Annotated in this window: 372 protein-coding genes and 2 pseudogenes; 209 read left to right on the top strand and 165 right to left on the bottom strand. The window is 66.6% G+C overall.

What is annotated here, in order from left to right; all coding sequences use genetic code 11:
- Nucleotides 1–505: 505 nt before the first annotated feature.
- Nucleotides 506–943 carry an ATPase gene (locus CFB47_RS37475; RefSeq protein ID WP_256946848.1) on the top strand — a complete coding sequence of 146 codons (438 nt, stop codon included), beginning with the start codon at nt 506–508 and terminating at the stop codon, nt 941–943.
- A gap of 172 nt (nt 944–1115) precedes the next feature.
- Here the strand turns inward: CFB47_RS37475 and CFB47_RS37470 are convergent, their stop codons facing one another.
- The 11 genes from CFB47_RS37470 to CFB47_RS37420 form a co-directional block, all read right to left on the bottom strand.
- Nucleotides 1116–1802 carry a DUF429 domain-containing protein gene (locus tag CFB47_RS37470; protein WP_089459726.1) on the bottom strand — a complete coding sequence of 229 codons (687 nt, stop codon included), beginning with the start codon at nt 1800–1802 and terminating at the stop codon, nt 1116–1118.
- 9 nt (nt 1803–1811) lie between these two features.
- Complete coding sequence (locus CFB47_RS37465) at nt 1812–2336, bottom strand: HD domain-containing protein (RefSeq protein ID WP_043185438.1); 525 nt, start codon at nt 2334–2336, stop codon at nt 1812–1814.
- A 121-nt stretch (nt 2337–2457) separates the two neighbouring features.
- A complete protein-coding gene (locus CFB47_RS37460) occupies nt 2458–5928 on the bottom strand; it encodes a YhaN family protein (protein ID WP_089464262.1) in 3471 nt (1156 codons plus the stop codon).
- A 3-nt stretch (nt 5929–5931) separates the two neighbouring features.
- Entirely contained in the window at nt 5932–7182 is a 1251-nt protein-coding gene (locus CFB47_RS37455) for a DNA repair exonuclease (RefSeq protein ID WP_089444641.1), read from the bottom strand.
- 64 nt (nt 7183–7246) lie between these two features.
- On the bottom strand, nt 7247–7789 hold the full coding sequence (locus CFB47_RS37450) for a CbrC family protein (RefSeq protein ID WP_089459724.1): 543 nt from the start codon (nt 7787–7789) through the stop codon (nt 7247–7249).
- Between the two features lie 78 nt (nt 7790–7867).
- Nucleotides 7868–8455, bottom strand: coding sequence for a hypothetical protein (locus CFB47_RS37445; protein WP_105749957.1), 588 nt, complete (start codon nt 8453–8455; stop codon nt 7868–7870).
- Between the two features lie 144 nt (nt 8456–8599).
- On the bottom strand, nt 8600–9370 hold the full coding sequence (locus tag CFB47_RS37440; protein ID WP_089464260.1) for a hypothetical protein: 771 nt from the start codon (nt 9368–9370) through the stop codon (nt 8600–8602).
- A 361-nt stretch (nt 9371–9731) separates the two neighbouring features.
- On the bottom strand, nt 9732–10274 hold the full coding sequence (locus CFB47_RS37435) for a hypothetical protein (protein WP_089464259.1): 543 nt from the start codon (nt 10272–10274) through the stop codon (nt 9732–9734).
- Between the two features lie 162 nt (nt 10275–10436).
- Entirely contained in the window at nt 10437–10922 is a 486-nt protein-coding gene (locus CFB47_RS37430; RefSeq protein ID WP_256946847.1) for a hypothetical protein, read from the bottom strand.
- Between the two features lie 77 nt (nt 10923–10999).
- Nucleotides 11000–12985 carry a gamma-glutamyltransferase family protein gene (locus CFB47_RS37425; RefSeq protein ID WP_089464258.1) on the bottom strand — a complete coding sequence of 662 codons (1986 nt, stop codon included), beginning with the start codon at nt 12983–12985 and terminating at the stop codon, nt 11000–11002.
- A gap of 223 nt (nt 12986–13208) precedes the next feature.
- Nucleotides 13209–14165 carry a LysR family transcriptional regulator gene (locus CFB47_RS37420; protein WP_089464257.1) on the bottom strand — a complete coding sequence of 319 codons (957 nt, stop codon included), beginning with the start codon at nt 14163–14165 and terminating at the stop codon, nt 13209–13211.
- A gap of 102 nt (nt 14166–14267) precedes the next feature.
- Between CFB47_RS37420 and CFB47_RS37415 the strand changes: the two genes are divergently transcribed.
- From CFB47_RS37415 to CFB47_RS37400, 4 genes are all read left to right on the top strand, one after another.
- Nucleotides 14268–15392, top strand: a complete 1125-nt coding sequence (locus CFB47_RS37415; RefSeq protein WP_089464256.1) for an aryl-sulfate sulfotransferase — start codon at nt 14268–14270, stop codon at nt 15390–15392.
- Between the two features lie 58 nt (nt 15393–15450).
- The gene (locus tag CFB47_RS37410) at nt 15451–16806 is read left to right on the top strand and encodes a uracil-xanthine permease family protein (protein ID WP_089464255.1); all 1356 of its coding nucleotides are present in this window, start codon (nt 15451–15453) and stop codon (nt 16804–16806) included.
- Nucleotides 16807–17091: 285 nt separating this feature from the next.
- Complete coding sequence (locus CFB47_RS37405; RefSeq protein ID WP_089459716.1) at nt 17092–17604, top strand: DUF2165 family protein; 513 nt, start codon at nt 17092–17094, stop codon at nt 17602–17604.
- Nucleotides 17605–17685: 81 nt separating this feature from the next.
- A complete protein-coding gene (locus CFB47_RS37400) occupies nt 17686–18624 on the top strand; it encodes a tyrosine-type recombinase/integrase (RefSeq protein WP_089459715.1) in 939 nt (312 codons plus the stop codon).
- 41 nt (nt 18625–18665) lie between these two features.
- Here CFB47_RS37400 and CFB47_RS37395 read toward each other — a convergent pair whose 3' ends face one another.
- From CFB47_RS37395 to CFB47_RS37380, 4 genes are all read right to left on the bottom strand, one after another.
- A complete protein-coding gene (locus CFB47_RS37395; RefSeq protein WP_089444625.1) occupies nt 18666–19145 on the bottom strand; it encodes an RES family NAD+ phosphorylase in 480 nt (159 codons plus the stop codon).
- A complete protein-coding gene (locus CFB47_RS37390; RefSeq protein ID WP_089464254.1) occupies nt 19142–19597 on the bottom strand; it encodes an antitoxin Xre/MbcA/ParS toxin-binding domain-containing protein in 456 nt (151 codons plus the stop codon). Before CFB47_RS37390 ends, CFB47_RS37395 begins: the two co-directional genes overlap by 4 nt.
- A 362-nt stretch (nt 19598–19959) precedes the next feature.
- Complete coding sequence (locus CFB47_RS37385; protein WP_089464253.1) at nt 19960–20163, bottom strand: DUF1289 domain-containing protein; 204 nt, start codon at nt 20161–20163, stop codon at nt 19960–19962.
- Between the two features lie 392 nt (nt 20164–20555).
- Entirely contained in the window at nt 20556–21197 is a 642-nt protein-coding gene (locus tag CFB47_RS37380) for an HD domain-containing protein (protein ID WP_011349307.1), read from the bottom strand.
- Between the two features lie 214 nt (nt 21198–21411).
- Between CFB47_RS37380 and CFB47_RS37375 the strand changes: the two genes are divergently transcribed.
- From CFB47_RS37375 to CFB47_RS37360, 4 genes are all read left to right on the top strand, one after another.
- Nucleotides 21412–22377 carry a GlxA family transcriptional regulator gene (locus CFB47_RS37375; protein ID WP_043185412.1) on the top strand — a complete coding sequence of 322 codons (966 nt, stop codon included), beginning with the start codon at nt 21412–21414 and terminating at the stop codon, nt 22375–22377.
- Between the two features lie 319 nt (nt 22378–22696).
- Nucleotides 22697–23008, top strand: coding sequence for a DUF4148 domain-containing protein (locus CFB47_RS37370; RefSeq protein WP_219846206.1), 312 nt, complete (start codon nt 22697–22699; stop codon nt 23006–23008).
- Between the two features lie 323 nt (nt 23009–23331).
- Entirely contained in the window at nt 23332–24045 is a 714-nt protein-coding gene (locus CFB47_RS37365) for a dienelactone hydrolase family protein (protein ID WP_089459711.1), read from the top strand.
- Nucleotides 24046–24645: 600 nt separating this feature from the next.
- Entirely contained in the window at nt 24646–25488 is an 843-nt protein-coding gene (locus tag CFB47_RS37360) for a hypothetical protein (RefSeq protein WP_089464251.1), read from the top strand.
- Between the two features lie 113 nt (nt 25489–25601).
- On the opposite strand, the gene CFB47_RS37355 is transcribed toward CFB47_RS37360, so the two are convergent.
- The 4 genes from CFB47_RS37355 to CFB47_RS37335 all read right to left on the bottom strand — a co-directional run bounded on the left by CFB47_RS37355 (nt 25602) and on the right by CFB47_RS37335 (nt 31430).
- Nucleotides 25602–26945, bottom strand: a complete 1344-nt coding sequence (locus CFB47_RS37355) for a hypothetical protein (RefSeq protein ID WP_089464250.1) — start codon at nt 26943–26945, stop codon at nt 25602–25604.
- 101 nt (nt 26946–27046) lie between these two features.
- Nucleotides 27047–28327 (bottom strand): hypothetical protein, encoded by a 1281-nt coding sequence (locus CFB47_RS37350; protein ID WP_089444617.1) that lies wholly within the window; start codon nt 28325–28327, stop codon nt 27047–27049.
- Between the two features lie 563 nt (nt 28328–28890).
- Nucleotides 28891–29832: a LysR family transcriptional regulator gene (locus CFB47_RS37345; RefSeq protein ID WP_089464249.1), complete on the bottom strand. Its 942-nt coding sequence runs from the start codon at nt 29830–29832 to the stop codon at nt 28891–28893.
- 299 nt (nt 29833–30131) lie between these two features.
- Nucleotides 30132–31430 carry an adenylosuccinate synthase gene (locus CFB47_RS37335; RefSeq protein ID WP_089459706.1) on the bottom strand — a complete coding sequence of 433 codons (1299 nt, stop codon included), beginning with the start codon at nt 31428–31430 and terminating at the stop codon, nt 30132–30134.
- A gap of 139 nt (nt 31431–31569) precedes the next feature.
- On the opposite strand from CFB47_RS37335, the gene gcvA reads away from it, so the two are divergent.
- Nucleotides 31570–32475: a transcriptional regulator GcvA gene (gene gcvA, locus CFB47_RS37330; RefSeq protein WP_089444614.1), complete on the top strand. Its 906-nt coding sequence runs from the start codon at nt 31570–31572 to the stop codon at nt 32473–32475.
- 177 nt (nt 32476–32652) lie between these two features.
- On the opposite strand, the gene CFB47_RS37325 is transcribed toward gcvA, so the two are convergent.
- A complete protein-coding gene (locus tag CFB47_RS37325) occupies nt 32653–32961 on the bottom strand; it encodes a hypothetical protein (RefSeq protein WP_046547226.1) in 309 nt (102 codons plus the stop codon).
- A 2606-nt stretch (nt 32962–35567) separates the two neighbouring features.
- Here CFB47_RS37325 and CFB47_RS37320 point away from each other — a divergent pair.
- Nucleotides 35568–36884 (top strand): replication initiation protein, encoded by a 1317-nt coding sequence (locus CFB47_RS37320; RefSeq protein ID WP_089464247.1) that lies wholly within the window; start codon nt 35568–35570, stop codon nt 36882–36884.
- 94 nt (nt 36885–36978) lie between these two features.
- On the opposite strand, the gene CFB47_RS37315 is transcribed toward CFB47_RS37320, so the two are convergent.
- The 4 genes from CFB47_RS37315 to CFB47_RS37300 all read right to left on the bottom strand — a co-directional run bounded on the left by CFB47_RS37315 (nt 36979) and on the right by CFB47_RS37300 (nt 42143).
- Nucleotides 36979–38010 carry a ParB/RepB/Spo0J family partition protein gene (locus CFB47_RS37315; RefSeq protein ID WP_089464246.1) on the bottom strand — a complete coding sequence of 344 codons (1032 nt, stop codon included), beginning with the start codon at nt 38008–38010 and terminating at the stop codon, nt 36979–36981.
- Nucleotides 38003–38698 (bottom strand): ParA family protein, encoded by a 696-nt coding sequence (locus tag CFB47_RS37310; RefSeq protein WP_011350423.1) that lies wholly within the window; start codon nt 38696–38698, stop codon nt 38003–38005. Before CFB47_RS37310 ends, CFB47_RS37315 begins: the two co-directional genes overlap by 8 nt.
- 1645 nt (nt 38699–40343) lie before the next feature.
- Nucleotides 40344–41009 (bottom strand): AraC family transcriptional regulator, encoded by a 666-nt coding sequence (locus CFB47_RS37305; protein ID WP_256946855.1) that lies wholly within the window; start codon nt 41007–41009, stop codon nt 40344–40346.
- 9 nt (nt 41010–41018) lie between these two features.
- Nucleotides 41019–42143, bottom strand: a complete 1125-nt coding sequence (locus tag CFB47_RS37300; RefSeq protein WP_089459705.1) for an MBL fold metallo-hydrolase — start codon at nt 42141–42143, stop codon at nt 41019–41021.
- A gap of 83 nt (nt 42144–42226) precedes the next feature.
- Between CFB47_RS37300 and CFB47_RS37295 the strand changes: the two genes are divergently transcribed.
- The gene (locus CFB47_RS37295; protein ID WP_089459704.1) at nt 42227–42880 is read left to right on the top strand and encodes a TetR/AcrR family transcriptional regulator; all 654 of its coding nucleotides are present in this window, start codon (nt 42227–42229) and stop codon (nt 42878–42880) included.
- Nucleotides 42881–43078: 198 nt separating this feature from the next.
- Nucleotides 43079–43570 carry a flavodoxin family protein gene (locus CFB47_RS37290; protein WP_089459703.1) on the top strand — a complete coding sequence of 164 codons (492 nt, stop codon included), beginning with the start codon at nt 43079–43081 and terminating at the stop codon, nt 43568–43570.
- Nucleotides 43571–43682: 112 nt separating this feature from the next.
- Here the strand turns inward: CFB47_RS37290 and CFB47_RS37285 are convergent, their stop codons facing one another.
- On the bottom strand, nt 43683–44267 hold the full coding sequence (locus tag CFB47_RS37285; protein WP_089464245.1) for a DUF2889 domain-containing protein: 585 nt from the start codon (nt 44265–44267) through the stop codon (nt 43683–43685).
- Nucleotides 44268–44995: 728 nt separating this feature from the next.
- On the opposite strand from CFB47_RS37285, the gene CFB47_RS37280 reads away from it, so the two are divergent.
- Nucleotides 44996–45661, top strand: a complete 666-nt coding sequence (locus tag CFB47_RS37280; protein ID WP_089464244.1) for a ProQ/FinO family protein — start codon at nt 44996–44998, stop codon at nt 45659–45661.
- A 503-nt stretch (nt 45662–46164) separates the two neighbouring features.
- Nucleotides 46165–47226, top strand: coding sequence for a DMT family transporter (locus tag CFB47_RS37275; protein WP_089464243.1), 1062 nt, complete (start codon nt 46165–46167; stop codon nt 47224–47226).
- Between the two features lie 205 nt (nt 47227–47431).
- Here CFB47_RS37275 and CFB47_RS37270 read toward each other — a convergent pair whose 3' ends face one another.
- From CFB47_RS37270 to CFB47_RS37245, 6 genes are all read right to left on the bottom strand, one after another.
- Nucleotides 47432–47857, bottom strand: a complete 426-nt coding sequence (locus CFB47_RS37270) for a molybdopterin-binding protein (RefSeq protein ID WP_089464242.1) — start codon at nt 47855–47857, stop codon at nt 47432–47434.
- A 188-nt stretch (nt 47858–48045) separates the two neighbouring features.
- Nucleotides 48046–49545, bottom strand: a complete 1500-nt coding sequence (locus CFB47_RS37265; protein ID WP_089464241.1) for an efflux transporter outer membrane subunit — start codon at nt 49543–49545, stop codon at nt 48046–48048.
- Complete coding sequence (locus CFB47_RS37260) at nt 49542–50516, bottom strand: HlyD family secretion protein (RefSeq protein ID WP_089464240.1); 975 nt, start codon at nt 50514–50516, stop codon at nt 49542–49544. Before CFB47_RS37260 ends, CFB47_RS37265 begins: the two co-directional genes overlap by 4 nt.
- Nucleotide 50517: 1 nt before the next feature.
- Nucleotides 50518–50730, bottom strand: coding sequence for a DUF1656 domain-containing protein (locus CFB47_RS37255; protein ID WP_011350409.1), 213 nt, complete (start codon nt 50728–50730; stop codon nt 50518–50520).
- Between the two features lie 34 nt (nt 50731–50764).
- Nucleotides 50765–52897, bottom strand: coding sequence for an FUSC family protein (locus CFB47_RS37250; RefSeq protein WP_089444602.1), 2133 nt, complete (start codon nt 52895–52897; stop codon nt 50765–50767).
- A complete protein-coding gene (locus CFB47_RS37245) occupies nt 52894–53373 on the bottom strand; it encodes a MarR family winged helix-turn-helix transcriptional regulator (protein WP_089444601.1) in 480 nt (159 codons plus the stop codon). The genes CFB47_RS37250 and CFB47_RS37245 overlap by 4 nt, the downstream gene beginning before the upstream one ends.
- A gap of 313 nt (nt 53374–53686) precedes the next feature.
- On the opposite strand from CFB47_RS37245, the gene CFB47_RS37240 reads away from it, so the two are divergent.
- The 3 genes from CFB47_RS37240 to CFB47_RS37230 all read left to right on the top strand — a co-directional run bounded on the left by CFB47_RS37240 (nt 53687) and on the right by CFB47_RS37230 (nt 55566).
- Nucleotides 53687–54547, top strand: a complete 861-nt coding sequence (locus tag CFB47_RS37240) for a MaoC family dehydratase N-terminal domain-containing protein (RefSeq protein ID WP_179259046.1) — start codon at nt 53687–53689, stop codon at nt 54545–54547.
- A gap of 211 nt (nt 54548–54758) precedes the next feature.
- Nucleotides 54759–55046, top strand: coding sequence for a DUF1330 domain-containing protein (locus CFB47_RS37235; RefSeq protein ID WP_039369252.1), 288 nt, complete (start codon nt 54759–54761; stop codon nt 55044–55046).
- 58 nt (nt 55047–55104) lie between these two features.
- Nucleotides 55105–55566 carry a hypothetical protein gene (locus tag CFB47_RS37230; protein WP_143330920.1) on the top strand — a complete coding sequence of 154 codons (462 nt, stop codon included), beginning with the start codon at nt 55105–55107 and terminating at the stop codon, nt 55564–55566.
- Nucleotides 55567–55713: 147 nt separating this feature from the next.
- On the opposite strand, the gene CFB47_RS37225 is transcribed toward CFB47_RS37230, so the two are convergent.
- The gene (locus CFB47_RS37225; RefSeq protein ID WP_089464238.1) at nt 55714–57414 is read right to left on the bottom strand and encodes a dihydroxyacetone kinase family protein; all 1701 of its coding nucleotides are present in this window, start codon (nt 57412–57414) and stop codon (nt 55714–55716) included.
- A 620-nt stretch (nt 57415–58034) separates the two neighbouring features.
- Here CFB47_RS37225 and CFB47_RS37220 point away from each other — a divergent pair.
- Nucleotides 58035–60308: a LamG-like jellyroll fold domain-containing protein gene (locus CFB47_RS37220; RefSeq protein ID WP_089464237.1), complete on the top strand. Its 2274-nt coding sequence runs from the start codon at nt 58035–58037 to the stop codon at nt 60306–60308.
- 146 nt (nt 60309–60454) lie between these two features.
- The gene (locus tag CFB47_RS37215; RefSeq protein WP_256946846.1) at nt 60455–62701 is read left to right on the top strand and encodes a dockerin; all 2247 of its coding nucleotides are present in this window, start codon (nt 60455–60457) and stop codon (nt 62699–62701) included.
- 251 nt (nt 62702–62952) lie between these two features.
- Here the strand turns inward: CFB47_RS37215 and CFB47_RS37210 are convergent, their stop codons facing one another.
- On the bottom strand, nt 62953–64053 hold the full coding sequence (locus CFB47_RS37210; protein ID WP_089464235.1) for a sigma-54-dependent Fis family transcriptional regulator: 1101 nt from the start codon (nt 64051–64053) through the stop codon (nt 62953–62955).
- Entirely contained in the window at nt 64050–65396 is a 1347-nt protein-coding gene (locus tag CFB47_RS37205) for an acyl-CoA dehydrogenase family protein (protein ID WP_256946845.1), read from the bottom strand. Before CFB47_RS37205 ends, CFB47_RS37210 begins: the two co-directional genes overlap by 4 nt.
- Before the next feature lie 501 nt (nt 65397–65897).
- Here CFB47_RS37205 and msuE point away from each other — a divergent pair.
- The 4 genes from msuE to CFB47_RS37185 all read left to right on the top strand — a co-directional run bounded on the left by msuE (nt 65898) and on the right by CFB47_RS37185 (nt 70583).
- Complete coding sequence (gene msuE, locus CFB47_RS37200) at nt 65898–66458, top strand: FMN reductase (RefSeq protein ID WP_089444633.1); 561 nt, start codon at nt 65898–65900, stop codon at nt 66456–66458.
- A gap of 36 nt (nt 66459–66494) precedes the next feature.
- Nucleotides 66495–67598: a dimethylsulfone monooxygenase SfnG gene (gene sfnG / locus CFB47_RS37195; protein ID WP_089464234.1), complete on the top strand. Its 1104-nt coding sequence runs from the start codon at nt 66495–66497 to the stop codon at nt 67596–67598.
- Nucleotides 67599–67772: 174 nt separating this feature from the next.
- The gene (locus CFB47_RS37190; RefSeq protein WP_089464338.1) at nt 67773–69008 is read left to right on the top strand and encodes an SfnB family sulfur acquisition oxidoreductase; all 1236 of its coding nucleotides are present in this window, start codon (nt 67773–67775) and stop codon (nt 69006–69008) included.
- Between the two features lie 126 nt (nt 69009–69134).
- Nucleotides 69135–70583: an APC family permease gene (locus tag CFB47_RS37185; protein ID WP_089464233.1), complete on the top strand. Its 1449-nt coding sequence runs from the start codon at nt 69135–69137 to the stop codon at nt 70581–70583.
- A 99-nt stretch (nt 70584–70682) separates the two neighbouring features.
- Here CFB47_RS37185 and CFB47_RS37180 read toward each other — a convergent pair whose 3' ends face one another.
- The gene (locus tag CFB47_RS37180) at nt 70683–72026 is read right to left on the bottom strand and encodes a PLP-dependent aminotransferase family protein (protein WP_089464232.1); all 1344 of its coding nucleotides are present in this window, start codon (nt 72024–72026) and stop codon (nt 70683–70685) included.
- A gap of 289 nt (nt 72027–72315) precedes the next feature.
- Here CFB47_RS37180 and CFB47_RS37175 point away from each other — a divergent pair, with 289 nt between their 5' ends.
- Nucleotides 72316–73098: a sulfite exporter TauE/SafE family protein gene (locus tag CFB47_RS37175; protein ID WP_089464231.1), complete on the top strand. Its 783-nt coding sequence runs from the start codon at nt 72316–72318 to the stop codon at nt 73096–73098.
- 58 nt (nt 73099–73156) lie between these two features.
- Here the strand turns inward: CFB47_RS37175 and CFB47_RS37170 are convergent, their stop codons facing one another.
- Nucleotides 73157–73804, bottom strand: a complete 648-nt coding sequence (locus tag CFB47_RS37170) for a LysE family translocator (protein WP_089459662.1) — start codon at nt 73802–73804, stop codon at nt 73157–73159.
- A 110-nt stretch (nt 73805–73914) separates the two neighbouring features.
- Here CFB47_RS37170 and CFB47_RS37165 point away from each other — a divergent pair, with 110 nt between their 5' ends.
- A complete protein-coding gene (locus tag CFB47_RS37165; protein WP_089464230.1) occupies nt 73915–74766 on the top strand; it encodes a LysR substrate-binding domain-containing protein in 852 nt (283 codons plus the stop codon).
- A 22-nt stretch (nt 74767–74788) separates the two neighbouring features.
- On the opposite strand, the gene CFB47_RS37160 is transcribed toward CFB47_RS37165, so the two are convergent.
- On the bottom strand, nt 74789–75685 hold the full coding sequence (locus CFB47_RS37160; RefSeq protein ID WP_089464229.1) for a LysR substrate-binding domain-containing protein: 897 nt from the start codon (nt 75683–75685) through the stop codon (nt 74789–74791).
- Nucleotides 75686–75838: 153 nt separating this feature from the next.
- Between CFB47_RS37160 and CFB47_RS37155 the strand changes: the two genes are divergently transcribed.
- Nucleotides 75839–78892 (top strand): FAD-binding and (Fe-S)-binding domain-containing protein, encoded by a 3054-nt coding sequence (locus tag CFB47_RS37155; RefSeq protein ID WP_089464228.1) that lies wholly within the window; start codon nt 75839–75841, stop codon nt 78890–78892.
- Between the two features lie 93 nt (nt 78893–78985).
- Here CFB47_RS37155 and CFB47_RS37150 read toward each other — a convergent pair whose 3' ends face one another.
- From CFB47_RS37150 to CFB47_RS37140, 3 genes are all read right to left on the bottom strand, one after another.
- Nucleotides 78986–79288 carry a DNA-binding protein gene (locus tag CFB47_RS37150; protein ID WP_089444588.1) on the bottom strand — a complete coding sequence of 101 codons (303 nt, stop codon included), beginning with the start codon at nt 79286–79288 and terminating at the stop codon, nt 78986–78988.
- A gap of 87 nt (nt 79289–79375) precedes the next feature.
- A complete protein-coding gene (locus CFB47_RS37145; protein ID WP_089444587.1) occupies nt 79376–80530 on the bottom strand; it encodes a branched-chain amino acid ABC transporter substrate-binding protein in 1155 nt (384 codons plus the stop codon).
- 640 nt (nt 80531–81170) lie between these two features.
- Nucleotides 81171–82070, bottom strand: a complete 900-nt coding sequence (locus tag CFB47_RS37140) for a DMT family transporter (RefSeq protein WP_089464227.1) — start codon at nt 82068–82070, stop codon at nt 81171–81173.
- Between the two features lie 57 nt (nt 82071–82127).
- Here CFB47_RS37140 and CFB47_RS37135 point away from each other — a divergent pair, with 57 nt between their 5' ends.
- The 4 genes from CFB47_RS37135 to CFB47_RS37120 all read left to right on the top strand — a co-directional run bounded on the left by CFB47_RS37135 (nt 82128) and on the right by CFB47_RS37120 (nt 85263).
- Nucleotides 82128–83114, top strand: a complete 987-nt coding sequence (locus CFB47_RS37135; RefSeq protein ID WP_089444585.1) for a LysR substrate-binding domain-containing protein — start codon at nt 82128–82130, stop codon at nt 83112–83114.
- Nucleotides 83115–83299: 185 nt separating this feature from the next.
- Entirely contained in the window at nt 83300–83968 is a 669-nt protein-coding gene (locus tag CFB47_RS37130; protein ID WP_089444584.1) for a nitroreductase, read from the top strand.
- A gap of 184 nt (nt 83969–84152) precedes the next feature.
- A complete protein-coding gene (locus tag CFB47_RS37125) occupies nt 84153–84536 on the top strand; it encodes a sodium:proline symporter (protein WP_256946854.1) in 384 nt (127 codons plus the stop codon).
- A 214-nt stretch (nt 84537–84750) separates the two neighbouring features.
- Nucleotides 84751–85263, top strand: a complete 513-nt coding sequence (locus tag CFB47_RS37120; RefSeq protein WP_089464337.1) for a hypothetical protein — start codon at nt 84751–84753, stop codon at nt 85261–85263.
- A gap of 40 nt (nt 85264–85303) precedes the next feature.
- Here the strand turns inward: CFB47_RS37120 and CFB47_RS37115 are convergent, their stop codons facing one another.
- The 3 genes from CFB47_RS37115 to CFB47_RS37105 form a co-directional block, all read right to left on the bottom strand.
- Nucleotides 85304–85948 (bottom strand): glutathione S-transferase family protein, encoded by a 645-nt coding sequence (locus CFB47_RS37115; protein WP_089464226.1) that lies wholly within the window; start codon nt 85946–85948, stop codon nt 85304–85306.
- Between the two features lie 120 nt (nt 85949–86068).
- On the bottom strand, nt 86069–87241 hold the full coding sequence (locus CFB47_RS37110) for a porin (protein ID WP_039364476.1): 1173 nt from the start codon (nt 87239–87241) through the stop codon (nt 86069–86071).
- Between the two features lie 152 nt (nt 87242–87393).
- Nucleotides 87394–88227: a helix-turn-helix transcriptional regulator gene (locus tag CFB47_RS37105; protein WP_089464225.1), complete on the bottom strand. Its 834-nt coding sequence runs from the start codon at nt 88225–88227 to the stop codon at nt 87394–87396.
- Nucleotides 88228–88469: 242 nt separating this feature from the next.
- Between CFB47_RS37105 and CFB47_RS37100 the strand changes: the two genes are divergently transcribed.
- The 9 genes from CFB47_RS37100 (at nt 88470) to CFB47_RS37060 (ending at nt 99015) form a co-directional block, all read left to right on the top strand.
- On the top strand, nt 88470–89591 hold the full coding sequence (locus CFB47_RS37100; RefSeq protein ID WP_089464224.1) for a polyamine ABC transporter substrate-binding protein: 1122 nt from the start codon (nt 88470–88472) through the stop codon (nt 89589–89591).
- 11 nt (nt 89592–89602) lie between these two features.
- On the top strand, nt 89603–90739 hold the full coding sequence (locus tag CFB47_RS37095) for an ABC transporter ATP-binding protein (RefSeq protein WP_089464223.1): 1137 nt from the start codon (nt 89603–89605) through the stop codon (nt 90737–90739).
- A 10-nt stretch (nt 90740–90749) separates the two neighbouring features.
- A complete protein-coding gene (locus CFB47_RS37090) occupies nt 90750–91718 on the top strand; it encodes an ABC transporter permease subunit (protein ID WP_089464222.1) in 969 nt (322 codons plus the stop codon).
- A complete protein-coding gene (locus tag CFB47_RS37085) occupies nt 91715–92656 on the top strand; it encodes an ABC transporter permease subunit (protein ID WP_089464221.1) in 942 nt (313 codons plus the stop codon). The genes CFB47_RS37090 and CFB47_RS37085 overlap by 4 nt, the downstream gene beginning before the upstream one ends.
- Nucleotides 92657–92687: 31 nt before the next feature.
- Nucleotides 92688–94268, top strand: a complete 1581-nt coding sequence (locus tag CFB47_RS37080) for a DUF3138 family protein (protein WP_089464220.1) — start codon at nt 92688–92690, stop codon at nt 94266–94268.
- Between the two features lie 26 nt (nt 94269–94294).
- Nucleotides 94295–95587 (top strand): FAD-binding oxidoreductase, encoded by a 1293-nt coding sequence (locus tag CFB47_RS37075; protein ID WP_089464219.1) that lies wholly within the window; start codon nt 94295–94297, stop codon nt 95585–95587.
- Between the two features lie 70 nt (nt 95588–95657).
- Nucleotides 95658–96038, top strand: a complete 381-nt coding sequence (locus CFB47_RS37070; RefSeq protein WP_089464218.1) for a cupin domain-containing protein — start codon at nt 95658–95660, stop codon at nt 96036–96038.
- Nucleotides 96039–96083: 45 nt separating this feature from the next.
- Entirely contained in the window at nt 96084–97499 is a 1416-nt protein-coding gene (locus CFB47_RS37065; RefSeq protein ID WP_089459646.1) for an amidase family protein, read from the top strand.
- A gap of 25 nt (nt 97500–97524) precedes the next feature.
- Nucleotides 97525–99015, top strand: a complete 1491-nt coding sequence (locus tag CFB47_RS37060) for an aldehyde dehydrogenase (protein ID WP_089464217.1) — start codon at nt 97525–97527, stop codon at nt 99013–99015.
- A 63-nt stretch (nt 99016–99078) separates the two neighbouring features.
- Here CFB47_RS37060 and CFB47_RS37055 read toward each other — a convergent pair whose 3' ends face one another.
- The gene (locus CFB47_RS37055; RefSeq protein ID WP_089464216.1) at nt 99079–100932 is read right to left on the bottom strand and encodes an ABC transporter ATP-binding protein; all 1854 of its coding nucleotides are present in this window, start codon (nt 100930–100932) and stop codon (nt 99079–99081) included.
- A gap of 289 nt (nt 100933–101221) precedes the next feature.
- Between CFB47_RS37055 and CFB47_RS37050 the strand changes: the two genes are divergently transcribed.
- The 3 genes from CFB47_RS37050 to CFB47_RS37040 all read left to right on the top strand — a co-directional run bounded on the left by CFB47_RS37050 (nt 101222) and on the right by CFB47_RS37040 (nt 103546).
- Nucleotides 101222–101788 carry a TetR/AcrR family transcriptional regulator gene (locus CFB47_RS37050; protein WP_089464215.1) on the top strand — a complete coding sequence of 189 codons (567 nt, stop codon included), beginning with the start codon at nt 101222–101224 and terminating at the stop codon, nt 101786–101788.
- Between the two features lie 226 nt (nt 101789–102014).
- On the top strand, nt 102015–102440 hold the full coding sequence (locus CFB47_RS37045) for an organic hydroperoxide resistance protein (RefSeq protein WP_046547194.1): 426 nt from the start codon (nt 102015–102017) through the stop codon (nt 102438–102440).
- 65 nt (nt 102441–102505) lie between these two features.
- On the top strand, nt 102506–103546 hold the full coding sequence (locus CFB47_RS37040; RefSeq protein WP_089459642.1) for an alpha/beta hydrolase: 1041 nt from the start codon (nt 102506–102508) through the stop codon (nt 103544–103546).
- Nucleotides 103547–103647: 101 nt separating this feature from the next.
- On the opposite strand, the gene CFB47_RS37035 is transcribed toward CFB47_RS37040, so the two are convergent.
- Together CFB47_RS37035 and CFB47_RS37030 are read right to left on the bottom strand one after the other, a co-directional pair.
- Entirely contained in the window at nt 103648–105363 is a 1716-nt protein-coding gene (locus tag CFB47_RS37035) for an ATP-binding protein (protein WP_089464214.1), read from the bottom strand.
- 90 nt (nt 105364–105453) lie between these two features.
- Nucleotides 105454–106083 carry a response regulator transcription factor gene (locus CFB47_RS37030; protein ID WP_089459640.1) on the bottom strand — a complete coding sequence of 210 codons (630 nt, stop codon included), beginning with the start codon at nt 106081–106083 and terminating at the stop codon, nt 105454–105456.
- A 417-nt stretch (nt 106084–106500) separates the two neighbouring features.
- Here CFB47_RS37030 and CFB47_RS37025 point away from each other — a divergent pair, with 417 nt between their 5' ends.
- From CFB47_RS37025 to CFB47_RS37000, 6 genes are all read left to right on the top strand, one after another.
- A complete protein-coding gene (locus tag CFB47_RS37025) occupies nt 106501–106824 on the top strand; it encodes a flagellar transcriptional regulator FlhD (RefSeq protein WP_039355302.1) in 324 nt (107 codons plus the stop codon).
- Between the two features lie 47 nt (nt 106825–106871).
- Nucleotides 106872–107474, top strand: a complete 603-nt coding sequence (locus tag CFB47_RS37020) for a FlhC family transcriptional regulator (RefSeq protein WP_089464336.1) — start codon at nt 106872–106874, stop codon at nt 107472–107474.
- Nucleotides 107475–107609: 135 nt separating this feature from the next.
- Nucleotides 107610–109562: a HAMP domain-containing sensor histidine kinase gene (locus CFB47_RS37015; RefSeq protein WP_256946843.1), complete on the top strand. Its 1953-nt coding sequence runs from the start codon at nt 107610–107612 to the stop codon at nt 109560–109562.
- 184 nt (nt 109563–109746) lie between these two features.
- Nucleotides 109747–110118 carry a CidA/LrgA family protein gene (locus CFB47_RS37010; protein WP_089464212.1) on the top strand — a complete coding sequence of 124 codons (372 nt, stop codon included), beginning with the start codon at nt 109747–109749 and terminating at the stop codon, nt 110116–110118.
- Entirely contained in the window at nt 110115–110849 is a 735-nt protein-coding gene (locus CFB47_RS37005; protein WP_089444531.1) for an LrgB family protein, read from the top strand. The genes CFB47_RS37010 and CFB47_RS37005 overlap by 4 nt, the downstream gene beginning before the upstream one ends.
- A 225-nt stretch (nt 110850–111074) precedes the next feature.
- On the top strand, nt 111075–111380 hold the full coding sequence (locus CFB47_RS37000) for a hypothetical protein (RefSeq protein WP_069249854.1): 306 nt from the start codon (nt 111075–111077) through the stop codon (nt 111378–111380).
- 91 nt (nt 111381–111471) lie between these two features.
- Here the strand turns inward: CFB47_RS37000 and wrbA are convergent, their stop codons facing one another.
- Nucleotides 111472–112074 carry an NAD(P)H:quinone oxidoreductase gene (gene wrbA, locus CFB47_RS36995; RefSeq protein WP_039355294.1) on the bottom strand — a complete coding sequence of 201 codons (603 nt, stop codon included), beginning with the start codon at nt 112072–112074 and terminating at the stop codon, nt 111472–111474.
- A gap of 61 nt (nt 112075–112135) precedes the next feature.
- Nucleotides 112136–112861 carry a pirin family protein gene (locus CFB47_RS36990; RefSeq protein WP_089444529.1) on the bottom strand — a complete coding sequence of 242 codons (726 nt, stop codon included), beginning with the start codon at nt 112859–112861 and terminating at the stop codon, nt 112136–112138.
- 128 nt (nt 112862–112989) lie between these two features.
- On the opposite strand from CFB47_RS36990, the gene CFB47_RS36985 reads away from it, so the two are divergent.
- The 7 genes from CFB47_RS36985 to CFB47_RS36955 all read left to right on the top strand — a co-directional run bounded on the left by CFB47_RS36985 (nt 112990) and on the right by CFB47_RS36955 (nt 120990).
- The gene (locus CFB47_RS36985; RefSeq protein WP_089444528.1) at nt 112990–113907 is read left to right on the top strand and encodes a LysR family transcriptional regulator; all 918 of its coding nucleotides are present in this window, start codon (nt 112990–112992) and stop codon (nt 113905–113907) included.
- Between the two features lie 94 nt (nt 113908–114001).
- Nucleotides 114002–115123, top strand: coding sequence for a Fic family protein (locus CFB47_RS36980; protein WP_218829438.1), 1122 nt, complete (start codon nt 114002–114004; stop codon nt 115121–115123).
- A 250-nt stretch (nt 115124–115373) separates the two neighbouring features.
- Nucleotides 115374–115571 carry a DUF3311 domain-containing protein gene (locus CFB47_RS36975; protein ID WP_085040323.1) on the top strand — a complete coding sequence of 66 codons (198 nt, stop codon included), beginning with the start codon at nt 115374–115376 and terminating at the stop codon, nt 115569–115571.
- A gap of 84 nt (nt 115572–115655) precedes the next feature.
- On the top strand, nt 115656–117050 hold the full coding sequence (locus tag CFB47_RS36970) for a sodium:solute symporter (protein WP_089464211.1): 1395 nt from the start codon (nt 115656–115658) through the stop codon (nt 117048–117050).
- A 36-nt stretch (nt 117051–117086) separates the two neighbouring features.
- Nucleotides 117087–118754, top strand: a complete 1668-nt coding sequence (locus tag CFB47_RS36965) for an amidohydrolase (RefSeq protein ID WP_089464210.1) — start codon at nt 117087–117089, stop codon at nt 118752–118754.
- The gene (locus tag CFB47_RS36960; protein ID WP_089464209.1) at nt 118751–119788 is read left to right on the top strand and encodes a GTP-binding protein; all 1038 of its coding nucleotides are present in this window, start codon (nt 118751–118753) and stop codon (nt 119786–119788) included. The genes CFB47_RS36965 and CFB47_RS36960 overlap by 4 nt, the downstream gene beginning before the upstream one ends.
- Nucleotides 119789–119919: 131 nt before the next feature.
- Nucleotides 119920–120990, top strand: coding sequence for a lysozyme inhibitor LprI family protein (locus tag CFB47_RS36955; RefSeq protein ID WP_256946842.1), 1071 nt, complete (start codon nt 119920–119922; stop codon nt 120988–120990).
- A gap of 37 nt (nt 120991–121027) precedes the next feature.
- On the opposite strand, the gene CFB47_RS36950 is transcribed toward CFB47_RS36955, so the two are convergent.
- Entirely contained in the window at nt 121028–122113 is a 1086-nt protein-coding gene (locus CFB47_RS36950; RefSeq protein ID WP_089464208.1) for a LacI family DNA-binding transcriptional regulator, read from the bottom strand.
- A 241-nt stretch (nt 122114–122354) separates the two neighbouring features.
- Between CFB47_RS36950 and rbsK the strand changes: the two genes are divergently transcribed.
- Genes rbsK through CFB47_RS36935 form a run of 3 tightly spaced genes read left to right on the top strand, consistent with a single transcriptional unit; the run spans nt 122355 to nt 125650 of the window.
- Nucleotides 122355–123281, top strand: a complete 927-nt coding sequence (rbsK, locus tag CFB47_RS36945; RefSeq protein WP_089464207.1) for a ribokinase — start codon at nt 122355–122357, stop codon at nt 123279–123281.
- A 60-nt stretch (nt 123282–123341) separates the two neighbouring features.
- Nucleotides 123342–124661 (top strand): MFS transporter, encoded by a 1320-nt coding sequence (locus CFB47_RS36940; RefSeq protein ID WP_089459631.1) that lies wholly within the window; start codon nt 123342–123344, stop codon nt 124659–124661.
- Nucleotides 124662–124705: 44 nt separating this feature from the next.
- Nucleotides 124706–125650: a dihydrodipicolinate synthase family protein gene (locus tag CFB47_RS36935; RefSeq protein WP_089464206.1), complete on the top strand. Its 945-nt coding sequence runs from the start codon at nt 124706–124708 to the stop codon at nt 125648–125650.
- A 184-nt stretch (nt 125651–125834) separates the two neighbouring features.
- On the opposite strand, the gene fliD is transcribed toward CFB47_RS36935, so the two are convergent.
- Nucleotides 125835–127337, bottom strand: a complete 1503-nt coding sequence (gene fliD / locus CFB47_RS36930; protein WP_089464205.1) for a flagellar filament capping protein FliD — start codon at nt 127335–127337, stop codon at nt 125835–125837.
- Between the two features lie 1020 nt (nt 127338–128357).
- Here fliD and CFB47_RS36925 point away from each other — a divergent pair.
- The 4 genes from CFB47_RS36925 to CFB47_RS36910 all read left to right on the top strand — a co-directional run bounded on the left by CFB47_RS36925 (nt 128358) and on the right by CFB47_RS36910 (nt 131675).
- Nucleotides 128358–128771 carry a DoxX family protein gene (locus CFB47_RS36925; RefSeq protein ID WP_089444519.1) on the top strand — a complete coding sequence of 138 codons (414 nt, stop codon included), beginning with the start codon at nt 128358–128360 and terminating at the stop codon, nt 128769–128771.
- 351 nt (nt 128772–129122) lie between these two features.
- A complete protein-coding gene (locus CFB47_RS36920) occupies nt 129123–130088 on the top strand; it encodes an SDR family oxidoreductase (RefSeq protein WP_089464204.1) in 966 nt (321 codons plus the stop codon).
- A gap of 292 nt (nt 130089–130380) precedes the next feature.
- Nucleotides 130381–130785 (top strand): extradiol dioxygenase, encoded by a 405-nt coding sequence (locus CFB47_RS36915; RefSeq protein WP_089464203.1) that lies wholly within the window; start codon nt 130381–130383, stop codon nt 130783–130785.
- A 179-nt stretch (nt 130786–130964) separates the two neighbouring features.
- Nucleotides 130965–131675, top strand: a complete 711-nt coding sequence (locus CFB47_RS36910) for an SDR family oxidoreductase (RefSeq protein WP_089464202.1) — start codon at nt 130965–130967, stop codon at nt 131673–131675.
- 317 nt (nt 131676–131992) lie between these two features.
- Here the strand turns inward: CFB47_RS36910 and CFB47_RS40945 are convergent, their stop codons facing one another.
- On the bottom strand, nt 131993–132172 hold the full coding sequence (locus tag CFB47_RS40945; protein WP_143330919.1) for a hypothetical protein: 180 nt from the start codon (nt 132170–132172) through the stop codon (nt 131993–131995).
- Between the two features lie 72 nt (nt 132173–132244).
- Between CFB47_RS40945 and CFB47_RS36905 the strand changes: the two genes are divergently transcribed.
- From CFB47_RS36905 to CFB47_RS36890, 4 genes and pseudogenes are all read left to right on the top strand, one after another.
- Entirely contained in the window at nt 132245–133291 is a 1047-nt protein-coding gene (locus tag CFB47_RS36905) for a polysaccharide deacetylase family protein (protein WP_089464201.1), read from the top strand.
- Nucleotides 133292–133380: 89 nt separating this feature from the next.
- Nucleotides 133381–133776, top strand: a pseudogene (locus CFB47_RS41415) (LysR substrate-binding domain-containing protein); the annotation flags it as partial.
- A 72-nt stretch (nt 133777–133848) separates the two neighbouring features.
- Nucleotides 133849–134409, top strand: coding sequence for an ester cyclase (locus tag CFB47_RS36895; protein ID WP_089464199.1), 561 nt, complete (start codon nt 133849–133851; stop codon nt 134407–134409).
- A 121-nt stretch (nt 134410–134530) separates the two neighbouring features.
- Nucleotides 134531–135454: a LysR family transcriptional regulator gene (locus CFB47_RS36890; RefSeq protein WP_089459622.1), complete on the top strand. Its 924-nt coding sequence runs from the start codon at nt 134531–134533 to the stop codon at nt 135452–135454.
- Between the two features lie 273 nt (nt 135455–135727).
- On the opposite strand, the gene CFB47_RS36885 is transcribed toward CFB47_RS36890, so the two are convergent.
- Complete coding sequence (locus CFB47_RS36885) at nt 135728–136000, bottom strand: hypothetical protein (protein ID WP_089464198.1); 273 nt, start codon at nt 135998–136000, stop codon at nt 135728–135730.
- Between the two features lie 669 nt (nt 136001–136669).
- On the opposite strand from CFB47_RS36885, the gene CFB47_RS36880 reads away from it, so the two are divergent.
- From CFB47_RS36880 to CFB47_RS36855, 5 genes are all read left to right on the top strand, one after another.
- Complete coding sequence (locus CFB47_RS36880; protein WP_089464197.1) at nt 136670–137242, top strand: Osa protein; 573 nt, start codon at nt 136670–136672, stop codon at nt 137240–137242.
- Nucleotides 137243–137495: 253 nt separating this feature from the next.
- Nucleotides 137496–138845 (top strand): reverse transcriptase family protein, encoded by a 1350-nt coding sequence (locus CFB47_RS36875; RefSeq protein ID WP_089464196.1) that lies wholly within the window; start codon nt 137496–137498, stop codon nt 138843–138845.
- A gap of 314 nt (nt 138846–139159) precedes the next feature.
- A complete protein-coding gene (locus CFB47_RS36865; protein WP_039355204.1) occupies nt 139160–139489 on the top strand; it encodes an H-NS family nucleoid-associated regulatory protein in 330 nt (109 codons plus the stop codon).
- 298 nt (nt 139490–139787) lie between these two features.
- On the top strand, nt 139788–141035 hold the full coding sequence (locus CFB47_RS36860; protein WP_089464195.1) for an MFS transporter: 1248 nt from the start codon (nt 139788–139790) through the stop codon (nt 141033–141035).
- A 44-nt stretch (nt 141036–141079) separates the two neighbouring features.
- On the top strand, nt 141080–141631 hold the full coding sequence (locus CFB47_RS36855; RefSeq protein WP_179259045.1) for a DNA-binding protein: 552 nt from the start codon (nt 141080–141082) through the stop codon (nt 141629–141631).
- Nucleotides 141632–141740: 109 nt separating this feature from the next.
- Here the strand turns inward: CFB47_RS36855 and CFB47_RS36850 are convergent, their stop codons facing one another.
- Both CFB47_RS36850 and CFB47_RS36845 read right to left on the bottom strand, forming a co-directional pair.
- Nucleotides 141741–142850 (bottom strand): polyamine ABC transporter substrate-binding protein, encoded by a 1110-nt coding sequence (locus CFB47_RS36850; RefSeq protein ID WP_089444573.1) that lies wholly within the window; start codon nt 142848–142850, stop codon nt 141741–141743.
- A gap of 242 nt (nt 142851–143092) precedes the next feature.
- Complete coding sequence (locus tag CFB47_RS36845) at nt 143093–143314, bottom strand: hypothetical protein (RefSeq protein WP_089459616.1); 222 nt, start codon at nt 143312–143314, stop codon at nt 143093–143095.
- 307 nt (nt 143315–143621) lie between these two features.
- Between CFB47_RS36845 and CFB47_RS36840 the strand changes: the two genes are divergently transcribed.
- The 9 genes from CFB47_RS36840 to CFB47_RS36800 all read left to right on the top strand — a co-directional run bounded on the left by CFB47_RS36840 (nt 143622) and on the right by CFB47_RS36800 (nt 153150).
- Complete coding sequence (locus tag CFB47_RS36840; protein WP_089464193.1) at nt 143622–143873, top strand: UTRA domain-containing protein; 252 nt, start codon at nt 143622–143624, stop codon at nt 143871–143873.
- 222 nt (nt 143874–144095) lie between these two features.
- Nucleotides 144096–144899, top strand: coding sequence for a transporter substrate-binding domain-containing protein (locus CFB47_RS36835; RefSeq protein WP_089464192.1), 804 nt, complete (start codon nt 144096–144098; stop codon nt 144897–144899).
- A 4-nt stretch (nt 144900–144903) separates the two neighbouring features.
- A complete protein-coding gene (locus tag CFB47_RS36830) occupies nt 144904–145638 on the top strand; it encodes an ABC transporter permease (protein ID WP_089464191.1) in 735 nt (244 codons plus the stop codon).
- Nucleotides 145635–146402 (top strand): ABC transporter permease, encoded by a 768-nt coding sequence (locus CFB47_RS36825; protein WP_089464190.1) that lies wholly within the window; start codon nt 145635–145637, stop codon nt 146400–146402. Before CFB47_RS36830 ends, CFB47_RS36825 begins: the two co-directional genes overlap by 4 nt.
- A gap of 26 nt (nt 146403–146428) precedes the next feature.
- Complete coding sequence (locus CFB47_RS36820; protein ID WP_089464333.1) at nt 146429–147811, top strand: LLM class flavin-dependent oxidoreductase; 1383 nt, start codon at nt 146429–146431, stop codon at nt 147809–147811.
- A gap of 102 nt (nt 147812–147913) precedes the next feature.
- Nucleotides 147914–149527 (top strand): sugar ABC transporter ATP-binding protein, encoded by a 1614-nt coding sequence (locus CFB47_RS36815; protein WP_089464189.1) that lies wholly within the window; start codon nt 147914–147916, stop codon nt 149525–149527.
- Nucleotides 149524–150582: an ABC transporter permease gene (locus tag CFB47_RS36810; protein ID WP_089464188.1), complete on the top strand. Its 1059-nt coding sequence runs from the start codon at nt 149524–149526 to the stop codon at nt 150580–150582. The genes CFB47_RS36815 and CFB47_RS36810 overlap by 4 nt, the downstream gene beginning before the upstream one ends.
- A 167-nt stretch (nt 150583–150749) precedes the next feature.
- Nucleotides 150750–151820, top strand: coding sequence for a substrate-binding domain-containing protein (locus tag CFB47_RS36805; protein WP_089464187.1), 1071 nt, complete (start codon nt 150750–150752; stop codon nt 151818–151820).
- Between the two features lie 514 nt (nt 151821–152334).
- A complete protein-coding gene (locus tag CFB47_RS36800; RefSeq protein WP_143330918.1) occupies nt 152335–153150 on the top strand; it encodes a hypothetical protein in 816 nt (271 codons plus the stop codon).
- On the opposite strand, the gene CFB47_RS40940 is transcribed toward CFB47_RS36800, so the two are convergent.
- Nucleotides 153143–153439: a hypothetical protein gene (locus CFB47_RS40940; protein ID WP_143330917.1), complete on the bottom strand. Its 297-nt coding sequence runs from the start codon at nt 153437–153439 to the stop codon at nt 153143–153145. The two genes, CFB47_RS36800 and CFB47_RS40940, sit on opposite strands and share 8 nt — an antisense overlap.
- A gap of 59 nt (nt 153440–153498) precedes the next feature.
- On the bottom strand, nt 153499–154479 hold the full coding sequence (locus CFB47_RS36795; protein ID WP_089464186.1) for a helix-turn-helix domain-containing GNAT family N-acetyltransferase: 981 nt from the start codon (nt 154477–154479) through the stop codon (nt 153499–153501).
- 267 nt (nt 154480–154746) lie between these two features.
- Here CFB47_RS36795 and CFB47_RS36790 point away from each other — a divergent pair, with 267 nt between their 5' ends.
- Nucleotides 154747–155121, top strand: coding sequence for a sugar ABC transporter ATPase (locus CFB47_RS36790; protein WP_089459607.1), 375 nt, complete (start codon nt 154747–154749; stop codon nt 155119–155121).
- Nucleotides 155122–155165: 44 nt separating this feature from the next.
- Here CFB47_RS36790 and CFB47_RS36785 read toward each other — a convergent pair whose 3' ends face one another.
- The gene (locus tag CFB47_RS36785; RefSeq protein WP_179259044.1) at nt 155166–157601 is read right to left on the bottom strand and encodes a PEP-utilizing enzyme; all 2436 of its coding nucleotides are present in this window, start codon (nt 157599–157601) and stop codon (nt 155166–155168) included.
- A 359-nt stretch (nt 157602–157960) separates the two neighbouring features.
- Between CFB47_RS36785 and CFB47_RS36780 the strand changes: the two genes are divergently transcribed.
- The gene (locus CFB47_RS36780; RefSeq protein ID WP_089464185.1) at nt 157961–158359 is read left to right on the top strand and encodes a surface-adhesin E family protein; all 399 of its coding nucleotides are present in this window, start codon (nt 157961–157963) and stop codon (nt 158357–158359) included.
- Between the two features lie 162 nt (nt 158360–158521).
- Here the strand turns inward: CFB47_RS36780 and CFB47_RS36775 are convergent, their stop codons facing one another.
- From CFB47_RS36775 to CFB47_RS36745, 5 genes are all read right to left on the bottom strand, one after another.
- A complete protein-coding gene (locus tag CFB47_RS36775) occupies nt 158522–159697 on the bottom strand; it encodes an ABC transporter ATP-binding protein (RefSeq protein WP_089464184.1) in 1176 nt (391 codons plus the stop codon).
- A complete protein-coding gene (locus tag CFB47_RS36770; protein ID WP_089464183.1) occupies nt 159694–160347 on the bottom strand; it encodes an ABC transporter permease in 654 nt (217 codons plus the stop codon). Before CFB47_RS36770 ends, CFB47_RS36775 begins: the two co-directional genes overlap by 4 nt.
- A 10-nt stretch (nt 160348–160357) precedes the next feature.
- Entirely contained in the window at nt 160358–161269 is a 912-nt protein-coding gene (locus tag CFB47_RS36765; protein ID WP_089459603.1) for a glycine betaine ABC transporter substrate-binding protein, read from the bottom strand.
- Entirely contained in the window at nt 161266–161982 is a 717-nt protein-coding gene (locus tag CFB47_RS36760; protein ID WP_089459602.1) for an ABC transporter permease, read from the bottom strand. The genes CFB47_RS36765 and CFB47_RS36760 overlap by 4 nt, the downstream gene beginning before the upstream one ends.
- A gap of 638 nt (nt 161983–162620) precedes the next feature.
- Nucleotides 162621–163715, bottom strand: coding sequence for an AraC family transcriptional regulator (locus CFB47_RS36745; RefSeq protein ID WP_089464182.1), 1095 nt, complete (start codon nt 163713–163715; stop codon nt 162621–162623).
- Between the two features lie 251 nt (nt 163716–163966).
- Here CFB47_RS36745 and CFB47_RS36740 point away from each other — a divergent pair, with 251 nt between their 5' ends.
- Genes CFB47_RS36740 through CFB47_RS36730 form a run of 3 tightly spaced genes read left to right on the top strand, consistent with a single transcriptional unit; the run spans nt 163967 to nt 168268 of the window.
- Entirely contained in the window at nt 163967–165358 is a 1392-nt protein-coding gene (locus CFB47_RS36740; RefSeq protein ID WP_089464181.1) for an APC family permease, read from the top strand.
- Nucleotides 165359–165415: 57 nt separating this feature from the next.
- Nucleotides 165416–166813 (top strand): aspartate aminotransferase family protein, encoded by a 1398-nt coding sequence (locus CFB47_RS36735; RefSeq protein ID WP_089464331.1) that lies wholly within the window; start codon nt 165416–165418, stop codon nt 166811–166813.
- Nucleotides 166814–166843: 30 nt separating this feature from the next.
- Entirely contained in the window at nt 166844–168268 is a 1425-nt protein-coding gene (locus tag CFB47_RS36730; protein WP_089464180.1) for an aldehyde dehydrogenase family protein, read from the top strand.
- A 178-nt stretch (nt 168269–168446) separates the two neighbouring features.
- Here CFB47_RS36730 and CFB47_RS36725 read toward each other — a convergent pair whose 3' ends face one another.
- Nucleotides 168447–169301: a FadR/GntR family transcriptional regulator gene (locus CFB47_RS36725; RefSeq protein WP_089459598.1), complete on the bottom strand. Its 855-nt coding sequence runs from the start codon at nt 169299–169301 to the stop codon at nt 168447–168449.
- Between the two features lie 228 nt (nt 169302–169529).
- Between CFB47_RS36725 and CFB47_RS36720 the strand changes: the two genes are divergently transcribed.
- The 10 genes from CFB47_RS36720 (at nt 169530) to CFB47_RS36675 (ending at nt 181825) form a co-directional block, all read left to right on the top strand.
- A complete protein-coding gene (locus CFB47_RS36720; RefSeq protein WP_089464179.1) occupies nt 169530–170738 on the top strand; it encodes an ABC transporter substrate-binding protein in 1209 nt (402 codons plus the stop codon).
- Between the two features lie 69 nt (nt 170739–170807).
- Nucleotides 170808–171668, top strand: coding sequence for a branched-chain amino acid ABC transporter permease (locus CFB47_RS36715; RefSeq protein ID WP_039355129.1), 861 nt, complete (start codon nt 170808–170810; stop codon nt 171666–171668).
- A complete protein-coding gene (locus CFB47_RS36710; protein WP_089464178.1) occupies nt 171665–172708 on the top strand; it encodes a branched-chain amino acid ABC transporter permease in 1044 nt (347 codons plus the stop codon). Before CFB47_RS36715 ends, CFB47_RS36710 begins: the two co-directional genes overlap by 4 nt.
- Nucleotides 172705–173472 (top strand): ABC transporter ATP-binding protein, encoded by a 768-nt coding sequence (locus CFB47_RS36705; protein ID WP_089459594.1) that lies wholly within the window; start codon nt 172705–172707, stop codon nt 173470–173472. Before CFB47_RS36710 ends, CFB47_RS36705 begins: the two co-directional genes overlap by 4 nt.
- Nucleotides 173469–174170, top strand: coding sequence for an ABC transporter ATP-binding protein (locus CFB47_RS36700; RefSeq protein WP_089464177.1), 702 nt, complete (start codon nt 173469–173471; stop codon nt 174168–174170). Before CFB47_RS36705 ends, CFB47_RS36700 begins: the two co-directional genes overlap by 4 nt.
- A 34-nt stretch (nt 174171–174204) precedes the next feature.
- The gene (locus CFB47_RS36695) at nt 174205–175494 is read left to right on the top strand and encodes a Zn-dependent hydrolase (RefSeq protein WP_089464176.1); all 1290 of its coding nucleotides are present in this window, start codon (nt 174205–174207) and stop codon (nt 175492–175494) included.
- Entirely contained in the window at nt 175491–176996 is a 1506-nt protein-coding gene (locus CFB47_RS36690) for a M81 family metallopeptidase (RefSeq protein WP_089464175.1), read from the top strand. Before CFB47_RS36695 ends, CFB47_RS36690 begins: the two co-directional genes overlap by 4 nt.
- Before the next feature lie 128 nt (nt 176997–177124).
- Entirely contained in the window at nt 177125–178312 is a 1188-nt protein-coding gene (locus CFB47_RS36685) for a beta-propeller fold lactonase family protein (RefSeq protein WP_089464330.1), read from the top strand.
- A 450-nt stretch (nt 178313–178762) separates the two neighbouring features.
- Nucleotides 178763–181447 carry a glycoside hydrolase domain-containing protein gene (locus CFB47_RS36680; protein WP_089464174.1) on the top strand — a complete coding sequence of 895 codons (2685 nt, stop codon included), beginning with the start codon at nt 178763–178765 and terminating at the stop codon, nt 181445–181447.
- Nucleotides 181448–181525: 78 nt separating this feature from the next.
- On the top strand, nt 181526–181825 hold the full coding sequence (locus CFB47_RS36675; protein WP_306426910.1) for a hypothetical protein: 300 nt from the start codon (nt 181526–181528) through the stop codon (nt 181823–181825).
- A gap of 129 nt (nt 181826–181954) precedes the next feature.
- Here the strand turns inward: CFB47_RS36675 and CFB47_RS41945 are convergent, their stop codons facing one another.
- Nucleotides 181955–182089, bottom strand: coding sequence for a hypothetical protein (locus CFB47_RS41945; RefSeq protein WP_006767081.1), 135 nt, complete (start codon nt 182087–182089; stop codon nt 181955–181957).
- 410 nt (nt 182090–182499) lie between these two features.
- Between CFB47_RS41945 and CFB47_RS36660 the strand changes: the two genes are divergently transcribed.
- Nucleotides 182500–182982 carry a hypothetical protein gene (locus CFB47_RS36660; RefSeq protein ID WP_089464172.1) on the top strand — a complete coding sequence of 161 codons (483 nt, stop codon included), beginning with the start codon at nt 182500–182502 and terminating at the stop codon, nt 182980–182982.
- Between the two features lie 70 nt (nt 182983–183052).
- Nucleotides 183053–183865 (top strand): alpha/beta fold hydrolase, encoded by an 813-nt coding sequence (locus tag CFB47_RS36655; RefSeq protein WP_089459587.1) that lies wholly within the window; start codon nt 183053–183055, stop codon nt 183863–183865.
- A 90-nt stretch (nt 183866–183955) separates the two neighbouring features.
- Here the strand turns inward: CFB47_RS36655 and CFB47_RS36650 are convergent, their stop codons facing one another.
- From CFB47_RS36650 to CFB47_RS36640, 3 genes are read right to left on the bottom strand one after another with little or no spacing between them, the layout of a single operon-like run.
- Nucleotides 183956–185944, bottom strand: a complete 1989-nt coding sequence (locus tag CFB47_RS36650) for a DUF4034 domain-containing protein (protein WP_256946841.1) — start codon at nt 185942–185944, stop codon at nt 183956–183958.
- 14 nt (nt 185945–185958) lie between these two features.
- Nucleotides 185959–186741, bottom strand: a complete 783-nt coding sequence (locus CFB47_RS36645; RefSeq protein ID WP_089459585.1) for a DUF1266 domain-containing protein — start codon at nt 186739–186741, stop codon at nt 185959–185961.
- Nucleotides 186735–188027 carry a hypothetical protein gene (locus tag CFB47_RS36640; protein WP_089464170.1) on the bottom strand — a complete coding sequence of 431 codons (1293 nt, stop codon included), beginning with the start codon at nt 188025–188027 and terminating at the stop codon, nt 186735–186737. Before CFB47_RS36640 ends, CFB47_RS36645 begins: the two co-directional genes overlap by 7 nt.
- 141 nt (nt 188028–188168) lie before the next feature.
- On the opposite strand from CFB47_RS36640, the gene CFB47_RS40935 reads away from it, so the two are divergent.
- Nucleotides 188169–188486: a hypothetical protein gene (locus CFB47_RS40935; protein ID WP_143329568.1), complete on the top strand. Its 318-nt coding sequence runs from the start codon at nt 188169–188171 to the stop codon at nt 188484–188486.
- Between the two features lie 153 nt (nt 188487–188639).
- Nucleotides 188640–189809: a class C beta-lactamase gene (gene ampC, locus CFB47_RS36635; RefSeq protein WP_089464169.1), complete on the top strand. Its 1170-nt coding sequence runs from the start codon at nt 188640–188642 to the stop codon at nt 189807–189809.
- Nucleotides 189810–189836: 27 nt separating this feature from the next.
- Here the strand turns inward: ampC and CFB47_RS36630 are convergent, their stop codons facing one another.
- Both CFB47_RS36630 and CFB47_RS36625 read right to left on the bottom strand, forming a co-directional pair.
- Complete coding sequence (locus CFB47_RS36630; RefSeq protein ID WP_373453174.1) at nt 189837–190208, bottom strand: cupin domain-containing protein; 372 nt, start codon at nt 190206–190208, stop codon at nt 189837–189839.
- 77 nt (nt 190209–190285) lie between these two features.
- Entirely contained in the window at nt 190286–191404 is a 1119-nt protein-coding gene (locus CFB47_RS36625; RefSeq protein ID WP_089464168.1) for a polyamine ABC transporter substrate-binding protein, read from the bottom strand.
- A 271-nt stretch (nt 191405–191675) separates the two neighbouring features.
- Here CFB47_RS36625 and CFB47_RS36620 point away from each other — a divergent pair, with 271 nt between their 5' ends.
- Both CFB47_RS36620 and CFB47_RS36615 read left to right on the top strand, forming a co-directional pair.
- Complete coding sequence (locus CFB47_RS36620) at nt 191676–192533, top strand: helix-turn-helix transcriptional regulator (protein WP_089464167.1); 858 nt, start codon at nt 191676–191678, stop codon at nt 192531–192533.
- A gap of 43 nt (nt 192534–192576) precedes the next feature.
- The gene (locus CFB47_RS36615; protein WP_089464166.1) at nt 192577–193239 is read left to right on the top strand and encodes an ankyrin repeat domain-containing protein; all 663 of its coding nucleotides are present in this window, start codon (nt 192577–192579) and stop codon (nt 193237–193239) included.
- 25 nt (nt 193240–193264) lie between these two features.
- On the opposite strand, the gene shc is transcribed toward CFB47_RS36615, so the two are convergent.
- The gene (shc, locus tag CFB47_RS36610) at nt 193265–195319 is read right to left on the bottom strand and encodes a squalene--hopene cyclase (RefSeq protein ID WP_089464165.1); all 2055 of its coding nucleotides are present in this window, start codon (nt 195317–195319) and stop codon (nt 193265–193267) included.
- Between the two features lie 52 nt (nt 195320–195371).
- Between shc and CFB47_RS36605 the strand changes: the two genes are divergently transcribed.
- From CFB47_RS36605 to CFB47_RS36585, 4 genes are all read left to right on the top strand, one after another.
- Entirely contained in the window at nt 195372–196073 is a 702-nt protein-coding gene (locus CFB47_RS36605; protein WP_089459577.1) for a TetR/AcrR family transcriptional regulator, read from the top strand.
- Between the two features lie 289 nt (nt 196074–196362).
- Nucleotides 196363–196773, top strand: a complete 411-nt coding sequence (locus tag CFB47_RS36595; RefSeq protein WP_089464163.1) for a VOC family protein — start codon at nt 196363–196365, stop codon at nt 196771–196773.
- Nucleotides 196774–197046: 273 nt separating this feature from the next.
- Entirely contained in the window at nt 197047–198612 is a 1566-nt protein-coding gene (locus CFB47_RS36590; protein WP_089464162.1) for a methyl-accepting chemotaxis protein, read from the top strand.
- Nucleotides 198613–199089: 477 nt separating this feature from the next.
- Complete coding sequence (locus CFB47_RS36585) at nt 199090–199620, top strand: OsmC family protein (RefSeq protein WP_089459574.1); 531 nt, start codon at nt 199090–199092, stop codon at nt 199618–199620.
- A 195-nt stretch (nt 199621–199815) separates the two neighbouring features.
- On the opposite strand, the gene CFB47_RS36580 is transcribed toward CFB47_RS36585, so the two are convergent.
- Genes CFB47_RS36580 through CFB47_RS36570 form a run of 3 tightly spaced genes read right to left on the bottom strand, consistent with a single transcriptional unit; the run spans nt 199816 to nt 202491 of the window.
- The gene (locus tag CFB47_RS36580; RefSeq protein ID WP_089459573.1) at nt 199816–200637 is read right to left on the bottom strand and encodes an ABC transporter ATP-binding protein; all 822 of its coding nucleotides are present in this window, start codon (nt 200635–200637) and stop codon (nt 199816–199818) included.
- Nucleotides 200634–201488: an ABC transporter permease gene (locus CFB47_RS36575; RefSeq protein WP_179259043.1), complete on the bottom strand. Its 855-nt coding sequence runs from the start codon at nt 201486–201488 to the stop codon at nt 200634–200636. The genes CFB47_RS36580 and CFB47_RS36575 overlap by 4 nt, the downstream gene beginning before the upstream one ends.
- A 10-nt stretch (nt 201489–201498) precedes the next feature.
- Entirely contained in the window at nt 201499–202491 is a 993-nt protein-coding gene (locus tag CFB47_RS36570) for an aliphatic sulfonate ABC transporter substrate-binding protein (protein WP_089464161.1), read from the bottom strand.
- Nucleotides 202492–202838: 347 nt separating this feature from the next.
- Here CFB47_RS36570 and CFB47_RS36565 point away from each other — a divergent pair, with 347 nt between their 5' ends.
- Nucleotides 202839–204269, top strand: coding sequence for an MFS transporter (locus CFB47_RS36565; protein WP_089464160.1), 1431 nt, complete (start codon nt 202839–202841; stop codon nt 204267–204269).
- A 77-nt stretch (nt 204270–204346) separates the two neighbouring features.
- Here CFB47_RS36565 and CFB47_RS36560 read toward each other — a convergent pair whose 3' ends face one another.
- The 3 genes from CFB47_RS36560 to CFB47_RS36550 all read right to left on the bottom strand — a co-directional run bounded on the left by CFB47_RS36560 (nt 204347) and on the right by CFB47_RS36550 (nt 207733).
- Nucleotides 204347–204925, bottom strand: coding sequence for an AAA family ATPase (locus CFB47_RS36560; protein ID WP_256946840.1), 579 nt, complete (start codon nt 204923–204925; stop codon nt 204347–204349).
- A 139-nt stretch (nt 204926–205064) separates the two neighbouring features.
- The gene (locus CFB47_RS36555) at nt 205065–206459 is read right to left on the bottom strand and encodes an LLM class flavin-dependent oxidoreductase (protein WP_089444469.1); all 1395 of its coding nucleotides are present in this window, start codon (nt 206457–206459) and stop codon (nt 205065–205067) included.
- The gene (locus CFB47_RS36550; RefSeq protein WP_089464159.1) at nt 206456–207733 is read right to left on the bottom strand and encodes an acyl-CoA dehydrogenase family protein; all 1278 of its coding nucleotides are present in this window, start codon (nt 207731–207733) and stop codon (nt 206456–206458) included. The genes CFB47_RS36555 and CFB47_RS36550 overlap by 4 nt, the downstream gene beginning before the upstream one ends.
- A gap of 581 nt (nt 207734–208314) precedes the next feature.
- On the opposite strand from CFB47_RS36550, the gene CFB47_RS36540 reads away from it, so the two are divergent.
- Nucleotides 208315–209553 (top strand): SfnB family sulfur acquisition oxidoreductase, encoded by a 1239-nt coding sequence (locus CFB47_RS36540; protein ID WP_089464326.1) that lies wholly within the window; start codon nt 208315–208317, stop codon nt 209551–209553.
- Between the two features lie 205 nt (nt 209554–209758).
- Here the strand turns inward: CFB47_RS36540 and CFB47_RS36535 are convergent, their stop codons facing one another.
- The 3 genes from CFB47_RS36535 to CFB47_RS36520 form a co-directional block, all read right to left on the bottom strand.
- Nucleotides 209759–210166 (bottom strand): DUF3224 domain-containing protein, encoded by a 408-nt coding sequence (locus CFB47_RS36535; protein WP_089464158.1) that lies wholly within the window; start codon nt 210164–210166, stop codon nt 209759–209761.
- Nucleotides 210167–210539: 373 nt separating this feature from the next.
- Nucleotides 210540–211247 carry an Imm50 family immunity protein gene (locus tag CFB47_RS36525; RefSeq protein WP_089464157.1) on the bottom strand — a complete coding sequence of 236 codons (708 nt, stop codon included), beginning with the start codon at nt 211245–211247 and terminating at the stop codon, nt 210540–210542.
- Between the two features lie 323 nt (nt 211248–211570).
- The gene (locus CFB47_RS36520; RefSeq protein WP_089464156.1) at nt 211571–212551 is read right to left on the bottom strand and encodes a YafY family protein; all 981 of its coding nucleotides are present in this window, start codon (nt 212549–212551) and stop codon (nt 211571–211573) included.
- Nucleotides 212552–212674: 123 nt separating this feature from the next.
- Between CFB47_RS36520 and CFB47_RS36515 the strand changes: the two genes are divergently transcribed.
- Nucleotides 212675–213337, top strand: a complete 663-nt coding sequence (locus tag CFB47_RS36515) for a glutathione S-transferase family protein (protein WP_089464155.1) — start codon at nt 212675–212677, stop codon at nt 213335–213337.
- A gap of 74 nt (nt 213338–213411) precedes the next feature.
- Here the strand turns inward: CFB47_RS36515 and CFB47_RS36510 are convergent, their stop codons facing one another.
- Nucleotides 213412–214242, bottom strand: coding sequence for an alpha/beta fold hydrolase (locus CFB47_RS36510; protein ID WP_089464154.1), 831 nt, complete (start codon nt 214240–214242; stop codon nt 213412–213414).
- Nucleotides 214243–214410: 168 nt separating this feature from the next.
- On the opposite strand from CFB47_RS36510, the gene CFB47_RS36505 reads away from it, so the two are divergent.
- From CFB47_RS36505 to CFB47_RS36490, 4 genes are all read left to right on the top strand, one after another.
- Nucleotides 214411–214860, top strand: coding sequence for a MerR family transcriptional regulator (locus CFB47_RS36505; protein WP_089459564.1), 450 nt, complete (start codon nt 214411–214413; stop codon nt 214858–214860).
- A gap of 176 nt (nt 214861–215036) precedes the next feature.
- Nucleotides 215037–215954 carry an acetoacetate decarboxylase gene (locus tag CFB47_RS36500; protein WP_089444461.1) on the top strand — a complete coding sequence of 306 codons (918 nt, stop codon included), beginning with the start codon at nt 215037–215039 and terminating at the stop codon, nt 215952–215954.
- A 43-nt stretch (nt 215955–215997) separates the two neighbouring features.
- Nucleotides 215998–217242: a trans-acting enoyl reductase family protein gene (locus CFB47_RS36495; protein ID WP_089464153.1), complete on the top strand. Its 1245-nt coding sequence runs from the start codon at nt 215998–216000 to the stop codon at nt 217240–217242.
- Nucleotides 217243–217380: 138 nt separating this feature from the next.
- Nucleotides 217381–217866: a MerR family transcriptional regulator gene (locus CFB47_RS36490; RefSeq protein ID WP_179259050.1), complete on the top strand. Its 486-nt coding sequence runs from the start codon at nt 217381–217383 to the stop codon at nt 217864–217866.
- 23 nt (nt 217867–217889) lie between these two features.
- On the opposite strand, the gene CFB47_RS36485 is transcribed toward CFB47_RS36490, so the two are convergent.
- Both CFB47_RS36485 and CFB47_RS36480 read right to left on the bottom strand, forming a co-directional pair.
- Nucleotides 217890–218573, bottom strand: coding sequence for a type 1 glutamine amidotransferase domain-containing protein (locus tag CFB47_RS36485; protein ID WP_089444565.1), 684 nt, complete (start codon nt 218571–218573; stop codon nt 217890–217892).
- Between the two features lie 131 nt (nt 218574–218704).
- Nucleotides 218705–219358: a TetR/AcrR family transcriptional regulator gene (locus CFB47_RS36480; RefSeq protein ID WP_089464152.1), complete on the bottom strand. Its 654-nt coding sequence runs from the start codon at nt 219356–219358 to the stop codon at nt 218705–218707.
- Nucleotides 219359–219457: 99 nt separating this feature from the next.
- On the opposite strand from CFB47_RS36480, the gene CFB47_RS36475 reads away from it, so the two are divergent.
- Nucleotides 219458–220933: a coniferyl aldehyde dehydrogenase gene (locus CFB47_RS36475; RefSeq protein WP_089464151.1), complete on the top strand. Its 1476-nt coding sequence runs from the start codon at nt 219458–219460 to the stop codon at nt 220931–220933.
- Between the two features lie 81 nt (nt 220934–221014).
- On the opposite strand, the gene CFB47_RS36470 is transcribed toward CFB47_RS36475, so the two are convergent.
- Nucleotides 221015–221632 (bottom strand): LysE family translocator, encoded by a 618-nt coding sequence (locus tag CFB47_RS36470; protein ID WP_089464324.1) that lies wholly within the window; start codon nt 221630–221632, stop codon nt 221015–221017.
- A 67-nt stretch (nt 221633–221699) separates the two neighbouring features.
- Here CFB47_RS36470 and CFB47_RS36465 point away from each other — a divergent pair, with 67 nt between their 5' ends.
- A complete protein-coding gene (locus CFB47_RS36465) occupies nt 221700–222623 on the top strand; it encodes a LysR family transcriptional regulator (protein ID WP_089464150.1) in 924 nt (307 codons plus the stop codon).
- Between the two features lie 87 nt (nt 222624–222710).
- On the opposite strand, the gene CFB47_RS36460 is transcribed toward CFB47_RS36465, so the two are convergent.
- Nucleotides 222711–223898, bottom strand: coding sequence for a hypothetical protein (locus CFB47_RS36460; protein WP_143330916.1), 1188 nt, complete (start codon nt 223896–223898; stop codon nt 222711–222713).
- 121 nt (nt 223899–224019) lie between these two features.
- Between CFB47_RS36460 and CFB47_RS36455 the strand changes: the two genes are divergently transcribed.
- Nucleotides 224020–224910: a putative type VI secretion system effector gene (locus CFB47_RS36455; RefSeq protein WP_143330915.1), complete on the top strand. Its 891-nt coding sequence runs from the start codon at nt 224020–224022 to the stop codon at nt 224908–224910.
- 29 nt (nt 224911–224939) lie between these two features.
- Here the strand turns inward: CFB47_RS36455 and CFB47_RS36450 are convergent, their stop codons facing one another.
- Entirely contained in the window at nt 224940–225821 is an 882-nt protein-coding gene (locus tag CFB47_RS36450; protein ID WP_089464148.1) for a LysR family transcriptional regulator, read from the bottom strand.
- Nucleotides 225822–225917: 96 nt separating this feature from the next.
- On the opposite strand from CFB47_RS36450, the gene CFB47_RS36445 reads away from it, so the two are divergent.
- On the top strand, nt 225918–227324 hold the full coding sequence (locus tag CFB47_RS36445) for an MFS transporter (RefSeq protein WP_089464147.1): 1407 nt from the start codon (nt 225918–225920) through the stop codon (nt 227322–227324).
- Between the two features lie 74 nt (nt 227325–227398).
- On the opposite strand, the gene CFB47_RS36440 is transcribed toward CFB47_RS36445, so the two are convergent.
- Nucleotides 227399–229897, bottom strand: coding sequence for a xanthine dehydrogenase family protein molybdopterin-binding subunit (locus CFB47_RS36440; RefSeq protein ID WP_089464146.1), 2499 nt, complete (start codon nt 229895–229897; stop codon nt 227399–227401).
- A gap of 21 nt (nt 229898–229918) precedes the next feature.
- Nucleotides 229919–230377: a (2Fe-2S)-binding protein gene (locus tag CFB47_RS36435; protein WP_089459550.1), complete on the bottom strand. Its 459-nt coding sequence runs from the start codon at nt 230375–230377 to the stop codon at nt 229919–229921.
- Nucleotides 230378–231102: 725 nt separating this feature from the next.
- Here CFB47_RS36435 and CFB47_RS36430 point away from each other — a divergent pair.
- From CFB47_RS36430 to CFB47_RS36415, 4 genes are all read left to right on the top strand, one after another.
- Nucleotides 231103–243825, top strand: coding sequence for an autotransporter-associated beta strand repeat-containing protein (locus tag CFB47_RS36430; RefSeq protein ID WP_089464145.1), 12723 nt, complete (start codon nt 231103–231105; stop codon nt 243823–243825).
- Nucleotides 243826–243904: 79 nt separating this feature from the next.
- Nucleotides 243905–247522, top strand: a complete 3618-nt coding sequence (locus tag CFB47_RS42100) for a hypothetical protein (RefSeq protein WP_218829437.1) — start codon at nt 243905–243907, stop codon at nt 247520–247522.
- Nucleotides 247523–247930: 408 nt separating this feature from the next.
- Nucleotides 247931–248470 carry a hypothetical protein gene (locus tag CFB47_RS40930; protein ID WP_143330914.1) on the top strand — a complete coding sequence of 180 codons (540 nt, stop codon included), beginning with the start codon at nt 247931–247933 and terminating at the stop codon, nt 248468–248470.
- A 345-nt stretch (nt 248471–248815) separates the two neighbouring features.
- Nucleotides 248816–249982 carry a porin gene (locus CFB47_RS36415; protein WP_089429852.1) on the top strand — a complete coding sequence of 389 codons (1167 nt, stop codon included), beginning with the start codon at nt 248816–248818 and terminating at the stop codon, nt 249980–249982.
- A gap of 254 nt (nt 249983–250236) precedes the next feature.
- Here CFB47_RS36415 and CFB47_RS36410 read toward each other — a convergent pair whose 3' ends face one another.
- Nucleotides 250237–250776: a cytochrome b gene (locus CFB47_RS36410; RefSeq protein ID WP_089464143.1), complete on the bottom strand. Its 540-nt coding sequence runs from the start codon at nt 250774–250776 to the stop codon at nt 250237–250239.
- A 356-nt stretch (nt 250777–251132) separates the two neighbouring features.
- Nucleotides 251133–252053 carry a LysR family transcriptional regulator gene (locus tag CFB47_RS36405; protein WP_089464142.1) on the bottom strand — a complete coding sequence of 307 codons (921 nt, stop codon included), beginning with the start codon at nt 252051–252053 and terminating at the stop codon, nt 251133–251135.
- Nucleotides 252054–252157: 104 nt separating this feature from the next.
- Between CFB47_RS36405 and CFB47_RS36400 the strand changes: the two genes are divergently transcribed.
- From CFB47_RS36400 to CFB47_RS36375, 6 genes are all read left to right on the top strand, one after another.
- Nucleotides 252158–253108 carry a ketopantoate reductase family protein gene (locus CFB47_RS36400; RefSeq protein WP_089459545.1) on the top strand — a complete coding sequence of 317 codons (951 nt, stop codon included), beginning with the start codon at nt 252158–252160 and terminating at the stop codon, nt 253106–253108.
- Nucleotides 253105–253497 (top strand): VOC family protein, encoded by a 393-nt coding sequence (locus tag CFB47_RS36395; RefSeq protein WP_089459544.1) that lies wholly within the window; start codon nt 253105–253107, stop codon nt 253495–253497. Before CFB47_RS36400 ends, CFB47_RS36395 begins: the two co-directional genes overlap by 4 nt.
- A gap of 1 nt (nt 253498) precedes the next feature.
- Nucleotides 253499–253960, top strand: coding sequence for a MaoC family dehydratase (locus CFB47_RS36390; protein ID WP_039347828.1), 462 nt, complete (start codon nt 253499–253501; stop codon nt 253958–253960).
- On the top strand, nt 253957–255171 hold the full coding sequence (locus tag CFB47_RS36385) for a CaiB/BaiF CoA-transferase family protein (protein ID WP_089464141.1): 1215 nt from the start codon (nt 253957–253959) through the stop codon (nt 255169–255171). Before CFB47_RS36390 ends, CFB47_RS36385 begins: the two co-directional genes overlap by 4 nt.
- Nucleotides 255172–255178: 7 nt before the next feature.
- Entirely contained in the window at nt 255179–256018 is an 840-nt protein-coding gene (gene aroE, locus CFB47_RS36380; protein WP_089464140.1) for a shikimate dehydrogenase, read from the top strand.
- A gap of 190 nt (nt 256019–256208) precedes the next feature.
- Nucleotides 256209–256541: a cupin domain-containing protein gene (locus CFB47_RS36375; protein WP_089464139.1), complete on the top strand. Its 333-nt coding sequence runs from the start codon at nt 256209–256211 to the stop codon at nt 256539–256541.
- Between the two features lie 161 nt (nt 256542–256702).
- Here the strand turns inward: CFB47_RS36375 and CFB47_RS36370 are convergent, their stop codons facing one another.
- Nucleotides 256703–257002: an H-NS family nucleoid-associated regulatory protein gene (locus tag CFB47_RS36370; RefSeq protein WP_011350136.1), complete on the bottom strand. Its 300-nt coding sequence runs from the start codon at nt 257000–257002 to the stop codon at nt 256703–256705.
- A 281-nt stretch (nt 257003–257283) separates the two neighbouring features.
- Here CFB47_RS36370 and CFB47_RS36365 point away from each other — a divergent pair, with 281 nt between their 5' ends.
- Together CFB47_RS36365 and CFB47_RS36360 are read left to right on the top strand one after the other, a co-directional pair.
- Nucleotides 257284–257772 (top strand): RidA family protein, encoded by a 489-nt coding sequence (locus tag CFB47_RS36365; RefSeq protein ID WP_089459540.1) that lies wholly within the window; start codon nt 257284–257286, stop codon nt 257770–257772.
- 731 nt (nt 257773–258503) lie between these two features.
- Nucleotides 258504–258755: a hypothetical protein gene (locus tag CFB47_RS36360; RefSeq protein ID WP_089464138.1), complete on the top strand. Its 252-nt coding sequence runs from the start codon at nt 258504–258506 to the stop codon at nt 258753–258755.
- Nucleotides 258756–258818: 63 nt separating this feature from the next.
- Here the strand turns inward: CFB47_RS36360 and CFB47_RS36355 are convergent, their stop codons facing one another.
- The gene (locus CFB47_RS36355) at nt 258819–259931 is read right to left on the bottom strand and encodes a histidinol-phosphate transaminase (protein WP_089464137.1); all 1113 of its coding nucleotides are present in this window, start codon (nt 259929–259931) and stop codon (nt 258819–258821) included.
- Nucleotides 259932–260341: 410 nt separating this feature from the next.
- Here CFB47_RS36355 and CFB47_RS36350 point away from each other — a divergent pair, with 410 nt between their 5' ends.
- Together CFB47_RS36350 and CFB47_RS36345 are read left to right on the top strand one after the other, a co-directional pair.
- The gene (locus tag CFB47_RS36350; protein WP_256946839.1) at nt 260342–261427 is read left to right on the top strand and encodes a helix-turn-helix transcriptional regulator; all 1086 of its coding nucleotides are present in this window, start codon (nt 260342–260344) and stop codon (nt 261425–261427) included.
- A 190-nt stretch (nt 261428–261617) separates the two neighbouring features.
- Nucleotides 261618–262424 (top strand): alpha/beta fold hydrolase, encoded by an 807-nt coding sequence (locus tag CFB47_RS36345; RefSeq protein WP_089464135.1) that lies wholly within the window; start codon nt 261618–261620, stop codon nt 262422–262424.
- A 132-nt stretch (nt 262425–262556) separates the two neighbouring features.
- Here CFB47_RS36345 and CFB47_RS36340 read toward each other — a convergent pair whose 3' ends face one another.
- From CFB47_RS36340 to CFB47_RS36325, 4 genes are all read right to left on the bottom strand, one after another.
- Nucleotides 262557–263135, bottom strand: a complete 579-nt coding sequence (locus CFB47_RS36340; RefSeq protein WP_089464134.1) for a DUF4337 domain-containing protein — start codon at nt 263133–263135, stop codon at nt 262557–262559.
- Between the two features lie 344 nt (nt 263136–263479).
- Nucleotides 263480–263830: a VOC family protein gene (locus CFB47_RS36335; RefSeq protein ID WP_089464133.1), complete on the bottom strand. Its 351-nt coding sequence runs from the start codon at nt 263828–263830 to the stop codon at nt 263480–263482.
- 332 nt (nt 263831–264162) lie between these two features.
- On the bottom strand, nt 264163–265353 hold the full coding sequence (locus CFB47_RS36330; protein ID WP_089464132.1) for an MFS transporter: 1191 nt from the start codon (nt 265351–265353) through the stop codon (nt 264163–264165).
- Nucleotides 265350–265883 carry a MarR family winged helix-turn-helix transcriptional regulator gene (locus tag CFB47_RS36325; protein ID WP_089464322.1) on the bottom strand — a complete coding sequence of 178 codons (534 nt, stop codon included), beginning with the start codon at nt 265881–265883 and terminating at the stop codon, nt 265350–265352. The genes CFB47_RS36330 and CFB47_RS36325 overlap by 4 nt, the downstream gene beginning before the upstream one ends.
- Before the next feature lie 871 nt (nt 265884–266754).
- On the opposite strand from CFB47_RS36325, the gene CFB47_RS36320 reads away from it, so the two are divergent.
- From CFB47_RS36320 to CFB47_RS36305, 4 genes are all read left to right on the top strand, one after another.
- Complete coding sequence (locus tag CFB47_RS36320) at nt 266755–267741, top strand: TRAP transporter substrate-binding protein (RefSeq protein ID WP_089464131.1); 987 nt, start codon at nt 266755–266757, stop codon at nt 267739–267741.
- Nucleotides 267738–268310, top strand: a complete 573-nt coding sequence (locus CFB47_RS36315) for a TRAP transporter small permease (protein ID WP_089464130.1) — start codon at nt 267738–267740, stop codon at nt 268308–268310. The genes CFB47_RS36320 and CFB47_RS36315 overlap by 4 nt, the downstream gene beginning before the upstream one ends.
- Before the next feature lie 4 nt (nt 268311–268314).
- Entirely contained in the window at nt 268315–269667 is a 1353-nt protein-coding gene (locus CFB47_RS36310) for a TRAP transporter large permease (RefSeq protein WP_059241306.1), read from the top strand.
- A gap of 724 nt (nt 269668–270391) precedes the next feature.
- Entirely contained in the window at nt 270392–271612 is a 1221-nt protein-coding gene (locus CFB47_RS36305; protein WP_089464129.1) for a hypothetical protein, read from the top strand.
- Nucleotides 271613–271784: 172 nt separating this feature from the next.
- Here the strand turns inward: CFB47_RS36305 and CFB47_RS36300 are convergent, their stop codons facing one another.
- From CFB47_RS36300 to CFB47_RS36190, 23 genes are all read right to left on the bottom strand, one after another.
- Nucleotides 271785–272039: a hypothetical protein gene (locus CFB47_RS36300; RefSeq protein ID WP_089464128.1), complete on the bottom strand. Its 255-nt coding sequence runs from the start codon at nt 272037–272039 to the stop codon at nt 271785–271787.
- Nucleotides 272040–272071: 32 nt separating this feature from the next.
- Nucleotides 272072–273490, bottom strand: a complete 1419-nt coding sequence (locus tag CFB47_RS36295; protein WP_089464127.1) for an FAD-binding oxidoreductase — start codon at nt 273488–273490, stop codon at nt 272072–272074.
- Nucleotides 273491–273492: 2 nt separating this feature from the next.
- A complete protein-coding gene (locus CFB47_RS36290; protein ID WP_089448834.1) occupies nt 273493–274035 on the bottom strand; it encodes a permease in 543 nt (180 codons plus the stop codon).
- A 61-nt stretch (nt 274036–274096) separates the two neighbouring features.
- Nucleotides 274097–275176, bottom strand: coding sequence for an ABC transporter permease (locus CFB47_RS36285; RefSeq protein ID WP_089464126.1), 1080 nt, complete (start codon nt 275174–275176; stop codon nt 274097–274099).
- The gene (locus CFB47_RS36280) at nt 275169–276182 is read right to left on the bottom strand and encodes an ATP-binding cassette domain-containing protein (RefSeq protein ID WP_089464125.1); all 1014 of its coding nucleotides are present in this window, start codon (nt 276180–276182) and stop codon (nt 275169–275171) included. Before CFB47_RS36280 ends, CFB47_RS36285 begins: the two co-directional genes overlap by 8 nt.
- Nucleotides 276183–276195: 13 nt before the next feature.
- A complete protein-coding gene (locus tag CFB47_RS36275; protein ID WP_089464124.1) occupies nt 276196–277269 on the bottom strand; it encodes a TauD/TfdA family dioxygenase in 1074 nt (357 codons plus the stop codon).
- 3 nt (nt 277270–277272) lie between these two features.
- Nucleotides 277273–277935 carry a class I SAM-dependent methyltransferase gene (locus tag CFB47_RS36270; protein WP_039347774.1) on the bottom strand — a complete coding sequence of 221 codons (663 nt, stop codon included), beginning with the start codon at nt 277933–277935 and terminating at the stop codon, nt 277273–277275.
- A gap of 40 nt (nt 277936–277975) precedes the next feature.
- Nucleotides 277976–279214, bottom strand: a complete 1239-nt coding sequence (locus CFB47_RS36265) for a citrate/2-methylcitrate synthase (protein WP_089464123.1) — start codon at nt 279212–279214, stop codon at nt 277976–277978.
- A 1-nt stretch (nt 279215) separates the two neighbouring features.
- Entirely contained in the window at nt 279216–281066 is a 1851-nt protein-coding gene (locus CFB47_RS36260; protein ID WP_179243790.1) for an acyl-CoA dehydrogenase, read from the bottom strand.
- The gene (locus CFB47_RS36255; RefSeq protein ID WP_089464122.1) at nt 281066–282157 is read right to left on the bottom strand and encodes a hypothetical protein; all 1092 of its coding nucleotides are present in this window, start codon (nt 282155–282157) and stop codon (nt 281066–281068) included. Before CFB47_RS36255 ends, CFB47_RS36260 begins: the two co-directional genes overlap by 1 nt.
- Nucleotides 282154–283728, bottom strand: a complete 1575-nt coding sequence (locus CFB47_RS36250) for an acyl-CoA ligase (AMP-forming), exosortase A system-associated (RefSeq protein ID WP_089464121.1) — start codon at nt 283726–283728, stop codon at nt 282154–282156. Before CFB47_RS36250 ends, CFB47_RS36255 begins: the two co-directional genes overlap by 4 nt.
- Nucleotides 283729–283752: 24 nt before the next feature.
- Nucleotides 283753–284928 (bottom strand): PLP-dependent decarboxylase, encoded by a 1176-nt coding sequence (locus CFB47_RS36245; protein WP_089464120.1) that lies wholly within the window; start codon nt 284926–284928, stop codon nt 283753–283755.
- A complete protein-coding gene (locus CFB47_RS36240; protein ID WP_089444421.1) occupies nt 284918–285901 on the bottom strand; it encodes a ketoacyl-ACP synthase III family protein in 984 nt (327 codons plus the stop codon). The genes CFB47_RS36245 and CFB47_RS36240 overlap by 11 nt, the downstream gene beginning before the upstream one ends.
- 3 nt (nt 285902–285904) lie before the next feature.
- A complete protein-coding gene (locus tag CFB47_RS36235; protein ID WP_069249716.1) occupies nt 285905–286888 on the bottom strand; it encodes a ferritin-like domain-containing protein in 984 nt (327 codons plus the stop codon).
- Between the two features lies 1 nt (nt 286889).
- Entirely contained in the window at nt 286890–287513 is a 624-nt protein-coding gene (locus CFB47_RS36230) for a hypothetical protein (protein ID WP_089464119.1), read from the bottom strand.
- Nucleotide 287514: 1 nt separating this feature from the next.
- Nucleotides 287515–288399: a hypothetical protein gene (locus CFB47_RS36225; protein WP_089464118.1), complete on the bottom strand. Its 885-nt coding sequence runs from the start codon at nt 288397–288399 to the stop codon at nt 287515–287517.
- A gap of 7 nt (nt 288400–288406) precedes the next feature.
- Nucleotides 288407–288661 (bottom strand): acyl carrier protein, encoded by a 255-nt coding sequence (locus CFB47_RS36220; protein ID WP_011350104.1) that lies wholly within the window; start codon nt 288659–288661, stop codon nt 288407–288409.
- A 58-nt stretch (nt 288662–288719) separates the two neighbouring features.
- Nucleotides 288720–289835 (bottom strand): hypothetical protein, encoded by a 1116-nt coding sequence (locus tag CFB47_RS36215; RefSeq protein ID WP_089464117.1) that lies wholly within the window; start codon nt 289833–289835, stop codon nt 288720–288722.
- Nucleotides 289836–289850: 15 nt separating this feature from the next.
- Entirely contained in the window at nt 289851–291170 is a 1320-nt protein-coding gene (locus CFB47_RS36210) for a hypothetical protein (RefSeq protein ID WP_089464116.1), read from the bottom strand.
- Nucleotides 291160–291900, bottom strand: coding sequence for an outer membrane lipoprotein-sorting protein (locus tag CFB47_RS36205; protein ID WP_089444416.1), 741 nt, complete (start codon nt 291898–291900; stop codon nt 291160–291162). The genes CFB47_RS36210 and CFB47_RS36205 overlap by 11 nt, the downstream gene beginning before the upstream one ends.
- Nucleotides 291897–293114: an ABC transporter permease gene (locus CFB47_RS36200; protein ID WP_089464115.1), complete on the bottom strand. Its 1218-nt coding sequence runs from the start codon at nt 293112–293114 to the stop codon at nt 291897–291899. The genes CFB47_RS36205 and CFB47_RS36200 overlap by 4 nt, the downstream gene beginning before the upstream one ends.
- Nucleotides 293086–293796 (bottom strand): ABC transporter ATP-binding protein, encoded by a 711-nt coding sequence (locus CFB47_RS36195; protein WP_089459516.1) that lies wholly within the window; start codon nt 293794–293796, stop codon nt 293086–293088. Before CFB47_RS36195 ends, CFB47_RS36200 begins: the two co-directional genes overlap by 29 nt.
- Nucleotides 293793–295562 carry a fatty acyl-AMP ligase gene (locus CFB47_RS36190; protein WP_256946838.1) on the bottom strand — a complete coding sequence of 590 codons (1770 nt, stop codon included), beginning with the start codon at nt 295560–295562 and terminating at the stop codon, nt 293793–293795. Before CFB47_RS36190 ends, CFB47_RS36195 begins: the two co-directional genes overlap by 4 nt.
- Nucleotides 295563–295978: 416 nt before the next feature.
- Here CFB47_RS36190 and CFB47_RS36180 point away from each other — a divergent pair, with 416 nt between their 5' ends.
- From CFB47_RS36180 to CFB47_RS36165, 4 genes are all read left to right on the top strand, one after another.
- Entirely contained in the window at nt 295979–296926 is a 948-nt protein-coding gene (locus CFB47_RS36180; RefSeq protein ID WP_089459514.1) for a fatty acid desaturase, read from the top strand.
- 37 nt (nt 296927–296963) lie between these two features.
- A complete protein-coding gene (locus CFB47_RS36175) occupies nt 296964–297836 on the top strand; it encodes a ferritin (protein ID WP_089464113.1) in 873 nt (290 codons plus the stop codon).
- A 614-nt stretch (nt 297837–298450) separates the two neighbouring features.
- The gene (locus tag CFB47_RS36170) at nt 298451–299443 is read left to right on the top strand and encodes a LysR substrate-binding domain-containing protein (RefSeq protein WP_089464112.1); all 993 of its coding nucleotides are present in this window, start codon (nt 298451–298453) and stop codon (nt 299441–299443) included.
- Nucleotides 299444–299638: 195 nt separating this feature from the next.
- The gene (locus tag CFB47_RS36165; RefSeq protein WP_089464320.1) at nt 299639–300463 is read left to right on the top strand and encodes an alpha/beta fold hydrolase; all 825 of its coding nucleotides are present in this window, start codon (nt 299639–299641) and stop codon (nt 300461–300463) included.
- Nucleotides 300464–300622: 159 nt separating this feature from the next.
- On the opposite strand, the gene CFB47_RS36160 is transcribed toward CFB47_RS36165, so the two are convergent.
- Complete coding sequence (locus CFB47_RS36160; protein ID WP_089464111.1) at nt 300623–301669, bottom strand: DNA topoisomerase IB; 1047 nt, start codon at nt 301667–301669, stop codon at nt 300623–300625.
- A 665-nt stretch (nt 301670–302334) separates the two neighbouring features.
- On the opposite strand from CFB47_RS36160, the gene CFB47_RS36155 reads away from it, so the two are divergent.
- From CFB47_RS36155 to yjfF, 4 genes are all read left to right on the top strand, one after another.
- Nucleotides 302335–303297, top strand: coding sequence for an ABC transporter substrate-binding protein (locus CFB47_RS36155; protein WP_089429808.1), 963 nt, complete (start codon nt 302335–302337; stop codon nt 303295–303297).
- A 73-nt stretch (nt 303298–303370) separates the two neighbouring features.
- Nucleotides 303371–304885 carry a sugar ABC transporter ATP-binding protein gene (locus CFB47_RS36150; RefSeq protein ID WP_089464110.1) on the top strand — a complete coding sequence of 505 codons (1515 nt, stop codon included), beginning with the start codon at nt 303371–303373 and terminating at the stop codon, nt 304883–304885.
- Nucleotides 304882–305922 (top strand): ABC transporter permease, encoded by a 1041-nt coding sequence (locus tag CFB47_RS36145; RefSeq protein WP_089464109.1) that lies wholly within the window; start codon nt 304882–304884, stop codon nt 305920–305922. Before CFB47_RS36150 ends, CFB47_RS36145 begins: the two co-directional genes overlap by 4 nt.
- Nucleotides 305919–307007 (top strand): galactofuranose ABC transporter, permease protein YjfF, encoded by a 1089-nt coding sequence (gene yjfF / locus CFB47_RS36140; RefSeq protein ID WP_089444403.1) that lies wholly within the window; start codon nt 305919–305921, stop codon nt 307005–307007. Before CFB47_RS36145 ends, yjfF begins: the two co-directional genes overlap by 4 nt.
- Before the next feature lie 139 nt (nt 307008–307146).
- Here yjfF and CFB47_RS36135 read toward each other — a convergent pair whose 3' ends face one another.
- Together CFB47_RS36135 and CFB47_RS36130 are read right to left on the bottom strand one after the other, a co-directional pair.
- On the bottom strand, nt 307147–309492 hold the full coding sequence (locus tag CFB47_RS36135; RefSeq protein WP_089464108.1) for a sensor histidine kinase: 2346 nt from the start codon (nt 309490–309492) through the stop codon (nt 307147–307149).
- Complete coding sequence (locus CFB47_RS36130; RefSeq protein ID WP_089459506.1) at nt 309485–310321, bottom strand: response regulator; 837 nt, start codon at nt 310319–310321, stop codon at nt 309485–309487. The genes CFB47_RS36135 and CFB47_RS36130 overlap by 8 nt, the downstream gene beginning before the upstream one ends.
- Nucleotides 310322–311763: 1442 nt before the next feature.
- Here CFB47_RS36130 and CFB47_RS40925 point away from each other — a divergent pair.
- Nucleotides 311764–316404: a YadA-like family protein gene (locus tag CFB47_RS40925; protein ID WP_105749955.1), complete on the top strand. Its 4641-nt coding sequence runs from the start codon at nt 311764–311766 to the stop codon at nt 316402–316404.
- Nucleotides 316405–316529: 125 nt separating this feature from the next.
- Entirely contained in the window at nt 316530–317192 is a 663-nt protein-coding gene (locus CFB47_RS36105) for an OmpA family protein (protein ID WP_089464107.1), read from the top strand.
- Between the two features lie 548 nt (nt 317193–317740).
- On the opposite strand, the gene CFB47_RS36100 is transcribed toward CFB47_RS36105, so the two are convergent.
- On the bottom strand, nt 317741–318700 hold the full coding sequence (locus CFB47_RS36100) for an aromatic alcohol reductase (protein ID WP_089464106.1): 960 nt from the start codon (nt 318698–318700) through the stop codon (nt 317741–317743).
- A 93-nt stretch (nt 318701–318793) separates the two neighbouring features.
- Here CFB47_RS36100 and CFB47_RS36095 point away from each other — a divergent pair, with 93 nt between their 5' ends.
- Nucleotides 318794–319207 carry a helix-turn-helix domain-containing protein gene (locus CFB47_RS36095; RefSeq protein WP_089464318.1) on the top strand — a complete coding sequence of 138 codons (414 nt, stop codon included), beginning with the start codon at nt 318794–318796 and terminating at the stop codon, nt 319205–319207.
- 105 nt (nt 319208–319312) lie between these two features.
- Here the strand turns inward: CFB47_RS36095 and CFB47_RS36090 are convergent, their stop codons facing one another.
- Nucleotides 319313–319711, bottom strand: a complete 399-nt coding sequence (locus CFB47_RS36090; RefSeq protein ID WP_047853709.1) for a nuclear transport factor 2 family protein — start codon at nt 319709–319711, stop codon at nt 319313–319315.
- 81 nt (nt 319712–319792) lie between these two features.
- On the opposite strand from CFB47_RS36090, the gene CFB47_RS36085 reads away from it, so the two are divergent.
- Complete coding sequence (locus CFB47_RS36085; protein ID WP_089464105.1) at nt 319793–320734, top strand: LysR substrate-binding domain-containing protein; 942 nt, start codon at nt 319793–319795, stop codon at nt 320732–320734.
- Nucleotides 320735–320961: 227 nt separating this feature from the next.
- Nucleotides 320962–321303, top strand: a complete 342-nt coding sequence (locus CFB47_RS36080; protein WP_089444397.1) for a hypothetical protein — start codon at nt 320962–320964, stop codon at nt 321301–321303.
- 248 nt (nt 321304–321551) lie between these two features.
- Here the strand turns inward: CFB47_RS36080 and CFB47_RS36075 are convergent, their stop codons facing one another.
- The gene (locus CFB47_RS36075; protein ID WP_069250279.1) at nt 321552–321740 is read right to left on the bottom strand and encodes a hypothetical protein; all 189 of its coding nucleotides are present in this window, start codon (nt 321738–321740) and stop codon (nt 321552–321554) included.
- A 123-nt stretch (nt 321741–321863) separates the two neighbouring features.
- Between CFB47_RS36075 and CFB47_RS36070 the strand changes: the two genes are divergently transcribed.
- The 12 genes from CFB47_RS36070 to CFB47_RS36015 all read left to right on the top strand — a co-directional run bounded on the left by CFB47_RS36070 (nt 321864) and on the right by CFB47_RS36015 (nt 332785).
- Nucleotides 321864–322079 (top strand): DUF3820 family protein, encoded by a 216-nt coding sequence (locus tag CFB47_RS36070; protein WP_089444396.1) that lies wholly within the window; start codon nt 321864–321866, stop codon nt 322077–322079.
- A gap of 208 nt (nt 322080–322287) precedes the next feature.
- Nucleotides 322288–322797 carry a DUF1269 domain-containing protein gene (locus tag CFB47_RS36065; RefSeq protein ID WP_089429798.1) on the top strand — a complete coding sequence of 170 codons (510 nt, stop codon included), beginning with the start codon at nt 322288–322290 and terminating at the stop codon, nt 322795–322797.
- A gap of 218 nt (nt 322798–323015) precedes the next feature.
- A complete protein-coding gene (locus CFB47_RS36060) occupies nt 323016–323531 on the top strand; it encodes a hypothetical protein (protein WP_089444395.1) in 516 nt (171 codons plus the stop codon).
- Nucleotides 323532–323635: 104 nt separating this feature from the next.
- Nucleotides 323636–324784: a c-type cytochrome gene (locus CFB47_RS36055; protein ID WP_089464104.1), complete on the top strand. Its 1149-nt coding sequence runs from the start codon at nt 323636–323638 to the stop codon at nt 324782–324784.
- 31 nt (nt 324785–324815) lie between these two features.
- Entirely contained in the window at nt 324816–326576 is a 1761-nt protein-coding gene (gene ctaD / locus CFB47_RS36050) for a cytochrome c oxidase subunit I (RefSeq protein ID WP_089464103.1), read from the top strand.
- Nucleotides 326573–327184 (top strand): cytochrome c oxidase subunit 3, encoded by a 612-nt coding sequence (locus CFB47_RS36045; protein WP_089464102.1) that lies wholly within the window; start codon nt 326573–326575, stop codon nt 327182–327184. Before ctaD ends, CFB47_RS36045 begins: the two co-directional genes overlap by 4 nt.
- Entirely contained in the window at nt 327181–327900 is a 720-nt protein-coding gene (locus CFB47_RS36040; RefSeq protein ID WP_089464101.1) for a heme-copper oxidase subunit III family protein, read from the top strand. Before CFB47_RS36045 ends, CFB47_RS36040 begins: the two co-directional genes overlap by 4 nt.
- Nucleotides 327901–327907: 7 nt before the next feature.
- Nucleotides 327908–328249 carry a cytochrome C oxidase subunit IV family protein gene (locus tag CFB47_RS36035; RefSeq protein ID WP_089464100.1) on the top strand — a complete coding sequence of 114 codons (342 nt, stop codon included), beginning with the start codon at nt 327908–327910 and terminating at the stop codon, nt 328247–328249.
- A 140-nt stretch (nt 328250–328389) separates the two neighbouring features.
- Nucleotides 328390–328710: a high-potential iron-sulfur protein gene (locus CFB47_RS36030; RefSeq protein ID WP_089444389.1), complete on the top strand. Its 321-nt coding sequence runs from the start codon at nt 328390–328392 to the stop codon at nt 328708–328710.
- A 245-nt stretch (nt 328711–328955) separates the two neighbouring features.
- On the top strand, nt 328956–329870 hold the full coding sequence (locus CFB47_RS36025; protein WP_089459495.1) for a LysR substrate-binding domain-containing protein: 915 nt from the start codon (nt 328956–328958) through the stop codon (nt 329868–329870).
- Nucleotides 329871–330053: 183 nt separating this feature from the next.
- Nucleotides 330054–331328, top strand: a complete 1275-nt coding sequence (locus CFB47_RS36020) for a dicarboxylate/amino acid:cation symporter (RefSeq protein WP_089464317.1) — start codon at nt 330054–330056, stop codon at nt 331326–331328.
- Nucleotides 331325–332785, top strand: coding sequence for an amino acid racemase (locus CFB47_RS36015; RefSeq protein WP_089464099.1), 1461 nt, complete (start codon nt 331325–331327; stop codon nt 332783–332785). The genes CFB47_RS36020 and CFB47_RS36015 overlap by 4 nt, the downstream gene beginning before the upstream one ends.
- Nucleotides 332786–333201: 416 nt before the next feature.
- Here CFB47_RS36015 and CFB47_RS36010 read toward each other — a convergent pair whose 3' ends face one another.
- Nucleotides 333202–334380: a chromate transporter gene (locus CFB47_RS36010; protein ID WP_089464098.1), complete on the bottom strand. Its 1179-nt coding sequence runs from the start codon at nt 334378–334380 to the stop codon at nt 333202–333204.
- Nucleotides 334377–335354, bottom strand: a complete 978-nt coding sequence (locus CFB47_RS36005; RefSeq protein ID WP_179259042.1) for a chromate resistance protein ChrB domain-containing protein — start codon at nt 335352–335354, stop codon at nt 334377–334379. Before CFB47_RS36005 ends, CFB47_RS36010 begins: the two co-directional genes overlap by 4 nt.
- Before the next feature lie 373 nt (nt 335355–335727).
- Between CFB47_RS36005 and uvrA the strand changes: the two genes are divergently transcribed.
- The 3 genes from uvrA to CFB47_RS41935 all read left to right on the top strand — a co-directional run bounded on the left by uvrA (nt 335728) and on the right by CFB47_RS41935 (nt 342555).
- Entirely contained in the window at nt 335728–341622 is a 5895-nt protein-coding gene (uvrA, locus tag CFB47_RS36000; RefSeq protein WP_089464096.1) for an excinuclease ABC subunit UvrA, read from the top strand.
- Nucleotides 341623–341919: 297 nt separating this feature from the next.
- On the top strand, nt 341920–342207 hold the full coding sequence (locus CFB47_RS35995) for a DUF1330 domain-containing protein (RefSeq protein ID WP_089464095.1): 288 nt from the start codon (nt 341920–341922) through the stop codon (nt 342205–342207).
- A 15-nt stretch (nt 342208–342222) separates the two neighbouring features.
- Nucleotides 342223–342555 (top strand): hypothetical protein, encoded by a 333-nt coding sequence (locus CFB47_RS41935; RefSeq protein WP_256946835.1) that lies wholly within the window; start codon nt 342223–342225, stop codon nt 342553–342555.
- Between the two features lie 50 nt (nt 342556–342605).
- Here the strand turns inward: CFB47_RS41935 and CFB47_RS35990 are convergent, their stop codons facing one another.
- The 5 genes and pseudogenes from CFB47_RS35990 to CFB47_RS35970 form a co-directional block, all read right to left on the bottom strand.
- A complete protein-coding gene (locus tag CFB47_RS35990) occupies nt 342606–343457 on the bottom strand; it encodes a CoA ester lyase (protein ID WP_089464094.1) in 852 nt (283 codons plus the stop codon).
- A gap of 3 nt (nt 343458–343460) precedes the next feature.
- Nucleotides 343461–344660, bottom strand: a complete 1200-nt coding sequence (locus CFB47_RS35985; RefSeq protein WP_089464093.1) for a CaiB/BaiF CoA-transferase family protein — start codon at nt 344658–344660, stop codon at nt 343461–343463.
- A gap of 10 nt (nt 344661–344670) precedes the next feature.
- Nucleotides 344671–345528 (bottom strand): MaoC family dehydratase N-terminal domain-containing protein, encoded by an 858-nt coding sequence (locus tag CFB47_RS35980; protein ID WP_089464092.1) that lies wholly within the window; start codon nt 345526–345528, stop codon nt 344671–344673.
- Between the two features lie 76 nt (nt 345529–345604).
- Nucleotides 345605–345811 (bottom strand): annotated as a pseudogene (locus CFB47_RS35975) (FAD-binding protein); the annotation flags it as partial.
- Between the two features lie 39 nt (nt 345812–345850).
- Nucleotides 345851–347023 carry an acyl-CoA dehydrogenase family protein gene (locus tag CFB47_RS35970; protein WP_089464316.1) on the bottom strand — a complete coding sequence of 391 codons (1173 nt, stop codon included), beginning with the start codon at nt 347021–347023 and terminating at the stop codon, nt 345851–345853.
- A 112-nt stretch (nt 347024–347135) separates the two neighbouring features.
- Here CFB47_RS35970 and CFB47_RS35965 point away from each other — a divergent pair, with 112 nt between their 5' ends.
- The gene (locus CFB47_RS35965) at nt 347136–348065 is read left to right on the top strand and encodes a LysR family transcriptional regulator (protein WP_089464090.1); all 930 of its coding nucleotides are present in this window, start codon (nt 347136–347138) and stop codon (nt 348063–348065) included.
- Nucleotides 348066–348227: 162 nt separating this feature from the next.
- Here the strand turns inward: CFB47_RS35965 and CFB47_RS35960 are convergent, their stop codons facing one another.
- On the bottom strand, nt 348228–349019 hold the full coding sequence (locus CFB47_RS35960) for an MHYT domain-containing protein (protein WP_089444375.1): 792 nt from the start codon (nt 349017–349019) through the stop codon (nt 348228–348230).
- A 363-nt stretch (nt 349020–349382) separates the two neighbouring features.
- On the opposite strand from CFB47_RS35960, the gene CFB47_RS35955 reads away from it, so the two are divergent.
- The gene (locus CFB47_RS35955; RefSeq protein WP_089429778.1) at nt 349383–350027 is read left to right on the top strand and encodes a carbonic anhydrase; all 645 of its coding nucleotides are present in this window, start codon (nt 349383–349385) and stop codon (nt 350025–350027) included.
- 227 nt (nt 350028–350254) lie between these two features.
- Here the strand turns inward: CFB47_RS35955 and CFB47_RS35950 are convergent, their stop codons facing one another.
- Nucleotides 350255–350989, bottom strand: coding sequence for an ABC transporter substrate-binding protein (locus CFB47_RS35950; protein ID WP_089444374.1), 735 nt, complete (start codon nt 350987–350989; stop codon nt 350255–350257).
- A gap of 379 nt (nt 350990–351368) precedes the next feature.
- On the opposite strand from CFB47_RS35950, the gene CFB47_RS35945 reads away from it, so the two are divergent.
- Entirely contained in the window at nt 351369–352814 is a 1446-nt protein-coding gene (locus CFB47_RS35945) for a DEAD/DEAH box helicase (RefSeq protein ID WP_179259041.1), read from the top strand.
- Nucleotides 352815–352968: 154 nt separating this feature from the next.
- On the opposite strand, the gene CFB47_RS35940 is transcribed toward CFB47_RS35945, so the two are convergent.
- Nucleotides 352969–353409: a hypothetical protein gene (locus CFB47_RS35940; protein ID WP_256946834.1), complete on the bottom strand. Its 441-nt coding sequence runs from the start codon at nt 353407–353409 to the stop codon at nt 352969–352971.
- Nucleotides 353410–353520: 111 nt separating this feature from the next.
- Between CFB47_RS35940 and CFB47_RS35935 the strand changes: the two genes are divergently transcribed.
- The 3 genes from CFB47_RS35935 to CFB47_RS35925 all read left to right on the top strand — a co-directional run bounded on the left by CFB47_RS35935 (nt 353521) and on the right by CFB47_RS35925 (nt 355261).
- Nucleotides 353521–353904 carry an ATP-dependent protease gene (locus CFB47_RS35935; RefSeq protein ID WP_089464088.1) on the top strand — a complete coding sequence of 128 codons (384 nt, stop codon included), beginning with the start codon at nt 353521–353523 and terminating at the stop codon, nt 353902–353904.
- A gap of 126 nt (nt 353905–354030) precedes the next feature.
- On the top strand, nt 354031–354444 hold the full coding sequence (locus CFB47_RS35930; RefSeq protein WP_089464087.1) for a hypothetical protein: 414 nt from the start codon (nt 354031–354033) through the stop codon (nt 354442–354444).
- A 217-nt stretch (nt 354445–354661) separates the two neighbouring features.
- Nucleotides 354662–355261: a DJ-1/PfpI family protein gene (locus tag CFB47_RS35925; RefSeq protein ID WP_089459483.1), complete on the top strand. Its 600-nt coding sequence runs from the start codon at nt 354662–354664 to the stop codon at nt 355259–355261.
- On the opposite strand, the gene CFB47_RS40915 is transcribed toward CFB47_RS35925, so the two are convergent.
- The 3 genes from CFB47_RS40915 to CFB47_RS35915 all read right to left on the bottom strand — a co-directional run bounded on the left by CFB47_RS40915 (nt 355242) and on the right by CFB47_RS35915 (nt 357509).
- On the bottom strand, nt 355242–355670 hold the full coding sequence (locus CFB47_RS40915) for a hypothetical protein (RefSeq protein WP_143330913.1): 429 nt from the start codon (nt 355668–355670) through the stop codon (nt 355242–355244). The two genes, CFB47_RS35925 and CFB47_RS40915, sit on opposite strands and share 20 nt — an antisense overlap.
- Nucleotides 355671–355856: 186 nt before the next feature.
- Entirely contained in the window at nt 355857–356864 is a 1008-nt protein-coding gene (gene pstS, locus CFB47_RS35920) for a phosphate ABC transporter substrate-binding protein PstS (protein WP_089464086.1), read from the bottom strand.
- A 429-nt stretch (nt 356865–357293) separates the two neighbouring features.
- Nucleotides 357294–357509: a hypothetical protein gene (locus tag CFB47_RS35915; protein ID WP_089444558.1), complete on the bottom strand. Its 216-nt coding sequence runs from the start codon at nt 357507–357509 to the stop codon at nt 357294–357296.
- Nucleotides 357510–357710: 201 nt separating this feature from the next.
- Here CFB47_RS35915 and CFB47_RS35910 point away from each other — a divergent pair, with 201 nt between their 5' ends.
- Entirely contained in the window at nt 357711–358025 is a 315-nt protein-coding gene (locus CFB47_RS35910) for a hypothetical protein (RefSeq protein WP_089444362.1), read from the top strand.
- Between the two features lie 386 nt (nt 358026–358411).
- Here the strand turns inward: CFB47_RS35910 and CFB47_RS35905 are convergent, their stop codons facing one another.
- The 3 genes from CFB47_RS35905 to CFB47_RS35895 form a co-directional block, all read right to left on the bottom strand.
- Complete coding sequence (locus CFB47_RS35905) at nt 358412–358816, bottom strand: hypothetical protein (RefSeq protein WP_089459480.1); 405 nt, start codon at nt 358814–358816, stop codon at nt 358412–358414.
- Nucleotides 358817–358956: 140 nt separating this feature from the next.
- Nucleotides 358957–360198, bottom strand: coding sequence for a dicarboxylate/amino acid:cation symporter (locus CFB47_RS35900; protein ID WP_089464085.1), 1242 nt, complete (start codon nt 360196–360198; stop codon nt 358957–358959).
- Nucleotides 360182–360844, bottom strand: a complete 663-nt coding sequence (locus tag CFB47_RS35895) for a GntR family transcriptional regulator (RefSeq protein WP_089444359.1) — start codon at nt 360842–360844, stop codon at nt 360182–360184. Before CFB47_RS35895 ends, CFB47_RS35900 begins: the two co-directional genes overlap by 17 nt.
- Before the next feature lie 150 nt (nt 360845–360994).
- Between CFB47_RS35895 and CFB47_RS35890 the strand changes: the two genes are divergently transcribed.
- Nucleotides 360995–361459 (top strand): GNAT family N-acetyltransferase, encoded by a 465-nt coding sequence (locus CFB47_RS35890; protein WP_089464084.1) that lies wholly within the window; start codon nt 360995–360997, stop codon nt 361457–361459.
- A gap of 130 nt (nt 361460–361589) precedes the next feature.
- Here CFB47_RS35890 and CFB47_RS35885 read toward each other — a convergent pair whose 3' ends face one another.
- Nucleotides 361590–363497 (bottom strand): DUF3857 and transglutaminase domain-containing protein, encoded by a 1908-nt coding sequence (locus CFB47_RS35885; RefSeq protein ID WP_089464083.1) that lies wholly within the window; start codon nt 363495–363497, stop codon nt 361590–361592.
- A 356-nt stretch (nt 363498–363853) separates the two neighbouring features.
- Between CFB47_RS35885 and CFB47_RS35880 the strand changes: the two genes are divergently transcribed.
- Complete coding sequence (locus CFB47_RS35880) at nt 363854–364180, top strand: EthD family reductase (protein ID WP_089444557.1); 327 nt, start codon at nt 363854–363856, stop codon at nt 364178–364180.
- A gap of 305 nt (nt 364181–364485) precedes the next feature.
- Nucleotides 364486–365034 (top strand): glutathione peroxidase, encoded by a 549-nt coding sequence (locus CFB47_RS35875; protein ID WP_089464314.1) that lies wholly within the window; start codon nt 364486–364488, stop codon nt 365032–365034.
- Between the two features lie 242 nt (nt 365035–365276).
- On the opposite strand, the gene CFB47_RS35870 is transcribed toward CFB47_RS35875, so the two are convergent.
- Complete coding sequence (locus tag CFB47_RS35870) at nt 365277–366113, bottom strand: alpha/beta hydrolase (RefSeq protein ID WP_089464082.1); 837 nt, start codon at nt 366111–366113, stop codon at nt 365277–365279.
- A 206-nt stretch (nt 366114–366319) separates the two neighbouring features.
- On the opposite strand from CFB47_RS35870, the gene CFB47_RS35865 reads away from it, so the two are divergent.
- A complete protein-coding gene (locus CFB47_RS35865) occupies nt 366320–367303 on the top strand; it encodes an AraC family transcriptional regulator (RefSeq protein WP_089464081.1) in 984 nt (327 codons plus the stop codon).
- 165 nt (nt 367304–367468) lie between these two features.
- A complete protein-coding gene (locus tag CFB47_RS35860; RefSeq protein ID WP_089464080.1) occupies nt 367469–368416 on the top strand; it encodes a GlxA family transcriptional regulator in 948 nt (315 codons plus the stop codon).
- Nucleotides 368417–368516: 100 nt separating this feature from the next.
- Here CFB47_RS35860 and CFB47_RS35855 read toward each other — a convergent pair whose 3' ends face one another.
- The 6 genes from CFB47_RS35855 to CFB47_RS35830 form a co-directional block, all read right to left on the bottom strand.
- Nucleotides 368517–368999 (bottom strand): SgcJ/EcaC family oxidoreductase, encoded by a 483-nt coding sequence (locus tag CFB47_RS35855; protein ID WP_089464079.1) that lies wholly within the window; start codon nt 368997–368999, stop codon nt 368517–368519.
- 125 nt (nt 369000–369124) lie between these two features.
- Complete coding sequence (locus CFB47_RS35850) at nt 369125–369979, bottom strand: DJ-1/PfpI family protein (protein ID WP_089464078.1); 855 nt, start codon at nt 369977–369979, stop codon at nt 369125–369127.
- Between the two features lie 152 nt (nt 369980–370131).
- Nucleotides 370132–370878: an SDR family oxidoreductase gene (locus tag CFB47_RS35845; protein ID WP_089464077.1), complete on the bottom strand. Its 747-nt coding sequence runs from the start codon at nt 370876–370878 to the stop codon at nt 370132–370134.
- A 215-nt stretch (nt 370879–371093) separates the two neighbouring features.
- On the bottom strand, nt 371094–371939 hold the full coding sequence (locus CFB47_RS35840; protein WP_089464076.1) for an MBL fold metallo-hydrolase: 846 nt from the start codon (nt 371937–371939) through the stop codon (nt 371094–371096).
- A gap of 18 nt (nt 371940–371957) precedes the next feature.
- Nucleotides 371958–372284 carry a hypothetical protein gene (locus tag CFB47_RS35835; protein WP_089464075.1) on the bottom strand — a complete coding sequence of 109 codons (327 nt, stop codon included), beginning with the start codon at nt 372282–372284 and terminating at the stop codon, nt 371958–371960.
- A 6-nt stretch (nt 372285–372290) separates the two neighbouring features.
- The gene (locus CFB47_RS35830; RefSeq protein ID WP_089464074.1) at nt 372291–372833 is read right to left on the bottom strand and encodes a sugar ABC transporter; all 543 of its coding nucleotides are present in this window, start codon (nt 372831–372833) and stop codon (nt 372291–372293) included.
- 166 nt (nt 372834–372999) lie between these two features.
- Here CFB47_RS35830 and CFB47_RS35825 point away from each other — a divergent pair, with 166 nt between their 5' ends.
- Nucleotides 373000–373905, top strand: a complete 906-nt coding sequence (locus tag CFB47_RS35825; protein WP_089464073.1) for a LysR substrate-binding domain-containing protein — start codon at nt 373000–373002, stop codon at nt 373903–373905.
- Nucleotides 373906–374031: 126 nt separating this feature from the next.
- Here CFB47_RS35825 and CFB47_RS35820 read toward each other — a convergent pair whose 3' ends face one another.
- Together CFB47_RS35820 and CFB47_RS35815 are read right to left on the bottom strand one after the other, a co-directional pair.
- The gene (locus tag CFB47_RS35820) at nt 374032–375156 is read right to left on the bottom strand and encodes a succinylglutamate desuccinylase/aspartoacylase family protein (protein WP_089464072.1); all 1125 of its coding nucleotides are present in this window, start codon (nt 375154–375156) and stop codon (nt 374032–374034) included.
- A 45-nt stretch (nt 375157–375201) separates the two neighbouring features.
- Nucleotides 375202–376392 (bottom strand): succinylglutamate desuccinylase/aspartoacylase family protein, encoded by a 1191-nt coding sequence (locus CFB47_RS35815; protein WP_179259040.1) that lies wholly within the window; start codon nt 376390–376392, stop codon nt 375202–375204.
- A gap of 276 nt (nt 376393–376668) precedes the next feature.
- Between CFB47_RS35815 and CFB47_RS35810 the strand changes: the two genes are divergently transcribed.
- The 5 genes from CFB47_RS35810 to pntB all read left to right on the top strand — a co-directional run bounded on the left by CFB47_RS35810 (nt 376669) and on the right by pntB (nt 383389).
- Nucleotides 376669–377793, top strand: coding sequence for an aminotransferase (locus CFB47_RS35810; RefSeq protein WP_089464070.1), 1125 nt, complete (start codon nt 376669–376671; stop codon nt 377791–377793).
- A gap of 166 nt (nt 377794–377959) precedes the next feature.
- Nucleotides 377960–378784: an ABC transporter substrate-binding protein gene (locus CFB47_RS35805; protein WP_373453173.1), complete on the top strand. Its 825-nt coding sequence runs from the start codon at nt 377960–377962 to the stop codon at nt 378782–378784.
- A gap of 52 nt (nt 378785–378836) precedes the next feature.
- Entirely contained in the window at nt 378837–379544 is a 708-nt protein-coding gene (locus CFB47_RS35800) for a transcriptional regulator (RefSeq protein ID WP_089444341.1), read from the top strand.
- Between the two features lie 826 nt (nt 379545–380370).
- The gene (locus tag CFB47_RS35795; RefSeq protein ID WP_089444339.1) at nt 380371–381963 is read left to right on the top strand and encodes a Re/Si-specific NAD(P)(+) transhydrogenase subunit alpha; all 1593 of its coding nucleotides are present in this window, start codon (nt 380371–380373) and stop codon (nt 381961–381963) included.
- 13 nt (nt 381964–381976) lie between these two features.
- Nucleotides 381977–383389, top strand: a complete 1413-nt coding sequence (pntB, locus tag CFB47_RS35790) for a Re/Si-specific NAD(P)(+) transhydrogenase subunit beta (protein WP_089459460.1) — start codon at nt 381977–381979, stop codon at nt 383387–383389.
- A 233-nt stretch (nt 383390–383622) separates the two neighbouring features.
- Here pntB and CFB47_RS35785 read toward each other — a convergent pair whose 3' ends face one another.
- Nucleotides 383623–384246, bottom strand: a complete 624-nt coding sequence (locus tag CFB47_RS35785) for an ATP-binding cassette domain-containing protein (protein ID WP_089464068.1) — start codon at nt 384244–384246, stop codon at nt 383623–383625.
- A gap of 172 nt (nt 384247–384418) precedes the next feature.
- Nucleotides 384419–384910, bottom strand: coding sequence for a hypothetical protein (locus CFB47_RS35780; protein WP_089444336.1), 492 nt, complete (start codon nt 384908–384910; stop codon nt 384419–384421).
- Nucleotides 384911–385296: 386 nt separating this feature from the next.
- On the opposite strand from CFB47_RS35780, the gene CFB47_RS35775 reads away from it, so the two are divergent.
- The 4 genes from CFB47_RS35775 to CFB47_RS35760 all read left to right on the top strand — a co-directional run bounded on the left by CFB47_RS35775 (nt 385297) and on the right by CFB47_RS35760 (nt 389690).
- Nucleotides 385297–385734 carry a tol-pal system YbgF family protein gene (locus CFB47_RS35775; protein ID WP_089464067.1) on the top strand — a complete coding sequence of 146 codons (438 nt, stop codon included), beginning with the start codon at nt 385297–385299 and terminating at the stop codon, nt 385732–385734.
- Between the two features lie 98 nt (nt 385735–385832).
- Nucleotides 385833–386282, top strand: coding sequence for a GNAT family N-acetyltransferase (locus CFB47_RS35770; protein ID WP_089464066.1), 450 nt, complete (start codon nt 385833–385835; stop codon nt 386280–386282).
- Between the two features lie 136 nt (nt 386283–386418).
- Nucleotides 386419–387840, top strand: a complete 1422-nt coding sequence (locus tag CFB47_RS35765; protein ID WP_089464065.1) for an HD domain-containing phosphohydrolase — start codon at nt 386419–386421, stop codon at nt 387838–387840.
- A gap of 80 nt (nt 387841–387920) precedes the next feature.
- Nucleotides 387921–389690 carry a histidine kinase gene (locus tag CFB47_RS35760; protein ID WP_089464064.1) on the top strand — a complete coding sequence of 590 codons (1770 nt, stop codon included), beginning with the start codon at nt 387921–387923 and terminating at the stop codon, nt 389688–389690.
- Nucleotides 389691–389736: 46 nt separating this feature from the next.
- On the opposite strand, the gene CFB47_RS35755 is transcribed toward CFB47_RS35760, so the two are convergent.
- The 3 genes from CFB47_RS35755 to CFB47_RS35745 all read right to left on the bottom strand — a co-directional run bounded on the left by CFB47_RS35755 (nt 389737) and on the right by CFB47_RS35745 (nt 394023).
- The gene (locus CFB47_RS35755) at nt 389737–390840 is read right to left on the bottom strand and encodes an alpha/beta fold hydrolase (protein ID WP_089464063.1); all 1104 of its coding nucleotides are present in this window, start codon (nt 390838–390840) and stop codon (nt 389737–389739) included.
- Between the two features lie 257 nt (nt 390841–391097).
- Complete coding sequence (locus tag CFB47_RS35750) at nt 391098–392816, bottom strand: cobalamin biosynthesis protein CobT (protein ID WP_089464062.1); 1719 nt, start codon at nt 392814–392816, stop codon at nt 391098–391100.
- A gap of 4 nt (nt 392817–392820) precedes the next feature.
- Nucleotides 392821–394023: an AAA family ATPase gene (locus tag CFB47_RS35745; protein ID WP_089464061.1), complete on the bottom strand. Its 1203-nt coding sequence runs from the start codon at nt 394021–394023 to the stop codon at nt 392821–392823.
- Nucleotides 394024–394522: 499 nt separating this feature from the next.
- Between CFB47_RS35745 and CFB47_RS35740 the strand changes: the two genes are divergently transcribed.
- Nucleotides 394523–395047: a GNAT family N-acetyltransferase gene (locus tag CFB47_RS35740; RefSeq protein ID WP_089464313.1), complete on the top strand. Its 525-nt coding sequence runs from the start codon at nt 394523–394525 to the stop codon at nt 395045–395047.
- Nucleotides 395048–395117: 70 nt separating this feature from the next.
- Here the strand turns inward: CFB47_RS35740 and CFB47_RS35735 are convergent, their stop codons facing one another.
- Nucleotides 395118–396341, bottom strand: a complete 1224-nt coding sequence (locus CFB47_RS35735) for an acetyl-CoA carboxylase biotin carboxylase subunit family protein (protein ID WP_089464060.1) — start codon at nt 396339–396341, stop codon at nt 395118–395120.
- Nucleotides 396342–396390: 49 nt separating this feature from the next.
- Complete coding sequence (locus CFB47_RS35730; RefSeq protein ID WP_089464059.1) at nt 396391–397335, bottom strand: hypothetical protein; 945 nt, start codon at nt 397333–397335, stop codon at nt 396391–396393.
- A gap of 167 nt (nt 397336–397502) precedes the next feature.
- Between CFB47_RS35730 and CFB47_RS35725 the strand changes: the two genes are divergently transcribed.
- On the top strand, nt 397503–398378 hold the full coding sequence (locus CFB47_RS35725; RefSeq protein WP_089444328.1) for a LysR family transcriptional regulator: 876 nt from the start codon (nt 397503–397505) through the stop codon (nt 398376–398378).
- A gap of 48 nt (nt 398379–398426) precedes the next feature.
- Here CFB47_RS35725 and CFB47_RS35720 read toward each other — a convergent pair whose 3' ends face one another.
- Complete coding sequence (locus CFB47_RS35720; protein WP_089464058.1) at nt 398427–399695, bottom strand: ATP-grasp domain-containing protein; 1269 nt, start codon at nt 399693–399695, stop codon at nt 398427–398429.
- A 44-nt stretch (nt 399696–399739) separates the two neighbouring features.
- The gene (locus tag CFB47_RS35715) at nt 399740–401173 is read right to left on the bottom strand and encodes an MFS transporter (protein ID WP_089464057.1); all 1434 of its coding nucleotides are present in this window, start codon (nt 401171–401173) and stop codon (nt 399740–399742) included.
- 435 nt (nt 401174–401608) lie between these two features.
- Here CFB47_RS35715 and CFB47_RS35705 point away from each other — a divergent pair, with 435 nt between their 5' ends.
- Entirely contained in the window at nt 401609–402727 is a 1119-nt protein-coding gene (locus CFB47_RS35705; protein ID WP_089444325.1) for a TauD/TfdA family dioxygenase, read from the top strand.
- A 99-nt stretch (nt 402728–402826) separates the two neighbouring features.
- The gene (locus CFB47_RS35700; RefSeq protein WP_089464056.1) at nt 402827–403765 is read left to right on the top strand and encodes an ABC transporter substrate-binding protein; all 939 of its coding nucleotides are present in this window, start codon (nt 402827–402829) and stop codon (nt 403763–403765) included.
- Nucleotides 403766–403793: 28 nt separating this feature from the next.
- On the opposite strand, the gene CFB47_RS35695 is transcribed toward CFB47_RS35700, so the two are convergent.
- From CFB47_RS35695 to CFB47_RS35670, 6 genes are all read right to left on the bottom strand, one after another.
- On the bottom strand, nt 403794–404684 hold the full coding sequence (locus CFB47_RS35695) for an AidA/PixA family protein (protein WP_089464055.1): 891 nt from the start codon (nt 404682–404684) through the stop codon (nt 403794–403796).
- Between the two features lie 65 nt (nt 404685–404749).
- A complete protein-coding gene (locus tag CFB47_RS35690; protein ID WP_011349899.1) occupies nt 404750–405253 on the bottom strand; it encodes an inclusion body family protein in 504 nt (167 codons plus the stop codon).
- A 303-nt stretch (nt 405254–405556) separates the two neighbouring features.
- On the bottom strand, nt 405557–405940 hold the full coding sequence (locus tag CFB47_RS35685; protein ID WP_089464054.1) for a GtrA family protein: 384 nt from the start codon (nt 405938–405940) through the stop codon (nt 405557–405559).
- Between the two features lie 15 nt (nt 405941–405955).
- Complete coding sequence (locus CFB47_RS35680) at nt 405956–406999, bottom strand: glycosyltransferase family 2 protein (RefSeq protein WP_089464053.1); 1044 nt, start codon at nt 406997–406999, stop codon at nt 405956–405958.
- Nucleotides 407000–407023: 24 nt separating this feature from the next.
- Nucleotides 407024–408403, bottom strand: coding sequence for a glycosyltransferase family 87 protein (locus CFB47_RS35675; protein ID WP_089464052.1), 1380 nt, complete (start codon nt 408401–408403; stop codon nt 407024–407026).
- Nucleotides 408400–409641 (bottom strand): glycosyltransferase family 87 protein, encoded by a 1242-nt coding sequence (locus CFB47_RS35670; RefSeq protein WP_089464051.1) that lies wholly within the window; start codon nt 409639–409641, stop codon nt 408400–408402. The genes CFB47_RS35675 and CFB47_RS35670 overlap by 4 nt, the downstream gene beginning before the upstream one ends.
- Before the next feature lie 203 nt (nt 409642–409844).
- Here CFB47_RS35670 and CFB47_RS40905 point away from each other — a divergent pair, with 203 nt between their 5' ends.
- The 20 genes from CFB47_RS40905 (at nt 409845) to hflK (ending at nt 430900) form a co-directional block, all read left to right on the top strand.
- Nucleotides 409845–410141, top strand: a complete 297-nt coding sequence (locus tag CFB47_RS40905) for a hypothetical protein (RefSeq protein ID WP_143330911.1) — start codon at nt 409845–409847, stop codon at nt 410139–410141.
- Between the two features lie 553 nt (nt 410142–410694).
- Nucleotides 410695–410886 (top strand): Flp family type IVb pilin, encoded by a 192-nt coding sequence (locus CFB47_RS35665; RefSeq protein ID WP_089459441.1) that lies wholly within the window; start codon nt 410695–410697, stop codon nt 410884–410886.
- Nucleotides 410887–411026: 140 nt separating this feature from the next.
- Nucleotides 411027–411209: a Flp family type IVb pilin gene (locus tag CFB47_RS35660; protein ID WP_089444318.1), complete on the top strand. Its 183-nt coding sequence runs from the start codon at nt 411027–411029 to the stop codon at nt 411207–411209.
- Between the two features lie 91 nt (nt 411210–411300).
- Nucleotides 411301–411507 carry a Flp family type IVb pilin gene (locus CFB47_RS35655; RefSeq protein ID WP_089444317.1) on the top strand — a complete coding sequence of 69 codons (207 nt, stop codon included), beginning with the start codon at nt 411301–411303 and terminating at the stop codon, nt 411505–411507.
- 28 nt (nt 411508–411535) lie between these two features.
- Entirely contained in the window at nt 411536–412075 is a 540-nt protein-coding gene (locus tag CFB47_RS35650; protein WP_089444316.1) for a prepilin peptidase, read from the top strand.
- A 32-nt stretch (nt 412076–412107) separates the two neighbouring features.
- Nucleotides 412108–413508, top strand: coding sequence for an ATPase (locus CFB47_RS35645; RefSeq protein WP_089464050.1), 1401 nt, complete (start codon nt 412108–412110; stop codon nt 413506–413508).
- A 35-nt stretch (nt 413509–413543) separates the two neighbouring features.
- Nucleotides 413544–414383, top strand: coding sequence for a Flp pilus assembly protein CpaB (cpaB, locus tag CFB47_RS35640; protein ID WP_089444314.1), 840 nt, complete (start codon nt 413544–413546; stop codon nt 414381–414383).
- Between the two features lie 104 nt (nt 414384–414487).
- Nucleotides 414488–416419, top strand: coding sequence for a type II and III secretion system protein family protein (locus tag CFB47_RS35635; protein ID WP_089464049.1), 1932 nt, complete (start codon nt 414488–414490; stop codon nt 416417–416419).
- Between the two features lie 21 nt (nt 416420–416440).
- On the top strand, nt 416441–416737 hold the full coding sequence (locus tag CFB47_RS35630) for a hypothetical protein (protein ID WP_089444312.1): 297 nt from the start codon (nt 416441–416443) through the stop codon (nt 416735–416737).
- A 25-nt stretch (nt 416738–416762) separates the two neighbouring features.
- Nucleotides 416763–418034 (top strand): pilus assembly protein TadG-related protein, encoded by a 1272-nt coding sequence (locus CFB47_RS35625; RefSeq protein WP_089464048.1) that lies wholly within the window; start codon nt 416763–416765, stop codon nt 418032–418034.
- Nucleotides 418035–418047: 13 nt separating this feature from the next.
- Nucleotides 418048–418581, top strand: a complete 534-nt coding sequence (locus CFB47_RS35620; RefSeq protein ID WP_089444310.1) for a TadE/TadG family type IV pilus assembly protein — start codon at nt 418048–418050, stop codon at nt 418579–418581.
- Nucleotides 418578–419021, top strand: a complete 444-nt coding sequence (locus CFB47_RS35615; protein ID WP_089464047.1) for a TadE/TadG family type IV pilus assembly protein — start codon at nt 418578–418580, stop codon at nt 419019–419021. The genes CFB47_RS35620 and CFB47_RS35615 overlap by 4 nt, the downstream gene beginning before the upstream one ends.
- 22 nt (nt 419022–419043) lie before the next feature.
- Nucleotides 419044–420252: an AAA family ATPase gene (locus CFB47_RS35610; RefSeq protein WP_089464046.1), complete on the top strand. Its 1209-nt coding sequence runs from the start codon at nt 419044–419046 to the stop codon at nt 420250–420252.
- 18 nt (nt 420253–420270) lie between these two features.
- A complete protein-coding gene (locus tag CFB47_RS35605) occupies nt 420271–421641 on the top strand; it encodes a CpaF family protein (RefSeq protein WP_089464045.1) in 1371 nt (456 codons plus the stop codon).
- Nucleotides 421642–421671: 30 nt separating this feature from the next.
- Nucleotides 421672–422649 carry a type II secretion system F family protein gene (locus CFB47_RS35600; protein ID WP_089444306.1) on the top strand — a complete coding sequence of 326 codons (978 nt, stop codon included), beginning with the start codon at nt 421672–421674 and terminating at the stop codon, nt 422647–422649.
- 36 nt (nt 422650–422685) lie between these two features.
- Nucleotides 422686–423654, top strand: coding sequence for a type II secretion system F family protein (locus CFB47_RS35595; protein ID WP_089464044.1), 969 nt, complete (start codon nt 422686–422688; stop codon nt 423652–423654).
- 850 nt (nt 423655–424504) lie between these two features.
- Entirely contained in the window at nt 424505–427240 is a 2736-nt protein-coding gene (locus CFB47_RS35590; RefSeq protein ID WP_089464043.1) for a xanthine dehydrogenase family protein molybdopterin-binding subunit, read from the top strand.
- The gene (locus CFB47_RS35585; protein ID WP_089464042.1) at nt 427237–427755 is read left to right on the top strand and encodes a (2Fe-2S)-binding protein; all 519 of its coding nucleotides are present in this window, start codon (nt 427237–427239) and stop codon (nt 427753–427755) included. The genes CFB47_RS35590 and CFB47_RS35585 overlap by 4 nt, the downstream gene beginning before the upstream one ends.
- A complete protein-coding gene (locus CFB47_RS35580) occupies nt 427752–428726 on the top strand; it encodes a hypothetical protein (RefSeq protein WP_089464041.1) in 975 nt (324 codons plus the stop codon). Before CFB47_RS35585 ends, CFB47_RS35580 begins: the two co-directional genes overlap by 4 nt.
- 278 nt (nt 428727–429004) lie before the next feature.
- Nucleotides 429005–430900, top strand: coding sequence for a protease modulator HflK (hflK, locus tag CFB47_RS35575; RefSeq protein WP_089464040.1), 1896 nt, complete (start codon nt 429005–429007; stop codon nt 430898–430900).
- Nucleotides 430901–430989 lie beyond the last annotated feature (89 nt).

Here is a 430989-nt window from a genome sequence, read left to right as displayed (position 1 = left end):
CTTTCATCAAGCGCCCACACTTATCGGCTGTTAATTTTTAAAGAGCATTCTGCGAGGAACTTCGTGTTTCCCGGCAGCGCTGCGTTTTCAGCAGCAGAGAAGCGAGATTATGAACCGTGTTTCGCAGCTCGTCAACAACTTTTTACACTACATCGTTGCGACCGCGGGGCTCATCTTCCAGGCCAGTGGCGCGCTCCAGACTCCAGCACACCACCCGCCCTGCTTCCCTTCTCCCGCGCCGCGTTTCCGTTAGCGCGAAAGAGGCGTGATTCTAAGCACCCACCCCCGTCTACGCAAGCCCTTTGTGAAAATATTTTGAAAAAGCCCCCGTGCGCTGACGCGCACGGGGGCGTGGGGTTCGACGGAGCAGGCATCACAACACGGGGCACCCTCTATTGTTGTGACGTATACCGCTCGTCCCTCTATATAGGTGGTGGCGGAACGGACAGGGAATCGGGTGCCGTCGAGTATCATGCCGCGACCGAACCACGCACTCATATCCACGATGGACAGCACCTCTCAATCCGGCGACGCCGATCTTCGCGACGAATATGCAGCGCTGCGCAAGCGCGCCCTCATCCTGGAAGAACAGGCTCCACCGCTTCTGCAGCGCATCTCGGATGTATTGCCGCGGATCAGCGGTGAATCCGAGCTGGCGGACGAGCATCGTGAGCGACTCGTCGGTGCGCGCAACGCAGCGATGGTCTCGATCGAAAACTATCAGCAGGCGATTCCTTTCCTGCAGACGGCCGATTCGATCATCGAGCAACTGGACAAGACGCCCGAACGCGACGAAGACATCGAGTGGCGTGAGTCGCTGCTGCAGCGGCTCGACGAACTGATCGACGTCGCAGTCGTGATGATCGACGATGCCGAAGGCTATTTCGAACAGGCGGACGCCTGCGATCTGTCCTGCGTACCGAAAGCCATCCTCGAGGATTGAGCGACGCCGCTCTGGATCGCATAGCGCACCGGCATGATGTCGTGTGCGCAAGCCATCCCGATGTTTGCCGGCCTGCAGTCCCCGCCCGAAGCCTTCGCCGTCGCGCGGGCCGCCACCCTCCCGCAAAAGCTCACCTTTTCGCTACACCCATCGCCCAGGCCGCGCGACACGACTACAGTGTGTCGAGAACGATCGTCTCGCTCACGATCGGCACGCGGATATATCCGCCCTCCGCATCGCCATACGCGTGCGCATTCCCGTCGATGACGCATTGCGCCGTCAACGCGCAAAGGGTCGCGTCTCGCGCATCGACGGACCTCAGCGTCGACACGTCGACGCCCAGTCGTTCCAGCAATTGCCGGCGCTGGTTGCGTTTCTGCTTCGCCGATGCGACGGCCCTCCCCAGCATCGCGCAAGTGATCGCATAAGGATAGGTTTCGAAGCTCGCGCGCCCGCCCGCATAGCGGGCACTGGTCAGCAGCGGATACGCATCCGCGAGCGCGCGGTAGACACGCTCTCCCATGAACATCCAGTCGAAGAAGCCTGACGTGCTTGCAATCGCCTGCTCCCGCGACGGCGTCGGAAAGCACGAGATCCGTTCGCGCGCGAGCGCCTGTTCGGCCGCGCGGCGCCCGCTCCCCGTCCACCACAGGCTCGGGGCGTCGACACCCACGGCCACGACGTCATGGGCGACGCACAGCGCAGGCACCGCCTCGGGCGCGATCCGTTCCTCGCGGTAGACGACTGTCCGTCCGCGAAGGATCACGAGATCGCACTGCTTCTTTTCGCCACCCACATCGACACCCGCCACGGTTGGCGATTGCCACGTGGCGGATTCGAAGGTTCGAGCGGATCGCATGCGGGCGCCTCAGTCGGCCGGCCGTGCGTCGTAGGCAGTGTCGAAGATCGCCTCGAGACCGGGATGCACACCGCGCATCGGATCGACGACCGACTTCGCCCAGTCGAAATACGCCTGCTTGCGCTCGAGCGGCCAGTCCGCGGGGGGATGCCGCGCGATGTCGCGCAGGTTGCAGATCTTGTCGGCCAGCTTCACGAGCTTCGCGCGTCGGCTGATGGTCGCCGCATGCTCGACCTGCAGGCGCTTGCGCTCCTCCTTCGGCAACGACTTGTCGTCGGTGACTTCCATCACGATGTCCGCCACGTCCTTGCCGAACAGTCGCAGCAGTTCCTGCTCGGTCGTCTCCGTATCCTCAACCGTGTCGTGCAGCACGGCCGCGACGATCACACGTTCGTCCTCGACGCCGGCCTCGTTGGCCAGCACATCGGCGAGCGCGATCGGATGATTGATGTACGGCGACGCTTCTTCGTCCTTGCGCCGCTGATTGCGATGCTTGTCCGCCGCGAACGCGATGGCGGCTACCAGCTTTTTCATATTCCCCCCTCGTGTGGCCTGACCCGCGACCGGCAGAACCGGCCGCGTGCATTTCGGAACCGCACATACTACCTGTTCGCGATGACCCTCTCCGCGCGCCGGCATTCACGCCCACCCTGCGTCACGCGCCCACCGGTGCGCGCTGGAGCTCGACCACGTTGACCCGCGCGCCGAATACCTCTCTCACGAGCGGCAGCAAGTGGTCGTGGTGCGTCAGGAACAGCACCTGGGTTCGCGTCGACAGATCGCGCAGCGCATCGAGGCCGGCCTTCGCGCGCGCATCGTCGAAGTTGATGAACAAGTCGTCGGCCACGAACGGCAATGCGGTCCGGCTGCCGAGCTGCAGTTCCAGCGCCGCGATCCGCAGCGCGAGGAACAACTGGTCGCGCGTCCCTTCGCTCAACCCGGCGACCTCGACCGATGCCCCCTTCGTCCGTCGTGCATACAGCGCGGGCGGCGTCCGTTCGGTATCGACGGTCAGCCGCGCGAATTCGCCCAGCGTGAGCCCCGCGAAAATCTCGCCCGCGCGCCTGAGCATCGGCCCCTGCTTCTGGTCGCGATAGCGATCCGTCGCCCACTTCAGCAGCCGGCTCGCCGTGGCTGCCTCCAGATACTGTTCGGCTGCTTCGCCCATCGCCGCCAGCGCTTCCTGTCGCTTCGATTCGGCAACGGCCGCGTTCGCCTGGCCGTCGATCGCACCGAACGCCTGCTCGGCCACGACCTGCTGCTGGGCAAGCTCGTTCAGACGCTTGCCGACGTCGCCGAGCGACTGCTTCACCGCTTCGAGGTGCGCCGGTACGTCGGCGATGTCCTGCTCCGCGACTTCCGCTTCGACGGCGGACCGGGACAGGCCGTCACCATCGCGCACCAGTGCCTCGTGCGCGGCATCGACTGCCTGTCGAAGCTGGCGCTGACGATCCGAGCGTTCGGCCAGCGGCAGCGCCGCGTCGATCGACGCGACGCCGGCCAGTTGCAGCAGCGGCTGGATACGCGCATCGGCACCGGCCACCGCGGCGGCCGCGTCCGCGACCTTGTCGTCGGCCTGCCGAACGGCGTCGTCGGCACGACCGATCGCGCGCGCGACTTCCCGGGCGGCCGCGAGGCGCATCGTCAGCCGGCGCGCGACGTCCAGCCAGTCTCCGCTCGTCAACCATTCCGGCGCGAGCGCTTCGGCAAGCCGCCTTGCGCCCGCCTCGAGCGCGGCCAACTCGGCGCGGATCGCGGCGATCCGGTTGCGCGGCGCATCGGCATCGGCCAGTTCGGCCGTCACCGCATTGGCAAGCACGAGCGCACCTTCCGCCGCGGCCAGCGTCGCCGCGCTGGTGGACAACTTCGCGGCGGCCAGCGCGTCGCGCCATTGCACCTGCCACGCATCGTAGGCCGCCTGTGCATGGCCGACGCGCGATTGCGCCGTCGCGCATCCGCGTTCGGCTTCACGCGCGCGATCCTCGAGGCTGTCCTGCTGCGCGAGCGCCTTCTCGGCCGACTGCACGAAGGTCTCGGCAATCGCGACGAGCGCCGCCAAACCGTCCGACTCACCGCCTCGCGACACGGTACGCAGTGCCGTGCGCAGCGTGGTTTCGGCACCCGCCCGCGCGGCGCGAATCGTGTCGAATTCGCGGCGCAGCCGGTCGAGGTCAGCCTGCGCGGCGAACACCGTGTCGCGCTTCGCCAGCCAGTCGCCCATCGCCGCCAGCGGCATGCCGGGCACCGCGGCCGTCGTCGCAAGCGCGGCCCATGCGTCGCGATGTTCGGCGCGCTCACGCTCGCGCTCGTCCAGTGCGGCCTGCCTGCGCGTCACGCCGGCACGTGCGGATTCGACTTGCTGACGCAGCGACTGCAACGTCGCCGCCGCCTGCGTCGCGCCGAGCTGTGCGTCGACGAGTTCGTCCGCCAGGCGGATCGCGTCGTCGACCGCAGGCGCGCCCGTTGCGAGATCGACCGCGCCGCTGCGGATATCGCCCCACGCGCCGTCGCGTCGCGCGCGCGCCGCCAGCACGTCGGCGGTCGTGACGACCTTGTGGTTCTCCGCGAAGTGCTTTTCCTGCAGTTCGAGCCGCTCGAGCTCCTCGAGTGCGCCGTCCCGCGCGTCGCGTGCAGCAGCGACCGCGCTCGCGCATGCGCTGTCTTCCTTCAGCAGCGTGCCGAGGCGCGCCGCCGACGGCACGTCGAGCGCACGCAGCGTATCGACCGGCATGCGCCACTGGCCGAGCGCATCGAGTGCGCCGGACAACGTGCGTTCGGCGGCGGCGATTTCCTGTTCGAGCGCCTGCTCGCGCTGGCTGCTGTTGCGAAAGCCCTGCGCATCGGCCAGCGCCGCACGCAACGCCTCCGGCACGTCGACGGTCGACAGGCGCGCCTGTTGTTCCTGCACCTGCGCAAGCTCGCGCGTGCGTTCGTCGAGCGATTCGCGCGCGCCGGCAAGCGCCTGGTGCAGCGCACCGTGTTCGCGCAACAGGTTTGCAACGGTCTTCAGCGACAACGCGGTCGGCAGCGACGCACGCAGCGACGCTTCGTCGGTCGGCCAGCCGAGCTGGGCGGCCGCTGCAAACGCAGCGGACAGGTGCCGTTCGACATCCGCGCCGAGCAGCAGCAGATCCTGCGCGTGATTCATGCACGCGCCGCGCAGCCGGTCGAGCGCTTCGATGTCGGCTTCGAGCGCCAGCGTGTCGGCGTCGGCGTCGATCGCATCGCGCGCCTGCCGTTTTGCAAGCAGGTCGGCACGCCGTTCCTCGAGCACCTTCTGTTCGGCCGCGAGATCGCCCTGCGCCTTCAGCAGATCCGCATACGCGCTGGGCGGCAACTCGACGACCGGGCCCAGTTCCGCCAGCGCGGCGTCCTTGGCCGTCAGTTCCTTCAGGTACGGTGCCAGCCGTCGCACGCGTTCGAGCTTCGAGCGCAGCGCTTCGAGCCGACGCTGTTCGGCGCGTGCCTGCTCGATCTGCTGTTCGACCGCTTCGCGCGCGTCCTTGCGTTCGACCCAGTCGCGCGTGCGCACCTGGACCGTCTTCAGTTCGGTCACGGCTTCGTTGAACGCCGATTCGGCGAGTGCAAACGCGCTGCCGCTGCGGCGCGGCGCCCAGAGTTCGACCGAACGCGCTTCGAGCTCCTCACGCACCGGCCCGAGACTGCCGACACCGGCAGCCGATTCGAACAGCACCTGGCCGAGTTTGTCGGATGCGTCGAGAATGCTCCGGCCGCCATCGACCAGACGCCCGTGATCGAGCCCGAACATCTGCTCGAAGAATTCGCGCGTGGCGCCGTCAAGGACGGCGGCCAGATAGTCGTCGGGCAGTTTGTCGTCAGCGGGTGTGCGCAACGGACTGCGCCCGCGCGCGCGGTGGAACGCGAGTTCGCCCGCGCCGCTCTCCAGCACGCCGCCGATCCGCAGTTCGGGCGTGCTGTGCAGGAAATCGAGCGGTGTCTGCAGCTTCATCCCGAACAGCAACTCCGACACGGCCGTGCGGATCGTCGACTTGCCGGCCTCGTTCGGCCCCACGATCACGTGGAAATCCTCGCCGGCCGACGGGAAACGCAGCGTCTCGTCGGTGAACTTGCCGTACTTGATCAGATCGAGCTGGTTGATCCGCATCGCTTATTCCCCCCTCGCCAGCCGCGCGAGCAACGCGGGCCCGACCTGCTCGACGAGTGCGGTCAGCTCGCCCGCGCGCGCCATCGTCAACAACGGCACCTCTTCCTTCACGTCGCTGCGCACCTTGCCGACGAACGGCTTCAGGTCGCGCTCGAGCAGTTCGAGGAAATCCGGGTCGCGCGCGGCGTCGGCCAGGATCTGCTTCAGGTCCTCCAGCGCTTCGAGCGGCTCACTTTCGCCCGGCTGATGATCGGCCGCGGACGTCGCGAGCCGAACCTTCTCGAGCCACAGCCGCTCGTTGCCGATGATGCCGATCTGGTTCAGCACCTCCGCGCGCAACTGCGGCGCGCGGCCGAAAAAGAGGCCATGCGCGGGCGTGCGCCCCGTGACCGTCACGCGCACCGCGCGCGGCACATGGCCGTCGACGGTCAGCAGCGCTTCCAGTGACTGGCCGATTTTTCTCGAGAGGTCGGCGACGGTAAGGCAATCGGACGCGTCGACCGACACGGCTTCCCAGCGCAGCACGTCGAGATACAGGCGCTCGACCTGCGTGCGGCCCTGCTCGACCGTCACGAGCACCGCGCCGCGGCGGCCCGTCTCGCGGATATGGCGCCCCTGCAGGTTGCCGGGAAACACCACCGTGGACGGCCCCGACCATTGCTGGAATTCGTGCACGTGGCCAAGCGCCCAGTAGTCGTAGCCTTTCGCGTGAAGTTCGGCCAGCGTGCACGGCGCATAGTTCGCGTGCGCCGCATAACCTTCGAGCGCCGTGTGCAGCACGCCGATGTTGTAGTAACCGGGCACCGGGTCCGGATAGCCGATCGCGAGATTGTCGACGACAGCCTTGTCCTTGAAGCTCTGCCCGTGCAGCGCGACGTCGAATTCAGGCAGCGTGTGGGTTTCCGCCTTGCGGTGGCCGAACACGGTGACGTTGTCGGGCAGCGTCAGCTTCTTCGTCATCTCGCTTTCGGCATCGTGGTTGCCGCCGAGGACGAACGCGCGGATACCGGCCTTGCGCAGGCGCCCCATCTGCTGACCGAAGAAGATGCCGGTGTTGTGGTCCTTCCAGTCGCCGTCGTACAGGTCGCCGGCGATCACGAGGAACGCGACGTCCTCTTCGATCGCACGATCCACGAGCTGCCGCAGCGCCTCGCGCGACGCGTTGCGCAACTGCGCGGCCGGCGCGTCGGGATACGCGCTCAGGCCGTGCAACGGGCTGTCAAGGTGTATGTCTGCCGCGTGGATGAACTTCACGAAGATTCCTTTGTTTCATGACGATGGAGCCCTCGATCGACGTGCGGTGCCGCCAGCCGGGCCATCAATCGCAATCCTGGTAGCCGCCGAGTTCGCCGCAATGGATGCAGCGAAACAGATACGCGGTCGGCGAGCCGTCCTTGTCGAGTGCGGCGAAGAAGCGCTCCCACTCGCCGCCCTCGTCGAGTCCGGTTGATTCCCGAATCGACGCAACGGCCTGCGGGCCGAGCGCCGTCAGTTCGCCTGCACCTGCCCGGCCAATGAACTGCGCGCCATCGCCGCAATGCGTCCACCACCGTTCCTGCTGCCAGCCCTGGAAGCCCGGCGTGCGGCAGGCGATTTCGTCGACGACCGCGTCAGGTACATCATCCCATTCGCCGCCGCCGATGCCGTGCGTGTCGGTAAAGACCGCATCGAGCCGCGCGTGTGCCGAACCGTCGGCGACGCACCACGGGCAGATGCATTGCTCGTACTCGTCGACCGCATACACGGGGCCCGCGTACACGTAACCACGTGCCTCGCCGCAACACACGCAGCGCGCGTCCGAGCGGATCACGCTGCCCGTTGCCAGCGGGTCGGGATGGTACCTGAAAGCGGGTAACGACATGAGGCTCTCCGTCGATCCGGATGGTGGGGGCGCACGCGATGCGAATTCGAACAGCCATTGTGCCGCAGCCCGGCCGCGTTACTGCGGAATCTCGGTCTCGACAAACGTGCCGTCCACGAAACGATAGACGCGATGCGTTGCATCGCCGTGAGAAAGAAATTCCCACCGGATGTCGATGCCGACCGGGTCGTCGCGCCACGCGATCGCCAGGTAGGGCGATTGCGCGCCACCGTCGGTGTCGAGCGAAACGGTGTCGAGGCAGCTTTGAACCGGTAGCGAGAAACGCGGCAAGGCATGGGCGCCGTGCAGTTCCAGCACGTACAGCACCCCTTCTTCGCCCGCGCCGCAATATCCTGTCGGGCGGCTGCTCGACGAGCGGTTGATGACGACCAGCAGATAGTCCTTGCCGTCGATCCGCTTCGGACGGTCCGACGGAAACGCAACACTCGATGCATCGCGCAATGCATGGCGAAGCGCGGCCGGCACGATCAGTGCCGATTTCCGGTGGCGGGCTGCGTCGACCTCGAACAACCCCGGGCGCACCCATTCGATCTCGTGACCATTGGCGAGCCGCACCGATTCGGGCGCCGGCGTTTCGGCGACGGCAACGGAGGCATTCGAGGCCAGCAGCACCAGCGCCGCGAGCTTCAACACAATCGATTTCATCGGGATGATCCGTGTCCGCATCAATCGCACAGGATGGTCGTGAAGTTCATCGCATGCGCCTGCATGCCGTTCGGACAGCCCCGATCCAAGATCAGCCGCGCGCGTCGTTCGTCACGACGCACGCGGCTGATCCACGAGGTGCCGTCACTCGCCGCGCGGCACCGGCGGCGGTGCATAGCCGTTGTCATTGCCGGGGAACGGATTCGCGTTGCGGCGCAGCGCTTCCTCGTCGTTCTCCTTCTGCGCGAACACCGCGACACCGATCACGCCGACGTTCGCGGCATCGCCATACTTCGAATTCGCGACATAGCTGTCGGGCACCGCCGCGAAGCGGAACGCGGCGACTTCGTCGCGGCTCTTGCGGAAACCCTCGATCGTCAGCGTGCGGCCCGGATACAGCACGTAACCGCCGTTCGTATAGCTGCCGGGCCGCCCCGACAGCACGTCGAGCCCGTCGACGCTCGACACGATCTCGAACGTACGGCGCCCCTGGTTGCGCAGCACGATCATGTAGCGCGAACCTTCGACGCCTGCCATGTGCCAGCGGCCGCCGCTGCGCGCCAGACGCAACGGCGTGCCTTTTTCGTCCGTGAACGACAGCGCGATGTCGCCGTTGGCGAGCGCGACGCGGGTCGGCAACCGGCGAACCTGGGACGCGGGAGGATGTCCGGGCAACGCGTCGTTGTAGTAGACCGACGCAAGATCCGTCGGCTTCGCCGGATCCGCGCGTTCGAAATCGACCTGACGGGTTTCGGATCGCACCGACTCGCCCCATGCCGTGCCGAGCCCGCGGCGTTCGCTGGCGTCCGGTGCGGCGGCGGATGCGCTGGTACTGCCGGACGGCGGGGGCGACCCTGCGCAGCCGGCCAGCCAGAGCGCGCAGGCGAGCGCGAGAAAACGGAACAGGATGGTCATGACGTGATGCCTCGGAATGTTATCGGGCCGCGCCGGGCTGGCCGGAACGGCGTTTTGGTGTCGTCTGTCGTCACGATGTCGATCGGACATGCTGGCCCGTGTCGGCCGGCGCCGCGATCGCGGCAGCCCGGCAATCGGGAGCCTCGCTATTTAAGCATGGCCGGCGGGCGATGGGCAGGGGGTGCACACGCCGCCCGTTGCCGGTCCGTGCCGGCAGGCGGGCAGGCCCGTCGCGTCGCCGGATGAGTGGCGAACGCCGACGCACCCCGGTATCGAGGATGGGATGAACGGCGCGCCGCGCGCCAATAAAAAGGCCCGGCCCGCATCGAAGCGGGCCGGGCCGTGTCGGGAAGCGTGACGCTTACAGCGCGCCGCCTTGCGCCGACGCCGAACCCTTCACGCCGACCGATGCGCCACCCTGCACCGAGTTCGTCGCGCCGTCGAGCGCCTCGCCGGCCTTCGCCTTCGCGCCGCCTGCGACGTCACCTGCTGTCGACATCGCACCTTGCGCATGGCTCTTTGCCGTGCCCGCGACGTGCTTCACGTGCGATTTCGTCGAGTGGACAGCCGATGCGGCGGCATCCTTCGCGGTGCCCGCTGCCGAACCGACCGCATGCGTCGCACCGCCAACCGCGTCGCCGGCTGCCGAGCCCACGCCGCCGACCGTCTTGCCGACGCCGCCAAGCGCGCCGCCAACGGCGTTGCCCGCGCCCGAACCCGAGCCCGCCGCATTCGCGCCGGCGCCAGCCTGCACGCCCACGCCGCCACCGAGCAGCGGCGTCTGAACCTGCGCGCCGACGCCTGCGGAACCCTGGGCGCCGGTCTGGGCCGTCTGTGCGAACGCAGCCGAAGTCGCCATCGCCGTCAGTGCAGCACCCACCAGAATCGTACGAATCTTGTTCATGGTCATTCTCCCCAAAGACGTTGTTGCTGCGGGCCGCCTTCGTGCGGCTTGTCGCATGCCTTGCCGCGACGTGCGGCAGGTGGAGCTAATGTAGCGGCGCCGACGCGCAAAACGACTGATTTGCGGGGACTGTTACTTCCGTTGCAAATGCTGACGATTGCCTCACATAGTTTGACAATCGGGGGCTTGCGGCGAAATTGAGCAGTGGATCAAGCGAACCTGAAGGCGTGTCGCGTGGCGCATGCCGCAACCGATCGGGAAACCAGGCAGGCGAAACGGATAGCAGGGAAACCGGCCGCTTAGATAAGCATTCCAAAGAACGTGTGTCGCCCAGCCATCGGTGCGGCCCGACAACCAGTTCCTCGCGATGAGTTCGATATCGTCGGATACACATGCCGCCACACCGGCGTTCCCCGCTGCGCCGAGCGCGAGCTTGAACGCCTTTTCCCTCGGCGCGCTCACCGCCAGCCGGTCGACCGCCGTGCCTGGATCGGCATCGACTTCATCGAACGACGCCATCCACAGCGCGTCGAACGGCTCGGCATCGCGGCTGTCCAGCACGCGATCGCAATCCAGGTCGCCGAGGAAATCGAAAAAGCCCGGCGTCGACAGGATGGCGTCCATTTCAAGCAGATGCGTGTTCGTCATTGCGACGCCTTCGCGATGCGCGGCCCCGACCGCCCGCTGCTGCATGCAGGCAGTTCGGGGCCGCGCGTCCTGCCCGGTTACGGCCGGAACGTATCGCCGAGCACGACGCCTTCACGCCGCGGATCGGTGCCGCCCTGCAATGCGGGCGACTGGCCGACCGTCACACGCATCACGGTATTGACGCCGCTCGCCTGCGCGGAGGTCGAAACCTTGTGCCCGAGTGCGAGCAGCCCCGTGATCAGCGGATCGTTCGCCCCGTTGTTCGCCGTATTGACGTTCGGGTGCTCGCCGCCGATCGTGGTCGTCGGGCTGTTGCTCGCACCGAAGTCGACGAGCCCCGCCGACTGCTGCGCATCGAGCCCCCAGTCGAGCGCGCCGACGAGCGTCTTGACCACATATTGCGGAATCGTGCCGCCGCCCGGCGAACCGGTCGCCATCACGAAATCGCCACGCGAACCGTCCGCGGCCTGCCCGAACACGATCGTCGGCGCCATCGAACTGCGCGGCCGCTTGCCCGGCTGCAGGCGGTTGGCCACCGGATTGCCCGCGCTATCGACCGGATTCGCGGAAAAATCGGTCAGCTGGTTGTTCAGCAGGAAGCCGTTGGTCATGTGGAACGAACCCATGCTCGACTCGACCGTCGTCGTCGCGCTCAGCACGTTACCGTCGCCGTCGACGATCGTGAACTGGTTCGTACCGTGCTCGATCAGCGTCGTGTCGACACCAAGCGGCACCGCGCCCAGATTGCCGGGCTGTGCGGTGCCCATGCTCTTGGCCGGATCGATCAGCGCCGCGCGCGATTTCAGGTACGGCTTGTTCAGCAGCGTGTTCCACGTGCCGCCCGGCAGCGGCACGAAATCGGTATCGGCCACGTACTTGTCGCGGTCGGCATACGCAAGCCGTTCCGCCTCGGTGATGAGGTGCACGCCCGCAACGGTCGGCTTGCCGCCTTCGAGATCGATCGCCGTGGGCTTCAGCGACTTCAGATCGTAATTCTCGAGAATGCCGAGCGCCGACGCGACCGCGATGCCGCCCGACGACGGCGGCGGCATCCCGCACACCCAGTAGCTGCGATAGGTCGTGCACACCGGATCGCGGCGCTTCGCCTGGTACGCGGCGAGGTCGGCGACGGTCGTCTTGCCCGGCGTGAGCGTCGACCCGTCCGCGCCCTTCGTCGTCGCGATCTTCGCAACGATGTCCTGCGCGATCTGCCCCGTGTACAGCGCGTTCGCACCCGACTGCGCCATCAGCGTCAGCGTGCGCGCATACGCGGGATTCTTCAGCACGGTGCCGAGCGTCTTCGGCGAGCCGTCGGCGTTCAGGAAATACGCGGCGGCCTCGGGGTCGCGCTTCAGGTTCGCGGCGTTCGCCGCGATCGCGTCGGCGAGCCGGCCACCGATCGGGAAGCCGTTGGTCGCAAGCGTGATCGCATCGCCGAACAGGCTCTGCCACGGCAAGCGGCCGTGATCCTGCTGCAGTGCCTCGATCAGCCTCGGCACGCCGATCGTGCCGATCGAGCGGCCGCTCGCCCGTGCGTTCGGCAGCGGTGCGGAGTGGTCGGTCGCGTCATCGACGTAGCGCAGATAGTTCTCCGTCGCGGCCGCCGGCGCGGTTTCCCGGCCGTCGTACGCCTGCAGCGTCTTGCCGCGCGCATCGTAGTAGAGCAGCACGCCGCCGGACCCGAGGCCCGTCGCTTCGGGCACGGTCAGGCCGAGCACGGCCTGCACGGCGACTGCCGCGTCGGCGGCCGTGCCGCCCTTCTTCAGCACCGCGCAGCCGGCCGCGCTCGCGTACGCGTTCGACGTGGCCACCAGATAGGTCTTCGCATAAACCGGCTTCATCCCGGTGCGATAGCCCGACGACGCTTCCGGCAGCGACGGGTCGCCCGGCTGGTTCGAGCCCACCACGACCGTCGCGCCGCTGTTGTCGACCGCGAGGCAGCTCGCATCGGTGGAAGGTGTCGGCGTGCGGCCTGCTTCGTTCTCGACGTCGCCGCCGCATGCCGTCAACAGGGCGGCCGCGAGCAACGCGGACGCATACGGAAAAATCGCTGTTCTGTTCATTGTCTGCCGATGTTCTCGTAGGTCGTTGCGATGGACATCACGCTGCCTGCGACCCCCTCGGTGCGCCGGCAACGCGTTCGATAGTCCCACGAACAGAATTTTTTCCGCAATAAGGGATTGGCGTCGCGCGGCCGGATGTTGTGTGCGCAACGTCACCGATTACGCACGCGGGTTCGCGTGCTGCACTGCATCGCAGTGCGATGCGCCCGCGCGGCCGATGGCGTTACTTTGCTGCCCGACGGCGCTTGCCGGCTGCGCCACCGTCGCGCGCGAAGCCGCTCTCCATCGCTTCGATCGCCTCGGAGAAGAACTCGAGAAACATCGTCATCGCAACGGTCGCGCTCATGTCGGCCCGCTGATAGATACAGCTGAACGAGCGCGCCCCCGCATCGGCAAGCGGCGTCCACGCGAGCCGGCCGGCGGCCACGTCGTCCGCGACGTTCTCGGCGATCAGGAAGCCGACACCCGCGCCTTCGGCCGCGAGGCGCCGCACCATCGGCACCGAGCCCGTCTCGATCAGCGGCCGCACGTTGCGCGGCTGCCGCGCATCGATCTGGTCGAACATTGCGCGCAGTTCCGTGTCGGGCGTCATCAGGATGAGCGGATGCGCGAAACAGTCGCGCAGCCGCACCTTGCCGCCGGCCGCCGCAAGTGGGTGGCCGGGCGCCGTGACGACACCCAGCGGCTGAGCGAATGCGCGCACCTCGACGACGCCCGCCGCCGTGCGCCGGCGCAGCGCATAGCCAATATCGGCCTCGCCTGTCTCGACCCAGCGCACGATGCTCTCGCCGTTTCCCGAACGCACGCTGTACGTGACGCCCGGATAGCGCCGCATCGCAGCGAGGATCGCGTCGGGCACGAGCCTTTCCGCGGTGGATGCGGGCACTGCCAGGTTCACGTGCCCGCGACGCAGCGCACGCAGGTCCTCGACTTGCGTGAGCGCGTTGTCGAAGTCGCGCTGGCCGCGCCGCACGGCCGCGATCACGATCTCGCCGGCGAGCGTCAACTGCATGCCGCGCGGCAGCCGGTCGAACAGCGGCACGCCGACCTGGTCCTCGAGATTGCGGATCTGCTGGTGCACCGCCGCAGCGGTCAGGTGCAGCGCGTCGGCCGCCTTGCGAATCGAGCCGCGCCTCGCGACCTCGTCGAAACAGCGGAATGTCTGCGATATCGAACGCATGAAAGGTCCGTTAGATTTTTCCGAACAGGCCGTCAAGAATAATCCAGTTTTACTGACTGTCCGGATCGTCTAGATTCCGCTGCATCCCCGCATCCTATTCGAATGGAGACTGCAGTGACAACCGTCGACCAGATTACCCAGCGCCGCCGCGGCGTCGGCCTCATCGCCCACGATCCCGCCCTGTCCGCGGGCGGCTATACGCTCATCGCGCCGCAGACGGCCGACGGGAACGTCTATCTCGTCGGCATCGACGGCGAAGTCGTGCATCAGTGGAAGATGCCCGTGCGCCCCGGCCGCCATGCGGTGATCCTCCCGAACGGCAACCTCGGCTACAACGGCAACCATCCGCAATCCGAATCGCGCTATGCGCCGTGGTCGATGTGGCATGGCGGCGACTTCTACGAAGTCACGCCGCAAGGCGAAACCGTCTGGCGCTACGAGGATCCCGCGCACCACCACGATGCGCAGTGGCTGCCGAACGGCAATCTGCTCTACGCCGCGTGCGAGCCGGTCGACGCCGCGTTCGCGAGGCGCGTGCCGGGCGGCACGCCGCACGGCGACGACGAGGTGATGTATGCGGACGTGATCCGCGAAGTGAACCGGGCCGGGCAGATCGTCTGGGAATGGCATGCGCGCGACCATCTGCGGCCCGAGGATTTCCCGATCGCGGCCGGTTTCGGGCGCTATCACTGGCCGCTCGTCAACGGCCTCGCGGTCGATGCGAACGGCCGCGTGCTGATGAGCCTGCGCACGACCTCGGGCATCATCGGCGTGAATCGCTCGACCGGCCGCGTCGACCTGCGGATCGGGCCCGACGTCGTTTCCCACCAGCATGCGCCGGTGCCGCTTCCGAACGGCAACATCCTCGCGTTCGACAACGGCAATTTCCGCCACGGCGCGCACGTCGTGTTCTCGCGCGTCGTCGAGATCGATCCGGCGACGCAGCGCGTCGTGTGGTCGTATGCGGATGATGTCGTGAACCTGTTCTACACGCCGTTCATGGGCAACGCGCAACGCTTGCCGAACGGCAACACGCACATCACCGAATCGTCGACGGGCCGGCTGTTCGAAGTGACGCCCGCCGGCGAGGTCGTCTGGGAATACGTGATTCCATGGTTCGCCGAATACCCGGATGAAGCCGCGCGCAAGACCGGCCCCGGGCAGCTCAACAGCGTATTCCAGACGTTCCGCTACAGCGCCGCGCAACTGCCCTGGCTGCGGGCCTGACCGTTCGTTCACCGTCGGTTTCCGGCGCTCGTCGCCGTTCGCTTCGAAGGGGCCTGCCGTGTCGCACGATCCGATCTCAACACCCGTCGACGCACGGCTGCCCGCCTGGCAGCTCGCGCTGTTCGGGCTGCAGCATGTGCTGTCGATGGCCGCGTCCCCGATCACGGCCGTGTTCCTGATTGCAAAAGTGCTCGCGCTGCCGGCGGACCTGACGGTCCAGCTGATCGGCGCGACGTTCTTCGCGTGCGGGATCGGCACGCTGGTCCAATCGCTCGGCGCCGGGCCGATCGGCGCACGCATGCCGTTCGTGATGGTGCCCGGCGGTGCGCCGACGATGCTGTTCGCCGGGATCGCCGCGCAATCGGGCCTGCCGACGGCGGCCGGCTCGGCGTTGCTGGCCAGCGCGTTCTACTGGGTGCTGTTGCCCGTCTTCACGCGCTGCCTGCGGCTCTTTCCGCGCGTCGTCGTCGGCGCGATGCTGCTGCTCGTGTCGGTCAACCTGATCCGGATCTACGCGGCGATCGTCGTCGGACAGCCCGGTTCGGCCGACTTTGCCCAGCCGCGCGCGCTCGGCCTCGCGCTGGCCACGATCGTCGCTACCGTCGTCGTGGCCGGTACGTTTCGCGGCACGCTCGGGCGTCTCGCGGTGCTGATCGGCCTGATGGCCGGTGCGACGCTCGGCTGGGCGCTCGATGCGATGCCGGCGCTCGCCGACGTGTGGCGCGGCCCGCTGTTCACCCATCCGGTCTGGCTGCCGTTCGGGATGCCGCGCTTCGACCTGCTGGCCGCGCTGCCGCTGCTGATCTTCACCGCGATCTCGATGGCCGAGGCCACCGCGCAGACGGTCGCCGTCGGTGAAACGTGCGGCAAGGCGATCTCGCTGTCGCGCGACGTGCCGAAGACGATACGCGGCGATGCGCTGGCGTCGCTCGCCGGCGCGCTGTTCGGCACGCCGCTGATCGTGACCAGCGCCGAGAATATCGGTGTCGTGCAGACGACCGGCGTGCGCTCACGCTACGTGACGGCTGCCGCCGGCGCGATCCTGATCGTCATCGCGCTGTTCGCGCCGCTCGCGCGGCTCGCGTATGCGATTCCGGCCGCCGTGGTCGGCGGCACCGCGCTGGTGGTGTTCGCGATGATCGGCGTGATGGGCATCCGGCTGCTCGCCAGCGTCGACCTGCACGCGCGCGCCAACCAGTACACGCTCGCGGCCGCGCTCGTCGTCGGCCTCGCGCCGATCCTGGTGCCGAACCTGTATCGCCATTTCGGCGCACCGGTGCAGATCGTGCTCGGCAACGGCATGGCGGCCGGCACGCTCGCGGCCATTGCAACGCAACTGGCGTTCGCTGCGCTGGCGCGACTGAGCGGACAGGCGGGAACGGCAGCGGCAACCGCGCCTTCGCGCGACGCCTGACGGCGCCGGCCGGCAGCGCGACACGCGCGCGGGCCCCGCTTGACGGCTCCCGTCGTTCGACCGACAATCGCCGCTCCCTCCTGGCGCGGGCACTCGATCCAGCCGGCGCGTGCGTCTCCTCGACGCCGCCCCGGCTTCAGGTTTTCCAGTCCCGATCTCCGCGCCGCCGTGCCACGCACGCAAACCGCCGGCCCCGCCGGACACGCCCACGCAGGTATCGCCCCGAACGCCGGCTGATCGCCGCGCGGTCGCGCTTTCGCCTGCCCATTCATTTCGGAGTCCATTATGATGGTTCGTCTCTCCAAGTCAGCCATGGTGCTTGCCATGGCCTTTTTCGCCTCGCTCGTCGCGTTCGGCAACCTCACCGACTACGCGACGAATTTCGCGTTCGTGCATCACGTGTTCCTGATGGACACGACGTTCCCCGGCAACGGGATCATGTATCGCGCAATCGGCACGACATGGGTTCATCATGCCGGCTATATCGGCATCATCTCGATGGAAACGCTGACGGCCGTGCTGTGCTGGATCGGCGGTGTCCGCCTGCTGCACGCGCGACGCGCCGGCGATACGGCATTCCGCGCGGCCAAGGCGTATGCGATTGCCGGCCTGACGCTCGGCTTCCTCACGTGGCAAGTCGCCTTCATGTCGGTCGGCGGCGAGTGGTTCGGCATGTGGATGTCGAAACAATGGAACGGCGTGCCGGATGCGTTCCGCTTCTTCATCACGCTGCTGCTCGTGCTGGTCTACCTGACGATGAACAACGACGGCATCGACGACACGCGTACCGCGCACTGACACGTCGCTTGCATCGGGCCGGGCGGCCAATAGGACATCGGGACGATTGCCGGCGTGACCGCGTCCGGCTATAAATCGTGCATGGATACGAATCGCTGGATTCAGGACCCCGTTGGCGCCTTCCGCACGTGGCAGGAAACCGCCGCGACCGGCGCCGATCGCCGGCCGTTCGCGCCGCGATCGGTCGTGCAGCATGTCGCGATGTTCGAACGGTTCCTGCGTTATCTGATCGCACGACGCGTGTCGCTGGCCACGTTCGGCCCCGACCACGTCGCGGCCTTCCTGGCGGAACTCGAGCGCACCTGCGCGCCCGGCACGTCGACCCGCGTGCGCTACGCGAAGCTGATCGACCGGCTGGGCCGGCACCTGGTCGAAATCGGCGTGCGCACGATCCATCCGGCCGGCCGGACGACGCGCGATCTCGCCTGGCCGGAAGGCGAACCGGAGCCGTGCTATCTGCCGCCCGATGCCGACGCGGCGCTGCAGCGCCACGTGCAGCCGCAAGCAAACGACACGCTGACCGACTGCAGGAATCGCGCGATCGTCGCACTGCTGCTTGCGAGCGGCATCACGTCGGCCGAGATACGGGCGGCGACCTGCGACGCGCCCGATCTCGACGCGCAGCCGCCTGCGCTCGCCGTGCCGCGCGATCGGGCGCGGCCGGCGCGTCGAATCACGCTCGCCGAATTTGCGCTGGCGCCGCTCGCCGCATGGCGGACGCGCTCGGCAGACACGCCTCCCTCCGCGTTGCTGTTTCCCGCGCCCCGCGGCGGCGGCGCGATGAACGACATGTTCCTGCTGCTCGTGGTGCGCGACGCGCTGACCGCGATCGGTTTCCACGCGGCGGACATGAGCCCGCGCGTGCTGCGCAATACGTATGCGCGCCGCCAGTTGCTTGCGGGCCACGCGCATGCCGACGTCAGTGCGATGCTCGGTCTCGTCAGCACGCGGACGGTCACGCGTATCCGGCAAACGCTGCCGCCCGATGCGGCCGCGGATCGCGCCGCGCACGAGCGCTGAACCCGCCCGCGCTCGGCGCGGGCCGCGTGACGTTCGGCGCCCTATTCGCCCGGCGGCGACTGGATCAGCCGCAGAATCCGCGTGTCGTACGGCGAATGCATGACTTCGGCGATACGGACCTCGGAAGCGGCCGGATGGAGCGGATTCAGCAGGAAGTTGTGCGCGTGCGGCACGACGACGCTCGGCACGCGCAGCAGCGCGCTCGGCTGCGTGTGCAGCCATTCGGTGCCGGCGCTGCGTGTCCAGTCGACGTTGGTTCGCCAGTCGTCCGGCGCGTCGCCCTCCGCGATTTCGGCGATATCGACCGAATCGGCCACCTCGATGCGAAGCAACTGGTATCCGCTCGGCAATTGCGCGACCGTGGCGATTTCGAAATGAACGAGCGTCTCGAGCAGGGCGAGCGCCGGATGCTCGGCGAGATACACGACGGGCTGCCCGGCAAAATGCCAGCGCCCGCCGGCGCGCAACCCGCCGATCCCTTTCAGGTCGGCGAAATTGCTGATCCGCCACAGCGTCGTCAAGCGAAGTACCCCTCGTCGATCTGCGTGAGGGCTTCCTCGACGAGCCGCGCGCCATGCTCGGTGCTCGCCATGTCGAGCGACGTGCGGCCACCGAAGCGCTGAAGCCCGTTGCGCAGCCACGCCATCGCCTTCTGCTGGTCGCCGAACGTGGCGGTCGCCTGCGCGACGATGCGCGCGAGACGGATCGCCTTGTCTGATTCCTCCTGCGACAGGCGTTCGTGCGCCTGACGACGATGGCTCAGCGTGCGACGCGGAATGATGAAGGCCAGCTCGTCGGATTTCAGCCCGCGCTCGGACAGACGGTCGATCACCGAGACGTCGATGCGGGCGCTCGCCAGCTCGGCAAGATCGGCCCCCGATCGGACAGGGATCGCCAGCAGCTGTTCGAGAATCGTGAATTCGGCCTGACGCGGATGCGCGACGCCCGAAGGATGGAAAGCAATGGTGCTCATGACCTCTCCCGGCAATTTGCCCAATCATTATAGGCGTTTTGCCGACAACCTGTGGGCGCGGATGAGGGGCGTGCCTGCGGTGCTCGTCGGGTGCCTGCGAGGCGAGGACGAAGTGCCCCATCCATATGGAAAGCAAGCTTCTGTGGCCGCGAATCGAAGATTCGCCCGGGGGATGGGGTGCAACTATTCAGTATATAAAGTCCCGACAAACGCCGTACGTTTGTCACGTAACAACTTTTTAACTGATTTCGTTTTCTCCAATTTGGCCGGCTCATCCTTCCCGGCAAGGTCGATCGGTTCGATCAGGACAAATGGACGTTCTTCAAGCGTGCCGCATCACCCGGAACGCCGCCCCCGGCGATTCACCGTCCATCGCGACGGAACCGCATCGCCGTGCACTCGTGCCGGATACGCTCCCATATCGCGCGTTTCTCGTCGTCGGTCATGAACACCCATTGCGAGACCTCGTCGGCCGTTCGGCCGCATCCCTTGCAGACATCGTCGAACAACGTCGAGCACACACCGACACAGGGGCTGTCGGGTAAGTCATGAAGTGTGGAATTCATCGGAACGTTCGTATCGGTTGAAAATCCGGCAGCGTTACGAATTACGCTCCCATACACGGGTACCTTTCGGTCCGCGACACGGCCGATGCCACAACACGAACCCGCCCCGCTTGCCTCGACGCCGCCGACAGCCGAACCTGTGTCGTCGCGATGCCCGCGCCATGAGGATCACTGCGCGATCGCGCCAGACGTCCTGCACCGGTGCGGGGCCACCCGCGCCGGCTGTCCGAATGATGGCGTTATCGCCGGACGATGCCGCGTTCACGTGTGCCCGGGTTCGATCGTGCGGTTGCCATATACAGTCGCACGACTTGGCCATTCAGGAGCCCCGATTCACTTTTCGCGCACGACCGCCACTCAATATCCGGGATCGTGCGCCATACCGCGAGCAATCAGCCGGCCCACGCGGACGACCGGATCACGCTGCAGAAATTGCCTGCGTGGAAATGCGGATCCTTGTCGGCGAGCACGTCGGCCTTCACGTTGCCGAACGTCGTGTCAGGCTTGTGCTTGATCCCGTCGTAGAACGCCTGAATGATGTCTTCCTTGAAGTGCGGCGTACGCGGATGCGCACGAACGACGGCCTCGCGCTCCACATCGCTGTATTCCGGATACGTCAGGCCCAGCACATCCATCTCGACGCCCGCGGTAACGAGCGCGATCACCGGATGCATGTGCTGCGGGATGCCCGGCGTGGTATGCAGCGCGATCGAGGTCCACACGACGTCGATATCCTGCTGCGAAATGCCCTTGCCCTTCAGGAAATCGCGTGCGGCGTTGGCGCCGTCCACCTCGAAACGCTCGCATGCGCTGCTGTGTTTGTGCGTGAGCCCCATGTCGTGGAACATGCAGCCGCAGTAGAGCAGCTCGGGATCGTATTTCAGCCCGCGCCGCTGGCCCGCAAGCGCCGCGAAATAGAACACTCGGCTGGAATGATGGAACAGCAACGGAGACGCGGTATCGCGAACGAGCTCGGTGATTTCGCGCGTCAATTGGCTATCGGGAATGGTGATGCCTGCAACGTTCTCAGTCATGATCGACCTCCATTGAAAACACCCTCGATTCTCCGGCGTCCGACAGCTGTCTCCAATAGACGTGTTACGTCAAATCCTGCCATTTTGCGCGACGAACGGACACGGTGCCCGCGCAGGAGGAAGAACGCCGGAAACAGGTCCGTCTGCGAGCATCGCGCGCCGCTGGCGCCTCTATACTGCTACCCGTCACGTTCGACACGACACACCATCGATCATGCCGAAGGTCGTAGGAATTTTCGCCGTTCCGGGCGTTCAACTGCTCGATGTCTCCGCACCGCTCGACGTCTTCGCGCAAGCGAACGCCGAATGCGGGAAGCCGTTCTATACGTTGCGGATCATCGCCAGCGAGTCCGGTCCGATCCGCAGTTCGTCCGGTGCGCAGTTGCTGCCCGACTGGATCGTTCCCGACATTCCTGAACGCATCGACACGCTGCTGGTCGCCGGCGCGCCGAGCGCCGGCCGGATCGCACTGCGCACCGACGTCCTCGCGTGGCTGCGGGCGGCGGCCGTGCAGAGCAAGCGCTACGGCTCGATCTGCACCGGCGCGTTCATCCTCGCGGCCACCGGCCTGCTGAAAGGCCGCCACCTGACCACGCACTGGGCTGCGGCCGATGCGCTTGCCGAAGCGTATCCGTCGCTCGCCGTCGACGCGGACGCACTGTACGTGCGCGACGGCAAGCTGCGCACCGGCGCGGGCGTCACGGCCGGGCTCGATCTCGCACTCGCGCTGGTCGAGGAAGATCTCGGCCGCGAGATCGCGCGGCGCGTCGCCGCTCAACTGGTCATGTTCTTCAAGCGCCCCGGCGGACAACTCCAGTTCAGCCGCAAGGGCGAGGCACGCCCCGCCGGACGTTCGGTACTGCAGGAGGTTCAGCGCTGGATCGCGGCGAATCCGGAACTCGAGCATTCGGTAGCGGAAATGGCGAAGCATGCGGGCATGAGCCCGCGCCACTTCGCACGCCTGTTCCGCGCGGAAGTCGGCATGACGCCGGCCGCATGGGTCGAGGCGACCCGCATTTCGGCCGCCCGCCATTTGCTCGAGAACGGTCACGACACGCCGAAACAGGTCGCCGCGAAATGCGGCTTCGCGAATGTCGATACGCTCAGGCGGTCGTTCACCCGGCACGTCGGCATCACCCCCGCCGAATACCGGAAACGGCAGGCAGTCCTGGTCGAGTGACGCGGCCGTGTGCCACAAATACGGCACGAGCGATAGAAACAGCCTCACGCAAATACTTCGGAATGCGATTTAACTGATCATTTTGTGGCCCCGACCGATCGACGGCATCGCCCCACACATGGCTCCGTCCGCAGTTCCTATCAGGCGCCGGACAGCCTCGCAATCATCAGACGAGATGCCCGCCACCCCGGATCGTTTACCCAGTTGCAATAATTATTCGCTGGAACGCGTATTTCCGACCGGTAACGCGATCGCTACGATGCAATCAACCGCTGAACGCAACAAGCGAAGCGCGAAATCAATGAAACCGGAGGTCATCATGAAGTCGTTCATCTACGCTGTCGTCGCCGCAACCGCCCTGTCCGCCTCGTACGGCGCGTTGGCACAATCGAATCCGTCGGGCCAGCTGACGCGTGCCCAGGTCCGCGCGGAACTCGTCCAGCTCGAACAGGCCGGCTACAAGCCCGAAGTCTCCGATCAGTATTACCCGCGCGCGCTGCAGACCGCCCAGGCCCGCGTGACGAACGCCGATGAAACCGGCTACGGCGCACAAGCCGCCGCTGGCGTACGCGCCGGCCGCGCGATCGCAGTCAAGCAGGATGGCCGCGACTCCGTGTATTTCGGCCAGTAAGCCGGACACGCGACCGCGTATTCCGATACGCGCGCAGCAAACGAAACACCCCGCTCCCGTTCGTCGGGGCGGGGTGTTTCGTTTTCCGGTCGGCCGCTCCCGAAGCGGATTGCGCGCCCCGATCGATGCAATCTTGCGAGTCGCGTGCCGCGCGGCTTCGTTCACGACGGCAGCCGGTGTTTGCGCATAGAATGGCCGCGTGGTCGGCGCCGGCCGAAACGAACGCGAGCGGAACCACGACGCCCGGCTTGCCCGATCGTCGCCGCGCCCGCAGGCCGGCCCCGATGCCGCACTCATCGCATTTTTCGAAAAGGAGCGGTTTCATGTCTCAAACATCCGGTTCCATGATCACGTTTCGACGCCCGGACGGCCAGGAACTGCAGGGCTATCTCGCCACGCCGGCGAAGACCGAAGGCGCACCCGCGGTCGTCGTCATTCAGGAATGGTGGGGGCTGAACGACCAGATCCGCGGCGTCGCGGATCGCCTCGCGCGCTGCGGCTACTTCGCGCTCGTGCCCGACCTGTATCGCGGCAAGTCGACGGTCGAGGAAGAGGAAGCGCACCACCTGATGACCGGGCTCGATTTCGGTGACGCGGCCTCGCAGGACATTCCGGGCGCCGTGACGCATCTCAAGACGCTTGCCTCTCGTGTCGCGGTGACGGGTTACTGCATGGGCGGCGCACTCACGCTGCTGTCGCTGCAGTTCGCCGATGCGGACGCGGGCGTCACGTGGTACGGCCTCCCGCCGCTCGACTACCTGGATCCGGCGAAGCTCAAGGTGCCGCTGATGGGTCACTGGGGCACGCAGGACGCGTTCTTCGCGATCGACCAGGTCGATGCGCTCGAGAAGAAGCTGACCGATGCGAAGGTCAATGTCGAATTCCATCGCTATCTCGCGCATCACGCATTCGCGAACGAAACGGCTGTCGGCCCCGGCCGCATCGCCGGCACGCAGTTCGATCCGGTGTGGTCGCAAATGGCGTGGGATCGCACGCTGACGTTCTTCGGCCGCACGCTTTGGGAACAGCAGGGGTAACGTAACGCCGCCTCCCACGCGAGCGGCTACGTAGACTGCGGAAAAAGGAAACGGAAACGCCACGGATTTTCATTCGTGGCGTTTTCGTTTTCGCGTCGGGCAACCGCCGCGACCAGGGGCAACGGCTTCCCCCTGCACGTTGTCTTGCTTACCCGTTCGTCGCCGTTGCCGACGCAGGCGCCGGAGCAGCCGGCTGCATCGTGATGCCCGCCCTCCCCGAGCAACGCTTCACGGCTGCACCGGATACCGACGTGCAAACGCCTGCACGACCGATTCATGTCCATCGCAAAGCCGCGAGCCGTGGGGGGTGCTGAAAGCATGCAAAAGTATCGTCGACACGCGCCCCGGGTCATCCAGGCTGCGATCGATCTCTCGGGAGACATACGAAGCGCGCTCTTCCGGTATCGCAACGCACCGTTGCGGACGCCCGACTACAAGAGCGCTGAACGGGCGGCCACGATGAAAATTACGCTTGCCATATTCATACTCCCACTCACAGGCACGCTATGATGTGATCCTAATCAATACGCCGCGCATTCGCCCAAGCGCCCCATCGCCGCATTTTCCGACGCGCCTCCTCATCCCGAGAGAACGAGAAAAATGGACCACGCACAGTACTTCAACCAAAGCTCGATTCAAGCCGCGAATCTTCGCCTGCACTATCTGTCGCAGTTGCTGCGTGAGCAGACTGGCTCGGTTGTCCAATACGGCATCCTTCGCGGGTATCCCGTCGGTGTCAGCCAATGGGCGGAGGTTGCGGTGGGCGGCTACCTGCTCGGCACCTACGAGATCGCCATTTGCGCGATTCTCGAAGCACTCGGATCTCCCGAAAAGGTGCTGGTCGACCTGGGGGCGGCCGACGGGATTTTCGGCATCGGCCTGGTCAGAAACAACGTCTTCGCGCGCAGCCTGTGTTTCGAGATGGACGAACAGCGCCGCCAGGCCATCCAGCATCGGGCAGCGGAAATGGGGCTGGCGGACCGGGTCGCCGTCTACGGCCAGGCCGATCGCAACCTGCCGGCGATCCTGGCGGAACACGGCGGCACGCCGGCCGAGCGGGTCATCCTGTGCGATATCGAGGGCGCGGAGTTCGAGCTGTTCGACGATGCGCTGCTGGAAAAGCTCTCCGGCAGCCACGTCATCATCGAAATTCACGATTTCCTGCTTTCCGACCCGGAGCAAGCCGCACGGGCGTTCGATGCGTTGTGCCAGCGCGCCGGCGAGCATTTCCACGTGTACGAGATTCGCGACGGGTTGCGCGACATTCGCAACATCCCGTTGCTTCGCCACTGGTCGGACTGGGACGCGTGGCTGATGTGCGTCGAGGCGCGTTACCGGATGATGCGATGGCTCTGGCTCGAGCCGAAAAGCCAGCCGCGACGCTCCAGCCACGACGTCGATCAACTGATCCTCGACTACCAGCGCCGGATTTTCGCCGTCTAACGCACGCGAACCGACGCGCCATTCAAGCGCGTCGGATACCGGTGTGCAACGCGGCCGCCACTCCCGCGGCGCCGGAACCGCGGGAAGCGTGGGCAGGCAGTGCGTCCCGCACCTCAACCACGATTACGACGGTCGATATCCGACGCATCCGATCGCATCACGACTGCGCGGAAGCGATCCGGATAGCCCATGTAGTGAATCATGAAACTGTCCGCATCATAGAGAGACGGATGCGAGTTCAACGAGACGCAGTCCGACAGCGGAATCGTTGCGTTTCCACCCGCGGCCTCCCACGTGGACACAAATGCCATCTGGTCTCCACCCGACGAGTAGACGCCAAGTTTATCGGGCACGGCATCGATGGTCGCTTGAACCCGTTCGAGATACGCGCGACATTCGGGTGTGTTGGAGAAAACCATGAAGCCGCTGTTTAGCCGATGGTTGGAAATGTCCCGCACCAGCGTGAAAGATTGCTTGCTTGTGACTTCGTGAATCGGGTGTTGAGGAGTATGAATCAGAATATCCGCATCGATCCACCCCACCTGCTGGTGGGCATCGAAATGATGAAGCAGCAATGCAGCCTTGTTCCAGTTGCCCGTTACGTTGCGATCCAGATGAGCCGGCGTATCCCGGTAGATGTAGTGCGTGTAGCCGTGACGCCGGCAGTAGGCGGTGATGTTGCGCTCGGAAATGACGGCGTACAGCGAAATGTTCGGCGTATAGCTCGTGATCAACGCGAACGGCTGGCCCGGGTTGACGACTTCGAACGGCGCGCCGGAAACCGGTGTCATGTCGACGTCGTCGTACAGCCGGCCGCCACGTGCCTGGACCGTATTGAGGTAGTCGACAAGGCGGCTCGTGACTCGATCGTCGTGGACGTTCTTGTGTACGCTCGGATTGAGCGACAGCACGAAGGCCGAGTGTTCGGGCAGATGGTGGCCGAAGGGGATGAAGAGCAGGCTGCTCCATGCGGCGCCATCGAGAGGCTGGTCGTATGGTGTTGCCGGAATACCCTCCAGCTCGAAGTGGTTCCAGCGGCTTGCACCATATTCCGCTTCATGGTCGCGCAGCACGTCGAGAACACCGTCGAGCCACTGCAGTGCAGCGGGACCTGCTCGAAGCATGAAGAAGCACCCGTCCGGGCGATTGTGGACCGCACATTGGGCAATCCAGTACGTCGCGTCACCGATCACGCGATCCGCGGCAAGCGGCTCGTACATGACCGCCGAATCGTCGGCAAAGATCAGCAGCGTATCGGCTCGCGCCGCGACCACCGCCTTTCTCGCCAGGCTGTACTTGTATAAAAGACGGATGCGATCGCTATTGCCCGGACTGCCGATCGCATGCGCCGTGTGCGTATATCCATGCCGTGCGCAGTAAGCGCGATGATTGTCGAGTACGGCATCGGCCGGGTGAGCCAACAGAATCGAATGAAAGGAAATGTGATCGCAACTCATGCGGTAGATCCGGAACTTGTACGACGGGGCAGGTTTGGTGTCTTCATCGCGTCATCCCAGCCGCCCCGACACCTGATGTGCCAATGCCCTTCGTTGCGACATCATGCGTTCGCCTCCCGCATCACGATATCCCATGCGGCATGACACGCCTGCCCGGGCAGCGAGCGCGCACTCAGCGCCACCCGATCGTTCTGCTTCACGTCGAACTTGAAACTGTGAGGCAGTGCCAGCGGCTGCATTTCGCCGTTGTGTTCGATCCAGGCGCACATGGCCGACGGCTGTCCGGTCAGGTGCGACAGGCTGACGTCGATTTCCGCCCGCTCGCACGTCACCGCGAACTCGACCCGGTGGGGCGCCCACGCATTGAGTGAGCAGCCGTGCGGATTCCGGAACGAGACGCCTGCGGCAAGACGCGGCAGGTTCGGCAGCACGTCCTCGTGCGCGGCGACGAGCGCCAGCCCGATCGCGGCGAAACGCTCGACGTGCGGCGCATCGAGCGCGGCCGGTTGTTCCCGGGCGTCGGCTTCGAGCGCCAGCGCAAACGCCTGCCCGAGTTCCATCGCGCGCTGCGCATCGCGGCTCAGATAGCGCCAGCGGTTCAGGTAACGGATGTCTCCGGTCATGTGCAGGCCGCGAATGCGCGCGCCGCGATGCTCGAGCACGACCTGTCCCGTATCGAGATCGTGCCGCTCGTGAAGCCCCCACTTCGTGACGAAGTTGTGCTCGCAACCCACGAGCCGAACATGACCGAGCCCGCCCCATAAATGCAGGAACGTCGTATCGAGCCCGTAGATCGCGGCAAAGTCCTGGCCAATCTTTCCCGCCTGTTCGTGAACGTGCTGCGCGAACCGCGCCCAGGCCACGCGGCCGCCCACGACGAGCCCCGCCTGCAGCGGATGCTTCAGCCGGTCGAGTACGTCCTGAATGCATTGGCGCTTCAACGCCTCCTTCCGCTCGCCGACGATCGGGCTCGTCACGAATTCGCAGAAGTGTGCGTCGGGCGCGACATGCAGGTGATCGTCGTCGGGGACGACGTCGAAGATGTCGAAGTGCGGCCCGGGAAACCAGATGTCGGCGTCGTAGAGTGCGAGCGTGCGCAGCTCGGGGCTCGTGTCGAAGACCGCGGCCGCCGAGATGTAGCGGTCGTAGGGCAACGCGCCCGCCCCGACCCCGGTGTAGACCTCGATACCGTTGTCCAGCAGCCGTTGCTGCTTGTCCGCGGACAGGCCGTAGCCGATGACGCCGATACGGCCCCGGTAGTCGGTCGCGCGCAGCGAAACGATGAACGGGATGACCATCTCGTACCAGGCCTGCCTGTTGTCGTCGATCGCCAGGGCGACGAGGTGGCGACGATGCGGCTCACGGTTGTCTGGTGTGCTCATAGGTGTGATCTGGCATCGAGAGCCATGGGTGCCGCGGGCTCCGCGAGGGGTTTTTCGTCGCGAGAAGCGGTGATTTGATTCACGTCGGCGAGCAATTTGCCGGCTGCCCCTCGATAGAATCCTCGGAGGAAATGATTCGAAACCCCGCCCTACGCGCATTTCGGTTGGCGCAGCTTGGTTGATTGTAATGGAGTTCAAATGCACCCGGTGGGGTCGGTGGAACCGACCCCGAACCCGAGTGAGTCGCGGTTGGAACGGGAGATTTCCTGCCTGGTTGAATGGTCAGGCGAGGCGGATTCCGTTGCCTGACGGGCAAATTCGGCGGGCGTCATCCGCTGCAATGCGGCAGTGGAGACGATTCTCGTTTTTGAAGTCCACGACGAGTGGCCGTTTCCGACGACAGCTGGCGGCGTTATCGGGAACGCGTTCGGCACGCCGGTCACCCGGGCGTCATTGCCCGGGTCGACCTCGAGGATGCAGCCGATATCCGCGAAAAATACAGGACTACGTATTATTTACGTGATTGATGCGCGACGTCGTACTCACACACCGAAGGTTCGACTTCAGGACTTGCAGGAAGCATGCAGTGCGGCCTCGTCGGTGGCCAGCATTTCGGGCACGCATTCGCGCAGGAAATCGACGAACGTACGGATCTTCGCGTCGAGATACTGCCGCGATGCGTACAGCGTGTAGACCGTCAGCTTCTGCAGCCGGTAGTCGGGCAGCACGCGCACCAGCGAGCCGCTCGCCAGCGCGGGCAATGCCGACGACATCGGCAGCGAACCGATGCCAAGGCCGGCGCGCAGCGCCGCGCCGAGTGCATCGGCGATGTTCACCTGGAAATCCGGCAACGGCAGGTCGAATGTCTCGGGGCCGTCAGGACCGTCGAGGTGCCAGCGGTCGCGCGGAAACACGGGCGTGACGATCTGCAGGCACGCATGGCCGTCGAGCTCGCTCACCGTGCGCGGCGTACCGCGCTCCTTCAGATACGCGGGCGACGCACACAGCACGCTGTGCACCTCGCCGAGCCGCTGCGACACAAGCCCCGAATCGGGCAACTCCGTCGCGCTCAACTGCAGCGACACGTCGTAACCTTCGTCGATGATGTCGGGCACGTGCTGCGATAGCGTCAGCTCGACCGCGACCGATGGATAGCGCTGCCGGTAGCGCACCACCGCGGGCACCACGTAGGCCTGGCCGAAGCTCGTCGTCGCATGGACATGCAGCCGCCCGGACGGCTTTGCCTGTGCGTCGGCCGCCTCGGCTTCCGCTTCGTCGATATAACCGAGGATGCGCTGGCAGCGGTCGAGATAGCGCTGCCCGGCGTCGGTCAGCGCGATGCGGCGCGTGCTGCGGTTGAGCAGGCGCGTGCGCAGGTGCGTTTCGAGCTGCGCGACCGACCGCGATGCGTAAGCCGTCGTGATGTCCAGGCGCTGGGCTGCGCTCGTGAAGCTGCCCTCTTCCGCCACCCGGACGAAAATGCGCATCATCTGTAACGTGTCCATCGACCTGTCCCCGGGATTGAGATCACGTCGCGCCACCGCGCGACCATGGTGCCGGCAGCGCCGGCGCAGGCCGGTCTGGCGCGAATTGTGCGGAACAGTACAGCAGCAGTGCAGACGTGTCCAGTTCGCCGTATGCGGCGTGATCCGGACGCCGAATCGTGTCGCCGAGCCGCCGCGCGCGCGGTGTCCGGACCGCGCGCATACGCGCTCCGGCGCACCGGCGCACGACCGGCATCGGATCGGCAAAAACTACCCGCCAACCCCGATGCCGCCACGCGATTCACGGCATGTACGACGTATCAGGCCGCGGCGGCCGCATCGAACGGATGACGCAACACGATCGTGTCGTCGCGCTCCGCGCCGGTCGTGATCATCGATACCGGTGCGCCGGCGACCGCTTCGACGCGCGCAATGAAATCCTGCGCGGCGCGCGGGAGCGCCGCACGTTCACGTACCCCCTTCACGGTGCCGCGCCAGCCGTCGAACCGCTCGTACACGGGTTTCGCTCGCGACTGGGCATCGAGGCTCGCCGGCAGGTGATCGACCCGCACGCCATCGAGTTCGTAGCCGACGCACAGCTCGATCGACTCGAAACCGTCGAGCACGTCGAGCTTGGTGAGCGCCAGCGAATCGATGCCGGAGATCCTGACGGCCTGACGCAATTGCGCGGCGTCGAGCCATCCGCAGCGGCGCGGCCGGCCGGTATTCACGCCGAACTCCTGCCCGCGCGCACGCAGCGTTTCGCCGGTCGCGTCGGACAGCTCGGTGAGGAACGGGCCGCCGCCGACCCGCGTCGCATACGCCTTCGTGACGCCCAGCACGTGGCCGAGCTTCGACGCACCAAGCCCGGTACCGGCCGCCGCCGCCGAGGCAACGGTGCCGGACGACGTCACGAACGGGTACGTGCCCCAGTCGATGTCCAGCATCACGGCTTGGGACCCTTCGAACAGGATGCGCTCGCCGCGGTCGGTCGCGTCGTTGAGATCGGCCCAGACGGGGCGCACGAACGGCAGGATCCGCGGCGCAAGGTCGACCAGCGTCGCCAGCATCGCGTCACGGGAATACTCGTCGAGCCCCAGGCCACGGAACCACGCGTTGTGATGGTCGACGAGCACATCCAGTTTGGCGGCGAGTTGGCCTGGTTCCGCGAGATCGCCGACCCGCAGCCCGCGACGCCCGACCTTGTCCTCGTAGGCCGGGCCGATCCCGCGCAGCGTGGTGCCGATCGGCTCGCGGCGCAGACGCTCCTGAGCCTGGTCGATCGCGCGGTGGATCGGCAGCACCAGCGTTGCGTTCTCGGCGATCGACAGGTTGTCCGGCGTCACCGACAGCCCGAGCTCGGCCATCCGCCCGATTTCCGCGAGCAGCGCTTCCGGATCGAGCGCCACGCCGTTGCCGATCACGCCGCGCTTGCCGCGTACGACACCGCTCGGCAGCAGCGCAAGCTTGTACGTCTTGCCGCCCACGACCAGCGTATGACCCGCGTTGTGGCCGCCGTTGTAGCGTGCGACGAGATCGGCCTGTGCCGCCAGCCAGTCCACGACGCGCCCCTTACCTTCGTCGCCCCATTGGGCGCCCACGACCACCACGTTCGGCATGCTCCGCTCTCCATGTGAGAAATTCAGACAATCGTTCGGCCGAGCCGGCCGTTTGTGTGCCATATTGGCGGAGCTTGAGCACCCGATCAAACGATTAAACCTGAACCATTGTGTGAGTAAATATCACACGAAAGATGCAATGGCCCGACGACTCCCTCCGCTGAATTCGCTGCGCGCGTTCGAAGCCGCCGCGCGTCTCGGCAGCTTCACGCTGGCCGCGGACGAACTGTGCGTGACCCACGGCGCGATCAGCCGGCACGTACAACAGCTGGAAGCCTGGCTCGGGCGGCCGCTGTTCGAGCGCCATAACCGGCGGGTCGAGCTGACCGACTCGGGTCGCGCGTATCTCGCCGAGGTCGGCGCGTCGTTCGACCGGATCGCGCTCGCCACCGCGCAGCATTTCGGGCACGCGCAGCAGCGCGTGTTGCGCGTAAGCGCGCCTGCGACGTTTTCGTTGCGCTGGCTGGTGCCGAAGCTGTCGTCGTTCCAGGTCGCCCATCCGGCCATCGAGGTGCGGCTGTCGACGTCGAACGAGCCGATCGACAAACTGCGCGATAAGGTCGACCTGATCGTTCGCGGCGGCCCGCAGGCCATCGACGGTTACGTTGCCGAGGAATTCCTGTCCGAAGTCCGGCTGCCGGTGTGTGCGCCGAAGCTGCTAGAGGGCCGGCCGTTGCATACGCCTGCCGATCTGGCGGCCTTCACGCTGCTGCACGCTGCCACCTATCCCGGCATGTGGCCTGAATGGCTCGCGGCAGCCGGACAGCCGAATCTCGTGCCGCGCCACTCGCTCACGCTCGAGCATTTCTACCTGACGCTGCAAGGCGCACTCGACGGGCTCGGCGTCGCGATGGGTCCGATCGCGCTCGTCGCAGACGACATCGCAGAGGGGCGGCTGGTACAGCCGTTCAGCGAACCGGCACTCCCGCCGTGGCGCTACTTCACGTACGTGGCCTCGGCACGCGCGAACGACGATGCGGTGCGGGCATTCAAGGACTGGTTGAAGGTGGCGGGAAATACGGCCGCGCCGGGCGTGCGGAATTGACTGCGTCGGTGTGCGGAGCGCGCGCCAAGACAGAAAGGAATGCGAAACAAATAACGCAGGCGCCTGCGTCGCGTTTGCCTTCGTCGATGCCGGGAATGCTGTATTCGATGTGCGCCGCGGAGCCGCGACGCACGCGGCAAGCCGCGGATCGAACCGTGGCTTGCCGCCGGACGGCGCTTACTGGCTAGCGCCGGCGGCTTTCTTCTCCGCGTTCTGCAAGTTCTGCGGATAGTTCGGATCATTGGCCGCGGGCTTGTAACCGGCGTCTTCGAGTTTCTTCAGCTCGGCGTTGTTCTTCGCACGCGCTGCCTTGTGCTCTGCCTTGCGTTGAGCCCGGGCCGCCTTGCGTGCCTGGCTCTTCGCTGCCTTCGCGTCCTGTGCCGCGGGTGCGCTGGCGTCGGTCTGCGCGAACGCAGGAACTGCCGAGCCGAACAGGAACGCGGCTGCGGTAGCAGCCAGCGTGAGTTTTCTGATCTGGATTTGCATCGCTGAACTCTCTTTTCTGGTTTATCACGGATTGAAAGACCATCGAGATACCGCCCCTGCCCCGATCGGTTGTCATGCCGCGTTCGGGACCTGTGCATCATAACCGCGCCGCGAAAAATGTGGCGCCAACGTGAGAACGGAGTTGGGGATACACGTATGGGAGAAAACGTGGATACCGGTCGACGGTCACGGACAGGACGAACTGTGTCGCATGGAGCGATGCGTGTGCCGATCGTGCTGCTGCGGCGACAGTAAGCGGTCGATGTACCCAGGATTCAGCGTGGAGGATGGTCCATGTACGCGCGGTACCGTGCGAGGCGAGATATCCACGACTGTTTCATAGGTGGTGTTGCCGGCATGCTCGCGCCTGATGTGACTGTTATCAGGCCAGTCGCGATCACAGCATCAGCAGGCGAACTGTGTGCTGTGTTGCCAATCGATGCGGCTCAAGCGGCGGTTCCTCCCATAAACGGCCACGATTCGGTTTTGCAGCGATCAAGGTATGCACGATTGCATCTCCACGGCGCACAGCATTCGCGATCCGGCAACCAATCGCCGCACTGTGATGCCGAGCGTTACCTGAGCCGGTACAACGCGTCACCGCGTGGTCCTGTGGTCCGTATGACGAATGGTGTGAACTCATTTCGTGCGGTGAAGGCAACGGCGGGATTCGCTTCACGGCTGCGCCGACAGTGCGGCACCCACGTCGCTGCGCTCGTCTGGTGACCGTGGCACGTTGGGTTGCGATGTCGCGGCAACGCTTGTGAGCCGTCCGATTCTGCTCAGGAACGCATCGCGCACGTTGCGCGAGTCACAGGCTTTTCATTCCGCAGCTTGGGTTGCCCGGCGTCCCAGACGGGTGACGATGCCTGCACAGCATGTCGATTCCTGTGGCCTTGCCTGATTGGTGAGCTTTTACAGGATTCAAAACTGTCGGAAGGTGAGCATGTTCGGGATCATCGCTCGAATTCGATTGCGGTGAGCTTCTTGGTTGCCCACATCTTCACGTTGGTTCGCGGCGTGCCCTGGATCGACCCAGGAGCCGGCGACGCGTGCCGACAGTGCGATCCACCCGGTTCATCTGCGGGAAGCCGTTCCAGGCCTCTCCTCGTGGCCGTGGCGCACAGCATCGAAATTCGGTTGATGGCGCCAAAGGTAGAAAGTTGGAAGACCACCGAGGCAGACAAGCGAACGACACCTGTTTCCTCCGTACACGGTCCACAGGCTAAATTTGACGAGAGACGCGCGCGGGCGAACGGAAAAACTTGTCCATGGACAGCGAAGCATGAGTGCAAAAAACCCTTCGGCTGCCGTCCCGGATGATTTCAAACTGCTGTGAACGAAACCAGCGAGATTGGTGTTTCCGGATCGCTGATCTGCTTTTCGGGTCTACAACGGACGCAGTGGCGGTCACGGAGCCGCTTTTTGGATCCCATAAATGGGAACCTGTACGTGGAAACGGGGCGTTTCCACCGTTTTTCTCCCATAAGTTTCTACGTTTCAGGCTCATGTGAGTGTGTACTCACCTCTTTTGGAAGCCTTGTCGGGCCTGAAGCCTGTGTTGAACAGGGTGCCAAGTCATTGTTTCCAGGCGCGAATCGAGGGGTTGAGATGCCAGGGACACCATAGACGGCTCCCATTGGTAGCGGTTTATGGGGTTCGTCTTTCTGTGGAAGCACACGTGTGTTTACATCTTTTGTAAACCACGTTTACTTCTTTAACTACTTTTAGACGGCTCACAGCCTTATCTGACAAGGGTTTGAGGGGTGTTCGGTACCCATTTATGGGAGCACAGGTGTAAGGGCTTGGGAGTTAAGGTCTGTGGATTTGGGGATTCGGGTACCGCGTTGTGGGGAATTGGGGTTGTGGATATGGGGCAAGCGTACCCGGTTATGGGAAATCGGCCTGGAAACGCATTGGGTAGTCGTCTATGGGGATGCCGGAGGGTAGCCTTTTATGGGGCGCCTTTTGGGATCAGTGAACGCCGGGTCGCACAGTGATTTTTCTCAGGTAGCCGGTTATGGGGCACCTCAAAGGTAGCCAGTTATGGGTCACATTTGGGGCGGCTCGATTGCCTTTCTCCAGGATTTCCTGCGGCGCGCTCCCACGGACAGGATCGATGGGACAGACAGGTAACCTTTTATGGGGAAAACAATGGGTTGCCGTTTATGGGAGCGATGGTTGCCTTCAGGGCTGAAATCAGCGCAGCCATCGAAGCCGGAGCCTGTCGAAAGGTACCCTCCTGTGGGAATCGGTGAAGGTAGCAAGTTATGGGAAGAAACCTGGTCGGTGCTGCGGAGCACCACGAATTCACCCAACGATCCCGATTCTCCACATTTGCTTCCCATGGATGGTTACCTTGCCAAGGGCAAATCTCATGCCGGGTTTCCACGTCCGGGCATGAAAGGTAGCGGCTTGTGGGAAGCATTATTGTCGAAAGGTAGCTGGATATGGGGTCCCGCACAAATCTTCTGATTGAGAATTTTCCTTTTATATCGGGAGGTTAGCGGAGACAGTGCAAGTAAAGCCGGAACAAGGACGTTGCTCCTCGGCGGGAAAAGGTATAAAGTCCGCTCTCAACAAGGTCACCTTATCCGGACATTACGATGCCGCGCAAGCCCGCAAGCAAAGGCTCAGACAAACAGGTTTCACTGTTTCAGACACCCGAGCCTCCCGACTTGCTGCGCAAGGCGGTCCAGGCGATTCATATCGCGCCCAAGTCCGGAAAGATCGGCCTGCAGCAGCGCAAGATGTTCAGCTCGCTGATCAAGAACGCGCTTCGACAGGAAGCGTTCGAGCCGGGCCGGACGAGCTTCTCGATTTCGCTTGCGTCGCTTTCGCACGAGAGCGGGTTGAACAGCAACAATACGAAGTACGTGAAGGACACGGTCAACTCGCTGATCAGTACCGTCGTCAACTGGGACTATCTGGCCGCGGATCGGTCGACCGTCTGGAAAGCGTCGGGCCTGCTCGCCGGCGCGGAGCTCGAGCAATCGGTGCTGAAGTACAGCTTCTCCGACCAGATTCGCAGCGAGTTGCTCAACCCCGAGATCTACGCACTGATCGATATGCGGATCGCCCGCGAGTTCCGGCGGTCGCACTCGCTCGCGTTGTGGGAAAACACGGTGCGCTACGAGGGGATCGGCATCACCGCGAAGATCCCGCTGCCGAAATTTCGTGACCTCATTCTCGGCCAGGACAAGGCGTCGCAGTCGTACAAGGAATACAAGCTGTTCAAGAGCAAGGTCCTGGTGCCGTGCATTCAGGAGGTGAACGAAGTTTCGGATCACACGCTCGAGTTGATCGAACACAAGTCCGGCCGGAGCGTGGAGGCGGTTCAGTTCAAGGTGACGCGCAAGCAGAGCACCGATACGGTGGAGGATGGCGACGTCAAGAATGAAGCGCTGGTCGAGGAGGTCGCGAAGTTCGGCATCCCGCGCTCGGAAGCGCGCCGGCTGATCACGCAATATGGCGTGCAGCGCATCAAGGCGGCGATTGCCTATACGCTCAATCGGACTACGAAGAAGAATGCGGCCCCGATCGACAACGTGGCCGCGTATTTCCGCAAGGCGCTGACGCACGGCTACACGCTGTCCGACGGGCAAGGAACGGAAGCGGCGGCGCCGGCGAAGGAATCCGCGCAGAGCAAGCAGGAACAGATTCGCGACAAATATCTGGCGGCGAAGGTCGAGGAAGCCGGCGCGTATTTCCGCGAACTGGAGATCGACGACCAGACCAAGCTGATCGAGCGTTACAACGAGACGGTGGCGGGCTCGAAGGACCTGACGCTGTCGCCGAAGAAGAAGGCGAGCAAGCTCGCGCAGACCAGCTTCTTCCGATGGCTCGCGCTGGATACGTGGGGCGAACCGACCTCGGACGACTTGCTGGAATTCCTGCTGAAAAGCAGTCTCGCCGGCAACTGAACCAGGCCTCGCAGCCGGATGTGCGTCGCGCGCCGGGCGTTGTCGTCCGGCTTCGCGGTGCAACGCGGATGCGAGGCCTTCTGCCTTTCGCGCGTTACTGTTGAGTGGTCGTTGCCAGTTCGGCGACGTACGCGTCGATGACGGTCTTGAGCTTGTCGGCGAGCGCTTCCTGATGCGATGCGTCGACGCCCTTGAGTTGCAGATCCAGACGCCCGTCCGGATAGGTTTTCAACTGGCCGATCGCTCGCGATTCGAGCGCGAAGTCATGGCGAACGCTGTAACGCGTACGTCCCGCTTTCTTGCTGCCGTCGCTTTGCGCACGCAGGAAATTCTCCAGATCACGAACCGATTTTTTCCGGTCGATCACGGCCGTTAGCAGCCGGTCGGCAGTCGACTCGCCCAGGCGTTCGAAGATCAGCTTCAGGAAGTACGCCGCCTGCAGGCCGACCACGTCGTTCGCGCTCGCCATCCGTTCCAGGAGTGTGTTCGGGAGTGCGTTGAGCGACAGCGTCTTGCTGATCGATGCCTTGTCCTTGCCGATCTTTTCCGCCAGCGTGTTCTGGTCGGAAAAGACTTTCTCGTCGAGGAGACGCTTCCACGCGACCGCATCGTCGAAGATCGTCTGGCGTTCGTGGTCGTGGTTCGCGCGATACGCGATCGTGTAGAGCTGCTCAGGCGTGTGATCCGTGCGGAACGTGGCGTTGATGGTTTCATCGCCGTTGATGCTCGTCGCGCGGAGCCGGCGTTGCCCGTCGATCACCACGAGCTTGCCGGGAAACTCCGGGAGCCGCGTAACCTTGATCGGCTCGATCTGCCCTTCCCGTTTCAGCGTCAGGGCGAGCTCGTGCAGGCTCGACTCCGAGTAGAACACGCGCGGGTTGAACGGGTTCGGAATGCAATCCTTGACCAATACCTTCTGAGGCGCGCCAAGATCCGGTGCGCTGGCCGGCGTGGCCGCGGCCGGCCCGACGGCGGGCGCCGTTTCGCCGACGACGTTCGGTGCGGCTGCCGGTTCGGGCAGCCGCGTTTCGAGTGCCGCATTCTCCTGCGCGAGTCCGCGCAACAGGCCGGCTGCGAGATGCAGGTTGCCGGTCGGCTTCTTGTCTTTCGATGTGTCCTTAGCCATGGGCGGCTCCGGTAGCGCGCGTCGACGCGATGTATTGGGCCATTTCCGTGACCAGCTTTTCGATTTCCGCACGGGCTTCTTTCAGGCCCTTCAGATATCGATTGTGGTGATGGATCGTGGTGCCGAGCGCAAACGTCTGACGGTAGACCTCGCGCTGCGCGATCTGGCTGTCGAGCAGATGCTCCCCTATTTCTTCAGCCCTTAGAATTTTTAAAATTTCTTCACGCATTTTAGTTTTTCCATTAACGCTATTCAGCATTAATGCGGAAGAAAGATTTGGGTTACGGACGGATCGCATCGACTCGATCATGCGGATCATCGCGACCGTGCTGTAGAGATCGGCCGGCGACGGTGACAGCGGCACGAGGCAAAAGTCGGCGACTTCGAGTACGGAGGCGATTCGCGGGTCTTCGAGGTTGCCGGGGCAGTCGACCACGATCACGTCGAAGTTCGCGTCCTGCTTCTTGATCTCGCCGCCGATGCCGCGACCGGCAGGGGCCAGAGAGAGAACCGTCATCGGCAGCGTGTTCTCGCCGCTCGTCACCCACCGGACCGACGTGCCTTGAGGGTCGGCATCGATCAGCGCGACCTTGTTGCCGCCCGCTTCGAATGCAGCGGCGATATTGACGGAGATGGTTGTCTTTCCAGTCCCACCTTTTTGATTACTGACGGCGATCTTGAAAGCCATTAAATTTCTCCACGGAGTTTTGCGTAATATATGCAGTTATTGTCCAAATGTCCAGAAAAGCCTTCGACACGATGTATGTCTTAAGGATCGATGCAGTTGTCACGTGACAAGTGGGCCGAACGGCTAATGAGTCAGTCGTGATTGACGGTCGAGTAAAAATAAAATTGACGACCGAAATTGAAAAGTACGTACGGGGACTGAGAAGAAATTCGACGAATCTCAATCTCAATGTCGATGGCTGCGTTGGCAAATGGAGATTGGAGCGCTTGAGATCGTAGTGTTCGCGGTAAAAAAATCACCACGATTTCCGTTAGTTGGTTCACGTCCGTCGCAAGGGAAACTTGGTTGTCACGTGACAAGTAGCAGGGATTTGCTCCTTCTCGACATAATCCGGCGCCAGGTCATCTCTCCTTCGATTGCACCTAAGGCTATGGGGAGATCATTCGACGCTCGAAATCTGGATTTTGGTTTGGACATGGGTGCTTCTGGCCAGATGAGTTGTCACGTGACAATCGGTTCGGAGCGGCAGGTCGCGTCGATGCCGAATCGGCTCCAGGACGACTTGTCATCGGACTTCATAGTGCATGAGCGTATGGATCGCCAAAGAAGAGATTCGTATCGTGGTCCGGTCGCGATATGCGATTTCCTGGGGGAACTGGCTGGGGCGTTGTCACGTGACAACTGAAGTGTTGTATCGGGGAGATTGCGTGCTGAAGCGACGGGTTGCGCCGTATATCTGGCGTGGCGCCTATGTCGAAGAGTCTCAGTCATCAATAGGTCCGCAGATATGGGGGGCTACATCGCTGACTATTTGCGATCACGTGCGAGAAGGAAGGCGCCGGTCAGCTTGCTGCGTTGTGCGCACGAGTGAGTATAACGGGCTTCGTTGATATGACCCCATTTAATCGGAGTGGTCTGGCCTCCATTGCGAGTGTGCTGTACGGAAGGGGAGGGGCTAGGGCTTGCCGCGAGGATCCTAGGGTTGCGTGACCAGTACAGCCGAGAGCTTCTGCGCTGCAGCTATGCAAATGAGGCTGCGATTTGCAGCGAACTCGAGGGTTGATGGCCACATAGCAACTCAAACGGGCCGGATCGTGAAACATTTTCAAGAAATTCGGTGTTCACGGAAATCCTTATCTGGCAATGGGTTGCGCTATATTCTTCATGTTGTTTCACGCAAAATCACCGAGATCAGCCCCGTAAATAGGGGCGCATGGCCATTTCGGATTGTTCGAGCCAGAGGCGATGTGAATATGGGTCATTTTGTATTTTATGATACGTAAAATGTTGTATTTGAAACATCTTCGGTCGATATTGATGCCGAGACAAATCGAACTGAGGCGAATCAGATGCATCTGAGCAGGGCATCGAGCGCCTTCCTAGGCGCCTGCGCGGATCTAGCTGCGAGAGTTGTCACGTGACAACGCACTCTCTCACCGCGCAAATCGAGGGTTCGCAGCGTGGCGCGAGACTCTCGATATGAGACGACTTGCCTCTAGCCAATGAACACACGTGATTGCGGATACAGGTCCGACGCCGCGAAGCGCCCACGAACCGTTCGATACTTAGCTTGAAGTCGCGGCGGGCCGTCGAGCAATCAATCCGGAGTTGGCAACAAGCGCGCATCTCGCTGCGATCGTCTGGCTCAAGCGGGTCGCCCTTCACGCGTGAAGGGCCGACACAAGCATTCTGCGGATACCTGCGCCGCAAGATCGTCGACCCACTCGTCGTAATGGGTCCGCAACCACTGGTTTGCCCGCGACACGCGGTTGCCCTGACTGCCGGTGGACGCTATCTGACGCAGACGGGCACCCTGGTCGCTCGTCAACAGACGGTAATAGATTTCCCGCTCGACGTACGGAGCGAGAACTGCGATGGCGTTCGAGTCATCCAGCAACGCCAGCAAGCGGTTCACCGCGTCGTAGAGCAGTTCGTTCATATCGCCGACGACGAGGCCGCGGCCTGCCGGGGTTTCCTCGTGATCCGCTGCGACCAGCGCCATCAGTTCAGCCGTGACGCGAAAATCAAGCTTGAGCCCGATTCCGAGAAATAGCCTTTCGCGGCTGGCTTCGATGACCTGTGTCGAACCGGGCAAGTCGAGGGACGTGATCAGAAAGCGGTTGGCGTCGCAGAGATACACGTCGCCGCTCTGAGTGGGCCGCATCGTGCCCTGGACGACGAGACCGAAGCTCGGCTCGACCATGCAGTTCATCGGCTGCGTTGTCGCCTCCCGTCGATGTGCGGGTACGCCGGCAACGCGCCTGCCGGAGTCGCGGCCTTGCCGCGCTCCGAGGAAAAAATGGCCGACGATCGGCGGGTTCTACTTCGTGGCCTGCGACGCGCAAAGCGTCCAGCGGCGCGATTTCGTCGCAACCGACGTCACGCGCTCGTCGACCGTGCGCCACCACCGCTCGCCGCGATGCGGTTCGTCGAGTGCGAGGCGCTCGCCCATCCTGGGCGTCGACAGATCGACGCCTCGCACGATCGCCAGTGCCGTGACGCGCTCGAACGGCTCCTGCCAGCGATGCATCGCGAGATCGAACGTGCCGTTGTGAATCGGGACCAGCCAGCGTCCGCGCAAATCGATGTGCGCCTGCACGGTCTCTTCCGGCTGCATGTGCACATACGGCCATTGCGCGTCGTATGCGCCTGTTTCGATCAGCGTGACATCGAACGGCCCGAGGCGCTCGCCGATCGTCCGGAAACCGTCGAAGTAACCGGTGTCGCCGCTGAAGAACACGCGCAAGTCGTCGTCGACGATCACCCAGGACGCCCACAGCGTGCTGTTGCCGTCGAACAGGCTGCGTCCGGAAAAGTGCTGGGCAGGGGTCGCGGTCAACGTCAGGCCGGCTACGTCGACGCTTTGCCACCAGTCGAGCTGGCGAACTTTCTTCGCGTCGATGCCCCATTCGATCAGGCGGTCGCCGACCCCCAGCGTCGTCACGAACACGCCGGTGGTGGCCGCAAGCGCGAGCACCGTGTCACGGTCGAGATGATCGTAGTGATCGTGCGACAGGATCACGCCGCGCAGCGGCGGGAGATCTTCAAGCGCGATCGGCGGCGCATGAAAGCGCTTCGGGCCGACGCGCCGAAACGGCGACGCGCGCTCGGCAAACACGGGATCGGTCAGCCAGAATTCGCCGCGCAGCTTGAGCAGCAGCGTCGAATGGCCAAGCCGGTACAGGCTGCGATCGGGGGCCGCGTCGAGCGCCGCGCGCGTCAACGAATCGACGGGTAACAGCCCTGTGGGCACGGTATTGCGCGGCTTGTTGAACAACATGTTCCAGGCGATCCCGAGCGTTTTGCCCAACCCCTCGACCGGACGGGGCGCGACATTGCTGAAGCGCTCGCCATTGTGCTGCGGCGAGCCGCCGGACAGCGCGCGGCCGCGCCGGGCGGCCGCCAAACCCAGAATGCGATGAATCAAAACGAGAGGCGATGCCATGTCGGTTCGTCCGGAAGATAAAGTACACTAAACAGTGTAGTTTATTTCTGGGATAAGTAAACTACCCGGTGTAAAATTTCTGAATGGATCCCAGTACTCCCCCTCAGCGCCTGACCGATCGAAAGCGCGCGGCCATCGTCGATGCGGCCATCGAGGAATTTCTCGCGTCCGGTTACGACGCGACCAGCATGGACCGCATCGCTGCGCGTGCGGACGTGTCGAAGCGCACGGTCTATAACCACTTCCCGGGCAAGGAAGCGCTGTTCGCCGCCATCCTGCAAAAATTGTGGGATGCGACGCGGACAGGCAGTGCGCCAATCTATCGTGCCGATGTGCCGCTGCGCGAGCAATTGCTCGCATTGCTGGATCGCAAAATGCGCCTGCTCAGCGACGAGGCATTTCTGTCGCTCGCACGCGTCGCGATCGGCGCGGCGATCCATTCGCCGGAACGTGCGCGTGACATGGTCGAGCGCCTCGGCGAACGCGAGGAAGACATGACGGTCTGGGTGCGGACGGCCGCGGCGGCCGGACGCCTGTCCGTCACCGATCCCGTATTTGCCGCGCATCAGTTGCACGGTGTCGTGAAAGCATTCGCGTTCTGGCCACAGATAACGATGGGCCAGCCGCCGCTCGCGGAGCCGGAGCAACAAAAAGTCGTTGAATCCGCCGCCGACATGTTTCTCGCGTACTACGCGCAGCCGGAACATGCCGACGCATCGCGCGGCGTAACGGACTGACCGTATGTGTATCCGGTCGAACTTGCGTGAATCGAACCTGGCGCAACGCGCATGATCGATGCGTGCCTCGCACCGGCGAACGGGCAAGTCGGCAGATCCTCGGCTGCGAACACTGGGTTGCCTCATCGGACCTCTGGCCATTCCGCGGAAATCGGCGACGCCGTCAACGCACCTGAAACCGAACGTGAGTCACGACGAATGAAGACGCTGTTGATCGTCTATCACACGATGACCGGAGGCACGCAACAGATGGCCGAAGCGGCCGCCGGCGCTGCGCGCGAGCAAACCGGCGTCGACGTGAGGCTGCTGCGCGCCGATGCGACGAGCGCGGACGACGTACTGGCCGCCGACGCCTATCTGTTCGCAACGCCGGAGAATCTCGCGGCAATGTCCGGGCTGATGAAGGATTTCTTCGACCGCTGTTACTACGCGGCGCTCGATCGCGTGAACGGCCGCCCGTATGCGGTGATGATCTGCGCGGGAAGCGATGGGCAGAACGCGCTGCGCCAGATCGACCGGATCGCGACCGGATGGCGGTTGAAGAACGTGGCGCCGGGCCTGATCGTCTGTACCCACGCGCAGACGCCGGAGCGCATCCTCGCGGCGAAGACGATCGACGGCGATGATCTCGCGCGCTGCGCGGAATTGGGCGCTGGGCTTGCAGCGGGGCTCTCACTGGGCGTTTTTTGATCGCCGGCGCTGCAACTGCGATGGCCGGTCGACGCACGATCATGCATGCGACGTGCGCGTCCTCGAGCGGCAACGACCGTATGGTGCGCGGGACTGGCCGAATGCCCGGCCCTTAGCTGCCCTTTGCCGCCTCGGAAGGCCGGTGATATTCGGGCCAAAGACGTTTCACGAGATCGCGCGATGCGCCATAGGCATGGCAGCTGTCGATCTTGAGCGGTTTTCCGTCGCTGTCGCGCGCCTCGAGTGACGACTTCCGCATGCCGACCATCGTCTGATAGGCCGTGGTGGCGATCGGGCCGAGCAACTCCTTCAGGTGCGTGCACGTATCGCAGGACGGCAGGCGCTTGCGAATCTCGCTGTTCCAGCCCGCGCCGATGCTCAATCCGACGAGCGCCTGCAGCGAGTCGCCGCCGCCCGGGCACTGCGCATACGGATGCGACCGGAGGAACGTGGACACGGCGCGCACGACCATGTCGGCGTCGAAGACCAGCGTCACGCCGAGGTCGTGGATCGGCGACAGCGCAGCCACCGTCCGCGTGCCGCCCGGCGGCGTGAAATCAAAGGTTTTGCGGTCCGCGAGGCAGGCCGTTACTTCGAACCGGCCGTCGCTGCGCCGATAGCCGCGCATGTCGATTTGCCGATGGTGAATCTCCTCGCGCGTGACGCCTTCGTGCGGGATGTCGTTTGGGGGAACCATGTCTATGCTCCGTTTCGTGCAACCGGTTCGTTCTTTTGCAGGCAAGCGGGATGTCGGTGGGTCGCTGGTCGGTCGCGGGGAAACGGGCCGCCGCACGCCGCCGACGACATCGATCCGGCCATATTACGCACTTTTCGGCCTCTTCGTGCGCCACGGGATGGGTGCGGACGCAACGAGTCGTGTGCGGGCACCGATGCTGTCGAACGGGTACGGCACTTGCGCCGCTCCATCGCCGTGATCGTCGATTCGCACGCAGCCGACGCCGCTGCCCGGGATGCAAAATCGCAGCCGGGGCCGAGACGCACCGGTGCGGCGGGATCGCGTTCGACGTCCCGAGGCGGAATGCCCCGTATCGGGCGTCGATCGGTGCCGCCGGAGCAATCGCAGCACGGAAAACGGCCCCGATTCCAGCCAACGAGCGCGAACGGCGTGACTTCCGGAAACGTATCCATATAATGCGCAACACGACCGCACGGACGCATTTCCGGTACCCCGAATCGGGCCAACGCAGACCAGTGAGTCAACCGGCCGCCGCGCGTACCGGTATACTTCCACTCCTGCCTTGTCCGGCATCGTGGCCGGGTGCCTGAAAACAGAGTGGCGTGCGCGATGCGGCCCCGTAGTGTTCCGCATCGGCGGCAGACGGGTCGCACGCATGGCGGCGAAGCTTGTGCGCCGCGCGGCATGGCCGCACGAACCACACCTTATATTCCTGGTGGATTGAATTTATGGGTTTTGAACAACTTGCCGAATTGCGGGCGCAGCTCGCAGCGAAGGCCAAGCAGGAGCGCAACGCGAAGCGGCCGGCAGCGCCGGCGGACACCGGCGCGAAGCCGAAGTCCGGCGACCAGCCGCAGCGTGGCGCCAAGCCGGCTGCGGCCGGCGGCAAAGCGGCGCACCGCGCGAAGCCGGCTTCGGCGAAGCCGGCGGCGCCGGTCGATCCGGTCATCGTTGCGATCGGCAAACTGCAGCGTAAGTTTCCACGTGCGTTCCCGAAGAATCCGGCCCCCAAAGTGCCGCTCAAGGTCGGTATCTGGGACGACCTCGCCCGTGAAGCACAGGCCGTCGGGCTCAACGAAGCCGAACTGCGTGAAGCGATGTCGACGTGGTGCCGTGGCAACCGTTACTGGTCGTGCCTCGTCGAAGACGCGGTGCGGGTCGATCTGCAGGGTAACGAAGCAGGGCGCGTCACGCATGACGACGCAGCGCGGGCCCGCCGCCTGAAGGCTCGTCGCCCCGGCAACAAGGGCGCGGGGCAATCGGCCAAGGGCGCGCCCCAGCAGCCGAAGGCCGAACAGCCGGCCGAGGCCGCCGCAGAGCCGCAATCGGCAAACGTGGAAGTGCAAGCCGACGCAGCGCCGCAGGTCGAGCAGCAAACGGCCGGAAACGCGTAATCCGCACCGCGCCGCTGCATACCGCACGGCGCTTTCCCGCAGGCACATCGCCTGCGGTGGATGACCCGACAGACTGACCTGCCTCGACCGAGGCAGGTCAGGACTGCTCCCTCCGGTGCGCCACGTGCCGGGCTCTCATCTATCCCACCTCGAACAGACCACGCGACCGCACGAAGAAAGTTCGCCGATCGGTGCTGCACGTGCGTTGTTTCGACGTTGTCGTTTGCGCATGAACGGTACGCATGCCGCGAATGTGGCAACGCTTCGTTCGATTAATTCGTTTTCCTAAAGTAACGGCATACGGAAACCGGCGACTGGCGCATGGACGATCGCACTCGGTCACCGTGACATGATGACGCGCGATAATCACGTCGGGGCCGTCAGGTCGCGCAGCAAGCTGGCCGGCTGCCATGCAGCTTTCATTGCGAAAGGGGGCGAAAAGCCCACCGCGAGCCAACCTGCTGCGACGGCCAGCGCCTTTCAACGTCAATTCGAACCGGATCATGCACTCGAGACATTCCGCGATTCTCGTCGCACTCACCGCTGCCGCGCTGTTCGGCGCCGCAACACCGCTCGCCAAGGCGCTGATCGGCGCGATGTCGCCATTCATGGTCGCGGGCCTGTTCTATCTCGGCAGCGGCGTCGGGCTCGGTATCGGGATCCTGCTTCGCCGGCTGCACAACCGGCATGCGACGACCGCCGACGCGGCGCCGCTGCAGCGTGCAGACCTGCCTTGGCTGGCCGGCGCGATTGCGGCGGGCGGAGTGGCCGGCCCGGCGTTGCTGATGCTCGGGCTGTCGAGCACGCCAGCAGCGACGAGCGCGTTGCTGCTCAATCTCGAGGGCGTGCTGACGGCCGTCATCGCTTGGGTCGTGTTTCGCGAGAACGTGGATTCGCAGGTGTTCCTCGGGATGGTCGCGATCGTCGCCGGCGGCACGCTGCTGTCGTGGACGCCGGGCCATGCAGGCATGCCGGTCGGCGCGTTGCTGATCGTCGGCGCCTGCCTGTGCTGGGCGGTCGACAACAACCTGACCCGCAAGGTGGCCGCAAACGATGCGATGGTCATCGCGTGTGCGAAGGGGCTGATCGCCGGCCCCGTGAACATCGGCATCGCGCTGGCGACCGGCGCGACGCTGCCTGCTGTCCCGGTCACGGCTGCCGCGATGCTGACGGGGCTCGGCGGCTACGGAATCAGCCTCGTGCTGTTCGTCGTCGCACTGCGTCATCTCGGCAGCGCGCGGACGGGCGCATATTTCTCGATCGCGCCGCTGTTCGGCGTCGTGCTGTCGCTGCTGATCTGGCCCGCGCTGCCGCCCGCGACGTTCTGGATCGCTGCCGTGCTGATGGCGCTCGGCATCTGGCTGCACGTTCGCGAACGGCATGAACACACGCACACGCACGAGCCACTCGAGCACACGCATCGGCATCGGCACGACGAACATCATCAGCATGCGCACGATTTTGCGTACGACGGCAACGAACCGCACGCGCATCCGCACATGCATCTGCCGATCACGCACAGCCATGCGCATTTTCCGGACATTCATCACCGGCACCGGCATTGAGCGCGTCATGAACAGCAGGCGATACGGTGCGCAAGGTAACCGTTTATGGGGCGTGCGGCGCATCGCGCGCGCATCTGTTTGCAGCGCCCCGTTGCCGAGCGTGATCGATCGCGGTGGTCATCGTACGCATCCGACCGGTAGCCGCACGGCGTGATTCGTGTGAATGCGCGGTGCCAGCCGGATCGCCATCGCGATCGTCACGCGTTCACTCGACGCCGACGATCACGCTCGATGCCTTGAAGATCGCGGACGCAGCCGTGCCGCTCGCGAGGCCGAGGCGATCGACGCTGTCGTTGGTGACGATCGCGACGATTTCGGCGCCGCCCGCGGCCTGGATCACGACTTCCGAATTGACCGCGCCTTTCGCAACCGACGATACGGTGCCCGCGACGCAGTTGCGGGCCGACACTTTGCTGTTGTCGACGTCGACCATCACGATCACCGACGACGCCTTCACGAGCGCGAATGCCTTCGAGCCGGCCGCGAGGCCCAGCGAAGCCGCACTGCCGTGGGTGATCACGGCGACGATGTCGAGGCCGTCCTGCGTGCGGAGCGTGATTTCGTCGTTGACGGCACCGGTCTTGACGGCGCCGACTTCGCCGGCGAAATGGTTGCGGGCGCTGGTTCGCATGATGGATCTCCGGGTGGATGCTGTGGGGGTTCAGCGGCGAAAGACGAATGGAAATGCATCGGCCAGTTTACCGTCAACGTGGGTGTTCGTCGTCCTTCCGGCGCGATGGCGCGAATCAGGAAAGCCCGCCGCCGCCGAGCGTTTCCCCAAGTGCGCGTGATGTACTGAAGATAACAGCGCTGCCGTAATTACTCGCTGGTCGCGGGCGTCGGGGTGGTGCGCGTGGCGGCGGGACGGGCGTCCGGTGCGGCCGTCGTACCGTCGTCATCCCACCCCCCGCCGAGCGCGAGGAAGAGCCGAACCTGGTCGGTCGCGACCTGGCCTTCGGCTGCCGCCACCTGCGCCTGCGCGCTCGTCAGCGTGCGCGTCGCGTCGAGATCGGAGATGAACGACTCGCGGCCGGCCAGATAGAGGCGATGCGTTTCGTCGGCGGAATTGCGAGCCGATTCATACGCCGTACGCAGCGCTTCCGTGCGCTGCACGTCGGCCGCATAGGTCGCGAGGCTCGACTGCGTTTCGCGCAGCGCGTTCAGCACGACGCCGTCGAAGTGCGCGAGCGCGCCACCTGTTGCGGCTTCGGCCTCCCGTACGCGCGCACGCTGGCCGTTGACCGGAAACGACCAGCTGATCAGCGGGCCGAACGACCAGCGATTCGTCGTGGACGAGAACAGGTCGGCGGCGACACCGACCGAGCCGGCCGACGCACCGATGCTGATCGACGGGTATAGCGCAGCGGTCGCCACGCCGATCCGCGCGGTCGCGGCCGCGAGTTGCCGCTCGGCTGCGCGCACGTCGGGGCGGCGGCGCAGCAGCGCGGCGCCGTCGCCGATCGGAATCGGCTGGCGCAGCCTAGGCAGGCGCTCGCATTCGGCAACGGCCTTAGGCAGGTCGGCAGGCGAGCGCGCGAGCAGCGCGGCGAGCTGGTATTGCGCAACCTTGCGGCGGCCTTCGAAGCGCGGGATATCGGCGGCGAGGGTGCGCACCTGCGTCACGCCGCGCGTCACGTCGGTCTGGTTGCCGCGCCCGGCATCGCGCAGCCGCTGCGATAGCGCGACGCGCTGCTTCTGCAGCGCGAGCGACTGCTTCGCGACAGCCAGCTCGTCGCCGGCCGAGCATGACTCGACGTACGCACGCACGACGTCGGCGACGACCGTGATGCGCGCCAGGTCGCCGGCGGCCCTGACGGCTTCGCTGTCCGCGCGCGCGGCTTCGACGCCGCGCCGCAGCTTGCCGAACAGGTCGATCTCGTACGACACGTTGATGCCGACCGCGCCTTCGTTGACGACCGGCAGCTTGTTCTCGAGCAGGTATTGCTCGGCCGACTCCTGGGCGCGCTGCACGGCGGCTTCCGCGCGGCCCGAGAAGCCGCCCTGCTGGCTTGCGACTTCCAGCGCCGCGCGCGAGCGCGCGAGGTTGGCCGCGGCGACGCGCAGGTCGGTGTTCGACTTCAGTGCATCGCGCACGAGCCCGTTGAGGACGGGGTCGTCGTAGAGCTGCCACCAGTTGCCGGGCACGGCGTCGCGCGACACGAGCGTGCCGTTCGCATCGTCGAGCGCATGGTTCGCGAGCGGCGCATTCACGTACGCCTGCTGCGGCAGCGTGTAATCGGGGCCGACTGACTTGCACGCGCCGAGTGCGAGCGCAAGCGGCGCGAGCGTCGCGGCGAGGCGCAGACCGTGCCGCTTCATTGCGATGCTCCTGCCGCGCTGGCGGCCGTGCCGGAAGCCGCCGATACCGGCGCGACGACCGACGACGCGCCGGCCACCGGCTTCGCCTGGTCGTTGCGGCGCGTGTCGGCTTCGCGCATCGAGACGGTCGCGGTACGGCCCGCGATCATCCGGAAATCGTCGGGCACTTCGTCGAGCACGACGCGCACCGGCACGCGCTGCGCGAGCCGCACCCAGCTGAATGCCGGGTTCACGTTCGGCAGCAGGTTCGCGCCCTGCGTGCGGTCGCGATCCTCGATCGCGGCGACGATGCTCTGCACGTGGCCGCGCAGCGCACGCGGCTCGCCCATCACGATGATGTCGACCTGCTGGCCGATGTGGATGCCGCGCAGCTTGGTTTCCTCGAAGTAGCCGTCGACGCGGAACGAATTGCGGTCGACGACCGACAGCACCGCGCGGCCGGCCGGCACGTATTCGCCGACACGCGGCGCGCGGTCGTTCAGGTAGCCGTCTACGGGACTGACGATCGTCGTGCGCTGCAGGTTCAGCTTCGCGGTGTCGAGCGACACCTGCGCATCGGCGACGGCGGCGTCGCCCTGTTCGACGCGCGTGCGGCTTTCCTCGACCTGCTCGCTCGCGACCAGGTTGCCGAGCTGCAGGTTGCGGGCGTACTCGCGCTTCGCCTGCGCGAGCGTCGCGCGGCGCTGCGCGAGCGTGGCTTCGGCGAGCCGCTCCGCGAGCGTGTAGCGGGCCTGGTCGATCACGAACAGCACCTGGCCGCGCTTGACCTCCTGGTTGTCGGCGACCTGCACCGACGTGATGAGGCCCGCCACGTCCGGCGCGACCTGGATCACGTCGGCGCGCACGTGACCGTCGCGGGTCCACGGCGAGAACATGTAGTAGTTGACGATGCGCCACAGCACGACGGCAGCCACGACGACGACGATCAGGGTGAGCAGGATTTGCCCTGCCGAGAGCCAGGTTTTTTTCACGTTAGGTAGCCACGAGATGGTGGGAAACGATCACGACGGCGGCAAACACGAACACGTAGATGCCGAGGTCGAAGATCGAACGGTGCCAGACGAGGCGGTAGAAGCCGACGCGCTCGAGCACGGCGCGCACGACGATGTTGATCAGGTAGGCGATCAGCATCAGCACGAGCGGGGCCGGCACGAATACGCCGAAGATATCGATTTCGCCGATCATGGTCGCGGTCGGAAGGACGGATGGGAAAGCGGGATCATGCGCGTGCTCCGTCCGGCGCCTGCGGCGGCTGCCCGGCCGCGGCCGGATACAGCGACAGGCGCAGGCCGACGAGCGCGTGCAGCGTGTCGCGCAGCCGGCGATGCGTGGCGGGCGTGGCCGGTGCGGCGGGTGCCGCGCCGTCTTCGGCCGGCGCGGCGGCCGGCAGGTTGCGGCCCGCGACGCGTTGCAGGGCGTCGTCGATCGTCGCAAGCAGCGCGGGCGGCGCCGGCTGGCGCGCGTTCGCGGCGGCGCAGCGTTCGTAGTGATCGGTGACGCCGGCCAGCACGCGGTCGATCGCGTCGGGTACGTCGCCGGACAGCCGGCGGCGCGAGCGGCGCAGGTCGAGCGCATTGAGCGCGATGCGCAGGTCGCGGAAGCTCTCGATCGACGGGTGGCGGTGGTCGTCGGATGCGCCGAGGCGCGGCAGCAGCTGCGTGACGCGGTCGAGCATCCGCGACGCGTGGTTGCGCTGGTCGTCGAGCGGCTGCGTCGACGCGGAGCGCGCGACGTCTTCCCAGCCCGAGCGCAGCAGGCGCCGCACCGCGAGTTCCGCCCCGAACGGCCGCGTCGCACGCGTCCATACATACGCAAAGAGCAGCCCGGCGACACCCGCGAGGTTGCTGTTCAGGAACACGAAGAAATCCGCGTCGTACGCACCCTGGATGCTGATGAAGGTGGCCGTGTTCACGGCGACGAGCATCGTCACCATATTGAACTGCGGGCGCGGCAGCAGCGTGCCGATCAGGATGAACGGGCCCGCGAACATCACGACGAGCATCGCGAAATCGTGCACGTGCGGCAGCACGACGAACAGGTACAGGCCCGCGAACACGACGCTCGCGGTCGTCGCGAGGAAGAACTTGAACACCAGCGGCGCGGGCTCGTCGAGCGCGGCGAAGAAACTGCACGACACGGCCACGAGCGTGACGGCGGCGGCGCCGTCGTGCCAGCCGGACGCGATCCACAGCCAGCTCGCGAACACGATCGCGGCGACGACGGTCAGCGTCGAGAACAGCATCATCCCGCGATCGAAGAAGCGCTCGGTGCCGCCAAGCCGCCAGTGCCGGTAGCGCGGCTGCCAGACGCCCGCTTCATTGCCGATCAGCGCGCGCAGCGAACGGCAGTCCTGCCAGATGTCGATGACCTGGCGCAGCCGCCACAGCGCGTTCGACAGCAGGGCGCCGTCCCAGCTCGCCAGCGCGTCGTCGGCCGGCTGCAGTGCGGCGATGCGCTCGCGCAGGCGTTGCGCGACCGGGTCGTCGGCCATGTCGCCATCGGCGCCGGCCTTGACGGCCGGCAGCGGCGCGTCGAACCATTTCGCGGCATCGGCAAGCAATTCGTCGAGCCCGGCCGGCCGGATGTGCAGGTCGCGCATCAGCGCGATCAACGGATCGGCGAGCGACGACATCAGCGGCAGGAACAACTGCATCCGGCCAGCGAGCGCCTGCGCCCGCGCGAGGATGCGCGGGTGCGCATGGTCGTAGCTCAGCTGGCTCAGCAGGAATTCGAGGCCCGTGATGGTCGCCGCGAGGCGTTGCCGGCACGCGGACAGCGCCTTGCCGGCGATGTGCCCGGACAGCGTCTCGCGGCCGTAGAACGCGGCATCCTTGAACCACGCGTCGGTGCGCTCGATCAGCGTCGGCGCGAGCCGGTTCGGGAAGATCGCGCTGCCCACCACGCTCGCGCACACGATGCCGAGCACGATCTCCTCGGTACGTGCGATCGCGACGTCGAACACGGTGGACGGATCGGTCACGGTCGGCAGCGCGACCAGCGGCATCGTGTAGCCGGCGAGCATGAACACGTAGCTGCGCGCGGTGCGATCGGAGATCGCGAGGTAGAGCAGCGTGCCGCACCAGGTGGCGACGATGATCGCGAACAGCAGCGGTGTCTCGACGAACGGCGGCACGAAGAAGATCGCGGCGGCCGCGCCGAGCGCGGTGCCGAGTGCGCGATACAGCGCCTTCGAGCGCGTCGCGCCGACGAACGGGTTCGACACGATGTAGACGCTCGCCATCGCCCAGTACGGGCGCGGCAACTGGAAATACAGGCCGAGATACAGCGCGAGCATCGACGCGGCGAACGTCTTGCCCGAGAACAGCCAGTCGCGAAGGCTCGGGTAGGTCATGACGTGGCGTCGCCGGTATGGGAGGGGCGCGCGGCGGGCGTGTGCGATTCGGACGCATTGAACGCGTCGAGCACGCGCAGCGTCGCCTCGAGATCGGCGCGCGTGACACCCTTGAGCACCTGTGCGCGCAGCACGCGCAGGTCTTCCTCCATCTTCGCGGTGACCGCACGGCCGGCAGCCGTCAGCGAGATCGTTTTTGCGCGGCGGTCGTGCGGATCCTCGTCGCGGCGCGCGAGGCCGGCCGCGCACAGCTGGTCGAGCAGGCGCACGAGCGATGGCCCTTCGATGCCGACGTATTCGGCGAGCGTGCCCTGGCGCACGCCTTCTCCGAGGCGCCCGGCGATCAGCAGCGGCGTCGCGCAGGCCTCGGACACGTTGTACGTGGTCAGCACGCCGTCACTGGTGCGGCGCCACTTGCGCGCGGACAGCACGAGAAGGCTGCTGACGGCGAGGCGGAGGTCGTGCAGATTGGTCATGGGCGAGATGATAGGGGCAAATTAATTCGATAGCAAACTATCGTTTTTGTCACCCGGATGACACGTCGCACGCGGCCCGGCAGGCATCGTCTGATGCAATTTAGGCGGCGTGCCGGGGATGGTCAAGCTGTAAGGTTTTACCGGAACGGGTGGCGCGTTGGCGGCTGCGATCGAATGGTCAGATGAAAGTCGTCCGGCCGGGCCGCTCGGCAGGTCAGGCCGGTTCGAAGCCGGGGTTCGGGAAATCCGGCTTCGCGAAACGGCGCGCGGCGTGCATATTGAGGCCGTTGCAAGCCACCCGGAGATTCCGCACGTGTCCCTTTCATCCTCGCAGCCCCTTGGCCAGGCGTCGCTCGACGCCTGGCTGGGCAAGACCGAAACGCTCGGCGACGACATCACCGCGTTCCCGCTGAACGCGCTCGCCGCCACGCTCGACCGCCCGCCGCCCGGCGATGTCGTGCCGCCGATGTGGCACTGGCTCTATTTCCTGCCCGTCGCACCGTTGGCCGAAGTCGGCCCCGACGGCCACCCGAAGCGCGGCGGCTTCCTGCCGCCCGTGCCGTTGCCGCGCCGCATGTGGGCCGGCGGCCGCCTGACCTTCCATGCGCCGCTGCGCACGGGGCGGCGCGCGACGCGCGAATCGACGATCGAGAACATCGAGGACAAGACGGGCCGCAGCGGCCGGCTCGTCTTCGTGACGGTGCAGCACCGGATCGAGTGTGACGGCGCGTTGTGCGTCGAGGAGGAGCACGACATCGTCTATCGCGATGCGCCGCAGCCGGGCGCGCCGGCGCCGAAGCCGGTCGCTGCGCCGGCGGGCGAGACGTGGTCGCGCACGGTCACGGCCGACGCGGTGATGCTGTTTCGCTATTCGGCGCTGACTTTCAACGGTCATCGCATCCACTACGACCGCAGCTACGTGACGCAGGAGGAGGGCTATCCGGGGCTCGTCGTGCATGGCCCGCTGATCGCGACGCTGCTCGTCGATCTCGTGCACCGCGAACGGCCCGGTGCGACGCTCGCGAGCTTCGCGTTCCGCGCGGTGCGCCCGACGTTCGACGGGGAGCCGTTCACGCTGTGCGGCAAGCCGTCGGATGATGGCCGGACGATCGAGCTGTGGGCGAAGGATCGCGACGGCTGGCTGGCGATGCAGGCCACGGCGACGCTTGCGTGACGGGCCCCGTTCCGGTTATCCGCATGCGACAGGAGTCGTACGCGGGTGACCGGTGTCGCACGCAGCAAGCCGGCCGGATGCGCGCTCGGCCAGCCCCGACGCTCGTCGGCAATCCCCTGTAAGCTGCGGGCAGGTCGCGTGCCGTTCGCCGGACGAGGCGATGCGCGGCCGGCCCTTTCCCTTTCCACGCAGCGCATCAGGAGCACGCATCTTGGCTACCTACATCGTGTTTACACGTGAAAGCATGCAGGACCAGCAGGAATTCGACCTCTACCAGAGCAAGGTCGGCGCCACGCTCGCCGGGCATCCGGTGAAGGTGCTCGCAGCCTACGGGCCGCAGGAAACGCTTGAGGGCGAAGGCCCGGAAGGCGTCGTGATCGTCGAGTTTCCGTCAAAGGAAGCCGCGCACGCGTGGTATCACGGTCCCGAATACCAGGCCGTCGCCCAGCACCGCTTCAAGGGCGCGCGCTATCGCGCCGTGCTGGTCGAAGGCGTCTGAGCGACGTGCATCGGGTGTGTCCGGCGGCGCGCCGCGACGCCGGACCCCCGGCCCGACGATGAAACCTTCGACTCCCGCCACCGCGCCCGTTCGCCCGCCGATGGGTCGCGCCACGACCGTGCTGCTCGCGATCAGCATGCTGTTCTATCTGGTCGCCATGTTCACCGCGCCGTTCCGCACCGGCACGCCCGCCCCGCATCCATGGGCCGACGGCTGGCAGGTGTTGCTGACGGGCTGGATGGGCTTGCTCGACGGCATCTATGCATGGCTCGCGAATCCGTTCGTCTTTGCCGCCTGGCTGCTGACGGTGAAGCGCTACCGCGCGCAGGCGATCGTGCTGGCCGGTCTGGCGTTGCTGTTCGGGATGAGTTTCCTGTCGCAGCACCAGATTGCCGTCGACGAAGCAGGGACCGTCGAGCCCGTGCATCTCGACGCGATCGGCTATTGGTGCTGGCTCGCGAGTTTCGCCGTGGCGGCGGTTGGTGCGGCGTTGTTGCCCGGGCGGACGAAAACGGGCTGATCGATTGCGGACGGTTCGATGCGAATGTCGGCGGAGGCGAAGCCGACCGGCATCGCAATGATCCACGGCATCGGCACGTCGCGCGCCATGGCGTCGTGCGTGCCGCTGCATTGAAGGCGCACTGTCGCGCCTTCAACCTTCACCCTTTTACGCGATGTGCGCCTGCAACGCACGCAGCCAATACGACACCGCCACCGCGCCGCCGTCCGGTGTGCCGATCGCGCGTTCGCCGAGATAGCTCGCGCGTCCGGCGCGCGGCGTCATGCGGGCGGTTTCCTGCGCGCCGTGCTCGGCGGCTTCGACCGCCGCGGCCCACGCGCTCGCGGGATCGCGATCGTTGTCGAGCGCACGCTCGAATGCCGCGACGGCCGGGACCAGCGCATCGAGCATCGTGCGGTCGCCGGCGTGCGCGCCGCCCAGTTCGCTGATCGAATCCACCGCGCCGCGGAACGCCGCGGCCCAGTCGCGCGCCGACGGCTCGGCGCTATCGGCCAGGCGGCGCGACGCGCGCAGCAGTGCGGTTGCATAGAACGGCCCCGAACTGCCGGCGATCGCGCGGCGCAATGCGGCGCCGAGCGCCGCGAGTGCGCCGGCCGGCGTGCCGTACGCGGCTTCCGGCAGCGCGAGGATCGCCTGCGCTGCGCGCAGCATGCTCGCGCCGAGATCGCCGTCGCCGGCCGCCGCATCGAGGTCCGTCAGCGTCTGCTCGTGATCGATCAGCGTCTGCGCGACCGCGTGCAGTGCCGGTTGCAGGCGCGCGGCCCATGCGCGGCCGGCCGCATCGAGCGGCGGCAACGGCGCCTCCTGCGCGGCGGCCGAGGCCACGCGGATCTGCGTATTCACCGCGCCGCCGCCCGGCCATGCGCGCGCCTGCGTCGGCGCGTCGAGCAGCACCGCGCGTTCGTCGTTCAGCCGCAGCACCGAGATCGAGCAGCCGGGCATGTTCAGCGCCGACAGGAACGTGCCGGCCCACGCGCGTGCGACGACGATGCCGCGCCGGTGCAGGTGGTCGTGCGCGGCGCGCAGCACGATTGCGAGTTCCATGTCCGGCGTCGCGCCGAGGCCGTTGACGAACAGCGCGACGCGTTCGCCGCGGTCGAGCACGAGATCGGCGACGATGCTCGACAGCAGCGTGTCGACCAGCGCATCGGCCGGCAGCGGCGCGCGGCGTTCGACGCCTTTCTCGCCATGGATGCCGAGACCGAGTTCGATCTCGTGATCGCCGAGGCTGAAGCCCGACTTGTCGGCGCCCGGGATCGTGCAGCCGTCGAGCGCGACGCCCATCGTGCCGAGTTCGGCCGCCGCGTCGCGCGCGATCGCCGCGACGCGGGCGAGCGGCAGCCCGCGCGCGGCGGCCGCGCCGGCGAGCTTGTGGATCAGCACGGTGCCGGCGATCCCGCGCCGCTGGCCGCGCTCGACGCGGCCGCGCAGCGATACGTCGTCGGCGACGATGACCGTCTCGACCGGAATGCCTTCGGCGCGCGCGAGTTCGGCGGCGAGCCCGAAATTGAGCCGGTCGCCGGTGTAGTTCTTCACGATCAGCAACGCGCCGTTCGGGCCGGCGGTGGCGCGGATCGCGGCGAGCACGGCGTCGGTGGACGGCGACGTGAACACTTCGCCGCAGACGGCCGCGCTCAGCATCCCTTCGCCGACATAGCCGCCGTGTGCGGGCTCGTGGCCGCTGCCGCCGCCGGAGAGGACGGCGACGGGGCGCTGCGCGGGTTCGGGCAGCGGCTGGCGGACGAGCACGTGCTCGTCGCCGAGGATCGCGACATGCGGCGACTGCCGCGCGATGCCTTCCAGCATTTCTCGCACGACATCGGACGGGCGGTTGACAAGCTTTTTCATGGCGACGGGTTCCGGACGGTGAACGAGGCCTGGCCGGGCCCGCACGGGCGCCGGACGGCCTTTCGTGTTGCGCAGGATCGTGCGGGCGCTGTCGCCGGGGGCAGGCGGTCATGGAATGGATGACCTTCCGCACGGGCGAAGCGACGCGCACGCTTCGCGCCACGATACATCAGGTTCGGACGTTGATGTATGGAGTGCGGCGCACGCCCCCACATGTTGTGAGATGCGCGACCTTTGGCCGTGCATTCCGAGCGAGGCAAGAGATGCAAGTTCGGCCGCAGCCGTCAACGCCGAACTTCTATCGGCAGGTGGGTCGTCGGATTCGAGGTGGCGTGCTTCGCTGTGAGCGCGCTACGGACAACAGATCATGCCCAGGCTCGACTTTGTTTTGTTCTACGGCGGTGGCCGGCCGCTTCGCGCATTCCTCAATCCGTGCGTCACATATGTGACAGCTGCGTGTCATGAGTGAATATGTTTTTTTTCGCTTGATTACCTCCCTGTCGCACTGGATAGAATGCTACGCGTTCCTGATGAATACGGAACGGTTCGTACATTTTTTTTGCTTCGACCATAGCTAAAAAACTGGGGATCCCAATATGCGAGACAACGGAGCATCGACGATGCCATCCGAGGAAATCGTCCCACTCGGCGACATCGAGAATATTGCACGACGCCATTTCGTGATGGGGCTTGGTGCCGCGCTTCTGGCCGGATGCGGCGGTGACGGAAGCGACGTGGTGACAGGCGGTGAGCGACCATCGACGAACGGCATCGGTCAGGCGTCCCGAGGTGCTCCGGCTCCGGACGGTATCGACGCAGGCGCGACGTCGGCAGGCACTGCCCAAACCCGCACCTTCACGCATCCCGGCTTGCTGCATACCGACGCGGATTTCGAACGCATGCGCGCTAAAGTCGGCGCCCACGCTTCCCCGTGGATCGACAGCTGGAACGTGCTCGTCGCCAACGGTCACACGCGCCTGACGAACAAGCCGAACCCGCAGGTCGGCATCTATCGCGGCAATGATCCCACGCATGGTCAGAACTACGGCGCGCTCTACAACGACATCGCCGCCGCCTATGGCGACGCGCTGCGCTGGAAGGTGTCGGACGACAAACGCTATGCCGACAAAGCCGTGGAGTATCTGGACCAGTGGGCCTCGACACTGACGACGCTTGGCGGCAGCGACGTGGCGCTCGCCGCCGGCATCTACGGCTACGAATTCGCCAACGCAGCTGAAATCATGCGCGGCTACAGCGGCTGGAGTGCGGCCGGGCTTGCCGCGTTTCAGGCAATGATGCGCAATGTCTTCTACCCGGTCAGTCACGCTTTCCTGACCCGTGTCGACACCGCGATGGACACGCACTACTGGGCCAACTGGGGCCTGGCCAACATCGCGTGCATCCTGGCCATCGGCGTGCTGTGCGACGATGCCGGGCTCGTCAACGAGGCCGTCACCCATTTCAAGACCGGCGGCAGTAACGGCTGCATCCGGCAAGCCGTGTACTACCTGCACCCCGGCAACCTCGGGCAATGGCAGGAAGCCGGCCGGGACCAGGGCCACAGCACACTCGGCATTGCATTGACGGGCGCCATTTGCGAGATGGCGTGGAATCAGGGCATCGACCTGTACGGCTACGACAACAATCGCTTTCTGGCGGGCGCGGAATACGTGGCCAAGGCCAACCTGAAGCAGGCGGACGGCGCGTTCTACACGGTGCCTTTCGTCACGTACCAGAACAGCGCCGGCGTCACCCAGACGCAGTTCGCCGCCGGTGGGCGAGGCGACGCCCTGGGGCGGCCCTGCTGGGCATTGGTGGCCAACCATTACATCAACCGCAAAGGTCTGGCGGCGCCCTATACCAAGCGCGCTGCCGAACTGGTGGCACCGGAAGGTGGCGGCGGCAACTATGGCCCGAACAGTGGCGGCTTCGATCAGCTTGGCTACGGCACGCTCACTTGCACGCTCGACCCCGGCACCCCCGCCGCAACGCCGACCGGCCTGACCGGGTACGCGAGCGCGGGCAAGGCGGTGCTGTCGTGGTGGGGCAGCAGCAACGCCGTCAGCTACAACGTGAAGCGCGCCACCATTGCCGGCGGGCCATACAAAACCATCCAGAGCGGGATCACCGATCTGCTGACCTATACGGATCTGCCAGCCGCTGCCGGCACGTATTTTTACGTCGTGACAGCGCAAACGATTGCGGGCGAATCGGCGCTCTCCAACGAAGTGAAAGTGGTCACGGCGCAGCAGCTGCTCGCGCACCTCACGTTTGATGAAGGCAGCGGCACCACGGCCGCCGATAGCTCGGGCAACAGGCGCAATGGCACGCTCAACGGCGCAACGTGGGCAGCGGGGCACAACGGCAACGCGGTCTCGCTCAACGGCTCGGGCGCGTATGTCGCGTTGCCCGACGATTTGCTGGTCGACGTGTCGGACTTCACCATCGCCAGCTGGGTGTTCTGGAACGGCGCGCAAACGTGGGCACGCCTGTTCGACTTCGGCACGGGCTTCCACCGCTACATGATGTTCACGCCGCGCGCGCAGTTGCGCAACGGCTGGGCCGGCATGCGCTTCGCGATGACAGCCAACGGCCCCGGTGACGGCCCGCCGGAGCAGATCATCGATGCCCCCACCGAGCTGCCGAGCAAGCGATGGGTGCATGTGGCCGTCACGCTATCGGGTTCGACCGGCACGATCTACGTGGACGGCACGCCCGTCAGCACCAACACGGCGATGTTCCAGGCGCCGTTCCGCCTTGGCCCTACCACGCAGAACTGGCTGGGCAAATCGCAATACAGTGCCGACGCCACGTTCCACGGCCTGATCGACGATTTCCGCATCTATCGCGGTGCGCTCAGCGCTGCGCAGATTGCGTCGCTCATGACGAGTTGATCACGCAGGGCCCGACGGCGGGCCTTGCGATGGACCTCTTTCCTTAAGGACTTCTGATGACTTCGTTTTCTCAACGATGGATTGCCGCTGCGGCGATGGCGTGTGCGTTATGGGGCTGTGGTGACGGATCCGATAGCACGACAGGCGTGACCCATGCGGGCGCCAATGCAGCCGCCAATCGTAGCCAGATCGGCGGAACTGGCAGCGGCAGCAACCTGCCGGCGGCCAGCTGGACCAGCGTCAAGTGGGGCGGTGGCGGCTACGTCACCGGGCTGATCTACCATCCCGTCAACGCGAGCCTGCTGTACGCACGCACCGACGTCGGCGGCGCGTACCGCTGGAACGCGACCAGTTCGACGTGGACGCCCATCACCGACGGCATCGGTTTCGGTGCAGGCGAGGGCGATTTCCACGGCGTCGAAAGCCTCGCGCTCGACCCGAACAACGATCAGCTCGTCTACATGATGACCGGCATTACCGTGACGCAGGGTCACAACGGCCGCATCTACATCTCGAGCAACCGCGGCGACACCTGGACGCACTACGACCTGCCGTTCCCGGTGGGCGGCAACGACAACGGCCGCGCCACGGGCGAGCGCCTGCAGGTCGACCCGAACAATCCGTCGACGCTGTTCTACGGATCGCGCACGGCCGGCCTGTGGAAGAGTGCCGATTCGGGCCGCACCTGGACGCAGGTCACCGGTCTGTCCTCCGCCACGATCAGCGGCGGCAGTTCCCCGATCGGCGTCGAACAGGTGATCTTCGATACGTCGGGCAAGGGCAGCGGCCAGCCGACCTGGATCATGTGGGCCACCGTCGCCCCGGATTACGCCAACGCGGCGGGCCTGACGTCGACCTTGTACAAGTCCACCAACGGCGGCTTTTCGTGGACGCCGGTGCCCGTCCCGCCGACGGTGTCCGGCTATTACATCCCGCACGTCGTGCGCACGTCCGACGGAAACTTCTACGTGGTGTTCAACGCGGGCGTCGGCCAGGGCATCGGCGGACCGAGCTATCTGTACAAGTTCGGCGGAAGTAACGACAGCAACTGGACGCTGCTCAACCGCTCCAGCAGCAACGGCTTTGGCGGCCTGTCCGTCTCCGGTCTGGGCGCGTCCGCCCGAATCGCATTGGGCATGACCGGCTGGAGCGACACCAGCAAGACCATCCAGCTATCCGACGACGACGGCAGTACGTGGCGCGAAATCGAGGCCGGCATGCCGCATATCGGCACTGCCTCGGGTGGCTGCGCCGGCTGGGTCGAGAGCGTCGCCATCGACCCGGCCAATCGCGATCACGTCATGCACGTTCACGGCGGCGGCATCTGCGAAACCATGAACGCCTCGTCGCTCGCGCCGACCTGGAGCCCCAAGGTCGACAACCTCGAGGAAACCGTGACGCTGGCGCTCGTCACGGCGCCGCCCGGCGCGTCGTACAACTTCATCAACAGCGCCGGCGACATCGGCACGTGGGTCAATACGGATCTCTCGACGAGGCCGACGAAAGGCCCGTTGAACACGTGGAGCAGCGGCAATTCGGCCGACATGTCGTGGTCCGATCCGACGTACATCGCCGCCGCGGGCGTCGACAACGCCAACGGCCATGCGACCAAGGGCTTCTGGTCCGGCGACAGCGGCAATAGCTGGTCGACGTTCGCGTCGCTGCCCAACGGCGCAGCGGCAAGCCAGAGCAACGTGGGCAACCTGGTGGTCCCGTCCCGCAACAACGTGACCTGGGCACCGCCGGACTCGGTGCCGTCGTACACGACAAACAATGGCGCCAGCTGGACGGCGACCAACCTGCCGGCGTTCGGTGCCACCTGGAACGGCTTCCCGCGCGCCTACCGCCTGGCCGCGGACCGCAAGAACCCGAACAAGGTCTATGCGTACGACTCCGGCGGCGCACCGTGGAGCTGGCAGCGCGGCAAGATCTACGTCTCGAACGACGGCGGCCACACGTTCGCGCTGAGCCAGGGTTCGGTGAACGCGAACCTGGCCTGGAATGCGTGGGGGGATTCGTCGATGGTGGTCAATCCGAACGCGGAGGGTGATCTCTGGCTGGCCGACGGCACGGCCGTGTACCACTCGGTGGACTCGGGGGCGACCTGGACGAAGCTCGGTGTCTTTGCGTCGACCAACGATACACCGGGCGCCACCGTGATCGCGTTGGGCAAGGCGCCGGCCGGTTCGCCGTACTCGGCCGCGGTCTATGTGGAAGGCACATTGAACGGTGTCTGGGGCATTTACCATTCCGACGACGGGGGTGCAACGTGGGCGCGCTTCAACGATGACGCGCACCAATTCGGCGGCTCTGGCGTGATGGCCGGCGACTGGAACACGTACGGCAGGATTTACGTCAACGGCGCCGCTCGCGGTCTGATCTATAGCAATTGAGGTTGAGCGGCCGTAAGGGGGCCGTTCTCGACGTCTACATCACGGCGCGCTGACCAATGAGCATGGGTGTCCACCGATTGGTGAGGTGGGCACCTGTGGACGACAAAGACGCTGCGTTGATCGTTTGCCGCTACGGTACGATCGCCTGCTCAAGCTCTGGCTCGCGCCACGATACATCAGGTTTGAACGTTGATGCACGATACGCGACGCGATCCCACCGGAGCCGGGCAGCGGTGCGCCCCCATACGCGGCTACTTCACCGCCGCAATTTCCTTCGCGCGAATCAGCCGCGCCCGCAGCACATTGCGGCTGATGCCGAGCAGCCGTGCGGCCTGGATCTGGTTGCGGTGGCTGAATTCGAATGCGACGCGCATCACGGTGTCCTCGATGCGCTCGAACAGGTTGCCGTGATCCTCGTCGAACAGGTCGCGCAGCGCGCGTTCGAGTGCGGCCTGCGCGCCGGCGGCCGGGTCGGGTTCCGGCGCTGGCGTACTCGAGGCGGCCGTCGGCACACCCGACGACGCGATATGCAGATCGGCCTCCTGCAGCGAATCGCTCCGGCTCACGAGCAACGCGTGATGGATCACGTTCTCGAGTTCGCGGATGTTGCCCGGCCAGCTGTGTGCCTCGAGCCGGCGCTCGGCGCGCGGGTCGATGCTGCGCGGCCCGTAGCCGAGGCGGCTGCGGTAGTCGTCGAAGAAGTGGCGTGCGAGCGGCAGGATGTCGCCCGGGCGTTCGCGCAGCGTCGGCACCGCGAGCTGTACGACGTTGAGGCGGTAGAACAGGTCGCCGCGAAACTGTCCGTTCGCGACGGCCTGCTGCAGATCCACGTTGGTCGCGGCAACCACGCGCACGTCGATCGGCACGCCGGTGCGCGAACCGAGCCGCACGACTTCGCGCTCCTGCAGCACGCGCAGCAGCTTGACCTGCATCGACAGCGGCAGGTCGCCGATCTCGTCGAGAAACAGCGTGCCGCCGTTCGCGGCTTCGAACCAGCCGGGCTTCGCGCTGAACGCGCCGGTAAACGCGCCTTTCTCGTGACCGAACAGTTCGCTCTCGACGAGTGTTTCGGAGAAGGCGCCGCAGTTCACCGCGATGAATGGCCCGCTGCTGCGGCGGCTGAGGCCATGCACGTGGCGCGCGATCAGTTCCTTGCCGGTGCCGGTCTCGCCGACGATCAGCACGTTCGCATCGCTCGGCGCGACCAGGCGAATCCGGTCGAGCAACGCGACCGAGCGCGGGTCGACGAACACCTGCGCGCGGGCACGAATGGATGTCGCGAGCGCGGGCCGGTCGGGCAGCGTGAGGACGGGCGCGGCGTCTGGCCACGCATCGGAAGGGGTGTGATTCACGAGTAGAAGCCCGGCGTCGGATAGGTTCGCTTGAGCGCCCATTCGCCGATCTCGCGAATCTTGTACGCGAGCGGGTCGTGGAGCGTGTGGGTGCGCAGGTTGCGCCAGTGCCGGTCGAGCCGCAGCGCGCCGTGCGTCGCGCGTGCGCCGGCGACGTCGAACATCCGCGTACAGAGGTCTAGCCCGGTGCGCGCGGCCGACACCTTCGCGGCGGCCGTGGCGAGTGCGACCTGGCCGCGCTCCGCCTGGGTGAGCGCCGCATCGCGCGACCATGCGGCGTCGAGCCGGTCCGCTGCGCGATCGGCGAGCACGCGCGCGGCTTCGAGCCCGACCCAGAATTCGCCGTACTGGCCGAGGATGTACGGATCGTCGCCGGTGCTCGCGACCTGCGCGCCGGGCCACGGCCGCGCCTCGTGCAGCGTGTAGTGCCGCGCGTCGTTGAACGCGGCTTCGGCGATGCCGAGATACACGTTCGTCAGCACGAGCTGCGCGACGAGCGGGCGCAGGCACGCGAACGGCGTCGACAGCGGGCCGGGGTCCGTCAGCAATTCGTGATCCTCGACGCGCACCTTCTCGAACGTGACCGTGCCGCTGTCGGTCTGGCGCTGGCCGATGTTGTTCCAGTCGTCGGCGATCGAGATGCCGCTGCGCTGCGTCGGCACGGCCGCGATCAGGAATGCGCGCGTCTGCGCATCGTGCGCGGACGCGATCAGCATCTGCGAATCGAGCGCCCCCGAGCAAAAGCTCTTCTGGCCGCTGAATTCATGCCATGCGCCGCGCGAGCGGCTGATCGTGCGCGCGTCGAGCGGATTCAGCGCATTGCCCCAGAACCACCGCTGGCGCGCGGTGCGTTCGAACCACGATTCCCACTGTGCGGGCGCGCCGAACAGACGCACGGTCGCGAGCATCAAGTGGTGGAAACCGAACACGTGCGCGAGAGAGCTGTCGGCGGCCGCGAGCACGCGGACGACGTCGAGCGTCGTGCGCCAGCTCGCGCCGAGGCCGCCGTAGGCGGACGGGATGCTCAGCGCGAGCAGGCCGCTGTCGCGCAACTGATCGCGCTCGGCCTTCGGCGTGCCGCCCTGCAGGTCGCGCTCGGCCGCGGTGCATGCAAAGCCGGCCGCCAGGCGCTCGGCGATTTGCAGCGCATCAGGGGGCGCGGGTTCGTCGCGGGGCGGCGCGACGACGCGCAGGCCTTCCGCGCGGGGCGATACGGAAATGGGTGTCATGGCGATGAATGTGTCGGGTGGCTGCACGAAATCGGTCAGGCCGCGGCGGGCGTTGCTGGCCGGGTGCTGCGTGATCAGCAGAGTGTTCAACGTTTCGTGCAACGCGGGAAACATCGATTTCTGATAACCAATGCCGGATTGCTGCGCTGGACGCAGTCGCGCACGGCACGGTCGCGCGGCACGGCGATCGGCAGCACGCAAAGCGACGATGCGGCAGCCATGCCGGCGCTACTGCAACGGTGGGATGCGTCGCGCCGGCGCGTGAACGGGAAAAGCGGGCGCCAATGCGTGCCGATGGACGTCGTGAGCCTGCCGGAATCCGTGTCGAAGCGGAAAAACCCGCCTGCCGCACATCGCGCTGCTGATCACGCAGCAGCGGATCAGCAGCGTTGTTTCCCCGAGTTCATCGCACTGTGGAATATGGTTGTGACGCCATGGCTGGCACGCTTATCGGCGTGCGCGAACAACGGCGGCGCCGCGACTGGCGGTCGATCGCGATGCATTTCGTCATGCAGACGATCGGTTTCCGTCTCGATCGTTGAAATGGCACGCTCCTTGCTGACCCATGACGTGACGGGTGCGTCGGCACCCGACTCGACAATGGGAATGCAACCGATGAGCAATGCAATCAACGTGGTCGCGATATCGGGCGGCCTCCAACGGCCGTCGCGCACGCTGGCGCTGACCGACGCGATCGTCGCGGCGCTCGGCGCCGCACTGCCGATCGAAACACGGCTGATCGAACTCGGCGAGATCGGCAGTCGGCTGGCCGGCGCGCTGACGCGCGCGCAGGTGCCGGCCGACCTCGATGCGCAGATCCGCGCGATCGAGACGGCCGATGCGCTCGTCGTCGCGAGCCCCGTGTATCGCGCGTCGTACACGGGCCTCTTCAAGCACCTGTTCGACCTCGTGCATCACGAAGCGCTGATCGACGTGCCCGTGCTGCTCGCCGCCACCGGCGGCAGCGAGCGTCATGCGCTCGTGATCGATCATCAGCTCCGCCCGCTGTTCAGCTTCTTCCAGGCCCGCACGCTGCCGATCGGCGTGTATGCGTCCGAAGGCGATTTCGACCAGTACCAGATCACGAACCCGGCGCTGCGCGCGCGTATCGCGCTCGCCGTCGATCGCGCGGTGCCGCAATTGCGCCCGCATGCGCTTTCCGTCGCGGCCGCGTAGGCCGCCTGCGTTTTCTTTTCCGATCAGGACACACTCATGAGCCATACCGACTCTTCCGCCGACGGCGTCAAGTTCGCCTACTGGGTGCCGAACGTCAGCGGCGGCCTCGTCGTCAGCACGATCGAGCAGCGCACCGACTGGAGCCTCGAATACAACCAGCAGCTCGCGCGCACGGCCGAGGCGGCCGGCTTCGACTACGCGCTGAGCCAGATTCGCTTCACGGCCGGCTACGGCGCCGAATACCAGCACGAGTCGGTGTCGTTCAGCCAGGCGCTGCTGCATGCGACGACGAAGCTCAAGGTGCTCGCCGCGATCCTGCCGGGGCCGTGGCATCCGGCCGTGGTCGCGAAGCAGCTCGCGACGATCGACCACATCTCGAACGGGCGCATCGCGATCAACGTCGTGAGCGGCTGGTTCAAGGGCGAATTCACCGCGATCGGCGAGCCGTGGCTCGAGCACGACGAACGCTACCGGCGCTCGAAGGAATTCATCCAGGCGCTGAAGGGCATCTGGACACAGGACAACTTCACGTTCAAGGGTGATTTCTACCGTTTCAACGACTACACGCTGAGCCCGAAGCCGGTGCAGATGCCGCATCCGGAGATCTTCCAGGGCGGCAGCTCGCGGGCGGCGCGCGACAACGCGGCGAGCGTGTCGGACTGGTACTTCACGAACGGCAATACGCCGGAGAACCTGAAGGCGCAGATCGACGACATCCGCGCGAAGGCGGCGGCGAACAACCATCGCGTGCGCATCGGCGTCAACGCGTTCGTGATCGCGCGCGATACCGAGGAAGAGGCGAAGGCCGTGCTCGACGACATCATTCGGCACGCGCACGTCGAGGCCGTGCACGCGTTCGGCGATGCGGTGAAGCAGGCCGGCAAGGCATCGCCCGAAGGCGAGGGCAACTGGGCGAAGTCGACGTTCGAGGATCTCGTGCAGTACAACGACGGCTTCCGCACGAACCTGATCGGCACGCCGCAGCAGGTCGCCGAACGCATCGTCGCGCTCAAGGCGATCGGCGTCGACCTCGTACTCGCGGGGTTCCTGCATTTCATCGAGGAAGTCGAGTACTTCGGCCAGCGCGTGCTGCCGCTCGTGCGCGAGCTCGAGGCGCAGCAGCAGGCGGTTGCCGCGTGACGCGGAGGCCGGTGCGCGGCGCGCATTCACGCGTGCCGCGCGCAGGCCGACCGACCGGATGACGAAGGCCGCTCTTGCGGGTCATCCAGGTTCAACGTTTCGGATATCGAAACAGGAGGCTGGCGGACGCTTCGCGGCACCGCCGGCCGGTTCATGCGCTTTACCGGAATCTACATGTCTACGGAATTCATCGAAGAAAACGTGCAACCCCAAGCGGGCACCCCACACGCTTCCGTTCCCGTCATCGGCTCGGATGCCGAGGCACTCGACGTCGCGCACCAGGTCGCGGCACGACTGGCCGAGCACGCCGCGTTGCGCGACCGCGAGCGGAAGCTGCCGTTCGACGAGATCGAGCTGTTCTCGTCGAGCGGCCTGTGGGGCATTACCGTGCCGCGCGAATACGGCGGCGCGGAGGTGTCGACCGTGACGCTCGCGGAGGTAATCGCGATCGTTTCGCAGGCGGACCCGTCGCTCGGCCAGATCCCGCAGAACCATTACTGCCTGATCGAGGACATCCGCCTCGAAGGCAGCGATGCGCAGAAGCGCTTCTTCTTCGATCTCGTGTTGAAGGGCACGCGCTATGGGAATGCATTCTCGGAAGCGGGCGGCAAGAACGTGCTCGATATCCAGACGCGTGTGCGCCGCGACGGCGACGCGTTCGTGCTGAACGGCCGCAAGTTCTATTCGACCGGCACGCTGTTCGCGCACTGGATTCCGGTGCTCGCGCTCGACGAGTCGGACCAGGCCGTGCTCGCGTTCGTGAAGCAGGGGGCGCCAGGGCTGACCGTCGTGGACGACTGGAGCGGCTTCGGGCAGCGCACGACCGCGAGCGGCACGGTGATCGTCGAGAACGTGCGCGTGAGCCCGTTCGAAATTTTCCACACGCAGCGTTCGTACGACCGCCCGACCTTCGCGGGCCCGTTCGCGCAGATCACGACCGCTGCGATCGACCTCGGCATTGCGCGCGCCGCGCTGCAGGACACGATCGCGTTCGTGCAGCAGCATGCGCGCCCGTGGATCGACAGCGGCGTCGAACGCGCGAGCGAGGATCCGCTGACGGTCGCGCAGATCGGCGACATCGCGTATCGCGTGCATGCGGCCGAAGCGCTGCTCGCGCGCTCGGGGCGCTTCGTCGATGCGGCCAAACGCGAGCCGAGCGAGGAAACGGTCGCACAGGCCGCGATCGCGGTGGGCGAGGCGAAGATCGCGACGACCGAGGTGTCGCTGCTCGCGGCGAGCAAGCTGTTCGAGCTCGGCGGCAGCAAGTCGACGCTCGCGAAATACAACTTCGACCGCCACTGGCGCAACGCGCGCGTGCATACGCTGCACGACCCGGTGCGCTGGAAGTATCACGCGATCGGCAACTACTACCTCAATGGCGTGAAGCCCGCGCGCCATTCGTGGAATTAGCCGGGTCGTGCCGGCGTATTTCCCGCGACGAAACATGGGCAAGGAAACCCGGTGGCCGCATTGGCAGCCTTCACTGCTGCGCAGGCGGCCTACACGGCTTCGCTTCATTCCTGACGATATAAATCGATGAGTCATCCAGCAAGCACCGCGCAGGCATTGCCTGCGCACGATACCGTGCCGCCGGCAGGCGGCCTGCGGCGCAACTATCTCAGCCTGCCCGAGCTGATCGCGCAGTCGATCGGCCTCGTCGGCGTGTCGGGCGGGATCGGCGTGCTGATCCCCGCCGTCTTCGCGACGGCCGGCAACGGCACGTGGCTGGCCTACCTGTTCGCGATCGTCGCGCTGCTGTTCGCGTCGTGGAGCATCTCGGTGTTCGCGCGCGACTCGGCGTCGCCGGGCGCGCTGTATGCATATGTGTCGGCCGGCATCGGGCCGGTCTGGGGCGCGATCTGCGGCTGGTCGCTGCTGATCGCCTATGCGGTGGCCGCCGCGGGCATCCTGCAGGGGACGATCAACACGTTTCTGGTGCTGGGCCGCGAGACCGGGCTGCTCGGCAGCGCGACGCCGCTCGGCGCGGTGCTCGGGCTCACGGTCGTCACCGCGTTCGCCGCGTGGTACATCGCGTTTCGCGACATCCGGCTGTCCACGCGCTTCACGCTGTTCGTCGAACTCGCGACGCTGCTGCTGATCGCCGTCGTCGTGGTCGGGACGATCGCGTTCGGCGGGCATCCGGTCGATCGCGCGCAATTGATGCTGGAAGGCGTGAAGCCGACACAGTTGCAGCTCGGGATGGTGCTCGCGTTCTTCAGCTTCACGGGGTTCGAGAGTGCGACCGTGCTCGGCGCGGAAGCTCGTGACCCGTTCCGCGCGATTCCGCGTGCGGTGCTGATCAGCGTCGTCGGGCCGGCGATCCTGTTCGTGATCGGCGCGTACGGGATGGTGAGCGCGTTCCACGGGCAGACGCCGCCGCTCGATCAGGTCGACGGCCCGCTCGCGGTGCTCGCGCATCGGCTCGGGGCCGGCTGGGTCGGCGTGCTGATCGACGCGGGTGTGGCGCTGAGTTTCTTCGCGGCGTTCTTCTCGTCGATCAATGCGGCGGCGCGGATCGTCTATACGTTCGGGCGGCAGGGCGTGCTGCATGCGTCGACGGGCCAGGCGCACGAGCGGAATGCGACGCCGCACGTCGCGGTCGCGCTGATCGCGGTGCTGGCGCTGGTGACCGCGCTGGTGTTCACCGCACGCGGCACCGCGCTGCTCGATTCGTATGGCTATCTCAGTTCGATCGCGACGTACGGCTGGCTGCTTGCGTACGTGCTGGTGGCGATCGGCGCGCCGCTTTATCTGCGCCGGCAGCGCCGGCTGCGTGCACGACATGTGGCGATCAGCGTCGTGGCGGTCGTGCTGCTCGCGATTCCGCTGGCCGGCAGCGTGTATCCGGTGCCGGCGGGCGTCTATGCGTGGCTGCCTTATGTGTTCGTCGCCTTGCTGGTGATCGGGCTCGGGTGGTTCCTGGTATTGCGCGTCCGGTTCCCGGAGCGGCTGCGCGAGCTGGAGGCCGAGCTGCTGACGAAGTGACGGCGTGGCGCTGCTGGCGGGTGGTCGGCGGTGACGGCTTGATATTGATCCGGATACCGAATCAGGGGGGCGGTGCATACCGACGCATCCGCGCGCTGCTTACTCGGTCGCGTCGAAATCGTCCTCCCGGCCGTTCAGCATCGCGGTCAGCGTGCGCAGGCCGGCATCGAGCTGATCCATGCTCGGCGCGGCCAGCGCGAGCCGGACTGCGTTCGGCGCATGGCCGGACGACACGGCGAAGGTGGTCGACGGCGTCAGCCCGATGTCGCGCCGGGCCGCGGCTGCGACGAGGGCTTGCGAACGCCAGTGCGCCGGCAACGTCAGCCACAGGTGATAGCACTTGCCGTTGGTCCGGACATCGAAACCCGCGAGGCGCTCGATCGCCAGCGCCTGACGCGCGCTGGCGTCGATGCGTTTCAATCTCGCGAGTTCGGCCACGGTGCCGTCGCGCATCAATCGCTGCGCGGCTGCAAACGCGAACCCGGAAGCGGTCCATCCCCCCGAGCGTACCGACGCCATCACGCTTTCGCGCAGCCGCGGCGGCGGCACGATGAAGCCGAGGGTCAGGCCTGGCGTGACCCGCTTGGACAGGCTGTCGATCACGATGCAGGCATCTGGAGCGAGTGCGGCCAGCGGCGGCTCGTCGCCGAGAAAACCGTAAACGTTGTCTTCGATGACCGGTATGTCGAGCTTGTCGACGACACGCAGCAGGTCGGCGCGGCGAGCGGCGCTCATCGTCGTGCCCAGCGGATTCTGGATGGCCGGCTGAACGTAGATCGCCGACAGCCTGGCCTCGCGGTGAGCCTTTTGCACGGCGTCGGGCCGAACGCCGTCTTCGTCCATCGCCAGCGGCACCAGCGAGATCCCCAGCTTGGCCGCGATGCCCTTGATGAACGGGTAGGTCAGTGCCTCCACGCCACAGCGCCCGCCGGTCGGCACGACGGCGGCAACGGCCGCGGCGATGCTTTGCCGCCCGTTGCCGGTAAACACGAGCTGGTCGGGCGATGGGGCCCATTCATGCTGCGCCAGATACGCGGCGGTAACGCTTCGGATGGCCGGGGTCCCGGTACTCGTCGCCTCGCGTAACGCGGCGTCGAGCTCCGCAGGTCGGTGCAATCCGCGCAGGCTTCTGGTGATCAACGCGGTCTGGGCCGGGACGGTCGGGTAGTTGAACTCGAGATCGATCCGAACGCCGCGAGGCTCGCCCGGCGCAGCGGCCCCGCGTCGCGTCTCGCCCGACACGAAAGTGCCCCGACCGACTTCACCGACCACGAGGCCGCGGCGCAGCAATTCCGCATAAACCCGTCCCGCCGTCGATGCGGCGATGCCATGCTGGTCAGCGAAATGACGCTGCGGAGGCAGGCGGTCGCCCGGCCTGAGCGTGCCGTCGGCAATCTGGGCGGCGATCGCGTCCGCCAACTGCAGATATTCGGAATTCGACATGGATTGCACCGATAACAATGATTATTGCACCGAGGTCAATGTTTTAATTGCACTGAGTCTAATGGCGGTGCATTCTGCTTTCATCAAGTCGATTGTACCGGGGCTGAAATGCTTGTGCGGCCCATGCGGCCGGCGGTGCGTTGGGGTACCGCATTGCCCCGGTACCTCATTGGAGAAGCAGCATGGGTGCAATGCGTTCAACCCGGATCCACCGTGCGGCGATGCCGCCCGTGCGACCCGCTCCGTGGCAGTCCGCCACGCCGCGATTCGAACCGGCACGGAGGTCGTGATGGCGACCCCTACTGCGATGGGCCTGCAATTGACGCTGGCCACGATCCTGATCGCGTTTGCCGGTGTGTTCGTGATCGCGTTCATGCGCGGTGCGTTCGGTGGCGGATTCGCGATCATCGGCATTCCGCTGCTGTCACTCGTGATGGACCCGGTGACGGCCGGCGGCTTGCTCGCCCCGTTGTTCATCGCGATGGATCTGTTCGCGCTGCGGTACTGGAAGCCGTCGACATGGTCGAAGCCCGACCTCGTGCTGCTCCTGCCGGGGCTGGTGGTCGGTATCGGGTTCGGTTACCTGGCTTTCCGCTTCCTCGACCATCGTGCCATCGAGCTGTTGATGGCGGTGGTCACGCTGGTCTTCGTCGGGCTGTGGGTGAGGGGTGGCGCGAAACCGACGGTTCGTCCGCGTTCGTCGCCGAAGGCCGTCTCGGCCGGCCTTGCATCGGGCGTCACGACGATGGTCGCGCACTCGGGCGGTCCGCCGCTCGCGATGTATCTGCTGCCGCTCGGCCTCAGCAAGGAGATGTACGCGGGAACGACGAGCCTGTTCTTCACCGTGGGCAATGCGATCAAGGCGGTGCCGTGGCTGCTGATCGTGCGGCCGACCGCGAATGTCTGGGCGTTGATGGCGGTGTGCCTGCTTGCCATTCCGGCCGGCGTGGTGTGCGGCTGGCGGCTTCACGGCAGGCTGGATCAGCGCCTGATCTACCGGAGTTGCTACGGATTGCTCGCGGTGACCGCGTTGAAACTGCTCTGGGACGGCGTTTCCGGCTATCTCGCGTAAAACCGGCGCGCGGCTGTCCTGGTTCCGATGGCATCCGCTCGATGGCGTGATTGGCGCACTATGCCATGCCCGCCATCTTCGACGCATCGACCACCATCTGCACGCCGAGCCCGCCAAGAATGAGCCCCATCGCCCAGCGCTGCGCGAGCAGCAGCGTCGGGCGCCCGTGCAGGAACGTCGCGATGCGGCTCGAACAGATCGCCACCAGCCCGTTCGCGCAAGCGAACGCGGTGATCAGCAGCGAACCGAGAAACAGCGATTGCCCGAGTACGCTGCCGTTCCCGTAGTCGATGAACTGCGGCAGCAGCGAAATGAACAGCATCGCGAGCTTCGGGTTCAGCACGCTGGTCGTCGCGCCCATCGCGAGCAACCGAAGCGGGCGCTCGCTGGGCAACGCCTGCACCTCGAACGGCGAGCGGCCGCCGGGCCGGACGGCCTGCCATGCGAGATACAGCAGGTACGCCGCACCGACCACGGCCAGAACACTGCCCGCGTAGGGCACGCTCATGAACAGCGTCGTGATCCCGAACGCCGCACCGAACATGTAGAACAGGTAGCCGATCATCACGCCGCCGAGCGAGATGAGCCCCGCAGTGCGACCTTGCGCGATCGAGCGCGACATCACGTAGACCATGTTCGGCCCGGGCGTGACCGCGAGCATGCCGCCGATGACGAGAAATCCGTAGAGCGATCCGGACGTATGCATGTCTGATGATTCCTGCAACGAGTAAGGGCTGACGGGATGCATTGTCCGACCGTGGAGGAGAACAGTAAAACGGGATAAACTGAATCGATTAATCAGGTTTTCTGAATGCGATGAAAAAGCTCGACCTCGATGTGCTCGCGATGGTGGTGGCCGTCGCGGAATCCGGATCGTTCGCGCAGGGCGCGCAGGCCGTGCATCGGTCGCCGTCGGCGGTGAGCATGCAGATCAAGGCGCTGGAAGACGCGCTCGGCAAGCCGCTGTTCATCCGCGACACGCGCAACGTGACGCCGACCGACGACGGCACGATGCTCGCCGAATACGGCCGCCGGATGCTGGCGATGCGCGACGAGGCCTGGGCGTCGGTCGTGCGCCCGGAGGTCCGCGGCCGCGTGACGATCGGCGTGCCCGACGATTACATTTCGTCGCTGCTGCCGCAGGTGCTCGGCAAGTTCGCCGCGATGCATCCGCGCGTGGAAATACGCGTGATCGGCCAGCCGAGCAGCGCGCTCGTGCCGATGCTGAAGGACAACACGGTCGACCTCGCGTGCCTCACGCGGATCAAGGGGGTGACCGGCGAGCTGATCCGGCTCGAGCCGCTCGTCTGGGCCGGGTCGCCGAAGCGCAACGTGTGGGAAGAGCGGCCGCTGCCGGTGGCCTTTTTCACGCACGGCGGCAGCACGGCGCGCGATCACGCGGTCAAGGCGCTGAACCGGCGGAAGATCCCGTACCGGATGTCGTACGAGAGCCCGAGCCACCTCGGCCTGCTCAGCATGGTGGAGGCCGGGCTCGCGGTCGCGCCGCTGGCGCGCTGCTGCATTCCCGATCATCTCGTGCAGCTGTCGGAAAGCCACGGGCTGCCGCCGCTCGGCGAAATGGAGGTCGTGCTCGCGCGCAGCCCGCAGTCCGCGCGCCCGCCGTGCGACTACCTTGCCGAGCAGATTCTCGGCGAATGGCGCACCTGAGCGGCCCGCCGCCGGCCGCGTTTCAGCACGACTTCAGCAGCCATTCGCGGAACGCGACGAGCGACGGCAGCGTCTCGTTCCCCGGCGGGTAGACGAGGTAGTAGCTGCGCTGGCTGGTGATCGCGTCGCCGATCGACACGAGCTCGTGGCGGCTCAGCTCGTCTTCCACCAGCACCTTCGGCACCAGCCCGATCCCCATCCCGGCCCGCACCGCCTGGATCAGGTGCGACGTGAGCTCGAAGCTCGGGCCGATGCGCATCTGCCGATGGTCGAGCCGATAGTGCGAAAACCACTCCGCCCACGCCTGCTGGTTGCTCGTCACGCCGAGCAGCGTCTGCTTCGCGGCCCACGCTGGCGTGCGTGCGTCGGCCTTGCGTCGGCTTGCGCTGCCCGGGTCCGGCGGCGCGATCGCGATCAGGAACTCGTTGTACAGCCGGTGCGCGTGCAGGCCCGGCCAATCGCCCGCGCCGACGGTAATGGCCGCATCGAGGTCGTCGTTGAGGAAATCGATCGCGCCGATCCGCGAATGGACGTGCACGGTCACGCCCGGATGCGCGGCGTAGAAATCGTGCAGGTGCGGCAGCAGCCATTTCGAGCCGAACGTGGGCAGCGTCGCGAGCCGCAGCGTACCGGCGCCCGCCTGGTGCGACATCGCCTGCAGCGTCGCGCCGCGGATGCGCCCCAGTGCGCCGCTCAACTCGGTGAAGTAGCGGCGCCCGACTTCGGTCAGCTTGACCGAGCGGCCCTCGCGCCGGAACAGCGGCACGCCGAGCTGATCCTCCAGCGTCTGGACCTGCCGGCTGATCGCGCTCTGGCTCAGCGACAGCTCCTCGGCCGCGCGCGTGTAGCTTTCATGCCGCGCGGCGGCCTCGAACACCAGCAGCAGCGACATCGACGGGGTGAGGCGACGGTAATTCATGAGTTTTATGCAATATTCGCCGGAGCAGAATTCGTTTGTTTCTCGTGCAGTATCCAAAGATACTGGAATTCCCGGCCGCGTGGAAACTTGCTAAAAAATCATGTTTCAACCGCGCGAACCGGCCGGTTCCACCCACACTGCCGCTTTTAGCCCATGTCGATCGCCTCGTTGCCCCGTCCCGCCAGCCCGCCCGCGCATGCGTACCGTGACTTTCTCGCCGCGCTGCGGGCCGCCGGATTCGCCGGGGAAATCCGCGCGGACCATGCGAACCGGACGGTGCAGGCCACCGACAACTCGATCTACCAGCGCCTGCCGCAAGCGGTGATCTGCCCCGCGTATGCGGACGACGTCCGGCTGCTGGCGCGCCTGCTCGCCGAGCCCGCGCATCGCGACGTCGCGGTGGCCGCGCGCGGCGGCGGCACGGGCACCAACGGGCAGTCGCTGACCGACGGCGTGGTGGTCGACCTGTCGCGCAACATGAACCGGATCCTCGAAATCGACGTCGAGCAGCGCTGGGTGCGCGTGCAGGCGGGCGTCGTCAAGGATCAGCTCAATGCGGCGCTGAAGCCGCACGGGCTGTTCTTCGCGCCGGAACTGTCGACGTCGAACCGCGCGACCGTCGGCGGAATGATCAACACCGACGCGAGCGGGCAGGGCAGCTGCACGTACGGCAAGACGCGCGACCACGTGCTCGAGCTCGATTTCGTGCTGATGGGCGGCGAGCAGCTGCACAGCGAAGCACTCGCGGACGACGAGCTCGAGCGCCGTTGCGCGCGCGAGGATCGCATCGGCAAGGTCTACCGCGCCGCGCGGCGCATCAGCGACGACAAGGCGGCGCTGATCGAGGCGAAGTTTCCGAAGCTCAACCGCTGCCTGACCGGCTACGACCTCGCGCACCTGCGCGAACCCGACGGCCGCTTCAACCTGAACAGCGTGCTGTGCGGCGCGGAAGGCTCGCTCGGCTTCGTCGTCGAAGCGAAGCTCAACGTGCTGCCGATCCCGAAGTATTCGGTGCTGGTCAACGTGCGCTACGCGGGCTTCATGGACGCGCTGCGCGACGCCCGCGCGCTGCTCGCGCACCAGCCGCTGTCGATCGAGACGGTCGACTCGAAGGTGCTGATGCTGGCGATGAAGGATTTCGTGTGGAGCAGCGTGGCCGAGTATTTCCCGCAGGACGACGCTCGGCCGACGCTCGGCATCAACCTGATCGAATTCAGCGGCGACGATGCGCGGGACGTCGATGCGCGCGTGAGCGCGTTCGTCGATCATCTGCGTAGCGACAAGAGCGTGGAGCGCCTGGGCCACACGCTCGCGGCGGGCGACGACGCGGTGAAGCGCGTGTATGCGATGCGCAAGCGCGCGGTCGGCCTGCTCGGCAACGTGCAGGGCGAGGCGCGCCCGCAGCCGTTCGTCGAGGACACGGCGGTGCCGCCCGAGAACCTTCCCGCGTACATCGCCGAATTCCGCGCGCTGCTCGACGGCCACGGGCTGCAATACGGGATGTTCGGGCACGTCGATGCGGGCGTGCTGCACGTGCGGCCGGCGCTCGACATGAAGGACCCGAAGCAGGCGGCGCTGGTGCGGCCGGTGTCGGATGCGGTGGCCGAGCTCACGCAGCGCCACGGCGGCCTGTTGTGGGGCGAGCACGGCAAGGGCGTGCGCTCCGAATATGCGCCGGCGTTCTTCGGCGAGCTGTATCCGTCGCTGCAGCAATTGAAGGCCGCGTTCGATCCGCACAACCAGTTCAACCCCGGCAAGATCGCGACGCCGCCGGACCACACGATGCGGCTGCTGAAGATCGACGAAGTGCCGACGCGCGGCGACCACGATCGGCAGATCGACGAGCGCGTGTGGCAGCGCTACGGCACCGCGATGCACTGCAACGGCAACGGCGCGTGCTACAACTTCGACCCGGACGACGCGATGTGCCCGTCGTGGAAGGCGACGCGCGAACGCGTGCAGTCGCCGAAGGGGCGTGCGTCGCTGATGCGCGAATGGTTGCGCCTGCAAGGGCAGGCCGGCGTCGACGTCGTCGCGGCGGCCCGTGCGCGGCAGCCGTTCCTGGGCAGCCTCGCCACGCGCTGGCGCAACAGCCGCGCGGCGCGCAACGGCGAAGCCGATTTCTCGCACGAGGTGTACGACGCGATGGCCGGGTGCCTCGCGTGCAAGTCGTGTGCGGGGCAGTGCCCGGTGAAGGTGAACGTGCCGGAGTTTCGCTCGCGTTTTCTCGAGCTGTATCACCAGCGTTACCTGCGGCCGCTGCGCGACTACCTGATCGGCTCGCTCGAATTCACGACGCCGTGGATGGCGCGGGTGCCCGCGCTGTACAACGGGCTGATGCGCTCAGGATGGGTGCGCACGGTGCTGGAGCGGCACGTCGGCATGGTCGACAGCCCGCTGCTGAGCCGCTTCGACCTCGCGGCCGTGATCCGTCAATGGCAGGTGAAGCCGGCCGATCCGCAGGCGCTCGCCGCGCTGAGCGACGCGCAGCGCGCACGCAGCGTCGTCATCGTGCAGGACACGTTCACGCGCTATTTCGATACCGAGCAACTGGCGACGCTGATCGAGCTGGCGGCGCGCATGGGCTTTCAGGTGTGGCTCGCACCGCTCGCGCCGAACGGCAAGGCGCTGCACGTGCAGGGCTTCCTGCGCGCGTTCGAGCAGGCGGCGATCCGCAATGCGACGCAGCTGGCCGCGCTGGCGCGCTCAGGTGTCCCGCTGGTCGGCCTCGATCCGGCGATGACGCTCACGTATCGGCAGGAGTACCTGAAGGTGACGGGGCTCACCGATGTGCCGAAGGTGGCGCTGCCGCAGGAATGGCTGCTGCAGGTGCTGCCGGAAGCCGGTGCCGGTGCCGGCGGCGTGCCTGCGTCGTACCGGTTGCTGCCGCACTGCACCGAGAAGACCAATGCGCCCGACAGCGGCAAGCAATGGGTCCAGGTGTTCGCGCGGCGCGGGCTGCGGTTGAAGGTCCAGGCCACCGGATGCTGCGGGATGTCGGGTACCTACGGACACGAGGCGCGCAATCTCGCGACGTCGAAGACGATCTATGCGCAGTCGTGGGCGGCGCACGTGGACGGGCCGGAGGATGAAGGCGAGGCGCTGGCGACCGGCTATTCGTGCCGCAGCCAGGTGAAGCGGATGTCGTCGAAGCAGGTGCGGCACCCGTTGCAGGCGCTGCTCGATCACGTGCGGGCGGTGGTTTGACGGTCGGGCGTCGCGTGTCGCGTTGCCCGTGAGATGACATTCGATTCGGCGTCGAGCGGCAAGCGTCGTGCCGTCGTCGACGCATGCCTGGGCTCAGGCGTCGGCTTTCGCCGTCTTTCCGGAACGCGGTTTGTCCACCGCCGGAAACGCACCGCCGCCGCGCGGCCGTTTCGGTTCGATCCGCATCTGCCGGATCACGCGCCGGAAATCGATCTCGTGCGCGGCCATCGTGCCGATCAGTTTCGCGATGACCGCGAGGTGGGAAGGAACCGTACCCTTGCTCGAATAGTTCGTGATCGAGCTTTCGTTCATCCGGATCAGGCGGGCGAACTCGCGCGCCGTCAGCTGTGCCTTCTTCAACTCCTGTTGAAATTCCGCATACGCCATTGCGCACATGATGCTTCGTCTCCGTGAATCAGAATTCGGCCCGCACGGCGCCGGCGCTGACGAGTGGCGTTCCCGTCGCACCGGCGCCGCGACGGGTTACATCTTCACCTGGTCGAGGAAGGTCTTCTTGCCGCTCTTGTAGCCGTAGATCGAGATGATCCCGTGCGTCAGGTCGCCCTTCGAATCGAACGTCGTCGTGCCGATCACGCCTTCGTACTTCGTCGCCGGCATCGCCGCGAGGATCTTCGCCGGATCGGTCGAGTTCGCGCGCTTCATCGCGTCGACCGCGATGTAGACCGCGTCATACGCGAACGGCGCATCGAACTTGATGCCCTGGTTGAAGCGCTTCTGGTACTTCGCGAGGAAGTCCGCGCCGCCCGGCATCTTCTCGAGCGCGGCGCCGGCCTGCGAGCACAGCACGTTGTCGGCTGCCGGGCCGGCCAGTTCGGCCAGCGAGTCGGTGCACACGCCGTCGCCGGACAGGATCTTCGCGCGCAGGCCGAGCTGCTTCGCCTGCTTCGCGAGCGGGCCGCCGGTGGCGTCCATGCCGCCGTACATGATCGCGTCCGGGTTCTCGCCCTTGACCTTCGTCAGGATCGCGCGGAAGTCGACCGCCTTGTCGTTGGTCGCGTCGTGCGACAGCACCTTCAGGCCGAGCGCCTTCGCCTTCTTCTCGAACTCGTTCGCGAGGCCCTGGCCGTACGCGGTCGAATCGTCGATCACCGCGACGCTCTTCACGCCCTTCGCCTGCGCATAGCTCGCGAGCGCCGGGCCCTGCTGCGCGTCGGTCGCGACCACGCGGTAGGTCGTCTTGAAGCCTTGCTGCGTGTAGGTCGGGTTGGTGGCCGACGGCGAGATCTGCACGATGCCCGCGTCGCTGTAGATCTTCGACGCCGGGATCGACGTGCCCGAGTTCAGGTGGCCGATGACGGCGACGACCTTGTCGTCGACGAGCTTCTGCGCGACCTGGGTAGCCTGGCGCGGATCGGCCGCGTCATCCTGTGCATCGAGTTGCAGCGTGATCTTCTTGCCGCCGATCGTGAGGCCCTTCGCATTGATTTCCTCGACCGCGAGGCGCGCACCGTTCTCGTTGTCCTTGCCGAGGTGCGAGATGCCGCCCGTCGTCGGTTCGACGCTGCCGATCTTCACGACCTGGTCGGCCATCGCGGTCGACGCGGCCGCGAATGCGGCGGCAGCCAGTGCGACGGTGATCAGGGGTTTGCAGCGCATGCCGACAGTGCTTCGTTCCATCTGCCATCTCCGATTTGAATGTCTTTCTATTGGCGTCTCGACCGGCCGACGGCGAGGCCGGGGCGATCGGACGAGTCTCCATACCCATCATGGGCTTCACTGCATCGCGTCCTGCCCCGCGACGTGCCGCCCGGGTGAACGGGCGAATCGGGGCCTGAAACGGTGCAATTCGTATGAATATATATGAAGCCGATTTTGCGCGCTGCAGCGAATCATGTAGCGGGGCGGGCGCTGTGCGACCAGCGCCCGAAATTCGACGGCGCCGGATGCCGGAAATCGTGCGCCGCGGCAGGCCACAGGCTGCGATTCGCTGTCGACGGGCTTACGAACGCATCCATTATTCGGCCGGCGGGTGGAACGAAGCCATGGACACTGATGCACGGTCAATCCGGAACTGTTCGGTCGATTTGTCTGCACAGTTTGGACGATTTCGATTGCGCATCCGGTTGCGGGGCCATGCTTCATCGCGATCGATATCCTCGTTTTAATGCAACTAACGGTCGAGCCCGGCAGCGTCGACGACCGGGCGCGGGTAGGCGACCCACGCGATGCATTCCGCTTTGCAGATGCCGGGGTTCGTCCCGACCGGCTCGCTTGCGGATCGTCGGGGCGATCGGGCCGGCCCGATTCGGCTGCGAGCCTAAGAACGTCCGCGCAACGCCACGAAGATCACGCCGGCAATCGCCAGCAGGCCGCCGCACACCGTCTCGATGCCGGGTCGCTCGCCCGTCAGCACCATCGACAAGACCGTCGCGACCGCGGGCGTCAGGTAGAGGAAGTTGGCGGCGCGCGCCGCGCCGAAGTAGCCGAGTGCGAAGGTCCAGGTCGCGTAACCCAGTGCGGCGGGGAAGATGCCGAGCATCAGCACGGCCAGCGCGGTGTCGCGCGACCCGCTGCCCAGCGCCACGAGCGCGCCCGGCAGCCACGGCGTGAGCAGCAGCGCGCCGGCGAGCAGCGTGTACGCGGTGCAGGCCAGCGCGCCGTACACCGGAATCAGCCGCCGCTGCAGCACGAAATAGCTGGCCGAACACAGGGCCGCGCCGAGGATCAGCGTGCTGCCGGCGCCGAGGACGAGGCCGCCCGGCTGCCCGCGCGCGATCACCGCGATGCCGGCGAGGCTGACCAGCGAGCCGAGCCAGCCCCAGCGGTTGAAGCGCTCGCCCAGAAACACCGAGGCCAGCAGCGCCGTGAAGATCGGCAGCGTGTTCACGATGAAGCTCGCCGCGCCGGCCGAGACGGTTTGCTCGCCGGTATTGAGCAGCGCGTTGTAGAGCGCGATGCCGAGAAAGCCGCACAGCAGGAAGCGCAGCGCGTCGCCCCGGGTCGGCACGCGCGGCCGCCGCACGGCGAGCCACGCGACGATCAGCACGGCCGCCGTGGCGAAGCGCGCCGCCGCGAGTTGCAGCGGTGTCAGGCCATGCAGGCCGATCCGGATGAACGGGAAAGCGGACGCCCACGAGACGATCGTGAAGGCGACCGCGCCTGCCGCGATCAGCGGCTGCCGCGCAGCGCGCGACGACGGGGTGGAGAGCGTGTTCATGCGGCAATGATGCGGTGTGGCAAGATGCTAAGCTAGCGCACAGATCAGCACGCAGATATGACCACGATTCACAGCTCGAGCCGGCGGCCGGCCGGCGCTTCAACCCGCGCAAAGCGCGCGCCGGCGGCGTCGCCCGCCGCAGCGCCGGCGCCGGGTGCGCGGCCGCCGCTCGCGAGTCTCGAGACGGTGTGCACGGTCGCGCGCGAGGGGTCGTTCCTGGCCGCGGCCGATGTCTCCGGCGTGACGCACGGCGCGATCAGCCGGCGGGTGGCCGCTGTCGAAAACTGGCTCGGCCTGCGGTTGTTCGAACGCCATGCGCGCGGCGTGCGCCTGACGCCGGACGGCCAGCGCTTCGTCGGCCGGATCGAGCAGGCGTTCGCGATCATCGACAGTGCCGCCGATCAGTGGCGCTCGCCGCGTACGCCGCGACTGGTCAGGATGAGCGTGGTGCCGGCCTTCGCGCAGCTCTGGCTGCTCGAGCGCCAGCATGCGCTCGAGAGCGAGGCGCCCGCATTGCGGATCGAACTGGGCATCGATCTGCGCAACGTGGATATCGCCGGCGGCGAAGCGGATCTATCGATCCGGTACGGGCGCGGCAACTGGCGTCAGCTCGACACCCGCGCGTTCATGCCGGAACGGCTCTATCCGGTCGCGCATCCGCGGCTTGCCGCGCAACTGGCGAAGGCGCGCCGCCGGCGCGGCGATGCCGCGCTGCTCGACATGCCGTTGCTGCACGATTCCGACGTGACCGGCTGGCGCACGTGGTTCGATGCATTGGGCGTGCCGTTCAAGCCGCGCGCGCAGGATCGCCGCTTCGAGGATTACAACCTCGTGCTGGCCGCCGCCGAGGCCGGGCTCGGCGTGGCACTGGCGCGGGTACCGCTCGCCGACGCCTATCTGAAGCGCAGCGAACTCGTGCGCGTGAGCCCGCACGAAGTCGATTCGGTGCTCAGGTATTACTTCGTGCATGCGAAGGGGGAGAATCGGCCTGAGGTGCTGGCGTTGATGGAGCGGATGCGGGCGGCGGTGGGGGCAGGCGGCTAGCGCTGGCCGGTGTATCGTGTCGACCCGCCACGGTCGCTGGCGGGAGCGAAAAAGCGTTGTGCGATACGCGGCACTAGGCTCGGGCCGCCGGATCGACGACAATGCGACCGCGAAAAACGATGAGGTGGAGAGATGAACGAGATTCGAAAAGGGATGCATCCGTGCGGATGCGAGCGAGGTCAACAATGAACAAGCCGGACAAGTCGTCGAAAGCGCGTGCCGCGCTCGACCAGCTGTTTTCGGGCATGGCGCCCGCGGATGCGACGCGCGCGTCGCGTCCGGGCAATCCGTTCGAAGCGAGCGCCGACGACGCATCCGCCGGCACGGGCGGGCGCGGCGGTATCGAAGTCACGCTGTCGACCCGGATCCAGTTGCGCGGCTATCCGAATGCGAACGCATTCATGAAGCGCATGGCCGAAGCGTGGGGGCTGGAGTGGGGGATGTACGACAGCGTCAAGGCCATCGCGACGCTGCCCGTCGGATGGCGAGCGCGCCGGCTGCCGGAAGTCACGCAGATCGTCGACGGACACGACGTGCTGCGCGCGGAGAGCAGCCTGCAGGGCGGCGAAATGTCGTATCTGAAAGTGCATCCGCGGTACTACATCGACGCGCGCAAGGGGTTCGGCTGGGGCAAGTCGTCGAAGGCGTCCGACGATCCGGATCTCGACGGCCCCGACTGGAACTGCTTCGTGATCGATCGCGAAAAGTCCATCGAAGTGCACGAACTGACGACCTCGTCGCTGAAAGCCGACATGGACAACGCGCGGGCGACGTTGCTGAAATGGCTGGACGAAAACTATCCGAAACATCGCGATCCTTTCGCTTACTGGTCGGATTGCGAAGGGGCGTCGTAATTTTGCGTGGTTGCCCGGTTCCGGTTCACGGGCACGCGATGCGCGGCCGGCGCCGGAGCGGGCGCGGTGCAAGTCGCGGCGATGCATCGGCTGGTTGCGACGGGAGCGTCAATTGAAGCGAGCCGGTGTCGTCCCGGTTCTCTGAGCAGCGTTCGGTGCGGCGGCCGGTTCGACCGTCGTCGAGCTGCTGCTCTGGCCGATCGTCGGCGACGACGCGATCGGGAACCTGTTGCGCGACACGCGCCTCACGGCGGCCATCGTGATGGGGCGCGGCGTGCTCGGCGCGTCCGCCGGCTTCGATCCACTGGTCATGACGGTGGCGACCGTCGTGCATCTCGCGCTGTCGCTGGTCTATGCGGCTGTGCTGGCGAAGGTGATTCGCAACCTGTCGCTCGCGGCCGCGCTCTTCGTGGGCGGCGCGTTCGGCCTCATCGTGTACGGCGTCAACCTGTACGCGTTCACCGCGATCTTCCCGTGGTTCATCCCGGTTCGTGGCGCGATCACACTCGTGGCCCATCTGGTATTCGGGATCACGGCAGCGGCTGCCTACCGCTTCGCCAGGCGCTAGGCCTGGCGCCAATCGACGGTGCCTGCGTCGATCATTCGCACCAGACCCCTGGAATAAGCCGGCGCGCTGCATCGTTTAGCCGTCAGGAGACCCTGCACGATGCGGCGGCGCGTGAGCACCGCATGATGAATCGTGCGCGAGCAATTCGATCTGCCGGGCGCCGTCAGCCGCGTCCGCGATCGAATGGTCGGGGACAATGTGGCAGGAGCCGATCATGGGCAACTGGTTTCGATCCGGGATAGGGTTCGTCTGTCTCGGCTGTTCCGCGGCGGTCTTTGCGCAAACCTCCGACGATCTGGCGGACGAGACGACGAACTGCCGGGCGGTCGTCGCGCAAGCGAACATCGACGGCACCGAGCAGCAAATCGTTGGGCGTGCGTGCCTGCAGGACGACGGCACATGGCAGTTCGTGCAGAGCGCCGATGGTAGTGTTTTATGGTATCCGGCAGCGGACTATCCGTATGCCGACCTGGGGTACTGGGGGCCGCCGCTTTTCATCGGCGCGGGTGTGGGCTTCGTGTTCGTCGATCGCTTCCACCGCTTCCATCATTTCCACCACTTCGATCACGTCGTCCACTTCAACGGGGTGGATCATCGCCGCGTCGGCGCGCCGATCGGCGCCGGTTTTCACCACGGTGCGTTTCCGGCCGGTGCCGTCGGCCACGGATTCGGCGGTATGCATCCGTTCGGCGGCATGAGCGGATTCGGTGGAATGCGGCGACATTAGGCGGCGTCTCCGGCCGGACTCGCCGCCGCCGGTACACCTGCTAATCGAGCCGCCCGCGCAGATCGTCGAACGGAATCATCACGTGCGTGCGATACGCGGGCCGCGCTTTCAGCCGCTCGTACCACGCTTGCACGTTCGGGATGTCCGGCCGTGCGATGTCGAGTTCGAAGTAGCGGTACAGATGCGTGCCGGCCGCGATGTCGGCGAGCGTGAGCGCGTCGCCCGCGAGAAACGGCTGCCCGGCCAGCGCTGCATCGAGCGCCTGGAAGTGCTGCGCGCACTGCGCGATGCTTTGCTCGACGCGTGCCGTGTCGCGCTGCTCGGGCGGCGTGCGGAAGTGGCCCCGGAACACGCCGTTCAGGAACGTCGGCTGCAACGTGGTTTGCGACCAGTCCATCCAGCGGTCGGCGCGCGACTGTTCGGCGGGGTCGTCGTGCCAGAAGCCGGGGCGTCCGTAACGCGCGGCAAGGTAGCGCAGGATGCTGTGCGATTCCCACACGACCGTGCCGCCATCGTCGATCACGGGGATGCGCCCGTGCGGGTTCATCGCCAAAAAATCGGGCGTGTCGAGCACACCGAACTGCCCGCCGGCCGGCACGTGCCGATGCGCAAGCGCGAGCTCGTCGACGAGCCACAGCACCTTCTGGACGTTGAATGCATTGCGGCGCCCCCATACGGTCAGCATGCCGGCCTCCTTGTGTCGTGCGGAACGGGATCGCGACAGTGTAAACGCCGCAGGCGCGCACCGCGGTGCGCGCCTGCCGGCTGTCGCCGATGTCGTCGTCGTTGCCGTGCGGCGACGCGATCAGAACTTGTGGCGAATCCCGACGATCGCGAGTTCCTGCGTATCGGTGCCGGAGTTCACGCCGTACGAGCCGACCGATGCGGCGGCCTTCACGACCGCGCCGTTCGCGTTGAGCGTGTTGCCGCTCGCCTTCTGGTAGCCGAACAGCGCATACAGGTCGGTGCGCTTCGACAGCGCGTAGTCCGCACCGAGGTTGACCTGGTTGTAGTGCGCGGAACTCGGCCCCGTCAGCGACGTGTAGTTGTAGCCGACGCCCGCGCGCAGCGCCGGCGAGAACTGCCAGTTGAAGAACGCCGAGCCGTTGTTGAACTTCGCGTTCTGGCTGAACGCCGACAGCGTGTCCGCGCCGTACTGCGTATTCGAATACGCGAGGCCGAAGGTGGCAGGCCCGGCCACGTACTGGCCTGCCACGCGCACGATCTGGATCGACTTCGCGCTCGAGAAGCCCTGGTTGATCACGGTGTTGAACAGCGTGTCCGAGCTGCTCGACCACGTGCGCACGCCGTTCGCGACGGTGGAGCCGCCGTTCGCGTAGAAGAAGCCGGCGCCGAGCGACAGCGGGCCGTTCGCGTAGCTTGCGCCGAAGCTGTACGTGCGGCCGCTGCCGGTGGCGCCCGCGACGCCGCCGAAGCCGTACAGGCCTTCGAACTGGAAGCCCGAGATCAGCGGGCTCGTGTATTTCACCGAGTTGCTGACGCGCAGGCTGTTGTCGTAGTTGTCGAGGTCGCCCGGCGTCGCGAACACGCCGCCGAAGTAGTTGTCCTGCGTGAGGCCCTGCACGAGATCGACGACCGGATCGTACTGGCGCCCGAGCGTCACGGTGCCGTACGTGCTGCTCGCGAGGCCGACGACGGCCTTGCGGCCGAACTCGCGCCCGCCCTGGCCGAGCGCGCCCGTGCCGATGTTGAAGCCGTTCTCGAGCTGGAACAGCGCGGCCAGGCCGCCGCCGAGATCTTCGGTGCCGCGCAGCCCCCAGCGGCTGCCCGACAGGTTGCCGCTGCTGAACTTGACGAGGCTCGACGCGTTGCTGCCGTTCGCGTTCTGCGCGTTGTGCACGTACGCGATGCCGGCATCGGCGATGCCGTACAGCGTGACGCTGCTTTGCGCGTGCGCGCCGGCGGCATAGAGCGCGGCCGGCAGTGCGAGCAGTGCGAATGAACGGATCTGTTTCATTGTTGGATTCCCCCGTGGGTCGATTGGTCTGACGAGTCGGTGAACGATATGGACGGCGCATCGTCGAGGGAACCAATAAATTGTCGGATCGTTATGAGGCGGCGCGGAGATGGGTGTGCGCGCAACCTGCCGGCGGCCGGCACGCAGCGAGGCTATGCGGCGTGCCGCCGCGATGCGTTTCTCAGCACGAGCGTCATCAGTTGCCGGCGCGAATCGACGCCGAGCTTCGCGAACGCGCGCTTCGCGTAGGTATCGACGGTGGAGGTCTTGAGCCCCATCGATTGCGCGATAGCCGCCGACGTCATGCCCTGGATGAACGACGCGCACACGTGCATCTCGCGCGCGGTCAACCGTTCCTGCCATTCCGGCAGCCATTGCGCGACGAGGTCGAGATCGAGTTCGTCGCGTGGCGCGTCGTCGGCGGAGATCGCGCCGAGCAGGCGCTTGTGCGCGGACGCCAGCGGCAGCACGACCTGCGAAAGCTGCTTCAGCAGGCTCAGTTCCTTCAGCGCAAACGGCGGCAGCCGCCGCGAGCGCGCGATCGAGATCGAGTAGCGCGTGCCGCCCGTCACGCCGGCGATCACGCATTCGTCGTGAATGTCGCCGGCATCGAAGAACAGATGCCGCAGCTCGCTCGCCACGCGCTGCGCCGAGACTTGCAGCAACTGCACGTCGTTTTCGGTTTCGATCGCCGCGTACGTTGCATCGTCGCTCGCGTAGCTGCGGTAGTAGTGGCGCATCACCTGCGCGACCAGCTCGGGCTCGCGGCCGAAGCTGCCGATCCAGCCGACGCTGCGCCGGCCGGACGACGCACCGCGCTCGTAGTCGAGATGCACGGCGTCGAAATCGACGTAGCGCACGAGCGTGTCGTAGACGGCGCGCATGAACTGCGGCGTGCCGACGGCTTGTGCGATGTCGCCCAGCGTGTCGGTCACGAACGCGACGTGGCTCAGCGGGAGATCGGGGGCGGGCAGCGCAGCGCTCATGGCGTCGTGTATCGAAGATTTTCAGGTGGCGCTACAGGTATCACGAATATTTTCGACTGCCTACGCGGGAATCTACCCAAACGGCGGGAATCGACGTCGCCGTTTGTCCCGGTTTCCGGGACTGACGCCGCCGGCCGCGATCTCTACATTGGCCCTTGTGCTGAACACCGCTCGACGGCGTTGACGCGAGTCCGGACCCGGACCGGGCGCAACGGCCGATCCCCATCACAAGGAGAATCCCCATGCGTATCCGTATCCGTCGTCAACCGGCGTTGCGCGCCGCGCGCGTCACGTCGGCGGTGCTGGCCGTCGCGGCCAGCCTGTCCGCCCATGCCGGCGATGCCAACCTGAACGTCTACAACTGGTCCGAATACATCGCGAAGGACACGGTGCCGGTGTTCGAGAAGCAGTCGGGCATCAAGGTGCGCTACGACAGCTACGACAGCGACGATACGCTGCAGACCAAGCTGCTCGCGGGCAGCTCGGGCTACGACATCGTCGTGCCGACGTCGAACTATCTCGCGCAGCAGATCCAGGCCGGTGTGTACCAGAAGCTCGACAAGTCGAAGCTGCCGAATCTCGCGAACCTCGACCCGGTGCTGATGAAGATGGTCGCGAAGGCCGACCCGGGCAATCAGTACGGCGTGCCGTGGGCATGGGGCACGACGGGGATCGGCTACAACGTCGAGGCGGTCAGGAAGCGGCTCGGCGACAACGCACCGACCGACAGCTGGGCGCTGCTGTTCGACCCGGCGAATGCGGCGAAGCTGAAGGGCTGCGGCATCTCGCTGCTCGACGCACCGGACGCCGCGTTCGCGGCGGCGCTGCAGTACATGGGCAAGGATCCGGAGAGCAAGAACCCGGCCGACTATCAAGCTGCCTACGACGTGCTGAAGAAGATCCGCCCGTACGTCACGCAGTTCAGCTCGGCCGGCTATGCGGACGACCTGGCGAACAACGATGTGTGCGTCGTGCTCGGCTGGTCGGGCGACGTCGGCATCGCGCGGCGGCGCACGCTGGACGCGAAGCGCGCGTACGAGATCCGCTATGTGAATCCGAAGGAAGGCGGCCTGCTGTGGTTCGACGTGATGGCGATCCCGAAGGATGCGCCGCATCCGGAAGCGGCGTTGAAGTGGATCAACTACATCGAGGATCCGAAGACCAACGCGGCGATCACGAACGAGATCTTCTACCCGAGCGCCAACAAGGCGGCGCGCCCGTTCGTGACGCCGGCGATCGTGCAGGACCCGGGCATCTACCTGTCCGACGCGACGATCGCGAAGGCGTCGCTCGCAATGCCGCGCAGCGCCGACATCGCGCGGATGCAGAACCGTCTGTGGCTGCAGCTGAAGTCGGGCGGTTGAGGGCGACGACGATGATCCATACGCTCCCTGCATCGGTTGCGGCCGCCGTCCGCCACGATGCGGACGCCTTCGTGCGCATCGAAAACGTCGTGAAGAAATTCGGCGACAGCACCGCCGTCGACAACGTGAACCTGACGATCGCGAAGAACGAGCTGTTCGCGCTGCTCGGCAGCTCGGGCTGCGGCAAGTCGACGTTGCTGCGCATGCTCGCCGGGCTCGAGACGGCCACCTCGGGCAAGATCTTCGTCGACGGCGAGGACCTCGCATCGCTGCCACCGTACCGCCGCCCGGTGAACATGATGTTCCAGTCGTACGCGCTGTTCCCGCACATGACGGTCGAATCGAACGTCGCGTTCGGCCTGAAGCAGGAAGGCACGCCGAAGAACGAGATCAAGGAGCGCGTGGCCGATGCGCTCGCGCTCGTGCAGATGAGCAAGTACGCGCAGCGCAAGCCGCACCAGCTCTCCGGCGGCCAGCAACAGCGCGTCGCGCTCGCGCGCTCGCTGGTCAAGCGCCCGAAGCTGCTCTTGCTCGACGAGCCGATGTCCGCGCTCGACAAGAAGATCCGCCAGAAGACCCAGCTCGAACTCGTGAACATCATCGAGAAGGTCGACGTGACCTGCGTGATGGTCACGCACGACCAGGAAGAGGCGATGACGATGGCCAGCCGCCTCGCGGTGATGAGCGAAGGCAAGATCGTGCAGATCGGCGCGCCGGGCGAGGTGTACGAATTCCCGAACAGCCGCTTCTCGGCCGAATTCATCGGCTCGACCAACCTGTTCGAAGGGCGCGTGGTGGAAGACGAGCCCGATCACATCTTCGTCGAGAGCGACGACCTCGAAGCGCGCATGTACGTGAGCCACGGCATCACGGGCCCGCTCGGCATGCCGGTGGGCATCTCGGTGCGCCCCGAACGCATCCACGTGTCGCGCGAGAAACCCGGCTCGAAACACAACTGGGCGCGCGGCGTCGTGACCGACATCGCGTACATGGGCAGCTACTCGCTGTACCACGTGCGCCTGCCGAGCGGCAAGACGGTGGTGTCGAACCTGTCGAGCTCGCACCTGATGAACGACAACGCACCGGCGTGGAACGACGACGTGTTCGTGTCGTGGTCGCCGGCCAGCGGCGTCGTGCTGACGCAGTGAGGACGCCACAATGAGAACCTCTGCATCTACTCCGTCCGCGCCGGTATCGACCGGCGCCGGCCGCTCGCGGCCGGGTCGCTTCGCGATGCTGTCGCGCTTCCTGCCGTCGGGCCGCAGCGTCGCGATCGGCGTGCCGTTCGTGTGGCTGGCCGTGTTCTTCGCGCTGCCGTTCGTGCTGGTGCTGAAGATCAGCTTCGCCGACCAGATGCTCGGCATCCCGCCGTACACCGCGCTCGCGCGGCTGGAGGCCGGCACCGTGCAGGTCGTGCTGTCGCTGAAGCATTACGCGCTGCTGCTGCAGGACGACCTGTACCTGAACACCTACGTCAGCTCGTTGAAGATGGCCGCGGCATCGACGCTGATGTGCCTGCTGGGCGGCTACCCGATCGCGTACTTCATCGCGCGCTCGGCGCCGGCCCGCCGCAACCTGTTGATGATGGCCGTGATGCTGCCGTTCTGGACGTCGTTCCTGATCCGCGTGTACGCGTGGGTCGGGATCATGAAGGACGACGGGCTGCTGAACCACGTGCTGGCGGCGCTAGGCATGATCGCGACACCGCTGCGCCTGTATCACACCGACGCGGGCGTCTACATCGGGATGGTCTATTCGTACCTGCCGTTCATGGTGATGCCGCTGTATGCGCACCTCGTGAAGATGGATCTCACGTTGCTCGAAGCCGCAAACGATCTCGGTGCGACACCGTGGTCCGCGTTCTGGCGCATCACGCTGCCGCTGTCGCGCAACGGCATCGTCGCGGGCAGCCTGCTCGTGTTCATCCCGGCGGTCGGCGAGTACGTGATCCCCGAGCTGCTCGGCGGCGCGAACACGCTGATGCTCGGCCGCGTGATGTGGGACGAGTTCTTCAACAACATGGACTGGCCGATGGCGTCCGCGGTGACGGTGACGATGGTGCTGCTGCTGCTCGTGCCGATGGCGCTGCTCCACTACAGCCAGACCGAAGCGGAGGCACGGCGATGACCCGCGCGAATCGCATCCTGTCCGCGTGCGTGCTGGGCGCGGGCTTCCTGTTCCTGTACATCCCGATCGTCAGTCTGGTCGTCTACTCGTTCAACGCGTCGAAGCTGGTCACGGTGTGGTCGGGCTTCTCGCTGAAGTGGTACGGCGCGCTGCTGCACGACGACGAACTGCTCACGGCCGCATGGCTGTCGCTGAAGATCGCGTTGCTGACAGCCACCGCGTCGGTCGCGATCGGCACCTGGGCCGGCTTCGTGCTCGCCCGCATGGGGCGCTTTCGCGGCTTCACGCTGTATGCCGCGATGATCAACGCGCCGCTCGTGATTCCGGAAGTGATCCAGGGCATCTCGCTGCTGCTGCTGTTCGTCGCGATGCAGCAGGCCTTCGGCTGGCCGGCTGGACGCGGCTGGCTGACGATCTGGATCGGCCACGTGATGCTGTGCCTGTCGTTCGTCGCGGTGATCGTGCAGTCGCGGGTGAAGGAGCTCGATCGTTCGATCGAGGAGGCCGCGCTCGATCTCGGCGCGCGGCCGTGGAAGGTGTTCTTCGTGATCACGCTGCCGCTGATCGCGCAGGCGCTGGTGTCCGGCTGGCTGCTGGCGTTCACGGTGTCGATCGACGACGTGATCCTGTCCGCGTTCCTGTCGGGCCCCGGGTCGACCACGCTGCCGCTCGTCGTGTTTTCCCGCGTGCGGATGGGGCTCAACCCGGAGATGAATGCGCTCGCCACGGTGTTCATCACGGCGGTGACGATCGGGGTCGTCGTCGTGAACCGCGCGATGCTGGCCCGCGAGCGGCGGCACGCGCGCGACACGCGGATGTGGCACGCGGCAGCCGCGTCCGAGGCATCCGGCACGCCCGTGTCGCCGTCCGCCGCGCCGCCCGCTCGCGCGCCTGCCGCGCCGTCGCTGCACGACCGCATCCCGCATCCCACGAAGTGACGAACAGAGACGAACGACCAGGAGACATTCCATGAAAAAGAAGATGCTCTGCGCGCTGATCGCAGGAGCGTTGCCGGGGCTGGCCGCGGCGAACCCGAGCGCCGACCAGATCCGGACGCTGCAGCAGCAGATCGCGGTGCTGCAACGGCAGATGAGCGCGCTGCAATCGCAGCTCGGCGCGAAGCCTTCGGCCGGACTGGCTGCGGCAAACGCGTCGAACACGCCCAACGCGGCCACCGCCGCGGCGGCTGACCCGTCCGCGCCCGGCTACGGGCAGGCGCCGGCCGTGCTGACCAACGACGATGTGTCGGACATCCGGCAACAAGTCGCGAACCAGCAACTGAAGGTCGATTCGCTGACCGACGCCGCGCGCACGGGCCCGATCGCCGGGCTGTCGGTGACGGGTTACCTCGACCCGACCTACGTGGTCAACCGGGGCGCCGGCACGTCGTCGTTCCAGTTCGCGAACCACGAGAACGCGTACACCTACTACAACAGCACGTTCGGTGACGTATTCCTCGACATCAAGAAGACGTTCGGTGTCGGCCCGACCGCGCCGTCCGCGGAAATCACGCTGATGCCGAACCGCGGCGCGGGCCTGTCGATGATGACGGGCAGCGGCTCGAGCGGCCTGGACATCATCAACACGGCCGTCCTGACCGTGCCGTTGTCGGGCACGACGGCGCTTATCGGCGGGCTCGTGACGGGCTTCGGCGGCTACGAGTACCAGCAGTCGAGCCAGATGCTCACGCTCACACACAACCTGCTGTACGACTTCTCCGATCCGGGCTCGTCGATCGGCGCGGGCATCAACTACCAGAGCGCAGACGGCCACTGGGCGTGGAAGTTCTTTGTCGGCAACGAGCAGTTCCGCAGCGCGGGGGCGGTCACGCAGACCGGTGTCAACGCGCTTGGCGACCCGATCACGACGAGCAACAAGGTGCCGACCTTCACCGCACGCGTCGATTACCTGCGCGGCAGCGCGCTCGACGTCGGCGGCTCGATCAGCATCGGCCGCCAGACGCTGCCGAGCGCGGTCGACCCGGCGACCGGCAACGTGCGCTACGGCGTGGGCGGCAACGCGCCGAGCGCATATGGCGCGTTCTTCTTCGGCGAGGCCGACGCGACCTACACGCTCGCCGATGCGCAGTACAACGCCGAGTTCGACTACGGCCAGCAGCAGCACGGCGCGTTCAACGGCGGGCTCGCGCAGTGGTTCGGGCTGTCGCTGCTCGCGCACCGCAAGTTCAATGCGCCGGTGGTCGGCCGCATGGGTGCGACGCTGCGCTACGATCTGCTCGTGAACCGGAAGAACGGCGGCGGCGGCTCGTCGATCGGCCTGAACGGCAACGGGATGGATCCGTACAACGGCTTCGGCATCGATGCGGATTGCCTCGCACTGTCGAAGGCGAACGGCGGCGTCGGGTTCGAGTGCAAGGGCACGACGCGGCAGGCCGCCGCATTCGACCTGCTGTTCTACCCGACCCAGCAAGTGACGGTGAAGGTCGAATACCGGCACGACTGGGCGAGCAACAAGGTGTTCCTGCGCCACGACGGGTCGTACGAGAAGTCGAACGACCTGCTCGCCACCCAACTCATCTACGCGTTCTGACGCGACGCCGTTCACGAGTCTTGCACATGCTCAAGTTCGAAAACCAGCAACATGTTCAGTCCTACTATGCGGCGACGGCGAACAACCGTGCGCGGCATCCGTCGCTCGACGGGGCCGAGACGGCCGACGTCTGCGTGATCGGGGGCGGGCTCACGGGCCTGTCCGCGGCACTCGAACTCGCCGAGCGCGGCCATTCGGTCGTGCTCGTCGAGGCATCGAAGATCGGCTGGGGCGCGAGCGGGCGCAATGGCGGTCAGCTGATCGCCGGCTACGCGTGCGATATCGACACGTTCTCGGCCTACCTGCCGGACGACGACGTGCGGCGCGTCTGGGCGATGGGGCTGGAGTCGGTCGAGATCGTCCGGCGGCGGGTCGAGCGGTACGGCATCGATTGCGACCTGACCTTCGGCTACCTGACCGCCGCGAACAAGCCGCGCCATCTCGATGCGCTGCGCGCGTGGCGCGATACCGCGGCGAGCCGCTTCGGCTATCGCGGCTACGAAGTCGTCGAGCGCGCCGACATGCATCGTTTCGTCGCGTCGGATCGTTACGTCGGCGGCCTCCGCTACGAAGGCAGCGGCCACCTGCATCCGCTGAACTACACGCTCGGCCTGGCACGTGCGGCGCGCGAAGCCGGCGTGACGATCCACGAGGACACGCCCGCGCTCGCGCTCGATCGCGCCGCGCCGCATCACCGCGTCAGGTGCGCGCGCGGGCATGTGGATGCCCGTCATGTCGTGCTGGCCTGCAACGCGTACCTGGGGCAGCTGGCGCCGGCGCTCGCGCGCAAGATCATGCCGATCGCGACGTACCTGATCTCGACGGAGCCGCTCGGCGACGTGCGCGCGGCCGAGACGATGCCGGCCGATGCGGCGATCTGCGACACGAATTCGGCACTCGACTATTTCCGGCTGACGCGCGACCGCCGGCTGCTGTGGGGCGGCAAGGCCAGCAGCTCGACGAACACGCCGCGCGACCTCGCGGCCGCGATGCGGCGCGACATGCTGAAGACGTTCCCGCAGCTGGCCGATGTGCGGATCGACTACGCGTGGGGCGGGCTGATCGACGCGACGATGAATCGCGCGCCACATTTCGGCCGGCTCGAGCCGACCGTGTATTTCGCGCAGGGCTTTTCCGGGCACGGCGTCAACGTGACGGGCCTGGCGGGGCGGCTGATCGCGGAAGCGATCGATGCGCAGGCCGCGCGCTTCGACCTGTTCGGCCGGATCCGCCATCGCGACTTTCCGGGTGGGCGGGCGCTGCGCACGCCGATGCTGGCGCTCGCGATGACCTGGCACCGGATGATGGACCTGCTCTGACCGGCGCGGGCGGCTCGTCCGTCCGCACGGCACCCAAACGTCTCGAATCACTCATGCCCTGGAGGCACTCATGACCAACATCACGAATCTCGTCGACCTGATGCGGGCACCGGCGAAGCTCACGCAGAGCCGCGTGCCGAGCGGGCTGCTGCTCGACGGCAATCCGCAGCAGACGCTGGCGCATCACTACATCAGCCCGTGCGGGCAGTTCAGCTGCGGGATCTGGGCATGCACGCCCGGCCGCTGGACGATCGAGTACGACGAGTCCGAGTATTGCGAGATGCTGAGCGGCGTCGCGATCGTCCGCGATGCGGACGGCTGCGAGCGCGTGCTGCGCGCCGGCGATCGCTTCGTGATCCCGCCGGGCTTTCGCGGCACGTGGGAAGTCGTTGAAACGTGCCGCAAGATCTATGCGTCGCACGCACCGCAAGCCGGACAGCCGCTCGCGTGACGCGACCGGTTCAGGACAACCATCGAGATCAAGGAGGAGCAACCCATGACCCAGGAATTGTGGCGTCTCAGCGCGGCCGAGATGGCCGAGCGCGTCGCGCGTCGCGACGTGTCGGCCACCGAACTCACGCGCAGCTGCCTGCAGCGGCTTGAAGCGGTGAACCCCGTCATCAACGCGATCGTCGACGTGATGGCCGACAGCGCGTTGCAGGCCGCGTCCGATGCCGATGCCGCGATCGCGCGCGGCGCACCGGTCGGCGCGCTGCACGGCGTGCCGGTGACGGTGAAGATCAACGTCGACACGGCCGGACATGCGACGACCAATGGCGTGCGCGCGTTTTCGGACGTGATCGCGCACGAGGACAGCCCGGTGACCGCGAACCTGCGCAAGGCCGGCGCGATCGTGATCGGGCGCAGCAATGCGCCGGCGTTTTCGTACCGCTGGTTCACCGACAACGACCTGCACGGCCGCACGTCGAATCCGTGGAATGCGTCGCTGACGCCGGGCGGCTCCAGCGGTGGTGCCGCCGCGGCCGTGGCCGCCGGCGTCGGCGCGATCGCGCACGGCAACGACCTGGGCGGCTCGATCCGCTACCCGGCCTATGCGTGCGGCGTCGCCGGGCTGCGACCCAGCACCGGGCGCGTGCCGGCGTACAACCCGACCCAGTCGAAGGACCGCACGCTCGCGGTGCAGCTCGCGTCCGTGCAGGGGCCGCTCGCGCGCACGGTCGGCGACCTGCGGCTCGCGCTCGACGCGATGGCGGCAGGCGACGCGCGCGACGCATGGTGGATGCCGGTCGCGCCGAATGCGCACGAAGCCGCGTTCCCCGCGCGCGTGGCCGTGTGCCCGGCGCTGCCGGGCGTGCCGTCCGATCCGGTGGTGGTCGACGCGATCCGGCAGGCCGCGCGCTGGCTCGAGGAAGCCGGCTGCGTCGTCGAGGAAGCGGCGCCGCCGCGGTTCGCCGAGGCGTGCGAACTGTGGCTGGACCTGGTGACCAACGAAGCGCGCGGCGGCCTCGGCGACGTGATCATGCAGCACGGCGACGCGGCGATCCGTAGCGCGTTCGCGAGCCAGCGCCGCCTCGCGACGCCGCTGGATCTCGAGGGCTACATGAACGGCCTCGCGCGGCGCACCGCGCTGCTGCGCGACTGGCAGCAGTTCTTCGCGCGCTATCCGCTGCTGCTGATGCCGGTGTCGTGCGCACAGCCATTCGCGATCGACGCCGATCAGCACGGCGACGACGCGATGCGCGCGATCATCGAGCGGCAGGGGCCGTTGCTCGCGACCGCGCTACTCGGGCTGCCCGGGCTGTCGGTGCCGACCGGCATCCGTGATGGCGTGCCGGCCGGCGTGCAGCTCGTCGCGGGACGCTTCCAGGAGGCGCTGTGTCTCGCCGCGGGCGAAGCGATCGAGGCGCGCGCGGGCATCTTCACGCCGATCGATCCGGTCACCGGGTCGTGATCCGCGACTTTTCACGAGGAAACGCATGAATCAACCGACATTCGAAGACTGGCGGGCCCGCGCGGCCGCGTTGCGGATCGAAGGCCGCGCGTTCATCGACGGCGACGCGCGCCACGCGCACACGGGCGCGACCTTCGCCTGCGTGAGCCCGATCGACGGTGGCGTGCTCGCGCACGTGGCCGATTGCGGTACCGACGACGTCGACCTCGCGGTGGCGGCCGCGCGCCGCGCGTTCGACGCCCAAAGCTGGGCCGGCATGAACCCGCGCGCCCGCAAGGCGGTGCTGCAGCGCTGGGCCGCGCTGATGCGCGAGCATCTCGACGAGCTCGCGCTGCTCGAGACGCTCGACACCGGCAAGCCGATCGCCGATACCACGGCGATCGACGTGCCGGCCGCCGCGCATTGCGTCGACTGGTATGCGGAAGCGATCGACAAGGTCGGCGGCGAAGTCGCGCCGGTCGACCCTCATCTGGTCGGGCTCGTCACGCGCGAGCCGATCGGCGTCGTCGCGGCCGTCGTGCCGTGGAATTTTCCGCTGCTGATGGCCGCGTGGAAATTCGCGCCGGCGCTCGCGGCCGGCAACAGTGTCGTGCTCAAGCCGTCCGAGAAATCGCCGCTCACCGCGATCCGCGTTGCGCAGCTCGCGTGCGAGGCAGGCATTCCGGCTGGCGTGTTCAGCGTCGTGCCGGGCGGCGCGGAGCCGGGGAGGGCGCTCGCGCTGCATCGTGATGTGGACTGCATTGCGTTTACCGGGTCGACGCGCACGGGGCAGCAGATCATGGCGTGCGCCGCGCAGTCGAACCTGAAGCGCGTATGGCTCGAGCTCGGTGGCAAGTCGCCGAACATCGTGCTGCGCGATTGCCCCGATCTCGACCGCGCCGCGCAGGCGGCCGCCGACGCGATCTTCTTCAACATGGGCGAAGTGTGCACGGCCGGCTCGCGCCTGCTCGTGCATCGCGACATCAAGGACGCATTCGTCGCGAGGCTGGTCGAGGCGTCGCGACGGTTCGCGCCCGGGCATCCGCTCGATCCGTCGGTGACGATGGGGGCGATCGTCGATCACATGCAGCTCGATCGCGTGATGGGGTATATCGGTGCCGGGCGCGACGAAGGCAAGCTTGTCATGGGCGGCGCGCGCGTGAAGGAGGACACGGGCGGGTTCTATGTCGAGCCGACGGTGTTCGAGGTGAAGCCGGATGCGAAGATCGCGCGCGAGGAGATTTTCGGGCCGGTGTTGTCGGTGATCGTGTTCGACGATGTCGACGAGGCCGTGCGGATCGCCAACGATACCGACTACGGGCTGGCCGCGGCGGTCTGGTCGGCCGATATCTCGACCGCGCATGCGGTGGCGAGGCGGCTGCGTGCGGGCACCGTGTGGGTCAACTGCTACGGCGACGGCAGCGATGATATGAACTTCCCGTTCGGCGGCTACAAGCTGTCGGGCAACGGTCGGGACAAATCGTTGCATGCGCTCGACAAGTACACCGAGCTGAAGTCGACGGTCGTGCGGTTGTAATGTCATGGGCGACGCGCGGCCTGGGCAACGAGGCCGCGCGTCTTGCGTATCTGGACGGGCAGCTTACTGCTCCACGCCTTCCACATCCGCCGTCTCACCGAGGAACCCGCCGCTCTGGTGCGTCCACAGCGCCGCATAAATGCCACCGGCCTGCAGCAACTGCTGGTGCGTGCCTTCCTCGACGATGCGCCCTTCATCGAGCACGATCAGCCGGTCCATCGCCGCGATGGTCGACAGCCGGTGCGCGATCGCGATCACCGTCTTGCCGTGCATCAGGTCGTCGAGGCTGCGCTGGATCGCGACTTCGACTTCGGAATCGAGCGCGCTGGTCGCCTCGTCGAGCACGAGGATCGGTGCGTCCTTGAGCATCACGCGCGCGATCGCGACGCGCTGCCGCTGGCCGCCCGACAGCTTTACGCCGCGCTCGCCGACCTCGACGTCGTAGCCGCTTCGGCCATGGCGATCGCGCAGCCGGTCGATGAACTCGGACGCTTCCGCGCGCACGGCTGCATCGTGCATCTCGCGCTCGGTCGCGTCGGGGCGCCCGTACAGCAGGTTCTCGCGCATCGTCCGGTGCAGCAGCGACGTATCCTGCGTGACCATCCCGATCGCGCCGCGCAGGCTGTCCTGCGTCACGTGCGCGATGTCCTGCCCGTCGATCCGGATCGCGCCGCCGCCCACGTCGTAGAAGCGCAGCAGCAGGTTCACGAGCGTCGACTTGCCGGCGCCCGAGCGGCCGATCAGGCCGATCCGCTCGCCGGGCCGGATCGTCAGGTTCAGCCCGTCGAACACCGCGCGATCGTTGTCCTCGTGCGCGAACTGCACGTTGTCGAACACGATCTCGCCGCGCTGCACCGTGAGTGGCTTCGCGTCGGGCGCGTCGACCACGCTGTGCACCTTCGTCAGCGTGTTGATGCCGTCCTGGATCGTGCCGACGTTCTCGAACAGCTCGGTCATTTCCCACATGATCCAGTGCGAATAGCTCGACAGGCGCAGCGCCATCGCGATCACCGCCGCGACGACGCCCGCGCTCGCCTCGCCATGCATCCACAGGACCAGTGCGAGGCCGGTCGAGCCAACCAGCAGCAGCGTCGACAGCAGATGGTTGACGACCTCGAACGCGCTGACGAGCCGCATCTGCGCGTCGCCGGTCGACTTGAACGCTTCCATCGCGCGGCGCGCGTGGTCGGCTTCGCGCCGCGTGTGCGAGAACAGCTTGACGGTCGTGATGTTCGAATACGCGTCGGTGATGCGGCCCGTCATCAGCGCGCGCGCATCGGCCTGGCGGCTGCCGACGGCACCGAGGCGCGGCACGAAATACGCGCACGCGAGGCCGTAGCCGAGCGCCCACAGCCCGAGCGGGATCATCAGCCGCCAGTCGAAGCTGGCCGCGAGCGCGAGGATGCCGATCAGGTACGCGGCGACGCCGATCACGACGTCGACCGACATGAACAGCGCATCGCGCACCGCGAGCGCGGTCTGCATGATCTTGGTCGTCACGCGGCCGGCGAACTCGTTCGCGTAGAACGACAGGCTCTGGTCGAGCATCAGCCGGTGAAAGAGCCAGCGCAGCCGCATCGGGAAGTTGATCGCGAGCACCTGGTGCTTGACCATCGTATGCAGCGCGATCAGCAGCGCGCTGCCGGCGAGGATCGCCGCGAACCCGGCGAGCGTGCCGAAGTGCCGGCCGCCGAAATCGGCCGGCGTCGAGGACGCGAGCCAGTCGACCACGCGGCCCATCATCGCGAACAGCGCGGCTTCGTACGCGGCCAGCGCGGCCGACGTCAGCGCGATCAGCAGGATCCAGCTGCGCGCGCCTTTCGTGCACGCCCAGACGAACGAGAAGAAACCCCGCGGCGGCGTGACGGGATCTTCGAGCGGGAAAGTCGGCAGGCGCCGTTCAAACCACGAAAACATCGACTTGTTCTCCTTGTGCGGCCCGACGCAGCGAGCGGGCCGATGATGCCGGGGCCGGATGCGATGCGGTCGTCATGTGCCGGCACATTCGTCCAGCCGATGGACATTGCGCCGCGATTCGCGTGGCCCGGCGTGAAGTGTCGCATCGATTCGATCGTGCTGCAGGCCGGTTGTAAGCCGCCCGGCCAGGCGAACGGTGTCGTCCTTGCGCGTCGGGCTCGCAGGCATCGTCATCGCGCCCCTAAAAAACTCCTTGACTATCTATCTATGAGTAGATAAAGTTCGATCCATGGAAACGAAACCGACCGTCCGCGAACAGATTCTCGACCACGCGATCACGTTGATGATGCAGCGCGGTTACAACGGCTTCAGCTATCGGGACCTGTCCGACCTGGTGGGCGTGAAGACGTCGAGCATCCACTACTACTTCCCGTCGAAGGACGATCTCGTGCTGGAAGCGGTGGCGGCCTACAGCAACGAAGTCCTCTCGGCCGTGCGGGCGATCGATCCGGCGCTGCCGGCCGACGTGAAGCTGAGCCTGTACACGAAGATGTTCGGCCGCACGCTGGGCGACGGCAACCTGATCTGCCTGTGCGGGATGCTCGCGTCCGACATCGAAACGTTGCCGGAGAACGTGCGGCAGGCGGTGCAGGCGTTCTTCACGGCCAACGAGCGCTGGCTCGCGGAATTGCTGGTGCAAGGCGCGAAGGAAGGCACGCTGCAGTTCAGCGGCGAGCCCGACACAGCGGCGCGCACGTTGTACGCGGCGTTCCAGGGCAGCGTGCTGGCGAGTCGGTTGTTTCATACGCGGGCGCGTCTCGAGGATGTCGAGGCCGTCTGGAAAGCGCGGCCCTGACCGGCGGCGCGCGAGCGGTAGGGCGGTTCGCCGCCTTTTTATTGAATCTCGTTATCTATCATGTAGTAGATAGATGACTGGCGCAGAGGAATCGATCCTCTGCATTTTTTGGGGACGTTTATCTATCTATGAGTAGATAAACAAATGCGAAGCCGGCGAAGAAGCCGCCGGCACGCGGTCCCGGTTCGAAGGCTGTTTCACTCACTGATTGAAAAAGGAATCTGTCATGTCGATCGAAAAAGTGCTGTACCGCGCCCATGCAAAAGCCACCGGCGGCCGTGACGGCCGTGCGACGGTGCCCGAAAGCGGCCTCGACCTGAAGCTGACCACGCCGCGCGAGCTCGGCGGCGCGGGCGGCGCAGGCGCGAACCCCGAGCAACTGTTCGCCGCCGGCTACAGCGCGTGCTTCATCGGCGCGATGAAGTTCGTCGCCGCGCGCGACAAGATCGCGATCCCCGCAGACGCCGCGATCGAAGGCAGCGTCGGCATCGGCGCGATCCCGAACGGTTTCGGCATCGAAGTCGAACTGAAGATTTCGCTGCCGGGCCTCGATCGCGACGTCGCGCAGACGCTGATCGATCGCGCGCACGTCGTCTGCCCGTACTCGAACGCGACGCGCGGCAACATCGACGTCACGCTCACGCTCGTCTGATCGTACGCATTGCGAAACATTCACCGTCACATCGTCATTCACGGATTGAGCCAAGGAGTTACACCATGAAGATCGTCAAGCCGCTGCTGATCGCCGCCGCCGTTGCCGCTGCACTGTCCGTCACGACTACCACGTTCGCCGCGGGCGCCGGCGCCGACGCCGTCGGTCCCGACGCGACGACGAGCGCATTCCTCGCCGTGCTGAACGGCCAGAAGGGCCCGGGCCTCGAAACGCTGAGCCCCGCGAAGGCGCGCCAGGTGCTGGTCGATGCGCAGAACGGCACGAAGGTCGACCTGTCGGGCATCGACGTGTCGAACCGCACGATCGAACAGGACGGCTTGTCCGTGCCGGTCACGATCGTCCGCCCGCAGGGCGCGACGGGCACGCCGCCGGTATTCGTGTTCATCCACGGTGGCGGCTGGGTGCTCGGCGATTTCCCGACGCACGAACGCCTCGTGCGCGACCTCGTCGTGCAATCGGGCGCCGTCGCGGTGTTCGTGAACTACACGCCGTCGCCGGAAGCGCATTACCCGGTCGCGATCAACCAGGCGTATGCGGCGACGAAGTGGGTGGCCGCGCACGGCGCGGAGATCGGCGTCGACGGCAGCCGCCTTGCGGTGGTCGGCAACAGCGTCGGCGGGAACATGGCGGCCGTGGTGGCGCTGATGGCGAAGGACAAGGGCGGCCCCGCGATCCGCTTCCAGGGGCTGATGTGGCCGGTGACGGACCACAACTTCAACACGGGTTCGTACAACGCGTATCAGCAAGGGCACTTCCTGACGCGACCGATGATGAAGTGGTTCTGGGACGCCTATACGAAGAACGAAGCGCAACGCAACGAGATCTACGCGTCGCCGCTGCGCGCGAGCACCGCGCAGCTGAAGGGCCTGCCGCCCGCGCTGATCCAGGTCGCGCAGTTCGACGTGCTGCGTGACGAAGGCGAAGCATACGGCCGCAAGCTCGACGCAGCGGGTGTCGATGCGACGACCACGCGCTACGACGGCACCATCCACGATTTCGGCCTGCTGAACGCGCTGGCCACGGATGCGCCGACGAAGGCCGCGACGAAGGCGATGGCGAACGAGATCGCGACGCGGTTGAAGTAAGCGAGGATCCGCACGCGCGCCGCGCCTGACGCGGTGCGCGTGCGAAGACTCGGCGGCGGGCAGATGCCCGCCGTTTTTGCATGCCGCCGGTGCACCGGCGACTATCCGGCGTTGGCCCCGCGCTGCTGCCCGGGCGCCTGCGCATGCAGCAGGCGCGCCATCGCCGCGCGCAGCTTGTCGCTCGGCACCGGCTTGTGCAGCAGCACGAACCCGCCATGCTTCAGCCGGCCGGGCCGTCGCGCGGTCGTGTCGCCCGTGATCAGCATCGCGGGAATCGCCGCGTTGTACTCGTCGCGAATGCGCGCGATCGCCGCGATGCCGTTCTGGTCGCCGTGCAGGTGCAGGTCGCAGATCAGCAGGGTCGGCCGCACCTCATATGATGCCAGGCACGCGATCGCGTCATCGACCGACGCGGCCGTGACGACCTGGTAGCCCCAGCGCTCGAGCAGCATCGACATGCCGGCGCGGATTGCGCTTTCGTCGTCGATCACGACCACGAGGTGCGCGGCGGCGGCCGCCTCGTCGACGGCGATCTCGTCGGCGGCGGCGCCCGGCTGCACCGCCGTGTCCAGCCGCACCAGCTGCAGTTCGAAGCACGAGCCCCGCCCGGGTTCGGAGCGCAGCGTCAGCGGGCAGTCGAGCAGCCCCGCGAGGCGCCGCACGATCGCCAGCCCGAGGCCGACGCCTCGTTCGGGCTCGTCGCCGCGCCGGCGCAACTGGTAGTAGTCGTCGAATACGCGCGCCTGCTGGTCGGCCGGAATGCCGCGCCCGGTGTCGAGGAATTGCAGGCGAACGTGCTGGCGTGTGCGCCGGCAGCCGACGACGATGCGTCCGGTGTCGGTGTAGCGCACCGCGTTCGACAGCAGGTTGCGTGCGATGCGCTCGATCAGCACCGGGTCGGAATCGACCACGGCCGTGCTGCGCACGTATGACAGCGACAAGCCTTTCCCGTGCGCGTCGGCGGCGACTTCGCGGCACACGCGCTCCAGCACCGCGCCGATCGCGAACGGCCGGCGATGGACGGGCACGACGCCCGCATCGAGCCGCGAGATGTCGAGGATCGCGGTGAACAGCGCGTCCATCGCGTTGACGGACTGGTCGATGCGATCGACGAGCAGCGTGCCGTCGGCCGGCATCGGCACGTGCCGTAACGCGCCGACGAACAGGCTCAACGCGTGGACGGGCTGGCGCAGGTCGTGGCTCGCGGCCGCGAGAAAGCTCGACTTGACGTGCACGGCCTCCGTCGCGAGATCCTTTTGCCGGCGGAAGTTCTCGGCCAGCTGCGCGGCGCGCTGGCGTTCGCGTTCGGCGATCCGCTGCGCGCGGATCAGTTGCAACTGCATCTCGATCTGGTCGCGGAATTCCTCGACGAGCCGGATGTAGCGCTCCGAATACGCATTCTCCTTGCAGTCGAGCAGGCAGATCGTGCCGAACGGCGTGTTGTCGGGCCAGCGGATCGGCAGGCCGAGATACGAGACCATGTTGACGCGCAGGTCCGGATTGTTGCGCCACTGCGCGGATTGCCGCGCATCCGGCACGACCAGCGTATCGCCGCTCGCGATGACCGCTTCGCAGTAAAGCCCCGAGCCGTGCAGTTCGGCCGATTCGCCCGGATAGAACGGATTGCCGGTGTTGCGGCTGGCGACCAGCACCTGGATGTCGCGGCCGACGTTGCGCATGATCAGCCCCGCCGGCACGCCGACGATTTCCGCCATCAGGTCGACGAGGCGCTGCCAGCGCGCGATCACGTCGGCGGCGAGGTCGAACGGGACTTCATGGTCGGCCGGCGCGTCGGGCGGCTCGTCGACATGCGTCATGCGCACGCTCCTCGAACGGGCGGAGACAATGAGGAAAATTTAGGCGTTCCACGCCGGCATGGCAATGTCGCGACGCAAGCCGGCGTCGGATCAGATGAGGCCGGCCTTCCTGCCGGCTGCCGCTGCCTGGGTGCGGTTGATGACGTTCAGCGCCTTGAAGATCGCGGTGATGTGCGCCTTGATGGTCTTTTCGGACAGGCCCAGCTTGTCGGCGATGACCTTGTTCGGTACGCCTTCCGCGAGATAGCGCAGCACTTCGATCTGTCGTTGCGTCAGCATCGAACCGCGTGCTGCAGCGGCGCCGTCCTGATGCTGCAGCGCGGGGTCGTCGAGCACGAGCGGCGGGACGTAGCGTTCGCCGTTGAGGGCGATCCGGATCGCGGACAGCAGCGTGCGCGGGCTGGCGGACTTCGGCACGTAACCCATCGCGCCCTGCGCGAACGCGCTGCGCACGGCGCCGGGATCCTCGGACGACGACAGCACGATGACCGGCAGCCCCGGGCGCATCGTCGCGAAGACGGCGAGCGCGTCGAGGCCGTCCATGCCCTGCAGCTTCAGGTCGAGCACGATGGCGTCGAGGTCGGTGTGATCGTCGAGCAGCCGCACTGCATCATCGGCGCTGCTCGCCTGGACGACGACCGTGTCGTCGTCACTCTGGCGCAGCAGCATCTCCACGCCATCCCGCAGGATCGCGTGATCGTCGACGATCAGAATTTTCATGAGGATGCTTGAATAAGTGAGTCCGGAGTCGGACCGATACGAACGAACCGGATTGTACAAGACGAAAGTCTTAATACTAAAGTCGCTTTTGTCCTGCATCTGTCTTGCGTCTAACGTCGCATTTACATTCAGCGGAATATCGCCGAGACTCAATCACGACAGTTCGCAATGCAGGTGAATGCGGGCGCGCCATTCGATGCGTCGCCGGCTTCGCGGCGATGTGAGCGACGTAGCAGGCAGCCGCTTCAGGATTGATTGACGGCGCGCTGCACGCACGCAATGTGCGTCGTTCGGCGGCGGTGAATTTCTGTTATTCGCGTCGAACACAAAAAAATAACGGTTCGTCATAACTGGCTTATCGGCACGCATTTTGACGATGAATCATTGATCCTGATCGCGCATGAATCGAGGTGAACGATGAAGGTTGCCAACGACAGCGATGCAATGTGGGAACTGAACATGTCGTATCTCTGGCTTGCGCAGCGACTGCTGCAGTCGGATCGCGCAACCGGCATGTTTCGCCTGGGTGTGACCGCCGATGTCGCCGCCGCGCTGGCCGCGCTGTCAATGAAGCACATGAACGAGCTCGCGTCCGCGGGGCAGTTGATCTGCGCATTGCGGCCGGGCCGGTACGGTGTGCTGTCGGCACTGACCCGCGCGACGCCGCCGGTCGATCTCGTGCGCGTGCATACCGCGATGGTGCTGGCCGGCCTTGCGCTACCCGACGAGGAAACATCGTGAACGGCCGGGCCGGGCGGCACGGCCTCGCGGACGACGCGCAACTGACGATGCACGCGGCGGCGCTGATCCGGCTCGGCGCGCGGCTGCAGATGCTGGAAGTGGAGTGCGGATTGCCGCGCGACCGTCTCGTGCGCCTGTATCGCGAAGTGCGCGGCGTGGCCGCGCCGAAGGGGTTGCTGCCGTCGTCGATCGACTGGTACATGACGTGGTTCGCGAACCTTCATGCATCGCTGTTCCACAGCATCTATCGCTTCCTGCGCAACCAGGCGGGCTGCTCGCGACTCGAGGCGCTCGTCAAGGCCTACACGCTGTACGCCGAACAGGGCGATGCCGCAAGTTGCGGATTGCCGCTGGACCTGACACGGGCGTGGATGCTGGTGCGCTTCGTCGACGCCGGCGTGCTCGACATCGCCCGATGCCGGGATTGCGGCGCGGCGTTCATCACCTACCGCCACGCGCTGCGCCGGCATCCCGTGTGCGTCGCCTGCCGGCTGCCGGCGCGTGCGGGCAAGCGCGCGGCCGGGACGTCCCCGCGGGTGGCGCCCGGCACGCGTCATGCGCGACGGCACGACGTACAGGCGGCCGTCGCGTCCTGTCGCGGCAGCGGCAGCGCCGCCGGCGATTCATCGGGAGAATGGTGTGCAAGCTAGCGGGGCGACGGCGGCCGCGGCAGGACCCACGCGGTCCGCGGCGCATGACGCCGGTCGGCACCTCGCGTCGGCCGGCGCGGCGCGTTCGCCCGATGGAGAAGGCTGCGCGCATCCGGTGCGCATCGAGCCGGCATCGTGAACCTCCGCGGTCTGTCCATCCGGCAGCGAATGCGTGCCGGCTTCGTGCTCGTCGTGATGCTGACGGCAGTCGCGTGCGGCACGAATCTGTGGGAAAGCTATCGGCAGTATCGGCAGGGGATGCTCGACCTGCGCGATTTCGCGCTGATCGAGTGCATGATGATCGCGTCGAACCGGATCGCGGCCGAACGCTGGCCGGCCAACCGGTTGCTGGCGCTGCGGCGGCACGATTCGGCCACGCAAGCGCAGGCCGTGCGCGATGCGCGCGCACACACGGATCAGGCGCTCGATGCGCTGCGAGACGACCTCACGCGGGCGGCGGCGCTCGGGGCATCCGAGCGCGGGGCCGCGCTGCACGCGCTCGCGTCGATACGCGCCGGGCTGGCCGGCGCGCGCGGCGAAGTCGATGCGCTCGCCGCGCGGCCCGCGGCGGCGCGTGCGACGTGGCAGGTGCAGGCCGCGCAGGACCGCATGTTCGCGGCCGCCGACGATCTGGCGGCGCTGACCGGCGGCGTGATGGCGGGGACGGCGATGCGTCATCCGCACACGGCCGGCGCGCTGGTCCTCGCGCGCCTGCTGGGCGACTTGCGCGAATACACCGGCCGGCTGGGCGCGCTGTTCGTCGCGCCGCTCGTGAGGAACGAGGCGCTCGACAACGATCGGCTGGCGCGCATCCTCCAGATGCGCGGGCGCATCGTGCAGTTGCGCGCACTGATCGCCGGCGCGATTGCACCGGCGCTCGACGACGCGACGCTGTCGAACGACCTGGCGCGGCTGAACGACACAATGGACGGCAGCTTCCTGCCGCTCGTTGCCGCGACGCTTCGCGCGGGGCGCACGGGCACCTATGCGATGAACGCCGAGGATTTCGCGTCGCGGATCATGCACGACCTCGACGCGTCGGCGCACTTGCGCGACCACGTGCTCGACCTCACGCGGGCGCGCGCGGTGGCGCTGCGCGATGCGGCGCGCGTGCGGATGATGCTGTCCGGCGCCGAGGCGGCGTGTTGCGTCGCGATCCTGTTCCTGCTCGTGCGCGGCACGCAGCGGACGCTGTCGAAGCCGCTCGATGCGCTGAGCCGGCGCATCGTCGCGTTGAGCGAGGGCGACGTATCGCCGATCGTCCGGGTTCCGGGCACGAGCCCCGAGATCGCGCACGTGAACGACGCACTGGACGCGCTGCGCGGCGCCTACGTTCATCGCACGCTGCTCGAGCGGCAGCGCAACGACATGCTGACGCTGTTCTCGCACGACATGCGTGCGCCGCTCACCTCGGTCATCGTGCTCGTGGACGCGCCTGCCGCCTGCCCGCCCGACTGCGCGCTGCGCGGGCGTCTTCACGAGATCGGCGGGCTGGCGCGTCATACGCTCGCGATGGCGGACGGTTTCGCGCAGGTGTCGCGGGCGGAGGCGGGCGAGTACGCGTCGGAGCTCGTCAACGTGGCCGACCTGATGAATCAGGCTCGCGACGAAATCTGGCCGCGTGCGCGGGACAAGCACATCGCGATCGACGACGTCCCGTCGTGCGACGACGCACTCGTGCATGGCGATCCGGCGCTGCTGTCGCGTGCGCTGGTCAATCTGCTGCGGAACGCGGTCGAATACAGCGCCGCGCATACCCGCATCGCGTGCAGCGTCGAGCTGGCGGACGACGGTGCTTCGGTGTGCTGCGTGATTCGCGACAACGGCTACGGGATCGCGGCCGAGGATCAGGCGCGCCTGTTCGAGCGTTACCGGCGCTTTCGCCTGCCGGGACAGCCCGACACGAAGGGTGTCGGGCTCGGCATGGCGTTCGCGAAGGCGGTCGTGGACCGGCACCGCGGCGAGATCCACGTGCGCAGCGCCCCGTGGCAGGGTACGACCGTGACGCTCACGCTGCCCTTGGCCGGCATATCCGGCAATGCGCACGAGCCGGGCAGGGCGATGCCGGCCGAACCGGTGCCGGGATGACGCGTGGCGGCGGGAGGCCGCACGCCGTGCAGCCGGTGGTGTCATCCCGCAGCCGCACGCGGCGATGTCCGATCGCGCGTGAAGTTGGTACGATCGCGCGTATCGTTCACGCCGGCGCCGCAACCCGCCGGCCATCGGTCGCGCGGCCGTCCGGCAGCGCGGCCCCGTTCGGGAGAAGCGGTTCATGCTGCAGGCATTCGCGGTCTTGCTGACCTTCCAGTGTCTCGGGGAAGGCGTGTCCTACCTGTTCGGCCTGCCGGTGCCGGGCCCGGTGATCGGCATGCTGCTGCTGTTCGGCTTCGTGATGCTGCGCCCGCAGGTGGCCGACGCGATCGAGCCGACCGCGCTCGAGCTGCTGCGCCATCTGTCGCTGCTGTTCGTGCCGGCCGGCGTCGGCATCATGGTGTCGGCCGACCGCGTGCGCGGCGATGCGGTCGCGGTCGTCGTCGCGCTGGCGGTGAGCACCACGCTCGCGATCGCGGTGACCGCGCTCGTCACACGTGCGCTGCTGCGGCGCCAGCGGCGCGCGGACGGCGCGGCGGAGGGCACGCGATGACGGCCTTCCCGACACTCGGCGCGATCTGGGTCTATCTCGCCGCGACCCCGCTGCTGGGCCTGACCATCACGCTGATCGCCTATCTGTTCGCGCAGGCCGTCTATGCGCGGGCGCGCTTCAACCCGCTCGCGAACCCGGTGCTGATCGCGGTCGCGTTGATCGTCGTGCTGCTGACGATCACCCACACGCCGTATCCGACGTATTTCGAAGGCGCGCAGTTCGTCCACTTCCTGCTCGGCCCCGCGACCGTCGCGCTCGCGCTGCCGCTGTACCGCCAGTGGTCGAAGCTGCGCCGCGCCGCGGTGCCGCTGCTGGTCGGCCTGCTCGCGGGTTCGCTGACCGCGATCGTGTCGGCGGTGGGCATCGCGGCGCTGTTCGGCGCGTCGCACCAGACGATCGCGTCGCTGGCACCGAAATCGGCGACGACGCCGATCGCGATGGCCGTCGCGGCCGAAATCGGCGGGATTCCGTCGCTCACCGCCGTGCTCGTGATCTCGACCGGGATTTTCGGGGCGGTGTGCGCACGCGGGATCCTCAATGCGTTGCGGGTCGACGAACCGGCCGTGCGCGGCTTCGCGCTCGGCGTCGCGTCGCACGGGATCGGCACCGCGCGCGCGTTCCAGGTCAGCGAAGAGGCCGGCGCGTTCGCCGGGCTCGGGATGGGGCTGAACGGCGTGCTGACCGCCTTCGTCGTGCCGATCCTGCTGCCGGTGCTGTCGCGCTGGATCTGAGCGCCGGCCGGGCCGGGTTATCGGTTTCCCTGATGGCGCCGGCGCGGCGCCGAAACGGCGGCTCTCGCGGTGCGCATGTATCGTGGCCGTTATCAGGAGAATTCAGGAACGCACACGGACAACGGAATACTGATCGGCTAACGTTGCAACGGCGCCGATGTCGCAAGCGGTCGTGTGCGCGCCGGTGTTCGACCCACTTTCAACAATCGACAAGGAGATCCGGCCATGAAGCAGTCTCGCGTGGTATCGGTGGCAGTAGCAGTAACGGCGTCGTTCGGTCTGCTGTTGACCGCCGCGCCGGCGGCATACGCGCAGGATCCGGCGTCCGCGCCGACGCAGAAGCAGCTCGACAAGGCGCAGAAGAAGGCGGCCCGCAAGGCCGCCCGGGCGCGGCATGCGTCGGACCTGAAGGCGATCGGCACGGGCAGCGGCTACCGGTTGACCAACGACCAGAGCAACTATCCGCAGAACGCCGCGCAGAAGGCGCCCGCGACGAAGGCGGCGCCGGCCGCCCCGGCATCGGGCCAGTAACGGCCGTAACCTCGGCACAGCGCGAACGGCGCCGGATCGACCGGCGCCGTTCGCGCATGTGCGGGGCGGCCCGAACGGCCGGGCCGTCGCGTTACGACGCGAGCTTGCTCGCGATTTCCGCGACGTGCTTGCCCTGGTAGCGCGCGATGTCGAGCTCGTTCGCGCTCGGCTGGCGGCTGCCGTCCGCGCCCGCGAGCGTGGTCGCGCCATACGGCGTGCCGCCGGTGATTTCGTTCATGTTGACGAGGCCGCTGCAGGCGTACGGCACACCGACGATCACCATCCCGTGGTGCAGCAGCGTGGTGTGGAACGACGTGATCGTCGTTTCCTGGCCGCCGTGCTGCGTGCCGGTCGACGCGAACACGCTGCCGATCTTGCCGACGAGCGCACCCTTCATCCACAGGCCGCCGGTCTGGTCGAGGAACGTGCGCATCTGGCCGGCCATGTTGCCGAAGCGGGTCGGCGTGCCGAAGATGATCGCATCGTAGTCGGCGAGTTCGTCCACCGTCGCGACCGGCGCGGCCTGGTCGACCTTCACGCCGATCGCGCGAGCCTGGTCGACGGGAATCGTTTCCGGCACGCGCTTGAGCGTGACCTCGACGCCGGCCACCGATTTCGCGCCTTCCGCGATGTGCTGCGCCATCGTTTCGACGTGCCCGTAGGACGAGTAGTAAAGAACGAGTACCTTGGCCATGTTGCGAATCTCCGATTAAAAGGGCCCCGCGTTCAGCGGGGCCCGGTTTCCCGAACGGGCGTCATGCCCACTCGGCCGTTACTTCGACCGGACGCAGGTCGAACACCAGCACTTCGGCATCCTTCCCGTCGGCGAACGTCAGCGCCTGTTCGTCGCGGATGCGCACGCCGTCGCCTTCGCCGAGCGTCACGCCGTTGACCGTCACGCTGCCGCGTGCCACGTGCACGTAGGCAAAGCGGTTCGGCGCCAGTTCCAGCGTCGCGCGTTCATCGCCGTCGAACAAGCCGGCGTAGATCCGCGTGTCCTGCCGGATCTTCAGCGAACCGGCGTCGCCGTTCGGCGAGACGACGAGCGCGAGCTTGCCGCGCTTGTCGTCGGCCGTGACGTTCGTCTGCTGATAACGCGGCTCGGCACCCTTTTCGGCCGGCCCGACCCAGATCTGCAGGAAGTGGACCGGCAGTTCCGGCGAGTGGTTGAACTCGCTGTGGCGCACGCCGGTGCCCGCGCTCATCAGCTGCACGTCGCCCGGCACGATCACCGAACCGGTGCCCATCGAGTCCTTGTGTTCCAGCGCGCCGTCGAGCACGTACGACAGGATTTCCATGTCGCGGTGCGGGTGCGTGCCGAAGCCGCGGCCCGGGGCGACGCGGTCGTCGTTGATCACCAGCAGGTCGGAGAAGCCGACTTGCTTCGGATCGTAGTAGTTCGCGAACGAAAACGTATGACGGGAGCTGAGCCAGCCATGCTCCGCACGGCCACGTTGGTTTGCTGCACGGATTTCGATCATGATTTTTGTTCCTCAAGACGCCGGACCTCGGAAGTGGGCCCGGCCGTTCGTTGAGATGAATCTTAGGTCAATCGATTTGACAAATAAATGGCTGTAGCGATAATGACTGTCGCTATGGAGTGGACAATATGGAAATCAACGATCTCAGGATCTTCGTCGCGACGGTCGATGCGGGCAGCTTCACGGCGGCGGCCGACCAGCTGATGCTGTCCAAGCAATTCGTCAGCCGGCGCACGATGGCGCTGGAGGCGTCGCTCGGCGTGCGGCTGCTGCACCGGAACACGCGCAACCTCGCGGTGACCGAATCGGGGCAGGAGTTCTATGCGCGCGCGCAGCGGATCCTCGCGGAGATCGCCGACGCCGAGCAGGCGATGTCGGTGCGCAGCACCGAGCTGCACGGGTCGCTGAAAATCAGCGCGCCGCTGTCGTTCGGGATCACGCACGTGTCGCCGCTGATCGCCGAATTCCTGTCCGCGCACCCGGCCGTGCGGCTGAACCTCGACCTGACCGACCGGCGCGTCGACCTGATCGGCGAGGGCTTCGATCTCGTGCTGCGGATCGGCTCGCTCGAGGATTCGACGCTGATCGCGCGCCCGCTCGGCGCGTGGCGGATGATCGCGTGCGCGAGCCCCGCCTACCTGAAGCGGCAGGGCACGCCGCAAACGCCGGCCGATCTCGCCGGCCATACGTGCGTGCTGTACGGGCGCGAGCGGCGCATCGGCTGGGAATTCCGCGTCGACGGCGCGGCGCGTACGTTCGACGTGCAGGGGCCGCTGGTCGCGAACAACGGCGAGGTGGTGCGCGACGCGGCGATCGCAGGGCTCGGCATCGCGCTGCTGCCGGATTTCATCGTCGGCGGGGCGCTCGACAGCGGCGCGCTGGTGCCGGTGCTCGACGCGTATGCGCCGTCGCCGATCACGCTCAATGCGGTGTTTCCGCAGCATCGGGAAGGGTTCGTCACGCTGCGCACGTTCATCGGGTTTCTCGCGGAACGGCTCGGCGACGCGGCGCCGGCCGCGAAGGGCGGGGCGGGGCGGGCGCGGTAGCGGGCCGGTTTGCGGGGAATGGGGGTGCTATTCTCCGCATGATTTGCGGAGAATGTGGCGCTCTGCGGCGAATCGGTGGGATAATCTCCGCATCATGAGCGGAGATTACACCTACATCTGGGAGTCGGCCGACTGGCCCGCGTGGCGCTTCGACCTCCCTGCACTGGCGACGCCACTCGCCGACGTCAGCCGTGCGCAAGGCATGCTGGCCGGGCGGCTGGCGGATGTCGGCCTGGCGCTGCGCGACGAGGCCAGCCTCGCCGCGTTGACGGAGGACGTCGTCAAGACCAGCGCGATCGAGGGCGAAAGCCTGAACGTGGCGTCAGTCCGGTCGTCGATCGCGCGCCGGCTCGGGGTCGACATCGGCGCGCTGGCGCTGGTCGATCGTCACGTCGAGGGCGTGGTCGACATGGTGCTGGACGCGACCGCCCACGCGGCGGCACCGGTCACGGACGCCCGTCTGTTCGGGTGGCATGCGGCGCTGTTTCCGACCGGCTATTCGGGGATGTCGCGGATCACGGTCGGCGGCTGGCGCACCGATGCCACCGGGCCGATGCAGGTCGTGTCCGGGCCGATCGGCCGGCAGCGCGTGCATTTCGAGGCGCCGCCCGCCGCGCGCCTCGCCGGCGAGATCGCGCGCTTTCTCGCGTGGCTCAATGCCGCGCCGGTCGAGCCGTTGCTGATCCGCGCCGGCCTCGCTCACCTGTGGTTCGTCACGCTCCATCCGTTCGACGACGGCAACGGCCGGATCGCGCGTGCGCTCGGGGATCTGGTCCTCGCGCGCGCCGACCGCAGTCCGCAACGCTTCTACAGCCTGTCGGCGCAAATCCAGCGCGAGCGCAATGCGTATTACGACGTGCTGGAGCGGACGCAGCGCGGCTCGCTCGACGTCACCGAATGGCTCGCGTGGTTCCTGACCGCGCTCGGCCGCGCCATCGATCACGCGCACACGACGCTCGACGCGGTGCTGGTCAAGGCGCGTTTCTGGCAGCGCTGCGCGGGCTTCGCGATGAACGAACGCCAGGTGAAGGTGATGAATCGCCTGCTCGACGGCTTCGAGGGGAAGCTGACGTCGACCAAGTGGGCGGCGCTGGCGAAGTGCTCGCAAGACACCGCGCTGCGGGACATCACCGAACTCGTCGAGCATGGCGTGCTGCGCCGCTCGTCGTCCGGCGGCCGGAGCACGAGTTACGAGCTGATGCCGTTTGGCGGTTGACGCCGGCCTCGGTCATGACCGGTGGGCGCTGGCCGCGACGGAGCGGCGTCGGGTTGCCGCTTCGATCGTTGCCGCGCTGACCGGGCCGCGTCGGGCAATGGACCACTGGCCCAAGCGATTGCCCGCGTCTGGCACTATCCCGCGCCTTTTTGTCTTCGAATACTGGATTCGACGCCGGATGCCGTGCAGGCGACATCCGCCGCCTCCGCGTACGCCCCTTCCGTACGAACCCGCTTTCGAGGAGACACGCATGCTCAGGTATCTGATCGGCATCGGTATTCCGTATCTCGGCGTGATCGGCGTGCTGCCGTGGGCAGCCGCGCAGGACCGCTACGTGCTGGGCGTGCCGTTCATCTTCATGTGGATCTTCGCGTGGTTCGTGCTGACGTCCGGCTGCCTGTTCGCGTGCTGGATGCTGTTCGACCGCCGCGCGAGCGGCGCCGCCTAGCGCACGCATCCGCTTCTTGCGGAGCGCCGGCCGCCCGCGCTTTCCGGTGAACCCTACGCATTCCTTTCCTTCGCAGAGGTGCGCATGTCCACGGTCGTCTTCGCCGCGCTGATCGCGCTGTCGCTCTATCTCGCCATCCGATCCGGCCGCGGCCGCGGCAAGCAGAGCGTGCATGACTTCTTCGTCGCGTCGCGCCAGTTCGGCACGGCGCTCGTGTTCTTCCTGACCGCCGGCGAGATCTACAGCATCGGCACGATGGTCGGCTTCCCCGGCGGCATCTACGCGAAAGGGCCGACCTACGGCGTGTGGTTCCTCGGCTACATCCTGCTCGCCTACCCGATCGGCTATTTCGTCGGCCCGAAGATCTGGGAGGCCGGCAAGCGTCACAACGCGATCACGCTGCCCGACTTGTTCAAGGGCCACTACCGCAGCCGCGGGCTCGAGCTTGCCGTTGCGTGCGCATCGATCCTGTTCCTGATCCCGTGGGGGCAGCTGCAGTTCACCGGGCTCGTCGCGGCGCTCAAGGGGCTCGGCTGGCACGTCGAGCCGCTGTACCTGATCCTCGTATGCGCGGCGCTCGCGTTCACCTATATCGCGATCTCCGGCGTGCGCGCGTCGGCGTATATCGCAATCCTGAAGGACATCCTGATGCTGCTCGCGATCGTCGTGACGGGCGTGGCCGTCGCATGGCAGGTGGGCGGCGTGCATCCGGTGTTCGACGCTGCGAGCCGGCAGGTCAGCAACACGATGAGCGGATCGCAGCTGCGCTTCTCGATGAGCACGATGCTGTTCCAGTCGCTCGGCTTCTACCTGATGCCGTTCGCCGCGCAGAATTTCTTCACCGCGCGCGGGCCGGACGCGATCCGGCGCACGCAGGTCGTGATGCCGCTGTACATGCTGATGTATCCGTTCCTCGTGATCGCGTCGTACTACGCGATCACCGCGAACCTGACGCTCGCGTCGCCGAATGACGCGTTCTTCGCCGCCGTCACGCACCTGCTGCCGGGCTGGCTGATCGGCCTCGTCGCGGCCGGCGCCGCGCTGTCGGGGCTGCTCGTGCTGGCCGGCATCTGCCTCGCGATCGGGCCGATCGTCACGCGCAACCTGATGCCGAACCTGCCGGAATCGCGCCAGAAGCGTGCGGCGAAATACGTGATCGTCGGCTACCTGCTGCTGTCGATCGCGACCACGATGCTCACGCCGAACCTGATGCTCACGCTGATCAACACCACGTACTACGGCGTCACGCAGTTCCTGCCGGGCGTGCTGATCCTGCTCGCGGGGCGCCGCGTGCGGCCGGTCGCGGTCGGGGCCGGGATGATCTGCGGCCAGGTGCTCGCGATGATCTTCTACGTGCTCCATGTCGACTTCGGCGGCATCAACCTCGGCCTCGTGTGCCTCGTCGTCAACGTGCTCGTCGTCGCGGCCGTGCATGCGATGCTGCATGGCCGTCCCGTGAAGCAATACGCCGTTTCCTGACCCATCGGCGGTCCGCCGCAAGGAGAGCAGTGACACATGCCAGCATCCGCAACCCCGGCCGCAGCCGTGACGGTGTTCACCGCGCGCCGCATCCTGACGATGAATCCGGCGCAGCCGTCGGCCACGCACGTCGCCGTGCGTGACGGCCGCATCCTCGCGGTCGGTGACGCCGCCGACGCGGCCACGTGGCACGCGCGGTTCGGCGCGTGCACGACCGACGACACGCTGCGCGACAAGGTGCTGATGCCGGGGCTCGTCGAAGGGCATTGCCACCTGATGGAAGGCGCGATGTGGGACGCCGTGTACGTCGGCTACTACGACCGGCGCGGCCCCGACGGCACGCTGTGGCCGGGGCTGCGCTCGCTCGACGCGGTGCTCGCACGGCTCGCGGAAGCCGAGCGCGCGATGACCGACGACGGGCCGCTGCTCGCGTGGGGCTTCGATCCGATCTTCTTCGGCACCGCGCGGCTGACCGCGCACGAACTCGACCGCGTATCGGCGCAGCGGCCGATCGCGATCCTGCATGCGAGCGTGCACCTGATGAACGTGAACGGCGCGATGCTCGCGCGCGCGGGCATCGACGAGGACACCGACATCGACGGCGTGACGCGCGATGCCGACGGCCGTCCGACCGGCGAGCTGCAGGAGTTCGCGGCGATGCTGCCGGTGTATCAGACGATCGGCGGCAAGCTCGCGATTTCCGCCAGCGAGAAGCCGCACGCCGTCTGGAATTTCGGGCGCGTCGCGCAGCTTGCGGGCGTGACGACGGCCACCGATCTCGTCAACGACCTGTCGGCCGACGGCAACCGCACGTTGCGCGAGGTCACCGCCGATCCCGATTATCCGGTGCGGATCGTGCCGGCGTTCGCGCCGCAGCGCAATCCGGCGCGCTCGGCCGACAGCGTGATGGCGGAGATCGAGCGCAATACCGACAAGCTGCATTTCGGGCCGGTGAAGTTCATCGTCGACGGCTCGATCCAGGGCTTCACCGCGCGCGTGCGTTGGCCCGGTTACGCGGGCGGCCAGCCGAACGGGTTGTGGCTGATTCCGCCCGCCCAGCTCGTCGACGTGTTCGAGCCGTTTCATCGCGCGGGGCTGCAACTGCACGTGCATACCAACGGCGACGAAGCGACCGACGTCGTGCTCGACGCGATGGCGACGCTGCTCGCGCGCCATCCGCGTCCCGATCATCGTCATACGCTGCAGCATTGCCAGATGGCCGATGCCGCGCAGTTGAAGCGCGTACGCGCGCTCGGGATGTGCGTGAACTTCTTCGCGAATCATCTGTACTACTGGGGAGACGCGCATTACGGCCAGACCATCGGCCCCGATCGCGCGAACCGGATGGATGCGGCCGGCTCCGCGCAGCGGCTCGGCATTCCGTTCGCCTTGCATTCGGATGCGCCGATCACGCCGCTCAATCCGCTGTTCACCGCATGGTGCGCGGTGCAGCGCGAGACGGCGTCCGGGCGCGTGCTCGGTGAAGGCGAGCGGATTTCAGTCGACGACGCGCTGCATGCGATCACGCTCGGCGCGGCCTATACGTTGCGGATGGACCATCTCGTCGGCAGCATCGAGATCGGCAAGTTCGCGGATTTCGCGGTGCTCGACGATGATCCCTCGGTCTGTGCGCCCGCACGCTTGAAGGCGCTCGCCGTGTGGGGCACCGTGCTCGGCGGGCGCGTGTTCCGGTCGCCGCGATGAGTGCGCCAGGCGACGCCGTCGTGCCCGTTGCGGCTGCGCCCGCGCCGATCGACCTCGCGGTGATCGGCGGCTATCTCGGCGCGGGCAAGACGACGGTCGTCAACGCGATCCTGCAGGCGCCGCATGGCCGGTGCGTCGTGGTGCTCGTCAACGATTTCGGCGCGGTGAACATCGATGCGCGCCTCGTTCGGGCGCGCGGCGACGACGTGATCGAACTCGACAACGGCTGCATCTGCTGCACGATCGGCGGCGCGCTCGTCGATGCGCTGACGCGCGTCGCGACGCGCGACGCGCGGCCCGACCTGCTGCTCGTCGAAGCGAGCGGCGTGGCCGATCCCGCGAAGATCGCGCAGATCGGGCTGCTGAACGGTGCGTTCCGGCTGACGTCGGTGCTCGTCGTCGCCGATGCGCTCGCGTGGCGCGACACGCTCGCCGATCCGCTCGTCGGCGCGATGGCGCAGCGCCAGCTCGACGGTGCGGGCGCGATCGCCGTGACCAAGCTCGACTGCGTTGCGCCGGAACGGCGCGACGCGGTACTCGACGACGTGCGCGCATGTGCGCCGACCGACATCGTCGTCGCCGCGCGCCATGGCGAGATTCCGCTCGCGCTGCTGTTCGACGCGGCCGTGCCCGATCGTGGCGCGATGCCGGCGGGTTTCGCGCGTTCGCACCGGGCGATCCGACATGACGCGATGCCGGCGTTCGCGAGCGTTACCGTTGCCGCGCCGGACGTGCTCGAAAAGGCGCGGCTGCGTGCGTGGCTGAAGGCGTTGCCGCGCACGATCCTGCGCGCGAAGGGCATCGTGCGCGTGGTCGATGCGCAGGGCACGGTCGCCACGCGCGTGTGCCAGGTCGCCGCGCGGCGCATCCGGTTCTCGTCGATGGAAGACGAAGGGCCGGCCGCGCACGAAGAAGATGGCGTGATGGTGTTCATCGGGTTCATCGATGCCGCAGTGGAAGCCGCATTGCGCGCCGGCATCGTGCAATGCGGCGCGGCCACGGGAACGGTTGCGCTGACATCGACCATCGATTGATCGGCGCCGCGCATTCGGGTTAGGCTTCGGCGAGCAACGGCATGCGCCGCATGCCGGGCCGGACGTTTTTACCTCGAATGCCGCGTGCAGGTAGCTTCTACAGGCGCGCGATCCTGCGACGAGCCAAGCCGATGACCCTCCACAATCAAAAGAATGCGCGCGGGCAAGCCGCGATTTCCGCCCGTGCCGTGCGGCACACGCACCTGCGATCCGTCGCGGCCGCCGCGTTGCTGACCCTGCTGCCGCTTGCCGCGCATGCCGCCGGCTTCGACTGCGCGAGGGCCGCTTCGTCCACCGAGAAGGCAATCTGCGCGGATGCCGCGCTGTCGAAGCTCGACGGCGACCTGGCGACGGCGTGGAAGCAGGCGCTCGCAAAAGGCGGCGATACGGCCGCGCTGAAAGCCGCGCAGCTGAAGTGGCTCAAGCAGCGCGACCGGTGCGGCGGCGACGCGCAGTGCCTCGGCGATCGCTACCGCGAACGGCTCGCGAGCTTGAACGGCAAGCCGCTGGCCGCCGACCGCTGGCAGCAGACGTGGTACATGACGAGCGACAACCCGTCGTTCGGCGGCGTGCTGACGTTCACCGGCACGGCGCCGCGCCTGCATTTCGAGCTGAGCGGCAACAACGGCGCGAATACGGGCGGGCTCGACGGCGACATCGTGCTGCACGGCGACAGCGGCACCTATCGCAACGACAAATGCCGGCTCGATTTCGAACGGAAGGGCGGGCGCATCGGCGTCACGCAACACGGCGCGGATGTCGATTGCGGTGCGGGCTCGGGTGTTGTCTATGGCGGCCAGTATGTGACCGCTTCGCAGTTCCAGGCCAAACCGGCGGCCGACCTGCTGAGCCTCAAGGTCGTCGACGACGCGACGCAGAACGCGGCCGCGCACAAGCTGCTCGGCGCCGACTACCAGACGCTCGTCGACAACGTCAATTACAGCGCCGACGAGAGGGATCTCGACGGGCTGAGCGCGCATGTGGCGTCGTACTGGGTGCGCGGCATCGCGACGACGAATGCCGCGATCGTGATGCGCCGTGGTAACGACCTGTGGATCGGCCTGCTCGTGTTCGACGCGAAGAACAACGTCCGGATGCGCTATTACACGAACGTGCCGGCGTGGAAGAAAAACGTGCCGAAGACCATCCAGGCGTGGCATGACAATCTCGACAAGACGCTGCCGGTCGACGTGATGCAGTGACGGGCGGGACGGGCAGCCGAAGCTGCCCGGCGCGTATTTATTTTTTACGTCCTGCCCGAACCTGCGCCGGCGGCGCAGCCGATTCCCGCGTGCGCAACTCCGGCAGCACCGCGTGCCCCGGCCCCGGTGCGCCGTTCTCGAGCGCGTCGAGCAACGCCTGCGCGGCCTGGCGCCCGATCGCATGGGTGTCGACCCACATCGTCGTCAGCGGCGGCTGGATCTCGCGCGCGAGCGCGATGTCGTCGAAGCCGGTGATCGACAATTGCGCGGGCACGTCGATGCCGAGCGCCTGCGCCTCGAGCAACGCGCCCAGCGCGAGCGCGTCGTTGCCGCAGATCACGGCGGTCGGGCGGGTGGCCGCGTCGCTGTCGGCGATCGCGCGCAGGCTCGCCCGCCCGAACGCGATCGTGGCCGCGCCTTCGTGCTGATGGACGGGCCGCACCGCGAGCCCGCGCGCGGCCAGCGTGTCGTGAATGCCGCGCAGGCGCGCCTGCACACGGTCGTTGTCGGCGGACGGCTGCATGATGATCGCGAAATCGCGGTGGCCGAGGTCGAGCAGGTGGGTGGTGAGCTGCGCGAACGCCGCGCGGTTGTCGAAACCGATGCAGCAGTGCGGGCTGTCGTCGCGATACGCATAAGTGACGACGTACGGCACGCGGTGCATCGCAAGCAGTTCGAACAATTCCGGCGGATACGCTTCGCCGACGAGCGACACGGCTTCCACGCCGCGCGACAGCATCGCGCGCACCTGGTCCAGCGCCTGCGCGGGATCGTAGTTCGAGCAGCCGAGGAACAGCGTGATGCCATGCTCGGCCATGACCGTCTGCATGCCCGCGACCTGCGAGGCGAACACCTGGTCGTCGAGCGTCGGAATGATCGCGCCCGTGATGTGGGTGCGCGTGGACGCGAGCGCGCGGCCCGCCGCATTCGGAATCCAGTTCAGCGCGCGCGCCGCGTCGCGCACGCGCTGCTGCACGTCGGCCGACACCTTGCCGGGATCGTTGTACACGCGCGAAACGGTCGCGGTCGACACGCCGGCCAGCTTCGCGACATCGCCGAGCACCGAGCGGCCGCTGCCGCGGCGCGCGCGGGGCGCGCCGGCGCGGGACGGAGGCGAGCTCATCGGCCGGCTCCCGGCGTGGCGGCGGTGCCGGCGCGGTGCGTTGTCGAATGCGTCATTGTTTACCCTCGGTTCGTGGTGGCGCCGCTTGCATTCTCGCTCGACCCTGTGAGAATGTAAGCGCTATCTTGACGTGCTTCCGTATTATGTCAGACGCATATTCTATCCATATCGTGAAATTTTCATCGACGACGGCCATTCCGGCCTTTTTGTCCGTCGCAAATGTAAGCGGTTACATTCGGAAATGAGAGACACCCCTTCCCCGCGCATCGCCGTCGTCGGCAGCGTCAACATCGACCTCGTCACACGTGCGCCGCGCCTGCCGGTGCCGGGCGAGACGCTGCTCGGCACCGATTTCCAGACCGTCCATGGCGGCAAGGGCGCGAACCAGGCGGTCGCGGCTGCGCGCCTGGGCGCGTCGGTCGCGATGATCGGCTGCGTCGGCGACGACGCGTTCGGCGCGCGCCTGCACGACGCGCTGTCGGCAGAGGGCATCGACGTGACGCACCTCGACCGGATCGCCGGCACCGCGACCGGGGTGGCCACGATCACGGTCGACGAAGGCGGCGCGAACAGCATCGTCGTCGTGCCCGGCGCGAATGCGCGCCTCGATGCCGGCCGGATCGATGCGGCGAGCGAAACGATCGCCGGGGCGGCGATGCTCGTGAGCCAGCTCGAAGTGCCGGTCGCCACCGTGGCGCGCGCCATTGCCTGCGCGTCGGCACACCGCACGCCGGTGCTGCTCAATCCCGCGCCCGCGCAGCGGCTGTTCGACGCGCTGCTCGCACGGGTCGACTACCTCGTCGTCAACGAAACCGAAGCCGAGTCGCTGACCGGCATCGCCGTCGGCGACGATGCGTCCGCCGTGCGCGCCGCCGATGCGCTGCGCGCGAAGGGCGTGGGCAACGTGCTGGTCACGCTCGGCGCGCGCGGCGTGTGCTGGCGCGGCGGTGCAGGCAACGGCCGCCTGCGGGCGATGTCGGTGGTCGCCGTCGATACGACCGCGGCCGGCGACACCTTCGTCGGCGGGTTCGCGGCCGCTCGCGCGGGCGGCGCGGCGATGGACGACGCGATCGGCTTCGGCCAGCGCGCCGCCGCGATCAGCGTGACGCGCCACGGCGCGCAGACCTCGATTCCGACGCGCGACGAAGTGGCATGCCTGGAACCTTGAATTCCGCATCAGACGGACAGGCCGGAACCGGCCGATATCACTGACATGGAGACAACCGCAATGAACGAAACCCCGACCGTTCCGCCCGCCCCGCCGCGTATCCGGCGCGGGCAACGCATCGCGCTCGCGCTGTTGATGGTGAGCGGCATCGTCAACTACCTCGATCGCGGCACGCTGGCCGTTGCAAGCTCGGCGATCCGCGCTGATCTCGGGCTGTCGCTCGCGCAGATGGGGCTGCTGCTGTCGGCCTTCTCGTGGAGCTACGCGCTGTGCCAGTTCCCGGTCGGCGGGCTGGTCGACCGCATCGGGCCGCGCCGGCTGCTCGGGATCGGCCTGATCGTGTGGTCGATCGCGCAAGCGGCGGGCGGCATCGTATCGACCTTCGGCTGGTTCATCGTCGCGCGCATCGTGCTCGGTATCGGCGAGGCGCCGCAGTTCCCGTCGGCCGCGCGGGTGGTGAGCAACTGGTTCCCGCTGCGCGCACGCGGCACGCCGACCGGCATCTTCAACGCCGCGTCGCCGCTCGGCACCGCGCTCGCGCCGTTGCTGCTGTCGATTCTCGTCGCGTCGTTCGACTGGCGCTGGGCGTTCATTGCGACGGGCGCAGCCGGTCTCGTCGTCGCCGTCGTCTGGTTCGCGCTGTATCGCGATCCGGTGCGCGCGCAACTGACCGCCACCGAGCGCAACTACCTCGACGCCGACGCGCAAAGCACGGTCGCGGCGCCGAAACTGACGTTCGCCGAATGGCGCGGCCTGTTCTCGCACGGCACGACCTGGGGGATGCTGATCGGCTATTTCGGTTCCGTGTACCTGAACTGGGTGTACCTGACCTGGCTGCCGGGCTATCTGACGATGGAGCGGCACATGAGCCTGATCCGCACCGGCTTTGCCGCGTCGGTGCCGTTCCTGTGCGGGTTCGTCGGCTCGCTGCTGGCCGGCTGGTTGTCGGACCTGGTCACGCGCCGCAGCCGTTCGCCGGTCGTGAGCCGGCGCAATGCGGTGGTGGTCGCGATGCTCGGGATGGTCGCGTTCACGATTCCCGCCGCGCTCGTGCAGAGCAACACGGTGGCGCTCGCCTGCATTTCGGTCGTGATCTTTCTCGCCAACGCGGCGTCGGCCTGTTCGTGGGCGCTCGCGACGGCGGCCGCGCCGCCGAGCCGCATCGCGTCGCTCGGCGCGATCCAGAATTTCGGCGGTTTCATCGGCGGCGCGCTCGCGCCGATCCTGACGGGCATCATCGCGCAGAAGTGGTCGTTCGTGCCGGCGCTGCTGGCGGCGGCGGCGATCGCGTTCGCGGGCGCGATGGCGTACCTGCTGCTGGTGCGCAAGCCGATTCCCGAGCAGGCCGCGAACGCCGCGCCCGGGCCGTTGCCGGCCTGAGCACGCGACATGCGCCACGCTTTCACTGAAGCAAGGAGAAACAGATGCAACACCCGCAGCAATCGAACGTGACCATCGAGGGCATCGTCCCGGTGATGCTGACGCCGTTCGACGACGCCGGCGCGATCGACTACGCCGGGCTCGAGCGGCTCATCGAGTGGTACCTGGCGCACGGCGCCGATGCGTTGTTCGCGGTCGCGCAGTCGAGCGAGATGCAGTTCCTGAGCCTGGCCGAACGCGCGGCACTCGCGCGCTTCGTGGTCGAGCGGGTGGCCGGGCGCGTGCCGGTCGTCGCGTCCGGGCACATCAGCGACGATCTCGACGCGCAGGCCGAGGAGCTGTGCGCGGCGGCCGAATCGGGCGCGCAGGGCGTCGTGCTCGTGACCAACCGGCTCGATCCGCAGCGCAAGGGCAGCGCGGCGCTGCTCGACCACCTGCACCGGCTGCTCGCGCGCTTGCCGTCGGATCTGCCGCTCGGGCTGTACGAGTGCCCGGCGCCTTACCGGCGGCTGCTGTCGGATGACGAACTGCGTGCGTGCATCGACACGGGCCGCTTCGTGATGCTCAAGGATGTGAGCTGCGACCTGGAGACGGTGAAGCGGCGCGTCGCGCTTGCCGAGGGCTCGCCGCTGAAGATCCTCAACGCGAACGCCGCGATTGCGTGGGACGCGATGAAGGCGGGGTCCGCCGGCTTCAACGGCGTGTTCACCAACTTCCATCCGGACCTGTACCGATGGTTGCGCACGCAAGGGGCGTCGAATCCGGCGCTGGCCGACGAGCTGTCGACGTTCCTCGTCGTGTCGGCGGTGTCGGAGGCGCTGGGGTACCCGGCGCTCGCGAAGCTCTATCACCAGCGAATCGGCACCTTCGCGTCGATCCGTTGCCGCGTGATCGACTACGACGTGCGTGAGCGGTTCTGGGCGCTCGATGCGGTGCTCGACAAGATCGTGGCCGGGACCGAGCATTTCCGGCGGAGGATCGCCGCGTAATCGTGCGCGCGCGGGCGGCCGAGGTTGACGGTGCGAGATGGGGAACCGAGCCCGGCGCATGCTCGCGCACTGCCGGGCGTGCGTGAGTGAGGCTTCCACGCGGGACACCGTGCGCGGCGGCGCGAGCCGGTCGATCCATTGACCGGCGGCCGCCGCCACGATCGTCGATCGGCCCGGATGCGCGTCACTTGTTCGCCAGCGTGCCGCTGCTGTTGGCGCCACCGAACAGCCGCGTCAGGTACTGCGTGTTCGAGTTCATCTTGGCCATCAGCGCGTTGAGTGCCGTGAACTGCGCCTGGTACTGCTTGGTCAGTTGCGCGGCGTAGTCGGCCAGATTCGTCTGTTGCTGCGTGACGCGCTTCAGGTCGGCGCCCAGCGCGTTCGTGCGCAGGTCGATCATCCCGCCCGGCTTCGTGAAGGTCGCGATCTGGTCGGTCAGTTGCTTGCCGACCCCGTTCGTCGCGTTGAACAGGTGCGCGACCCCCGACGGGTTGTTGTTCAGCGCACTGTCGAGCTTCGCGCTGTCGGCCCTCAGCGTGCCGTCCTTCTCGAGTGAGACGCCGATTGCCGCCAGGTTCGTGTGCCCGTCGCCGTTCTTGTTGGGAACGCCGCGCGCGATGGTCGACGCGAGCGCGTTGCGGATCGTGTGCAGCGTCGAATCGCCGATCAGCGCGCCCTGCGCGCTCGCGCCTGGCGTGTAGCTCGACAGCGCGCCCATCGTCTTGACGACGGCGTTGTACTGGTTCACGAAATTCGTGATCGTGGCTGCCTGCGACTTCGTGTCGGGGCTGACCGTCAGCGTCTGCGTATCGGTTGCGCTGACCGCGGCCGCCGACAAGTTCAGCGTGACGCCGTTCAGCACGCCCGACACCGTGTTGCTCGCGCTGGTCGACGCGATGCCGCTGACCGTGAACTTCGCATCCTGCGCGACGGCGCTTTGCCGCCAAGCGGCCGCGCCGTTCGCCGAGTCGATCTTCGACGGGCCGCCCGTCGTATCGGCCGTCGACGTGACGCCGAGGTTCGACAGGCCGTTGTCGTTGGCCACGTTGCCGACCGCGACGCTGATCGTGCTCGCCGAGCCCGTTTTCGACGACGCGAGCACGAGGTGTGCGCCGTCGGTGCCGTTGATGACCGTCGCGCTGATTCCCGGGTTTTTCGCTGCGGAGTTGATCGCGGCCGCGATGCCTGACAGCGTGTTGTTCGTGCCGTTGACGTCGACTTTGAACGACTGGTTGCCGAACGACAGCGTTAGGGTGCCGGTGCCGAGCGCCTTCTTCCCGTCGACGCCCGACGAAGCCAGCGACTGCGCGGTCGCGATCTGCGTGACGCCGATCGTGTAGGTGCCGGCAACCGCGCCTGCACTCGGCGTCGCGGTCAGGCCCTTGCCGCTCGCGACCGCGGTGAACGTCGACTGCAGCGCGCCATTCGCCAGCGTGGCGAGGCTCGCTTCGAGCGCGCCCAACGCGGACGACAGCGCGCCGAATGCGGAAATCTGCGTGGTGCCGGTCTGCTGCGACGCGGCGAGCGCCGCGGCCCGGCCGGCCGTCTTCGCGTTCACCATCGTCGTGACGAGCAAGCCGACATCCATCGACCCATTGCCGGTCGAGCCGTTGATGATCGATTGCGCCGCCTGTTGCAACAGGCTGTTCGGGTTCGCGCTGCTGTTCACGGACATGTTCGTTGCCATGGGGGTCTCTGGTTGAAAAGCGTTCCCGTGACGAGCGGCTGTCGACGGCCTGCGTCGATGCGCGTGCGGGCCGCGCCCGGAGTGACGCGTTCCGGGCGTCAGGGGAATGTCGGGAAAACGTAAGGACGTGCGCTATCGTATATTTAAATCTGTATTAATTAGTAATTTTTTGTAATGATTGTTGGGAAAATTGTGGGCGGAAATGCGGTGGTGGAGTGGGTTAAAGGTTTGCGATTTTTTGCCGTTAACGGCGTATCGTTTTTATTGTATTTATTAAGGGTTTTTTGCTGCAATTTAGAACTTGCGGGGAGCGTGAATGTTTGATTGGCCTTTTTCGCTTGCTCGGCTAAACACCGGATCGATCGATAGTGCGAGGAAGGTGTGCTTCCCGGCCGCTATCGGGCTGGAATCCCTGTCCACAGGACGGCATCCTCCGCGGACGACATCCACCTGCTTGCCCGAGAAACGTTTTCGTTTGCCAATACGCATTTCCAGGCCAGACGTCTTTGCCCCGAAGGGGGCTTCGCAGATTGGAAAGAAAGTCGAGTTTGAAAATTCATTCACTGATGGCAGGTTTTTGCACATAAAGTTTCGTCGACTCGCGATCGAGATACTCCGATGCGGCCGGTTATCACTAGTTGGCGCTTCAATGTCGACTGGATACGGATGCCGGAGCTGAATGGGCAGTTTTCATGTCCTTGAAACGTAAGGGCAGATTCATTTGATCGGATTCATGGCTGCTGCCTCGCGGCCTTGTTACGCCCGATTGTCCACTTGATGGTGATAGCGAATCTTGTTTTGACGGATTGATGATTCGTTGGGAGACAGTAGACTGCATCCGTGCTTCGCCAGAACCGATCCGGAGCGCGCCGGGAGCGGCGTGACCAGGCGGATTCTTCGGCGGCGGGCCAGCCGGCTTGCTGTCCGATCGTGCGAGGAGTGGTTCGTTGCCGACCTGGCGCGCCGATTGGCGCGTATCGGCACCGGACGCATCAAACCGTCAATTCAAGGGTGATTGTCATGCGTTACGTTTCGCTGGAATCGAAGAAGGACGAGCTGCTGCTGGCGGCTCGCGTGCTGTTGATGATCCTGTTCGTGCTGTTCGGCTGGCAGAAGCTGAGCGGCTTCTCGGGTACAGTCGCGTACATGGCGTCGACGGGGAACCCGGCGCCCGAGCTGGCGGCCGCGATCGCGGTGGCGGTCGAGCTGGCCGGTGGCCTGCTGATCGCGGTCGGCTTCTATACGCGTCCGCTCGCACTGGTGTTCGCCGCCTATACGCTCGCGACCGCGTTGATCGGCCATCGCTACTGGGCGCTGCAGGGGATGGAGCAATACATGGCGATGATCAATTTCTACAAGAACGTGAGCATCATCGGCGGGCTGCTGTTGCTCGCACTGACCGGGCCGGGGCGGTATTCGCTCGACCGGAAGTAACGCGGGGCGCGGTTTTGCGCAGAGGTGACGGCCCGGTGCGTGCGAGCGCACCGGGCTTTGCTTTTGGGCGAGGTGCGTGAGGGGGCGGCGCCGCGGATTGCCCGCGTGCAGGGGCGGCGGCGCGGCGTGTCGACGTCGTCGGCAGGACGGGCGTCATCCCGGTGGACGGGCGCGCCGTGCCGAGCGCCGGCCGCCGGCGGCGCGCGTGATTCACGTGACGCGGGCTCGTCGCGGGGTTGCCGATCTGTCGCCACGATGTAGCGGCTGTCATACTCGGCTATGCTCCCCGCGACCCGAGCGCGAGCGTCGAACGCGACCTCGTGCACTTCCCAGTCATCCGAATGACCGCCCATGCCAAATCCGACCTCGTCGACTGACCTCCCGACCGTCCTCCTCATCGGTGCCGCCGGCCTCCTCGGCCGCGCGGTTGCCCCATCGCTGGCGCGTGAATCGTCGCTGAACCTCATCGCGAGCATCCGGAACCCGCAAAGCGCGGGCGCCAAACGCCTGGCGCTGCCCCCGGAAAACCTCGCCGAACTCGACGTCCTCGACGAGCCGGCCCTCGAACACCTCTTCGCCACTTGCCGACCGGCCGCCGTGATCATCTGCGCGGCCGAGCGCCGACCGGATGTCTGCGAACGCGATCCCGCAGCCGCACGCGCCATCAACGTCACGGCCCAGGCCCGTATCGGTGCGCTCGCCGCGCGCTACGGCGCATGGACGCTCGGCATCTCCACCGACTACGTGTTCGACGGCAAGGCGGCCCCGTACCGCGAGGACGCCGCACCGAACCCGCTGAACATTTACGGCCGCACGAAGCTGGAAGGCGAGGCGGCCCTGCTCGCCGCGTCGCCGCTGTCGTGCGTGCTGCGCCTGCCGCTGCTGTTCGGCCCGATCGTCGACTGGAGCGAATCGGCCGTCACGAGCCTCGTGCCGGCGATCGTCGCGTCTGCGCAGCCAGGCGCCGAAGCTGTCGGCATGGACGCATGGGCGATCCGTTACCCGACGTATACCCCGGATGTCGCGGACGTCATCCGCGACCTGACGCTGCGCCATCTCGCGGGTGCGTCGATCACGGGCCTCCGCCACTGGTCGGGCGAGGAGCCGATGACGAAGTACGACATCGCGCAGCGGATCGCGGCCGCGCTCGGCATCGACGCCGCGCTCAAGCGAATCGACCAGCCGACCGACGCGACACCGCGCCCATATGACTGCCACCTGGACGCATCGCGCGTGCGCGCCGCCGGGATCGACCACGCGACGCCGTTCGATACCGCGCTGCGCGCCGTGCTGCGCGATGCGCCGCAGGGGCTGTAGGTGCTGCAGGTGCTGTAGGGTCGGGCGCCGCTCGCGGGCCGCACACGTGCGCCCATTGCGACGGCCGCGCCATGAATGCCGTTCGCGGCATTGCCGAAGTCGTGCGCCCATGGCGTCGCGGCGAGATCGTGTCTCGTGAATCCGCTGGCGTGCGGCGAAACCGAGATCCCAGGCATCGAGCGGCCTCCATCTTCTCGTCGCCATTGAAGATCATTCAATGGCGACGCCAATTATCAAGACCGATCCACGTGCAACAGAATGCATACCAGGCTTTCCCGCATGGACACGAAGCATGCATTTCGACCACGCCACCATCGTCACCGATGACATTGACGGTACACGCCGCTTTTTCGATGAGGTCGTCGGTCTCGATACCGGGCCTCGACCGCCGTTCAGGGTGAATGGCTACTGGTTGTACCTCGATGGCCGCCCGATGATTCATGTCACGCGCGCGACGCTACCTGCGCACGCAGGCCGTAGCACGCCGCGCATCGATCACATTGCGCTTCGCGTCGACACACACCGCGAATGGGCGACGTTGATCGATCGACTATCCGGCAGTCGGATCGACTACTCGCTGAGCGAAGTACCGTTGTCCAATGAGCTTCAGTTGTTCGTGTCCATTGCGCCGGGGGTTTCCGTCGAATTCGTGACGACGCTCGCGGCCGATGAGCAGCCCGGGATTGCTAACGGATGACCGGATCTGCCGAATCGTCTCGCGAGACACATGGTGTTTGGCGGCTTCGCCGGCGACAGCGGCGATTCGGCGCGAGCGGCCGACGATCCTCGGCCGCAAGCGGTATTCAGCACATTTGACGCGTGCGACGGGCACGGCTTCATGCTTGGGAACACGCTTTTGATCGGAGGAAGCGAACGATGCAATTCAATGGACAAAACGTGCTGGTGGTCGGCGGAAGTTCCGGGATCGGCGAAGCGGCCGCGCGGGCCTTTGCGGCGGGCGGCGCACACGTGACGATCGCGTCGCGCGACGCGGCCAAACTGGCGGCGAGCGCAGCGAGGATCGGTCACGGCGTGCGAACCGGTGTGATGGACACGACCGACGACACGAGCGTACGTGCATTTTTCGATTCGGCGGGCGAATTCGACCACGTTGTCGTGTCGGCCGCGCAGACACCCACGGGGCCGGTGCGTGGTCTCTCGCTCGCCGATGCTTACGCGGCGATGGACAGCAAGTTCTGGGGAGCCTATCGCGTCGCGCGGGCCGTACGCATTCGGCAGGGCGGGTCGCTGACGTTCGTGTCGGGCTTCCTGAGCGTGCGGCCGAGCAAGACCTCGGTCCTGCAAGGCGCGATCAACGCGGCGCTAGAATCGCTGGCGCGGGGGCTTGCGCTCGAGCTGTCGCCCGTGCGAGTGAATACGGTATCCCCGGGCCTGATCGCGACGCCGCTCTGGTCGAAGCTCGATGCGCAGGCGCGGGACAGGATGTACGAAGGCGCCGCGGCGCGCCTGCCGGCCGGCCGTGTCGGTCAACCCGAGGACGTTGCGAACGCCGTGCTCTACCTCGCGTCGACCCCGTACGCGACCGGCTCGACGGTGCTGGTCGACGGTGGCGGTGCGATCGCGTAGCGGCCGGGTCGGTTGAGGACCTGGTCGATCGCCGCAGCCGGAAGTTCCTGAACGGACACGTATTACTGCGGGTGTCGCGCGAGCAGCGCCGATATCGTCGGCATGACGAGCGATCGTGCGTACGTGTCGATCGCACCGATTGCCGCTGTTTTGGCACCTGCCGACCATGCGATTGACCGGCGCGGCCGAGGTGGCGGGGATCGCGACGATCAATTGATTCGGATAACTGATCGGTTTTGCGAGACTGATCGTGTTCGGATGGTTGAGGGATTGCCATCACGATGAGACGGCGCCGACGTTGCTGCCGGCGCTCACCGTCATTTACCGAAGGGTATCGGCGCATTGAAGCGCAGCAGGCCGAGCGGACATGCCGTATCCGGACGGGACACCGATTTTTTGGTCTGGATTGAAAGTTTATTCATTTCAAGCCCCATTTTCAAAGCGGGGCCGCTTTCCGACAATGGGTTGAACGCGCACATATCTGCGTGACATTCCATACCCGTTCATTCGTCATCATGCATCGCGTTGCGGTGCGAGCGACGCGCTTGCGCGTCATGAGGAGATTGTCCATGGCAATTCAAGTCGATCACGTGGATCGTGATCCGGCCGGGCAGGCGCCCGATCAACTGACGCGCCGTTCGTTCCTGGCCAAGGCCGGAGCCGGCGCGGGCGCGTTTGCCGTCGGTGCGATGCTTCAATCCGCCCAGGCCGGTGCGCAAACGGGCAGCCCCCGATCGACCGCGGTAGCCGCGCCCGTACAGGGTGAATTCTGGCCGAACGGTGCACGGCTGGTCATTTCGATCTCGATGCAGTTCGAGGCGGGTGGACAGCCGCCGAAGGGTGCCGACAACCCGTTTCCGAAAGTCGATTTCCCGGCGAGCGTGCCCGCCGATCTTGCCGCGCAGGCGTGGTTTGCGTACGGGTATCGCGAAGGCATTCCCCGCATGTTGGATCTATGGGACCGTCACGACGTGAAGGTGACGAGTCACATGATCGGCGAGGCGGCGAAGCGGCATCCGCAGGTGGCGCGCGAAATCGTGGCGCGCGGCCACGAAGCGTCGGGCCATGGGCCGACGTGGAACTCGCAGTACGCGATGTCGCGACCGCAGGAACGCGAGTTTCTGATCCAGGCGCGATCGATGGTGGAGGAGGTGACGGGCCAACGTCCGATCGGCTACAACGCGAACTGGCTGCGACGCGGGCCGAACACGCTGTCGCTGCTGCAGGAGCTGGGCTACGTCTATCACATCGACGATACGAGCCGCGACGAGCCGTTCATCGAAAAGGTCAACGGCAAGGATTTCGTCGTGATTCCGTACACGCTGCGCAACAACGACATCCTGCTGGTGGAGGGGCGCAATTACTCGCCGGACAAGTTCCTAGAACAGATCAAGTTCGATTTTGATCAGCTGTACGAAGAAGCGGGAACGCGTCGGCGCATGATGTCGATCAGCGCGCATGACCGTATCAGCGGCACGCCGCAGATGACGCGCGCATGGGATGCGTTCCTGCGTTATGCGAAGAGCCATCCGGGCGTTGCGTTCATGCGCAAGGACGACATTGCGCGGTTCGTACTGCAAAGCCCGATTACGGTACGCGAAAGCGAGACGATCTAGCGGGCTGCCCGAGCGCCTTCGCACCGGTTCGATCGTGCGAAGGCGCTCGACGCCTCTTCACTTGTCGCCCGTCGTATCGGAGAAGCGGCGAAGCGGCGCTGACCCTGTGCGCGCATCCGGATGACCTGGTGGCCAATCCGACGATTCGTGCGGTTGATGATTTGCGGACGCATCGCGTCATTGCGTTTCGCACGCCGACCACGGGCCGCGACCGGCCGCTCGAGTTCGTCGAACACGGGCGAACGGTCGCGCGAGCCATCGAGTCCCGCTTCCGCATCAATCACGGTGAAGCGCTCGCCGAAGTGGCCGCGCCTGGCGCAGGCCTCGCACGGTTCCCCGAATTTCTCGCCAATGCCCACCTGCGCAGCGGCACGCTCGTGGCCGCCGCCGTGACGCTGATGGCGATTGCGGTGACCGCTTTCGCGTCCCGGCTTGATCGACGCGAGACCGCACAAGCGAATCGCACCGCCCGCTTCCCAGCCTGAATGACCCAAGTCGCACCACTGTCGGATCCAATCCGTTCATCGAGCATCGAGTACTCACTCAAGGAGCACGTCATGAAAACCCGCACCGTCCTTTCCGCCGTTTCCCGCATCGCGCTGGCCGCCGCCGCCGCCGCTGCTGCCGCGTTGCCTGCCGTCGCCGCGACCGGCGACGATCTCGTGCAGCCGAAAACGCTGATCGTCGACAAGAGCCTCTCGAAGCAGCAGGCCGAGCAACAGATCCGCGCGGCACGCCTTTACGATACCTTCTGGAGCACGGGCGACGAGGCCCAGGCCCGCGAGGCGCTGGCGGCCGATTTCACGGACCGCACCTTGCCCGCCGGTCGGCCGCAGGGCATCGCCGGGCCGCTGGCTGCATCGCAAGGCTTCCATCGCGCCGTGCCGGACGTCCACGCCGACGTCGAACAGATGATCGTCGCCGGCGATCGCGTCGTCACCCATCTGCACTTCACAGGTCACTTCACCGGCATCTTCAACGGCGTGCAGGGCAAGGGGCAGGTGGTCGACTTCATCGCCACGGACATCTATCGCATTCGTGACGGCAAGATCACTGACAACTGGCATCTCGAAGACAACCTGACGTTCCTGCAACAGCTCGGCTTGGTCGCCAGGTAAGCGGGTGGGGGCCGATCCTGCCGATCGGCCTTTTCCTCGTCCGTCCGCATCGCGTTACCATGCCCGGTCCGCGCGGCGCATCGCGCGGCACAACCCAACATTCCTTTCGCGCGACGCGACCATGGACAATCTCGGTGACATTCGCCTTTTCGTCGAAGCAGCAAGCCAGGGCAGTCTTTCTGCGGCCGGCAGAAAGCTCGGACTGTCCCCCGCAGCGGCGAGCGCCCGGCTCGTCAAGCTCGAGGGAGAACTCCACACGCAGCTGTTCGAGCGTTCGACCCGCAAGCTGCGCCTCACGGACGAAGGTCGTCTGTATCTCGTCCATTGCCAGCATGCGCTGCAAACGCTGGACGATGCGCGCGCGGCGTTGCAGGCCGGGCGTGCATCGGTGAGCGGGGCGTTGCGCGTATCGGCCACCTCCGATTTCGGGCGCACCGTGCTGCGTCGATGGCTCGACGCATTCAACGAACGTCATCCGAACGTCACGCTGACGCTCGTGCTCTCGGATTCGCTGTCGCACCTGCTGCAGGACGATATCGATCTCGCGATCCGGTTCGGCGTGCCGGCGGACAGCTCGATGGTCGCCAAGCGCATGGCCGACAATCGCCGCGCGCTTTGCGCGTCGCCCGACTACATCGCCGAGCACGGGATGCCGAACCATCCCGACGATTTGCGTGAGCATCGATGCATCGTCCTTTCTTCGGCGGCCGGCGCGGCGAACAACTGGCGTTTCGCGCGCGACGGGGAAACCGCGTCGTTCACCGCGCCGCTCGACCGTTCGCGTCAGACCAACGATGGTTCGCTTGCCCGCGAATGGGCGATCGAGGGGCGCGGAGTGGCCATGAAATCCATCTGGGACATCGGCGCCGATCTTCAGGCCGGGCGGCTCAAGTTGCTCCTGCAGGAATGGCGCTGCCCTGACGTGCCGGTGAACGCGCTGTTTCAACGAACGCCTTATATGGCGCCACGCGTGCGCGCATTGCTCGACTTTCTCGAGCAGCGGTTCTCAGAAGCTTCCGAAGCGCTGGCGCCGTTTCTGCGGTAGTTTCCAGCGATCGCAGGCTTGCTGCGTTCGTCGGGTCGGCGCTGCCCTGGCGGGCGCCGGCGGTGGTCGTGATGAAAAATACCCGACAACGTTCGGCTCGTCGCGGCAAGCGCGGCTACTCCATGGATACCGGAACGGGAGTGGGGCGGGCCGCGGGCATGCCGCTGTCATGACGCGCAGCGCCGACACCCCGGCCCGCGATGGCGCCGGATTCGGAATGTCAATCCAGCCCCGGGCTCCACGTATTGATGATCGTCGAGCGATTAACGTCGATTAGCGAATGGCAAAGCGGGTTGCCGGCGAGCCATTCGCACAATTATTGCCGTAGATAAACAGGTTTCTGTTCTCCGAATACACCTGGTAAATAATTGGATAAACTTCCTTCGCGTTGAACGAATAGATGCCGTCGTTAATGGTCACCAGCAGGTTGCCGGTGGCGTCGGTTTCGAGCTTGTCGATCTTGCCGGCTTTGCAAAGCGCCTGCGCGGACGCGCACGTGGAGGTGAGCAGCAGTGCTGAAAACAGCACGGTTGCAATCTTCTTCATGACTTTCCTTTGGTATTGAATGATATAAAGCGATTTGACGATATCGGTCACGCCCGGAAAGACGGATATGCCTTTCCGGATTGCTGATTCACAAATGCCGGGAAATCAACGGTGGCCAGACAAGGTGGAAACTTTGCGACCAAGCACGAATGAAGCGATTCGTGCTGCGCCTCCGTATCTCGTTGATCTTTGAATCACGGTGTTGCGGCGCACAACACAGACTATTTATTTGATTTTGAGGGCGCCAATCGTATTAATTTATCGTTAATCAAATTCGATAATTTTTTGTTTGAATTTTATTTTCCTGAATTCTTCGGGCTGTTGTTTTTGTTTTTGATTGTTTCGATATTCAAATAATCGGCGGCGAATATTGATTCGCGGGTTGATGGTGTGACGGGCATGGCAGGCAAAGCGCATGGGCGTTCATGAGGGGTCGAGCGTTCGGACGTATGGTTCGTCCGGTGCGCGAACTGCGCGGCGCACATCCGTCGATGCTGCAGTCGGCGCCGGCCGAGTTGAATCGCGCCGACCCGGAAAGACGCTACACTGCGCCAGTTCCCGAACACACCGGGAGCGCCAGGACACCGGGCCCACGGATTGCAAACACGTGACGATGTAATCGCCCGCCCCTGACACATTCGAACAAAGCACGAGAGAAAGAGAGGGCCCATGCTGACACGTCTTCGTATCGGACTCGATCGCGCGCGCGACCTGCGCGAAGCGGGTCGACCGTCTTCCATCCAGCCGCGGCCGCTGCCGAGCGAGCTGGTCGACCTGAGCGCGCAGCGCGCGACGTGGCGCGTCGTCGTTCCCGGCCAAGCCGACTGCTACATGGCGGCGACGCCCGCCGAAACGGAGCGCTTCGTCGTGCATCTCGACGCGCAGAAGTTCTACGGCCTGTGGCTCGGCACAAGCCCGGCGTTTCCGCAACCGAATTCGCAGGACTGCGTGCCGCGCCGCGTCATGCCGCTCGACAGCAAGTACGCGTCGGCCGCCGCCGCGTTCCGGGCCGGCCGCCTCGAACCGGTGGCGCTGCCGCCGGTCGGTTACTGGCTCGAGGGAAGCGGGTACGAAGTCGCGATGAGCAACGGCATGACGCGCACCTTCTGGCTGCTCGCCAACCGCGTGCGATCGTTTCCGGTCAGCGTCGACAACGCGACCTGGGCCACGATGCTGAACAACATGGCCGGCGTCGGCGTCGCGCCGATCGCGTACCGCGAACTGTTTTCCCGGCACGCGTAGGTCGTTCGCCGCGATCCGGCGCGCCGCGGCGGCGCCGGTTTGACACGCCGCGTTCGCGGCCATTAAAGTCGTATCGCGGGCCGGTGGGTCAAGCACACGCCCGGAACAGGCAGCCGATGTTCCAGGACTACGGGGCTACCCCGTGGATGAGATTGACACCCCGATGCGTCGCAAGGGGCCGGGTTGCGCGTGGCGTAACGCCTCCCCTCGCAGCACCAGTCACGTTGGCTCATCGTCCCGCCCATCTTTCTCCATGCATTCATCCCTGCGCGATACCACCCGCACGATTGCCGAGGCGATGCTCGCCGGGACGCCCGAGCGCGACGGCGTCCTCGCGCGGATGGCTGCCGTGCTCGGCGGCGCGCAGCCGTGGGCGCACGAATGCGCGGACGCCGCGCTCGCCCGCTTCGGCGCGAACTGGGACGACGTCGGCATCGACGTGCTTGCGGCGGTGCTGGCCGATGCGGCCGCGTTCGTGCGCGCCTGGTATCGCGAGGATCGGCCGTCCGTGATCCGCGTCGTCCGGCGTCCCCCCGTCCAGCGGCCATTGCCGGCGCCGCTCGCCGGCTGCGACGTGCCGCAATGGGCGACGCCCGGCGATCTTGCCGACTGGCTCGGCGTGAGTGCGTCGGCGCTCGACTGGCTGTCCGACCACTGGCGCGTCGACGCGCGCAGCAGCGCCACGCCGTTGCATCACTACACGTACGTCGCGCACGACAAGCGCAGCGGCGGCTGCCGCCTCGTCGAAATCCCGAAAGGCCGGCTGCGCGAAGCGCAGCGCCGCATCCTGCACGGGCTGCTCGATCGCATCGCGCCGCACGGCGCGGTACACGGCTTTCGCAAGGGGCACGGGATCGTGTCGTTCGCGGCGCCCCATGCGGATCGCGATGTCGTCGTCCGTTTCGACCTCGCGGATTTCTTCGTATCGATACGCGCCGCCCGCGTGCACGCGCTGTTCGTCACGCTCGGGTATCCGGCCGAAGTCGCGCGCACGCTCACCGGGCTGTGCACCAACCGCGTGCCGTCCGCCCGGCTGCTCGCGCCGGACCTGCGCGACCGGTTCGACTGGATCGGCCGCCAGCGTTATCGAGAGCGCCATCTGCCGCAGGGCGCGCCGACGTCGCCGGCGCTGGCGAACCTGAGCGCGTTCCGGTTCGACATGCGGCTCGCCGCGCTCGCGCGTTCGCTCGGCGCAACCTACACGCGCTATGCCGACGATCTCGCCTTCTCCGGCGGCGGCACGCTGGCGCGTGACGTCGAACGGCTGCAGGTCCGGGTCGCCGCAATCGCGCTCGAGGAAGGCTTTGCGCTGCAACTGCGCAAAACCCGCGTGATGCGGCGCGGCATGCGGCAACAACTGGCCGGCGTGGTCGTCAATCGTCATCCGAACCTGGCGCGCGATGAGTTCGATCTCCTGAAAGCCATCCTGACCAACTGCATCCGCAGCGGCCCCGCGTCGCAGAATCGCGATGCGCATCCGGATTTCCGCGCGCATCTCGCCGGGCGCGTCGCGCATGCGGCCGCGCTGAACGCGGCGCGCGGCGCGAAGCTGCGCGCGCTGTTCGACCGGATCGCATGGGACGCCGGCGACATCGGCCTGTAATCGGACGTATCCGCATCGACGCCTTCTGTAATACGACGCCGAGCACTGCTATCATTCGCGCCATGCCGCGCCAGTGCCATGGTGCGGCGCTTACTTGTCGCAGCCGTTCGCCGTGCCTTCTTACACGGCGGGCTGCGCGTTGCCGGCCGGTCCTGTCTCATCGATTGACGCGCGGCGTCGTTTAGTGCGTATCGCGCAAGCCATGCCGGCTCAGGCAATCGATGCACCCATTTGACAGCCCCCGTCGGCGGAACTTCGTGGTAGGTTCCGCCATCGGAGCTTTTTGCGAAAACATGCCCAAAGAGGATGAATACATGACCCAGGCCCTGCAGGAACTCGAAGCACAACTTCGGGACCTGAACATCAAGCTGTCGGATGCGAAGCAGAAGGAGAAGCAGGCCGCGCTCGCGGCATTCAAGGAACAGGTCGAGCTTTTGGGAATTTCGCAGCAGGAAGTGCTGAGCGCGCTCGGTTACATCGTCCAGCGAAAACGCAAGGCACCTGCCAAGTACTACGATCCGACGACCGGCCGCTCATGGTCGGGCCGCGGCCCGCGCCCGAAATGGCTCGAAGGCAAGGATCTCGCCGCACTCGCCGTCGACCGCGAGGCCAAGACCTGGTGGCCCGGCGACGATCAAGGCTGAAGCCGGCCGGGCCGCGAGGCCGCCCGGCGCCGACCGGTTCGCGCGAGCGGCCCGGCCGGTAACACTCCGCCATCATGCTGTCTTTCATCCGGTGTCCGGCCTGATCGCGACATCACCGGCTTCGCCGTCGACACCGGATCGCCGTTTTTCTCCTCCCGTTCATTCCCCGCCAATTCCCGCTCGCCGTCCTGCAAGCGGGCGCCGACGCGCGCGCGAACCCTCGTTACCGGGCGCTGCCGGCCCCGTCGCTCACGGGCACAGGCTTTAAAATGTCGCCGGACAATCGTGGCAGGACACCATGGCAGCAAACATAGAATCTTCGTCGCTCGAAGGCCCGCCGGCCCCGCGCGTGGAGCAGGTCGGCGCGTACGCGTGGAAAGCGCTGGCCGGATCGGCGATCGGCTATGCGATGGACGGCTTCGACCTGCTGATCCTCGGCTTCATGCTGCCGGCGATCACGGCGGCGCTGCATCTGACGCCCGGGCAGGGCGGCGCGCTGGTCACGTGGACGCTGATCGGCGCCGTCGCGGGCGGCATCCTGTTCGGTGCATTGAGCGACCGGTACGGGCGGGTGCGCGTGCTGACCTGGACGATCCTGCTGTTCGCGATCTTCACCGGGCTGTGCGCGTTCGCCCAGGGCTTCGAGGATCTGCTCGTGTACCGCACCATCGCGGGCATCGGCCTGGGCGGCGAGTTCGGGATCGGCATGGCGCTCGCGGCGGAAGCGTGGCCGGCCAGCAAGCGCGCACGCGTGTCGTGCTACGTCGCGCTCGGCTGGCAGGCCGGCGTATTGCTGGCGGCCCTGCTGACGCCGTTCCTGCTGCAGCACATCGGCTGGCGCGGAATGTTCGTGGTCGGCGTGCTGCCGGCGCTGCTCGCGTGGGCGATGCGCAACCGGCTGCACGAGCCTGAAGCGTTCGTGCGGCGCGCAGCGCAGCCGAAGGCCAACGCGTTCCGCCTGCTCGTCGCGGACGGCCGCACCGCGCGCACGAGCGTCGGCATCGTGATCCTGTGTTCGGTCCAGAACTTCGGCTACTACGGGATCATGATCTGGCTGCCGACCTTCCTGTCGAAACAGATGGGCTTCTCGCTGACGAAGTCGGGGCTGTGGACGGCGGCGACGGTCGTCGGGATGATGATCGGCGTCTGGGTGTTCGGGCAGCTGGCCGACCGCATCGGGCGCAAGCCGACGTTCCTGCTGTACCAGCTCGGCGCGGTCGTGACGGTCCTCGCGTATGCGCGGCTGTCGGACCCGACCGCGATGCTGTGGGCCGGTGCGCTGATGGGCATGTTCGTCAACGGGATGGTCGGCGGCTACGGGACGCTGATGTCGGAAGGCTATCCGACGGCCGCACGCGCCACCGCGCAGAACGTGCTGTGGAATATCGGCCGCGCGGTCGGCGGCTTCGGCCCGGTCGCGGTCGGCGCGCTGGCCGCGCACTACTCGTTCCAGACGGCCATCGCGCTGCTCGCCGGCCTCTACGTGCTCGACATGGTCGCGACGCTGTTCCTGATTCCCGAGCTCAAGGGCGTCGAGCTCGAATGAGCGCGGTCGGCGCGCGCAACACAAAGACTTCGTTGAAAATTTCGATGCAACAGAAGAACAAGACGATCGGCGTGATGGGCTCGGGCAAGGAGCCGTGGCTCGCGTTTTCGGAGCCGCTCGGCGCGTGGCTCGCGCAGGCCGGTTTCAACCTGCTGACGGGCGGCGGGCAGGGCGTGATGCTGGCGGTCGCGCGCGCGTTCGCCGGCGTGCCGGGGCGGGCCGGCCGGTCGATCGGCATCCTGCCGACGCAGGCCGATCCGCTCGCGGGCTTCGTGCCGCTCGACGGCTATCCGCATCCGTTCGTCGACATCCCGATCCTCACGCCTCTGCCGCGCCGTGAGCCGGGCGCCGCCCCGGAGACGCTCAACCGCAACTACGTGAACGTGCTGAGCAGCGACCTGATCGTTGCGCTGCCGGGCGGTCACGGCACGGCCGAGGAAATCGCGCTCGCGCGGCGCTGGCGCAAGCCGCTCATCTGCTTCGGGCCGGACGGTGCGTTTCGCGAGCTTGCGGCGGGGGCGACGTGCACGTCGTCGTTCGACGACGTGATCCGCTTCGTGGAGCACGCGTTTGCGGCGGAGCAGGCGCTGCGATAGTTCGCGCAACCGGTTCGACGACTGTCGTTGCGATGCGCGCGTGGCAGGTCGGCGCCCTGGCACGTGATGTCCCCGGTTTCGATGCGGCGGCGTGCCGCCGGCGCGCGGTTCAGCGCCCCGTCTTCAACTGCGCCCACAGCCGGTTCTGCAGCCGGCGAATCTCCGGCGGCATCGGCTTGAGCAGCGTCATCTTGCTCAGCACTTCGTCGGGCGGATAGACCGACGTATCGCGCGCGATCGCGGGCTTCACATACTGGCGCGCGGCCTTGTTCGCGGTCGGATAGAACACCGCGTTGGTGATGCCGGCGTTGACCTTCGGATCCTGCACGTAGTTGATCCACTTCAATGCGGCGTCGCGGTTCGGCGCGTCTTTCGGGATCACCATCATGTCGAACCACAGCAGCCCGCCTTCCTTCGGGTTCGCGAAGCCGATCTGGTATGGGCGCTTCGCTTCGGCGGCACGGCGGTGCGCGATGCCGACGTCGCCCGAATAGCCGAACGCCACGCACAGGTCGTTGTTCGCGAGATCGTTGATGTAGCCCGACGAGTTGAACTGCGTGATGTACGGGCGCACCTTCTTCAGCACGTCGTACGCGGCGCGGTAGTCGGCCGGGTTCGTGCTGTTCGGATCCTTGCCCATGTACTGCAGCGTGGCCGCGAACACGTCGACGGCCTGATCGAGGAACGACACGCCGCAGCTCTTCAGCTTCGCCATGTTGGCCGGATCGAACACCAGTGCCCAGCTGTCGACCGGCGCCTTGTCGCCGAGCGCCTTCTTCACGGCCTGCACGTTGTAGCCGATGCCGTCGGTGCCGTACGCCCACGGCACGCCATACTGGTTGCCCGGATCGGCATCGGCAACCATCTTCATCAGCAGCGGATCGAGGTTCGCGAGGTTCGGCAGCTTCGACTTGTCGAGCGGCTGGTAGACGCTCGCCTGGATCTGCTTGGCCATGTAGTTCGAGGTCGGCACGACGACGTCGTAGCCGGAATTGCCCGACATCAGTTTTGCCTGCAGCGTGTCGTCGCTGTCGTAGTTGTCGTATCGGACGTGCAGGCCCGTCTGCTTCTGGAAGGTCGGGATCGTGTCCGGCGCGATGTAGTCGGACCAGTTGTAGATGTTCAGTTCGCCGGCCGCGTGGGCGGTCGTGCCGGCAGCCGCGGCGGCAGACAGGATGGCGGCGGTTGCAACGGCGCGGCGAAGCGTGCGGATTCGCATGACGGAGTCTTCCATTTCGGTGCGCGCGTCGAGCCGCGAGGCGCGGGTCGTGGCGCGATGGTTCATTGGATGAAGCAGGCGTGCGCAAGCGTCGTTCGAAGGAAGCGAACGCGATGCGAGACGATCAGGAGTCCATTCGACTGCGCGCGCTGCATGTTCGCAAACGCAGCGCGAGCCGATCCCGTCACCGGTCGGGTGACACGGCCAATGGGTCGAACGGAGTCAGGGAACGGGGCGGGGCGCTAAGGCAGCAGCGAGGCCACGTCGTCGGTATGGATCGCGACGTATGCACGCGCGGCGACGGCGTTGTGGCGGCGAACGGAGCGGCGGGACAGGATGGTGTAGATCGACAGCGGCAGGCGAGGGCTTTGCCCGCCGCCACCGTCGTCGGAGGACGCGATCGCGGCGCGCAGGTTTCGCGCATCGCCTCGTCTCCACCGCACCAGCGGGCCACGGAATCTCACGATTACTCTCGACCGGGTTGTTGAAAGTATTGAACACCTGACGATTCGCCGGCGGCTGCCGTTTCAGGTTTCGGTCATCGCATGTGCCGCGCGGCGGCATCGGTTGCGTGACGCGAATTGAAAGCTTGGCGGACACCTGAATCGCCGAAACATGACGCTTCCATGAATCATCAGGTAAATCGCTGTAAGGATGTCTCGGGATTTTCCCTAGGGATTCGAAGGCCGATGAATGCGTCCGGGTGGGGTGGCGAGGGTGGATGACCGGCGCGCGTGAGGCCGCTTTGCCGGTCAAGACCGGCTCGAAGTGATGAGAATATTCGACGGTTTGCTGCCGCGATCGTTGGACATCACGGATGCGGACATGTCGGTCACGGCCGTTGGTTCTCCGATGGAAGTCGCAGCGTACCTCCGAATTGCCTTGCACACGCCGTTGCTCGTATTGCGGCATCCGTCGCGCATGTCGGATGGCCGCACGTGCGAATCCACGGTTTTCCCGATCCGCCCGGAGCGTTTCGATCTCGTTGTGCGAAGCGGAGTGGAAGCGAAGTTCGTCGGTTGAGGGACCGTCGCCCCGACGTTCTCCAAACTCAAGAGACGCCGGATTTCGAGGCCGATGGTTGAGTAATCCTCGCCTCAGGCACGTAGGGCAGCGGCATATCTTCCGATCAGATATCCATCGAAAAAATAACCATTTGGTACACGCATCGGCAGGCACTAAAGTCACGCATCCCGATGCCGGTGCAACACCGGCGATGTCGACGTTATCCGAGAAGTCTGCCAAATGAATCGCTTGAAGCTCTCAACGGTCCGCCGTGCCGCGGCCGCACTGTTCGTAATCGGCCTGTTGCCGGCCGTCCACGCGGCGCAACCGACGCTGCGCGTCGGCATCGACGCCGAGTCGTACCCGCCGTTCTTCTCGAAGGATGCCACCGGCGAGTGGAAGGGCTGGGAGGTCGACCTGCTCGACGCGGCATGCAGCAAGCTCAACGTACGCTGCGAACTCACCGACATCGCATGGGACGGGCTGATCCCCGCGCTGCAGAACCGCAAGATCGACGTGATCTGGTCGTCGATGACGATCACCGGCGAACGGCAGAAGGCGATCGACTTCAGTCGTGCATACTATGAGTCGCCGACCGTTTTCGTCGGCGCGAAAAGCGATCGGCGCCGCGTCGATTGCGCGGTGCCGGCCACCTTCAAGGATCGCGTGATCGGCGTGGAGGCGGGCACGAACTTCTCGGCGTTCCTCGATGCACGTTTCAAGCGCGACGCCCAGATCAAGGCGTTCGACAAATTCGACAACGCGCTCGCGGATCTGGTCTCGGGCCGGGTCGATTACGTGCAGGAAGCGAAGGGCTTGTTTACGGCCTTCCTGTCGTCGCGTGACGGCAAAGATTTCGAGGTCAAGGCCACCTGCGCGGACAACCCCGTGCTCGGTCTCGGCATCGGCGCGGGCGTGCGTCAAGGCGATGCATTGCGCGGCCGGTTGTCGACCGTGATCGCGCAACTGCAGCAGGACGGCACGTGGGATACGATCACCGCTCGCTATCCGAACCTGAAGGGTACGATCGAGAAGGGGCGCTGAGCCGATGACCGCGGACGATTCGCTGCTGGCATTGCTCGCGTTCGGCGACGGCGGTTACGGGCGGATCTTCGCCGGCGCGTTCGCACTGACGCTCGGCGTCGCGTCTGCGTCGTTCTGCGCCGGGACGCTGCTCGGCATCGCGGGCGCGCTCGGCAAGCTGTCGCGACACGCCCCGCTCGCATGGCTGGCACGGCTTTACACGACACTCGTGCGCGCGCTGCCCGAACTGTTGTGCCTGCTGCTCGCGTTCTATGCGGTCGCACCTGCGCTCGAGTCCGCGTTGCACGGCAGCGGCCTGGTGCCCGACGGCTTCGCGTTCGATCCGTTCATCGTGGCCGCGTTGTCGCTCGGTTTCATCCAGGGCGCCTATCTGACCGATATCTTCCGCGCGGCGCTCATCAACGTGCCGGCCGGGCAGATCGAGGCCGCGCACGCGTACGGCATGAGCCCGTGGCAAACCTTGACCCGCATCCGGCTTCCGGTTGCGGCGCGACTCGCGCTGCCCGGCGTCGGCAACGTGTGGCTGAACGCGACCAAGGATGCGTCGTTCATCAGCGTGCTCGGGTCTTTCACGGATCTGCTGAAGGCGAGCCAGCTCGCCGCCGGTGCGACGCGGCATTACGTCTTCTTTTACCTGGTCACGGCCGCGCTGTTCCTGTTGTTGAGCGTCGCGTCGACGGGCCTTTTCGCGATGCTCGAACGTTACGTGAATCGTGGTACGAGGCGCGCCTGCGCATGAATTTTTCGCTGACGTTCCTGCTCGACACGGTGATGCCGAAGCTGCTCGCCGCGGTGCCGACCACCCTGGCGTTGCTGCTGCTGTCGGGGATCGCCAGCATGGTGATCGGCATTCCGCTCGCGCTTGCGGCGGGTTCGCGCCACGCATCCTGCCGCTGGCCCGCGCGCGGCTGGATCATGCTGGTGCGCGGTACGCCGCTGCTGGTGCAGCTTTATCTGCTGTATTACGGCTTCGGCCAGATCGTCCCGCGCGAATGGATGCGCGACAGCTGGGCGTCGCCGCTGTTGCGCGACGCGTTCTGGTATGCGGTCGTCGCGTTGAGCGTGAACGAGGGCGCCTATGTCGCGACGATCCTGCGCGGCGCGATTGCCGGGGTGCCGGCCGGCGAAATCGAGGCCGGCTATGCGTACGGAATGACGCGGGCGGGTGTACTGCGCCGGATCGTCGGCCCGCGTGCGTGGCGACTCGCGCTGCCGGCGCTCACCGGCGAAGCGATCCTGCTGCTGAAGTCGACCGTCCTCGCGTCGACCGTCACGGTGTTCGACGTGATGGGGACGGCCAATACGCTTCGTTTCGAAACCTTGCGCGTTTATGAGCCGCTGGCCGGCGCGGCGATCGTCTATGTCGTGCTGGTCGCGCTGCTGACGATTCCGGCCGCCCGTCTCGAGATACACCTCAACCGCTACCTGACGCGCGAGCCCGACGATCGCACGCCCGCACGGCGCCGCGGCGCATCGTCCGGCGCGTGGGCGGCACCCAACTGATTCCAGCATTTGCACTGAACACGACGATGTCCGATCCTCGCCCCTTGCTGTTTTCCCTTTACGAACAGGCCAGCGTCGGCTGCGGCGGTGCGCCGAGCCTGTGGACCCATCCCGCCGACGAACGGCTGCGCGCGAATACGCTCGCGTTCTGGTCGAACCTCGCGCGCACGGCCGAGCAGGCCGATCTCGACATGCTGTTCTTCGCGGACGTGCTCGGCCTGTACGACGTCCATGGCGGGTCGGCCGACGCGGCGGTCCAGTGGGCGGTCGAGGCGCCCGCGAACGATCCGATGATGCTGATTCCGGCGCTCGTCGCGCAGACCGAGCGGCTCGCGTTCGGGGTGACCGCGAGCACGACGTATGAACATCCATTCGCGCTCGCGCGGCGCTTCAGCACGCTCGATCACCTGAGCAACGGCCGGATCGGCTGGAACATCGTGACCTCTTACCTGACGAGCGCGGCGCGCAACTTCGGGCTCGACCGGATGATCGGCCATGACGAACGCTACGCACGTGCGGAGGAGTTTCTCGACGTGGCCTACAAGCTGTGGGAAGGGAGCTGGGCGGACGACGCGGTCGTCGCCGACAAGCGCGAGCCGCGCTACGCGCGCGGCGACCGCGTGCGGCCGATCGCGCACGAAGGCACGCATTATCGCGTGCATGGCCCGCACGTCTGTGCGCCGTCGCCGCAGCGCTCGCCGGTGCTGATCCAGGCCGGCTGGTCCGGGCGGGGGCGCGAGTTCGCGGCGAAGCACGCGGAAGTGGTGTTCGTCGCGAAGTCGAATCCGCACGAGATTCGCGCGGGCCTCGATGAAATCCGGCGGCTGGCGGTCGAAAACGGCCGCGCAGCGGAGGATGTAAAGGCGCTCACGGTGCTGCGGATCGTGACGGCGCGTTCGTCGGCCGATGCGAAAGAGAAGTACCACGCGCTGCAGCAGCACTATCACCTGCAGGCTCAACTCGTCAGCTATGCGGGCGATACCGGCATCGACATCGATCGCTATGCGGACGACGAACCGTTGACGACGCAAACGGAAGGGCTCACGTCCTACGTGGTGCGGCCGGACGGCAGCGGCAAGCCGCTCACCGCCGGCGACGTGCGGCGCAAGTTCGCGAACGTCACGCGTGGCACCGACCTGATTCTCGTCGGCTCGCCTGACGAAGTCGCCGACCAGCTCGCGGAGCATGCGCGGCAATCGACGACGAGCGGCTACATGCTCAATCCATTGATCAGCCCGGGCACGCTCGACGATTTCGCCGAACTGATCGTGCCGGAACTGAAAAAGCGCGGCCTGTACCGAGCGACGCCGGCGAGCGGCACCTTCCGGTCACGGCTGAGTGGGCGGGACCGCCTGCCGGACACGGCCTATGGCGCTTCGTTTCGGTTTCCCGTGGCTGAAGCCGGCTGACCCGCCGATCAAGGCTGGACGACTTTCATCGGAGTGGCGTGACATGATCGATGACGACCTGTTCCTGCTGCAACCGCGTCGTGCCGACGAGGCTCGTCCGGCATGAGTCGCGCGACGAACGAGACGATGGACGTGACGCGCGACGATCGGCCCCATCGATCGACGTTACCGCCTGTCCTGAGCGCCACGGGCATCGCGAAACGCTTCGACGCGACCGTCGCGCTGGCGGCGCTCGACCTGTCGATCGGCGCCGGCGAAGTCGTCGCGCTGATGGGCGCGAACGGTGCGGGCAAGTCGACCTTCGTCAAGATCCTGAGCGGCGCGCTGCAAGCGGACGGCGGCACGCTGACGCTGCGCGGCGAACCCTATCGGCCGGTGTCGCCGCACGCGGCCAAGCGGCTCGGCGTCGCGACCGTGCACCAGTCGGTGGCCGACGCCGTCGTGCCGACGCTGTCGATCGCCGACAACCTGCTGCTCGACCGGCTGTGCGACCCGGCCTCGCCATGGCGCGCGCCGCCGGCCGCACGGCGCGCCGCGGCGCGATCGCTCGCCGCACGGGTCGGGCTCGACGTCGACCTGGCCGCACCGCTCGCCTCGCTGTCGCTGGCCGACCAGCAGCGCGTCACCTTGGCGCGTGCGCTGGCGGGGCAGCCGTCGTTGCTGATTCTCGACGAACCGACCGCGAGCCTGTCGGCCGCGGAGGCCGAGCGGCTGTTCGTGCTGGTGGACGCGTTGCGCCGCGATGGCGTCGCCATCCTGCTGGTGTCGCATCGGCTCGGCGATTTGCGCCGTATCGCCGATCGCGCGGCGATCGTCCGCGACGGCCGGATCGTCGCCGACCTGGCCGCACCGATCGATTTCGACGCGGCTGTGGAAACGATGATCGGCCGGCCGTTGCCGCGTACGCGTGAACCGGTGCCGGAGCGCGCCGGGCAGGCCGGAGCCGGCGCAGGTTCAGGTTCAGGCTCAGGCTCAGGCTCAGGCTCAGGCTCAGGCCCGGGCCCAGGCCCAGGCTTCAGCGTGCGGCAGATGCGGCTGACGCCGACCAGTACACCGTTCGACCTCGACGTGCAGCGCGGCGAGATCGTCGCGATCGCGGGCCCTGTCGGCGGCGGCAAGTCGCGCTTCGCGCGGACGATCTTCGGCGCGGTGCGGGCGGCGGCTGGCGAGATGACGCTCGACGGCCGGACATGGCGACCACGCTCGCCGGCTGACGCGATTCGCGCCGGCGTATTCCTGGCCGGCGAGGACCGGTGGCGTACGTCGCTGTTTCCCGACAGCGTTCCGTTCGCGTCGATCGCGGGCACGATCGGCTTTCCGTTCCTGTCGCGCTGGTTCGCGAGCGGCGCGGTGCGCCGAACGCGCGAACGCACGGCCGCCGAGGCGGCGATCGCGCGGTTCGGCATTCGCTGCGACGGGCCCGACGATCGCGTCGCCCACCTGTCCGGCGGCAACCAGCAGAAGGTCGTGCTCGCGCGCTGGCACGCCGAGCCGGCGCGGCTGTTGCTGCTCGACGAACCGTTCCAGGGCATCGATGCGGGCGCGCGCGCCGATATCGTCGATACGCTGCGGCGTCATGCGCATGAGCGCACGACGATCGTGTTCGTCAGCGATCTCGAGGAAGCGGCCGAGATCGCCGATCGTATCGTGCGGTTCGATCGCGCGACGCTCGATTGTTCGCCTCCCACTTCTTCCATCGTGCGTGCCTGCTCATGAAACCCGTGACTTCTTCCGCTGTCCGCCATGCCGCCTCCGCCGAACGGTCGTCGCGCGGCAGGCCGGCGCGCATCCGCGATGTGCTTGAACGGACGGGCATCCTGCTCGTGCTGGCCGTCCTCGTGGTTGTGTTCGCGCTCAGGGAGCCCGCGTTCCTGAACGTCGACAATCTGTTCAGCATCCTGCAGGCGGTGTCGATCGTCGCGTTGCTCGGCATCGGCGTGACGGTCACGCTCGCGGCCGGCGGCTTCGACCTGTCGGTCGGCAGCGTGGCCGCGACCGCGCAGATGGCTGCGAGCTACGTGCTGGTCGTCTGGCACGGCAGCGCATGGGCGGCCGTGCTCGCCTGCGTCGTGCTTGGCGTGGCCGCCGGCTTGTTCAACGGCTTGCTGATCACGCGGCTGCGCGTGCCCGACCAGCTCGCGACGCTCGGCACGCTGTTCCTGCTGGCCGGCCTGCAGTTGATCCCGACCGGCGGCCGTTCGCTCGCGACCGGCTCCGTGTTGCCCGACGGCACGGATGCGACGGGCGTGTTCCCCGACGCCTTTCTCGCGCTCGGCCGGCTGCGCGTGTTCGACGTCGTACCGCTGCCGGTCCTGCTGCTCGCGGCGGTGACGGTGCTGGCCTGCGTGACGATGGAAGCGACGCGCTGGGGCCGCGTGATCTATGCGATCGGCGGCAACGAAACGGCCGCGCGGCTGGCCGGCGCGCCGGCCGCGCGCTACCGCGTCGCCGCGTATGTCGTGTCGGGTGCGATCGCGTCGCTGGGCGGCGTGCTGATCGCCGCGCGGGTCGGCCGCGGCGACGTGAGCGCGGGCCACTCGCTGCTGCTCGATGCGGTGGCGGCTGCGCTGATCGGTTACGCGGTGTGGGGCGCGAAGCGGCCCAACGTATTCGGCACGGTCGTCGGGGCGGTGTTCGTCGGCGTGCTGCTCAACGGGCTCACGATGCTGAACGCACCCTACTACATGCAGGATTTCATCAAGGGCGTGCTGCTCGTGCTGGCCCTTGCATTCACGTTCGGCATCGGTCGCCGTACCGATGCCCGCGCGTGATGCGTGAGGTCGCCGAGACCAGGCTCGGGCACCTGCGGTTCGAATCATCTTCAGGCAAGACCGTTTGTTATCCAAAGTAATATCGATTGCCGAATCGGTCGGTTTGAATTCGCGTGGCGCGCTGATAGATTGAGCCGATATCGTCCTTGTTGGGAGACAGACACGCCATGCGCTCGTTGCTTCGCCGAAAGTCGCGTATCGAACTGAAACTCGGTGCACTCGTGCTGGGCACCGCGCTCGTGCTCGGTGCGCCCGCGGCCCACGCCGGTCCGCTCAAGGGGGCGCCTGCGCCGTTCGACAAGGGCGGCGTGAAGATCGCGCTCGTCAACTACCTGTCGACCGGCGATTTCTTCCAAGCCTACGAAGCCGGCGCGCAGAAGCAGGCACGCGCGCTCGGCGTCGATCTGCGCATCTACGAAGGCCGGCAGGACGCGGCCGAGCAGCGCGAGCAGATTCAGCAGGCGATCAGCATCGGCGTGTCGGCGATCATCGTCAATCACGGCTTGCCGGAATCGCTGAAGGACGTCGTTCAGCGCGCGCTCGACAAAGGCATCAAGGTCGTCGCGTTCGACGTCGATCTCGCCAATCCGAAGGTGCCGCAGATCGAGCAGAACGATCGCGACCTGGCGAACCTGCTGCTGGATCAGGCGGTGAAGGACAACGGCGACGCGTTCGCGGCAGGGTACGTGTACGTGGCCGGATTCGCGCCGCTCGACCGGCGCGATGCTGCGTGGCGCGATTTCAAGCGTGCGCACCCGAAGGTGCAGGAAAAGGCGCGCTGGGGCACCGTCGACAATCCGATCGCGCAATCCGTCGCGAACCAGGCGGCGGCCGTGTATCGCGCGAATCCCGACATTCGCGTCGTGTTCGCGCCGTACGACGAGTTCGCGCGCGGCGCAAAGCTCGCGGCGGACGAGGCCCGGCTCTCGTCGAAACTCCGCATCTACAGCGCGGACGTGTCGACGGCCGACATCGAGGCCATCCGCGCGCCGAACAGCGCGTGGGTCGCGACGGCCGCGACCAATCCGGCGGTCGTCGGCGCGGTGTCGGTGCGGGCCGCCGCGCTGCTGGTCGCAGGGCAGGACCCGGGCGCGCGCATCGCGGTGAAGCCGACGCTGATCACCCGCGACGATCTCGTGAAGAACGACATTCATACCGTGGCCGAACTCGCCGCGAAGTTTCCGGCGTTCCGCGCGAGCGGCGCGGCGACCGCCGCATGGATTCCGGCGGTCGACTGAGCGCCTCGGCACGTAGCGCGCGACGTTCACATTCTCGAGACGCGGACGCTGAAGGTGGCCGCGCACGCGCCCGGTCGCAGCGGCGTGCGCGGGATGCGGCTACTTGATGAGGTCGAAGGCCTGCTTTCTGCGACATCTGCGGATGATGGCGGAACTGCCGTGCCTGTCGTGGCCGGCAACGGAGGAACGGACGTTTTTGCATGCCCAGGCGATGACGGGAAAATCGCGCAAGCGGGGTTGCTTTTGCTGGCCATGATGTACTCGAAGTGATGGGACTATTCGACGGTTTGCCGCCCGGATCGCCACCGAACGATCATCGGAAAGCCAGTCGAAAGACCGGGGTGACAAGGTTTGTAAAGTCGGACAAAATGCGTCGGCCTGTCGTGCGTTGGTGAAAGTCGTTCCGAAAAAGACAACCATCCGATCATCCCGACTGGGGGCCCGCGTTATGTCCCATCCCGTGTTTCTCGAGAGCCCGCCGTGGCCGCGCATGCCTGAAGGGCGCAAAGGCGAATTGAACGCCTATTTCGCGGCCGGCGGCCCGTCGCTCGAAGCGAACGCGTTCATTCCGCTGTTCTGGCGCGTGCTGTTCGGGCCCGACGACGTGCGCTTCGCGTATCGCATCGACGATTTCGATCCGGAAGACCAGGCTGACGAACTCGACGAATATCTGGAAGGTGCGACGCCCGAGGAGCGCGACGCGCGCTATCCGTACCTGGTCACGACGAAGGCGAACGCGCTCGCGCGTGCGGCCGCACGCCGCGACACCCTCGTCGATCTGCTCGGCGAGCGCTACCGTGCGATCTACGATGCATTCGTCGACTACGTCGCCACCGCGTTCGGGGAATTCGTGCTGGTTCGCACGAGCGGATTGCCGGACGTGTGTGATACCACGGACGCATTTGCAACCGAACTTGCGCAGGTCGCGTTGCTGGAGCGGCAGAAGGATCCCGATGCGGGCCTGGCCCGCGAGATCCAGGAACTGCGCCGTGCGCCGGATGCCGACGCCGTCTGGCGAGTGACGGGATCGGGCGACGCGCATGCCGATGCGCATCCGTGGCCGAGCCGTGCGCTGGTCGAAGCGTTTCCCGCTTGCGCGCCGCGCGCGCGGCAGGCGGCACCGATTCCGCGCGATCCGTCCGACAAGCCACGCTACCGATCGAGAAACCGGCTGGACAATGTGCTCGAATGGGGCGCGGCCTGCATCTTTGCTGCCGCATTCATCGGGACGTGGATCACGACGAAGTCGATCTGGCTCGCGAGCGGGGTGACCGCCGTCGTTACCGCGATACTCGTCTGGGGCATCGCGCGCGTGCAGCGCATCAAGTGACGCGCCGGCCGCGCGCCGTGTGGTCGCTCGCGTGCAGTTTTCCTGCGCGTTCGTCTTTTACATCGAGAGTGAGGCGTTCATCCGGTTGCGGCGACGTGGTCTGCCGCGAATCCCGATGAGAAGGTCGTCCTGATTGTTGCCGATCGGCTCGTACGATTTTAATGAGCACATTTTCATTTTTTAGCGCATGCGTCGCCCTGGCCTTGGCCGTCGCGTGGTCGATCGTGTTTCTGACAAGCATGCTCAGGAAGAAAGCAATCGCCTGGGGTGACGTCAAGACGTGGATCAAGAACGTCTTCGATTCGCTCTTCGGGATGGGGTAGCGCGACGGAGCGGTCCCATCGACCCTCAGCCGCTCGACGGCCCCGGCCGGCTGAAACGTTGCTCGACCACCTCGGTTCCCCAATGCGTGCCCGCGGATTCACTGGTCAACGCAAAACCGAACGACTCGTACAGATGGCGCGCCGAGTCCAGCCCCTTGAACGTCCACAGATAGGTTTCGCGAAACCGCTGCGCGTCGACGAAGCGCATGGCTTCCGTCATGAGCCGGCGGCCGATGCCCGACCCGCGCAGCGCGTCGTTCACGATGAACCAGCGCAGGTGCGCGACGCCGGTTGCCGGGTCGCCGTCGATCGCGAGCGACGCGAGTGTCCGCCCGTCTTCCTGGCATAGCCAGAGCGCCTTGCCGTCGGCCGGCAGCGCACCGGCGAACTCGGCCAGCTCGGTCGCCACGCGTTTTTCGAAAAAGGCGCCGAAGCCCCAGTGTTCCGAATAAAAGCGCGCGTGGAGGCCCGCGATATCGCCGATGCAGCCCGGTTGGTAACCTTCGCGGATCGCCGGCGCGTCGAGTGCCGCGACGGGCGCTTTCGCGGCGTTGTCTTGCGCGAGCGCATCGGCATACATCGCGAGCGAGCGCAGCAGCGCCTGCTGGTCGGCGGGCACCATGCGGCGCAGCGCATTCGACACCTGGTCCGTCGCGAACGTGTCGATTCTCTTCTGGAGCTTTTTCCCTTCGGCGGTCAGGTACAGCTCGATCGCACGCGCATCGTCGCTCGACACGCGCCGCTCGACGATACCGGCCGCCTCGAGTCGCGCGAGTTGCCGGCTCGTGTTCGATTTGTCCAGCCGCAGGATGTTGCCCAGATCGCGGGCGTTGATGCCGGGCGCCATCCCGATCTCGAGGATCGCGTGGACGGCCGACGGCGCCCAGTCGCTGTCGGCCAGCGTCGCGCGCATGAAGCCGAGCTCGCGAACCAGTTTGCGGGAGAAGTCGCGCAGCTCGAGGATCGTGGCTTCGCGAGGCTTGGCGGGAGCGTCGATGAGGTCCATGGGCGGCCTGGAAAGGTTGCGGATCGCAATCAATAATAGTTGCGGGTCGCAACTTGATCAAGGCGGATTTTCATGGGGGCAGGTTGCGCGCCAGGAGGTGTTTCCAGGGGCCGGTGTCGCCGCGAACCGGGGCGGCGACGAGTGGTACTGACGCGGATGGCGGCGTGCCGCGAAGCGGACGCATACTGGGTGCATCCGGCCTGCCCGCCATGCGATCAAGGGCGTCGGCTGGCCATCGATCCGCGGCGGCGGACAACGGAGCGCACCATGAACCCTCTGAAGCCGATGACGATTGCGTTGCTTGCCGGATGCGGCATCAGCGCGGGCGCGGCCCACGCGGCCGGCAGCATGGATGCGCCGCCGTGCAGCGCGGCGCATGCGGCGGACCCGGGCGGTGTCGCCGCGATGCCGGGCACGTCGGTACGCAGCTTTTCGAGCGCCGGCTGCTCGGGCGCCGTGCTGCAGGGCGAGCGGGCCACCGCGACGGTCAACGGCGACCGGGTCGAGCTGCGGGACGGCATCGTCTATGTGAACGGCCGTTCGTACGGCGCCGTCACGCCCGCGCAGACGGTCGAATACGAAGCCGCGCACGACCGACGCACGCTGAAGGTCGACGGAGTCGTCCGCACGCCGGTGCGCTGACTCGTACGCAGTTCAGGCTCAGGCGGACGGCCACCGCATCGCGTTCATTCGACCAGCGTCAGCTGGCCGTCGCTGAGCCGCACCTCGCGCCCGACCCACGCCGCATCGACGCGCGGCAGCACGGCCGACGGCTTGCGCAGCTCGCGCAGCAGTGTCGCGCCGTGCGACAGCCGGCCGCCCATGCGCGCGATCACGGCGCGCGCGGCCTGGTACTGCGCGTGCCGGCCCGGATCGAGCGTGTCTTCCAGCAGGATGTCGTGGCCGAGCACGCCTTGCGTGTGGCCCGGATAGATCATGAAGCCGGCCGCCTCGTCGGTGCCTTCGCTGCCGTCCTGCCAGAAACTGCCGTTGCGTTCGCGGCGATCGGGATGCGGCGCGAACCACGTGTCGCGATCGGCGGCCGGCATCGCATGATGCAGGCGGAAGAACACGCGCATCAGGTTGTCGCGATACCACTCGCGCACCTGCAGATACCAGCCGCGCATGCCGGGCGCGCCGAGCGTGTGGAGCACGCGAACCGGCAGCGGCCAGTCGGGAAACGCCTGCAGCGGGAGGTCGGTAGGCATGGGCCGCGTGGTGCCCGGATCGGTTTCCCACGGCAGGCGATGCGGGCTGTCGTCGAGCTGGCCGTATGCAGTCGGCGGACGGCCCCACAGTGCGCCGCCGCTGCTGGCCAGCGACGACGCGATGCACAGGTTGCCCTGCACGACGAACACGTAGAAGCGCGTGAACCAGTCGGCCAGTTGCTGGCCGTCGGCATGTTGCTCGACGAGCGTCGCGAGTTCCTGGTCGAAGCGCTGCAAGCCGCGCTCGAGCGTCGGCAGGTGCCCGCGCGCGACACGCAGCATGCGCCAGAACACCGGCAGCGAACGCAGCAGCCGCAGCGGCCGCCAGCGCAGCGGCGGTGTCGCGCCGCCGATCTCGCCGCTGTAGTTGCCGGCCGACACGCCCCAGTCGGCGAGGCGGGCGAGGAACAGGTCGTTGTTGATGTACGACGCGCCGCCATAGAGCGCGGTAAATGGTTCGTTGTCCTGCAGTACGCGTGCATCCCAGCGCGCCATGATCGCCGGGATGCTGCCGGCCGCGCGTCGTTGCGCGTACTCGACCAGCCGGCTCGGCTGCGGCGGCAGGATCTCGGCGATGTTCGCGGCGGTCAGGTGGCGATGCCAGCCGTAGCTGCTGATCGGACGGTACTGCAGCAGCCACAGCTGCCGGCCGTCCCACGCCCATTCGACGTCGCCCGGCACGTAGTGGAACGCGCGCAGCACACGCTGCAGGAAGGCCCACAGCTGCGTCGCGCTCAAGCCGTGCGCGGTCGGGAACGTACCGCGCTGCCACGGCTCGCCAAGCCGCGACAGGATCGCGCGTTGCGGGCTGGCCTGCCCGTCGGCGAGTGTCTCGAGGTGGCCCTCCACCCATTCGACTTCGACTGCCAGATGCCGCACGAACGCGATGCCCGACAGCACGGGCGTGATGAAGCGCTGCACGACCGCTTCCTCGAGGCCGCCGTCGAGCAGCTCGGCCACGCGCGCGGCCGCTTGCGCGGCCGGTACGCGCAGGAACGTCGTATGCAGGCCGGCGTTCGCCGCATCGGCCTGGTCCTCACCGTGGCTCGACGAGCGGACCGCCCACTCGGCGTCGGGCTGGCTCGCGAGAAAGCCGGGCAGGCGCGGATCGTCGGCACGGGTCAGCGACAACGCGGGCGGCACGGGCAGGCCGGCCATCGTCGCCAGCGCCAGGCGCCCGCCCTTGGTATGCGCGACGAAACCGGCATCGCCCGCTTCGAGCCAGTGCACGAATGCCGCCGGCGCGTCGATCCACGGATAGTGTCCCCAGCCGGCCTGCAGCGTGACGGTGAGGTTGGCGCGCGCGAGGATCGCCGACCACGCGGCGGCCTGGCGCACGCCGAGCACGGTGTCCTGGTCGCCCCACACGAGTTCGATGCGATCGGCGACCCACTCGAGCAGCGGCAGCGCGGTATCGGCACGCACGAGATCCCAGTGCGGCAGGAACGCACGGCAGCGCGCATAGCCGGCGCCCATGCGGCGGTACTGTGCGCGTGTCCAGGTCAGGTTCGAGAACTTGCGGGCGAACAGCGTCGGGTAGTGCGCGAGCAGCCAGTGGATGGTCTTGCGCAGCGGCTTCGGCGCCATCAGTTTCGGCAGGCGGCGTTCCCACAGGAACGCGCCGACGGGTGCGAGCAGCACGCTGCGGCTGAAGTGGCCGGGGCGTCGCTGCAACGCGTGCAGCACCAGCAGCGCATTCACGCCGACCGCCATGATCGCGTGGCCCGCCTCGGTCATGTCGAGCAGCGCTTGTGCATAGGCGGCGAGATCCTCGCAGGGCGGCGCGGGGTTGTCGCCGAAGCCCGGCAGTTCCAGCGGCACTGGCTGGTAATGCCGGAAGTGGGGCAGCGCATCGTCCCACCAGTCGGCCGCGCTGCCGTTGCCGGCGAGGAGGTACAGGATCGGTTTGCTCATGGAGGCGTGGTCGGCGGGCGATCGTCGCAAGAGCGCGCGCGGTCGGGGCGGCGCCGTTTGCGGATGCCACGGGTCGTGTCCGTGTTGTCTTGTTCGCGTTGTGCCGGTGCGAGTGGAATGGAAGGGCGGCCCGCTCGGCTTGATGTTCGATTATTGCGGGCATTCTACGCGAGTCGAATTCATGCAATTCGCGATGCATTCGGCACGCTGATTTTTTATACGCGCTCGACAGGCATGACCGGATGTCGATTGGAAGAAATGAGCCGAAGCCGGTGCATGTTCCGGTTTGAAGCACGCACGTCACGCAACCGGGGAAAGTAGAATCAGGCCGCCGGATTTCACCGAGCCGGATTCGAGGAATGAAAATGAAAAGACGCTGGATTGCGGGAGCATTCGTTGCGCTCGCCGCAAGCGGGGCATGGGCCGAGACCTGGATCACGCTTGGCCCCGGCCCGGCCATCGCGCTCCATGTGGATCCCGCTTCCGTGGAGCGTCATACGCGCAATTCGTGGGTGACGGTCAAGATCGTATACGCCGAGCCGCGCCGTTACTCGGCGCCGTTTCCGGTGAAGCGCGTCGTATCCGATTGGTCGTTCGACTGCGAGAACAAGACCTGGGCGATGGGCAAGACCAGCATGGCCGGCGCGCAGCCGGGCGAGGTCTACATATCTCGCGAAAATTCGGATGATTACCGGTATGTCGAGCGCGACTCCATTCAGACGCTGGTCATGGATTACGTCTGCGGGAAACACGGATGATGGAAACGGCGTCCGCTCGCCGGTTCGGGTTTGACGGTTTTCAGTTGAAGTCGGGTCAAGCGGCGTTTGATCGCCGGGCCTGGCCGAGCGTTGTTTTCCCTCGCGCCCGGTATCGATTCGCTTGCCCGTGCCGGTGCGACGCCGCACCGGCACGGAGACGAATCAGTGCGTGGCGCTTGCCGCGACCGCATCGGCCGGGCTGCCCGGCGGCTGGCCCGTCTGCCGGCGCGAGCGGCCCGAGCTGAGGTACGCGGCGATCGAGTCCTGCGTGATCTCGCCGAGCCATGTGCCGTCGGGGTCGAGCACCGGCATCCACGACGCGCTGTACTGGTACATCTTCGACAGCACGATGCGCAGGTTGTCGTCCGCCGCGACGCCGGCCGGGAAGGGCGTCACGCGCTCACCGCACACGCCGCCATCGGTGCGCGCCGCGCGGCGCGTCACGTAGCCGAGCGCGCGGCTCGCGTCGTCGAGCACGGTCAGGTAGCGGGAGTCGGTTTCGTCCATCACGGCGAGCGCGTGCGCGAGCGGCGTATCGACCCGTGCCGTTTCGGGCTGCGTGGCGGCGTCGCCGGCCTTCACGAGCAGCAGGCGCTTGAGCGTGCTGTCCTGGCCCACGAACTGCGCGACGAATTCGTCGCGCGGGCGGGCGAGCAGTGTGTCGGGATGATCGTATTGCACGAGCTGGCCGCGCCGGAACACGGCGATGCGATCGCCCAGCTTGATCGCTTCGTCGATATCGTGGCTCACCATGATCACGGTCTTGTTCAGTTGCCGCTGCATCTGGAAAAACTCGTTCTGGATCGATTCGCGATTGATCGGATCGACCGCGCCGAACGGTTCGTCCATCAGCAGCACGGGCGGATCGGCGGCCAGCGCGCGAATCACGCCGATACGCTGCTGCTGCCCGCCCGACAGCTCGCGCGGATAGCGTTTCAGGTACAGCTTCGGATCGAGCGCGACCATCGCCATCAGGTCGCGCGCGCGTTCGGCGCAGCGCTTCTTGTCCCAGCCCAGCAGGCGCGGCACGACGGTGATGTTTTCCTCGATCGTCATGTTCGGGAACAACCCGATCTGCTGGATCACGTAGCCGATGTGGCGCCGCAGGTCGACCTCGTTCAGTTGCGCCGTATCCTCGCCGTTGATCAGGACGCGGCCGGACGTGGGGGCGATCAGCCGGTTGATCATCTTCAGCGTGGTGGTCTTGCCGCAGCCCGACGGGCCGAGGAACACGCAGATTTCCCCCTCGGCCACCGAGAGGCTCACGGCGTCGACGGCGCGCACGGCCTGGCCGTCCTTGCGCGTGAAGGTCTTGGTCAGTTTGTCGAGTTCGATCATGTCTTCTGCACTCCCTTCGGTGTCAATGCTCGCTGCAGCCTCTGCAGGAGCCGGTCGGCGACGATCGCGAGCAGGCTCACGAGCACCGCGCCCACCAGCAGTTTCATCATGCTGCTCTGGCCGATGGCGCGCAGGATCAGCGTGCCGAGCCCGCCCGCGCCGACCACGGCGGCGATCGTCATCACGCCGATGTTCATCACGACCGCGGTGCGCACGCCCGCGAGAATCACGGGCACCGCGAGCGGCAGGTCGACGAGCCGCAGGCGCTGCCACGACGTCATGCCGATGCCGGTGCCGGCTTCCTTGATGCCCGCATCCACGTTGTGCAGCGCGAGGTACGTGTTGCGCATGATCGGCAGCAGCGAGTACAGGAACACGGCGGTGATCGCGGGGGCGGCGCCGATCCCCTGGCCGAAGCGCGAGAAGAGCGGGATCATCAGGCCGAACAGCGCGATGGACGGCAGCGTGAGCACGATGGTCGCGACGCCGAGCAGCGGCCCGGCAAGCCAGTCATGGCGATTGATCAGGATGCCGAGCGGTACGCCGGCCACGATCGCGCAGCCTACGGCGATACCGACCAGCCAGATGTGCTGCAACGTGAGTTGCAGCAGTTCGGGCCAGCTCGACGCGAGATAGTCGAATACGTTCATCGGTTCTCCTTCATGGCAGCTTGTGCGTGCGCAGGAATGCGTCGGCGACGTCGCGCGGCGACTTGCCGTCGAGGTCGACTTCCTTGGCCATCGCCTGCATCACGTCGTTGTCGAGCGCGGCCGACAGCGCGTTGAGCTGCGTCGCAAGTTTCGGATTGCGATCGAGCGTGTCCTTGCGCACCACGGGCGTCGCGTTGTACGGCGGGAAGAAGTGCTTGTCGTCCTCGAGCGGCACGATGCCGAAGCCCTTCACGCGCCCGTCGGTCGTGTAGACGAGGCCGATCTTCAGCTGGTTGTTGTGCAGCGCCGTGTAGACGAGCCCCGGGTCCATCTGCTTGAGCTGCGCGCGGCTGAACTGCATGCCGTAGGCGGCGAGCAGCGGCTTCAGCCCGTCGGGGCGATTCGCGAATTCCGCGTCCATCCCGAACACGTAGTGCTTCGCGGCCGGGTCGGTCTTCAGGTGTTCGGCGAGCTGCGAGACGGTCCGGATGCCGGTGGCTTGCGCGAGCGGGCTGGGCAGGCCAATGGCGTAGGTGTCGTTGAGCGGCGACGCGTCGAGCCAGACGAGGCCGCGCGGCACGTCGAGCGCCTTGACGCGCCGGTACATTTCGTCGGGCGACAGCTTGTCGTTGATCTTGTTGTAGACGAGCGCGGCGGTGCCCGTGTAATCCCACATGAGATCGAACTGGCCGTTCTCCAGCGCGCTGCGCACGAGCGTGCTGCCGAGGCCCGAACGGACTTCCACGTCGTAGCCGCGCGCGCGCAGGTATTGCGCGGTGAGTTCCGCCAGCACGTATTGCTCGGTGAAGTTCTTCGCGCCCAGCACGAGCTTCGCCGCGCAGGCCGGTGCGCTCGCCGCGATGCACAACGCTGCCACGGTGCACAGGCGCGCGAGCGATCGAATGGTGCGATGGAGCGTCATGCGGCACCTCCGTGGCGGGCGAGCCAATGGCGGCTGCCGGCCGCGACGAGGCCGTCCAGCACGAGCGCGAGGATCGCGGTGAGCGACGCGCCGAGCAGCAGCAGCGGCTGGTTGTCGAGGTAGATGCCGGGGAAAATCAGCGAGCCGAGACTGTCCGCGCCGATCAGGTACGCGAGCGGGGCCGTGCCGACGTTGATCGCGAGCGCGGTGCGCACGCCGCCGACGATGATCGGCAGCGCATTGGGCAACTCCACGCGCACGAGCGATTGCCAGCCCGTCATGCCGATGCCCTTCGCGGCTTCGCGCAGCGCGGCCGGCACGTTCTTCATGCCTTCGTAGGCATTGCGCGTGATGGGCAGCAGCGATGCGAGGAACAGCGCGACGATCGCGGGCACGTTGCCGATGCCGAAGATGCCGAGCGCGATGGCGAGCACGGCGAGCGACGGGATCGTGTTGCCGATGTTGAAGACCTGCATGAAGCGCTCGGCCTGATGCTGGAAGCGCGGCCGGCTCAGCAGCACGCCGGCCGGCACGCCCACGGCAATCGCGAGCGACATCGAATAGACGACCAGCAGCATGTGCTGGCCCGCGTAGTACGCGAGATCGTCCGCGCGCTGGCGGAACGTGTCGGCACCGATGCCGCGCGCGAGCGCCCAGGCGATGGCGACGATGGCGATCAGGCTGCCCACCAGCTGGACAGTGCGTCGAGTCATGAAGATACACCCCCTCAATCTCGGTGCGGCACACGCACGGGCGCATGCCGCGTAGACGCCGGATGGCGCCGCGATGGAAGTTCGTGATCCCGGCATGGCCGCGATTTGAACTGACGGAAACAGTCATGCCGGCCGCAACGCGGTGCGACTGGCGGTCGAATGAACGCGATGCTGCGTTCGTCTGATTGTCATGTTCAGCCCGGCGGCGCCGTCATGGCGAGGCGCGTTCGAGCAGGGCACCGCCCCGTGAGGACGGCATGGATGCGGCGGGCGTGACACCTGCCGCTGGAGCCGGAGGCTCCCTTGACGTGGCGAAACGGATGCACGCGCAACGAATTGCGAAATGACATCACGTTGCACACGAGATCATGCATGTTGTGATGAAGTTGGGCTGAGTATAGAGTAATCGAATGATCGCGTCTACCTTGCGGGGCGATCGAGATTGCGTGCCGACGATCATGCGGTGGCGATGAAGCGGGGAAGGATCATGCGTACGGAAAATGATTCGAATTCCGAATCGATTGGCGGGGCGGTCAACTTGAAGCGGGTTTCGTGAACGCCCCAGCGTCGTGCTCGACCGTCACGCACCGCCGCGTATCCGCACGCAGTCATCCGCATGCAGTCCTGGCGGGTCCGGCCTATTCGCTGCCGTCCTGATCGGCGCGCGGCGCCCTGCCGGTCCAGCGTCGATACGCATGACGGAAACTGCGCGGTTCGCTGTAGCCGAGACGCTCCGCGATGGCCGCGACCGTCAGCTCGGGATCGTCGAGCATCCGCACTGCTTCATCGCGGCGCACGTCGTCGAGCAGCGACTGGAACGTGAGGCCATCCTTGTCGAGCCGCCGGCGCAGCGTGCGCTCCGTCAGGTGCAGGGCATCCGCGAGCGACGTCATCGACTTGAAGCGCGCGAGGTCGCGCGCCATCAGCTCCCTCGCGCGATCGGCGAAGCGCGTGCCGACCGACGCGGCCCACTGCCGTTCGAGCGCCTCGCACTGGCCATGCAGCGCATTGAAGCTGACTTCGTTCGCGAGCAGCGGCATCTCGGTGCCGTTCACCGACGTGAATACGAGCCGGTTGTCGCCCGCATTGAACACGACCTTGCAGCCGAAGTGGCGCGTGTAGTCGGCCGCATTGCGCGGCGTGCGGCGCGCGAGCTGCACCTGTTCGGGCCAGACCGGCTTGCCGACGAGATCGGACACGATCAGCCGCAGGCTCGACAGGCACATGTCGACCTGGAATACCTCGAGATCGGGTTCGCCGTTGTAGCGGCTGATCGTCACGCTCATGCCGTCCGCGTGCGTATCGATACGCACATCGAAATACAGCCCCATGAACAGCGGAAACTGGCCCATGCACCGGAATGCCTGCATCACCGAGCCGCTGATCAGCATCGCGTAGCCGGCGAGGCCGAGCGTCGACACGTGCAGCCGCGCGCCGATCGACAGCCCGATCGACGGCACGCCGCTGCACTGCAGCAGGTTGTGGAAGCAGCGTTGCTCCTGGCCGCGATTCACGTGCAGGGTCGGCGACGCGACTTCGTCCGCGCCGAGCCCCGTGCCTTCGAGCAGCGCGGCGCCGTCGATATGCCGCACGCGGCATTCGTCCAGTGCGACCGCGATCGCGTGGACGGTGGCGGGAATGTCCTCCTGACGCCCGGCCGGGCGCGCGAGGCCGAGCGACGAGCGCAGGCTGCGCTCGGCCCGGCTCTGGTGTGGATGGGGGCGGCTGTTCATGGTGCTGAAGGGGCGACGGGGTCGCGTAGAACATAGCGGGAATGTCCGCAAAACGCCAGTGCCGCACGGCAGCATGCATGGCTCGCCGGCGCGATACGCGGCGACGTGTCCGAAAATATCCCCTGATTACGTCCGCTTTTCTCATTCGTGGCCGATTTTTTGGCGCACCACACTTTCTCCCAGTCGTACGCCGCCGGCCGTGCCGGGCGAACGAGAGTTGAAGCCGTGAACGCCACCCACGTGAGGACAGCATGGACAACGACAGCCCAGGTCGATACGCATCAGCCGCCGCGACGCATGACTTCGGCGCGCACGCGATGCGAGGCGACGCGGACGAGCGCCGCAAGCCGCACCTGCTCGGGCTCGCGACGCTGGTGATCTTCGGCCTCGCGTACATGCTGCCGATGACGGTGTTCACGACCTACGGGATCGTTACGAGCGAGACCAACGGGCATCTCACGGCCGCGTACGCGGTCACGCTGGTCGCGATGCTGTTCACCGCGCGCAGCTACGGCCACATGGCGCGGCTGATGCCGAGCGCCGGGTCGGCCTATACGTTCGCGAGCCGCAACTTCGGCACGTCGGCCGGTTTCATGGTCGGCTGGGCGTTGCTGATGGACTACCTGTTCATCCCGATGATCAGCTACCTCGCGATCGGCATCTACATGAAGCAGATTTTCCCGGGTGTGCCGGCGAGCGTGTGGATCGTCGGGAGCATCGTGCTGATCACCGGGCTGAACATCGTCGGTATCCGGCTCGTCAATCGCGTGAACCTGATCCTGATCGCGAGCCAGCTCGTGTTCATCGCGATCTTCTTCATCGCTTCCGCGCGGGTCGCGTCGGGCGAAGGGCTGTCGATGGCCGTCGCGCTGCCGTCGTCGGGCGATGCGCGGGCCATCTTCGCCGGCTCCGCGATCCTGTGCCTGTCGTTCCTCGGTTTCGATGCGGTCACCACGCTGTCGGAGGAAACACGCGAGCCGAAGCGCACGGTGCCGCGCGCGATCCTGCTCTGCACGCTGGCGAGCGGCGTGCTGTTCATGCTGGTCGCGTACGTCGGGCAGGTGGTGGTTCCCGACTGGCACGCCTTCAAGGATCTCGATTCGGCCAGCCTCGAACTGATGCGACGCATCGGCGGCGGCACGCTGTCGGCGTTCTTCGTCGCGGTGTACGTGGCCGGCTGCTTCGCGAGCGCGATGGCGGGCCAGGCGAGCGTGACGCGCGTGCTGTTCGCGATGGGCCGCGACCGCGTGCTGCCGGAACGCGTCTTCGGTCACCTGCATGCACGGTTGCGCACGCCGGTGCGCGCGACGCTCGCGGTCGGCATCGTGTCGCTGTCCGCGCTGTTCATCACGCTCGATCTCGCGTCGACGATGATCAGCTTCGGTGCGCTCGTCGCGTTCGCGGTGGTGAACCTGTGCGTGATGCGCAGCTATCTGTGCCGGCCCGAGCATCGCCGCTTCGCGGGCTGGATCACGTTCGGCGTGATGCCGGCGATCGGCTTCGCGATGAACGTGTGGCTCTGGTCGGGCCTGTCGCGCCAGACGTTCTACGTCGGCACCGGCTGGCTCGTGCTCGGACTCTGCCAGCTCGTGTGGCTCACGCGCGGCTTCACGCGCCCGGCGCCGACGCTGTCGATGAATTGAATGACCGGTGGCCGTCCGGCCGCCGCCGGCTCTGAAACCCTGAAGGAGGAATCTTCCATGAACGTTGTTGACGTCAATCTCGATGCGGACCTGCAGGCCATCGGCAAACGCCACCTGTTGATGCATTTCACGCACGCCGATGCGTATCGCGACCACGCGCTCACCGTGTTCGACCGCGGCGAAGGCTGCTGGCTCGTCGACCGCAACGGCAAGCGTTACTTCGACGGGTTGGCCGGGCTGTACTGCGTGCAGGTCGGCTACAGCCACGGCGCGGAAATCGGCGACGCGATCCGCGAGCAGATGGTGCGGTTGCCGTTCGCGAGCAACTGGGGTGTGGGCCACGAGCCTGCGATCAAGCTTGCGCACAAGCTCGCGGCGCTCGCGCCGGACGGGCTGAACCGCGTGTTCTTTACGTCGAGCGGCTCGGAGTCGAACGAATCGGCGATCAAGCTGGTGCGCCAGTATCACCAGTCGCGCGGCGAGCCGCAGCGGCGCAAGTTCATCGCGCGGCGCGTCGCGTATCACGGCACGTCGTTCGGCGCGCTCGCGCTGAACGGGATGACGAACTTCCGCAAGCATTTCGAGCCGCTGATGTCGGGCGTGCGGCACGTGGGCAACACGAAGCGCTACGGCCGCCCCGCAGGCGAGACGGAAGCGCAGTTCACGCGCCACCTGCTCGACGAGGTCGAATCGCTGATCGTGCAGGAAGGGCCGGATACCGTCGCCGCGATCGTCGTCGAGCCGCTGCAGAACGCGGGCGGCAGCCTGACGCCGCCGGCCGGCTATGCGGCCGGGCTGCGCGACATCTGCGACCGGCACGGCGTGCTGCTCGTCGCCGACGAAGTGATCTGCGGGTTCGGCCGGCTCGGCGAATATTTCGGCTCCGCGCGCTACGGGCTGAAGCCGGACATCATCACGTTCGCGAAAGGCATCGCGTCGGGCTACGTGCCGCTCGGCGGCGTGATCGCGAGCGACGCGGTGGTCGATACGGTGCTCGACGGCCCGCAGCAGATGTTCCTGCATGGCGCGACCTATGGCGGCCACCCGGTCGCGTGCACGGCCGCGCTCGCGAACCTCGCGATCATGGAGCGCGAAGGCGTGCTCGAGAACGTCCGCAGCAACGAAGCGGTGTTCCGCCAGACGCTCGACGGCCTGCTCGAACTGCCGTGCGTCGGCGACGTGCGCGGCGACGGCTACCACTATTCGCTCGAACTCGTGACCGACAAGGCCGCGCGCCGCTGGGCGGCCGGCATCAGCGCGCAGGCGTTCGTGTCGACGCTGCTCGCCCCCGCGATCTTCGATGCTGGGCTGCTGTGCCGCGCGGGCGTCGATCACGAAGGCACGCCGATCGTGCAGTTCTCGCCGCCGCTCGTGATGTCGCGCGACGAGATCGTGTGGTTCGTCGCGAAGATCCGCGACATCCTCGTCGACACCTATGCGCGGGCGACGCGCTGAGCGCGGCGTCCTTCATTTCAGGAGTATTCGATGAGAACGTCACAACAGTCCTATATCGGCGGCCAGTGGCTCGATCCGGCCGATGCACGATCGATCGACGTGATCGATCCGAGCACGGCGCGGCCGTATGCGCAGCTCAGGATCGGCGATGCGGCCGACGTCGACCGCGCGGTCGGCGCGGCGAAGCAGGCCTTCGACCCGTATTCGCGCTGGCCGGTGGACGAGCGCGTCGCGCTGCTGCGGCGCGTGTTCGACATTTACCAGCGCCGCTACGAGGAGGTCGCGCAGACGATCAGCCAGGAGATGGGCGCACCGATCGCATTTGCGCGCGCAGCGCAGGCCGCGGTCGGCACCGCGCACCTCGAACAGACGATCCGCGCGTTGCAGTCGTTCCGCTTCAGCACGCAGACCGATTCGCTGCTGGTGTCGCACGAGCCGATCGGCGTATGTGTGCTGATCACGCCGTGGAACTGGCCGATCAACCAGATCGTGTGCAAGGTTGCGCCGGCGCTCGCGGCCGGCTGCACGATGGTGCTCAAGCCGAGCGAGATCGCGCCGTTCAGCGCGATCCTGTTCGCGGAGATCCTGCACGAAGCCGGCGTGCCGCCCGGCGTGTTCAACCTCGTGCACGGCTATGGGCATGACGTGGGCGACGCGCTGTCGCGGCACCCGGATGTCGACATGGTGTCGTTCACCGGTTCGACGCGCGCGGGCGTCGAGGTCGCGAAGGCGGCGGCCGATACCGTGAAGCGCGTGCATCAGGAGCTCGGCAGCAAGAGCCCGAACCTGATCCTCCCCGATGCAGATATCGAGGATGCGGTCACGCGCGGCGCGCGCAGCTGCTTCAGCAACAGCGGCCAGTCGTGCAATGCGCCGACGCGCATGCTCGTGCATGCCGATCATCTGGCGCTGGCCGAGCAGGCCGCGCGGCGGGAGGCGGAGCGCACGGTCGTCGGCGATCCGCGTTCGACGGAGACCGGTATCGGGCCGGTGGTCAGCCGCACTCAGTTCGACCGCATCCAGCACTTCATCCGGCTCGGGATCGAAGAAGGCGCGACGCTCGTCGCCGGCGGGCCGGGGCGTCCGGACGGGCTCGGTGACGGGTTCTACGTCCGGCCGACGGTATTCTCGAACGTCACGCCCGACATGATGATCGCGCGTGAGGAAATCTTCGGGCCGGTGCTGGCGATCATGACCTACCGGACCGAAGAAGAAGCCATCGCGCTCGCGAACGACTCGGTCTACGGGCTCGCGGCCTACGTGCAGTCGAAGGATATCGAGCGTGCGCGCAGGGTGGCGGCGCGGTTGCGGGTCGGCAACGTCCACATCAACTACCCGGCATGGAATCCGGCCGCGCCGTTCGGCGGCTACAAGCGTTCGGGCAACGGCCGCGAATATGCGGAGTTCGGCCTCGTCGAGTATCTGGAGACGAAGGGCACGACGGGGTACGCGTGAGCAACCGTACGATGCGGCGCCCGCCCGGGTGAATCGCGGCGCGCATGCGCGATTGCCTGCGCCGCTCGCGGCGGCCGGCCGCCACGGCCACGCATGGCGTCGGCAGTTACCGCGTGGCTGATACTTCCCGTGCGCTGCGAAGCACGCGGCGTCGCGCCGACGCCGCGCTCGCCGGCAATCAGTCCTCGTCGGGATCCGCTGCGCCCGCATCGGATCCCGCAACGGGCGCAGCGGCCCGCCGGCGGATCTCGGAATCGAGGATCAACCGCCCGCGCAGCTTGCCCTTCATCCGCTTCACATGCTTGGGCGCCTCGGTCATGTGCTCGACCATCAGCGCCCGGACGCGCTCGGCGTCGCGCTCGCGCGCGGCCTGCAGGATCGCCTTGTGGATCGACACGTTCGCTTCGCCGAAGCGCTTGTGCTCCACGAGCGGCGTATCGTTCCGGAACTCGATCAGCTGCCGGATCATCTCGTTGATCAGCTCGCAGCTGAAGCGCAGGAACGGGTTCGGGTTCGCGGCCGCGAGGATGTCGTGGAACGTCGTGTCCTCCTGGCGCTGGCGCAGCATGTGCCCGCGGTCGTGCACACCTGACGCGCCGTCGCAGCACGCGATGTTCGCCTCCAGCGCCGCGAAGTCGCGCTCGCCCAGATGCGGCACGGCACCGGCCGCCAGCTCGGGTTCGAGCAGCTTGCGCACGGTGTAGATGTCGTCGATCGTCACGTCCTTGAAGAACAGGTAGTTCTGCAGCAGCTGCAACGTGCGGTCGAGCGGCACCTCGACGACCATCCCGCCGCCGGACGGCCCCGTGGTGACCTTGATCAGCCCTTGCACCTCGAGCGACTTCAGCGCCTCGCGGATCGTGCTCTTGCTCACCGCATAGAGCTGCTGCAGCTCGGCTTCGCGCGGCAGGCGATCGCCCGGCTTCAGGTCCTTCTCGGTGATCAGCCGCTTGATCTCCTCGGCGACGAGGTCGGCCCGCTTCGGCTGCTTGATTTCGACCGCGAGGCCCGCCCTGGCTCGGTCCATGACCATCTTTACCACTCCTTTGTCTGACTGCGCGCCGCGTCATCGGCGACGATCCGTGCCGGCGCGGGTACGGAATTTTGCCTGATTGACACCAATTTTGATCAACTCTAGCATCAGGTTCATTCTATTTATCATGATAAATAGGATCAACCGGCGGCGCGCATCCTGCAGGGCGTGGGCACGGTTTGGCAGTCGGTCGCATCGCGTGTGTCCCCCTTTATCAGGAGCGTCAACTTGAATCGCCGAGAACTGTTGAAACTGGCCGCGCTGTCGGCCGTGCCGGGTGCGCTCGGCAGCATGTCGTCCCGCGCCGCGTTCGCGCAGGGTTCGTCCATCCAGCTCGCATGCCCGGTGCCGATGTCGGGGCCGTTCGCGGCCAACGGCAAGTACGCCGATCTCGGCATGCAGCTCATCGTTCAGCAGTACGGCAAGGTGCTTGGCGCGCCGCTCGCCTACACGGCGCTCGACACCGAGGGCAAGCCCGCGACCGCCGTGCGGCGCGTGCAGGAGATCGCGCAGCAGAAGGGCGTGCGTTTCTTCGCGGGCGGCATCCTGTCGTCCGAGTCGCTGGCGATGGGCAAGGAAGTCCAGAAGGCGGGCGGCGTGTTCATCACGACGGCCGGCGCGGACGAGATCACCGGCAAGGATTGCAATGCCGCGACGTTCCGCTGGTCGGTGCCGACCTTCGGCGCGATCGAGCAGACGGTGCGCCCGTTGACCCAGATGCTGCCGAAGGCGAAGCGCTGGTACACGATCACGCCGCAATACGTGTTCGGCGAGGGCCTGCTGTCGGCCGCGAAGGCGATCTTCAAGGAAAAGGGCATCGAGCATGTCGGCAACAGCTACCACTCGCTCGCCGAGAAGGAGTTCAGCGGCTACCTGACGAACGCGGCGGCCGCGCAGCCGGACGTGCTGCTGATCCTGAACTTCGGCTCGCAGTCGTCGGACACGCTGCGCCAGGCCGTCAGCTTCGGGATGAAGCGCAACTGCACGATCCTGCTCGCGTGGGCGTCGGGCCTCGAGCAGTTCGAGGCGCTCGGGCCCGACATCTGCGACGGCGTGTATTTCGGCGCGCAGTACTGGCACGGCATCGATTCGCCGCTGAACCGCGACCTCGTGAAGCGCGCGAACGCCACGTTCAAGGCGAACCCGAACTACAGCCTCGCGGGTTCCTATATCTGCTCGAAGATCCTGGTCGACGCGATGGTGAAGGCCGGCAGCGCCGATCCGAAGAAGGTGGTCGCGGCGATGGAGGGCATGAAGTACGACGGCCTCACCGGCCCGGAGGAAATCCGCAAGGGCGACCACCAGGTGCTGAAGAACTACTACCTGCTGAAGGGCAAGCCGAAGAGCCGGATGAAGAACGCGGACGACTACGCCGACATCGTCAGCTCAGGCCAGTCGTTCCTGCCGGTCGACAAGACGGGCTGCAAGCTCGTGTGACGCAGTGCATGCGTCCGCGGCCGTCGCGCGCCGCGGACGTCCGTTACCTTCCTTTCTGACACGGAAGCCATGAACGTCTATCTGCTGCAGATCGTCAACGGCATCGGCGTGGGCATGCTGTATTTCCTGCTCGCCGTCGGCCTGTCGATCGTGTTCGGCCTGCTGCGCTTCGTGAACTTCGCTCACGGCGCGTTCTACCTGCTCGGTGCGTATCTCTGCTACCAGGCGCTGCAATGGTCGGCGAATTTCTGGGTCGCGCTCGCGGTCGTGCCGCTCGTCGTCGGCGCGTTCGCGTGGAGCGTCGAAAAGCTCGTGCTGCGTCATGTGTACGCGCAGCAGCACGAATTCCACATCCTCGCGACGGTCGGGCTCGCGCTCGTGCTGCAGGAGTGCGCGATCCTCGCGTGGGGCCCGCTCGGCGACAACGTGCCGCCGCCCGACGCGCTGAACGGCGTCGTGATCTGGGGCGGCTTCGTCTACCCGAAATACCGGCTGTTCGTGATCGCGTTCACGGCCGTGCTCGCCGCGCTGCTGTGGTGGGTGCTCGAAGGCACGCGGCTCGGCAGCACGGTGCGCGCGGGCAGCGAATCGTCGGAGATGGTGTCGCTGCTCGGCATCAACGTGACACGCGTGTTCAGCCTCGTGTTCGCGCTCGGCGCGGCGACGGCCGCGCTCGCGGGCGTGCTCGCTGCACCGATCCGCGGCGTCGATCCGTTCATGGGCATCGAGGCGCTTGGCGTCGCGTTCGTCGTGGTCGTCGTCGGCGGGATGGGGAATTTTCTCGGGGCGCTGGTCGGCGGGCTGCTGGTCGGCATCGTGCAGAGCCTGATGAGCACGCTGTGGCCGGAAGGGGCACGGCTGATGATCTATGTCGCGATGGCGGCCGTGCTGCTGTTGCGTCCGAACGGGTTGCTGGGGAGGGCCGCATGATCGAATCGTCGAAACCGCTGCCGCCCGGGACGGCGGCCTCATCACGCCCGCAGCCGTGGCGCGGCGCATGGCAGCGACCGGAAGGCTGGCTCGCGGTGGCCGTCGTGTGCGCGCTGCCGGTTGCGCTGAGCTCGGGCTCGCTCGCGACCGAGGTGCTGGTGTTCGCGCTCGCCGCGCTCGGCTGCAACCTGCTGCTCGGCTACACGGGGCTGCTGTCGTTCGGGCAGGGCATCTTCTTCGGGCTCGGCAGCTATGCGGCGGGGCTGGTGCTGACGCACGGCGTCGCATCGGTGACTGCCGCGCTGGTTGCAGCCACCGTGCTCGGTGCCGCCGCGGCCGCGCTCGTCGGCTGGTTCTCGATCCGGCAGCGCGGCACTTACTTCGTGATGCTGACGCTCGCGTTCGGGCAGCTGTTCTACTTTCTCGCCTACACGACGCCGAACATCACGGGCGGCGACAACGGGCTGCTCGACATCCCGCGCCCCGCGTTGTCGCTGTTCGGGCATCCGCTCGTCTCGCTCGGTTCACCGTGGCGCTACTACGGCTTCGTCGCGGTGCTGTTCGTCACGGTGTTCTGGCTGCTGTTGCGCGTGTCGCGCTCCGTGTTCGGCCGCACGCTGCTCGCGATCCGCGACAACGAGGCGCGCGCGGCGGCGGCCGGCTACGACGTGAAGCGCTTCAAGCTTGCGGCGTTCGTGCTGTCGGGCGCGGTCACGGGTTTCGCCGGTGCGCTGCACGCGTTGATGACGGGCATCGCACCGCTGTCGAACATCGACTATCACACGAGCGAGATGATCCTCGTGATGACGGTGATCGGCGGCACGGGCAACCTGTTCGCGTCGGTGCTCGGCGCGGCATTCTACGTGCTGTTCGCGGACTGGCTGTCGACGCTGTGGCCGCGCTGGCTGCTGCTGCTCGGCCTCGTGCTGATCGCGGTCAGCCTGTTCATGCAGCGCGGGTTGTGGGGATTGGGTGAACGCGTCACGGCGTCGCTGCGGCGCGGCGGACGCACGGCGGCGACGACCGGGGAGCGGCAATGAGCGAAGCGATTCTCGAGGCGCGCGGCATCGTCAAGCGCTACGGCAAGTTCACGGCGCTGGGCGGCGTCGATCTGCGGATCATGCCGCGCACCGTGCATTCGGTGATCGGGCCGAACGGCGCCGGCAAGACGACACTGTTCCATACGTTGACGGGCACGCTGCCGATCACGTCGGGCTCGATCCTGTTCGACGGTCACGACGTGTCGCGCGAACCCGATCACAAGCGCGTGCGGCGCGGCATCGCGCGCTCGTTCCAGGTGACGAGCCTGTTTCCGAACCTGAGCGTGCGCGAGAACCTGCGCGTCGCCGCGCAGGGCGTCGAATCGCGGCGCGCGCTGAATCCGTGGGTGCCGCCGCGCGGTGCGCTTGCGCACGACGGCATCGTCGACGACGTGCTCGAGCGGCTCGGCCTGCAGCGCTTCGCCGATACGGCGGCCGGCGTGCTGTCGCACGGCCAGCAGCGCCGGCTCGAGGTCGGGATGGCGCTGGCGGCGCGACCGCGCGCGATCTTTCTCGACGAGCCGACATCGGGCATGGGGATCGACGATCTCGACGACATGAAGGCGCTGATCCGCGGCCTGCGCGACGACTACACGGTCGTGCTGATCGAACACAACATGGGCATCGTGATGGACATCTCGGACACGATCACGGTGATGCAGCAGGGCCGTGTGCTGGTCGAAGGCAAGCCGGACGCGATTCGCGGCGACGCGCGCGTGCGCAGCGCGTATCTCGGCAACATGATCACGGGAGGCCGCGCATGATGCTCGACGTGAAGGAAGTTCATGCCTGCTACGGCAAGAGCCACATCCTGCAGGGCATTTCGCTGAACGTGCACGAAGGCGAGACGGTGACGCTGCTCGGCCGCAACGGCGCGGGCAAGTCGACGACGCTCAAGACGATCGCGGGCGTCGTCGCGCCGACCGGCGGCACGGTGACGTTCGCGGGCCGGCCGGTGTCCGGGCAGCCCGCGCACCGGATCGCCGCGCGCGGCCTGTGTTTCGTGCCGGAGCATCGCGGCATTTTCCGCCTGCTGTCGGTCGAGGAGAACCTGCGGCTCGGTGCGCGCCGCGATTCACCGTGGCAGCTCGACGACATCTACCGGATCTTCCCGCGCCTGAAGGAGCGTCGCCGCAACGGCGGTGCGCAGTTGTCGGGCGGCGAGCAGCAGATGCTCGCGATCGGCCGCGCGCTGATGAACCACCCGCGGCTCTTGATGCTCGACGAGCCGGTCGAAGGGCTCGCGCCGGTGATCGTCGAGGAGATCGTCGAGCAACTGAAGCAGATCAAGGCGGCCGGCGTCGCGATCCTGCTCGTCGAACAGAACCTCGAAGTGTGCACGCAGCTCGCCGACCGCCACTTCGTGATCGAGCAGGGCGTGATCGTCTACGAAGGCAGCAACGCGGCGTTCGCGGCCGATCACGAGGTGAAGGACCGTTACCTGGGTGTCGGCGTCGCGTAAGCGCCGCGCCCTTTCAATGCGAGGAATTCCATCGATGCAAGTTCAGGATTCGACACCGGGCGTCGCGGCGTCCGGCTTGCGCGTCGACGGCGCGCGGCTATGGGACAGCCTGATGCGTCTCGCGCGGATCGGCGCGACCGACAAAGGAGGCGTGTGCCGCCTCGCGCTCACCGACCTCGATCGCGAGGCACGCGACCTGTTCGCCGCGTGGGCGAAGGAAATCGGCTGCACGGTACGCGTCGACGCGATCGGCAACATCTTCGCGCGGCGCGCGGGCGAATGCGACGACCTGCCGCCCGTGACGACGGGCAGCCACATCGACACGCAGCCGACCGGCGGCAAGTTCGACGGCAACTACGGCGTGCTCGCGGGCCTCGAAGTGCTGCGCACGCTCGACGATGCGGGTGTGCGCACGCGGGCGCCGCTCGAGGTCGTGGTGTGGACCAACGAGGAAGGGTCGCGCTTCGTGCCCGTGATGATGGGTTCCGGCGTGTTCGCGGGCGCGTTCACGCTCGACCATGCGCTCGCGCAATGCGACCGCGACGGCGTGTCGGTGCGCGACGCGCTGGCCGCGATCGGCTATGCGGGCGATGCGAACGACGGGCGCGGCGCGCATCCGGTTGGCGCATATTTCGAAGCGCATATCGAGCAGGGCCCGGTGCTGGAGGCGCACGACACGACGATCGGCGTGGTCGAGGGCGCGCTCGGGCAGTGCTGGTATGACGTGACCGTGCACGGCATGGAGGCGCACGCCGGCCCGACGCCGATGGCGCTGCGGCGTGACGCGCTGCTCGTCGCGTCCGATCTCGTGCGCAAGGTGAACGACATCGCGTGCGCGCATCCGCCGCATGGACGCGGCACGGTCGGCTGGGTCGACGTGTACCCGAATTCGCGTAACGTGATTCCGGGCCGCGTGACGCTGACCGTCGACCTGCGCGCAGCCGACGATGCGACGCTGGCGGAGATGGACGCGGAATTGCGCGCGACATGTGCCAACCTGGGGGCGGCAGCCGGAATGCAGATCGACATCGCGGCAGTGGTGTGCTTCCCGCCGCAGCCGTTCGATCCGGCGCTGGTCGAGCAGGTTCGTGCGGGCGCGCACGCGCTCGGGCTGTCGTCGATGAACGTGATCAGCGGCGCAGGCCACGACGCCGTGTATCTCGCACGCGTGGCGCCGACCGCGATGATCTTCGTGCCGTGCAAGGACGGAATCAGCCACAACGAGATCGAAGACGCCGATCCGGTCCACCTGGAAGCCGGCTGCAACGTGTTGCTGCACGCGATGCTCGGTGCCGCCGGGATCGCGGAGGGCCGCGCACGATGAAGATCCTGATCGCGCGGATGAACCATGAGACCAACACGTTCTCGCCGGTGCCGACGCCGCTTGCCGCGTTCGGCCGCAACGGCCCGGACTGGGGCGACGACGCCTATCGCGCGAATCGCGGGATGCGCACCGCGATGGCCGCGTTTCTCGACGCGGCCGAGCGTGAAGGCGCCGACATCGTGACGCCGGTATCAGCGGCCGCGAACCCGAGCGGACCGGTCGCGGCCGACGCGTATGCGGCGATCTGCGACGCGATCATCGCGGCGGCGCCCGGTTGCGATGCGGTGATGCTCGACCTGCACGGCGCGATGGTCGCCGAGCAGAGCGCGGACGGCGAAGGCGACCTGCTCGAGCGCGTGCGCGCAGCGCTGCCCGGCGTGCCGATCGCGGTCGCGCTCGACCTGCATGCGAACGTCACGCAGAAGATGGTCGATCACGCGGATGTGATCGTCAGCTTCAAGACTTACCCGCACGTCGATATGTACGAGACGGGCGAGCATGCGGCACGCGTGCTGTTCGACCGGCTGCACGGCCGCGCGCGGCCCGTGCTCGCGTGGCGACAGCCGCCGCTGATGACGTCGACGCTGCGCAGTGCGAGCGCGGAAGGCGCGATGCGGCGCGCGGTGGAGGCCGCACGCGCGGCCGAGGCCGACGGGATGCTCGCGGTCTCGGTGCTGCCCGGCTTCTCGCTCGCGGACATTCCCGCGCCGTGCATCAGCGTGGTGGTGGTGGCCGATGGCGACCGCGCCGCGGCCGACGCAGTGGCCGAGCGCATCGCGCGGCAGATCTGGGACGCGCGCGACGATTTCGTCTATCGCAGCGCGCCGCTCACCGAATCGGTTGCGCAGGCCGCTGCGCTCGCGCGCGGCGCGGATCGCCCTGTGCTGATGCTCGATCATGGCGACAACTGCATGTCGGGCGGCCCATGCGACACGATGGACCTGCTCGAGGCCGCGCTCGCGCACGGGCTCGGCGGCATCGTCAGCGGGCCGTTGTGCGATCCGCAAGCCGTCGCGGTGCTGATCGTCGCGGGTGTCGGCGCGACCGTCACGGTACCGGTCGGCAACCGCCTGCCGTCACACGGCGGCGTGCGGCGCGCGCCATTCCATGCGACCGGCATCGTGCGTGCGCTCACCGACGGCGAATACGTGATCACGGGGCCCACTTACACGGGGCAGCGCGCGTACATGGGCCGCACGGCCGTGCTCGACATCGGCGCGGCCACGCTCGTCATCACCGAGCGGACGCAGGAGCCGTGGGATCTCGGCGTGTTCGAGAGCGTCGGCGTCGATCCGCGCCGCGCGCGCTTCCTGCTGCTGAAGTCGCGGATGTATTGCCGGCCGGTATTCGTGCCGATCGCGGCCGCGCTGGTCGAGTGCGACAGCCGGGGCGTGACGGGTTCGGACTACGGGCTGTTCCATTACGAGCGGCTTGCGCGGCCCGTGTATCCGCTCGACGACGTGGGCGAATGGTCGTCGTCCGGCGCGCGACGGATGGCGTGACGGAAACCGACCGGGCGCGAGACACCGGCGTGACCGGCTTTCGGGCATCATGCGATGGCACCGACCCGTCGAGCAGCAGGGTCGATGCCATCCATTGTGTCCGCAACCGATCCGGAGAATCGACCGACATGCATTCGAATCCTATTCGCCCGCGCAGCGCGCGCCTGCTCGCCGCGCTGACCCTCGCCACGACGGCCGTTGCCGCCCACGCCGCCGACTGGATCGTGTCGGGCAACGACGGCAAGTACCAGCGCGTCGAGGGGCGCGACACCTATCTGGCGTCGCCGCCCGCCGACACGCTGACGCTGCTCGACGCCAGCACGTTCCCGCCGAAAGTCGCGCTGCAGGTCGACGTCGAGAACGGCATCCAGGGGCCGCCGCAGGCCGTCGCGATTACGCCCGACGCGAAGCTTGCGCTCGTCGGCGCGCCGACACGTTACGACACGGCCGCGAAGCAGCTCGTGTTCGACACGTTCCTGCAGGTCGTGAATCTCGACGCCGCGCCGCCGTCGATCACGCGCATCGAGCTCGGCACGCATCCGCAAGGGATCGCGATCGACCGCTCGGGCAAGCTCGCGCTGGTCGCGAACGTCGACGGCAGCGTGTCGATCCTGCGCATCGACGGCACGAACGTGACGCTCGACGGCAACCTGAAGATCGGCAAGAAGCGGCTGGCCGGGATCAGCTTCACCCATGACGGCAAGCATGCGCTCGTGTCGCTGCGCGACGAGCAGGGCATCGCGGTGCTGAACGTCGACGACGGCAAGGTGACCGACAGCGGGTCGCGCCTGAGCACCGGCGTCGCGCCTTACACGATCGACGTGTCGAGCGACAACCGCTGGGCCGTCGTCAGCAACGTCGGGCTCGCGGGGCTGCCGGGCTATACGGGCACGCTGGCGGGCGACGCCGATTCGGTCGCGCTGATCGACGTGTCGCGCGTGCCGTTCCGCACGGTCCAGTACCTGACGGTGCCGTCGTTGCCGGAAGGCGTCGCGATCTCGCCGAACGGCAAGTGGATCGCCGTGCAGGCGATGGACGGCTCGAACCTGACGGCCGACAACCCGGGCCGCCACAAGATCGGCAAGGTGCTGCTGTTCGAGATCCGTAACGGGCAGGCCGTGAAGGTGAGCGAATTGCCGGGCGGCGAAGCCGCGCAAGGCATCGTGTTCACCGCCGACAGCCGGCACGTGATCGTGCAGTTCAACGTCGAACGGCAGCTGGCGCTTTATTCGGTCGAAGGTGGCAAGCTGCGCGATACGGGCAAGCGGATCGCGCTGACGGGCGGGCCGTCTTCGTTGAGGACGTTGCCGCGCTGACGCGCACGGCCTCGACTCGTTCAGTTTCGCAGGTTCATGCGGCGCCCGGGTTCGCCGGGCGCCCGTCAAAGCACACCTCCTGTGCGCCGCCGTTGCAACGCAACAAATGGCGGAACTTTGTACCCAAAGCCACTTAACCCCGGATTGTTTAGTTAAACAAACTGAAAATTCGGGAAACTTCCTGTAGTGAATAAACAGTCGTTGCGGCACTGTAAGCCCGTGGGAAGCATGTGACGTTCCGGGAGTCAGGGCGGTGGAGGCGACGGTTGCGGCAGCAACGATCGTCGCCGGCTGCTCGCATGTGAAAGTCAGCGTGACGTCGCCTGGGGGGGCCAGCCGACGTCGCGCCGCGCGGCATCGATGTGCCGCGCAAGGCCGCAAGCCGGGCGGCGTGCCGGATGATCATCGGCGCCGGATCCATCGTTTTAATTAACGGTACTAAATGAAAATATGAAAAATCCACGACTCTTGCTCGTCGCCGCACTGGCTTGCGCGGCATTGGCCGCGTGCGGCGGCGACGACGTGAATAGTGTCCAGGCACCCAGCAGCGGCGCAGTCGACACGCCGTCGACCGTGCCGCCGACGGCGGGGCCGTCCCAACCGTCCCAACCGGATCAACCGGCCCCGCCGAAGCGCACCGACATGGCGTTGACGCAGTTCGTCAATCCGTTGATCGGCACGCAGGTCAATGCGGATTCCGGCTACGCGGGCAACGTGAGCCCGGGCGCGATGGTGCCGTTCGGGATGGTGAATTTCGGGCCGAACACGCCGCGCTACGACTTCAACGGCTCGGGCGGCTACCTGTCGTCGGGCGGGTCGGGCGGCACGATCGACTTCTTCAGCGTGACGCACCTGAGCGGTGTCGGGTGCCCGGGGCAGGGCACGGTCGCGATGCTGCCGACCGACGCGGCGACGGCCGTGGCATCGGGCGGCCGGCCGAACGGCATCGGATACCGCTACGCGGATGAAACGGCTGAACCCGGGTACTACAAGGTGCGTCTCGCGAACGGCATCGTGACGGAGCTGAGCGCGACCGCGCGCACTGGCATCGCGCGCTTCACGTACACGAGCAAGGACAAGGGCTTCTTCTCGATCGACGCGAAGCTGAACGGCAACAGCGACTCGGGCAGCACGAAGGTCACCGCGAACCACGTCGCGCTGGCGCTGGCGAGCGACGGCAAGTCGATGAGCGGGCAAGCCGTGGCGCCCGCGTTCTGCACGCCGTACGGCACGGTGTGGAATGCGCCCGTGTATTTCTACGCGACCTTCGACAAGCCGCTGCGCAAGCAGGCAGGCACCTCCGCGGTGAATACGGCCAGCAACGGCGCGGCGACGCTGCAGTTCGACCTGACCGACGCGGACCGGGCCGTCACCGTGAAAGTCGGGGTGTCGTCCGTCAGCGTCCAGAATGCGCAGGCGAACCTGAAGGCCGAGGGCGAGACGCTCGCATTCGACGACGCACGCAAGAATGCGTCCGGCCTGTGGAATGACCGCCTCAACACGATCCAGATCGACCAGGCCGCGACGCCCGCAGCGCTGAACGCGACGCAGAGGGCGAACCTGACGAAGTTCTACACCGCGCTCTATCGCGTGTTCGGCACGCCGACGCTCTACAGCGACACGAACGGCGAATTCCGCAGCATGCGCCAGCCCAGGAACGCGGATGGCAGCTATCCGAAGTCGGTCGACCAGACCGGCACCATTCCGCCGCGCGCGACGGCGAAGGTCAGTGATTACGCATTCCGGCGTGCCGACGGATCGCTGGGCGGCGCGGGCAACCACTACACGGGTTTTTCGCTGTGGGACACGCACCGGTCGCAGGCGCAGTTGCTGGCGCTGCTCGCACCGAAGGAGTCGAGCGACATGATGCAGTCGCTCGTCGTCGACGGGTTGCAGTGCGGTGCGTTCCCGCACTGGGTCGACGGCAGCGACGACTCCACGCCGATGGCGGGCGACAATGCGCTGAACGTGATTGCCGGCGCGTACAAGTTCGGCGCGACCGATTTCGACCTCGTATCGGCTGCCCGCCTGACGAAGCAGTCGGTGTTCGATCCGTCCAGCGCCTGCAACGACCGCACGAGCGCGGCGGGCCTCGCCAATTTCCTGACGGCCCACTACCTGTCGCAGGGCGATGACGGTCACTCGTCGTCGGCGACCATCGAGCGCGTGCTGAGCGACCGCTCGGCGGCTGCGTTCCTGCAGGCGCTGCCCGCGAGCGTGCTGAACGCGCCGTCGGTCGGGGTAACGCCGGACAACATCGGCACGCTGTACACGCGCGCCGGGTGGTGGCGCAACATCTTCGACTACACGAACAAGGTGATCGCCGCGCGCAATGCGCCGCCGGCCGGCTCGGCGCCCGGTACGCTGGGCACGCTCGTGCAGGGTTCGTTCCACGAATCGACGGAACCGAACTACTTCTGGACCTTCGCGCAGGACTGGAGCGCGCTGATCGATGCGATCGGCGGCAAGCAGGCGGCCGTCACGCGGCTAAACAACCTGTTCGCGATCACGACACCGTTCTCGACCGTGCCGTCCTCCAGCAGCCTGAACGGCGGCGAATCGTCGAACACCCTGTACATCGGCAACGAACCGTCGTTCCAGTCGCCGTGGGGGTACAACTGGGCCGGGCAGCCGAGCGGCGCACAGTACGTTCTCCCGATCATCATGTCGAAGGCGTTCACGACCGCTCGCGACGGGCTGCCGGGCAACGACGACATGGGCGCGACGTCGAGCTGGTACGTGTGGGCGGCGCTCGGGATGTTCCCGGTCATTCCGTCGGAGGCGGGGCTCGCGCTGTCCACGCCGCAGTTCAGCGGGATCACGGTGTGGTTCGGCAACGGCAAGACGCTCCGGCTCGAAAGCGACAAGCAGGTCGCGATGGACAGCGCGGGGCGCCCGTCGTTCGCGTATATCCAGTCGCTGAAGGTCAATGGCGCGGATTACGCGGGGTCATGGTTGCCGCTGGGCAAGATCGCCAATGGCGGGACGATGAACTACGCGCTGTCCGCGACGCCGACGCACTGGGCGGCCGCCGACAACCTGACGCCGCCGTCCGGGCCGAACGCGGACTACACGCAGATGACGGCCGGCGGGTCGGCAGCGGCGATGCGCATGCGCGAGGCCGGCGCGCGATAAGCCCAAGCGGGCACGACGCGCAGGGGCCACCCTGCGCGCCCGTCGAGACGACGCCATCCGGGAGCACGACACCATGCAATCGATATCGCGCCGGGAATTCCTGTCGTACAGCGCAGCGCTCGGCGGTTATTCGATCCGTCGACCGGCGCGCGTGTGCTGCCGGCGTTCTACAGCGACAACCACCTGAACCCGATCCCCGGCGGGAAGCGGCAGATCGCGATCGACCTGCCGCATGCGGGCGGCGCGCCGGTGTCGCGCATCGCGCTGCGCGTCGACGGGTGGCGGCTCGATCGCCCGAACTGCCGCCCTGGGGTCGCCGGCGTGCCGGTCGTGTTCAACGAGCGCGCGCCGACGGTGCCGACGTTCGCGGCCTGCTGACGGAGGCGTGGGTTGCGTGAAGGCGCGCCAAGCGGGAGCGAGCCGGTGACGCGCCGGGTCGAAAGCCCGCGGCGTTCGCTTCAGGCAGGCCGGCCGTGACGGATCGAGAAACGTGTCGAGCCCGCGCGCTTACGGGCGCAGCAGATCGAACCCGCCGAATACGACGACACCGCTCAATACGATCATCGCGACGGAGTGCTGGCCGAAGTAGAGAATCGCGGCGGCAAGCCACGTCGTGATGCAGAAGGCGCCGATGCGGGCCATCGTGGGTTCCTCGAATGCGTGATGAAGTGCGTGCGCGCCGCATGGTGCTCGCCGCTCGACAGGGCGAGCGGGGCACACCGGCGGACGAAAAAGGCGACCCCGCGCAGCCGCGACCGCGGCGCCGGCACGTGCCGCGTGCCGCGTGCCGCGCCCGGAAGGGCGGGAGTCGAAGCCGGCGGCGTTGCGCGCACGTGCCCGGAGGCGATCGGTGCGCGGATCCCGCTGGCGAAGCGGCGATTTTACCAGCGCCGCCGGGCCGTCAATCTGGCCCTTTCGTGGCTAAACCGGTCGATCTTCGGCTAAATCAGTCCGTCCCCGATACTCAAGTTTCGTGTGACGAATGCCGTAAACGAGTTGGAAGGCAGTTTCATCCCAGTCACGATTCGCTTACCGACATACGGACCGACACGATGCAGATCGATTTCTCCACGACCACACGCTCGCCGCTGGCGGACAGCAACCTGAACGCGAATGCTTCGTCCGGCGCTGCTGCGACGACGTCCGCCGCGCCCGCCGCAACGTCGTCCACCGATGGCGCGACGAGTACCTCGGGTGCTACGAGTGCGACCTCCACCGCCGGCACGAAGGATGCGACCGGCGCCACCGGCGAAACGCTCGGCGCATCGGGTGCGTCGTCGGACGACCCGGCGGTCAGCCAGTTGAAGGCGCTGATCGAGCGGCTGCAGAAGCAGCTCGCGGCACTCGAGCAGCAGATGGCGAGCGCGAGCCAGCGCGCGAAGGACGACCCGGCCGCGGCGATCGAACAGCAGTCGTTGAGCGCGCAAGCCAGCGCGATCTCGGGGGCGCTGTCGACCGCGATCTCGCAACTCGCGGCGGCGATCCAGAAATCGGGCGGCTCGCAGGCGGGCGGACTGGTGTCGACGCAGGCCTGACCGGTCGCGGCCAGGTCGGCCGCACGCATTACAATCGTGAGCACGTCTCCCTCGACAGGACGGCTGAACGATGCATGCGGAATTCAACGACGACGATCTCGCCCGCTTCGAGTCGCAAGGCGGCACGCCGCTGCCGGCGGCTGATGAACAAGGATGGCTGGAACACGACGGCGCGCGCATCTGGCACGCGTCGTTCGGCCATGGCCCGGCGGTCGTGCTGCTGCACGGCGGCCTCGGCCACAGCGGCAACTGGGGCAACCAGGTGCCGGCGCTGCTCGCGGCCGGCTACCGCGCGATCGTGATCGACAGCCGCGGCCACGGCCGCAGCACGCGCGACGACGAACCCTATTCCTACGAACGCATGGCCTCCGACGTGCTGGCGGTCCTCGACGCGCTGCACGTCGACCGTGCGCGCTTCGTCGGCTGGAGCGACGGTGCGTGCATCGCGCTCGTGCTGGCCGACCGCGCGCCGGAACGGGCGGCCGGCGTGTTCTTCTTCGCGTGCAACATGGACCCGGGCGGGACGAAGGAGATCGTGCCGAGCCCGCTGCTCGACCGCTGCTTCGCGCGGCACCGCAAGGACTACGCAGCATTGTCCGCGACGCCGGACCAGTTCGACGCGTTCGTCGCGGCGGTCAGCGAAATGATGCGCACGCAACCGGATTACCGCGCGCAGGATCTCGCGGCGATCGCCGTGCCGGTGACGATCGTGCTGGGCGAGCACGACGAATTCATCCGGCCCGAGCACGCGGCGTACCTGGCGCGCACGATTCCGGGCGCGACGCTGACGACCCTCCCCGGCGTGAGCCATTTCGCGCCGCTGCAGCGGCCCGAGCGGTTCAACGCGGCGATGCTGGCGTTTCTCGACCGGCTGCCGGGGTAATGCGTGGGACGACCACGGGCTGACCGTCCGGCCGAGATTCGGACGGCGCGCGCGGCCCGGCCGCGAGCGCGCGCATTTGCCGCCCGGGGTTCAGACCATCGCGTTGTCGGCGCCGGGAATCTCGTGCGCCTTGATCTGCTTGCGCTGCATCTTGAACCGCAGCCTCGAGAGCATGCCGTCCTCGTAGCTGATGCGCGTGATGGTGCGCACGAACTCGTCGTCCGGTGCGATCGCCTGGGCGCCCATGATCCAGCGCACCCCTTCGCGATAGTCGTAGAGCGACTTGTCGCCGATGTCGGCGAGGCAGAACGACAGCGTGGCCATCGCGGCCGGATGGCCCGCTTCGGCATGCTGGCGTAGTTCGTCGAGATAGCGATGGCGCGACGCATGATCCTCGATGTCGCTGATGAACATCAGCATGCTCTCGAGCGCATCCGTATGCCCCATCTCGTGCGCCTTGCGCGCGGCTTCGACGGCCTCGACCTGCATGCGCGCGCGCTCGGCCCGATCCGTGCTGGTCTGGCCGATGTGGTGGTACGTGTATCCCAGCTTGTAAGCGGCCACGTTGCCGCCGGCCTCCATCGACTCGCGGAAGAAGTGGGCGGCGCGGTACGGGTCGGCTTCGACATGCGTGCCGTCCCTGTAGAAGCAGCCGAGCAGGTAGCCGCATGAATTTCCGCCCGCCTCGTAGCCGAGCTGGCAGATTGCAAAGGCATCGGCCGGGCGCCGGTTTCCATCCTCCATCGCGGTGGCGAGCTGGTTCCATGCGAGCGAGCCGGGCTCGTTCAGGCGCGCGGCTTCCAGCCATGCAGCGCCGCGCGCGTCGTCCTGGGCGAAGCCGAACGTGCCGGTGCGATGCGCGTAGCCGCGCAGGATCATCGCCGCCGTGCAGGCGCGTGCGTCCGACGCACGCTGGATCGCGCCGGTCAGCCAGTCGCCATGCGGATCGAGGGCGAGCGTCAGTCGCAAACCCATCGCCATCGCGCGGTTGTCGTCGATAGGCTCGTTGCGTTCGGCTTCCTGCAGGCGGGCGTATGCCTGTTCGTCTTCGTTGCGCATGAAATGGCTGCGCGCGAGCCAGTGCAGCGTCTCCCAGCGGTGATACGGATGCAGCGCGGCGTTCGCGCGGGCGAGCGTCGCGGCCATCGCGCGGCGTACGGTGTCGTCGTCGTCATCCGAATCCAGCGTCTCGCCGTAATACTCGTCGCGCCAGATCTCGTGGCGCAGCCGGTCCTTCTCGACCGCGTCGAGGTGCGCGCACGCATCGGAATCGATGAAGGCGCGGACGTGATCGTGCGAGCCGCCCCAGCGCGGCTGCATGTACCAGATGAACGTGCGCATCGAGAAGTACTGGGTCGGGTGGATGTGCAGCGTCGCCTCCATCCAGTACCACTTTTCCTTGCGCAGCTTCTTGCCCTGGACGGGGCCGGGCAGCGCGTCGGGAAATTCCGCCGGGCAGGCGACCGGCTCGTCGGGATTCAGTCCCGAGCGCACGAGCATGCGCTGCAGTTCGGCGCGCGTGGCTTCGTCTTCGGCGCCGACGTTCAGGTGCAGTTCGGTGACGGGCCAGCGGCGCTCGCGTACGAGCTGCGTGAGCCACTCGGGCTCGCCGAACGACGACACGCTCGTGAAGATCACCTTCGGCGCGCTCCACATCGTCGGCGCGAGCACCAGCGCGCGCAGCGCGGCGACGATCGTCAGTGCCGCGCACGCATGTGCGCCGATCCAGCCGGCTTCGGTCACCGTCTCGGCCCAGCCGCCGCCGCGATACTCGTACGCCCAGTGGTGCCAGTAGTGCGCTTCGCACAGCCACGCATGGGCGGAGCGTGGATTCGCGGCCTGCCATGCGCGCAGGCGCGCGAGGCCTTCCGCGCCAGCTTCGATGCAGGGTTGCACGTCGGCCGGCAGTGCGTCGACGTACCGCGCTTCGGCGGTGCGGTCGGTGAAGCTCGCGGCGAGCGCGGCATCGAGCTGCGTGTCGAGCGCGGCAAACTCGCCTGCGCGCAGCAGCGCGTCGACGTCGCAGATGAACCAGCGGGATTTCGCGGGCGGAATCAGGTCGGCGGGAACGGAGGACATGTCGGTGTCGGCGGTCATGACGAAACGGGTTGGGGGTCGAAGATGCGGTAGCGCTTCCACGGCAGCGAAAGCCAGTTTCCGGACGGATTGCGCAGGTGCTCGCGCACTTCCTGGGTCGCACGCGACGACGCGGGGCCGTCCTGGCCGCTGCCGCGCAGCCAGTGCTGGCGCGCGCGTGCATACGCGAGCCCGAAGTCTTCCCAGCTGTCGAAGCTGTCCTGCGCGCGCTGGGCATTGAGCAGCAATACCACCCACGCATGCTGTTCGGACGCCCAGCCGAGCAATGCGATGCAGCGCACGAGAAACGCGGTACGCGCGCAATCGAACGCCAGCGCATCGCGCACGCGGCCTTCGGCGGCGAGCTGTTCGTAGAAGCCTTCGTGCGAGCGGCCGACGCCGCGTATCCAGCCGGCGAGGATGGCCGGCACGCGCTGCACGACCTGCCACTCGGGCAGGTCGGCCGGCAGGTCGAGTTCGCGCCGCAACTGGGCGGCGAGCTTGTCGCGCTGCGCGTCGGGCAGTGCGTACACGAGCGCGTCGCAATCGCAGCGCAGCCCGTTGCGGATCAGCAGGATGTCGGCGAGTGCAAGCGACCAGCGGCGGCGGTTCGGCGGCGCCTGCTCGGCCAGTGATTGGGCGAGCTTGACGGCGGCGGTCTGCCGGACCGTGACCGCGGCGTCGGCGCCCGCGACCTGGTCGGCGTCGACTTCGCGCACCATCCGCGCCGCGACCCGGACCGACCGCCACACGTACCACACGACCCACAGCACGGCTGCGCCGATCAGCCATTTCAGCATGGCGCGCTCCCGTCTGCCGGTGCAGGCAACGCGAACGTCGCGCACAGCGCGGGATCGATCGCGATGCCTTCGATCTCGAACGCGGTGGTGACCGGCGGTGCGCTGCCGGGCGCTTGCGTGGCCGGCAGCGCATCGGCCGGCAATGCGTGGCGCGCGGCCGCTGCAACGGCCGGATCGATTTGCCGCAGCTGGCCGAGCGCATGGGGCGCGTTGCGCAGCAGCAGCCATTGGAGTACCGCTGGCGGCTGCGGGAAATGCTCGATCAGGTGGAAGTTCTCGCTCATCACGCTCAGCAGATGGTCGGGCGAGCGCACGTCGGTGACGAAAGTCCATTCGCCGGTGCCCGCGCCCGGCGTGTCCGGTTCGAACACGAGCCCCATGCCTTCGCAATCGGGATGCCGTTCGCCGCGCGGCGCGAGCGCGCGCAGGAACTGGCGGACGTCGTCGGCGTAGCGGCGCACCGGATGGCGGTTCTGCTTGCCCTTGATCTGGTCGATGCGCAGGCCGTTGCCGGTCACCTGCAGGCTGATCGTCACGTGCGGCTGGTTGCCCGCGCCGCGCAGCGTGAACAGGCGCAGCCGGCCCTCCTGCGCGGCTTGCGCGTACTGTTCGCCGTAGCCGCCGCGCAGCCGGCGGCGATCCGCGAACTGGCCCAGGCAGTGCTGCATGTAGTACGACTCGTAGGCGAGTTCCTCGCGCAGCGCCGCGTGGTCGCCCGCGAATTCGAACACGATCCCGTTCGGCGTGCGCAGCACCTCACGCAGCGCGAGGCCGCTGCTCGGCACCCAGCCCTTGTCGCGACGCGCCTGCATGCGCTGGTGCTCGCGCTCCCACATGTCGAGCGCCATGGTGCACGTGATGCGCTGCAGCTTCTGCGCGAGCCGCGTGCCGGCGCGCGAGCGCAGGAATTCGACCAGCACGCGCTCGCGGTCGGTCAGCAGCATGTGCTCGGGATCGATGAAGTAGAGCGGCTTGGGTTCGACGGCCGGCAGCGGCGCCGGATCGGCGGCCGCGCCGGAGGCCGGTTGCGGACGGAACCGGCGCACGAGCCAGTCGGGCGCCGGCCGGTCGGCGCCGGCGAGCGAGCGGTAGTCGGCAAGCGAATCGAGCGGCTGCGCCTGCTCGAACGCGCCGACGACCCAGCGGAAGAAGTGGTTGCCGAGCCACGCGCGGATGTCGGCCGGATCGCCGCGCTCGGCGCTGCGGCGGGCGATGGCCGCCTTGATGTCGGGCGCATTGACGACATCGCGCGGCCGATAGGCGGACGCGGCCACGGTTTCGGTCACGGGGTTGCTCTCCGGTCAGGCAGGGCGTGCGCGGGCCTTGCGCGCGGGACCCTGGCGGTTCTTTCGGCTGGCGGGCGATGCAGCGAACGGGCGCGCACGTGGCGCGCGGCGGCGTGGCGTGTACCCGCTGCGGAGCGGTCGATGCGTGAAAATCACGCGACCGGGCGACAGCCCATGACGCGGGAGCAGGCGATCAGCGAATGGCGATTCATTGGTTCTCTCAGGATGGATCTTATTTTTTGCTTCCGCGAGTCTACTGCGATCCGCGCGGGTGAATCAATCGCGCGATGCGCCAGCGCATCGGGATCTGACAAGACTTATCTCTTTTTCACCGATTTTCGATGCGGTGCGATTCGTCCGCCGGATTGCATGCTGTTAAAACCGACAGGTTTTTCCGGCAAAACGACGAGCGGTTCGGCAATGGCATCACGCCAAAGCAGTCCTTCGCGTATCTCATAAGATTTTCTTTAGTCTCGCGCAACATATCGTCGATTGTTGGCGGCCGATCGACAGCGGATAGTCCTGCTTCGGCTGGCCGGCCACTGCGACTACCGCACGGCACGGCCGGATCCGTTGTCCACGCAACCATCAGAACTCGAAGGAACCGCAACCATGCGATTCAACGCGACACGCTTCGCCGCGACCCTGTTCGTCGCCGCGTGCGCTACCGCCACGGCCGGCCGCGCGGCCGCCGTCACCCAGGACGAACTCCGCGACACCGTCACCCGCCACATCGCGCCGCTGATGAAGCAGTACGCGATTCCCGGCATGGCGATCGGCGTTGTAGCCGACGGCAAGCCCTACGTGTTCGACTACGGCGTGATGTCGACGCAATCGGGCAAGCCCGTCACCGGCGATACGCTGTTCGAAATCGGCTCCGTCAGCAAGACGCTGACCGCGACACTCGCGGCCGATGCGCAGGAGGGCGGCGAACTGTCGCTGGCCGACCCGGTGGGCAAATACCTTCCCGCGCTGCAGGGCAAGCCGTTCGGTGTCGTGACGCTGCGCGATCTCGGCACGCACACGTCCGGCGGCCTGCCCGTGCAGGTGCCGGACAGCATCCGCGACGACGCGGGCCTGATCCGCTATCTCGACGCGTGGCGGCCCGCGCACGCGCCGGGTACGTACCGCACGTATTCGAACGTGTCGGTCGGCATGCTCGGGTGGCTCACCGCGAAGGCGATGCACAAGGATTTCGCGGTGCTGATGGAGCAGCGGCTCTTTCCCGCGCTCGGGATGACGCACACGTACATCAACGTGCCCGACGCGCGCCAGGCCGACTATGCGCAGGGCTATACGCAGGACGGCAAGCCGATCAGGATGACGGGCGGCATGCTGTGGAAGCCGGCCTACGGCGTGCGGACCACGGCGGCCGACCTGCTGCGCTTCGTGCAGGCGAACATGGGGCTGATCGAAACCGCGCCGCGCCTGCAGCGCGCGCTCGAACGCACGCATACCGGCTATTTCCGCGCGGGGCCGCTGACGCAGGACCTGATCTGGGAGCAGTACCCGTATCCGGTCGCGCTGCCGACGCTGCTCGAAGGCAACTCGATGAAGATGCTGCGCGACGGGTTGCCGGCCGCCGCGATCAAGCCGCCGCTCGCGCCGAACGCGAATACGTGGATCAACAAGACGGGCTCGACCAACGGCTTCAGTACCTATGTCGCGTTCGTCCCGTCGAAGCGGATCGCGATCGTGATGCTCGCGAACCGCAGCTATCCGAACGAGGACCGCGTGAAGGCCGCGTACGGGATCCTCGGCGCGCTCGACGGCGGGCGGTAACGTTTCCGACGCCGGGGCCGGGGCGGCTCATTCCTGCGGCTGCGCTTCGTACGCGACGAAGATCTTCCGCGTGTGCTCGACGACTTCCCACGTGCCGCGAAAGCCCGGCGGAATGACGAAGCGATGGCCGGCGCGCAGGGTTTTCGCGTTGCCTTCCTCGTCGGTGATCACCGACGTGCCTGCCAGGATCTCGCAGTATTCCGCTTCGGTATATGCGACCCGCCAGCGGCCGGGCGTGCTTTCCCAGATGCCGGTCGAGAAACGGCCGCACGGGCTCGTGAAGCCGGGCGTGAGCGTCTGCAGCGGGTCGCCCGCCAGCAGCTTCTCGGGCGGCACGCGGTATTGCACGGGTTCGCCATTGGGGGTGAGGGCATCGGTGATGGTGGAAATGTCGAGCACGGCTGGCATCCTTCGTCGTCGTGAAATGAACGCGCCGACGACGCGTTCGCATGATTCCATATTGGCCGGCAGCTTCGTCAGTTGCCGGTTTTCAGTTGTTGCCACAGGCGGTTCTCGAGTCGCGCGATGTCGGCGGAACGCGGCTTCGAGAGTGTCATCCTGTCGAGCACCTCGGCGGACAGGTACACGTTCGGATCGTGCGCGACGGCCGGCGTCACGTACTGATGGGCCGCCTTGTTCGCGCTCGGGTAGTAGATCTCGTTGGTGATGTCCGCGTTGACCTTCGGGTCCTCGATGTAGTTGATCCATTGCAATGCGGCCTCGGGATGCGGCGCATCCTTCGGAATCGCCATCACGTCGAACCACAGGATGCCACCTTCCTTCGGGTTCGCATAACGAATCTCGTAGCCGCGTTTCGCCGCGATCGCTTCGCGGCGCGCGACGCTGACGTCGCCCGACCAGCCCAGCACGACACATACGTCGTTGTTCGCGAGATCGTTGTTGTAACCCGACGAATTGAACTGCGTGATGTACGGGCGCACCTTCTTCAGCATGTCGAACGCCGCGTGGTAGTCGGCCGGGTTCTTGCTGTTCGGATCCTTGCCGATGTACTGGAGCGCGGCGGCGAACACGTCGTCCGGCGCATCGAGGAACGACACGCCGCAGCCCTTCAGCTTCGCCACGTTGGCCGGATCGAACACCAATGCCCAGCTGTCGAGCGGCGCGCCGTCGCCGAGTGCCTTCCTGACCGCCTGCACGTTATAGCCGATACCGTCGGTGCCATAGGCCCACGGCACGCCGTACTGGTTGCCCGGATCGGATTCCGCGATCTTCTTCATCAGTTCGGGATCGAGGTTGGCGAGATTCGGCAGCTTCGACTTGTCGAGTTTCTGGTAGACGCCGGCCTGGATCTGCTTGGCCATGTAGTTCGAGGTCGGCACGACGATGTCGTAGCCGGAACTGCCGGCCAGCAGCTTCGATTGCAGCGTGTCGTCGCTGTCGTAGACGTCGTAGCGCACGTGCACGCCCGTTTGCTTCTGGAAATCGGGGATCGTGGTTTTCGCGATGTACTCGGACCAGTTGTAGACGTTCAGTTCGGCATCGGAAGCCTGGGCGGGTGTCGCCGACAGCGGCGCGAAACAGGCGGCGGCTGCGATCGCAACCGGGAAGGCGAGACGGAAAGCGCGGACGATCATGGTCACTCCCTTTCGAAACGAGGGCGGCGCACGGCATCGCGCACGCGCGCCGCGGGTCGGTCGACGAGGCTCGCGGCGGCTCGCCGTGCTGCGTGCGCGCACCGGCGGGCCTCACCGAATCTCGGGGATGACTGTATGCGGCGGCTGTTGGCGTGTCTGTCCATGAAATCCGTACAGCGGGTCTGCGGCATGCACCGGAAACCCGCGCGCGGGAATTGGCAGCGCACTTTTGGCGTGGTAACGGTAGGCGTCCCGTTCTCCCGTACATCGTATGACCGACCATGACGCCGATACGACGATCGATATCCAGCTGGGCCAGCTCGTCTTCATGTCCGAGGCGCTGTCGGCCGTGGCCGCCGCGATCGGCTCGCCGGATTTCGTCGCGGTCGTGTTCGAGAACCTGACGCGCATCGTCGATTGCGATTCCATTCATCTCGATTACGAGGACGAGTCGCTGCACGATCGCCGGGTCGGCTGGATCGGCAGCTACGGCACCTATCCGGACCAGATCGAGCGCACGATGACGCGCTATTACCGCGATTTCGCGCGAATCGACACGACGTTCGACTGCATCCGCGGTGAACGCGACACGCAGCTGCTGCAGCTCTCGACGCTGCGGCTGAACCCCGAGATCCGCCGCGCCTTTTACGACTCCGAGGACATCCACGACGAGTGCGTGGTCACGTATCGTGTGGACGAGCTGACCTATGCGCTGTCGGTGTGCCGCGCGCGACGACTGCCGGCGTTTTCGCTGAAGGAGCTGAGCATCGTCCGGCATGTCGCGCTGATCGTGTTGCCGCTGGCGGTCGCGCATCGGCGCATCGTCGGCGATCGCCAGGCCGATGCGGACGCGGCTGCGCCGCGCGCGCAGGAAAGCGGTGCCGCACGGCGCTTGAACGACGTGTTCGGGAAGCTCACGTCTCGCGAATCGGAGGTGTGTGCGCGGCTCATTCGCGGCAGGAAGACGCAGGACATCGCGCTCGAACTCGGCATCCAGCCGTCGTCGATCGATACCTACGCGCGGCGCGCGTTTGCCAAGCTCGGCATCGAATCACGCCGCCAGCTGCTGAACCTGCTGCTGGATCATGACGTGCTCGATGCGTCGTCGGCCCGGAAGGGTGTTGCGTGATCGCGCGCGACGATAGCGCGGCCCGATACACGAGGAGAGCCAATTGAGCATCGCATGGGATGGAATCACGGGCGTCGGCGTGCTCGACGACGCGCAGGTCGCGAGCCGGCACGCGTTGGCCGACGCGGCGCGCAACGGCGACTGGGCGACGATGCTCGACTGCATTGCAAAGGAGCACAAGCTCGTCAACGCGACACGGCTTGGCGGGCAGTCGCTTTATACCCCGCTGCACCAGGCTGCATACAACGGTGCGCCGAAAGAAGTCGTCACCGAACTGTTGCAGCTCGGCGCATGGCGCATGCTGCGCGATGCACAGGGTGCGCGCCCGGTCGATCTAGCCGAGCAGCGCGGGCATCGGCACCTGATCGATCTGCTGACACCGCAGCCGCGACGCTTCGTGCCCGCCGAAACGCTGCGCGACATCCAGCGCCACTTCCACGAGATGATGCTCGGCCGCATCGCACACCTGCGCGTCGACGCGCTGCGCCTGCCCGAACTCGAGCCGCTGCTTGAACTCGACGCGCAGGCCGGACGCGTATGGTTCGCGGTGCCGGGCATGTATGGCGGGTTCGACTATGCACTGCACGCCGACGGCGCCGCGGCCGTACTCGTGTCGACGAGCTGGAGCCGCGTGGTCGACGGCTCGGGCCAGCGGCACGAGATCACGGCGCACGGCTGCACGCTGGTCGAAGAGGGTTTCGTGTGACGGCCTTGCGCCGTCACGTTACCGCTCAGGCGACCACCGTGGCCGCCGCCTTGACTGCCGTCGCACCGTGCGCGGCCGCCGCCCGCGCCGCCGCCGCGCCCGCCAGCCGCCGATAGCGCGCGAGCGCCCACAGCGGGAAGTACGCGGTATAGCCGTGATACTTCAGGTAGAAGATGCGCGGAAAGCCCGGCGCATTGTGCGAGCGGTGCCACCAGAAGCCGTCTTCCTGCTGGACCGACTGCAGATACGCGATGCCGCGCTTCACCGAATCGGATTCGCAGTCGCCGAACGCCATCTGCGCGAGCAGCGCCCACGCGGTGAAGTTCGACGTGCTCTCGCCGCCATTGGTGCCGCCCAGCTTCGGGTCGATGTAGCTGTCGTTCGTCTCGCCCCAGCCGCCGTCCGCATGCTGGCGCGAGCGCAGCCATTCGATCGCGCGTGCGATATACGGCTGCGACTTGTCCTCGCCGGCGAGCGCGAGGCCGGCCAGCACGCTCCACGTCCCGTAGATGTAGTTCGTGCCCCAGCGGCCCCACCAGCTGCCGTCGGGTTGCTGCGTGCGCTTCACGTAGTCGATGCAGCGCGCGACCGACTCGCGTTCGTCCGCACGTTTCGTCACGCCGAAGCACAGCAGCACGCGGCCCGACACGTCCTCGGTCGGCGGATCGAGCAGCGCGCCGTGGTCGGCGAACGGGATCGCGTTCAGGTACATGCGGTCGCAGTCGGCGTCGAATGCCGCGAAGCCGCCGTTGCGCGATTGCAGCCCGCGCATCCAGTCGAGCGCGCGCGCGACGCGCGCCGCATACGGGTTCGTGCCGTCCGCGTTGGCATGCGTGCGGCCGCGGCGATCGAGCATCGCGGTGACGACCGCCGTATCGTCGATGTCGGGGTAGTACGGGTTCGCGTACTGGAACGCCCATCCGCCCGGCTGGACCTCGGCGGGCGCGTTCTCGATCCAGTCGCCGCGCAGGTCGTTCACCTGGCGTTCGGCCAGCCAGTCGTATGCGCGTGCGATGCGTTCGTCGAGTGCGCGCCGTGCGTCGCCCGGCTCGCCGTCTTCCGCCACCGCCACGCCGCGCGCCTGCTCGAGCGCCATCGTGCTCCACGCGGTGTCCCACACCGGCGACAGGCACGGCTGGCAGTACATGCTGCCGTCCGGCCGCGTGACCAGCAGCTTCTCCAGCGCGTTGTCGCAATCGCGCCGCAGCGGATGGTCGTCCGGGTAGCCGAGCACCTGCATCATCTGGTTGGCATACACGATCGGCGGGAAAATGCCGCCGAGCCCGTCCTCGCCGTTCATGCGCTCTGCGCACCACGCCTCGGCATGACGGATCGCGCGCTGCCGCAGCCCCTTCGGCATCAGCGGCTCGACGTGGCGCACCGTGCGGTCGAGCGCGAGGAACAGCCTGCGCATGCCGCGCGCGGGCGGGAAGTACTGGCGTTCCTCGTCCGGCGGCGTGACGAACAGCTCGCGGATCGAGACGTTGCGCGGATTGCGCGCGCGCGCCTTCAGCGAGCACAGCACGAGCAGCGGCACCATCGTCGTGCGCGCCCAGTACGCGACCTTGTACATCGAGATCGGCACCCACTTCGGGAACAGCACGAACTCGATCGGCATGAACGGCGTCGCGCGCCACGGCACCTGGCCGAACGTCGCGAGCAGGATGCGCGTGAACACGTTCGCGCGGGCCGCGCCGCCGAGCTTCAGGATCGCGTCGCGCGCGCGGACCATGTGCGGCGCATGTTCGCTGTCGCCGGCCGCCTTCAGTGCGAAGTACGCCTTCACGCTGCACGACACGTCCGGATCGCCGTCGACGTACAGATCCCATGCGCCGTGCGTGTCGAGTCGCTGGATCGCGCGCAGGTAGCGCGCCATCTTCTCCTGGCGCACGTCGTCGATCTTGTCCATGAAATGCATCATCAGGATGTATTCCGCGGTGATCGTCGCGTCGGATTCAAGTTCGAAACACCAGCTGCCGTCGGGCTGCTGGAGACGCACGAGGGCGTCGCGTCCACGGGCGATCGCGGTGTCGAGCGCGGACCAGGGGGAGGGGGTGGCTGTAGTCATGCGGCGGATCATACCATCCGGCCGGAATGTTTATATCGAGACGCCGGGTGCTACCATCCGCACCATGAAAAAACACCTCGAACCCGCGCCGCACGATGCGTCCGTGCCCGTCGAACCGGCTGGAACGGCCGGTGCGCGGGCGCCTGAAGCCGCAGCGGCGCCGGCCGTCCCCACCGCCGGCGTGCGCCGGAAAAAAGCGCCGGATCAGGTGCGTGCGCAGTTGCTGGCGGCTGCATCGGAAATCGCGACACATCACGGCGTGGCCGCGTTGACGCTCGATGCAGTGGCCGAGCGGGCCGGCGTGACGAAAGGCGCGCTGCAGTATCACTTCGCGAACAAGCAGGGGCTGCTGGATGCGCTGTTCGGCCAGGCGACCGAGCGGTTCGCCGCGCAGATGGCCGCGCGGGTGGCAGCGGATGCCGAGGGCGCCGGCGCGGTGGCGCGGGCCTACATGCACGCGGTGCTCGACGAGTCGCATGCGGTCGCGAGTACCGACGTGCTGCGCGTGCTGGTCGCGTCGATGATTACCGACCAGGACACGCGCGCGCGCTGGTCGGTGCCGATGCGGGAATGGACGCGGCCCGACCCCGTGCCGCTCGAGCAGGCCGCGACGCTGATGATCTGCCGGCTCGCCGCCGACGGGCTGTGGATTTCGAAACTGCTCGACAGCCTCGAGATCTCCGCCGAATTGCGCGCGGAGATCGGGCGGCAGCTCGATGCGATGAGCCGTGGCGTGTTTCCGAAGGGGCGCGACGGGGCCGGGTGATGCGTGCTGCCGGCGTCGGACGACTGCGCCGCGAACCGGGCCAGCGCGATGGCCGTTGTCGAGGCACTGGGTGCGCATACCGAAGCGGTTGCCGACGGTAATGCGATCACGGTCCGCAATGACAGCTGCCCGGTCGGGAGCGCCGTGCGTCGCAAACGAGCCGGCGCCAGGCTGTTCATCGTCGATTGAAGCGGCAGCGGGTTCCCGCGCAGCGTCTCGTCGCCCCTTTACCGACAGAAGGCGCCCGGCGCACAATACCCGCCGGAAATCTCTTCGGAGGCTGCCCGACATGGCCAGGTTCCAGCCCGATGGATGGCACACCGTCACGCCCCGCATCGTCGTGCCGGATCCGCAAAACCTGATCGAGTTCATCCGGACGGTATTTCACGCACAGGGCGAGTACCGCCCGGGGTTGCCCGCGGAAATCAGGATCGGTGATTCCGTCGTGATGATCAGCGGGGAAGATGGCCTGCGTGAGCCGATCCCGGCATTCCTGTACGTGTATGTCGAGGATGCCGACCTGACCTATCGGCGGGCGCTCGCAGCGGGTGCGACCATGCTCGAAATCCCCGCCGACATGCCGTACGGCGACCGGCGGGCGATGGTGAAGGATCCGTGGGGGAATCGATGGCAGATCGCGACGCATCTGCGCGACCTGTCGGTTGACGAGATTCGGTCGAGGCTGACGAACGGCGGCTAGATGCCCGTTGGGGTACGTCGAAGTGATCAGGATGCCTTTCTTCCCGCCCAGGTGATCGCCGGCACGGCTTCGCACCCCCATCACGTACCGCTTCGCCCCCGCCCCTGTCGCAATCGTCCAGATCCACGTCGCGTATCGGTAAAACCTCCCTGTTCCCCCCGCCGTTAACCCGTTCGCAGCCCATGCGCCCCGTGTTGCGACACGGCGCGCGTCTTTCGTGATCCGGAATCCACATCCGCCGCTGGCCGCGCCCGGCCCGCGCAAGGGAACGTCATGCGAAAACAACTCACTATCCGTGGTGGCCTCGTCGCGACCATCGCCGGCTATACCGTGCTGCTCGTGCTGGTGGTCGGCGCGAGCATCGCGGCCCTCTATATGGGCAACGGTTCGCTCGAGGCGATGTACCGCGACGACACCGCGTCGCTGCTGCACCTGAAGACCAGCTCCGAGCGCATGCTCGTGCTGCGCGAACGCATGAGCGACGTCGCGCAGATCATCAGCGCCGGCCACTCAGCCAAGGACGAGATCGCGAAACTCCGCACGCTCCTCAAGCAGAGCAACGACGAACTGGATGCCTATGCGGGCCTGCACGCGCGCAACGCCGACGAGCAGGCGCTGTTCGACACGCTGCAGAATCGCCGTCGGGCGTTGCTCGACGGCGTGTTCCTGAAGGCGCTCTCGCAGCTCGACGGCGACGACGGCTTCGGTTTCCTCGACACGCAGCGTACCGCGCCGCCCGAGCTGTTCGCCGCCTACCAGGAGGCGATCGATGCGCTCGAAGCGTTCCAGGTCGCACGTGAAAAAGCGCGCTATGACGCGGCCGGCGTGCAGTTCCACCGGATCGTGTGGGGGATGGCGGCGGTCGCGGCCTTCGCACTCGTCGTCGGCGTCCTTGCGCAGCGCGTGCTCGCGAAGGCGATCATCGAGCCGATCAAGCTCGCGGTCGGCCAGTTCGAGAAGATCTCGACAGGCGACCTGACCGGAACGGTCGTCGTGCCCGGCGAGAACGAGATGGCCTATCTGCTGCATGCGCTGAAGCGGATGCAGGACGGCCTCGTCGTCACCGTGAACCAGGTGCGCGCGAGCACCGAGACGATCGTCGGCGACGTCCGCACGATCGCGAGCGGCAACGTCGACCTGTCGGCGCGCACCGAGCAGCAGGCCGTCTCGCTGCAACAGGCGGCGGCGAGCGTCGAGCAGCTGACGGCAGCCGTGCGCCAGAACGCGGACAACGCGCGCGATGCGCGTACCTATGTCGAAGGCGCGGCCGGCATCGCGTCGCGCGGCGGCGAGGCGATGCAGCGCGTGGTCGAGACGATGTCGGCGATTTCGCTCAGCTCCACGCGGATCTCCGGGATCGTCGGCGTGATCGAAAGCATCGCATTCCAGACCAACATCCTTGCATTGAATGCTGCCGTCGAAGCCGCGCGCGCCGGCGAGCAGGGGCGCGGCTTCGCGGTCGTCGCGACGGAAGTTCGCGGGCTCGCGCAGCGCTGCGCGTCGGCGGCGAAGGAGATCCGCGAATTGATCGGCCATTCCGCGCAGCGCGTCGAAGACGGCAGCGGCCTCGTCGCGCTGGCCGGTTCGGCGATGGCCGAGCTCGTCGCGGCGGTCGAGCGCGTCAACATGATCATGAGCGAAACCGGCCAGGCGTTCGAGGAGCAAGCGTCGGGCATCGAGCAGGTGAACGCCGCGGTCATCCAGATGGAGCAGACGATGCAGCGCAATGCCGCGCTGGTCGAGGAGGCCGCGGCCGCCGCGCTGTCGCTCGACGAACAGGGCTCGCGGCTGAGTGCGGCGGTTGCGCAGTTCCGTCTGCGTGACGAAGCCCTCGCCTGATGCGCCGATGCCGGTGGCGGTGCTGGATCGTCGGGTCGGACGGATGGTCGACGCGGTGCATCGGCGTCGACGCGGCACATTTCCGGTGCGGACGTCTTGACTGCAGAAGTCGACGCGATCCATGCACCGGCACGGTGAAGCATGACGATCGGAGACGATTGCCGAACGCGATGCGATGGGGTCTGCGTTCAGGGCCCACGAGGCAGCACCGCGTCGCCGCAATCCTTGCCGGTCAAGGCGGACGGGGAATTTCACCAACGTTCTCCACAGGGTTATGCACGGAAATTGTGGATAACTCGAGGGGATGAACGACAGCCGAAAATTGCCGAGCGCGTGTGCCGCAATGCGACATCACTTCCTGCGAATTGCTTTGCTGGATTGATCGTTTCGTGGCAATCGGGGAAGGGAATAGCATGAAGCTCCCTCTCGATTGGCCGCGGTATGCGCGGCCGGTCATTGCGACCGTATCGGCCCGACATGACGACACTGAACGACTATCTCGAACAAAAGCGCGACGCGTGGCTCGCGAAAAAAGAAGCTGCCCGCAACAATCCCGAACTCAAGGCGACCCCGCTGAAAGCGACCGTGCGCGCGTTGGGCCGCAGTGGCGTGCGGGAGATCCGCATTCGCGACTTCCAGGTGATCAGCGACAGCCCGCCCGACTTCGCGGGCTACAACCTCGGGCCGGCGTCGCCGGAGCTGCAGCTCGGCGTGCTCGGCAGTTGCCTGACGCACATCACGCTGATCCAGGCCGCGGAGCGCGGCCTGAAAATCGACTCGATCGAGGTCGAGGTGACCGGCGACCAGCATCCGCTCGCGCAGCAGCCGGGGTTCGAGCATGTGCCGGTGTTTCCGCACAACATCCGCTATACGCTCGATATCGTGTCGCCCGAACCGCCGGAGACGATTCGTGCGTTGCATCAGGCGGTCGAGGCCATCTGCCCGATCTTCAACCTGCTGAGACTGCCGCAGACGATCGACGGCGAGGTGAGGCATACGCAAGGTTGAAGTGCGCCGGTGGATTGCATCATGTCACCTCGCTGAGAGGTGAGCAGGCGCGCGATACCTCGCGCACCCTGGCGGCGCTCCTATACGACTGCGATCCTGCCGCACCGGTATTCGATGACGGATGCGTCGTTCCGGTGCAGAGCGCGTGCCGAATCGGGGCCGGGCGACGCCGGTCGTGAATCGGCCGTCGCGAAGTCAGGCTTCGGAGGACTGAAGGTCGCGCGTTCGGCGCGTCGTCTCGTCGGCACGATCCTGAAGCTGTTGGAACGCGTCCAGCAGCCGCGCGCGCAGCACGGCCAGCGTCGGGTCGCGCCGATCGCGCGGCCGGGCGACCCCGACGTGGATCTCGTCGTCGATGCGGCCCGGATTGGGCGCGAGCATCAGCACGCGATCGCCGAGATACAGCGCTTCATCCAGATCGTGCGTGACGACGATCGCGGCCGTCCGGTGCCGCGCGACGACATCGAGCAGCAGCGTCTGCAGCCGCATCCGGGTGATCGCATCGACCGCGCTGAACGGTTCGTCGAGCAGCAGCAGGTCGGGCTCGCCGAACAGCCCGCGCGCGATCGCCGCGCGCTGCGCCATCCCGCCCGACAACGTGGCCGGCAGTTGCCGGGCGACCCCGGCCAGGCCGACTTCGTCGAGCAGCCGTGCGACGGCCGGCTCGCGCCCGCCGCGCGGGCCGGCCGCAAAGCCGACGTTGTCCGCGATTGACAGCCACGGCAGCAGCCGCGGCTCCTGGAAGATCACGCCGGCGCGCGGGGACGGGCCGTCGAGTGCGACGCCGCCCAGCTTCACACTGCCGCGGTAATCGGTGTCGAGGCCGGCGACGATTCGCAGCAGCGTGCTCTTGCCGCAACCGCTCGGACCGACCACGCAGACGATTTCGCCGCGCGCGACCTGCAGCGGGACGTCGGCGAGGATCGTGCGATCGCCGTAAAGCTTGCGGGTGATGCGCACGTCGAGCAGCGGAGTCGCGGAGCGCGCCGCCGTGGGTACGGAAGAACGGGTGCTCATAGCGACCCCGTACGTGGCGTGGTGTCGAATGCGTCGCGCCAGCCGAGCCAGCGCGACTCGATGCGCGCCATCGCGCCGTCGGTCAGCTTGCCGAGCAGCGCCAGCAACAGGATCGCCCCGAACACGAGATCCGGGCGCCCCGTTTCGCGGCCGTCGCTCAACAGGAAGCCGAGCCCGCGCGTGGCCGCGATCAACTCCGCGGCGACCATGAACATCCACGCGAGACTGAGGCCGGTGCGCAAGCCGGTGACGATCTGCGGCAGCGCGGCCGGCAGCAGGATGCGGCGGAACAGCGCGAACGGGCCGAGCCGGTACACCGCGCCGAGTTCGACGAGCTTGCGGTCGACGTCGCGAATGCCGGCGACCACCGCGAGGTGGACCGGGAAGAACGCGCCGATGGCGATCAGCGTGATCTTCGGTGCTTCGTCGATGCCGAGCCACAGCAGCAACACCGGCACCCACGCGAGCGACGGAATCGCGCGCAGCGCCTGGAACGTCGGTTCGAACAGCGCGTCGATCCGGCGGCTCAGGCCCATCGCCGCGCCGACGACGAGCGCGAGTCCCGCGCCCGCCGCAAATCCCGCCGCGACCCGCAGCGTACTCGCGCCGACATGGCGCGCCACGCGTGTGACGCCGAGGCGGGCGAGCGTGTCGAGAATCTCGCTCGGTGCGGGGACAAGATGATTCGGCAGCCAGCCCTGCCGCACGACGACCTCCAGCAACGCGAGCGCCGCGAACGGCAGCGCGAGGCCCGCGATCCGCCACCGGCGAAGCGGATCGCGCCGGCCGGCGGTTGGCGAAGCGGGGCGGCGGGGCGCGAGCGTGTCGTCGCGGGCGGCGGTGTCGGTCATGGGCGGCAGCTCAGCGCGATGCGTCGACGAGCGGGCGCGCAAACGACGGATCGATCAGCGTATCGACGATCTTCGCGGGATCGACGCCGGGCTTGGTCAGCTGTTCGGCCGTCAACACGGGGGCGGCCGCCTTCAGCGCCGCGCGCTGGGTGTCGCCCGGAACGGGATCGCTGAAGTCGTTGCGCTGCAGCTGCAGCTTCGCCACCGGCAGCGACACCTTCGATTCGTCGGCGACGATCTGCGCGGTGTCGGCCGGATGCGCGAAGATCCACTGGCGCGCGCGATCGTAGACCTTCAGCACGCGCGTGACCGCCTGCGGGTACTGGCTGGCGAACGCGTCGCGGACGTTCAGGAACCCATAGGTGTTGAACGCGACATTGCGATAGAGCAGGCGCGCGCCGTCGTCGAGCTGCGCCGCGGCCATGTGCGGATCGAGGCCGGCCCACGCATCGACCTGGCCGTTCGCGAGCGCGGTGCGCCCGTCCGGATGCTGCAGGTTGACGATTTCGACGTCGTCGCGGGTCAGGCCGACCGTGTGCAGCGCGCGTAGCGTGAACAGGAACGGATCGGTGCCGCGCGTCGCGGCGATCTTCTTGCCCTTCAGGTCCGCGAGCGAGCGGATCGGCGAATCCTTGCGGACCACCAGCGCGGTCCACTCGGGGCGGGAGAACACGTAGACCGTATGGATCGGGTTGCCGTTCGCGCGCGCGAGCACCGACGCGAGGCCCGCGGCGGACCCGAAATCGACCGCACCGCTGTTCAGGTATTCGAGCGCACGATTGCTGCCGAGGCTCAGCACCCAGCGAATCGACGTGCGGTCGGCCTTGAATTCGTCCTCGAGCCAGCCGAAGTGGCGGATCACCAGGCTCTCCGGCGAGTAGTACGCATAGTCGACGCGGATCTCCGCGGGCGTCGCGGCGCGTGCATGCACCGAAACGAGGCTGGCGAACGCGGCAACGACGAGGGCCGCGGATTGCCACGCGCGGGACCAGGACAGCTTCATCGGGGATTCTCCGGAAGGGCGGCAAGGTGCCGCGAACAGGCAGGGTGACCGGTCAATGTAGCGAAGCATCGGCGCTCCGTGAACGAAGAAATCCGCGATTGAACATGCACGCTGCTGCTAAGCGTGGACGGCGAGCAACTTTATGACGCGGGCCGATTAATTTATCGATTTATATCGCTTGGGATAACGGAATCGGGAGAACAGAATGCGTGCTGCCGGAACGTGATGGCGTCGCGTGGTGGGAAGCGCTCGGCTGCCTGGGTTCTCTGCGGGCCGCGATTGAATACGCCCGACTTCCGGCTCCATGCGGACCTCGCCGGTCATGCGGCGAAAAACTAAGGAATGCGATGAGTTCGATCGATCTGAACGCCGTGACACCGGTATCCTCGCCCATTCGCTCGGCAAGCGACGTCGCGCGGCTGATCAACACGGTGGACAGCTCGGTCAGCCATGCCCGGATGATCGTGCTGCTGGCGCTGGGCGGCGTGTTTCTCGATGCGTACGACCTGACGACGTTGTCCTACGGGATCGACGACGTGGCGCGCGAGTTCGGCCTGACGCCGGCGCTGACCGGGCTGGTCGGGTCGGCGATCATGATCGGCACGATCTTCGGCAGCCTGATCGGCGGATGGCTGACCGACAAGATCGGCCGCTATCAGGTGTTCATGGCCGACATGCTGTTTTTCGTGGTCGCGGCAATCGCGGCCGGGCTGGCGCCGAACGTCTGGGTGCTGATCGGCGCGCGCTTCGTGATGGGGCTCGGTGTCGGCATCGACCTGCCCGTCGCGATGGCGTTTCTCGCGGAATTCTCGAAGTTCAATGGGCGCGGCAACAAGGCGTCGCGGCTCGCGGCGTGGTGCCCGATGTGGTACGTGGCGTCGTCGGTCTGCTTCCTGCTGATCTTCGGGCTGTATTTCCTGTTGCCCGCCGAGCATGCGGGGTGGCTGTGGCGCGCGTCGCTGATCTTCGGCGCGGTGCCCGCCCTGATCATCATTCTGTTCAGGAACCGGTTCATGAACGAATCGCCGCTGTGGGCCGCGAACCAGGGCGACCTGGTCAACGCCGCGCGGATTCTGCGCGAGTCGTACGGGATTCATGCGCACGAAGCGGAAGATGCCCGGCGCGCACCGAGCCAGCCGCCCGTGCGCATTCGCGTGCTGTTCCAGCGCCCGTACCTGGGGCGCACGATCGTCGCCAGCGTGATGAACCTGTGCATCCCGTTCGAATACACGGCGATCGCGTTCTTCCTGCCGTCGATCCTGTCGCAGTTTCTCGGCGCGGGCGTGTTCGAAACGATCGCGGCGTCGCTGGCGCTGAATGTGCTGTTTGCGTTCACCGGCGGCTTGCTGGGCATGCGTCTCGCCCATCGCCATGCGTCGCGCCATGTCGCGATCGCGGGCTTCGCGCTCCAGTTCGTCGCGCTCGTGGCGCTCGCGCTGGCAGGGCATCCGCATGGCGCAGTCGCGATCGGCTTCGTGCTGCTGATGCTCGGCACCTGGCTGTTCGCCGAAGGGTTCGGGCCCGGCGCGCAGATGATGATCTATCCGACGCTGTCGTATCCGGCGGCGATCCGCGGCACCGGCGTCGGTTTCGGGCGTTCGCTGTGCGGCATCGGCCAGGCGCTCGCGCTGTTCGTGCTGCCGATCCTGCAGGCGCGGCTCGGCACGGACATGTTCTGGGTGGTCGCGATCAGCGCCGCCACGCCGATCGTGTTCCTGTTGATCGTGCGTTACGAGCCGACGGCGCGGGATATCGATGACGAGGAGGGCATTGCCTGAACGCAACCGGGCGCGCAACCACCGGTATCCCGTGTTCCGGTATCGGAACACGTGGATCGCGACGCCACGCCATCTGTTCATGCCACCGGTAACGCGCGAAGGATCTGATCGACGCATTGCTCGACGGACTTGAACGCTGTATCGATCTGCAGGTGCGGTCGGTCCCACGCGGCGTAATCGCGATCAACGACTTCCTGCCAGGTGGGCAACACGAGCCCTGCAATGGTGGACTGCCGTGTTTCGACACGCTGTCGATGCTGCTGCCGATCGGAACATACGATCTCGATTTCGAACTCGGGAACACCGATGCGCGCCGCGATGTTCCTGAATGCGTTTCGCGTCACCTCGAGCGGGTTGACGGAATCTGCGACGACGGTGGTTCCGATCGCCAGATTATCGGCCGCCACGCTGTAGCAGACCGCATAGCCGGCGCCGCCCATTTCAGCGCCCTCGTCCAGAACGCCCGAAGTCCGAATCGCTTGCTCGATGGAGTCGACGCGAAGATAGACCGCTCCCAGGCGAACGGCAAGTCGGCTCGCAAGCGTACTCTTCCCGGTGCCGGGCAAGCCGCTGAAAGTGATCAACATGAGCTTGCCCTTTCTTGTCGACGTGCGTGGGTCCACGCCGACTTCCCGGTCAATGCCGTCGTTTTGCATCCGGCCTCAAATGCACGCCGGAGGGAGGAGGGCGCTCGCACGCGCGGCGTGTCGGGCGAGCGTCGTGGTGCACGGGGCACCCGGGCGTCGTGAAGCCGGCCCGCACGCTGGCCGACGAGGCGTCACATTGAAGTCACCCTCAGGCAGCCACCCGCTCCGCATCGCGCTTGACCTGCTCGATGTCGCGATACTGCGCGGCCGGATGTTCGTCCGGCAGCCGCGCCGACCCGCCGAACAGTTTCTCGCGCAGCGTGCCCGGCGCATAGCCGGTCGGATACACGCCGCGCCGCTGCAGTTCGGGGACGAGATAACGCACGACGTCCTCGAAGGTTTCGTGCGCCACCGCATACGCGAGGTTGAAGCCGTCCACGTCGGTGGCGGCGACCCATTCCTGCAGGATGTCCGCGACGGTTTGCGCCGACCCGACGAACACCGGCCCCAGGCCGCCGATGCCGCCCCAGGCTGCCAGTTCCTCGATCGTCCACGCGGTGTCACCGCCCGCGAGGTGCTCGACCGCCGACACGATCGCGTTCGTTTCGACGCGTCGGACGGGATCGTTCGGCGCGTACTGGCCGAAGTCGATGCCGGTCCAGCCGGACATGAACACCAGCGAGCCGTCGTACGACACATACTTGCGATACTCGTCGAACTTGGCCTGCGCCTTCTCGTCGGTTTCGTCGACGATCACGGTGACGAGGTTGTAGATCAGGACCTTGCTCGCATCGCGCCCGGCGGCCGTGGCCTGCGCGCGCACGTCGGCCACGTAGCGCGCGAGCTGCGGGCGGGTCGGCGCGGCGACGAACACGCATTCCGCGTGCTGCGCGGCGAACGCCTTGCCGGGGCCGGACGCGCCGGCCTGGAACAGCACCGGCGTGCGCTGCGGCGACGGCTCGCACAGGTGGTAGCCGGGCACGTCGAAGAAGCGGCCCTTGTGGCCGATCTCGTGCACCTTCTCCGGATGCGTGAACACGCGGCCGTCGCGATCGCGCACGACGGCGCCGTCTTCCCAGCTGCCTTCGAACAGCTTGTACAGCACCTCGACGTATTCGGCCGCGACCGCATAGCGGTCGTCGTGCGTGCGCAGGCCGTTGTCGCCGACGTTCTTCGCGCCGCTTTCAAGGTAGGACGTGACGATATTCCACGCGAGCCGGCCCTTCGTGTGATGGTCGGCGGTCGACAGCCGGCGCGCGAACGTGTACGGGTGCTCGAACGTCGTCGACGCGGTGATGCCGATGCCGAGATGTTCGGTCGCCATCGCGATCGGCGCGGCGAGCTGCAGCGGATCGTTGACCGGGATTTGCGCGGCCTGGTGCAGCGCGTGGTAATTGCTGCCCTTGTAGACGTCGTAGTAGCCGATTACGTCCGCGATGAAGATCGCGTCGAAAATCCCGCGTTCGAGCACGCGGGCGAGGTCGGTCCAGTAGTCGAGATCCTTGTATTGCCACGACCGGTCGCGCGGATGGGCCCACAGCCCGGGCGACTGGTGGCCGACACAGTTCATCTCGAACGCATTGAAGCGGATGGTCTTGCTCATTGGGCGGCTCCTGTTTCTGCATGCGTGCTCGCGTCCGTACCCGCCCCCGGGCCGTTGCCGATCTGCCAGACGAACGGCGGCGTGCGCCCGTTGATGACCCAGTCGCCGACGATCCGCGCCTTATAGACGAGCGGATTGTGCGACGACACGGTGCGCGCGTTGCGCCAGTGACGATCGAGCGCCGTCGTGCTGCGGGTCGCCGACGCGCCGAGCGCATCGAACAGGCGCGTCGCCGCGCGCAGCACGAGGTCCGACACGACGAGCTGGCTTTGCGCGGATTCGATCTCGGCCGCGACGTTCGCATCGTGCTCGGCCGCCTCGTCGCCATCGAAGTGCGCTTCGTAGGCCCGTTGCAGCGGCTGCGCGGCGCGCAGCGCGAGCGCGTCGGCCGCATAGGCCCACGACGCGATCTCGCCGATCACCTGTTGCAGCTGCGCGTCGTCGGCCGCGCGCGGGGCGTTGCCGTGGCTGTACACGCGGGTGCGGCGGCGCACCAGGTCGCCCGCGTCGCGCACGATCGCGTGGCCGATGCCGGCCAGCGTCGCGACGTGGAAGAGCTGGTAGAACGCCGTCTGGTACTTGAAGCGTCGCGCGAAGTCGATCACGTCCCGTGCGTCGACCGCCGCGTCTTCGAAGCGCGTGGTGCCGCTGCCGGTCGTCGTCTGGCCGAAGCCGTCCCAGTCGTCTTCGCGGATCACGCCGGGCTGCGCGGTCGAGACGGCGACGATCACGTCGCGGCCGTCGTCCGCGCGTTGCGCGAACACGTCGATCCAGTCGGCGAACAGGCTGCCGGTGCTGTAGAACTTCCGGCCGTTCAGCACGAGCCGGCCATTCTTTTCGGATACCTTCGTGATGGTCTGGCCGAGCGCCACGTCGCCGGTTTCCGTCCATGCATTGCCGACGAGCTGGCCGCTCGCGAAGCGGTCGAACCAGATCTGGCGATCGGCGCCGGGCGGCGCGTTCAGCCAGTCCTCGACGAATGCGAAGTGCCCGCGCAATGCCTGCGGCAGATTGGAATCGGCAGTCGCGAGTTCGGTCAGCAGCCGGAACAGCTGCGGCAGGGACGCGCCGGCGCCGCCATCGCGCACCGGCAGCCGCACGGCGCCGAAACCGGCGGCCTTCAGCCAGCCGATCGCCTCGTGCGGCAGCTCGCGGCGGCGTTCGCGTTCCGCGGTGCCGGCCGCGATGCGTTCGAAGATGGGCCTGAAGCGGCTGGCAAGCGCGTCATAGTCGGTGCCGGTGGAAAGTTCGGTTGCTGGGGGAGACGAAGTCATGCGGTGATCCTTGAAAGGCAGGGCCGTCGATGCCGGCAGGCTAGGGCCTGTTCACGCTAATAACGGGCTTGCGCTGGCCACCAGAAGGGCCGAGCGCGAGGATTGCGACGAAGCGAATACTCAACGTATTCGCGAGGAGCATGACGCGGCGATCGGCCCTTCTGGTGGCCAGCCCCACGAATGAATTTTTCCGAACAGGGGAACGCGCCTTGCCGGCCGTATTGCGGCGTCGATCGTCGCTTGTTTGGCTCGGCCAAACGGCGCTCCTCACTCCTTGCACTACGTCCGGCAAGGTGCGTTCGCAAGCCCGTTATTAGCGTGAACAGGCCCTAGTATAGGAAGCCGGCTTCGGACGATCCAATAACGGATTCATACATCGTTATCGTCAGCGGGCATTACGCGGGCGAGGCGGCGTGGCGTCGATGCCAGGGCGTCGATATCGTCGCTGACGCGCGGTTTGTTGCAGCCCGCACACCGTATCGTTTGTCATGCGAAGGAATATCGTTGTGCGAATCGCTCGGTTTGCCGGCGTGCGGGGCGCTGCTAGATTGAATGCTTCCGTCAATCAGCAGGAGAGCCCGATGTCAGAGACGAGCGCCACGATCCAGGAACGGCCGGTCGAAACGCAACCGCAAGCGGCGCACGTGATCGCCGACGACGCGCAGGCCATCGCGGCCGCGCATGCGCTTGCGAAGCGGCTTGCGGAAGGGGCGGCCGAGCGCGACCGGGAGCGCCGGCTGCCGCGTGACGAGATCGAATGGTTCTCGCAGTCGGGACTGTGGGCCATCACCGTGCCGAAGGCATACGGCGGCGCGGGCGTGTCGCACGTGACGCTGACGGAGGTGGTGAAGATCGTCGCGGCGGCCGATCCGTCGCTCGGGCAGTTGCCGCAGAATCATTTCGGGCTGGTCGACGTGATCGCGCTGACCGGCACCGACGCGCAGAAGCGTCACCTGTTCTCGGAAGTGCTGAGCGGCAAGCGGTTCGGCAACGGCTTTTCCGAAAAGGGCACGAAGCACGTCCTCGACCTGAAGACACGCGTGCGGCGGGACGGCGACGATTACGTCGTCGACGGCACCAAGTTCTATTCAACCGGCGCGCTGTTCGCGCACTACGTGCCGGTGCTCGGCCTCGACGACACGGGCCACGCGTGGCTCGCGTACATTCGCCAGCCCGCGCCGGGGCTGACCGTGATCGATGACTGGTCGGGGTTCGGGCAACGGACCACCGCGAGCGGCACCGTCGTGCTCGACAACGTGCGCGTGCCGGCGTCGCATGTACTGCCGGCGCAGCGCGTGTCGGATCTGCCGACGCTGAACGGCCCGCTGTCGCAGATCATCCAGGCCGCGATCGACGCGGGCATCGCGAAGGCCGCGATCGACGATACGCTGGCGTTCGTGCGCTCGCGCACGCGGCCGTGGGTCGACAGCGGCGTCGAGCGGGCGGCCGACGATCCGCTGACGATTCGCGAGGTCGGCCATCTGCACATCCAGCTGCATGCGGCGGAGGCGCTGCTCGAGCGCGCGGCGCGTACGCTCGACGAAATCGCGGCGCGCGGCGACGTGACCGAGGACGATGTCGCGCGTGCATCGGTGGCGGCGGGCGAGGCGAAGGTGCTGACGACGGAGATCGCGCTGCTCGCGGGCGAGAAGCTGTTCGAGCTGGCCGGCACGCAGTCGACGCTGGCCGAGCACAACCTCGACCGGCACTGGCGCAATGCACGCACGCATACGCTGCACGATCCGGTGCGCTGGAAATATCACCTCGTCGGCAACTACTACCTGAACGGTGTGCGGCCGGCGCGCCATGCGTGGAATTGAACGCGTGACGATCGTGGTGACATGGCCCGGTGACGGGTGAGTGCGTCACCGCGGTCGAACGCATCCGCGTGTTCACGATCGAAACCGGCAATGCTTGCGTCGAAACTCGATTGCCGGGTATCGGGCAGATGAATGCTGCATGGAGGGCGTCATTGCCCCGGCGCGGCGACACCACGAAGCAGCCGTATCGGCTGCATGAGCGGGCTTACCGAGGCGATTCCGGCAACGTGTAGTCGAAGCGGTACGAATGCAGGCCGTTGTCGATGGAGATGATCATCGAGCCGGCGAGCCCCAGCAATTCTCCGGTGCCGGAATCGGGCACGACGGTGATCGACTGCTGCGGCTGCCCGCGGGTCATGGTGGAGCTGTGCTGCAGGACGAAACTGCCGTGGCGGCCGCCCAGCGCACCTTGCACGGTTTTCATCGCCACATAGCCGGCGGAGCCCTGGACGCTGCTTCGAAACGCGAGCATCTCTCCGTGGCTGACGGCTTCCAGGTCGCCGTGATACTGCTTGTCCAGCGACATGCGGCCGAGCCCGGTCTGTTCCGCGACGGCGCTCAGGGATTCCGGATTCAGCTTCACTTCAAACGGACCATTGGCCAGCAGTGTCATTGCAGCGCTCCTCGTCGAATTGGCAACCCGCACTATAAGTCAAGCGGGCTCCACCGGAGGTAACGGTTTGCCTGACAGGCCGGAATCGACGGCGGGTTGGATTGCGGATCGTATGCCGCGCGGCGCTTGCGGCGATGTCGCGGGCCGGATGGGCAGCGCGTTGGTTGACCCGGCCGATCCGCACGCATCGGCACGAGCGCTCGACGACACGCGACACGCGATTCGCGATCGATCACTTCCGCACGAAACTGCTGCGGCTTTCAACCGGGTTTCAGACCGTCACCGGTACGCGTCTGGCGATCATCCGCCGTGATCGATTGCCACGCTTTCTCGACGCGTTTTCCGACGAAATCTGACTGTGCCGATGCGGCCTTCAGATCCCGACGTCGTCTGATGCGCACGGCTCGATGCGGATGACGGTCGCGGTACGACAGTAGAGCAGGATCCCGAAGCCGGTCGACGGATTCAGGTCGATCTGGATGCGGCCATCGTCGCAGTGAGAAAACCGCAGATCGTAAATCCACGACGGGAGCGCGACATTTTCCGTCGCGAACTCGGTTCCCTCTACGTCCTCGAACAGGAACGTAATCCGGCAAGGCGTTTGCGGCCCCTTCCATGCCGGATGGTCTTGCCCGGCATGACGGATCGTGAGTTCCATATCCGTTTGCCATCCACCGTTCACGTTGACCCGACGCAGCGTGATGGCCAGCACCCCGGCATCGTGAAATTTCGGCCAGTAGCCGTAGATGCTGCGTATCAACCACGCGTGCCCGACCGCGCTCTCGTCCGTCTCCTTGCGGTTTCTGTATTGATCCGATTCCCACGACTCGGGCAAGTCCTCCACCATCGCTTCGAGCTGCTTGACCAGGTACCGTTCCGCTTCTTCGAGCGAGCCCCGGAAATCGAGCGTGGTCGCCGCGCAGCCGATGCGGCCGTGGTGTGCCGCCTGCACGATCTCGTAGCCGACGGTGATCGCGCCATCGCTCTGCGGGCTCAGGTAGTAGCCGATGTCATAAGTCAGCCGGCGCGCGTTCTGCCGAACGTAGTGGAGCGTGTTGGGGTAGTTCGACTGAAGCGGCATGCTGTTCTCTCGGTATGGTTGGCTAGCAGTCCATGGGCGCCGTGCTTGCGACAGGCGCGGCACGCGCGCTCGCGGTGGCCGATCCCCGGCCTGCCGGCCTGCTCGATCGAGCGGCGATGCCGGAACTGTCGGCGCTCTGCCGGCGGCTGTCAATCGTCCCTCGAGGGACGGAGGCGGAAAGGGTCGGGGTCGAGGGGAAGCGTGATGATCGACCGGCGTGGCCGGCAATACCACCTTGAAAAGCGCGACGTCAAACGTGACGAAGACTCAACGGTTCCATGGTTTCGAATCGTCGCGACCATGTCGGTGCGCAACGCGATGCTTCAATCGTCACCTGCCTGATAAAGCGCCTGCACCTGCGCCAACTCGTCGATGAACTGATCCTTGAGCGCTTGCGGCCCGAGGATCTTCACGTGTGCGCCGAACCCCAGCAGTTTCCGCGCGCCGTGCTCGATCGATTCGATCGGCATCAGGAACGCCTTCCATCCCGGCGGCACCTCCGTGTTGCCTTCTTCCGGCGCGACCGGCTCGGCCTTGATCCGCGCGTTGGCCAGCCAGGTTTCGCCGCGCGGCGACACGGCGATATGGGCGGTCAGCCGATTGAGGTCGGCTTCGTACCGGCTCATCGCGTCGCGCCAGTGCGTCGCGAGGTCGAATCGCGCGGGCCGCTTGAAGCGGCGGCGCGATGCATCGAGTTCGAGGATATTCGCGAGCCGGAACGTGAGTGCGCCGGGCTTGCCGGCCACCTTGGCAACCAGGTACCACGCGCCGCCCTTGAGTACCAGGCCGAGCGGGTCGAGTGCGCGGCGGGACACGCCGCGCCAGCTCTGGTATTTCACGTCGATACGATATGAACCCCACACGGCATCGGCCACTTCACGCAGGAAGGCCGGCGTTTCCTGCGCGCGGTACCAGTCGACGGTGTCGACGTGCAGCCGGCTGGCAACGCGATCGGCATGCTCGCGGGAGCCGGGCGGCAGGCTCGCGATCATCTTCAGACGCGCGGAAGTCGCCATGCCGTCGAGGCCCAGTTCTCGCGCCGGCCCGGGCAAGCCCGCCAGAATCAGCGCGTGCGCTTCGTGCTCGGTGAGCCCGGTGAGATCGGTACGCCAGCCGTCGCTCAACTGAAAGCCGCCGTTGCGGCCGCGATCGCCCCAGATCGGCACGCCGGCCGTGGAGAGCTGGTCGATGTCGCGCAGGATCGTGCGCTCGGACACTTCCAATGCTTCGGCGAGCGCCGGTGCGGTCATCCGGCCGCGCGCTTGCAGCATCATCATGATCGACAACAGGCGGCTCGCTTTCATGAGCGACACGTTACCTCAAATACCTGACATGAGGTGTCATGTTTTCGGGCTTATGCTTTTGCGCATTCCCGATCCGTTTCATCGACGCGGGTGACGCAGCATGACATCACGAGGGATCAAACGATGAAGATCATTTCCGGGCCACTGAGCATGTTTGGGGCGAAGGTCGAAATCGCGGCGCACGAGAAGGGCATCGAGTTCGAACTGGTGATGGTGCCGTTCAGCCAGCGTCGCGGCTACGATCCCAAGCATCCGGACGTGCTGCGGATCAACCCGAAGCGGCAAGTGCCGGTGCTGATCGACGGCGATCTGGAACTCTTCGATTCCACGCAGATATTCGAGTATCTCGAGGATCTGCAGCCCGATCCCGCGCTATGGCCGGCGCATCCGGCGGCGCGCGCGATCGCACGTCAGCTCGAGCACTGCAGCGACGAAATCTATTTTCCGCATGTCGTCAGGCTGATGGGGCTGGAGGAGACACCGGACGATCCGGCGGCACAGGCTGCGCGCGCCGCGGCGGCCGAATACTATCGGCGCATGGAGCACGTGCTGGCGGATCGCGCGTTTCTGGCCGGAACGTATTCCTATGCCGACATCGCGTTCTACATGGCGCAGCTGTTCGGCGCGCGCAAGGGCGCACCGATGACGGACGAAACGCCCCGCCTGCTCGCGTGGCGTGAACGGTTGACGGCACGCCCCGCCGTGCGCAAGGTCGCCGGTGCGATGGCCGGCTATCTTGCGTCGATCGGTGAAGCCGTTCCCGACTTTCTTCGCGGGCTCGACTAGCCGCGTTCGAGCGCGGGCAGGAGGCGGCCTTCAGATGCAAGGGCAACTGAAGGCCGCACGGGCACCGTCGGTGTTCAGCCGCGGATGAACGCGAGCAGATCGGCGTTGATCGTCTCGGCGTTGGACGTGGGCATGCCATGCGGGAAGCCGGCATACGTCTTCAGCGTGCTGTTCCTCGCCAGCTTCGCCGACAGGAGCCCGGAATCCGCATACGGGACGATCTGGTCGTCGTCGCCATGCATCACGAGCACGGGGATCGTGGTGCTTTTCAGGTCTTCGGTGAAGTCGGTCTGCGAGAACGCGACGATGCCGTCGTAGTGGGCTTTCGCGCTGCCCATCATGCCCTGCCGCCACCAGTTCCAGATGACGCCTTGCGATGGCTTCGCGCCGTCGCGGTTGTAGCCGTAGAACGGGCCGGCCGGCACGTCGTAGTAGAACTGCGCGCGGTTTGCCGCGAGTTGCGCCTGGAGGTTGTCGAACACGTCTTTCGGCAGGCCGCCCGGATTGCTGTCCGTCTTGACCATCAGCGGAGGAACGGCGCTGATCAGCACGGCCTTGGCCACGCGGTCCTCGCCGTGACGGGCGACGTAGTGGATCACCTCGCCGCCGCCGGTCGAATGGCCGACATGAACGGCGCCTTGCACGCCGAGGTGATTCACGACCGCGGCGACGTCGTCCGCGTAGTGATCCATGTCATGACCGTCCCAGACCTGGCTGGAGCGCCCGTGGCCGCGACGGTCGTGTGCGATCACGCGATAGCCCTGTGCCAGGAAGAAGAGCATTTGCGCATCCCAGTCGTCGGCGCTGAGCGGCCAGCCATGATGAAAGAAGATGACCTGCGCGTCGCGCGGCCCCCAGTCCTTGTAGAAGATGTCGACGCCATCCTGCGTTGTGACGTATCCCATGTCTGCTCCTGTTCGGTGGGCGATATCGATCCGTGACGGTCCTGCCGGTCGCGAGCGTCGCCGGGCCGGCGCTGCGCATGCGGTGGCATCCGCGGCCCGCCTGCCTTGGCGATGCGCTTACTCTAGGTTTAAAGTTAGGTTTAATGTCAACACGCTGGAGAGGCAGGTATGCGAATCGGGGAGCTCGCGAAGCTCAGTGGCCTGACGGCCTCGCGGATCCGTTTCTACGAGGCTGAAGGGTTGCTCACGGCCGTCGAGCGCGGTGCGAATGGTTATCGGGACTACGGCGAAGACGCCGTGTGGATGCTCGAGATCATCGCCGGCGCGCAGAGCGCCGGGTTCTCGCTGGACCAGATCCGCCATCTGCTGCCGTTGAAAGCGGGCAACTGGCAGCATGACGGGCTGGTGGAGGCGCTCGAACGGAAAGTCGCCGAGATCGACGCGATGCAGAAGCGCCTCGAGGAGAACAAGGCGCAACTGCGCGTCGCGATCGACAGCATCAAGAACCGGCCGACCGAACTGACCTGCTCGGAGCGTACGCGCTGGGTGATGGACCGGTTGCGCAATCCGGGCGAGGTGTCGACACCCGGCAAGGGTCGTCGCACGACCGCCAAATGATCCGGCACAGGCATGCTGAGCGCCTGCCGGTCGCCCGGATGCAATCCGACGTGCCCCTCTACTCGGAGCCTTGACCTTAAAGTTGACTTAAATCTTAGAGTGCTTGCTGACGGCGGTGAGTCAGCGGGCATCGGGTGTTGCCTGCCACGGTCGATCATCGACGAGAGGCAACGAACATGGACAGGCGTTTTACACAGGTCGAATTCGGTCCGCACAAGGTCGACGTGCCCGAAGGCGGGTACTACGACCGGTTCCGGATGAACCCTGACCTCGACGAGGTGGCGCGCGATCCCGCGGCGGGGAACATCGATTTTTTCCGTCGGATTCCGAAGCGTCAGGTCGCGTCGCGGGTCGGCCCGACCTGGGCGCCGAATTTCTACTACCGTTCCAGCAGCATTCAACTGCTGTTCCTGGCACCGCTCGAACGCCTGCGGACCACGCTGCCGGTGCCGCTCGAGCCGCTGCGCGCGCTCCCCGGGTACGGGCTGGTCGCGCTGACCTTCTTCTCGTATTCGGTGTGCGACAACGATCCGTACGACGAAGTGTCGGTCGCGGTGGTGATCCGCCGTCCCGGCGCGACCGGGTCGCACGCGCTCGAGCTGCTCGATTCGATGCGGCGCCGGAGCTTCTTCGCGCACGTGCTCGCGCTGCCGGTCACCACGGAAATCGCGCGGGTGCGCGGCGTGCACGGCTATCAACTGCCCAAGTGGCTCGCCGATATCGACGTGAACCTCGGCGCCACCGCCAGCGCCCGCATTGCCGGCCCGGGCGGCCGGCCGGACCTGAGCCTGAGCGTGCCGATGCCCGCGCTGACGAACGTCGCGTCGCAGTCGCACATGGGCACGTCGACGATGATCAACCGCATCGACGGCGAATGGCACCAGACGTTGGTGCAGACGAATGCGCTATCGTTCGCCCAGCGCCTGCTGCCGCGCAACGTCGAGCTCGTGCGGCACGGCGGCCCGCTGAGCCAGTTGCTCGACGGACTGGGCGCGTCGACCATCCTGCGTCTCGACGTGGTGAAGGACGCGCAACTGGTGCTGAACCTGCCGACCCCGTTGAAGGCCTTCGATGAACCCGGAAAACCACGCTGACGCCACGCCACTTCACGGCACGCCCGCGCCGAAGGAATCGCCCATGACCCGTCCGACCCACGATCTCGTCGTATTCGGCGCCACCAGTTTCGTCGGGCAGATCCTCGCCCGCTACCTGGCCGAGTACCTGTCAGGCAGAGGCGAAACGCTGCGCTGGGCCATTGCCGGCCGCTCCGAAGCGAAGCTCAGGCAGGTCAGGGATACGCTGGGCGCGGCAGGGCAGTCGGTGCCGATCATCGTCGCCGACGCGGCCGACGAAGCGCAGCTTCGCGTGCTCTGCGCGCAGACGCGGGTGGTCGTGTCCACCGTCGGCCCCTACGCGCTTTACGGGGAGCCGCTGGTCAGGGTCTGCGCGGAAACCGGCACCGACTACTGCGACCTCACCGGCGAGACGCAATGGATTAAACGGATGATCGACAGGTACGAGCCGGCGGCCCGACAATCCGGCGCGCGCATCGTCCATTGCTGCGGCTTCGATTCGGTGCCGTCGGACATGGGCGTGTTCTTCCTGCAGCAACAGGCGCGACAGCAGTGGGGCGTGCCGGCCGAGCAGGTGAAGATGCGGGTGAAAACGCTGAAGGGCGGCGCGTCGGGCGGCACGGTGGCGAGCGTGATCAACGTCGTCCGGGAAGCGGCGGCCGATCCGGCGTTGCGCCGGGAACTGCTCGATCCGTATTCGCTGTGCCCGAACGGGCATGGCTTCACGATGCGCCAGCAGGCGGTGCGATCCGCCGCATTCGATCGCGACTTCGACGCATGGATCGCGCCCTTCGTGATGGCGGCGATCAACGAGCGCGTCGTGCATCGCTCCAATGCGCTTGCCGGCAACGCGTACGGCAGCCGCTTCACGTATGACGAAGCGGTGATGACGGGCACGGGCCTGAAGGGCCGCCTGACCGCGGTGACGATGGTGGCCGGTCTCGGTGCGTTCATGGTGGGTGTCGTCATCAAGCCGGTGCGCAGCCTGATGGAGCGCTTCCTGCTGCCGAAACCCGGCGAGGGGCCGAGTGCCGCGGCGCAGCTGGCCGGCCGCTACGATCTGCGCTTCTTCGGCCGCACCGACGACGGGAAGACCCTGCGCGTGAAAGTCACCGGCGACCGCGATCCCGGCTACGGCTCAACGGGAAAAATGCTCGGCCAGGCCGCGATCAGTCTCGCGCAGGATTGCGTCGGCGACGGCGTCAAGACTGGCCGCGGCGGCGGCTTCTGGACGCCCGCGACGATGTTCGACGCGCGCTACGTCGAGCGCCTGGAGCGCCATGCGGGGCTGCGTTTCGAAGTGATTTGAGCGCGCATCGTCCGCGCGCCATTCGACAGGAAGCCGATAAAGATCGGATTGCGAATCAACATCGGGAGGCAGCTGACAGTCACGACGACACAGATGGCACAGATGGCCGGACACGATCCGGCCGAGGAGTATCGGAACATGAAGATCGGGGAACTGGCGGAACGCACCGGCCTGACCCCTTCGCGCATCCGCTTTTACGAACGCATCGGTCTGTTGACGCTCGTCGAGCGCGAAGCGAACGGCTATCGCACGTATCCGCAGGAAGCGGTGACGGTGCTCGACCTGATCACGGCCGCGCAGAAGGCGGATTTCAGTCTCGACGAGATTCGCACGCTGATGCCGGCCGACCTCGCGCGGTGGCCCTGCGCTTCGTTGCTGGACGCGCTGTGCGCCAAGGTGCGGGACATCGAGGCGCTGGAGGCGCGGCTCGCGCAAAGCAAGGCGCAGATCGTGGCACTGATCGCCGACATCGCCGCGAAACCGGAGTCGGTCGATTGTGCAACCCATGCGAAGCGGTTACTTTCGCGCATCCCCTCGGGGCATGCGGTGGAGGGTGGCGGGGCTGCGAATGCCGCCGCGGATCTCGATGAAGCGGTTGTGCGCCGCCGGTCGCCCCGCACCTAGCGGCACCGCGCCGGCGCATCCCGTCACAGCAACGCGACGACCTGTTCCGCGGTCGCTTTCGCCGATTGCGGATTCTGGCCGGTCACGAGCCGGCCGTCGACGACGACGTTCGACGTGAACGGTAGCAGCGCCTTCTCGTAGCGCGCGCCACGCAGCTGCATCTGCTCCTCGACGTTGTAGGGCACTTTCTTCGCGACGCCGGCCAGGATTTCCTCGACCCACGAATAGCCGGTGATCCGGCGGCCGGCCACCAGCAGCGAGCCGTCCGACAGCTTGGTATTCAGCAGTCCGCAGTAGCCGTGGCAGACCGACGACACGATACCGCCGCGCTCGTAGATCTCGCGCGTGAGCCGCTGCAGCCCCGCATCGTCCGGGTAGTCCCACATCACCGCATGGCCGCCGGTGAAGTAGATCGCATCGAAATCGGCCGGATCGATCTCGTCGGGGCGCGCGGTGGTGGCCAGCAGCGCTTCATTGGCCTTGTCGGCGCGCCACGCTTTCGTGGCGGCGTCGGCGTGCGGCCATTTGAGCGAGCGTGGCTCGAGCGGCGACACGCCGCCCTTGGGGCTCACGAGCCGCTGCTCATAGCCTTTCGCCGCGAAGATGTGATGGGCATGGGTCAGCTCGGACAGCCACAGGCCGGTCGGTTGCGACGGATCGGCGTAGTGCGCGACGTTGCTGACCACGTGAAGGATGCGCTTGCTCATGATGCGGTTCCCTTTCATCGGCCACGGGCGGACGTCGTCGACGCGCCGCCGGATTGTCGGATGGCAGTACCCATACCCATGGCCTCGATACGCTGCCGAGGCAAACCATAACCTTTAAGTGAAGTTGAAGGTCAAGGCCTTTTCGTCTTCGCTGACCGCGCGGGGCTGGCGGGTAGCACGAGACCGTCCAGCAAGGTGGTCAGCGCATCTTCGATCGCGTGATCGCCGACCTTCTCGCGCACCAGCCGCCCGTCGATCGCCAGCATCGTCAGGCCATGCAGATGCGCCCAGCAGGCGGTCGCCTGACCGAGCGCCGGGCGCGGGCGGATCGTGCCGGCGCGCTGGCCGCGTTCCAGGATGTCGACGACCAGCAGGAACGGCGCCTGCACGCGCGGATCGAGATGGATGTCCGTGGGCTCGCCGGCATCCGCGGCAAACATCAGTCGATAGAGATCGGGGTTGCGCTGCCCGAAAGCGAGGTGGGCGTAAGCGAGCGCGCGCAGCACGTCCGGTGCGTCCGCTGCGGGATCGACGGACGCGGCGAGGTCGTCGTTCAGCCGATCGAAGCCGATCAGCGCGAGCTCGTGCAGCAACGCGGCCTTGTCCGGGAAATGCCGGTACGGCGCCGAGTGGCTGACGTTCGCGCGCCGTGCGATCTCGCGCAGCGTGAACTGCCAGCCCTGTTGTTCCTGCAGCGTGTCGAGCGCCGTTTCGATGATCGCGCGCCGCAGATCCCCATGGTGATAAGTCTTTTGCCCGGCGTCCGCAGCCCCATCCGACGACATCGCGTTGCTCCTATGTTGACAGGGAACACATTGTGAGCCTATGATCCGCCGCATGCAAGTTGACAGTGTCTACATCGACGCAACCTCGTGAGGTGCACCATGGCCGTTTCCGCAGAATCCAGCTCGAGCGTCGACCCGGCGGCGTTGCTGGCCCGCCAGCGCAACGCGTTCGTGAGCGAGGGGCCGCCGAGCGTGCAGCAGCGCAAGGCGCGGCTCGCGCGGCTGCGTGCCGTGGTGCTTGCATATCGCAGCGAAGTGGAGGAGGCGGTCAGCGCCGATTTCGGGCACCGCTCGCGACACGAGACCGCGATCATGGAACTGGTCGGCGTGATCCAGGCGATCGACTACCTGACGCGCAACCTGCGCCGCTTCATGAAGCCGCAACGTCGGCACGTCGGGATCTTTTACCGGGCCGGGCAGGCGCACGTGGAGTACCAGCCGCTGGGTGTCATCGGCGTGATGGCGCCGTGGAATTACCCGTTCGCGCTCACGTTCATTCCGCTGGCCACCGCGCTGGCCGCGGGCAACCGCGCGATGCTCAAGCCGTCGGAACTGACACCGCGCACGAGCGAGGTGATGCGCCGGATGCTCGCGGAAACCTTCTCGAGCGAGGAAGTCGCGGTCGTGCTCGGCGGCCCGGAAGTCGGCGCCACCTTCAGCGGCTTGCCGTTCGATCATCTGCTGTTCACCGGCAGCACGCAGGTGGGCCGCAAGATCATGAAGGCGGCCAGCGACAACCTGGTGCCGGTGACGCTCGAACTCGGCGGCAAGAGCCCGGCGATCGTCGCGAGAGGGCACGTCAATGGCCGGACGATGTCGAGCATCGTGTTCGGCAAGCTGTCGAACGGCGGGCAGACCTGCGTCGCGCCCGACTACGCGCTGGTGCATGAAGACGACCTGGACGCGTTCGTCGCGCAATACGATGCGGCCGTCGCGCGCTTCTATCCGGGCGGGCCGACCAGCCCCGACTACACGTCGATCGTCAGCGACCGGCATTTCGATCGCCTGAAAAGCCTCGTCGACGAAGCGCGCAGCAAGGGCGCGCGCGTGATCGAGGCGGGCGTGAACCCGCAGCAGGCGGCTACCCGCAAGCGGACGCTCGCGCCCACGCTGATCGTCGGGGCCGGCGACGATACGACCGTCATGCAGGAAGAAATCTTCGGGCCGATCCTGCCGGTGCGCACGTATCGCACGATCGACGAAGTCGTCGACTACGTGAATGCGCGTCCGCGGCCGCTTGCGCTGTACTACTTCGGTGCGCAGGACAGCGACTGCGAGTCGTTGCTCAAGCGCACCACGTCGGGCAACGTCGGCATCAACAACACGCTCCTGCATGTCGCGCAGGAAGACTTGCCGTTCGGCGGCGTTGGCCCGAGCGGGATGGGCGCGTATCACGGCATCGAGGGATTCCGCGCGATGAGCCATGCGAAGGGCGTGTTCGTGCTGGGGCGCTGGAACCTGCCGAGCCTGCTGCGTGCGCCGTTCGGCAAGCTCGCGGATCTGTCGCTGGCGGCGCTGCTCGGGCGTAGCCGGGAACCGGCGGGCGTGCGGGCGGGATTGAGCGCGAAGCGCTGAGGCCGATGATCGACGACGCACCATGACCGGCGCGCGGCTGCTTCGCATGCAGCGCGCCGGTGTGGTCGACGGCGCGGCGCGTCAGCGCCCGCCGCGCGCGATGGCGAGCGCGACGCCGAAGCCCACGAGCAGGCAGCCGAAGGTGCGGTCGATCCAGTGCCGCAGCGCCAGCAGGCGATCGCGGACGGCCGTCGCGGAGAAGCACAGGGCCACCAGGCTGAACCAGCCGGCATGCGCGACGGCGATGAACGCGCCGTAGCCGATCTGCACGATCAACGGCGTGTCGGGCCGCACGGCCTGCATGAACAGGCTGACGATGAACACCGTGGTCTTGGGGTTCAGCGCATTCGTCAGGAAGCCGGTGCGCAGCGCGGCCAGGTCGGACAGCGGTGCGGCCGGTGCATCCGCCTGCCCGTTGCCGGCCTTCGTCATGAGCATCTTCGCGCCGAGGTAGATCAGGTAGATCGCGCCGACCAGCTTGACCGCATTGAAGAGCCACAGCGACTGGCGGATCAGCAGGCCGACGCCCAGCAGCGTGTAGCTCACGTGAACCGTCACGCCGAGCCCGATACCCAGCGCGGTGAGCACGCCCGAGCGGCGCGACAGCATCAGGCTGTTGCGCGTGACCATCGCGAAGTCCGGCCCCGGGCTGATCACGGCCAGTAGGGTGATGGTGACTACAACTATCAGTTCGGTCATCGTCTTGTCCTTGCGATTGATGGCTTGATGGCGCAATCTTATGGGCTACGTTCCAGCGGGAAAAGCGATGATTTCTGACCAAAATGGTGAGATTGACTCACCATCGGTTCGCACGAACCTGCCATCGCTGATGGCGTTGCGTTGCTTCGAGGCGGCGGCGCGTCACGAGAATTTCAGCCGTGCGGCCGACGAGCTGTGCCTGACCCATGGCGCGGTCAGCCGCGCGGTGCGACTGCTCGAGGACGACCTGGGCGTCGCGCTGTTCCAGCGGCGTAGCCGTCGCGTGTTCCTGACCGATGCGGGCCGCAAGCTGGCGCAGGCCGTCCACGACGGGCTGGGGCTGATGCGTCACGCCGCGCAGGCATTGCGTACCGAGGCTGCCCGGGCACGGCGCTGGGTGCTGTCGTGCGAACCGACGCTTCTGATGCGCTGGCTGATTCCGCGCTGGCCGGATTTTCAGGCGCGACATGCGGGCGTCGACATCCATCTGGCTGCCGCAGGCGGTCCGTTCTCATTCGACAGCGGCATCGACATGGCGATTCGGCGCAATGACTTTGCGTGGCCGGCGGGTTATCACGCGCAGCGGCTGTTCGCGGAGCAGGTGGGGCCGGTCTGCCGGCCGGATAAGGTCGATGCGTGGTTTTCCGCGCGTCGTGGCAGTCGTGCGTTGAAGGCGGATGTTCCGCGACTGCACACGCGGACACGGCCGGACGCGTGGAAGGAATGGGCGGTGGCGGCGAATCAGCCGGCCGCGGGCGGGCGCGGGCAGACGTTCGACCATTTCTATTTCAGTCTGCAGGCGGCGGTTGCGGGGCTCGGTGTCGCGATCGGCCCGTGGCACCTCGTTCGCGATGACATCGAAAGCGGGGTGCTGGTCGCGCCGATGGGGTTCGTCGAGGATGGTTCGCACTACTGCTTGTTGACGCCGGAGCCGGTGGTGGCGGGGAGTGCGCAGGCGGAGGTGCTGGGGTGGTTGACGGCGATGGTTTGATCGACGGAGGTCGGCGATGCGCACGATCGGCGGCCGCCGACCGGCTCGGGCGGGTCGGCGGTGAGACGACCGGTGACGCGGGCTCGACTATCCCTTCGTCGCGGCCTGGCCCTGATACGGTTCGCAGCCTTTCCGTTCGGCCTCGGACGGTCCGCCACGCTGGGCCGTGTCCATCCAGCCCAGGTTGAACTGGGTGCTGCTGTAACGGCATTGCAGCGTCGGCTGCCCGGATACGGTCCTGCTCTCCACTGTCCGGGTATCCAGCGTGAGCGGCGCCGAAGGAAACGTGACATCGGCCAGCCCGATCTGGTGCGCGGGATATTTGATCTTGTATTTGTCGATCCACGATTCCGCCGCTTTGCCGGATACGACGCGATAGCCAGTGGGTGCTGTTGCGGGCGACACGTAATAGAGCGCCATCGGTTGATTCAGGCGTGCATCGTCGCTCGCTTCAAAGCGAAACAGTTTGCTGGGAATGAACAGGTCGGTGGGGTTGTCGGTTCTGTCCGGTTTGAATTTGGGTTGGTCGATGAAGATCCATTGGTGAGTGTCGTCATAGATCACCAGTTTCACGTTCAGGTCTTGCGGGTAGGCGAGCGTGTTGAATTCCTCGATCTTGACGTAGCGGGTGGTGTTGGCGGCCGCGTCGTAGTTTCTGTGATCGGTCAGATTTTTCGGAATCGAAAACACGATTTCCGGATAGGTGTCAAACGAGCCCATCAGGCGATATTGCGTGCCGGGCACATACGCCGAGAGCGGGCGGCGCATGGGTACATTCATGCCCTGGATTCGCCAACTGACTGAGCGCGCATCCAGAAGGTTCTTCCATTCAGGTGGCGTCCCGCGCTTCAACGCAACCAGATTCTGCCGGCGGCACGCGTTCGGTGGATCGTCGCATCCCTGATACAGGTAAAGGCTGATGCCTTCGTTTTCGAGCGTCAGCCACGGCTGCGGGTCGTCGGAAAAGTGATAAACCTGGTTGTACGCATGTGTTTGCACATTCGGCACGATCATGGGCGGGCAACCCGCCAGCAACGCGCAAATCGGCGCCAGTGCAAGCCATCCGGATAGTCTTGAGCGACTTGATTCGACCGTTGTTGGTATTTTTCTCATGGGGCTCTGTCGTGATGGATTCGGTTTTCTTGCGCGCGACGCTTGTTTCTCTTGTAGTCCGCCGCTTCTCCGGCTTTGCATTGCCAAGCGCCGAATGGTCGCGAGCCATTCTACTTCACCCTGAATGGCCTCGATGCGCTTGCCGCTGAGCGACACGGACATCCAGCCGATTCCCGTCGCGGCCAGTGCATGACGTCGCATCGACGTCCGAACCGGCGGCGTGGCGATGGCACAATCTCCACACGTGTGCGCCGACGAGTGGCCACGACAGACGAGCGTCCCCGTGCCGCATCGGGTGATGCGTCACTTCAGGGAGCGGCCTAGGGACGACGAATTGCAGGCGTTAATGGCGGCCCGGCGAGAAGCCGGGGAGCCGGAAGGCCAGCCACCGGGGTGGAAGGACAATCTGGTTCTGTTGCACGGCACGTTAGCCAGCGTGACGAAACAGCGCGCGGCTGCCCCGTCTCGTTTTCCGCCGCCGCCGCCGCCGGGCGTCGTGGGTGCGACCGCGATTGCCGCGACGTTGATGGACATGGGAACCCACGCGCAGGTCATGGTCGATGCGACCGACGCATCGAGCTGGAAAAACGAAGCGGACTGGGTCGCGTTCGAGATGGACGGAAATCATTTCCACGGCGTGCTGTGGATGATGCCGATGCACGGTGGCGACAAGGTCAAGGTCGTGGCCGAAAAAATTGGCGAGAACCGCTATTTCGCCTATGCGGTCCAGCGCGATTCGGACGCCGTGGTCGCGATCTACCCGAATGCGGTCATGGGGACGAAGGCGCGTGGCCGATTCGAACGGAAAGGCACGCTGGGGTTCTTCGTATTCGTCGAGTCGATCATGGCCGTCTTCCTGGGGATCGATTTCATCCGTGGGGAAGGCCGTATCGGAGACTTTGCGATCATGCTGGGCGGCGTACTCTTCGCCGGTGCCCTGGTCATGATGCTCTTTCACCTCCTGGGGAAATGGAGGTTCCGCAACAGCATCGAGGATGAACTGGCCGAGCGCATCTTCCACGCATTCGGCTGGCCCGATCCGCCGAATTTCAATTTGCAAAAGGTCTCTCGATGGCCGAATCGGGCGCGGCCGACCGCGGATTTTCCGACCTCGCATCCGTACTGGTATTTCAACCTGTGCTACTTCAGGTACGAGCCCGCGCGGCCGGCCTGATATCGCATCGCTGGCTGCCGTGACGGCCGTCACGACTGCACGGAAGGCTCGTGCGGTGCGAAGGTCCTGCCCGTCACGGCGGCGATGAAGTCGATCGCCGCGCGAATCGACGGCGAATGCCTGAGATCGGCATGCACGACCAGCCAGATGTCGCGGGCGTACGGTTCCCCGTCGAACGGCAAGCGCTGCAACCCCGGATCGTCATCGCCCATGAATACGGGCAGGCCCGCCACGCCGATGCCCGTCCGGGCCGCGACCTGCTGCGTCGTGATATCGCTGACTTCGCACGCGATGCGGCGACCTCGAGCGATCGACTCGAGCCATTTCTGATGCGGCATTTCCGCGAATTGCGCGTCGTAGCAGATGAACGCCCAATCGTCAGGCGTCGACGCGTGCGCGTAGTCGCGACTCGCATAGAGCCCGAAAGCCATCTCGCCCAGCTTGCGCGTCACGTTTTGCGGCTCCTCGGGGCGGAACAGGCGCACGGCGATATCCGCTTCACGGCGGGCGAGCGAGACGCTTTGCGCCTGGCTGGCCATCGACAGCCGAATGCCCGGATGCATTTGCGCGAACGCATACAAATGATTCGCGTAGAAATTGTTGGCGAGCACGGGCGGCACGCTGATCGTCACGGTGCCGTGCATCGGCAGGTGTTCCGTGAGCGCGAGGCGCTCGATCGCAAACGCGTGCTCCTCCATTTTCCCGGCGAATTCGAGGATCTGCCGGCCGGCGGCGGTCGGCCGGCACGCGCGCGGCAACCTGTCGATCACGCGCATCTTCAATTCCGATTCGAGTGCGGCCAGGCGACGGCTGACTGTCGCGTGGTCGACGTTCAATCGCCGGGCGGCCGCGGAAAGACTCCCCGCTTGAGCGACGGCCACGAAGTAACGCAGGTTTTCCCAGTCGAACATCGGTGCATTTTCTCCAGGGTGCTGTGCTGTTTTGCGGAATATTCGCACAGAAGGCGATCCTCTACGCTTCAATCCTCCGAATGCGAAGGATTGCCGATGCAGACCTCATCCACCCCTCATCCGCGGCGGGTTCAAACGGCGGCGTGCCTCGGTTATGCGGTCGTCCTGATCGACGTCAGCGTCGTCAACGTTGCGCTCGATGCGTTGCGAACGGCGTTTGGCGCCGCGCTCACCGACCTGCAATGGGTCGTCAACGCGTATGCGCTCGTGTTCGCGGCGACCCTGCTGATGGCGGGTGCGCTCGGCGACCGGCTGGGGGCAAAGCGCATGTTCATTGCCGGTTACGCGATCTTCGCGCTGTCGTCGATCGGCTGCGGCACCGCGCATGCCATCGGCGCGTTGATCGCCTGGCGTCTCGTTCAGGGGATCGGCGCCGCGCTGCTGGTGCCGAACTCGTTGGCCGTGCTGCGTCTCGCCTTCGACGACGCGGCAGCGCGTAGCCGCGCGATCGGCTGGTGGGGCGCCGGCGGCGGCATCGCGCTGGCTGCGGGGCCGCTGGCCGGCGGGTTGCTCATCGCTACCGTCGGCTGGCGCAGCATTTTCCTGGTCAACGTGCCGGTCGGCATCGCCGGTATCTGGATGACGTGGCGGTTCGCGCCCGACACGCAAGCGCAGGGCGGCAGGCGCCTCGATCTCCCCGCGCAACTGACCGGTGCGCTTGCGCTGGCGGCGCTCACGTTCGCATCGACCGAGATCAGTGCGCTGGGGTGGCGCAGTCCGGTCATCGTGAGTGCGTTCGCGTTGTGCGTTGCGTTGGGCGTCGCGTTCGTCCGGCTGGAAGCGCGCAATCCGGACGCGATGCTGCCGGCCGCGTTGTGGCAGGACCGGATCGTCCGCAGCTCGATCGTGATCGGCGCGATCGCGAACCTGGTCTTCTACGGCATCGTCTTTACATTGAGCCTGCTGTTTCAGTCGGTCTGGCATATGACCCCCGTGCGCGCAGGTGTCGCGTTTCTGCCGATGATGGGGGTGCTGATGATCATGAGTATCGTCGCCGGGCGGCTGACCGGCAGGCTGGGCGCGCGCACGCTGGCGACGGCCGGGTTGTCGATTTCGGCGGTCGGTTATCTGGCGATGTGGCCGGCGATTGCTGCGCATTCCAGCGGGTTGCTTGCGATCCCGATGCTGCTTGCAGGCGGCGGCATCGCGTTGACGATACCGACCATCATGGACGCGGCGCTCGCGGCGGTGAGCGGCGCGCAGTCAGGTGTGGCGTCGGGGTTGTTGAATACGGCGCGACAGGTGGGCGGCGTGATGGGCGTCGCGTTGTTCGGCTGCTTCGTTCGTGAGGCAGGGGGCGTGGCGTTTGTCCTTGGAATGGAGCGGGCATTGATCGTTTCGGCTCTGTTGCTGGTGGTGGGCGCGGTGATGGCCTGGCGGAATCTGGGGCAGGCGGCGGCGCGCGGGATTCGGGCTCGCGGGGCGAGCCCTCAACGTCAGTGACCTACCCGATAAACGCCGCCACGCACACGCCTCCTCCCATCCCGGCATTCCGCACGTCAAACCGATCACGGGCATCAAGTCGTCGTCGGCTTCTTGAGATCGTCGAGGCACGGGATGCCTGCCTTCCGCTTGGGACGGAGAAATTTGGGCACCGAGCTGCCTTGCCCGACGCCCGCCTGGCTTTGAATGACCTTCGGCTTCAAGGTGGCCGTCTTCGCCTTGTGCGGCAACCGGCAACCGCCGGCCGGCAGGTCGGCGTACGGATCGTCTTCCACTGGCGCCGCCGCGGCCGGCATCACGGGCGCGGTCGACGCGACCAGCATCGGCGCGAACGGCAACGCGCGCATCCGCTCGCCGGTCAGGACGAACGCGCCGTTGGCGACCGCCGGTGCGATCGGCGGCACGCCGGCCTCGCTCAACCCGGTCGGATGCGCGTCCGACGGGACGAAGAACACATCCACCGGCGCCGCTTCCTGCATCCGCACCGGCGAGTAGTCGGCGAAGCCGGCGTTGCGGGCCGCACCATGCTCGACGTCGATCGCGAAACCCGGCTTGGTCGTCGCGAGGCCGAACAGCGCACCGCCCTGGATCTGCGCTTCCGCGCCGGTCGGGTTCACGATGCGGCCGGCATGCACGCCGGCCGTCACGCGGTGCACGCGCGGTTGCTGGGCTTCGATCGACACCTCGGTGACATACGCGACGACCGTGCCGGCGGTTTCGTGCATCGCGACGCCCCACGCGTGCCCGGCGGGCAGCGTGCGCGCGCCGTAGCCCGACTTGTCGACGGCCAGTGCGAGCGCCTGGCGATGGCGCGTGTGCTCGGGGCCGGACAGCCGCGCCATCCGGTACGCGACCGGATCCTGGCGGGCCGCGTGCGCGAGTTCGTCGACGAGCGTCTCCATCACGAACGCCGTATGCGTATTGCCGCCCGAGCGCCATGACTGGACCGGCACGTCGACGTCCGGCTGATGGACCGAGACCTGCATCGGGAAACCGTATGGGCTGTTCGCCACGCCTTCGGTGAGGTCGGGATCGGTGCCGCTTTTGCGAATCGTCGTGCGCTCGAGCGGCGAACCCTTCAGCACCGACTGGCCGACGACGACGTGCTGCCAGTCCCGCACCGCGCCGCTGCCGTCGACGCCGATGTCGACCCGATGCAGCACCATCGGGCGGTAATAGCCGCCGCGCAGGTCGTCTTCGCGCGTCCAGATGGTCTTGACCGGGCCCAGGTGGCCGGCTGCCAGGTACGCGGCGGACACATGGGCGGCCTCGACCACGTAGTCCGACGTGGGCGTCGAGCGCCGGCCGTAGTCACCGCCCGACATCATCGTGAAGATCTGGACTTTCTCGGGCGCGACACCGAGTGCCTTCGCGACCGCGGCGCGATCGGTCGTCTGCATCGACGAACCGCCCCAGATCTTGATCCCGCACGCGCAACTCGGCGGGCCGACGTCGACCGTGCAACTGAGCGGTTCCATCGGCGCATGAGCCAGGTACGGAAATTCGTAGTCCTGCCGGATGCGCGTGGCCGCCGGCGGCGCGTTGCCGGCATCGGCCGTGCGCACCACGGTGCCGGGCGTGCCGGCGAGCTGCTTGTATGCCTGCATCTGTTCGGCGGACGTGACGGTCGAACCGGTGTCCTTCCACGTGACCTGCAGCGCATCGCGACCGAGCCTGGCAGGCCAGTAGCCGTTCGCGATCACGGCCACGCCGGTGCCGCCGCGATCGGTCGGGATTTCGACGACCTCGACCACCCCCTTGACGGCCCGGGCCGCCGCCGCGTTGTAGCTTGCAACCTGTCCGCCGAAGCGCGGCGGGCGCGCGACCACGGCCACCATCATGTCCGGCAGGCGCCAGTCCATTCCGTACTTGAGCGTTCCGTCGAGCACGGCGCGCGAATCGACGCGCGGGGTCGGCTTGCCGATGATGCGAAACTGGTCGGGCGACTTCAGCGGCACGTGCGGCGGCACCGGCATCGCCATCGCGTCCGCCGCGAGTTCGCCGTAGGTCGCGGTGTGGCTGCCGGACGTCACGACGCCCTGCGCGGTGCGGCACGTGGCCGGATCGACGTTCCAGCGCCGGGCGGCCGCGGCGACGAGCATCGCGCGCGCGGACGCGCCGAGTTCGCGGTATTGCGTAAACGAATGGTTGATCGACGTCGAGCCGCCCGTCATCTGGATCCCGGTCACCGGATCCTTGTACGGTTCGCCCGCCGGCGCGAGCACGGTGCGCACGTTGCGCCAGTCGGCATCGAGCTCGTCGGCCAGCGCCATCGGCAGCGCGGTGCTGACGCCCTGGCCGGACTCGGTCCGGTTGACGGCCACCGTCACCGTGTTGTCCGGCGCGATGATCAGGAATGCTTGAGGCGGCGAGGTCCGAAGGGTCATGCCGGCTTGGGCGCCGGCGCGCGTCGGCGTGATGCCGAGCGCGAGACAGCCGCTCGCCGCCATCGTGAGTTTCAGGAAGTCGCGCCGGCCGAGCATCGGAGCACCGGCTCCGGTGACGGTCGAAGCGTCGGAGGCAGCGGCGGGGGCGGGGGTGTTCGCCGGGCGCCCGGCAGTGCGGATACGCATGGTCACAGTCTCCCGGCGGTCTCAGGCAAGCGCACCGGCCGCGTCGTGAATCGCGGCGCGGATGCGCTGGTAGGTGGCGCAACGGCACAGGTTGCCGGCCATCGCGCGATCGATGTCGGCATCGGTCGGCGCCTTGTTGCCGCGCAGCAGCCCTGCCGCACTCATCATCTGGCCGCTCTGGCAATAGCCGCATTGCGCGACGTCGTGGCGGACCCACGCGTCGAGGACGGCCTTGCCGATCGCATCGTCGGCGAGGTGTTCGGACGTCGTGATGCGCGCACTTCCTACCGACGACAGCGCGAGCGTGCAGCTACGCACGGCCCGACCGTCGACGTGCACGGTGCACGCGCCGCAGTCGCCGGTGCCGCAGCCGAACTTGGTGCCGGTCAGGCCGAGGTTGTCGCGCAGCACCCAGAGCATCGGCGTCGACGGATCGGCATCGACGTCCGCCGCCCGGTTGTTGATGTTCAACGTCACCATCGTGAAGTCCTCCCTTGGACACCGCGTTATCGTTCGCGAGACAAAACCGCAATGCGACGGATGTGAACCAATTAAAGCAGATTCGAGAAAAAATCAGCATCTCGAAAATCGGCTTTTTTGCCTTTCTTAATAATTCAGGCTAATTAGTTAAAATATAAAATTTACAAACAGTATACGAATGTGCGAATGTCGCAGAAAGAATGTTGAGTTTTGACAAAAACTCGCTGGCCCCATGGAAAACGTTTGCGAGTCGAGCCTATATTGGACTCGCGATCAAGGCGGGGAGTGCGAATCGAACGGTGGAGACAGGTGATTCCATATATGAAACAACAGTTCCCCGATTGAATGCCGGAGGGAGATTCCGGCGTTTGTTTTCGTGGCGAAAGACTAGCCACGCGGGCACTTTGGGCGCGTTCGCCGTTTGACCCATATATAGAAGTGCGTAATCAGCGGGGGTTCTCCGGCCGCGTTTTGATCTGCCGGAAACAGCGATTTCTAATAAGTGGAAGATTTACCGGTCAGGGGGATTAAAAGTAAAAAATGCTGATTAAATAATGCCAGTTGATTAATTCTCGCCAGTTGTCAATCCGGTCATCCGTTTTGGTTTGATGACGGGGCGGCATTTATCCAGAAAAATCGAATAACGCATTCCGGTATTTCCTTTCCGTATTCCCAATTGCGGGAAGGATTCGGGTCGTCGATTCTCTTTATGGGAAGGTGTGATTATGCGTATGCGCATGGGTTCGAATAAAAAGCGCGCGGATGCACGTCCGAAATTCCTCGTTCCGACCGGCATGCTGGTCGCGCTGGTCGGCGCCGGGGTCATTCCCGCAGAAGCATTGGCCGCCTGCACCGGAACACCCACCGTCACCTGTACCGGCGCGACCTCGAGTTACGCGAACGGCACGAACGGCCTCAACGTCACGGTCGCCCAGGGCGCGACCGTTTCGGTGGTGCCGTTGTTCGGCGGGACTGCGATGTCGCTGACGGGCAGCGGCGTCACGCTGACCAACAACGGAACGATCGACCCCTCCCTGGCCGGCCTGAGCGTCGTGTCGAACGGCACGGTCGTCGGCAATGTGCTGTCCCCGAGCACGGTCAACGTCACGAACGCGAGCACCGGCGTGATGATGGGCTCGACCAGCGGGTTGCTGGGCAACGGGCCGGCATTGACCGTCTACAACGGCATCGGCGGGACGACGAACATCACGAATGCCGGCACGATCGGCACGACCGGCATTCTCGGCTTCACCGCAGGCCCGGCCGCGCAGGTGGTCACGACGTCGGGGGGCGCGCAGGTCAATTTCACCAACGCGAGCGGCGGCGCGATCAATGGCTCCGTGGTGCTGGCCCCGAGCGGACTGGCCGGCACCGGCAATACGTTCACCAATGCGGGAACCGTCACGGGGAACGTGTCGCTCGGCGCGGCCGTCGGTACGTCGAATACGTTCAATGCGCTGACCGGATCGTCGGTCGGCCTCGGTGTCGATGCGGGCCTCGGCGGCAACAACACGCTCAACCTGCAGCTGAACACGGCCACCGGCAGCGCGGCGAACGGCACCGTCGCGGTCGATACGTTCGGCAATTTCACCCATCTCGGCGTCCAGGGCGGCACGTGGCACATCAACGGCGCATCGACCGCGTCGGACGCGTCGCTGACCGGCGGCACCGCGATCCTCAACAATAGCGGCGGGCTGGGGACGGGAACGATCGTCGCCGGCGGCGGCACCCTCGAGGCCGGCGCGGCCGGCGTGAACCTGCTCAACAACGTGGCGCTCGGCACGGCGTTGACGGTCGACGGCGCAACGGGCCTCGCGCTGTCGGGGGCGCTGAGCGGCGGCGGTGCGCTGAACGCGAGCGGGACCGGCACGCTGACGCTGAACGGCGCCAATTCATTCACCGGCGGAACGAATCTGACGGGCGGCGGCGGGATCGTCGTCGGCACCGGCACGGCGCTCGGCACCGGCACGCTGAACGTGACGGGCGCGGGCGGCACGCTCGGCACGAGCGTCGGCGGCACGGTGCTCGGCAATGCGGTGAATCTGGATACCGGCGTCACGCTGGGCCTGAACGGTTCCGCCAACCTCGGCCTGGGCGGCGCGATCGGCGGCAGCGGCAGCCTCGCGCAAACCGGCTCGGGCACCACGACGCTGCTTGGCCTCAACACGTTTGGGGGCGGCACGACGCTGAGCGGCGGCGGGCTGATCGCGGGCAACGGTGCTGCGCTCGGCACCGGCGCGCTGCATGTGAGCGGCGCGGGCGGCTCGCTCGGCACGAGCGTCGGCGGCACGCTGCTGGGCAACGCGGTGAACCTCGACGCCGGCGCGGCGCTCGGCCTGAACGGCGGGGCCAACCTGAGCCTCGGCGGCGTGATCGGTGGTGGCGGCAGTCTCGCGCAAACCGGCGCGGGCACGACGACGCTGCTCGGCGCGAACACGTTTACCGGCGGCACGACGCTGGGCGGGGGCGGTCTCGTCGCCGGCAACGGCGCGGCATTGGGCACGGGGGCGCTGAACGTGACCGGCGCGGGCGGTTCGCTCGCGACCAACGCGAGCGGCACGCTGCTCGGCAATGCGGTGAATCTCGGCGCGGGCGCGACGCTCGGCCTGAACGGCGCGGCCGACCTGAGCCTCGGCGGCACGATCGGCGGCAGCGGCAGTCTCGCGCAAACCGGCGCGGGCACGACGACGCTGCTCGGCACGAACACGTTCTCGGGCGGCACGACGCTCGGCGCGGGCGGGCTCGTCGCCGGCAACGGCGCGGCGCTCGGCACGGGGGCGCTGAACGTGACCGGCACGGGTGGTTCGCTCGCGACCAACGCGAGCGGCACGGTGCTCGGCAATGCGGTGAACCTCGGCGCGGGCGCGACACTCGGCCTGAACGGCGCGGCCGACCTGGGCCTGAGCGGCACGATCGCCGGTGCCGGTGGCCTGGCGCTCGGCGGCGCGGGCGCCACGACGCTGTCCGGCGCGAACACGTTCACCGGCGGCGCGAGCCTGACGGGCGGCGGCAGCCTGATCGTCGAAGGCAACACGGCGCTCGGCATCGGCGGCGCGCTGAACGTGAGCGGCCTCGGCGGCTCGCTGAGCGCGGACCTGGCCGCCGGCGCGGCACTCGCGAACACGATCAACCTGAACGGAGCGTCGCTGACGCTGAACGGCGCGCACGACCTCGGCCTGAACGGCACGATCAACGGCACCGGCGGGCTCGTACTGAGCGGGTCGGGGAAGACGACGCTGTCCGGCGCGAATACCTTCGGCGGCGGCACGACGCTGAGCGCCGGCACGCTGCTCGCCGGCAACAACGCGGCGCTCGGCACCGGTGCGCTGAATGTCGCGGGCGCGGGCGGTGCGCTCGGCGCGAGCGTGAACGGCACGGTATTGGGCAACGCGGTGAACCTCGGCGCGGGTGCGACGCTGGCGCTGAGCGGCGCGAACGATCTCGGCCTGAGCGGCGTGATCGCCGGCAACGGCGGGATCGCGCAAACCGGCAGCGGAACGACGACGCTGCTCGGTGCCAATACGTTCTCGGGCGGTACGACGCTGAGCGGCGGCGGGCTCCTCGCCGGCAATGGCGGCGCGCTGGGGACGGGCGCGCTGAACGTGACGGGTGCGGGCGGCTCGCTCGGCGCGACGGTCGGCGGCACGGTGCTGGGCAATGCAATCCAGCTCGGCGCGGGCGCCGCACTGACGGTGGGCGGCGTGAACGACCTCGGGCTGGGCGGGATCATTTCGGGCACCGGCGGCCTCAACGTCAGCGGCCCGGGCACGACGACGCTGACCGCGGCCGAGACGTTCACCGGCGGCACCACGATCGGCAGCGGCACGCTGGCAATCGGCGCGGGCGGCAGCCTTGCCGCGTCGAGCCCGGTCAACCTGACCGGCGCGGGCGCGCACTTCAGCGTGGCGGGTGCGACCACGCCGCAGTCGATCGGCACGCTGTCGGGCGTCGCGGGTTCGGCGATCGACCTCGGGGCGAACCACCTGACGCTGGCCGGCAGCGGCAGCGGCGTCTTCGCCGGCAACATCGGCGGCGCGGGCGGGCTGACGCTGTCGGGTACCGGCTCGCAAGCACTGACGGGCAACAACACGTTCACGGGCGGCACGGCGCTGACCGGCGGCAGCCTGGTGGTCGGCAGCGCCACGGCGCTCGGCCTGGGCGCCCTCGACGTCAACGGCTCGGCGTCGCTTGGCGCGAGCGTGCCGGGCGTGACGCTCGGCAATGCAGTCAATCTCGGCACCGGCGTCACGCTGGGGCTGAACGGCGCGACCGACCTGGGCCTGGGCGGCACGATCGCCGGGAACGGCAGCCTTGCGCAAACCGGCACGGGCACGACGACGCTCACCGGCACGAACACGTTCTCGGGCGGCACGACGCTGAGCGCCGGCGGGCTCATCGCGGGCAACGGCGCGGCGCTGGGTACGGGTGCGCTGAACGTGACAGGCGCGGGCGGCACGCTGGCGACGAACGTCGCCGGCACTTTGCTCGGCAATGCGGTGAATCTCGGCGCGGGCGCGACGCTCGGCCTGAACGGCTCGGCGGATCTGAGCCTGGGCGGCGTGATTGCCGGCAACGGCGGGATCGCGCAAACCGGCAGCGGCACGACGACGCTGCTCGGTGCGAACACGTTCTCGGGCGGCACGACGCTGAGCGGCGGCGGGCTGATCGCCGGCAACGGCGCGGCGCTCGGCACGGGGGCGCTGAACGTGGCGGGCGCGGGCGGCACGCTCGGCACGAGCGTCGGCGGCACCGTGCTCGGCAACGCAGTGAATCTCGGCACGGGCGCGACGCTGACCGTTGGCGGTCCGAACAATCTCGGGCTGGGCGGCGCGATCTCCGGCGGCGGCAACCTGTCGGTGAACGGCCCGGCGACGACGACGCTCACGGGGCTCGGCTCGTACACCGGCAACACGACGATCGGCAATGGCAGCACGCTCGCGGTGGGCGCGGGCGGCGGCCTGTCGGCGGCCAGTCTGTTCGACCTGGCCGGCGCGGGCGCGACGCTCGACCTGAACGCGGCCACGTCGCCGCAGGCGACGGGCGGGCTGGCCGGCGTGGCCGGCTCGGCGGTGAACCTCGGCGGCAACACGTTGACGCTGGGCGGCGCGGGCAACCATACCTTCGGCGGCACGATCGGCGGCACGGGCGGGCTGGCGCTGTCCGGCACCGGCACCGAGACGCTGACGGGTATCAATACCTACACCGGCGCGACGACGATCAACAGCGGCACGCTGGCGATCGGCGCGGGCGGCAGCCTGTCCGCAGGAGGCGCGGTGAATCTGGCCGGCGCGGGCGCGACGTTCGACCTCAGCGGCGCGACGTTGCCGCAGGTGACAGGCGCGCTGTCGGGCGTGGCCGGTTCGACGGTGAACCTCGGCGGCAACGGGTTGACGCTCGGCGGCTCGGGCAACGCGACGTTCGGCGGCACGATCGCCGGCGCGGGCGGCAGCCTGACGCTGGGCGGCACGGGCGCGGAGACGCTGACAGGCAACAACACCTATTCAGGCGGGACGAACCTGACCGGCGGCGGCACGCTGATCGCAGGCAGCAACACGGCGCTCGGCACCGGCGCGCTGAACCTCGCCGGTGCGGGCGGCTCGCTGGCGGCGAACGTCCCCGGCATCGTGCTCGGCAATGCGGTGAATCTCGGCGCAGGCGCGACGCTGGGCCTGAACGGTGCGGCCGACCTGAGCCTCGGCGGGCTTATCTCCGGCGGCGGCAGTCTCGCGCAAACCGGCAGCGGGACGACGACGCTCACGGGCGCCAACACCTATACGGGCGGCACGACGCTGAGCGGTGGCGGTTTGTCCGTCGGCAGCAGCACGGCGCTCGGCACGGGCACGGTCCACGTGAGCGGCACCGGCGGCGCGCTCAACGCGAGCACGGCCAACATCCTGCTCGCCAACGGGTTCGACCTCGGCGGCGGTTCGACCCTGAACCTCGGCGGTATCAACGACTTCGGCCTCAGCGGCATCATTTCCGGTGCGGGCGGCGTGGCGCAGTCGGGCACGGGCACGACCACGCTCGGCGGCTCGAACACCTACAGCGGCGGCACGACGCTGAACAGCGGCGGGCTGAGCGTGGGCAGCAATACGGCGCTCGGCACCGGCGCGCTGAACGTGAACGGCAACGGCACGCTGAACGCCAGCGTGAGCGGCACGACGCTCGGCAACGCGGTGAATCTCGGCGCGGGCGCGACGCTCGGCCTGAACGGCGCGAACAACCTCGGCCTGAGCGGCACGATTGCCGGCGACGGCAGCCTCGCGCAAACCGGCTCGGGCACGACGACGCTGACGGGCCCGAACACGTACACGGGCGGCACGACGCTGAGCGGCGGCGGGCTCATTGCCGGCAACGGCAGCGCACTGGGTACCGGTGCGTTGAACGTCTCGGGTGCGGGTGGCTCGCTCGGCACGAACGTGGCGGGCACGACGCTGGGCAACACGGTGAATCTCGGCGCGGGTTCGACGCTGACGGTTGGCGGTGCGAACGATCTTGGCCTCGGCGGCGCGATTTCCGGCAGCGGTGGCCTGTCGGTGAGCGGCCCGTCAACGACGACGCTCACGGGTTCGAACACGTACACGGGCAACACGACGATCGGCGGCGGCAGCACGCTGGCGGTGGGCGCGGGCGGCGGCCTGTCCGCGGGCAGCGCGCTCAACCTCTCCGGCTCGGGCGCGACGCTGGACCTGAGCGCGGCGACCTCGCCGCAGACGAGCGGGATGCTGTCGGGCGTCGCCGGCACGAACGTCAATCTCGGCGGCAATACGCTGACGCTCGCCGGTGCCGGCAACGGCAACTATGCCGGCACGATCGGCGGGTCCGGCGGGCTGACGATGTCCGGTTCGGGCACCGAAACGTTGACCGGCACCAACACGTACACCGGTGCGACGACGATCAACAGCGGCACGCTGGCCATCGGTGCGGGCGGCAGCCTGTCGGCGAGCAGCCCGGTCAACCTGGCCGGTGCGGGCGCCACGTTCGACGTGAGCGGCGCGACCACGCCGCAGACGACGGGCACGCTGTCGGGCGTGGCCGGTTCGACGGTGAACCTCGGCGGCAACAACCTGACGCTGGGCGGCACGGGCAACGGCACGTACGGCGGCACGATCGCCGGTGCGGGCGGCAGCCTGACGCTGTCGGGCAGCGGCACCGAGACGCTGACGGGCAACAACACGTATTCGGGCGGCACGAACCTGACCGGCGGCGGCACGCTGCTCGCGGGCAGCAGCTCGGCGCTCGGCACGGGCGCATTGAACACGAGCGGCGCGGGCGGCACGCTCGGCACGAGCGTGGCCGGCACGACGATCACCAACGCGATCAATCTCGGCACGGGCTCGACGCTGACGGTTGGCGGTGCGAACAATCTCGGCCTCGGCGGCGCGATTGCCGGCAGCGGCAACCTGTCGGTGACCGGCCCGGCAACGACGACGCTCACCGGTACCGGCACGTACACGGGCAACACGACGATCGGCAGCGGCAGCACGCTCGCGGTGGGCGCGGGCGGCAGCCTGTCGGGGGGCAGCGCGGTCAACCTGTCGGGCACGGGGGCGACGCTCGACGTCAGCGCGGCCACGACGCCGCAGACGACGGGCACGCTGTCGGGCGTATCGGGCACGACGGTGAACCTCGGCGGCAACACGCTGACGCTGAACGGTTCGGGCAACGGCACGTTCGGCGGCACCGTGGGCGGCACGGGCGGGCTGACGCTGTCGGGCACGGGCACCGAAACGCTGACCGGCAACAACACGTACACGGGCGCAACGACGATCGGCGGCGGCAGCACGCTGGCGATCGGCGCGGGCGGCAGCCTGTCGGCGAGCAGCCCGGTCAACCTGACTGGTGCGGGCGCCACGTTCGACGTGAGCGGCGCGACGACTCCGCAGACGACCGGCACGCTGTCGGGCGTGGCCGGTTCGACGGTGAACCTCGGCGGCAACAACCTGACGCTGGGCGGCACCGGCAACGGCACGTACGGCGGCGCGATCACCGGCGCGGGCGGCAGCCTGACGCTGTCGGGCAGCGGCACCGAGACGCTGAAGGGCAACAACACGTACACGGGCGGCACGAGCCTGACCGGCGGCGGCACGCTGGTCGCGGGCAGCAATACGGCACTCGGCACGGGCGCGCTGAACACGAGCGGCGCGGGCGGCACGCTGACGGCGAGCACGCCCGGCACGACGCTGGGCAACACGGTGAACCTGGGCGCGGGTTCGACGCTGACGGTCGGCGGCGCGAACGGTCTCGACCTGGGCGGTGCGATCTCGGGCAGCGGCAACCTGGCGGTCACGGGCCCGTCGACGACGACGCTGTCCGGTGCGAACACCTACACGGGCGGCACGACGATCGGCGGCGGCAGCACGCTGGCGGTGGGCGCGGGCGGCAACCTGTCGTCGGGCAGCGCGATCGACCTGTCGGGCACCGGGGCGACGCTGGACCTGAGCGCGGCAACCTCGCCGCAGACGACGGGCGCGCTGTCCGGCGGAACGGGCACGAACGTGAACCTCGGCGGCAATACGCTGACGCTCGGCGGGTCGGGCAGCGGCACGTATGCGGGTGTGATCGGCGGCACGGGTGGACTGACGCTGTCGGGCACCGGCACCGAAACGCTGACGGGCAGCAACACGTACACGGGGGCGACGACGATCAACAGCGGCACGCTGGCGATCAGCGGTAACGGCAGCCTGTCGTCGAGCAGCCCGGTCAGCCTGACGACGTCCGGCGCGACGCTCGACCTGAGCGGCGCCACGTCGCCGCAAGCGACTGGCGCGATCTCGGGCGTGGCGGGTTCGACGGTGAACCTCGGCGCCAATGACCTGACGCTCGGCGGCACGGGCAGCGGCACCTATGCGGGCAACATCGCGGGCACCGGCGGCGTGACGATGACCGGCACGGGCACCGAAACGCTGACGGGGGCCAACACCTATACCGGCGCGACGACGATCAACAGCGGCACGCTGGCGATCGGCGCGGGCGGCAGCCTGTCGGCGACGACGCCGGTGAGCCTGACGGGTGCGGGCGCAACCTTCGACCTGAGCGGCGCGACCACGCCGCAAACGACCGGCACGTTGTCGGGCGTGGCGGGTTCGACGGTGAACCTCGGTGCCAACAACCTGACGCTCGGCGGGTCGGGCAGCGGCACTTACAGCGGCACGATCGCCGGCAACGGCGGCAGCCTGACGCTCGGCGGCACGGGCACCGAAACGCTGACGGGCAACAACACGTATTCGGGCGGCACGAACCTGACCGGTGGCGGCACGCTGATCGCCGGCAGCGGTTCGGCACTCGGCACGGGGGCGCTGAACACGAGCGGCGCGGGCGGCACGCTCGGCACCAGCGTGGCCGGCACGACGCTCGGCAACGCGGTGAATCTCGGTGCGGGTTCGACGCTGACGGTCGGTGGGGCGAACAACCTGGGCCTCGGCGGCGCGATCTCGGGTAGCGGCAATCTCGCCGTGACCGGCCCGTCGACGACGACGCTCACCGGCGCGAGCTCGTACACGGGCGGCACGACGATCGGCAACGGCAGCACGCTGGCCGTGGGCGCGGGCGGCAGCCTGTCGTCTGGCAGCGCGGTCGATCTGGCGGGGGCGGGGGCCACGCTGGACCTGAGCGCGGCTACGGCACCGCAGTCGACGGGCGCGTTGTCGGGCGTAGCGGGTTCGACGGTGAACCTCGGCGGCAATGCGCTGACGCTCGGCGGCACGGGTAGCGGCACGTATGGCGGCACGATCGCCGGCAACGGCGGCAGCCTGACGCTGGGCGGCACGGGCACCGAGACGCTGACGGGCAACAACACGTATTCGGGCGGCACGAACCTGACCGGCGGCGGCACGCTGCTCGCCGGCAACGGTTCGGCGCTCGGCACGGGGGCGCTGAACACGAGCGGCGCGGGCGGCACGCTCGGCACGAGCGTCGCAGGCACGACACTGACGAACGCGCTCAATCTCGGCACGGGTTCGACGCTGACGGTTGGCGGTGCGAACAATCTGGGTCTGGGCGGCGCGATCTCGGGTAGCGGCAACCTGGCCGTGACCGGACCGTCGACGACGACGCTCTCCGGTACGAGCACCTACACGGGCAACACGACGATCGGCAACGGCAGCACGCTGGCGGTGGGCGCGGGCGGCAGCCTGTCGTCGGGCAGCGCAGTCGATCTGTCCGGCACGGGCGCGACGCTCGATCTGAGCGCGGCCACGACGCCGCAGTCGACGGGCGCGTTGTCGGGCGTCGCCGGGTCGGCGGTGAACCTCGGCGGCAATACGCTGACGCTCGGCGGGTCGGGCAGCGGCACGTTCGGTGGGACGGTCGGCGGGACGGGCGGGTTGACGATGGCCGGCACGGGGACGGAAACGCTGACGGGCAGCAACACGTACACCGGTGCGACGACGATCAACAGCGGCACGCTGGCGATCGGCGCAGGCGGCAGCCTGTCGGCGAGCAGTCCGCTGAGCCTGACCGGTGCGGGCGCAACCTTCGACGTTAGCGGCGCGACGACGCCGCAAACGACGAGCGCGCTGTCGGGCGTGGCCGGTTCGACCGTGAACCTCGGCGGCAACAACCTGACGCTCGGCGGGTCGGGCAGCGGCACGTACGGCGGCACGATCGCCGGCACGGGCGGCAGCCTGACGCTGGGCGGCACGGGCACCGAGACGCTCACCGGTTCGAACACGTATTCGGGCGGCACGAACCTGACCGGTGGCGGCACGCTGGTCGCGGGCAGCAATACGGCGCTCGGGACCGGCGCGTTGAACACCGGCGGCGCAGGCGGCACGCTGGCAGCCGGCACGCCGGGCACGACCCTGGCCAATGCGGTGAACCTCGGGACGGGTTCCACGCTGACGGTAAGCGGCCCGAACAGCCTCGGCCTGACCGGCGCGATTTCGGGTAACGGCACTCTGTCGGTCACGGGCCCGGCGACGACGACGCTGTCGGGTGCCAACACCTACACCGGCGGCACGAGCGTCACGGGCGGCGGCACGCTGGTCGCCGGCACGCCGACGGCACTCGGCAGCGGCTCGCTGAGCGTCGGCGGCAACGGCGCCACGCTCGGCACTAGTGTGGCCGACACGACGCTCGGCAACGCGGTGAATCTCGGCACGGGGTCGACGCTGACGGTCGGCGGCGCCAACAACCTCGGCTTGAGCGGGCCGATTTCGGGCGGCGGCAACCTGGCGGTCAGCGGCCCGTCGACGACGACGCTCACCGGTGCCAGCACCTACACGGGCGGCACGACGATCGGCAGCGGCAGCACGCTGGCGGTCGGCGGCAGCGGCGGGCTGTCGTCCGGCAGCGCGGTGACGCTGGCCGGCACCGGCGCGACGCTCGACGTGGCTCACGCGAGCAGCCCGCAGACGACGAGTGCCTTGTCGGGCACGGCGGGTTCGACCGTGAATCTCGGCGGCAACACGCTCACGGTGGCCGGCCCGGCAGGCGGCGCCTTCGGCGGCACGATCGCGGGCACCGGCGGCTTCGCGGTGCAGGGCGGCGGCACGCAGACGCTGAGCGGCGCCAATACTTACACGGGCGGCACGACGATCGGCAGCGGCAGCACGCTGGCGCTCACCGGGGCCGGCACCCTTGCGCCGACCAGCCCGATGATCCTCGCGGGCAGCGGCGCGACGCTGAACCTGGCGGGCTCGGCTGCGCCGCAGTCGATCGGCACGCTGTCGGGCGCGACGGGCTCGAACGTGAACCTCGGCAATACGCCGCTGACGGTCAACACCGCGGGCACCAGCACGTTCGCGGGCACGCTGTCGGGCACCGGGCCGCTGACGCTGGCCGGCACGGGCGCCCAGCTGCTGAGCGGCACGAACACGTTGTCCGGGCCGACGACCGTGGCCGGCGGCACGCTCGCTGTCACCGGTTCGCTGGCCAGCTCGCCGGTGACCGTCGGCAACGGCGCGACCGTCACCGGGACCGGCACGATCGGCGGCCTCGTCGTGTCGGGCGGCGGGACCGCGTCGGTCATGCAGCTCGGGCAGCCGCTGAAGGTGGCGGGCAATGCGACGTTCCAGCCCGGTTCGACGCTGCAGGTCGGCGCCACGCCGCAGCAGAGCGGCGGCCTCGACGTCACCGGCACCACGACGCTCAACGGCGGGTCGGTGCAGGTCGTCGCGGCGACCGGGCAGTACCAGCCGGGCAAGCTCTACACCATCGTGAACGCGGGCGCGGGCGTGCAAGGGCAGTTCAGCGCGGTGAACTCGACGTATGCGTTCCTCACGCCGACGCTCACGTACAACCCGGCGCAGGTGCTGATGTCGCTGACACCGAACGGCACGCCGTTCTCATCGGTGGCGACGACGCCGGACGGACAGTCGGTGGCCGGTGCGATCGGCACGCTCGGCGCCGGCAATCCGCTGTTCGACACCGTGCTGACGTCGGATGCGCCGACTGCCAACCGCGCGTTCGCGCAGCTTGACGGCGATCTGCATCCGAGCACGAGAAGCGTGCTGCTGTCCGACAGCCGCTACGTGCGCGACGCGGTGCTCGATCGCGCGCGTCTCGGCTCGCAGCCCGGCGGCGCATTGTGCGGCTGCGAGGCGCCGGTGTCGGCGGACGATCACGCGGCGTCGCTCGACCGGCGTCTGGCGTCGGAGAACGGCTGTACACCGGCCAAGTCGTTCAAGCCGGCGGTGTGGGGCCGGCTGTACGGCTCGCATAGCCGGTTCGACGGCGACGGCGTCGCGTCGGTCGATCGCAACCTGTATGGCTTCGTCGTCGGCACGGATGCGGAGGTCAGCAGCCACTGGCGCGTCGGTATCGCGGGCGGCGCGTCGCGCACCGTGCTCAATGCCGACCAGAACCAGTCGGCGAAGGTGAACGGCGAGACGATCGCGCTGTACGCCAGCGGCCGGTACGACGCGTGGAACGTGCGCGGCGGCCTCGCGCAGTCGTGGTACCGCGTGCATAGCGAGCGCAATCCGTCGTTCGGCGGTTTCTCCGACCACGACACCGCCAGCTACGACGCGAACGCGACGCAGGTGTTCACCGAGATCGGTTACTCGACCGCCATCCGCAACGTCGCACTCGAACCGTTCGTCGGACTCGCGTATGCGAGCCTGCATACCGGCAGCTTCAGGGAGAACGGTGGCGCGGCTGCCCTGCAGGGCGATTCCAGCACGACCGGCCTCGGCTTCTCGACGCTCGGCGTACGGGCCTCGACCGATGTCGCGGTCACGACGAAGGGCAAGGTCACCGCGTTCGGGACCGTCGGCTGGCGGCATGCGTTCGGCAATACGCAGCCGGGTTCGACGCTGGCGTTCGCGAGCGGCGGTTCACCGTTCAGCGTGGTCGGCGTGCCGGTCGCGCGCGATGCCGCGGTGCTCGAGGTCGGGGTCGATGCGGCCGTCACGAAGAACCTGTCGCTGGGGTTGTCGTATAGCGGCCAGATCGGTGGAAGCTTCAGCGACCACGCGCTGTACGGCAATCTGCTGTGGAAGTTTTAAGGGGGAGGCCGCTCGCGATGTCGTTGTCGTGAGCGGCCGATGGTGGATCGATGGTTTCATGGTTGGTGGTTCGATTCGCATGACCGATGTTTCGTGGTGCATATCAATTGGCATGAAGTGTTTGTCGCGATGTTTGCCATTCCGCTGCACCGGCCTGTTCAAACCCGTTTCAACACGTGTCGTATCGGGCGATCCGCAAACGATTCGCGCCACCTTCGGGCGGCAGGTCCAGGCGTCGTCGTTCGAGCTGTTCCGCGGTTGTTCAACCGAAATGAGGGTCTTCATGAAAACGAAAATGAACGTGAAATTGACAGGCATCGCCTTGTCGGTCGCGGCTTTGTTCAGCGTGGCCGCCAGCGCGTCGGAGGCGGTGGTCGTGACGTCCGTGCCGGGAAGCCTGGGTAATGCCGATGGCGTGATCGTCGGAGGCGGTTCGTCGGCGGCCGGGGGGCTCGTCGGCACCGTCGCGGGTTGGGGGGGCGCGATCGTCTCGGTTGGCAGCCCGACGAATGCCGGCGGTATCGCGATCGGGGCGGCAGGGTCGGCGGCGGGGAGTGCGGCCATCAATCTGGGTGACGGATTGCTCGCGCCGGTCGCGGGCGTGGCCGGTTCTCTGACGGGGGCACTCGGCGGGATTGGTGGCGGTGGCGGTGGCGCTACGGGCGGCATCGGGGGTGTGCTCGGTACGGTCACCGGTGTGCTGGGTGGCGTGGGCGGCAGTGGTGGTTCGACGGGCGGTCTTGGCGGTGTGGTTGGTACGGTGACGGGAGCCTTGGGTGGCATCGGCGGGGCTGGTGGTGCAACGGGGGGCTTGGGTGGCGTCGTTGGCACGGTAGCCAACGCGGCAACCGGTGCGGTTGGCACGGTCACTGGCGCACTGGGTGGCGTGGGTGGAAGCGGTGGTTCGACTGGTGGTCTCGGCGGCGTGGTTGGCACGGTGACGGGCGCGTTGGGCGGCGTCGGCGGGTCGGGTGGTGCGACGGGTGGTCTGGGCGGGGTCGTTGGCACGGTAGCCAACGCGGCAACCGGTGCGGTTGGCACGGTCACTGGCGCGTTGGGTGGCGTGGGTGGAAGCGGTGGATCGACTGGTGGTCTCGGCGGCGTGGTTGGCACGGTGACAGGAGCGTTGGGTGGCGTTGGCGGCAGCGGCGATCCGACTGGTGGGCTCGGCGGTGTGGTCGGCACGGTGACGGGAGCTTTGGGTGGTATTGGCGGGACCGGTGGTGCAATGGGTGGCCTGGGTGGTGTCGTTGGCACGGTAGCCAACGCGGCGACTGGTGCGGTTGGCACGGTCACTGGCGCGTTGGGTGGCGTGGGTGGAAGCGGTGGTTCGACTGGTGGCCTCGGTGGCGTGGTTGGCACGGTAGCTAACGCGGCAACCGGCGCAGTCGGCACGGTGACTGGAGCCTTGGGCGGCATTGGCGGGACTGGTGGCGCAACGGGTGGTCTGGGCGGTGTCGTTGGGACGGTAGCCAATGCGGCAACCGGTGCAGTCGGCACGTTGACGGGTGCGCTGGGTGGCGTCGGCGGCAGCGGTGGATCGACCGGCGGCCTCGGCGGTGTGGTCGGCACGGTGACGGGAGCCTTGGGCGGCATTGGCGGGACTGGTGGCGCAACGGGTGGTCTGGGCGGTGTGGTCGGTACGGTGACTGGCGCGTTGGGCGGTATCGGCGGGACCGGTGGTGCAACGGGCGGCCTGGGTGGTGTCGTTGGCACGGTAGCCAATACGGCAACTGGTGCAGTCGGCACGTTGACGGGTGCGCTGGGTGGCGTGGGTGGCAGCGGCGGTTCGACTGGTGGTCTCGGTGACGTGGTTGGCACGGTGACGGGAGCTTTGGGTGGCATTGGCGGGACGGGCGGCGCAACAGGTGGTCTGGGTAGCGTCATTGGCACCGTAGCCAATACGGCAACCGGTGCGGTTGGCACGGTCACCGGTGCGCTGGGTGGCGTGGGCGGCGGTGATCCGACTGGTGGCCTCGGCGGTGTGGTTGGCACGGTGACGGGTGCTTTGGGCGGCATCGGCGGGGCGGGTGGCGCGACAGGCGGCCTGGGTGGTGTCGTTGGCACGGTAGCCAATGCGGCAACTGGTGCGGTTGGCGCGGTCACCGGTGCACTGAATGGTGTCGGCGGCACAGGGGGGGCGGCCGGTGGCCTCGGCGGTGTGGTCGGTACGGTAACCGGGGCCTTGGGCGGCATCGGGGGGACGGGTGGCGCAACGGGTGGTCTGGGTGGCGTCATTGGCACCGTAGCCAATACGGCGACCGGTGCGGTCGGCACGTTGACGGGTGCGCTGGGCGGTGTTGGCGGCAGCGGTGGATCGACTGGTGGCCTCGGCGGTGTGGTTGGCACGGTGACGGGCGCCTTGGGCGGCATCGGAGGGACTGGTGGAGCAACGGGTGGTCTGGGTGGTGTCGTTGGCACGGTAGCCAACACGGCAACCGGTGCGGTCGGCACGTTGACGGGTGCGCTGGGCGGTGTCGGCGGCACAGGGGGGGCGGCCGGTGGCCTCGGCGGTGTGGTCGGTACGGTAACCGGGGCCTTGGGCGGCATCGGGGGGACGGGTGGCGCAACGGGTGGTCTGGGTGGCGTCATTGGCACGGTAGCCAACACGGCAACCGGCGCGATCGGCACGTTGACGGGTGCCCTGGGTGGCGTTGGCGGCAGTGGTGGTGCGGTAGGCGGCCTGGGCGGCGTCGTTGGCACGGTAGCCAATGCGGCGACCGGCGCGATCGGTACCGTAACGGGCACCTTGGGTGGCATCGGCGGGGCGGGTGGCGCAACGGGTGGTCTGGGCGGTGTCGTTGGCACGGTAGCCAATACGGCGACCGGCGCGATCGGTACCGTAACGGGCACCTTGGGTGGCATCGGCGGGACTGGCGGTGCGACGGGTGGCCTGGGTGGCGTCGTCGGCACGGTAGCCAACACGGCAACCGGAGCAGTCGGCACGTTGACGGGGGCACTGGGTGGCGTTGGCGGAAGCGGTGGTGCGATTGGCGGCCTGGGCGGCGTCGTGGGCACGGTCGCCAACACCGGCACGGGAGTCGTCAACGCGGTCACCGGTGTCGCGGGCAATGGTGGCGCGCTGATCACGCCGATCACCAGCATCGTCGGCACCCTCGGCACCCTCGGCGGATCGCTGCCGATCGGTGCGGCCAACGGCGCAATCGGTGCGGCGTCGGGCGCGGTAACCGGAATCGCCGGCAGCGGCACGGCGGCGATCACGCCGATCGCATCGGCCGTCACGTCGCTGATCGGACCTGCAACGAGCGGCGTCGGCGGCGTCATCGGTTCCGGAACCGGCGTCCTCAACGGCGCAAGCGGTGCAGCCGGATCCCTCGCGACGGTGACGACCGGCGTCGCGGGCACGCTGGCGAACACCGTAACCGGTACGACCGGCGCGATCGCCGGCACGTTGCCGGCACTGAGTGTCGCACTCAACGGCGGCACGGCAGCGGGTGCAGTCGGAGGTGCGACCAATGCAGTCGGCACGCTCGTCTCCGGCGGCGCGACGATCGTCGACGCGGCGGTGCATTCTGTCGGTTCGGCAGTCGGCTCGGTGGCCGGCGTAGTCCCGGCACTGGCTGTCTCGCTGAACGGCAATTCCGGGCAAGGGGGCGGCGCTGTGACGGGTGGCGGTCTGCTGGCACCGGTGACGGCGCTCGTCAGTTCGCTCACCGTTCCGGTGGTCAAGAAGTAGGCAACGTCGCTTCCGCGGCCGCCGCATGGATTGGGCGGCCGCTACGTTTCATGTTCGACACGATCGACGGTCGCAGGATGGCGGTCTCATCATTTGCGACGCCTCATCTCCATTCCCCCTTTTGAACAACCTGTCGAGGGCGTCATCCGCAACGCAGCTGACGGGACGTGGGCTCATCCCGGAATGGCACATGAACGCTGACTCTTGAACGTGGCGATCCAGGCAATGACATTGCGTCGATGTTGAATAGCCAACGTTCCGAATTAGATAGGGGGCGCGCCAGCGTCCTGTACCCCCTCATTGCATTGGGAATCCCGTGTCCCGAATAACCGCAATGCATTCAGTGGGAAATTCGCTTCGGTTTCCGATACGAATTGTTTCGCCGACGCCGCTTCGAGCGTTGCGTCCGTGCCGACGTCCGGCGTAGAAGACGCGTATCCGCGCGATACCCACCTGAATGGCGATGTCCCGCGGCCATTTCAGGAGCGACGCGATATCACGGTAGAGAACGTCTGCCACTCCCGCCTGGCGCGCCCGTTTCGCTCGAGACCTTTGTCCGACGGCTCGGTTTTTCCATCACTTCATCCCGGTGCCAATTCCTATCAGGGAAATCCCGGTAGTCTGCAAGGGTATCAAACGCGATTAACTTATATCAAACAAATTTTGACGACGATTTATGTTCCTGATATGGTTTTTCGCACCTGCAAAGCGCGTCCCGGTTTCGTGGGTGATCGGCGAAAAGTTCGCGTGCTTCTCCAGCGGCTGAACCGGACGCTCGACCAGCCTGCGACGGCGGTCGACATTTCCATGCCGCTTGTTGTCGTGGGTGGAGCGTGGCCCGGTTTCGTCTTCGCCGACCTCGCTCGTGGGTATGGCGTGCGTGTGGAACGTGACGACCCAATGCTTCTTCGAATTGCCATCGAAGAAACGTTCGGTTCCGCGCGGTGATCCGCTCGAGTGTTTCGGTTTCGCGGATTCGACCCGTCTGTTCGTCCGGATGGCGAATTCGATAGCAGCTGGAGCGACAACGGCAGCAACGCAGCGGCTTCGTCCCGGCGGGACGTCGCGGTGGCTCCAATCGAGGGAATGCCGGATAGGTCGAGATGCGAGGCGCCTTCCCGCATGAAATTTTGAGGATAACGAAATGATCGAGACGAATATGCCGATCTGGAGAACATGACGCCGGCTGTTGCAACCTGAGACGACGCGCAGGCCGTGCGCCGTCATCTGCATTCGAATACAACAAAACCCGTTTCAAACAATCCCGCAACCACTCCTGACAGTGAAATACAGATGAAAAACAAGAAAATCAAGGTCAGCGTTATCGCTGTTGCCGCCTTCGCCGCATCGTCGGCAGCAATGGCACAGTCGTCGATCACCCTGTATGGCATGCTCGATGCAGGTATTGGCTACACGTCGAACATCAATGGCCACAAGCGGTTCGGCCTCGATGGTGGTGCCGCAGGTTCGAACAAGTGGGGCCTCAGGGGGACGGAGGATCTCGGTGGCGGCCTCAAGGCGATCTTCAAGATCGAAAACGGCTTCAACATTGGTACGGGCGGCATAGGCGGCCAGGGGCCCATCGGTTCCACGCGTTCGTTGTTCAACCGCCAGGCATACGTATCGCTCGCTTCCGATCAGTACGGTACCGTGCGCCTGGGGCGCCAGCTCGACGCCGTGACGGAAATGGTTCAGGTGCTGACGGGCGACGCCATTTCGGCATCGACGTTCTCGACCCCGGGCGACGTGGACAACAACGACAACACGACGAACCAGAACAGCGCGGTGAAGTACATTTCGCCGCTCATCCATGGCTTCCAGGCCGAAGGCGCGTACTCGTTCGGCGGCGTGGCCGGTTCGATGGGTTCGGGCCAATCGTGGTCGGTGGCGGCGAATTATGCTCAGGGCGGTCTGACGGTCGCCGGCGGCTATTTCCATGCGGCAAACCAGGGTGAGAACGGGTGGATGAACGCAACGGCGCAACCGAGTTTCGGCGGTGCGCTGGGCTATCCGAGTTCGGGCTACAACGGCGGCAATGCATTCAAGAGCGCGGGCATCGCGCAAGTCGCCACGCAATATCAGATTGGTCCGTACACGGCCGGCTTGCGCTACTCGAACGCGCAGTACCAGGGCAACGCCGGCCAGCCGTCGATCCACTTCAACGTACTGGGCGCGCTCCTGCAGTATCAGGTAACGCCGGCGCTGTCGCTGGCGACCGGGTACACGTATGTCTACGGCTCCGCGGCCACGCCCGCGCTGGCTGCCGAGGGCCGCACGATGGCGTCGATCAACCAGGTGTCGCTGGGTGCGACGTACTCGCTGTCGAAGAGCACCGCGCTGTACGCGATGGGCGGGTACGTTCATGCCAAGGGCGCGCAGGCTTCCGTCGCGGACTTCGGCAACACCGCATCGGGTGGCAACCAGGTTCAAGTCAACATCGGTATGTACCACGGCTTCTGATCGCCGGCGTGGAAGTCCGGAGTAGTGGCTGCACTACTCCGGCAAACGCATTCTTCCGGCAGCCCCCCCCTCGAGCGGGTGTCGCGAGCTGAAAATTCCCCTCATCGATCGTTCGTTTTGCAGACAGTGACGAAGTTGCTGCATGGCGGGACGTTCATCCCGTAGCCGCATTGCGTTCAACGGCGAATGACGGTTGCTGGGGTTTCCAACGATCAACGGGCCACTTCAGGCGAATATCATCCGCCGCGTCGCGCTCAGATTCCCATCCGCTCCGCGACACCGTCCCGATCGACGAACTTGTGTTTCAGTCCGGCCGCGACGTGCATGACCAGCAGCAAGCCCAGCGTCAGCACCAGCGCGCGATGCAACGTATCGGTCAGGAGTCGCAGCGGTTCGTCGCGGCCTACAAGCACCGGCAATTCCGTGATGCCGAAGAAACTGACCGGATGGGCGCCAGCGAGGCGGTGCACGTAGCCGGTCAGCGGCACGAGACACAGCAGCAGGTACAGCACGCCGTGCAGTGCACCGGCGATTCGCGCCTGCCAGGCCGGAACACTGGCAGGCAGCGGCGGCGGCGTATGCGTTGCACGCCACGCGAGGCGCGGCACGGTCAGCATGAAGATCAGGCTGCCGATCGACGCGTGATAGAACAGGATCCCGTTGAACTGAGTCGAGTTGTGCGGAAAGGTATCCATGTAGATCCCGATCATCAGGTTCAACAGAATCAAGATGGCGATCGACCAGTGCATGGCGATCGCGAAGCGTGTGTAGGCGACGTGGTTGGGCTGCGACATTGCGGTCTCTCCGTTTCGGTTGGGCGTCGTGCACCGGCTCGTTCGGCGTGGTGCGCGGCCTGACGCCCCGATATACCGGAGCCGGCTTGGTTTTATTCCCGCGGCACGGATCGATCGCCATTCCTTTCATGTGGAAGGCAATCGAGATGTATTGAAAGGAATCGGGTGCCCTTGGCGGCATCGCATCGGCCGCAATACTCGCGACGTATGAGGTGCGGCTCGTCCCGGCGCGCCCCTCACTGATGTCCGACGGCCATGCCAACGGTCGCTTTCCGTCACGGCATCCCTCTTTCCGCGATCGTGCGCGCGATCGTTGCGACGGACCCGCAGACATCGATGCCGAAACGGTAACGCCGTCAGCCTGTAACGTCCGCTCCAGACATGCCGAACAGCCGGGCGACGACCGAACGCAGCCAGCGATTGCCGGCCTCCTGATGGTAGCGCGCGTGCCAGTGTTGCCGAACGGCGAAGCCTTCGACGGGAATGGGGCAGGGATGTACCGAAAGATCGCTGGCCTGAGCCAGCGTCTCGCCGATATGGCGCGGCAAGGTCGTGATCAGATCGGTGGTCTGCACAATGGCGCCGAGCCCCAGAAAACCGGGCAATTCAAGCACCACCTGCCGTTCAATGCGCTCGCGCACGAGCGCCTGCTCGAGCAGCGCCGTGCCCGTTCCCCCCGTGATCGCCACATGGCCTTCGGTGCGATACGCCTTGACGCCGAGCCGCTTGCGAATGCGCGGATGATGGCGATTCGCCAGGCACACCCAATCCTGCTCGTATAGCTGTTGCTGATAAATGCCGCCGCTCAGCCACGGCACGTATCCGATCGCAAGATCGGCCTCGCCTGATTCGAGCGCGCGTTCCGTGTTGCCGTCGATCCGCGCGGCTTCCAGGCGCACGGCAGGCGCTTGCTCGCGCACGTAGGCGAGCAGACGCGGCAGAAGCGTCACGTGACTCGCATCGGTCATGCAGATGCGAAAACGTCGCTGTGCGGTCGCCGGATCGAAGGCGATTTCCCACGCCGAGAAGCGCCGCAACGATTCGAGAATCTCCCGACACGGGCCGATCAGCGCATCGGCTTGCGGGGTGGGCGCCATGCCGCCGGGCGTCCGGATAAAGAGCGGATCGTGCAAATGCTCGCGCAACCGCGCGAGCCAGATGCTGACGGTCGGCTGGCTCTGACCGAGTTGTTCGGCCACGCGCGTGACGCTGCGCGTGTCGTAGAGCAGGTCGAACAGTTGCAGCAGCTTGAGGTCGGGCAGATCGGTCGGAATCATCGCAGGTCTATGTTATTGCGTGATGCAATGATGTCATTGTATCCATTGTATTGCGACATGATGCGGCGGCTCCTATCGTGACGTCACACGTTAAGGAGACGCACTTGAAAATTGCCATTCTGGGTGCCGGCGCGCTGGGCTGCGCGATTGGCGCGACGCTCACCGAAGGCGGCCACGAGACCTGGCTGATCGACCGCTCGCCCGATCATGTCAATGCGATGCGGGCCCACGGCCTGCGCGTCGATGACGCAAGCGGCACGCGCCAGGTGCAAGTCCGCGCGACCACCCGGCCGGACGAAGCAGGGGTGGCCGAGGTCGTGATCGTGCTCGTCAAATCGTTCCACACCGATGCGGCGATTCGCGGCGCGCAAGCGCTGGTGGGACCTGAAACGCTGGTGCTGTCACTGCAAAACGGCCTCGGTCACGAAGACATTCTTGCCGACGTGGTGGGCCGCGAACGCGTGCTCGCGGGCAAGACCTATGTGGGGGGCGTACTGCGCGGCATCGGGCATATCGAGTCGGGCGTCGCGGGCAAGCACACCATCATCGGCGAACTGGACGGGCGCGTGACGGATCGCGTTCGACGTATTGCCGACGCATTCAGCCACGCGGGCCTCGACACGCAGGTCAGCGACAACATCGTCGGCACCATGTGGGACAAACTGCTCGTGAACGTCGCGACGGGCGCGCTGACCGGCATCACGTCGCTGACTTACGGCCAGCTTTATGACGAGCCGCTGCTCAAGGCCACTTCGCTGGCGGCCGTCGCGGAAGCGATCGCGGCCGCGAAGGCGGCAGGCGTCACCCTGTCGATGAACGATCCGGAGCAGGCGTGGTCGCTTGCCGCCGAGGGTTTGCCCGCGGCGTTCAAGACGTCGATGCTGCAAAGCCTCGAAAAAGGTTCCGTGACCGAAATCGACTTCATCAACGGCTCGGTCGTGCGCTGGGGCGCGCGTTTCGGTGTGCCGACGCCGGTCAACGCCACGCTGGTTGCGTGCATCAAGGGCATCGAGCGCGCGATGGCCGACCGCCGGAAAGCGGAGGCGCAAGCATGAGCCAACCGAAAGCCTATCTCGAACACGTCGCCGTCTTCGTGCGCGACATCCACTGGCACATCCGTTTTTTCGAGGAGGTGTTCGGCATGACGATGCGCGAGGTCGACGGCACGACCGAAGCGCCGCGCCAGTACTGGACGCTCGGTGGCATGCAGTTCATCCACCAGCCGGATTTTTCGGGCCCAGAAGGAAGGCTTGGCCATCTCGGCATCATGTGCGAGGACGTCGAAGCGTCGCTCGCCGCCGCCCGCCGCCACGACGTGCAGCCCATGCCGCAAGGGGCGAACTGGCTGCGTTTGCCCGATGGTCTCGCCATCGAATTCATTCAGGCGAAACCCGCGCGCTGCGTGGGGCAGGCGCTCGCCATCAATCCGCGCGCGGAGGCATGACATGACCATCGTCGAAAAATACTGGGACGACGCACGCGAAGGCGACGAATGCGTGAGCCCGAGCTACACCGTCACGAAGGAACGCATTCTCGCGTACGCCGATCTCACCGGCGATCACACCCCTGTGCACGTCGATGAAGCGTATGCGAACGCGAGCCACTTTGGCTGCCTCGTTGCGCATGGATTGTTTGGTCTTTCGATTGCCGATGGCCTGAAAACCCGGAGCGATTATCGCTTTGTGCCGGGCATGTCGCTGGGCTGGAGCTGGGACTTCGTTCTGCCGATCAAGGTCGATGACGTGTTGCACGTGAAGTTTCGCATCGGCGCGATGCGCCCGAGCAAGAGCCGCCCGGATTGGGGCATCGTGACGCTTCCTTCGGAGCTGATCAATCAGCACGGCGAAGTCGTGCAGCGAGGCGAGCATCGCCTGATGGTGCCGCGCCGGCCGGGAGCCGAACGATGAAACAGGCGCGTCCACTCGAAGGAATTCGTGTCGTCGACTACAGCCACTTTCTCGCGGGGCCGTACGTAGGGCGTTGCCTCGCGGCGCTGGGTGCGGAAGTGATCAAGGTCGAGCGACCCGGCAGCGGCGACGCGGGACGCCAGCACGCAACCGTGCTTGACGATCGCTCAAGCGGCTATTTTCTGCAGCTCAATATGGGCAAGCGCGGCGTCAGCGTGAACATGAAGGACCCGCGCGGAAAGGCCTTCATGGAGCGGCTCTGCGATTCGGCCGACGTATTCGTGGAGAATTATCGGCCCGGCGCGCTCGACAAACTCGGGCTCGGCTACGAAGCGCTTTCCGCGCGCAATCCGGGGCTGGTCTACTGCTCCATTTCCGCGTATGGACACACGGGGCCGGACGCCCATCGCGCGGGTTTCGGACTGATCGCCGAGGCCAAGAGCGGCATCATGCAGATGGTCGGCACACCGGGCGACCGCCCACCGCTGCTGCGTATTTCGCTCGGGGACATGTACACGGGCATTCACGCGGTCGCGGCCATCAATGCGGCACTGCTCGGCCGCGTGAAAAGCGGGCGAGGGCAGCATATCGACATGGCACTTTACGACACGCTCGTCTCGATGCACGAATATGCGGTCCAGTGCTACACGCTTGCCGATGTGCTTCCAGAACAGACGGGGCACGACATGCCCGGCTCGACGCTGTATGGGGTGTTTCGCGCGATCGATGGCGATCTGGTGATCGCCGCGCAGGTGGACGATGCGTGGAAGCGCTTCGCGTCGCTGATCGAAGCGAGCGGCGGGCCGCGCGGCTTCGGCACCGACGAGCGATTTCACCATAGCGTGGGTCGCAATACTCATCGGCTGGACATTCTCGGCGTGGTCGAGCCGTGGGTCGCCGCGCGCACGGTGACGCAGATTCTCGAACTGCTCGACGGCATCGATGTGCCTTGCGCGAAGGTGCAACGTATCGACGAAGTGATTGCCGATCCGCAAATCCAGGCCCGCGGCATGATGGTCGAACAGGAGCATCCGCGTTACGGCACGCTGCGCCTGCCGAATCTGCCGTTCCGGTTTTCCGAGTGCGATACCACGATCCGCGAGGTTGCCCCCGATCTGGGGCAGCACAATAGCGAAGTCGCGCAATCGCTGGGTTTCACGCCCGCCGAGATCGATGCGATGCAAACCGACGGCGTGCTGTTCGACAAGTGAGGCGACGATGAGCGATACCTATGCGGTGATCGGCAATCCGATCGGCCATACGAAATCCCCGCTGATTCATGGTCTTTTCGCCGAAGCGACGCAACAGGCGATGCACTACACGGCCATCGAGGGGCCGCGCGAACCGGATGACGCGTTCGCGGGAGCGGTGCGGAAATTTATCGCGGCCGGCGGCAAGGGCATGAACATCACGGCGCCGTTCAAGCTTGCGGCATTCGACATGGCCGATGAGCGCAGCGAGCGCGCGACGCTCGCAGGCGCGGCGAACGCGTTCAAGTTCGAAGGCGGCCGGATTCTCGCAGACAACTTCGACGGCATCGGCCTGCTGCGTGATATCGAGGTGAATCTTCACACGCCGTTCGCGGGCAAGCGTGTGTTGCTGCTCGGTGCCGGCGGCGCGGCCCGCGGTGCGTTGCTTCCCTTCCTGGGCGCGCGCCCCGCACAACTGGTGGTGGCGAATCGTCATGTCGAGAAAGCGCAAGCGCTGGCATCGCAATTGGCTTCGTATGGCCCGATAACGGCGTGCGCTTACGGGGAACTCGAGCGCATGGGGCGTTTCGATCTGGTGGTCAACGCGACGTCCGCGAGTCTGACAGGCGATTTGCCGCCCGTGCCGCCCGGCGTTTTCAGCGCGCACGGCACGGCTTATGAACTGGCCTATGGCAAGCGCCTCACGCCGTTCTTGCGACTGGCGCGCGATGCGGGGGTCGCCGGTGTCGCCGATGGTGTCGGCATGCTGGTGGAGCAGGCGGCGGAAGCCTTTGCGTGGTGGCGCGGCGTGCGCCCCGAGACGCAAGCCGTGATCGACCTGCTTACCGTTCCGCTGGATCGGGTGTGAACGGGAGACGGTATGAAAGCATGCTGATGTAGACGGCCTCGATCACGACACGTTCGGCGGCATGCGAAACGCTATGATGCGCTTTCCGGCGAAACGAGTCGGCGTCAATGGTGATCGTTGGACTGAGGTGAATATTCCCCGTCACTCGATGCGCGATTCTTTCCCCGGCGATCATCGACGAGGCCACCCCATGCAACTTCAAACCGGCAATCTTTTCACCACCGACGGCCAGCGCGGTAAAGATGAACAAATCGACCGCCTCGTCACCGGGCAGCGTCTGAACGTAGAGCGAATCGTGTCGATGGGGCACGCGAGCCCCGATGGCTTTTGGTATGACGACTCGCGCGCCGAATGGGTCGTATTGCTATCGGGCGCAGCCGTACTCGAATTCGAAGAAGGCCCGACGCGCCATGAAATGCATCCCGGCGACTACGTGCTGATCGAGCCGCATTGCCGACATCGCGTTGCGTGGACGCACGAAACAACGCAATCCGTCTGGCTTGCGATTTATTACGAACGTTGAATCAGGAAAGTTCGGGCGACACGAAATCCGGCGCGTAGCGTGCAACCACGCGCGGGATGGCGCAAATCTTCACCACACCGGAACGGCTTTTAAATGCCGCCGGTATCGATGCCCAAATAGCAGGGCGGCGCGCTAGCGGGCGCCGGTGCGCGTCGAGAATCCTATTCCTGGATCAGGAATCGATTGCGATTCTTCGCGTCCTTGATCCATGCGGGCGCGCGACCGCGGCCCGACCAGGTTGCCCCGGTCTTCGGGTCGCGATACTTTGCCTGCACGGGGGCGGCCGCTTGCTTGGCCGGTCGACCACGACGCGTACCGAAAATGTCTTTCTCGGTAATGCCGAATTCCGCAACCTTGGTGCGGATGTCGTCGACGATCGCCTGGAATTCCGCGGCACGTGCAGCTTCGGCTTTCTCGGCCAAAGCTTCCATTTGAGCTTTCAATTCCTTGTACGTTGCCATGTATCACTCTTCAGGTTGAGTACACATATGATAGCGGTTTCAGCGGAAAATTTTGAGCAAATTCGCTTCGACTACGAGATTTGTCATCGATAAAGCCATGCTGGACTGCTTCGAACACCTGAAAAGTGTGTCATGTATGAGAAAACATAGAGGATTACCCGGAAACTTTTAACGGCGGCGGCACGTCGCTTTGATCGTTCACGGCGGCATTTCTTCCTCGAGACAAGTGGGCGAGAATTAATTGTTCTTTACATTTTTCTGAAGTATCGGGGAATTCACCAATGAACAGAGACGATAAGCTGACGCAGGTCGCCGCCGAATTCGGCTTCAATCCGGACGAGGAAATCAGGATCGGCGGAAAGTACACGCCCATTCTGGTCGACGGGAACACGGCCTACATTGCCGGCCAGATTCCGCGGATCGGCGACGTGGTGCATTTCGTGGGCGTAGTGGGGGAATCCGTTTCGCTCGACGAAGGTCGCCGTGCCGCCGGCGTATCGGTGCTGCGTGCGCTGTCGCTGATCAGGAAGCACTGCGGCACGCTCGACGCGATAGCGACCGTGCCGCGCATCACCGTGTATGTGCGAAGCGCGCCCGGCTTCACGATGCAAAGCGAAGTCGCCGACGGCGCATCCGACATGCTGTACGCAGTGCTTGGCGACGCAGGCGTCCATACGCGTACGTCGGTCGGTGTGCTGCAATTGCCCAAAGGGGCTTCCGTGGAAGTGGATTTCATTTTCGGGTTGAAGCATCGCGATGTCGGTATCTGACTTCAGCGAAACCTGCCTTGCGAGTGTGTAGTTGCGCGAAACATTCCTATAGCCGATGCACGACATGCCTGCTGGTGAAAGCACGCGCCAGCAATACGGAAAGCAAAGCACGCAATTACCTCCAAAGGACTTCGACAGCCTGCTCGCCGATGAGGATCTCGCGAAGCTCAGGCGGCGTTCGATATCTGCAATTTGAAGGTGCGCGGCGAATTGGGCGAATGGGCTGTGTTGTCGCTCGACCCGTGTCCAGGGAATCTCGCACGCCGATTTGTTGAGCCGGGCGCGCAGGTCGCCCGCGGTCCACGGCGCAGCGCTGCATGCTCGCCTCGTGCCTGCCGGCTAGTCATGCGTCGGACGCGCGTCGTCGAGTTAGTCAACTGATCGCGATTTTGTCTTCGGCCGGCAACCGCATGCCTTCCGCGCACCGCCCGACGACCGGAAAATTCCGGAAACACCGCCCCGCCAATATCGCCCCGTATCTCCATTTTGGGAGATGTCATTGCCCAACAGTCAGCCTACGATTGACCACAGGGCATCGGGGCCGGAAGTCGTCGGAGCAATCGGACAGGCGCCCCATTCCGTATCGAAATCAGCAAATGCCCGTGCGGTTTACTGACACAGCTTCTGCGTACGATGGCGACTGACGTGTGCGGTGAATGCTTTACACCGCAACACGATGGCGCGTTGATGACGGAAGGCCTGCTGTCGTATTTCGGGGAATTTCAATCAATATGCTGGCACGAGACTATGCGGAACGAGAGCTCTCTCACATTCAGAGAATGGTGGCTCTCCTGGACAGCGAGACGAGCGCTGACGATGTGTCGATGTCGGGTGCGGGGCGCGTGCGGCATCCGAGCTACTGGCGCGGGCGAATCGAGGAGCTGCTGTCGGCGCCCGACGTGCCGCGCCACGTCAGAACGCTCAGCGAAGCGGTGCTCGCGAAGATCAACGCGATGGAAATGCGGTTTTCGACGATGAAGTAAGTACATCGTCGGATACGGCGCGGGCATGCGCTTCATCGTGTCGTCGACCGGATGGCCGGTCGCTTATTCGAGCGCGATCACGTCGAGCAGCGCCGCACGAAATGCGGCCATCTCCGCGCCGGTGCCGATCGACACGCGAAGATACGCCGGCGGGCCGGACTCCCGAATCAGGACCCCGTGGCGCAGGAGGCCGCTCCAGATCCGGTGCCGATCCGCAAACTCGCCGAACATCACGAAGTTGGCATCGGAATCGGCCACCGTGAGGCCCAGGCCACGCAGCCACTCGACGGTCGAATCGCGCTCGGCCTTGATCGCGTCGACTTGCGACAGCATCTCGTCGCGCGCGACCAGCGCAGCGCAGGCCGCCGCCTGGGTGAACGCGGACAGGTGGTAGGGCAATCGAACCCGCTTCAGCGCGTCGACGATCGCCGGCGCGCACGCGCAATACCCGACGCGGCCGCCCGCGAACTTGAACGCCTTGCTCAGCGTGCGGGTGACGATGAGCCGGGGATGCTCCGGCAGCAGCGTCACCGCGCTGGGGACGCCGTGACGCCGGAATTCCGCATAGGCTTCGTCGACGACGACCATGCCCGGCGCGACGTCGAGTATCGCGCGGATATCGTCGACCGGCAGCGCGGTGCCGGTCGGGTTGTTCGGCGACGTCAGCAGGATGACGCTCGGCTGGTGCGCGCGAATGCTGTCGAGGGCCTGATCCCGATCCAGCGCGAAATCCCGGGTGCGCGGCAAGGTATGCAGGCGCGTGAAAGTCGTGCGGCAGTATTCGTCATACATAGGATACGCGGGCGTGAAGGCCAGCGCCGATCGGCCGGGGCCGCCGAATGCCTGCAGGATCTGCTGGATCACTTCGTTCGAACCGTTGGCCGCCCAGACGCTCGATGCGTCGACCGTCACGCCGGTGTCGTGCGTCAGATACGCCGCCAGATGCGCGCGTAGCTCGGCGAAGTCGCGGTCGGGATAGCGGTTCGCCGCGCGCGCGGCGTCGGCCACCGCGGTCGCGATGCGCGCGACGAGCGCGGCCGACGGCGGATAGGGGTTCTCGTTGACGTTCAGGCAGACCGGCACATCGAGCTGCGGCGCCCCGTACGCATGCTGCAACTTGAGACCCTCGCGGAGCGGTAAATCCGACAAGGCGATGTCTTTCCACGGCTGTTGCATTGAAAACACTCCGTACGGGTTCGATTGATCGGCGCGGCCCGTTTTCAAGGCCGCAAAAAACAAAAAAGGCGCCGGAGGCGCCTTGGTCGTCGTCTTGATCGGGCATTCACCCGATGCAATTGCTAGATGCGAAACGAGCCACGGCGCAACAGCGGGCGTCCGTGGTGATGGTGCAGCGAGAGCGTGGTGTTTCGAATCGTCATGCGCTGCATCATGGCATACCGTGATCCGGATGAAAAGCGGGCGGCACCGTGCATGCCGGAATAACGGCCATTACGTCTGACGATAAACGCTAACAAACGTGGTATTTCGATCAAACGCGAACGAGTGATTTAAACGTGGGCGCCGATTGACTAAGATGCGCAGAAGACGTTCGACAAAAACGCACGGCGCGGGGTGGCCAGATGCCAATGAACGGGTTGATTCCATCCGCATGGATCGATGACGTCTACGCTGCGGCGCTGGGCGATCAACGATGGGAAACGGTGCTGGACGGGCTGCGATCGTGCGTCGGCGTGCGCATGGTCACGCTGCTGTCTTTCGACGACGCGGCGCGGGTGCCGGCGATCGAGCAGGCGGCGGGTGACGACGCGTCATGGGTCGCCGCGTGTCATCACACCTACAACACCGAGTTCTATCGGTACGACCCGGTCGTGCCGGTCGCCGCCGACTGGCCGGCGGGCCGCTGGTTCGAGGACGTCAAGCACCTTTCCGCGCATCAGCGCGCGCACAGCGCGTTCTATCAGGAATTCCTTCACCCTTTCGGGCTCGGCAGCATCTCGGGCCTGTACATCCATCGCAGCGAGGGCTCCGGCGCATTCCTCAGCGTCCAGGGCGGCCTCGAATCGCAGGGGCTGTCCGACGATCAGCGCCACGCGATCGAAAACATGGGGATGCACATCAGCCGCGCGCTGCAGATCCAGGCGCGGATCGGCGAGCTCGAGGCGCGCGTGGCCGCCGCCGAATCGGCGCTCGATGCGCTTCCGGTGCCGGTGTTCCTGCTCGGCGCGCAGCGTGAGTTGCGCTACACGAATCGCGCGGCCGATCAGCTGATCGCGGCGGAACCGGCGCTGCGGGTCGTGAACGGGCGATTCGCGCCGGAAGGCTGCGTCGACGATGCGCAATGGCGGCAAGCGCACGCGCGCGGTGGGCTGTTGTTACGGCGCACAACGGGCGAACCGTTGCCGCTGGCGCTGATGCCGGTGCCCGAGCAATCGCGCCTGATGCGCGAGCGGCCGGGCGTCGCGACGCTGATGACGGCCGCCGACCTGCGTTCGCCGTCGGCCCGTGCGCAGCGGCTGCGCGTGTTCTACGGGCTGTCGTCGGCCGAGGCTGATCTTGCGGTGCTGCTGTGTTGCGATGGGCTGTCGCCGCAGGAATGCGCCGGGTTGCGCGGCGTGTCGATCGGGACGATCCGCACGCAGATCAAATCGATCTATGGGAAGACGGCGGTGGCGCGGGCGGCGCAGTTGACGTCGCTGGTTATGCAGACGTGAGGGGGCGGGCGTCGGATTTCGTGCTATCGGTTTGCTACGGCGCCAACGTAGTGGCATTTCGTTGTACGCGGTTGACTGCAGCCGCCCCCCTTGCGGTCGTCGGTTTCTTGCGAAGCGGCCATGCATCGGCGAAAACTCCAGGGCAGCGCAGCGTGTACCATGCACGTTCGTGGACACAGGACGGGTCGCGATGGAAAGCCTTATAACGAGTTCAGGCCGTGCCACGCTGTCGACGCAAGTCATCGGTAGCGGAGAACCGATTGTGTTTTTGCACGCTCGCGTCGCGGATCGCCGGATGTGGGCCCACCAGATGCGCGAAATTGGCGCTAGCCACCAAGCTATCGCCTATGATCGACGCGGATTTGGAGAAACAGTTGCCGAAGCAGAGGACCACTCTGCTGTTGGAGATTTGATCGCGGTTCTGGAGTCGGTCGCACGCGGGTTCCCTGCGATACTTGTTGCCTGTTCTCAAGGCGGAGGCATTGCGCTCGATGCGGCGCTTCGGTATCCGTCGCATGTCCGCGGTCTCGTTCTTATCGCACCGAACGTCACCGGTGCGCCGAAAATCACTCATGCAGCGCGGGTTGAAGAGTTGGTCACGCGTCTCGCGGCGGCTGAAGCGAAGCATGATATTAAAGAGGCCATCGCGATTCGCCGGACGCTCTGGCTTGATGGTCCACTTCAACCTGAGGGGCGCGTGACGGGTGAAGCTCGCAAATTGTTTGATGAGGTGAACGTTGTTGCGCTCGGTTTGCCGCCAACGGGTACGAACACCGATGTACCGATCGCTTACGGGCGGTTAGGCGAAATATCAGTGCCGACGTTGGTGGCGTGTGGGGATCTGGACCTGGTCGGTATTCAGGAAAGAAGTCGTTACGTCGCGGCTAACGTAGCCTGCGGGACGTTCCACCAAATATCAGGGACCGCGCATTTGCCGTCCCTCGAATGGCCACAGGAAGTCACGAGCATGATCGCGGGTTTCATCGATCAATTGTAGAGGCCGGCAAGAGCGGGGGCAGCGAAAACGCCAACGAAGAATTTCCGGAGGCGTATGAAGCGATTTTCGATGAGCTAGATAGTTTTATCGATTGACTGTTGATGGCCCACAAGCGCCCCCTCGTCGGGCCGCTTACACACCGAAGAGCGCCAACCCTGTCAGTACGACGCCGATCGCGGCAGCCCCCATCGACAGGTGTTGCATCCATTTCCGCCGCGTGAGAATCGTAATCGCAGCAAGCGCGATCGAGATCTGGATGATGGTAGTGGCCTGCGCCCAACGATGATGCCGGTGTAGCCGCTCCTCGCTTGCAGCGTTGCTCTTCACGACTTCTTGCTCGAGCGCTTCGGCGCGCTTGCGGATCGGCTCCTTCTCTTCGCGATACCGCGCCGCGTCTGCTTCGAAACGCTTTCTTTGCGGCGACGCTTCCTGGCTCAACGCCGCTCCGAGCTCGGCTAGATTCTGCTTCTCGCCCTTTGCCTGGTAATAGCCCCACAGGTTAGCTGCCTCGGTTTTCTGGATCGCGGCCTCGTTCTTGTGCAGCAACGCTAAATTCTCTTCCGCCCCGCTCTGATATGCGGAAATCGCGCCGACGCAGGCGAGGACAGCAGTCGTCACGGCGATGCGCGCCGCTCCGTGGCTTTCTTCATGCGCCGCAGGGTGCTCTACTGCATGATCGTGCGGGCCGTGAACTTCGAAATCTTCTGGCATGACAAGAACGTTCGCATGAGTTGAAGGGCTTGTACGCGGTTCCCACGCACGTGAGGAGCGTGTAGCACAAGTGGTGGCACTATCGCTGGGTCGCAGCTCAATTGGGGCAGTCCGTTCGTGCGAAAGTATGGACGAACAGACATGGTCTGCGGAACCTCACGCGATTTGAACGCCGACTCCCGCCAAAAGGGCTACGGTTCGACATTGTGCATGAATTGCCACTTCCCCAGTATGGGTCGACAGCAGTCGACCCGGAAACGACATTCGTCGCGGCTCTTTCAACGGCCCTTCGTCGCCGGCAAGCGGTCGTTCGTACGACATGCGACGAACTGCAAAGCAGTTGGTTAGTTGCGGCACATGCAAAGCTCGAACTCGTGTCCGTCCGGGCTGCTCAATACGATGCTTTTCATAGACTCGACCTTCAATCCGTCCAACACGACGGAGGCTCCGTTTTCCGTAGCCCGCTTCACGAATTCGTGAAGCGCATTTTCTTCGAACTCAAAGACAGGCACGGAGCTGCTACCTTTTATCTCATCTCCGAAATCGTTTAACAAAAGGCCCAGTCTGCTTGTGCCGACCATGAATTCAGTCCACTTGCCGGACTGCTTAAGCGGTTCATATCCGAGAAGTCGCTCCCAGAAGGAAGTGGACTTCCCCATATCACTCACCTTCAAATACACGGTACGAAGCTTCATGACGTATCCCCGATATGGATTCCAACTGAATGTATCAGACGCCAAAATAATTGGCTCACAGCAGCGTCCGCCAGACTCATGCAGTGATTGACGCTTGCGCATCATGCAACAGGCATGACCGTCCATACGCGGACGTGCGATTGTTACGTCGGAACGTCGCTTCCTATCTCCTTTCAATTGAAGGGAGATCCAGTCTGAACTCGGTATCAGCGGGCGCTGTCCGACCCGTTCCTGCCCTTCGGCCTTTGAGGGGCTCAGCGGCCGCTTTGGGTACGATTTCTCCGCGTACAAGCGGGCACCCACAGTCATGGGGAGCGGTTGTCTGTGGTGGCTCAGTTCGCTGGAGAGGGTTGTCTGCGCTCTCGCTTTCCCTCGCATATGCCGAGCGTAAATACGGCAAGCACGCCACTCGCGATCGCAAGCGGCCACATTAATGCGTCGTTTCCGAACGTCTTCATCGCAGCACTAGCGACGAGCGGCCCGACGATCGAGCTGGCCGTGAACGCTAGCGACACTAGCCGCATGTTCCTTACGAGCGCAGTCTTCTCGCTGCGTGCAGCCGCGTACATGCCCAGTGTGATGAACGCGCTATTCATGCCTCCGACTACGAGGCCGCTCGCCGGAAACAACCACGTCATTGGCGTGGCGAGCGCGAAGGTGACGAGTGCCAGCGTGCTCGTCATCGCACACACGATCACCGTGAATCCCAGACCAGCGCGGTCAGCCAGCCAGCCGACTGGAAATTGCAGCAGCATCCCGCCCAGGCCGAGGCAAGACAGCAGCAGGGTTGCCTGTGTGCCGCTCATTCCACGCGCACCGGCGTAGAGTGGGAAGAGACCATATAGCGCGCCGTCGATGATTCCACCAACAGCCACCACTACCATGCCGAGGCATACAAGTGCGCTCACTGGCCCGGTCGGGACGCCTCCGTGAGCGGTCGCCTCACGTGCAATGAGATTTGGCGGATGCCCCGATGCGGTCAACCAGAGTGGGATAGCTGCCGCAGATGTAAATGACAGGCCGGCGACAACCGTCGCGGAACCGTCTGGACCGCACCAAGCGGCCAGTGCCGGCGCGATTACGCCAGCTGTCGCAATGAGCGTCTCATGTACGCCGACCACCCGGCCACTCAACTCCTCGGGAACGAGACTATACAGACACGACTCGTTAGCGATCCAGCGCAGGCCAATGCCCAGTCCGGTCAGGATGCCTGGCACGATCCAGAGCGGCCACGACAACCAGGCGATGGACGAAAACGCAACGATACTGGCCGCGAGGCCGAGCGATACCGTTCGCCTTGCGCCGATGCGAGCAATCAGCACCGGGGCCGCCGCCAGACCCACGAGCATGCCAGCCCATTGCGACGCTGCGAAGAGGCCAGCGCGCTGCGCGTCGAGGCCTTGATGAGCGAGCCAGACCGGCAGCACGATGAAGCCAATGCCGAACTGCCCGATCTGCGCGAGCATCGACACGGCGGTCAGTGCGGCGATGGCTGACCAAGGCACCCCTGCTGAAGGTTTCATGGCGCACTCCGGGCCGGCATGGGTAACCCCTCTTCGCGGCATTCAACCGGGCAGCCTGCCTTGAGGCATGGCCCGTCGTCGCAAAAGCGACATAGCTGCATCGCTTGGGCAGGGTCGCGCGTCTCGTGCCAGAGCATCTTGATCATCAGGTTTTCGAGCACTCGGCGCTCATCGCTATCGAGATGGCCCACGATGCGCATCAGGATATTTTCGCGCGCGCTCTGCAAACGCTTTACTTCCCGTCGGCCACTGGCAGTCAGCGCCAGCGCGACGGAACGTTTATCGACACCGGCTCGCTTCTCAACGAGGCCGGCATCGACCAGGCCGGCTACGGCGCGCACAGCTGCGGGATGCGATAGTGCGACGGCATCGCGCAATAGTTCGATAGAGGCGTCTGGATATTGGCCGATTGCATTGAGCATCGCCCGCGCAGTGGGGCCGGCGAGAGCTGGAAGGGAGTGCAGCGCGAACATCTCGTCCGTGACGAGCACGGCGAGTGCGCCGAGTAGATTTTCCGTACGCTGTGTCATAGGGCACCCCAATACATGCATCATGCACATATGCAGTCTGCACATATTTGAGTGAAAACACAAGGGCGGCAGGTTTAGATGCAGCCAATTGCGCGTCCGCGCACCGAATGACTTTGACCGCTGTGGAAGAGCCATCTGGATGACCAAAGAGCAATATCGGCGATCGGCTGCTCCGGGCCGGCCGCCGCCCCCGGCGTTGCGAGCCAAGCCAGCTACTTCGACTGGGTCGAAAGTCGGAAAAGCATGGTGTTGGCCGTGCGCCCTACGCGAACATGCGACCTATTAGGTACGACTCCGGACGTCGACATCGCGAGGTGTTGTCGGCAATGCGTAGGGCAGTCGCAGTAGCTTAGGCACGCAGAGTCGCGAACCCGTCGCGCCGGTCGCGATTACTCCGGCGCCCTACGGCGGGGTAGACGAGGGCGCCTGCCCCTGCCCGGATTCCCTGTCGTTCATTCCGGTCGTGCCGCACGCGGCGGTGCATGGCCGGCGTGTGCTCCTGTCATCGCACCGATCTGCCGGTGCTGTGATCAGTCATCCTACGACAACTGAAAACGAAGCGAAAGTTTGGTTTCCGGTGCCGATGGAGGCGATCAGCTGACCACCCAGCTCAAACACACGCCCGTTCCCGGAAAACGTTTCGCGCAAACTCGCCTAAACAGAGAAAACGATTCCCTGAAACCTGCCCGAAACCCCTCATGGGGATAGCTCTACGGGTATGCACCAAGTGAGTTAAACGATTAACCGACGTACATTCGCGTCAACACGTCATACGACGTATGACTCAGCGGTCAGCGAGCACGGCGCCGAAGCATGCGCACACCGACGGATCGCCGCGCCACAAAGAGCACAACCATCAAGGAGACTGACGATGAAGCACCGATTCAACCGCTCCCGTATCGCCCTGGCCGTCGCGCTGATGGCCGGCTTCGCGATGTCCGCGCAGGCGCGCGTGTTCCGCTCGGCGGACGTGCATGGCGACAACTTCCCGACCAACATGGCCGTGAAGTTCATGGGCGACGAACTGTCGAAGCAGACGGGCGGCAAGGATTCGATCAAGGTGTTCGGCAACAGCGCGCTCGGCTCGGAGAAGGACACGGTCGACCAGGTGCGGATCGGCGCGATCGACATGGCGCGCGTGAACGGCGCGTCGTTCAACGAGATCGTGCCGGAATCGCTGATCCCGTCGTTCCCCTTCCTGTTCCGCGACGTCGATCATTTCCGCAAGGCGATGTACGGGCCGGCCGGCCAGAAGATCCTCGACGCGTTCACCGCGAAGGGGATGATCGCGCTGACGTTCTACGAGAGCGGCGCGCGCTCGATCTACGCGAAGCGTCCGGTGCGCTCGCCGGCGGACATGAAGGGGCTGAAGGTGCGCGTGCAACCGTCGGACCTGATGGTCGACGAAATCAAGGCGATGGGCGGCACGCCGACGCCGATGCCGTTCGCCGAGGTGTACACGGGCCTGAAGACGGGCCTCGTCGATGCAGCCGAAAACAACATGCCGTCGTACGAGGAAACCAAGCACTACGAAGTGGCGCCCGACTACTCGGAGACGCAGCACGCGATGACGCCGGAAGTGCTGGTGTTCTCGAAGAAGGTCTGGGACACGCTGTCGCCGCAGGAGCAGGCGGCGATCAGGAAAGCGGCGGCCGATTCGGTGCCGTACTACCAGAACCTGTGGACCGCGCGCGAGGCGTCCGCGCAGCAGCTGGTGACGAAGGGCGGCGCGAAGATCCTGCCGGCCGCGCAGATCGACCGCGCGGCGTTCGTGAAGGCGATGCAGCCGCTGTGGACCAAGTATGAGAAGACGCCGCAGATGAAGCAGATCGTCGACGAGATCGAGGCCACCAAGTGACACGCCGCACTTCCCTGAACGGCGCAACCGCCGCGGGCGGCGGGGCCGCCGCCCCGGACGGCGCAACAGCGCCACGCCGGCATGCCGCGCCGCTGTTGCGTTGCGTGAACGACGTGCTGTTCCGCGTGCTGGCCGTGATCGCGTCGGCGTGTCTCGCGGTGCTGACGGTGCTGGTGTTTTACGCGGTCGTGATGCGCTACGTGTTCGAGAACGCACCGGATTTCGTGGAGCCGATCGCGCTGCTGCTCGTGATCGTGATCGCGATGTTCGGGGCGGCGATGAAGGTGCGCGACGGCGGCCATATCGGCCTCGATTCGCTGGTGCGCCGGCTGTCGCCGACGGCGCGCACGGTGGTCATCGCGATCCAGCACCTGAGCCTGATCGCGTTCGCGATCATGATCATGATCGGCTGCGGCAGCATGGCCGCCGAGACGATGGGCGACCGCATCCCGATCATCGGGCTGCCCGAAGGCGTGCGCTACCTGATCGCGATGCCCGCGGCGATCGCCATCATCCTCTTCTCGCTCGAGCACCTGCTCGCGCTTCGTCGTTCTACGCCGGGACAATAACGCCATGGAACTCGCGATCCTGTCCGTCAGTTTTCTGATTTTCCTCGTGCTCGGCGTGCCCGTGTCGTTCGCGCTCGGCATCGCCTGCGTACTGACCTACATGGTCGAAGGCTTGCCGATCGCGACCGCGATGCAGGCGATGATCTCGGGGATGAATGCGTTCTCGTTTCTCGCGGTGCCGTTCTTCATCTTCTCCGGCGAACTGATGCTGCATGGCGGCATCGCGGACCGGATCCTGCGCTTCGCGCAGGCGACCGTCGGCCACTTCCGCGGCGGCCTCGGGATGGCGAACGTCGTCGCCTGTACGCTGTTCGGCGGCGTGTCGGGCTCGCCGACCGCCGATACGTCGGCGATGGGCGGCGTGGTGATTCCGCTGATGAAGCGCGAAGGCTACAGCGCCGCGTACGCGGTCAACGTGACGACGCATGCGTCGCTCGCCGGCGCGCTGATGCCGACGTCGACCAACATGATCATCTACGCGTTCGCCGCGCAGGGCATCACCGGGATGCTGCACGGCCAGCCGGTGAGCGGCGTGTCGATCGGCGACCTGCTGTTCTCGGGGCTGCTGCCGGTGTTGTGGGTGATGGGCTTCGTGCTGGCCGCCGCGTACTGGCAGGCCGTGCGTCACGGCTATCCGCGCCGTGAAGACGGCTCGTCCGCGCTGCCTGCGTTCCCCGGCTGGTATGCGGTGCTGCGCAGCTTCGTCGGCGCGGTGCCCGGGCTGATGGTGATCGCGATCATCCTCGTGTGCGTCGCGAAGGGGATTGCCACCGCGACCGAAGCGGCCGCGATCGCCGTCGTGTACTCGCTCGTGCTGACCGCGGTGGTCTACCGGACGCTGACGGCCGAGAAGCTGCGCCGCGCGCTGTCGCATGCGGCGCGCACGACGGGCGTCGTGCTGCTGCTGATCGCGGTGTCCAACATGCTGCGCTTCCAGATGTCGTACCTGGAGATCCCGGATGCGATCGAAGGGCTGCTGAAGCAGTCGACCGCCGCGCCGTGGCTGATGCTGCTGTACATCAACATCATCCAGGTGTTCCTCGGCACGTTCGTCGACATGGCCGCGCACATCCTGATCACGACGCCGCTGTTCCTGCCGATCGCGATGGCGTGCGGCGTCGGGCCGGTGCAGTTCGGGATCATGCTGCTGCTGAACTGCTCGCTCGGCCTCGTGCATCCGCCGATCGGCTCGGTGCAGTTCGTCGGCTGCGCGATCGGCAACGTGTCGATCGGCGAGACCACTAAGATGGCGTGGCCGTATTACCTCGCGATCTTCAGTGCGATCAACATCGTCACGTACCTGCCGTTCTTCTCGACGTGGCTGCCTAGCCTGATCAGCGGGCACGCGGTGTTCTGATCAGCTGTTTCACCTGCAGCGGCGCCGGACGACTCGGGTTGTCCGGCGCCGCTATCGCGTTGAACGTTCCCTTCACGCAGAACTGACGCGCGGCACGAGCTTGCAAGAGGTCGGTTACTTCAGAGCGGAGTCGGGCGCTTCGCACGGGAAGCCGAGTTGCGCGGCTTCGGAACGGTTGACGACCCGTTGTCCCGCGGACGGATCGGGGTAGTCCGGAGGTGCGTATCGAAATTGCTCCTGCATGCCCGGCATTAACCGTTGAACGTCAAAAATCAATACAAAATGCTTTCTCTTATATTCAATAATGTAATTATTTGCGTTGTTGACACGGTTTCCGTTCGCGAATAGATTTAAAAGCAAGTCTTACAAGTACACGAATGAAATGACTGCGCCGAGGGGAAAATGAAAATTATCGATCGTCCGGGGAATCGAGGCTCCAGGGCTGCGCAGCGGCCGAGGCGGAGAAAATCGCACGGCATTGCGCCATTGCGATCGACCGGATCGAGTTGATCCGCTAGACGTCTTGCTTTCACCCGGGGCGCTTCGCACCTGTCATCCAGCTTGTATCGAGCCGACCGCGTGCTGCGATTGCAGCGATGACGCGGGCATCGCTCGGCAGGCCGGTTTCGCGAAGCGGACGCCGCGTGCATTCGCGCCGGTAGGCCCGGATTGAAGCCCCCGCCGCCCAGTGCCGTCACGGCCGGACTCACATCTCGTCAAACGCATGAAACGCCCAACGTTGAAAGCCTGCATCGTCGGCACCTGGCAGGATGCCTGGCGCGCGGTCGGCCAGATGCCGGACCAGCACGTGCTTATGCTGGTCGTATTGGTGGCCATTTTTTTTGTGGAGCATTTCGCGATGCGTGCCGCCAGCACGCGCTATCCCGATCACGCCGTGTTGAGCGCGCTGCTGAAGGTGCGCGGCTTCAAGTCCCTCGTTGGGAATGCGTCGAATTTTGCCAATGCGTTGCTGGCCGTGCCATTGATGCGCTATGTGCTACTTGGGAATGCTTCGAGCGCGCGGAACGTGTCCGGGAAAACCTATATCCGATACTTTCTCCACTGGGTGCTGTACGTGTCCGTGCAGTCGTTGATCACGTGGTTCATATTCACGATCCACACGAGCCCCAGGCCGCTGGTAGCCTTGGCGGGGTTGATCACCACCCTTGTGCTGACCGTGGCGTTGGCGCATTTCCTGTTCTGCTACCTGCTGATTTTCCCCCGTGTTGCACTGGAGTTGCCGCTGCAGTGGAAGGCTGTGTGGTCCGACATGAAAGGCCAGCGATGGAGCGCCTTCCTTATTTTCATGATTGCGGGTTTCCTGCCGCCTTTCCTGTTGGAGGCACCGATTTTCAGCGTGCCGCTTCTCCATGCTGCGCCCTTGCCCATCCAGGTGGTCGTCAAGGCCACGCTCAAGATCGTCGAAATTTCTCTGGGCGCCGCGGCGACCGCGTGGATTTATCGCCGGTGCGTATGGCGGTCCGATGACGGTTCGGAGGGTCTGACGGGCGACGGCAAACCCGTCACTGAAGCGATGCCCGAGCGTGGCGTCAGATCCTTCTGGCAGCTCGATCGTTCGACGGCATCGTTGAGCCAGGATAGAAGTCGGCAGGCCAGCAGCGATCGCACGCTGGAAGGTTTTCTCGCCCGCAACACCGAATGGCTCCTGCCGTTGGGGCTGTACGGGATGCTCGTCCTATTGAGCAATTCTGGCGGGCCGCTGCCGATCGGCGTGCGTCTGATCACCGGTCTCGTCGCCGTGTTCCTCCTGGGAAAGGCCTGCTACAAGGCGGCACGCGCGTCGTCGCCGTTCGCGACGGTCGTCGCTGGGATCATCATGGCGACGCTCGCGTGGCTGTTCTATGCGCACGGGGCGCAGGCGGTTTACATGCTGCCTTACCCCTTCGGGCAAAGCACGGTTCATCTCCATCGTCACGGGTTCTGACGTCCGGCTCGCGGATGCAGGCCACGGTGTCGGTCTTCCGGATTGCGCGGACCGGGTGAGCTTCAGCCTGGGGCGGCATTGAGCGGGATATCCGCGGCAGCGGCGATGCACGCGCAGGAAACGATGATCGCGGGAGGGTGGAGGCCCGCGATCATCGCCGCATCGCGACCGATCAGTCCTGCTGCCAGCCCGGATCGATGCCGTCGCCGGCCGCGCCATCGCCCGACCGGTCGTCACGCCAATCTTCCAGCTCGCGCCACAGCGCCGGGCGCGCATGATCGCGCGGCGGCAGCTTGATGACGTACGCCACGCCTCGCACGTTGACCACGACGCCCGAGTCGGGCAGCGTGGTCGGGATGCCGGACAAAGGCGGTTCGTCATCCGGTTCGGAAACGGTACCCAGGCCGGGCGGGTGTCGAAGGATCATGCGAATTCTCCGTGGCGCCGCTTGACGGCGCATCAATAGCGGACACGCCCGATCAGACCCAGCGGGTCGACGGCGTGCTGGATGGCGGCGGCGACCTGCCGTTGTGCGGCCGGCACATGCTTGCGGTAGTACGCGACGTTGACCGGCCCGATGCCATGCTCGGCGCTGAAGCAGCCGCCGGCCCGCACGACACGGTCGTACAGCGCGCCGCGCAGCGCCACCTGCTGCAGCGGCCCGTAGCGTTCCGCACTGGCGTGCGGGATCGACACGACGAGATGGCAGCCGCCGTCGCCGAAATGCCCGAACGTGTGACAACGCAGCGACGGATGCACGGCCGCGATCCACTGCTCGGCGTCGGCGACGAACGCGGCCAGCGCGCCGCGCGGAAACGACACGTCGAACGACAGCGGGATGCCGTCCTGCGCCACCGCGGCCGGCAGCGCATCGCGGATCCGCCAGAACCGTTCGGCCGGTGCGCAGGCCGCATCGAGCACCACGTGCTCGCCCGCCAGCGTGTCGAGCGTCGCGATCGTGCGTTCCTCGAGCAGTGCATCGAGCCCCGGCATGCCGGTCGCGATCTCGACGAGCGCATAGCACGCGGCAGCGTCGGCTTCGAACGGAACACGCGACGCCGGATACGCGGCTGCGACGCAGCCGACGGCCGCCGCGGACATGAATTCGAATGCCGACAGCATCTCGCCGAATGCACGTTCGAACGCGAGCAGGCCGGCGAGCGCCGCGTCGTACGATGCGAACGCGACGAACGCCGCGCACGACGACCGTTCGACAGGCGCGAGCGCGAACGACACGGCCGTCACGAGCCCGTTGGCGCCGTTCGCGCCGATGAAGCATTGCGTGACGTCGAAGCCCGCGTTGCGCTTGCGCAGCGGCGCGAGCGCGTCGATCACGGTGCCCGCCGCGTCGGCGAGCACGACTTCGACGCCGAGCACGTTGCGGCGCACGTCGCCGTACTTGATCAGGCGGCTGCCGCCCGCGTTCGCGCCGACGAGGCCGCCGGCCGTGGGATCGCTGCCGAGATCGATCGGCAGGCAGAGGCCGGCTTCGGCCGCCACGCGGTTGATGTCGGACAGCCGCGCGCCGGCCTCGACCGTGATGCTGCGATTCGCCGCGTCGAACACGCGCACCGCGCGCATCCGGTCGAACGACACCACGCATTGCGTGCCGCTGCGATCGGGCACGGCCGCGCCGACGAGCCCGCTGCGCGCGCCCTGCGCGACCAGCGCGATGCGGTGCGCGACGGCGACTCGGGCGAGTGCGCTCGTGTCGGCGGTCGACGCGGGCCGAGCGATGCCGAGCGCGATGCCGCCGTGCAGTGTCACATCGGTTTCATACGATGAACACGCGTCACGAGTTGCCCCGTCGAGCCAGCCGTCGCCGAGCGTCGCGGCGAGCGCGTGCCGCTGCGCGGCGCGGTCGGGCAGCGCGCTCATCGTCAGCCGGCCCGCACGAGCTGCTTGCGCAGCCGGCCGCGCACGACGACCAGCGCGATCAGCGGCACGACGCCGCCCCACAACGGGCTGTGGCGCATCGTGATCGACACCGCGAGCGCGACGACGGTCACTGCGAGCAGCACGATCGACAGCGAACGTGCGCGCGCATGGTCGACGAACGTGCCGTCGACGAACCCGCCGTCCGACCACGCGGTATGCACGATGCCGACGACCAGCACGCAGACGAGCATCGCGGCCGGCCCGAGTTCCTCGCCCCACAAACGGCTACCTGTCGGCGACACGAGCGCGAGCACCGCGCCGATCACGAGGAACAGGTCGACGCCGATCGCGATGCTGTTGCGGTCCGCGCGGCGGATCAGCCACGCGCCGTGCACGAGCGCGAGCACGCCGCCGATCAGGAACGCGTGCGTCCAGCGCACGTCCGGCTGCTCGGGGCCGAGCCGGCCGTAGAACAGGAACACGATCGCCGGCAGGAAGTTGCTCGCGTGCAGCAGGTAGTCGGTGATGGGATTGCTCGATTTCATCGGGGGATTCTCCTTCGTCGAAACGTCGAAACAGCGAAACTGCGAAACAGCGGGCGACGCGTCAAGCGTCGTGCCAGCGGAACAGCCGCGCGGCGGCGAACAGGAACAGCGCCGTGCTCACGGTCATGCCGAGCAGTTGCGGCGCGAGCTGCGCATACGGGGCGCCGTCGACCAGCGCGCCGCGCAGCGCGACCGCGAACTGGTTGGTCGGCAGGAACGCGAGCACCGCCTTCAGCCAGGCCGGCGCGTCGTGCATCGGGATCGTCAGGTCGCTGAAGAACAGCAGCGGGTAGTAGGTGACGTTGCACGCGAGTTCGGCGGCGGCGAGCGACCTCGCGCGGCTCGCGAGCAGCACGCCGATGCTGAGCACCATCGCCGCGCCGAGCAGCACGATCGGCAATGCGCGCAGCCCGTCGGGCGTCGCGATCGGCAGCGCGATGCCGAACGCGACGCGCGCGACGGTCAGCAGCACGAGCGCCGACAGCGCCATCATGATCATCCGCGCGACGATCAGCGCGGCGAGGAACACGCCGCGCGAGACCGGGAAACACACGTACAGCTTGAACGTATTGCGTTCGCGCAGCGACGCGATCGCGGTCGTCGTCGAGTTGAGGCCGATCGCCATGAACGCCATCACGAGAATGCCGGTCGCGAAGAATGCGCCATAGTCGAACGGGCGGCGCGCGGGCGCCGCGTTCTCGAAGCGCGCTTGCGCGGCCGGCAGCCCGAACCGCTGCGCGGCGCAGCGCGCGAGCGCGATCTCGACGACGCGCGACGCGGCCTTGACCGCGAGCGAGCCGTTGAAGTCGTAGCGGATCGTGGCCGGTGTGCGCTCGTCGTTGCCGAGCACGACGGTCACGCGATCGGCCGCCGCGCCGCGGCCGTCGAAGGTCGCCTTCACCGTGTCGCTGTGCGTGAGGCTGTCGACGATCTGCGCTTCGCAGGCGCGGCTGTACGGGGTCGCGCCGCCGGGGACGGCGAACGCGATGTCCGCGGTGCCGAGCGACCCCGAGCCGCCGAACGCGAACAGCATCACGCTCAGCAGGAACACCGGGAACACGAGTGTCCAGAACAGCGACGAGCGGCTGCGCAGATAGCCGAGCAGCTCGTTGCGCACGAGAATCAGGAACACCTTAGTCATGGGTGGGGCCCTCGGTACAGAGGCGCAGCAGGTCGCCCGGCGTGCTCGGCGCGAGCGCGAGATGCTGGATGCCCTGTTCGCCGACGATGCGGTGCACGTTCGGATGCAGTGTCGCATCGCCGAACACCTCGACGACGTGCGCGGCCGACACGCGTACGCCGGTCACGCCGGGCAGCGCCGCGAGCCGCTTGCGCAGCGCGCGTGCGTCGGCTTCGTCGCGGCAATGCAGGACTGCGCGCGCCTCGCCGACGAGCTCGGCGCGCAGCGCGTCCTTGTCGCCCTGGTAGCGCACGCCGCCATCGCGCACCCACACGAGATCGTCGACGACGGCCAGCTCTTCCTCGGCGTGGCAGATCATCGCGATGCTCGTGCCGCGCGCGCGGTGGCGCAGCAGGTCGATCACGACGCCCGCGTAGCGGCGGTCGAGGCCGGTGAACGGCTCGTCGAGTACGGCGAGTTCGGGCCGGTGCGCGAGCGCGACGTAGAGATCGATGCGCTGGCGCTGCCCCTTCGAGAGCGCGCGGCACGGCTTGTCGAGCAGTTCGGCGATGCCGAGCGCATCCGTGACCGCGGCGTCCGCACGCACGTACATCGCGCGGTGCAGCGCGACGATCTCCGATACGCGGAGATGGTCGGGATATTCGACCTTCTGCAATTGCGCGCCGATGCGCCGCAGCGATGGCGTATCGCGCATGAAGCGCGCGGCCGGCACGTCGAGCACGCGCACGTCGGTGCCGCCGCGCCGGAAGCCGAGCAGCGTTTCGAGCAGCGTGGTCTTGCCGGAGCCGTTCGGCCCGACGATCGCGGTGACGGCACCGAGCCGGAACCGCACCTGCCGCGCGGAGAAATGAAAATCGCCGGCCGCGACGTCGATCGCGCGCGCGCCGAGCGCAGCACCCGGCGCGTGGGCATCGGGCAGCGGCTGCGTGCCGGCACGCAGCGGCCGGTCGAACGCGGTGTGCGGGCCGAACAGCGCGCGCACGGAGGCGAGGAACGAATCGCTCATCGTCGGCTTCCTGTCAGTCGAACAGCATGACCTGCGTGTCGCGCGCGCCCCGGTACGGGTTGCGGCCGTGCGCGACCAGCATGTTGTCGACGACGAGCACGTCGCCGGCCTGCCACGGGAACGCGCGCTCCTCGTCGTCGAACGCGTCGTAGATCGCGACGAGATCGTCGAACGGCATCGGCGATCCGTCGCCATAGCGGATCTCGTACGGGAACGCCGCGCGCCCGCCGTACATGCGTTGCAGGTAGCGGTAGCTGAGCTCGCCCATCGAACGCGGATTCGGGTGCTGCGCGGTTGCCTGGTTGAACCACACGGTTTCGCCGGTGCGCGGATGCGTGCGCAGCGCGCTGCCGACGTGCGACACCGTCACGCTGCCGTCGTCGAGCCAGCGGCAGCCGACGCCGCGTTCCGCGCAGAGCCGCACGACCTCGTCGCGCTCGGTCGTGCCGAACGCGTCGTCCCACGGTCGGTGGTATTCGGCGAACGGCATGCCCGGATGGGCGGCGAGGCTGTCCGCGCGCGCGCCGGGCGCCGCGAAATTGCGCAGGTACATCACGCCGCGTTCGGCGAACCGTTCGCGCAGCGCGGCCGGCACGCGCGCCGTCACGCGGCGCATGTCGCAGATCGGCGTCTCGCCGCCCGCGTCGGCCGGCTGCCGGCAATAGAACGCGACGAGGCGCGGGAACGCGGGCATGTAGGCCATCTCCTGGTGCAGCCCGATCTTGAACGGCGGCGGCATGCGGGTCGACTCGTACACCTGGCCGTCGATCTGCTTGCGCGGCGCGGCGCCCGCCGTGTAGCCGTTCGCGTGCGGCGGATACAGCGCGCCGAGCTGGCCGAACGCGGCGGTGTCGGGTACCGCGAAGCCGCGCCACAACAGCGCGCCGCACGCGTCGAGCAGCGTGTCGATCGTGTCGAGCCGCGAGCGGTACCACGCGACGAACATCTCCGGCGAGGTCGCGAGTTCGGCGCTGCGCGGCGTCACGCACAGCGGCAGCGTCGCGCCGGGCGCGACCGCCGCGCAGTGCACGTCGTCGGCGCCGAGCCGCGCGGCGGCGTGCGCGGCGAGGAAGGCGAGGTCGGTCATCACTCAGGCCAGCGCCGGTTTCTTCAGCAGGATCTCGAAGCCGAGCGCGCCGAGCCCGGCGCTCGGGCTGTAGATCGACGCGACTGCCGCGAGACCGGCTTCGGCGACGAGCGCATGCGCTTCGTCGAGCGTGATCTTTTCCTCGACATGGGTCGGCGGATAGTCGGCGGCGGCGCGCATCTCGGTGAAGCGGTCGAGCAGGTGCTGCGGCGCGTCGCGGCGCATGTCGTGCACGAGCGCGATGCCGCCCGGCTCCAGCACGCGATACATCTCGGTGAGGCTCAATGCCTTGTCCGGCAGGTGGTGCAGCGTCGCGCGGCCGACGGCCATCGTCAGCGTGCCGTCGTCGAACGGCAGCGCGAGCGCATCGCCGACGCGCATCTCGATCGTGTCGTCGAGGTCGAGTTCGTGGATGCGCGGGCGGCCTTCGTCGAGCATCGCCGGATCGAGGTCGATGCCGACGTAGCGCCAGCCGCGCATCGCCGGGTCGGTCGCGAGCCGCACCGGCACGACGCCGGTGGCCGTGCCGATGTCGGCGATCACGCCGGGCGTCATCCCGCGGGCGAGCTGGCGGATGCGGCTGATGAACAGCAGGTCCCACGGTTCGAGCGTTTCAGTGGCGAAGCGATCGTAGTCGTTCGCCGGGCGCAGGTTCTTGAGCAGCATGACGTTCCTTTTGCAGAAGGGTGCCGAAGGGATAAAGGGTTCACAGCCAGCCGACCGGCACGGCGGCCAGCAGCCGTCGCGCGGTCGCGCTGTTGACGCCGAAAGCCGGGCGGCGGCGCCGCTCGACCGCATGCGCGGCCATCGCCGCGATGCGCGCGCCGAGCCCGACGCCGACGCCCCACGACGGCGCGGCGACACCGAGTTCGAGCAACGTCGCGGCCGTCAGGAAATCGATGTTCGGGCGCAACGCGCGGCGGGCGTCGGCTTGCGCGCAGCATGCGTCGAACAGCGTCACGTACGCGCCGTCGAAGCCTTGCGCCGCGAATTGCGCGCGCATGTGCGGCGGACGCGGATCCGCGACGAACAGCGGATGGCCGAAGCCGTACAGCGTGCGTTTCGCGTCGAGCGTGGCGTCGATCGCCGCGCGCCCGGTTGCGTCGAGCGCGGCAGGCGGTGCGCCGGTGCCGCCCGGCACCGACTGCACGAGCGCGGCGAGCCACTGCATCGCTTCGAGCGCCGCGCCGACGTGCGACGGCCCGCTCGCGAGGAAACCGGACGCGATCGCCTGCGTGAGCGTGACGCCGGTGCCGATCGCGACCCGCGGCGCGAGCACGGTCGGCGTGATGTAGCCGAAGCCCGCGTGCCACGCGACGAGCAGCATGTCCATCGCCGCTTGCGCCGCTGCGTCGTTACGCGCCGCGCCGGTCAGCACGAGCATGCGTTGCGCCTGGCTCGACGTGCCGGCGAGCGATGCGCCGATCGCGTCGTCGCGTGCGGCGAACGGGCGGCCTTCGATCGCCGCGTGCAGCAGGAACGGCGCGGCGGCCGCGCAGAGCAGCATCGTGTCGAGATCGGCGTCGTCCGGCGCGTCGCCGTGCATGCGGGCCGTCACGTCGTCGAAGCCACGCAGCAGGCCGGACGCCGCGGCAAACACCGGCGCGACACCCGCCGCGCCGAGATCCGCAGCGACGGATTGCGCGGCACTACCGGGTGCCAGTGCATCGGCGAACGCCGCGAGCCGCGCGCCGATTGCCGCTTCGTGTGCGCGATGTGCGGCGCTGCCGGGCGCGACGTCGAACCACAGGTGCGCGAGCGCGCCTTCGAACGTCGTCGCGCCGATCAGCGCGTTCAGGTCGAGATCGCGCACGCGCAGCGCTTCGGGTTCGAGCGTCGCGCCGTCGATGTCGGTGCCGCGATGGCGCGTCGCGGGGCGGCCGAGCAGGTTGCGCGGCGCGTCGCCCGCCGGGATGGTCGTACCGGAATCGAGCGTCGTCTCCATGTCATTCCACCTGCGCGAGTTCGTCGCTGCTGACGCTGATCGCCGCATGCGCCATCGCGGCGATCACGGCCGCATGCTGGTCGACCACGGGCAGCACGTTCGCGAAGTAGTAGCGCGCGCTTTTCAGCTTGCCGCGATAGAACGCGAGTTCGGCCGGCGTATCGGCGGTGTCCGGCGCGTCGAGCCGGCGCGCGGCGATCGTCGCCGATTCGAGCAGCACCCATGCCGACGTGACGACGCCGAACATCTCGAGAAAGCGCGTGTAGAACTGGCTGCTGCGGTGCGTGTGACCGTCCTGCACGTCGCGCGCGATGTCGTCGAGCGCGGTGGCGATCCGGTCGGCGCCCGTGCGCAGCGCATCGAACAGCGGGCGCAGCTCCGCATGCGTGCCGGTGTGATGCTGGCGTGCGAGGAACACGTCGAGTTCGTCGCGGTAGTACTGGATCAGCCGCGAATGGCGGCCGAAGCCGAGCTTGTCGCGCACGAGGTCCTGCGCCTGGATGTAGTTCGTCCCTTCCCAGATCGACAGGATCTTCACGTCGCGCGCGTTCTGTTCGACGGGGCTCGCATCGGTATAGCCGAGCCCGCCGTGCACCTGGATCGCGGTTTCGCAGATCCGCCATGCCTGGTCGGAGATGAACGCCTTGCAGATCGGCGTCAGCAGCAGCTGCAGCTTGCGGTGGCGCTCGATCTCGGCCGGGTCGGCGTCGGGCGTCGCTTCGAGCATCGCCGCGCGCGTGGCGGTCGCGGCGAGCTTGCCGAGCAGGCCGCGGCAGCCGTCGACGCGGCTCTTCATGTCGACCAGCATGCGCTGCACGTCCGCGTGCTCGACGATCGCCACGCGCGCGGCGTTCGTGTTCGACGCGCGCTCGATCGGCCGGCCCTGCAGCCGGCGGCCCGCATACTCGACCGCATGCAGGTACGCGCTCGACGCGACGCCGACACCGAACATCCCGGTGCTCATCCGTGCCTGGTTCATCAGCGGCATCAGCTGCAGCAGGCCGACGTTGCGCCGGCCGCCGAGCAGCCAGCCTTTGGTCGTGCCGTTCGAACCGAATACGAGGTGCGTGTTCGCGCAGCCCTTGAGCCCCATCTTGCGCGGCAGCCCGATGCAGTCGACATGGTTCGACTGCAGCTCGCCGGTTTCCTCGTCCGGCCAGAAGCGCGGCACGACGAGGCACGACAGCGAGAACGAGTCCGGCGACGCGGTGTCGATGCGGCCGAGCACGAAATACAGCGTGTTCTCGGTCAGCTCGTGCATGCCGGCCGAGATGTAGACCTTCTCGCCGTCGATCGCGTAGAGGTCGCGTTCGAGCGGCGTCGCGCGCAGCGCAACCGCGGTGAGGTCGGTGCCGGCCTGCGGTTCGGTCGCGCAGAAGCAGGCATCCCAGCGGTACGCCTCGAGTGGCGCGATCAGCGCCTTCTGATGCGGCGTGCCGTGCATCTGCAACAGCTTGATCGCAGGGCGCGTGAAGCCGCCGTACGTCATGAACGACGGGTTCGCGCCCATGAACATCTCGTAGATCATCTGCGTGACGATCGGCGGCAGCCCGTGCGCGGTGCCGAACAGCGTGTTCGACCATTCGTCGCGAAAGCGCGCCCACAGCGCGTGGAAATGCGACGGAATGCGCACCTGGCCGTCGTCGAGCAGCGTGCAGCCCTCGACGTCCGCCTGCTGGTAGCTGCGCCCGAGGTCGAGCGCGAAATCGCGTGCGCGTTCGAGCAGCGCATCGATCGACGCGCGGTCGTGCGTGCCGTACAGGCCGTGTTCCGCGAGGAACCGCTTGTCGGCCTCGAACAGTTCCCACAGAAAGAAGCGCAGTTCGCGCAGGCTCACCTTGTAGGCGCTCATCACGCGTCTCCTTCGATATCGAGCGCGGCATCGAGGCCGCCGGCGAGGTCGACGACGGCTGCCGCCGCCGCGCCGTGCAGTGCCGCATCCCACACGAGCACCGTGCGGCGTTCGCCTTCGTCGAGCGCGCCGGCGAGCCGGATCAGCGCAGCGGCCGATTCGGCCGACGACAGGTGGCCGGCAGCCTCGTGCTGGATGCGGGCGGCGACCGGGATCGACGCGGCGTCGGCCACGCGCGCCGCGAAGCCGGGATCGAAGCCGGGCGGCACGCACCAGTCGACCTGGCCGGCGCGCAGCCCGGCCAGGTCGAGCGCGCGGCGGATCGCACGCGCGGCGACCGGCGCGAGCGTGTCGCGCAACGTGCCGGGCGCGTCGGCCCACGGATCGGCGATCGACGGCCCGAATTCCATCGCGACGGACCGCACGCCGCCCCAGTCCGCCGGCTCGGGCGCCGGGCCGGCGCGCGACACGAGCAGCGCGGCGGCCGCGTCGCCGTAGCCGACCAGGTCGCCGAACTGGCGGAAGAACGGGTAGAGCCACTTGTCGCTGAGGATCACGAGCGCCTGGTCACCCTCGTCGAGGAGCCCGTCGAGCAGCATCAGCGCCGAATACCAGCCGAGCGTGCCGTTCTGGCCGAGCGCGAACGGCGTCACGCGCTGCAGCCCGAGCTCGTACTGCATGCGGCCGACGACCGAATCGCCGATCCCTTCGTTGAGCGCGCAGCTCGCGACGATCACGTGGGTCGTGCGGGCCAGTTGCCCGGAGCCGAGCTGGTCGCGCAGGTCGAGCGCCGCGTCGGCGGCGAGATCGGCGAGGCTGCGCCCGGGCGGCGCGACCCGGAGCGTGGGCCGGCCGCCCGGCGCGAGGCGTGTGCTTTCGTCGGGCGTCAGTGCGCCCATTCCGCGCGGCCGCGCGAAGCGCGCCTGCGGCAGCAGCAGGTGCCGGTAGCCGGGATGGCGTTCCTGCGCCTGGATCGCGCTGAACACGACGGCGGGCGGCAGTACCACGACGCCGCCCGACAGGGCCAGCGTGCCGGGCTCGGCGATGCGGCGCGCGCCGAGGCAGGTTTCATCGAGCGTCGACAGGGTCATGCGGCGGTCTCCTCGTTCGTGGGCGCGAACGCGTCGCGATACTGGTTTTTCAGCGCGGGCCGGTCGATCTTGCCGTTCGGGTTGCGCGGCAACGCCGGCAGCGGCTCGACGACGAGCGGGCTCATGTAGGTCGGCAACGCGTCGCGGCACGCGCGTGCGATGTCGGCGCGGCAGGCGTCGGCGTCGAGCGTCGACACGACGCATGCGGCGATCGCCTCGCCGAGAGACGCATGCGGCACACCGAACACGGCGGCTTCGCGGATATGGGGCAGTGCGAACAGCACGTCTTCGACCTCGGTCGGGCTCACGCGATAACCGGACGTCTTGATCATGTCGTCGCCGCGTGCGACGAAATACAGGTAGCCATCCGCGTCGCGGCGCACGATGTCGCCGGACCACACGGCGACGTCGGGGCGCGGGATCTCGCCGTGCCGGCGCGGCAGCGGACGAAAGCGCTGCGCGGTCAGCTCGGGCCGATTCCAGTAGCCGAGCGTGACGAAGGCGCCGCGATGCACGAGTTCGCCGGGTTCGTCGGCCACGCATTCGCTGCCGTCCGCGCGCAGCACGAGGATCTCGGCGTTCGGTACCGCCTTGCCGATCGACGTCGGCCGCAATGCCGCGTCGGCCGGCGGCAGGTAGGTCGAGCGGAATGCTTCGGTCAGCCCGTACATCAGGTACGGCGACGCGTTCGTGAACACCGCCTGCAGGCGGTGCAGCAGCGGCGTCGCCAGATGGCCGCCGGTGTTCGCGAAGCGGCGGATCCGCGTGCGCGCCGTGTCGCTCCAGCCCGCGGACGCCAGCTGCATCCATAACGGCGGCACGCCGGTGATCGACGTCACGCCGAACGCGTCGCAATGGCGCGGCACTTCGGCTGGCTGCAGGAAGTCGAGCGGCGCATAGCACGCGCCGGCGGCCAGCGCGGTCGTGAGCTGGCTCAGGCCCGCGTCGAAGCTGAGCGGCAGCACGCCGAGCACGACGTCGTCGTCAGCCAGCCCCTGGTACGCGGCGACGCTGAACGCGCCCGACACGAGGTTGCGATGCGACACGACCACGCCTTTCGGCTTGCCGGTCGAGCCGGACGTGTAGAGCAGGGCGGCCGGATCGTCGTCCACCGGCCGGCCGGCGGGGGCCGGTGCCGGCGTGTCGGTGCCGGGCGCGTGGATCGCGTCGGCCAGTTCCTCGATCAGCATCGCGCGTGCGCCGACGAGCGCGGCGAGCGCCGGCAGGCGTTTCAACCGCTGCGCGCCGGTCATGAACAGCGCCGCGCCGCTGTCGGCGACGATGTGTTCGATCTGCGCTTCCTTCAACTGCGGATTGACCGGCACGAAGATCGCGCCGAGCGCGTTGGCCGCGAGCATCGCGACCACGGTTTCGATGCGCTTCGGCGCGTAGATGGCGACGCGCTCGCCGGGCTGCACACCGCGCGACGCGAGCGCGGCGGCCGCGCGGCGGACCGCGCGTGCGAGCTGTTCGTAGGTCATCGTGCCGCCGCCGTCGGCATACGCGGGATGCTGCGGCCAGCGTGCGGCGCCGTGTTCGAGCAGGTCGGCGACGCTGATCAGGGCGTTCATGATCGGCTTCTCTCTCAGGTGGGTCTAGGCAGGCCGCACGTACACGTGCGCGGCTTCGTGGGACAGGAAATGCGCCATCGAGTACGTGCGGTGATACGCGCCGCAGCGCGCGAACACGGCGATGTCGCCGACCTGCGGCGGCGCGCCCGTGTCGTCGCGGCCGATCACGTCCGCGCGGCTGCAGGTGCTGCCGACATAGATCGTCGGCACGCCGCGCTCAGGCGGGGCGGGCTTGCGGCGCACGAGCGACGGCGCGGCCAGCCGGCGCATCACCGATTCGGTCTGCGCGAGCAGGAACGCGTGCGACAGCCCGCCGTCGCAGACGGCGATCGTGCGGTCCTGCCAAGTCTTGACCGCGACGACGCGCGTCGCGAACACGCCCGCATCGGCGAAGATCGCGCGGCCGGATTCATGTGCGAGCGAGTACTGGCCGGCCAGCGGCGCGAGCGCAGTCGCATAGCGTTCGAACGCGGCATCGCCCGGGTGATCGTCGGCAAAACCGCCGCCGAGGCTCAGCGACGCGAGCGGCGCGCCGTTGGCGGGCGCGAGATCGCGGGCGAGCGCCGCGAGCCGCTCGGGCAGCACGAGTGTGTCGGGCTGCGTCGCGTCCTGGCGGATGAACGAATGCGGGCCGGAGAACACGTGCAGCCCGGCCACCGGCAAACCGGCGGCGACGAGCGTGCGCACCGCGTCGTGCGCCTCGTTCGGCGTCATCCCGAAGTGGTCGTGCCACAGCGCGCGCGCATCGTCGCCGGCCAGCGCGCCGGCATTCACGCGCAGCAGCACGGCGCCCGGCGTGCTGCCGCCGGCCGCCGCCTCGCGCGCCAGCGGCACGAAGCGCGCGACCGCGTCGGGGTTGTCGAGCACGAAATGGCAGCGCGACGCGAGCCCGGCGCGCATGAACATCTCGTCCATCGACGGGTTGTTCAGGTAGCGCGGCGTCTTGATCCGGCCGATCACCGCGTCGAGTTCGCCGCGGCTCGCGAGCTCGACGCCATCCTCGTACGCATGCGCGCAGCGGGCGAGCATGTCCTGGTTCGGGTTCGCCTTCAGCGACACGATCAGCCGCGTGCCGAGCCGCGCCTTCAGCGACCGGTAGCGCGCGATCGCGACTTCCGGCTCGTACACGTAGCACGGCGTGCGCAGGTCGGCGATCCACGCGTGGTCGCCGGCGGGTGGAAGCGGGCGCTCAGGCGTCATGGCGGCCCACCGGATGGAGCGTGGCGGCCGCGTACGCGCCGCAGTTCGACTGCATCACGCCGAGCACGCGCTGGCCGCGCGCGACCGCGTCGAGCCCGACGTCGGCCAGGTTGATCGGGAAATCCGAACAGCACGCGTGGCCGCGCGCATGGATGTTTTCCGCATAGAGCCGCTCGGCCGGCACGCGCATCGCGCGGCACAGCGCGTTCCAGCCCGGCAGGTCGGCGTTGTGCGGGAGCACGAGTTCGTACGCGTCGAGCGCGTACGGCTCGAGCGCGACCGCCGCGTCGATCGCCTTGCGGGTGTACGGCCACTCCATCATGATCAGGTCGGCCTCGTTCGCAGCGACGGTGTCCGAGCCGCGATGCCATTTCGCATGCGTCTCGATCGCGACGCCGCCGAGCCGGTTCTTCGTGCTGTTGCGCGCGATCAGCATCGCGGCCGCGCCATCGCACTGCACGCCCGTCATCTGGCGCATCCGGTAATCCTCGCCGTACACGCGGTCGGACGACACGACGAGCGCCGCGTCGAGCTGCGGATAGCGGCGCATCAGCGCGCGCACCGTCTCGATGCCGGCCGCGACCGACACGCAGTTCAGCTGTGCAACCGAGCCGAGCCACAACGGCTCGATGCCGAGCTGCGCGGCCAGCTCGTGCGGCAGGCTGCGCGGCGCCGGCGGCACGCTGAACTGCTGCGTGTGCACGTGCACGATCGCGCCGATGTCGGACGGATGCACGCGCGCGGTGTCGAGCAGGCGGCCGGCCGCCGCGATCGCGAGATCGGTCTCGCTCGTGTCGAGCGCCATGTGGAAATAGCGGCTGCCCGACTGCGCGATCGCCGCGGCCCGCTGCGCCGGGTAGTCGCGCTCGGCGGCCCAGGCCTCGATGTCGACGGGCAGGCCCGGCAGCTCGTAGGCCACCGCGTCGATGCCGATCCAGAAATCGCGTGACGCTTGGGAGGAGGTCGTCGTCATGGTTCAGTTGAGCGGCATCGCCGCGTAGTCGAGGACGTCGAGTTTTTCGAAGGTCGCCTGCACGGTCGGCGTGAGCAGGCCCATCTCGCGGATCGTCGGCACCAGGCGGCGGAAGATCGAGCGGCGGATCGAGCTGGAGACCGGCGACTCGCGCACCATCGCGCTGCATTCGCGCTTCGACAGCCCCATCGGTTCCCAGATGTCGTCCGCGCACAGGTGCTCGTACAGCACGGCCGCGCCTTCGCAGACGAACTCCTCGCGCTCGCGCAGTTCGACCGCGCTCATCTCCGCGTACACGCGGCACAGCGTGATCCGGCCGACCGCGAAGTGACGCGATTCGTCGCGCTGGATCCGCACGAACAGGTCCTTGATGAACGGATCGGTGCTGTACGCGACCACGCTCTGGAAGATCGACAGCGCGATGCCCTCGACGAGCACCTGCATCCCGAGGTTCGTCATGTCGAGCGCGCTGCTCGTGATCGTGTCGTGCAGCAGCCCCTTCAGCGAACGGCTCATCGGGTAGCTGACGTCGAGCTTCTCGTTGACGAGCTTCGCGTACGCCTCGACGTGCCGCGCTTCGTCCATCATCTGCGCGGCCGCGCACAGCCGCGCGCTCAGGCCGTTCTCGGCCGACGCGAGCTTCGATGCGCAGATCAGCGCGGCCTGCTCGCCGTGCAGGATCTGCGACAGCAGCCAGCCCTGCGCGTGATGGCGCACTTCGCGCTTGTCGGCGTCCGACAGCTTGCCCCAGAGCTCGGTGCCGTAGATCAGCAGCGTCGGGTCGGGCATGCCGAGCGGGTTCGCCGGATCGAGATCGTGGCTCCAGTCGACGTCGGTCGCGACGTCCCACTGCGCGGCCTTCGCCTTTTCGTACAACCGGTTCAGCGCCTCTTCGCGCAGTGCGTAGTCGTTCGACATCAGGGCGTCGACGGGCATCGACCAGCGGATGTCGGCCGTGTCCTGCATTACGGTGAGCGTGTCAGTCATTTCAAGGTCTCCCCGGCCGCGCGGCGGCGCCGGAATGATGGGCGGAATCGGTAAGCGTCATGGCGGCGGCGCGCGGCGCGGCCGGGTGCGGGTCGAGGCGGATCGCGTACGACGGCCACGAGCCGCGCAGCTGCGCGTCGAACGCGTCGGCGAGCCGCGCCGGCCAGATCGCGCAGCACACGCGGTTGTCGCCGGCGAACTCCGCATCGCGCAGGATCCGGTCGCCGATCCACACGACCGGGGCGCCGCGCGCGGCATCGCGCAATGCTTCGTCGTACAGGTGCACGCCGAGCAGCACGTGCGGCGCGAGCAGTTCGGCCGGCAGCGCGCCGAAGTACGGCGCGCAGACTTCGATGAACACTCGGGCGTCCGGGTGCACGTCGGTGCGGATGCGTGCCGTGATTTCGGAAAGGAATGCGAAGTACTGGACGTGATCGAGCAGCACGCGGCGATCGCCGCCGAGTGCATCGCCAGCGTCATAGACGTCGCCGGCCGACTCGGCGAGCGCGGCACGCGCATAGTCGGCCGGCGTGTCGAGCGGCATCCGGTACGCGCTCGCGGCAACCGCGACCGGCTGCCGCGCGTCGCGCTCGATCCGGTAGGTGAAGTGAACGGGTCGCACCATGTCACGCCTCGTCATCGAGAGAGAACGTCGCGTCCGGCGCGAACGCGACGTCGGCGATCGCGTAATAGCCGTTCAGCGCGAGCGAGCAGACGGCCGCGCGGCGCGGCGTGTCGCCGTCGCGATGCGCGAGCAGCACCGACAGCCACGGATCGCTGCCGAACGCATGACCGAACACCCCGTGCCCGTCCGGCAGCAGCGGCGTCTTGCCGACCGACGCGAGCAGCGCACGGCGCGACGTCGCGGGAAAGAACGGCAGCGCCGCGTGCAAGCCGGGGCGGGCCGCGCAGAAGGTGCGGATGTCGCGGCCCAGCCGCACGACCGCGCTGGCCGGCGGCGCGGCCTCGGCCAGCACCGACGGCGCCGACGATGCCGCTTCGCGGCCGACATCGACGAGTAGCGAGCACACGCCGAAGCCCGAGCGGCCCCACGCGGGGTTGCCGTGCCAGTACGTGAAGCCGTGCACGTCGATGTCGACGATCTGCAGCAGCAGCGTGCGCGGCCCGGTTTCGGCCGCGGTCGCGAGCGAGCGGCGCAATACGTAGCCCCAGCCCGCGCATTCGTACGAGCAGGTCATCCAGTCGGGCGTGTAGTCGTTCGCGCCGGCCAGTGCCTGCGCGAACACGCGATGCTGCGGCGAATCGTTCATCAGCAGCATCGACAGGATCGTCGAGCTGACCACGTAGTCGTCCGCGCCGACCGCGCCGCACAGCCGCTCGCGTTCGGCGCACGCGAGCGTGCCGATCGCGCGGGCCGTGTCGTCGAGCGGCACGGCCGCGCCGTCGCGCGACGGCGCGACGCGCCGGTACGCGAGCGCCTGCACGGTCAGCGCGGTGGCCGGGGCCGGCTGGGCGGCGGGGGCCGCCACGGTCGCAAGGGGCGCGAGCATCGTCGTGTCAGGCGGCGTGCTGCTGGCGGCGCAGCTGCGCGTCGAGCTGCTGCAGCGTCGTGTACTGCGTGATGTTCAGCGCTTCCGGGTCGATCGAACCGTAGAGCTGTTCGCAGAACACGATCAGCTCGACGATGTTCAGCGAATCGATGCCGAGTTCGCCGATGCCGGCGTCGGTGTCGACGGTCTCGACGTTGAGGATCTTCGCGACTTCGCGGGACAGGATGTCGAGCGCGTCGGCCGGAACGTTCTGGGTCGTCATGAGAGGAGCTCCTGATAATGAAGTGGGTTGATCGGGATCGATCGGCCTGTCGCGTGGGTCAACTGCCGGCTTCGCAGCGCAGGCTCTTGCGAAGCTCGTGATAACAACGGTACGAACTGCCTTCCATCTTCGAAAACGCCAGCAGGTCGCGCTGGTCGTCGAAAGTCGCCACCCTGCCGTCGCGCACGAGCGCGGTCAGGAATTCGTTCGACAGCAGCTTGATCGCGAGCACGCGCTGCACCTTGCCGAAGCTGTAGTGCGCGTCGTCGGTCTGGCTGCGTGCGGCGTCCGCGATGAACCGGTGGACGGCGCGTGCGTCGGCGTCGAGCTCGACGCGGCCCGTTTGCGCTAGCCAGCCGACGTGCGCCATCAGCGCGCGGACGAAGTAGGGGCGCACGACGGTCAGGTACTTGTTGAACACGGTCGGGCCGCCGATGCGCAGGCGGTCTTCGGCATGCGCGCGCACCTGGCCGCCGACGTTCGCGAGCTGCAGGTTGCCGGCGAGGAACGGCGCACCGCAGGTCGTGCGTTTCAGCTTGCGGTACTCGTCGGGCCATACGAGGTAGGCGGCCGGGAACATCACGCCCGGCAAGCGCGCGGCGACCACGGCCATGCAGTCGCGATGCGCTTCGATGCCCCACACCTTGTCGACGGTGAGCGCGAGGCCGTTGTCGTCGCTGCGCACGGCCGTGCGCCATGCGGCGAGCGTCGGGCCGCCGCCGTCGCTCATCAGGAATGCAAAGTTGTGGCCGCTGTCGATGCAGTCGCACGCACGACGGTTCTGGTCGTCCGAGAAGAACAGCCCGAACATGATGCGGATGAACGCGCGCATGAACGGCTTGAACAGGTGATGAAACCCTTCGCTGCTGATTTGTTCGAGCAGCGCTTCGGTGAGCGGCGCTTCCTCGTGCCGCAGCGGCGTCGACGCGGACGAGTCGGGCAGCACGTCCGGCGTGGCCGCATGCAGCGCGATCACCATCTCGCTGTCGAGCAGCCGCACGGCAGCCGCTTCGACCAGCCGGGCCGCCGCGCGCGGCGGCGTGCCGAGCGACGCGATCGTGTCGAAGTGGCGCAGCACCGGATACGCGGCCTGGTCGGCCACGCGCAGCAGCAGCAGCAGCGGCGCGGGCGCGAGCGGAGCGGCGGACGAAGCGGGAGCGGAAAGCGTGGACATGGGGCTGGGTTCCTGTCAGAAGCGCACGCGCACGGCGGCGTCGATACGGGTGCCGAGACCGACCATCCGGTACTCGGAGTTGCTGTCGGAGAACGCGCGGGTGACCGCGACATCGACGCTCACGCGCTTGTTCACGTCGGCGACGACCTGCGCGATCGCGAGCAGGCCCTTGTCCTGCGGCGAATAGACGCCGCGCAGCGAATACTCGACGCGGCCGATCTTCTTGCCGAGCCGGGCGAACAGGTAGTCGCGCAGGTTGCCGTCGACGCTCACGAAATTGGCCGTGCCGCCGAGGCCGCTTAACGCGGCGCCGGGCGCGACGGGCAGCAGCGCGTTGTTCGCGCGAACCGCGTTGACCATCTGGCGCCACTGGTTCGCGTCGTAGCGCGCCTCGTCGTGCGACCACTCGACGATCAGCGAGAAGTTGCCGGGCAGTGCGCTCTGCATGCCGACCGCGCTGCGCCACATGATCTGGCGATCGTTGCGGCGATCGACCGCGTCGTACGCGGCCGACGAATCGAGCGGTGTGCCGTTCGCGATGAAGGCGGGCAGCGGACGCGTCGTGCCGCGCTCGAGCCACGCGCTCGCATAGACGGTGTTCGAGCGCGCGACGTCGAACGACAGCGTCGCGCCGGCGCCGCCGTGGCCCGCATGCCGGCCCGCGAGCAACGCGGCCGAGCCGCCCGACCAGTTGTACGCGCCGCGCACGAGCTGCGTCGCGCCCTGCACGTCGCGGTTGTCGACGTCGCTGCGCAGCGTGCGGTTTTCCCCGGCGATGAACTGCAGCGTGGTCTGTTCGCCGGCCCATTTCGCTTCGACGAGCGGCGTGCCTTCGACATCGCCGTAGCGGTCGTAGATGTCGGCCGTCGCGGCCCGCTTCTGGAAGAAGCCGAGCGGGAAGAACGCCTGCGACGTATCGAGCGGATCGATCCGCTTGCCGGCGGTGAGCGTGATGCCGTTGTCGAATGCGCAGCGCACGCCGGCCTCGTTGAAGCGGGTGGCCTGCGCGCCGAGCGAGTGGTTGCTGGCCACGGCACGCGCGTTCATGAACAGGTTCTCGCCGTCAATGCGCGCGAGCAGGCCCGCCTCCTGCAGGTTGCGCGGCTGGTCGCCGATCAGGTTGCCCAGCAGCGCGTGCCCGTCCATGCTGTCGATGGTGCGTGCGTACGCGATGCCGTTCAGCGTGCTCAACTGTTCCATCAGCGATTCTCCGTGCGCGAGCGTGCAGCCGAGCGCAAGCGGGACGGCGAGCGCGGCGGCGGGCCAGAGTCGGCCGGATGATGGAGGGCGGCAGTCACGATGGGCGTCGACATGGGTGTGGTTGTCACTGGCCATCGGCAAGCGTGTCGGGGTTGAACCAGCCCGACGGAATCTTGCGCGGCTGGCCGTCGAGGATGTCGACGACGCTCGCGCGCTGCTTTTCGATCTCGTTGCGATACGTGATCTTGCGGATCACCTTGCGCCCGTTCGCGTCGACCGGTGCGGAGAAATCCGCGCTGCGGAACAGCAGGCCGCTCGCGAGGAAGAACTGCGCGCGCACCGGCACGTCGGTGTCGGGCGTGACCCACAGCTTGATCGTCGGGTAGACGTTGTCGGGATCGGTCGCGGTCAGGTCGAGCTCGGTGGCCGGCTTGCCGGCGATCGTCGTCGCGCCCGGCGCGGCCGATGCGCGATAGCTGTCCGCCCAGTGCGTGCGCGTGATGTCGCTGATCACGACCTCGCCCTGCAGCCGCTGCATTCCGTTGATGCGCACCGCGCTGCGTGTGTTCGGCACGTAGAACCAGTGGCCGCGCGTCGTCGCGAGGTATTTCTGGCCGTCGTTCTCGCCGCTGCGCGTCAGCGCGAGCGTGTCGCCGTTGCCGCGCGTGTAGACGAGATAGCGCGTCGCGTCGCCGGACTGGCCGCCCACTTCGTTCGTGATCTGGATGTTCGTCTGCGTATCGGCGGCCGTGCTGCGGTACGCGTCGGCACGGGCAAGCATGGTCTGGGCGGTCGGGGCGTCGGCGGCATGCACGAGCGGCGCGCACGCGACGAGCGCGGCGGCCAGGTGGCGAATGCGAATCATGGGGCGAGTCCTTCGAGGATGTTGCGTTTGGCGAGGCCGAGCGTCGCGAGCAGCGCGGCGGCCACCCCGAGCACGACGAACGCGCCTTCGACAGCGGCCACGGCGGCCGGCGAGACCGTGAATTCGAGCAGGATCGACTTCACGCGGCCCGGCGGCGGCGGAAGGTGGATCTGCGCGTGATTGAGCGCGACCATCGTCAGCAGCGCCACCGCGATGCCGGCGGCCGCGCCCAGCAGGCCGAGGAAGGCGGTCTCCTGGATCAGTACGCCGCGCACCGTCGCGGCCGGCACGCCGAGCGCACGCAGCGTCGAGATCTCGCGGCGGCGCTCGACGATGCTCATCAGGATCCAGTTGCTCATCGACAGCAGGATCGTCAGGCAGAGAATCGCACCGAACACCGAGAACTGGTTCTTGTACAGCGCGACGACCTGGTGATAGAGCGACACGAGCTGGTCCCAGGTCTTCACGTCGAGCGCCGGCAGCGCGGCGCGCAGCGTCGCCGCGGCGGCCGGCGTGTGCGCGGTGTCGGACAGGAACACCGCGATGCGCGACGCGCGGTCGGTGCGCAGCAGCGCCTGTGCGGCCGTGAACGTCACGTTGACGATCCGCTCGTCGACGTCCTTGTTGCCGGTGCTCATCACGCCGACGATCTGCGCATCGGTCGCGTTGATGCCTCCGTGCGCGGTCGACGCCATCAACTGCACGACCGAGCCGACGTGTACGCCGAGCTTGCGCGCGAGTTCCGCGCCGACGACCACTTCGGTGCCGGCATTCGTCGGCGACAGGTAGCGGCCCGACAGCACCGTGTGATAGTCGAAGAAGCCGGGGGGCTCGCGGTTCGGCTCGATGCCTTCGCCGACGAAGCCGTAGCTCAGATCGCCGTTCGAGATCAGCCCGTCGAAGTCGATGCCGCGCGCGGTGGTCGCGACACCGGGCAGCGCCGCGATCGCGCGCGTGGCGGTGGCCTGCTCGTCGGCGGTCAGCCCGTACTGCAGCGGCCGTTCGCCGATCAGGTCGAGATAGCCGTGGTGCAGCACCTGCACGTGGCCGACGCCGCTGTCGATCGACCCTTCGCGCACCGCGTCGAAGGTCGCGATCACGTAGCCGAGCGCAAGGCTCGACGCGAACGCGGCGACGCCGATCATCGCCATCGTCAGCACGGTGCGGCGCTTGTTGCGCCAGAGGTTACGCCACGCAAACGTCGACCAGTTCACGATTCACTCCCGGTACGCCGTCGCGCATCTCGATGCGGCGCGGCAGGTGCGCGCACAGACGATCGTCGTGCGACGCAATCAGAAAGGCGGTGCCCAGTGTGCGGTTGGTGTCGAGGATCAGCTCGGCCACCGCCCGTGCATTGGTGCTGTCGAGGCTGGCGGTCGGCTCGTCCGCGATCACGATCGCCGGCTCCTTGGCGAGCGCGCGGGCCAGCGCGACCCGTTGCTGTTCGCCGCCGGACAACTCGCCGGGGCGATGGCGTTCGCGCGCGGCGAGTCCCACCGCGTCGAGCATCGCGCGGGCGCGCTCGCGCCGTGTGCGCGGCGTGCCCCACGCGAAGCAGCCGAGTTCGACGTTCTCGAGCGCGGACATCACCGGAATCAGGTTGAACTGCTGGAACACGAAGCCGATGCGCTCGCGGCGAATCCGTTCGAGCGTGTCCGGCGCATCGTCGATCCGCCGGCCTTCGAGCCAGCGTTCGCCGCTGCTCGGCACGTCGAGAAAGCCGGCGAGGTTGAGCAGCGTGCTCTTGCCGCTACCCGACGGGCCGACGAGCGCGACGACGTCGCGCCGGCCGATCGAGATCGTCGCGCCGCGTACCGCGACGACGCGGCCCGCGCCCTCGTACACGCGCGAGACGTCGCGCAGTTCGAGCACCGGCGTGAGCGTGGCGGGCGTCATGCGTACGCTCCCTGGCCGGCTTCGGCGGCGGCCGTCGCGTGAATCACGGACAGCGCGCCGCTCGCATAGAGGTCGCGGCATTTCAGGCGCTGCAGCTTGCCGCTCGTCGTGCGCGGCAGCGAGCCGGGTTCGACGAAGCACAGATCCTGCGCGGCGAAGCCGATCCGCGATGCGAGCAGCTGCTGGCACTCGGCGCGCGTCTGCGGCGTCGCGTCGACGGGCCGCGCCTCGATCGCGACGACCAGCCGCTCGGTGCCCGTCTCGGGATCGGGCAGCCCGAACGCGATGCAGGTGCTCTTGCGCAGCGTGCGATGGGCGGCCAGCGCTTCCTCGATTTCATGCGGGAAGTAGTTGCTGCCGCGAATGATGATGACTTCCTTCTTGCGCCCGAGGATATGCAGCTGGCCGTCCGCGACGTAGCCGATGTCGCCGGTGCGGAACCAGCCGTCGGCCGTCAGCGGCGCGGCGATCGAGCCATCGTCGGGATTCAGGTAGCCGAGCATCAACGACGTGCCGCGGATCGCGACTTCGCCGACCGCGCGGTTCGCCAGCGCGTGGTCGCCGTCGTCGAGGATCCGGAACGCCATGCCCTCGATCGGCGTACCCATCGCGAGCACGGTTTCGGTGTCGGCGTCGGCGTCCGCGCCATCGTTCGCGGCGGCCGGTTGCGCGTCGCGGCGCTCGATCAGCGCGCGACGGTCGAGCGTGTCGGCGATCACGTACGGCGCGCCGTCAACGCTGCCGTCGTGCCACGCACGATGCATCGATACCGCGAGCGTCGATTCGGCCATCCCGTAGCACGGCTGCAGTGCCGATGCCGCGAGGCCGTACGGCGCGAACGTCGCGGCGAAGTCGCGCAGCGTCGCGTCGTCCACGCGTTCGCCGCCGATGAAGATGTTGCGGCACGCGGACAGATCGACGCCCTCCATCGCGGCGGCGTTGAAACGGCGTACGCAGTAGCGCAATGCGAAGGTCGGCACCGACGTCGTCGTCGCGCGCGCCGACGCGATGCGCTTCAACCAGCCGAGCGGATTCCGGATGAAGCTGTTCGGCTGCATCATCAGCAGCGGCGCACGGTAATGCAGGTTCGACAGCAGCGTGAGCAGCCCCATGTCGTGATAGAGCGGCAGCCACGACGCGGTGCCGTCGCCGGCCGCGACGTCGAAACGCACCGACCCGCCGATGCCGAGCACGTTCGCGATCACGTTCTCGTGGCTGAGCACCGCGGCTTTCGGATGCGACGTCGAGCCGGACGTGAGCTGGACATGATGCGGATCGCGGCCATGCTTCGCGCTGATCAGCGCACGCGCACCGGCATCCGCGACGAGCGACAGCGTGTCGAGATCGACGACGCGCGTGGACGCAGCGGGAAACGCGTCGTCGCGCCAGGCGGCCGACTGCGCATCGGCGGCGATGACGAGGCGCGGCCGGTACAGCTCGCAGGCGACGTCGATCACCTGCCGCCCGGCGGTGGCGCGGCGCGCGGGAACCGGCACGGTGCAGGGCAGTGCGCCCGTCATCACGCAGGCCATCATCGCGGCCGCGTGCTCGACCGATGCGGGCAACGCCAGCATCACCATGTCGTTCTCGCGCACGTCGAGTTCGCGCAGTGCGCCGGCCTGGCGAAACACTTCTTCAGCGAAGCGCCGGTACGTGATGCTCGCCTCGTTGCCGGCGTCGTCGACGAACGTCATGCGATGCATGGCGCCCGGGACGTCCTCGAGCGATTCGATGAGGCGATGAATGGTGGATGCGCACTTCGTCACGAGGATTCTCCCCTTGAGGAACACGGCCGCTCGCGCCACGGTGCCGGCGGCGCCGTTCGTCGAGTGAGGGGGATTCTTGCCGGATCGACATGGCACGACAAACGGAATATTTGCAGGCTATGCATGAGCGGCACGCATCCACTCGGCACGGCCATGGGTATCCGCGCGAGCCCGTGCGAGGTGAATGGTCGGTACGCATTCGACCGGTCGTCTAGTTCACGATGTGGTGCGCTCATGCGCGGGCGTCATGCAATGCGTTCGGAAAATTCGTTTGTCCGAAGCATCGACTCACAGAAGAATTGCAACCCGGCAGCGCGCCAGTGTCGCCGCGTCATCGTGCCGGGCAGGGTCCGGCCAAGGAGAGCATTTTGTCCGTCACCTCATCGCTTCTCGCTCGTCAGAAACCGGTTGCAGACATGAAGAGCCGCCCGAGCGGCGTCGTCTTCTCGCTGAAGCTCGCGGTCTACGTCGCACTCATCGCGCACGGCATGCTGTTCGCGCTGTCGACGGTGGTGGTCCTGAAGATCGTCGGCATCCTGCTGATCGGCGCGATGTACGCGCACGGGGTCGAGCTGCAGCACCAGGCGCTGCATTACCAGGGATTCAGGAGCAAGCGGCTCAACATGGTGTTCGGCGTGCTGCTCGGCATGCCGATGCTCGTGTCGTTCCATGCGTACCAGGATAGCCACCTGCGCCATCACCGGCTGCTCGGCACGCCCGAGAACAAGGAGTTCTTCGACTACGGCGACCAATACGGTGCGAGCCCCGTCGTCAATCTCGGCCTGTGGGCGTGGCGGCTGTCGATGGCCGCGCACTATATCCAGTTCGCGAAGAACGTCGCGAAGCTCGTCGTGCCGGGCGCAAGCTTCGGCGACAACCCGCTCGTGTCGCGCGCGATCCGCCGCGATCACCTGCTGATGGTCGCAGCGATCGCGCTGCTGGCCGGCGTGTCGTTCGCGCTGCACACGTGGTTCGCCGTGTGGGTGTGGGTCGTGCCGCTCGTGTTCGTGGCCGCGCCCGTGCATGCGCTGGTCGAGATGCCCGAGCATTACCGCTGCGACCTGACGAGCACCGATCCGTTCCGCAACACGCGGACGATCGAGAGCAACGCATTCATGACGTGGTTCACGAACGGCAACAACTATCACGTCGAGCATCACATGATGCCGAACCTGCCGATCGAGCGACTGCACGATCTGCATGGCGCGATCGGGCCGCGCATCCGCTACTACCACCGCACCTATCGGCAGTTCTATTACGCGCTGCTGCGCGGCAGGCTGTCGCCGCGCACGGTGGACGACGACGCGGACGACCATGCTTCCGACGCCGAAGCGACGGCGCCGGCGTCCACGCAATCGGCATGACCGGGCCGGTGCCGGGCCCGAATGCCTTTCAACGACGGTGACGACGATGCTTTATCCGGAACTTTTCAGGTCGCTGGAAGCGGTGCGCTGGGACATGGAGAAGGACATTCCGTGGGACACGTTCGACGCTTCGCTGCTCACCGACGAGCAGGCCGAGACGATCAGGATGAACGCGATCACCGAATGGTCGGCGCTGCCCGCGACGGAAATGTTCCTGCGCGACAACCGGCACGACAGCGACTTTTCCGCGTTCATGAGCGTGTGGTTCTTCGAGGAGCAGAAGCATTCGCTCGTGCTGATGGAATACCTGCGCCGCTTCCGGCCGGACAGGGTGCCGACCGAAGCGGAACTGCACGCGGTGCGCTTCGAATTCGACCCGGCGCCGCCGCTCGAGACGCTGATGCTGCACTTCTGCGGCGAGATCCGCCTGAACCACTGGTACCGCTGCGCGGCCGACTGGCACACCGAGCCGGTCATCAAGCAGATCTACGAAACGATCTCGCGCGACGAAGCGCGCCATGGCGGCGCATACCTGCGCTATATGAAGAAGGCGCTGAACGATTGCGGCGACGTCGCGCGTGCCGCGTTCGCGAAGATCGGCGTGCTGATGGCGTCGGCGCGACGCACCGAAAAGCCGCTGCACCCGACCAACCTGCACGTGAACCAGGCGCTGTTCCCGCGCGACACCGTGCAGTCGCGCCTGCCGGATCCGGAATGGCTCGAGCGCTGGCTCGACGAGCAGATCCGCTTCGACGGCGAATGGGAAAAGAAGGTCGTCGAGCGGATCCTGCACAACCTGTCGATCCTGTTCGAGCGCCCGTTCGCGACCGCGCAGGAACTGAACCGCTATCGCCGCGAAGTGACCGCGCGAACGCCACGCGTGACGGACGGCGTGGCGGACACCGTATAGCGACGCGCATCCCGTCCGGTAAAGGGCGGAACCGATTCCGGACGACAAGATGGCGTCATCCACGCGGGTTGCCGTTTCCGGGCGGCGGAATATTCATTACCGGACATAATTGGTTCATCAATTTACGGCAATTGAATGGCGCAATTCAATTTCATGCGTTTAGTATGTTTTTATAAACATGAAATCACGGATTTAAATGGTATTCCTTGTGTATGTTGAGGTGCGGTTTCTTTTCGTAATACGGTAAATGAATAAAATCGTTTGGTGATTGAAATGCAATTGTAGGAATTCGGAGGAGCGTCTGCCATAGCATCCGTATGGTTGTCCGAACGTCGGTTTGCACCCGTAATATGCTGTTTTTATGCGACTTTGTAGGACATCCTTCGCGCCATTTCGGTCGGTGGGTGATTTACAAAATCACTACTTTATAATGGTAATGTAAGGCTATTTGGCCGATGAAAATCGATAGATAAATACGAGTGTCACGATTGAAAATAAGAATGATCCGCATCCATGCTTCAATATAAAATCGTTTCCGAATCCAAAAAGGAGAAACGAGTCAGGGAGACGAACGGCGACTTGCCTGTCGGTGGGTGCAACTTTGAGGCGGCGGTATGGCTAATGTGAGATTGGCAAAGCGATTGAGAAGTATGCCTTCGCTGGATTTCCTGAGAGGCTTCGAATGCGCGGCGCGTCATTTGAGCTTTACGCGTGCCGGGCAGGAACTGAACGTCACGCAATCCGCCGTGAGCCGGCAGGTCAAGGCGCTCGAGGAGCAGCTCCGGATCGAGCTCTTTCACCGGCACATTCGTTCCCTGACGCTGACCGACAAGGGGCGCGAGCTGTACGACGCGATCTCGTTCGCGTTGTCCGACCTGGAATCGGTGATCGGCAAGCTGTCGTCGAGCGTGGGCCAGCGCGCGATCTCGTTGTCGACCACCGTCTCGTTCGCGGCGCTGTGGCTGATTCCGCGCCTCGGTTCGTTCCGCGCCAGCTACCCCGACATCGACGTACGCGTCTCGGCCACGAGCGAAATTGAAGATCTTAAACGCAAACGTTTGCACCTCGCCGTGCGATATGCAGGGCCGTATACGTCGACGGACGAGACGGACGTGCTGTTTCGCGAGCGCGTCGTCGCGGTCTGTAGCCCGAGCCTGATGCCGGCGCCGGGCGACGCCGCGTCGATGAAGCCGGAGGATCTCGACAAGCACGTGCTGCTGCATCTCGACGATCCGCGCGGCGAGTGGCCGTGGCACGGATGGAGCCATCTGCTGAAGGAGCTGGGCGTGCCGCGCCTGCGGCCCGCCGGCGCGCTGCATTTCAGCCAGTACGACCAGCTGGTGCAGGCCGCAGTCGACGGGCACGGCATCGCGATCGGGCGGCGGCCGCTGGTCGACGGGCTGCTGAAGCAGGGCCGGCTGGTCGAGCTGTTCCCGCACTGCACGGTCGCATCGGGCAGCTACGTGCTGGTGCAGAACCCGGATGCATGCAACGAGTTCGATATCGCGGTGCTGACCAACTGGCTGCTCGAACAGGCGAGTCATCCGCTCGCATCGGACCAGGAAACGGCCGGCAGCAACGTGGTACCGATGTATCGCGTCGGATAGTACGGTCGCGTCACGCTGGCGCGCATGCGTGTCGAAGGGGCATGCGGCAGGGTCGACGCGCACGCAGGTGCGAACCGTCATGCGCCGCGCTTGCAACCTGTGCGATGATGCGCCGCTTCGCCTTCGTTGCAGCACGCCGCCGAGCGCGGCGCCCGGTTCCGGGCCGCTGCCGATCGCACCGACACCGGAGACGACATGCCCGCAGTGAACATTCATGGCAGCACCCTGCATTACCAGGATCACGGTACCGGCTTCCCGGTGCTGCTCGGGCACAGCTATCTGTGGGATGCGGCGATGTGGGCGCCGCAGATCGACGCGCTGTCGCGCCGGTATCGCGTCATCGTGCCGGACCTGTGGGGGCACGGTGCATCGGGCGTACTGCCGGAAGGCACGCAGACGCTCGACGATCTCGCTGCGCAGGCGAGTGCGCTGCTCGACGCGCTGGGGATCGAACAGTGCGCGCTCGTCGGGCTCAGTGTCGGCGGCATGTGGGGCGCGCGGCTCGCATTGCGCGAACCGCAGCGCGTGCGCTCGCTCGTGCTGATGGATGCGTCGCTCGAGGCCGAGCCCGAGGCGACGCGGCTGCGCTACTTCGGAATGCTTGACGCCATCGCCGCCGCGGGCCGTATCGCGTCGCCGCTGCTCGATGCGATCGTGCCGCTGTTCTTCCGGCCGGATGTCAATCTGGCGGGCCCGGTGCCATCCGCGTTTCGCGACGCGCTGGCGAACCTGCCGGCCGACCGGTTGCGGCAATCGATCGTTCCGCTCGGCCGGCTGATCTTCGGCCGGCCCGACACGCTGCCGGCACTCGCCGAACTGGACGCCGAACGCACGCTGCTGATGTGCGGCGCGGGCGACATGGCGCGCCCGCCGTCGGAAACCGTGAAGATGGCGAGCGTGATCGGCTGCACCCATGCGCTGGTGCCGGACGCCGGCCACATTTCGAATCTGGAAAATCCCGCGTTCGTCACGCGCATGCTGCTCGACTGGTTCGACGCGCAGCGGCTGTCGGCAGGCTGACGCGCAGCGCGCTGCCACCGTGCGAACCTGTTGTATCAACGAGTTCAAGGAAACGGGCGCAACCCGTTATCGGTCATGCGCTCCGCACCCAATTGAAAACGACACGGGTTCCGGGCAGTGCCGGTCGTACCGAAACGGGCGTCGGCACGATGTGAGCAGTCATCTCCCCGCGCGCCGACGTGCGCTGCCGAGCAACGCCACGAACGCCGCTTCATCCACGCGCAAGCCGCGCGGCGTCCGCCGGACCGCGAGCGCGGCGAGCGTGCCCGCCTCGAACGCGTCGAGCACCACCGGATGGATGTAGCAGCGCCGGCACACGGCTGGCGTGTTGCGCAATAGCTCGGCCACCGCGCGCACGGTCTCGACGATCTGCTTGCGCGCGTGCGTGACGCCGCGATGCTCGATGCGCCGCAACAACCCGAGCGCATGCACGCTGCCGGCCCAGGTCCGGTAGTCTTTCGCGGTGAAATCCGCGCCGCCGGCCTCGCGCAGGTAGTCGTTCACGTCGGACGACCCGACCGGACGGTGTACGCCGTCGTCGTCCACATACTGGAACAGCTCGTGCCCGGGCAACTCCGCGCAGCGCCGCACGATCCGGGCGACCCGGGCGTCGTCGACCGTCACGTCGTGTTCGATCCCGCTCTTGCCGGCGAAGCGCAGCCGCACCTGGCCGGGCTGAATTTTCACATGTCGCTTGCGCAGTGTCGTCAGCCCGTACGAGCCGTTTTCGCGCGCGTATTCCGCGTTGCCGATCCGCGCGAGCGTCGTGTCGAGCAAGCGGACGATCGTCGCCACGACCTTGTCGCGCGGCATGCCCGGCAACGCCAGATCGCGCGTGACGCGCGCGCGGATGCGCGGCAGCGCACGCGCGAACGCGGCCATCCGCGCGTACTTGTTCGCGTCTCGCGTCTCGCGCCACAGCGGGTGATAGCGATACTGCTTGCGCCCGCGTGCATCGCGGCCGGTTGCCTGAAGATGACCGCGCGGGTCCATGCAGATCCACACGTCGGTGTACGCGGGTGGAATCGCCAGCGCATTGATACGGGCGATTTCGTCGGCATCGCGCACTCGCACACCGTCCGGCCCGTAATACGCGAAGCCGTTGCGGAGCGGCCGGCGCGTATAGCCGGGGCGACGGTCGTCGACATGACGCAGCGGCCCGGCGGGCATGCGTGCATTCGGCTGCGACGGGGCGCGCTGCTTCATGCTGCACCGCGTCGATCGACGTCGGTGCCCATCCGCGTATCGTCGGGCTGCGTTCCGCTCGGACATCCTGCGCGCACGGTTTTCTCCTGTTTATGCGTACGTTCCGGCGTCGCGCAGCAAGAACCGTGCGCCATTCCTTGCACGCGCGAGGAGGCCCGGCGCAAGCGCGCGCCGGACGGGCGTTCGGGCGTTTGTTACCGCTGCATGGACGAAATGACGCAACGGCTTCGCCCGGCCAAGATGACTGCGGCCCGGTGCCGGCATCGGGCGGATCGTGTCGAGGCCGTGTCCCGTTCAACGAACCTCGACGCTCCCGCGCAGATCGTCGATGTCGGCTGGAACGAGCGTTTGACGATGCCGCGAGGCCACGCGCCGGTGGTGCGCGTGGCGCGTGCAAAGGCCGTGCAAAGGCCGTGCAAAACGCGGCCAAGGCCGGCTAGAACGGGCCCGCCCACCTGCTTAGGTGTTTATACGTATGCCGAATCCGATATCGTCCCAATCCAATATTTCATTAGAAGGTTATCGGACTTGTTTCTAGACTGATGCGGGGCATGCAGACCGGGCCGGCGCGAAGCCCCCGGCCGGCTTACAACCCCGATCCGCGCCTGCGCCACGCAGAAACAGAACAGCGCAGCGGCACACAACGACATCATCGGAGACGAACCATGACATTCATCAGGAAGCTGGCGGCGGGCGCGATCGTTGCCGCGGCGACGGTGCTGGCCGGCGGCGCGCACGCGCAGCAGAAACCGATCACGCTCGGCTTCTCGCAGGTCGGCGCGGAAAGCGCGTGGCGTACCGCGAACACCGTGTCGGTGAAGGGCGCGGCAAAGGACGCCGGCATCAACCTGAAATTCTCCGACGCGCAACAGAAGCAGGAGAACCAGATTCGCGCGATCCGCTCGTTCATCGCGCAGAAGGTCGACGTGATCGCGTTCTCGCCCGTCGTCGAATCGGGCTGGGAGCCCGTGCTGACAGAAGCGAAAGCCGCACACATCCCGGTGATCCTGACCGACCGCGGGGTCGACGTGAAGGACCCGTCGCTGTACGTGACGATGATCGGCTCGGACTTCCTCGAGGAAGGGCGGCGCGCCGGCCACTGGATGGAAGAGCGCTACAAGAACGACCCCGGTCCGATCAATATCGTCGAGCTGCAGGGCACGGTCGGCTCGGCGCCGGCCAACGACCGGCGGGCCGGCCTGCTCGAAGTGATCAAGAGCAATCCTAAGTTCAAGGTGATCGCGTCGCAAAGCGGCGACTTCACGCTGGCGGGCGGCAAGCAGGTGATGGAAGCGTTCGCGAAGACCTACGGCAAGCAGATCAACGTCGTCTATGCGCACAACGACGACATGGCGCTCGGCGCGATCCAGGCGATGGAAGAGGCGGGCATCAAGCCCGGCAAGGACGTGAGCGTCGTGTCGTTCGACGCGACGAAGGGCGGCTTCCAGGCGATGGTGGCCGGCAAGATCAACGTCGACGTCGAATGCAGCCCGCTGCTCGGCCCGCAGTTGATGACCGCGGTGAAGGACGTGGTCGCCGGCAAGCAACTGCCCAAGCGCATCGTGACGAACGAGACCGTGTTCCCGATGAACGTCGCGGCCCAGGTGCTACCGACCCGCAAGTACTGAGCCACATACGACGATCCGGCGCGGGCGGCGGCGTGGCGGCCGCCCGGGCGCCAACCGCTTCGAGGGAGGATGCATGGAGAGTGCGCCGGTGGTCGAGATGATCGGCATCGACAAGTCGTTTCCGGGCGTGAACGCGCTGCAGCGCGTGAACTTCCGGCTGTTTCCGGGCGAGATCCACGCGCTGATGGGCCAGAACGGCGCGGGCAAGTCGACGCTGATCAACGTGCTCACCGGCGTGCATGCGCACGATGCGGGCGAGATTCGCGTCGGCGGCGCGCCGGTGAATTTTGCCGCGCCGCGCGAAGCCGAGGCGGCCGGCATCCAGACGCTCTACCAGGAAGTGAACCTGTGCGCGAACCTGTCGGTCGCGGAGAACATCTTCGCGGGCCGGCAGCCGATGCGGCGCGGCGCGATCGACTGGAACACGATCCATGCCCGCTCGCGTGCGGCGCTGGCCGAACTCGACCTGGCGCTCGACGTCACGCGCTCGCTCGACGCGTATCCGATCGCCGTGCAGCAGATGGTCGCGATCGCACGGGCAGTATCGGTCGACGCGCGCGTGCTGATCCTCGACGAGCCGACGTCGAGCCTCGACGACGGCGAGGTCGCGCGGCTGTTCGACGTGCTGCGCCGGCTGAAGGCATCGGGCATCGCGATCCTGTTCGTCACGCACTTTCTCGAGCAGACCTACGCGGTGTCCGACCGGATCACCGTGATGCGCAACGGCGAGCGCGAAGGCGAGTATCTCGCGCGCGACCTGCCGGTCGACGTGCTGGTCGCGAAGATGACCGGCCGCGAACGGATGTCCGACACGCTGCAGGCGGGCGCGGCGGCGGTCGAACGCACCGCCGGCGACGCGGAACCGTTCCTGTCGATGCAGCAGGTCGGCCGGCGCGGAATGATGAGCCCGCTCGATCTCGACGTGCGGCCCGGCGAGATCGTCGGGCTGGCCGGCTTGCTCGGCTCGGGGCGCACCGAAACCGCGCAGCTGGCATTCGCCGCGGAGCGCGCCGACACCGGCGCGATCGAAGTCGACGGCGCGCGCACGCGGCTCGCGTCGCCGCACGACGCGGTCCGGCACGGCATCGCGTATTGCCCGGAGGATCGCAAGAAGGAGGGGATCGTCGCCGCGCTGTCGATCCGCGAGAACATCATTCTCGCGCTGCAGGCGCGGCGCGGCTGGTGGCGGCTGATCGGGCGCGCGCGGCAGCGCGAGCTCGCCGATACGTACATCGCGCGTCTCGGCATCAAGGCGCGTGATGCGGAGCAGCCGATCGGGCTGCTGTCGGGCGGCAACCAGCAGAAGGTGCTGCTCGCGCGCTGGCTCGCGACGGAACCGAAGCTGCTGATCCTCGACGAGCCGACGCGCGGCATCGACGTCGCCGCGAAATTCGACATCATGGAGCGCGTGCTCGCGCTGTGCGCGCAAGGGCTCGCGATCCTGTTCATTTCGTCGGAGATCAGCGAAGTCGTGCGTGTCAGCCACCGGATCGCGGTGCTGCGCGACCGGCGCAAGGTCGCCGAACTGACCGGCGCCGACGCATCCGAGGAGCAGGTGTACCGGCTGATCGCGGGAGGCCAGTCATGACGCAGCTCCGCACGTTGTTCCGTCATTCGCTCGTGTGGCCGGTGCTGACGCTCGCGCTGCTGTTCGCGCTCGACGTCGCGTATCGCCCGGGCTTCCTGTCGATCACGCTGCTCGATGGTCACCTGTTCGGCGCGCCGATCGACATCCTGAACCGCGCGGCGCCGCTCGTGATCGTGTCGCTCGGGATGACGCTCGTGATCGCGACCCGCGGGATCGACATCTCGGTCGGCGCGATCGTCGCGATCGCAGGGGCAGCCGCGGCGATCGTGCTCGACGCGGACCCGTCGCGAATCGGCGTGGCGCTGGCCGCCGCGCTCGGCGTCGGGCTGCTGGCCGGCGCATGGAACGGGCTGCTGGTGGCGTTCGTCGGGATGCAGCCGATCATCGCGACGCTGATCCTGATGGTGGCCGGCCGCGGCGTCGCGCAACTGCTGACGGGCGGCCAGATCATCCCGATCGGCGCGCCCGGCTACCTCGCGCTCGGCGGCGGCTATCTCGCGGCCGTGCCGTGCGCGGTGTGGATCGCGCTGGCGACGATCGCCGCGACCGCGCTGCTGGTGAACCGCACGGCGCTCGGGCTGTTCATCCGTGCGATCGGCGTGAACCCGGTCGCGACCCGGCTCGTCGGGCTGCGCTCGGGGGCGATCGTGTTCGGCGTGTATCTGTTTTCAGGCGTGATGTCGGCGCTCGCGGGCATCCTGGCCAGCTCGAACGTGCGCAGCGCCGACGGCAACAACGCGGGGCTGCTGCTCGAACTCGACGCGATCCTCGCGGTGACGCTCGGCGGCACGTCGCTGCTCGGCGGCCGCTTCAGCCTTGCCGGCTCGGTGCTCGGCGCGCTGATCATCCAGACGTTGACCTACACGACCTATTCGATCGGCGTGCCGCCGGAGGCGACGCTCGTCGTCAAGGCGGTGGTCGTGATCGTCGTGACGCTGATCCAGTCGGAGGCCGCCCGTGCGTCGGTCGTCCGGCACGCGTCGCGGCTGCTGTCTTCCGCGCGTTCGCGCGCGACTTCCGGAGCGACGCCGCGATGAACCGATTCCTTGGCCGGCTCGCCGACCCGCGCACGCTGCCGATCGTCGTGACGATCGTGCTGTTCGCCGCGCTGTTCGGCTTCGGGTCCGTGACCTACACGGGCTTCTTCTCGATGCAGGTGCTGACCGGGCTGCTCGTCGACAACGCGTTCCTGCTGATCGTCGCGCTCGGGATGACGTTCGTGATCGTGTCGGGCGGGATCGACCTGTCGGTCGGCTCGGTCGTCGCGCTGACGACGATCTTCTGCGCGGTCGGCGCCGAGCGGCTGCACTGGCCCGTGTGGGTGATCGTGCCGCTGGTGCTCGCGTTCGGTGCGCTGTACGGCGCGGCGATGGGTGCGTTGATCCATTATTTCCGGCTGCAGCCGTTCATCGTCACGCTGGCCGGGATGTTTCTCGCGCGCGGCGCGTGCTTCCTGATCACGACGCAGTCGATCACGATCAACGAGCCGGTGTTTCATGCGATCGCGGGCTTCAGCGTGCCGGTGGGCGGCGGCACGCTGAGCGCGGGCGCGTTGATCGCGCTCGCGACGCTGGCCGGCGCGATCTACGTCGCGCATTTCACGCGCTTCGGCCGCAACGTCTACGCGATCGGCGGCAACGAGCGTTCGGCGCTGCTGATGGGGCTGCCGGTCGCGCGCACGAAGGTCGGCGTGTACGCGCTGAGCGGCTTCTGTTCGGCGCTCGGCGGCGTCGTGTTCACGCTGTACGTGCTGTCGGGTTACGGGTTGCAGGCCCAGGGGATGGAACTCGACGCGATCGCCGCGACCGTGATCGGCGGCACGCTGCTCACCGGCGGGGTGGGCTATGTGCTCGGCTCGGTGTTCGGTGTCGGCATCCTCGGCACGATCCAGGTGCTGATCACGTTCGACGGCACGTTGAGTTCGTGGTGGACGCGGATCGTGATCGGCGCGCTGCTGTGCGTGTTCTGCGTGCTGCAACGGGTGATCGAACGGCACGCCGCGCGGCGGCGTACGGGCGGCACGGGGCTTGGGGCGCCGCGGCCGAAACGCAGCCCCGCACCGGCGCGGCCGGCATCGCCCGACGAGGATGCCGCGCTGGTTTCGACGATGCGGCGGCTGTAGCGCACGCATTGGCCGGCAGGGGGCGGCAGCGGCACGCAGCAACCTGGCGCGACGGTAGCCGGTGTCGATGCGCGGGCGGTCGCATCCGGCGGCCGGCCGGTGCCCGATCGGCGCGTGCGCGCCGCGGCGGCCCGTGCCGTCAGGCCGGGCCGGCCGCGTCGGCTTCGGCGTCGAACGCCGTCGCGGCGCGGCGCGCCTGTTTCAGCGAGCCGGCCAGTGTCCCGATCGCGTCGAGGTCCAGTGCATCGAGGTGTTCGCGCACGTCGCGCACGAAGGCCGCGTAATCCGGCTCGTCCGCATACGGGCCGAGCCATGCCTCGATATCGGTCAGCTGCCCGTTGGCGGCCAGCAGGATCAGCTGGTCGAGCGCATCGTCGGGCGGGCACGGCATCGTGGGCGCGGTGTCATCCGGCTCGGCCTCGCCGTCCGGATGAAACCGCCTGACGAGCTCCGACACCGGCACGAGCGCGTGCCCGACGGCCGGCGCGACGATCGCGAACGAGAATGCCGTGCCGACGCCCGGCTGGCTGGCGACGGCCAGCTCGCCCCCCATCGCGCCGACGATGCGCTGCGCGATGAACAGGCCGAGCCCGGTGCCGCCGTTCACGGCCTGCACCTGCTGGTACGCGCGGAAGATGTCGCGGTTGCCGCTGATGTCGATCCCGATGCCCGTATCGGCCACTTCGAACAGCAGGCGCCAGGTATCGCCTTCGCGCGCGGCATGAATCGACAGCGTGACCGTGCCGCCGCGCGTGAACTTCGATGCGTTGGACAGCAGGTTGAGCAGCACCTGCTGCAGCCGCATGCCGTCGATCGACACCGTGCGCGGCAGCGGCGTGGCCGGCCGGTAGACGAACCGGTTGTCCTGCTGCGCGCACAGCGCGAGCGCATAGTGGCCGATGTCGTCGAGCAGGCCGGGCAGGTCGGTCGTGTCGGGCGTCACGCCGAGCGGCTGCAGCTCGGCCTTCGTGAACGCGAGCAGTTCGTCGATCAGCGTGAGCTGGTAGCGAATGCTGCGGTCGATCGACCGGATCAGCCGCGCCTGGCCGCGCGTCGCGCCTTGCAGCAGCAGCTTCGCGTAGCCGTTGATCGTGGACAGCGGCGCGCGCAGGTCGTGGCTGACGTAGCCGAGCGTCTCGATCTTCTGCTGCATGTGGGTCGTCACCTGTTGCAGCGCGTCGTTGAGCGCGAGCGTGCGGCGTGCGACTTCGTCGCGCAGGCGATCCTGTTCGGTGAGCTGCCAGTGTTCGAGCCGCTTCCTCGCCTCGGTACGCTGGCGGCCGACGTGATGAATCCATGCGGCCAGCACCAGCAGGTGCGTGGCGAGCCCGACGACCGCGGTGACGGGGTTCGGGAAGATGTCGGATTTCAGCCAGGCAAGCACCGGCGGCAGCGTGTTCATGCCGTCGAGCACGCGAATCAGCATGTTGAAGGTGGCGATCGCGATGGCGATCAGCATCACACGGCCGGTGGGCGTCCGGCGGATCGCGAGCAGCAACGCGAGGCTGATGTTGACGATCGCGAGCACGGCGTTCAGCCGCAGGCAGAACCACGTGAACGTCAGCAGGTCGCCGCACGCGGCGCCGATCATGCCGACCCCTTCGAGCGCGAGGAACGCCATGTAGATCGCGCGCATCGGCAGCTTCGCCTGCTCGCGCCGGGCGACCATCAGGATGAAGACGACGAAGCACGACACGGCCAGGTACGCGAAGATCACTTCGCCGCGCGCCGACCATTCACGCAGCGCAGGCGGCAACGCCATCGCCAGATAGCCGCGGTACGCCGCTTCGAACAGCGTCGTGCCCAGCGCCACCGCGGCCAGCACGTGAAACACGCCGCTGCGCGAAAAGAACCCGATCAGCAGCGCGCACCACATCAGCGCGAGCAGCCCGCCGAAGAAGCCGAAGTCCCACATCGTCGCGCGCCGTTCCAGCGCATCCCACGCCGCACGCGTGAACGCCGCCGGCGCGAGCCGCATTTCCTTGCGCGACGTGACGCGGATCAGCACGGGGACGCTTTCGCCGGCACGTAACGTGACGTCGAGCGCCGGGTAGCGCGATGACGGTCGGGCGTCACTACCGGCGCCGGCGGCCGGGAAGCGGCTGTCGAGCGTCCACCCGCCGTTCCGGCCGAGATAGAAGTCCGCCTGGTCGACGCGGGCGTCGCGAATCACCAGCACCAGCGGGCGCGCGGCGCTGTCGCGGTTGGTCAGCGTGGCGCGGATCCACCACGCCGATCGCGAGAACTCGACGTTGAACGACGACGTGCCGGCCACCGGCGTGCCATGCGCCGGATCGGCGAGCCGTGCGGCGACCTGAGCGGCGGACATCGTCGTGCTCGCGTCCTCGAAGACCGACACGGCGTCCAGTTGCGCGGGGTTCGGCGTCGACGCGGCGTGCGCCGCCGCGCAGGTGACGGCCATCGCGAGCAGGAGCAGCAGCACCGCGCGACATCCGACAGCCCATGCCGCGTGGCGCCTACCCATCGTGATGGTGCGCCCCGGGTGCGGCGGGCGGGGCATTGACCGCATGGCGCTGGCGCCGCCAGTCGGACGGCGTGATGCCGAAGCGTTCGCGGAAGGCGGTGGCGAAGTTGCCGGGCGTCGAAAAGCCGATTTCCTCGGCGATGTCGCCGATCCCCATCGACGTCTCCGCGAGAAAGTGCATTGCGGCGCGCAGGCGCGTGTCGCGCAGATATTCGAACACGGTCTGGCCGAGATGATCGCGGAACACGCGGGACAGGCGCTTCTCGTGCGTGCCGACCTGTCTGGCGAGATCCTCGAGCGCCGGCGGATGGCGCAGGTCGCGCAGCAGGACTTCGGACGCCGCGCGCACGAGGGCCGTCTCCGGGTTGTCGGGCAGCTCGGGCAGATGTGCGAACGGCTGGCTGCGCCGCGCGCGTTTCAGGTGATTGCGGATCCGGGCCAGCACTTCCGTCGGCTCGAACGGCTTGATGATGTAGTCGATCGCACCGGTTTCGAGGCCCGCGATGCGATCCTCGAGATCGCCCGCGGCCGTCAGGATGATGACCGGGATCGATTGCGTCGACGGCGTCGACGCCAGCAGCCGGCACGCCGCGAAGCCGTCCATGCGCGGCATGCGGACATCCATCAGGATCAGGTCGGGCGCGATCGCCTGCGCACGGTGATACGCCTGTAGCCCGTCGAACGCGACGCTGATCCGGCACCGGGCGGCACGCAGGATTTCCGTGAGGAGCCGCAGGTCGTTCGGGCGATCGTCGACGACAAGAATATGTGCGTCAGCAAGATCCGGCGTGGGACGAGGCGACGCCGGACTGGACGAGCGGGATGGCATGGTTGCGGAGGCGGTGGAAGGGTGGCCGGTCAGATGACGTGCATCGCGGTCTGCACGATTGTTGCGAAAAATTATATGCCGACAACAGGTCACATTGTGAGGATTCCGTGTGGTCCGTGGGGGCTTGTGCGGCGGGGTGTTGCGTGTTTGCCGCCACCGCGTCCGGCCGGAAGAAACGGAAGTGGAAAAACATGCCGAATCGGCTTTTAATAATCGGTCTTTATTGCCGGATCAATTTGGAATAATTGGAATGGACAGGCGCGGGTGAATCAGCTTGACATGCGTTCCGAAGTCGATGCCTTCTATGTGAAAAGAATGAAGAAATTGTGGATTGCACGATTAATTTTTTTCTGATGTTGGTTCGAAATCGTGTTAGTCGTGAAGGCGCATTTTGCGTCGGAATGTATGAATGTAAATGCTGTCTGCTCGGGAAAAGGATTTTTCCGCTCGGGAAAAGGTTCGTTCTGAAGGATGCCAGCAAACTAGCTCCGGCGCGGCTGGAATCGGTTCTTTCAAACGGTCGGAATCGCGCGGATCGCACGCCGAATTCTATTCCGAGGCATGCGATACCAATGAGACATTGATCGATGTCAGATCCCATGATGTGGGGCTGCATCGGCGAACGAATAACTGGCACGAGGGTAATGCAGATTCCGTTCTTCGCCGAATACGTTGCTATATAAGAGAAATCGGTGAGTTCTGGAATGCGGTTGGGAATGACGCACCGGTCGAGACGAAATCGTCAAGGAAATTCGATCGATTAATTCGGTGCAGGGGTCGTCCGGCAAGTCGTCGATGCCGTTCCGGGATTCCGGAAATGCGTTTGAATGCGGGACGAAAAAGGGTGAGTGGCTGCGCGTGGGCCGTCCGAGGGTTCGATCCATCGGGGGACGGTCGCGCGCGGCGCGCTCTCGAACCAGGCGGGTACGAAAACGATGAACACAACAGGCATGACAGGCCAACGCACCGGTTCGCATGAGCCGGCGGCGCATGCTTCAGTCCCGGGGATCGCACGTCGCCATCCTCCTCCTGAATGAAACAGGGCGGGCCGCCCCGGGGTGCGGGCCGGCTTCCACCCATCCGGCGTCTGAATGACGCTTTCCCATGAGATACGAGGTCGTCGCGGGTTCGGCGCGATGGCGCGCGCGTGCGCGGATGAACCGCACGCCCAGCGTCGAGCCGCCGGGCTTGCCGTGTCGGCTTCCATGATTCGATAACCGGCGATCGTCGCCTCGCCTCGTGTCGACCGGCACGGGCGGCGCGCGATTGCGTGATCGCGATACCCATCGCGCGTGGCGTGCAGCGTTACCCGGCTGTTTAGTTAGTGATCCAAAGTGAGTGGCGAACGTCGCGAGGTGGACGGGAATGTGTAGAGGACATTCACGCCGGCTGCCGTGTTCGCCGTTGCGTCATCCAGCACATGAGAACCGAGGGAAGACAAGATGAACAAGACGTTCAAGTCGATCTGGAACGAAGCATTGGGAGCCTGGGTTGCGGCTTCGGAGCTTGATCGCGCGCGCGGCAAGCGCGTTGCGTCGTCGCGTGGCACGCCGGAGCGCGACATCGAAGGAGCAGCCGCGGTTCGCGCAGGCGCGACCTCGGCCCCGTCGCTCAGGCGGCTCACCATGCTGATGGCGTCCGCGTATCTCGCGCTGTTCCATGCCGGTGCGCATGCGCAGTACAACCCGGATGGCGGGACGGCCACCGGCGGCGTCTCGTCGATCGCGATCGGCGTCGGGTCGAGTGCCGCGCAGACGAACTCCACCGCGTTGGGCAACCTGTCGACGGCGCAGGGCGTGTCGGCCACGGCGCTTGGCCCCGGCGCGCATGCGATGGCCGACGGTTCGACGGCCGTCGGCATCAATGCGCAGGCGACCGGCGTCAACAGCGCGTCGATGGGTGTGCAGGCGATCGGTTCGGGCGACTACTCGGTTGCCATCGGCAACCTGTCGAGCGCGACGCAAAGCGGGGCGGTGGCGATGGGCAGCGGGGCGGCCGCGACCGGCGTGGCCGCCATCGGGCTCGGCAACAATGCGCTGGCTTCCGGCCAGTACGCGGCCGCGCTCGGCCTCGGGGCGAGTGCGGTCGGGGTCCAGAGCGTCGCGCTCGGCTACGCGTCGCACGCGACCGATACGGGCACGATCGCGATCGGTAACCAGGCGACGAGTTCGGGCGGAGCCGGGGTGGCCGTCGGTAGCGGCGCACTGGTGACGGGCAATTCCGGTGTCGCGATGGGCGTCAACAGCGGCGCGAAAGGCACGACCTCGATCGCGATCGGCTGGGGCGGGGTCGCCGGCTCACCGGGCTCGGGCACGCAATCGCTCGGCACCAGCTCGATCGCGCTGGGCTCGAATGCGACGGCTGGCGCCGATACCTCGATGGCGCTCGGCACGAGCGCGAAGGCGACGGGTATCAGTTCGATTTCGATGGGCGTCCAGTCGAGCGCGACGCAGCAGTTCGCGACCGCGCTCGGAAATACCGCGCTGGCGACCGGTGTGTCGGCGAGCGCGCTGGGGGCCGGTGCGACGGCGTCGGCCACGAATGCAACGGCCGTCGGCATCAACAGCGTCGCGGCGGCGGGGTCGACCGTGGCGATCGGCGATTCGAACTCGGTTGCGGCGGCGGCGGGGGCGGGCTCGATTGCCGGCGGCAACAACTCGAAGGTGCTGGGCGGGATCGGCGCGGTCGCGCTGGGCCTGGGGCAGACGGTCAGCGGCAACGGTGCGGTGGCGATCGGGGACCCGAGCACCGCGATCGGCACCGGCGCGGTCACGGCCGGGTCGAACAACACGGCGAACGGCGACGGCGCGGTCGCGATCGGCAATTCGAACATCGCGCAGGGCACCGGTTCGCTCGCGCTCGGCAACACGTCGACGGCGGCGGCGGCCGGTGCGCTGGCGTTCGGCGCGTCGGCCGTGGCGAACAATGCAGGCGACGTCGCGCTCGGCTCGGGTTCGACGACGGCCGCGCCGAACCCGACCGCAAGCGCGACGATCGGCGGCGTGACGTATACGTTCAAGGGCACGAATCCGACCAGCGTCGTCAGTGTCGGTGCTGCGGGTACCGAGCGCCAGATCACCAATGTCGCGGCCGGGCGCATCAGTTCGGCGAGCACGGATGCGATCAACGGGTCGCAGCTCGATGCGACGAATCAGGCGGTGAATTCGCTGTCGACGTCGACGGCGTCGAGTGTCGGTTCGTTGTCGACGGGGGTGTCGTCGCTGTCGACCGGGTTGTCGTCGGCCAACAGCTCGATCACGTCGCTGTCGACGGGATTGAGTTCGACCAATAGCGCGGTGACGTCGTTGTCGACCTCGACGTCGACGGGCATCAGCTCGCTGTCGACGGGATTGAGTTCGACCAACAGCTCGGTGACGTCGTTGTCAACGTCCACGTCGACCGGGTTGTCGTCGGCCAATAGCGCGATCACGTCGTTGTCGACTTCGACGTCGACGGGCATCAGCTCACTGTCGACCGGGTTGAGTTCGACCAATAGCTCGGTGACGTCGCTGTCAACATCCACGTCGACCGGTTTGTCGTCGGCCAACAGCGCGATCACGTCGTTGTCGACGTCGACCTCGACGGGCATCAGTTCGCTGTCGACGGGCCTGAGTTCGACCAACAGCGCCGTGACGTCATTGTCGACGTCCACGTCGACCGGCCTGTCGTCGGCCAATAGTGCGATCACGTCACTGTCCACGTCGACCTCGACCGGCCTGAGTTCGACCAATAGCTCGTTGACGTCGCTGTCGACGTCGACATCAACGGGTATCAGCTCGCTGTCCACCGGCTTGAGTTCGACGAACAGCTCCGTCACGTCGCTGTCCACGTCGACCTCGACCGGCATCAGTTCGCTGTCGACGGGATTGAGTTCGACCAATAGCGCGGTGACGTCGCTGTCCACGTCCACGTCAACGGGCATCAGCTCGCTGTCCACCGGCTTGAGTTCGACGAACAGCACGGTGACGTCGTTGTCGACGTCCACGTCGACGGGCATCAGCTCGTTGTCCACCGGCCTGAGTTCGACGAACAGCGCGGTGACGTCGCTGTCGACGTCCACCTCGACGGTGGTCGGTTCGCTGTCCACCGGCCTGAGCTCGACGAACAGCACCGTCACGTCGCTGTCGACCGCGACCTCGACGAGCATCGGTTCGCTGTCGACCGGGCTCAGTTCGACGACGAGCTCGATCGCGTCGCTGTCGACGTCGACCTCGACGACCGTCGGCTCGCTGTCCACCGGGCTGTCGAGCACCAACAGCAACCTGACGTCGCTGTCCACCGCGACGTCGACGGGCCTCGGCTCGCTGTCCACCGGCCTCAGCTCGATCGCCAGCAACAACACCAACCTCGGCAACAGCACGGCGGGCGCGATCGGCGGCGGGGCCACCTACGATCCGACGACCGGCACGATTTCGGCTCCGTCGTACGTGACGTACAACAGCGACGGTTCGACGACGATCAACAACAACGTCGGCTCGGCGATCGACAACATCAACGCGCACGGCATCAAGTATTTCCACGCGAACTCGACCGCGCCGGACAGCCAGGCGATCGGGCTCGACAGCGTCGCGATCGGCCCGAATGCGATCTCGAAGGTGGACGGCAGCATCGCGCTCGGTGCGGGATCGGTATCCGACCGCGCGACGACGCCGGCATCGGGCATCCTCCGCAACGGCACCGCATCGATCCCGTTCAACACGACGGACCAGACGCTGCTCGGCGCGGTATCGGTCGGCGACGCGACCGGCAAGACGTATCGCCAGATCACCAACGTCGCGGACGGCACCGGGCAGCAGGATGCGGTGACCGTGCGGCAGCTGGCCGGCGCGTTGCAGTCGTTCGCGGTCACGGGCCAGAAGTATTTCCACGCGAATTCGACGGCGGCCGACTCGCTCGCCGTCGGCGCGGAATCGGTCGCGGTGGGGCCGACGACGGTCGTCAACGGCGATAACGGCGTGGGCATCGGCAACGGCGCGATCGTCGACCAGACCGCGCCTGGCGGCGTCGCGATCGGGCAGGCGGCGAGTGCCGCGCAGGCCGACGCGCTCGCGCTCGGCAGCGGCGCGACGGCGCTGGGCGCGCAGTCGGTCGCCCAAGGCGCGAATGCGAAGGCGGTCAGCGTGGGCAGCGTCGCGCTGGGTTCCGGCGCGCTCGGCAACGCGACCGATGCGCTCGCGCTGGGCGCCGGTGCGTCCGCGACGTACGCGAACAGCGTGGCATTGGGCGCGGGTTCGCTGACGACGGTCGGCGCGCTGACGAACTACGTCGCGTACGGCCTGAGCAGCCCGCAATCGTCGGCCGGCGAAGTGAACATCGGCAACCGGCAGATCACGGGCCTCGCGGCCGGCAAGAACGGCACGGATGCGGTGAACGTGTCGCAGCTCGACTCGGTCGCGAACCAGCTGACGACGCTGATCGACCAGCGCACGACCAACCTCGGCGGCCAGTACACGACGAACCCGAACGGCGCGAACGTGCCGCCGGGCTCGACCGGCCCGAATTCGTCGGCGGGTGGGTCGGGTGCGGTGGCATCGGGCTCGAACAGCACGGCGGTCGGCAACAATGCGCTCGCATCGGGCAACGGCTCCACCGCCTTCGGCGTGGGCTCGACGGCGTCGGGCAGCAATTCGGCCGCGATCGGCACGGGCAGCAACGACGGCGGGCGTTCGAACGTCGTCGCGGTCGGCTCGGCGGAATCGGCGCGCCAGGTGGTCAACGTCGCGGCCGGTACGCAGGGCACGGATGCGGTGAACGTGAACCAGCTGAACGCGGTGTCGAACCAGTTCACGCAGTCGCTGAACACCGTCAACAACCAGCTCACGCAGATGCAGCAGCAGATCCAGCAGACCGATTCGATGGCACGCGAGGGGATCGCGGCCACCGCCGCGATGGCGTCGATCCCGCACATGGACCGCGACTCGAACTTCGCGATGGGGGTCGGTACGGCGACGTTCCAGGGGCAGAAGGCGATGGCGGTCGGCGTGCAGGCGCGTGTCACGGAAAACCTGAAGGCGACGCTGAACGGCGGTTTCGCCGGCAGCCAGCGCGTCGTCGGCGCGGGCATGCTGTATCAGTGGAAGTAATCGCGCGCAGCGGTTCGCGCCGGCATGCAGTGCCGGGGCGGACCGCGTCGAACGCACACGCACGCGGAGGCGGCTGCGCCATTGCACCGCCCGCGTTGCGCCCCTCGCATTTTCGGAGTCCTCAAGTGAAAAACATTCATCTTGCACTGCTGGCGTCCGTCGTTTCCCTCGCGGCCTGTTCGAGCGCATCGGGGCCGACGTACAACGCATACGAACTTCAGCCGCGCGACGGCATCCGGACGTTCCGTGTCGACTGTCACGGCATCCTGTCGAGCGCCAATACCTGCATGAAGGTCGCGACGCGCATGTGCGGCAACGAGGCCGTGCGCAAGGTCGATTCCACGACGCCGTACCGCGACGGCGCCGATCCGCACTCGATCGTGTTCCAGTGCGGTGCGGCACCCGCGCCGGTGGCCGCGGCGGCCGCGCCGGCGCCCGCCGCGGTCGAGAAGGTGAGCCTGACCGGCGATGCGTACTTCGCGACCGACTCCGCCGTGCTGACGTCCGCCGCCACCGCCGCGCTCGACAGTCTGCTGAGCCAGCAGGGCGACCGGCATTTCTCTCGTGTGGAAGTGGACGGTTATACCGACGCGACCGGCTCGGATGCCCACAACCAGGCACTGTCGAAGCGTCGCGCCGATGCGGTCGCCGGGTATCTGCGCGAACACGGGCTGAAGGCGGATTCGGTCGCGGCGACGGGGCATGGAGAAACCAACCCGGCGGCGTCGAACGAGACCACCGAAGGGCGGGCGCGCAATCGCCGGGTGGAAATCTCGTTGCAGAAGTAGGGCGTCGCCATCGGCTTGACGCAGGCGTGGCCGTCGAGAACCGACGGCGCGCTTGCGGCAGCGATGCCGTCCGGGGGCGCAGGCGGTCGAGTCAAGCAATGCGTCGCGACGGGGGGGGCGGTGCCGCCATCGCCTGGACGACGACGCGGCACGATGGCCCGCGGGCCGGTTGGCGGGCGCCGATGTCGTGGGTTCATCGGCGTCTGCCAACACGGCGCGGCGCGGGGCTCCGTGCAAATCGGATCAGAGCGACTGCGACCGGGGTGCGAGGCTGCAATTGTCGCGTGGCTGAAACGGGTTCGATCGCAGCAAGGGTCGACAAGTACGAAGGGTAGAAAACGACCCTAACCCGTCATCCGATTCCGAGCGCCGCCAATGCCCGCCGACAAGCAACTTCCATCAACCGCCGCATTGCTTTCACCCACCGACTTCGCCGAGCAGAATTCGGCTCGTCAGTCGTACGGAGCCCAAAGCCAGCACCTATCGGCCGGGGCGGGCTTTGCGCTCGGTGGAACGATCCTCGATCCGGTTTGCCTGGATGGCCGGACTTACGATGACTTGCCGCGTCCCGCAGCAAGGTTCGCATCGATCCACGATGCCACGTCGGTGACCGGAATGGCGTGGCGCTGGTTGAACGTCCCATGCTTGTCCCATGCGACACCTCGGCCCTGAGCAAAAGCCGCACGATACTTGCGCATCATGTTGTTCGGGTCGCGCGCCAGCTCATCCAGCAAATACTGCTCGCTCCACACCGCACGGCTGAACGGTCGGCCGAGGCCCGCTTGCAACTTGTCGGCAACCTCCGCGTAAGTCACGGTGTCGCCGGCCAGATACACGATTTCGTTCCGGATACGGGGCTGCGCGAACACGATCGCGGCGGTCAGCGCACCGATATCGTCGGGCGTCGTCAGCGTCACGGCGGTGTCGAGGCTGCCCAGCGCGTGGACGGCGTCGTTTTGCAGGTCGACGACACCGAATTCCGGCTCGAACAGGTAGCTCATGAACATGCCGGTCGAGATGATGACCCACTCGGTCTCGTGCTGACTGCGCAGCAATTCGCGCACGTCCAGCTGGGCGTCGAAGATGTCCTGCGGACTGCCGCGGCCGATCACGTCGAAATCGACCCCGAACTGCCACGGGAAGTACCGCGGGATGCGCGCCTGCAACGCAGCCCGCGCCAACTTCATCGGCGTGTCGATTCCGGCAGTAATGCCCGCGCAACCGATTACCGTGTCATATCGTGCGAACAGGGCCGCGAGCTCGTCGATGGAGTGCTTCACGAAATCGCCTACGACGATCTCGATCCCGAGATCCCGAATCTCCGCGATATCGTGCCGCTTGGCCGGTACGCTGGATTCGACGGCGCTCGCGCGCAGCAGCACGCTGATCTTCGTGCCTGCGATGTCCTTCGCTCGACGCGCCAGATGGCGTAGTACCGGGAGGCCGAGTTCGCCTGCACCGAGCACGAGAATGTTTTGAGACGTTGCGTTAGGATCTGTCTGGTTCATCGTTTAGCCTGCTGAGGAATGCGGTGCACGCAGTCTAGCGGCGCATGGACGTGGATGAAAGAAGGTACACGCGTGATACTGGGAGCCAGAGAGTTGGATCGAGACGAACTTCTCCAATATTCGCAGACCGTATGCGACGGCCTGCGAGACGATGATGACGGGCTGCGGCGGGAGGTGCTCGCCCACGCCGGAAGTCGTTGGTCGCTCGGTGTCGTCCACACGCTCGGCGTGTATGGCAGGCTGCGCCACGCCGAAATCGGCAGGCGCATGCACGGGGTGACTCAGCGGATGTTGACGCGCACGCTGCGACAACTCGAACGTGACGGCCTGGTGCTCCGTCACGATTTCGAGGAAGTGCCCCCTAGAGTCGAATACGAGTTATCCGATACGGGCATGGATCTGCTCGTTCGCATGGTCCCGCTGTGGACCTGGATCGTCGAGAATGCGGACCGCTTCCGGGAAGCGAGGCGGAGTTTCGACAGCCAGCACCGCGACGAGAACGCGTAGCTTGCCGGTCGTCGATTCGCATTCCATACGTTCGTGACGGGAAGCAGGACTGGAGCCTCCGGGTCAGCGGCTTGTCGTTGCCGCGCAGGAAGTGCCGCGCTTCGATTACGCGTATTTGTCGCCTACCGTACTGCGAATCGGATGGGTGTCGTAGACGATGATCATCCGCTCGATGCGCCCATCGTCGTCGAATTCGAAAACATCGACGCACTCGAAACGCACCGCGGACCCATCTTTCAGCGCCCAGTCATAGACGAAGTAGCCGGTCGCACGTCGAGCCCCCGTCGTGCTGACGCAGATGTCGATGGGCGTTATTTTGCTCGCTCCGGACGCGGCATTGACCTTCGCGAAGAAGGGCGCGGCGTTCATCCAGCCGAGAAACGGCGAGAAGACCTGGGCGTCCGGCGTGAACAACGCACAGATCGCCGCGACGTCGCCACGCTCCAGCTCCGCGAGATAGTTGCGAACCTGCCGGGTGTATAGTGCTTCCGACGATGAGACCATCTTTTTTCTCCGATCATTCGTTGACGACGCCGCGCATTCGAACAGACGCGCATCCGGTACAGGCAAGATAGCGATGCACCGATGACCGAACAATCGAAAAATCCGCAACCCGGGTATGCAACGCATGCATATCCATTGGGCGACCTGACGCGGCCGCTGCCGCCGCTGACGGCGTTCCAGTCATTCGTCGCCGCGGCACGACTCGGGAGCATCAGCAAAGCCGCCGACCATCTGTGTCGAACGCAGGGCGCGGTGAGCCGTCAGGTCCAGCAACTGGAATCGCACTACCGGTGTGCACTTTTCGTGCGCCATGCGTCAGGGTTGACGCTGACGGCGGAAGGAAGCGAACTGTTGACCGTGGCCGTCGGCGTACTCACGCAACTGGTTCAGCATGCGGACGTTCACGCCAGGACAGCGCCCGTCGTCACGCTGCGGTTGCCCTCCACGTTCGCGCTTCGCTGGTTGCTCCCACGGCTGGCAGACATCAATCACGCGTTGCCTGGAACAGAATTTCGCATCTCCACTTCGGCGGACGACACGCCGGATTTCACGACCCCTGACGTCGACGCCATCGTTGTGCGTGGAACCGGGCAGTGGCCGGGTATGGACGCGGTTCCGTTGTTTGACGAGCAACTCACACCGATGTGTACACGCGCAATGGCCGCATCGCTTGGCTCGGCCGCCGACCTTGCTCATGTCACATTGCTCCATCCCGGACACGGCCACGAGGAGTGGCGATGCTGGCTGGAAAGCGTTGGGGCACGGCAAATCGACGCGAGCCGCGGACTCGTTTTCGATACCCTCGAATTGACGCTCTCCGCTGCGGCGGAAGGGCATGGCGTGGCAATCGGCGATCCCCGGATGGCGAGGGACCGCCTGCAGGCGGGGACACTGACGACACCTTTTGCCGACGTGGCGCAAAACGGCTTGTCGTACTACGTCGTCTATCCATCCCAACGAGCCGCACAGTCCAAGATTCGCGCGCTCGCTGACGTCTTGTTTCGGCTTGCGCAGGATGACTGAGGGTTATCGGGGAAAGCACCCTGTACCGCGGGTTCGCCGTTGGCAGGTGACGCGAGCGCGAACACGGCCCATGCCGGCGTTCCAATCTTCGATGACCACGTGACGCATTGCCAATCGGGCAGCCTGTCGAGCCCGCACGTCTGATCTGCCGCAAGCGCGCAGCGATTATGGCTCCCGCGTTCCCAATGGCGAGTACACTGACAATGCCCTGGAAGCAGGAGAATGCGATGATCGACGCTGGCCCCCAAAGCACCTTTCGCGGACTGCCGCTGACCGTGGAGCAGGACGCGGAAGTGCGGCACTACATCAAGGATCGAACTCGGCGTGGGCTGCCATGGGACACGTCGGAGCTGAGCGCGATGCTCAAGGACATGCTGCATCCCCCGGGCGACGGTGATGGCGATGACGATCGCGAAGGCGACGGTGATTTTGCCTCACCGGCAGACGAAGCGAGAGCGGCCGCCGAGCGCGCGACGGCCTCGGTCGACGAAGCGATGGATCCGATCGAGGCGAATGAGGAATGGCATGCGGCCATGGAGTCGGAGGGCATGAAAGGGCCCAGACGATAACGCGGAGCAGCGACGCGCGAATTCCCGCAGCGCCGCATACGAGGCGCGCGCGCCGGATGCCGGGTATTTCAGGGAAGGCGCATAGCGTCGGACCGTACACGGCGGAGTTGCCGACGCGTGCGGCGATCCCGGCGTGAGAGCCCCGACACACAATCGATCCGTCGCCAGGTCATTCCGGGCACAGCCCATCGCGCCAACGGAATGGCGAGCCGCATCGCGTCGCCGGGCGCCCGGCAGCGGGCGCCCTGTCAGTGCCTGATCACGCAGACGGCCACGATTTCGTATCCGGGGTCGGCATGCACGTGCGCCGCCTTTTCCGCTTCTTCATACGAACCAAACGACGTGGCATCCTCAACCGCCGGTGCCATGCCGATATCGCCATCCTCGGCGGTGCAGAGGAACTGCTCGCCGGTCTTCACGACGTAGACGGACAACATGATTCCCTCCATCGTGTGCAGGGGGAATTCCAGTCTAGCAGGCGAGAAAAGGGGCGCAGGCGGTTCGCCGAGTCCTTTTCGCGAGATCTGCGACTGGACCGAAAAGCCGGGCACAATACCCGCATGCAAAATCCAGACCTCGAACAACTCGTCACCGTCACCATGCCCTTCGGGAAATACAAGGGCCGGCTGATTGCCGACCTGCCCGGGCCTTACCTCAACTGGCTGGCGCGCGAAGGGTTTCCGCGCGGCGAAATCGGCCGGCAGCTCGCGCTGATGCACGAGATCGACCACAACGGCCTGCGGGACTTGCTGGCGCCGTTGCGAAAGCGCGGATAGCGCCCATCGCGGGCGAATGTGCCGGCCCCCGCATCGTTCGTCCGTGATCGACAACGACCACCGCGCATCCACCCCACCGGCCACGCCTGGCCGAACGCTCACATGCGACCCCGTCCGCGGCTTGCATGTCCCTGGCGTGTCGCCGAGGCTGACATAGAATAGAAAACAGTCCCTTGGACGCGTTGATGGCAAGAAAAGGGGTGCCAACATGAGACGCCTTTATTTCCTCGTACCCGATACCCAGATGGCGAAGGCCATCGTCGACGATCTATTGCGCGCACGCATCGTCTGGCGCCATATCCACGTTCTCGCCGACCACAGCGTCACACTCGATCAGTTACCCGAAGCATCGTTGCTGCAAAGCAGCGACGTCGTGCATGCACTCGAGCGCGGCGTCGCGCTCGGCGGCGCGGCCGGTGCGCTGATCGGCCTCGTCGCGCTCGTCTTTCCGCCGGCGGAGCTCGTGATCGCGGGCGGCGCCGTCGTCGGCCTGACGCTGGCCGGCGCGGGTTTCGGGGCGTGGACCGCCGCGATGATCGGCATCGCCGAGCCGAACGCGCGACTCCAGCGATTTCGCGAGGCCATCCAGGCAGGCCAGATCCTGATCATGGCCGACGTGCCGGCATTGCGAGAGCAGGAAATCGAAGAAATGGTCGCCCAGCATTTTCCGAAGGCAGACCTGGAGGGCGCCGAACCTACGTCACCGATCTTCCCCTGACACGCGACAGCCAAGCGGCCTGCCCGACAACCGCGTCGATTGACGCGTTTCGCCGAGCGCACAGCCGCGGCCGCGGGCCGCGCGGGGAGCGGGGCGTGCGCTCGTTGCGCAGGCAACTCATGTCCGCCATGCCGAAGCGCGCAAGAGACGCGGGGCCGACGCGCGTGATGCCTGGGGGAATCGAAGTGCCAACGTCGAACCGTCGGCAAGGAGGCCGTATGGAACTGCACATTCAATCGCACCATTGGGCGCGTCGTACGCCCGACTGGGTCGCCGCTGCCGTGGCCGGCCTCGCGGGCGGCGCGCTGGTGATCGCGCTGGAATTCGTCTGGTCGACGCTGGTGCTCGGCTCGAGCCCGTGGCAACCGACCCACAAGATCGCGGCGATGGTGATGGGCCGTAGCGCGCTCGGCCAGATGACGCAATTCAACCTCGAAATCGTGGCGATGGCGCTGCTGCTGCACTACGTGCTCGGCGCGATCATGGGGATGATGCTCGCCGCGATCATGGCGCCTTTCCGCTTCGATTCGAGCGTGGGGATGGAAGCCGTCATCGGGCTGGCGTTCGGGATCGTCGCGTATGGGTGGAACTTCTACGTGATGACGGCCGTGTTCCCGTGGTTCGTCTCCGAGCGCGGTTCCGGGCCGTTGCTGGCCAACCTGTTGTTCGGCGTGGTGGCGGCCATCACCTACGGCAGGCTGGAGCGATTGCGCAAGCAGAACGTGGACGACTGACCCATCGCGCTTCCCGCCGCGCCGCGCTTGACCACGCGGCGCCCACGGGAAACACGGAACCGGGTGTCGGCGGCGCCGGCGAGTGAGATGCAGCGAGGCGGCCCATGGCCCTTGCGATTGCCCTGGTCCTGATCATCGTGTTGGCGGTGGGGTTTCACTTTGCCAGTCCGTGGTGGATCACGCCGATTGCGTCGAACTGGGTGCGCATGGACGACATGCTGACGATCACGCTCGTCATCACCGGCGCATTCTTCATCGCCATCAACCTGTTCATCGTGGTCGCCCTGGTGCGCTATCGCCACCGCAGCGGGCACCGCGCGGCCTACGAACCGCACAACCGGAAACTGGAATGGTGGCTGATCGGCCTGACCATCGTCGGCGTCGCGGCGTTGCTGGCGCCGGGCCTGTTCGTCTACGCGGACTACATCCGGCCGCCGCGCAACGCGTTGCAGATGGAAGTGCTCGGCCAGCAATGGCAATGGCGCTTTCGCTTCGCCGGGCCCGGCGGCAAGCTGGGGACGACCGACGTGCGCTACATCAGCAACGACAACCCGTTCGGCCTGAACCCCGCCGACCCGAACGGCCGCGACAACTACCTGATCGACGGTCCCGAGGTGCACCTGCCGCTCAACCGGCCGGTCCAGGTCCTGACCCGGTCGCGCGACGTGCTGCACGACTTCTACGTCCCGCCGTTCCGCGCGCGGATGAACATGGTGCCGGGCATGGTGACCACCTTCTGGTTCACGCCGACCCAGGCAGGGCGCTACGACATCCTGTGCGCGCAGCTCTGCGGGATCGGGCATTCCGGCATGCGCGGCATGGTGGTGGTGGAAGACGAAGCCGCGTTCTCGCGCTGGCTGGCGCAGCAGACCACGTTCGCGCAGCAGCAGATGGCCCACGTGCAGGCTGCCCCCGCCGCCGCGGGCGGCAGCGCGCAGGCGCTGGCCAACCTGGGCAAGACGCTCGCGGCGGCCAAGGGCTGCGTCGCCTGCCATACCGTGGACGGCAGCCCGCTCGTGGGCCCGACCTGGAAGGGCCTGTACGGCAAGACCGAAACGATGGCCGACGGCAGCACCGCGAAGGTGGACGAAGCCTATCTGCGCGCGTTCATCCGCAATCCGACGGCCCGCGTCGTGAAGGGCTTCTCGCCGATCATGCCGCACTTCGACCTGAGCGAGCAGGAACTGAGCGCGCTGGTGGCCTATATCGAGGCGCAAGGCGGGACGCCCGCCGGCACCGCGGCCCAGCCCTAGCGGAACGGACGAAGCAGACGGAGCAGACGCCATGACCTACGCGCACACCGACCACGGTCCGCACAGCTTCTGGACCCGCTATGTGTGGAGCCAGGACCACAAGGTCATCGCCGTGCAGTACGCGCTGACGGCCATCGCGATCGGCCTGGTCGGCCTCGTCCTGTCGGACCTGATGCGGCTGCAGCTCGGCTTTCCGGGCAAGTTCGCGTTCATCGACGCGAACCACTACTACCAGTTCGTCACGATGCACGGGATGATCATGGTGATCTACCTGCTGACGGCGCTGTTCCTGGGCGGCTTCGGCAACTACCTGATCCCGCTGATGCTGGGCGCGCGCGACATGGTATTCCCGTTTCTCAACATGCTGAGCTACTGGGTCTACCTGCTGGCGGTGCTGGTGCTGGTGGCGAGCTTCTTCGTGCCGGGCGGGCCGACCGGCGCGGGCTGGACGCTGTATCCGCCGCAGGCGATCCTGCCGGGCACGCCGGGCGTGGAATGGGGCATCGTGCTGATGCTCGTGTCGCTGGCGATCTTCATCGTCGCGGCCACGATGGGCGGCCTGAACTACGTGACCACCACGCTGCAGGCACGCACGCGCGGCATGACGCTGATGCGCATGCCGCTCACCGTGTGGGGCATCTTCATCGCGACCGTCATGGCGCTGCTGGCGTTTCCGGCGCTGTTCGTGTCGGCGGTGATGATGCTGTTCGACCGCACGCTCGGCACCAGTTTCTTCGTCCCGGCCGTGGTGTCGATGGGGCAGACGCTCAAGCATGCGGGCGGCAGCCCGCTGCTGTTCCAGCACCTGTTCTGGTTCTTCGGGCACCCGGAGGTCTACATCGTCGCGCTGCCGGCCTTCGGCATCGCGTCGGATCTCATCAGCACGCATGCGCGCAAGAGCATCTTCGGCTACCGGATGATGGTGTGGGCGATCGTCATCATCGGCGCGCTGAGCTTCGTGGTCTGGGCGCACCACATGTTCATCGCCGGCATGAACCCGTACTTCGGCTTCTTCTTCGCCACCACGACGCTCATCATCGCCGTCCCGACCGCCCTCAAGGTCTACAACTGGGTGTTGACGCTGTGGCGCGGCGATATCCACCTGACCGTGCCGATGCTGTTCGCGATCGGCTTCATCAGCACCTTCGTGCTGGGCGGGCTCACCGGGCTGTACCTCGGCAACGTGAGCGTGGACATCCCGCTGTCGAACACGTATTTCGTGGTCGCGCACTTCCATATGGTGATGGCCGTGTCGCCGATCCTCGTGGTGTTCGGCGGCCTGTATCACTGGTACCCGAAGGTGACGGGCCGCCTGCTCGACGACACGCTCGGGCGTGCGCACTTCTGGATCACCTTCGTCGGCACCTACGCGATCTACTTCCCGATGCACTATCTCGGCATCCTCGGCATGCCGCGGCGGTATTACGCGTATCAGGGCTACAGCTTCATTCCGCATTCGGCGCAGACGCTCAACACGTTCATCACGATCGTCGCGTTGATCGTCGCGGCGGCACAGCTGCTGTTCCTGTTCAACCTCGCGTGGAGCCTTCGCCACGGGCGGCGTGCGGACGGCAACCCGTGGCGGGCCACCACGCTCGAATGGCAGACGCCGCAAACGCCGCCCGTACACGGCAACTGGGGGCCGACGCTTCCCGTCGTCTACCGCTGGGCATACGAATACAGTCCGCCGGGGCAGGAGGAAGACTTCGTGCCGCAGAATCAGCCGCCGGCGACGGCGCCTGAATCCAAAGCGGCCCATCCGACGCTGCACCCGGGCGAGGCACACGAATGACCACGCTGCCGCGCCCCTTCGTTCCCGATGCGCCACCCGGCTTGCCGAATGCGGGCGGCACCGGCCTGACCGTGTTCATGGCGGTGGCGACGACGCTGTTCTCGCTGCTGCTGTTCGCCTATGCGATGCGCATGCGCGAACCCGACTGGCAGCCGATCCCGCATCCGGCGCTGCTATGGTGGAACACCGGCGCGCTGGCGCTGGCCAGCCTCGCGATGCAGCGCGCCCGCCGGATCGGCCCGTCCCGTACGGTGTGGCTGTTAGCCGGCGGCGTACTGGCGGCCGTGTTCGTGATCGGACAACTGGTTGCGTGGCACATGCTGTCGGCAGCCGGGGAGACGGTCACCGTCAATCCGTCCAACAGCTTCCTCTACCTGCTCACCGGCCTGCACGGATTGCATGTGCTGGGCGGGCTGGTGGCGTGGGGCGTGACGATCGCGACGCTCCGGCGCGCGGACCCGTTCCGGGCCCAACGGGCCATCGCGCTGTGCGCGCGCTACTGGCATTTCCTGCTCGCGGTGTGGCTCGTGCTGCTGGCGGCGATGCAGTGGCTGACTCCCGGGATCGTCGCCGCCATCTGTGGGCCGCTATACGGAGCAGCGCCATGAAAGCGCCCACGATCCACACCGAATCCCCTGCCGAATCGTCTGCGGTGCCGACCGCCGACGTGCGGCCCGACGGCTGGCGCGGCATCGTCACCGACTGGTCGTCCGACCGCGAAGCCTTCAGGGTGCCGTGGGGCAAGGCGATGATGTGGATCTTCCTGCTGTCGGACACCTTCGTCTTCAGCAGCTTCCTGATCGGCTACATGACGGTGCGCATGTCGACCACCGCGCCGTGGCCCGATACCGCGAAGGTGTTCGGGCTCAGCGTGGGCGGCGTGGAAGTGCCGCTGCTGCTGATCGCGATCATGACGTTCACGCTGATCAGCAGCAGCGGCACGATGGCGATGGCCGTCAACTTCGGCTACCGGCGCAACGCACGGCCCGCTGCCGCGCTGTTGCTGGCCACCGCGCTGCTGGGCGCGACCTTCGTGTCGCTGCAGGCGTTCGAATGGAGCAACCTGATCTTCCGTGAAGGGATCCGCCCGTGGGGCAATCCGCTGGGCGCGGCGCAGTTCGGCGCGTGCTTCTTCACGATCACCGGGTTCCACGGCTTTCACGTGACCTGCGGCGTGATCTACCTGCTGCTGATCGCGCGCAAGATCCTGCAGCCGGGATTCACCGAACACGGCAACTTCCAGATCGTCGAGATCGCCGGGCTGTACTGGCACTTCGTCGACCTGGTGTGGGTGTTCATCTTCGCGCTGTTCTATTTGTGGTGAGGCAGCCATGGACCACACCGATCCCGCCGATCGATCCGACGCCGCGCACGGCCAGCAGCATCCGATCGGCCTCTACCTGAAGATCTGGGGCCTGCTGTTCGTGCTGAGCACGTTGTCGTACCTGGTCGACTACTTCAACGTGCAGGGCCTGATGCGCTGGGTGCTGATCGTCGTGCTGATGATCGCGAAGGCCGGGCTGATCGTGTCGATCTTCATGCACATGATGTGGGAGCGGCTGGCGCTCGTGTACGCGATCCTGATCCCGCCGCTGACCCTGCTGGTGCTCATGGTGCTGATGGCGGCCGAAGCGCATCACACGTTCGGGATGCGGGAGCTGTTCTTTCGCTGATTCCAGCGTCGATCGTGCGTCGGCGTGATGGGCGCGATGCCTGCGCGATCGACGGGCGCTGTTTCGGAGCGGGCGGCGTTTCGTCATCGGGAAATGGCGCATTCCGGACATCCGTTCACGCGAACCTGAAGGGAGGATCCATGAAATTTTCTCGTCGACGTTTCATTGCAGTCACCACCGTGCTGGCCTCCGCGCTCGCCGTTGGACGCCGCGCGACGGCGGCGGATGCCGGTGCCGGTGTCGTGCAGGAAACCGATGCCAATGCCCAGGCGCTCGGCTACAAGGCGGATGCCGGCCGGGTCGATCATGCGAAGTACCCGAAATTCCAGGCAGGCGAGGCCTGTGCGAATTGTCAGTTCTTCCAGGGCAAGGCCGGCGCCACGACGGGGGCGTGCGCGATTTTCGGCGGCAAGCAGGTCAGTGCGAAAGGCTGGTGCAACGGTTATACGAAGAAGGCGTAGCCAGGGAGGGATGGGCTGGCGGACGTGCAGCTGAACGCCGTCGTCGCCGGGGTTGTCGCCCGCGGATATCGTCGCCGTCGGCGAGCCCGCAGAACGGCGACGTCCAGATCGGCCACGGGCGCCATGGCAAACGTCGACGCGATGCGCCGAATCGAACACATACAATGTGAGCGTCCGCCGGCCTGCGCGTCACCCTGACTCTGGTGACACGCAGGCCGATCCCACCGCGATCCTCCAAGGCCGATATGGAAATCAAATGGATCGAGGATTTCCTCGCCCTCGCTCAATATCAAAGCTTTTCCCGGGCGGCGGAGTTCCGCAACGTCACGCAGTCGGGCTTCAGTCGCCGCATCCAGTCGCTCGAACAGTGGATCGGGGCCGAACTGATCGACCGTAGCAGCTTTCCACCGGTGCTGACGCCGGCGGGCCGCCTGTTTCGCGAGACGGCCGAAGATGTGCTCAGCCGCCTGTTCGACACACGCGCGATCATCCGCACCGAGCAGCGGATCGCCGGCAAGAGCCTGCAGATCGCCGCGGGCCACACGATCGCGCTGAGTTTCCTGCCGGCGTGGCTCAAGGCGCTCGCGCCGCATTTCGGTGAAGTGCGGGCGCGTGTCATTCCGACCAATGTCCACGATTCGATCCTGATGCTCGTCAACGGCAACTGCGAGCTCATGTTTGCGTATCACCACCCGGAACTGCCGCTCCATCTCGATCCGGTGAAATACGAACATCTGACCGTGGGCCTCGATACGCTGATGCCGGCATGCAGGCCCGACCGTCGATCGGCGCCGGCCTTTCGTCTTCCCGGGACGAAGCTGCATCCGCTGCCGCTGATTTCCTATACGGAAACCAGCTACTTCGGGCGATGCCTCGCGCTGCTGCTCGGTCGCGCACCGGATGCGCCGGCCTTGCAACTGCACTACGAATCCGACATGGCCGAGGTGCTGAAGAAACTCGTGCTGGAAGGCGAGGGTGTCGCGTGGCTGCCCCGGAGCGCGATCGCGGCGGAACTGGCGGCCGGCGAACTCGTGCCGGCCGGGCCGGCGGCGTGGAACCTCGACGTCGAACTGCGCGCGTATCGCGACGTGTCCAACCGGAGTGAATTCCTGGACACGCTCTGGCAGCACCTGCGCGCGGCGCCTTCGCGGCTCGGCTGAATCAGGGTTTTCCCGCCTTATGCGGCGCTCGCATACCGCCATGTTGCACCGGCATCACGGTTTTATCGACGATCCCTACCATTCGTTCCAACGGCAGATGTGATGCGTGACCCGCAGCGCGCTGCCTGCATCGCAGCGGCGGCCCGCCTTCCGGCGGCCGGGTGCCACCACGGACGGATGGACATGAAAAATCGCCTTACCTTAAGCATCGCAGTCGGCATGATTCTCGGGGTCGTCGCCGGCTATCTCTGCCACACCCACATCGCGGACCCGGGCGCGCTCAAGACGACTGCCGGTTATTTCTCGACCGTCACCGACATCTTCCTGCGCCTGATCAAGATGATCATCGCGCCGCTGGTGTTCGTGACGCTCGTGTCGGGCCTGGCCGGCATGGACAGCGGCGAGGACGTCGGGCGCATCGGCCTGCGCTCGATCGGGTGGTTCATCTGCGCGTCGCTGATTTCGCTGAGCCTGGGCCTCGTCATGGCCAATGCGCTGCAGCCGGGCGCAGGCCTGAATCTCACGGCAACCGCCGGCGAGGTCAATACCGGCTTGAATACGGCCGCGCTGAACGCCCGGGACGTGATCACGCATGCGTTCCCGACCAGCCTGCTCGACGCGATGGCGCGCAACGACATCCTGCAGATCCTGGTGTTCTCGGTCTTTCTCGGCGTTGCGCTGAGTGCGCTGAAGCACGACAGGCGCGTCGGCGTCGTGATCCAGTCGATCAACGGAATGGTGCCGGTGATGCTGCGCCTGACGAACTACGTGATGCGCGCGGCGCCGCTCGGCGTATTCGGCGCGATCGCGTCGTCGGTCACGTTGCGCGGGCTCGACGTGATCTACACGTATGGAAAGCTGATCGGCGCGTTCTATCTCGGCTTGCTCGTCCTCTGGACGATCCTGATCGGCGCCGGCTATGCGTTTCTCGGGCGGCGCGTCGTGAGCCTGCTGAAGGCCGTGCGCGAACCGGCGCTGATCGCCTTCTCGACCGCGAGCAGCGAGGCCGCCTATCCGCGCCTGACCGAGCAGCTCGAGCGGTTCGGCGTCGACAAGAAGGTGGTGGGTTTCACGTTGCCGCTGGGTTACGCATTCAACCTCGACGGTTCGATGATGTACCAGGCGTTTGCCGCCATCTTCATCGCCCAGGCGTTCGGCGTGCACATGCCGCTGTCGGAGCAGGTATTCATGCTGCTGGTGCTGATGTTGAGCAGCAAGGGCATGGCGAGCGTGCCGCGCGGCTCGGTGGTCGTGGTCGCGGCGGTCGCGCCGATGTTCCATCTGCCGGTGGCCGGCGTCGCGATGGTTCTCGCGATCGACCAGATCCTCGACATGGGGCGCACGATGACGAACGTGATCGGCAACAGCGTCGCGACGGCCGTGATCGCGAAGTGGGAGGGCCGGCGAGCCGTGAAGTCGAACGGCGCCGTATTCGACGAGCCGGAGCTGAATGCATGAGGGAGACCGATACCGTGAACGTCCGCCGAAAATTCGGCGTGGTCGGCGGCCTCGGGCCGCTGGGGAGTGCCGACGTGTTCTTCAAGATGGTGAAGGCGACGCCTGCGTCGTCCGACGCTGAGCATGTCGAAGCGATTTTCGAGCAATACCCGTTCAATGGCGCGGGGTCGGGCAGTGCCGCGACCATCGAACGCAAGCTGTACGTGTTCGACATGATCCGGGCGTTCGAGGCGCGCGGCGTGACGACGGTCGTGCTCCCGTGTTTCCTGAGCCACACGTTCATCGACGAGCTGAAGGCGAATACGAAGCTGCCGATCGTGGATATCGTCGAAGCCGTTCGCAGCCACGTGCAACGCAAGTATCCCGACGCAACGCGCATCGGCGTGCTCGCGTCCGATTACGTGCGGGACAAGCGGCTCTTCGATGCGTATTTCCCGTCGCCGACATTCGACATCGTCCATCCGCGTACGCACGAGGGCATCGATCTCGTGACGGAAGCCGTCTACGGTGCCGACGGCATCAAGCGCGGCACGCTTCGAGGTCGGCCGGTCGAACTGTTGCGCCGCGCCTGCGAGGACCTGGTCGATCGGGGCGTGCAGGTCATCGTTCCGGGGCTGACCGAGATTGCGCTGGTCGCGGATGAAATCGGGCCGTTGCCGGTGCCGTTGATCGATTCGAATCTCGCCTACGCGCAGTACGCGGTATCGGCGCCGCACGGCTCCCGTGCATCGACGTTCAAGATCGGCGTGGTCGGCGGCGTGGGTCCGGCCGCGACAGTCGATTTCCTGGACAAGATCGTTCGAAACACACCGGCGTCGCGCGATCAGGACCATATCAAGCTGCTGGTCGAACAGAATCCGCAAATCCCCGATCGAACCGAGAATCTGGTGGGTGCCGGCGTGGACCCGACGATCGCCTTGTACGCGACCTGCAAGAAGCTCGAGGACGGCGATGCGGACGTCATCGCGATTCCGTGCAATACCGCGCACGCATTCGTCGAGCGAATTCAGCCGTATCTCGACGTCCCGATCGTCAACATGCTGACCGTCACGGTCGCTTACTTGCGCGACACCTACCCGGCGCTACGCGACGTCGGTGTACTGGCGACGTCCGGCACGATCGAAAGCGGTGTGTATGAAAGGGCGCTGGCGCAGCAAGGACTCCGGCAAGTCGCGCCCGCCCCGGCCTTGCAGGCGCGCGTGATGGAAGCGATCTACGGAAAGGCGGGTGTCAAGGCCGGCTTCACGGCCGGACAGTGCAAGGAAGATATCGACGCTGCCGTCGACGCGTTGATTGCCGACGGCGTGAACGTGATCGTGCTCGGATGTACCGAGCTGCCGATCCTGCTGCCGGGGGGTGAATACGTCGCGCGAAACGGTGGGCGGGCGACGCTGGTCGACCCGACCGACGTGCTGGCGCGCGCGTGCGTTGCCCGCGCGATGGTGGCGGCGGGCTGAGCGGGTTCCGTGTGACGCATCGCGACCGGATTCGTGGACGCGGATCATCACGCACGAAGCGGCTCGCGTGACCGTCCATCGCGAGCCCGACGACGCCGGCCGTCCCGCTCCGCGCGACCGACAAGCCTCGTGATCCTGGGCGTTTTCCGCTTCCTTCCGGCGGGCTTCGGCGTTCGTGAGCATGACGACCGCCGTGCCTTCCACCACGACGAGCCGGTTCACTTTGCAGCAGGTTTCCAGCACGACCCGGCGCCGGTTCGCGAGGATCTCCTTGACCGTCACGGTCGCGCGAACCGCCTTCATCGGTGGCTGCATGGAGATACCGTATCGTGTCAGCCGAAATCGAGCCGTATCTGAGGCGATCGCTTGCCCGCGCTTTCGTCCGGTACGTCACCTCCGCCGCACGTCGACTCGAGTCAATGATGAAGCAACGGGAACGCCACGAGCCCGATGACGGCGGCAGCGGTCACGATCACCGGTTCCTGGAGCTTCTTGAAGCGCCACAGCAAAAGCACGGTTGCAACGGCGAGCAGTGCAGTCGGGATATCGACGATCGATCGCTTCGCGATGACGAGAACGGAGCCGGTGATCGCGCCGACGGCCGCCGCCGTGATGCCGTTCACGAACGCCTTGACGCCCGGCCGGTGCCCGTATTTCTTCACGTAAGGCGCGGGGATGACCGTGAACAGATAGCAAGGCAGGAACGTGCCGAGCGAAGCGACGAGTGCGCCCGGGAATCCCGCGACCAGATACCCGATGAAGCCGACGGTGATCACGACCGGGCCGGGCGTGATCATCGCGACCGCGACGGCATCCACGAACTGCTTGTCGTTCAGCCAGTGATGCTCGGTGACGACACCGCCATAGAGGAACGGCACGATCGCGAGCCCGGAGCCGAACACGAACGCGCCCGCCTTCATGACGAAGGCGCCGATCTGAACGAGCTGCGGCAAATCGATGCCGCTCAGCATCCCGCTGGCCGCGGGAAGATTGGCAGCCGCAACGGCATTCATGCCGCCCTTGTGCAGCCACTTCGGTGGAGCACGCCACAGCCAGCCGATCAGGCCGGCAGCGACGAACAGCCACGCGATTTCCGATTCCGTGATGAAGGTCACCGCAGCCAAGGTCAGGAAGATCGCCCAAAGGAGCTTGTCGTTGCCGACGGTCTTGGTCGTGAGCTTGTACGCGCTCATCGCGATGATGCCGACCACCGCGGCGCCGACGCCGTAGAAGACGGCCTGCATCCACGGCAGCCCGCCGAAATGCGCATACGCGAACCCGAGCGCGACCACCATCAGGAACGACGGCAGCACGAACGCGAAACCGACGAGCGTCGCGCCGAGGAGGCGGTAGTGGACGAAGCCGAGATAGATCGCCAACTGGGCCGCCATCGGCCCCGGTGCGAGCTGGGCCAGCGTGAGGCCTTCCTTGTAGTCGGCCTCCGTGATCCAGCCGCGACGCTCGACCAGGTCGCGACGCATGTAGCCCGCGAGCGCGACCGGCCCGCCGAAACCGAATGTGCCCAGACGCAGCATGTAGGCGACCAGTTCGCCCAGTGAGTAGGCCGGTTCGGTGGCGGCGATGGTAGTCGTCATGATCTGGCCGTGGTTGGGTTCTTGCCGTTCGTCGTGAAGTGCGCGTACAGGGCGTCGAGCACGGCGCCCATCTGCTCGAGCAACTGATCGTCGTTCTCCGTGCGCTGGCGCGTGCCGGCCATCACGGCCTCGAAGCCCACCGCTTCAGGCGCGGCGGGGCCGCCTACGTCGAGTGCATGCACGATCCCGCCGAGCCGCATCAGCGCGGCGTCGTTTTCGAGCCCGAAACTGGCGAGTAGCACCTCGAATGTCACGCGCTCGCCGACGTGCGTGAACGTCGCACCGTCGAAATCGAAGCCGAGCGCGTCGGCCGGGCAATCCGCCGGCGACGCAAGCCAGATGAAGCGGGCGCGCGCGTCGATGAATCGCTGGATCAACCATGCGCTCGCGACGCGATCGACCCACATCCGCTGCCGCGTCGCCCACGTGCGACCCTGGTACTCGCCAATCGTCAGCGGACGAATGGCGCGATCCGCGGCGTGCGGCTCGCCCGGCGACAGCACGGTGTCGACCCGCGTGACGAAATCCTGCAGCGCGACTTCGGCGCGGGTGGCCGAATCGCCCGGGAAATAGTCGATCGCCCGGATGGCGTCGAACTCCTTGCGCAGGCGACGCAGCAGGCGGGTGAGTTCCGTGGGGGACTGCCCGGCCAGGGTCTTGCGCGCATCGATGAGGGTTCGCGTGAAGGTCGTGTAGTCGGCGTCGCGGTCGAACAGCGCGCGGAATTCCTGTTCCTGTGACGTGTCGAGACTGGGCGCACGCAGCAGGTAGGCCGTGCCGCCGCTGTCGGCGATCGCGTCCGCGAGCTCGCGCAGGGTCGCCTCGTGCTCTGCGGTGTACGGCAGCAGGTAGATGCCGTCGCGCAGCACCGCGCATCCCTTCGCCTTCAGCGCACGCCAGAACCGCATGCGGGCCGTCGCGTTTTCTGTCGGAAGGGTCAGAACGAGGAGTGACCAGATCGATAAAGTGTTCATGTAGAAAATGCTACTAATACGTCACAACTTCTACAAGTTAACTTTTCGAGCGCTGCACGCAGGGGGGCTGCACCAGTCATCAGTCAGCCGGAGACGGGGGGATTGAAATGGTTGGCGGGACGCGCCCATGACCGCTGCGCACCGGCATGCCGCGGGCCGCCTGTTCGGCAAAGGCGTCTCGCTTCCTCGCCAGCCGCCTGCCCATGACGGCGCCAGGGTCGTCATGGAAAACTGTATGAATATACAGTATAGTGTCCGTCGAAATCGAGTCGCACGGGTACAACCTTGCGGCCCGTGCGCCGCGCCTGCGGGCATCCGCCGCAGCGTTCCGGCACCGTGAACTCTGGCTAACTCATTCAGACGGGCAGGCAAATTGTCATCCAGCAATCTGATCCGCATTCGCGGAGCACGTCAGCACAACCTCAAGAACCTCGATCTCGACCTGCGTACCGGCGAGATGACGGTCGTGACCGGCCCGTCGGGCTCCGGCAAGTCCAGCCTCGTGTTCGACACGCTATACGCGGAAGGCCAGCGGCGCTACGTCGAAACCTTCAGCGCGTACGCGCGGCAGTTCCTCGACCGGATGGATCGTCCGCAGGTCGAGCGTGTCGACGGCGTGCCGCCGGCCATCGCGATCGACCAGACCAACCCGGTCCGCAGTTCGCGCTCCACCGTCGGCACGATGACCGAGCTGAACGATCACCTGAAGCTGCTGTATGCGCGCGCGGCCGAGCTGTTCGACCGCAAGACCGCGCGGCAGGTGCGGCACGACACCCCCGAGACGATCTACGCGGAGCTCGTCGCGCGCACGCGAGCCGACGATCCGCGCGTCGTCGTCACGTTCCCGGTCGAGCTGCCGGAAGCGGTGTCCGATGAGGAAATCGCGCAGTGGCTGTCGGCGAGCGGCTATACGCGCGTGCAGGCGCAGCGCGAGGTTGCGTCGCCCACCGGGCCGCGCAAGGTGCTCGACGTGGTGGCCGACCGCTTCCGCGTGCAGGGCGCCGATAAGGTGCGCGTGGTCGAGGCGATCGAGGCGTCGCTGAAGCGCGGCGGCGGGCGCGTGAACGTCTATGTGCTGCCGGCCGACGCCGAGCACGCGGTTGCCGAGCCGCAGGTATGGCGCTTCTCCACCGGGCTCCACGATCCCGACAGCGACCTGCGCTACGCGGAGCCGCAGGCGGCGCTGTTCTCGTTCAATTCGGCATACGGCGCATGCGAAACCTGCCGCGGCTTCGGCCGCGTGATCGGCGTCGATCTCGGCCTCGTGATCCCCGACGCGCGCAAGACGCTGCGCGGCGGCGCGATCAAGCCGATGCAGACCCCCGCCTGGAAGGAGTGCCAGGACGACCTGATGCGCTACGCGGCAAAAGCCGGCATTCCGCGCGACACGCCGTGGTCCGAACTGTCGGACGCCGAGCGCGACTGGGTCGTCAACGGGTCGCCGGACTGGAACGGCAAGTGGCAGAGCCAGTGGTACGGCGTGAAACGCTTCTTCGGCTATCTCGAGTCGAAAGCGTACAAGATGCATATCCGCGTGCTGCTGTCGAAATACCGCAGCTACACGCCGTGCGACGTGTGCGGCGGCGCGCGCCTGAAGACGGAATCGCTGCAATGGCGGCTCGGCTCGAAGGAAAACGCCGACGGCGTGCTCGCGCCGGCCGGCCGTTTCATGCCGCGCGGCGTCGACTGGAGCCGCGCGCAGCTCGAAGCGCTGCCGGGCCTGACCGTGCACGACCTGATGCTGCTGCCGATCGAGCGCATCCGCCGCTTCTTCGATGACATCACGCTGCCGAGCGCGCTGCTCGACGATGCGCTGAAGCTGCTGCTCGCCGAGGTGCGCACGCGCCTGAAATATCTTTGCGACGTGGGGCTCGGCTACCTGACGCTCGACCGGCAGAGCCGCACACTGTCGGGCGGCGAGGTGCAGCGGATCAACCTGACGACGGCGCTCGGCACGTCGCTCACGAAAACCCTGTTCGTGCTCGACGAACCGAGTATCGGCCTGCATCCGCGCGACCTCACGCGGATCGTCGAGGCGATGCAGCGGCTGCGCGACGCGGGCAACACGCTGGTCGTCGTCGAACACGATCCGTCGGTGATGCTCGCGGCCGACCGGCTGATCGACATGGGGCCCGGCCCGGGCGAGCGCGGCGGCACGATCGTCTACGACGGTACGCCTGCCGATATCCGCTCCGCGCGCACGCTGACGGGCGAGTATCTCGGCGGCCGCAAGCATGTCGCGCATGCGTCGAACTGGGCGCGCCGGGTGGTCGACGCGAACACGCCGCGCATCGTGCTCGAAGGCGCGAGCGAACACAACCTGCGCGACGTGACCGTCGAGATCCCGCTGCAGCGGCTCGTCTGCGTGACGGGCGTGTCGGGCTCCGGCAAGTCCACGCTGCTGCAGGACGTGCTCTATCCGGCGATGGCGCGGCACCACGGCAAGGCGACCGAGTCGCCGGGCGCGTACCGCGGCCTCACGGGCGCCGACCAGGTCGGCGACGTCGTGTTCGTCGACCAGTCGCCGATCGGCAAGACCACGCGGTCGAACCCGGCGAGCTACGTCGGCGCGTTCGACGAGATCCGCAAGCTGTTCGCGAAGGCGCCGCTCGCGCTGCAACGCGGCTATGGCGCCGGCACGTTCAGCTTCAACTCGGGCGACGGCCGGTGCCCGACCTGCGGCGGCTCGGGCTTCGAGCACATCGAGATGCAGTTCCTGAGCGACGTCTACCTGCGCTGCCCGGATTGCGACGGCAGCCGCTACCGCGCCGAGATTCTCGAAGTGCGCATCGAGCGCAACGGCCGCGCGCTGAGCATCGCCGACGTGCTCGACCTCACCGTCAGCGAAGCGGCCGCGTTCTTCGCGACCGACGCCGAGGTGCTGCGCGTGCTGCAGCCGATCGTCGACGTCGGCCTCGAATACGTGAAGCTCGGCCAGCCGGTGCCGACGCTGTCGGGCGGCGAAGCGCAGCGGCTGAAGCTGGCTGGGTTCCTCGCCGAATCGGCGGCGGCCGTCAACGGGCGCCGGGTCGTCACGGAAGAAGCGCGCATCGCGCGGGCGAAGCTGTTCATGTTCGACGAGCCGACCACCGGGCTGCACTTCGACGACATCGCGAAGCTGATGCAGGCGTTCGGCAAGCTGCTCGCGGCCGGCCATTCGCTGATCGTGATCGAGCACAACCTCGACGTGATTCGTGCGGCCGACTGGCTGATCGATCTCGGCCCGGAAGGCGGCGACGGCGGCGGCCTCGTGCTGTGCGCGGGTACGCCCGACGACGTGAAGGCCTGTGCCGAATCGCATACCGGCGTGGCGCTGCTGCAGTACGACCGCGCAATGGATGCCGAGCTGGCGCTCGCCGACGAAGGCAAGCCGCTGCAGGCCGTGCTGAACGCGGCGCGCGAGCGGCGTGCGATCGAAGGCGAAGACGTCGTGCGGATCGTCAATGCGCGCGAACACAACCTGAAGGCGCTCGACGTCGACATCCCGCACGGCAAGTTCAACGTGATCACCGGCGTATCGGGTTCCGGCAAGTCGACGCTCGCGTTCGACATCCTGTTCCATGAAGGGCAGCGCCGCTATCTCGAATCGCTGAATGCGTATGCACGCTCGATCGTGCAGCCGGCCGGCCGCCCCGAAGTCGATGCGGTGTACGGCATTCCGCCGACCGTCGCGATCGAGCAGCGGCTGTCGCGCGGCGGGCGCAAGAGCACGGTCGCGACCACGTCCGAGGTCTGGCACTTCCTGCGGCTGCTGTATGTGAAGCTTGGCCTGCAGCATTGCATCCACGACGGCACGCCGGTCACGTCGCAGTCCGTCGAATCGATCGCCGCGCAATTGCTGCGCGATCATCGCGGCGAGCACGTCGGGCTGCTCGCGCCGCTCGTCGTCAACCGCAAGGGCGTGTATACGGATCTCGCGAAGTGGGCGAAGGCGCGTGGCAGCACCCATCTGCGCGTCGACGGCGAGTTCGTGCCGGTCGATCCGTGGCCGAAGCTCGACCGCTTCCGCGAGCATACGATCGAGCTGCCGGTGGCCGATATCGTCGTGTCGCCGGACAACGAGGCCGAACTGCGGCGCGTGCTCGACGAGACGCTCGAGCTCGGCAAGGGCGTGATGCATCTGCTCGCGCCGCTCGACGGGCTGCACGATGCGATGCAGAACGATCATTCGACCGCACGCGTCGGCACGGTCAAGGTGCTGTCGGTCAAGCGCGCGTGCCCGGTGTGCGGCACGAGCTACCCGGAGCTGGACCCGCGGATGTTCTCGTACAACAGCAAGCACGGCTGGTGCACGACCTGCGTCGGCACCGGCGTCACGCTCACGCGCGAACAGCGCGCCGCGTATGACGACACGGTGCTCGCCGGCGATGATCGTGGCCGCGAGCAGACGCTGCCGTCCGACGAGCAGGAACCGGAAGGCGTCGGCAACGAGCCGTGCCCGGATTGCCATGGCACGCGGCTGAACCCGTCCGCGCGCGCGGTCACGTTCGACGCGCATCCGATCGTCGAGGTCGCGCAATGGACGGTGTCCGACACGCGGCGCTGGATCGACGGGCTGGAACTGACGGGGCGCGACGCGCAGATCGCGCGCGACATCGTCAGCGAGATCGGCAGCCGCCTCGCGTTTCTCGAGGAAGTCGGGCTCGGTTACCTGAGCCTCGATCGCGCGGCGCCGAGCCTGTCGGGCGGCGAAGCGCAGCGCATCCGGCTCGCCGCGCAGCTCGGCAGCAACCTGCAGGGGGTCTGCTACGTGCTCGACGAACCGACGATCGGCCTGCATCCGCGCGACAACCAGATCCTGCTGGACGCGCTGCGCAAGCTCGGCGACAAGGGCAATACGCTCGTCGTCGTCGAGCATGACGAGGACACGATCCGCCGCGCCGATCACATCATCGACGTCGGCCCGGGCGCCGGCAAGCGCGGCGGCACGCTGGTCGCGCAGGGCGCGGTCGCGGATCTGGCCGCGCAGTCCGATTCGGTCACGGGGCGCCTGCTCGCGCAGCCGATGACGCACCCGCTGCAGCCGCGCCGCAGCGTGAGCCTGCCGGGCAAGAAAGGCGGCGCCGCCGTGCCGGAGGCCTGGCTGACCGTGCATGGCGCACGGCTGCACAACCTGCGTGACGTCACGGTCGGCATTCCGCTTGCGCGGCTCGTCGCGGTGACGGGCGTGAGCGGCTCGGGCAAGTCGACGCTCGCGCGCGACGTGCTGATGACGAACCTGCTCGACGCGGTGGGCCGCTCGGTGCTATCGTCGCCGGCCACGCGCCGCGCGCGCAAGGCCGCGCAGCACGACGCACCGGCCGCCAACCGTCGTTCGAGCGTGCTCGCGCGCAGCGCGCCGCGGCCGTCGCTGAACGTCACGCATGCGTGGCAGGGCTGCGAGTCGTTGAGCGGCTGGGAGCAGATCGATCGCGTGCTGGAAGTCGACCAGACGCCGATCGGCAAGACGCCGCGCTCGTGCCCGGCCACCTATATCGGCGTGTGGGACACGATCCGCAAGCTGTTCGCCGATACGCTGGAAGCGCGGGCGCGCGGCTACACGGCGTCGCGCTTCTCGTTCAATACCGGCGACGGGCGCTGCCCCGCATGCGAAGGGCAAGGCGTGCGCACGATCGGGATGAGCTTCCTGCCCGACGTGAAGGTGCCGTGCGACGTGTGCCACGGGCAGCGCTTCAACCCGGAGACGCTCGCCGTCACGTGGCGCGGACGGAACATCGGCGACGTGCTGACGATGGAGATCGACGAGGCGGTGGAATTCTTCGCGCCGATTTCGAACATCGCGCATCCGCTGCAGCTGATGAAGGATGTCGGGCTCGGCTACCTGACGCTCGGCCAGCCGTCGCCGACGCTGTCGGGCGGCGAGGCGCAGCGCATCAAGCTCGTCACCGAGCTGACGAAGGTGCGCGACGACATCACGCGGCGCGGCCAGAAGGCGCCGCACACGCTGTACGTGCTCGACGAACCGACGGTCGGCCTGCACATGGCCGACGTCGCGAAGCTGATTCGCGTGCTGCACCGGCTCGTCGATGCGGGGCACAGCGTCGTCGTGATCGAGCATGACCTCGACGTGATTGCCGAGGCCGACTGGATCATCGACCTCGGGCCGGAGGGCGGCGTGGGCGGCGGCACGATCGTCGCGGCGGCGCCGCCGGAAGCGCTCGCGCAGGTGAGCGCAAGCCACACGGGGCAGGCGCTCAAGCCGGTGCTGGCGCGAACGAGGTCGGACGAAGGGGAAGCCGAGCGCGAAGGAGAAGCGCGGGTAGGGTGAGCACGACGCTGCGTCTCGACGGCCCCGGCGGCGGGCGATGATTTCCCCCAGCTGACTTGCCATCGGCCGGGGGCGCACCGCGATCCGGCTCATGCACCCCTCGTCGAGGGGTGTTTTCTTTTGGTGCTGCGACACGCGCCCGGCCGACGGGGTGCGTCCATTGTTAATCCGGCTCGAATAGAGAGTTGGAAGCAGGGGGCTAAGAGAAAGCGCGCCCGATGGTTAGGATGAGTGCCGTTGTCCGGCGGACGATCTTCGGATCGTCCCATCATTCTCGAACGCATCAGGAGTGCAATCTTGGCGACCTATATCGTCTTCACGCATGAAAGCACGCACGATCAGCAGGAACTCGATCTTTACCAGGACAAGGTCGGCGCGACGACCGCCGGCCACCCGTTGAAGGTGCTGGCCGCGTATGGCCCGCAGGAAACGCTCGAGGGCGAAGGCCCGGAAGGGGTGGTGATCGTCGAGTTTCCGTCCAGGGACGCCGCGCACGCGTGGTATGGCAGCCCGGCATATCAGGCCATCGTTCCGCATCGCTTCAAGGGCGCACGCTTTCGGGTCGTGCTGGTCGAAGGCGTCTAACCGGGGGCGAGCCGCTTGTCGATCGTCGCGGCGACTCCGCTTTCGGCGGGACCGTCGTGTCGCTGTTCACGGGCGAGGGCCTCCCGCCCGACGGCTTCCCGGCAGCGCCGTCACGCAAAGGTATCGAAGTGCGAGGCGTCGGCGCCGGATCTCGTCGGCACCTCGGACGGAATCCTGGAGCGGCTGCTGGCCGATCCGGTGGTCGGCCAGGTGCGGGAGTTGCGCGTCGAACTGCCCTACAACCTGCCGTTCGAGAATTATCTGCAGATTCTCGACGATGTCATCACGCATATCGCGCCGGCACGCGGGTGGCGGCCCGCCGATCGGCGCGAACCGGTTGCGGCCTGAGCGGCGGCGCGGATGCGGGCCGATGGAGCGCGCCGCGTAGTCGCGATCGATTATTTCCGCGTACCGGCGATGATCGCCTCGGCCGCCCGGATCACCGGGAGATCGACCATCCGGCCGTCCAGGCTGAACGCGGCGCCGCCGTGCTTCGCGGCTGCGTCGATCACGCGGCGCGCCCACGCCTGCTCGTCTTCCGAATAACCCATCGCATCGTTTACGCCGGCGACCTGCGCCGGGTGGATGCACAGCTTGCCGCCGAAACCGAACGCGCGCGCACGCCGCGCATCGGCCGTCAGACGCTCGGCATCGTCGGTGCGCGTGGTCACGCCGTCGATTGGCGCGGGCAACTGCGCGCGACGGGACGCGGCCACGATCGCATTGCGCGCAAAGGCCAGCTCCGGCTCGTCGGGCGTCGCGCGCATGCCGAGGTCGAGCTGGAAATCCAGATGCCCGAACGCGACACGCACGACCTGTGGGTCGCACGCCAGCGCATCGGCCGCGTCGAGCCCGGCGAGCGATTCGATCAGCGCAACGAGTTGCGCATGCTCGCCGAGCTGCGCCGCAACCTTGCGCAGCGCGCCCGCATCCTCGGACTTCGGCAGCATCACGACCACGCCTTCCGCGACCCAGTCGCTCAGCAGCGCGAGGTCCGCGTCGTGCCACGGCGTGCCGACCGCGTTCACACGCACGACGGTGCGCGCACGCTGCTCGGCCGTCAGCAGCGGCAGGTGCTGCGCGAGTTGCGCGCGTGCGTCGTCCTTGCTGTCGGGGCTGACCGCATCCTCGAGGTCGACGATGATGCAGTCGGCGCCCGAGTCGAGCGCCTTCGCAAAGCGCTCGGGGCGGGTGGCCGGCACGAACAGCAGACTGCGCGCGTGATGGGCGGGCGAAAGGGGCTTGGACATGGCTCAGATCACGCCGGCGGCGCGCAGTTGTTCGATATCGGCGTCGGTGCGCCCGAGTTCGCGCAGGATGGCCGCGCTGTGTTCGCCCAGCGCGGGCACCGCGTCCATGCGCACGTCGAAGCTGTCGATCGTGGCGGGCGGCAGCAGCGCCTGCAGTTCGCCGGCCGGCGAGTCGATCGTGCGAAAGCGCTCGCGTGCGTGCAGTTGCGGATGCGTCCAGAGATCGCCGATCTGGTTCACGGCGGCATTCGCGATCTGTGCTTCGTCGAGCCGCGCGATCACGTCCTGCGCGGTGAGTGCGGAAAACGCCTGTTCGATCACGGCCTTCAGTTCCGCGCGGTGCTCCGAGCGGTGCACGTTGGCGTCGAAGCGCGGATCGGTCGCGAGCGCCGGGTCGCGCAGCACGACATCGCAGAACGCTTTCCATTCGCGCTCGTTCTGCAGGCCGAGCATCACGACCCGGCCGTCGCCGGCCTTGAACGGGCCATACGGATAGATGGTCGCATGCGCGGCGCCGTTGCGGCCCGGCTGCTGCTGGCCGTCGTAGGCGTAGTACATCGGGAAGCCCATCCACTCGGCCAGCGCCTCGAGCATCGAAATTTCCACGTGCGAGCCCATGCCCGTGACGCCGCGCTGCAGGAGCGCGCTGAGGATGCCCGTGTACGCGTACATGCCCGCCGCGATGTCGGCGATCGAGTTGCCGGCTTTGCAGGGCTCGTCGGCCGTGCCGGTGATCGACAGGAACGCCGCCTCGCTCTGGATCAGCAGGTCGTACGCTTTCTTGTCGCGGTAGGGGCCGTCGGCGCCATAGCCGGAGATGTCGCAGACGATCAGCCGCGGGTGCTTCGCGTGCAGCGCATCGAACGACAGGCCCATGCGCGCGGCCGCGCCGGGCGCGAGGTTCTGCACCAGCACGTCGGCCTGGGCCACGAGTTCGCCCAGCACCTTCTGTGCGGCCGGTTGCTTCAGGTCCAGCGTGAGGCTTTCCTTCGACCGGTTGGTCCACACGAAGTGCGACGCGAGACCGCGGGTGCGGTGATCGTACGCCCGCGCGAAATCGCCCACGCCGGGGCGCTCCACCTTGATGACGCGCGCGCCGAGATCGGCGAGCTGGCGCGTGCAGAACGGCGCGGCAATCGCGTGTTCGAGCGTGACGACGGTCATCCCGCTCAGCGGGCCGGGTTGAGCTTTGCGAGCTTGCATGATCGGATCGTTATTCCAGTTCGGCGCTGGCCTGCATGGCCAGCTGCCCTTGCGGGCCGCGCGCCCATAGGCGCGCGGCAGGTCCTTCGAGCTTGCCGTTCACCGTGAACGGCGCGGTGTCGAACAGCGGGCTGACGGCCTTGAAGTCAAAGGTGCGGACGGTCTTGCCGGGGTGCGTGCGGCGCAGTTCCTCCAGCAGCAGCATCGCGATCAACGGGCCGTGCACCACGAGGCCCGGATAGCCTTCTTCCTGCATCGCGTAAGGCCGGTCGTAGTGAATCCGGTGGCCGTTGAAGGTGAGCGCGGAAAAGCGCATCAGCAGCACCGGATCGGGCGTGACGATGCGCGAATACTGCTCGTCGGTCGGCGCGGGTGCCGGCTGCGGTGCCGGTGCGCCGGCACCGGCAGGGGGCGGCGCGTCGCGATACACGATGTCCTGTTCCTCGCGGATCGCCATGCCTTGCGCGTCGCCGATCTCATGCAACACAGTCACGAACACGAGCCGGCCGCTGCGGCCGGACTTGCTCTGCACGCTCAGGATCGTCGACCGGCGCTGCACGGGCGCATCGACGGCCAGCGGGCGCAGGAACTGCAGCCGTCCGCCGGCCCACATGCGGCGTGGCAGCGTGACGGGCGGCAGGAAGCCGCCGCGCTGCGGGTGACCGTCGACGCCGATGTTCGACTGACGCTCGCCCGGCAGGAAGTACAGCCAGTGCCACAGCGGCGGCAGCGTCGCGGGGAGTTCGGATGGGTTCGCGTAGTCCAGCGTCGCCTGCAGCAGGCGGATGGGTGCCTGGGTAATCCGGTCGGCGCAGTCAATACTGCGGCCGACCCACGCGTCGAAGGATTCGGGAGGCTCGCCACTCATGGTGTTTCGTGCTCGATGATGGAAGTGTCCGGCAGGCAGCCGGCGCCTGTATTTCCGGTGCCGGCTCCCCTGGCCGTCACCATGCGTTGACCCGTTCTGGCACGGCCGCGAACAGATCGGCTTCGAGGCTGTAGTCGATCACGATGAAGATATGTGCTTCGGAATCCTTGTTGATCGCGACGATTACCGTCGATTCCTTCACGCCGGCCAAACACTGGATCGCCACCGAGATACCGACTGCGACGTACCGCTGCGGCGCGACGATCTTGCCGTTCTGGCCGATCGGGGACGAGCATCTTCATGGAGAGGAATCCTTCCGGAATCAGTAGGAACGGGGGAGCTGCAGCACGTGCTCGGCCACATGCCCGAGGATCATGTTGGTGGAAATCGGCGCAACTTGGTAAAGGCGCGTTTCGCGGAACTTGCGCTCCACGTCGTATTCGCACGCGAAGCCGAAGCCGCCGTGCGTCTGCAGGCACGCATTGGCCGCTTCCCAGCTTGCCTTCGCCGCCAGGTACTTGGCCATGTTGGCCTCGACCCCGGCGTTCTGGCGCGCGTCGATCTTCTCGCACGCGCGCCAGCGCATCAGGTTCGCGGCCTCCAGCTCGATGAACGATTCGGCGAGCGGAAACTGGATGCCCTGGTTCTGCCCGATCGGGCGGCCGAACACCTTGCGCTCGACCGCGTAGTCGCGCGCTTTCTCGAGGAACCAGTAGCCGTCGCCGATGCACTCGGCCGCGATCAGCGTGCGCTCGGCGTTCAGGCCGTCGAAGATCACCTTCAACCCCTTACCTTCGGTGCCGAGCAGCGCGTCTTCCGGCAGCTCCAGGTTGTCGAAGAACAGCTCGTTGGTCTCGTGATTGACCATGTTGAGGATGGGGCGCACCGTGAGGCCGTTGCCGATCGCCTTGTCCAGCTCGACGATGAAGCACGACAACCCGTCGCTCTTCTTCTGAACCTGGTCGAGCGGCGTGGTGCGCGCGAGCAGGATCAGCAGGTCGCTGTGCTGAACCCGCGAGATCCACACCTTCTGGCCGTTGATGACCCAGCGGCCGTCCTTCTTCACCGCCGTGGTCTTGAGCTTGGTGGTGTCGCTGCCGGTGGTGGGCTCGGTCACGCCCATCGACTGCACGCGCAGTTCGCCCGCCGCGATGCGCGGCAGGTAGCGCTGCTTCTGCGCGTCGGTGCCGCTGAACACGATGGTGTTCATCACGTACATCTGGCCGTGGCACGCGCCCGAATTACCGCCGGAGCGGTTGATCTCTTCCATGATGACCGACGCCTCGGCCATCGACAGCCCCGGGCCGCCGTATTCCTGCGGAATCAGCGCGGCCAGCCAGCCGGCCTGCGTGAGGGCCGTGACGAACGCTTCGGGGTAGCCGCGCGCCTCGTCGATCTTGCGGTGGTAGTCGGCCGGAAACTGATTGCACAGGCCGCGTACCGCGTCGCGGATTGCCTGGTACGGGTCGGGGGCGGAGAAAACGGAGGCGCTCATGAATCGTGTCTCGTCATTGGCATGGGTCGAGTCCATAATAAGTTTTGATGGATTTCTTAAACAATAGAATTTCCTGATCGTCGAATCAGTTTTTGGTATCGAGGTATCCGCGATGGATCTCAAGCAATTGCGCGCGTTCGTCACCGTGGCCGAAACGGGCAACGTCACCCGGGCATCGAGCCTGTTGAATCTCGTGCAGCCGGCCGTGTCGCGCCAACTGCGCCTGCTCGAGGAAGACATGGGGACGGAACTGTTCGACCGTAGCCGCCACGGCATGCAGCTCACGCCGTCGGGCAAGACGATGCTCGAATACGCACGCCGCATCCTCAACGAGGTGGCGCGGGCCAAGGCCGAGATCCAGCCGACCGACGGGCCGGTGGCGGGCATCGTGAGCATCGGGCTGCTGGCCAGCACGTCGGACCTGCTGGCCACGCGGCTGGCGGGCGAGGTGGCGCGGCGCTACCCGCACATCCGGCTGCGGCTCACGATCGGCTACGCGGGCCACCTGCAGGACTGGCTTGAAGCGGGCGATGTCGATGCGGCGCTGCTGTACGGGCAGAAGGAGACGCCCGCGCTGCACGTCAAGGCATTGATCGACGAGAGTCTGTGGGCCGTCGCGGCGCCGTCGGCCAAGCTGTCGCGCAAGCGGCCGGTGTCGCTCGAGCGGGTCGCGCGCGAGTCGTTCATCCTGCCTTCCGCGCCGCAGGGCCTGCGCGCCGCGATCGAGCACGCGGCGGCCGAGGCCGGCGTGACGTTGCAGGTGTTCGCCGAAACCAATGCGCTGAGCGTGCAGAAGGAACTGGTCGCGCGGGGCCACGGCTGGACGATCCTGCCGGCCGTTGGCGTGACGCAGGAGGTCGAGCACGGCATCCTGAGCGCGGCGCCGCTCGCGTCGCCGGGCGTCCGGCGCACGATCGTGCTCGCGGCGCCCAGCAGCCGGCAGGCGACCGCACCCGTTCGCTGCGTGGTCGGTGTGCTGCTCGATTGCGTGAAGGCGACGTTCGACCAGGGCGACTGGCCCGATGCGCGCTGGCTGGGCTAGGGTGAGCGTGTTGTCGAGGTGAGCCGCCTCGGATGCGGTCTTACCCCGGCGGGACAGGCCGGCGCGCCGAAGCGGCCGGCCACCCGCGCACCGGGTGTGCCGGGCCGGGAGAGCGGGGGAAAGGCCCGTTTGACGGGCCCGGATGCAGTCGAGCGTGCGCCGTCAGCGAGTCGGATTCCGTCGATCGAGATGGGTGTTCAACGTTGCCTGAACGCGTTCTCGCGCCTGGGTGTTGATCCTGGCATCCAGCAGCATGATCACGGCGGCGACCAGGAAAATCACCAGGCTGACCGTCACGACGATACCGGCCAGCCACGGGGCGGGGAGATTGGCGAGGGTCGCCGTCGCGTCGCTGCCTCGTTCGAAACTGGCCGCTGCCATGCCGCAATAGTGCATCCCGCACACGGCCACGCCCATGACGATGGCCGAACCGATCTGGCGGGTTCGGCCGAATGTGCTCGGCCTGCGCAGGTCGAAGGCCAGCAACAAGGCGGCGCCGCTTGCCAGGATCGCGATGATGACGGACAGCACGACCAGCCAGGGCTGGTATCGAATACCGGCGCAGATGCTCATGGCCTGCATGCCGAGATAATGCATGCCGGCGACGCCGAGCCCCATGACGATTGCGCTGACGATGAGTTGCGGCCAGTGCAGGGCGAAGCGGGCGAGCGGGACGAAGCCGACCGTCGAAGCCGCAATCGCGATCAGCAAGGAAGCGACGGTGGTGGGAATATCGTATCCGACAGCCACCGGCAGGTGAAATGCCAGCATGGCGACGAAATGCATCGACCAGATGCCGAGCCCCATGATGCACCCGCCGAACGCGATCCAGGGCCAGATCGAACGATTCCCGATGAGATTCAGGCGGTCGGAGATATTGAGTGCCGTGAACGATGCGAGGATCGAAAGCAGGCAGGAAAGGACGACGAGCGTCGGGTCGTAGGTGCCGGACATGATCGTTATTCTCGGTTATAGGCTTTTTGGTCGTTTGAGGGCGCCCTGTTTTTGCGAGTGCGCCATCCCCTCGTGTGTCCCGCAAATATACCGAAACCCGGCATCGAATCAAGGGCGCCGCTGCCGACTTAGGGGGGGCGTCGGGGCGACGAACATCCCGGGATCGTGCCGGTTTTTCGGTTCTGGGCGGACCGGATCGAATGCGCCGTGCGCGCATGGGTCGCGCGGGGGTAGTCCGGCTGGCCGCCGTCCGCGCCGGCCTCATCACGACGTCGCCGATCTGCGATAATGTCGGCCGCCTTGGCGGACGGCAGCGTACGATTTCGTTGCCCGCCCGCCGTGAATTCGTAACAGGAGAGTCCCGTGCGCGACATCATCGACGGCTTCCTGCGCTTTCAGCGCGAGGTCTATCCGCAACGTGTCGAGCTGTTCAAGCAGCTCGCCACCGCCCAAAATCCCAAGGCGCTGTTCGTGACGTGCTCGGACAGCCGCGTGGTGCCCGAGCTGCTGACGCAGCGCGAGCCCGGCGAGCTGTTCGTGATTCGCAACGCCGGCAACATCGTCCCGTCGTACGGACCGGAACCGGGCGGCGTGTCGGCGACCGTCGAGTATGCGGTCGCCGTGCTCGGCGTGCGGGACATCGTCATTTGCGGGCACTCGGATTGCGGCGCGATGGGCGCGATCTCACGGTGTACGTGTCTCGACCATATGCCGGCTGTCGCGAACTGGTTGCGCCATTCCGATGCCGCGAAAGCCATCAATGCCGCGCATCAGTTCGACTCCCCTCGGGACAAGCTCGACGGTCTGGTGCGCGAGAACGTGATCGCGCAGCTCGCCAACCTGCGCACGCATCCGTCGGTCGCGCTCGCGCTCGAGCAAGGACGCATGAATCTGCACGGTTGGGTCTACGACATCGAGATGGGGCGCATCGACGCACTCGACGGCACCACGCGCCGCTTCGTCCCGTTGAGCGAGTCGCCGGCCACGGTGGCGGTCAAGTCGTACTGAGCGCCGGCGCTTCGTTCCGGCCGGTCGTATCCACCCTGCCGAGTCGGACAATCGATAGCGCCGATCTGCGGTCCGATCTGTATCGGCAGTCGCGAAGGTCGGTTCCGCCCATGCTCGACGTCTTCATCTCGATCACGGCTTCTTGCACCCGACGCGGCCGCGCGGAGTCGGGCGGCCGCAAGGCGGGGCGATCGCAGCTGTAGATCGCTGCGTGACGCCCCGTGCCGTCACGCTTGCGGCGCGACGGATGCGCCCGAGATGCGATGCCGCCGCAGCGAATCCGCGACGAAGCCCGACGCCTTCATTTCCTCGACGAACGCATTCAATGCCGCCGCGGCCGCTTCGCCGCGGCTCTTCGGCACGCCCATGGCCTGCCGGATCACCATGAACCGCTCGTCGAGCAGGCGCAGGCCGGGCGTTTTAGCGGCGTCGGCCTCGAGCTGCTGCTTCACGCCTGCGGCCACTTCCAGTTGCTGTTCGACGAAGGTCTGCACGACGGCTTGCGACGTCGGCGCACGCACGATCTGCGCGGCCTTCAGTTCGCGCGTGAGGAACAGGTCGTAGGCGCTGCCCTTGCCGACGGTCACGCGGTTGTCGGGCTGGTCGACGTCCGCGTTCGTGCGGATCGGCGACGCGTCCCGCACGAGATAGAACCCTTCGATCAGCACATACGGCGCCGTGAACGCGACCGTTTCGCCCCGCAGCGGATCGACCGCGAAGAAGCCGAAGTCGGCGCGCTCGTCGGTCAGCGCCTGTACCGATTTGCCGGCAGTGTCGAACACGACCAGTTCCAGCTCGGCCGACAGGCGCTCGGCGAACGCGCGCGCAAGGTCGATCGACACGCCGAACGGTTCGCCCGTCGCCGGGTCGCGGTTCGCGAGGATCGGGTTGCCGAGGTTGATCGACGCGCGCAGCTTGCCGGTCGGCGTGAACGCGGAGAGGACGGAAGGGGCGAGGGGCATGGGAGGCTCGTGGCAGTCTTAGGGGCAGGGTGTGGCGCGCGGCGATGCGCAACCGCGCGTCGGCATCGAGCTTATCACCTGGCTTTCGTCATCGAGCGGCGTCGGGCGGCGCAAGCGTGCCTTCGGCGCCCATCTGGAGCCGCGAGACAGGTGCGTTCCCGTCATCGTGCAGCCCCGACAGCGATGGACGGGCAATGGAATTGCGTGGCCGCGAGAGGCGATTTGAAGCGGGAAGAGGGCGCGATTTGCTTGCTTCGCGCCAGCGGCGGCTGCCGGCTGGCTGTGGCGTCGTTCCCCGTCGACGCCGTCCCGCCGGGCGCAGTGGGCCTTGATTCGCCCGGCAACCGCTAGAATTGCGGTTTTAGTCTGGAATACGTCCATGTCTTTTGCCTCGCTCGGCCTGATCGATCCCTTGCTGCGTAACCTGCAGGACCTCAATTACCAGGCCCCGACGCCGGTGCAGGCCAAGGCGATTCCTGCCGTGCTCGGTGGCAAGGACGTGATGGCGGGCGCCCAGACCGGCACGGGCAAGACGGCCGGGTTTGCGCTGCCGCTGCTGCAGCGGCTGGTGCAACACGGCCCGGCGGTGTCCAGCAACCGCGCACGTGTGCTGGTGCTGGTGCCCACGCGTGAACTGGCTGAACAGGTGCTGCAAAGCTTCATCGCGTACGGCAAGGGCCTCGATTTGCGGTTTCTGGCCGCTTACGGCGGCGTGAGCATCAATCCGCAGATGATGAAGTTGCGCAAGGGCGTGGACGTGCTCGTGGCCACGCCGGGCCGTTTGCTGGACCTCAATCGCCAGAACGCGGTGCAGTTCGATCAGGTGCAGACGCTGGTGCTGGACGAAGCCGACCGGATGCTGGATCTCGGCTTTGCGCGCGAACTCAACGCCGTCTTTGCCGCGCTGCCCGCGCAGCGTCAGACGCTGCTGTTCTCGGCCACGTTTACCGACGATATCCGCGCGATGGCGGCGACGATTCTGCGCAGTCCGGTCAACATCAGCGTCAGTCCGCCCAATGCCACGGCCAGCAAGATCAAGCAGTGGGTGGTGACGGTGGACAAGCGGAACAAGCCCGATCTTTTCATGCACCTCGTGGCCGAGAACAAGTGGGAGCATGCGCTGGTGTTCGTCAAGACGCGCAACGGCGTGGATTACCTGGCGGCGATGCTGGACGAAGCGGGCTATGCGGTCGACACCATTCACGGCGACAAGCCGCAACCGGCGCGCCTGCGTGCGCTGGAGCGCTTCAAGACGGGCGAAGTCCAGATGCTGGTGGCCACCGACGTGGCGGCGCGCGGGCTGGATATCGACGACCTGCCGCTGGTGATCAACGTGGATCTGCCGATCGTGGCGCAAGACTACGTGCACCGCATCGGCCGTACCGGCCGCGCGGGCGCCAGTGGCGTGGCGGTGTCCCTTGTGTGTGCGGATGAGGCGCCGCAACTGGCCGCGATCGAAGCGCTGATCAAGCAAACGCTGCGCCGTGAAGAAGAACCGGGTTTCGAGGCCGAACACCGCGTGCCGGAAACCAGCGCGACGGGCGAGATCATCAAGAAACCCAAAAAGCCCAAGAAGCCGAAAGTGCCGCACGCTGCGTCGGCGGCCATGCCGGTGTCGGGTAAGAAGCCGCGTCCGCAAGGTGGCGAGAACAAGCGCAAGGCTGCGGCGCCGCACGCGAAGCCGGCCGGTAACGGACCGGACTACACCATCGGCAGCCCGTTCAGCGTGCAGAAGCCGCGTGGCAAATCTGCCGGCAAGCCGGCCGCGGGCGCGCGCAAGCCGGCTGGCAAACCCGCTGGTGCCCGCGGGAAACGTCCGTCCTGATTGCAAAGGCAGATCGAGAGACGGGACGGATGGCCGGGAAAACCGTTCGACTGCGTGTTGCGGCAACAGCGGGTGCGAGCACCGCTGGCGAAGGCTGGAACCTGCAATCCGCCGCCGCAGCCTTGCGGAATTCTGTCCCGCTATGGGATCGGCTTTACTGCCATTCACCGGGATGACAGATCACCCAACCCGGAAGGTAGCTATCCATGTCCGTATGACCCCAGCACCAGTTGTGCTGGTGAAGGGTCTTCATCAGGTGTTCGCGTTGTGCGCAGGCGCTTCCCGGCGCATATTGCCCGTCAGGCAACAACTTCGGTGCCGGACCGTTCCGGCATTGGTCATTGGCGACTTCTTCCTGACGCATCAGTGCCTGGACGGCAGAGGGAATGGTGCGGGCCAACGTGGCCTTGTATTCGATGCAGGCTGGCGCCTTGGGATCGTTGGGCTTGCGGGCACATTGGGACTGAAGCTTGTCGATGCTTCTCGATACGTCGGGTGGATACGTCTCGGCGTGCGCTGCAGCAAGACATCCGGCCATCAACAGACAGGCGGCAAGTGATCTGATCAAAATCATTTCGCGTATGACACGATGCATCGGGTAGCTCGGGAACGGGCGAATTATGGCATGTGCGCGCGGTCCGGATTCGAGGGGCCTGCCCGGGTGCGGCCCGTGCGATGATGTGCAATGACTGACTTGAGAGATGAAATGACGACACCATTCGACGAGGCGACAACGGCGGCGATCGCCGCGTTTGCCCAATTGGATTTCTACACGGCTTCGCAGGCGATGCGCGCCGAGGCGGACTACGACCACGAACGGGACCAGTGGATCTCGCGCTATATCGACGAGCACGGCGGCGGCGCGGACGATGCCGAATACGACGCGTTGCACGCGCGGGCCCAGGCAACCCCGGAATACGCGCAGTTCATCGACGCGGCTCGACAGGAAATCCTCGAATACTTCGGGGTGACCGACGAGCAACTGGACTGGATGGTCGTGCTGCGCGATGACGACAGCGATGAGCTTTGGGCGGAAGTCAACCGGCAGCGGAGCGCGCTGGGAACGGGTGAAGTGCGCGGGGATCTCTGATCGTTGTTTGCCATCGGGGTCGCAGTTCGCGCTGCGTGCGGGGCTGGAGTCAGGTCGATCGCGAGACCGTTTCAACGATACGTATGACGGCTCCGGCCGTGGCGACGGCATGGATGGGAATGCATCATGTCAACCGAGTGGAATCACCGCGTCAGACTGTTTGTCCAGCGTTTCTGGCAGCCGACCAGTGCGTGCATGACGTGCATGCCGGGGAGCTGGGGAAATATCATGAGCCTCGCCCACTGGACTATCGCATTTCAGACGGGGCTGCTTACTGGACTCCTTGCTGTACTTCTGACGTTCACGCCTGTGTCAAAACTCTACGCGAATCGATACGGCAATGCGCTGGTCGTTGGCGTCCTGACCACGTTGGGCGACGCCTACTCGCACACGAGTCACTACCGCATCCCCTACGTCGAGCACATCGTGACGGGTGCCATTTCAGGTGTCTTGACGCTTGCGGCGTCATATCTCTTCGAAGACCGCGCGCGACGCGTTCGGGCGATGTGGGCTCGGATTGTCGGACAGCCTGTCCGCTGACTTTCCGAACCCACCGGACCCAACGGAAAGCGATTCCCCGGTGAAGCTACACTTCATGAACTGCCGCCCCGGAAAGCCGCGCTGATGGGCGAGCGCGACGTGCACCGGCGACCAGACCCCCGTGGCCGAAACAGCAACCGTCGGTTTTCGCTCACGTCAATCCGTCCATCGCGCCGATCTGGCAATATGCATCGACAGACCTCAGCCAGGGCACCCCATGCACATCGCGATTCTGACCTTCCAGGGCTTCAACGAACTCGATTCCCTCATCGCGCTGGGCGTACTCAATCGAATCAAGAAGCCCGACTGGCGGGTGACGCTGTCATGCCCGGAGCATTTCGTCACATCGATGAACGGTGTGACCGTGCAGGCGCAGTCGACGTTGGCGGACGCACGCGCGGCGGATGCCGTCATCGTCGGGAGCGGTATTCAAACCCGGGAGGTCGTCAACGACGCGACGTTGATGGAGCAACTGAATCTCGATCCGACCCGGCAACTGATTGGCGCCCAATGTTCGGGCACGCTCGTTCTGGCAAAACTCGGCCTCCTCGACAACATCCCGGCGTGCACGGACCTCACGACCAAACCGTGGGTCGTCGAGGCGGGCGTCGAAGTCCTCAATCAGCCATTCTTCGCACAAGGTAATGTCGCAACGGCAGGTGGCTGCTTTGCTTCGCAGTATCTGGCGGCATGGATCATTGCGCGCCTGGAGGGCGAGGAAGCCGCACGGAGCGCACTGCACTACGTGGCGCCGGTGGGGGAGAAGGAGGAATACGTTGCTCGCGCGTTGACGAACATCACGCCTTACCTGCCGTAGCGCGCAAAAAAATGGCGCTGCCTCCATCGCGGTGAGCCGGGTTCAGCGGCAACGTCGGGTTCTCGACAGCGGCTTCACCCAGGTGCCCGGCTGCCACGTCGTTCGGCTGCGGGGTGGAAGAGGGCGCGAGAATGTTCGCTGACCCGTTCAGGCAGAGCCATTCAGTGACGCCGGCTTGCAACGGATCGGACTCCACCAGCCAGTTCGTATGACAAAGACGGCAGCGATACTGTCGTACGACGATTGCAGGCCGACCTAGCGGCCGCAATTTCGATGGCTTGTGCAATTCCACCAGTCCGCGATGGGCGACGGGATCGGAAGTCGCGTGCATGGTCGTGCAGGCTTCGCAAGGCATGGAGGTCATGCCTTTCAGGAACGCGTTGGATCGGTGAAGCGCTTCTTCGCGCATGGCTCAAATCGTCCGCTGATTGCAACGTGATCGGCAGTGCGTCCGTCCGGTGTTCAATTCAAGCAAATCCGCCATCGTGGTGTGCGTCGATTGTCGGTCGTGACGGATATTCTGGTGCGGCATCGAAGGAACGCTCTCCTTCTCCGTGGCGCGAATGCGGGCGATTGCGCATCTCATCCGGACTCCTCAGTTTGAAATCGGCTTACCGGACGCATCCTTGATTTTCGCTTTCCATTGCGTGCGGATTTCGGACACCACCGATTCGGGAAGCGAGATGTAGTCCAACTCGGTGGCGGCCTGGTTGCCGTTGTGGAATGCCCAGTCGAAGAACTTCAGCGTTTCCGCACCTTGTGCCGGTTTCTCTTGCGTTGCATGCAGCAGCACGAACGTCGCGCCGACGACCGGCCACGCGTCCTTGCCCGGCTCGTCCGTCAGGATCTGATAGAACGACTTCGACCAGTTCGCGCCTGCAGCAGCGGCCTTGAACGTTTCCGTCTTCGGCTCGACCACCGTGCCCGTCGAGTTCTTCAGTGCGGTGTAGACCATGTTGTTCTTCTTCGCATACGCCCATTCGACGTAGCCGACCGCGCCCGGCAGGCGCTGCACGAACGCTGCGACGCCGTCGTTGCCCTTGCCGCCCGTGCCCGTCGGCCAGTTGACCGTCGTGCCTTCGCCGACCTTCGACTTCCATTCGCCGTTGACCTTCGACAGGTAGTTCGTCCAGATGAAGCTCGTGCCCGAGCCATCAGCGCGGCGAACCACGGCGATGTCCGTGTCCGGCAGCTTGACCTTCGGATTCAGCGCGGCGATTGCCGGGTCGTTCCACTTCTTGATCTTGCCGAGGTAGATGTCGCCGAGCACCGGCCCCGACAGCGTCAGTTCGCCGGACTTCACGCCCGGCACGTTGACGACCGGCACCACGCCGCCGACCACCGTCGGGAACTGGAACAGGCCGGCCTTCGCGAGCTCGTCGTCCTTCAGCGGAGCGTCCGAACCGGCAAAGTCGACCGTCTTCGCATTGATCTGCTTCAGGCCGCCCGACGAGCCGATGCCTTGATAGTTGACCTTGCCGCCGCCCGCCTTCTTGTACGCGTCTGCCCACTTTGCGTAGATCGGTGCTGCAAACGTGCTGCCTGCGCCGGTGATATCTGCCGCGTGAGCATGGAGGGCAACAAGCACCAGGGTGCAGGGCATCAAGATCCGGATGTTCACGTAACGTCTCCTGTCTGCTATCGGCATGTCGGCCCGCAAGCAGGCCTCGGTTGAGAAGTCTGACGGGTCGGGTCGGGGCTGTCGGCCGCCTTTCGGCAACGCTTGTCGATTGACCGCGGCAATGAACGTCTCGCGATTGCTTTCGGGCGCGTCGCGCCATTGCATGAGTGCAGCAGCCTGCGTGCCGATTTTTTTCGTATGACGTTCGCCGGGAGCTTGATTGCAACGCACCGCAACCGGGGCCGCAGGCAGCGACCGGCTGGGCTGGATCGTCACCGACGATCGGGTAGGTCAGACGAAGGGCGAAGTCCGTCATCGTGCGCGGTAAATGGTCCCGCAACGAAGAGTGATAGGAGTATTGCAGTTGGCTGTGAAAATTCAAGGAAGGCGCAATGGCCCGATCCGCCGGATTCAATGCACGTCACGGGCGACGATGGAGGCCAACGCCCGATCGCCATCGCGTTGTGCGGTGTCTTCAGTGGAAAAGATGTCGGTACTGAATGCGATCAGTTTGAAGCCGGATCCCGCGGAGCGAGGAACCGTGATGCCCCAGTGCCAGCCGCCATCTTGCTGGAACACGTGGAGCGCAGGGGGTGCTGGGTTCAATGCTGGTGAAGAAGTCGTCATCGCGTGCTCTCCCGTCATGGGACGACTGCGGGCAACTACATCGGACGCGCGAACCCAGTCTACGAGCACTTTTGCTGCGGCGCAATATTCGAGTTTTACGAAAATGCCCATGTGTGAAACGCCACAATTTTGAAATACAAATATGCAACGTCGGCGATGGCTGGCATATTGATGTGACGATTGGGATTTTCCGGAGGCTTCATGGATCGCAGTTCGCTTGTGTGGGCGGGGGTGCCGCATAGCAGCGATGGCGTCGTGTTTCAGGTTCGGGTCGGCAACGGCCTTCAGCGTTTTCATATCGCTCGATCGATTCTCGAGAAGGCGTGCGACCTCGAGCGACTGGCGTCTGACGCACGACAGCTCGAATGCTTTTACGAGCATCTGACGCCGATCCTGGCAGTCGCGCGGAAGACGCGCTCAAAGGCGAAGGCCGATACGGTTTCGCTGAATGTTTCGGATTTTGTTCGAACGGGGAGCGCTCGGGGCGAGCAGGGGGCTTGGGCGGTGATGCGCTGAGCGCCGCAAGGCGGTTGAGAAGAGCGGCGGCGTTCCCGGTCTTGAAACGGACGGGCGTGGGGCTTGGCGTGCGTCCCGCGTTGCGTCTCGTCACGTGCGGCGCAGGGTCTGCTGCAGTGTTGGCAGGATGTTTTTTGCGGGCTTCCGCGTAGTCTCGTGCTTGAGCTTCGCGATGAAAGGACGTCGCTCGATGACCGAATACCCATGAATGAAAAGCGCTGGCCGGTGAACTGGCCAGCAAAATGGTCCTGGCGATCCGAGGTTGAGTGTGCCAGAACCAAAGGCACTGAACGGCGTGCGCTCAGCCGGACGAACATGTCAAACGATCGGCCCCGAAAGTCGGGGCTTATCCGGCTCGACCTTGCGCAATAATCTGTGATCGCAGTTTAGGCTGGGCTAACGGATGCGACCAGACGTGCACGCGCGCTCGGAAACTTGAAGGCATCGCAGGGCTGCTGCGGTACTGTCCATGTTGCGATCATCGCGGCGGTCGGCAGATAGTCGGGATCGGCTGACGCGACGCCGGCCCACATGCCGGGAGACACCTGTCTGCCGTGGAGATAAAAATGCAGCTCCCGGCCGGCGCGATCGCAAATGCACCTGATTCTCTCGACCGATTGGCCCAAGGCTCTAATCCGTGCGATCTGGTTGCGATCCAGCTCGAACAGGGCACTCACCACGCCGTCACAATCGCCGATGCCAATCATGTTGCTGTCATCAGTCAATGCCCATGTCGGATGCGGCGTGCCTAGGCGCAGCATGAAATACTCTGCGGACTCTGAACCAACCATACTGTTTCTCCTGCAAAAGATCTGTCGTTCTGCGAACTGAAGATCAACGAAACCGAACGTTCATCCAATCCCTGTTCACTTCGCCGTACCAATGGGCGGGCGCAACAGTGAAGCGCCCTGTGCCCGCCGCTTCCCAAACCCTACACGCTCGCCTGACGCGTCACGGATTCGGCGGCGATACCGTCCTCCGAACCGGAAAGTCTCACCGCGACAGCCGCCGCCGCCGTGCTCCCGTAGACGTTGAGGGCGGTTCTTCCCATGTCGAAAAACGCGTCGACGCCCAACAGCAGCAGCACCGCATCGGCCGGCAACCCGATCGACGTCAGCACGATGGTGATGGCGACGATCGCCCCGGACGGCACATTGGCGGCTCCGTCGATGGTGATGATCGTCAAAATCAAAATCGTGATCACCAGCGGCCAGGACCAGGCGAGATGATAGGCGTCGGCCAGATAGCCGACCGCAAGGGCCGTGTAGAGGACCGCGCCGTCGCGATTGAAAATATAGGCGAGCGGCAAAATCGTGGACGCCACGCCGTGGGGAACGCCGAATTCGACCAGCTTCTTCAGGTGCAACGGGTAGGTAATTTCGGAGGACCGCGTCGTGAAACCCAGGATCAGCGGCTCCTTCACTTTCCTGAGAACGGCGAGAGGCGACTGACCGGCGACGCGGATGACGACGGTGAGTACCACCGCCAGCACCGCCATGCCGAGATAGGCCACGCCCAGGAGCTCGACGAGCGAGTGCACGCCGCTGAAACCCTTGGCCGACAACAGCTGCGCGATCGCGGCGAAGATCGCGAGCGGCGACCATGCGATCACCCACTGGGTCATCTTGAACAGGCCGGACAGCAGCGCCTCGAAAACGGCAATCGCGGGCTCGGCACGCTCCGGGGCAGCCGCCAATGCGGCACCGAGAATGACGCCGAAAACGAGTACCGGGAGAGAATTCCCGGCAGCGAGCGCAGCGACGATGTTCGCGGGGATCAAGTCAACGAGAAATTTCGTCCAGTCGATGCTGGATGCGAGTGCTGCGGGCATCGATCCGGACGGAGTGAGGCTCGCACCGAGACCCGGCCGAAATGCGAAGTTGAGTAGCAGGCCGAGCGACGCAGCCAGGCCAGTCATCACAACGAAGAAGACGATGCTGGCGAGTGCGACCTTTCCGAGCCGTTCGCGCAGTCGGCCCGCACGAAAGACACCGACCGTGACCGACAGGAAGATCAACGGCATGACGACCATCTTGATCGCATGGCCGAACATCGCGCTGAGAAAGCCCAGTTTCCCGGCAAAGCCAGGAGCAAATACGCCGCAAGCGACGCCCAGGACGAGCCCGCCAAGCATTTGCAGCGGGAGGGAAAGGCCCTTATTTTTCGTGTTCATGCCGCGCCTTGAGTAGTTTTATCCGTGCGGGCGTACCGTCAACGATGTGATTCCACATATGCTGACGCGCAAGCTCGCCGTCGTTCGCTTCGATTGCGTGAAAGATTTTCAGGTGCTCGATCGTGCCGCGCCGAACGGTTTCGGCATCGCTACGCGGAAGTTCGTTTAGCGCCAAGGTTTGGGCGCGCAACAAACTATACGCGGACGAGATTCGGAAGTTCCTTGCTGCAGCAAATAACGCTTGATGAAAGACCCAACCGACGCGTTGCTCGAGCATGATGTCCGCGACGTCCTGGTCAATCAGCACCTGCATTTTCTCTGCCGCGTCGCGAAGGTCTGCCGTTACGCCCGACTTGGCTGCAAGAAACGCGGCTGTACTCTCGAGGGCCAGCCGCATTTCAAAAATTTCGCGGAGATCGCTCGTAGTCGGCGAGGCGATATAGGTCCCACTCTTTTCGATCACGACGACCAGCCCTTCGGACTCGAGCAAATGCAATGCGCTGCGCACCGGCATTTGGCCGAAACCGAGTTCGTCCGACAGGCCTCGATGCGATACTTTCTGTCCAGGCGCAAGGCGGCCGTCAAAGATCCTCGATCGGATCTCGTCGTAGGCAAGCTCCGCATCTGTCGAGACTTTCGACGTCATCTGTGATCGCAGTTAGCGTATGATTGAAAAAGAGATAACGGATAGAAAATTACCCTTACTGGTAACGCCCGGCAACTGATAATTTTGCGAGTGGGTATGCTGAAAGCGAACCGGAAGATTATTTGCGTCCAGAAGCGAGCCGACAATTAGATGACTTCACAAGATGTGCGCTTTACCATCTGCGCCGTTCGCGCGGAAGAAACCTATCCCCTCAGGGCCGCGATCTTGATGGCCGGAGATGAAGAAGGGAGTGCGTTACCCGGAGACCTCGCCCCGACGACCATGCACTTTGCCGTGCGTGATAACGACGGCATTGTGGCTGTGGCGTCGGTGTGTCAAGAAGGACAATCCGGTGTTTTGAATGCTGAAGCCTGGCGCCTTCGCGGAATGGCCGTCCATCCATCGGTGCGTGGTCTGGGATTCGGACGCCTGCTGGTCAATCTATCCATTCGTTATGTCCGCGAACAGCGTGGATTATTGCTCTGGTGTACGGCGCGGGAATCGGCATACCCATTTTATGAAATGCTCGGCTTTAATCGCGATCCGAAACCGATTTCAATGAAGGGGCGCGACGACATGAGGTTCTATCTCATGCAGCGCCCGATCGGGGGTTGATTTTCGGTTGCTAACGACGTCTGACGACTAGATGGTTTATGCGTGGTCTAGTCCAGTGCCATTCGACATCTCAATCTCAGTGCCTCTTCATGGCACGTTGGCCGCTGGGTTTGTCGCGCCGCAAAATCGCTCATTGATACACGATCTGCGCTGCAAGGTCACGCTTGATCGATGTCGCCATTCTTCCGAGCTCGGGATATTCGTCCGGCTGCAAATACGGCACTTTCGATGTCAAATCAAGCGTCCGGATCACGTTGATGGTTCTGCCTTCCATCGCATAGGACGACGTATAAGTCCCGAACGACGAAGTAACGGTGACGGGCTTGGGCAGGCTCAACACTTTCATCGAGGCCGGCAATTCCAGTTTCGTGATTTCGCTGAAGTGTCCTGCCTTGAACAGGAACGGAGTTTTGCGCCTGGCCGAACCTACCCCGTCAATGGCACTGGATATCGTGTTGAGGCCGCCCAATCCTCTTGGGACGCGCATCGCGCCGGGGCCGGGGAGAGCGGTGTAGTCCGGTAGTTCGAACACACTGGAAAACGAAAACGCCATCCAGAGATCATTGATGTCGCCATGGATGTAGCGGCCGGTGCCGTCCAACCCGCTCGCAGTCAGAAACGCCTGCGCAAACACCGGTTCCGAACCCGCCGGTAGCCGGGAGAATATGGAGCGCGCGACCCAGTCGTATTCGCCGCCGTTCTTGACTTCGCTATCGCCACGAACGGTGCCGAGTTTGTCGAGTGCGACGTGCGTAATGACCGTCACCGTGTCGGCATCGGGGCGTGCAACGGGAAGGACGACCAAGCGAGACTGCTCATTGCCGACGCCGGTCAACAACGCCTGCTTTCCCTGCTCGTTGAAAGGAAGCGTGCCGAATCGCGCCGTGCCCGCGGTCGAGTCAAGGTAGATATCGAACTCGGGAACGTAGGTGATCGCGTGATTGAACACAGCCAACGGACTGGCGGCCGAAGGCAGCCAATAGCGGCTGTCCGCGTTCACGAGCACCGTGTCGCTCGCGATGCCTTTGGCTGCCAGCAGCGCCTGCAGCAGCGTCGTATGGTCCTTGCAGTCGCCATAGCGTGCATGCAGGACGTCTTGTGCGCTATGCGGAACGACGCCGCCGAAACCGAGGAACACTGCGACGTAGCGGATGTTTCGGCTGACCCATTGATAGAGCGCATCTGCCTGATCGCGCCGACCGGCGATTCCCTTCGTGACCTCGTCGGCCAGCGTTTGCACGTCGGGCGTAATGGTCGCCTGCGGCTGCGCACGGGCGGCGTATGCCTGCCCGAGCGCCGCGTAACCCGGGAACGTCGTGACCACGATCCGCGGGCTGCGATCCTCGATGCTCGGCGCATTGGCTTCGAGTGGCTGCGCAGTTGCACCTTTTATCGTCCAGCGCCATGTCTGCCGGCCGTCGGCATCCGCTGCAACCCGTCCGCCCTGCATATCGACCACATCGGTATACAGTTTCATTGAGGATGGCGCATTGATCGTAATGCTGGCGCTTTGGATCGGCTTGTTGTTCGGAAACGTGTCGTCGGCCGAGAAATTGCCGGGGAAAAGCGGCGTGACCTGCGTCTCGCGCGTGTGCATGGTCACGGTCGCGCCAGGTTCTACGCCGGGAAAGACGATCGTCTTGACGAGGTTGTCGTCGAAGGTGGCGGCGTGGACGCTCGACGCGCTTTGACGAGTGAAAATTGCATTGGACGGGACGTCGATCCGTACGCCGTCGCGCGTGGTGGTGTAAGCCTCGATCACGTCGAACTTCTGCAACTCGGGGCTATATCGATACGAAACCTGACCGTACGACCTGACGCCCTGTTCCGTTTCTATCCGGATCGACCTGGATTGGTCACGAATCGACGAACTGTCGCGATTCACCGTGTAGACCGTGTCGTCGGACAAGACGGTTGCGGGTGGCGAGAAATCAGCGGAAAAAGCGGCAGCAGCGTGCATGGCGACTACCGCCACCGCGAGGTGTGACAGTCGCATGCAGCCGATTGAAATGGATCGGCCGTCTCGTGCAATCAGCATGTGGATTGCCCTCGTGGTTTCTTATCTTCCTCTTGCGAGGAGGGAAGCAAGAAACTACCACGACGACGAGCATGCCGCTACGAATCGCGGTGCGCGTGCGAAATTGACTTGCGCGCGTCTTGTCTGCATCGACAGGAAGTTGTCGGTTGATTGCAAGCCATGTCGCCAGCATCCGCGACATGTCGTAGCCGGGTACACTCAGTGCCGCCAAAACGGCGAGACGGGTTCATCGGCGCGCAATCGGAAGAGTCAGTACGTCTTCTGCAAGAAGCGTTCGCCACGCCCGATCTCGGCAGCCTCGATGTCGTCTCGCGAGCGTTGGCGCCTCGATTCCCATGCAGCAACAGGAGAACCCGATGATCAAAGTCAGTGTCATGTACCCGTACGCCGCAGGCGCACGATTCGATCATGCTTACTACCGCGACAAGCACATGCCAATGGTGAAGCAGCGGCTCGGTGCGGCATGTCTGTACTACACGGTCGACAAGGGCATCGCAGGCGGTGCTCCGGGCACTGAGCCTGTCTACGTGGCCAAGTGCGACTTCGTCTGCACGTCTGTCGAAGCCTTCCAGGCGGCGCGCGACCCGCACGCGCAGGAGATCATGGCCGACATCGCCAATTACACGGATATACAGCCCGTGCTTCAAATCAGTGAGGTGGTCGTAGAGCGTTCGGAAGTCTGACCAAGGCTCGGATGTCGCCACGCACCGCATCCGCTGATGGCGTACCCCCGCAACGGGGCGATGCTTATGCGGCCATTCCGCCGTTGTATCGAAGCCTGGGCCTTTCCAGGTCGCCTGTCGGATCCCACGGTCCGCGCCTGCAAGCAGGAAGTTGACCGTTCGCAGTAGGATAGGGCTCTGCTATGCGCAGATCACGAGCGTCGACAACGCGCCTTTGCCGACCGACGTCCAGGGTTTTCCAATGAACGCGATACACCGCGATTCCTGCGGCTCGCCATCAATTTGATCCATTGAAGGATGAAGACATGAGCACGATTTACGATATTCCCGTCAACGCCATCGACGGCGCGCAAACAACCCTGCGCGCGTACGAAGGAAAAGTGCTGCTGGTGGTGAACGTGGCGTCCAAATGCGGGCTGACGCCGCAATACGAAGGTCTGGAGGCGCTCTACGAAGGCAAGCGCGCGGAGGGTCTCGAAGTGCTGGCGTTCCCCGCCAACAACTTCAAGGGGCAGGAGCCGGGCACCGATGCGGAGATCCAGTCGTTCTGCACCGGCACCTTCGGCGTGAAGTTTCCGTTGTTCTCGAAAATCTCCGTGATCGGCGACGACAAGCATCCGCTCTATCGCTCGCTCACCCAGGCGCAGCCGCAGGCGAACGGTGACGGCCCGTTCCGTGCGCGCCTCGAAGGCTACGGCATCCAACCGAACCCGGCGCCCGAGGTGCTGTGGAACTTCGAGAAGTTTCTCGTGAGCCGCACGGGCGAAGTGGTCGCGCGTTTCTCGCCCGATACGACCGCGGACGACCCGAAGCTGGTCGCCGCCATCGACGCGGAGCTGGCCAAGGCCGCGTAAGCCGGCGCGCGTGACGCGTGCCGTGCCGGAGGATTGCCTGACCTGCACCCGTGGTCGAGGGTGCCAGGACGGGGCACTCCAACACCATGTCTGCCGACTTGCCACTCGCACATTGAAAACCGGAACGCGACGGCGTGCCTGCCTCGACTGGCGAACCGGAGAATGCGTCAGACCGACAAGTCGTTCAACGGCCTGTCGACGTTGCACGACACCGTTCGGGAATTGGGCCATTGACCGATAACTTAGCGCTTGCCGAGATCCCCCGCCGCAGGCGCCTGCGCCCAGTCGAGCGCGAAGTCGGCAACCTCCTCCCAGCCTTTCTCGCCGCAGGTGTAGTGGCTGCGGCCGTCGAACAGCTTGTACGCCGAGATCGCCCGCGAACCCTTCGCATTCCTTTCGAAATTCTCGCGCTGAACAGCAGGCGGCAGGATGTTGTCGTTGCCGCCGGCGATAAAGAGCAGCGGTGCGCGCTCGTCGTTCGCGAAGTTGTAGCGCGTCGGGGCATTCGGGTTGACGTTCGCGAACGCGCCTTGAAACAGGATCCGCCCCGACACGGGCACCGCGTAGCGGTCATAGACCTTCTTCGATTCCTCGAGGCTCAGGTTGTTCGTGAACGCGTAGTGAAACGCTTGCTCGGTGATGGGCACCGCGCGATGCACGTTGGCCGGGTTGCGCAGGACCGGGAACGCCGCCTTGATCTGGCTGAACGGCAGCGCCCATACACCTTTCACCCCGGCGCCGTCGATCGAGACGCCGGCCGAGCCGTAGCCCGCGTCGAGAAGAAGCTGGGCGAACGCGCCGCCGAACGAATGCCCCATGATGATCGGCTTGGTGTCGAGTGCGGCGATGGTTCGGGCCAGGTGGTCGAAGATCTCGCGCACGCCGAGATTCACCAGCGGCGACGGGTCGCGACGCAGCGCCTCGACGCCGGCCGTGCCCGGCTGGACGCCCGGATACCCCGGCGTGATGACGCGCATGCCGCGCTGCTCGTAGCGCGTGACCCAATGTTCCCACGACAACGGTGTCATCCACAGACCGTGAATCAGTACAACCGTGTCGGTACGCGTTTCCGGATTCATATCCCTGCTCCTTTGATCGCTGAATGACGAACGTCACGCCCACGACACCTCGGTATTTCCGGAGCCGTCTGCCCCGTGCTTGCCAGCAACGAAACAAGGGGTACTACGCGATTGCCGTATGCCAGGCACCTCGAGAATAGTCTTTGACACCGGCGTCATTCAGCGTGAATGATGTGCCCATCATAAAGACCATCCGGGTACGCGACATGGCCAAGAAGCCGGAATTCTTTGCTCAAACGCCGACGACGCTGGACGATGGGGCAGATCCGTTCGCCTTCAAGCGGGATGCCTTTTCCGACGTGCTGGAGCTGATCCGCATCCGCGGCAATACGGTCTTCACGTGCGCGGCCTCGGCGCCTTTCGGGTTGCGCTTTCCTGCCGGCAAGTATCGTCTGCACATCATCCGTAGCGGCAGCGTGGCGATCGAAGTGGAGGGGCTCGACGAGCGCTATCACGCGTCGCAGGGAGACCTGGTCATGCTGATGCATGGCCACGGCCATGTCATCTCCGACCGGCCGGGCCGCTCCGCGAGTCTCGTCACGGATCTCGCGCCAAAGTACTACGATCGCGAGCGCCTGACGATCGGGAGCGGCGACACCACGTGGCTGTGCGGCGATTTCGGATTCGACGGCGTGCTGTCGCAACGGTTGCTGTCCGTGCTGCCGCCGGTGCTGGTGTTGAAGGGGTTGCGGGAGCGGCCGTTCGAGTGGCTGGAGCTGAGCTGCCATTTCATTCTCGACGAGGCGTTGAGCCCGCGCGCGGGCGCCGCCGCGATGATCTCCCGATTGCTGGACGTCATCTTCGTCCAGTTGCTGCGCACCTGGGCGACGGAGGGCTCGGCAGGGCACGGGTGGCTGTCCGGCGCGATCGACAGCCGGATCAACCCGGCGATGTCGGCCATTCATGCCGATCCCGGGCGGGCGTGGAGCGTGAGTGATCTTGCCGAGTTGTCGAATCTGTCGCGGTCGGCTTTTGCGGACCGGTTCCAGCGTGTCGTGGGGCAGGCGCCGTTGAGCTATCTCACGACCTGGCGCCTGGATCGGGCGGCGGAGTTGTTGCGGTACAGCCGTGCGCCGATTTCGGATATTGCCGGGCGGGTTGGGTATACGTCGGAAGCGGCGTTCAGTCGCGCGTTTCGAGGGCGGTACGAGATGTCGCCGATGCAGTGGCGGAAGGTGAATGCGGAGTAGGGTGGGTCTGACGGCCATCCCGGCCCGGCAGATGCCGGCGGTTAGACATACGGACAATCGATCACGACGTAAACGACGTATTTCCCTCATTTCCGGCTGAATGGCGCTATTTGAGGGTTCCTCGTAAAATGCGACTTTACTGGATTTTCAGTTAACGACTTCGTCATGCGTCGAATCGGATTCTTCGTTTGCCGTGGCTACGATGCGCTCGATCTGGGCGGGCCGCTGTCGGCCTTCAACCAGGTCGCCACGGCCGCGGGCCACGCGCCCTATGATCTCCACGTCATCTCGCAGTCCGGCGGCCCGGTGCCGGGCAATACGGGCCTGTCGGTCGACACGAAGCCGATCGGAAGGCGCACGTTCGACACCGTCATTTTCGTGGGCGGCGACATCGATCCGATGCAGACGCCGGAGAACATTGCCGCCGCCAAAAAACTGGGCGCCAAGGCTGCGCGGGTCGCAAGCGTGTGTACGGGGGCGTTTCTGCTCGCGGAAACCGGCTTGCTGGACGGCGTGAGGGTGACGACGCACTGGCGATACGCGGCTCAATTGCAGTCGCGCTTCCCGCGCGCCAAGGTCGAGGGCGATAGCATTTATATCGAGGAGGGGCGCATCTGGACGTCGGCGGGCATTGCGTCCGGCATCGACCTGGCGCTCGGCCTGATTGAAAAAGATCTGGGCGCGGAGGTTGCGCGCGCTGTCTCCCGGCTTTTGGTGGTTCCGTATCGTCGGCCGGGCGGTCAGTCCCAATTCTCGGCGATGTCGCAGATGGAGCCGGAATCGGATCGCATCCGCATCGCGCTGAATTTTGCGCGGGAACACCTGGCGGAAGCGTTGCCTGTCGAGCGGCTCGCCGAGGCCGCACGTTTGAGCTTGCGGCAGTTCGGGCGCGCATTTCGCCGGGAAACCGGAGAAACACCGGCGAAGGCGGTCGAGCGTTTGCGTGTCGAAGCGGCGCGGCTGCGCCTGCAGGGGGGCAGCGAACCGATCGAACAGATTGCGCTGGCGGTCGGGTTCACCGACCCGGAGCGGATGCGGCGGGCCTTCATCAAACTGCATGGGCACCCGCCGCAAGCGATTCGACGCGAGAGCCGAGCGAACGGCGCGCGCTGATCGACCATCCGCAGCCGGCCGATCCGCGCGCTGCCGGGCCGAGGTCCCTCTCACGGTCTAGCGGCGCGTTGGGTAGATCGCCAAGCGTTTCACCAGACGCTCAATGGCCATCCGCCGTCAGCGGGCCGTCATCGTTCCACATGTCGCGATGCAACTTCCACGCGCCGCCCTCTTTCAGAAAGACGAGCGTCTGCTTGCCGCGGAATTTGAGTTGTCCGTCGTGGTCGCGGACCTCCACATCCGACACCTCTGTCACGACCCGGTCGTTACCGTAGAACTCGTCATTGCTGAACGATACGGTGGCGGGCTTTGATCCGGTATACCCCTTGGTGAAGTACCCGACGATCGCGTTGCGTCCCGTGATCTTGTTGCCTTCGGGCGGCAAGAGCGTGCCGTCGCGGGTGTAGAGGCGGCCGATCGCCTCGTAATCCCCTCGCGCAAAGGCATCCGCCCACCGCGCATTCTCGGCCTTGATGGCCGCTTCGGGCGGACGTGGCGAACCACCGGCAGTCGCGGGCGCGGCGAACGCGAAGAAAGTGACGCAGGCCGCAAGGGCAGCCGTGAAAATACGGGTCTGTTGCATCGAGTGATTTCCGTGTATGGTTTTAATGTAAAGGACTGCGAAAGTTATAGAATGAAACAGGCAATGTCGGTCGCAGTGTTCATCGCAGTCTTTCGATGGATTGGCCCACATTGCCTGCAAGCGATTCAACGAACGCCCGGGACGCGTGCGAGCCCCCTGGATGCACCGGGCAGCTTCTTGTCGACCATCGCGATGACTTCCGGCCGCGCCTCTCTCGGATGGCCGGAGTGGAACGGCGGCGCGGGATCATATTCGATCACGAGCTGCGTGAGTTCGGCGGCCTGTTGACCGCGCAGCTTCGCCGCCACGCGAAGGGCGAAGTCGATGCCTGCCGTCACGCCGCCGCCGCTCATGAACCGGCCGTTGTCGTCTTCGACGAAGCGATCGGGCACGGGAATGGCGCCGTATTCGGCCAGCTTGTTGACGAAGGCCCAGTGGCAGGCGCTTCGCTTGCCGTTGAGAACGCCCGTTGCGGCCAGCACGAGCGATCCGTTGCAGACCGACGTCACATGCTTGGCACTTTCTGCCAGGCGCCGGATCTGCGCCTGATACGCGGGGCGCATCGGCGCCGACAGGTTCGACCCGCCAGGGACCAGCAGCACGTCCGTCTTGTCGATATCGGCCAGCCGCTCGGTCTTGCCGTACACGACGCCGAATTCGAGCGTCACGTTGCCGCCATCGAGGCTCGCGTAGCGAACGTTCGTATTCGGTAGCCGATGGAAGACCTCGCTGGGGCCGGCGAAGTCGAGCAGCGTGCCGCCGTCGTAATTGACGATCAGGATATCGAGCGGACCGCTCGGGGCAAGTGCGCCGTCGCTGCCGGTCTGTGCAAGCGCAGAGGGGGCGTTTCCAAGCAGGGCGCCGCCGCCGAGGACGGCGCCGAGCGTCGCGATGCTGCCGAACTTGAGCACATCGCGGCGGGAACGGCCGGCTCGGGTGAGTGGCGATCCGGAAGTATTGCTTTCGCTACTGTCGGTCAAGATTATTTCTCCTTGCGGGCGGCCCTGCTAAGAGTGCTACCAGGCTGGGCCGCATGAAATGGCCGCCGCGACTCAAAGCGTGGCGGACGTGAGGTCAGATAGGTAGATGAGCCGCGATGACACGCAGGGCGCCGGAATCGGGCGCCGCAGGCTCAAAGCTGCGAGGCGCCGCCGTCGACGACCAGTTCGGTGCCGACGACGTATGCGGATTCGTCGCTGGCGAGATAGAGCGCGGCGTTGGCGATGTCCTCGACGTTGCCCATGCGGCCCACCGGAATGGCGTCGGCGAACTCGGCCTTGCGATTGCGAACCCATTCGTCCGGCATGCCCCACTTGGTCAGCAGCGGTGTGTCGATCGCACCGGGCGCGATTGCGTTGAAGCGGATTTTCCGGTCGAGAAACTCGTAGGACCAACTGCGGGCAAGCGATCGCACGGCGGCCTTCGCGGCTGCGGTCAACGAGATGCCATGCTTGCCGGTCTGCGCGACGAACGAGGTGTTGAGAATGAAGGACGAGCCCGCTCGCAAGTGCGGCAGCACCGCCTGAAGCGTGAACACCACGCCTTTGACGTTGATGTCCATGATCTCGTCGTAGAGCGCGTCGTCGATATCGTTGACTGCGGACGGGAACGCCCAGCCGGCGTTCGCGAACACGATATCCAGGCCGCCGAACTGCTCGCCGACTTCAGCGGCAATCGCCCGCATGTCGTTGATCGAACGCACGTCGCCCTTGAGAACGAGCGCATGCTCGCCGAGCTCGGCCCTCACGCGCTCGAACACCGCCTCGTCGCGGCCCGTCACCGCGACGCGGGCGCCTTCCGCAATGAAACGCTTCGCGGTGGCAAGACCGATGCCACTGGTACCACCGGTGATTAACGCCGACTTGTCTTTAAGCCTCATCTTCTGCTCCTTTCTACGTCGTGATTGATCGGGCCGAAAGCGCAAGACGCGATGGCGTTTGTGCTTTTCCCTGCTCGATCTTCACGTGCAGTATGGAACGCGAAGCGGATGGCGCAAAGGTCGTATAACCCTCAAAAAACGCCATATGGATCAAACGCGTGACTCATGCATGTCGGCGTGAGGTGGCGGTATCGCACATCCGTACACGTGTGGCTTCAGCCCTCGTTCTCGTAAAGCAAGCCATACCCACTGCTCGTCCGCTTGATACGTGCGAACCCGAGTTCCCCCAGATGCATCCCCGCGATCAGCAGGCCGTCCGCGCTGACCTGATCGAGAAGGCGTGACCGTGTCGATGCTGCCAGCGACGCATCGTGATCGAACGCAATCGAGACGTCCGGCCGCTGAATCTGGATATGCGGGAAATGCACCACGTCCCCCCACACAAGCAGGCCTTGATCGCGGGATTCGAGGACATATCCGGTGTGCCCATCGGTGTGTCCCGGCAGCGGCAGCGCGCGGATGCCGGGGAGCACGTGTCCGTCTTCGAACAGGCGAAGTCGGTCGTCATAGGCATCGAATACCTGACGCGCCTTCGCAAAATTGCCGCGAGCCCGCTCACTCGCGCGACTGAGATTTCCGTCGTCCTGCCAGAACTTGACCTCTCGCTGATGCACGACCAGCTCCGCATGCGGAAACGCGGCCTGTCCTGCATCATTCACCAGCCCACCGACGTGATCGGGATGCGCATGGGTCAGCAGGATGGTGTCGATCGCAGCGGGTTCGATGCCGGCAAGCACCAGGTTCGTTTTAAGCTGGCCGCCCCATTGCTTGAACCCGCCAGCCCCACCGTCGATGAGAATGGTGCGGCCCGCTCCGCGTACGACGTAGCAATTGATATGAACGACCGCCGGTTCTTTCTGTCCGGCATCACGCTGCATTTTTGATGCGTCATCCGAATCGATATTCGACAGGAAGTCGAGACTGGCAGTGAGATATCCATCGCTGATGGCGGTAATCGTGAAATCCCCGACTTGCTGAACAGGAAAGGTAAGGGCGGACATCGTGTTGCTCCGAATCGGCTAGTTGCGGGCGTGAATGGTCGATGCGGTGTAACCAAAGCACCGAATGCGCGCGGTGAGGCCGGTGCGGCGAACGATCGCCTGATCCAGCGCGTCCATGAACCGGTTCATGACATCCGGCGTGCGCGGCGTGCCGACGCGATACCGGATCTCGGCGAAGACGGGATGTCCGTGCCCGTGCCGAACCGCCAGGAAAATGACATGGACGTTCTTGAGTTCAGCCTCGAGCACCTGCGTGCAGAGTTCGACGCAATCGCGCGACAGCGCGGCAAGGCTTTCATCAGCCGGCATCCGCGTCGCATCGATCGAGAAAGTGACGTTCGGCATCGCGGTCTACTCCTGTGCAATCGAAAGGGCGCGTGTGCTCGTCAACTGCGCCGTCATCGGCGCGTAAAGGTGAATGCTTTCCGGGAGCACCTCGACAAGCTGCGCACTGCTCCGTGGCACGACGGCGAGCCAGCGGCGCGCCGGACACTGCTCCAGCGCAACGGCCTGCATGGCCAGCGGTGGGAGGCCCAATCGAATCAGCGAGTCGGGGCCGCCGGCGCTCAGGGCGAGAAGTTCACCGTCCGTTACCGCCGGCGCGAAGCCGATATCGCCGTAGAGGTTCCGGTGCCAGTCGGTGATGTGTCGTTGCCACTTCGCGAAATTGCCGCCGCCTTTGCGGCGATATTCATCGCCGGTCAGGACATCGAGGCCGTCGATCGTGTGGATCGCCAGATAAACCGGGCAACCGCCGGTGATCGCCTTGAACCGCTGCGACGTGTGAAACCCCGTGACCGAGATCAGCGCGGGCAGCTTTTCAAGGCTGTAGAAGTCGTTCCATTCGGCTTCGCTGTCGAGGTCGGCGAAGCTGCATTCCACGGTATAGATCATGGGATCGTCCTTTGGGCAGGAGGCACATTCATCTGGGGAGGTGTGATGGTCAGTGCGGTAACGTAATGCTAAGCTCGCCGTTTCGCGGCATAAAACGAAATAAAGTCAGCCTTCAGTGACATTTGCTCAAGCTGACGGTGAACACACTCCGACCAACGAGACGTCCATGTCCCGCAAGATCCCTAGCAATTCCGCGCTCCAGGCGTTTGAAGCCGCGGCCCGACACGGCAGCTTTGCCCGAGCCGCCGAGGAACTGGCGCGGACCGAAGGCGCCGTCAGTCGCCAGATCGGCCGGCTGGAGGCGTTCCTGGGCGTCACGCTGTTCGAGCGGATCGGCAACCGGGTACGGCTGGCGCCGAACGGTGCGCGATACGCGGTGCAGGTTCGCGAGATTCTGGATCGGCTCGAACGGGACAGCCTGTACCTGATGGGGCAGCCGATCGAAGGCGCGAGCCTCGATATCGCCGCCATCCCAACCTTCGCGACGCGCTGGCTGATCCCGCGGCTGAAACGCTTTCAGGACCGGCATCCGAACATCACCGTGCATATCGCCGAGCGGATGGAGCCGTTCCTGCTGGCCGGGAGCGGTTTCGACGCAGCGATTCATTTCGAGCATCCGGCATGGGCGGGGATGCATCCGCATCCGCTGCTGGAGGAAGTGCTGGTGCCCGTCTGCAGTCCGGCGCTGCTCGCCGGCGCCGGGGCGAACCCGTCGCTGGACGCACTGCCGCGTCTTCATCGGCGACAGAATCCCGACGCGTGGCAGGCCTATGCGCAGGCGGCCGGCATCGTGCTGACCAATTCGGCGGTGGGCGCGCGCTACGACCTCCATTCGATGCTGATCGAAGCGGCGCTGGCCGGCCTGGGTGTCGCGCTGGTGCCGCGCCTGTACATCGACGCGGAGCTCGAGCAGGGGCGACTGGTTGCGCCTTGGCCGGAGGGCAAGACGGTGACGAAAAACTTCTGCCTCGTGCTACCCGAACCGATCGAGCTGGCCGACGGGCCGTTGCGGGCCTTCGCGACCTGGATGCTGGATGAAGCGCGGGGATCGGAGCCGGGCGGTGGTGCGTGACGGGCACAGGTGAATGTGCCGGCCTGCGCAACTGGCGCATGGCGCAACGCCTAAACCTGGCAGGATGCACAGTGCAATATTGGTAAGCGAGACGGGATGCGTTGATGCTCGCCGCGCCGAGAGGGCTTAATCCGGCAAAAGTGCCCCGCTGATGCGCCCCGGAACTTGGTCCTGTCCCGCGATCATTGCAATCCGCTGGCCGGCAAGTACAAAGTGGACATGCATTCGGGCGACGAGAATGCCGTCGATGCTTGCTCGCACCACCGTGCGTGACTCGGCCTGGCCGTTCGTCAAAGCTGTTATCGCGCCGATCTCCGCTCCTCTGGCGACGAAACTGCCGACGGGCGCGCTCCACGTGACGATCCCTGTTCGCGTTGCCTTCAGGTGATCGACCGCCTCGAGCGCAGATATGACAGGAGGCTCGCGGTGCGCCGGTGGTCGGCCGTCGACGACGAAACCCTCGATTCTCAGGAAGTCGATTAGCGCGCCTGCGTCGCAAGCGGCGAGTGTGTCGGACACGTCCCGCTGGCCCCGTAGTTCGACGACCGCGGCGAAACCCTGTCGCGATCCGCATTGCAGGCCGCATCGCCGGAGAGCAGACCATGCGTCGTGAAACGACTGGTCGAACGTGCTGCCACCGGCGCTGTCCTCGAGAAGCAACACGGGAGCATTCAGGCACCGAGATAGCGAGACCGCACGTTGTTCGTGCGCCCAGTTGCCGTACACGTGCATCACGGCAGTTTTGTCGCAGTGCAGATCCAGAACCATGTCGTGCGCAAATGCGCGCCACAGCAAGATCGTTTTCAGATACGCGACCGGATCGCTTCCCTGTTCGGCAGGCCTGGCCATTTCCATCAACCGGTATTTCGCGTCGTCGCGATTCGTCGGGTAGCTTCCGCCTGTGAATTGCCGCACGACTTCCGAACCGATATCGGGGAAGCGGCGATCGAAATTGCCGCTGCCCGCCCAGTCGAACCGACCGGTCAGCGTTCCGCCGACGAACTGTTGCATGCCGACCGGATTGGCCCATGTCATGACGGTGACGCGCCCGGCCAATGCCCGATCGAATTCGAGCGATTCCAACCTTGCCAGAAGATGCTGGATCACGAGAAGCCCCGGCACTTCACCGGCATGCAAGGCCGCCTGGAAATAGACGGAATGTTCCGCATCCTTCGGGCCGAACGTGTACTCGCGCAGTGTCATCCGCGTCCCGGGCGAGAGATCGGGAAGCGGGAGATCCATGATTTCCATGTTTGGTCCTGGCCTGAGACGAATGGGATGTGTGTCGACGAGCGGTCAGAAATCCAGCAGCAAATTGCCGGGATCGCGACCGACGAGCGGGACGTCGCCGGCAATCAGTGCCGCGCGTTGTCCCGGACGCACGAGTTTCTGGAGTTGACGCACAACCATCACGCCGTCAATCGGGCTGACAACCGGAACGCGCGAATTGATCTCCGGACCGTCGAGTCGAACGATCTCGGCAAACGTCTCGCCCGCCGCGATCCGGTCCCCAGGGGCGCGCCGATACACGATCACGCCGGCACAAGGGCAACGAACGTGGGCCGCGCCTTCCAGCGGAAACGCTTCGGGTGACGCGAGTCCTGCGCAGTCGTCGAACGGGTCGGGAAAAGACAGGACACCTTCGGATTCGGCGAAGCGCAGCAATCTTGTGGCATCGGTCGACGCGAGCGCGTCGTTGACGTCCGACTGGCCGCGCAATTCGATCGTCGCGGAAAAGCCGCTCGCCTCGCCATCGAACAGGCCTGCCCGCTGCAGTTCGCCCCATGCGCCCGAATGGCTCTGATCGAACGCGCCCCCTCCGGCGCCGGCGGGTTCCAGCAGAACGACCGGGGCGTCGACCCACCACGCCACCTTCATTGCGCGTTCACGCTGGAGCGTCGATGCGTAGACGTGGGCGATGGCATCGGTGTCGCAGTGAAGGTCGATGACGATGTCATGCTCGATCGCCAGCCTGGCCAATTCAAGCTTCATCGCGGCCGCCGGGCTCATTGCGTTGCCGCCGTCCAGCAGGCCGCGAAAGAAACGCTTCCACTCGGAACGCTTGAGGCTCGATGCATCGTCTTCGCGCAAACGCTGTGCGACGGCTCGCCCGAGTGCTGGGAAGTTCCTGTTGAAGTTCTCACCGTTCTCGAAATCGAAGCGCCCGACGACAGGGCCAAAGAGCCGCTGCGACAGACCGATCGGATTGGCAAACGGGACGACCGTGACGCAACCTTCGATGCGCCCGTCCCGGTCCAGCGCGTGCAGTGCCTCGAGCATGTGTTGCAGGACAAGCAGGCCGGGATGCTCGTCCGCATGCAGGCCGGCATGGAAATAGATGCTGCGGCCGTGATCGATATTGCCGAACCGTGCGCCGTCAGGCTGAGCGCAACCCCTGGCGCCGGCGACGGCAGGGGAATCTCGATGCGTCGATAGGTCATGCGTGGTTTCCTCTCGTGTGGTTCGGTGCCGTGGGAGAGCGGGCACCGACCGGGTGCTCGTTCGTCGATCCCCGGCTGGATCCGGGTTCCATGATCGAAAAATGGATTTTTCAGTCTACTATGGACATTTGAGTTTAGGAAGCGGATACTTTGGGCAGGTTGTCCCACAGGAATGTCGGGTCGCAGTGGAATTCGCGATCGGGCAACAGGCGGAAGCCGCCTGCAACGGAGATGTCGCGCCGGATGAAGTGCTGACCTACTCGTTTTCTATACACGCGGCCGATGGCAGACCGCGCAATCCATATCAAAGGAACGGACTGACATGAAAATCAAGGAATTCGGTGTCGAGCGCTGGATGGATCTCTACGAGCACCACTGCGCGTACAACCTTGCGGAAACGTGTGTCGAATCGCTGACCGTCGACCAGCTACTCACGCTGACGGGTCGTCAGGAGTCCGTACTCGACGACCTGCGGCCGATGAAGCTGACGTACGGCGCGATCGAAGGGACATCCCGGCTGCGCGAGGCGATCGCTCGCACGTATTCGAAGCAGTCGGCGGCGAACGTGATCGTGACGCACGGTGCAATCGGCGGGAATGCATTGATCTACGAAACGCTCGTCGAACCCGGCGACACCGTCGTTTCAGTCATGCCGACTTATCAGCAGCACTACTCGATTCCGGAGAGCTATGGCGCAAACGTCAAGGTCCTGAAGCTCCGCGAAGAGAACGGCTTCTTGCCGGATCTTTCCGAACTCGAGTCGCTCGTCGACGGAAAAACGCGCCTCATCGCCATCAACAACCCGAACAACCCGACAGGATCGCTGATGGACGAAGCCTTTCTGAGCAAGGTCGCGGAGATCGCTCGCCGTTGCGATGCCCATGTCCTCTGCGACGAGGTGTATCGCGGCACGGATCAGCAGGGCAGCGGGTATAGCGCGTCGATCGCGGACCTCTACGAAAAGGGCATCAGCACGGCCAGCATGTCGAAGACCTATTCGCTTGCGGGGTTGCGTCTGGGCTGGATTGCCGGTCCGACGGACCTGATTCGGGCAGTCGCCGTCCATCGCGACTACAACACCATCAGCGTGGGGATGATCGACGACTACTTCGCCACCCTCGCGCTCGAGCACCGCGATGCGATCATGCAGCGCAATCTCGATATCGTCCGCACCAATCTCGCGATCCTCGAGGCGTGGGTCGACCGGGAGCCCGCGATTTCCTGGATCAAGCCGAAATCGGGCACGACTGCGCTGCTGAAATATGCGTTCGACATGCCGTCGCGTGAGTTCTGTGTTGAATTGCTGGAGGCGACGGGTGTGATGTTCACGCCGGGGAGCGCGCTCGAGATGGAAGGTTACGTCCGGATCGGTTATGCAAACCACCGCGATGTCCTCGAGAAGGGGCTGGCACGCGTATCGGATTACCTGCGTACGAAGGCAAGCTGACGGGCACGGGTATCGACCCGCGGATACCGGTGCCGAGGCGGCGCCGGATCCTTCATTCGAGCCCGACTAAAAAGTACATGACGATCAATCGACGTCGACGGCAAGGCGGTCGGTCATTCCGGTCTCTTGCCTGAAGACGCGACGTGCTCGCTGCACCGATCGTTGCATGGACCTAACCTGGTGTGAGGAGACGGTGATGAGGAAGCAAGGTGTTCGAGCGGTGTTCGCGGTTGCGCTTGCGGCGATGGCGATGTGGGGAGAAGGGGTTCAAGCGGAAGACGTCAAGACCATTCGGTTCGGCCTGGAAGCCGCGTACCCCCCGTTCGAATCAAAGGCGACGTCCGGACAGCTCGAGGGCTTCGACATCGACCTCGGGAATGCGCTCTGCGCACAACTGAAGGCGAAATGCGTGTGGGTGGAGAATGCCTACGACGGCTTGATTCCCGCGTTGCAGGCGCGCAAGTTCGACGCAATCGATTCGGCGATGAACATCAACGCGAAACGGGCCGAACAGGTGGATTTCACGGTGCCGCTGTATCTGACGCCGGCCCAGCTCGTCGCGCGCAAGGGCAGCACGCTGCGGCCGACGCCCGAGGCACTCGCGGGGCATAGCGTCGGCGTGCTCCAGGGGTCGATCCAGGAACAGTATGCGAAGCAGATGTGGGCGCCGAAGCATGTGAGCGTCCAGAGCTATCAGACCCAGGACGAGGTGTATGCGGACCTGGTGATGGGGCGTATCGACGCGACGTTCGTGGACGCGACGGCGGCGAGCCTCGGGTTCCTGAGCAAACCGAACGGAAAGGATTTCGCATTCGCCGGGAACCCCGTCAATGATGCGAAAATCATCGGCACGGGTGTCGGCATTGCGGTGCGCAAGGGCGACCACTCGCTTCGCGAGGCGCTCAATGGGGCATTTGCCGAACTCAAGCGCAACGGCACCTATCAGCAGCTTCTGAAAAAGTATTTTACGGTGGACCTGGCAGTGCATTGACCGGAGACGGACGTGTACTGCGTCAGGTCTGCATCGATTCGGAAAAACAGACATGAGCAGAGCACCATCGCCCGCCAACGGATCCACCGGCAAGACGGGCGATCGAACCAGGACGAGCGCGACGAAGCGCGGCAAACGGCAGGCGGGTACGGGGCAGGTTGCCCCGCACCATGCGGTTGCCGATGCGATCGCGCTACTGTTCCAGCCTTATACGGAAGTCGTGCTGCACGACCTCTCGACGCAAACGGTCGCATACGTTGCGAACAATTTGTCCAAGCGGGAGGTGGGCGACGATTCGGCACTCGAGGAAATCGGTTTCGACGAACAGGAGAATGTGATCGGCCCGTACGAAAAGCTCGGCTGGGACGGTCGCAAGATCCGCTCGATCAGTGCCGTGTTGCGGACCGAGTCGGGTGAGCCTGTCGGGGTCATGTGCATCAATTTTCACCAGGCCGCGCTCGATCAGGCAAAGCAGGCACTCGAACTATTGCTGTCGAGCGCGGTGCTGCAGCCGCAACCGGAGAAGCTGTTCCGCGACGATTGGCAGGATCGGGTGAATGTCTTCCTCGATCACTGGCTGCAGGAGCGCAAGCTCACGTTGTCGATGCTGACACGAGAGCATAAGCGTGAACTCGTCGCGGCGTTGTATGCGGAAGGCGCATTCAACGGAAAGAGCGCCGCGAACTATGTCGCAAAGGTCCTGGCGTTGGGGCGCGCGACGATCTTCAACTATCTGAAGGAGCTCAGAGGTGAAGGGTGACGGAGCGTTTGTTTGACCGGATCGAGGAAGCACATCGCGCGATTCGCCCTCAGGCGGCGGTGACGTCCCTGGCGTTCAGCCCGATGCTGTCCGCGGTCTCCGGGCGTCGCGGATATCTAAAGTGCGAGCACCTGCAACATGCAGGCTCGTTCAAGTTTCGCGGCGCCACGAACCCGGTGCGGCTCCCGGATGCGAAGACGCGGCGAAACGGCAAGACCCCTGGGGCTTCACCGGGAGCGTTTCCATCGGTATTCCCCTGTCCTGACGAAAATCAGTTCGACGAGTCAGTCAGCATTCTCCATTAAACTCGCCAGCACCGAAGCGCGTCGGCCACACGGATTATGTCGTTGGCGCGCGACAAATGGCATTGTTCCGGTAAGCAAGGGCATTCTCGATGAAACCGATTCCGGTGCTCGTGTGCCGATCGCCGATTATTCACGTTTCAAACGGATTCACGCGCCGGCGGCCCGTGCCGCGCGGTTCCGGCCGGTGAGCGCGAGGGTGCCCGCCCCGTCGTGTCCAGACAGGGGATTCATGGATTGAATGCGCGCCGATTCAAAAGATAAATTTTGGAAAGACTCTGGCACGGGATATGCTTGACGGGTTTTATCCGCTCGGAACCTGCGCCGGATATTCGTCAGCATAATCAGGCAAGAGCACGAACTGGTTTGCCCTGACAACACCATCGATTAGAGGATCGATCGTTTGTGAAATTCGCGCGGGAGTGCCAAGCTGCGCGCGGAGCAAGGTCGTACACGGATTGAGTTGGGTGACGTGAAACGCAGGCCGTAATTCCTCGCGACGGCCACTACTGACAGTTCAGGATATGACATTACAGATTGGGGTCCCTCTGGAGACGGCCCACGAGGAGCGGCGCGTAGCGACCGTTCCCGACGTGGTCGAAAAGCTGATCAAGCTCGGGTTCTCGGTGGCCGTGCAAAGCGGCGCCGGCACCGGCGCGAACTTCAGCGACGACGACTACCGCACGGCCGGCGCCGAAGTCGTGCCCACGGCCGCCGATCTATGGGGCCGCAGCGACATCGTCCTCAAGGTGCGCCCGCCGAGCAGCGACGAAGTCGCGCTGATGCGCGAGGGCGGCACGCTGATCGGCTTCGTCTGGCCGGCCCAGAACCCTGAACTGATGCAGCAGCTGGCCGCGAAGCGGGCCACGGTGCTGGCAATCGATTCGCTGCCGCGCACGCTGTCGCGCGCGCAGAAGATGGACGCGCTCACGTCGATGGCCGGCGTGAGCGGCTACCGCGCCGTCATCGAGGCGGCCCATGCATTCGGCCGCTACTTCAACGGGCAGATCACGGCCGCGGGCAAGGTGCCGCCGGCCAAGGTGTTCATCGCCGGCGCCGGCGTCGCCGGCCTCGCGGCGATCGGCACGGCCGCGGGCCTCGGCGCGATCGTGCGCGCCAACGACACGCGCGCGGAAGTGGCCGACCAGGTCAAGTCGCTGGGCGGGGAATTCGTTAAGGTCGACTACGAGGAAGAAGGCTCGGGCGGCGGCGGCTACGCGAAGGTGATGAGCGAAGGCTTCCAGCAGGCGCAGCGCGCGATGTACGCGCAGCAGGCCAAGGAGGCGGACATCATCATCACCACCGCGCTGATTCCCGGCAAGCCGGCGCCGAAGCTGATCACGGCCGAGATGGTGCAGTCGATGAAGCCGGGCAGCGTGATCGTCGACATGGCCGGCGAACAAGGCGGCAACTGCGAACTGACGGTGCCGGGCGAAGCCGTGGTGCGTCATGGCGTGACCATCGTCGGCTACACGGATCTCGCGTCGCGCCTGGCACGACAGTCGTCGACGCTGTATGCGACCAACCTGCTGCGCGTGGTCGAGGAGCTGTGCAAGGGCAAGGACGGCACGATCAACGTCGACTTCAGCGACGACGCGATCCGCGGCCTCACGGTCATCAAGGAAGGCAACGTCACGTGGCCGCCGCCGCCGATCCAGCAGCCGGCCGCCGCCCCGAAGCCCGCCACGCCGCCGGTCGCGGCCACCGCGTCCAAGGGCCACGGCCACGGCAGCGGCGCGCCGATGTCGGCGAAGTCGCTCGCCATCACGTTCGCGGTCGGCGCCCTGTTGTTCCTGCTGGTCGGCCAGTTCGCACCGGCCACGTTCCTGGCGCACTTCACGGTGTTCGTGCTGGCCTGCTTCGTCGGCTACATGGTGATCTGGAACGTCACGCCGTCGCTGCATACGCCGCTGATGAGCGTCACCAATGCGATCTCGTCGATCATCGCGATCGGCGCGCTGGTGCAGGTCGCGCCGCCGTTGGGCGACGCGGCGGCGGAGGGCCGTCCGTCCGGGCTGATCCTGGGCCTGGCGGTGGGCGCGCTGACGCTCACGGCCGTCAACATGTTCGGCGGCTTCGCGGTGACGCGTCGCATGCTGGCGATGTTCCGCAAGTAAGGAGACGATAACAATGACTTCCAATCTGACTACCGTCTCCTATATCGGCGCGGCCATCCTTTTCATTCTCAGCCTCGGCGGGCTGGCCAATCCCGAGACCGCACGGCGCGGCAACCTGCTCGGCATGATCGGCATGCTGATCGCCGTGCTCGCTACGGTGCTCGGCCCGCGCGTGTCGGCCGAGGGCATTCCGTACATCGTGGCTGCGCTGGTCGTCGGCGGCGCGGTGGGGCTCTATGCCGCGAAGAAGGTGCAGATGACGCAGATGCCCGAACTGGTTGCGCTGATGCACAGCCTGGTCGGCCTGGCGGCGTGCCTGGTGGGCTTCGCGAGCTACATCGATACGTCGGTGCAGTACACGGGTGCGGAGCACGCGATCCACGAAGTGGAAATTTATGTCGGCATCCTGATCGGTGCGGTGACCTTCGCGGGCTCGGTGATCGCGTTCGGCAAGCTCTCCGGCAAGATCGGCGGCAAGCCGTTGCTGCTGCCGGCCCGGCACTGGCTCAACCTGGCCGCGCTGGTGGTGGTGATCGTGTTCGGTCGCGCGTTCCTGCATGCGGAGACGGTCCAGGACGGCATGACGCCGCTCATCGTGATGACGGTGGTGTCGCTGCTGTTCGGCGTGCACATGGTGATGGCGATCGGCGGCGCGGACATGCCCGTCGTGGTGTCGATGCTCAACAGCTACTCGGGCTGGGCGGCGGCGGCTACCGGCTTCATGCTCGGCAACGACCTGCTGATCGTGATCGGTGCGCTGGTGGGCTCGTCGGGGGCGATCCTGTCGTACATCATGTGCCGCGCGATGAACCGCAACTTCATCAGCGTGATTGCCGGCGGCTTCGGCACCGGCAGCGGTGCGCCCGCGGCGGCCGGCGGCAGTGCGCAGCCGGCCGGCGAAGTGGTGGCGGTGAGCGCGCTGGAGACGGCCGAGCTGCTGCGCGATGCGAAGAGCGTGATCATCGTGCCGGGGTACGGGATGGCCGTGGCGCAAGCGCAGCACACCGTGCATGAACTCACGAAGGTGCTGCGCGAGAAGGGCGTCGACGTGCGTTTCGCGATCCATCCGGTGGCCGGGCGCATGCCGGGGCACATGAACGTGCTGCTCGCCGAGGCGAAGGTGCCTTACGACATCGTGATGGAGATGGACGAGATCAACGGCGATTTCCCCGAAGCCGACGTGTCGATGGTGATCGGCGCGAACGACATCGTGAACCCGGCAGCGCAGGAAGATCCGGCCAGCCCGATCGCCGGCATGCCGGTGCTCGAGGTGTGGAAGGCGAAGACGTCGATCGTGATGAAGCGCAGCATGGCGTCCGGCTATGCGGGCGTCGACAATCCGCTGTTCTACAAGGACAACAACCGGATGCTGTTCGGCGACGCGAAGAAGATGCTGGACGAGGTGTTCGGCGCGTTGAAGGCCTGACGGTGCGCATGGCCCGGTGCGAACGATCGCCGGCTGCGGTGTTGGGCAGTCGGTTGATCGGGGCCCGGCGCGCCGGGTAGGCGCATCGCGACGGTCACGGAAGTGCGGGGCGGGTGGGTCCGTTTCGCACTTCCTTCCATAAAGTGACGGCGATCGATTGTCGATGCGCCGATCTCCCTCCGCCAGCCACCACGCTGGATCCTTCCCCGCGATTGCGCCCGCGACGCTACCGTCTATCCAGCGAATCCAAGCTCCGCAAAAGTGACGACCCTTGCGTCACAGGCGCGCGCCAGCGCCGGATCGTAAGTCGAAAAAAAGACGGCACGATCTGCAGCCAGCGTCTTGAACAGATCGATCAGCACCGCACGCGACGCGGCATCGAGCCCGCTGTCCGGATCGTCGGCGATCACGACGGCGGGCGCGCCGAGCGTCGTCGCCGTCAGGAACAGTTTCTTGCGCGTGCCGAACGACATCTGCTCGAAGCGCTTCTCAAGATGCGGGCCGAGCCCGAATCGATCGGCCAGATCGAGCGTGCGGGCGTCGACGACGGTCTTCCTGCCGGCCGCCACGAGATCGAGAAACGCGCGCCCGGTCTGGAGCGGATAGGCGAGGCAATCGTCAGGCACGTATGCCAGCGCGGATTTTGCATCGTGCGGCGCGGTGCGCAGCGAATGGCCGCCGATCCACACCTCGCCCTCGTCCGCGTCGAGCGTGCCCGCGAGCATGGCGAGCAACGTCGATTTGCCACTGCCGGTTTCGTCGCACAGCGCGACGCATCCGGCGCCGGATGCGTAGTGGAGTCCGTTGAAGATGACGCGCTTGTCGTAGCGCTTGCCGATATTGTCGAAGCGGAGCATGGGTCGGTAGTCAAACGAAAATTCGCCGGGTGAGCGCGACCGACCTCACGGTCGGCAGCAGGCCCGGCAACACGGATGGTCGGGACGCGTAGCGTGGCGGCCGATAGTGTAATGCGACACGCGACGCGCCCGCGGCCACGTGCCGGCAGTGAAGAACGGCAGCGGGCGATTCCTACTTGCTCTCGTCCAGCGCATCGTTCCAAATCTTCGCGCCCTGCTGATGTGAAGCGATGCCGTTGAAGAATGAGTCGATGGCGGCGCCGATATCAAAGTCATCACACTTGTCCCACAAGATGAGTTTGGGCTTGTGTACACGGAAGTTGCCGCTGCTCTTCGGTGTGTAGGCCACCGCAATGGCCGCCTTTGCCCACGGGAAAGCGTAGGAACGCGCTTCCAAAATGATCGCGTCAACCTTTTTGCCCTCTGGCGTCGCGATCCGGCCGTCGTATGCCAGCACACCGTCATTTGCATTGAACGGGTCGCTCTCGAGCTGCTTTCGGCCGTGCTCGACTGCCTCGCCTACGTCATCGAACACCAGCCGCTCGAATTTCCGCTGACCATCGTCAGTCTGAAATGCCATCATCGGGACAAGGCCATCTGCGTCGGAGATACACCAGACGGCATGCGCAGCAACAAAACCAGCGAGTTCAAAGGCGGTGAGCATGTTGGTGGGGCGGATAGGTTGGGGGTTGGGCGCTCATGTGACTGCGAAAGGTTGCCTTGGCGGCCCGAGTTCGCCCGCGGCCCGCAAGGGTGCACTCGACGTCGGCCATCGAGTCAGTTGCAGGCGATCTCGGCCAACAGCCAATTGTAGAACGGTGCCGCCTGCAAGCAAATTCAGGCGCATCCCCCAGGATTGGGCGATCGTTTCCCAACCCGCACGTGCTGTTACGCCGAAAGTCGAGGCGCGCGCGTCATACGGCTCGGGTATGCTGGGTGAATGCCGTTCGGACGACCGACCCGCACGGCAAAACTGCACACAATCACCGCGATTGCATCGCAATCACCGGCCGCACCGGGCCGATTTCAACTTCGGAACAGGAACTCGACATGGCAGAACTGGACAACGCGCTGTACGAACGGATCGGCGCGCTGAGCGACGCGGGCGATGCATTGATGGAAGACGGCGACTACGAAGGCGCGCTCGAGAAATTCTGGGCTGGATTCGACCTGCTTCCCGAACCCAAGACCAACTGGGAAGCCGGCACCTGGTTGATGGCCGCCATCGGCGACGTGAATTTCCATCAAGCGAACTACGCGGCCGGACGCGACAATCTCGCCCAGTCGATGCATTTCCCCAACGCGATCGGCAACCCGTTCCTGCACCTGAGGCTGGGTCAGTGCCAGTTCGAGCTGGGCGATCTCGACCGCGCGGCCGACGAGTTGATGCGCGCCTATGCGAGCGGCGGGCCGGAGCTGTTCGAGGACGAGGACGGCAAGTACCTGCGATTCCTGGCGACGCGGGCCGAAGGCATCGAGACGCCCTGACGCGCGTGGTTCGTGCCGCCGGCCGGCGGGCGGCGCGAGAAGACTCCGACGCCGGCGCGTGATGCCAGGCGCCTTCTCCGTACAAGCGCAACCCGCCCATGAACCTGACCTTTCCCCTCGCCACCCGATCCGACGCCGACACGCTGGTTGCCATCCGCATCGCCGCGATGCGCGACAGCCTCGAGCGCATCGGCCGCTTCGATCCGCAGCGTGCACGCGACCGGTTTCTCGCATCGTTCGATCCGGCGCTATGCCGCTTCATCGAAGTCGACGGCGTGAACGCGGGCTTCTTCGTGGTCCGGCCGCAGGAAGATCACTGGCTGCTCGACCATCTGTACATCGTGCCCGGGCAGCAGGGTAGAGGCATCGGCGCGGCCGTGCTGCGCCGGATCTTTGCCGATGCTGACACGCAGCGCATGCCCGTTCGCGTCGGCGCGCTGCGCGGCAGCGATTCGAACCGCTTCTATGCCCGGCACGGCTTTGCAAAGGCCGATGAAGCGGAGTGGGACATCTACTACGTGCGCGAACCGGGCTCGGCAACGGGGTAGATCGCATGCGGCCGCGCACGGCGGCAATGCGTGTGTGGTGCGATCCGGGCGAGCACATCAGCGTTTTCCCGGATACGGAATGCGAGGCGCATGCCGATGATGCAGGGAGACTATAAATACATGATCCGAGGCCATCATGACGACATCTGCAACAAACGGACTGAATGCGGTATCGCCTGAAACGACCGGGGCGGCAGCGACATCCGACGATGCGGGTGGCGTGCCGTCGATCCTGCTGGTCGACGACGAGCCGAGCGTGCTGTCGGCGCTCAGGCGCGTGTTCCGGCCCGCCGGCTACGCGATCCTGACCGCGGAAAGCGGCGAGGCGGCGCTCGAGGTCCTGGCGTCGACCGAAGTCGACCTGATCGTGTCCGACATGCGGATGCCGGGCATGAGCGGCGCGGAGTTCCTGGCCCGCGCACGGTCGCTCTACCCGGACACGATGCGCATCTTGCTGACCGGCTATGCGGAAATCGCGTCGGTCGTGCAGGCCGTCAACGACGGCGGCGTCTATCGCTACCTGAACAAGCCGTGGGACGATCACGACCTGCTGCTGACGCTCGAACAGGCGCTGGAGCAACGGCGCCTGCGGCGTGAAGCGGCCCGGCTGGCCGCGCTGACGGAAGCGCAGAACGAAGCGCTGCGCCGGTTCAACACGGAACTCGAAACGCAGGTGCGCGCACGCACGGAGGAACTCGGCCAGACCGTGATGTTCCTCGAAGCCGCGGAACGCGACCTGAAAAGCAGCTTCACCGCGATGGTCCAGGTCTGCGCGAGCATGATCGAGATCCGCTGCGGGTCGGCCAGCGGTCATGCGATGCGGGTCGGCGAGATCGCGCGGCGGCTGGCGCTGACCTCCGGGATGAGCGAGCTGCATGCGCAGGATGTCTATTTCGCGGGGCTGCTGCACGGCATCGGCAAGTTGTCGCTGCCGGACGAGTTGCTGCGCAAGCCGCTCGCGAAGATGACGGCGGAAGAGCACGGCCTGTTTCTGCAGCATCCGCTGCGCGCGCAGATGGTGCTGACACCGGTCGCGCAACTGCACAAGGTCGCGTCGATCGTGCTGCACCAGTACGAGCGCTTCAACGGGCGCGGCACGCCGGACGGCCTGGCGGGCGACGCGATCCCGCTCGGCTCGCGAATCCTGGCGATCGCGCGCGATTTCGAAGGGCTGCGCAATGGCGACATCGGGGCGCCGCATTCGGTCGAGCAGGCGCTCGACGCGTTGCGCTCGCAGGCCGGCGTGCGTTACGACCCGCGGATCGTCGACGGCCTGATCGAGCTGATGCGGGATCCGGCGAGCCTCGGCATCGCGGCGTCGGTCGCGGAGATCAAGTCCGCGCAGCTGCGCGAAGGGATGCAGCTCGCCGACGATCTGCGCACGCATCGCGGCGTGCTGCTGATGACCAAGGGCAGCGTGATGTCGGCGCACCAGATCGAGCTCGTGCGCCGCTTCGAGACGCGCGAGGGGACGTCGTTCGACATCCTCGTGCTGGCCGGCCAGGCCGCGGCGAAGCCGGCGCCGGGCGCGCCGACTGCGGGCGCGGCGCCGGCCTGAGCCCGGCCGCGCGGCCTGATGGCCGCGGTGCACGACGGCGCGCCGCGGCAACGCACTCTCTTCGATTCGGGCGCTCGATCATGTACGGCACCTACCATCTCCCGCTCGTTCTGCTGTCGCTCGCGATCGCGACGCTGGCCTCCTATACGACACTCGACCTGGCCGCCTTCATTGCGCTGCTCGACAACCCGAAGCTCAAGCATGCGTGGCTGGGCGGCGGCGCGGTGGCCATGGGCACCGGCATCTGGTCGATGCATTTCGTCGGCATGCTTGCGTTTTCGCTGCCGATTCCGCTCGGCTACGCATGGCCGGATACGGCCGCGTCGCTGGCGATTGCCGTGCTCGTGTCGTACTTCGCGCTGACCGTCGTCACGCGCGCACGGCTGGGCTGGCGGCGGCTGCTCGTGGGCGGCGTACTGATGGGCGCCGGGATCGCCGGCATGCATTACGCGGGGATGGCCGCGATGCGCATGGAGCCGGGCATCCGCTACGATGCCGCGCTGTTCGCCGCGTCGATCGGCATCGCGGTGATCGCGTCGACGGCCGCGTTGTGGATCGCACAGGCGTTGCGCGCGCAGCAGGCGCGCCATGCGACCGCCCAGCGGGTCGGTGCGGCCTTCATCATGGGTGTCGGCATCACCGGCATGCACTACACGGCGATGGCGGCCGCGCATTTCGCGCCGGACGCGCGGTGCGGGGCCGCGAACGGGGTCGATACGCCGTGGCTCGCGACGACGGTCGCGCTGTTCACGACGGGAACGCTGGTCGTCACGCTGTTGTTGACCCGATTCGATGCGCGCACAACCTTTTTGCGCGGGATGACCGATACGCTCGAGCGGCTCGTGCGCTTGCGCACCGTCGAACTGGAACGCGCGCTGCATCGCTACGAGCAGACGACGGCGATGCTGCAGCGCACGCGCGAGAACATGGCGACCGAGATCGACGAACGCAAGGCCGCGCAGGCGCGGCTCGAACAGGAGAAGGACGAGCAGCGGCGCCTGCTGCACGCGCTCGAGGAAACCCACGTGCAACTGCTGCAGTCGGAAAAGCTCGCGTCGATCGGTCAGCTCGCGGCCGGTGTCGCGCACGAGATCAACAATCCGATCGGCTTCGTCAGTGCGAACCTCAACACGTTGAAGACATGGGTGCGTAGCCTGCTCGACGTGATCGCCGCGCATGAAGCCGCGCTGCCGCAGCTCGATCCGGCCGCGCGCGACGCGCTGGCGGCGACGGGCCGCGCGGCGGATCTGGACTACGTGCGCGGCGAGATCGGGACGCTGATCGACGAATCGATCGATGGCGCGCTGCGCGTGCGGCGCATCGTGCAGGACCTGCGCGATTTCTCGCGCCCGGCCAGCGACGAATGGAGCGTGGTCGATCTCCGTGCGGGCCTGGAAAGCACGCTCAACGTCGTCCACAACGAACTCAAGTACAAGGCCGACATCGTGCGCGATTACGGCGACGTGCCGCAGGTCGAATGCCTGCCGTCGCAGTTGAACCAGGTGTTCATGAACCTGCTGGTGAACGCGGCGCACGCGATTCCCGAGCGCGGCGTGATCACGATCCGCACGTCGAGCGACGGCGAGCAGGTGTCGATCGCGATCAGCGACACCGGGACGGGCATGACGCCCGACGTCGTCCGGCGGATCTTCGATCCGTTCTTCACGACGAAGCCGGTCGGGCAGGGCACGGGGCTGGGCTTGTCGGTCTCGCACGGCATCGTCAAGCGCCATCGCGGCACCATCGACGTGACGAGCGAGCCGGGGCGGGGCACGACGTTCTGCGTCCGGATACCGATCCGGCGCGCCGGCGATCGCGAAAACACGGCGGAGCTGGCGCACCGGGCGTGATCGCGTGACGGCGTCGCGCGCCACGGGCCGGCGCGGTGGTTGCACGTCAGCGCAGCCGCTTGCGGTGTTGGCGACGAAAGAAATGCCAGAACATCGCGGTGGCGTCCGGCCCCGTGGCGGAGTGAAACGGCTCGCGCGGGTCGCCGCCGCTCCACGCATGCGGCAGCCGGCGGACGATGCAGACCCTGACGACGAGACGCCCGGCCTTCAGGTAGTCGACATAGTCGGCATCGTCGCGCGCATAAGTGCGTTGCTCGCCCACCCGTATCGCGCCGTGCTCGTCGACGAGCCGGTTGAGCCGCGCGAACGCGATGCCGAGCTGCGTCGCGTTCCGGTCGGTCACGACCGTATCGAGTGCGCCGTGCATGACGAGGGCCGGCATGCCGGGATAGGACGCGACGTCGGCGCAGGCCTCGACCGCGCGGATCGGGTCGTCGCGCAGGCCGCGACGCATCAGGTTCATCGCCGCCAACGTCGACGACGGCGGGGCGATGGCCGGGCCGGAGTGCAGGCCGACGGCCGCGAAGCGGTCGGGATACCGGATCGCCAGTGCCGCGGCGAGCCCGGCTCCGGCGGACATGCCGGCCAGATAGATCCGGTCGCGGTCGAAGCCGTGCTGTCGCACGATGGCGTCGACCAGCGACGTGATGGCCGCGGCTTCCGACTCCGTCGCGTCGCCATGCCAGTGCCAGCAGCGGTGCGCATGCGCGGTCTTGGCTTGCTCGGGGAACAGCACGGCGAACCCCGAGCGCTCGGCGAGACGGCACATGCGTGTGCCCGCGGCAAACGATTCGGCACTCTGCTTGCAGCCGTGCAGCATGACGACGACCGGCATGCCGGCTGTCGTCGCCGGTGCGGTGGGGAGATACAGCGCGTAGGCGAGATGGTTCACGTAGCGGCCGGCGCTCGGGCCGGCGGAATGAAACGAGCGGAGCCACGTGCCGGGCGCCTTGTCCGCCGGGGCACGAGCGGGATGCGCGGTGCCGGTGCGTCGGGCGGGACGCACGGTGGCGGCCGGCCGGGCGACCGGCTTGACCGCCCGCTTGGCGGCCGGCCGCGGCTTGCTCGTGCGCTTCGTCGGACGCGCGCCGGCCGCGACGGAGAGCAGTTCGAGGGGCCGTAACCAGAGGCTGGTTTTTTTCCTGGGCATGTGCAGTTTCGTGCCGGCGGCCGACCGTGGCAGGAAGACGCGGCCGACTCCGCCGTCGCGTTGACAATCGAAAGGAGGCGCGGAGCAAGGATCGTGCTGCCGCCCGCGTGCACATCGAAACCGGTCGGCCGGTCGAATGCAACGGAACGCGGGTTGCTGCGTACGCGTGGCGATTCGAGTCGGCCATCGGCGATGCTAACCGCCCGATGTGACGCGCCGGCGAATCGAAGCGGGCTTCGACCCTGTCGCGCGCGCGGCTAGCGCCGATCCAGCAGTGTATCGCTCAATACGCTGAACGCCGCGCCCGGCAACTCGTGCAGATGCTCGACCACGCTGCTGACCGGATAGAAGGTTTCGACCGCATCGTCGAGGATCCCGACACCGATCAGTTCGACGCGCCGCTCGCGCAGCGCATCGACGCGGGCGCGCAGGTCGGTGCGCAGGATCGCCGGGTTGCCGTCGCCGGTGGCCGGATAGCCGTCCGACAGCACCATCAGGATTCGCCGCCGCGCCCGCTTCGCCAGCAGCCGCTCGGCGGCCCAGCTCAACGCCTCGCCGTCGGGATTCTCGTGGCCGCATTCGATGCACGCGAGGCCGCTCGGATTGTCGGAATCGAACCGCTTGTAGACGCGCAGGTCGAGCCGTTCGACGAACCGGTTATAGCCGTACGTGTCGCGGCCCGCGTCGATCCAGCGCTGGTAGTGCGCGCGCATCGCGCCATCCTCGACGGAGCTGTAGCCGAGCACTTCGCATGCAAAACCGAGCTGCGTCAGCGCATCGCACAGCGCCGCCGCGCACAGCGTGGCGAGTTCGATCTTCCTGCCGGCCATCGACCCGCTGCAATCGATCAGCAGGCTCACGGCCGCGTCGCGCCCGGGTGCGGCGCGCCGGACGCGGAATGGCGTGCGATAGCCGGGCGACGTGACGAGGCGGGCGAGCGACATCCGGTCGAGCTCGCCGCGTTCCTGTTCGCGTTTCCAACGCGTCTGCTCGTCCACTTTCAACGCGCGTTCGAGTTTCAGCTTGAGCGGCTCGGTCTGCGCGCGGGCCGCGCTTCGCAGGCGGTGCCAGCGCGCCGGTTCGCCGTTGCCGGTGAAGTCCGTCACCGTGTCGAACGCGGTGGTCAGCGGGACCGACAGCAGCGGCCGGTTGTCCGCGGACAAGCGGATCGTGCCGGGCGGCATCGCGTCGCCCGGCGTCGGTGCTTCGGTGGACGATGCCGTGTCGGCGATCGCCCCGGCGCCCGATTCGGCGGAAACGGGCGCACGGGAGTCGTCCGGCGCGTGCTGTCCGTCCGACTCGAATTCGGCGGCGATGCTGTCGCTGTCGATCGTGCTGCCCGGATCGGCCGTGAACATCATGTTGTTCGCACCGGCCGACGCCAGCGCACGCACGCGTTCGACGATCCGGTGCGCGGCGCGGATGCTGTCGGCGGTCGAGGTGGCTGCGCGCGCTGCGTCGACGAGATCGCCTGATGCGGCCATCGTCGCGTCGAGCGACGGCACGCGCTCGATGGCAGGCAGCGGTTCGTCCCAGAGCGCCCGTTCGATGCGCCATACCAGCCTGTCGCGCCACGCCATGCGCGGCCACCGATGGAGCGTGTCGGCGGCCGTCGTCGCGCGCATCCGCCGCAGGAACGTCATCGCGCCGGGATAGAGCGCAGCGAGGCGGCTGGCCGCGCGCCGGTCGTCGATCGCCTGCGCGATGGCCCGCACCACGGGCGACGCCAGGGCGGCAAGGTCATCGATCGCACTGAAACGGACGCGCGCCGCGTAGAGGTCGACGAGGCCGGTGATCGCATCGTCGTCGACGTCGACGTCGTCGTCGCCGGCAAGCAGCGTGTCGGGCAGCACCAGCAGGTCGCGCTGCGCGCTGGGCCCGTGGCGCGCGAACCGCACCTCGATGCCGTGCCGTTGCGCGAGCGTGCGGGCCAGCCGGGTCAGGTGGAGCGACCGCGCGTCGTCGTCCCGGTCCATCGCGTCAGGCCTCGACGTCGATGTAGTGGCGAATGATGCTGCGGATCAGGTCGGCGTCTTCCGTGCCGACCTTCGCATAGATCGTCGGCCCGGCGGCCGATTCGGGATCGCCGGTGCGCAGCATCAGCTCGGCCCAGTCGATCAGGCGCCGCGTCGAGAACGCGCTGGCCAGATCCTCGCGGACGAACGCGGCGCGGCAGTCGGCCGCGATGGCCGCGAGCGTGTCGGCCATCGCCGCGGTCATGGCCGGCCCGAACGTGCGCTGCAGCACGCGCGCCTCGTCGGGCGGCGGCAGGTAGTCGAGGCGGTAGACGCGCCAGCGGTCGAGAAACGCCTCGTTCATCACGTTGGCGCCCTGGTACAGATGGCGGAACTGCCCCATCGCGCCCACCGCATTGGCGGTCGCGAACAGCCGGAACGACGGATGCGGGACGACGATCTCGTTGCCCTTCTCCTTCAGCAACAAGCGGCCGGCCGGTTCGAGCACGGCGGTCAGCACCGCGAGGATCGCCGGTTCCGCGAAGTCGATCTCGTCGACGATGAGCCACAGCCCATCACGCATCGCGGTCGGCAGCACGCCGTCGACCCAGATCGTCTCGCCGCCCTTGACGGTCCAGAACCCGACGAAGTCGCCGACCGTCGTCTGCCCGTTCATGTTCGAGCGCAGCACGCCGTGGCCGGTCAGCGCGGCGGCCTGCTCGATGAGGCTCGTCTTGCCCGTGCCGGTGTGGCCGATCAGCAGGATGCGCCGGTTCTCGACGATGTCTTCCAGCACGTTCGTCACGCGCGCGGTGAACAGGTAGGCCGGGTTCGGCGGCGGCACGAGCGGCCCGCCCGGGCCGCGCGGCATCGGCACGCCGCCCACCTGCGCGACGTGGGCCGCAGCGCCGGTTGCCGCCGGTCGCGACGCGTGCGCGCTTCGCAGCGCCTGCATGAACGCGCCGCGATGAGCGGGCGCCCCGCGATCGCCGGCTTCACGCCGGACGAAGCCCTCCTGGATCCACTTGTGCAGCTTCGCATCGAGGTTGTCCGCATCGACGACCGTATCGATCGAGGTGCTGCCGTCAGGCCGATGATGCTGGATGCGGTACAGGTGCGCGCGTTCGGCGCGGCTGACGATCCATTGCCCGGCGGACGGGTCCGCCGGTTGACGATAGACGCCGAGTACCGACGGGGCGGAAGAGGTGGAATCAGCGGGTGCGTTCATGGTGGCGAGCGAGAGTGGGCGGCTGGCGCTTCATGCCTGCGATGCATCGCGTCGATTGTATATTTTTGCCGTGAACGGCGACATTCGCGCGGGAATCGATTCGCTGCGATCCGGGGCGGAGCAGGCGGCGGGTCGTTGCGCCAAATCGGGGGCGCGCCGTGGGCAATGCGCTGCAGCACGATCTTTCGGCTTCCTTGCTACGCCTCGAACCACGTTTGCCGTGCTGATTCGTCGGCAGCGGAACGGCTCGTTGGTAGGGGGCGGCCACGTCCATGCATGCGAAGGTCGATCGCCCCGCTCCGCCTTGCGCCGATCTCCCGGGTTTTTCACGAAGACCACCCGTCATGTCGAATCGCGGGCCGCCACACCTTGATCAATCGGGTGGAATGTCAGTACCGTAGCAGGCTTGATCGTCGGGCTACCATCGCGTGTCGCTGGGCAGCCCGGCATGACATCCCATTGCGCGCCGGCTGATGACGCTGGCGAAGGAGTGTTGAACGTGACGTCGACAGGCGTGGACAAGATGAGGATCCGTCGTGCCAGCGCACTCGATGCCCCGGCCGTGCTGGCGATCTTCGACGACGTGATTGCGTGGTTCGTCTCCATCGGCAACGACGGGCAATGGGGCCGCGAGCCGTGGTCGACGCAACCCCGGCGTATCGCGCTCGTGACCGACGCCTGCGGGCTGCCCGACGCGTGGGTCGCAGAGGCTCAGGACGGCCGCGTCCTCGGCGCATTGATCCTCGGCGAGTCGATGCCCTACGTGCCGCCCGCGACCGAGCCGGAAATCTACGTGCGCGTGCTGGTGGCATCGCGCGATGCGCGGGCGCGGGGTATCGGCCGGCGCCTGATGGCCTTCGCGGACGAGCGTGCCCGCGCGGCCGGGGTGGCGCGCTTGCGGGTGGACTGCTATGGCGGGGGGACCGGCGCGCTGGTGCGTTTCTACGAGTCGTGCGGCTATGAGCGAATTTCACCCTTCGACGTGGACGGGTGGCCGGGGCAGTTGCTGGGGCGTCGTTTGTGACGGTGCCTGACCGAAGCCACGCGGCACGGCGGCTTGCGGTCGAGCCCGGGAAGGCATCGAGTCGATCGTCTTACGCCTGGCCGGAAACGGTGGGCTGCCCGACGGGCTGCCCGTGGGCCGACGAACCGGAATGCGCGGGCGCACCCTCCACACCGTGCGCGACCGGCAGCGCCACCCGCACATAAAGAAACGCACGCCGCTCGCGATCGGGTAGCACCTGCGGCCCGTAGCTGATCGTGACCGTGCCGTCGCGAATCTCACCCGCCTGCGCGAAACGCCACGCACGGGGATCGCTGTCGAGCAGGAATTCGGCGCGCGCATACGCATGCGGTTCGAACAGCACGGGAATCTCCACCGGGCGTCCGTCGAGCTTGTCGAGCAACGCTTCGACCACGTTGAAGCCATAGCCGTCGCGCACGATGTCGCAAATGAAGCTGCCCGCGATGCGCGGATTCAGTTCGATCACGTGCGGCACGCCGTCGTGCACGATGCAGTCCAGGTGCACCGGCCCCCAGGTCAGCCCGGCGGCCGCCGTGGCGCGCGACCCGACGTCGATCAGTGCGCGCAGCGTGTCCGCATCGAGGTCGAGTTCGGACGTATAGCCGCGCTCGAGAAAGCCCGCCCCGTGCCGTTTCAGCTTGCGCAGCGCGCCGACGTACCGGCCGTCGAAAAACTCGACGCAGTATTCGCTGCCGCTCAGGAATTCCTCGATCACGACGCGCTCGGTCGCGCGCGCCTGCGCGTCGGCTTGCCCGGCGGCGAGGGCGTCGAGCTGCGCACGAACCTCGGCGATGCTCTCGCAGCGCCGCACGCCGTCGCTCGCCGAGCCTTCCGACGGCTTGACGACGACCGGGAAACGCAGCGGGTCGGCCGCGGCCGCGAGCGCCGCCGGCGCGGCCAGCGTGCCCGTGACGAATTGCGCGGCCGGGATGCCGTGCGCGGCGAGCAGCGCCTTCTGGTTCGACTTCGACACCGCGTGCGCGACGTGGCGCGCATCGGGGCCGGGCAGGCCGAGCGCATCGGCGACCCACGCGGCGGTGCGCGCGTAGGTGTCGTGCGCGGTCGTCACGCGCAGCGTGTCGAGCGCGTCCGGATAGCGCGTGCGCAGCCAGCCGGCGAGCTGGCCGGCATCGGGTTCGAGGTTGATCGTCTCGACGCCCGCCGGAAAGACGCCGTCGAGACGGTGCCCGGGGGCGGTGATCACAGTCACGGCCACTTGCCGCGCAAGCGCGCCACGCACGAGCGCGAGGCTGCTGCCGGTGGCGCGGGCGCCGATCACGATGAGTCGCTTCATGCTGGATCCTTGATCGAAGGCGGAAGAAGGGAACGGCATCGCGTGCCGGCTAGCGCGCACGGCGGCGCAGGCGCTGTGCTTCGAGGCGCGGCAGCAGATGCTGGACGACGCGCGGCAGCGTGTAGATCGGCAACTGCGCGCAGGTGAACACGAGCGCCATGGTGGGCGTCGCGGCGAGCCCGAGCGCGGCCCACATCAGCCCGACGTTGCGATTGGCGACGATCAGCGCGACATTGAGCCGCGTGCGGACATCGCCGGGCGTGAGCCCGTACGCGATGACCTGGAAGCCCGCGTTGACGGCGAACGCGAGGGCGATCGCGGTCAATGCGCGGTGCGGCGCGTCGACGATCGATTGCTGCATGCCGGCCATCGTGCCGAGCGCGAACACCAGCAGTGCGACGACGACCGTCGCATCGATCGGCGTCGCATAGCGGTCGAGCCGTGAGCCGGCGAAGCGCCGCACGAGCAGCGCGACGCCCTCGGCGCTGCCGATCAGCAGCGCGAGCCGCCACGCGAGTGTCAAAGGGGAAATCGACACGGCCGCATCGTGGCTGAACCAGGCCGTCAGCAGCGGCGCGGTGAGCGGCACGAACACCATCGACGCGAGGGTCGCGACGAGCGCGACGCTGGCGTCGAGCGACAGCATCCGCGCGATCGTCGACGTGCCGCTCGACGGCGGCGCGCAGTACGCGATCACCAGCGCGACGACCCAGTCGTACGGCATGCCGGCGAGCCGCGCGGCGATGCCGAGCGCGACCGGGCACGCGATCATCGTCGCGGCGGGCAGCAGCAACGACACGGCCGGCCGCCGCGCGACCGCGCGCACCGCGCTGGGCTCGACGCGCAGCAGCGTGCCGAGCACGAACAGGAACACGGTGACGGGCATCAGCGGCCGCGCGAGATCCGCGAGCGGCGGCACCAGCAGCCCGAGGCCGACGCCGCACGCGAGCACGGTCGGGCCGCGCCGCACCAGCGCGGCGATCAGCGTGCGCACGGGCACGCCTCGGAGCGACGGCGGACGGTCGTGCGACCTGGGCAGGCGGAGAAGGGCATGCGGATTCCTCGGGAGCGGGCCGTCGGGCACCGGGTATCCGCAAGGCTAATCCGGAATTTTGGCGAAGTAAAATGATATTACCGCGATCAGTAACAAGAGAAAGTGATATGAACATCCCTCTGCTCGAAACCTTCCGGGCCGTCGTTCAGGAAGGCAGCGCGCTGCGCGCGGCCGAACGGCTCGGCTGCACGCAGTCGAACGTCACCGCGCGGCTGCGCCTGCTCGAAGCGTCGCTCGACGCGCCGCTGTTCGACCGGCACGGCAAGCGGCTGGTGCTGAACGACGCGGGGCGCCGGCTGATCCCGTATTGCGATCGCATCCTGCGCCTCGTCGACGAAGCGACGCAGGTGGTGCGCGAAGCACCGGTCGCGCGCAGCTTCCGGCTCGGCTCGATGGAAAGCACGGCGGCCACGCGGCTGCCGGCGCTCGCCGCTGCGCTGAAGGCGCGCGACCCGGCGCTCGGCCTGGCGGTGCAGATCGGCAGCGAACCGGATCTGGCCGACGCGCTGTTGCGCGGCCGGATCGACGCCGCGCTCACCGCGCGCGCGGTCGTGCGCCCCGGGTTGCGCTACGAGCCGGCGTTCGCCGAAGAGATGGTGCTGGTGAGCGCGACCACGGCCACGCGGCGGCAGGTGCTGGCCGACCACCCGGTGCGACTGCTCGCGTTTCACGACGGCTGCCCGTATCGCGCGGTCGCGGAGCACTGGCTGAAGGCGCGCGGCATCGCGATCGAGTCGGTGGCGTCGTTCGGCACGTTCGGCGCGATCCTCGGCTGCGTGGCGGCCGGCATGGGCGTTGCGATCCTGCCGAAGCGGATCACGACCGAGCACGTGGCGCGCAAGGAACTCCGGGCGCATGCGTTCGACGATCTCGACAGTGTGACGACCTATCTCGTCACGTCCGAAGCAGCGCCCGAGCTGCCCGAGCTCGAGACATTGCGCGCGGTGCTGGGGCGGCAGGCGGGGGCGTTGCTCGGGCGCTAGCGGCGCGCGCCTCGACGCGCCGCACCGCACCGCGCGGCGCCGATCGCGCTACGCCGGCACGACCGCCCGTTCATCCGCGAAGAATTCAGCCTCGATCTCGCGAATCCGCCGGCAATCCTCCAGCAGCCGCTCGAACGTCGGGCTGTAAAGGCCGACCGTGCCGAGCGCCGTCTGCAGGTCGGTCGTCACGCGTAGCGTGTCGCCCACCTTCGCCCATTGCTTGAGCCCGACGAACGACGGCAGCGCCTGGATCGCCTGCCACGTGAAGTCCTGCCGCAGCACGCCGTTGCGCGACGACAGCAGCAGCACGTGCCCGCAGTAACCGCGAAAATCCGTCGGCGCGTTGACGTCACCGAACAGCCGTTCCGGGTGCAGCACGGCCTCCACGGCAGCCGACACATGATTCTCGCCGCTGACCGCGCTCGTCAGCCGCGGATCGAGGCTGCCGTGCAGCCGCGCGTTCAGCTCGACGATCGTCGGGCCGTCGACGGTGTCGAACAGTTCGAGATGGGTCGGCCCGAAGCGCACGTCCAGCGCGTCGAGCACGGCGGCCGCGTAGTCGAGCAGCGGCGCGTAGCGCGGATCGGCGTGATTCAGCACCAGCATCTTGTCGAGCCGCGGCGCATGCGTGCGGTCGCGGTGCACTTCCCACAGGCTGACCACCCGGTGGCGGCCTTCGAACGACACCGAATCGACGATGTATTCCTGCCCCTCCGAATAGCTCTGGATCACGATGTCGTCGTTCGGCTGGTTGTACAGCGAACGGGTGGCCAGCACGTCGCGCGCGGCGGCCTCGACCTGGTCGAGCGTCCGGCAGATCTTCACGCCGGTCACGCCCGCGCTGCGCGCCGGCTTCACCACGAGCGGCAGCTTGCCGTATGCGCGCGCCCATTCGAGGGCGGCGTCGACCGACGTGCTGTGGAAATGAGCCGGCGCACGCAGGCCGGCCTGGCGAATGCGCTCGTTCATCGCGTACTTGTCGCGCCGCGCGGCCGACGTCGCGAGCGGATTGCGCGTCGGCACGTCGAGCCGTTCGGCGAGCGTGTCGGCCAGCTCCAGCGCCGCGTCGAGGCCGTGCAGCACCGCGCCGATCCGCAGGTCGCTCAACTGCGCGAGCGTCGCGTCGATATCGCCGTGATGCTGGACCTGGCGGATATAGTCGGACGGGACGAACTGGTTCCGGTAGATCTCCGGCAGATCGGGGTCGCTGATCACGTGCGCGCAACGGATGCCATAGGCGCGGAACGCGGGCGCCAGATAGGCGGCGGTCGACGCGCCGTCGACGATCAGGACGGTATCGATGAAACGATGCGGCATGGATTCCTCGCTGGGCTGGGGGATCGGTTGGAGGGGGCACGGGCTCAGGCCCGCGGGCCGCTATCGGGCGCATCGCCGGGCCAGCGCGCGGCCAGCACGATGCAGAGGGCGACGAGCACGGCCGCGACCGCGAACCCGCGCGCCGCGCCGGCCACGATCGCCGCGCCCTGGCCCGCGACCAGTGCGCCGAGCGCCGCGACGCCGACGGCTGCGCCCACCTGGCGCGCGGTATTGAGGATCGCCGACGCGGTGGCCGCGCGGCCGGCCTCGACGCTGCCGAGCATCGTCGACGTCAGCGCGGGAATCGCGATGCCGCCGCCGATCGCCATCGCCGCGAGCCCAGGCGCCAGCAGCGCATACGGCGTGTGCGCGCCGAGCGTCTGCCACAGCCATACGTAGCCCGCGAGCGACACGGCGAGACCGACGATGACGGTCGCGCGGAAGCCATGGCGGACGGCGAGACGCGCGCTCGCGATGTTGGCGAGCATGATGATCGTGAGCGGCGCGAGCGCGAGCCCCGATTCGGTCGCGGTGAAGCCGCGCGCGTTCTGGAAATAGAGGCTCAGCGAGAAGATCAGCCCGTAGAACGCGGCATTCGTGATCGCGCCGATCGCGAGCACGCCCGGCACGCGCGCGATCCGGAAGAAGGCGAGCTGCAGCATCGGCGCGGCCACGCGCCGTTCGATCGCGACGAACAGCGCGCCGAGCACGACCGACGCGGCCAGCGCACCGGCCGCATACGGATCGCGAACCCCCTGCGCGCCGGCCCGGATGATCCCGCCCGTCAGCAGCGCGAGCACGAGCACCGCGACGATCTGGCCGGCCGGATCGAACAGCCGCGTGCGCGCGGCGGCCGAATCGCGCACATGGCGCAGCGTGAGCCACAGGCCGCCTGCGCAGATCGGCAGATTGATGAAGAAGATCGCACGCCAGCCGAGCGAGTCGATCAGCAGGCCGCCGAGCGTCGGACCGGCCGCGCTGATCGCGCCGCCCGTCGCGCTCCACCACGCGACGGCCCGCACCCGGGCGGCGGCATCGTTGGCACACGCATGCGTGATGAGCGCGAGCGACGTGGGCAGGATCATCGCCGCGCCCACGCCCTGCGCGACGCGCGCGGCGATCAGCGCGGCCAGCGACGGCGCGAGCGCGCAGCCGAGCGATGCCAGCAGGAACAGCGCGAGGCCGTATGCGAACAGCCGGCGGCTGCCGAAGCGGTCGGCCAGCGTGCCGGACGTCAGCAGCAGCGCGGCGAACGACAGCGTGTACGCATCGACGATCCATTGCAGCCCGTGGACGCTCGATCCGAACGAATGGCCGAGGCTCGGAATTGCGACGTTGACCACGGTCACGTCGAGCTGGACGATCGCGAAGCCGAGGCTCGCGGCCGCGACGGTCGGGAAGATCGCGCGCAGCGACGTGCGGTGCGGCGGCACGCCGGCGGCCAGCGTGCGCTCGAGTGCCGGTGCGCGATCGCTCATCGGGCCCTCCGCACCGCGTGGCAGGTGGGGCGGCACGCAGCCAACGGCGCGTCGTTTCCGGGCGTACTGCGCAGTAGATGGAATCGGTTCATCGAACGGGTATCCGTGGGGCGGAGGAAAGGCGCCGGCTGCCGATCGACGGCCGGCGCTTCGTCGAATCCGACAGAAAACTAGCATCGACCCGTTAGCGAATACAAATAATAACCGGCGATTATTTAACAACCATTCGTGTTAAGCGATGGTGCGAGCGACGCGGCCCGCCGCTCGCCGCGTTGCTGAACTTATATCGAAAATTTTTGTTTGCAATCGAATTAATATCATTTCGAAATGCAATGACGGTCTCCTAGTCTTGTCGAGCGCCGGGCCCCGAGGATGGCCACGCGCGGCGGTAGTGCCATACCGCTTATCGACCTCCGATCTTTATACGAGAGACCTATGACCTATCTCGCAGATGAACGCATCGTTTTGACGGCAGCGGAATCCAGTCATATCCGCACGACGCTCGGCGCACTGCCCTATGATCCGGCGGGCGGCGCGGGCTACATCAGCGCGGTGCGCAAGCTTGCCTACACCGCGTTTCCCGACCGGGTCGTCGACGCGTTCGATCGCGCGAAGGCGCCCACCGCCGATGCGCACGGCTCGATCGAGATCGACAACCTGCCGATCGACGACGACGTGACGGGCAGCCCGCGGTTCGAGGAAACCGGCCGCTCGTTCAAGGCCGGCGTGTTGAGCGAGAACGTGCTGGTCGCGTTGAGCACGCTGGCCGGCGAGCCGTATTCGATTGCGCACGAAGGCCGCGAGCTCGTGAACAACCTCACGCCGCACAAGGCGACCGCGCGCGACTATACGGGCCTGGGCTCCGAGGTCGAGCTCGATTTTCATATCGAGAACGCCGCGCAGGCGCACATGCCGGAAGGCGACACGTCGCCGTTCGCATTGCTGCTGCTCGGCGTGCGCAGCGAAGCCGGCGGCGGCCCGTACACGCGGCTCGCCGATGCGCGTCGCGCGCTGCAGCTGCTGTCGCCCGACGATATCGCGCAACTCTACGGCGAGCACTACATCATCCGCGTGCCGTACCGGTGGCGCGGGGCGGCGCCGACGCCGCGCGACAACACCGACCTGAGCGCGGTGCTGTCGGGGCCGCTCGAGGCGCCGCGCGTGACGGTCGCGTTCTATCCGGACATGGTGCTGGCGGTCAACACGCGCGCGCAGGAGGCGCTGGCCAACCTGTATCGCGCGGTGCGCGAGGTGTCGTTCGGCGTGCAGATTCAACCGGGCAAGCTGGTGCTGATCAACAATCATTTCACGCTGCATTCGCGCGACCGTTTCGATCCGCAATACGACGAGAACGACCGGGCATTCCGCTGGGTACAGCGCGTGTTCGTCGCGCGCAGCCTGTGGAACTTCCGCGCATTCACGCCGCTGCAGGCGCGCGTGTTCGATCCGAAGGCGCTGTATGCGGGCGAGTCGCAAGCAACGCGCCCGGCGCCGGTTGCGCAACCGGTGACGCAACGCGCGGCCGCGGCCGAACTCGAAGCGACGCCCGCCTGAGCGGGCCGCGAACGCCAGGCGGCGACGGACGGTGGAAATCGTTCTGTTCCGCCCGCGTTCCGCGCCCGCACCATCAAAAAATAAAGGAATCCGGAAGACATGAGAAGAACAGCATTCCCCGTTGCGCACGTCGTTCGCGTGCTGGCCGCCGTCCTGATCGGCAGCAGCATGGCCGCGCAGGCCGCAACGTTCGACCTGAGTCCCGAGCAGCCCGGCCGGCTGCGCGGCAGCTTGAACCCGGCAGTCGAGCAGGCGTTGCCGGCCGGCTTCCGGTTTGCGGAAGCGAACACATTGACGATCGGCATCGCGCCGAACCTGCCGCCGCTCAGCACCTATGCGACCGATGCGCGAACGGTGGTCGGCTTCGATCCCGATCTCGCGCAGCTCGTGGCGGACAGCATCGGCCGCAAGCTGAAGCTCGTGCCGCTGTCGTGGGCCGACTGGCCGCTCGCGCTGCAGTCCGGCAAGGTCGACGCGGTGATCTCGAACGTGACGGTGACCGAACAGCGCAAGGAGAAATTCGACTTCTCGACCTACCGGAAGGATCAGCTCGGCTTCTACGTGAAGAACGGCAGCCGGATCGCCGCGATCCGCGAGCCGAAAGATGTTGCCGGGTTGCGCGTCGTGACCGATTCGGGCACGAACCAGGAAAAGATCCTGCTCGAGTGGAACCGGCAGAACGTCGCGCACGGCCTCGCACCGGTCGAGATCCAGTATTACGCGGATGCGGCCGAGCGCTGGGTCGCGCTGCAGTCGGGGCGCGTCGACACGATCTTCAGCGTGAATTCGATGCTCGCGTACCAGGCGTCGCTGCGCGGCGATGCGAAGCTGATCGGCACGGTGAGCGGCGGCTGGCCGCGCACCGCGGATATCGCGATCACGACGCGCAAGGGCAGCGGCCTCGCCGATCCGCTGACGGTCGCGATCAATGCGCTGATCGCGAACGGCAGCTACCGGAAGGTGCTCGGCCGCTGGAGCCTCGACGCCGAAGCGATCGAGCGGTCGCAGACCAATCCGCCGGGGCTGCCGCGCACCTGAACCGCCCACGTGCCGATTGCCGCGACGCTCACGTGATCGGCCACTGCAGGATCACGATGCCGTCGTTGTAGTCGGCATCGGTGCCGTCCTCGGCGCCCAGCCAGCCGAGCCAGACGGAGTCGCCCGCGGACAGCGGCGCGAGGCGCGCATCGGTCGCGGATGGCCTGCCGTTGGCCGACGCGTCGATCCGGATCTTGCCGCCCTTCGAGTTCAGCGTGAACATCCTGACGCCGTCCTCGCTGTTGCCGACGAACGATGCGGCCGGTTCCGGCGCATCGTCGACGAAGAGTTTCAGGTCCTGCCGGTCGGCGGCATTCGCGTAGAAGATCGCCTTGAACGCCGTATTCGGCGGCAGCGTGAAATGACCATTGCGATCCGACGACGGCTTGAAACCGGGCTGCTTCGTGTCCGGCCCGCTCCCCGCGATCTCGATCGACGTTTCCCAGCGGAAATAGCCCGATACGTTGCCGTCGCGGTCGTATACGCCGAAGTCGGCCGTACACGTGGTGGCGCCCGCGGCCAGCACGTCGCTGCGCCAGTAGTGGTCCTTCATCGGATGGCACGGCGGATGCAGCAGGTCGTCGGCATCCGGCACGGGCGTGGCCGCGTCGCGCACTTCGGGTTCGATCGGCGCGACGATGCCCGCCTCCTTCAACGTGAACCGGACGAACAGCACGCTCACCTCGGCGCGCAGGGCCAGCGCGGTTTCGCGCAGGCGCAGCTGGTCGCCCGGCGACAGGCCGGTAAAGAGGCGGCTGTCGTTGTGGCCGAGCTGCGCGCCGCCGCCGGGGCTCACCACATAGAGGTGCCGGCCGTCGATCACGGTCGGTGCGGCCGGGTCCCGGCTTGCCTCCGGGTAGGCCGACAGCAACGTGACGGCGTCGACGATCACCAGCACATCGCAACGAAGACCAGACATGAGCGCTTCCTCCGCAACAAGGGGATGACGCGGGCAGCCGCCGCGCGGCCGCCCGCCTGCCGCGATCAGTTATGGATCGAGATGAACGGATCCCAGGAGAAGCAGCCCTGGCTCTGACAGTTGCGATCGATGATCTGGAACTGGAAGTGGTACGTCACGCGGCCGACTTTCAGGCATTCCGATGACCAGTAGTAGTTCGCGACCTTCTGGCAGGTCGGCACCTCGGGCTTGCTGGTGTTCGGCACCGGAATGGACGCCTCCGCGACGCGCGGCGTCGGCGTCGAGATCAGTTCGTTGCCGACGTTGCCGACGAACTTGTAGAACACGACCTGGTTCTCGAAGCCCAGCGACAGGCTCGTTTCACGCCAGCGGATCAGGTCGCCGACCTGCGCCTTCAGGTCGAGTTCGCCGCCCGCCTGCCCGGAGATGACGTTGTCCTGGTTGGTCACCATATAGACATAGCGCCAGTCGATCAGCGTCGGTGCGGCCGGGTTTTTGCTGGGATTCGGATATTTTTTGAGAATGGTTTCGGTATCGAATGAGACGAGCACATCGGTGACGCGTGACATAGAAGCTCCCGTTTGAATGAATGGGACTTATTGTTGCGCGAATTTCTTCGTGCGGCCGCCATCGCCTTGTCCTGCAAGGCTTCGTGCCGATCAAGGCACGTGCAGGCGAGATGGCGAATGCAGATTATCCCGTTCGGTTAATTCCGGAAGCTGTAAAGGTAAACAGGGTATTAATATTATTTCGGACGGTAATTTTAAAATCGGATTCAATCGGCTCGATGCGTTACATAAATATAGCGACATTGAACCTGTTAATGGAGCGGCCGATTAATTCCGGGCGTGGCGGAAAGGGAGCGGGATGGCTTACCGGTAGGTCCACAGCCGGTGCAGCGCGAACGTGGTCGGCGGAACCAGCAGCGCGATCGCGACGATGCTCATCCCGCGCGAGCTTCCGAGCGCTTCGGCCGCCCGCGCGAGCAGCATCGTTTCGACGAAACCGGCCAGCGTGACCGCGAGAAAGCGCAGCGCGTTGCGCGTGCGCACCGTCGACGAGAAGCTCCACAGCGTATTCGCGAGATACGAGAAGGCCGTCGCGCAGAGGAAGGCGATCGCGTTCGCCGTCACCAGCGTCGCATCGAACCGCGCGAACAGCGCCGCGGCCACCAGCGTGTGGATCGCGGTCGAGCCGAGCCCGGACACGCCGAAGCGCACGAGCCGCGTGCGCTCGGCCTGGAGCAGGGCGATCATGGCCGTAGGCACGGGTCAGCGTGCGCCGATCCGCGCACGGGTCGGCTGCACGCGCCGGCGGGCGATCTGGCGGCGCGCATCGCGCGCGACCGGGAGTTCGATCACCTTGCCGTGCGCCTGGTAGCGGCGGCGGATCAGGTAGACGGGCCGCTGCTTCGACTCGTCGTAGATCCGCCCGACGTATTCGCCGACGACCCCGATCCCGATGAGCTCGATCCCGCCGATGAACAGCGTGACCGAGATCAGCGATGCATAGCCGAGCACCGGATTGCCGAACAGCAGCGTGCGGACGATGATGAACGCGCCGTACAGGAACGCGAGCGTGGCGATGCCGACGCCGATGTAGGTCCAGCTGCGCAGCGGCACGGTGCTGAAGCTGGTGATGCCTTCCAGCGCGAAATTCCACAGCTTCCAGCCGGAGAACTTCGAGTGCCCGGCGCTGCGCGCGTCGCGCTGGTATTCGACGATCACGGTGCGGTAGCCGACCCATGCGAACAGCCCCTTCATGAAGCGATGCCGCTCGGGCAGGTTGCGCAGCGCGTGCACGACCTTGCGGTCCATCAGCCGGAAATCGCCGACGTTCTCCGGCAGCTTCACGTCCGACAGCAGGTTGTGCACGCGATAGTAGATCGCGGCCGCCGTGCGCTTCGCGAACGAATCGCACGCGCGGTTGCTGCGCTTCGCGGCGACGACTTCCGCGCCGTCGCGCCAATGCTCGATCATCACGGGGATCAGGCTCGGCGGATCCTGCAGGTCGGCGTCGAGCGGGATCACCGCGTCGCCGAGCGCTTCGTCGAGGCCGGCCGTGAGCGCCGCTTCCTTGCCGAAGTTGCGGGTGAGATCGATCACGCGCACGCGCCGCTCGGCGCTGCTGATCCGGATCAGCCGGTCGAGCGTGTCGTCGCGGCTGCCGTCGTTCACGCAGACGATCTCGAAACGGATCGCGTCGATGGACGTCATCAGCGGCATCACGACGTCGAAAAAGTGCTCGACGGCCTCGCCTTCGTTATAGAACGGCACGACCAGCGAGATGAGCGGTGTATAGAGTGGTTCCCGCATGGTGATTCCCCTTGTGATGTCGTTTCACCGATGCGCGCCGATGGTCGGTCGGCCGGTGCGGCGCATTCCGTACGCCGGGCGGTGGTGCGTTCTGGCCTGATGGGTGAACGCGGTTTCGGTCGAGTTGTCGTGGGTGTCCGGCATCGACGGCACGTCGTGTCGTTCCCGGGCGATCCGGCTGACGAGCAGCGCGAGCGACGCCAGCGTGACGAGCGGCATGAACTGGAACGACAGATGCGGCACGACCGCGAGGCCCGCGAGCGGCATCAGCCACAGCAGCAGCAGCCATTCGCGATCGAAGCGGCGCCAGCCGTGCGTCCACGCATAGCGCGCGTACCACGCGATCACGATGCCGTACCAGGTCAGGTCGTAGTCGTACAGATAGGGGCTGACGAGCAGGCAGGCGCAGGCGAGGGTCGCGGCGCGCAGTGCGTACGAGCAGGCGCCGCGCCACGCGTAGATGACGGCGAGGGCCGCGGTCGCGGCAGACAGCAGCTGGAGGCAGGTGGCGACGGAGGCGGGCCAGCCTGCCATTGCGGCCAGCGCGAACACGGTCGGCATTCGCGCGAGCTTCGCATGGCCGGCGCTGACGACCTGGTACACGCCGTGCATCCCGTGTGCGAATGCGATCCACGAATCGACGCCGAACGCGAGCGTGGCGAGCACGACACAGGCGGCAATCGTCGCCGCCCATGCGGCCAGTGCACGCCACTGGCCGGCACACAGCAACGCGAGCGGGAACAGGATGGCCATCTGCGGCTTCATCATCAGCATGCCGAAGCAGATCCCGGCCCATACGGGGCGGCGATTCAGGAGCAGCAGGCCCAGGCCGCCGAGCGTCGCGGTAAACAGGCTGGTTTGCCCGACGACGAGGGTCACGAATGCGGCGGGGAAGGCCAGCGCGCACAGCCACGCGGTGCCGCGCTGCACGGTCGATTGAATGACGACGGCGAACAGCACGTACGTGACGCCAAGCCAGAGCGCGACCGCCAGCGTGTACGGAAGCCAGCCAAGCGGCAGGACCAGCAGCAGCATGGAGGGCGGATAAAGCCACAGAAGTGCGCCATCCTCGAGATTCATGCTCGGTACGGCGAGTTGCTGGACCGCAAACAACGCATTGAAATGCCAGACGTCGGCGGCGCGCCCGTGCGCGGCGAGCCAGGCCGCGCTCCAGATCGCGGAGAAATCCTGCGACAGCGGCACCAGTGCGGCGCCGTGCTGCAGGACCAGCCGCGCAATGTAGATACCGATGAACAGGAGTTCGGTCAGCAACACGCCGAAGGCATAGATGCGCACGCGATCGCGATTGAGCCAGTGAGGATAGCGGCGCGGGCCGGCGATCGGGAGTTCGGGATGCGCAGCCATTGAAGGATGGGCATGGCGAACGAAAAGGGGCGTCTTCATTGCGAATCCCGGGGCGAGCGCCGGGCCGCGCGGCGAACGACGACGAACAGCACGGCAAGCAGGACGATCGGGCCGATCTGCGGCAGCTTCATCAACCGGTTCAGCATCTCGAAGATCGGCAGCAGCCACGCGAGCACGATCACGGCCTGGTCGCCGGGCAGCCAGCCTTCATCGAAACCATGGGCGATCAGGCAGAAGATCGCGATGCCGAGCCAGGTCAGTTCGTAGTGCCACAGATAGGGCGTAATCAACAAGGTGGCGACGGAGAGTACGGCGCTCCTCAAGCGCAGGTCGGGCGTGCGGCGCCACACGTCGACGGTCGCCGCGATGGCGAGCAGCGCGATTGCCGCTTGCGCGGCGAGTGCGGTCGGCACAGAGACGCCGGCGAGCCGCAGCGCGGCGAACGGTGTCGGCGACGCCAGCCAGTACGACGGCAGCATGAAATGCTGGTCGCGCACCGTCGCCACGGCCTGGCCGAGTCCATGCAGTGCGCCGGTACCGGTGAGCGCGACCCCGGCCGCCGCGAACAGCATCGCGGTGATGGCCGCGGTCCCGAACGCGCGCCACGCCCGCGCCGAGATCAGCGCGAACGGGAACACCACGGCGAGTTGCGGCTTGATCGCGAGCAGCCCGATCAACACGCCGGCCACGACCGGACGCTTGCCGAGCAGATGCAGCGCGAGTGCGGCGAGGCCGGCGGTCAGGATGCTGTTCTGGCCGAACAGCGCCGACATGCACACGGCCGAATACGCGGCCACGACCAGCGCCGCGGCACGCGGCACGGGAAGATGCGCGCGCAATCCCGACAACCGCGAGATGGCGAACGCGTAGCATAAAAGACTGCCCGCGGAAAAGAGGAAGTAAGCGGGCAGGAAAGGCACAAGGGCAACCGGCGCGATGAACAGCAACATCGTCGGCGGATAGAGCCAGGGAAGCGGCCGATGCTGCAGATACGCACCGAAGTGCGCGGTCTCGGCCTGCAGGAAGGAGGAAGCGTCGTAGGCCGATGGGGCATGGCCTTGCAACACGAGATGCGATGCGGTCCAGAAGACCGAGAAGTCCATGCCCGGACGGGTCACGTCGCTCGAGGTAAAGCCGTCGGTCACGACACCCCACACGATCACCAGGGCGACGAAGAGCATCAGCATGATGCAGCTGTACGGGACGATGCGGTCGGCTGTCAGCCATTGAGCACGGCGTATGGCGCGAACGCGCGTCCCACGATTGGCTGTGTACATGATTCCCCGTCTGTGTGTAGAGGCTGCCTGGCTTTGTGCAGCCGTTCGATGTGGTCGTGCCTGCGGATCGATTCGCGCTCAAATGGCGCTGTCCGGTGAATTCATTGTTGAAGAAAAAATCGCGTGATGCAAACCACCCGCTGAAAGCCGGGGTTTGGATTTCTCGGGACAGCGCGTAAATACCGGATTTTCAGGTATGAGAAATGCGCAAATCCGGATTTCATGTTTCTGCTTTGAAACATTCGGGCATTTTGACCGGCTCCGAATCGCGGCGGTCGCGGGCAACGCAGGCCACTTCGCGCGTTCGGGAAAATCCCGAGCAGAAATTTTTGCTCCTTGTCGCAGCGCGGCGGCGGGCATTCCGGCTTACAACGCTTGCGAAAAAACATAGATCAATTTTGAAACATTTTGCGTATCGAGCCCCGGGCCGGGCCGCACCGGCATCGCCGGAACCCTTGCTGCGCCTCGATTTCGCTCAAGGTGGCCTGCTCTTTGCGTAAGCGTTGGCACGGCAGTCGACGAGGTGACGACCGGGCGGTTCCGGCAAAAGGACAGAAGGAACCGGCTTCGGAATCGCCTGCGGAAAGGAAGGCCGGAGCGCGTCGGGGAACACGCAGCTCCAGGTCGATTCACTTCGCAAGCATTCGTCGAATGACCGTTGTGACCCGGTGTCTTCAGGGCAACAAGAAATCGGCATGACCGAATACGGGGAATAAAAATGAAAGACCACAGCGCACCGCGGCTCGCAAGCCGCGTTAAAGACATATTGCAGCTTTGCCGGGAGTTTGTTTCCCGTTCAACCGGATTCCATGCGTCGAACGGCCGTCGTGCCGTTCGGGTCGATCGGGTCGTCCGGTTCATCCGGCCGGTCGCGCCGTACACGACTCTCTCGCCTTCTGCCTCGCTGATACCCGTTCGCACGGACAGGGGTGTGCACCCCCGTTCCCGCAGCTGAGCGGCGCGTTCCATTTTTCTCGAGTAGTGCCGGTGGTGCCCGTCCCGACGTCGTGAACGACGAAGGGTAATTCATAGCAGTCCGAAAGGAGATTACGGATGAAACGAGTCATCGAAAAGATCGCCTGGTTCGATCGGGATCAGGACGGCGTGACGGCCATCGAATACGGCCTGATCGCTGCACTGATCGCGCTCGGCCTCGTCGTCGCGTTGACGGCGATCGGTACGGACCTGTCGACCGTGTTCAGCACGATCACCGCGAAGCTGGACTCGGCGGTCACAGCACTTTGAAGGACGGTACGACGAACGGTGCATCCGAATCGCGCGTCGGCACCACACGGCATCAACACACCACCTCGATGTACCGATGCACGGTCATCCGACCAGCCGGCACGCGAGGGCTTTGAAAGTCACCACGCAAGGAGAACACCATGTCCAAGTTCATTCAACAAGCCGCCCGTTTCGTTCGCGATGAAGACGGCGTGACCGCCATCGAATACGGCCTGATCGCCGCGCTGATCGCCGTCGGCATCATCGTCGCCGTCACCGCGGTCGGCACGCAGCTCAAGACCGTGTTCACCACGATCGCTGCCGACCTGACCGCGGCCGTTTGAGGCCGCTGGAAAGCAGAGCGTGCGGACGGCTCGGCCGGTGCAGCGTTCGAGCCGCTCCCACGCATCTGATCACCCGGAACCGGAGACCATCATGCGAACCAGCGCGCGTGTCGCAAGCCTCGAGATCGGCGACGAGCAGGGCGTGGCGTCGATCGAGTATGCGTTCCTCGCCGCGACGTTCGTCGTCGCGTTGCTGGGCAGCGCAGTCACGCTGACGGGCTCGCTTGCCGATACGTACGCAGTGATCGCAACGGCCGTCATGGCTGCCGCGGCCACCGCACTGGCGATGGTGTCCTGATCCTTCGATTCGCTTCGCGAGGTTCGCCATGCTACCCGTTGCGCCGCCTTACCCGATTCCGCTGTGCGTGACGCTGCTCGCGGTCGCCGCGGCCGGCACGGATCTCGCCGCCCGCCGCATTCCGAATCCGCTCGTCGTGCTCGGCCTCGCCGGCGCGCTGGTCGCCCAGTGCCTGCTGCACGGTGTCCTGGCAGGCGCACTCGGCTGGCTTGCCGGCGCGGCGACCGGTTTCGCGCTGCTGCTGCCGTTCTACCTGTTGCGCGGGATGGCCGCCGGCGACGTGAAGCTGATGCTCGCGATCGGTGCGTGGGTCGGCGCGCAGATGACGGTGTACATCGTGCTGGCCACCTTCGTGGCCGGCGGGGTCGGTGCACTCGCGGTCGTGCTGCTGCGCGGGCGGATGCGCCAGATGTGGACGAATGTCCGCGCGCTGCTCGCGCGGCATGCGCGAGGCACGCGTGCGGAGGCCGCCGACGGCCCCGCGGCAATCACGTCGGTCGGCTCGCTGCCGTATGGCGTGGCGATCGCGGCCGGCACGCTGGGCATGCTGTTCGCGTCGTACGCGTGACGCGACGCATCCGCAACGAGGATGGAGCGACCATGAACACGAACCCTACCGAACCGAGACGCGACGCGCAGGTGGCCCGTCTGCCCGATCCGCTGCCGTCGCGGGAGGCGCATACGAAGCTGGGCGCGCAGCCGCCGGGGGCGCCGCGCACGCTCGAGGAAACGGGCCTGAGCAAGACGTTCGTTGCCGGGCTCGTGCTGAAGTCGACGCTGATGCTCGGCCGCCCGACCTACGGCGACCTGGTCGAGCGGCACTGCCTGCCGCTCGCGGTACTCGACGACGTCTTTGCGTTCCTGGTGCGCGAGCGCCTCGTCGAACTCACGCATCGCGGGGCGACCGATCTCGACGTGACGTTCCGCCTGACCGATGCGGGCCGGGTGAGTGCGCTCGAGGAGCAGGCGCGCAACGGTTACAGCGGGCCCGCGCCGGTGACGCTCGACGCATATCTCGCCTGCGTGGCCGCGCATTCGGTACGCATGCTGCACATCGGCCAGAACGACGTGTGGGCCGCGTTCGAAGGCATCGTGATCGACACGTCGGTGCTCGACGCGGCGGCCGCCGCACTGAATGCGGGCCGTCCGCTGCTGATCCATGGCCCGGCCGGCAGCGGCAAGACCTTTCTCGCCGAGCGGCTCGGCTCGCTGATGCACGGCTACGTGCCGGTGCCGCATGCGATCTGCGTGGCCGGTGAAGTGATTCAGGTCTACGACCCGCTCGTGCATGTCGACGCGGCGTCGCAACCCGGCGGCCAGGCGGTCGATCGCCGCTGGCGCCTGTGCGAGCGGCCGGTCGTGATGTCCGGCGGCGAACTGACGCTCGACGAGCTCGACCTGCGCCGCGACCCGGTTGCCGGCTTCTACCAGGCGCCGCCGCACATGAAGGCGAACATGGGCATGTACGTCGTCGACGATCTCGGCCGCCAGCGCGTCGAGCCGCGCGACCTGCTCAATCGCTGGCTGCGCCCGCTCGATCGCGGCGTCGATTTACTGACGCTCGAATCCGGCAACCGCTTCGTGATGCCGTTCGACGTCTGGCCGGTGTTCTCGAGCAACCTGTCGCCGGAGCAACTGGGCGACGACGCGTTCCTGCGCCGCCTCGGCTCGAAGCTGCACGTCGGTGCGCTGTCGATCGACGACTACCGAGCCGTGTACCACGCGGCCTGCGCATCGCTCGGTCTCGTCTCGGCGAGCGATGCGTTCGACTATCTGCTGCATCGGCTGCATCTGCCGACCGGCAAGGCGTTTCTCGCCTGCTTCCCGGCGGACCTGCTGCGTCTCGTCGCCGCCGGCGCGCGTTACCGCGGCGATCCGCCCGAAGTGACCCACGACGCGCTGTACGACGCCTGGGCGAGCTATTTCGGCACGGTGCCTGAACGGGACGGCGGCCATCCGCCACCCGTCGAGCGCGGCGGGCGCACCTACGTCGCCGGTTGAGCGGTTTCTTTCACGATTCGTCGAGGAGCATTGCCATGAAAAACAGTCGAGCAATCCTGATGCTGGTCGTCGCGATGGTCGCGGGTCTTGCCGCGGTGGTGTTCGCGTCCCACTGGCTGATGCAGACATCCACGAGCGCGGTCACGCCGGTTGCGGTGGCGGCCACCGACCTGAACCTGGGCGAACCGCTCGGGCCGAACCAGATCCGCATGGTGAGCTGGCCGTCGGGCAGCGTGCCGACCGGCGCGTTCACCGATACCAAGGCGCTCGAAGGGCGCGTGGTCCGCACCAGCCTGTCGCGCGACGAGCCGGTGATCGAGTCGAAGCTCGCGCCGGTCGGCACGAAGGGCGGGCTGTCCGCGGTCATCGCCGACGGCAGCCGCGCGATCACCGTGCGCGTGAACGACGTGGTCGGCGTCGCGGGCTTCGCGTTGCCGGGCAACTACGTCGACGTGATCGTCAACACGCAGGAACAACAGGGCAAGACCGACGGGCAGAGCATCTCGAAGATCGTGCTCGAGCACATCCTCGTGCTCGCCGTCGCGCAGCAGGTGAGCCGCGACGACACGGCGCCGAAGGTCGTCAACGCGGTGACGCTGGAAGTCACGCCCGACCAGGCCGAACGGCTCGACCTCGCGCGCAGCGTCGGCACGCTGTCGCTCGTGCTGCGCAACCAGGTCGACCAGAAGACGCTGAACACCGACGGGGCGACCAAGCTGACGCTGCTCGGCAAGGAGCCCGCACCGGAAGCGCCGCCGGCACCGGCCCGTGTGAAGACGGTGCGCGTGCACGTCGCATCGCACGCGGGGCCGGAAGTGCGGCGCGACTGCGTCGGCGTGCTGACGGGCGTGAGGGGCAGCGTCGAATGCTTCTGATGCAGCGGCACGCATCCAGATAAACAGAACGGCCGTCAGCGAGACACGGCGGCCTTGGAAGTCGATAACCGGCGCAGCGCCGGTCTCTCGGGGGATCAGACGAAATGAAGACCAAACCGCAATGCACCGGGTCCGGCCCGCTGCGTACACGCGTCGCACGGGGCACGATGATGGCCGCGATCCTCTGTTCGGGATGGCTGACCGTCTACGGCGCACTGGCTCAGGAAGGCGTCGAAGCGGGCGCACTGACGAAGGGCGGCGCCGGCGCGCCGGCCACCCTCGGCAAGGGGCCGATGCAGATGACGATCAGCATGGGGCCGGTGGCGGCCGCCGCACCCGCCGCGTCGGCGGGGCCGCTGCGCGGGCCGAACTGCGTCGGCGCCGTGCGTGATTCGACCAGTGTCAGCGTGCCGCTCGGCAAGTCGCTGCTGGTGCCGATGCCGGAGCCGGTGCGCAATCGGACGATCGGCAATCCGGCCGTCGCACAGGCGACGATGGTGTCGCCGCAGACGCTGTACATCCTCGGGCTGTCGGTCGGCACGACGAACATGATCGTGCAGGGCCGGAGCGGTGCATGCCGCGTGATCGACGTGGCCGTCGGTGCGGATGCCGGCGGCCTGCAGGCGTCGCTGCAGCAGCTGATGCCGAACGAGCGCGATATCCGCGTGACGACCGCGGCCGGCACGATCGTGCTGTCGGGCACCGTGTCGAGCTCGCAGGCCGCGCAGCAGGCCGTGCAGATCGCGCATGCCTACGGCGACGGCGCCGGCGGCGGCGATCCGGCCGCGGGCGCGGGCGGCAAGCAAAGCGGCGGCGGTGTGCTGAACATGCTGGCCGTCACGTCGCCGCAGCAGGTGATGCTCGAGGTGAAGGTGGCCGAGGTGTCGAAGACGCTGATGAACCAGATGGGCAGCGCGCTCAACATCCAGGGCGGATTCGGCTCGTGGAGCGGCGCGCTGGTCAGCAACCTGCTCGCCGGGGTGGCGAGCGGGGTCGCGTTCAGCAAGGCGAACAACAAGCCGTTCAACCTCGCGGCCGACGCGCAGAACACCGACAACCTGGTCAAGATCCTCGCGGAACCGAATCTCGTGACGATCAGCGGCCAGGAAGCGACCTTCCTCGCCGGCGGCAAGATCTTCATCCCGATCCCGCAGAGCAGCGGCAACGGCACGTCGTCGATCACGCTGCAGGAAGAGGAATTCGGCGTCGCGCTGAAGTTCACGCCGACCGTGCTGGCGAACGGCCGGATCAGCCTGAAGGTGGCCCCGGAAGTGTCGGAGCTTTCGCAGACGGGCGTCACGTTGAGCGCGGCCAACATCGGCGGTACGTCGATCCTGCCGCTGATCACGACGCGGCGAGCATCGACGACGGTCCAGATGAGCGACGGCGAATCGTTCGCGATCGGCGGGCTGATCAAGGACAACGTGACGGGCGCGCTGAAGGCGATCCCGGGCGTGGGCGAAGTGCCGGTGCTCGGCGCGTTGTTCCGCAGCACGTCGTTCCAGCAGGACCGCACCGAGCTGATCTTCCTGATCACGCCGCACCTCGTGAAGCCGTTGCAGACCGCCGACGTGCCGCTGCCGACCGACAGCTTCTCGAAGCCGAACGAAGCCGACGTGTATGCGACGGGCAACATGGAAGGCCGTGGCGGGGTTCGCAAGCCGGCTGCGCAACCGTCGAACGGCGCGGCAGACGCCCAGCAGGCACCGGCTCAAGCGCCCGCACCGGCGCCGCAATCGGACGCGCCGGCCGGCCCGACCGCCGTGCTGCCCGCTCCGCGCGCGCCGCAAGGGTCGGACGCGCAGCCGCCGGTACCGGCCGAACCGCAGAAGGCGCCTGCGCCAGCCGCGGTGTCGCAATCCGACGCAGCCGGCGCGGCCCGCATCGCGTCCATCGAAGCCGCCGCCGCGCGTCTGGCGGCGACCGGCCCCGACGCATCGGCCCAGCCGGCTGCGCCGGCGCGACCGAAGCACCGGATTCCGGCGGCTGCCCACGCGCAGATCGCGCGCTCGGAACCCGAGTCCACCGATCGTTGATGCCATTCCAAGGGGACACTCATGAAATCCGCCTACCTCGTATTCGTGCGCCGCGCGGCGCTCGCCGCACCGCTCGCGTTCGCGCTTGCCGGCTGCATGTCGTCCACGCCGGTGTGGGACACCCGCTTCGGCCAATCGGTCCGCGCCGTGACGCAGGCCCAGATCATCGATCCGCATGCCGTCGAACACGCGGCCGCGACGACGGTGGTCAGCGGCAGCGCGGCCGCGTCGGCGCTCGACAACTACGACAAGTCGTTCAAGCAGATCGATCCGCCCGCCAATGCGTTCGTGATCGGCGTCGGCAAGGCCACCCAGTAACGACGGCACGCTCAGGGAGAACGCCATGAACCGCGCAGTTCGTCGTCCGAAAGTCATGCGTCGCAGCCTGCATCGCCAGCGCGGTGCCGTCGCGATCGTCGTCGGTCTCGCACTGGCGGTGATGATCGGGTTCGTCGGTCTCGCGCTGGATCTCGGCAAGCTGTACGTCACGCGCAGCGAACTGCAGAACAGCGCCGATGCGTGCGCGCTGTCGGCTGCGCGTGACCTGACCGGGGCCATCAGCCTGTCGGTGGCCGAGGCCGACGGCATTGCCGCCGGCCACCTGAACTTCGTGTTCTTCCAGAACCAGTCGGTGCAGATGTCGACGAATGCGAACGTCACGTTCAGCGATTCGCTCACCGACCCGTTCGTGACGAAGGGCTCGGTCACGACGCCGGCGAACATCAAGTACGTGCAGTGCACCGCGGCGCTGAGCAACATCGCGAACTGGTTCATCGAGGTGCTGAACGTGCTGCCGGGCACGAAGCTCGCGAACGCGGCGACCGTGTCCGCCAGTGCGATCGCGACGGTGGGCGGCGGGCAGACGACCTGCGCGATTCCGGTGTTCGTGTGTCGCGGCCCGTCTGATCCGGTCTACAAGGTCGGCGACTGGATCGCGTCGCCGTCCGGGTCGTCGTCGACGTACGGGCCCGGCAACTTCGGCTGGGCGGCGCTCGACGGCTCGACGAACGAACCGACCCTCGCGAGCGAGCTGTCGGGCAACACCTGCAACATCACGAGCCCGCCGGATCTCGCCACCACTGGCCTGAAGTCGGCGTCGCTGCGGGCCTGGAACACGCGCTTCGGCATCTATACGAACGGCGCGAACGGCTCGAGCGGCCAGCCCGACTTCACCGGCTATGCGTATGTCGGCCCGAACTACGGGCCGCCCGGAACGGCGGGCATCAAGGGCGACGCGTACACGCAGTTCGTGGCCGACCGCGCAGCCTTCAAGTCCTACCAGGGCGACGGCGCGCCGCCTTCGGGCAGCGGGATCAACACCAACGGCACCGCGACGGCGAGCAACTACCAGACTTACGGCAGCGACCGCCGTGTCGCGCTTGCGCCGGAAGGCGACTGTTCGACGCTGAAGGGCAGCAGCGGCAAGGTGCACGTCACGCAATGGGATTGCGTGCTGATGCTCGATCCGCTGCCGTTCAGCGCGGGCAGCGGCGCTATCGTCGCGCATCTCGAGTACCTCGGCTCGTCGGTCTCCGGCAACAACCCGTGCGCGACGCACGGCTTGCCGGGCAGCGGCAGCGCGTCCGGGACCCAGGTCCCGATGCTCGTTCAATAGCGGAGAGCGGATCATGAACAAGCCCCCGTCTCGCCGTTCGCGCACCCGTGGCGTCGTCGCCGTGGAATTCGCGATCGTGCTGATGCCGATGATCCTGCTCGCGACCGGCGTGGCCGAGTTCGGCCGCGCGATCTACCAGTACGAGACGCTGACCAAGGCGACGCGCGATGCGGCGCGCTACCTGTCGGTCTGGCTGCCGACCGATAGCGCGTACCCGGTGTCGGCGGCGCAGTGCCTGGTCGTCTACGGCAGCACGACGTGCGGCGCGGCCGGCACCGAGCTGGTGCCGGGGCTCAAGACGTCGATGGTGACGATCTGCGACGCGCAGCGCACGACCGGCTGCAGCGACCCGTCCGACCCGTCGCAGTTCGCGAACCTGCCGACCTACGACGCGAACAACAACGCGGCGAGCGGCACGGCATCGGGCGCGATCAACGTCGTCGAGGTGAAGATCAAGGGCTACAGGTATCAGCCGATCCCCGTGTACCCAGGGCTCTCGTCGATCACGTTCGGCAACATCGTCACCGTGATGAGGCAGGTGTCATGAACGCGCGCCATTTCCCGCTGTCGCGCCGGCGCGGCCAGCGCGGCTCGGCACTCGTCGAGTTCGGGCTGATCGCATCGGCCCTGGTCATGCTGCTGATCGGCATCTTCGAATTCGGCCGCGTGCTGTTCTACTGGAACACCGCGAGCGAAGCCGTGCGCCTCGGCGCACGCACGGCGGTGGTGTGCGACGTCAATGCCGCCGGCGTCGCGAAGCGCGTGACCGCGCTGCTGCCACTGCTGTCGAGTGCGAACGTGTCGGTGAACTACACCCCGGCCAACTGCACCGTGAACACGTGTTCGTTCGTGACCGTGAGCGTCACGAACGTCACCGTCAAGACGATGATCCCGTTCGTGAACGTCACGGTGACGATGCCGCCGTTCACGACGACACTGCCGCGAGAAAGCCTGACCTCCTCGACCGGCGGCGCCAACTGCAATTGATCGAACAGGCGAGGCACACGACATGATCAACATCCTCGTAGCGTCCGACGACACCGCGCGACTCACGCAGATCGCGCGCCTCGTGGCCGACTGCGGACGCTATCGTGCAACGCGCGCGACCGGGCGCCCATCGCAGATCGAACATCGCACCGACGGGCTCGACGCGTTCGACATCCTGCTGGTGGACGGTACGTCGTTCGACGCGCCCGAGCGGGCGGCGATCGAGCGGATCTGCCGTGCGCATGCCGGGCTGACCTGCATCCTCGTGACGGCCGACACGTCGCCGCACGTGCTGCTCGACGCGATGCGCGCAGGCGCACGCGACGTGCTGCAGTGGCCGCTCGACACACAGGTGCTCGGCAATGCGCTCGAACGCGCGGCCGCGCAAAGCACGCGGCGCGACACCGACGATACGCGGATCGTGTCGTTCATGTCGTGCAAGGGGGGCGCCGGCACGAGCTTCGTGGCAAGCAATCTCGCATTCGAAATCGCGGAAGGCTTCAAGCGCCGCGTGCTGCTGATCGACCTGAACCAGCAGTTCGCCGACGCGGCGTTCCTCGTCAGCGACGAAACCCCGCCGTCGACGCTGCCGCAGCTGTGCGCGCAGATCGAACGGCTCGACAGCGCGTTTCTCGATGCGAGCGTCGCGCACGTGACGGAAAACTTCCACGTGCTCGCCGGCGCCGGCGACCCGGTCAAGGCCGCCGAGATGCGCGAGGACGCGCTCGAATGGATCCTGGGCGTCGCCGCGCCGCGTTACGACTTCGTGATCTTCGACGTCGGCGTCTGCATCAATCCGCTGTCGATGGTCGCGCTGGATCGCAGCGACCAGATCGAGCTCGTGCTGCAGCCCGCGATGCCGCACGTGCGGGCCGGGCGCCGGCTGCTGGAGATCCTCGTGTCGCTCGGCTACTCGACCGACCAGATGCGCCTGATCGTGAACCGCGCGACGCGCGCGAGCGACCGCACCCGGGCGGCGCTCGAGGAAGTGCTCGGCCTGCACGCGGCCTGCACGATTCCCGACGATGCCGACACCGTGCTCGACGCGATCAACCAGGGCCATCCGGTGTCGCGGGTCGCGTGCGGCACGGGGGTCGTCCGTGCGTTGCAAGGGTATGCGAAGCAACTCGTCGAAGGGGAGGTGCGCGCGGGGCACGGCGCAACGCACAGCGAACCGCTGATGTCCCGGCTGTTCGGCCGCAAGGCCACGCCGAAGCTCAAGTCCATGTAAGTCTTTCGGGGAACCATCATGTCATTGCGCGAACAGATGTCGTTGCAGCGGGCCCAGCCGCCACTGGCGACGGGCAGCGAACCGACCGGCCCGGCCCATTCGTCCGTGCGCGACGCATACCAGAAGCTGCGCCGCGAAATCCACCTGGCCGTGCTCGAACGTGTCGAGCTCGAGCGGCTGTCGCGGATGCCGCAGGAATCGGTCCGCACGGAGATCGGCCTGCTGATCACGCGCATCCTCGACGACGAACGGATGCCGGCGAACGACATCGAACGGCGGCAGCTCGCGATCGACGTGTACGACGAGATGTTCGGTTTCGGCCCGCTCGAAGCGCTGCTGCGCGACCCGACCGTTTCCGACATCCTCGTGAACACGTACCGGCAGGTCTATGTCGAGCGCTTCGGCCAGCTCGAACTGACCGACGTGACGTTCTACGACGACGCGCACCTGATGAAGGTGATCGAGAAGATCGTGTCGCGCGTCGGGCGCCGCATCGACGAATCGAGCCCGATGGTCGATGCGCGGCTGCCTGACGGCTCGCGCGTGAACGCGATCATCCCGCCGTCCGCGATCGACGGGCCGCTGATGTCGATCCGGCGTTTCGCGGTCAATCCGCTGAAGATGGACGACCTCGTGCGCTACCACAGCCTGACGCCGCCGATGGCCGAGCTGCTCGACGCGCTGTCGCGCGCGAAGGTGAACGTGCTGGTGTCGGGCGGCACCGGCAGCGGCAAGACGACGCTGCTCAACATCCTGTCGGGCTTCATTCCGCGCAACGAGCGGATCGTGACGATCGAGGACGCCGCCGAACTGCAACTGCAGCAGCCGCACGTGCTGCGGCTCGAAACGCGACCGCCGAACATCGAGGGCAAGGGCGAGATTACGCAGCGCACGCTGGTGCGCAACGCGCTGCGGATGCGCCCGGACCGGATCATCCTCGGCGAAGTGCGCGGCGCCGAAGCGCTCGACATGCTCAACGCGATGAACACCGGCCACGAAGGCTCGCTCGCGACGATCCACGCGAACACACCGCGCGATGCGCTGACGCGGCTCGAGAACATGGTCAGCATCTCCGGCCTGACGTTGCCGCCGAAGACGATGCGCCAGCAGATCACGTCGGCGATCTCGGTGGTCGTGCAGGCCGCGCGGCTGACCGACGGCAGGCGCAAGATCGTCAGCATCCAGGAGCTCACCGGGATGGAGGGCGACATCATCAACATGCAGGAGATCTTCACGTTCAAGCGCACGGGCGTGGACCGCGACGGTACGGTACGCGGCCACTTCTGCGCGACGGGCGTGCGGCCGAAGTTCGTCGAGCGGCTGCAGGCATTCGGCATCAACCTGCCGGATTCGCTGTACGACCCGTCTCAGCGGTACGAGACGAACTGACGACAGGGCGCTGGCTGCCGGGGAGGCCTCATGAACACGATCTTCTACGCCTTTGTGATTCTCACGTTCGTCGCGGTCGTGCTGACGATCGAAGGCGCCTATCAATGGTGGAACGCGCGGCATGGCGCCGCCGCGCGCCGGATCGAGTCGCGCATTCGCGCGATGTCGGCCGGCGGCAACGTGCAGCAGGAGCGGTTGTCGATCCTGAAGAAGCGGATGCTCGACGAGTCGAAGCCGTTCGATCAGTTGCTGCTGCGCGTACCGCGCGTGCATGCGCTCGATCTCATGATCCAGCAGTCGGGCCTCGACTGGACGCTGCCGAAGCTGATCGTGCTCAGCGCGGTGTTTCCGGCGCTCGCGTGGCTGGCGCTGAGCTTCGCCACGTTGCCGCAACTGGCCGCGTTGCCGATCGCGCTGTTTGCCGGTTGCCTGCCGATGATGTACGTGATGCGCTGCCGCCGGCGGCGCATGCGCAAGCTCGAACGGCAACTGCCGGACATCTGCGACATGATCGCGCGCGCGCTGCGCTCCGGCCATGCGTTCACGAGCACGCTCGGGATGGTGAGCGAGGAGTTTCCCGATCCGATGGGCGGCGAGTTCCGGGTCACGTTCGACGAGGTCAACTACGGCGTGTCGCTGCACGACGCGCTGATGAACCTCGCGACACGCGTGCCGGTGCAGGATCTGCGCTACTTCGTGATCGCGGTGCTGATCCAGCGCGAGACCGGCGGCAACCTGGCCGAACTGCTCGACAGCATCTCCGCGCTGATCCGCGAGCGCTTCAAGCTGTTCGACAAGGTGCGCGTGCTGTCGGCGGAAGGGCGGCTATCCGCATGGATCCTCGGGCTGTTGCCGTTCGGCACTGCGGGGATGATCGCACTGGTGAACCGCGAGTTCCTGTCGGTGCTCTGGCAGGATCCGGCAGGGATCAGGATGGTCGGCGTGATGCTGGTGTCGATGGTCTTCGGTCTGCTCTGGATCCGCCGCATTGTCCGGATTCGCGTCTGACGCGCGAACCGAATCACGAACCGTTGCGAGGGTGTCATGCAAAACCTGAGCGTTGTCCACGCCGTGATGCTGGGCGGCTTGTTCCTCTTCGTGGCCGGCGGCGCGCTCGCCGCGATGCTGCTGTTCGCGCCGCGTAATATCCAGCGGCGTATCCAGCAGGCCGGCGGTGGTGGCGCCGGCGTCGCGTCCGGCGACGGCGACGACATGGCGTCGCGCTGGGTCGCGAAGCTGGTGGAATTGTCCACGCCGATCTCGAAGCTGTCGGTGCCGAAGGAGGGCTGGGAGAGTTCGCCGCTGCGTATCCGGCTCATGAATGCCGGCTGGCGCAACCAGAGCGCGGCCGCGCTGTACTTTACCGCCAAGACGGTACTCGCGCTCGCGCTGCCGTGCGCGGTGCTGCTGGTGCTGATCACGACCCGGCTCGGCGACGAGCGCGCCATCCTGTCGGTGATCCTCGTCGTGCTGGCCGGGATCGGCTATTACATCCCGAACATCGTGCTGTCGCAGCGGATCAAGGTGCGCCAGCAGAAGATCTTCGAGGATTTCCCGGACGCGCTCGATCTGCTGACGGTGTGCGTCGAAGCGGGGCTGGGGCTCGACGCCGCACTGATGAAGGTGAGCGAGGAACTGCGCTTCAGCAGCGAAGTGGTATCGGGAGAGCTCGACCTGCTGCTGCTCGAGATGCGCTCCGGCTTCACGAAGGAAACGGCGCTGCGCAATCTCGCGCTGCGCACCGGCGTCGAGGATATCGAGTCGTTCTGCGCGATGCTGATCCAGGCCGATCGTTTCGGCACGGCCATCAGCGAATCGCTGCGCGTGCTGTCGGACCTGCTTCGCACTCGACGCCGGATGCGCGCGGAAGAGCGGGCCGCGAAGATCGCGCTGAAGCTGCTGTTTCCGCTGATCTTCTGCATCTTTCCGTCGTTGATGCTGGTGCTGCTCGGGCCGGCGATGATCCACGTCTATCGCGTGCTGCTGCCGACGTTCGTCGGGATGTCGCCGTGAGCGGCGAACCGGCGTCATGCCGGGGCAACGGGATCGTCTGAATCGTCGATCAAGGTGTTGCGTGCCGCGTGGCCACCCCCGCCGGCCGGCACGATAACAGGCTTCATGGAGGCTCCCTCCCCAGGCGGCGCCGCGAGACAGGTTGACCATAGCGGCGTCAAGGCATCCTGGACCCATGGTCGGCCATGGAACGAGCCGTAGTCCACCGCCTCAGCGGCTGCCCCCTACTGCTAACCTGCATGCCGGCGAAGTTTGCCGGCATCGCGTTGTGCGCTCGATTGAAACGGCACGGCGATACCTCGCCTGATATTGAAAGACGGCAATGATCCGCGGGATTGTTGACTCCGTCGTTCATGGCAGTGGCTTCCCATTCGCTTTTTGCGCACCGCTGCGCGCCATCCGAAAATCTCCTTGAAATACCCGGTTCGAATTTCTACATTATTGAAAATCATGCCTGCATCACGGTACTGACGAAGCAAACGTTACACGTGCCGCAAATACCGAACAACAACACTTGAAAATCAAGCGACTGCCCGACAATACGGAAAACAGGCCAGTCACGCACGATCAAGGCCGGGGGAAACATGAACAAGCAAGCAATGGCAAGCAGGCGGCCTGACGCTTCATCCAGCAGACATCCGCGCTCCCGGGGCGCCCGCGCGAATCCGCCGCGCACGTTCCCCGGTCCGCTTCCCCCCGATTCCTGACCACCGGCACGCGACCGCGTCCGCAAGACCGATTCCGCGCCGACATCCCGCACGACGAAGCACACGCGAAGCGGCCCGCACACGGCCGGCGTCGTGTCGCGCGTCGGCGGCGCCGGCACGACTATTCGAACGAGGGACCCAGCATGGCCATCGATGTGCCTGTGACACGCCGGACCTTTCTGAAGCTGGCCGGGAGCGGCGCGCTCGTCGCGATCTCGATCACCCATTTGCCGGCGCTGGCGCTCGGCGCCGCCGGGCAGGCGGACGACGATGCGGCCGGGCCGAGCTGGGCGCCGGTGCCCGGCAAGGCGCGCTGGCGCATCGACGGCATCCCGAAGGTCACGGGCCAGAAGATCTACGCACGTGACTTCAAGTCGCGCGACTTCGCCGGCTGGCCGCAGCAGGAGAACTGGCTCTATGCGTTGCGGTGCGATCGGGTCGACGCCGTGTACGAAGGCTATGACCTCGGGGTGCTGCCGGCCGAATTGCGACCGATCGCCGTCGTCGACAACGCGCTGCTGAGCGCGCGCCGGATTCCGCTGGCACCCGAGGCCGATCCGATCGCGAACCAGGACATCTACTGGCTCGCGCGCACCGGCCACCCGGCGGATTGCTACGGACAACCGGCCGCGCTGCTGGTGTTCGAGAACTTCGATGTCTATCGTCGCGCGAAGAAGCTGCTCGATTTCAACCGCGGCGTGATCCGCTACGGCGCGCCGGTCACGCGCCCGACGGCCGCGCAGGCCGTGCCGTTTTCCCCCGTGACGATCTACGTGCGCGATGACGAACGCGGCTTCAACTACGTCGACAACTACCAGACCGACGGCAGCGGCAAGCCGACCGCCGAATACCTGAAGCAACGCGAGGAGGCGGTCGCCAACATCGACGCGACGATCGCCCGCAACGCGGCCGCCGGCGCGTGGATCGGCGTGCGTGCGACCGGCAACGAAGGATTCGAGACACCGGCGATGGACCCGATGTTCATGGAGCCCGAAGCGGGGCTCGCATGGTACGACGCGTCCAGCGCGAAAATGAGCCTCGTGCTCGGTACGCAGTCGGCGAACGACGATGCGACCGGCGCACTCGCGCTGTTCCAGGGCAGCGACGTCGCGGCCAAGGAGGCCCACGTGATCGCGTGCTATCCGGGCGGCGGCTTCGGCGGGCGCGACAAGTCCTATTTCCCGCTCTATCTCGCGCTCGCCGCGCCGTTCGCGAAGGGTGCGCTGCGTTGGCAGCAGTCGCGCTACGAGCAGTTCCAGGTCGGGTTGAAGCGCTGCGAAACGCAGTTCTCCGAATCGCTGTGGTTCAACCGGCGCGGCAAGCTCGAAGCGATCACGTGCGATTTCCTGATGAACGGCGGCGGCAAGAAGAACCTGTCGCCGTACGTCGCGCAGCTCGCCGCGCTGAGCGCGATGAGCTGCTACGAGATTCCGCGCGCACGCGCGCAGGCGGCCTCGACTTACACGCGGGAAGTGTTCGGCGGATCGCAGCGCGGCTTCGGCGGCCCGCAGGCGTTCATGGCGGTCGAGACGCTGATGGACGAGGCCGCGCGCCGGCTCGGGCTCTCGCCGTTCGCGATTCGTCGCGCCAATTTTCTCGGCAGCACGCCCGGGCTCGGCAAGGGGCGCGCGATCACGGGCGCGCCGATCCTGTTCGACCTGCAGCTCGACGCGCTGCTCGACCGGCTCGAACAGCACCCGCTGTGGCGCGATCGCGAGCGTACCCGCGCGGAACGCGGTGCGCGCCATCTGCGCTACGGCGTGGGACTCGCGATGGCGAACGAAGCCTACGGCACCTCCGGCGACGGCATGTTCGGGATGGTGCAGATCCTGCCCGACAGCCGGCTGCGGGTAGTCACGCCGTACACCGACATGGGTAACGGCGCGGCCACGACGCTGGGGCTCGCGCCGTCGGAATTTCTCGGGCAGAACGCGCAGACGATCGCCATGAGCGAGATCGGGCCGTTCAATGCACTCGGGCTCACGCGTTCGAGCAACCCGTCGGCCAATCCGAAGACGGTGCGCTACACGTACGGTTCGTCGAGCGCCTGTCTCGGTGCCTTTCACCAGTATCACGCGGTGAAGGGGGCGGCACAGGCCTTGTTCCTGCAAAGCGTGCTGCCGGCTGCCCGTGCGTGGTGGGGCGTGCCCGTGTGGGCCGAGGACGTGCGGTGGGCCAATGGTGCGCTCGTCGCGAACGGCCTCGCGCCGATTTCGTGGGCGGCGCTGCTCGGCACCATCACGAAGCTGGGCCTGCAGACGGTGGCGGCCGTACATGCGAGCTATGCCGGCTACTTCTGGAAGGGTACCTATCCGTTCGCGTCGGGCAGTGCGCAAATCGACTACGACTATGTGGCGGTCGGCCTCGATCCCTACTTCCTGACGCCGTTGTACCGCACGCTGCAGGCGCCGCCGGTCGACACGAGCCTCTACGGGCGCACGACCTATGCGCCATCGGCGTCGCTCGTCGGCGTGTCCGTCGATCCGGCGAACGGGCGCGTGAAGGTCGAGCGCGTGGTATCGGCGGTGAGCGTCGGGCGGCAACTGTCGCCGGAGCTCGTCGAAGGACAGTCGCAGGGCGCGGTCGCGATGGGGATCGGCAACGTGCTGACCGAGACGTGTCCGCTGGGTCCCGACGGCCCGGGCGGCGGCCGATGGAACCTCGACCGCTACGAGGTGACGCGCCTGCCCGACATCCCCGAGCAGGAGCTGATCGCGCTGCCGCCGCCCGGCAACGATCCCGCGAATGCGCGCGGCATCGCGGAAGCGGTGATGTGCCCGATCGCGCCGGCGCTGCTCAACGCGCTGGCGATGGCGACCGGGAAGCGGTTCAGGGTCACGCCGGTCACGCCAGACAAGATTCGGGAGGCATTGCAATGAGCGATCCGGTCCGCATGGTCGTGAACGGCCAGCCCGTCGAGGCCCCCGCCGCCGACGCCGACATGAACCTCATCGACTTCCTGCATGAACGACAGGACCTGACCGGCACGAAGCTGTGCTGCGGCATCGGCGTGTGCCGGGCGTGCACGGTCGGCGTGCGCAACACGCCTGACGCGCCGATGGAGAAGACGCTGTCGTGCTCGACGCCGGTCAGCGCGATGGCCGGCATGCACGTGTACACGATCGAAGGGCTCGCGCAGGACGGCACGCTGTCGCCGCTGCAGCAGAGTTTTCTCGAATCGTTCGCGTTCCAGTGCGGCTACTGCGCGTCCGGATTCCTGATGGCCGCGACCGCGATGCTCGATCATCTGCGCGCGCAGCCGGTACCCGCCGCCGAGCTGGACGCGATGATCGAAACGTGGGTGGGCGGCAACCTGTGTCGTTGCACCGGCTACGTCAAGTACATCGAGGCCATTCGCAAGGTGGCGATGCGCTACACGAAGGAGGCGGCATGACGATCAGGACCTGCATCGCGGCGCTGGCGATGCTGCTGGCCGCGCCCGCCTCGTTTGCCGCGGAAGGCGCCGATGCCTCCCTGCACGAATACGCGCAGCAATGCACCGACGAAATCGGCGAGATTCCCGCGTTCGACTGCAACAGCGGGACGGACGTGCCGATTACCGTCAACGGCAGCGTGCCCGCGCGGTACACGGCTCACATGACCTGCGATCGGCCGGCGCTGTTGCCGTACGATGCGCCGACCTCCGGGCAATGCACGCCTTACTCGAAGATCCTCGACCTGTCTCACGGCGACACGCAGATCTCGGCGTTTTGCCGTCGCAAGCAGATCCGCGAGAACCGCAGCCCGTATTACGACGAAGTCGACATCGTGCTGCACCACGTGCGCAACGGCAAGACCTGCTGGTTTCACGCGGACAAGGGCGGCACGGGCGGCATGGACGCGTCGCGCGTGCCGCCGCCGAACGAGAAGACCCCGCCGCCCGGCCGTCCGTCCGCCGCGGAATTCTGGTGGAAACCGGCTGCGACCGCGACGAAGCGCTGCGTGTCGTGCCACGATGCGAGCCCGGTCATGTACAGCCCGTGGATCGGGCAGGTATGGAATCGCGTGCCAACCGATCCGTGGGGCAAGTACGTCAATCTCGGTGCCGACTTCGCATCATGGACGTCGCACGCGATCAGCACGCCCGGTAACACCTGCATCGGCTGCCACCGGATCGGCGACCAGAACAGTTGCAAGATCTACGTGCCGCTCGCCGCCGGGTTGCTGCCGCCGCCGAAAGGCAGCAACCAGCTGGCGAGCAGCTATCCGCTGACGCACTGGATGCCGATCGACAACAACCGCAGCCGCGACGAATGGAACGCGGCCAACGTGAAGTCGGTGAGCGACCTGCTCGAGTGCTGTTCGGCCCGGGGCAAGAACGATCCGAAGTGCTCGTTCACGCCGGCGGCGCAGGCGGCGAAGTAGGGGGCCAACGAGCGGCACCCTCCGCATGCCCGCATGCTGGAGAACGAGTCGGCGGCGGGCCGGCATCTGCCCTGAATCCCGGACGATGCGCCGCGCCCGATTTCGCCGGCGCACGTCGCACGTAATGTGTCGGAAAGGTTCCACCCACACGACTGTCTCATCCGCCGAGCCAATCGCATCGATGCCTTGAGTTTCATCATCCGCCGCGCTACATTGCCGCTCGCAGCATTCCGCACGGACTCCTGCGCATCCTGTAACGCGTACGTAAGGAATCCCCGATGGGGCAACAGGCGGAAGGCAACGACGACATTCCCGGCAGCCCGGCCGGCCGCGACGCAGTCGCGCCGGTCGCAGGCGCCGCCGCGTTGCTGGTCGCCACGCTCGGCGCGCTGGGCGCCGTCGACTTCCTGCCCGCCGACCTGCGCTGGTGCGCACCGCTTGCCAGCGCCTGGTGCAACGTACTCGTCGTCGCGATCGGCGTGCTGCTCGCCGGCCGCGCACGCCGCCATCCTCCCGACATATCGGCCGCCACGCTGCTCGGCGACTGGCTGCGCGATGCATTCAGCCGCAAGCACGAGCCGGGACACGACGCCAACCCGTGGCCGGCGATCGCCGCCGCGATCGACTGGCGGCCGTGGGCCGTAGCCGCGGGCGGCGTGCTCTCCGTCGCGCTTGCCGCGCTCGCGTGGCAGCCGCCGTCGCCCGGGATGCTGGTGCGCGCGATGGCTGCGCCCGAGCCGACGCTCGCGGCCGGCGCGGCCTGCATCGTGCTCGCCTTCCTCACACTCGTCGCCGAACGCCACCATGCGGCGGCCGCCAGCCGTTCGGCAGTGTCCGCGTCGCTCACGCGGGTGCTGCGCGTCGCGCTCGTCACCGCGCTCGCGGGTGCGCTGGCCGCTGCATGGTTCGCATTCCGGCACCGCACCGCAGACGGGCTCGTGCAGGCGATCGCGCTGCTCAATGCAGCTGTTGCCGCCGAACTGGCGCTGCGCGGCGTGCTGTCGTGGTTTGCGGTGCCGCGCGGCGCCATCGTGCCGACCAGCGCGATCGCCGGGCTGCTGAGCCGGCGCCCGTCGCCGTTCGCGTCGCTCGGCGCCGAGCTGCGCCATCGTTACGGCATCGACCTGCGGCAGAGCTGGGGCTGGCGCAGCTTCGTGCGGCTGCTGCCCGGCGCGTTCGCCGCCACCGTCGCGTGTGCATGGCTGCTCACCGCCGTCGTCGTCCTGAACCCGGAGCAGCGCGCGGTCTATGAGCGCTTCGGCGCGCCGGTCGCCGTCTGGCAGCCGGGCCTGCACGTCGGCCTGCCCTGGCCGTTCGGGCGCACGCGCATCGTCGACAACGGCGCGGTGCACCAGGTCGCGATCGCGGGCAACGCGAACGACGGCAGCGCCGATACGTCGCCCGTGCCGGCCGACGGCCCGACACCCGAACGCCTCGACCGCCTGTGGGATGTGCCGCATCCGTGGGAAACCACCCAGGTGATCGCCGGCGCGAACGGCGACCGCCAGAACTTCCAGATCGTCAACGCCGACGTGCGGGTGGACTACCGGCTCGGCCTGACCGATGCCGACGCGCGCGCGGCGCTCTATCGCACGATCGACCCGGAAATCACGGTGCGCACGAGCGCCAATCGCGAACTCGTGCACTACCTCGCGTCGCATACGCTCGAAGCGCTGCTCGAAACCAACCAGGCCGCGATGGCCGATCAGTTGAAGCGCGCGATCCAGCAGCAGCTCGACCGGCTGCAAAGCGGCGTCGACGTGATCGCGGTCGTGATCGAGAGCGTGCATCCGCCGACCGGCGCAGCCGCCGCGTTCCACGACGTGCAGGCCGCGCAGATCCGCGCGCAGGGCAGCGTCGCGCAGGCGCGCGGCTTCGCGGCCGGCCTGCTCGGCAACGCGCAGCAGCAGGCGCTCGAACGGGTCGCGCACGCCGAAGCGCAGGCCGGCGACACGGTGTCGTCGGCGCGCGTGCAGCAGATCGATTTCGACGCCGACCTGGTGGCATACCGGCTCGGCGGCCCTGCGTTTCCGTTCGAGTATTACCTCGACCGGCTGCAACGCGGCCTGCGCGACGCGCGCATGACGATCATCGACGACCGGCTGGCCGACGGCACGCGGGCGACCGTCGATCTTCGCAATACGCCTGCCGGCGATCTCGCCGGCATCCATTGACATGTCGCGGCGATTTCCGCACGGACGGCGCGACACGGCAACCAGCCGTGTCGCCGCACCGCACGCGGGCGACGCCGCACCCGGGGCGA

This window comes from Burkholderia sp. AU27893, from assembly GCF_002223205.1.
Classification (GTDB): domain Bacteria; phylum Pseudomonadota; class Gammaproteobacteria; order Burkholderiales; family Burkholderiaceae; genus Burkholderia.
This window is presented reverse-complemented; position numbering and strand designations above follow the sequence as displayed.

Bases quoted from the DNA above. Each gene is read 5' to 3' on its own strand.
- CFB47_RS36735 (WP_089464331.1), top strand. From the start codon at position 165,416: ATGAACGTTGTTGACGTCAATCTCGATGCGGACCTGCAGGCCATCGGC.
- CFB47_RS37250 (WP_089444602.1), bottom strand. From the start codon at position 52,897: ATGACCTACCCGAGCCTTCGCGACTGGCTGTTCTCGGGCAAGACGTTC.
- CFB47_RS35855 (WP_089464079.1), bottom strand. From the start codon at position 368,999: ATGCAACAGACCCGTATTTTCACGGCTGCCCTTGCGGCCTGCGTCACT.
- CFB47_RS36480 (WP_089464152.1), bottom strand. From the start codon at position 219,358: ATGTCGTCGGATGGGGCTGCGGACGCCGGGCAAAAGACTTATCACCAT.
- CFB47_RS42100 (WP_218829437.1), top strand. From the start codon at position 243,905: ATGACCGATGTTTCGTGGTGCATATCAATTGGCATGAAGTGTTTGTCG.
- CFB47_RS36065 (WP_089429798.1), top strand. From the start codon at position 322,288: ATGAGACGCCTTTATTTCCTCGTACCCGATACCCAGATGGCGAAGGCC.
- CFB47_RS40915 (WP_143330913.1), bottom strand. From the start codon at position 355,670: ATGCGCGAAGAAGCGCTTCACCGATCCAACGCGTTCCTGAAAGGCATG.
- CFB47_RS36450 (WP_089464148.1), bottom strand. From the start codon at position 225,821: ATGTTCGACTGGGAAAACCTGCGTTACTTCGTGGCCGTCGCTCAAGCG.
- CFB47_RS36980 (WP_218829438.1), top strand. From the start codon at position 114,002: ATGAGCGGAGATTACACCTACATCTGGGAGTCGGCCGACTGGCCCGCG.
- CFB47_RS35625 (WP_089464048.1), top strand. From the start codon at position 416,763: ATGAACCGCGCAGTTCGTCGTCCGAAAGTCATGCGTCGCAGCCTGCAT.
- CFB47_RS37160 (WP_089464229.1), bottom strand. From the start codon at position 75,685: ATGAATTACCGTCGCCTCACCCCGTCGATGTCGCTGCTGCTGGTGTTC.
- CFB47_RS36240 (WP_089444421.1), bottom strand. From the start codon at position 285,901: ATGACGACGACCTCCTCCCAAGCGTCACGCGATTTCTGGATCGGCATC.
- CFB47_RS36330 (WP_089464132.1), bottom strand. From the start codon at position 265,353: ATGAAACCTTCAGCAGGGGTGCCTTGGTCAGCCATCGCCGCACTGACC.
- CFB47_RS37435 (WP_089464259.1), bottom strand. From the start codon at position 10,274: ATGAACAAGATTCGTACGATTCTGGTGGGTGCTGCACTGACGGCGATG.
- CFB47_RS36430 (WP_089464145.1), top strand. From the start codon at position 231,103: ATGCGTATGCGCATGGGTTCGAATAAAAAGCGCGCGGATGCACGTCCG.
- CFB47_RS37190 (WP_089464338.1), top strand. From the start codon at position 67,773: ATGTCTACGGAATTCATCGAAGAAAACGTGCAACCCCAAGCGGGCACC.
- CFB47_RS37230 (WP_143330920.1), top strand. From the start codon at position 55,105: ATGAAACCTTCGACTCCCGCCACCGCGCCCGTTCGCCCGCCGATGGGT.
- CFB47_RS37415 (WP_089464256.1), top strand. From the start codon at position 14,268: ATGGAGACTGCAGTGACAACCGTCGACCAGATTACCCAGCGCCGCCGC.
- CFB47_RS35880 (WP_089444557.1), top strand. From the start codon at position 363,854: ATGATCAAAGTCAGTGTCATGTACCCGTACGCCGCAGGCGCACGATTC.
- CFB47_RS36835 (WP_089464192.1), top strand. From the start codon at position 144,096: ATGAATCGCTTGAAGCTCTCAACGGTCCGCCGTGCCGCGGCCGCACTG.
- CFB47_RS36085 (WP_089464105.1), top strand. From the start codon at position 319,793: ATGACCGAACAATCGAAAAATCCGCAACCCGGGTATGCAACGCATGCA.
- CFB47_RS36220 (WP_011350104.1), bottom strand. From the start codon at position 288,661: ATGACGACCCAGAACGTTCCGGCCGACGCGCTCGACATCCTGTCCCGC.
- CFB47_RS35605 (WP_089464045.1), top strand. From the start codon at position 420,271: ATGTCATTGCGCGAACAGATGTCGTTGCAGCGGGCCCAGCCGCCACTG.
- CFB47_RS36705 (WP_089459594.1), top strand. From the start codon at position 172,705: ATGAGCGAAGCGATTCTCGAGGCGCGCGGCATCGTCAAGCGCTACGGC.
- CFB47_RS37130 (WP_089444584.1), top strand. From the start codon at position 83,300: ATGAACAAGCCGGACAAGTCGTCGAAAGCGCGTGCCGCGCTCGACCAG.
- CFB47_RS37400 (WP_089459715.1), top strand. From the start codon at position 17,686: ATGGATACGAATCGCTGGATTCAGGACCCCGTTGGCGCCTTCCGCACG.
- CFB47_RS37405 (WP_089459716.1), top strand. From the start codon at position 17,092: ATGATGGTTCGTCTCTCCAAGTCAGCCATGGTGCTTGCCATGGCCTTT.
- CFB47_RS36360 (WP_089464138.1), top strand. From the start codon at position 258,504: ATGCTGGCACGAGACTATGCGGAACGAGAGCTCTCTCACATTCAGAGA.
- CFB47_RS36470 (WP_089464324.1), bottom strand. From the start codon at position 221,632: ATGACCGAACTGATAGTTGTAGTCACCATCACCCTACTGGCCGTGATC.
- CFB47_RS35695 (WP_089464055.1), bottom strand. From the start codon at position 404,684: ATGTCTGGTCTTCGTTGCGATGTGCTGGTGATCGTCGACGCCGTCACG.
- CFB47_RS37175 (WP_089464231.1), top strand. From the start codon at position 72,316: ATGGCGACCCCTACTGCGATGGGCCTGCAATTGACGCTGGCCACGATC.
- CFB47_RS36045 (WP_089464102.1), top strand. From the start codon at position 326,573: ATGACCACGCTGCCGCGCCCCTTCGTTCCCGATGCGCCACCCGGCTTG.
- CFB47_RS37120 (WP_089464337.1), top strand. From the start codon at position 84,751: ATGGGCAACTGGTTTCGATCCGGGATAGGGTTCGTCTGTCTCGGCTGT.
- CFB47_RS35645 (WP_089464050.1), top strand. From the start codon at position 412,108: ATGAACACGAACCCTACCGAACCGAGACGCGACGCGCAGGTGGCCCGT.
- CFB47_RS36070 (WP_089444396.1), top strand. From the start codon at position 321,864: ATGCAAAATCCAGACCTCGAACAACTCGTCACCGTCACCATGCCCTTC.
- CFB47_RS37090 (WP_089464222.1), top strand. From the start codon at position 90,750: ATGAGAACCTCTGCATCTACTCCGTCCGCGCCGGTATCGACCGGCGCC.
- CFB47_RS36460 (WP_143330916.1), bottom strand. From the start codon at position 223,898: ATGTCCGTGTCGCTCAGCGGCAAGCGCATCGAGGCCATTCAGGGTGAA.
- CFB47_RS37085 (WP_089464221.1), top strand. From the start codon at position 91,715: ATGACCCGCGCGAATCGCATCCTGTCCGCGTGCGTGCTGGGCGCGGGC.
- CFB47_RS37110 (WP_039364476.1), bottom strand. From the start codon at position 87,241: ATGAAACAGATCCGTTCATTCGCACTGCTCGCACTGCCGGCCGCGCTC.
- CFB47_RS35915 (WP_089444558.1), bottom strand. From the start codon at position 357,509: ATGACGACTTCTTCACCAGCATTGAACCCAGCACCCCCTGCGCTCCAC.
- CFB47_RS35800 (WP_089444341.1), top strand. From the start codon at position 378,837: ATGAGCAGAGCACCATCGCCCGCCAACGGATCCACCGGCAAGACGGGC.
- CFB47_RS37155 (WP_089464228.1), top strand. From the start codon at position 75,839: ATGTCGATCGCCTCGTTGCCCCGTCCCGCCAGCCCGCCCGCGCATGCG.
- CFB47_RS36495 (WP_089464153.1), top strand. From the start codon at position 215,998: ATGACCCGTCCGACCCACGATCTCGTCGTATTCGGCGCCACCAGTTTC.
- CFB47_RS37135 (WP_089444585.1), top strand. From the start codon at position 82,128: ATGACCACGATTCACAGCTCGAGCCGGCGGCCGGCCGGCGCTTCAACC.
- CFB47_RS36725 (WP_089459598.1), bottom strand. From the start codon at position 169,301: ATGGTCATGGACCGAGCCAGGGCGGGCCTCGCGGTCGAAATCAAGCAG.
- CFB47_RS35755 (WP_089464063.1), bottom strand. From the start codon at position 390,840: ATGCCCAGGAAAAAAACCAGCCTCTGGTTACGGCCCCTCGAACTGCTC.
- CFB47_RS35745 (WP_089464061.1), bottom strand. From the start codon at position 394,023: ATGAACGCACCCGCTGATTCCACCTCTTCCGCCCCGTCGGTACTCGGC.
- CFB47_RS36285 (WP_089464126.1), bottom strand. From the start codon at position 275,176: ATGACTAAGGTGTTCCTGATTCTCGTGCGCAACGAGCTGCTCGGCTAT.
- CFB47_RS36565 (WP_089464160.1), top strand. From the start codon at position 202,839: ATGAGTTCGATCGATCTGAACGCCGTGACACCGGTATCCTCGCCCATT.
- CFB47_RS35970 (WP_089464316.1), bottom strand. From the start codon at position 347,023: ATGAGCGCCTCCGTTTTCTCCGCCCCCGACCCGTACCAGGCAATCCGC.
- CFB47_RS37475 (WP_256946848.1), top strand. From the start codon at position 506: ATGGACAGCACCTCTCAATCCGGCGACGCCGATCTTCGCGACGAATAT.
- CFB47_RS36060 (WP_089444395.1), top strand. From the start codon at position 323,016: ATGGAACTGCACATTCAATCGCACCATTGGGCGCGTCGTACGCCCGAC.
- CFB47_RS37140 (WP_089464227.1), bottom strand. From the start codon at position 82,070: ATGAACACGCTCTCCACCCCGTCGTCGCGCGCTGCGCGGCAGCCGCTG.
- CFB47_RS35845 (WP_089464077.1), bottom strand. From the start codon at position 370,878: ATGAGGCTTAAAGACAAGTCGGCGTTAATCACCGGTGGTACCAGTGGC.
- CFB47_RS36960 (WP_089464209.1), top strand. From the start codon at position 118,751: ATGAGTGCGCCAGGCGACGCCGTCGTGCCCGTTGCGGCTGCGCCCGCG.
- CFB47_RS37360 (WP_089464251.1), top strand. From the start codon at position 24,646: ATGGACCACGCACAGTACTTCAACCAAAGCTCGATTCAAGCCGCGAAT.
- CFB47_RS36505 (WP_089459564.1), top strand. From the start codon at position 214,411: ATGCGAATCGGGGAGCTCGCGAAGCTCAGTGGCCTGACGGCCTCGCGG.
- CFB47_RS37050 (WP_089464215.1), top strand. From the start codon at position 101,222: ATGGAAACGAAACCGACCGTCCGCGAACAGATTCTCGACCACGCGATC.
- CFB47_RS37030 (WP_089459640.1), bottom strand. From the start codon at position 106,083: ATGAAAATTCTGATCGTCGACGATCACGCGATCCTGCGGGATGGCGTG.
- CFB47_RS36715 (WP_039355129.1), top strand. From the start codon at position 170,808: ATGAACGTCTATCTGCTGCAGATCGTCAACGGCATCGGCGTGGGCATG.
- CFB47_RS36025 (WP_089459495.1), top strand. From the start codon at position 328,956: ATGGAAATCAAATGGATCGAGGATTTCCTCGCCCTCGCTCAATATCAA.
- CFB47_RS36915 (WP_089464203.1), top strand. From the start codon at position 130,381: ATGCATTTCGACCACGCCACCATCGTCACCGATGACATTGACGGTACA.
- CFB47_RS37220 (WP_089464237.1), top strand. From the start codon at position 58,035: ATGCCATCCGAGGAAATCGTCCCACTCGGCGACATCGAGAATATTGCA.
- CFB47_RS36850 (WP_089444573.1), bottom strand. From the start codon at position 142,850: ATGCGAATCCGCACGCTTCGCCGCGCCGTTGCAACCGCCGCCATCCTG.
- CFB47_RS35935 (WP_089464088.1), top strand. From the start codon at position 353,521: ATGACGACACCATTCGACGAGGCGACAACGGCGGCGATCGCCGCGTTT.
- CFB47_RS36310 (WP_059241306.1), top strand. From the start codon at position 268,315: ATGGAACTCGCGATCCTGTCCGTCAGTTTTCTGATTTTCCTCGTGCTC.
- CFB47_RS36575 (WP_179259043.1), bottom strand. From the start codon at position 201,488: ATGACCGACACCGCCGCCCGCGACGACACGCTCGCGCCCCGCCGCCCC.
- CFB47_RS36375 (WP_089464139.1), top strand. From the start codon at position 256,209: ATGCAACTTCAAACCGGCAATCTTTTCACCACCGACGGCCAGCGCGGT.
- CFB47_RS41945 (WP_006767081.1), bottom strand. From the start codon at position 182,089: ATGGCCCGCATCGGCGCCTTCTGCATCACGACGTGGCTTGCCGCCGCG.
- yjfF (WP_089444403.1), top strand. From the start codon at position 305,919: ATGAACCGATTCCTTGGCCGGCTCGCCGACCCGCGCACGCTGCCGATC.
- CFB47_RS36855 (WP_179259045.1), top strand. From the start codon at position 141,080: ATGCAACAGAAGAACAAGACGATCGGCGTGATGGGCTCGGGCAAGGAG.
- CFB47_RS36195 (WP_089459516.1), bottom strand. From the start codon at position 293,796: ATGACGCCCGCCACGCTCACGCCGGTGCTCGAACTGCGCGACGTCTCG.
- CFB47_RS35635 (WP_089464049.1), top strand. From the start codon at position 414,488: ATGAAGACCAAACCGCAATGCACCGGGTCCGGCCCGCTGCGTACACGC.
- CFB47_RS36795 (WP_089464186.1), bottom strand. From the start codon at position 154,479: ATGGACCTCATCGACGCTCCCGCCAAGCCTCGCGAAGCCACGATCCTC.
- CFB47_RS36435 (WP_089459550.1), bottom strand. From the start codon at position 230,377: ATGGTGACGTTGAACATCAACAACCGGGCGGCGGACGTCGATGCCGAT.
- CFB47_RS36040 (WP_089464101.1), top strand. From the start codon at position 327,181: ATGAAAGCGCCCACGATCCACACCGAATCCCCTGCCGAATCGTCTGCG.
- CFB47_RS36880 (WP_089464197.1), top strand. From the start codon at position 136,670: ATGCTGACACGTCTTCGTATCGGACTCGATCGCGCGCGCGACCTGCGC.
- CFB47_RS36695 (WP_089464176.1), top strand. From the start codon at position 174,205: ATGCAAGTTCAGGATTCGACACCGGGCGTCGCGGCGTCCGGCTTGCGC.
- CFB47_RS35700 (WP_089464056.1), top strand. From the start codon at position 402,827: ATGAGAAGAACAGCATTCCCCGTTGCGCACGTCGTTCGCGTGCTGGCC.
- CFB47_RS37035 (WP_089464214.1), bottom strand. From the start codon at position 105,363: ATGACGCATGTCGACGAGCCGCCCGACGCGCCGGCCGACCATGAAGTC.
- CFB47_RS36540 (WP_089464326.1), top strand. From the start codon at position 208,315: ATGTCAGAGACGAGCGCCACGATCCAGGAACGGCCGGTCGAAACGCAA.
- CFB47_RS35950 (WP_089444374.1), bottom strand. From the start codon at position 350,989: ATGCCCCTCGCCCCTTCCGTCCTCTCCGCGTTCACGCCGACCGGCAAG.
- CFB47_RS35685 (WP_089464054.1), bottom strand. From the start codon at position 405,940: ATGATCGCCCTGCTCCAGGCCGAGCGCACGCGGCTCGTGCGCTTCGGC.
- pntB (WP_089459460.1), top strand. From the start codon at position 381,977: ATGACTTCCAATCTGACTACCGTCTCCTATATCGGCGCGGCCATCCTT.
- CFB47_RS36625 (WP_089464168.1), bottom strand. From the start codon at position 191,404: ATGATCGTCCGCGCTTTCCGTCTCGCCTTCCCGGTTGCGATCGCAGCC.
- aroE (WP_089464140.1), top strand. From the start codon at position 255,179: ATGAGCGATACCTATGCGGTGATCGGCAATCCGATCGGCCATACGAAA.
- CFB47_RS36965 (WP_089464210.1), top strand. From the start codon at position 117,087: ATGCCAGCATCCGCAACCCCGGCCGCAGCCGTGACGGTGTTCACCGCG.
- CFB47_RS35585 (WP_089464042.1), top strand. From the start codon at position 427,237: ATGAGCGATCCGGTCCGCATGGTCGTGAACGGCCAGCCCGTCGAGGCC.
- CFB47_RS36410 (WP_089464143.1), bottom strand. From the start codon at position 250,776: ATGTCGCAGCCCAACCACGTCGCCTACACACGCTTCGCGATCGCCATG.
- CFB47_RS37185 (WP_089464233.1), top strand. From the start codon at position 69,135: ATGAGTCATCCAGCAAGCACCGCGCAGGCATTGCCTGCGCACGATACC.
- CFB47_RS37040 (WP_089459642.1), top strand. From the start codon at position 102,506: ATGAAGATCGTCAAGCCGCTGCTGATCGCCGCCGCCGTTGCCGCTGCA.
- CFB47_RS35675 (WP_089464052.1), bottom strand. From the start codon at position 408,403: ATGAAGACGCCCCTTTTCGTTCGCCATGCCCATCCTTCAATGGCTGCG.
- CFB47_RS35785 (WP_089464068.1), bottom strand. From the start codon at position 384,246: ATGCTCCGCTTCGACAATATCGGCAAGCGCTACGACAAGCGCGTCATC.
- CFB47_RS37355 (WP_089464250.1), bottom strand. From the start codon at position 26,945: ATGAGTTGCGATCACATTTCCTTTCATTCGATTCTGTTGGCTCACCCG.
- CFB47_RS35890 (WP_089464084.1), top strand. From the start codon at position 360,995: ATGACTTCACAAGATGTGCGCTTTACCATCTGCGCCGTTCGCGCGGAA.
- CFB47_RS37170 (WP_089459662.1), bottom strand. From the start codon at position 73,804: ATGCATACGTCCGGATCGCTCTACGGATTTCTCGTCATCGGCGGCATG.
- CFB47_RS37295 (WP_089459704.1), top strand. From the start codon at position 42,227: ATGGATCCCAGTACTCCCCCTCAGCGCCTGACCGATCGAAAGCGCGCG.
- CFB47_RS37145 (WP_089444587.1), bottom strand. From the start codon at position 80,530: ATGGAACGAAGCACTGTCGGCATGCGCTGCAAACCCCTGATCACCGTC.
- rbsK (WP_089464207.1), top strand. From the start codon at position 122,355: ATGAGAGACACCCCTTCCCCGCGCATCGCCGTCGTCGGCAGCGTCAAC.
- CFB47_RS35875 (WP_089464314.1), top strand. From the start codon at position 364,486: ATGAGCACGATTTACGATATTCCCGTCAACGCCATCGACGGCGCGCAA.
- CFB47_RS36500 (WP_089444461.1), top strand. From the start codon at position 215,037: ATGGACAGGCGTTTTACACAGGTCGAATTCGGTCCGCACAAGGTCGAC.
- CFB47_RS36235 (WP_069249716.1), bottom strand. From the start codon at position 286,888: ATGACTGACACGCTCACCGTAATGCAGGACACGGCCGACATCCGCTGG.
- CFB47_RS36260 (WP_179243790.1), bottom strand. From the start codon at position 281,066: ATGAGCGCCTACAAGGTGAGCCTGCGCGAACTGCGCTTCTTTCTGTGG.
- CFB47_RS37265 (WP_089464241.1), bottom strand. From the start codon at position 49,545: ATGAAGCGGCACGGTCTGCGCCTCGCCGCGACGCTCGCGCCGCTTGCG.
- CFB47_RS35960 (WP_089444375.1), bottom strand. From the start codon at position 349,019: ATGTCCGGCACCTACGACCCGACGCTCGTCGTCCTTTCCTGCCTGCTT.
- CFB47_RS36840 (WP_089464193.1), top strand. From the start codon at position 143,622: ATGAGAATATTCGACGGTTTGCTGCCGCGATCGTTGGACATCACGGAT.
- msuE (WP_089444633.1), top strand. From the start codon at position 65,898: ATGAGCAATGCAATCAACGTGGTCGCGATATCGGGCGGCCTCCAACGG.
- ampC (WP_089464169.1), top strand. From the start codon at position 188,640: ATGCGATTCAACGCGACACGCTTCGCCGCGACCCTGTTCGTCGCCGCG.
- CFB47_RS35910 (WP_089444362.1), top strand. From the start codon at position 357,711: ATGGATCGCAGTTCGCTTGTGTGGGCGGGGGTGCCGCATAGCAGCGAT.
- CFB47_RS37150 (WP_089444588.1), bottom strand. From the start codon at position 79,288: ATGTGCGCAATGGCGTATGCGGAATTTCAACAGGAGTTGAAGAAGGCA.
- CFB47_RS36305 (WP_089464129.1), top strand. From the start codon at position 270,392: ATGAAACGCCCAACGTTGAAAGCCTGCATCGTCGGCACCTGGCAGGAT.
- CFB47_RS36820 (WP_089464333.1), top strand. From the start codon at position 146,429: ATGTCCGATCCTCGCCCCTTGCTGTTTTCCCTTTACGAACAGGCCAGC.
- CFB47_RS37055 (WP_089464216.1), bottom strand. From the start codon at position 100,932: ATGTTTTCGTGGTTTGAACGGCGCCTGCCGACTTTCCCGCTCGAAGAT.
- CFB47_RS36555 (WP_089444469.1), bottom strand. From the start codon at position 206,459: ATGAGCAAGACCATCCGCTTCAATGCGTTCGAGATGAACTGTGTCGGC.
- CFB47_RS36270 (WP_039347774.1), bottom strand. From the start codon at position 277,935: ATGCTGCTCAAGAACCTGCGCCCGGCGAACGACTACGATCGCTTCGCC.
- CFB47_RS36985 (WP_089444528.1), top strand. From the start codon at position 112,990: ATGGAAATCAACGATCTCAGGATCTTCGTCGCGACGGTCGATGCGGGC.
- CFB47_RS37100 (WP_089464224.1), top strand. From the start codon at position 88,470: ATGCGTATCCGTATCCGTCGTCAACCGGCGTTGCGCGCCGCGCGCGTC.
- CFB47_RS35760 (WP_089464064.1), top strand. From the start codon at position 387,921: ATGTACGGCACCTACCATCTCCCGCTCGTTCTGCTGTCGCTCGCGATC.
- CFB47_RS37165 (WP_089464230.1), top strand. From the start codon at position 73,915: ATGAAAAAGCTCGACCTCGATGTGCTCGCGATGGTGGTGGCCGTCGCG.
- CFB47_RS35660 (WP_089444318.1), top strand. From the start codon at position 411,027: ATGTCCAAGTTCATTCAACAAGCCGCCCGTTTCGTTCGCGATGAAGAC.
- CFB47_RS37380 (WP_011349307.1), bottom strand. From the start codon at position 21,197: ATGACTGAGAACGTTGCAGGCATCACCATTCCCGATAGCCAATTGACG.
- CFB47_RS36150 (WP_089464110.1), top strand. From the start codon at position 303,371: ATGGAGAGTGCGCCGGTGGTCGAGATGATCGGCATCGACAAGTCGTTT.
- CFB47_RS37325 (WP_046547226.1), bottom strand. From the start codon at position 32,961: ATGCAAATCCAGATCAGAAAACTCACGCTGGCTGCTACCGCAGCCGCG.
- CFB47_RS37270 (WP_089464242.1), bottom strand. From the start codon at position 47,857: ATGCGAACCAGCGCCCGCAACCATTTCGCCGGCGAAGTCGGCGCCGTC.
- CFB47_RS36440 (WP_089464146.1), bottom strand. From the start codon at position 229,897: ATGCGTATCCGCACTGCCGGGCGCCCGGCGAACACCCCCGCCCCCGCC.
- CFB47_RS37180 (WP_089464232.1), bottom strand. From the start codon at position 72,026: ATGTCGAATTCCGAATATCTGCAGTTGGCGGACGCGATCGCCGCCCAG.
- CFB47_RS37045 (WP_046547194.1), top strand. From the start codon at position 102,015: ATGTCGATCGAAAAAGTGCTGTACCGCGCCCATGCAAAAGCCACCGGC.
- CFB47_RS35650 (WP_089444316.1), top strand. From the start codon at position 411,536: ATGCTACCCGTTGCGCCGCCTTACCCGATTCCGCTGTGCGTGACGCTG.
- CFB47_RS36405 (WP_089464142.1), bottom strand. From the start codon at position 252,053: ATGATTCCGACCGATCTGCCCGACCTCAAGCTGCTGCAACTGTTCGAC.
- CFB47_RS36355 (WP_089464137.1), bottom strand. From the start codon at position 259,931: ATGCAACAGCCGTGGAAAGACATCGCCTTGTCGGATTTACCGCTCCGC.
- pstS (WP_089464086.1), bottom strand. From the start codon at position 356,864: ATGCCCTGCACCCTGGTGCTTGTTGCCCTCCATGCTCACGCGGCAGAT.
- CFB47_RS37440 (WP_089464260.1), bottom strand. From the start codon at position 9,370: ATGACCATCCTGTTCCGTTTTCTCGCGCTCGCCTGCGCGCTCTGGCTG.
- gcvA (WP_089444614.1), top strand. From the start codon at position 31,570: ATGGCCCGACGACTCCCTCCGCTGAATTCGCTGCGCGCGTTCGAAGCC.
- CFB47_RS37115 (WP_089464226.1), bottom strand. From the start codon at position 85,948: ATGCTGACCGTATGGGGGCGCCGCAATGCATTCAACGTCCAGAAGGTG.
- CFB47_RS36135 (WP_089464108.1), bottom strand. From the start codon at position 309,492: ATGGGTAGGCGCCACGCGGCATGGGCTGTCGGATGTCGCGCGGTGCTG.
- CFB47_RS37370 (WP_219846206.1), top strand. From the start codon at position 22,697: ATGAAGTCGTTCATCTACGCTGTCGTCGCCGCAACCGCCCTGTCCGCC.
- CFB47_RS36210 (WP_089464116.1), bottom strand. From the start codon at position 291,170: ATGGCCAGTGACAACCACACCCATGTCGACGCCCATCGTGACTGCCGC.
- CFB47_RS36580 (WP_089459573.1), bottom strand. From the start codon at position 200,637: ATGAGCACCCGTTCTTCCGTACCCACGGCGGCGCGCTCCGCGACTCCG.
- CFB47_RS35905 (WP_089459480.1), bottom strand. From the start codon at position 358,816: ATGGTTGGTTCAGAGTCCGCAGAGTATTTCATGCTGCGCCTAGGCACG.
- CFB47_RS35770 (WP_089464066.1), top strand. From the start codon at position 385,833: ATGAACCTGACCTTTCCCCTCGCCACCCGATCCGACGCCGACACGCTG.
- CFB47_RS35895 (WP_089444359.1), bottom strand. From the start codon at position 360,844: ATGACGTCGAAAGTCTCGACAGATGCGGAGCTTGCCTACGACGAGATC.
- CFB47_RS36925 (WP_089444519.1), top strand. From the start codon at position 128,358: ATGCGTTACGTTTCGCTGGAATCGAAGAAGGACGAGCTGCTGCTGGCG.
- CFB47_RS37010 (WP_089464212.1), top strand. From the start codon at position 109,747: ATGCTGCAGGCATTCGCGGTCTTGCTGACCTTCCAGTGTCTCGGGGAA.
- CFB47_RS37345 (WP_089464249.1), bottom strand. From the start codon at position 29,832: ATGGACACGTTACAGATGATGCGCATTTTCGTCCGGGTGGCGGAAGAG.
- CFB47_RS37005 (WP_089444531.1), top strand. From the start codon at position 110,115: ATGACGGCCTTCCCGACACTCGGCGCGATCTGGGTCTATCTCGCCGCG.
- CFB47_RS37245 (WP_089444601.1), bottom strand. From the start codon at position 53,373: ATGACCAATCTGCACGACCTCCGCCTCGCCGTCAGCAGCCTTCTCGTG.
- CFB47_RS36830 (WP_089464191.1), top strand. From the start codon at position 144,904: ATGACCGCGGACGATTCGCTGCTGGCATTGCTCGCGTTCGGCGACGGC.
- CFB47_RS36745 (WP_089464182.1), bottom strand. From the start codon at position 163,715: ATGAACAGCCGCCCCCATCCACACCAGAGCCGGGCCGAGCGCAGCCTG.
- CFB47_RS37450 (WP_089459724.1), bottom strand. From the start codon at position 7,789: ATGTCGTTACCCGCTTTCAGGTACCATCCCGACCCGCTGGCAACGGGC.
- CFB47_RS35600 (WP_089444306.1), top strand. From the start codon at position 421,672: ATGAACACGATCTTCTACGCCTTTGTGATTCTCACGTTCGTCGCGGTC.
- CFB47_RS36520 (WP_089464156.1), bottom strand. From the start codon at position 212,551: ATGAAAGCGAGCCGCCTGTTGTCGATCATGATGATGCTGCAAGCGCGC.
- CFB47_RS36525 (WP_089464157.1), bottom strand. From the start codon at position 211,247: ATGCCGCTTCAGTCGAACTACCCCAACACGCTCCACTACGTTCGGCAG.
- CFB47_RS37320 (WP_089464247.1), top strand. From the start codon at position 35,568: ATGCCGCGCAAGCCCGCAAGCAAAGGCTCAGACAAACAGGTTTCACTG.
- CFB47_RS37470 (WP_089459726.1), bottom strand. From the start codon at position 1,802: ATGCGATCCGCTCGAACCTTCGAATCCGCCACGTGGCAATCGCCAACC.
- CFB47_RS37350 (WP_089444617.1), bottom strand. From the start codon at position 28,327: ATGAGCACACCAGACAACCGTGAGCCGCATCGTCGCCACCTCGTCGCC.
- CFB47_RS36255 (WP_089464122.1), bottom strand. From the start codon at position 282,157: ATGACCCTGTCGACGCTCGATGAAACCTGCCTCGGCGCGCGCCGCATC.
- CFB47_RS35990 (WP_089464094.1), bottom strand. From the start codon at position 343,457: ATGTCCAAGCCCCTTTCGCCCGCCCATCACGCGCGCAGTCTGCTGTTC.
- CFB47_RS36605 (WP_089459577.1), top strand. From the start codon at position 195,372: ATGAAAAAACACCTCGAACCCGCGCCGCACGATGCGTCCGTGCCCGTC.
- CFB47_RS36730 (WP_089464180.1), top strand. From the start codon at position 166,844: ATGAGAACGTCACAACAGTCCTATATCGGCGGCCAGTGGCTCGATCCG.
- CFB47_RS37285 (WP_089464245.1), bottom strand. From the start codon at position 44,267: ATGGTTCCCCCAAACGACATCCCGCACGAAGGCGTCACGCGCGAGGAG.
- CFB47_RS36785 (WP_179259044.1), bottom strand. From the start codon at position 157,601: ATGAGCAAACCGATCCTGTACCTCCTCGCCGGCAACGGCAGCGCGGCC.
- CFB47_RS36280 (WP_089464125.1), bottom strand. From the start codon at position 276,182: ATGAGCGATTCGTTCCTCGCCTCCGTGCGCGCGCTGTTCGGCCCGCAC.
- CFB47_RS37105 (WP_089464225.1), bottom strand. From the start codon at position 88,227: ATGAGCGCTGCGCTGCCCGCCCCCGATCTCCCGCTGAGCCACGTCGCG.
- CFB47_RS36975 (WP_085040323.1), top strand. From the start codon at position 115,374: ATGCTCAGGTATCTGATCGGCATCGGTATTCCGTATCTCGGCGTGATC.
- CFB47_RS36490 (WP_179259050.1), top strand. From the start codon at position 217,381: ATGAAGATCGGGGAACTGGCGGAACGCACCGGCCTGACCCCTTCGCGC.
- CFB47_RS36395 (WP_089459544.1), top strand. From the start codon at position 253,105: ATGAGCCAACCGAAAGCCTATCTCGAACACGTCGCCGTCTTCGTGCGC.
- CFB47_RS36660 (WP_089464172.1), top strand. From the start codon at position 182,500: ATGCAGATCGATTTCTCCACGACCACACGCTCGCCGCTGGCGGACAGC.
- CFB47_RS36030 (WP_089444389.1), top strand. From the start codon at position 328,390: ATGAAATTTTCTCGTCGACGTTTCATTGCAGTCACCACCGTGCTGGCC.
- CFB47_RS36920 (WP_089464204.1), top strand. From the start codon at position 129,123: ATGCCAAATCCGACCTCGTCGACTGACCTCCCGACCGTCCTCCTCATC.
- CFB47_RS36590 (WP_089464162.1), top strand. From the start codon at position 197,047: ATGCGAAAACAACTCACTATCCGTGGTGGCCTCGTCGCGACCATCGCC.
- CFB47_RS36415 (WP_089429852.1), top strand. From the start codon at position 248,816: ATGAAAAACAAGAAAATCAAGGTCAGCGTTATCGCTGTTGCCGCCTTC.
- CFB47_RS36385 (WP_089464141.1), top strand. From the start codon at position 253,957: ATGAAACAGGCGCGTCCACTCGAAGGAATTCGTGTCGTCGACTACAGC.
- CFB47_RS36585 (WP_089459574.1), top strand. From the start codon at position 199,090: ATGACGACACTGAACGACTATCTCGAACAAAAGCGCGACGCGTGGCTC.
- cpaB (WP_089444314.1), top strand. From the start codon at position 413,544: ATGAAAAACAGTCGAGCAATCCTGATGCTGGTCGTCGCGATGGTCGCG.
- CFB47_RS36910 (WP_089464202.1), top strand. From the start codon at position 130,965: ATGCAATTCAATGGACAAAACGTGCTGGTGGTCGGCGGAAGTTCCGGG.
- CFB47_RS36300 (WP_089464128.1), bottom strand. From the start codon at position 272,039: ATGATCCTTCGACACCCGCCCGGCCTGGGTACCGTTTCCGAACCGGAT.
- CFB47_RS37255 (WP_011350409.1), bottom strand. From the start codon at position 50,730: ATGATCGGCGAAATCGATATCTTCGGCGTATTCGTGCCGGCCCCGCTC.
- CFB47_RS35750 (WP_089464062.1), bottom strand. From the start codon at position 392,816: ATGGACCGGGACGACGACGCGCGGTCGCTCCACCTGACCCGGCTGGCC.
- CFB47_RS36550 (WP_089464159.1), bottom strand. From the start codon at position 207,733: ATGACTTCGTCTCCCCCAGCAACCGAACTTTCCACCGGCACCGACTAT.
- CFB47_RS36645 (WP_089459585.1), bottom strand. From the start codon at position 186,741: ATGCTGAAATGGCTGATCGGCGCAGCCGTGCTGTGGGTCGTGTGGTAC.
- CFB47_RS36465 (WP_089464150.1), top strand. From the start codon at position 221,700: ATGATTTCTGACCAAAATGGTGAGATTGACTCACCATCGGTTCGCACG.
- CFB47_RS37000 (WP_069249854.1), top strand. From the start codon at position 111,075: ATGAAGCAGTCTCGCGTGGTATCGGTGGCAGTAGCAGTAACGGCGTCG.
- CFB47_RS37425 (WP_089464258.1), bottom strand. From the start codon at position 12,985: ATGAACAGAACAGCGATTTTTCCGTATGCGTCCGCGTTGCTCGCGGCC.
- CFB47_RS37025 (WP_039355302.1), top strand. From the start codon at position 106,501: ATGAAGGTTGCCAACGACAGCGATGCAATGTGGGAACTGAACATGTCG.
- CFB47_RS36510 (WP_089464154.1), bottom strand. From the start codon at position 214,242: ATGGGATACGTCACAACGCAGGATGGCGTCGACATCTTCTACAAGGAC.
- hflK (WP_089464040.1), top strand. From the start codon at position 429,005: ATGGGGCAACAGGCGGAAGGCAACGACGACATTCCCGGCAGCCCGGCC.
- CFB47_RS35795 (WP_089444339.1), top strand. From the start codon at position 380,371: ATGACATTACAGATTGGGGTCCCTCTGGAGACGGCCCACGAGGAGCGG.
- CFB47_RS36475 (WP_089464151.1), top strand. From the start codon at position 219,458: ATGGCCGTTTCCGCAGAATCCAGCTCGAGCGTCGACCCGGCGGCGTTG.
- CFB47_RS37465 (WP_043185438.1), bottom strand. From the start codon at position 2,336: ATGAAAAAGCTGGTAGCCGCCATCGCGTTCGCGGCGGACAAGCATCGC.
- CFB47_RS35945 (WP_179259041.1), top strand. From the start codon at position 351,369: ATGTCTTTTGCCTCGCTCGGCCTGATCGATCCCTTGCTGCGTAACCTG.
- CFB47_RS36225 (WP_089464118.1), bottom strand. From the start codon at position 288,399: ATGCTCGCGCCCCTTGCGACCGTGGCGGCCCCCGCCGCCCAGCCGGCC.
- CFB47_RS37205 (WP_256946845.1), bottom strand. From the start codon at position 65,396: ATGTTTCCCGCGTTGCACGAAACGTTGAACACTCTGCTGATCACGCAG.
- CFB47_RS37060 (WP_089464217.1), top strand. From the start codon at position 97,525: ATGAATCAACCGACATTCGAAGACTGGCGGGCCCGCGCGGCCGCGTTG.
- CFB47_RS37275 (WP_089464243.1), top strand. From the start codon at position 46,165: ATGCACTCGAGACATTCCGCGATTCTCGTCGCACTCACCGCTGCCGCG.
- CFB47_RS36765 (WP_089459603.1), bottom strand. From the start codon at position 161,269: ATGACGCTCCATCGCACCATTCGATCGCTCGCGCGCCTGTGCACCGTG.
- CFB47_RS36935 (WP_089464206.1), top strand. From the start codon at position 124,706: ATGCAACACCCGCAGCAATCGAACGTGACCATCGAGGGCATCGTCCCG.
- CFB47_RS37280 (WP_089464244.1), top strand. From the start codon at position 44,996: ATGGGTTTTGAACAACTTGCCGAATTGCGGGCGCAGCTCGCAGCGAAG.
- CFB47_RS36825 (WP_089464190.1), top strand. From the start codon at position 145,635: ATGAATTTTTCGCTGACGTTCCTGCTCGACACGGTGATGCCGAAGCTG.
- CFB47_RS36535 (WP_089464158.1), bottom strand. From the start codon at position 210,166: ATGACACTGCTGGCCAATGGTCCGTTTGAAGTGAAGCTGAATCCGGAA.
- CFB47_RS36680 (WP_089464174.1), top strand. From the start codon at position 178,763: ATGAAAAATCCACGACTCTTGCTCGTCGCCGCACTGGCTTGCGCGGCA.
- CFB47_RS36350 (WP_256946839.1), top strand. From the start codon at position 260,342: ATGAACGGGTTGATTCCATCCGCATGGATCGATGACGTCTACGCTGCG.
- CFB47_RS35925 (WP_089459483.1), top strand. From the start codon at position 354,662: ATGCACATCGCGATTCTGACCTTCCAGGGCTTCAACGAACTCGATTCC.
- CFB47_RS35965 (WP_089464090.1), top strand. From the start codon at position 347,136: ATGGATCTCAAGCAATTGCGCGCGTTCGTCACCGTGGCCGAAACGGGC.
- CFB47_RS35630 (WP_089444312.1), top strand. From the start codon at position 416,441: ATGAAATCCGCCTACCTCGTATTCGTGCGCCGCGCGGCGCTCGCCGCA.
- CFB47_RS37290 (WP_089459703.1), top strand. From the start codon at position 43,079: ATGAAGACGCTGTTGATCGTCTATCACACGATGACCGGAGGCACGCAA.
- CFB47_RS35765 (WP_089464065.1), top strand. From the start codon at position 386,419: ATGACGACATCTGCAACAAACGGACTGAATGCGGTATCGCCTGAAACG.
- CFB47_RS37335 (WP_089459706.1), bottom strand. From the start codon at position 31,430: ATGCCGAACGTGGTGGTCGTGGGCGCCCAATGGGGCGACGAAGGTAAG.
- CFB47_RS36325 (WP_089464322.1), bottom strand. From the start codon at position 265,883: ATGACACAGCGTACGGAAAATCTACTCGGCGCACTCGCCGTGCTCGTC.
- CFB47_RS35665 (WP_089459441.1), top strand. From the start codon at position 410,695: ATGAAACGAGTCATCGAAAAGATCGCCTGGTTCGATCGGGATCAGGAC.
- CFB47_RS36875 (WP_089464196.1), top strand. From the start codon at position 137,496: ATGCATTCATCCCTGCGCGATACCACCCGCACGATTGCCGAGGCGATG.
- CFB47_RS36685 (WP_089464330.1), top strand. From the start codon at position 177,125: ATGCATTCGAATCCTATTCGCCCGCGCAGCGCGCGCCTGCTCGCCGCG.
- CFB47_RS36170 (WP_089464112.1), top strand. From the start codon at position 298,451: ATGGCTAATGTGAGATTGGCAAAGCGATTGAGAAGTATGCCTTCGCTG.
- CFB47_RS36950 (WP_089464208.1), bottom strand. From the start codon at position 122,113: ATGAGCTCGCCTCCGTCCCGCGCCGGCGCGCCCCGCGCGCGCCGCGGC.
- CFB47_RS36905 (WP_089464201.1), top strand. From the start codon at position 132,245: ATGGCAATTCAAGTCGATCACGTGGATCGTGATCCGGCCGGGCAGGCG.
- CFB47_RS37430 (WP_256946847.1), bottom strand. From the start codon at position 10,922: ATGACGAACACGCATCTGCTTGAAATGGACGCCATCCTGTCGACGCCG.
- CFB47_RS36290 (WP_089448834.1), bottom strand. From the start codon at position 274,035: ATGAAATCGAGCAATCCCATCACCGACTACCTGCTGCACGCGAGCAAC.
- CFB47_RS37075 (WP_089464219.1), top strand. From the start codon at position 94,295: ATGCTCAAGTTCGAAAACCAGCAACATGTTCAGTCCTACTATGCGGCG.
- CFB47_RS35670 (WP_089464051.1), bottom strand. From the start codon at position 409,641: ATGTACACAGCCAATCGTGGGACGCGCGTTCGCGCCATACGCCGTGCT.
- CFB47_RS37420 (WP_089464257.1), bottom strand. From the start codon at position 14,165: ATGCGTTCGATATCGCAGACATTCCGCTGTTTCGACGAGGTCGCGAGG.
- CFB47_RS35830 (WP_089464074.1), bottom strand. From the start codon at position 372,833: ATGATCTATACCGTGGAATGCAGCTTCGCCGACCTCGACAGCGAAGCC.
- CFB47_RS36895 (WP_089464199.1), top strand. From the start codon at position 133,849: ATGAAAACCCGCACCGTCCTTTCCGCCGTTTCCCGCATCGCGCTGGCC.
- CFB47_RS35980 (WP_089464092.1), bottom strand. From the start codon at position 345,528: ATGAGTGGCGAGCCTCCCGAATCCTTCGACGCGTGGGTCGGCCGCAGT.
- CFB47_RS35835 (WP_089464075.1), bottom strand. From the start codon at position 372,284: ATGCCGAACGTCACTTTCTCGATCGATGCGACGCGGATGCCGGCTGAT.
- CFB47_RS37365 (WP_089459711.1), top strand. From the start codon at position 23,332: ATGTCTCAAACATCCGGTTCCATGATCACGTTTCGACGCCCGGACGGC.
- CFB47_RS36035 (WP_089464100.1), top strand. From the start codon at position 327,908: ATGGACCACACCGATCCCGCCGATCGATCCGACGCCGCGCACGGCCAG.
- CFB47_RS36090 (WP_047853709.1), bottom strand. From the start codon at position 319,711: ATGGTCTCATCGTCGGAAGCACTATACACCCGGCAGGTTCGCAACTAT.
- CFB47_RS36780 (WP_089464185.1), top strand. From the start codon at position 157,961: ATGAAAATGAAAAGACGCTGGATTGCGGGAGCATTCGTTGCGCTCGCC.
- CFB47_RS36445 (WP_089464147.1), top strand. From the start codon at position 225,918: ATGCAGACCTCATCCACCCCTCATCCGCGGCGGGTTCAAACGGCGGCG.
- CFB47_RS36620 (WP_089464167.1), top strand. From the start codon at position 191,676: ATGACCGACCATGACGCCGATACGACGATCGATATCCAGCTGGGCCAG.
- CFB47_RS35590 (WP_089464043.1), top strand. From the start codon at position 424,505: ATGGCCATCGATGTGCCTGTGACACGCCGGACCTTTCTGAAGCTGGCC.
- CFB47_RS36340 (WP_089464134.1), bottom strand. From the start codon at position 263,135: ATGCCAGAAGATTTCGAAGTTCACGGCCCGCACGATCATGCAGTAGAG.
- CFB47_RS36390 (WP_039347828.1), top strand. From the start codon at position 253,499: ATGACCATCGTCGAAAAATACTGGGACGACGCACGCGAAGGCGACGAA.
- CFB47_RS36740 (WP_089464181.1), top strand. From the start codon at position 163,967: ATGGACAACGACAGCCCAGGTCGATACGCATCAGCCGCCGCGACGCAT.
- CFB47_RS35900 (WP_089464085.1), bottom strand. From the start codon at position 360,198: ATGAACACGAAAAATAAGGGCCTTTCCCTCCCGCTGCAAATGCTTGGC.
- CFB47_RS37375 (WP_043185412.1), top strand. From the start codon at position 21,412: ATGCCGAAGGTCGTAGGAATTTTCGCCGTTCCGGGCGTTCAACTGCTC.
- CFB47_RS36320 (WP_089464131.1), top strand. From the start codon at position 266,755: ATGAAGCACCGATTCAACCGCTCCCGTATCGCCCTGGCCGTCGCGCTG.
- CFB47_RS36145 (WP_089464109.1), top strand. From the start codon at position 304,882: ATGACGCAGCTCCGCACGTTGTTCCGTCATTCGCTCGTGTGGCCGGTG.
- CFB47_RS36805 (WP_089464187.1), top strand. From the start codon at position 150,750: ATGCGCTCGTTGCTTCGCCGAAAGTCGCGTATCGAACTGAAACTCGGT.
- CFB47_RS35725 (WP_089444328.1), top strand. From the start codon at position 397,503: ATGAACATCCCTCTGCTCGAAACCTTCCGGGCCGTCGTTCAGGAAGGC.
- CFB47_RS35860 (WP_089464080.1), top strand. From the start codon at position 367,469: ATGCGTCGAATCGGATTCTTCGTTTGCCGTGGCTACGATGCGCTCGAT.
- CFB47_RS36955 (WP_256946842.1), top strand. From the start codon at position 119,920: ATGACCCTCCACAATCAAAAGAATGCGCGCGGGCAAGCCGCGATTTCC.
- CFB47_RS37070 (WP_089464218.1), top strand. From the start codon at position 95,658: ATGACCAACATCACGAATCTCGTCGACCTGATGCGGGCACCGGCGAAG.
- CFB47_RS36885 (WP_089464198.1), bottom strand. From the start codon at position 136,000: ATGAAGAAGATTGCAACCGTGCTGTTTTCAGCACTGCTGCTCACCTCC.
- CFB47_RS37390 (WP_089464254.1), bottom strand. From the start codon at position 19,597: ATGAGCACCATTGCTTTCCATCCTTCGGGCGTCGCGCATCCGCGTCAG.
- CFB47_RS35940 (WP_256946834.1), bottom strand. From the start codon at position 353,409: ATGCATCGTGTCATACGCGAAATGATTTTGATCAGATCACTTGCCGCC.
- sfnG (WP_089464234.1), top strand. From the start codon at position 66,495: ATGAGCCATACCGACTCTTCCGCCGACGGCGTCAAGTTCGCCTACTGG.
- CFB47_RS35810 (WP_089464070.1), top strand. From the start codon at position 376,669: ATGAAAATCAAGGAATTCGGTGTCGAGCGCTGGATGGATCTCTACGAG.
- CFB47_RS37385 (WP_089464253.1), bottom strand. From the start codon at position 20,163: ATGAATTCCACACTTCATGACTTACCCGACAGCCCCTGTGTCGGTGTG.
- CFB47_RS36365 (WP_089459540.1), top strand. From the start codon at position 257,284: ATGAACAGAGACGATAAGCTGACGCAGGTCGCCGCCGAATTCGGCTTC.
- CFB47_RS36710 (WP_089464178.1), top strand. From the start codon at position 171,665: ATGATCGAATCGTCGAAACCGCTGCCGCCCGGGACGGCGGCCTCATCA.
- CFB47_RS35870 (WP_089464082.1), bottom strand. From the start codon at position 366,113: ATGAATCCGGAAACGCGTACCGACACGGTTGTACTGATTCACGGTCTG.
- CFB47_RS36055 (WP_089464104.1), top strand. From the start codon at position 323,636: ATGGCCCTTGCGATTGCCCTGGTCCTGATCATCGTGTTGGCGGTGGGG.
- CFB47_RS35780 (WP_089444336.1), bottom strand. From the start codon at position 384,910: ATGCTCACCGCCTTTGAACTCGCTGGTTTTGTTGCTGCGCATGCCGTC.
- CFB47_RS37310 (WP_011350423.1), bottom strand. From the start codon at position 38,698: ATGGCTTTCAAGATCGCCGTCAGTAATCAAAAAGGTGGGACTGGAAAG.
- CFB47_RS35735 (WP_089464060.1), bottom strand. From the start codon at position 396,341: ATGAAGCGACTCATCGTGATCGGCGCCCGCGCCACCGGCAGCAGCCTC.
- CFB47_RS36595 (WP_089464163.1), top strand. From the start codon at position 196,363: ATGGCCAGGTTCCAGCCCGATGGATGGCACACCGTCACGCCCCGCATC.
- CFB47_RS37300 (WP_089459705.1), bottom strand. From the start codon at position 42,143: ATGGCATCGCCTCTCGTTTTGATTCATCGCATTCTGGGTTTGGCGGCC.
- CFB47_RS35690 (WP_011349899.1), bottom strand. From the start codon at position 405,253: ATGTCACGCGTCACCGATGTGCTCGTCTCATTCGATACCGAAACCATT.
- CFB47_RS35580 (WP_089464041.1), top strand. From the start codon at position 427,752: ATGACGATCAGGACCTGCATCGCGGCGCTGGCGATGCTGCTGGCCGCG.
- CFB47_RS36160 (WP_089464111.1), bottom strand. From the start codon at position 301,669: ATGAAGCAGCGCGCCCCGTCGCAGCCGAATGCACGCATGCCCGCCGGG.
- CFB47_RS40945 (WP_143330919.1), bottom strand. From the start codon at position 132,172: ATGGAATGTCACGCAGATATGTGCGCGTTCAACCCATTGTCGGAAAGC.
- CFB47_RS35715 (WP_089464057.1), bottom strand. From the start codon at position 401,173: ATGAGCGATCGCGCACCGGCACTCGAGCGCACGCTGGCCGCCGGCGTG.
- CFB47_RS37020 (WP_089464336.1), top strand. From the start codon at position 106,872: ATGCACGCGGCGGCGCTGATCCGGCTCGGCGCGCGGCTGCAGATGCTG.
- CFB47_RS35865 (WP_089464081.1), top strand. From the start codon at position 366,320: ATGGCCAAGAAGCCGGAATTCTTTGCTCAAACGCCGACGACGCTGGAC.
- CFB47_RS35610 (WP_089464046.1), top strand. From the start codon at position 419,044: ATGATCAACATCCTCGTAGCGTCCGACGACACCGCGCGACTCACGCAG.
- CFB47_RS36485 (WP_089444565.1), bottom strand. From the start codon at position 218,573: ATGAGCAAGCGCATCCTTCACGTGGTCAGCAACGTCGCGCACTACGCC.
- CFB47_RS37315 (WP_089464246.1), bottom strand. From the start codon at position 38,010: ATGGCTAAGGACACATCGAAAGACAAGAAGCCGACCGGCAACCTGCAT.
- CFB47_RS36760 (WP_089459602.1), bottom strand. From the start codon at position 161,982: ATGACTCGACGCACTGTCCAGCTGGTGGGCAGCCTGATCGCCATCGTC.
- CFB47_RS36155 (WP_089429808.1), top strand. From the start codon at position 302,335: ATGACATTCATCAGGAAGCTGGCGGCGGGCGCGATCGTTGCCGCGGCG.
- CFB47_RS36215 (WP_089464117.1), bottom strand. From the start codon at position 289,835: ATGTCCACGCTTTCCGCTCCCGCTTCGTCCGCCGCTCCGCTCGCGCCC.
- CFB47_RS36890 (WP_089459622.1), top strand. From the start codon at position 134,531: ATGGACAATCTCGGTGACATTCGCCTTTTCGTCGAAGCAGCAAGCCAG.
- CFB47_RS35620 (WP_089444310.1), top strand. From the start codon at position 418,048: ATGAACAAGCCCCCGTCTCGCCGTTCGCGCACCCGTGGCGTCGTCGCC.
- CFB47_RS36940 (WP_089459631.1), top strand. From the start codon at position 123,342: ATGAACGAAACCCCGACCGTTCCGCCCGCCCCGCCGCGTATCCGGCGC.
- CFB47_RS37225 (WP_089464238.1), bottom strand. From the start codon at position 57,414: ATGAAAAAGCTTGTCAACCGCCCGTCCGATGTCGTGCGAGAAATGCTG.
- CFB47_RS36015 (WP_089464099.1), top strand. From the start codon at position 331,325: ATGAGGGAGACCGATACCGTGAACGTCCGCCGAAAATTCGGCGTGGTC.
- CFB47_RS37445 (WP_105749957.1), bottom strand. From the start codon at position 8,455: ATGAAATCGATTGTGTTGAAGCTCGCGGCGCTGGTGCTGCTGGCCTCG.
- CFB47_RS35985 (WP_089464093.1), bottom strand. From the start codon at position 344,660: ATGCAAGCTCGCAAAGCTCAACCCGGCCCGCTGAGCGGGATGACCGTC.
- CFB47_RS35655 (WP_089444317.1), top strand. From the start codon at position 411,301: ATGCGAACCAGCGCGCGTGTCGCAAGCCTCGAGATCGGCGACGAGCAG.
- CFB47_RS35595 (WP_089464044.1), top strand. From the start codon at position 422,686: ATGCAAAACCTGAGCGTTGTCCACGCCGTGATGCTGGGCGGCTTGTTC.
- fliD (WP_089464205.1), bottom strand. From the start codon at position 127,337: ATGGCAACGAACATGTCCGTGAACAGCAGCGCGAACCCGAACAGCCTG.
- CFB47_RS35805 (WP_373453173.1), top strand. From the start codon at position 377,960: ATGGACCTAACCTGGTGTGAGGAGACGGTGATGAGGAAGCAAGGTGTT.
- CFB47_RS35680 (WP_089464053.1), bottom strand. From the start codon at position 406,999: ATGCGGGAACCACTCTATACACCGCTCATCTCGCTGGTCGTGCCGTTC.
- CFB47_RS36700 (WP_089464177.1), top strand. From the start codon at position 173,469: ATGATGCTCGACGTGAAGGAAGTTCATGCCTGCTACGGCAAGAGCCAC.
- CFB47_RS36650 (WP_256946841.1), bottom strand. From the start codon at position 185,944: ATGTCCTCCGTTCCCGCCGACCTGATTCCGCCCGCGAAATCCCGCTGG.
- CFB47_RS36100 (WP_089464106.1), bottom strand. From the start codon at position 318,700: ATGAACCAGACAGATCCTAACGCAACGTCTCAAAACATTCTCGTGCTC.
- CFB47_RS36295 (WP_089464127.1), bottom strand. From the start codon at position 273,490: ATGAGCGCGCTGCCCGACCGCGCCGCGCAGCGGCACGCGCTCGCCGCG.
- CFB47_RS35840 (WP_089464076.1), bottom strand. From the start codon at position 371,939: ATGTCCGCCCTTACCTTTCCTGTTCAGCAAGTCGGGGATTTCACGATT.
- CFB47_RS36370 (WP_011350136.1), bottom strand. From the start codon at position 257,002: ATGGCAACGTACAAGGAATTGAAAGCTCAAATGGAAGCTTTGGCCGAG.
- CFB47_RS36990 (WP_089444529.1), bottom strand. From the start codon at position 112,861: ATGATCGAAATCCGTGCAGCAAACCAACGTGGCCGTGCGGAGCATGGC.
- CFB47_RS36770 (WP_089464183.1), bottom strand. From the start codon at position 160,347: ATGAACGTATTCGACTATCTCGCGTCGAGCTGGCCCGAACTGCTGCAA.
- CFB47_RS36865 (WP_039355204.1), top strand. From the start codon at position 139,160: ATGACCCAGGCCCTGCAGGAACTCGAAGCACAACTTCGGGACCTGAAC.
- CFB47_RS36250 (WP_089464121.1), bottom strand. From the start codon at position 283,728: ATGAACGCCCTGATCAGCGTCGCCGACCTGCTCGAACACGGCGCCGCA.
- CFB47_RS35825 (WP_089464073.1), top strand. From the start codon at position 373,000: ATGTCCCGCAAGATCCCTAGCAATTCCGCGCTCCAGGCGTTTGAAGCC.
- CFB47_RS36515 (WP_089464155.1), top strand. From the start codon at position 212,675: ATGAAGATCATTTCCGGGCCACTGAGCATGTTTGGGGCGAAGGTCGAA.
- CFB47_RS36775 (WP_089464184.1), bottom strand. From the start codon at position 159,697: ATGATCGAACTCGACAAACTGACCAAGACCTTCACGCGCAAGGACGGC.
- wrbA (WP_039355294.1), bottom strand. From the start codon at position 112,074: ATGGCCAAGGTACTCGTTCTTTACTACTCGTCCTACGGGCACGTCGAA.
- CFB47_RS37460 (WP_089464262.1), bottom strand. From the start codon at position 5,928: ATGCGGATCAACCAGCTCGATCTGATCAAGTACGGCAAGTTCACCGAC.
- CFB47_RS35705 (WP_089444325.1), top strand. From the start codon at position 401,609: ATGACCTATCTCGCAGATGAACGCATCGTTTTGACGGCAGCGGAATCC.
- CFB47_RS37080 (WP_089464220.1), top strand. From the start codon at position 92,688: ATGAAAAAGAAGATGCTCTGCGCGCTGATCGCAGGAGCGTTGCCGGGG.
- CFB47_RS35885 (WP_089464083.1), bottom strand. From the start codon at position 363,497: ATGCTGATTGCACGAGACGGCCGATCCATTTCAATCGGCTGCATGCGA.
- CFB47_RS36080 (WP_089444397.1), top strand. From the start codon at position 320,962: ATGATCGACGCTGGCCCCCAAAGCACCTTTCGCGGACTGCCGCTGACC.
- CFB47_RS36810 (WP_089464188.1), top strand. From the start codon at position 149,524: ATGAAACCCGTGACTTCTTCCGCTGTCCGCCATGCCGCCTCCGCCGAA.
- CFB47_RS36130 (WP_089459506.1), bottom strand. From the start codon at position 310,321: ATGCCATCCCGCTCGTCCAGTCCGGCGTCGCCTCGTCCCACGCCGGAT.
- CFB47_RS36165 (WP_089464320.1), top strand. From the start codon at position 299,639: ATGCCCGCAGTGAACATTCATGGCAGCACCCTGCATTACCAGGATCAC.
- CFB47_RS36560 (WP_256946840.1), bottom strand. From the start codon at position 204,925: ATGCAAAACGACGGCATTGACCGGGAAGTCGGCGTGGACCCACGCACG.
- CFB47_RS35930 (WP_089464087.1), top strand. From the start codon at position 354,031: ATGTCAACCGAGTGGAATCACCGCGTCAGACTGTTTGTCCAGCGTTTC.
- CFB47_RS35720 (WP_089464058.1), bottom strand. From the start codon at position 399,695: ATGCCGCATCGTTTCATCGATACCGTCCTGATCGTCGACGGCGCGTCG.
- ctaD (WP_089464103.1), top strand. From the start codon at position 324,816: ATGACCTACGCGCACACCGACCACGGTCCGCACAGCTTCTGGACCCGC.
- CFB47_RS36815 (WP_089464189.1), top strand. From the start codon at position 147,914: ATGAGTCGCGCGACGAACGAGACGATGGACGTGACGCGCGACGATCGG.
- CFB47_RS37095 (WP_089464223.1), top strand. From the start codon at position 89,603: ATGATCCATACGCTCCCTGCATCGGTTGCGGCCGCCGTCCGCCACGAT.
- CFB47_RS36020 (WP_089464317.1), top strand. From the start codon at position 330,054: ATGAAAAATCGCCTTACCTTAAGCATCGCAGTCGGCATGATTCTCGGG.
- CFB47_RS36275 (WP_089464124.1), bottom strand. From the start codon at position 277,269: ATGACCGACCTCGCCTTCCTCGCCGCGCACGCCGCCGCGCGGCTCGGC.
- CFB47_RS36010 (WP_089464098.1), bottom strand. From the start codon at position 334,380: ATGACGACTACCATCGCCGCCACCGAACCGGCCTACTCACTGGGCGAA.
- CFB47_RS35615 (WP_089464047.1), top strand. From the start codon at position 418,578: ATGAACGCGCGCCATTTCCCGCTGTCGCGCCGGCGCGGCCAGCGCGGC.
- CFB47_RS40925 (WP_105749955.1), top strand. From the start codon at position 311,764: ATGAACAAGACGTTCAAGTCGATCTGGAACGAAGCATTGGGAGCCTGG.
- CFB47_RS36205 (WP_089444416.1), bottom strand. From the start codon at position 291,900: ATGATTCGCATTCGCCACCTGGCCGCCGCGCTCGTCGCGTGCGCGCCG.
- CFB47_RS36005 (WP_179259042.1), bottom strand. From the start codon at position 335,354: ATGAACACTTTATCGATCTGGTCACTCCTCGTTCTGACCCTTCCGACA.
- CFB47_RS36655 (WP_089459587.1), top strand. From the start codon at position 183,053: ATGCATGCGGAATTCAACGACGACGATCTCGCCCGCTTCGAGTCGCAA.
- CFB47_RS36860 (WP_089464195.1), top strand. From the start codon at position 139,788: ATGGCAGCAAACATAGAATCTTCGTCGCTCGAAGGCCCGCCGGCCCCG.
- CFB47_RS36345 (WP_089464135.1), top strand. From the start codon at position 261,618: ATGGAAAGCCTTATAACGAGTTCAGGCCGTGCCACGCTGTCGACGCAA.
- CFB47_RS36790 (WP_089459607.1), top strand. From the start codon at position 154,747: ATGAACCCTCTGAAGCCGATGACGATTGCGTTGCTTGCCGGATGCGGC.
- CFB47_RS35775 (WP_089464067.1), top strand. From the start codon at position 385,297: ATGGCAGAACTGGACAACGCGCTGTACGAACGGATCGGCGCGCTGAGC.
- CFB47_RS36230 (WP_089464119.1), bottom strand. From the start codon at position 287,513: ATGGTGCGACCCGTTCACTTCACCTACCGGATCGAGCGCGACGCGCGG.
- CFB47_RS36180 (WP_089459514.1), top strand. From the start codon at position 295,979: ATGAAGAGCCGCCCGAGCGGCGTCGTCTTCTCGCTGAAGCTCGCGGTC.
- CFB47_RS36970 (WP_089464211.1), top strand. From the start codon at position 115,656: ATGTCCACGGTCGTCTTCGCCGCGCTGATCGCGCTGTCGCTCTATCTC.
- CFB47_RS36335 (WP_089464133.1), bottom strand. From the start codon at position 263,830: ATGAAGCTTCGTACCGTGTATTTGAAGGTGAGTGATATGGGGAAGTCC.
- shc (WP_089464165.1), bottom strand. From the start codon at position 195,319: ATGATCCGCCGCATGACTACAGCCACCCCCTCCCCCTGGTCCGCGCTC.
- CFB47_RS35820 (WP_089464072.1), bottom strand. From the start codon at position 375,156: ATGGAAATCATGGATCTCCCGCTTCCCGATCTCTCGCCCGGGACGCGG.
- CFB47_RS36245 (WP_089464120.1), bottom strand. From the start codon at position 284,928: ATGACGCCTGAGCGCCCGCTTCCACCCGCCGGCGACCACGCGTGGATC.
- CFB47_RS40935 (WP_143329568.1), top strand. From the start codon at position 188,169: ATGCGTGAAAATCACGCGACCGGGCGACAGCCCATGACGCGGGAGCAG.
- CFB47_RS36265 (WP_089464123.1), bottom strand. From the start codon at position 279,214: ATGGAGACGACGCTCGATTCCGGTACGACCATCCCGGCGGGCGACGCG.
- CFB47_RS37065 (WP_089459646.1), top strand. From the start codon at position 96,084: ATGACCCAGGAATTGTGGCGTCTCAGCGCGGCCGAGATGGCCGAGCGC.
- CFB47_RS36570 (WP_089464161.1), bottom strand. From the start codon at position 202,491: ATGAAGCTGTCCTGGTCCCGCGCGTGGCAATCCGCGGCCCTCGTCGTT.
- CFB47_RS36690 (WP_089464175.1), top strand. From the start codon at position 175,491: ATGAAGATCCTGATCGCGCGGATGAACCATGAGACCAACACGTTCTCG.
- CFB47_RS36075 (WP_069250279.1), bottom strand. From the start codon at position 321,740: ATGTTGTCCGTCTACGTCGTGAAGACCGGCGAGCAGTTCCTCTGCACC.
- CFB47_RS40905 (WP_143330911.1), top strand. From the start codon at position 409,845: ATGCGCAAATCCGGATTTCATGTTTCTGCTTTGAAACATTCGGGCATT.